The organism is Allorhizobium ampelinum S4, from assembly GCF_000016285.1.
Lineage (GTDB): Bacteria > Pseudomonadota > Alphaproteobacteria > Rhizobiales > Rhizobiaceae > Allorhizobium > Allorhizobium ampelinum.
Window position 1 is genome coordinate 173,015 of the sequence record NC_011981.1, and the last position, 458,761, is coordinate 631,775.

A 458,761-nucleotide genomic window follows, 5' to 3' on the forward strand; every position below is an offset into this window, starting at 1 on the left:
GCATCGAACACCTGCCCATCGGTAAAGCGCACATCATCGCGCAGCTTGAATGTATAGGTCTTGCCATCGCTGGAGATACTGTATTCTGTTGCCAGCCATGGCACATAGCCGCCATCGGCTGTGCGGGCCAGAAGCGATTCATAGGCATTGCGCAGCAACAGTTTGGTTTTATCTTGACCATTCAGATGCGGGTTGAGCGTTGCAGGCTCGGTCTCGACGCCCCATGTCAGCTTGCCGCCGCTGATTGGCTTTTGATCGGCTGCCCAGCTGATCGTGGGAAGCGCCGTTGCGGCGGCCAGAGCAAGGCCAAGGCTCAGAACATGTCTGCGGATGATCATAAGAGTGTTTCTCCAGAATTTGAAATGGTTGTCTTTTTTTGGGTTTTAGCCTTGGAGCCAGATGTCATAGGCGTTTTCGGGAAGCCGTCTGAACGGACGAAAGCCGACGCCCTTGACCCGGTTTGAGGCCGCAACCTCGTCGTCTGGAACATACAGCGGCAATCCATAGGCCTGCTCCACCAGCACAAAGCGTTGCAGCTTGGCGTAAATCTCGAAGCGCTTTTTGGCATCCAGCGTCGAGGCGGCCTCGTCGAGCCATGCCGCAACTTCCGGGGCCTCGGTGCGGCTGTAATTGATTGAGCCGCCTTTGTTCCGTGGCAGGTAGTGGAAATAGATGGTCAGGCCATTCTGCTGAAGCGTGGTGGAATTGGGCAATATGCCGTATTGGCCATCCTTGTCGCGGTTGGCATAGGTGCCGGAATCGACATATTGCAAGGTCAGCTCAATGCCTGCATTTTGCCGGGCCTGCGCCTGCACGGCCTGAAGCAGAATGTCGCGCTGATCCCGCAGCGTCGCTTGCGATTGCATGATGTCGATGGTCAGCCGTTTGCCGTCCTTGGTGCGAATGCCGTCGGCATCGCGGCTGGTCCAGCCGGCTTCATCCAGCAGCTTGTTGGCCAGTTTTGGGTCAAACCCATAGCTGCCCTCAATGCTTTTATCGTAAAAATCCGTATCGGCGGGGGTCAGAACACCCCAGGCCCGCTGGCGCTCACCGCGATAGACCGATTTTATCGTGCGATCGACATCAATGGCGGCCTGCAAGGCTTTACGCACCCTCACATCGGCTGTCTGGCCGCTGGTGCTGTTGAAATACAGTGTGTAGGGCGTGCCGGTGTTGATGGCGCTTTGATAGGTAAAATCAGGATTGTTCTTGAACAATTCGGCGTCATTGCCCGGAATGCCCTCAATCACATCCACTTGGCCGGAGGTAAGCGCTCCACTGCGCACAGCCGATTCCGAGAGAAAGCGATAGACCACTTTATCAAGATAGGCTGGTCCCTGATGTGCCGCCGTGGCGGGTGCCCACTTATAGGCCGGGTTGCGGACAAAACTGATTTCCTGACCCTTGATATATTTGTCGAGGATGAAAGGTCCGGTTCCGGCAACCTCCGCTCCACCGGATTTCAATTGCGATGACGCAAAGGATTTCGGGGCCAGAATATCAATCCATGTGATGCCATCCAGAAAGGGTGCGTAAACCCGATCCAGCGTAATCACCAGCTTATGACGTTCCACGGCTTTGACACTGGAAATGCGTGCCACATGGCCTGCGCTGATGCTGCCGGAATAAAGCGGCTCTTTCAGCTTCAGAATATTGAGGGCAACAGCTTCCGCATCCAGCGCCTCGCCATTGCTGAAGGTCACATCATCGCGCAGCGTGAAGGTGTAGGTTCGACCATCCTCGGAGATAGCGTAATCTTTTGCCAGCCACGGCACATAGCCGCCGTCTGGTGTGCGGGCCAGCAACGATTCATAGGTGTTGCGCAAAATCAGCTTGGCCTTCGCCTGACCGTTCAGATGCGGATTGAGCGTTGATGGCTCCGACTCCACCCCCCATGTCAGCGTGCCACCATGAACGGGGGCATCCTGTACAGCCGCATGAGCACTCTGCCAATTGGTGACGATGGAAAGGGCAACAATCGCCGTTCCACCGAGAAAATCTCGTCTTGTAACCACGGTGCAAATCCTGAATTTCTATGGGTGCAGTGTCAGGCCGCGAGCGCTTTGCGCCCGCCTGCCAGCAGCTCAATGGTTTCCAGCCGGTTTGCGCCTTGGGAGACCGGGCAATCGACAATGAATTCGGCAATGCCATAGCTGCGATGCAGCCGCTCCAACTCGTCATGAACCCGCGCTGGTGTGCCGCGAATAACCCGCGGTGTGCGCTCCTCAATCCGATATTGCTGCGCGCCTGTCTGGCGGACATAGTCCAGCGCCTGTTCCCGGCTGCCGACATTCACGCCCTGACCGCTTTCAATTTCCACGCGGAAACGGCGGATGTCTCCTGTCAGGCTTTCCGCCAACGCATCAGTTTTTGCCACGACCACACTGACGGCCAAAAGCGCGGATGGACCGCCCGCCGCCCGGTAGGCGCTCAAGGCATCATGGATCGCGGTCTCATCACCGTTGATGTGCCCGGCATAGACAAAATTCCAGCCAAGCCGGGCTGCCAGCTTTGCGCTTTCGGGGCTGGCACCCAGAAGAAAACGCTCTGCCGGTTTTTCGGGTGCGGGGAAGGCCGCAAGATGGTCTGCATCAGCTTCAATATTGGTATCGTGGTGCAGAAAACCATCCAGCTCTTCCAGTTGCGCCTCAAACGAGGGCTTTTTGGCCGGATCGAACGCAGCTTGCAGGGCGCGGGTGGAAAGCGGCATGCCGCCGGGGGCCTTGCCAATGCCAAGATCAACGCGACCGGGCGCGAGTGCCGCCAGAAGATTGAAATTTTCCGCCACTTTATAGGCGCTGTAATGCTGAAGCATCACGCCGCCGGAACCGATGCGAATTCGGCGCGTGTGCGCCAAGAGAAAGCCAATCAACACTTCTGGCGATGAACTGGCGAGCTTGGCCGCATTGTGATGTTCGGCCACCCAAAAGCGCGAAAAACCCGCTTCTTCAGCCTTTTCGGCCAAAGCGAGCGTGCGTTGCAGGGCGGCGGTTGCGCTTTCAGCGCCATCAAGCGGAGACTTATCGAGAAAGCCGAGGGCGTAGGACATTCATCCTCCCGTGCCGGTTTGAAGATAATAACACGAGTTAATCTATATTTTTTATAAACTATTAAATCGAGCAAGGATCTTCCAATATTCAAGGCATGCATAAAACATCGTGGCGTGCAAAGCGCTTCCTGAAGATGCATCCTTGAGGCGTAAACATCGACCGACATTTGCATCACAGGCGAGGGGATACCGGCGGCCGAGATGGCATCCCGAAACGATCGGTCGCGCACACTCTTGATACCGGAGACACCCTATGACTGACATTCTTGTCCGGTCCTCACTTCAGGACCCGGCAGCGCAGCCGCTGATTGACGGGCTGGTGAGCGAATATGATGGACGATATGGCGCCGATAGCCGTGCTGGCGGGGCTTTGGCAGAGATACTCCGCTATCCGGCAGCGATTTTTACGCCGCCGCTGGGTGATTTTCTGCTGCTCCAGCGCAATGGCAAGACCATTGCAGGCGGGGCTTTCATGAGCCACGATGATGAGACTGCCGAGCTGAAACGGATATGGACCCATCCCGAACTGCGCCGTCAGGGCCTGGCACGGACGATCGTGCTGGCTCTGGAAGAGAAAGCCGCCCAGCTTGGCTATACGCGGGCCTATCTCTCCACCGGCTTTCGCCAGCCGGAAGCCACGGCGCTCTATATTTCTCTTGGCTATCGTCCGTTGTTTGATGTGGCAGCCGATCCAACCCTTTACCGTTCACTGCCGTTTGAAAAGCATATCGGCACCAAGGCTGGCCAGCCTGCAACCAGCTCCATCTATCCGCCAGCCGCATCCTTTGATGAAGCAACCGACCGTGTGAAGGCGGTGAAGGCCACGCAGGAAGCCAAAATCACGGCCCGTCTTGCCCGCTTTGAAGTCACAGCGGCCTGATTGCCCACGCACCCCATCTGCCAAGCTGACAATCGAATTTCCTCTGGAGCCCTATGATGCCTCTCTCCCATATCAAACATTTTGCCTTTCTCATTCCCGGCAGCTACCGGGAGGATAACCCGGCTGAGGGGCTGGAAGAAACGCTGCGCCTGTTCGAACTGGGTGAAGAACTGGGCTATGATAGCGCCTGGGTGCGCCAGCGCCATCTGGAGCGCGGTATTTCCTCTGCCTCAACCTTTCTGGCCGCCGCTTCGCAGCGCACATCCACCATTGGCCTTGGCACGGCGGTGATCCAGCTTGGCTATGAAAATCCGTTTCGTTTGGCGGAAGACCTAGCCACTGTGGATGGCCTGTCACGCGGGCGGTTGAATGTTGGCGTTTCGGTCGGCGCGCCACCCTTTGCTCATCTGATTGCGCCGTTTACCGATGCGGCGCCCGAGACTGATTATTCGCATGCACGGGCCGAAAAACTGGCCCTTGCCCTGCAATCAAAACCCCTTTCGGAAGAAACTTTGGCAGGCAATGCCGCCGGTGCGCAAATTCCGCGTGTGAGGCCGCTGGCACCTGGGCTGACAGATCGTTTGTGGTACGGCGGTGGCTCGCAGAAATCGGCCCGCTGGGCAGGGGAAACCGGCTTCAATCTGTTGAGCGGCAATATCATTACCGGTGAGCAGACCGATGATTTTCTGACTGCCCAGCGGGCTTTGATCGAGACATTCCGCCAGAATTGGCAACACGAGCGCGCACCGCGGGTTGCCCTTGGGCGCGTGATCTTGCCAACCGACAGCGCCAGCCCGGAAACCCGCCGCCGCTACGCGGAGTTTGTGGAGGAGCGCAACAAGCGCACCCATGCCCCCCAAGGCCCACGCCGCACGCTGATTCTGCCCGATGTGGTTGGCACAACGCCGGAGATTATCGAGATCTTGTCGCGTGATCCTGTTCTGCCACTGGTGTCGGAATTCCGGCTGGAACTGCCTTACGATTTTCATGCCGAGGAGTATGCGCAGATCATTGAGGATTTTGCCCAGCTTATTCCGGCACAGGGCAAGCGCAAATCGAAACTCAGCCTCGCGGCTGGCTAAGGCAATCCCTCATCAATTGAAAACTGGATCAAAACCATGACACAGACACATCCTTTGCTCTTGGGCATTGGCGTTGATGCCGCAGCCCGCGACAGCAACAGGCCAACAGATTGGCAGGGGTTCTGGCGTGCGCTGATTGCACGCCTCGATGGCGCAGCCAGCTTCCTGACGCTGGAAGATGGCTTTGCCCGCGCCGACGATGGGTTGGATGCTGTGCTGCTTGCCAATTGGCTTGGTGCGCGCAGTCACAGAATTGGCATTATTGCTGGCGCTGCGGTGAATTTTCTGGAGCCTTTCCATGTCTCCACCGCCATCGCCACGCTGGATTACGTCACGCAAGGTCGGGCCGGGCTTTTGCATCAGCGTCTCGACCAGACAAGGGCAGAGCAAGCAGGCCGCGCTATTGGACGCTTAAACGGCTTTCCCGCCATTGCCGCGCATGATCTTGATCGCGACGCGATTGATGCCGGTGAGGTCATTCGCAGGCTTTGGGACAGTTGGGAAGACGATACGGTGATCCGTGATCCTGTGAGCCAGCGCTTTCTGGATGGCGCAAAGCTGCATTATATCAACTTTGAAAGCCCGAATTTCCGGGTGCTTGGTCCGTCGATTACGCCTCGCCCGCCACAAGGCCAGCCAGTGGTGGCGGTGTCATGGACAGGCACGGAGGATATTGCCTTGGCAAAGGCGGCGGATGTCGTTTTCGTGTCTGGCGATAATGATCGGATTGCGGAGCTTGCGGCACAGATTAACGGCGGCTCCACGACAGCCGGGCCGGTTCTGGTCGCTGATATTGCCGTGGGTGCCACTCCCTTGTCCGGCGCGGAGGCCGTTGAGCGGCTGACGCAAACGGCAACAGCAGGATTTGGCGCTGTGCGTCTGGTGTTGTCCGATCCCCAAACGCAGATCGACCATGTGCTGCATGAGATATTGCCCGCCCTGGGGAGCGCAGGTCTTGTGCGCGAGCCTTCAGGTAACACACTACGCGCCCGGTTTGGATTGCCCACAGCCATCAATCGCACCGCCACCGCTGCTTGAATTGAGAGAGATAAGTTCATGGCCCAAAAACAGATCATCCTCGGAGCGCAATTTCCGGGCGTCAACAATTTCACCGTCTGGAGTGATCCGGCAGCGGGAAGCCAGATTGCGTTTTCGTCTTTCCAGCATTTTGCCCAATCGGTGGAGCGTGGGAAATTCGACTTTATCTTTCTGGCCGAGGGCTTGCGCCTGCGCGAACAGAAAGGGCGTTTTCACGAGCTGGATGTGGCAGGCCGCCCCAATACGCTGGCGATTCTGACCGCCTTGGCATCCATCACCAATCATGTTGGCCTGATTGGCACACTGACCACCACCTTCAATGAACCCTATGCGCTGGCAAGGCAGCTTGCGACATTGGATGTGCTCTCCGGTGGTCGGTCTGGATGGAATGTGGTGACCTCGCCCGGTGCCTTTACCGGGGCCAATTTCCGCCGGGGCGACCATCTGCCCTTCAAGGAACGCTATGAACGGGCGCGCGCGTTTATCGAGATTTCCCACGCCGTCTGGGCGGGCGAAGATTTCACGCATCATACGAAACACTTCGATGTGGTGGGGCGCTCCAGCCTTGCGCCACTGCCGCAAGGCGCACCAGTGATCGCGCAGGCGGGCGATTCAGAAGAGGGGCGCGAGCTGGCGGCCAGCCATGCCGATCTGATCTATTCTCGCCATGGAACGCTGGAGGCAGGCCAAGCCTTTTACAAGGATGTGAAAGCGCGACTGGCCAAATACGGCCGCAAGCCCGACGCCTTGAAGATATTGCCCGGTGCGAATTTTATCATCGGCGATAGTTTGGAAGACGCACAGGACAAGCTGCGGACTATTCGCCTGCAACAGGTCAGCCCAAAGACGGCAATTGTGTTTCTGGAACAGGTCTGGAACCACGATCTTTCCAGCTATGATCCGGACGGTCCGCTGCCCAGCATTGAGCCAGACACGACAGACGAAAAACTGGCACAGGGGCGCGCCAACAATCTGGATGCAAAGGGCCGCGTTGAAACCGCGCAGCAATGGCGTGAACTTGCCGAGCGCGATCACCTCAGCATTCGTGAATTGATCATCCGCGTCACGGCGCGCCAGCATTTTATCGGCACACCTCAGACCATTGCGGATGAGATTGACCTTTATGTTCAATCAGATGCCGCAGATGGGTTTGTTTTCGCGCCACATATCACACCGGGTGGTTTTGACGAGTTCGTCGAAAAAGTGATTCCGATTTTGCAAGACAAAGGGGTTTTCCGCAGCAATTATGCGGAAGATAGCCTGCGCGCACGCCTGAACCTTCCTTTGAGTGCGCATGCTGATTCAGGCGCGGTTAGCACGACACGAGAGACCATCGCGCCGTTGCGGGCGTGAGGCGGGGCACTCTGCTAAACCCCAAATTCCAATCCTATACGCGATCGAAGTTGTGGCAGTCGAAATTTCATGAAGGGAAGGATGGGATGCCTTTCGCCATTCCATCCAATTTACAGCAGAATTTATCCGCTACGGGCTTGATCGGGAATAGTATGCTCTAATGGTCGCCATAATGTTGAAATTATGCACTTATTTTGCGGATATGTGCCTATTAGGATTGATGAATTTGAAGAAATAGTCTATAAATTAAGTAGAAAAAGGAGATTGCCATGACCGTTCAAATGACAGCACGACGTTGCGCCCCATCACTGGCACTGGCTGTTTGTTCTCCTTGTTGTTGTCTGCGCCGGAGCCGTCGAGAGCGAAGTTCAGAGTAAACAACTATCGGCCCCAGGGGCACGTGAGGCACGTCATGAGCAAACAAGTTATTGAATACCAAGGCATTCCAGTTGGAATCGCAGTTCCGCACAGCAGTAATCTTCTGCGGTTTATTGCCGTTAAATTCCATGTGATTGATCTGGATGATCGGGTCTATCCATCGGTCAGCGATTTGCAGGCGGCCATCCGCATGCATGTGAACGCGTCCCAAGCTCTGGCAGCCTGATTTTACCCGCTACACCAGAGCCATTGTCAAAATGATTTCCGGATAAACGAGGACAGCGCCACGAACCTTGAATGGTTCTGGCGCTGTAATGCTATTTGAGAAGACAGTGCGAAACCATGATAATGGGCAAAAAAACAGGCCCCTTTGTCGGGGCCTGCTCAATGTTTAGCTGTTTTTTGCAAGGCTGGCATAGGCAAGGTTGCCAATCAGACCTTCCGCGCCATAAGCGTAATTGCGCACGCGCTTGTTGCCCACCACGGGTTGGATGGGGGAAACGAGATTGATCACGGGAAGATCGCGGGCGATGATCACCTGAAAATCCCTAAACAATTGGGCGCGTTTTTCAATGTCCGGCTCCACCGCAGCCGCTTCCAGCAGGCGGTCCACCTCCGGGTTTTCGTAGTGGCTGGCGTTGGAAAAGGGCAGGCCGATTTTGAAATTCTTGCTCCAATAGACCCGCTGCACGCCAGCGGTGGGATCAAATGTGTTGGAGAGCGATTCCACCGAAAGATCCCAGGCGCGGTCCGTATAGACCACTTTGACATAGGTGCCGAAATCGAATTTTTGAATATCCGCCTCAATGCCGATCTTGATCAGCGCTTGTGCGATAAAGTCTGAATAGCTCGCCGGATTAAACGGGTTGGTCGTGACCCTTAGCTTGAAACGCTTGCCGTTTGCTTGACGGCGAAAGCCCGCTTCATCCAGCAGTTTTTCGGCTAAGGCCACATCATATTTGGCAAAGCCAATATCGGGATTGTGAAATTTCGCCAGACCGGGGCTGATCGGCGTGGGTGAGGGGATGCCATAGCCATAGAGCACGATGTTGATCAGCGCCTTCACATCGATGGCATGGGCAATGGCTTGGCGGACTTTCTGCTCCTTCAGGTAGCTGTTTTCCAGATTGATCACCAACTGGTTCTGCTGGCCCGCATAGGCATAGATCTGATCATCGACCTTGAGTGTCGCAACGCTTTTCAACCGATCCAGATCAGAAAGCGGAACCGGATTGGGACCAATATCGGCCTCCCCGGTTTCAAGGGCTGCCGAGCGAGCGCTGGCATCATTGATCAGCCTCAGAATAACGCGGTCGAGATAGGGCCTTGGCGCATCCCAATGGGCAGCATTGCGTTCCAGCAGAATATGGCTGCCCGGCACCCATTCCTTCAGCGCAAAGGGGCCGCTGCCAATAATCTGCTGCGGCTTTGGATTTTCGGTGGGCTTGAAGGTCTCGAAAATGTGCTTTGGCACAATGGGTGATTCAGAGCCAGACAGGGCGGTGATCAGCGCTGGCGTCGGCTTGGAAAGGATGAGCTTTGCCACCAGCGGATCGCTGGTATCAATGCTTTCCACGGTGGCAAAAATAGCCCGTCCCCGCGGATGGGCTTCCTTGAGGCGGAAAATCGAAAAGGCGACATCCGCCGATGTCAACGGCTTGCCATCATGGAAGGTTACATTGGGGCGCAGATGGAAGATATAGGTCTTACCGTCAGGTGAAATGCTCCATTCCTTGGCCAGCGCTGGTTTGGGCGTCAGGTCGTAATCATAGGTCAGCAAACCATCGAAAATTTTGGCTCCGATGAATTGCGCACCGCCCGAGCTGGTGTTGATGGCCACCAACTGGGTTGGCTCGGGAAAATAAACAATCTTCAGCGTTCCGCCGGAAATTGGCTCTTCTGCGGCGGCAAAGGCCCCGCCGGGCAGCGCCGTGAAGGCCCCTGCGGCAAGGGCAATGCGGTGAAAGTCGCGTCTGGTGAGCGTCATGTCTTCGCCTCCTCCGGTCAGTGCAGTTGCGGAAAGCCGTGGCGTTCCGCCAGCAGCGTCAGAATGCGTTTTGTGTCCTGAATAAAGTGGGTGTCACTATAAGTTGTGGCATCCTCTGGCGGGTTTTCACCAAACACCAGCAGCGGCAGGCCCTGATGGTCCTCACCGACAACGGCGATCACCTCTTGGCGTGGGCGTGGAAAATCTACGCGGTGAATGGTCAGTTTCGCCGCCAGATCGGGGAAGCTGCGCAGCAGTCCCTCAATCTGGTTGCAAGATGGGCAGACAAAGCGTGTGCTGGGGTGTTTTGCATCTTCAAAGCCGGGAGAGAGCAGGAAAAGTATATCTTGAGCCATGATGTCCATCACAGATGAGAGGGGGATTGATCCGAAGTGTTGCGCTTATCCGCTCAACTGTCCTTCCATGCTTCTGCGAGGTCGCTGTATGCCACGTCGATGGTGGTCACCAGATTTTGGATGCGCTTGTTGCGGGCAATCACCGTGGGAAGGGCAATGACCGAGAAATTCGGTAGGTCCGCACCGGTGATTTTCTGGATTTCCTTGAACTCCTCGTCGCGCTTTTTCTCATCCACTTCAATGGCAGCGGCGCGAAAAAGGTCATCCACCTTCGGATTGTTATAATGAGCGGCATTGACATAGGGTGCTATATTTTTGATGCCATCCGACCAGTAGAGGCGCTGCACGCCTGCCGTGGGGTCAAACAATCGGCTGATGCCATTGAGGTTGATGTCAAAACCGCGCTCGGTGTAAACGCGCTTGATAAAGGTGGCGAGATCGCCATCGACAATCTCGATCTTCACGCCGAGCTTGCCGAAGGTGGAGCGGAAATATTCAGCGGTTTTCTTGAAGCTATCGCCGGGAATATAGGTCAGCCGCAGGGAGAAACGGATGCCATTGGCATCCTTCGGATGTCCGGCCTTGTCCAGCAGTTCATTGGCTTTTTTGAGGTCGAACTCGTATTGGAATGGCGCTTCGTCGTTATAGTCTTTGAACACCGCCGGAATGTTGGAAAAGGCTGGTTTCGCCGTGCCGTAGAAAATCGCATCAATGATGAAATTGCGATCAATGGCATGGGCCAGCGCATGGCGCACCTCTGCTTTGGCAAGGATCGGGTTGTCGAGATTGAACTCAAACACCTGAGCATTATTGAGATAGGCGTCGGTGTAGATATCCACCGTCAGGGTCTTGCTCTGCTTCAGCCGCTCAATATCGTTGAAGGATACATCCGTGCTGTAATCGGCCTCGCCGGTTTCAAGCGCAATCGAGGCGGCAGCGCCATCGCCCACAAACCGGGCCACGAAACCATCCAGATGCGGCAGGCCCGCCTGCCAGTAATTCGGGTTGCGCTTGAGTTTTACGTAGCTGCCGCGCTTCCATTCTTCAAACACAAAGGGACCAGTGCCAATCGGCGCATTGCCATTGGGGCTTTCTGCATAATTGTCCGTGGCGTAGGCGTAGGCGTGGGCGGGAAGGATTGGCGTTTCGCCTCCCGTCAAAGCGCGCAGCAGATAGGGGGCTGGCTTGGCCAGCACCACAACGGCGGTCAACGTGTCCGGCGTTTCCACATCCGATACATTGGCAAAGGTCACACGGCCACGCGGGCCTACTTTCTTGAAGGCCAGCAGCGAAAACTTCACGTCGGCTGAGGTGAAATCCTTGCCATCATGCCATTTCACGCCCTTGCGCAGACGGAAGGTGAAGCGCAAGCCATCGGCGGACAGCTCCCAGGATTCGGCCAGAACCGGATGGGGTTTGAAACTGCTATCAAACCGCACCAAACCTTCGAGGATTTTGGTGGAGATGGCGCGGGTTCTGGTGTTGGTGTCAGACAAAGGCACCAGCGTTGTTGGCTCGCCCACGGCCACAAAGGTGGCAATGCCGCCTTTCTTCGAGGTGTCAGCGGCAAAGCCAAAGGCTGGCAACAGGGTTGAGCCACCAAGGGCGGCACCGAGCAACAAAGCCTTGCGGCGGGTTAGGGTGATGGTCATGGGTGTCCTCATTTATTGTGTTTTTGAAAGGGTTTGTTTTGATCAGGCGGCCTTCAGCCTGCTTTCCACCAGCCGGGAAAACAGGGTTGCCCCGACGGGCAGAATGGCATCATCAACAATGAAGCCGGGATTGTGGGCGGGCACCGTGCCGCTGTGGCCGAGGGTGAAAAACGCACCGGGGGCGTGCTTGAGCAAGTCGGCGAAATCCTCGCTGCCCATGGTGCGATAGGGTTGGGTGGAGACCCGTGCATCCCCCAGCACCTCGCGGGCAACAGACACCACAGCCTCAACTGCTGTGTCATTGTTGGTGAGCACGGAGAAAATGTCGCGAATATCCACCGTGGCTGTCAGCCCGTGAGCGGCGGCAATGTGATTGGAAATTTCGGTGATGCGGGTGCGAATGGTTTGCCGCACCTCATCGGAAAAGGCCCGTACCGTTCCGGCAATCGAGGCGGTTTCGGGAATGACATTATAGGCTGATCCGCCTTCAATCCGGGTGATCGACAACACGGCAGGATCGGTGGGCGGAACATTGCGGCTCACAATGGTTTGTAGGGCCTGAATCAACTCACCAACGGCCGGAATGGGATCACGCCCCAAATCGGGATGGGCAGCATGCGCACCCTTGCCGCGCAAGGTGATATCAAAGAAATCGGCCCCGGCCATAGCGGCACCCGGCGATACTCTCAAGTGATTGGGTGGAGAATAGGATGAATTGTGCAGCCCATAGATTTCATCAACCGGAAAATCCTTGAACAAACCATCAGCAATCATCGCCCTCGCGCCGCCAAGCCCTTCCTCGGCGGGCTGAAAAATGAAGGTGACCGTGCCCGCAAAATCGCGGGTTTCTGCCAGATAGCGGGCCGCGCCCAGCAAGATGGTGGTGTGCACATCATGGCCGCAGCCGTGAAACTTGCCGGGATAGACGGAGGCAAACGGCAGCCCTGTTTCCTCTGGCATCGGCAGGGCATCCATATCCGCGCGCAGCCCTATGGAGCGGTTGCCAGCGTGTTTGCCGCGCAAGCGTCCCACCACGCCGGTTTTGCCATAGCCGCGATGCACCTCAATGCCCCATGAGGTGAGCTTTTCGGCGACAATGCCTGACGTTCGGACCTCTTCGAACCCGATTTCCGGGTGCTGGTGAATGTCGTGGCGGATAGCTGTCAGCTCTGGTGTATAGCTGGCTATGCGATCAATCACATGTGGAGACGGTAGTGGGTCTGGAGAGGAGGTCACAAATCTATCCTTGGATGAAGGGGCTTGATAAAATGGGCGAGGGCCAAGGACGCTTGCGCCCGTGGCTGATGAATGACATTGCCGTTCAGAGCCGCAACCCGGCCTGTTTCAACAGCGGCAAAATGCGTTCCGCAAAATAATCGAGATCGTCGCGGAAATCGTAGAAATTCAGCTGAATGCCATCAATTCCGGCCCTGTGCAGGGCCAGCAATTGGTCCACCACCTGTTCCGGTGAGCCGATGATTTCAATATTGCCACCCAGATTGCGGCCTTGCTTGTGGCGCGGATCGCCACGGCCACGCCATGCATGGGCATCGCTTTCATAATTGTTGGTGGCAAAGGCACGGGTGCCTTGTTGTGGCTTGCCTGCCTCAATTGCGTCGGCATAGGCGAAGGCTTCTGCCTCAGTATCGCGGCTCACCACAATCGGGTTGATGATGGTTTTGACCCGGCGACCATAGGAGGCGGCGCGGGTTTTGATGGCGGCGATATGGTCGGGCAGGGTTTCCAACGCACTCTCAATATGCGCGCCGCCCGGCGAGGTCACAAAGACAAGATCGGAATGGCGGGCGGCAAAATCGATCCCGGCTGGTGAGCCGGTGGCGGTGACCAAAGGCGGCCTGCCAAATTCAGGCTTCGGCGTGATCCAGCCGTTGTTGACGGCCCAGGGGTTGAGTTTGCCTTCATAGGAGAAGTTCTCGGTCTCGCTCCAGAGGCGATTCAGCACATGGAACAGCTCAGATGCCATGTCATAGCGCTTGTCGTGCTCAATGCGCTGCCAGCCGAACATTTCATGCTCAATAGCACGGTGTCCGGTGACGATATTGATGCCCCAGCGCCCCTTGGCGATATGATCCAGCGTTGCGCCATATTTGGCCAGATGCAGTGGGTGCAGCGGGCCATAGAGCACATGGATGGTGGAGATCAGCAGGATATTGGTGGTGATGGCTGCCATGGCCCCCAGCGCAATAAAGCTGTCCAGCGATGCCTCGCCGTCATAGCCGCCTTTGGGCAGCCATTGGGTGCGGCTGAAGGCAATTTCAAAGCCCAGCGCATCGGCCTTTTTCACCACTTCGGCATTGTAATCAAAGGTCCAGCTATTGCTGGTGGGCAGGCTGGAAAAATTGATATCCTGCAAATTGAGAAACAGGCCCAACATCAATGGTTGGCGCACTGCCCGGCTGAGGGGGCTGTTTTCAAAATCCAGCGGACCTTTCAAATCGGGTTCTTTTGCGCTTTCAGCGATTAGTGCCATGTGGTTTCTCCTGTTTCTTTCGGCCAACCAGGCAGGGTGGCAAATTCCTCGCCATGGGAAGGGGGGCTGCGGATGGCCTGCTGGCGGGCAAACCTGTTTTGACCCAGCCGAGCTTGTCCACACCAGAAAGTGGTGGTGGAGCCTGGTCTTGGATGTATGAAACGGCTTGCGGTTGGGCGTCTTGGCTTGCTGACAAAATACTCAAGGCTGTATGTCCCGGCTTTAATCTCAAGCGAAAAGGGTATTTAAAAAATGATATAATATATAGAATTTATGTACTAAATGCAGCTTATTGAGAAATATAACTCCCAATTGGGAGCCATGGGGCGATCAATTTTTTCCGCGATCTGTCTTGAAGGGCTCGGCACGTGCGCTTGCTGCGCCGCTGGAATTCATGTTTGGGCCACTGAATTATGCCGCACATGACCGTGGCGTGATTGGAAACGAACGATCAAAATTATGGCGAGGCGTGTCAAATCCGTATCATGGCGGAGCCTGGTTGATCATTCAGGATTGAAGACACCATGAAGCCGCCAAGCCGGTAAATTTATCAGCTATTACCCGAGGATAAAGCAGCGCGGCGACAGCGCTTGACAACGATCAATTAACTTGAGCGCCAAGTGCGGCAACTTTTTTCTATATTTTCCATAGAATCAGATGGGTTTTTCTTCTGTTCCGTCCAATCGCCACCTATCCTTATGTTTTGGAAAAGAAAAATGCCAAGCGGCGCAACACGGGGGATAATATGGGGCGGATATTGAAGCGGCTAATCGCAACGGCTTGTTTACTGGCTTTTGGAACGGTGTCTTCTTTTGCGGCAGATCCCAAGGAGATTACGCTGGATTGGGCAACCTATAATCCGGTCAGTCTGATCTTGAAAAAGCAAGGCTTGCTGGAAAAGGAATTTGCCAAGGACGGCATTTCCATTCGTTGGGTGCAGTCGGCTGGCTCCAACAAAGCGCTCGAGTTTCTCAATGCCGGGTCGATCGATTTTGGCTCCACAGCGGGGGCTGCTGCCCTGATCGGCAAGATCAACGGCAATCCCATCAAATCGGTCTATGTCTACTCAAAGCCAGAATGGACCGCTCTGGTGACCCGGGCGGAAACGGGCATCACAAAGCCTGCTGACCTCAAGGGGAAATCAATTGCGGTCACGCGTGGCACCGATCCACATATCTTTCTGGTGCGCGCGCTGGCCGATGCCGGTTTGACCGAAAAAGACGTAAAGCTTGTTCTCTTGCAACACGCCGATGGAAAGCTTGCGCTGCTGCGCGGCGATGTCGATGCCTGGGCAGGCCTTGATCCATTGATGGCCTCGGCTGAGGTCGAGAACGGCGCGGTTCTTTTCTACCGCAAGCCGCAAGACAATACATGGGGCGTGTTAAACACACGGGAAGAGTTTGCCAAGGAGCATCCCGCGTTGGTCAAGCGGGTTCTGGCTGTCTACGATCAGGCACGCCGGGAGGCGATTGCCCATCCTGATGCCTTGAAAGTGGCATTGGAAGAAGCTGCCAAGCTGCCGGGACCTGTGATTGCCAAACAGCTTGAACGCACAGATCTGTCATCATCGCAGATTGGACCAGCCCAGCGCGACACCATTTTCCAAGCGGGTGTCGCTTTGCAAAAGGCTGGCGTCATCGGTGCCGAGGTGGATGTCGCAAAGGCTGTTGACGGGCTGATTGATCCGCAATTCAGCTCCGGTCTTGGACAATAGAAACGGGCGATGTGAACGAGGCCTTATGGTAGCGATTTTTGAAACGATCCGGCAGGATGAAAGCAAAGCCGTGCCGAAAGCCTCCTCCTTCAGTGGCTACAGGCTAGGTCTCTACCGTGCTGCTGCAAGCGTGATATTGCCACTGGCCGGATTTGTGCTGTGGGAACTCGCTGTTCGTTTCGGTTGGGCCTCTGGTCGGCTCATTCCGGCACCTTCACGCATCTTGGAAACGCTTTGGCAGCTTACAATCACGGGCGAGCTTGCGCACCATCTGGTGGCAAGCTCATTGCGTGTTCTGGTTGGCTTTGTTTCAGGCGCGGCTGCGGGTACGCTCATAGGCGCTCTAACGGGATATTTCACCACTCTACGACGGCTGCTGGACCCTAGCCTTCAGGCGATCAGGGCTATTCCATCCATCGCCTGGGTTCCGCTTTTCATTCTCTGGTTCGGGATTTTTGAAACATCCAAAATTGTACTGATTGCCACCGGCGTGTTTTTCCCGGTCTACCTTGGTATTTCAACGGCTTTGCGTGAGGTTGATCGCAAGATTGTTGAGGTTGGAAAGATCTTTCGGCTGTCCAATCTGGAGCTTGTCTGGCGCATCCTGTTTCCTGCGGTGCTGCCAAGCTTTGTCGTTTCGCTCAGGGCCGGGCTTGGTCTTGGCTGGATGTTTGTGGTGGCAGCCGAATTCATGGGCGCTTCGGAAGGGCTGGGCTATCTGTTGGTTGATGGGCAGCAATTGGGTAAGCCCGACCAGATCATCGCGGCAATTCTTGCCTTTGCTGTGATTGGCAAACTTTCTGATGCGCTGCTGGTGGCCCTCACGGCACCTTTGCTGCGCTGGCAGGATGCCTATGGTGGGGATCGGCTGTGATGTTGTCTGTCACCCATCTTGGCAAGACCTATGCGAATGGCGCTCAAGCGCTGGACAACGTCAGTTTTGATGTCAATGCGGGCGAGATTCTGGCGATAGTGGGCGGTTCTGGCTGTGGCAAGAGTACATTGCTGCGGCTGATCAGCGGACTGGACCAACCAACCTCGGGTGGCGTGCACTTGCGCAATGACCTCATCACAAGGCCGCATCCGCTGATCAATTTGATTTTTCAGGAACCACGATTGCTGCCCTGGTTGCGTGTTACCGATAATATCGGCTTCGGAATCCGGCATCTGGATAGCCAAGAGCGCAAGGGCCGCATCGCAGAGGTGCTTGAGACGGTTCACCTCAATGGCTATGGCAACCGTTGGCCAAAGGAGTTGTCTGGCGGTCAGGCCCAGCGCGTCGCTCTTGCCCGCGCGCTCGTCACACGTCCTGAAGTGTTGTTGTTGGACGAGCCGTTTTCGGCTCTCGATGCCATGACAAGGGGCCGACTTCAACAGCACCTCCTCGACATTTGGCAGGCGACCCAGGCAACCATGGTGATTGTGACCCATGACATTGACGAGGCTATCGCGCTTGCCCACCGGGTCATTGTCATGAAGCCCCGGCCTGGGCGAATTTCCGAGGAAATCCACATCGATTTACCAATGCGCCGGGAGCACGGCATGGACTATCTTGTTCCTTACCAACAGAGATTGAAGAGTGCTTTGAACCATTCCATGGCATTTGCGTGAAAATGAGAAAAATATTTGCAATTGCTTATTTCTCGCGCAGTTTTATGCTCGTATTTTCGATGTGATTTCTGCGATTATCGGTTATCGCCAATAAGGACGCATCACCGATATGAAACTGCTTAAATCTCTTGCCACCGTAGCATTGCTGCAGGCTGCTTTACTCTTGCCCGCTCATGCAGGTGAAAATCTCGCAACCATCAAATCGGCTGGCGTGTTCAAGATCGGTACCGAGGGCACTTATGCGCCATTCACCTATCACAATGAGAGTGGCAAGCTGGTTGGTTTTGACGTGGAAATCGGAGAAGCCATTGCCGCCAAACTTGGTGTTAAAGCCGAGTTCGTGGAAGGAAAATGGGATGGATTGATCGCCGGTCTCGATGCGAAGCGCTATGATACCGTGATCAATCAAGTGGGCATTACCGAGACGCGCAAACAGAAATATGATTTTTCGGACCCCTATATCGCCTCAAAAGCCGTTCTGATCGTCCGCAGTGATGACAATAATATCAAGGACTTTGCTGATCTGAAGGGCAAAAAATCGGCGCAATCTCTCAGCAGCAATTTTGGAAAGCTCGCTGAAAAGTCGGGTGCGGAACTGGTTGGTACCGATGGGTTTGATCAGTCCATTCAACTCGTGCTGACGCGTCGTGCCGATGCCACGATCAATGACAGCCTGTCTTTCCTCGACTTCAAGAAGCACAAGCCAGATGCGCCGGTGAAGGTCGTCGCCCAGCAGAGCGATGCCGATTATTCCGGCGTGATCATTCGCAAGCAGGAGCCCGAATTGCTGACCGCCATCAACAAGGCGCTGGCTGACATCAAAGCCGATGGCACTTATCAGAAGATTTCTGAGAAGTATTTCGGTCAAGACGTCTCCAAATAGCGTTTTGTAGAAAGCTGGATATCGTTTAAACCGCCCTATATTCACGTGAAGAGCGCCCGGCGGGATTGTCTGCCGGGCGCATCTCTTTTGAGGAAGATGTCTTTGCCGCACTGGATTCAATTGATGGTGGATTCGCTTGTCCCTCTTCTGTGGGCAGGGTTGGTGTTTACCATTCCGCTAACGATACTTTCCTTCACGTTCGGCTTGACACTTGGGCTTGTTACGGCCATCGGCCGGCTGTTCGGAGCGAAACCGGTGGCGGCGATTGCCCGCTTTTATGTTTGGGTCATTCGTGGCACCCCTCTACTTGTCCAGCTTTTTGTAATTTTCTACGGCTTGCCAAGCATTGGTATTTTGCTGGATGCCTTTCCAGCGGCGCTCATCGGCTTCACGCTGAACATAGGGGCCTATAGTTCTGAAATCATTCGCGCTGTCATCTCCTCCGTGCCGAAGGGACAATGGGAAGCGGCCTATTCGATTGGTATGAGCTGGCGTCAAGCCATGCTGCGCACGATCCTGCCGCAAGCGGCTCGTGTCGCCGTGCCGCCGCTGTCCAACACGTTCATCTCTCTGGTGAAAGATACGTCGCTCGCTGCCGCCATTACCGTGCCAGAACTGTTTCAGGCGGCTCAACGCATTGTCGCCACCACCTATGAACCACTGATCCTCTATATCGAAGCGGCATTGATCTATCTTGCCCTGTGCTCTGTGCTCTCGACAGTGCAGGTGCGGTTGGAGCGTCGCTTTGCCCGCTATGGCGGTATGATGGAGTCCAACGCATGATCGAGCTCTCCAATATCGAAAAGCGTTTCGGTGAGGCTGTTATCCTGAATGATATCAACCTGCGCATCCCGGAAGGAAATGTTACGGCGCTAGTCGGACCGTCCGGAGGTGGCAAAAGCACGTTGCTGCGCTGCATCAATTTGCTGGAAATCCCGACAATCGGCACCGTTAAAATCGGCGAAGCAAGTCTGACATTTGCACCCGGACAAAAAAACGGTTGGCAATCCATTCAGAAAATTCGCCGCCAGACCGGAATGGTTTTTCAAAATTTTCAATTGTTTCCGCATCAAACAGCCATCGAAAATGTGATGGAAGGCTTGGTCACCGTGCTGAAATGGCCAAAGGAAAAAGCGCGTCAGCGCGCCATTGAGCTGCTGAACAAGGTGGGCATGGCCCACAAAGCGGATGCCTGGCCATCCACTTTGTCTGGTGGCCAGCAGCAACGCATTGCCATTGCCAGAGCCTTAGCACCGTCGCCGCGTGTTTTATTGTGTGACGAGCCAACATCGGCACTGGATCCGGAACTTGCGGCAGAGGTTGTGGATGTGTTGAGCCGATTGGCCGGGGAGGGGACCACCATGGTCATTGCCACGCATGATCTCCGGCTTGCCTCAAAGATCGCCAACGATGTTGTTTTCCTTGAAGCAGGTCGCGTCGTTGAAACCGGCAGTGCGAAAAATATCTTCACGGTCCCGCAACAGGACCGCACAAAGCGTTTCATCTCCACGATCAATGCCGCACATAGCTACGACATCTAGAGCATCGTGCCGATTCGTATTTTCTGTCCGATGCTTTCCGTATTTCAGGGGCGCCTGTTGATTTATGAGGCTCGGTCTACGGTTGACGCGCTCAAGACGTTGAGGTGTATGCGAATTGCCTCCCTTTCATTGCCGAATTCAATTAATCCACAAAAACAATAGATTATTGTTCTTGAGGAATGAAATTGTGCAAAAGCCTATTTCTTTTGCAGTGCAAAAAATGGTTTTATCGCCTTAGCGTCCTGAAGATGACTCTGTCATTGTTGGTTGTATCGGAGCGATGACTTCTTCCATCAAGGGACGACAACAATGACAAAAATATTCGGAAACACACCATCTCTGTCGCGCAGAGCGGGTCTGGCAGCTTTGATGGCGCTGGCAGTGGCCGCTGGCACCGGTGCATTGCGGGCTCACGCCGAGGATAAGGTGATCAAGGTCGGCATCGTCAGCGGCGAAGATGAAGATGTCTGGCGCGCAGTGGCGCAGGAAGCCGCCAAGAAGGGCCTGACAATCAAGACCGTGGTGTTTAACGATTACACCCAGCCGAATGAGGCCCTCGAGCGCGGTGAAATCGACGCCAATGCCTTCCAGCACAAGCCTTATCTGGATAACCAGATCAAGCAGCACGGCTACCACATCACGCCGGTTGGCTATACGGGCGTCTGGCCCATCGGCCTCTACACCAAGAAATACAAGGCGGTTGCGGACCTTCCCAAGGGTGCGCAGATCGGCGTCCCCAACGACCCTTCCAACGAAGGCCGTGCGCTGCGCGTGCTTCAAAATCAGGGCTTGATCAAGCTGAAGGATGGCACGGGCATTTTGGCAACCATTGCCGATATCACTGAAAATCCGAAATCCATCAAGATCAAGGAATTGGATGCGGGCATTGTTGGCCGCGCCATTGATGACCTTGATGCCGCCGTCGTCAATACCGACTGGGCGCTGAAGGCAGGTCTTTCACCCGCCGACCGCATTGCGCAGGAGCCAACGGCTGACAACCCGTACCGTAACTTCATTGCAGTCAAACAGGGCAAGGAAAATGAGGCGTGGGTCAAGACGCTGGTGGCCTCTTACCAGAACGATACGGTCAAGGCCGTGTTTGACAAGGTCTACAAAGGCACCGGCATCGTTGCCTATTGATCATTGAAAAGGCGTTTTAGTGGTGAGGCGGCGAGGCTTTTGGCTCCGCCGCCTTCGCCCGTTTGGAGTGATAGTGTATGAACAGTCAGCCATTGTTTGCGCAAGCAACACCCGTTCCTGATCCCGACAGAGTTGTTGAACTCACCGATGTCCATCGTCGCTTTGGCGGCACCATTGCGTTGGACGGCATTTCGCTCGATGTCCGCAAAGGCGAAATTCTCGGCATTATCGGGCGAAGCGGTGCCGGTAAATCCACCTTGATCCGCTGCCTGAATGGGTTGGAACAGGCTGATCGCGGCGAAATCCGCATTGAGGGCCGTAACATTGTTGGCCTTGCGGAGCAGGCATTGCAGCCCTTGCGCCGACGTATTGGCATGGTGTTTCAGCATTTTAATCTGCTTTCCGCCAAAACCGTAGAAGTCAATGTGGCGCTGCCGCTGAAAATCGAAGGCGTGGCAAAGGCAGAACGCCTGGCCCGCGCGCGCGATCTGCTGGAACTGGTGGGCTTGAGCGATAAGGCCAAGGCCTATCCTGCTGCCCTCTCCGGCGGGCAAAAACAACGGGTTGGCATTGCCCGCGCCCTTGCCGCACGGCCTGCCCTGCTGCTGTCGGACGAGGCGACCTCGGCGCTTGATCCGGAAACCACCCGCTCGATTCTGGCCTTGTTGAAGGATATCAACAAAAAGCTTGGCCTGACGATTGTGCTGATCACCCATGAGATGGATGTGGTGCGCTCGATTGCCGACCGGGTTGCCGTGATCGATGCCGGAAGGATTGTCGAGCAAGGCGATGTCTGGTCGGTTTTTGCCAATCCGCAAGCCGAGATCACCAAGAGCTTGCTTTCGGGCAATCGGCCGCAACTGCCCGGCCATCTGGCCGCAAGGCTCCGCTCGGAACCGGGGGAAACTGTTGTTTTAAGCATCGATCTCGCTGGAGATTATGCCCAAGGCAGGCTGTTTGCCGATCTCGCCGACAGTTTTGAGAATGGCGTCCGGCTGGTGCAAGGGGGTGTTGAGCATATTCAAACCCAGGTTGTTGCTCGGTTGTTTCTGACAGTTCCCGCCAGCGATCTGGCCCTGCTGCAAAAGCTTCAGACCCAGTTGAAATCCCATCATGCCCGTGTGGAGGTCCTTGGCTATGTCTGATGTGATGATTGACCTTCTCCTCAGTGCTCTCTGGGAAACGGTGCTGATGACCGTTGCTTCTGGCCTGATTTCGCTGGTGGCTGGCCTGCCGCTTGGTCTGGCGCTGGTGGTGACGGCAAAGGGTGGCATTGCCGAACATCTATGGATCAACCGCGTGCTTGGAGCCGTGGTCAATGCCTTTCGCTCCATTCCGTTTATTATTCTGCTGGTGGCGCTCATCCCGTTGACCCGGTTGATAGTTGGCACAGCGCTTGGTACCTGGGCGGCGATTGTACCGCTGGCCATCGCGGCCACGCCCTATTATGCCCGCATTGCCGAAGTGTCGTTGCGGGAGGTGGATCGCGGCTTGATCGAAGCGGTGCGCGCCATGGGTGGCAATCGCTGGACCATCATCCGCGAAGTTCTGGTCCCTGAAGCGCTTCCCGGTATTATTTCCGGCTTTACCGTCACACTTGTCACCCTCATCGGCGCATCCGCCATGGCGGGCGCGATTGGTGCCGGTGGGCTTGGCGATCTGGCCATTCGGTATGGCTATCAGCGGTTCGAAACAACGGTGATGATTGCCGTGGTTATTGTGCTGATCATCCTTGTCTGCGGTATCCAATGGCTGGGTGATCGATTGGTTGCACAACTGGACAGACGATAAAAATCACGATGCCGCAAGAGGGTTTGCACACGGCGTGCCGGTTGCTTTCCGCTTGCGGCAGAAAGATTTTCTCCTTTGTTCCCGCAGATGAGTACGAGACGCCTCCTAAAAACAACTAAATCTATTAGATTTATGTCCTAATAGAAATTAGGGGGTGTCATGACATTCAAAGTTAAAACGCTGCTTGCAGCCGCACTGATTGCACTGTCTGGCAATGCGTATGCCGAAACCATCAAGGTGGGGGTTGTTCCCGGCGTCTATGCCGATTCCATCGAGGCGCTGGTGCCAGAAGCAAAAGCCGCCGGTCTGGATGTGCAGGTGGTGGAGTTCAGTGATTGGACCACCCCGAACATTGCCCTTCAGGCGGGCGATATTGATGTCAATTATTTCCAACACAAGCCATTTCTGGACAATGCGGTGGCGCAGCGCGGCTATGATATTGTGCCTGCGGGCATTGGTACCCTTGCCAATATCGGCATCTACTCTCTGAAATACAAGGATTTTGCCAGCGTGCCGGATGGCGCAACCGTTGCCATTGCCAATGACCCGGTCAATCAGGGCCGTGGTCTGTTGCTGTTGCAAAAAGGCGGGCTGATCAAGCTGAAAGATGGTGTCGGGTTCAAGGGTTCGCTCGACGATATCGTCGACAACCCAAAACACGTCACGTTCACGGAAGTGGAAGGTCCTCAACTGGCCCGCATCACTCGCGATGTCGATCTAGCCCTTGGCTATCCTCACTTTATTGTCGCCGCCAAGGCGTTTGATCCCAGCTCCGGTCTGATCTATTCCGGCGTGGATGACAAGCAGTTCGCCATCGTCTTTGCCGCACGAAAGGACAAGGCCGATAGTCCAGCCTTGAAGAAATTGGTGGACATCTATCAGCACTCCGATGCCGTGAAAGCTGCAATCGATAAGGCGTTCGGCAATGATCGCAAGCTTTACACGCTGGCATGGCAGTAGTGACCACCGTGCTGCTTGATCAGCTTGATGCGAGCAAGGCGGGGTTGAATGGCTCCGCCACCGCCGCAACCCGGGCTTCCGCTGCACCTCAGAAAAGTCTAGCGCTGCAGGGCACTGGCTCGGTCGTGTTCGAGAACCTTTCCAAGATTTACACCTCATCGACCGGGCCTGTTCATGCCTTGAAAGATATTTCTGTTAACGTGCCTGCGGGCAGTATTTTTGGCATTATCGGCCGCAGCGGTGCCGGCAAATCCAGCTTGTTGCGCACCATCAATCGGTTGGAGCGGCCAACGGGCGGTCGCGTGCTGGTGGATGGTGACGATATTGCCGGTTTCAATGATGATCAGTTGGTGGGCCTTCGCCGCCGCGTTGGTATGATCTTTCAGCATTTCAATCTGCTGTCCGCCAAGACGGTGTGGGGCAATGTCGCACTCCCGCTTTTGGTGGCGGGGGTGGAGCGTCATGATATCAACCAGCGTGTGGCGGATGTGCTGAAACTGGTGGGTCTTGAAGGCAAGGAAGCCACCTATCCGTCCCGACTATCCGGTGGACAAAAGCAGCGTGTTGGTATCGCCCGCGCCCTTGTCAGCAGGCCGGAGATTCTGCTGTGCGATGAAGCAACATCGGCGCTCGACCCGGAAACCACCCTTTCGATCCTCAGGCTTTTGCAAGACATCAACCAGCGCCTCAAGCTTACCATCGTCTTGATCACCCATGAAATGAGCGTGATCCGCGAAATCTGCGATCAGGTGCTGGTGCTGGAACAGGGTGAGATTGCCGAGCAGGGTTGCGTCTGGCAGATTTTTGGCAAGCCCAGCCACGAAGCCACCAAGGCCTTGCTGGAGCCGCTTCAACGCGGTCTGCCGGCCGATCTCGCATCGCGTCTTGAGGTCGGTGGTGATGGTCGGGCCGTGGTTGAATTATCCTATACCGGTGAGGGCGGCCTGGAGCCTGATCTCAGTGCCATCAGTGCCGCATTTGGTCCGGGCAGCCGTCTTGTTCAAAGCAATCTGGATCGCATTCAGGGCCATGTACAGGGTCAGGTGTTGATCATCGCCGCCAATCCACCGGATGTTTCGTCCCCATTGATTCAGGCTCTGGCGCATTCTGCAAGGATATTGGGCTATGTCACCACTGATGTATGAACGCTTGGGCCGCGCCTTTTTGGACACCATCACCATGGTGGGGATCTCGGCGCTGTTTGCACTTGTCGTTGGTATTCCGCTTGCGGTTTTCCTTGTGCTGTCCTCGCCCGGTGGGTTGATTGAGGCACCGCGCACCAACCGGATACTGGGTGCGCTGATCAACGGCTTTCGCGCCACACCTTTCATCGTCCTGATGGTGGCATTATTGCCTTTTACTCGGCTGGTCACGGGTACCACCATCGGCGTATGGGCCGCCATCGTGCCACTGTCGATCAGTGCCACGCCCTTTTTTGCCCGCATTGCCGAAGTCAGTTTGCGCGAGGTGGATCATGGATTGATTGAAGCCGCGCAGGCCATCGGGTGTCGCCGCTGGCATATTATTCGTCATGTGCTGTTGACCGAATCCTTGCCCGGTCTGGTAGGCGGTTTTACCATCACTATTGTAACGATGATCGGGGCTTCAGCCATGGCCGGAGCCGTGGGTGCAGGCGGGCTTGGCGATATGGCCATCCGCTATGGCTATCAACGGTTTGATACCACAGTGATGATTGCAGTGATCATCGTTTTAATTGCCACGGTCTGCCTTGTCCAGTTTACTGGAGACCTCATCGTCCGTCGCTTGCAGGCGCAGTAACGTCGGCTCAAAGCGAGAGTATTATTATATAAACAGATGGTGTGTGCCATCGAACCGTCTTCGCGATTGACAAATCATTCACAAGTCGGACTTCATCCTTAAACCCATCGGGCTCACATGCGACGTGAACCGCGAATTCCGGGCGTTCGATGATCCTGCCGTTTCACGCATAGGTGCATTGCACAATTTTTGTTTGCGCACCGCCTATATTCTAGGCATAAATCCCATAGCTGATGCACGCGATGGCCTTCTACCAGTGCTATCGCATCAGCTGTTCCCCTCTGGAGGTTTTAACCTTCACACTTCAAGGGCCTCGGTTTTCCGATGGCCCTATTTTTTTGACGCCTTAGAATGACGGCAGTCTGGACCATAAATCCTAGTTCTTTGTCAGGCTCTCTCGCATACGGGGCCGCCCCTTGAAAAGCCAGCACGCAGAAGATATTTGTTGGTCATAGTCGAGAGCGTTGATCCGTCGATGCGTTGAACGATTGTTTCACTCGGCTTACCGAATTCTAGCGGTCCGCATGCGGTCCGCTTTTTCGTTTCACGGGATTTCGCTGCATCTCTTATATCTCGACGTGTCGGATCACTCGCATGATCCAAGCTCGGACTCCTTTGTTTTTGCCTGATTTAGCATCTTCGAGCGCCAAACCCACTGGCTGGAAGCCCATATAGACCCAGTCCAAGCACGCTTCAGCTCAACCAATCCTCGATATATCGAGTTTCATCTAAACCCGATGCGGTTGGGCAATGCGACCTGGAAAGCTGTGCCTCCTAACGTCTCTTGATCCTACAGCGATCAGGGCACGTCTCCTCGGAATCAGGTTTTACAGCAGTTTAAAACGCGAAACCTGAATGCTCGCGGCGCGGACTTTGGCAACAGAGACTTGGCGTGCTTTTCTGTCCTTGACCACCAAAATTGCGTCAGAGCCAATATTAGACGCCGATATGGGGCAACTTCCCGCGCCGATTGACATTCGTTTACCCTAGCCGGTCGATGCCTGCCATTTCAGCCGACCATGTACCTGTATGATGCTAAGTGGTCGTCTCTCTGGCAGGATGCTTGGATGTTGGGCCGTTTAACTGCCTTCGAGCACGGTGGAATAACGCCCCTTGCGCCTGGGCTGTGACGGAAAACTGCGTCGTAGGTTGGATAGCCATCATAAGCTCCATCAGCAGTGAACTGGTCGATCTCATCGTCGATCCGATCGCCAACCTCTTTAACGTTCCCCGGCACGACATTCCATCTGTCCACCATCGTGACCTACAAGCAATGGCCATGCAGATGTGGAGCGAGGTCGCTCATCTCAAAGTAGCCTGATGCCGTGCCTCCCTGCCATCCTTTGACCATAGGCTGATAAGTTTACGGTGCCATTGCCAGTCCTCAATCCAAAGAGAGCTCATCGGTACGCGACCGCCGGCATCCTCAACTCAATCAAAAATATTAATGTAGTTCGGAAATCAACACCGTGCCGAGCTGCTGTTTCCAGGGCAGCAATCAAAAGCCCTTGACGGGAGGAAACAGCAATGATTGGATAATTGGATACAAAAATCCAGTGAGCCAAAATGCCCGTCGTTCAATCCTCCATCGCAATGCAGGCCTCAACAGCTGAGGAAGAGGCCTATCTGCATATGCAACAGGCATTGCGCCGTGGTCGCTATAAGCCGGGTGACCGCCTGATCGCCGAGGAGATTGCTGCGGAAATCGGTATGAGCCGCATGCCGGTGCGGGAGGCATTTCGGCGACTTGCCTCCGATGGGCTGGTGACACTTCGCCCCAATCGCGGCTGTGTGGTGGCGGGTCTGACACTCGCTGAACTTCAAGAGGCATTCGAAATTCGCTCTGTTTTGGAAGGTCTTGCCGTGCGCATCGCAATGCCGCGCATGAATGCCGAGACCTTCGAAGAGCTTGAGCGCTTGTTGACCCTGATGGAGCGCGCAGGCGGAAGCGGAAGCAGCGACTGGGTTTTGCGGCATCAGGAGTTCCACGCTTTTATCTATGGGCTAAGTGGCCGCCCGAAGCTCATCCGGCAGATCACGGCGCTGCATGTGGTGATAGAACCCTATATGCGGATCTGGTTCGACTATGTTGATAAGCCACTATCGGCCCGTCAGGAGCACGATACGCTGATTGAGGCCCTGAGATCCGGTGATGCCCGCCGAGCAGAGGCCGTAATGCAGGAACATATTGTCGAAACAGCATCATTGCTGGCCGACTACGCAAGTCCCGCTCGGCGCTGAACGCTGATCGGTCACTATGTCCGAAGCCGGAGGCAACATCCGGCAAGGATGGGGAACCGCCGTAAAAACGGCTCAAAAAAGAGGAAAAGTCATGACGTTTCGTCGCATGGCCGCGTTGGCGGTCGCCTTCACGACACTGATATCGGGCTCAGTCACCATGGCGCAAGACGCGCCGACCGAGATCAAGATTGCAACCGAAGGAGCCTATGCTCCCTGGAACTTTACGACGTCCGACGGCAAGCTCGATGGCCTTGAAATCGAACTCGCCAATGACCTCTGCGCACGCATGAAGGTCAAATGCACCATCGTTGCTCAGGATTGGGACGGTCTTATTCCGTCGCTGACGGTTGGCAAGTTCGATGTCATTATGGCGAGCATGTTCATCACGCCAAAGCGTCTTGAGACGATCGATTTTACCCAGCCTTATGCGGTGGATCCTTCGGGTTTTGCTGTTCCCAAGGATAGCGCGGTTGGCAAGCTCGGCATCTCGACAGAAAAATTCAAACTTGAGGATGAGGCCCCCTCGAAAGCGGCGATCGACAAGTTGAAATCCCTCCTGAAGGGCAAAGTTGTTGGCGTTCAGGCCGCAACGACAAATCTCGATTTTCTGCGTAAGTATTTTGCCGATACCGTAGAAATCCGCGAGTACAAAACCACAGAGCAGCATGACCTCGACTTGGCAGCTGGTCGCATTGATGCGATCTTCGCCCAGCAGACGGCACTGGCCGCGACACTCGCAAAGCCAGAATTCGCAGACTATACCATTGCAGGCCCCGGCTTCGTGGGCGGCGTCTTCGGCCTTGGAACCGGTGCGGGATTGCGCAAGCAGGACACCAAGCTCAAGGAGATGCTGAACACCGCAATCTCCTCGGCTATTGCCGACGGGACCATCAAACGTCTCTCCGAAAAATGGGTGAAAACCGACGTGACACCGGTCAAGTAACAGAGGTGCGGACCGCATGCGGCCAGGGCCTTGGTTGCACTGGCCGCGTGAACTGCGAGAGGGTTTCGCCCATATGCTTGAAAAACTGCATCTGCTCGGGTTCGCGGAAGGTGGCTGGGGTCCGGCACTGATTGGTGCTGCCGCTCTGACTTTGTTGTTGTCCGTTCTGGGTTTTATGCTCGGCGCGTGTTTTGGCAGTCTGGCGGCAGCCGGTCGCTTATCATCGGCCCGTATCCCTCGCGTGATTGCCTCTGCCTACGCCACCGTCTTTCGCGGCGTACCCGATCTGCTGACCATCTATCTGTTTTACTATGGCGGTAGCGTTGCCCTGACGACAGTTGCGCATTTTTTCGGTGCCAACTCATTTGTAGGGCTGCCCGCGTTGGCAACGGGTGTCGTGGCAATCGGCATGATTTCGGGTGCCTATCAGGCTGAGGTCTACCGTGGCGCTTATCTTGCCGTCGAGCGGGGGCAATTTGATGCCGCCAAGGCGCTCGACCTCTCCCGCAGCCAGATGCTTTTGTTGGTTATTCTGCCACAGTTGCTGCGGCACGCAATTCCTGGTCTTAGCAATGTCTGGCAGCTCGTCCTGAAGGATTCCGCTCTGATTTCGGTGGTTGGTCTTGTGGAATTGATGCGCCAGTCGCAGATCGGTGCTGGCTCAACCCGCGAGCCCTTCCTTTTTTATCTGGCCGCCGCATGCCTCTATTTTGTGATGGCGGGCGTAACGGGCCGTTTCTTCCGCAGTGCTGAAGTGAGAACTTCGCGGGGGATCCTGCACTCATGATCGATTTTGGGTTTTTCTTTGAGATCATTCCAAAACTGCTGTCGGGGCTGCCTCTGACCTTGACGCTCGCTGGCACCTCGATCGTCTGTGGCTTTGTTCTTGCCCTCGTGCTGGCCCTTGTGCAACAGGGCGAACGGCGGTGGGTTGTCTGGCCAGTTCGCACCTTCGTCGCGGTTTTTCGGGGCACGCCGCTGCTCGTCCAGATCTTTTTGATTTACTATGGCCTTGGACAGTTCCGCCCTTCGTTGCAGGCGGCCGGCCTTTGGTGGCTGTTCCGTGAACCCTATTGGTGCGCGATATTGGCGCTCACCCTGAACACCGCAGCCTATGGCAGCGAAATTCTGCGCGGTGCGATCCGCAATGTGCCCAGAGGGCTGATTGAGGCCGCCTCCGCGCTCGGGATGTCGCGGCTTGCCAACCTGCGCTTCATCATCCTGCCGCTGGCTCTGCGCCAGGCCATCCCGGCCTATGGCAACGAGATCATTCTGATGGTCAAGGGCACGTCGCTGGCGTCAATTATCACATTGATGGAGGTGACTGGCATAGCGCAGGGGCTTATTTCCCAAAGCTATCGCGCCATTGAGGTCTTCATGGCCGCAGGGGCGATCTATCTGCTGCTCAATTTCATCATCGTGCGGGCGCTCACCACGCTCGAAGCCAGACTGACACTGTATCGGACCCGCAGCTGACGCGATTTATTCGAATTTTCAGACGAGGAGACTTAAAAGACATGCGCAATTTCGAAAAGCCAACGCGCTCAGTGGCGGTGTCGACTGACGCCATGGCAGCAACGTCTCACCCTTATGCAACGCTCGCTGCCATCAATATCCTGCAAGCAGGCGGTAATGCCATGGACGCTGCCATTGCTGCCTGTGCTGTGCAATGCGTTGTGGAGCCGGGTTCCACCGGCATCGGTGGCGATTGTTTCGCGCTCTACGCGCCAAAGGGTGGTGATCAGGTCATTGCCTATAACGGTTCGGGCCGCACGCCCGCTGCCCTGACGGTGGACTGGTTTGAAGAGCGAGGGCTTGCCGAAGTGCCGCGCCAATCGCCGTCTGCCGTTACCATACCCGGCGCAATCGACGCGTGGACGCGGCTGCACGCCGACCATGGCCGCCTTCCGTTTGAGCAGATCCTGCAACCTGCGATCCGCTATGCCGAGAACGGTTACGCCATCACACCAAGGGTGTATCGTGATTGGGTACGGGAAGAGAAGCTGCTCAACGATGACCCGGCCGCGTCGGAGATCTTTCTTCCCAACGGCCGTGCGCCGCAAATCGGCGAAGTCCACCATCAACCTCGATTGGCGGCAACCCTGCGCCGGATCGCCGCTGAAGGCCGAGATGGCTTTTACAAGGGGGCGGTTGCGGAAGACATGGTTGATCGGCTTCGCGCCCTCGGCGGCCTTCATACCCTTGAGGATTTTGCTGAGGCCAAGGGAGAGTATGTGGTGCCGGTCACCACGACATTTCGCGACCATACAATCCATGAATGCCCCCCAAACGGGCAGGGCATTATCGCTCTGCTCATTCTCAATATTCTCTCGCGGTTCGACACCCAGGACGATCCAAGTTCAGCAGACCGCCTACATCTGGAGATTGAGGCCACGCGCCTTGCCTATGCCGCCCGCGACGCCTGGCTCGCGGATCCAGAGAAGGCCAGCGTTCCCGTTGAAGACATGCTCTCCGAGGAATTCGCCACACACCTCGCCGGCATGATCGATCTCACCCGCGCGCTGACCAATCTGCCGGACTTTGAGATGCCTCTCCATCGCGACACGGTCTATATTTCGGTGATCGACTCTGAGCGCAACGCTGTCAGTTTCATCAACTCCATCTTCGACTGCTTCGGCTCAGGCATTGTCGCCCCGCAATCTGGTGTCGTCCTGCACAATCGCGGTCAGAGCTTCTCCCTGAAGCGTGACCATCCGAACATGATCGCACCGGGAAAGCGTCCGCTGCACACGATCATTCCGGGCATGGTGACACGGGCAGGCCGTACGGAAATATCCTTTGGGGTCATGGGCGGCTATTATCAGGCCATGGGCCATGCGCATCTGATTTCCAAGGTTATCGACTATGGCATGGACCTTCAGGACGCCATCGATTTGCCACGCCTCATTCCCGTCGGCGGCAAGGTGCCGCGTGTCGAGGCCGAGCATACAGTACCTGCAGAGACCATTGCCCTGTTGAGACGTCGCGGCTTCGAGATCGTGCCAGCGGAAGATCCGATCGGTGGCGCTCAGATTATCAGGATTGATTGGGAAAATGGTACGCTGACAGGTGCCTCCGAATCCCGCAAGGACGGGATTGCTCTCGGCTATTGAAGATCACAGTCTCTGACCGGAACAGGTAAAACAGTATACACCGCCCTTGGCTGCCTTCCTATGTCACAAGGACATCAGCCAGGAAGCGGCCGGCCTGAGGAGCACCGTTGGCGGAAATCGTGTGAGGCATGCCAGGGAGTGTGAGCGTTTCGACCTTGAGACCGAGGGACTGAAGAATGGCTGCGGTCTTGCTGCTTTCCGTTGCCGGGATCACCGGGTCAGCACATCCCGTGTATCAACAGGATGTGCGTTTCCAGAGCCGGTTGAAGCGGAAGCAGCGAGGCAAGGCGGCCCGAGAAACCGACCAAAGCAACGCGGTCGAGCTTGTCGGTAAATCCGTTCCCTTCGACGATCAAGGAAATCACCTGATCGAACGATCGCCTCGCATCCGCAATTCGCGCGCTGCGATTATCTTCGGTGACACCAGCGACGCTGAACCATTGATAACCCGAGCCGACGCTGGAAGGGGCGGGTGCAGTGGGAGAAACAAAAACGGCACTGGGCAATGAAGCCTTCCAGGAATTGGCAAGCGGTGCAAAGTCGGCGCCGTTGGAGCCAACGCCATGAAGCATAATGGCCAGAACATTCGTAGCGATCGAACCACGCTGATGCTGGGCATGGTATTCGGATTGCGGTTGCGCCAGAGCGAGGGTTCTCCCTGTCTGCTTTCTCAAGACGGCATCCACCTCATGATCATCAAAGCGGCAAACCATCCAAAAATTTTGCGACAAAGCCCAATAAAATTGGTGTCACGGCGTTTAGCTTAGAGCGCGGGATCGCGCCGTTTATACGCGATCCCGCAGATATCATTCTGACGGTATACGTTCGGCCGTCAGCTTCGAAACGGTGACAATCTCAGCAGCGCCATCGGCCAGAAGGCGTTTACGTACTAGGACCCGCATGATGCGAGCGGCGGTCGAGAAACTCATCTGATCAAGCGGCCCTTCGCCTTCCCACGGCTTGGTTAGTCGTTGGGTGATCGCAATTGAAATGTTCATTGGCACTATGTCATTGCATTCGCGCATTGCTTCAAAGACGAGGCTGATAGGGGTGATCCGACCCTCAAAAGTGACGAGCGGTTCTGTCAGTCCTGTGTCCCATTCTTCAAAGGCGTAAAGCGCTTCGCGGAACAGTTGCTGAAGGGTGATCGGCGCATGTCCGTTGTAAAGTGGCGGCAAGGCATTCGTCATGTCTGTCTCCTCTCGTGGATTAAGCCAGTTCCTTCTAATCGGCCGGATATAAGGAAAATGCGAAAGCTTCTGTGTCCCGAACCGAATACACGATGAATTTTATAGTGTAACAGTCGCGTGATAAAGCGATAATTGACGACTGATGCACTGGCGCCCGATTTTGTCAGGTAAGTTATTGATATAGCACGTATGTATTCGGTTTCTTCTCCAGGAAAACTGTTCTGCAGCTTCCCACGGGGTGGCATCGCCCTGACATTTTTAGCGGTATTTAACGGCGTGACGGGCATCGTAAACGTAACGGCACTGACTGAGGACCAGGGCGCCGGCCTATTTCGTCGATCACGCTCGGGCGATTGTCGTCCATAGGTTTATTGCCGCTGTGCGCAGTACGCGGCGATGGCTAGACGGGATATCGTGGCTCGGGATGTGGAACAGGTTGGCAATGTGGTCATGGATGGAGACGAAACGTTTCAGACGTCGCGGTGATTTGAAGCGCTTCATGATCCGGTCTCGTCGGCGGACTGGTTGGTGAGAATTCTTCGCTCGATTGTTCAACCCTTTGTGGGAACGATGCTCAACACCGGGCATGATCTCCCGCTTTGCCGCGTCGTGAGATCGCAGCTTATCGGTGATCATCACCTGCGGTGCGCGACCCTGGCCCTTCAACAGTTTGCGCATCAGATGCCTGGCCGCCTTGGCATTTCGGCGGCTTTGCACAAGAACCTCCAAGACGAAACCGTCCTGATCCACAGCGCGCCACAGTCAATGCGTCTTGTCACGGATCAAAACATTGGCGAAAGTTCGCCCAAATTTCTCCGCTCACAGCCGGACTGTTTGATGGGAGACAATGATCCCACGAGCCGCCAGCAAGTCCTCAACCATCCGAAGGCTGAGAGGAAACCGGAAATAGAGCCAAACGGCGTGAGCAATGATTTCAGCGGGAAAGTGATGGCGGCGATATACGGGATCACCGGCTATCATCGCCCGTCGGATTGCTGTTTTTCGTTAAGTTGAGGATGCCGATCAGAGAGTAGCTCGGATTGCTGTTCTTAAGCCAGTTGGCGATTGGCCGAACGTCTGAGCAAAGACCTTGGCGAAGTGCGACGCATTTCCGAACCCGACCTCAAGCGCAATTTCGACCAAAGGTGCTTTGGACTGGACAAGAAGATGTTTTGCGCGCTCCAATCGCACTCTTCTGTAGATCATTGCCGGAGAGCTCTTGGTTTCGCTGATAAAGAGACGTTCAAGTTGTCTTCTGGATAGGCCAACCGCTGCGGCCAGATCCTGGATCGGTAGATTACCCTCGATATGCTGCTCCATCATAATGAGCGTCGCTCTGATCCTGGGATCGTTGCACTCGATGGACAGCGGTTTGCGTGTTTGAATGGCAAGAGCTGACCGGGCTTTCTCGATGTGAAGAACCTCGAGAGCATTTCTTTCGGCATCCTTGCTGATGTGACGGCGGACGATCAACGCCGCCATGTCCGCAGCGCTACTCCCGCCCACACACGAGCCCCGTGTTCTGTCGAGATTGAAAATACGGTCGGAGCGAACCTGAAGATCGGGGAAACGCTCCCGAAATGCGTTATAATGCAGCCAGCTTACGCATGTGCGATGGCTTTTCATCAAGCCAAGTTCGGCCAGGATGAAAGAACCGGTGCAGACACCGATCAGCTTGACGTTTTTTGCGGCAGCCTTCTTCAAAAACGCAGCCGTTTCCCGGTCGATTGGCTGTTCGTTGTTCAGCAACCCGCCGACGACGACGATGAATTGAAACTGGCTTGGATCTTCCACCAGGTCTGAAGTCGGTGCAACCTGAACGCCACAGCTGGAGGTGATCAGGTGCCGCGTGCTGCCGAGCACGTCCCAGTCGGCCAGCACCCGCCCTGAACGATCGAATTCATCGCTGGCGAGGCGCAGCGTGTCCACGAACAATGCGAAGGCCGAAAGTGTGAATGATCTCGCGAGCACGAAGCCGATTTTCAGGCGGTCGACCGGGGCGTTGGTATCGGAGGGCGTCATTCTAAACTCCAATCGGGGCAGGCATGTATCGCGAGGTGCCTGTAAGCCCTACTTTATTTGATCTGGAAGCCGTGAGCCAGAGGATCTCGATCGTCCACGAAGATCGTGTTGTGACCAATGATCCGTGCCCATCCCCCAACGCTCGGCCTGATCCCTTTCAAGGTGCCGACAACGACCTCTTCCTCGACCCGTCCTTCGAAAACAGTGCCGATGATACTTTCCTGGCGAAACGCCTCACCCACCTTCAATCGACCCTTGCCGTAAAGCTGGGCCATTCTTGCCGAAGTGCCGGTCCCGCCCGGGGAGCGATCGATGGCCTTGTCGCCGTAGAATACGGCTCCACGCCCGTCTGCTGCATTGCTTGTCGGCTTATCGCACCAGAGAGCGTGATGAACGCCTCGAATCCGCTCATCATCCGGATGCTGGGGATCGCAGATGTCTGCCAATGCGTCTCGCAGCTTCACGCTGAGGTCTACGATGTCACTGCCGGACATGCCGTCGAGCCCCGACCATGATGCCTGCGGCTCCACCACGGCATAATAATTGCCGCCATAGGAAATATCGACAATAAGACGCCCGATGCCGGGAATATCAACCTCGACATCTGCTGCGTGGAGATAGCTCGGCACGTTGAACATACGAACGGATTCCACGAATGCGCCAGGCTTTTCATAGTGTATATCCACCCGACCAGCCGGAGTTTCGATGGAAAGCTGTCCTTCGACCCTAGGCGTGATGAGGCCTTCCTCGATACCGGCTGTCACCAAGCCAATCGTACCGGCTCCGCACATCGGCAGGCATCCGCTGACCTCGATGAAAATGACTGCGAAATCGCAGTCGTCGCGGTAGGCCGGATAAATGATCGCACCGGACATGACGTCATGGCCGCGCGGTTCGAACATCAGGGCTTTTCGCACCCAGTCATGGTCCCGGACAAACAGTTCCCGACGCTCAGCGATTGGCAAATGCGGCAGAAGCGGTCCGCCCCCGGCAACGAGGCGGACAGGATTGCCGCATGTATGGCTGTCGATACAAAAGAAGCTGTGCCGCATGATCGTTCCTTATCAAGTGTCAGGTGCTGGCTGCGCCAGGTGCCCGGCCTCGCTGCAATGCGCCGCGTGACAGTCGATCGAGGAAAATCGCCACCGCGACGATCGCCAATCCTGCCCGCAGGCCGAGACCCATTTCCATGCGGGTCAGTCCGCGTGTGACCTCGGCTCCCAAGCCGCCAGCCCCGACAAGACCGGCCAGAACAACGATGGCCAGCGACAGAAGAATGCACTGATTCAACCCTACGAGCAGCGTGGGCGTTGCCGCAGGAATTTCAATCTTGAACAGGATGGCGCGCGGCGACGCACCGGTCGCCTGACCAAGTTCCAGCAAGTCTTTGGGCACCTGATTGAACGCCAGCGTCGTGAGCCGCAACATCGGTGGTATGCCGTAGACGATCGTCGCGATGATCGCCGGGACCCGCCCGAGGCTGAAAATCATCACGGCGGGGATCAGATAGACCCAAGGTGGCACCGTCTGCATGATGTCGAGCAAAGGGCGAATGATCGTCTCGACCCGTCGATGCCGGGACGCCAGAATGCCAAGCGGAAAGGCAATCAGCACGGAGATACAAACCGACACCGTCACCAGAGCCAGAGTCTGCATCGACGCTTCCCATAGACCCGACAGGAAGCAGAATGACAAGGCAAACGCACTTGTTACCGCAACACGAAGAGTGACGAAGACGGCAGCCAGAGCAACGGTGATCAGAATGACGGCATAGAAAGGCAGAAAGAGAAGGATGGTTTCGATACTTCCAAGAACGGCTTCAATGATTTTTGTCACAGTGTTGAAGAAGGGATGGAAATTCGCGTTCAACCAATCGACGGCGGGAGCGAGATAGGCACCCGGCGAAAACCAAACTGTTTCTGGAGTCATGATTTTACTCCCGTGTTACGGTTCGCCGCGCTTTGTGTCAGTCGATCAAGCACCATGGTGAGAATGACAATGGCAATTGCGGCGTTGATCGACGTTGCGATATTCAGCGTTCTGACGGCGCTATAGATGGTTTCACCAAGCCCGCCAGAACCGACGATGCCAGCGATCACCACCATGCCGAACGCCATCATCAGGCTCTGGTTAATCCCGGCCATGACGCTCGGTATCGCGAATGGCAGTCTGATCTTGACGAACATCTGCCAGGACGTCAGGCCGTTGGCCTGTCCCAGTTCAATAAAATCATTGGGCGTTCTGCGGATGCCGAGAGATGTCAGCCGGATCGCCGGTGGCATGGCGACAATGACCGTGGCAAGAAGGGCCGTGGCAGGTCCATATCCCATCAGTGCAATGGTTGGCAGCAGGTAGATATAAGGTGGCAGTGTCTGGATGAGATCGAGCACCGGCTCGACAATCTTGTCGAAGGCTTGGACGAAACCCGCCACGATACCAACGGGAATGCCGATCACCAGCGCCATGAAGGTGGCTGTGATGACCAACGCCAAAGTGCTCATGGTTTCGGCCCAAAGGCCCATGACTGTGCAGCCCAGCATGGCGACACCGATCAAAAGACCGGCCTTGCTGTTGATCAACCGCCATCCGAGAAGGGCTGCAATCAAGGCAACCACATAGAATGGCGCAAGCTGAAACAGCCAGAGAACGCCGCCATAGGTGCCTTCCAGCACCGCTCTGATGGAATCAAACAGCCATGAGGCATGATCGCTGATCCAGTTGAGCGTGTCGTCAATGTGTTCATCGAAGCTGTCTGTAATAACGGAGGTGTCCATGACATTCCCCCTATGCCGCTGCGGTCGGCTGGGCCGGACTGCCTGCGACACCGCAGAGCAGGCCGCGCGTGGTGACAATGCCGATGACGTTGCCGTCCTCGGCAATGGCCACGGCATCGCGTTCAGACTGCATGGTCAAGGCGATCAGCGCACCAATATCCGCCTCCGGCGTGGCGCACAAAAGCGTGTCGATGTCTGAGCCGGGATGATCACGCTTATAAACCTCAACCGGGATCATAACAGAATGCGCCTTGACCAGATGAACTCTGGAAATACCGGCGACGAACTCGGCGACATAATCGTCTGCCGGTTGCGTAACGATCTCTTCTGCATTGCCGACCTGAACGATAACACCGTCCTTCATGATGGCGATGCGATCGCCGATGCGGATTGCTTCTTCCAGATCATGGGTGATGAACACGGCGGATTTGCCAAGCGACTTGGTGAGTTGCCGGAATTCGTCCTGAAGCTGGCGACGGATCAGCGGGTCGAGCGCGCTGAACGGCTCGTCCATCAGAATGATCTCGGGGTCGGCGGCAATAGCGCGGGCAAGACCGACGCGTTGCTGCATGCCGCCCGACAGCTCGGAGGGATAGCGCGCCGTCCAGTCCGACAGGCCGACCTTGTCCAGCGCCGCACGGGCAGTCTTGTATCGCTCTTCCTTACCGACGCCCCTGACCTCGAGTCCGAAAGCGGCATTCTCCAGCACGGTCCTGTTTGGCAGCAAGGCCACACTCTGGAAGACCATCCCGATATGGCGCGCGCGTATGTCGCGCAGCTGAGCGGCGTTCAAGGCAGAGATATCCTTGCCTTTGACCAGAATCGTGCCAAGGCTCGGTTCGATCAATCTGTTCAGAAGACGGATCAGGGTCGATTTGCCGCTGCCCGACAACCCCATGATACAGAAAATCTCGCCGCGTCGAACCTGAAGGCTGGCATCTGAGACGCCAACGACGCAATCGTATTCCGTCAGGATCTGCTTCTTGGAGAGGCCCCTTGTCTTGACCGCCTCGACGGCGGCTTTCGACCGGGCTCCGAATATCTTCCAGACAGACTGGCAGTCGATGAGGACTTCACTGGCATCATGCATTGACGTGGTCATCGCGTTCCCCGCGCGCCGGTATTGACCGGCATTCTCTTTTGTGGACGTCAGGGCCGGGCCGCCGCCATCACGAAAGCCCGGCCTTCTCATTTTATTCAGACTTGATGTTTTCCCAGCGCTTCAGGAGATCGGCATGGCTGTCAGTCCAGCTCTTGATGGCCTCATCCATGGTCTTACCGTCGTTAACCGCACTGTTGATTGCGGCGATGTCGGCAAGCGGCACATAGACGCTGGCAATCACTTCACGCGCATGCGGGTTCTGAGCCGAGAAGCCCTTCTGCCCGATCCAGTAGTAGCTCTGGGCTGGCGGGAACACGCCCTTGGGGTCCTTGAGGAATTTGACGTCGTATTTCTGTGCCATCCATGATGGTTCCCAGATCGTCACGGCAATCCATTCCTTGCGGTCGGATGCAGACTTGAGAGCCGCCGTCATCGCAGCCGTGCTGCCCTCGACGAGCTGAAGCTTGAGGCCGTAGTCCTTGACGGCGTTTGCCGCATCCTTCATCAGGCCCGAGCCAGGCTCGATGCCGATGATCTTGCCGCCGAACTTGTCGGCATTTTCGTTCAACTGTTCGACGGAGTCGATGGGGACGTATTTCGGAACAGCGATCGCCTGATACAGGCCGTGCGAGACCGGCGAGATTTTTTCCAGACGCTTCTTGTTCTTGTTCCAGTAATCCTGCGCGACATAATCGGTTTGCGACGCCAAAATCTGGACATCGCCCTTGCTCAATGCGGCATAGGCGATGCCCCATTCAGAGAAGGGTACGACTTTCACGGTGTAGCCGGAATCTTCGAGCACCTTCTTGGTGATGCCGGTGATCGGGGTGAGGTCTTCCCAAGACATCGTGCCGATGGTGACGGTTTTTTCTTCCGCATGTGCAGACAGGGCGGTCATTCCGACCATCGCCGCCGCGCAAAGTGCCTTCCACAGAAACTTCATTTTTCGCTCCTAGTTTTACGTTCCCATTATCGTTGAAGCCTCGCGCTTAAGCGCGGTCTCCCATTGCGCGGCGACGTTTTATCCCTCGCGGCCTGCACGCAATTCCTGCCATTTGATCACGGTGTTGGCGCCGAGCCATGTGAAAGGCTCCGGTGGAAGCCTGCTCGGCTGTGCGTGATCGTTGAATTCTTCAAGATGTGTCGAGGTGTTTCCGGTGGCGAGTTCCGCTGTCAGCATGCCAGCCAGCGTGCTTTTCACCGTGCCAAGACCGTTTTCGCAGCAAGCCGAGTACAGCCCTTCTTCGATCTCGCCGAAGGCCGGCACATGGTTGCGGGTGAGGCAGATGCGGCCTGCCCAGCAGTGTTCGAACGGCAGGTCCTTCAATGCGGGAAAACGCCTGTCCAGCGACACCCGATGTTCCCGAGCCATTTTTCGCAGACGCTGATCCGTCAGCTTCAGGCTGAAGTCATAGGTCCACTTGGTCCGCAAAGCGATGCGCGACTGGCCGTTCGATGTGATTTTCCGAACCGTTGCTCCCATGGGATCGGCAGGCAACAGAGCCCATCGATCATGCCCGCTTGCCTTGCGCCCGAAATCCTCTGCCGGGAACGGAGCCGTCATTGAGGCATATCCGAAGAAGTGCATGAGGCGACCGTTGAAATGACCGAAGTCATTGATATGGCCGTTGACGCCCAGAATGACCCTGGGTGCAGAGACACTGCCCCGTGGTGAAGACGCTGTCCATAGGCCGCTTTCCCGCATCAGGGACGTGACAGGCGAGCGCTCGAAGATATCGACCTGCTGCCAAAGCCCGGCTGCGAAGTTTCTGATATAGTCGGCGGGCTGGATGAGCACGGCCCCCGGCGTGTAAATGCCACCGAGGTAGAAATCGGTTCCGGTGATCTCCCGCATTTGTGCCGCATCGAGGAAACTGTGCTTCTCGCCCGCATTCAGCAGGGATTTGCCAAAATCCTCATTTAGCTTCATGCCGCGCTCGGTTGCCGCCGCATTGATCTTGCCGGACGGATCGAACGTCTCGCTTGACATTCCGTATTCCGCCGCAGCTTGCGTTGCAAAGGCAATCGCCGTGCGGTTCTGCGCCATTTCGATGCGGGTATCGTCGGTACTGCCACTTGAATATTCGCCAGACGACAGGTCGTGAGGAACATCGATCATGAAACCGGAATTTCGTCCCGAGCCGCCTTTTCCCACTTCGCTTGCGTCGAGAATGACAATCTTGTCGTCTGGTCGAAGCTGTAGCAGACGACGGGCAGCGGAAAGACCCGCAAAGCCCGCACCGACAATCAGCCAATCCGCAGTCACGTTGCCTTCGAGGCTGCGGAGGGGAAACGAACGCGTGCTGATCGCCTCCCAGCCGGAGACACCATTTTCAACGGGCAAACGTTTGACTGATATTTTGTTCATCGGATTGTCTCATCCACGGAACGCTCGGAAATATCGATCCAGATTGTCTTCAGTTCGCAATAATTGTCATGCGCGAAGATTGACTTGTCGCGGCCACCGAAGCCCGATTCCTTGTAGCCACCAAACGGGGTGGAGGCATCACCTTCGCCAAAGCAGTTGACGGTGACGAGCCCGGCACGAATGTCACGGGACAACCGGATCGCCTGACGCAGGCTGCCGGTATAGACCGATGCGGTAAGGCCGTAATTGGTGTCATTGGCCAGCGCGACGGCCTCGGCCAATGTATCGAAGGCGGTCACCGACAGGATCGGTCCGAAAATCTCCTCCTTGAACAGGCGGCTTGAGGGCGTGACCCCATCGACAACAGTTGGCTCAATATAAATGCCGCCATGCGTCGCCCCGCCATGGACAACAGAGAGCTTCTCTGTTTTCGCATCATCGAGAAACGATTTCACTTTTTCAAAGTGGGTTTTGCTGACGAGCGCCCCGATGCGGTTTTCCGGATCGAGCGGATTGCCGGTCTTCCATTCGCGCAGATAGGCACCGATCCGCTCTAGCAATTCGTCCTTGATCGTTCTGTCGACAATCAGGCGGGACGTCGCGGAGCAGTTTTCGCCCATGTTCCAGAACGCACCGTTAACGACCTGCTCGGCCACCAGATCGAGGTCTTCGGCATCGGCAAGAACGACGGCGGGGTTTTTGCCGCCGCATTCGAGAACCACTTTCTTCAGGTTGGAATCTGCCGCATAGCGCAGGAAGCGACGCCCGGTCGCTGTCGATCCGGTGAAGGCCACCATGTCGACATCCATGTGCAGACCGATCGGCTCGCCCGCTTCCTTCCCGCCGCCGGTGACGACGTTGAAGACGCCAGGCGGAATCCCTGCTTCAATCGCGAGTTCGGCAACCCGCAGCGTGGTGAGCGAGGTTTCCTGTGCTGGCTTGACAATGACGGAGCATCCCGAAGCCAGCGCCGGACCGATCTTCCAGGCCAGCATCAGCAACGGAAAATTCCAGGGGAGAACGCAGCCGACCACGCCGATCGGTTCGCGTACCACCATTGCCAGCGCGTTTGGCCCGACCGGATTGGTGTTGTCGTATAGCTTGTCGATGACTTCGGCATGGAAGCGGATGGTGTGGATCGTATCGGCCACATCGACTGTCTGGCATTCGCGCACCGGTTTGCCGCTGTCGAGACTTTCCATGACAGCCAGCTCGTGGCGGTTTTCCTCGATCAGCTTGGCTAGTTTCAACAGGGCGGCCTTCCGGTCGCCGGGAGCTTGATGCCGCCAGCGGCCATCGTCGAACGCCTGTCTCGCCTTGGCAACCGCATCATCGACATCGCTCACATCACAGGCGGCAATCTCCGCCAAGGTCTCGCCAGTTGCGGGATTGATCGAAGTGAAGGTCTTGCCGGACTTTGCCGGACGAAACGCACCGTCGATGAAAGCGTTGGTCGGCAATTGAAGACTGGCAGCGATGGCCTTGTATTCGGCCACGGTCAAAGGTTCATGCATTGTTGGCTCCCGAGGTGATCTGGGCAACCGTGCGCTTCACAGTCGTGACGACGGTCTCAAGGGTTCTTTTTTCTTCGGCGTTCAGCGGCCGTAGCGGTGCGCGTACCGAGCCGGTCTTCAGGCCGATCAGTTCACAGCCATATTTGATCGACTGAACGAATTTACCGCATTCGAGAAAATCCATCAGCGGCAGCATCGCGGTCATGATCGCGCGGCCCTTGTCGAAATTCTTCTCCAGAACGCAGGCTTCATAAAGCGCGACATGCTCGCGCGGCAGGAAGTTCGAGCCAGCGCAGACCCAGCTTTTTGCTCCCCAGGCGAAGAATTCGAGCGCCTGGTCGTCCCATCCACAAGACAGGCCGATATGAGGAAACTTCCGGGCCAGAAGGTGAAGGTTGGCCATGTCGCCAGAGCTTTCCTTGATCGCCACGACATTTTTGGATTTGCCAACCCGGGAAAAATATTCATCTCCCATCACCACACCCATACGGGCTGGATAGTTGTAGAGCATGATCGGCAGGTTGGCGGCGCGATCTACCGTCAGCGCATGAACAGCGTTCTCGCGCTCCGTTGGCAGCGCATAGGGCGGAGACGACACCAGGATGGCGTCAGCACCAATGTCTTTGGCAGCAATGGCGTAGGCCACGGAATCTTCCGTTCTGGTTGCGCCCGTGCCGATGATCAGCGGAATTCTGGTTCCGATCACATCTTTTGCATGGGCCGCAAGATCAAGGCGCTCTTGGGCGCTCTGGGCGTAATATTCACCCGTTGAACCGCCGACAATGATACCATGAACCTTCGCTTCGATGAGCGATTCAAGGACGGCGGCAAAGCCTTCACGATCAATCTGCCCATCTGGCCCAAGCGGTGTCACCGCCGGGGTATAGATACCTTCGAATTTCATGATGATTTCTCCATCGATTGCATTGGCGTATCGACCAATGCGTCCGCCTTAAGCGCTTGGGGAGCGATGAACATTTCCATGTTCTCGCGTGACAATTCCCAGTGTTCAAACACGAGATCAACGACGGCATCTTCGTCACGCGCGCTGATCGCGGCGATAATGCCGTCGTGGTGTCCGACTGATTTTTGTAGCCGCTCATGCATGTCTGCGTTGCGCGGCCTAAAGAATGTATGGCCGATACGGCCGTGATCGATCAGCAGCCTGCCAAGGCTTGGCTGAAGGTATTCATTGCCCGACATCTCGCCGATGATTGCGTGAAACCGGTTGTTCGAAAGCGTCATGGCCAGAGCATCCTGCGCCATGCTCGCCTCGCGAAACCGTTCCTGGGTGATCTGAAGGTCGCAAAGCTGTCCGGGCTTGAAGTTCTGGACCGCAAGTCGCCCAACGGCGGCGTAGATCATCGGTGCAACAAGGAAGAAGTGGCGCAGCGTCGAATGGTTCATCGGGATAACTCGCGCACCCTTGTTGGCGCGGATATCGACATAGCCTTCCCCTTCCAGACGCCGGAAAACTTCCCTGACGGGTGTCCGCGAGAGGCCGTATTTTTCACTCAGCGATACTTCGTCCAGATCTTCGTCCGGATCGAGTTCCATCGTCAGAATTTGGCGCTTGAGATCATCATAGAGCTCGCCTTTGCCACCCTTCATTCCAGTTCCCCGTCATCAACTTGTCCGCCCAAGGGGCGCCGTTGGTTTATGACAACAAAATTTGCATGACGTCCGGGCTATGTCAACGGTATTGTATTTTATAAGTACACAATTTTTTCAAACAAAAGAATACAAACTAGAAGCTGTCATGAGTGACGGGGATAATTTGCTGAGATGCCGTCAATGCGAAAGCCATGCGAAGCAACCGTTTCAGCGCGAACGATGTCTTTGTATCCGCACCCTAAACATTGCCAATCAGAACCATGGAGGCTATGCCATTGCCTGCACCGCGATCTGTCCGTGCGTTGGCGTGTCGGCACGGGCAGGCGGACGCTGATTGATCTCCCGAATGGTCGCAAAGCGATTGAATTGCAATGGCCTTCCGTGTGACGAGGATGTGAAATGAAAGTCGGGAAGAGCAGTCTCTACGACGATCTTAAACGCCAAATTCTGACGATGGAACTCGATCCGGACGAGGATCTGGACGAAGTCAGCATCAGCGAGAAATATGGACTGTCTCGCACACCTGTGCGTGACATTTTCCGCCGTCTTGCGGGTGAAGGCTATATCGACATTCGAGAAAACAGAGGCGCTCGGGTCGCTCCGTTGAACCATTCGACACTCAGACACTTCTTCCTCGTTGCGCCGATGATATACGCGGCCATCGGTCGGCTGGCGGTTCAAAATTTCAAACCCAAGCAACTGTCCGAGTTGAGTGACACACAGGAACGATTTCGTGCCGCTAGCCACAACGCTGACACCCTGGCAATGGTTCTGGAGAATAACAGATTCCACGCCATCATGGGCGAAATGTCCGGTAACGTTTACCTGCAACCGAGCTTAAGACGTCTTCTCGTGGACCATGCCCGTATAGGGCAAACCTTCTTCCGTCCACGAAATGATGACATGCAGCAGCGTCTTCGGTTGGCAACCCAACATCATGATGGCTTTATTGCATCCATTAAAAGCCATGATGAAAATGCTGTGGTTGATCTCGTTTTCCAGCATTGGGAATTGTCACGAGAGAACATGGAATTGTATGTTGTGCCTGATAACATGACAGCGGATTTACCTGTTAAATTGGCACCGTAAAGTTAACCGACACGGGTCAAAAATATTGCGCTCGGCTTTCGCTTATGCGGTTTGCAGGCATGCGATTTCGTTCCACATCTGCATGGCTCGGGTTCTCAGTTCGCGATGATTGTCTGATGAGATCTCGTGGCGTGGAATGTGAAAAAGGTTGGCGACAGGGTCATGAATTGAAACAAAACGCTGGAGATGTCGCGCTGATTTGAAGCCCTTCATGATCCGTTCTCGTCGCCGGGTCGGTTGATGGGAATTCTCCGCCCGATTGTTCAGTCCTTTGTGCGAGCGATGCTCGACGTCGGGCATGATGTCGCGCTTTGCCGCGCCATAGGGGGCTGGAACAAGGTCCGTTCTCACAAACACCTAGCGCCCACCGCAATCAAAAAGCTGTCGCGTTGACAAAACCTATGTGAAGGTTCGCAACAGCCGGGCATATCTTTACCGGGCTGTCGACAAGCTCCGAAACACGATCGATTTCTATCTGTCGCCGACCCGCACTGCCAAAACGGCCAATCGCTTTCTTGGCAATGACCTAGTGTTAGCACTGCCTGACCATGGCTAAAATTGATCACGCTTTCAAACCGCACCTGAAGCCGGGCAGGATTAATGCCAACTCAAATTCTGATTAATCCAAATTGGAAATCGACAATCGATCCTTATAGCGATTTTAGAAACAACGGCCAGCGAGGGTCGTTTATGATGGAGCGAGCGCGCATATGTTTCCAGATTCCATATTTGTAGAAATCGAAATCGAGCGTTGAAATCCGGTTCTGCACCATGGCCCAGGTGCTCCACTTTATGTCAGCCAAGGCCTTCAGCACGATGAAGCGGGCATGATAGCCGGTATCATAGTGGCCGAAGTAATCCTCGATGATTTCCCGATCGATGGATTCCGAAAAGAACATTTCCCCACTCCAGATCGCCAGATCATAAAGACGTTCATTGTTGGAGGCATATTCGAAATCGATGAGCTTGATCGACTTGTTCTCGCCAATCAGGAAATTGCCCGGCATGGGATCATTGAAACAGGGAACGAGATCGAGGCCGGATGCCTCCAGCGCCATGCGCGCTTGTCGATATTGATCACGAAGCCATGCATGATCACTGGGCCAGTAACCGCCCAGCTCTTCCACCTGCGCATAGTGCTCGTCGATCATGTCAAAGACGGTTTTGGTCAGAGGCAGTTCTGGCGCCGCATGAAAATCACAATAGAGGGAAACAGCTTTGTGGCGGATCTGGGGATCGGCAAAGTCGCGATGGGTGGATGGTCTGCGACCATCGATGAATTCCGCAATTTCAATGTCCAGATGGGCGAGATAATCGAATGTGCGTGGTCCAACGCCAATGGTTTCAGCCTGCTTGCTGGCCGCTGCCGCCGCCTTGCGATCAATGAACATTTCCGTACCGCGACCAGGTATTTTCAGGAAATAGGAGAGGGGATCTCCTTCCACCTCAATGCGAAAATTGGTGTTACTGATACCGCCGAGAACGGCTCTATAGCGCAGTTTACGGCCTTGCCAGCCTGCGACCTGAGTGAGCGCAACCTCCAGGGCGTGCTCAACTTCGGTGGTTGCCATACCAATTTCGTTCATGATGTCACTCCTGCTTCAAATCGACCTGACCAGTTCCTCAAATCCGGGACGGCCCAGCAGCATTCTGCACCGCAGGAAACGCCATTCGGCATATTTCAAAAACTCAACGCTTCGCCGGGGAGAGCGCATTTCCAGAAGCATGCTGCGCAAGGCCCAATAGAAATCATCGGCTGCCGCGTACAAGCGGCAGCGCGCAAAAGCCTTGGTGGAAAAAGCCCCATCATGCATTTCCAAAAGCGGCTGCATCTGGCTCTCGAACTGGTAAAGCTCGTTCATCTGCACCCCAAGCTGGTAATAGGGGTCCATGTCGCCTGCCATATCGAAGTCCATCCATTGCAACTGGCCGGATGGACCGATCATCACATTGGACGAATGCGGATCGCCGTGGGCCGCACAAAAATCAACGCCAGCCGCCGAAATGGCGGAGTAGAGTGTCCTGGTCCAGGCATACATCCAGGATGCATCCCCCGGCAGCGGAGCTTGCAGAGTTTGCATTATGGCCCAAAGCCCATCGATCCCCTCGAAGATCGACCACGGCCTGCCAAATAATGGGCCTGCGGCGATCGCCTTTTGCATCTTGATCAATTGCGATACGGGAGCCTCGTGCATGAGATCATCGATTTTCGCCACCCGCCAGCCTTGCCCCATACGCTCCCAGAGCACAGCCCGCTCAAGGGGTGCGCGGGCGATTGGCTTTGGCGAAAGCCCAAGATCATACAGGCGCGTTGCGGCCGCAAACGAGATGGCATCATCCACCAGTTCTTTTGTTTCATCTCCGGCCAACTTAAGAAACAATGTCGGCTCAGTGCCATCAGGCGCGATGTCGAATGTAACGGATTCCACCGCATGATAGGACGGCGAAGCCACGGCGGGCAGCGCGACACGGTAGGTCAGGGTGTGCAAGGGGAGGGTGGTGAACCGCGATAAGGCGCGCTCAGCGCGGGCTTCACCCTCATTGTCTGGTGTGCCGAGTGGTTTCATTGCGCCGCCTCATTGTGCTGCGCAGCCTCCAGCCCGTCGCAGGCAAGGCGATAGAGCATGTCGGCCAGAACCTGCGTGCCAAATGCCTGGTCTTCTGGTGTCGTATATTCCGTGGGGTGATGAATGACGCCGTTCTGGCTGCGCACGGCAAGCACCACGGCTGGACAAACAGCTGACAGCGCCACGGCGTCATGGCCGCCGACCGTATCGAGGTGGCGCATCGGCTCGCCGTAGCTTTTGGCCGTCTGTTCTGCCAGGGCAATCAGACCGGGCGCAAAATTGCCTGCCTTGCGACGGTCAATGGAGCGTATTTCATAATCGATTTTAGCTTTTGCAGCAGCAGTTTCAGCCGCAACCTTCAGCTTCTGTTCTGCCTCCTCCAAAATCTCCGGCGAGGCAGATCGCAACTCGATGAACAGCACGGCTTCCGCCGGAACGATATTGGGCGAATTGGGAAAAACCTCCAGACGGCCAACAGAGGTGTGAAGGTCAAGTCCGTAAGCGTCCACCATAGCCCGCAGATCGGCCATCAGATAGGCGGCGCCCAACAGTGCATCCTTGCGCTCCGCCATGGGTGTCGGACCGGTGTGAGCCTGGCAGCCGAGAAAAGCGAGGCGGTATTTTGTGGCCCCCCAGAAACGGGTGAAGGCCCCGAATTTCTCCTCAGCGTCGAACAGAGTGCTTGCACCTTCAATGTGCAGCTCGATCAAGGCGTCGGGCACGGGTACCTTGTCCTTGCCCGCATAGCCAATCTCCTGAAGCGACTGGCGAACCGTGACGCCGTTGCCATCGGCCCTGTCAAGCGCCCAGTCCAGTTCGGCCGCACCGGTAAAAACGCTACTTCCCAACAGGCTCGGTTGAAACCGCGCCCCTTCCTCATTTGTCCAGTTCACGACCTGGAAATTGCAGGCCGCAAGACGATTTTCCGCCGCCAATCGTTCACGCACCGCCAAAACGGCCTCGCAGGCCGCAACGACGCCCAGTGCTCCATCAAAACGCCCACCATTCGGCTGACTGTCAATGTGAGAACCAACCATGACGACAGGGGCATTTGCCCCGGCCAGCGGTGCTGAACCAAACTGATTGCCAATGGCGTCCACGGATTGGACAAACCCATTTTCAGCAAACCAGGACGCAAGCCAGTCGCGCGCCCTGCCATCTTCCTGCGACAATGTAAGCCGGTTCATGGAACCGTCCGGACCGCCGCCGAAGGATGACAATGTATCGACCATCGCCTGAAACCTCTTGGTATTAATAGGCGCTTTGGATGATTTTGAAGACGCTTCAGGCATTGATGATGTCCACGTTTGATTGCGAAAAATAATCGGAAAAGTCTTTCGGCAGCACACCGCTGGTCACCACGGCGTCAATCTCGCTCAGGCCAAAGGTATGGATAGAGCCGAGCCGCCCGAATTTTGAGCTGTCCGCCACAATGATGGAGCGGCTGGCCTGCCCACGGGCAATGCGGCGCAGTACGGCTTCATCCTCGCCAAAGTCCATAAAGCCCCGCTCCAGGTGGATGGCACTGATAGCGATAATGGCCAGGTCGAAAAAATGCTCCTTGAGGGCCGCAACCGTCTCATGGCCGTAGGTCGCCTGATATTCCGGTCGCATGCGCCCGCCCAGAACCCGCACGCTGGCATCGGGGTAGGGGAAAAAATGGGCCGCAACCGCAATGGAGTTGCTGACAATTGTCACATCCTTGCGGGACTCCAGATGTTTCAGGCAGGCCAGTGTCGTGGTGCCGGTATCGATAAAAATCTTCATGCCGTTTTCGACCATGGAGGCCGCAGCCTCGCCGATGCGAGCTTTTTCCCGGGCGCTGACACGGATACGCTCACCGAACGGTTGGTCGCTGTCATGTCCGTCGATTACGGCGCCACCATAGACCCGACGCGCATAGCCACGGATCTCCAGCTCCTTTAAATCGCGACGGATGGATTCGTGGCTGACCTGCAACTGCTCGGACAGTGCAACAACAGTCACTCTTTGATGCAGTTTCAGCATCTCCAGAATGTGTTTGATGCGGTTTTCCGTAAAACTCATGGGCTTGTTTGTTCCTGCTGTTCTCTGCCTGTTTCAATATGGAGTCTGTCTTTCGTCAGGGGCCAGCCTCTACAAGCGATCCTTTGTCCGGCGCTGTTCCAAAAATCGGATTGACGAGGTGGCAGGCGGCGAAATCCTGTTCTCCCCTGTCCGTTAGGCTTGGACTGATTGTCCGGCATTTTTCCATGGCCTGAGGACAGCGCGACTTAAAGCTGCACCCATCCGGAATGTGGATGGGGCTTGGCGGCTCGCCTTCCAACAGGCAGTCCTGGGGCTGGTAGCGCCGCTCTTCCAGCGTTGGCATGGCGCTGAGCAGCGCTTTTGTGTAGGGATGGCCCGGATCGAAAAACAATCTCTCGTTTTCAGCCAGTTCAAACACCTCACCCAGATACATCACCGCCACGCGGTTGCAGACCTTCCGCACCATGGCCAGATCATGGGAGATGAAAATATAGGTCAGGTTGTATTCCTTCTGCAATGTCTGGAACAGATCAAGCAGTTTGAACTGCTCGGCCTGATCAAGCGCCGACAGTGTTTCATCCATGATCAGAATTTCAGGTTCCAGCACCAAAGCGCGCGCCACATTGATGCGTTGACGCTGACCAGCGCTGAGCCCCAGTGGCAATTCCTCATAGAGCGCAGCCGGCAGGCCCACTTCTCCCATCACCTTCAGCACTCGGGTGCGGATTGTTGCCTTGTCACGCCATCCATGGGTGCGCAGCGGCTCTTCCAGCATGCGGCCAACCGTGGTGCGTGGCGGCAGAGAGCCGAAGGGGTCCTGCAACACCATTTGCAGCGTGCTGCGAAACGCCAAAAGGTCTTTGCCACTGAGCTGGGCAATGTCTTTGTCTTTGCACAAAACCTGACCGGAGCTTGGACGTTCGAGACGGCTCAACAGCCGCATCAGCGTGGATTTACCGCAGCCGGATTCGCCAACAATAGCGAAACTGTCGCCTCTGCGAATATCAAACGTCACATTGCGTACCGCCCGCACGTTGTTGACACCGCCAAGGCCCGTCTTCTTGCGAACCTTATAGATCTGTGAGGCGTCACGTAGGCTGATCACCACCGGCCTGTCATCGTCGAGGCGTGCAACAGCGTTTTTTTCAAGCCAGATTTTTGGCGTCTGGGCCACCAGTTCCCGTGTGTATGGATAGATTGGTGTGGCAATCAGGTTTTCTGCCGACTGTTCCTCGACGATCCGGCCATCCTCCATGACGAGAATGCGCGAACAGGCTTCACGCGCTACCGGAAGAGAGGAGGAAACAAACAAAACGGCCGTATCGAAATCAGCCGTCAGCTCTTTCATCAAACGGATCACCTGCGCCGCCACCGTCACATCCAGCGGTTGGGTGACGTTATCGGCAATCAACAACGCCGGATTGGTAATCAGCGCATCGACAATCAGGGCTCGCTGCATCATCCCGCCGCTGAATTGGGAGGGATAATCATGAAAGCGGCTGCGTGCTGAGGGAATGCGCACGGCCTCCAGCAAGGAAATCACCCGCTTTTCCGCATCGCCATACGATGTGCCGGGAACAACGGCCCGCAGCTTTTCAACAATCTGAGCACCGACCGACAGGGTGGGATCAAGCGCCCCCATTGGGTTAGACCCGACATAGGCCACGCGGCGACGCAATTTGCGCATTTCTGCCGCACCAATAGCGAAAATATCTGTGCCCTCAAACAGCACCTGTCCCGACCGCACGGATAAAGGTGGCTCCAGCCAATTGACCACCGCCTTTGACAGCACCGTTTTGCCCGCACCACTGGCACCAACAACGCCAACGATTTCGCGGGGCTGCAAGGTAAACGATATGCCGTCAAGAATCCGGCGCGACTGTTCTGTGTAGCCAGCAGTTACGACAAGATCTTTGAGTTCAAGAAGCGGGCTTGTCATTATTCTGCGCCTCCGTGAATGGTGTTTCTTGCCCGTTCCAGCGATGCGCCAACCAGATTGATACTGGTGAGCGTCAGGCCGAGGAAAATTCCGGGCATGGTGGCAATCCACCAGGCGTTGAGCAGATATTTGCGTCCATCAGCGATGATATTGCCAAAGGTCGGCGTCGGTGGCTGAACACCAAGGCCAAGAAAGCCCAGAATGGATTCGAAAATCATCATCCGCGCCACATCCAGCACCGAGATGAACAGCACGGGCGGCAGCAGTAGCGGCACGAGCAGCGTCAGAATAATGCGCAGGTCTGTGGAGCCACCGAGCTTTGAGGCACGGACATATTCCCTCTGACGCTCCGTCATCACAATGCTGCGCATGATGCGGGCATAGACCGGCCAATTGGACAACCCAAGCACAAGAATGATGGCGGGAATGGTGGGACGCGATACGCCCAGAACCGAGATGGCTAGAATGATCATCGGGATCGATAGCTGCGCATCGGTCATGCGCATGATGACCGCATCGGTGCGTCCGCCAAAATAGCCAGCAAGCGTGCCAAGTACGCAACCGATAATCAGCATCACCACGACAGAGGATACACCAATCAGGAAAGAATAGCGCAAGCCAACCAGCGAGCGGACCAGCATGTCACGGCCGATCTGATCGGTGCCAAGCGGGTGGGCAAAACTCCAGGTCTCACCAATGAACAGGGGCGGTAGCAGTCGGGCACGCACGTTCATTTTTGTCGGGTCGAGACCGCTCAGTTCGGGATAGAGTGCCGCTGCGAGAGCCAGCAGCAGAAAGATGGCGACACCAATGCGAAAACCCGGTGTGGAAGAAGCCTTGTCATAGATCCGTCGGGGGATCGATCGCGACAGGACCGGTGCCATGATGGCCGAAGGGGCTGGGCTGGTGAAGGTCATCAGTATTCGAGCCTCGGATCAATGGTGGTGGCAACGAGATCAACGAGGATGTTGATCAGCACGAAGATGGCGCTGGTGACGATGGCAATGCCTTGGATCAGCGGAAAATCCCGTTGCAGCACGGCGTTGATGGTCAGCAGGCCAAGGCCGGGGTAATCGAAGATATATTCAACGATGATCACGCCGCCGAGCAGACTGGAAAATTGCACGCCCAGCAGATTGAGCAACGGCACGGACGCATTGCGCAGCGCATGATTGGCAATGATACGGGTATTGCTCAGGCCACGAACCCGTCCGACAGACACGTAAGGCTCCATCATCTGGGCAGAGACGGAACTGACCAGCGTGCGGATCAACACCGGCGCAAGCTCTACGGCCAGGACGATGGCGGGCAGGATGGTATAGGCAAAGCCCTGATAGCCGATGGCCGGAAGCCAGCCGAGCTTGACCGAAAACAGCAAGGCCAGCACGATTCCAAGCCAGAAATTCGGCAGGGATATGAAAATCGAGGAGATATAGAAGGCAAGCTTGTCCGGCCATCGCCCCGGTGCCAATCCTCCCGCTACACCGACAATGCTGGAAAATACCAGGGCTATCACAAGCGTAACCGCCGCCAGTTGCAAGGTCATGGGCAGCGCATCAAAAATCAGGGTGAAAACCTTGGCGCGCTCGCCCCGCGTTGTATCGTTGAAGCTAGAGCCGCCTGTTGCCGCGCCATTGGCGGGCCGCACAAAGGATTCGCCAAGGTCACCTTGCACCACGCCAGACATATAGCGCCCGAACTGAACGAGAATCGGATCACGCAATCCCATATCCTTGGCGATTTTCTCGATCAGGGCTTCAGGAGCCATGCCACCCGCCATCATGCGCACGGGATCGCCCGGCACCACCCGCAGCAGGGTGAAGATCAGCAAAGACACCAGAAAAATAATAATCGCACCCTGAAACAGCCGTCTGACGAGGAAATTCAATGCGAACATCGACATGCACTCCGCTTCGGTCCTGATGGTCGCCGCACGCTGAAATCTCCGGCGTGCGGCCAGTCTTACGTCCGGTGCAGCATCATGCCGCAGGCTTTGAAGCGTCCATGGACCCGTCAGGATAGATGTAGAGGCCTTCCTTGAACTCCTTTTGCATGGCGTGGATCATGACAGAGGTGAACAGCGACAGGGCCGGCATTTTCGAAGCGATCAAAGGCATCGTTTCGGATTGCAGAACTTTTTTGCGCTCTTCCAGGTTTGCCGCATTGCGCTCCTTGTCGAGGCTTGCATCAATGTCCTTGTCGACAATGCCGCAAATGCGCTTGGAGCTTGAATGGAAGTGCGTTCGCAGAACAAGATCGGGCTCCGGTGATGCGGTTGACCAGCCGCAATCGACCATATGGCCGGGTCCGCCGCCTGGGCGATCGTACAATTGCTCGTTCCATGCCGCAGGCTCCAGCACGGTCAGGCTGACGGGGAAGCCCTGTTCGTTCAGCATGCCCGTTAGCACCTCGCCATATTCCTTGGTCTTGGGATAGAACCCAACCGAGGTAATATATTCCAAGGGCGGCAAGCCCTTACCGTTTGGAAAGCCAGCTTCCGCCAGCAGTGCCTGGCACTTTTCTGGATCGTATTTCGGATAATTCTCCAGATCGGCATAGCCGAACTTGACCGGTGACACGAAGTTGGAAGATGCATGGCCTGCCGATCCGAGCACTTCGAGGATCATGTCACGGTCGATGGCGTGGCAAGCTGCCAGCCGGACGCGCGGATCGTTGAAAGGTGGCTTGGAGCACCGGAACCAAAGATATTTGTTTTCAACCGAAACCACCTCGTTGATGGCGATTTGCGGATTGCCTTTCAAGGTTGCCACCTGTTCCGGCTCCAGACGCTCGACAATCGAAGCCTGACCATTCATCAGCGACAGCATGCGCGTGGTGGAATCGCCAGTGAAAGTAAAGTTGATGCCGGGAATGCCTGGCTTGCCTTTGAAATAGCCATCGAAAGCGACCATCACCGTGTCATTGCCGCGCTGCTCAACGAATTTGAACGGTCCCGTGCCATTCAAGCGTTGAGAGAGAACCCCACCCGGGCCACCTGCCACGTCCTTTGCCGACATCATTGGAAGGAAAGAGGCGAGGAAGATGAAGAGATGGGCCGGATAACCACCCTTGGAGGTGTCGATAATGACGGTGTAGTCGTCCGGTGTTTCGATGGTCAGGGTTTCGGTCGGTCCTGGATACCATTGGGCCGGACGATCGGCCCTCGAGCCATATTCCAAAGTTGCCTTGACATCTTCGGCCTTGAACGGCTTGCCATCATGAAAAGTGATGCCCTGCCGCAGCGTTATCTGCAACCGATGTGCATCCAGCAGCTTGATGTCGGTTGCCAGCTCGTAGACCACCTCGCCGGGATTATCGAGCTTCATCGGTGAGCGCGTCAGGAAGCCCATGACGAAACCCTCGATATTTTTCTGCGAGAGCGTCGTGTGGGCCGTCGGGTCCCAGTTGCCGGTGATGTTTTCGGCAGAGAGAAACGTCATGGTCTTGCCCGACTGGGCAAAGGCTGAGGAAATGAAGAAGTCGGGGTTCATCTGCATAAAGCCTGCGGCAGCGGCCGCCCCGACGGTTCCTTGCAGGAAGCGACGGCGATTGATCTCTGAACTCATAGGTTCCCCTTTTCTTATAGAAATTCACAGAACCGACAAAACGGTCAAATCAGTCAAAGCAATTCGCATGCCATCCTGCTGAAACTTTGATTCAGCGCCTATATACGAGAAAACCAATGTGGTTTTTGTTGATTTTGTCCAAATTTCGGGCGTGCCGGGAAATCCGTGCTCAAATATAGGCCGCCCTGGAAGGCCAAGGCGTGACGTATCGCACGCGTTGAGAAGGGCCCGTCGTTGGTCAGTTGGCATTGCATCGGTAAGCGAAACACCGATCTTCGCCTGCATTAGCCTGATCATGGAACACGCAGGCCGTTCTATAGTTATTTGGGAATGAACCAGATCGTCACCGAAATCGATGCAAACGCCACCGAGGCCAAACTCACCTCCGGGCTAGTCTACGGTCCTGGTTTGGAGACCGGGATCACCCGGAAGATGGGTGCCAGAGGCTTCCTCTATTACCGGCCAGACGGGCGGCGGATTACCCAGGCTGATGAGATTGCTCGCCTGAACTCTCTGGCAATACCGCCCGCCTACACAGACGTCGTCATCTCGACGAATCCCTTCTCACACCTGCAGGCAATCGGCACGGATGCCAAGGGTCGTCGGCAATACCGCTATCATAAAGACTGGCACGCCGAGCGAGGCAAGGCCAAGTTCGAACGGCTGGCCGATTTCGCGTCCAGACTTCCTGACCTGCGCGAACGGGTCGACATCGACCTTCGTTCGCGTGGCCTCAATGTCGAAAAGGCGCTGGCAACGGTCGTATGGATGCTCGATAACCTCTATATCAGAATAGGGAACGCTGCCTATGCAGAGACGAACAAGTCGTTCGGCCTTACCACGTTGCGCAGTCGTCACGTGAGCGTCGAAGGCGGCAGTCTCAAATTTCGGTTCAAAGGTAAATCCGGCAAGGAATGGAATCTTGCCCATAGTGACCGGCGGATCGCCAATGTCGTGCGAAAACTACAGGAACTTCCAGGACAACACCTCTTTCAATACGTTTGCGATCAAGGCGGATGCAGACCCATCTCCTCACATGATGTGAATGCCTATATCCGAGAGATGACAGGTGACGATTTCAGTTCACGCCAGTTCAGAACGTGGGGCGCAACCTGCATGGCAGTGGATGCACTGGCTTCTGCCGAGGCCGCCACGACCAAGCGCGAGTTGGCCCGTCAACTCAATGCAGCGATTGACGCAGTCGCTGCGAAACTGGTCAATACCCGATCGGTCTGTCGGTCTTCCTACATACATCCCGCCGTGTTCGAAGACTTCCAAGCGGGTACGCTTCGTGATGTCCTTAAGTTGAAAACCACGAGTGAACGACTTCTTCAATGGATGGATGAAGGCGAGATCCAAGTGCTAAAATGGCTGAAGAAACAAACAGTATCCAATAGCTAGCCTAACGCTGCTTACGTCAGATCGGTTGTGCACCGTGACCGATCACTCCAAATCATCGAAGATGATCTCCCGATGGAAGATGGAGGATTTCATTAACCAAGCTCGGATAACAATCGTTAACCGTCCCGTAGATGTATACGGGCGTCCGCTAACGTTGGCCGATCGAGATGAAACCATTGCTGCCAGCATTCCGTCGCCGATTATGTGTGTTCACGGCACTGGCCTCCACCGTGTTGCCCGCGCATTGCTTCGCGCAATCAGCATGGTCTGGAAATGCTGACAACGAATTTAGCAATGCATCGAACTGGTCCCCTTCGGCGCCCGGGGCAGGCGATGATGCGCATGTCGATACAGGCTCTCCACAAGTTACAAACGACGTGACAGTCAATCGTCTGGAGGTTGGTGGAGGAAACGTCACCATCACCGACACAGGTGCATTGACCGCCACGAACGGCACCACGATCACAGCAGGCAGCGTTAGCGTCAATGCGGGCGGAGTAATGAACTCCAACGTCAGCCTTGATGGCGGTAGCCTTTCCATCGATGGCGACCTCAATGGCCAGTTGACGCTCAACAACGGCAACGTCACCGTGAACGGTACGCTCAGTGGCGCCATGGTAGAGACAGGGACCGCGCTGTCCAACAACGGCACTGTTGATGAGGTCAATATCTCCAAAGGAGGGACCTTCGTCAATAATAGCGGCGTAACCGCGGGCGCAGTTACCAATGCCGGGACGACATCCAACGCCGGAACGATCGGGAGCCTGACCAATACCGCCGGAAATTTTACCAATAATGCTGGCGGGACGATTTCGGGAAAGACGACGGTTTCGGGTGGAACTGTCACCAACAATTTCGTCGTTACCGACGCCGATGTCGCGGCAGCGGCGGCCTTCATCAACAACACCGGTGCAACAGCCGGCGCAATCAGAAATTCAGGCACCGTCGTCAATGCGGGAACCATTGTCTCCCTACAGAACGATGCCGGTACATTCACCAATGATGCCGGCGGGGTGGTTACGGGGGATAGCACTATTACCGGTGGCAGCGTGACGAACAACGCCACCCTTCACGACGTCGATGTCGGAGCAGATGCAACATTCACCAATGCCAACGGCGCCACCGCCGGTGTCGTCGTCAATGCAGGCAATTCGTCGAATGCCGGGACTATTGATAGCCTGACCAATACGGCTGGAAATTTTACCAACAATGCAGGCGGTACGATTACCGGCAAATCAACAATCACAGGCGGAACCGTCACCAATAACTTCGTCATCACCGATGCGGACGTTGCCGCCGCCGCAATATTCGTCAACAACTCGGGAGCCACCGCTGGCACGATAAGAAACTCCGGCACGGTTACCAATGCGGGGACCGTCGCGGCGCTTCAAAATGATGCCGGCACTTTCACGAACAATTCTGGCGGTACCGTTACGGGTACAACAACGATCAACGGAGGTCGTGTTGTCAACAATGCCACATTGGCAGACGTCGATAATGAGGCGGCGGGCGAATTCATCAACAACAACGGCGCTGTGGCAGGCACGGTTACCAATTCTGGCAGTGCCTCGAACGACGGAACAATCGCCGCGCTCGTCAACACTGACGGCATCTTTTCCAATACCGGTACAATTGATGGAACAGCCACGATTTCGGGCGGTTCACTGATCAACGATGGAACCGTCGCCGGAGCAGTCGTCATCGATGAGGGCGGGCTTCTTTCAGGCAACGGGACCATTGGCGAGCTTTTCGTCAACGCAGGCGGTGTACTTTCACCCGGGCGAGACATAGGAACACTCACCGTCGACGGGGATGTGACCTTTAGCACTGGCTCAATCTACCAGGTCGACATCGATGCCAACGGCGCCTCCGACCGGGTGGATGCGACAGGCACGGTCTCCATACAGGGGGGAACGCTTGAAATTAGAGCGGTGGGTGGCAATTACGGGCTGACAACCACTTATACCATCCTGAGCGCAAGCCGCATCACGGGCACCTTCGACAGCGTTTCAAGCGATTTTGCTTTCCTGACGCCAACGTTGACCTATGGTGCTGCGACGATAGACATGCGTTTCGACCGCAATAACGTGCAATTCTCAGATGTCGCGGATACGGCAAACGGTCGCGCAACCGCGGTTGCCGTTGAAGCATTGGGAACAGGAAACTCGATTTACGATGCGGTCTTGTCACTGAATTCTTCCACCGCAAACAGTGCCTTCTCGCAGTTGAGCGGTGAGGTTCATGCCTCGCTCAAAAGCGCTCTGCTGTGGGAGAGCCGTTTTGCACGCGACGCGGTGCTTGACCAAATGGCCATGGATCTTGATCAGCGGAAGGATGACGTAACGGTCTGGACCAACAGTTTTCTGTCGTCCAACCGTTGGTCAGGGAATGGAAATGCAGCCGGAATCGATACCCGCACCGCAGGCGTAGTCATGGGAGTGGATGCGTCAGTCTCCGACCCGTGGCGTCTAGGCGGCCTGTTGGGTTACAGCCATGACTCGTTGGAGCAGGTGAAGACAGAGTCTTATCACGCCGGTCTCTATGCTACGGGTGATATTGGTCCCTTGAACGTCATTGGCGGCGCCATCTTTTCCCATAACGATGCGTCAACGCTGCGCGATATCTCCTTTGGAACGATTACCAGCCAGCTCACCGCTGACTATGCCAGTGCCACCAGCCAGGTTTTCGCAGATCTCTCTTCGACGCATGAACTGGATGCGATCAAGCTCCAGCCCTTCGCCAACCTCGCTTACGTCAATCTCAAGACTGACGCCTTCCGCGAAAATGGCGGCGATGCGAGCATGTTGGCAGCAAAAAGCAGTGACGAGATCGCAACCTCCACGATCGGTCTGCGCTGGTCTTGGAGGTGGCCGGAAGACAATTTACCCGTTGCCGTCTCCGGCATGCTGGGCTGGCGGCATATCGAGGGTGACGTGTCGCCGTATTCTAGCGTCGCGTTTTCTGGCGGCACGCCATTTGTCGTCGAAGGCGTGGAAATGCCAAAGGATGCTCTGCTCGCAAAATTCGGGGTTTCCGCCAGGCTTTCGAAGTCGGCTCGCCTGACGTTCAGCTATTCCGGCGAGTTTGGCAAAGGCCTGCGGTCCAGCGCAGCGCAGGTCAATCTGGCGGGGAGTTTTTAAACCCCGTATTGCGACGACACGTTTGGCGCGCTGTAACGACCGTTGTTGATTTTCGGGCTGAATTAATGACGCTTGTCGATCCACAATGACCTGGGTTCAGAGTTGAATTGATCAGCTCCGACGCAGGTCGATCCGACTGGTAACGATCGGTTTGCCTGTGGCCGGGTCGGTATCAACAGTCGTCAGGCGCATGCCGGAAGCTCCAACTTTTTCGATTGTCATCTGCGCGCGTCGATCACCATTGACCTCTTTCGCCCAATTGATTGCAAGGTTGATGGCATCTCCACCACGTCTGCCGTTCAAGCCCGCGACGCCTGTACCCGCCCCCACGTAAGAGCCGCTATAGGTCGCGCCGTTGATTTTCAAATCGGCGCTGATGGCACGAGAAAACACAACGAGGCTCGTACAGCGTCCATTCAACGCCAGCGATTGAGCCGTCGTGTTCGATTTGAATCTGCAGGTGACATTGATCGTGGGTGCATTCGTGCGCACCTTGACCGTTCCTTTACCGCTCCAGCTTCCCGCCAGCGTTTTCAAGAAAGCGGACTCGTCGGCGTGCGCACCGGCCGCCGTCATCATCCATGTCATCGCCACGGTAATCGCGCTTGCAAGAACCTTGTTCATAATCGTGTCTTTCAGACAGGGGAACTCCATTACCTGGATGTTCTGCAGATTGAAGTGAGATTGTTACACCCCCACAACCCTTTAGCCGGGCAAGAAGTTCCGAATGTTGATTTTCGCGTTGGAACCAGCACGAAAGAATGTGCGGTTATGGCCGATCTCTCTGGATTAAACCGCGCCCCTGATCTATCGTCTTTCGCATGGATTCGCGCGCCCCCACCTCAGAGCCGCCCTTGAGCTGGTCACCTCGTCTTCCAGGCTGGGCTTCGTTGCGCGGTCGCGACATTCCCGAATCCGACGCTGCATTCTCTGCCGGTATCGCTCTGAAATCGCTTGACGATCTGATACAGGCCGATCCGCCTTGGCTCGGCTGTTGGCGCGATCGCCTTGCCCTGAAGTCGGCTGCCATCGCCGCCAGAATGGATGGCCGTAGCGAGGACGAACATGCGTTGCGCGACGCGCTTTTGCTGACGGCGCCTGGTGATGATCCAGGGCCTGCGGGAAAATTGTTTTTGGCCACACGAATGCTGTCGCGCCGGTCCGGGGCAATCACCACACCATTTATTCAGGAGCTTGCCGCGTTGTTGGACCTTTGCTGGGACGAGGGGCTTGCCTCCATTCCGGATCTTGTGGATTCTGCGATCCAATCTGAGCGGGCGGCGCCCTTCGTAGCAGTGGACCTGATAGCAGCAATGTGCGCGATCCGCCCGGACATCGAGGTGCTGGCCCTGGGACTGGCGGATGTTGTGCTGGCTCAAAAGCTGAAATGGCCGAGACCTGTTCCTTTGCTTTTACCCGAACGTTTTGGTTCGTCCTTCCGAACGATCGGTGGCCGGGGTCGCGTTCGTCCGGGAGAGCCAGCTTATCCAAAGGCGATCTGCCTGGCGCTGGTTGATGGGGTTGACGCAGCACTCCGTTCCACCGTCGACATCAATCGACGCGCAGCACGGCTGCTGGCTGTCGCGCCGAAGGTTCGCACCAAAGGTGCCGAGCCGGTGATCCGCAGATTGCTGAACGAGGATGCCGTGCTGGCCTCGGCGCCTGGCAGTGGCCTTTCCCGCTGGGCGGCCAACCGGCTGTTCGAGCGGCTGGAAAGCTTTGAGGCGGTACGCGAACTGTCCGGCCGCTCCTCTTTCCGGGTGTTTGGAGTTTGACGATGGCCGGAGCCCCTGTAGCCAAGCAATCCCGTAAGGAAAGGGCGAGTGCCGCAGCCGAACGGCTGTTTGATCGGGAGCTGGAGGATCTGCCGCCGGAACTGCGCTGGCGGGAATGGATGCTGAGGGTCGAAGCGGTGATCTTTGCCTCTGCCGAGCCAGTCGGTCGCGAGACATTGGCGCGGGTGGTGGGAAAAGAGTGCAGCATCGATCTGCTGATCGACGACCTCATCGAGGAGCTTCGTTCCCGACCCTACGAACTGGTTTCGGTGGCCGGTGGTTGGCAACACAGAACTCGGGTGCGGTTCGCGGAGACGATACGCGCCTCAACTGCTCCGACGCGCGGCGCGGCAACGAAGTTGTCGCAGTTCGAGGCGATGGTGCTGATGGCGGTGGGATATTTCCAGCCGGTCACCCGGGCGGAACTGAGTAAGATCTTCGGCAAGGAGGTCAACCGCGATACAATTGCTTCGCTTCGGGGCGCTGGGTTCATAGCCTCGGGGCCACGCAGCCCGACACCAGGTGCGCCCTATACCTACGTCACCACCAAACACTTCCTGTCCGCCTTCGATATGGAGACCCTTCGTGATCTGCCCGACATCGAAGCGCTTGAGGATGCCGGGCTGTTGAGTAGAAATGCTGTGCGCGAGGGACCGATTGCAGGCGAGCCAGAGAGCGACGAAGAATAGGGACGGCGCAGAGGTATTCGGTTGTCGGTCGCTATATGGATTAAGCCGCCGCTACTCCAACGCCTGTTCTTGTGGCAGATCCCATAATCCTATTGGCTTCCTCCGTAGGGACTGCGAGAGCAAGCAGGATCATTTTGCATATGTCGTGCGCATATTCGCTCGAGCCACGCCCGCTCAATTGGGTTTTCATACCAGCCCGGACCGCGCCGACAACGAAGTCTCGAGCACTGTCCAGATGGTCGTAATGCAGCCGTCCCGCGCTCAAACCGGCTTTAAGATCAGGTGCAGGATAGGCCCGCAGGTCAGAGTTGACTGTTTCGGCATTGCCGGACAACGCGAAGATCAGCCAGCCCCAAGCCTGGTCTTCGCCTGACCGGATCAATATGCGCCAAGCCTGTGCAATCAACCGCTCGACCGGATCGCTGATTGAGGCGCAAGCCTTGCCGATTTCAAGAAATGGATCCTTGCCAACTTGCGTCCACAATGCATCCAGCAAATTCTCGCGGGTGGGAAAGTAGTTGTAGAACGTTCCCCGGGCAACGCCCGCCGCCCTGATGAAATCGTCGATCGTCGCGGTCTTGTCACCATTGGCGGCGATGACGCGCGCCGCCGCAGCGATGAGCTTCTGTCTCGTCTTTTCACGACGCTCTTGCCCGATTTCGGCACGCCTGAGCGCGGTTCCGCCAGCCATGGTCTCTCCAGTTTATATCGGCCCGCTGTGAGTGGCCCATTCAAAAGAGTGTACTCGAATAGTTCATATTAACAAAATATGTCCAACTTCATATCGTACATGAACCATGCATTTCAACGATTTCGGGGAGGAAATCGATGGCCATATCCGGTGAACTTCGAAAGAGTGAGCCTTTCGATGTCGCGCGCATGCCGATGCTTGACGCCGATCAGATCGGCCATTTGCGCCGCATCGAAAACCTCTCCTTGCTGCTTCCCGATGATTGGTCGGGCATGCAAGCGAAATCGACCCTACAGGAAGATTTTGGCGGGCTTCGCTTTCAGCTCGCCTATATGTCCTATGCGCTCGCCTTGACGCACAGGCATCGTCTGCCAGCGGCCCCCGGAGTCTTCCGCAAGACTTTTGAGCGACTGATTGAGAAGATTCTTTCGCCGGATGTCTGGACCTATTGGCATTATATCAGCACCGGCAACGGTGTGATCAATGCCGCGCAGGGCGAATTGCCCGCCGAGTGGAACCCGGTCATCAAAGACAACATCATGTACAGCGCCTATGTGCAATCGATGTCGCTTCTCTATCACTATATTTTCAATGATGACCGCTATGCGCAGCCCGGCGCGCTGACAATGGAAATCAAGACCCTTTACTGGGCAGCGGGGGGCAAGAAGTTTGTCTATGACGAGCGCTCACTCAACGATCATCTCTACTGGATGATGGTGGAGAAGGGATATTTCGGCATCGCCTGCGAGCCGAATTGTATCTTCCAGATCTGCAACCAGGTGCCGATCCTCGGCTTCCGGTTTCATGATCTCGTGTATGGCGGATCGCTCGCGAAGGAAGTTACTGACGGCTATCAGCGCGCATGGTCCGATTTCGGCATCGCCAGTGAACGCGGCCATTTCAGGATGATGGTTCAGGAAATCGAAAGGAACCTCATCCCCACAGAAGCGCCCTGGATCGACTTCTGGCTTGGCTCACTGATGCACGCCTGGAACCCGGAACTGGTCAAACAACACTATCCCGGACAGATCGCAAAATGGGGTGAGGCGGGGCCGGATGGTACGCTGTGGATCAATGAAGCGCCCGGCATTCCAACCAGCCTCGGTTTTACCTCAGCACGCGATTTCGGCTGGGCGGCAGTTTGCGCGTCTGAAGTCGGCGATGATGACTCGCTTTCAAGGATGCTAGCCTATGCCGACAGGTTCCTGCATCGCTCATGGACCGACGGTGGCCTGCACTATCGCCGGCATGACGCATCCTTCGACGATCAAGGGCTGTTCCGCGCAATGGACCCCCATACCGGCAATGCGCTTCTGGGCTATGCACGGCTCAACGTGCCGGGCGGGCTTGAGAGGCTTTACGCCGAGCCTTGGGACAAGGCCCATTTCGAGGAACCGGCGCTCGTCGAGATATCGGACAATGCCGACGTGCTGCGTGCACGCTTCGAGCGTGACGCGAAAAGCCTGGTTCTGACGCTTGCACCGAGAGCGGATCGCGACGGCAACGTTCTGCTGGAGCTTGGCAATATCTGGGGCCGTGGAGATTGGTCGCTTGCCGCTGACGGTGAGCATGTTCTATCGGGCAACGCGAGCGAACTTGGCAAGCATTCAGGTGCCGTCGGCGCCAAACGGGAGGGCGACATACTCGGACTGGAATGCGCCCTTCGCGCACCGACAAACTTTGTCTTGACCTTCCATTGAGGCGCTGAACATGCTTGAGGGAAGCTTCTCGCTCACCGATCATAATGGACATGCTGTCACCGAGGCGAGTTATCGCGGCAGCTTCATGCTGGTCTATTTCGGCTTTACCCATTGCCGCAAAGTCTGCCCGCGCTCGCTTGCCTGCATGACTGCGGCGCTGGACACATTGGGCGAGACCCGACGTATGGTCGTGCCGCTTTACATCACCGTCGATCCGGAGCGCGATACACCGGAGAGAATGAAAGCCTTTGTTGAAGCAAACTTTCCGCGTTTCACTGGCCTGACGGGAAGCCGCGAGGCGATCGACAGCGCGAAGGCATCCTTCCGCGTCTTTTCCCGCAAGGGGCTCGATCCGGAAGATGCAGAAGGCTATGCCATGCCACACACGGCCTTCGCCTATCTGCTCGGGCCTGACGGCAAATATCTGGCACATTTCATGGACACCATTGATGATCTGCAAATGGCGAACCGTCTCCGCATTCTTCTCGCTGAAACCGAACGGGTCACCTGAACACAGGTAACAGGGTATTCAGGGTAGCGTCGGCTTAACGGCGGCCGCGGCAGGAGTGGTCACGATGGGAGCCTATGCCGTGGTCGCAATCTCACCGACGTGATGTCGGCGGACGGCGTTATGTTTGTGCGGCATGCTGGGTCAATCAACCTATGTTCGATCCTGACCGCATAGATGTAAAATGTTGAAATTTGATCCCTGCGCCCATTCGTCCCGCTGGCCAAAATACGGTTAAGCACGAAAATTTCGCAGCACGACCCTTCCAACTGTATTACTAGGTTTGCAGATACCTAATCGGCAATATTTACATAATTTTACATATTCTTAAATGACATTAACAGGAAGATGCTTATAGTGCGCCCAAATGCTCGAGGCACCACGAATTCAAGCGGAATACCATTATTAGGTCCATAACAATCTTCGTCACCGAGCCTTTGCTGAGTTTGACGGGACCAAAAGGTCCGTCGGATACGCAAGCAAGCGGCAACGCCGTTGTCGATCATGATATTGCGATCACGCATGATAAGTCAGACCTTTTGGCTGCTGCTATCGGCAGTGAGACGGCGTTCCCTAGGGTGAAAACATCGATCACCCATGCGAAGCCCGCTGCTAACGTCCATCATAGCCATTTTAGTCCGGTCATTCAGGGTGTGACCTTTGTCGGCATCAGTCTCTTTGACGGCCAACAAACTTTGTGTGCTGCGCGATCTGCACCGATCAGCCTCATTGAAATCAAGCGCGACATCGTCCGCTACTGGGTCGCACCCCGCACGTCTTCAGGAGGCGGATTCTCCGCCCCGGTGGGTGCCCCGACCTCCGCAAAGGGAATTTATTGATGCGCAAATTTTCTACCAGGTCTCTCGCGACAGTGCTCGCCTTGGGGTCGTTTTTCATGGTCGCCTTCGCCGCCCGAAGCCAGGATGGTGAACAAAAGACGGATCAAGCGGCCGCACTGAGCGTGAGCTTGGTCAAGCCGGCGGTTTTGCTGTGGCCTGTTATTATTCCCGCAAGTGGTCGACTTGCCGCCTGGCATGAAGCGACAATTGCAGCAGAGACCAGCGGTATGAAGGTCACCGAAGTTAAAGCAGATGTTGGCGCACACGTAAAAAAGGGCGATTTGCTGGTGCAGTTTGCGCCGGAATCTGCCCAGGCTGACCTGGAGCAACAACAAGCGAACGTTGAAAAAGCGGAAGCCGATCTTGATCAAGCAATAGCGAATGGTGACCGCGCCCGAGGATTGACAAGTTCTGGCGCATTATCAAGCCAACAGATAAAGGAATATCTGATTACCGAGCGTAAAGCGAAAGCCTCCCTCTTTTCGGCAAAGGCTGCGTTGGCTTCATCTCAGCTCACCTTGGACAGGACCAAGGTTTACGCAGTGGACGACGGGGTCATATCCGAGCGCTCCGCATCTCTTGGTGATGTGGTGACCGCCGGTGGCGAGTTGTTCAAGCTGATCCGACAAAATCGTATCGAATGGAAAGCGGAATTGCCATTTAATCGGCTGGCTGACGTCAAGGTCGGAACAAAAGCTGTCATCCCAACGCCGCGCGGCGACGTGCACGGTGAGGTCAGGATGGTGGCACCTTCGATGTCAACCGACAATGGTCGCGTGATCGTCTACGTGACGCTGAATCCCACTCCAGGGATGGATGCCCCAAAGATCGGCATCCTGGCCAGCGGCTACTTTGAATTCAACAACACGGATGCGCTCACAGTGCCCGCTGCTGCCGTCACCCTCAAGGACGGCTTCTCATATGTGTTCATTTTGAACTCGGCAGACAAAAAAACGGTGACACGCAAGCGGGTAAAGCCTGGACGGCGGCAGGACGATCGTGTTGAAATCATTTCAGGAATTGAGAAGACTGACGACGTTGTTGCGTCAGGCGGCGTCTTCCTTGCAGATGGCTCTGTAGTCCATGTTGTCGACAGCAATGATGCGGCAACGACGGAGGAATCGAAGTGAATTTCTCCTCTTGGTCTATTCGCAACCCTGTCCCCCCGTTGCTGCTATTTGCATTGTTGACGGCCTGTGGCCTTTGGGCGTTCAATCGTCTCGACATACAAAACTTCCCGGATATGGATCTTCCAACCATCAATATCAGCGCGACGCTGGACGGCGCGGCGGCAGCCCAGCTCGAAACGGAAGTGGCCCGCAAGATCGAGGACAAACTGACCGGCCTGAGCAAGCTGGATTCGGTGACCACGACGATCACTGATGGTTCAGTCAGCATTTCAGTCGCATTTGAGGTTGGGAAAGACACGCAAGCCGCATTGGACGAGGTGAAAAGCGCAGTCGATCAGGCGAAAAGCGACCTGCCACAAGATATGGATGATCCAACGGTCTCAAAGCAATCGTTGAACTCTTCTCCTCTGACTACCTTCGTGGTGCATTCCGACAAATTGGACGATGCGGAACTGTCGTGGTTCATCGATAACGACATGTCAAAAGCGCTGATGGCTGTCAAAGGCGTGGGTGAAGTTGGCCGATTGGGCGGCATCGATCGAGAGATCAGGGTAGAGCTCAACTCTAACATGCTCGACAGCCTGGGCTTAACCGCCAATGACGTGAATACCCAGCTTGAAGCCGTGCAAACCTATCTGTCTGGCGGCAAAGGACGAATTGGTGGTGAAAGCCAGTCTGTGCGTACCGTGGTTGCGGCAGAAACTGCCGATGAACTGCGCGCAATGCCTGTCCCGCTGCCAAAAGGCAGTTGGGTCAGGCTGGACGAACTTGGCACAGTGACCGATTCCCAAAGCGATTTGACCTCGCTTGCTTATCTCAATGGTAAACCCGTCATTGCCGCCCAGATCAAACGGTCTAAGGGCTATTCAGATATCGCCGTCACCGACGATGTCCGCACCGCAATGAAAGCCTTTGCCGCTGCCAATCCGCAGGTGACAATCGAAGAAGCCTACAACACGATTGTTCCGACCGAGCAAAATTATGAATCGTCGATGGACATGATCTACGAGGGTGCGGTCATCGCGGTCCTTGTGGTCTGGATGTTCCTGCGCGATTGGCGTGCAACACTTCTGGCGGCTGTCGCTTTGCCGCTGTCGATTATACCGACATTCCTCGCCATGTATTTTTGTGGCTATACGCTGAACACGATCACGCTTTTGGCGCTGTCCTTGGTCGTTGGCATTCTTGTCGACGATGCGATCGTCGAAATCGAGAATATTGAACGACACCTTAGAATGGGCAAAAGCCCCTTCGATGCTGCAATGGAAGCGGCAAACGAAATTGGTTTGGCGGTTATCGCCACAACCTTCACGTTGGTCGCGGTGTTTTTGCCGACCGCCTTCATGGGTGGGGTGGTCGGTATCATTTTCAAGCAATTTGGCGTCACGGCCTCTGTGGCTGTTCTTGCTTCTCTTTTGGTCGCTCGGTTGGTCACGCCGATGATGGCGGCTTACATATTGAAGCCTGGCACTGCAAAAGAAGAAGAAGACGGTCGTTTGATGCGGTCCTATCTCTGGCTTGTGAAAGGGGCGCTCCGGCGTCGCTGGATACCGGTTCTGGGGACTGTCGGATTTTTAGCATTCACGCTTCTGCTCCTGAGCCATTTGTCGACCGGCTTTTTTCCGGCATCTGATGATGCGCAAACCAAGGTCACCATCACGACGCCGACGGGATCGACGATTGAGACAACGGATGAAGCGTCTCGAAAGGCGTCCGAGATCATCGCCAAGGTTGATCATGTTACCTCGGTGTTTCAGGCAACGGGTACGGCCTCCACTGGAGGCGGTGCAAGCAGTACAACGACATCCAGCACCAATAGCGCCACGATTGTTGTCAACCTGACGCCAATTGGCGAGCGCGATGTCAAGCAGTCGCAGATCGAAGCGGATTTACGAAAAGCTTTGGAAAAAGTGCCCGGTCTCCGCCTTGAAACAGGCACTGGCGGGAATGGCACGCAGCTCACTCTGACCTTGTCAGGTGATGACTCCGAAGTTCTGGAAAAGGCAGCCGCCAGCCTCGAGACGGGTCTGCGTACATTGTCAGGCATTGGCAATGTGACATCCTCTGCCGCCATGCAGTCGCCAGAGATCATCATCAAACCGGATTTGGCGAAAGCCGCGTCATTGGGTGTGACATCCAAGGCGATTGCTCAGGCTATTCGCGTGGCGACGGCAGGAGCGTATGATACCGCGCTGTCCAAGCTTAATCTTCCTGAACGTCAGATCAATATCCGGGTCTTGCTGGACACAACAAACCGTCAGTCCCTTGACGCAATATCTCTTATCCCTGTTGAGGGTAGCGCGGGCAACGTTGCCCTTGGAGCAATCGCTGATATTTCAATTGGGTCCAGCCCAAGCGAAATCAATCGGCTCGACAGATCACGCAATGTCACACTCACGATTGAACTGAATGGCAGGAGCTTGTCCGCAGTCACCGCTGAGGCCGCCCAATTGCCAAGCTATAAAAACTTGCCACAAGGGGTAAAATTTGTCGAACAGGGTGAATTGAAGCGTCAAACTGAGTTGTTCAACAGTTTCGCGACGGCGATAGCGATCGGCATTTTCTGCATCTACGCTGTTCTAGTCCTCCTCTTCCATGATTTCCTGCAGCCGGTCACGATCCTGATGGCAATTCCGCTGGCGCTTGGCGGGGCCCTCTTGCCGCTTGTGCTCACCGGTACCAGCTTCTCGATGCCTGCGGTGATTGGTCTGCTCCTTTTGATCGGAATCGTCTCCAAAAACTCCATTCTGCTTGTGGAATATGCGATTGAAGCACGCCGGGGAGGCATGTCGCGTTATGACGCGCTTGTTGATGCGTGTCACAAACGCGCGCGTCCGATCATTATGACCACAATCGCAATGGCTGGCGGCATGGCACCAGCAGCGCTCAGCCTCGTCGCCGGCGATTCTAGCTTTCGTCAACCCATGGGGATCGTCGTGATTGGTGGGTTGTTGACCTCAACCTTCTTGAGCCTCCTGGTCATCCCTGTCGTGTTCACATTTTTAGATGATCTTCTGGTCTGGCTTAAAGCGCGGTTCGGAGTGACCTCGTAATCTATAGCATCTGACTGGAGACGAGATAGGGAACAGGCGTGCTGCCCCACGTCAAACCGGAAGCAGGTCAACGAGAGTGTTTCTTAATAGCCGTGAGAGAGAGAGTTCTGCGGATATTATGAAGGATGGATAACGATCAAGGGACCTAAACGTGTGGCTTCCAAGCCAAGCGCCTTTTTGACGAAAGCAAGCGCGTCTTTGGTATCCGCAACCTTGATCGTACCGCTGACACGGCGACGCGCCAGCGCTGAACCCGCAATGATGATCCGGCCTCGGAAATGCCGGTTCATCTCCTCAACGACATAGGAAAGAGGCGCGTTGTCAACGGCGATTTGTCCGCGCCTCCATGCGAGAGCGACGAGGCCGTCGACCGGCGTCACGGCTGTCGTTTTCCTGGCGTAGTCGTAGATTGCCTGCTCGCCTTCGTTCACGCGCAGAGAGGCCGCCTGTTTACCGTCGCGCTCAAGCTGCACCGCATTCTCCGTGACCGTCACCTCGGTATCTTCTTTGCCGTAGCGAACATCGAACGCTGTGCCGAGTGCGATCACCTTTGTCTCACCAGCCACCACCGTGAAAGGTCGGTCGGGCGCATGAGCGACCTGAAAGAAGGCTTGGCCCCGCAGGAGGCGGATGACGCGGTGACCCCCGGTGAAATCGACGGCAATCGCCGAGGACGCATTGAGCTGGACGATGGAACCATCCTCCAATGTACGAATGGGGGTTTCATCCGTACCGGCGATCATGTCCGCTTGCATGCGCAGCGGCCCATCGAATGCAAAGAAGGCGCCGGTTGCAAGGGCTGCCACCAACAGTGTTGCGATGATCGGCTTGGCCATGTTGCGGGGGCGCATGTCGATATCGGCCAGACCAGGATCGGACTGAATGGCGCGGCCAGCGTCGCCCATCACAAACTCGGCTGCGCTGTAGGTCCGACAGTTTTCCGGATCGCGCTTAAGCCATGTCTCAAAGAGAGCCCGGTCGTCCGGCGATTGGTTGGGGTCACCGTTGCGCAAAAGCCAGTCGGCCGCCTCGCGGTTTCGTCTTTTCCGACTGTCACTCGATTCCTTGACCGGCATGGCTTACTCCAGACGAATCCTACGACCTCTACAGTGTCATTCGCCGTATATGGCGCACAAAAACTCGCTGTAGTGCTTTATATCTGCTGCATAATTATCGCTCTAAATCGATTTCGATTTAAGGCAGTATACAGTAGACGTTTGACATCCACGGATTGGGACACTGACAACTGTCCAATCGCAAGGATGTGACCGTTCTGCGTTCATGATACGCGATTCTTTGGGGATCAAGAGTTTGTCAGGGAAAAGTGGCCACCGGTTTTCCCGAAAAGACAAACGAAAACGAAAGAAACGAGAGTCAGTCTGGTTCAATTTGAACCTGACTGACTCTAGAGAATCCGGTCAAGGCAATGGGCAAACGCACGCCGCAGGTGCCGGTCGACCATGTTTCTGGAGATGTTGAGCCTGGTGCTGATCTGGTCTGGTGTCAGATGATAAAGGCGATGGAGAATGAAGACGACACGTCGCCTCTCCGGCAGTTCCGCAATTGCTTCCCGAAGGGCTGCAAGTCGCGCTTCTATTTCCAGAGTGTGGTCCGGCGCGTGCCCGGTGCTTGCCGCCGAGAGGGCCTCACGCTCCGATCCTGAGAACAGCCGGGCTTCCTTCGTTTCCCTGCGTTGGCGGTCAATGCCGAGATTGATGGCGGCACGGCAGAGAAAGGCCTTGATCGACCGCTTGTTCAGGAGAACCTCCGGTTTGGCGGCGAGCTTCACGTAGAGATCGTGCACCACGTCGCGGGCCGTAGAACTCGGGTGTCCCCGGCGCCGCACCGCATTGGTAATATCAGCATAGTGTGCTTCCATGGCTCGATTGAGCAACTCGCTGCTGTCAACGGTGTCCCAGACAAGGGACGAGGAGGAAGATCTCGACATCTGCACATGGTTCCCAGCGAACGGTAGGTCAGGATAGACGTGGCTGAACCGTCATGGGGAATGGCTAAACAATCCCGAAAACACGTGCAAGTGCAATGCCTTAGAAATATGCCGCTTTATTCCGATGCTGTAGAATAAAACAAGACTATAAAACTCATCTTTGTGTCTGATTTCCTTGCCTGAATCCGTCTGATCGACTTCACCCGCTGGTGGCAAAGCAAGCCGGACCTTCTCGAAAATAGCAAGGAGTGTGATATTTTTGTGACATTCCGCACTCTCTCAGGGAGAGGTTCTCAAAGCGGAATGCACAAAGGCGTTCCGGCAACGGGATCACGGATCACCATGCTCTTGACGTTAAAGACATCGGCGATCATCTCTGCGTTAATGACCTCACTAGGCGTTCCGGTAGCCCTGATACGGCCACCTTTCAAGAGAGCAATGTGTTCGGCGTAGCGCGCCGCCTGATTAATGTCGTGCAGCACGGCCACGACTGTCTTGCCGCGCTTTGCGACCAGCATCGTAATCAGCTTCATCAGTTCAATCTGATGTTCGAGGTCGAGATAGGTTGTTGGCTCATCGAGAAAGATAGTCTGGCCTTGTTGGGCCAGCGTCATGGCAATCCAGGCCCGCTGCCGCTGACCGCCGGAAAGGGTGTCCAGCATGCGGTTTGCAAGATCGGTTGTGCCTGTCAGCATGAGGGCTTCGTCGCACGCCTGCTGATCCTCAGGAGACCAGCGACTGAAAAGTGACTGATGCGGATAGCGCCCTTGACGGACGAGATCGCCAACGGTCAACCCCTCAGGCGCGACAGCCCCCTGCAGCAACACGCCCACTTTTCGCGCCACCTCGCGGGTGGAAAGCTGCGATACATCAAAGCCATCAAGGATAATGCTACCGGCCGATGGTTTCATCAGCGCTGCGAAGGCGCGCAGAATTGTCGATTTGCCGCTGCCATTGGGGCCAAGCAGCGCTGTAAAGCGCTGTTGCGGGATCGCAAGATCGAGATTTTCGACGATGCGGCGATCGCCATAGGCAATGTCGACGCCATTGCTGATGATCCTGGGACCGCCTTGCAGATCAGTGGTCATGGCGACGTCTCCAGAGAATATAGCCAAAGAAGGGAGCACCGACGAGTCCGGTCACGATTCCGGCCGGGAGCTGCGCTGGGGCCAGGATGACACGACCGATGAGATCCGCGGCGACGACGAGGCAGGCACCGACGAGGGCTGCGACCGGGAGGATCCGGGCATGGGAGACTCCTACCAGCCGGCGCGCGATATGCGGCGCGACAAGGCCGACAAAGCCGATGAGACCCGACACGGCAATGGCGGCACCAGAGAGTAGGGTCACCAGCAGGATCATCAGGCCCCGTATACGATCGACGGGCTGGCCGAGGCTCCTTGCACTATTGTCACCGAAGCGGATGAGGTCGAGTTCCCGCGCGGCGAGAAGTGTGAGTGCGATCGGCACGATGAGCCAGAGCGCAAGCATCCGCACCTTGACCATGTTGGCGTCGTAGACGCTGCCGGCTAACCATACCAGCGCCCGCTGAACGTCGCCAATGTCGCCGAAGGCTGACAGGAAAGTAGTACCGGCGGAGGCGAGGGCGGAAAGCCCGATGCCGATCAGGATGATACGCAGCGAGGAGGTGCCGCTGCGCCAGGCGAGTGCAAAAACGGCAAGGGCCATGGCGCTGGCACCCACGAAGCCTGCCACTTGCAGAAGCGCCACAGGTGGATCACTGATCAATACAATGACAGCCATGGCCGCAGCAGCCGCACCGCTGTTGATGCCCAGAACGCCCGGATCAGCAAGCGGATTGCGCATGATGGCAATGCTGATCGTTCCGGCGAGCGCGAGTGCGACGCCAACAAGGAGCGCCAGAAGAACGCGTGGAAGACGCAGATCCCAAACAATCATTTCGCTCTGCAACTGTGCACGGCCCGTGCCCATCAGCACATCGTAGAGTTCTTGCCAGCCCAAGGACACGTCACCAAAAGCGAGACTTGCCGCCACGAGAAATGTGAGCAGAAGTATCAGGACGAAGAAAACCCGGATCATGCGCCGTCCCTCAGCCGCGTGCGGGCGAGATAGAGGAAAAACGGCGCGCCGATCAACGCAATGGTGACACCGACGGGAAAGCTTTGGCTTCCAAACACCAATCGTCCGACCGTATCTGCCACGATCACCAGCAACGCACCGCCGAGTGCTGAAAAAGGAATGATCCAGCGATAGTCAACGCCGATGCACATCCTTGCAACATGGGGCACGACAAGCCCGACGAAGCCGATCGGTCCGGCAAGTGCGACGGCACCACCGGCAAGCAAAATGACCACCGCGACCGATAGGCCCCGCCAGACGATTGGGTTCTGGCCGAGCGCGCGCGACGTATCCGCGCCAAGGCTGATTGTCGTCAGATGACGGCCAAAGGGCAGGGCAGCGATCAGCCCGGCAATGATATAGGGCGCAACGGTCTTGACCTGTTCGATGTTTCGTCCCGTCACCGAGCCTGCGGTCCAGAGGCGCACGGCATCAAGAGTACTCTGGTCAAAGATCAGCATAACGGTGGTCACAGAGGTCAGGAAGGTCGCAACGATAGCTCCCGCCAGCACGAGCCTGAGGGGGGATTGCCCCACCATTCCCATCGAACCCAGCGCATAGACAACGGTCGCGGCGATGGCTGCGCCGAGAAAAGCAAACCAAACGTAGATGTCGCCGATACCGGCACCGAAAATGGCCATGACGGAGACGACTGCAAAGGCTGCGCCTGCGTTGATGCCGAGCAGGTCCGGTGAGGCGAGGGGATTGTTTGTCACCGCCTGCATGATGGCACCAGAGACAGCCAGTGCGCTACCTGCCAGCAGCGCCGCAAGCGCACGTGGCAGGCGAATGGTCATGACGATCAGGTGATCCCGCGACGTCTCGGATGCGAAGAGTGCCGAGATGACTTTGGCGGGCGGCATCATCGCCGCACCCAGTGAGATGGCGATCACGGTGGCAAGCATGAGCAGACAGAGTAATGCGGCAAGCGCAAGCACTCGTCCTACATCGGTTTCTGCAATATAGCCAGCCGTGCGGTCGGTCATGGGGTCGTCAGGATGAAGCGTTCGACATCGTCGAGGATACGGTTTGCCGAGCTGATGCCGTAGAAGCTCTGCCAAGGGCCGCGGTCGACCCGATAGGCGCGACCTTCACGAACAGCGGGCAGCAATTGCCAGAGAGGGTTCTCCGTCACCTGCTTTTCCAGCACGTCATCCGGCCCGCTTTCGAAACCGCTGGCGGATACGTAGAGAAGCACGTCGCCATCAAGATTTGCCAGCTCCTCCCAGTCTGGACGCTTCACGATCGTGCCGTCAGTCACGGTCTCGTAGGCCGTTCGCTTTACGCCTGCCTCATGCAGCACCGCGAAAGGGGCGTAGGCGTTCGGTCCGTCGACAAACACGACAAACCGGTCAGGGGCCAAACGGACGGTAGAGACCGTGAGTTTCTTGTCTTTCATGCGTTCACGAATGGCCGAGACACGGTCATTGTAGGCCGTCAAAGAACTCCTCGCCACACCTTCACGACCGGTCACTTCGGAAAGGCGCTGGAGATAGACCTTCCAGTCCATATGCTTGAAAAGCACCGTTGGTGCAATCTTGGCAGCCTGTTCGTAGATGCCGGAATGGGCCTCCGCCGAACCGATGATAAGATCCGGTTTCAAGGCTGCGACACGCTCGAGGCTTGGCTCCCTGGGATTGCCGAGATCGACCATTTTTTCGGCCCTGACCACATCGAGCACTTCGCTTTCCGTGATTGCCATATAAGGGGTCGCGATGACAGGTGCCTTCAGTTCGATCAGCATTCCAAGCGTGATCAGCGGGTCGAGCGTGACGATCCGTTTTGGCGCAGCCGGAATGCAGAGGGGCGGATTGTAGACGTCCTCGGTCAGCAAGGTCCCCTGGCAGGCGGCCTGCGCCAGTGAACCGGTCATAAGAAACGCGAGGAGAAACAGACAGAAACGCAAGAGGGCCACCATTTTGTCGCCGGAAATCGAAAACGGCTGCGGGGGTAATGCCCCCCGCAGCCCGAGATAATCAGAACTTGGCCCGGAGGTTCAATCCGAATGATCGGCGCTTGCCAGCCTGGCCGTAAGGCAGCGAGTAATCCGGATCAATCAGGGTGAAGTATTTTTCATCCGTCAGGTTCTCCGAAAACAGCGTCACCTGCCAATTGTCCTTCTTGAAACCCACCTGCGCGTTGACGATGAAGCGCGCATCAATCTTGTACATGCCGTTCGTGCCGAAGCGCGAATTATAGCTCGTCGTGTACTTGGCATCGGCTCCGACAAAAACACCATTTTGGAACTCATAACGACCGCCAAAGCCCAGGCTCCATTCCGGTGCTTCGGGAAAGGACTTGCCGTCCTGCGGTTCGCTGAGCGCTGCATGGTTGAAGTCGATGAACTTGGTGTTGAGGTAACCGACCGATGCAAAGGTGGTGAATTGGTCCGTGACCTGCATGGACGGTTCGATTTCAAAACCCCAGGAGCGAGATGTGGCGGCGTTCGAAATGATGCGATAACCGGGGATCGAGGGGTCAGGCCGGATCTCGACCTGCTGATCCGAATACTTAGTGTAGAACAGATTGGCATTCAACGTCAGGCGGTCGTCCAGCAGTGTTCCCTTGTACGACAGTTCAATGTTCTTGGAGTATTCGGGATCATAGGTGCCGAGTTCGCCCGTCACGCGGTCGAGATAGGACCCACCCGAGCGGAAGCCTTCCGTATAGGTGAGCCCCACCTTCTGGTTGCTGCCGAACTCCTTGGATATGCCGACTTTAGGCACGAAATTGTACTCGGTAAGGGACGTCGGGTCGCCAGTCAGGACAGGGGAGTCATCGATCAGACCGGAATAATTCTGCTGGTGGTCCTTGTCTCTCAGGTAATCCAGGCGTCCGCCCAGCGTCGCAAACCAGGTCGGCGCAAACTCGTAGGTCGCTTCACCGAAGATGGCCAGGTTCGCGGTTGTGCGGTGCTGCGTGTCATTCTGCTGGTAATAATCGAACGCAACGATATCCGTGGCACCATCCCACTTTTCGTAGCTGCCATAGATGCCGGTTACCCATTTCCAACGATCGCCTTCATAGTTCAGGCGGAATTCCTGGGTGAGGATGGAGTTGTCATCTTCGCCGGTGATACCGTTGACGACATTTTCGGTGCCATAATCAATGGAGCGCCGGTTATTGATGCCGTATTGATAGCCGGTCTGCGATGTGAAGCGCAGGGTTTCAGAAATGTCGTGGGTGACCTCAAGTCCGAGATTATGCGCCTCGGTCCAGCGATATTCGGTGTAGGTGACAGGCGCGTTATTGAAATCCCCCCGTCCCGAATAGAGTCCGACGAGTGCGTCGTTCGGCCGGTCCTTCGAGTAGGAATAGGTGAGGACTGCGCGGGTATCCGGCAGCTCTGACGGCGTCAACAGCAGCTTGGCGCGCGCAATGCCGCTGATATCAGTGATCAGATCGTCGTAATTGTCGTATGACTTGAAATCGGAGTAGCTGGGCTGGGCCCTAGAACGTTCATAGGACCCGGAGAGCCGCAGCGCGACCTGATCCTCTACGATAGGCGTGTTGACCGTGATGGCGGTGCCCACAAGATGATCGGTACCAACGGTCGTGGAAACTTCGACTTCCTTTTCGAAGGTCGGATCCTTCGATTTGATATAGACGGCTCCGGTCATGGCGGCGCGGCCGGAGAGCGTCGATTGCGGGCCGCGATAGACCTCGACCTGCTCAACGTCCCAGAGATTGCGGGCGCCGAAGCGGGCATTGTAGCGCGTCTGAAGGATGCCATCGATATAGATGGAGCCTGCCGGCCCACCGGACGATACCAGGCCCTCGGAACTCATGCCGCGGATAACGAAACCAGCGTTGACTGTGGCGCTGTCCATCGTGTTCGCCATGCGACGAAACGTTTCCTGCGTGGTGCGGATCTGGCTATTCGCCAGGCTTTCGGCATTGAGAATAGCGACACTGCTTGTCGTACCGCCAAGCGTGGTCGCATTGCGGGCACCGTAGATCACGATGGGTTCGAGCAGGGTTCCTTCTTGCTCCGGGTTTTCTGAGGCGGAAGTCGCGTTCTGCAAGGTGACCCGGTTTTCGCCGGCAAAGCGCGCATCGACGCCTGTCCCGGCAAGCACGGCCTTCAAGGCCTGTTCAGGTGTCAGCGTCCCATTCACGCCGCGGGTTGATTTGTTTTGGGCAACCGACGCGTCGAACAGAATCTGGAGGCCCGTCTGGGCAGCAAGGCTGTTGAGCGCTGGAGTAAGCGGACCGGCCGGTACGGAAATCGCGTGCTGCGACATTTGAGCCTGCGCCTCTCGCACCATTGCCGGCAGGGCAGGTGTCAACATCACAAGCGCCGATCCTGCTAATAGGACTGCTCTGAGGCTCGCCCGGGCCTCGTGTGTAGTGGAAAAAGTCTTCGTCATAGAACCCCCAAACTCTCCGGTACTCAAGGCTTTGCAGCCCACCGTAAGGAGCAACGCCACGTTGTGCTCGGGGGGTAGACGATTGATTTTCCCGGTTTGGGACTCTGACCCCAAAAAAATCTCGAGCTTTTTAAAGTTTGTCAGGGAAAAGTAGTCACCGGTTTTGCCGAGAAGACAAACGACAACAAAAAAATCGAGAGACTGTCTGATTCAGTTTGAACCTGACCTAATCTCATCAGCGACGCCGAGATGTTGACGCATGGCCAGGCGCAATTCTTCGTCCCGATCTGTCGGTGCCTTCAAGACACAGGTCGGACAGTATTCTCCGCCCTTGACGAGATAAAATCGACAGCAGCCGCCGCGTTGACGGAAGGTGTATGAAAATTCCTGCTGGTTGTTGTCGAGCACGCTCAAATCGAAATAGTGGAGCTGACGGTTGGCTAGCGGCGAACCGGGCACTTTGAGGATCTGCATTGCCGACGCCTTGGCCGCCTCGACGCTGCCGAACCGGCGGCCGGAATCGAGAAAGCGACCGGCAATTGCATCACCGGCGAGCCGCCAGAGCGCTGTGCGGGAGAGGCGCGTGCGTGCATGGATCGCGTCGATGACGGGGCGGAAATGCCGCTCGATTTCGGCCCGCAGCCGTTCTTCGGCAACAGCGTCACCCAATTGACCCTGCCAGAATGTCTCTTCGAGAAAACGGACATGGGCGCGTCGCACCCGGTGCATCTCACCGTCATGCGGCTCTTGCGTCGTGTAGAATGAAAGCGCGACGCTGGCCGGAGAAAGGTTTGGGATGAGGCCAAAACCAGCGAAGATCGGCACAGTAGCGGCGGCCAGAATGTAGCCATAGTCGGTCATCAACAGCGCCCCAGCCGTCTTGATGTCTGTGCCTTCGTTCAGCGATTGCTCGAAGGCGAGAAATTCGCCCAGCGCCACCTCGTCGGAAAAGAATGCCTCGGCTGTCGTCCATCCTGCGCCTACTTGACCGATATCCGCACGGACATCCGGCATATAGGCGGCCTGCGCATCCAGTGCGCGGCGGACCATTGCCTCCTCCGATGTTGGTATGTCCATCGCCGCCATCATCGCTTAACCCTCGCGCCTTAGAGCATCGTACCAAAAATTGGAATCGGCACGATGCTCTAGATTCTTGTTTTCGCATCGGACTTTCCGAAAACCGGTTCCCACTTTTCGGACCGATGCTGTAGGCGATTTTCGCCAGTTCCGAACCAGAGAGTTGCCAGTCGTGCGGGCAGCGTGTCAAGTACCGGTCGCTCCAGCATATGCGCGCCCGCGACCGGATGCAGGCGCGTGCCGCCGGTCACGAAATCACACCAGGCTGCGGCGGCCTGCCGGTTTACAAAGGCGTCTCCATCGGAGAGGAAAATATGGACGGGACAATCGAGCGTGCCGCGCGTCGCATCATGGGTATAGGTCTCGCATATTCTGAAATCATTGCGCAGCAACGGTTCGAAAAGCTCCATTGCCTCGGGATTGTTGAGGATTTCAGCATCTGTTCCGCCGAGATCGATAAGCGCTTGGCGAAAGGCGTCGGCTTCCATCGTGTGGAACGGCTCTCGCTCATAGACCATGCGGTCCGGCGCATTGCAACCGAGCGCGAAAAACACCTCCGGCATCGGCAAGCCTGCCGCTGAAAAGCGACGGGCGATTTCATAGCCGAGGAGGGCACCCATCGAATAGCCGAAAATCGCATAGCGCCCGCCGATATAAGGCTCAAGCTCAACGGCCAGTTGATCGGCAAGCGCGTCAATTGACCTCGGTGCCGGTTCGCAATAGCGCGCTTCGCGGCCCGGCAGTGCGACCGGATGCACCGTCATCGTGCTCGGCGCGGTTTGTACCCAGTTGCGGAAAAGCCCGGCCCCGGTGCCTGCTGGCGGCAGGCAAAGAAGCACGGGGCGTGATGGCGTTATCGTCATATGTCAATCTCAATATGGTCTGTGGCCGGGGGGACTTGCGGGCGAAGGCTGTCGATATAGGCCGCAAGGTCGGCAAGGACGGGGTGCTCAAAAAGGACGCGCATTGGTACAGGCACGCAAAACGCGCCGCGAAGTCGGCTGGCGACACGCACGGCAAGGAGCGAATGGCCGCCAAGCTCAAAGAAGTTGGCCTGCCCATCCAGGGGACCAGATTTGAGCACCTCCGTCCAGATTTGCGCCAGTGTGATTTCAGTCGCGGAAGGCGTTGCGGATTTCGGGATGCCCGATGGTGCCTGTTTCGTTGGCATCAAATGGGTGCGGTCCCCAGAACCGCCCTCAGATAGACCGGCAACCGCCATCACTGAAGGCAGTTCATCCAGAATTGCGCACACATCTGTGGTGGATGAGCGGATCATGATGGCGATAATATCGCCCAGTCGTTCGAGCAGAGCCGCTGCCGTCTCAGAGGCGAGCATATCGCGGCTGAAACCGGCCATCAGCGTCAGGCCTGCCGTATGCGGTGTCGCCCAGAGCGTGAGCGGAAAATGCGTTCGCTCATCAAAGTCGATGCCTTCGGTTTTGAGCAGTGCAGGCGCATCCGCTCGCTTCGCCTGCACTGGGAAATTCTCAACGACGAGCAGCGTGTCGAAAAGCGAAACGCCCGGGCCTTGGATAGCGGCGAGGGGTACATGGTCGTGTTCGCCCGTTTCGGCATGGGCTTTCTGAATGGTTGCGAGCCAGTCCGAGACGGATAGGCCCTCATTAAGGCGGACACGCACGGGCAGCGTATTGATGAAGAGGCCGATCATCGTCGTTGCGCCCTCCAGTGTCACGGGGCGCCCGGCTGTGGTTGTGCCGAAAATGAGATCACGGCTGCCGGTCTGGCGCGCGATCAGCAAGGACAACGCGCCTTGCAGCAGCGTGTTGAGCGTCAGCCCATGGGCGGCACCATAGGCCAGCACGGCCTCATGCAGCGGCTTTGGGACTTCCCGGCATTGCCGCTCGAACTGGCCTGTCGCGTCCCCTGCCAGAAGCCGGGTTGTGCCCGCAAAACCCTGAAGCCGATCCTTCCAGAAGCGAAGCGACACGGCCCGCTCGCGCTTCTTCAACCAACCGATGTAATCGCCGTAAGGGCGGGCGGGCGGAAGGGCTGGCTCGGCCTTGCCTGCCGCGCGCCGATAGAGCGAGAGCACTTCGTCGAGCAATTGACGGATCGACCAGCCGTCGAGGATGATATGTTGGTAGCAGACAACCATGATCGACTGGTCTTGTCCGGTGCTGATCCATTGGACCCGGATCAGAGGCGGACGGCGCAGGTCAAACGGCTCGGCCCGGTTGGCAGAAAACAGTGCTTGCAGCCGTTCACGCTCGCTTGCCGGATCGTTACCAGTCCAGTCCAGCGTAGTGAATGCCACCGGAAGGCTGCGGAAGGCGATCTGGAACGGCTCGTCGCGCTCCTCCCAGAAGAACCCCGAACGCAGGATCGGATGGCGGTCAATTGCGCCTTGCCATGCCGCCTTCAGAGCCTCCGCATCGACGGCTCCGGTGATGCGCAGCGCCGTTTGCGGCATATAGAGGCCGCCGCCGGGGGAAGACACCGAATGAAAAAGGATGCCCTCCTGCATCGGGGCAAGCGGATAGATGTCGGCGATGTTGTTGCGCTCAAGGCGCTGGCTCGCATTCTGCATGGTGCCCTCAGAGATTGCGCAGGATGGCTTCGAGATCATCCTGATCAAGTGTCATGTGCTTGAAGTCTGCTGGTGTGTAGCCGGCTTCGGTTGATGTCAGGCAGAAATCGACAAGGCTTTCGAGATGGTTTTGCAGCCCCGCCGCGAGTGTTTCGATTGTCTGCCGATCATGAATCTGCCGGGAATAGGCAAGGCGAATGCGCAAATGCCCGCCGCTTATGATTGCATTGATATCAAGGAGCACCCCGCGCCCATTGCGCGCGCCACGCGGATCGCCCGATGGCTCGGCTGCGCGTGACAGCAACGCATCGCCGGAAAACAACGTGTCCGTCTGGCCAAGATAGTTGAACCGTATCTCGGCGATATCCTCCAGCTGTGGCAATGCCACGCCCTTCAGATATTTCAGAACGCCATAGCCGATGCCGTCGTTTGCAACACGGCGGAGACTTTCCTTGACCGAGAGCAATGTGGTGCGCCTGTCGCGCCCGGTGACATCGAAGAGAACGGGATAAAGGCCTGTGAACCAACCGACGGAGCGGCTCAGATCGACGCCTTCGAACAGGTCTGCCCGGCCATGACTTTCAAGGATCAGCCGGAGCCTGTCGTGTCCGGTCCAATCGCGGATTGCATTATAAAGTGCCGCAAGCATGATTTCTTCGGCATCGATTGGATAGCAGGACGGCACGTCTCGAAGAAGGCGTCCGGTGAGGTCAGGATCGATTGTCAGATCAACGATGTCGGTGTCGCCAGCGCAATTGCTGCCCGAACGGTTCGTCGGGATCGCTGCGGTCTTGGCCTCGGTTATCGTGCGCCAATGGTCCTTTTCACCATCGAACACCGCGCTGTCTTTCAGCTCGCGCACCCAGGTATCAATCCCTGTTGTGCGGGGCGGCAAGCTCATCTCAAGACCGGCCTCAAACGCTGTCAGGCATGTTTGAAGGTCATCAAGGAGAATGCGCCAGGACACCCCGTCGATCACGAGATGATGCGCTGCGATCAGCAGCCGTTGCTCGCACCCGTCGATGGTCACAAGCGTGGCACCCCAAACCGGGCCATCAGTGAGATCGAAACGGCGTTGCAGCGCATTCGCCTCAACCAAGAGCACGGCATCCGCTTCGGTTGCTGTACAAGAGGTGGAACGCAGCGGCGGTGCCCCTTCCAGCTCCGTCACGGATTGTCGCCACTGTCCGTCTTGCTGCCAGAAACGGCCGCGCAGCGCATCATGGGTCTGGTGGAGAAGGTCCATAGCCTGCTGAAGCGTCTTCTCATTGATCACCCTGCGGGGCCTCAGCATCAATGCCTGATTCCAATGGGCAATATCAGGGTAATTCTGCTCAAAAAACCAGTGCTGGGCCGGGCCAAGCGGAATGTCGCCGCTCATTGGTCCGGTTTCATGCAACTCTGTCGCCAGATCCGAGACGGATGCGGCAAGGGCTGCAAGCGTTGAATATTGGAAAATATCGCGTGGTTTGATGGCAATACCAATGCGGCGCGCCGCAGCCACGACCTGAATAGCAAGAATTGAATCTCCACCAAGCGCAAAGAAGTTGTCGTTGCGTCCAATCGCCTCGCGTCCGAGAAGTTTTGCCCAGATCGCGGCGATCTTCTCTTCATGGCCTTTGTGTGGCGTCTGGTCTTCTGCAAGCGTTTTGGCTTCATCGGATGGATCGGGCAGGGCCTTGCGGTCGAGCTTGCCGTTCGGCAGGCGCGGAAGCTTGTCCAGCATCGCAAAAAACGTCGGCACCAGATGGCGCGGCAGTTCTCGGCTCAGATGGGCAGAGAGCGCTGCCTTACCGACAGGTGCCGCCACCTCAATCCATGCGGCGAGGCGGGCATAGCCGGTATTGTCCCGCCAGGCATCGACGGCGGCTCCTGTCACGCCCGGATAGCGCATCAGCACGGCCTCGACCTCGCCCGGTTCGATCCGAAAACCGCTGATCTTCATCTGGCGATCAGTTCGGCCGAGATAGTCGAGATTGCCATCGGCCAGCCGACGAACGCGGTCTCCGGTCTTGTAGAGCAGGGGGGCTTGGCCGGTGCTGTCAAACGGGTTTGGCAGGAAGCGCTCCGCCGTCAGGTCCGGGCGATTGTGATAGCCGCGCGCGATACCCTCGCCTGCCAGATAAAGCTCGCCCGGCATGCCGATTGGCACTTCATTGAGTGCTGCGTCAAGGACATGGGCGGTGGTGTTGGTGATGGGCTTGCCGATATGGATGGGCAGCCCCGCGTCATCGATCCGGCATCCGGTGGAATAGGTCGTGTCTTCGGAGGGCCCATAGAGATTGTACAGCGCCTCAACCTGTCCAGTCTCCAGAATCGCGCGTGCAAGGCTCGGTGGCAGCGGTTCGCCCGCAAGGCAGACTGTTTTTGCCTTGGTTGGCAACGGGCCAAACCGCATGAGTTCTGTCATCGGGGTCGGCACGGTGTTGATGAATGTGACCTCGTTTGCGAAGTGCGCGTCCGGCAGTTCGAAAAGATCATCGACGATGAAAATTCGCCCACCAGCGGCGAACGTCACGAAAATTTCGAAGATGGACAGGTCGAAGCAGACGGATGTTGACGCAAGCATTCCGGCAAAGCTCTCCGCCGGGAAGGTGTCGAGCGCCCAATGTGTGAAGGCAACCGCATTGCGATGTTCGATTGCAACCCCCTTCGGCTGCCCTGTCGAGCCGGAGGTGTAGATGAGATAGGCGAGATCGCTGCCTTCGGTCGTATGGGGGAGAGGGGCCCCGGAGACGGCCTGCGTTCCGTTCCAGACGGCGGTCGGATCAAGCGTCTTGATCTCGGCGAAGTCGGCGCGCTCTTCTTTTGTCAAGATGAGGGAGAGGCTTGCATCCCTTGCGACAAAGGCGATCCGATCTGCCGGATATTTGGGATCGAGCGGCACATAGGCAGCGCCCGTCTTCAAGACGGCAAGAATCGAAGCAATGAGGTCGATGTTGCGCTCAAGGCAAATACCGACGGCACTGCCGCGTCCGATGCCAAGGGAGGCGAGATGCCGGGCGAGCGCCTCTGCTTGCCGATCAAGCTCAGCATAGGTCACGCTCCGGTTCCGATCTGTGACGGCAATGGCATCGGGTGTGCGCTCGGTTGAACGCGCAAAGAAGCCATGCAGACTTGCTGGCACCGCATCATAGGTCTTTGCCGTCGCGTTCCATGTGGCGATCTGCTGGCGCTGGCGCTCGGGCAGGCCGTCTATTTCGATCTGTGCTCGCTCAGGGGCCGATAGAAGAGCCTCGACCAAGGCCGTGAAAGCCTCGGCCATGTGGAGGATCGTCTCTTGGCGGAAGAGATCGCTGCGATAGATCAAGGTGCCGGAAAACTGGTCGCCGCGATGGCGCAGGTCAAGTGTCAGATCGACCTTCGATGTTTCCTGTGCGAGCACCACCGGGGTAACCGTCAGGTCATCGGGGCATGGGCTATGCTGCTCGTCGGCTTGCCAGGTGACCATCACTTGGAACACAGGGTTATGGCTCCAGCTTCGCTCGACCGAGAGGGCATCGACCACACATTCAAACGGCGCGTCTTGATGGCGGAAGGCATCAAGGACGAGCAAACGTGTGGCTGCGACCTGCTGCTCGAAGCTTGTCGCAGCATCATGCGTCAGTTTCAGCGCCAGCGTGTTGACGAACAGCCCGATAACATCCTCCAGCGCGCGGTTTGGCCGTTCGGATACCGGGGTTCCGATGACGACATCGGATGCGCCGGAATAACGTGACAGCAGGGTCGAAAAGGCGGAGAGAAGCACCATGAAGGGTGTGGCGTCCCGCTCATGGGCAAAATTGACCAGACGTGCTGTAAGCGCGCTATCGAGATGGAAGGGAATGCTGCCGCCCTTGAATTCCTGCCGCGCACCACGCGGAAAATCCGTCGGCAGCTCCAGAAGCGGGGGGGCATGTTCCAGCTGGCGGCGCCAATAGTCGATCTGCTCGCCCAGCGGCTGCTTTCGCTGCCAAGCGGCAAAATCACCATAGGTCAGGGTGAGCGGTGGAAGGTCTGCCACTTTGCCCTGTCGGCCCGCATCATAGAACCGCGTCAGATCCCGCAGCATCAGCTGAAGCGATTGCGCATCCGAGACAATGTGGTGGAGTGCGACGAAAACAACGTGCTCGTCAGCGGAGAGACGGAAAATTCGGGCGCGGAAGAGGGGACCGGTCGCCATGTTGAATGGCTGCCTGCATGCAGCAGCCAGCACTTCCGGCAGGGTGGCCTCATTCACATCCACGATTGCGATGTCTGGCTCGTTGGTTCCACCGATCTCGACCACAGGTTTGCCATCGCGGTTGACGATCTGCGTGCGCAATGCCGGATGGCGTGCGGCAAGGGCTGTGAATGCGTGTTGCAACACCTCCAGATCAAGCGCGCCATGAAAGCGGATCGCGGCAGGAACAGTGTAGGCGGCGCTGTCTGGTTCCAGCTCGGCCAATGTCCAAAGCCGCTGCTGGGCAAAGGACAAAGGTATCGTCGCACTATTCGGGAGGGCATCGATGGTGCTGGAGGGTGCCGCCATCGGCGTCTCGTCACGCTCAAGCGCTGCGGCGAAATCCTTGAGGCGGGGGAATTCAAACAGCTTCCGCAGCACGGCATTTGTCGGAAGCGAAGACGAAAGCCGGGTAATCATGCGCATGGCCAGCAGCGAGTGGCCGCCGAGCCGGAAGAAATTGTCGTCCCGGCTGATCGAATCGATGGCCAGCACATCAGCCCAGGCATCAGCGACACGCTGTTCCGTTTCGGTCTCAGGCGGGCTGGACCCGGTGGCGACTGTTGCGGCCAGCGATGGCAGTGCTGCGCGATCAATCTTGCCGTTCGGCTGCTGCGGCAGGCGCGGCAGGAAGCACCACAGCGTCGGCACCATATGCACGGGGAGGACTTCGGACAGCGCCCGGCGCAGCTCGGTTTCATCCAGCCTCACGCCGTCTTGGGGTTCGATAAAGGCGGCCAGCTGCCGATCAGTGCCTTGCGTGACAGCCACAACCGCCTTTTCGACGCCCTCCATCTGTTCGAGATTGTGCTCGATCTCGCCTGTTTCGATGCGCAAGCCACGCACTTTGACCTGATGGTCAAGCCGCCCGCAAAATTCCAGATTGCCATCTGCGCGGCGGCGGATGCGATCCCCGGTCCGGTAAAGACGAGAGCCGGGCTCACTCGAAAACGGGTTGGCAATGAACCGCTCAGCGGTTTGCTCAGGTCGGCCAAAATAGCCGCGCGCCAAGCCCGTACCGCCGAGATAAAGCTCGCCAGAAAGGCCGGGCGGGCGCAGGCGGCCGGCACGGTCGAGAATATAGGCTTGCGTGTTCGGCAATGGCTTGCCGATAGGCACAACGCCGCCCTGATAATGATCGCCCTGCAACGGAACTTCCGTTGAAAAGCAGGTATCCTCCGAAGGACCGTAGAGATTGAGGATACGCAGGTTCGGATAATCGCGTTTCAGGATGGCAACGAGTGCTGCTGGCAATGGCTCGCCGCAGAAGGTTGCCGTCTGTACGCTGTCTGGCAATCTGTGTTCTTGCAGCAATTCTTGCAGGAGGCTGGGGACCGTATTGATGAAAGTCACATCAACCTTGCTTGCGAGCTGCGGCAGTGCCAGAAAATGATCTGCGACAACGAGCGTGCCGCCGAGGACGAGGGGCGCATAAAGTTCGAAGATCGACAGGTCAAAGCTGATCGAGGTCGGCACCAGCATGCGCGCCACCTCTTCGCGCGTAAAGCGCTCCCGCGCCCAATACATGAAGGCGACGACGGAGCGGTGTTCTATCGCCACGCCCTTGGGCCTGCCCGTCGAGCCGGATGTATAGATGATGTAGGCGAGATGGTTCGGTGAGACGGCAGGCCGCGCCTCCAGCCGGATGTCCGGCAATGTTGTGACGTCAAGCAGCGTTTGCGCCTGCGTGACGAAGGCCGGGCGGTGATCAGCGAGCAGGATGGTAATCCCGCTATCCTCGGCAATGAAGACAAGGCGGCTTGGCGGATAATCGGCATCGAGCGGCACATAGGCCGCACCCGCACGCATGATGCCAAGGATACCCGCGATCATCCGGGGCGAGCGGCGCATGCAGATGCCCACCCGGTCGCCGGGCTTCACACCAGCCGCAACCAGATTTGCGGCAATGCGCGAAGACTGCGCTTCGAGGTCGCGATAGGACCAGGTGAGGTCGCCATCGGTCACCGCGTCCGCATCCGGCGTTTGCTCGACCTGTTTCAGGACGAGATCATGCAGGCATTCCTCAACCGGATAATCCCGCACGGGACCGGAACCCGCCGCGATGATGGCCGCTTCCTCCTCCGGTGCCAGCAGCGAAAGCGTGGAGAGCCGCCGCGAGGGTTCGCGCACCACAAGCTCCAGCAGGCGCTCAAAACGGGCAAGCATAGAGGCGATGGTGCTCTCGTCGAAAATCTGGCTCGAATATTCGATCTTGCCCTTGATGTCCGGCTGGTCGTCTTCAAGGTTGAAGCGCAAGTCATATTTTGTTGCCACTTCGCGCAGCGGATAGGCTTCAATCGTCAGTCCATGCAGACCCGGCGGCGGGGCAACGCTGTGCTGGATGTCGAATTTCACGTTGAAGAGCGGGTTCAGGTCCGAGAGCGAGCGCTCTGGATTGATTGCTTCGACGAGGCGCTCGAACGGGATATCCTGATGGGCAAGGCCACGGCGCACAGCATCGGCAACCTTCTGGAGCAGAACCAAAAAGGCCGGATCGCCGGACAGGTCGTTGCGAAAGACAAGCGTGTTGACGAGCGGCCCCATCATGGTCTGCGTCTCGGGCCGGTCGCGGTTGGCAACCTCGCTGCCGAGGATGATATCGTCGCTGTCGGTATAGAGATGCAAAAGCACGTTGAAGGCGGCAAGCAGCAATGTGAACAGGCTGACATTCTGCTCGGCGGCAAGTGCGCGCAGCCTGAGCGACAGCCCCCGGTCGATCAAAACGGGAAGGTGTGCGCCGCTGAAGCTCGCTGTCAGGCTGTGTGGCCGGTCCAATGGCAATTCCAGCACCGGCAGCTCGCCCGCAAGGCTTTCTGTCCAATAGGCGAGCTGGTTGGCAAGAGTGGGGCCGTCCAGCAAGTCGCGCTGCCACAGCGTCCAATCGGCAAACTGCACCGGAAGGGGCGCAAGCACTGCTGCTGTTCCCGTCGCTTCGGCATGGTAGAGCGTTGAGAGATCGCGGGCAAAGACGCCCATCGACCAGCGGTCGCTGATGATATGATGCATGCCAAGCGCCAGCACATGCTCATGCTCGTGAACCCCGACCAGCGTCGCGCGGATCGGCGGGCGGGTGAGATCATAGGGCGTCTCGACAAATGCTTTGAGCTGAAGACGGGCTTCCTTTTCCGGGTCTGGATGCTGTCGGCAATCGTGATAGCCTATATCGGCTGCGCCGGATGCCTCGACAATTTGCTGCGGCTGGCCATCCTCGCCCATCGTAAACCGCGTCCGCAGGGGTTCGTGCCGCGCAATGAGGGCGGCATAGGCGCGAGACAGGGCTGCGCGGTCAAGCGGGCCTTTCAGCCGAAGTGCTAGGTTCATATTGTAGGCCACGGTGCCGGGTTCCAGCTGCTGCATGAACCAGAGGCGTTTTTGCGCCGATGACAGCGGAACCGCAGCCTCGCGGTCTGTCCGTGGCTGAATGCCGGAGGGGGCGGGAAACGTGATGCCCTGTGCTTTCAGCTTCTGTTCCAGTAGCGCCCGCCGCTCCGGCGAAAGCCCGGCGATCTTGGCGAAAAGTTCGTTCATCGTGCATTTCCTCCGGCGAGAAGCCTGCTCACATCGGCGTCGGATAGGGTATCGACCTCATCGAGAAGATCGGCGAGAGCAGAAAGGTCGGTCTTCTCCGTCATGCGCTCCAAAATCGATTTGGCGATGGCTGCGGCGGTCGGATTGTCGAAAAGCAGCTCGCGCATGGCGATATCGACGGGGAAGGCTTCGCGGAGTTTGGCAACGGCGCGGATGGCGAGCAGGGAATGGCCGCCGAGTTCATAAAAGCCGTCATCGGCCCCGATGGGTGACAGGCCGAGGATCTCTTCGAAAATGCCGATGATCCTCGCCTCGGTGTCATTGCCCGGTTTGCGATAGGCGACACCGAGTGCGGGGCGTCCACGCCCGCCGTCAGTGGCGGCTGCCTCTTGCGCATCGATGTCGGACGTGACCGGGGGAATGGTCCCACCCGACAGCATGGTCTGTCCGGTTGCGCCGTTTTCAATCAGGCATCGCGTCAGATCCCATGCGGCCTCAGTCGATATCGCGAAGGCGTTTGCACGGCCCGTCGCCTGCAAGGTCGTGCCGGGTTCCGCCTCGATCAGTGGATAGCCAATCGCAAACCATGGCGTGGTGCCGTTCTTGTTCTCTTCGGCGACAATCCGGTCGATGGCATGGTGCGTGGCGGCGTAAGCACCAAGGCCGAGCCCGCCAACGAGGGTTGAGAGCGAGGACTGAACGCAGCAAAAGCCAATTTTCCGCTTCGCGACAGCTTCACCAAGCGCACGAACCGGGCGCAGTTTGCTCGAGATGTTATAGGCCCAATGGGCATCCGTCAGCTCACCAATCAGCGCGGCGGATTGATGGTTCGACTGCGGCAGGCTCAGAAAGATGCCGTCGATCCGGCCCAGCTCTGCGAACACATCGTCCAGAGCGCCTTTCAAGGCGGCGGCATCGCCGCAATCGAGCTGCCGTTTGAGACGTGCCGGATACTCAAAAGCCGGTGCCGTAGTATCTTGAAGCAAGGCGACGGTTGCGCCGAGCCCAGACAGAGCATCAACCCAGGTCTTGCCAACGCCATCAACGATATCGCCGACGACCACATAGACGCCGTTGCGCTTGAAGTCCGGGCCGCCTTGCGGCGCGTCAAACCGTTCCGTCTCCGGCAGCCAGCGATGCGCGCCACGCAAGGCGAGCACATCGTCTTTCCCCGACAGAGCGTCGCGAATACGCCTTGCACTCTCAATTGGCCGTGCAGCATCGATGTCGATATGACGGCAATGGAGCGACGGATATTCCTGGGCGATCACCTGGAGAGTGCCAGCCACCAGAGCCTGCGCAATATCGAGATCTTCCAGACCCGTCACATCGGCTGCCGATCTTGTCAGAAGCGTGAGGGTGACCGCGCGGTCGTTCTTGGCCAGTTCCCGCACCAGCGCCAGAAGGGCTTGCGCCGCAGCTTCCGGCGCTTCGTTCGAGCAAGGGGTGAGAGGCCAGCCGAAGACGATATGGTCTGGGCTTGCCCCCCGCTCGGCAAGGGTCTCGAAAAGGCTGGCGTAGTCTTCGCTGATCGTGGGGCGGAGGCTGAAGCAGCGGAAGTCGGGTTCACTGAAACCAGCGCCGATCAATGCGCGATAGGGTTCCGCACCACTTCGCTCAAGCTCAGTGGCGAGAGTGGAGCCAAGCTGACCATCGTCAAAAACAAGCACGCGGCCCTTCAACCGATTAGGCCCGTGGCTCAATTGCGCACGCCGCCAATTGGTGCGGTAGAGGCCGGGGCCTTCAGCAGGTGCTGCTGTTCTTTTGGGCGTGGCAGGCTCGCTATCCGCATCGACCCAGTAACGTTCGCTTTGGAAGGGATAGGTGGGAAGCCGTACGCGGCGTCGGCCAGAGGCTTCAACTGAATCCAGAACGCCGTTCAATTGCCAGAACTGACCGACAGCAGACAACACCTGCCCTGATTCATCCTTGCCTTCTGCGAGTGTTGCCAGAATTCGGCTTCCATCAACGCCCGCCACAGCGGTCAAGGTGCCGAGTGCGCGACCGGGGCCGATTTCGATGAAAACAGGTGCTGCAAGGGCTTGCAGTGTGCGTGTCCCATCTTCGAAGCGGACGGGCTGCAACAGGTGACGCGCCCAATAGTCCGGGTCGGTCGCATCCTGTGCCGTCATCCATGTTCCCGTGACATTGGAAATCAGAGGAATTTGCGGCACTGAGAGGCGCACACCTGCAACGACATTGCGAAACTGTACTGCCGCTTCCGTCATCATTGGCGAGTGGAAGGCGTGGGCGGTTTTCAGCATACGCCCTGCAATGCCCTTGTTTTTCAGGCGCACTTGTAGGCTTGCAATTGCCTCCACCGGGCCGGAGACAACGCTGACACCGTGCGCATTGGCCGCAGCCAGCGTAATGACCTCATCAAGCCACGGCGTGATTGGCTCATCCGCATGCATCACCGCCAGCATGGCACCGGGTGCTTGAGCCTGCATCAACCGCCCGCGCGCAACGACGAGCTGGAGCGCTGTTTCGAGGTCGAAGATACCCGCAAGGCAGGCGGCGACATATTCGCCAATGCTGTGGCCATGCAGGGCCGTCGGTTTGACGCCGTGGCTCATCAAGGCTTGCGCAAGCGCATATTCAACGGCAAAGAGCGCGGGTTGGGCAAATGCCGTGCGGTCAAGGTCATCCGCGTTCGAAAACAGGCAGGCTTTGAAGTTGATCCCCATCAGCCCATCCAGTTTGGATGCGCAGGCATCAAACGGGGCGCGAAAGGCTGGCAGGTCGGCGTAAAGCGCCTTGCCCATCGCCGTATATGGACTGCCCTGACCGGGAAACAGGAAAACGGCTTGCGCTGTCTCGCCTTCCGCCGTGGCGGTTTGAGAGAGGTTGCGCAGATTGCTGGCAGCCTCTTTGGCATCGCGTGCCACGACGAAGCGGCGCTTGGCAAAATCGCGACGGCCATGGCGCAACGTGTGCGCCACATCCGCAAGCGCCGGGGCATCTGCACGGTCCAAGCCTGCTGCGAGGGCCTCGCTGCTGGCTGCAAGCTGCTCCTCGGTTCGTGCCGACACAAGCAACAGTTCCGGGCCGCCGCCTGCCTTTGATGCCGGGCTGGGTGGGGCCTCTTCCAGCACGACATGGGCATTGGTCCCGCCAATGCCGAAGGAGCTTACGCCTGCGCGGCGCGTGCCAATCTGATTGTCCCAATCGCGCAAACGTTGATTGACGAAGAAGGGGCTGGCTGCGAAATCAATCTGCGGATTCGGGTTCTCATAGTGGAGGCTTGCCGGAATCCGCCGGTTTTTCAGGGCCAGCACGGCCTTGATGAAACCTGCAATACCGGCGGCGGTGTCGAGATGGCCAATATTGGTTTTGACGGAGCCGAGCGCGCAGAAGCCCCGGCGCTCGGTATCGCGGCGAAACGCCTTGGTCAGTGCTGCAACCTCTATCGGGTCGCCGAGTCTGGTGCCCGTTCCATGGGCCTCGATATAGCCAATGGTATCAGCGCGCACGCCTGCCATGGCCTGCGCATCGGCGATCACCGCCGCCTGACTATCGACCTGCGGCGCGGTGAAGCTCGCCTTCAACGCACCGTCATTGTTGATCGCAGAGCCAAGGATGACGGCGTCTATCGTGTCGCCATCGGCCAGCGCATCTTCCAGCCGTTTCAAAACGACGATACCGACCCCGCTGCCGGGGACCGTGCCGCTTGAGGCCGCATCAAAAGCGCGGCAATGGCCATCAGGCGAGAGGATTCCGCCTTCGCGAGCGCGGTAGCCGGAGGACTGCGAGAGTGCAATGCCGCCAGCCAGCGCCATGTCGCAATCGCCGGACAGCAGGCTCTGGGCGGCCATGTGGACGGCAACGAGCGAGGAGGAGCAGGCGGTTTGCACGGTAATGGCCGGGCCTCGCAGGTTCAGCTTGAACGCTGTACGGGTGGCTAGAAAGTCCTTGTCATTGCCAACGAACAGCTCATAGGGGCTGACGGTCTCGCGGATGCGGCTATTGTCATGCAGGTTGAAGACATAGGTATTGATGCCAGCGGCGGCGAAAACGCCAATCGGTCCTTGGGTGCGATCACCCACATAACCGGCGGCTTCCAGCGCCTGCCAGGCGCATTCAAGGAAGATACGCTGCTGCGGATCGAGAATTTCAGCCTCGGCCGGGCTGTAGCCGAAAAAACCCGCATCGAAGCGATCCGCACCCGCCAGCGGTGTGCTGGCGGCGACAAAATCGGGTAATGCCGCCATTTCCGCAGAGACGCCGCGTTGCTTGAGCGCTTCCGGCGAGAGGCGCTCAATCGATTCCGCACCATCAACCAGGTTTTGCCAGAAGCGTTCAACATCCGGTGCACCGGGAAAGCGGCCAGCCATGCCAATGACGGCAATATGATGCCTGTTGTCATCGGAAAGAGGGGCTGCGGACAGGTCATTCATAACAAGGTTCCTTGATCTGTTCTGGTGGTACGCTCAGGAATGAAACGGGCAACCTTTGCCCTTGGGATCGATGAGGCCGAGCCGTCCGCGCTCAAAACGGCGCAGCGTATCGACAGCATTGCGATCCTCAAACCGCAGGCTTCCGCTGTCCACGAAGCGCGAGCAGACGCCCGTATGGCTTTCAGCGAGATATTTATAGGCCGCAATAAACGCGGAATGGGCGCTTGCGAGTTCGTCCGGAAGCGTTTCAAAGATTGGGCGCAGATCCCGCCAGACGCTGATCAGGACGGCATGATCCCACGACATCAGGCCGCTAAAATCGTCCGATTCCACATGCGGCTGGGTCATGGAGGTGCGCACAGTCGCCTCATAGACGTCTTTCGGAAAACTCGCGGCGAGTTCCATGGACGCAGCCGAGGAGACAAGCAGTGTCGAGGCGGTATTAAGCTCCTGTTCGGCAGACGTCAGCTGACCGCGCTCCACCGACAGCTGGAACCGGCGCAGCGAAACGATGAGCCCCTGAACGTTCAGGAAGAATGCCCAGTGAAACTCCCGCCAGATCGCATAGGGAGAGGGAGGGCTGAGGGCGATCATCGAAGCGGCTCCAAACCGAAGGTCCGGGCAAGCAGATGCGCGTGGCTTTCAAAGCCTTCCATCTGGTGACGGACGTGGACCACGGGAAGTTCTGGGCTGCGGGCAAAGAGCTGCGTGACGGCGCGCACCGTCTGAATGAGGCTCCGCACCATGGCGACAGCGGGTTCTTCCGCAGACTGACGGTTGACGCGGAAATAGCGATCATAATCCGTTGCCTGAAAGGGCGTGAGCGGCAGCCCCGCCGTTTCGATTTCCGGCCTTTCGCCTGCCGCCTTGCCCAGATCAGTCAGCAGCGCGTCCAACTGTGCGGTGCTCTGCGGATGGTCAAGCTTAATCGCCTCAAGCAGGCCGGAAAGCACGCCATGCATGCGGCGTTTCTCGATCTCGCTGAGCGGCGTTTCAGCGGGCAACCCGTCAGGAAGTGGCAGGTCGAGCCAGCCATCATCGGCCGGTGCCTCCATCGGACCGGATGCCTTGACCTCTTTCAGTGTGATCTGGCCGCGAACCGGACTTTCGACAGCAAGGCTCTCCTCGCGCGCGGCATCCGGGTCGAGGGCGCGTTGATACTGGCTCAAGGCTGCACCTCCTTATCGGTTGACGGACGTGTCGCCGTCCATCTGGCGACGGAGTGAAAGCGGGCGCATGTCGGTCCAGACCGCAGCAATGTGGTCGAGGCAGGCTTGTTTCGACCCCTCGAAGCCGCCATCGCGCCAGCCAAGGGGGATGGGCTTGTAGGTCGGCCAGATCGAGTATCGCTCCTCGTCGCTGATGACGACGCGGTGCGGAAAGTCAATGGTTTGGTCCTGGTTGCTCATGGCGTTGTTCCGTCGGAGAGGGGGATGAGGCCGAAACCTGCAAGCGATTGCAGGCCGTTCAGGAAGGCATCGTGGATGGCTGTGATGTCGCCATCCGAATGGGCGGTGGAAAGGAAGCCGCCCTTGTCGCCGCTGCGCAGATGAATGCCAGCGGTGAGCAGTTCGAGCGACAGCAATCCCAGTGCAAGCGGCGGAATGCGGCTGCGGTTGACCGCAATCGAGAAGAAGGAGCCGAACTGGGTGAAGACAACGGGCAGCCGCGCTGCCGCAAGCGAGACATTGAGGCGCTCGACAAGGCTGCGCGTGCGTGCGTTGAGGTCATCCTGAAGAGACCTGCCTTGCTGGAGCATGTACGTCGCGGCTGCGCGCGCGGCTGCAAGCGCCAAGGGGTGGCGGCAATAGGTTCCGGCAAAAAAGGTCGGTTGGGCTGGGGGAACAGACTCATCCCCGAAAGACCAGGGGCCACCGTCGATATGGTTCATCAACCGATTGCTGCCCGCAATCAACGCCAGCGGCAGTCCGCCGCCAGCAATCTTGCCATAGGTCGCCAGATCCGCCTCGACTTCGAAATGTTGCTGCGCGCCGCCGGGTGCGACGCGAAAGCCGCTGATCATCTCGTCGAAAATGAGGACAGCACCCGTCCGCTGCGTCACATCACGCAGCGCATGCAGAAAGGCGCGGGGCTGGACGTCGATATTGCGACTTTGCACCGGCTCAACCAGCACGGCGGCAAAGGTTTCGCCATCCCGCTCCAAGATGTCCAGTGCGCGCGGGTCGTTATAGGGGAGCAACACCACATCCTCCGCCGTTGCAGGCGAAATGCCGGGAAAGGCGGGAACGGTGCGCTCGTCATCGGGGGCGGCAATGCGGTTCAGAACCTGATCCGAATGGCCGTGATAGGAGCCGATGAACATCGCAATTTTGTGCCGCCCGGTCGCCGCCCGCGCCAGCCGCAGCGCGGTCATCACGGCTTCGGTGCCGGTATTGGTGAAGGTTACTCTTTCCTTGCCCGTCAGCTTGCAGAAGAGCGCTGCGGTCTCGCCTGCCAGATCAGATTGCGGCCCAAGCGCAAAGCCCTTGGCAAGCTGTGCCTCAATCGCGTCACGGATAAAGGGCGGATTGTGACCAAAGAGGTTGATGCCCATCCCCATCAGCACATCGATATAGCGATTGCCGTCGATATCATGCAGTACTGTTCCCTCCGCCCGGTCTACCACAATCGGGTAGAGTGCCTCCTTGGCCATCAGCGAGAAGGGAACGCCGATTGCCGATTTATCAGAGAGCACGCGCCGGTTTTGCGCACTTGCCACCTTCGACTTTTCCGTCTTCATATTGAAAGCGGCTATGATGGCGGCTGCCGCTTGGGCGGGCGTCGGATTGCTCGTCAACGCATTCATAGGGCGGTTTCCTTTGCGGTCTCTGCCTGCTTTTCGGCAGTGGGCGCTTTCCGGCAGAAGAAATAGGCGGCATGGCTGTCATCGACCGGCCCGCCTTGCGTGCTGCGCAATTCGACGGAAAAGCCGCTTTCATGCAGCGCGCGTGACATGGCGTCGAGATTGTGACCCCAGATTCGGTTGACAACCGAATGATGCTCCCAATGCGGCCGCAAGCGGCTGAAGCGGGAGAGGAGTGCGAGGCGGATACGCCGGAACTGAGCTAACCGGACGAACAGCCGATCCAGCATGGAAACGGGATGCGCATCGGGACGACGGTAGATATCGACGGTGAAGGCACCCCGGTTTGCTGCCGAGTCATATTGCGGTGTAATCAGCCACGCGAAGTCGGTGTTGATCTCGCCCTCCGTTGGATGGCCGCGCCAATAGCGCGACATCTGGGCCGGATGGTTGACGTCGAACACGAAAATGCCGCCCGGCTTCAATGCGCGGCTGACGCTCGAAAACACAAAGACCAGATCGTTGAGGCTTTGCATGTGATTGAGCGAGGCGCTGGTGCACAAAACGGCATCAAAGGGCGTGTCGAAGGTGAAATTGCAGGCATCGCCCTCCGTGAAGGTCACCGACGGGGCGTTTTCGCGCGCATAGCGCAGCATGTCGGCGGAGCCGTCGAGGCCAATCACGTTAAAACCGCGCTCCGAGAGAGCCGCCGCGAGCTGGCCGGTGCCGCAGCACAGATCCAGAATAGCACCACCAGCTGGCACATGGGGCAGCACCACACGCTCGATCGGACCGATCTTATATGCGCCGTAGCGGGGCCCAAGCGTGCGGTTATAGAGCCACGCCCAGTGATCGTATTTGCTTGCTTGTTCAAGCATATCTCTGCTCATTTTCTTTGGAAGGGTTGAGCGCGCCAGAGAGAATGAAGGCGCGCAGATAGGAGCGAAAAAGGCGAAGGTCGAGCGCTGGCTCGACAATCGATGCGAGCGCCAGCGCGCGATGCGTTTCACGGCGCTCAACGGTGCGGATTGTGCCCTGCGATGAACTGGCTGGCTTTTGTTCGAAAAGACCCATCAGCGGGTAAAGCGGATGATCGGTCTCTTCCCGCGCAATGCGATCAAGCTCGGCACGCCATTCCAGCCGGGGAATGCGTTGCAAATGGAGCCCTTCGGCCGCTGCCGCCTCAAACAGCAGCGCGGAGGAGACGGGCGACGAATGGACCAGATGGAAGGTTTGGCCAATCGATGAGGGTTCGTCCGCAAGGGCAATGATCGCGTGCGCGACCGTGTCCACCGGCAGCATTTCCAGCGGGGTGTCACCCTCTGGCGCAAGCCCTGAGCGCAGATAGCCCTGCATGAGCCGGCACAGGATGTCGGCTTTGTTGAAAGTGCCGGTGCGGCTATCGCCCGAAATCGCGCCGGGGCGGTAGATTGTCACCGGGAGACCACGCTCTTTGGCGGCTTGCGCAAGATGCTCCGCAACCCACTTGGTCTGGTTGTATCCGCCAGCAGGCAAGGGGAAGTCCCCGATCACGGCGCTTTCGCCTATCGTTTCCCCGGCTCCTCGGCGTGTCAGGGCGCTGAGCGAGGAAATAAGATGCAAGGGCCGTCCTCGGCCCACCGCCGCCAGCCGGATCGCCTCGACCGTGCCGCCGACATTGGGAGCGCGAAGGCGTTGATAGGGATGCAGATGATGAACCTCCGCGCCATTGTGGATGATGGCGTCTATGCTTTCACCAAGTGCCGTGTAGACGGCATCGGAAAGCCCGAATTTTTGCTGTGAGAGATCGCCCGGCAGCGGCCTGATGCGTTCAGCAAGGTCATCCCGCCACAGACCGTAGGATTGAAGCGATTGGCGCAGGCGATCCGCCCCGGTCACGCCCCGGACGAGGCAGGAGACCGTGCGAGACTTGTCCTTGAGCAGTTCGCTGAGCAGGTAAGCGCCCAGAAAGCCTGTCGCTCCAGTGAGAAACACATGGCTCAAAGGATGAGTAGACACAATCTGTGCCGGAATGCGGATGGCCGCATCAAGCTCGGTATCGGCCCGGCACATCTCCTCTTCCGTCATCAGGCTGTGGTTTCGGTTGCTTATCCTTGCCGCCAGTGCTTCGACCGTCGGGGCCTCGAAGAGATCGATAATGGCGATGTCGAGGCCGAACGCCGATTTGGCAAGGGCCGATAGCCGCGTGGCCAGCAGCGAGTGACCGCCGATTACGAAGAAATCATCAGTGGCCGAGACAGGCGGGCATCCGAGCACTTGCGCGAAAATTGCCGCGATTGCGTTTTCCGTCTCTCCTTGCGGCGGACGGCCAGCCTGTGGTGTCAGATCCAGAAGCGGAAGTGCTTTTGTGTCGATCTTTCCATTGACGGTGAGTGGCAAGCGATCAAGCCAGACGAAGGCGTCCGGCACGAGGTAGCGGGGCAGATGTGCGGCGAGGAATGCCTTCATGTCCACGGCGCTGATGGTGGTTGCCTCCTTGGCGACGCCGTAGGCAATGACGCGCTTTTCACCATCAATCTCGTGGATCACGACTGCCGCAGCCACTATGGTGGGATGCGTCAGCACCATGGCCTCGATTTCACCCGGCTCGATGCGATAGCCACGGATTTTCACCTGATCGTCGAGGCGGCCAAGCACCCGGATGCGGCCATCCGCCCGTTGGCAGGCACGGTCGCCTGTTCGATAGAGCACGCCGCCCGTCGCGGAAAATGGATCGGGCACGAAGCGCTCGGCTGTCAGTGCCGGGCGACCGTGATAGCCCCGGGCAATGCCAAGCCCGCCGATATGCAGTTCGCCCGGTTGACCGACCGGAACCGGCTCCAGATTGGCGTCGAGCACATAGAGTTGCTTGTTGGCAGCGGGCAGCAAGGTTGCCTCAATGGGATGACCGTTGCCGCAGGGGACCATGCTCGCATTGACCGTTGTTTCCGTCGGGCCATAGGCGTTGATGAACAGCCGCCCCGTTCCCCAACGTTCGATCAATTCGGGCGTCGGGGCTTCGCCGCCGGTTAGCACCATGCGCAGTGCTGGATAATCGCCCGATGGCAGCGCGATGAGCGCGGAGGGTGTCATTGTCACATGTGTTACGGCTTGCGTTTTCATGTGTTCGGCAAGCGCTGGTCCGGGCAGAAGGTCGCTGGCGGGCAGCAGCAGCAATGACGCGCCTGCGCCAAGCGCCATGACGAGTTCTGGAATCGAGGCATCAAACGAGAAGGAGAAGAACTGGAGCACACAATCGCCCGGCTTCACCCCGCCAATACGGATCTTGTGTTGCGTCAGGTTGACGAGGCCCCTGTGCTCGACGAGCACGCCTTTTGGCCGCCCGGTCGATCCTGAGGTGTAGATGATATAGGCAAGGTGATCGGGCCGATTGACGAGATCAGGATTGCCCGTCGCCGCATCCCGTGGCCAATCGGTATCGAGATCAATGCGGGTTACCGTCTCCGGCAATGTCCGGCGGCTTTCGGTCAAAACCAAGCGGGCTTGCGAATCTGAGAGCATCATGGCGAGGCGTTCCGGCGGATAGGCCGGATCCAGCGGCAGATAGGCAGCGCCAGACTTGAGCACGCCGAGCCAAGCGGCAATCATATCGAAACCGCGCTCAAGCGCGATGGCAACGATGGTCTCTGGACCCGCACCCAGACCGCGCAGGTGGTGCGCGATCTGGTTGGCGCGTCGGTTGAGGGCGTCATAGGTCAGGGTGCGTCGCTTGCCATCACTGACATGAACAAGCGCAATCGCGTCTGGTTTGCGGGCGGCGTGGGCCTCGAACACCGTGTGGAAAAAGGCCTTCTCATCAAAAGGTTTCGCCGTTGCATTCCAGCCGACGATCTGGCGCTGACGCTCCTCGGTTCCGAGCAAGGGAAGAATGGCAAGGGCCGTGTCCGGCTCAATGGCAATTGCTTCGATCAGCACACCGAAATGGGCGGCGAGGGAGGCGATTGTCTCAGAGCGGAAAAGCGCTGTGTCATATTCGAAAGTGCCATGGATCGTGTTTCCGGCATCGATCAGGTTAAGGCTGAGATCGAGTTTCGCAACACCATCGTGTCGTGGCAGGCGGGTCAGCGCGAGGCCCGAAAGTCCGACCCTTTGCGAAGGCTGAGCATCGAGCTGGAACTTCAATTGGAAAAGCGGATGGACGCTCGGATCGCGCTCCGGCTTCAGTGCTTCCACCAATTGCTCAAAAGGCAGGTCTTGGTGGTCAAGCACCGACCAGAGGGTCGCTTGGCTTTGGCGCAGCGTCTCGCGAAAGCTCGCTGCGGGATGAAGCCTTGTGCGCACCGGCAGCGGATTGACGAAGAGGCCGATCAACCCTTCCGTTTCCCGGTGACGACGGTTGGCGACGGGCGTGCCAATCACCAGATCCCTTTGCCCGGTATAGCGATAGACGAGGGTGTTGAAGGCCGTAAACAGCGTGGCGAACAGGGTGGCACCTTCTGCTTTCGCAAGCGCTTTCAGCCGGGCCGTCGTGGCCGCATCGAAGGCGATGGAATGCAAGGCTCCGGCATTGGCCTGAACAGGTGGCCGGGTGAAATCCCCCGGCAATTGCGTGGCGGGAAGCGGAGCTTCCAGATGATCTGTCCAGAACGCTAAAGACCGCTCAAGCGCCGGGCCTGCCAGATGGTCGCGCTGCCATGCGGCGAAGTCGCCGTATTGGATGGGAAGCGCTGGCAGATCAAGCTCAACGCCCGACACCTTGGCCTGATAGATCGCGGAGAGATCGCCAAGCAGCACATCCATCGACCAACCGTCCCCGGCAATGTGGTGCAGCGTCAGCAGCAAAAGGGTTCGCTCGGGGCCAAGGCGGATTGCCGTGAGACGGAGGGGCGACTCAAAGGCCAGATCAAATGGCCGCCGCGCTTCCTCTTGCCGTATCCGGTCGATTTCCGCCTCATCCGGCATATCACCCTGTCGGTCGATCAATTGCAGCGGAATATCACTGTCGGCGATGATGCGTTGAGAGGGCATGCCATCCCGCATATTGATGCGGGTGCGCAGGATGGCGTGGCGCTCTGCGACGGCCTGAAGCGCTGCCTGCAATGCGGAAAGATCGATGCTGCCGTGGGCCTCAACAGCCAGCGATATGTGGTGAAGGCCAGCCTCCGGCATCATCTGTTCCACAAACCACAAGCGCTGCTGGGCAAAGGAAAGCGGCGGCCTGTCCGCATGACGGGCCGGGATTGTCTCGCTATGTGTCGCGTCTTGATAAGCGACGTCCAGGGAAAGATTCGCAATGATCTCCGCCTTGCGGGCGCGGATCGCGTCGGTGATGTCCTGCGTGAGCACGCTCTCGCAGCCGGAAAGTCGCAGCCGCCCATCGACGCATGTGATGCGGATGCCTTTTTCCGACAGGCGCGACAGCAGCGCTTCCACCGTTTCGGGAGCGGTCATCGGCATGCCTCCACCAGAGCGCACCGGACCTGTTGCACACACAGTTTATGTGTGGAAACGACCATCTTGGAGATGCCTTTGCCCGGGACTATTTTGAACGTCATTACAACCTCAGATTGGATTGTGAATTTCGATTATGGAGGCGTTGAGCTGCTGTTTATATTGTTGACTAAGATATTCAAGAATTATATGCAAGTGCCAATTCGATGGCGACCACAGATTGCCATCACCGAAATTTCAAGCGGCTGAGTGTCCTTTTTGAAAGAGACAAGAGCATGGGTCGGCGACGGGCGGATTTTCCGCGGCGCTCTTCAGCAAGGGGTGGATGGCAGTGAACGATACGTCCTGGACGCAACGAACCTCGGAAAGTTCAGTGGATTTTATATCTATAATTCATATGCTTGAGCATCGTGCTCGGGATATGGAGGATGATGTGGCCATGCGCTTCTTTCATGATGACGCGGTCGCTGCGGCGCAGGCGAGGCCGGATTCCTGGACCTGGCGCATGCTTCGCGATCGGGCGCGGCGTGTTGGTCAAGAGATTGCGCAGACAGGACTTGTCATCCCCGGCGCACGTATTCTCGTGGTCTATCCGCCGGGCCTTAGCTTCATCGCCGCTTTCCTTGGATGCCTTTACGCAGGCACTGTTCCCGTGCCCGTTCCGGCCCCGCGGCGTGCTGATGGAATCAATCGCTGGCTGCATATCGCGCAGGATGCCGGGATCTCCGGAATTCTCTGTGCCGACGACCTTCTGGACGGGCTTCGCCCCCTTCAACGGGCAGTCGGACATGGCTTTGCGCTCGCCCCTAAAGCAGCCGATCCGGCGCGCCCGGTCGTCTTTGAAGATGACGGCAGGCCATTCCATGCGCCGGAGGCAAAGCATGTCGCTTTCTTGCAATATACGTCGGGTTCGACGAGCGATCCGAAGGGGGTCATGGTCACGCATGGCAACCTGATGGCCAATCTGCGGCAGATCAGCACTGCCTTCGAATACGACCCATCCGACATATCCGCCTGCTGGCTGCCGCACTATCACGATATGGGGCTGATCGACGGCATCCTGTCGCCGGTGTTCAACGGCTTTCCAGTGGCGCTGATGGCGCCTGCCTCGTTCCTGCGCAGGCCTCTGCGCTTTCTGGAGCTGGCAAGCCATGTTCGCGCCACCGTCATTGGCGGCCCGAATTTTTCCTACGAGCACTGCGTCGATAAATATGCGCCGGAGGCGGCCGCCGGACTTGATCTCTCCAACGTCCGAATCGCCTATAACGGGGCCGAACCGATCCGCCCGAAGACGCTAGAGCGCTTCACCGCCGCCTTTGCGCCCCACGGTTTCCATAGTAGGGCCTTTTATTGTTGCTACGGGCAGGCAGAAGCCACGCTGTTCCAGACGGGTAACAGTCCCGACGATCCACCGCTGATCCTGTCCGTCAGCCGCAAGGCGCTTGTCGAAACCGGGGCTGCGGTCGAAGCGGATGATGGCGACGAGCATGATAAGCTCGCCCTTGCCGCCTGCGGTCGCCCTGCCGAGGGGCTTGACCTTGCGCTTGTCGATCCCGAGGCGGGCCTGCGTGTGGATGATGGCACGGTCGGCGAGATCTGGATTCGGGGTCCGAACGTGACCCCCGGCTATTGGGGCCGCGCTAAACTGAACGCAGAGACCTTTGATCAGGTGCTGGATGGATCGCGTGGTTGGCGCCGGACCGGTGATCTGGGCTTTCGCCGCAATGGGCAGCTCTACATCACTGGTCGGCTGAAAGACCTGGTGATCATCCGCGGGCAGAACCATCACCCGGAAGATATTGAGCAATCCGTTTTCTCCAGCCATCCGGCGCTTGCACAAGGCCGGGCAGGGGTCTTTGCCATCGAGGTCGATGGCGAGGAGCAATTGGGCGTGGTCTGTGAGCTGACCCGCGAGGGCCTGCGCGATCTTGATGGTGATGACGTCATCCGTGCCGTGCGCGGTGCCGTCTCGCGCAATCACAATGTCAGGGCCGCCGTCATTGCGCTGCTGCGGCCGAGCAGTCTGCCACGCACGCCGAGTGGAAAAGTCCGCCGCTTCGCTTGCCGACAGGGGATCGTGACGGGGGATCTGCGCATCGTTGCCCGCTGGGATGCAAAGCCGCAGAGCGTGCTCAATGCCCCGGCAATTGCCGAGCAACGAAGCTGGCGTGACCAGCTTCTGGAGGTGCCCAAAGCTCTTCGCAAGGAAGCACTGCGGCATCTGCTGCGGCAGGAAGTGGCTATGCTTGCCCGGCTGGGCGAAGGGGATTTGCCCGGAAATTCCGCTGGTTTCTTCGATCTTGGTCTCGACTCTGTGGCGCTCGTCAATATCGGCGCTACGGTTGAGCGGGAACTCGGCGTGCCGGTCCGGCCAACACTGATTTTCGAACATCCCACCATCCTGGCCCTTTCGGACCATCTCTACGGCCTCATCGAAGACGATCAATCGGAGACCGTGCCTCTTCAGGACGTAAAGCTCCAGAGCAATGGGCCTGTGGCTCAGACCCCGCCCGCGTTAGCATCTGGGTCTGCCTCTGTCGCCAGCTCCGCTATTACCTCGGAACTTGCTGCCCTGAAGGCATTGCTTCGCTGAGCACAGCATCCGCAATTTGAACGAGAGAAACCCTATGACTGACGTTGAAACCCCGACCCCGGACATGGTTGACCAGGATGAGATCCTCTCGATTTTAAAAGATGCGCGCGCGCGTCTGGAGGCGGCGCAAAGGGAGAAGGACGAGCGCGTGGCAATCGTCGGCATGGCCGGGCGCTTTCCCGGTGCCGATGATATCGATGCGTTCTGGGATCTTTTGGAGCAAGGTCAAAGCGGCCTTCGCTCTGTCACGGATCACGAATTGCAAGAGGCTGGCGTCGATCCCACGATGGCGGCCCGGCCGGATTATGTCCGCGTCTGGGGTGGCTTCGACGATCCAACGGCTTTCGATGCCGGTTTCTTCGGCTATTCGCCGCGCGATGCGGAATTGCTGGATCCACAACATCGTGTCTTCCTCGAATGCGCAGCGAATGCACTCGACCATGCGGGCTATAACAGCGCCACCTATGCCGGGCGTATCGGCGTCTTTGCCGGTGGCGCGCTCAACTATCATTTCAGCCAGATACAGGCCAATCCGCAGCTCAGGGAGGCAACGGACCCGATCCATGCGGGCCTTGGCAATGTGCTTGGCATGATTGCTTCGCGTGTCGCCTATCACCTTGATCTCACCGGGCCAACCGTAGGCGTTCAGGCGACTTGTGCCACGGCGCTCGTGGCGCTTCATCTCGCGGCACGCGGCCTGTTAGCGCGTGAGGCGGATATGGCGCTGGCGGGTGCCATCGCCATCGGCCAACCGCGCCCGGAAGGCTATCTCTACAAGAGCGAAGGCATCGCCTCCCCGGACGGGGCATGCCGTCCGTTTGACGCCAATGCCAAGGGCACCGTGTTCACCAATGGCGTCGGCGTCCTCGTTCTCAAACGGCTGAGCGACGCGATTGCTGACGGCGATACAATTCATGCTGTTCTCAGCGGCTCGGCCATCGGCAATGACGGTTCCGCCAAAGTCGGGTTAACAGCGCCCAGCGTTGCCGGGCAAACGGCGGTGCTTCAGGCAGCCCTTGCCGACGCCCGCCTTGACGCCTCTGAGGTGGACTATGTCGAAGCACACGGAACCGCCACGACCCTCGGCGATCCCATCGAAATCCGCGCCCTGTCCAGTGTGTATGGCGATACGCTGAAACAGCAGGGCCGCCGCTGCGGTCTTGGTTCTGTAAAGGGCAATCTCGGACATATGGATGTGGCCGCCGGAATGGGAGGGCTGATCAAGACCATTCTTGCGCTGAAGCACCAGATCCTGCCCGCCAGCATCAATTTTACCAGCGCGAACCCGGCCCTTGATCTGGCGGCGAGTCCTTTCGACATCGTGGCGCAGCAGCGGCCTTGGCCGGTGACAGAGCTGCGCAAGCGTCGCGCGGCCATAAGCGCCTTTGGCATGGGCGGGATGAATGCGCATGTGATCATTGAAGAGCCGCCGGTTCGGGATAGCGAAGCGGACACCACTGGGCCTTATCTCTTGCCACTCTCGGCCAAGACGCCCGAAGCGCTGGCGGCGATGCGAAGCGCTGTGGCCGATCATCTTGGCACCGATGATGGAGCAAAGCTTGCCGATATTGCCTATACCCTCCGGCAGGGCCGTCGGACGATGGAGCATCGCTTTGTCGCCCTCGCAAAGGACAGAGACGCTGCCGCGCAGATCATCCGCAGCGGAGAAGGCCCCCATTGTGTCGCGGGTGAGCCGCTGGCTGGCGATGCAAGTTTGATCCTGCTGTTTCCCGGACAGGGAGCACAATATCCGGGAATGGCGCGGGCGCTGTACGAGACGAATGCAACATTCCGCACCGCCTTCGATGCCTGCCTGCGCTTGATGCCGCAGGAACTTGACCTTGCGGCCATCATCTTTGGCGATGGCACAACGACAGAGCAACTTTCCCGCACAGAGATAACGCAGCCAGCACTTTTCGCAATCGAGTATGCGCTGGCGCAGATGTGGCTTGCCAAGGGCATCAAGCCACGGGCCATGGTCGGTCACAGTCTCGGGGAATATGTTGCGGCCTGCCTTGCCGGGGTCTTCTCGCTGCAAGATGCGGTGACGCTGATTGTTGCCCGTGGGCGGCTGATGCAGGCCTGCCCGCCCGGTGCCATGCTCTCCGTTATGCTCTCAGAACAAGAGGCGCGCGCATCGCTTTCGCCAGACGTGGACCTTGCTGCCGTCAACGGTCCGCGCAGCACGGTTCTGGCGGGCACGGCAGAGGCAATTGCCGAACTCGCGGCCCGGTTTGATCGCAGCGGTATCGGCAGGCAAGACCTCAAGACCTCCCATGCCTTTCACAGCTTCATGATGGAGCCTGCGCTTGAAGCGTTTGCGCAGGTGCTCGGCACGGTGACGCTCAACCCGCCGCAGATTGACATTGTCTCGAACCTGACGGGCGATTGGCTGACGGCACAGGAGGCGACCGACCCAGCCTATTGGGTGGCCCATCTGCGCCAAACCGTTCTGTTTGGCCCCTGCCTTGCGCGGGTGCTTGAATTGCCGGCCCCGTTTCTTCTCGAAGTCGGACCCGGCTCCACACTCACCCGGCTTGCACGCCAGCAAGGAAAGGCTCAGCTTCGCGTTGCCACCTCGCTGCCCGATGCGAAGGCGCTGCTCGACGCCTGCGACCACGCGCTGCTGGCATTGGCGGAGCTTTGGATCGCGGGCATTGATGTCGAACTTGTTGCCGAAAAAGATGCAGGCCCGCGCCGCCGCGTGCCACTTCCAACCTACCCTTTTCAGCGCAGTTCCTACGCGATTGCGCGGATTGCACCAACCGAATCCATGCCCGACGAAGCGGCCCGGCAACCATCAATCGAGGACTGGCTTTACCAGCCGGTCTGGCAACGTGCGCCCATTGAGCATCTCACAACGAGCGGTCACGAGCATTGGTTGATTCTTGGCGGCGAAGAGACTGTCGCCGCGATCGGTCCGGTTTCGGATCAGATCAAGGTCACACGGGTACGGTCTGGCATAGCCTATGAAAATGCCGGGGGCACGTATCACATCGACTCCGCTGACCCACAGCACTACAGCGCAGTTCTTGCTGATCTTGCCGCCAACGGTGCAACACTGACCCAGATTGTCAATGGCTTCTCCCTTGATGCCAACGCTGCCCCGGACACAGCTTTCGCCAGCAGTTTTGCGCTCGCGAAAGCCCTGACCACAACCGAGAGCCGCCCGCCGCTTCTGACTGTTCTGGCATGCGGCCTGCATGCTGTGACTGGCGCAGAGGTTGTTGATGCGCAGGCGGCCAAAGTGCTTGGCATGCTCCGCGTCTTGTCGCAGGAAATTCCGGGCATCTCCTGCCGAAGCATCGATTTTCCATCGGCAGAAGGTGCCATTGTGCCCGGCCTCGCTGAGGCGCTATCACGCCCTTGGCGTGACGATAGAACCGTGATGGCGCTGCGCAATGGCTATTGCTGGGTTGAGAGCCACGTGCCGACGTGCCTGCCGGAGCCAGCCGATGTTCCGGCTCTCACGGCGGGGGCCACCTACCTCATCGCAGGCGATCTCCTCGACGGTCTCGCTCTCGTTTATGCTAGGTCGCTGGTTCAAACACTGGGCGCGAAGGTTGTCCTTGTTGGACCAAGCGGGCTTCCGAATGCTGCGGATTGGGAACACTGGCTTGCCTCGCACGGGCCGAAGCATCCGGTGAGCGCATTGATCCGGGCTTTGCGCGGCATTGGCACACCGGGCGAGGATTACGTGCTGTTCAGCGGTGATCTCGCTGACCCTGCTTGGCTTGCCACATGCCTCAACTCGCTTGGCGCACCATTTGGCCCGATCCGTGGGGCTTTCCAGACGGCGGCTATGGGCGAGGTTTATCACTGCCCGCTCACAGAGGCCACAGTCGAGCGCAATGCTGCACTGTTTGCAACTAAGGTTGATGGCTTGAACGCTCTGTCAGCGGCGCTTGCCGATCACACCCCCGATTTCGTCCTCGTTCAGTCCTCCCTCTCAACGCTGGTGGGCGGTGCGGGGCTTGCCGCCTATGCAGGGGCCAATAGCTTTCTTGATGCCTTTGTTGATGCACGGCGCGGCGCACATCGTCCGGTCTGGCAGGCAATCGCGTGGGATACATGCCTTCCTTTTGGCACCACGCGAGAGGAGGCAACAGGCTTTCTTAACGACGCGATTGACGCCGACGAGGTCTGGCGGGCAACCCGGGCGGTTCTTGCCCAGCCACAGGTCTCCCGGCTTGCCGTGACGCCGGTTGATCTGCGCCATCGCATGGCCGCAGCGCGGCAGGAACCAAGGGCCGGTGTGGCTGTAGATCAGCAGGAGAACATCGGGCGCGAGCGTGTGCAGGCAGCGTTCATCGCCCCGCGTGATCCCATCGAGACCGATGTGGCGGCTGTTATCGGGGAACTCCTTGGCATTTCCCGTGTTGGAATCGATGACAATTTCTTCGAGCTTGGTGGGCATTCCCTGCTTGCCGTGCAGGTCGTGACGCGGTTGCGCAAGCAATTCTCAATCGAGTTGCCCATGCGCGCCCTGCTGTTTGATGCGCCCACTGTCGGGGGCATCGCGGCCGTCATCCGTGAGCGCCTTGAGGCCGCACGGAAAGAACAGGCAGAGCTTGCCGCCCTTCTGGACGACATTGAGGCAGAGGCGCTCCGCAAGGAAGCCTGACTGTCACCTGCCTTCCATCAGCAATACGTAAAGGAATGACGACGATGAAATTCAGCCTGTTTTATTTCGATGGCGATGGCTCTGCTACGAACGGTGACAGCTATCGGCTGCTGATGGACAGCGCACGGTTTGCCGATGACAATGGCCTGAGCGCGCTCTGGGTGCCAGAGCGCCATTTCCATGCCTTCGGCGGCCTCTATCCCAATCCGTCGATGATCCATGCAGCACTTGCCATGGTGACGAAGCGGGTGCAATTGCGCTCCGGCAGCATTGTTCTGCCGCTCCATCATCCCGTGCGCGTTGCGGAAGAAATTGCCGTTGTGGACAATCTCTCGCAAGGCCGTGTGGGTGTCGCGATTGCGTCGGGCTGGACGCGCAACGAATTCGTACTATCGCGTGAGCCGCACGGCAGCCGCCGCAGCCTGATGTGGCGCAGCTTTGATCAGGTTACCAAGCTGCTTGCTGGCGAGACGCTGACCTTTGAAGATGCGGAAGGCAACACTGTGGAGGCAAAGACGCTGCCGCGTCCAGTGCAGCCGCGCGTGCCTTTTTGGGTGGCGTGCCAGTCCATGGAGACCTTTGTGGAAGCGGGCCGTCGCGGCATCAATGTGCTGACGGCATTGCTCGGCGAGACATTGGAAAGCCTGACACCCAAGATCGCCGCCTACCGCCGGTCGCTGGAAAAGAACGGTTTTGATCCGGCTGCGGGCACCGTGAGCATTATGGTGCACACCTATCTCGGCGGCGATGTCGAGACCGTGAAGGCCAATGTAAAAGGCCCCTTCAGCGATTATCTCAGAACCCATTATCATCTGCTCGAAGGGCTGGCGCGCAGCATGGGTCTTGATATCGCGCTCGAGAATTTCAGCCGGGACGATCTCGACAGCCTGATCGAGTTCGGAGTTGAGGGCTTCATCAAGGGCCGCTCTCTGATCGGCACGCCGGAAAGCACCGCAGAGACAGTGGAAGCGCTGGGTGCGGCGGGCATTGATGAAATCGCCTGCCTGATCGATTTCGTGCAGGATTACGATCTTGTCATGGGCGGTCTGCCGCATCTCGCGCGGCTTGCGCGCCAGCATGCACCGCAGCCGACAATCGCGCAAGTCGTATAGGGAGACTGCCCGTGAACTCTGCCGATCCGATTCTGGCGCTGCGCGCCCGCGTTGCGGCGCTCAGTCCTGCTGAGCGCGAGGCTTTCCGCCGCCAGCTCGAAGCCCGTGGGATCGCCTGGGAACGGGTGGCCCCGGAAGAGACGCCACAAGAGACGTCAAGGGTGTCAACGCGCCCCGCCCGCTTGCCGCTGACACCCGGCCAGAAGCATTTCTGGCTCCAGCAGAGCCTCTATCCCGAGAGTTCTGCTTATCACGTCGCCTATCGCTGGCGGTTTGAGGGGCCGCTTGATCGCGCAGCCCTTGAGCGCAGCCTTGCAACGATTGTCTCCCGGCATGCGCCGCTCAGAACCGCCTTTCCCGTCGAGGCGGGCGAGCCGTGGCAGGAGGTTCATCCAGACCATGCTTTTGCTCTGGGCTTTACCGATCTGGAAGCGACAGGCGAGGATGGTGAGGCGCTGGCGCTGGCTGTTGCGACTGAGCCTTTCGATCTCTCAAAGGCACCGCTGATCAGGGCACATCTCTTCCGGCAGCATGAGAGCGAGCACCTGCTGGCGATCACCCTCCATCACATCGTTGCGGATGGCTGGTCACGCGGTGTGCTGATGCGCGAGCTGACGGCCTGCTACCGCGCCTATCGTATGGGTGCTGCGCCCGCGCTTTCGCACATCACGCGTGATTTTGGGGATCTGGTTCTCGATCAACACGCATGGCTTCAGCGCCGGGATTGCGGACGAGACCGCGACTACTGGAAACAAACCCTCGCCGATCTCAAGCCGCTGGAATTGCCAAGCGACCGATCCCGCAGCAGCAGCGTTGACATGACGGCGGCCACCGTGACACGGGTTATTCCCGTCTCGGTGTCGTCGCAGGTCGCATCGCTCGCCAGCCAGCTTGGAACCACGCCTTTTGTGGTGATGGCTGCGGCCTTTTCGCTGCTGCTTCATCGCTACAGTGGCGAGCGTGACCTGTCGGTCTGCGTGCCCGTTGCCGGACGGGACAATCCGGATGCCGCAGGGCTGATTGGGCTGTTTACCAACACATTGGTGCTGCGCGCGCAACTCGACCCGCGCATGACGTTTTCGCAGTGGGTCGGGGCGGTTCAGGAGCGCTTCTCGGACGCGCTCGACCATCAGGCATTTCCCTTTCCGCTGATTGCTGAGGCACTTGGCATGAGCCGCGACCAACGGCAGAGCCCGCTTTCGCAGGTTATGTTCCAGTTGCAGTCGCAAGACTACCGCGCACAGAATGCCGAGCAGATCGATTTCGGCATCGATGGTCTCATTGTTCGCCAACAGCCAGCACGGCTGAGTGAAACAAAGGTCGATCTCAGCTGGTATGTGATGGAGCGGGAATCCGGCTATCTGCTGAACATCGAATATCGCGTGGCGATCTTTGATGCCTGGCGGATCGAGCGCATGGCCGCCCATTTCGAGGTTTTGCTCGGCTCCATCCTGCAATCTCCCAATGCTCTGCTGCCAAGGCTTGCCTATCTATCAAAGGAAGAGCATGCAACTGTGGTTGCACTTGGAACGCCAACCGCGCGGCCCGTGCCTGACATCACCATGCACGATGCCATTGCGCACGTTGCCCGGCACCAACCCGATGCCATTGCACTGGAAAGCAAGGGCCAAAGTTGGACCTATGGCGAATTACAGAAAGATGTGGACGCACTTACTGACACGCTCGTCGGCCTTTCGGTTCACCCCGGCGATAGGGTTGCCGTTTCGCTGCCGGGCAGGGGGCAATCCGTCATTGCTTTCCTCGCCATTCTGAAAGCGGGTGCCGTCTATGTTCCGCTCGATCCCGATCATCCAGCGGACCGGGTTGCCTATATGCTTGAGGATTCCGGTGTCAGTCTCGTATTGACGGACAGGGCCGATCTCTATCCGGCCCAGCGCTCCCTTGATCCGACCCGCCCGCTGCCGGTGAGCGAGACCCCTGCCGCGCTGCCGCCCTCTGATCCCGCGCGCATTGCCTATCTTCTCTACACCAGCGGCAGTACGGGCCGACCGAACGGCGTGCCGATTGCCCATGCAAGCCTGCTCAATCACCTGCGCTCTATGGCCGTCTCGCCGGGGCTTGCGCCCGGTGATCGGCTTTTGGCAATCACCACGCCCACCTTCGACATTTCCATTCTGGAAATGCTCCTGCCGCTCAGCGTCGGCGCGACCACCGTGCTTTACGGCCAAGACCTGCTGCTTGCGCCACAGCGGCTTGCCGATGTGCTTGTGACCGATCGCATCTCACATTTGCAGGCAACACCCGCCTATTGGCGCATGTTGATCGACAGCGGCTGGGAGGGATTGCCGCATCTGATAGCCCTTTGCGGCGGCGAGGCACTGGATGCACCGCTTGCCCGCAAGCTGATCGACCGTACGAAAGAGCTATGGAACGTCTATGGGCCGACAGAGGCGACAATCTGGGCAAGCGCGCTGAAGGTCACCCACGCCCACGCGGAAAGCGGCAAGGTTCCCGTTGGTGGCCTGCTCGACAATACCCACCTTCACGTTCTCGACGCCTATATGCAGCCCTTGCCGCGCGGCATTGGCGGCGAACTCTATATCGGCGGGCCGTGCCTCAGCCCCGGTTACTGGAACCGCCCGGCTCTTACTGCCGCCCGTTTCGTGCCGAACCCGTTCTATGATGAAAACAGCCCTGCGCTTAGGCTCTATCGCACCGGCGATGCGGTTGTTCGTCTGGCAAATAGCGAGATCGAATTTATCGGCCGCACGGATTTTCAGGTCAAGCTGCGCGGCTACCGCATCGAGATCGGTGAGATCGAGGACAAGCTGCTGCGCGAAAGCGTTGTTGAGCAGGCCATCGTCACGCTCGACGCCGAAAACGAACGGCTGATTGCCTATGTGCTCGTTCGCGATTGGCCGACAACGAACGATGGCGAGATTGAGCGCAAGCTGCGCCAGTCGCTGTCCGCGCAATTGCCGCGCTACATGGTTCCGACCGCCTTTGTGATTCTGGAGGAGTTTCCGCTCAATCCGAATGGCAAGGTGGATCGCAAGCAGCTTCCGATCCCCCAGCTTTCCACAACGCGCGCGGAGCCAATTCCAGCCCGCAATGCCATCGAGGCGACGCTACTGGAAATATGGAAGGCCGTGCTGCGGCGGGAAGATATCGGCATCGAGGATAATTTCTTCGATCTCGGTGGTGACTCCATTATCGGGGTTCAGATCGTTGCGAAGGCGCAAGCCAAGGGGCTGAAGCTCGAACCGACCCAGATTTTCGAGTTGCAGACAATCGCGGCACAGGCAATCGCAGCCGTTGCCGAAAGCGCGGTCCATACGATTGAGGTTCAGGCAATTGAGGTTGCCGAAAGCGGACCCAGCTTCGAGATGACGCCAGTGCAGGCGGGCATGCTGTTCCACAGTCTGATGGCCCCAGCCTCAGGGACCTATATCGAGCAATGCTGGTGCGTGCTGGAAGGCACGTTGGATGCCGATGCCTTCAAATCGGCGTGGGGGAGGGTGATCGCCCGCCACGAGGTCTTGCGCGGTGCCTGCCGCTGGACGGATGTCGAGCGGCCCATCATGGTCATTGCCGAGGATGTTGTGCCGGAATGGCGCGAAGCGGACTGGTCGGGCGAAGACGCGGCAGGGCAGGAGACAGCCTTTGCGGCATGGCTGGAGGCGGATCGCCGTCGTGGCTTTACGCTGGATGCTGCACCCCTTTTGCGGTTTGCGCTGATCCGGCTCGGTCCCGGCCGCCATCGCTTCGTCTGGAGTTTCCACCACCTGTTGATGGACGGCTGGTGCGGCTCGCTCTTGGTCGGTGAAATGTTGAAGGCTTATGCAGGCGAAAGCCTGCCAGCGCCTCCCCCGTCTTATCGCCAATACGTCGCGTGGCGCGACCGGCAGGATATCACGGCTGCACAAGCCTATTGGTCGCACGCTCTTGCCGATCTGCCGCAAGGCGGATTTTTGGGAGAGACAAAAATTGGCGAGGCGGCACAGGAGGCCATTATCGAGATCCGGCGCAGCCTTGACGCCAGTCTCGCAACGCGGCTTGCCGCCATGGCGCGGCGGGAGCGGCTGACGCTGGCGACCGTGCTACAGGGGGCCTGGGCGCTGCTTCTATCGCGCTATGGGGCCGAGGATGATGTGATCTTCGGAACGGTTTTGTCGGGCCGCCCGCCTGACCTGCCAGATGCAGACCGAATGATTGGCCTGTTCCTCAACACGGTGCCGTTTCGTGCCCGGACACGACCGGAGGAGAGGGTGGCCGAATGGCTTCAAGGCCTCCAGTCTGCGCATCGCCAGCGGGAAAAGCACGGGCATGCAGCGCTTGCCGATATCCAGCGCTGGGCTGGCAAGACCGCCGATCAACCGCTTTTCGACACATTGCTGATCATCGAGAACCTGCCGCTTTCGATGCAGGCGGCCTTTGCGGAAGGAACGCACACGCTCACCCTCAGCGATCCCGGCAGCTATGAGCGCACGCATTACCCGTTGTCGCTCCGGATCTTTCCCGGTGCCGAGATAGAGATTGCGCTTGCCGCAGACCCGTCACGTCTGTCGTCCACCAAAGCTGATCGTCTGCTGCGGCATTACGAGACTTTGCTCTCATCCATCGCCGATGATCCACGGGCATGCCTTGGCACAATTGAGATGCTTAAGCCCGATGAGCGAGACATCCTGCTCCAGACGGGCCGAGGTCCGCAGACGCAGCCATGTGCTGCCGTGCATGACCAGATCATCGCACGGGCGAAAGAAGAACCGGGCAAAGCCGCCGTCGTTCAGGTGGGTGAGGGCCGCGATAGCACCATGTCCTATGGCGATCTCGCAGGTTATGCGGAGGCTCTTGCCCTTCGTCTTTACCAGCAAGGCATTGGCCGGGGCGCGGTCGTTGCGGTCTATCTACGGCGTGGAAGCGCATTGCTGCCCTCACTGCTGGCCGTCATGCGGTCGGGTGCTGCCTATCTGCCAATTGATCCCGACTATCCGGCAGAGCGCATTGCCTACATGCTGGCCGATTCTGGTGCAGCACTGGTCCTGACGGATCTTGGGGACAGTGAGCGGGCGGTTATACCGCAAGATGTTCCGGTGCTGGACCCGACTGAGGCATTCGGTTGTGCGCAGGCATCCTTCGAACCTGCTGCGGTGCAGGCCGATGATCTCGCCTACATTCTTTATACCAGCGGCAGCACCGGCCAGCCCAAGGGCGTGGCAATCACCCATGGTGCGCTTGCCAATTTCATCGAGTCCATGGCCGACAGGCCGGGGATTGGCGCGGACGACCGCCTGCTGGCGCTGACCACGATTGGCTTCGACATTGCGGGGCTGGAATTGTTCGCGCCTCTTTCGCAAGGCGCAACAGTGCTGCTTGCGGACAGCGCCATTGCCCGCGACGGTCGGCGTCTTGCCGCGCTCGTGGATCGTGTGCAGCCGAGTGTCATGCAGGCAACGCCCGCCGGGTGGCGCATGCTGATCGAGGCGGGGTGGCGCGGCTCTCAGGAGCTTCGTATGCTGTGCGGCGGCGAGGCGCTGGACAGCCTTCTTGCGGCGGAGTTGCTGGATCGGGGCGATTGCCTGTGGAATCTTTACGGTCCAACCGAGACAACCATCTGGTCTGCGGCCACTGAGGTGCGGCGTGAAGACCTCAATGGTCATAGCGTCACGGTTGCAGGCCCCATTCAGAATACCCAACTCTATGTTCTCGACCGGCGCGGGGAACCCGTACCACCGGGCACGCCGGGAGAATTGCACATCGGCGGTGCGGGATTGAGCCCGGGCTACTGGGGCAAACCCGGCCTGACGGCAGACAGGTTCATCCCCAACCCTTTCCGGCGTGGTCCGCAGGACGGCTACCATCTTTACCGCACTGGCGACCTCGTGCGCTTGGCGGAGAATGGCGCGCTCGATTTTCTCGGACGGATCGACAATCAGGTGAAGCTGCGCGGCTACCGAATCGAACTCGGGGAGGTCGAGGCACGGCTTGCGGCCCATCCTCGCGTTGCTGAAGCGGCAGTGCTTGTCGAGGATGGCGGCGCTGGCAAACAGCTCATCGCCTATCTGCGTTGGCGAGAGCCATTTGTCGGCGATGCAAGCGCGGAGCTTGGACCGCATGTGGCAGGTAGCCTGCCGCTCTACATGCTGCCATCGGCCTATGTCGCGCTTGATGCCTTCCCGCTGACGCCAAACGGCAAGGTTGATCGTCGCGCACTTCCGGCCTGCCGGCCAAAACCGGCACAGCGGCAAACGCACCTGCCGATCTCTGGCGAGCCCGCTGCAACGCTTGCCGCCATCTGGCGAGAGGCGCTTAAAATCGACCACGTCAATCCGGGTGACAATTTCTTTGAATGCGGCGGCCATTCGCTGCTTGTTGTCTCTTTGCAGGGTGTGATCGGCAAGCGTTTTGGCGTATCGATTGATATTACGGCCTTTTTCCAGTTTCCGACACTGGAAACTCTGGCCGCCCATATCGCGCAGCTCCAAGCCGGTCGTGAAGGCCAGTGGTCTGGAGGTGATCGAACCCTCTTGCGCCAGACGGGCCGCGATCGCCTTGCAGGTCGTCGTGGCCTGCGGGCCGAACGCACAGGTGCCTGACGCATGCAGACAGTTGAAACCCTTGGCGATGCGGCCCCGCCGCGCCGCCCGCCATCGGCGCGAACGACAAAGTCGCTTTTCCGGCTTAGCCTGCCGATGTTCGTGCATTCGCTGCTGACCTTTCTGGTCATGCTGTCGGAAATGCTGATCATGAGCGCTTATTCCGCCAATGCGGCAGCAGCCGTGGCGATTGTGCGGCAGGTGCTCCAAGTCGTCTTCGAGATTTCGAGCATGGTCGGGATCGGCGCTGTCATCCTGATATCGCACAGTCTCGGGCGTGGTGACGAGGAGGGTGCGCGGCAGATCGCAACGCTTGCGGTCTTCACCAATACGCTCCTTGGCCTTTTGGTAGGCGGTCTGCTGTTTCTGGGTGGACCGGTGGCCTTGCGGATTCTCGATGTCCCGGCATCAATCGTTCACGATGCAAGCCTTTATCTTGTCCTCGCTGCCGCCGCCATGGTCTTCAATGCGCTTGCCACGGCTGCGATTGCCTGCCTGAGGGCTTTCGGCAGCAGCCGGGTGATCGTGATGACCGGCTTGTTTCTGTCGGTGATTTACATTGGGGCGACCTATGTTCTTGTGCTTGGTGCCGGACCAATCCCCCCGCTTGGGGTGACAGGTGCGGCCTATGCAACACTCGGCTCAAGGATTGCAATGGCGCTGATGTTCGGCCTTGCCGTCTATTGCGCCCTTGGTCTTCGTTTCGCCTCTGGGCCGATCAGGGCGCGGCTTTCGCTCGTGCGGCGCATGCTTGTCCTCGCCTTTCCGAGTGTTTCGGACTATATCGGCTACGGTTTTTACCAGCTTGTGCTGCTCGGCTTTGTGGCGGGCTTCGGCGTTTCAAGTGTCTTGAGCCGTACCTATGTCATGCTGGCCATGACGTTCCTCATCCTTGTCGTTATGGCTGTGAGCCAAGGAAACGAGGTGCTCGTCGGCTATCGCTGGGGCGAAGGTCGGCGGCAGGACGCCTATCGTCAGGCGTTGCGCTCCAGCTTTGCGGCGACCTTGGTCACGACGACAATCGCGCTGCTGTTCTGGCTCATGTCCGATCAATATCTCGGATTGTTCGGGCAGGGCGGTGAGGTTCTGGCGCTTTCCACCTACCTGCTGCTGCTGACGATCTTCATCCAGCCCGGCTTCGCCTTCAATACAGTGTTGCTGCATTCGCTCAGGGCTGTCGGCGATGTCAGGATTCCGGTCCTCGTCAGTATCGGCTTGACCTGGGGGCTCGGCCTGCCGCTGGCCTGGCTGTTTTGCGTGCAGGCGGACTATGGGGTGGAAGGTGTCTGGTACGCGCTGATCATCGAAGAGACACTCAAGGCCGGTTTCATGCTTTCGCGCTGGCACGGGCGGGGATGGATGGGCAATGCCATTGCCTGATATTGTTTTGCACAATGAAGCCCATGGTCACCATCAGCCAAATATGCGACTATGGCTGAACGAGTAACTCCCTTGATAGTGTCATCCATGCGCCTGAAGCGGCAATCCGAAATAGCGATCGGTATATTGACGGTCTGCGCGAAAAGTCCATCGACGAAATACCCAGCCCAGCATCTGGCGCAAGAGGTCGGCGCGACGAGGGATCATGCCTATCAAGTTGTCGCTCTTCTGGTCCGCAACGGCTTTCTCAACAGCGATCGCGGGCCGGGCGGTGGTCTGCGCCTTGCGCGTGATGCCAAGGACATCAAGCTCGCCGATGTGCTGCGGATCACCCAGCCGGAACTGGACGGCAACGCGGAAGAACCGGAGCCCGGCACGCTCAAAGGCCAACCCTTGCTTGACGGCATCGTTGCCGCAGCCTCGTCCTTTCTTGTCAGTTTGCTCGACCGCTTTACTGTCGCGGACCTCGTGGCCTCGCCCGATAGCTCCGCTATCGCTTGTCTGGAGTGTAGCCTCGTGACCTCACGCCCTGTTCGCGAGCGTCTGATGCTGTTGCCCGCGCCCCAACTGTCCCCCGTGGACGACACTCTGGAAGCAGACGCCTGATTGCCCTGAGGCAACGGATGGGCGGTCCGCGATGAGATCGGCGAGCGTGAACTTGTCAGCCATTCGCACGAAATTCACTGATGCGGCTTCAACGGCGAGCGTGAATACGTTCTGCTGCCTATGGCTGCGGTGTTGATCACCTTGGAGAAGATCGGGTTGGGTGAGTCGCAGGACGGCACCCAGTGTGACGCTGGCTGGATCGATGGCCAGCATCACGCGGCCGTCTGGCTCGCGGTGCAACAGTTCATGCCGGAGCAACAGCAAGATGCTTTTGACGACCTCTCCTGTGGGGCCATTGTGCAATTCGGTCAGTTCCCAGAAGGCAAGCTTACGGCCGGGTCTGCACGCACAGGCCGTGAGGACCGCAAGGACGGTCATGGTTTCGCGTGTGAAATGCATCATCCCTCTCTCCCCAACACATTGCTTAAGCGACGTGCGTGTTGTGAAAACGCACAAACTACGCCGTAATTCCTTATATTCGCAGCATAATTTTCCCTGTGAGCCAACTCTGGCTTGAGAAATTATGCAGGAGATCAAAGGTGCGCCTCAGGAGGCACCACGTTCGCTTGCTGATGGATAGACGTGTCGCCGGTTCGGTTTGGGACCATAGCGTAAGATTTTTTTCGCCAGCGTTTGAGCTTTGTCGTTCAAGGCAAGGCTTCGGTCGTTATGAGATGCTTGTGGCGGCAATGATGAATGCAAGCGCAGGCTTTAGGTCGATTCGATCAGGCTTGAAGAGCGCCTGCCGTTGTCACAGCCTGCCTTACAATGCTGGCATCACCCTTTATGACAAGATTCGTCAGTTCATCGAGGCGAGGCTGTTTTGGAACGCGGGAAAGGTCCGCGATCATTTTGTCAACACTGCCTTTTTCAAGCAGATGGGCAACATCGGCCTCCTCTGCGGCTCTATCGTACAGCACCAGCACGGTTTTCGTCACTGCTCTGGCATCGCTGGTATCGCAAAGGAATGGGATGACAGTTTCATGGTGATGCATGGGCAGCGTCAAGATATGCGCGCCGATCAATCGGCTGGCCTCGACACAGTCGCAGTGATTGTCGGCCCCGACGATGCAGAAGGCCGTGAGATTGGGCGGCGGGTCTGCTGTTATCACCTGGGTTGACTGGCGCAGGTTTTCCGCCAGTTCTGGTGTCGTCTGCGCGCGCTCCATCAGCTTTTGGTAGGACACATATAGCACGTCATTCGGGTTATCCGAGAGCATGACAACCGGGCTGAAGGCAAGAACACGAACAGGTTTTTCGATCATGCGAGCGAGAAGCGTGCCGTGATACAGCGCCCCATGCCCTCCTTTGCTTCCACCAATCGTAATCACCAGATCGTATGGTGCACTGACATCTTTTATGAAATTCGCCAGAATATCTGGCGTGTTGGTGAAATAGGTGTCTTCCTTATCCGCGATGCTCAGGACGTCCGCCGGAAAATCGACAGACTTGAAATGATGCTTGGTCGAATGGGAGAACAGCACGACGAGAACGGCGGCGTTCCGCGTGCGCATTTCGATATCGTAACATCCAAGAGACATTTCTGGCGGCTTTCATTGTGTGCAGCAGGCGATCAAATGCAATCTTCTGCCGATGTTCGTATAAAGCCGCTCAGATCTTCGCAAGAGTAGACGTCAGTCACGTTCCCGAATACCCTATGCAGACCGTCAAGAATGGTCAGCATCAGCACCACAATTTCTGGCTGTTATCCGGTTGACAGTACGGACGCCGATCCAGCTCTGTTGCAAACCTCTTGAACGGCAAAGGAGCATTCAACGATATGGGCCTGCCCACGGATGCCTTTTGTCAGGTTGAAAATCTTAGCCTGGCCTTTGCGTAACGCTCGCATGGCCTCTAACCCTTTGATCGTCACATAGGCCGTTTTCAACGTGAACCCTCTCATACCAAGTCTCGAAGATGCTGACGCATTCTCGACTTGAAAAAATAAAATATCTCAAATGCGTCAGAGGCTTGATCAATTGTTTGGTGCCGAACGTACGCTTTATCTCGACGAGGTCGAACCGACGCTTTGCGATGGCATGAATTTTCCGGGTGGCAATGGAAAGGCGCTCGGCAGCTACAGCAACCGATATGTCCGCTATATCGATCTCGACGGCAATTTTCTTGAGAAGACCTATATTACCGGAAAGCCCATCGGGCTTTTTATGCAGGGACAGGCTGCAATTTTCAATCTAATCGACGCCATCCGCGGAGAAGCCCGGACCCTTGAGTGTGCTTTTGGTCTCTGTCCCAGCGCTCTCACCGAAGTTGTTTCACGCCTCGCCCAGGATCTCAAACGTCAGGGCAGATGATCGGGCGATAATAGGCAGTTCCAGCCAAATCACAATATTTGCAATATTGCGCCATAACTGCGTCCAGCGACGGTCATGTCTGAAACCCTTCCAAAACTCGCGACAGATCCATGAGCGCTACATGAGATCCCACTAAAAAAAGGGGATTGCCTTAGGGCATGGTTAACAACTACATCTTATAATTGAGACCACACAGCATCCAGTTGAGATGTTCCTTCGCATGACGCGACATAAAATCACGTTTTAAGACTGAGTTTCGTAGTCGATCCCTTGAACCTCAAGGAGCGAGAGGAATTCGTGCGCGTTTTCGTCACTGATAACAGTGTCTTGGCTACCGCATTTATCAAGCGGGTCATCGAAAGGGAAGCGGGCTTGGCCATAGGGGTCCAGTGCGCATTCCAGGTAGCTTTGATGACCTGCTTGGGCTTCAGCAGAAACCTGGCCGGTCTGTTCTTGACAGGGCGGTCGCCGTAGGGCGCCCACGACTTATCAGCGATAGTAACTCCCAAAACAGCTTCCGATAGAGGATACACGATGTCTTTCTACACTCAAATGAAGAAATCTTCCAAATCTCAGGCGGCTGTGGCTGAGATACAGCGCGTCAAAGTTAGTATCGCAGACGGAAAACTAGCCGCGCGTGCAAATCTCGATGCAGTCACCGGTGAAGCCAGAGAGATGCTGATTGCTGTCAACGAGTTACTTGAGGCCAGTATGCAGCCGATGCAGAAGCTCGGGGCATCTATCGCTGACATGTCAGGTGAGCACGACAAGGGCGACATTGATGTCAGGTTACCTTCAGAGGACTTCAAGGGCGACTTCGCTGTCATGGCCAAAGGCGTTAACGACATGGTCGGCGGCCATATCGCCGTCAAGAAAAAGGCCATGGCTTGCGTCAAGGAACTTGGGTTGGGCAATTTTGAAGCACCGCTCGAGCAGTTTCCCGGCAAGAAAGCTTTCATCAACGAGACAATCGAAACCTTGCGTACCAATCTCAAAGGCCTGATTTCTGAGATGAATACGATGTCGCTTGAGCACGATAAGGGCGACATTGAGGTCTTCGTGCCGGTTGAAAAATTCAAGGGTGACTTTGCCGTGATGGCCAAAGGCGTCAACGATATGGTCGCGGGCCACATTGCAGTTAAAAAGAAGGCCATGGCCTGCATCAAGGCGCTAGGTGAGGGCAATTTCGAAGCGTCGCTCGAGCAGTTCCCCGGCAAAAAAGCCTTCATCAATGAGACGATCGAAACCTTGCGCGCAAATCTGAAGGGTTTGATTTTTGAAATGAATACGATGTCGATCGAGCACGATAAAGGCGACATTGACATCTTCGTGCCGGTTGAGAAATTCAAGGGCGATTTTGCCGTGATGGCCAAGGGCGTCAACGATATGGTTAGCAGCCACATCGCCGTCAAAAAGAAGGCCATGGCCTGCATCAAGGCGCTGGGTGAGGGCAATTTTGAAGCGCCGCTCGAGCAGTTCCCCGGCAAGAAAGCTTTCATCAATGAGACTATCGAGACGCTGCGTGGAAATTTACGGGCGATTACCACTGAACTTCAGCGCTTGATTGCCGCGTCTACAGCCGGCAAGCTCTCCGAGCGGGGCGCGGCCGATCATTTCGTCGGGGATTTCGCCAAGCTGGTCTCTGGAATCAACGGCATGTTGGACGCTATCATTCTTCCGATCTCTGAGGGCAATCGCGTTCTTCGCCAGGTGAGTTTCGGTGATCTTACCCAACATGTGGACATCGAATGCGAAGGCGATCATGCGAGCATGAAGAATGCGATCAACAATATGGTAGACAACCTGCGCAACACAGCAACCATAGCTGACCTGATTGCCAGTGGCGACTTAACCGTCGAGCCGGAGCCGCTTTCAGACAAGGACACACTGGGAATTGCATTGGTGTCTATGGTCGAGCGCCTTCGTGGGGTTGTTGCCGATGCATTAGCCGCAAGTCAAAATGTCTCAGCGGGTTCACAGCAGCTCTCCGCCGGCTCAGAGCAGCTTTCGCAAGGTGCGACCGAACAGGCTGCGGCGGCTGAAGAAGCCTCTGCATCAATGGAAGAAATGGCCGCCAATATCAAGCAGAACGCTGACAACGCTGCCCAGACCGAAAAGATCGCCCGCCAATCATCGAAGGATGCCGAAGCTTCCGGCGAGGCCGTCAACCGGGCGGTTACCGCGATGCGAACGATTGCCGAAAAAATTTCCATAGTGCAGGAAATCGCTCGTCAGACCGACCTTCTTGCTCTGAACGCAGCCGTGGAAGCAGCCCGTGCTGGAGAACATGGCAAGGGCTTTGCCGTTGTTGCCTCTGAAGTGCGAAAGCTTGCCGAACGCAGCCAGTCAGCCGCCGCCGAAATCAGCGGTCTGTCTGGACAGACTGTGCAGGTTGCCACCGAAGCTGGTGGAATGCTGGCGCGTCTGGTTCCCGACATCCGCAAGACTGCCGAATTGGTCTCAGAAATCTCTGCGGCTTGCCGTGAGCAGGATATCGGTGCTTCGCAGATCAACGAGGCAATCCAGCAACTCGACAAGGTGACACAGCAGAATGCCGGAGCCTCGGAAGAAATGTCGGCAACCTCTGAAGAACTCGCAGCCCAAGCCGAGGAGCTTCAAGCCTCCATCGCCTTCTTTAAGGTCGACATTGCTGGTGACGTTAAAATGCAAGCGTCGCGCAACCAGTCGACCAAGGCTCGGCCAAAGAGCAATATCTCAACAAAACCGGCCGCCATGGCCCATATGTCCAAACCCGGCCACTCCGTTGCAGGTCAGCAGGCCCGCGTAAAAGGCTGGGTGCTCGATATGTCGATGGGTGGCCCTGATGCTGAGGATTCCGATTTTCAAGAAAGGGCATAACCACTAAGCAATGATAAGGTAGAGGCCCACAGACGCTCGATTATATCGCTGTTTCCGGCATGAAGTTGGCCGGCATTCCGATCAAAGACTCGGAAAGGGATGGCGGCGATACCGTGGATTACAAAGTAGCGTCCCTGAGTATCCTCGATCCAGACCGTGCTCTCGCCGCCAAGCAAGAGCACGGTCTGGCTATTGGCTATTTGACGTAAGCGCAGGATCACGATAGGCATTATAGGAATTAGGAAAGGCGACCATGCCTATGCAAAGCATTGCCTAATCCCACCAGCCAAGGAAATATCCTATGATGTCGAATGAGAGCCTGCTTGTATTTCTTCTTGTGGGCGCCCTTGCTGGATGGCTTGCCGGCCTTGTGGTACGTGGCGGCGGCTTTGGTCTGATCGGAGATATTCTTGTCGGCATCATCGGCGCGTTCATTGCGGGATGGCTCTTCCCCCGCCTCGGTTTCAGCCTGGGTACGGGCATCGTCAGAGCGATTGTCAACGCTACGGTCGGGGCGATCCTCCTTCTGCTGCTTCTCAGGCTCGTGCGCCGCGCATAGATCATGGGCAGCCCAGGAGGCTTGGCCTGCTGCTGGTTTTCAGATGCCGCATTAAGCTAATCCCGTCTTGGGCTCAAAATCATTGGGACTGAGGAAGGTTGCCCCTTCGAAGTCAGTAATTGCCTGACTTTAATTGCAAGATCGTAACGAGATCGGGATGATCTACAGCGCCCGTCGTGCCACCCGGTCTCCATTTTATCTCAAAAAATCACGGCTCTACGGGAGTGATCATAGAGGTCAACCTCCGACACTGCTCCAACATTCAGTGTTTCCATAAAACGAAACAATTCTCTAGATATGCATTTCAAACAGCGTGTCATGGCTTGCGACAACCATGTGCCCATCCAGATTAATCCAGCCGCGAAACATCCCGGCGGTATTATAAGGTGCTGTGATGGAGCCATCTGCACCAACCGCGACAAGCCCTGCTCCGATATGATGGGGGGCAAGATCGGTGAACACGACATGCTGGCAGGCGTCTTCCAGATTTTCGCCCAAATACCGCATGCGGCTGGCGATTTCGTGGCCCACGGCATGGCGGATGAAAAACTCACCCTTGCCAGTACCGGAGACAGCCACCACGCCATCGCGGGCGTAGGTTCCGGCGCCGATCACAGCGGTGTCGCCAATGCGGCCTGAAGGCTTGTTGTTGAAGCCGCCAGTGGAGGTGGCGGCGGCAAGGTGGCCGTGGCTGTCCAGCGCCACGGCGCCAACCGTGCCATGCTTTTCGGCCTCGCTGGCAAGGGCTGCCGTTCCGGCTTTGGCGTGTTCTTTCAACGATGCCAGTGCTTTAACCCGGCGCTCGGTGGTGAAATAGGACTGTTCCACCATCGGCAGGCCCGATTTTTGGGCAAAGGCATCGGCAGCACTTGCCCCCAGCATCACGGTCTCGCCGCTGTGCATCAGTTTGCGGGCGGCACGAATCGGGTTGCGGATCGTGCGTGCCATGGCAATGGCACCCGCCTCAAGGGTCTGACCATCCATAATGGAGGCATCCAACTCGTGTTCGCCATCGGTGTTGAGTGCTGCGCCATGGCCCGCGTTGAAATGCTCCGAATCCTCCATCACCATAACGGCGGCTTCGACGGCGTCGAGCGCGGATGCGCCTTGTTGCAACAAGCTCCATCCGGCCTTTAATGCGCGTTTGAGGTCAGCGCGGGCGGCTTCCCATTCGCTCTCCGGCATGTCGGCCTTGTTCATCACGCCGCAGCCGCCGTGAATGGCAATCGCAAAGGGGCTTGGTTGGGTATTGCTCATAAATGCCTCGAAATGCTCAAAATAGATCGCCCGCCGTTAGCGCAGCATGGTGGACATGGCGGATAGGCTGTTGATCATCCGCACGGCATGTTCAACGCTTGGCGCTTCGAACGCCACCTCATTGCCGCCGGTGCGGGCAAGGGTTGGCCATTGGCAAAACAGATCAGCCAGCCGGGTGGATTGGGTTTCGATGGTCACAGAAATGGGGCCAGTCAGGGTAAATTTGGGCATTTGCCTCGCCTGTTCCACCGCAGCCCGCGCGCCCTCACGAATGGCAAGACAGGATTCCGATGGCGACAGGCTGACGCCGCTGATGCCACCGCTTGCCTTTTTGGTCTCCACAAACACGGTTTTGGGAAACAGGTCTTTGTTCTCGGCAATGAACACATCATCGCCGCTGCCCATGATCACCGGCACGCCATATTCACCCGCCAAAGCGCCATAAATGCCCGCTTCGCCCAGTTCCTGTCCGTTGAGGAATATCCGCGAAAAGGCAAAGCTGTTGATGGTGTGGGCCAGAATGCCAAAGCCCTGCCCACGGGAATGATAGCCGATGAGGCAAACGCCATCGACACCAAGTTCAACGCCAGACATCATGCTGAGGTAGCGGGGTTTGCCCTGAATGGCGCGGGCGCGCGGGTCCAGCCGATCTGGCGGCATGTTGCGAAACGATCCGTGGGAATCGTTGACAAACACCTCCGTTGCCCCGGCATCAAAGGCACCAGCAATGGCGGCGTTGGCTTCGTCCGTCATCAACAGGCGGGCGCGTTCATATTCGCCATTGCCCGCGCGGGTTTGTTCCGGGTGATAGACGCCAGCGACCCCTTCGATATCGACAGAGATGAGAATTTTCATGGGGTACTCCATAAGAGCATTTCGAGCAAAAGTGTATCGCGGTTTTGCGTTCGAAAATGCGTCAAACAAAAACTTGCAGAAGGGGTTATTTCCGGTCGATTTTCGGATCAATCGCATCGCGAAGGCCATCGCCTAGCAGGTTGAAGGCCAGAACAGTGACGAAAATCGCAAGGCTTGGAAACAGCGCCACATGCGGTGCATTGACCATATCGGCGCGCGCGTCATTCAGCATGGCACCCCACTCAGGCGTGGGTGGCTGTGCACCGAGGCCGAGAAAGGACAGGCTGGCGGCGGTGATGATCGATGTGCCAAGTCGCATGGTGAAATAGACCACAATCGACGAAAAAGCCCCCGGCAGAATATGGCGAAACAGAATGATGAAGTCGGATGCGCCAACGCTTCTGACGGCTTCAATATAGGTCATGTTTTTCAGCACCAGCGTGCTGCTGCGCACCAGTCTGGCAAAGGCGGGAACCGAAAACACTGCAACGGCCGCCACCACATTGACCATGGAACTGCCGAGAATGGCCACAATGCCCAGAGCCAGCAAAATGCCCGGAAAGGCAAACAGCACATCGCAGATGCGCATCACCACCCGGTCCCACCAGCCTTCATAATAGCCAGCCAGCAAGCCAAACACGGTGCCGATAAAGCCGCCGAGCGTGACGGACAAAAGGCCGGTTGCCAGCGAAATCCGCGCGCCCATCAAAATACGGCTGAAAATATCTCGGCCCAATGGATCAACGCCAAACCAATGGCTCAAGGAAGGCCCGGCATTGATCATGTCGTAGTCAAAGAAATTTTCAGCGTCATAGGGCGCAATCACGGGTGCCGCGATGGCCAAAACCATCAAAATCACAATGAAGGCCAAGGCCCCAAGCGCCACGGGCTGGCGTTTGAATTTGCGCCAAAATTCGCTCCAAGGGGTGCGAACAGCGCGGCTGGTCTGTGCAGCGGCGGCAATTGGGGCAGATGTGGTATTGCTCATGGCCGGCTCATTTATAACGGATTGTCGGATTGATGACGCCGTAGAGCAGATCCACGACAAGATTGATCAGGATGAATTCCAGCGAGAACATCAGCACGAGGGCCTGAATTACCGGATAATCCCGCTGGTTCACCGCATCGACCAGCAAACGGCCAACACCCGGCCAGTTGAACACCGCCTCCACCACAATGGAGCCGCCCAGCAGAAAGCCGAATTGCAGGCCCATCATGGTGACAATCGGGATCAGCGCGTTGCGCAGGCAATGTTTGGCAATCACCACTTTTTCATTCAGCCCCTTGGCGCGGGCGGTGCGCACAAAATCTTCCTGAATCACATCTACAAAGGCGGCTCGGGTAAAGCGGGCCATGACAGCGGCAACGCCTGCGCCCAGCGTTATCGATGGCAGGATGTAATGCCGCCAGCTATCGGCCCCCACGGTGGGCAGCCATCCGAGCCAGACCGAGAAAATCTGCATCAGCAACATGCCCAGCGCAAAGGCCGGAAAGGAAATGCCAGACACGGCCACGGTCATGCCCAATCTATCCGGCCAGCGGTTGCGAAACACGGCAGAAAAGACGCCAATGATCATGCCAACGGACACCGACCAGATCATGCTGGTCAGCGTCAGCAGCATGGTGGGCATGAAGCGCTCGCCAATTTCAACAGACACCGGGCGATGGGTGCGGATCGACACCCCAAGGTCGCCATGCAACATTCGTGTGAAATACTCGACAAATTGCTGGGGTAGGGGCTTGTCGAGGCCCAGTTCGCTGCGCACCAGCGCCACGGTCTGCTCGTCCGCATCCTGCCCTGCCGCAAGGCGCGCCGGATCACCCGGCAGCATATGCACAAACAGAAACACCAGAACGGCAACGATCAGAAGTGTGGGCAGCAGCCCGAACAGGCGCTTGAGAAAATAATTGAACATGGCAACCGCAGCGAAAGCCTTCAGGAGGGGTTGGAAGCATTTCCAGCAAAAGTGTATCGCGGTTTTGCGTTCGGAAATGCGTAAAAGGAGTGTCTCGGCGCTAGATCAGCGCCGGGATCGCGTTTTCAGAAGGTGTTATTGCTTGAGTGCAATGTCCGAGCTGTCGATATTGCCATCCGGCATGACATAAACGCCCTCAAGCTTTGTTGCGGCAGCCGAAACGTTGTTTTCGGTCACCAGCGGAGCCCAAGGCAGATCCTTCATGATCTGTTCCTGTGCATCGGCATAGAAGGTCTTCTTTTCGTCTTCCTTGGTGGTCTTCATGGCCTTGGCAATCAGATCGTCCACAATGGGATTGCTGTAATAGGCCGTGTTGCTCAGCTTTGGCGGCCATGCTTCGGTGGCCAGCAGCGGACGCAGCGCCCAGTCGGCTTCACCGGTTGAGGACGACCATCCAGCATAATACATCCGCACTTTGGCGGTTTTCGGATCGGGCGCTGTCTGCACCCATTCTACTCGCTGGCCCGGCTCAAGCGCCTGAAGCGTCACCTTGATGCCAACCTGCTGCAATTGCTGCTGCAAGAACTGAATGGCCTTTTGCGCCGTGGTGGTGGTGTAAGCGCTCCATAGGGTGGATTCAAAGCCGTTGGGATAGCCCGCTTCTTTCAGCAAAGCGCGTGCCCTGGCCGGATCATAAGGCCATGGCGCAATTTTGTGGGCGTAAAGCACGCCTTCTGGCACAACGCCTTCGGCGGGCTTGGCAAAGCCGCTGAAGGCCACCTTGGCAAGGGCTTCTTTGTTGATGGCATAGTTGATGGCCTGACGCACGCGCAGATCATCAAACGGCTTTTGCAGCATGTTGAAGCTGACATAGCGCTCAATGATCGACGGCGAAACCGTCACCGTCAGCTTGGTGTTCTGCTTCAGCGTTGCCACCTGCTCATAGGGCATGGGGTAGGCGAAATCAGCTTCCCCGGTCTGCAACATGGCAGCGCGGGTGTTGTTATCTGGCACTGGCTTCCAGGTGATTTCATCCACCTTTGGGAAGCCCTTACGCCAGTAGCCATCAAACTTCTTGGCCTTGACGTAATCGGTCTGCTTCCATTCGACAAACTCAAACGGGCCGGTACCAACCGGATGGAAGGCGATTTCCTTGTTGCCCCATTTTGTCAGCGCTGCTGGCGAAATCATTGCAGCAGAGGCATGGGCCAGCGAGTTGATGAACGGGCCGAAGGGCTGCTTTAGCGTGATACGCACTTCAAGCGGTGAGACAACCTCAACCTTGTCGATCTGGTTGAACTGGTTGAAGCGAGACAGCTTGTTGTCCGGGTTGCGCACGCGGTCAAAATTGACCTTCACGGCATCCGCATTGAAATCGGTGCCGTCTTGAAACTTCACGCCGTCACGCAGCTTGATGGTGTAGACCAGACCATCATCGGAGACGGTGTAGCCCGTTGCCAGAACCGGCTGAACCTTCAAATCCTTATCGAAGCCAAACAGGCCTTCGTAGAAGGACTTTGTCACAGCGGTGGTCAGCGTGGTGTTGGTGTTATATGGGTCCAGCGTTTCAGCCTGTGTGTTGAGGGCCAGAACCACGCTGCCAGCGGCAAGTGCCTGTCCCGCACCCATACTGAGAATGCCTGCCAAGACCGTGGCAGATGCGAGCCGGGAAGAAAATCTATGCTTCATCAATATCTCCTGTGCTGGTTGGGTCAGTTCGGTAAGTGTTGAATTACATTTTAAACGCGCCAACGCTGTGCCGGGCCACGAAATGGCCGGGTGACACCTCGTGCAAGGCTTCTACCACTGGCTCATCGCCCTTTTTGCGCATCGGGCTTGGCAGGTCTTCAACAGCAAATTGCCGTTTCAAATGGCGGCGGGCCGGGTCGGCAATCGGCACGGCTGCCATCAGCTTTTTGGTATAGGGGTGCTGCGGGTTTTCAAAAATGGCCCGGCGTGGGCCAATTTCAACAATCTGCCCCAGATACATCACCGCCACCCGGTGGCTGACGCGCTCCACCACGGCCATGTCGTGGGAAATAAACAGATAGGAAATGCCCAGATCACGCTGCAATTCCAAAAGAAGATTGACGATCTGCGCCTGAATCGACACATCCAGCGCCGAGACCGATTCATCGGCCACCACCACTTTCGGGTTCAGCGCCAAGGCACGTGCAATGGCAATGCGCTGACGCTGGCCACCGGAGAATTCATGCGGATAGCGCTCAGAATGGGCAGCCGACAGGCCCACCCGCTCCAAAAGCCAAGCCACGCGCTGTCTCGCTTCTTCGCCTTTGGCAATGCCATGGATCAGCAGAGGCTCCATAATGGAAAAACCAACCGTCAGCCTTGGATCCAGCGAGGCGAAGGGGTCTTGAAACACCAGCTGAATGCTGCGGCGAAGGCCACGCAACTCGCTGGCCGGAAGATCAAGAACATTGCGGCCATCAAATTCCACGCTGCCGCTCTGGCTATTGACCAGACGCAAGAGTGAACGGCCCGTGGTGGATTTGCCACAACCGGATTCGCCCACCAATGCCAAGGTTTCGCCAGCATGCAGATCAAAGCTGACCTTTTCCACCGCATGAACTGACCGATCAACCCGGTTGAACAGGCCGCGCCGAACATCAAAGCGGGTGACCAGATCGCGCACTTTCAAAATCGGCGGCAGATCAAACCGTGCTGGAGGTTGTTCTGCATGGGTCTGGGTGCTATCGGCCCCCACCAGATCAAAAGCGCGCGGACCATCGGTCCCGGCCATGGCCCCAAGGCGCGGCACAGCGGCCAGAAGGGCTTGGGTATAGGGATGGTTCGGGCGCTCGAACACGTCTTTCGATGCGCCATGCTCGACCTTTTCACCTTGGCGCATCACCAATACGCGGTCGGCAATTTCGGCCACCACGCCCATATCATGGGTGATGAACAACACGCCCATGTTCATGTCGTCCTGAAGCTGGCGGATCAGCTGCAAAATTTGCGCCTGCACGGTGACATCCAGCGCCGTTGTGGGTTCATCGGCAATCAGCAAGGAAGGGCGGCAGGCCAGCGCCATGGCAATCATCACCCGCTGGCGCATGCCGCCGGACAGTTGATGCGGATAGCGGCCAAACACATGTTTGGCCTCTGGAATGCGCACCAGATCCAGCATGCGCAGCGCTTCCGCCTTGGCGCTGGCCTCGTTCATTTTCTGGTGCAGGCGGATGGATTCAGCAATCTGTTCGCCAGCGGTAAACACCGGGTTGAGCGATGTCATCGGCTCTTGAAAGATCATGGCAATATCCGCACCGCGAATACTGCGCATGGTCGGCGTATCGGCCTTTGCCAGATCCAGCACCTTGTCATTGCTGGGGCGAAACAGCATAGCACCGCTATCAATCCGTCCACCGCCATGCTCAATCAGCCGCATCAGCGCCAGCGAGGTGACGGATTTGCCAGAGCCAGATTCACCCACAATCGCAAGCGTTTCACCCCGGCCAACCGCAAAGCTGATATTGCGCACGGCCTGCACCCGGCCCTCGGATGTGGCAAAGGATACCGTCAGGTCATCGACCGCCAGAACCTGATTGTCTAGCAGAGAGGGTGCGGTTTGGGGCAGGGTCGCAGAAGAGGTCATGGCAGATCGTCTCAATGAAAATGGGTCAGACAAGGCATCAGTCAAGCTCGGGTTCGTCGTCTTCGGCTGACGGTTTCGCCGATGCCCGATGAGGGTGGTTTGGACCGCTGTGCAGATAGGGAAGCACGGTATCAACAAGCTGGGTGGCGGCTTGCATGGAACGGCCTGATGCATAGGACACGGCGGCAGAGAGAGACTCGATCAAGGCTAGCGCACTGGCTTCACAGCTGGCGAAATAATCGCTCTCGACCTGCGCAAACAGCGTCATTGTGGCATGCGCCACCAGAGGCGAGCTGGCATTGTCTGTCAGTGCCAGAACATCGGCCCCAGCATCGCGCATGCGTTTTGCCAGCGTCACCGTATCGGCCATGTAGCGTGGAAAGGCGATGGCTATGACGAGGTCCCCGGCGCGAACATTTCGCAAAGCCCGCGCTGCGAAGGATGCGCCTTCCACGGTTGCCAGCAGGCGAACATCATCACAAAACAGATCAAACCGCCGCTGCATAAGGCCGCCAAGCCAGGCGCTGCTGCCAAGGCCGATGATGGAAATGCGGCGGGCGGACAAAATGAGACCGATAGCCCGCGATAGCGTCTCGGTATCGAGAGCCTGATGGGTTCGCTCAATATTTCTGGTTATCATGGCCAGGTTGTTGGCAAACACATCTGCGGGGCTGGTTGCCGCCTGCGACCGTCGCTGTAATTTTTCCACAGGTGCCAAAGCCGTCTCGTACCCCAGCACCAGATCAGCACGAAATTGCGCATAACCCGCAAACCCCAAGGCGCGGGCAAAGCGATTGACGGTTGGAACCGACACATGAACGATCTCGGCCAATTCTTCAGCCCGCATGGCGGCAACGCGCAAGGGATAATCCAGCACGTAATCTGCGATCTGCCGGTGGGCGGGCGATAACGTGGCCTGGATGATGCGTTGGGACATTGGCATGCGCTCTTGCGCTGATGGTACGCTTTCAATGTCCAAGATGCAGGCCCTGATTAAAAAATATCACCTGAGCCTCAGTATAGATATTTTTCAATCGTTCAAGCGGATTTTGGTGTAATTCTAGGCAAGTGCATATGATGCGTCATTTTTATGCATAGAATCTCTGACGGTGCCGTAATCTCGGTGTAAAAAAGCCTGCGAGCAGAATTAACTGCCGTTCCGACATGTCATGCGTTTCCGGCTACCTTTCATTGCATCGAGTTCGTGAAAGGCATATTGAAGGACGGACTTCGACTGTCGCTTCAGCTTTTCGGCAATGGAATTCATAGGTATAGGCCCGCTCCGCAAATTTTGGAGCAGCGATTTCCTTTAGTTGCAAAAAACTGCGACAAGGCCGTCGGCGCTTCAACGAAGTGATTGACTGTATTGAGCAAAGCTTGTTTGCTTTCCTATGTTAACTGACGGCAAAGATTGCAATGAAACCGCCGATGGAAGTGTGAGTGTGGGACGACGAGTTGTAAGGCATCAGACGGTTCGGCCCTTGGAGGATCGCGACGCTCAGGGCCTCAGTCCTGAAGATATCGCAGATCATAACGGACGCACCGTTTCTGCGCTTTTGCTGCGTGAAGGGCCGCTGACGCGCCAGGAGCTTGCCGCACGGCTTAAGCTCACAGAGCCTGCCATTACCGGCATTCTTCAACGGCTGTTGTCGGCAGGCCTTGTGTCCAAGGGCAATCGCCAGACCAGTACACGCTATAAAGCGGCGGAATTTTCACTTGTGTCATCCGGCGCTTACGGTCTTGGTGTTGAGCGTTGCCAGAATGGTGGCTCCCTTGCTTTGTGTAATCTCGCCGGTGAGATGGTGCTTTATCAGCGCTTTGATCAAGATGAAGCCTTCTTTGCTGCTGTTCGGCAGATTGTGCAGGCAGAGATGGGATTCCCCGCCCCCATCGGTGTCGGCGTGGTGATGAATGCAGACAAGGATGATGCATTCACGACGGCTTTTGGCGAATTGCCAAGCTTTACTCTGTCCAAACCCGAGGCGGTGCTGGCTGGGGAGAGATTGTTTGGCATCGGTGAGCCGGAAGGCGGGCTGGTTGTTGTGCTGATTGATGAACAGGTGCAGGCGGGCCTGATCATCAATGGCCGCTTTTACCGCGGCACGCATGGCAGAGCGGGCGCAATTGGCGCCATGCGTCCTGGCCTGGCGGAAGGCACACTGGATGTGATGGCGAGTGCGGCGTCTTACAGGGCTTTCATTGCCGCGCAGGGTGAAAACGAGGTTGATCGCTGGATTGAACAGGCCGCCAGTCGCCTTCTGGACGGCGTTGTCACCATTGCCGGTTTCATATCGCCGGGAGCCATGTTGCTGGGCGGGCAATTGCCCGCCGATGTGATTGATCGGCTGATTGAAAAAATCGCAGACGTCCGGCTGGGCAAAGAGCGATATTTTGTGCCCGCAGCCTGGATTCCGCCCGTACGCCCTTTAAGCTTTCCAGACCGCGACGCCGCTTATGGTGCTGCTGTTGCGCCGTTTATCGAACTGCTGCTGCCAAAACCGAATTGATCGATGCAGGCCGTATCGCTGTCGTCAGCGGTGAACGGCTGAGATGGGCAGAATCGGCAGAGGGAAGACAGAGCCGGTCGGCGAGCGCCATGGCGGCAGCACCAAGGGCTGCCGCATCCTCTGAGGCTGCCGCACGGTGTAGGCTTGGGGCCAACGCGCCCCGACGGCTGATTTCCTCATGCACGTAGAGCAGCAATTCATCAATCAGCCGCACCGGCAGGCGTCCACCCAGAATAATGCCATCGGGGTCCACCACCATGCCGATGTCGCTGACAGCTTCGGCAAGGTTGACGGCCATTTTCTTCAGCCAACCGCTGAGAAGGGCGCGTCCGCGTGCATCCAGCGTCAACAGATCTGCAGGTGTCGCCACATCCACACCATTGTCAGCAAGGTAATCGAGCAGCACAAACATCGACAGCATATCGCCCAACGGTCTGGTTTCACCGGCCAATGGGCCGGTTGTGACCGCCGTGGGCAACCAGCCGATTTCCCCACCCAGCCCGCCTGCGCCCTTGTGGCGCATACCGTCAATCACCAGACTACCGCCAAGACAGGCCGATATGAGAATATAGAAAAAACTGCGCATTTCGGTGCCCAGCCCATATTCAATCTCGCCCAAAGCCGCCGCATTGGCGTCATTGTCGATATAGATGGGATGGTCGGTGATATGCGACAGCGCGGCGCGCACGTCAAAGCCGTTCCACTGGCTATATGTGTCTGGCAGGCCAATCACCTGCACCTCACCTAGCCAGTCGGGAATGGCAAGGCCAATGCCCGCAAGCCTCGATTCGTGGATAACCTTGCGACGCAGGAAGGACGATACGGCGTCTTCCATCAGCTTTACAAAGGCATCCGGCAGCAAAAACCGCGCTTCATGGTGAATACGCCCGCGCACATTGCCCACCGCATCCACCGCCACAATGGTCAGGTGATCACGGTCAATATTGGCTCCGATGGCAAAGGCACCTTCCGGGTCAATCTCCAGCTCGATGGCGGGTTGACCCCGCAAGCCTTGGCGGCGGCGCGCTTCCATCACCAGCCCTTCATCCAGCAGCTTATCGACAATCCGGGTGACAGCCTGCTTAGTCAGGCGCGAAAGCTTGGCAATTTCGGTGCGCGAGATCGGCCCACCACGGTGAATGGCGTTCAGGATGATGGCCCTGTTGAGGGCTGCGGCCTGTTCGCCATTGGCTCCGGAATAACTCATTGTAATCGTCAATCTCCTCGCCGCCGGGCTGCGGCGGCGAGGAAACCATGCACTATAGACGTGCGAGGCGAAAGCATTTTCACGCGGTTTTCGACAGACGCCAACTCTTCACCTCAAAGGGTTTTAGCGCCTGCGCGTCCACCGCTTGCATTGGTTCTTCCAAAATGCTGAGTGCGCCGCTGACGGTCCAGCCATCTGACGGCTTAAGCTGGAAGCCACCCCGTCGACCGGCTGGCTCATATACGCGCACGATCAAGCCATCGCCATCCTCGGCAGGCTTGATCGCCGAGAGAGCGACCTCCAGCCCTGCTGCTTGCAACGGGCACCATTCACCTGCTGCTTTACCTGACACCGGGATGGCTATCAAAGGCTGGTTCAGATCATCGGCTTCTTCGCGCACCTGACCTTCATACCATGTGCCTTCATGGGGCATCAGCGCATAGGTGAAGGATTGATAGCCTTCATCGGCCAGCGGATCAGGATAGATGGGTGAGCGCAGCAAGGACAGGCCCAACACGTTGCCACGGGCCGAGTGGCCATATTTGGCATCATTCAGCAGCGCCATGCCAAAGCCCGGCTCGGACAGATCAATAAACCGATGGGCCGGTGCCTCAAACATCGCCTCATCCCACGAGGTGTTGGAATGGGTTGGACGCTCCACCACGCCATAAGCAACCTCGCAGGTGGCACGGGCCGCACTGACGGCAACACCATTTTCGGTGCGCAACATGACGCGGCGCTCATGCCAGTCAATCTCGGTGAAAATATCGAGGCGGCGGGCATTGGCGGCAAGGCTCAATGTTTGCACAATGGTGGAATCGCGCCAGCGGCGTTTGATGCGGATGGCGGCGCGGTGGGCGGTGTTTTCAACAAGCTCGATGGACTCGTGTCCGCTCAACTCCTCGGATTTTTGGCCGTAATCCTCTTCTACATCCCACGCATCCCAATTGCGCGGCTTATCGGCTGTATAGGCAAACAGCCGGTTGGCACCGCCCTCGACCGCTTCACGGCCCGATGCTTTGTGCAGGATAGAGGCGATGGAGCCATCGTCTGCCAGCGTCACCTTGATGATGTCATTTTCCAGAGTATTTTGCGTGGCTTTCAAGCCCGGTTTGGGGTCCAGGGCGCTGGCTGGCAAAACGCTCACACCAAGGGCTGGTACCACGCCATTAGTTGCGATGCTCTCATCCTTCAGGGTCAGGCGGATTGGCCGGGGGCTGAGCGTGGGGTTGATCACCAGCACAGCACCTTCATTGCCCTCAGGCAATTGCGAAAGAATGGCATCGACGGCAGCTTTTTGCGCCGCCGCGCCATCCATCAGCACCTGTTCAAGCTCGACTTTCGCATTCACATAAACCTCGGCAATCGAAGAGCCGGGAAGGATGTCGTGGAACTCGTTTTTCAGCACCACCCGCCATTCCGGCTCCATTGAACGCGGTTTGTCCGCTCCCAGAATATGGCCAAGGGATGCGAGCGTTTCCGCGGTAATCAGGCTACGCTCGGCCTTCCGGTGCAGTTTTTTGATGGCGCTTTGCGTGGTCAGCGTGGCGCGGTGCAGTTCCAGATAGATCTCGCCTTTCCACACAGAAACGGGCGTGGTTTTCGCCATTGCATGGGCGTCTTCAAAAAAGTCATGCACGCGGGTCCAGCGGGCTTCCGGGATGGCGGGGAAAACCCGCAGCTGTTCTTCGCGCACCACCATTTCAGGGCTTGGGCCACCGCCGCCGTCGCCGTAGCCGACGCAGAGCAGTGTGGTGTCGTGGCGATCTTTTTGGCGGTAGTTTTTCCATGTCGGCGTAATGCAATCGGGCCGCACAAAGCCGTTATAACCCTCCATCGGATTGTCGAACGAGTGGGCCAGCACACGGCTGCCGTCCAACCCTTCCCACCAGAACAGGTCGGCAGGGATATGGTTGCTTTCGGACCAATTGACCTTGATGGTAAAGAAGCTTTTCATGCCACCCTGTTTGAGAAGCTGCGGCAAGGCCCCGGCAAAGCCAAAGCAATCCGGCAGCCAGCACACACTGTGGCGCGTGCCAAAACGCTTTTCGAAATAGCGCTGGCCGTAGAGGATTTGTCGGGTCAGGCTTTCACCCGTGGGCATATTGGTATCTGGCTCAATCCACATGCCGCCGAGTGTTTCCCACTGGCCGTCTTTAGCACGGTCAACGATTTTGTTGAGCAGTTCAGGGTCATCCTCTTCCAACTGCCAGTAATAGTGGGCGGTTGACTGGTTGAAGCGGAAATCCTTCGATGTTTCCATGATCGACAGCGCCGTGTGGAAGGTGCGGCGCATCTTGCGGCGCGTCTCGTCATAGGGCCAGAGCCAGCACAGATCGATATGGGCATGGCCGGTTAGTGCTACCTTGCCCTGCGGGGGGAATCGTTCACGAAGTTCGCCAAGGCGCGCCATCAGCGCCTCATAGGCTTGATCCAGTTTGGCGCGCTGGGCGTCGGTCAGACCTTCAGGGTCGGCCTTTAAATCTGGCAGCTGCCAGATCTTTTGCTGCATCACCGCAGGGGCAGTGCGCGCCACATAGTCTGCCGTCGCCGATGGCCAATCGATGGCGTAAAACGCCTGTTCGGCAGCATCCAGCAAATAGGGCACCACATCATGGCCTTCCAACACCCTTAATGCTTCGGCAATCTGGCGCATCAACAGCCACATGCGGTCCACGGAACGGTCGATCCAGAACAATTCGGCCCGTTCAAGCTTCGGCGCGCGCACCGGCTCACCAAAAGGCAGGCGTGGAACGGATTGTGCGTGTAGCGAGAAGCTTTGCGAAGGTGCTGCAAATTCGCGGTGATAGGGGTCCAGCCCGTAACGCTTGGTGGTGCCATCTTGCGCTGTGATGCTTAGAAGGCTTTCGCCGCCAAGGTTGAGATAAAGATAGGTATCCGCAAGCGGCCAGCCTTCCGGCACGGTCACATCTACCGTAAAGCCAATGGGCGGGGTCTTGTGCGGCCAGGCCTCGCCCACGGCAATGGGTTCTCCATTGAAATTCCAGCTGGTCAGTTCAACTGTTTTGCGGGCGCGCCAGAACTGGAATTCTGCGTTGCGAACTTCGATCCGTTCAAGGCGTTGGGTATAGGTCAGGCTCATGATATTTTCCTAAAGTCTTTCAACAGAATGGGTTCAGCCCTTCACGGCTCCGGCGGTCATTGCGCCCAATATCAGGCGCTGGAGCGAGAGGAAGGCAATGATGGCAGGCACAACTGATACAAGGCAGGCCGCCGCGAGAAGTTGGATGGAAGAGTCATTTTGCGTACCGGCATATTGAAAAATCCCGACGCCAATCGGGGTGAGGGATTCCTTGGTAATCAGCAGGAACGGCACCAGAAATTGCGACCAGCCACTGATCACGGCAATGATGAAGGCCGAAGCGATGCCCGGCGTGGACAGCGGCAGGATAACGCGGATAAACACACCAAACCGGGTGCAACCATCCATCATCGCCGCTTCATCAAGGGTTTTGGGAATGCCGTCGATCGAGCCTTTCAAAATCCAGGTGGAGACCGGAACGGCAAGGGCCACATAGACCATGGTGGTGCCGAAATGGCTGTCCAGCAGGCCCATGGCCGCCATGTAGCGGTAGAGCGGCACCATGATCACCAGCGGGGAGATCATCTGCACCGATAGCAGCGCCATCATCCACGCGCCCTTGCCCTTGAACTGAAAGCGCGAAAAGGCATAGGCCGCAGGCAAGGCCACGATCAGGCAGCCTGCCGCTGACAGGCAGGAGAGTTTCAGCGCATTCCAAAGGTAAGAAATGAACTTGTCCGAGGACAGGATCATCGCAAAATTATCCAGTGTCGGTGCTTTGGGAATGAAGCGAGTGACACCCAGAAACACTTCCTTGCGGGTTCTGAGCGCCAAAGACAAAAGCCACAGCAGCGGCCATGCGAAAAAAGCAAAGGTAATGGCCATAAAAATATAGCTCAGCAGATCGCCGAGGCGCTCACTTGTGCGGGTTTTCATTGGTCATCTCCCTTTGGCAGGAAGGCGGCATAGATCAAGGCAAGCGTCAGCGAGATTACCAGCATCAGGATGGACAGGGCAGCGCCCGCCGCCAGATCATAATTGCGAAACACCACATTGAACGTGTAGAGCGACAGTACCTCTGTCACCCGTCCCGGTCCGCCGCCGGTGAGGGAGATGATCGCATCGAAGGTGTTGAGCGTCTGAATGGTGATCAAAATCAGATTGACCAGAATGGCCGATTTTAGCTGCGGCAGAGTGACATAGCGCAGCCGCTGATCGGCCCGCGCCCCATCCACCGCCGCGGCCTCATAAAGCACCGGATCAATCGCCTTGATGGCCGCATACATCACCACCATGGAAAAGGCGGTTCCGCGCCAGACATTCGACAACACCACCGACCACATCACGAGGTTGGGATCGGAGAGCCATTGTACGGGGCCAGCTCCCACAAGTCGAAGCAGGCTGTTCAGCCCGCCAAACGGCGCTTCGTTAAACAGCATTTTCCAGATAATGCCGCCAGCAATGCCCGGCACCACCCAGGCAATCAGCGCCGTGGTTCGCAGGATTGTCGCACCGAACAGACCGCGTCTTTCTGCCCGCACCACCACCAATGCGATCACAAGGCCTAACAGTTGCTGCGCCAGAACCGAACCCGCCGTGAAGGTGAGCGTGACCCACAGGATCTGCGGAATTTCTGCGCGGGTCAGCGTGTTGATCAATGTTGTGATGGTGTAGCCACCGTCATCCCCGAGCAGGGTGGCTCTGGTGAAGGCAAGGCGCGCCACATCCAACACCGGATAAAGGTAGAAAATGCCGAGCACCAAGATCAGCGGCATAAGCCAGGGCGCTGCCTTTGGTCTGTGACGGCTTCGGGCGGCACCCATTTGTTTGCCCGCCTGCAAGCTGATTGTTGCCATGGAGTGCACCTTCTGGATTCAGATCACAAAGCGCTGCGGAACCCTTTGGTCCCGCAGCATCAAAGGGAGTTCAGTGGCGGTCAAATGCCGCAAGCGAAGCTTTGAAGGCTTCATCGACAGCCGCATCCGTGGCTTGCGTTCCCGTCAGCACCTTGCCCATCATAATCTGGATCTGATTGGAAATTTCGGGATAGACCGGCGCACCGGGCCGGGCTTGCCCGACTTTCAGGGCTTCCGAGAAAGCTTTGTTGATGTCAGAGGAGAAAATCTTGTACTTTTCATAGAGGTCGGCGCGGGTTGGCAGCTGCCCCTGAACCTCGTTGGCAGGTCCCATATAGACATCACGAGCCAGATCAGCGCACATTTTTACCTTGGCCGGATCGGACGCGAAAGAAGCAACCGTCCAGCCACCTGTGCCGGTCGAGCGCTGATCCTTGGTGGGGCCGGGCAGGGGTGAGAATGTCCATTTTGCCAGTTCTTCCGGCTCAAGGGCGGCTTGCAGCTGGCCATATTGCCAATTGCCACCGACAAACAGCGCCGTGGTGCCAGCGGCTGCGGCGGCATTGAAATCATCATAATTGCCAATGGTGGCCACGCGCTTCGGGGCCGCACCTGATTCCACCAGATCGCGATAGTAATTCACCGCCTTGACGAATTTTTCCCGCTCAGCGCCTTCGCCAAAGATCGGCTTGCCACTCTCATCGACCAGCTTGCCGCCTTGCGCCCAGAAATTGGCCAGCCAGTCAAACGTGGTACCTTCATAACGCGAGCCGTTGAACAGAATGCCTTCCATGCCCTCTTTCACGGAGTGAAGTGCTGCCTTTTTGGTCTCGTCCCATGTCTGCGGCGCATCGGGAATGATCTCCTTGTTGCGATAGAGAACACGCAGATCGGTCGACCACCACCAGGCATAAATCTGGCCGTCAGCGCCGGTAACGCCCTCGCGAATGAAGGGGAAAAGCTGGTCGATCTCTTCCTTGGTGAAATAGGGCGAGAAGGACTTCAGCACGCCGGCTTTTTTAAAAACAGGCAGCACGAAGGAGTCCACGGCAGCGCAATCGGGCGCATTGCCGGACTTGGCCTGCTCAACCATGCGGGCCTGCTCCTGACTGATATCCCCCGTCATCATCTGCAATTCAATGCGCCAGCCAGGATGCTTGGCAATAAACTGATTGAACAGCTTGCCATAGCCTTCAGCAACAACCGGGTCATTGTTGCGCGGACCGTCGGTCGTCATGCGGAATGTCATTTTATTGGGCGCGTCAGCCGGGCCAACCGTGTCGCCGGTGATCATCTCATTGGCATTCCCGCCCACTGGGGCGACCAACAGCGCGACAAGCGTCAACGCATGCCTGTTCTTTTTCATATGCTTCCTCCCAAAGTCGCATGCCGTTGAGTGCCATGCGTTAAAACCCTCAATCGCGGGCAAGCCTTCGCCCTTCTTCACCATCCGACACCCGCTGTCTCCTCCAACAGGCGTCTTCCCTGAATGCAAGAAATAGATTAAATCACTTTTGTTTTGCGTCAAGCGATTTGTCTGGGAGGAAATCATGGCTGTGGTGCGGATTGAAAATTTATGCAAGCATTACGGGGCGTTGGAGGTCATACACGGTGTGGATCTAGAGGTCGGGGACGGGGAATTCCTGGCACTGGTTGGACCATCCGGTTGCGGAAAATCAACATTCCTACGGATGATTGCAGGTTTGGAAGAGGTATCAGGCGGCGATATCTTCATTGATGGTGTCCGCATCAATGACTTGAGCCCACGTGAGCGCGACATTGCCATGGTGTTTCAGAATTATGCGCTCTATCCGCATATGACAGTGGCCGAGAATATGGGGTTTGCCCTTAAGCTCGCCGGGCATTCTGTGGCGGACATCAATGCGCGCGTGGCAAAGGCGTCTGAGGTCCTGGGGCTTGAACCATATCTTAAACGCAAGCCCGCAGCTCTTTCAGGTGGGCAACGTCAGCGCGTTGCCATGGGCAGAGCCATTGTGCGCGACCCGAAGGTTTTTCTGTTTGATGAACCTCTTTCCAATCTCGATGCCAAGCTGCGGGTGCAAATGCGCTCGGAAATTCGGGAATTACAGAAGAGATTGAATGCGACAACCATTTACGTCACCCATGATCAGGTGGAAGCCATGACCATGGCTGACAAAATTGCCGTTTTCAACAAGGGCGTCCTTGAGCAATTGGGCACACCGCTGGAGCTTTATCACCGACCAGCCAATCTCTTTGTTGCCGCCTTCATTGGCTCACCACAAATGAATCTGGTGTCGGGCGAAGCGGCCCAACGACACAGTGCAACAACCATTGGTATAAGACCAGAGCATCTGGTGCTTTCCCAGGACCATGATGCCTGGACCGGTGCGGTGGTGGCCGCTGAATGCCTTGGCAGCGACACGTTCATGACCATCGACTCCGCTCTGTACGGAAAGCTGCTCATCCGCACCAGCGGCAGCCATGAGCCAAGGATCGGCGAAATCATCAGCGCCAAGCCAATGGAGGGATGCCTTCACCGGTTCGATGAGGCCGGTAGGTCAATTTAAAAGGAGAACATAGAGGCCTTATCGCGATACTTTGTAAGGTTACCCGAATATGGCAGGCCTTTCGAGATCATACGCCCCGGGAGGCCACTTCAAATTACGTAGAAAATGACATAATCGATATCTCGCAGCAAAGAGGTTGGCGAGGGGGTAGCGTTTGAAAATGCTGTCTCATCCTCGGTACCGATGGATGCCTCGTGGCTTGAATGACAGGCTGCTGGAGAGGTTCAGGAGTTTGGCTGAAAGCCAACAGGTCGTGAGCCACATTTCAGTTCCCTGCAACCCGGGCGGATGACCGTCTGCGAACGGGAAGCCTTGCCCACTTTGCCACCGTGTAGACAGTTGCAGAATGATGCCAGTTGCGATTTCCATCGCCTCGTCGCGGCGATGAGGTGTCTGCTTCAGGCAAAGGAGCAGCGGGTGGATCGTGTCGAGCAGATTGCAGGCATTGAAGCCTTGTCCACGAAATCCTTCATGAGCCCGGTAATTGGCGATCACGGAATCGATGGCGGCGTTCGGGTATGGAACCGGTATGCCAAATTGCGCATGAGCGCCGCGCGTCAGACGATAAAAACCATTGACCGGCTGCAACAGCCCGTCTTCTGGTGTCACCGTACCCCAAAGGCCGGATGCTGGATTGCAGTTGAGGCTCAGCCAGCCAAACAAACTGTGCCGATTGGCATCTGCGCCAAAATAACGACCGTTGAAATGCACGGCAGTTGCGATGGCGTCAACGGTCGCGCCGCAATGCCAGGCGCGCGTTTGCCAGGGCAACCCGTCAAGCCATTGCACAAGATCGCTCGCACTCAGGCGTTCGATGAACCGGAAGAGGTGGAGTGGCGCTGATCCTAGGCGTTCAAGGGCATATCCAACCGCCAGCACATTGTACAAGGCAATTGGATCGTGATGCAGAGGCTGCTGCGTTTCACGATAAGGATCGAGGAAAAGGCCGGTTTGCGGGTCCTGAACGGCTTGCAGGCGGGCGATGGTGGCATCGACATCGAATATCGAGCCGATATCACCGAAGGCAGCGGCAATTTCGATGGCGTCGCAGAGATGGCGAATGCTGGTAACGGGTTTGCCGCTTGCATCCGGTGCACTGTAATCATCGCCGATACGATATCGCTCCACCACCGCTCGCCAATCAGTTGAAGCGGCAGCATCGATTGCGGCAAGCGCGGCCTCGACCACCTCGGTTTTGCGGGTAGACGCCGTGTCTTTGCCGCGCATCCGCAGCACGCGGGCCGGTACGCCGCCAGCGATGGCCTGTGGTGGGATGTCTTTCGAGACCACGGCACCAGCAGCGATAATGGCACCGCTGCCGATCCGGGCGCCATCCAGAATGACCGCATTGGCACCAATCCAGACATCGTCACCAATCTCGATGCCGAGCGATGTCAGCGGCTGGCGGTAGATCGGCGTTTCGAGATCGTCGAAGCCATGATTGAAGCCGATAATGCTGACATGCGAGGCAATCCGCACCCCATTTCCCACCCGTACCCTGCCAGACATGCAGGCATAGGCATTGATCGAAACGTTCTCGCCAAGCTCGACATCGCCACGCACCAGCGCATGGCCGGCAATCCAGGAGCCCGCGCCCATCACCAGCCTATCCGTATGGATTTCAGCCTTTTCCGCCACATAAGCGCCCGGAGAAAATGTCGCGCCGGCATAGGTCTGAAGCTGGCGAAGGCGTGCCTGATGGGTTGCGCTCTCAATATCCTGCGCATTCCGCTCCCAGGTGAGGATATTGAGCCGGTTGCGGCGCAAGGATGCCTCTTCCTCGTTTACTTGGTCATCCCTGCTCATGGCGCTTAGCCGATATCGAAGGCCGCGACGCGGCGTCCAACGTCTCTAAACTGCTGCTCCAGCACCTCGAGATCGGGGCAAGTAGGCGGAGCGGCAAGAGCCTCGTCTGCTGCACGTCCCAGCGGCAGGGCGAAGGCTGCAGTTACCAGCACGGTTTGGCCCGGTTCGACTGCGCCACGCAATTGCGGCAGGTTGGTTTTCGCCCATAAAAGATTGGTATTGGCAATCGGCACGTGAGCGCGGCCGATGCGTTGATGGTCGGATAGATCGACAATGGTGCTGATGTCCGTTTGCCCGAACCACACCGCGCGGCCAGCGCTTTCTTCCATACGGTCGCGGCTGAAATCGGCGCGGGCAATGGCAAAGCCGCCTTCGCTGGTCATCAGGCTGCGCGGTGTTGCAATCCGATGGATGCGGATATGCCAGGGATTTTGTGGAACGAGCCAGGTTTCGACGGTCACATCCGCCCAGGGCTTCCAGCGGGAATAGAGCCTGTCATCGGCAATCATCGCCTCTTCAAGCGTCTCGCGCATCCTAAAATGCACGCCATCATCCGACAGGCCCAGCATGCCATCAAAACTGGCCGCATCGAAATGGCGATCATTGGCCTCGATATTGAAGGTATAGCGGGTTGAATAGACGAATTTGGCGTATTTCTCGTTGGAGCCACGCATCTTGTCATGTTCCTGGCCGGAGGCGAGAATAACGATATTGCCCGGCGTGTGCATGGCCACCATGCCCGGTTTTTCGAGCGGCACCGGCGCATTGAAGGACGGCGCTTCGGTTTCCGGCGCCAGCCAGAACGGGTGATCGGCGGGCAGGGCCAGCGGGAGAAAGAATTTCAGCGCCCAATAGGGCGAACCGGGCGAATTGTAGCTCTCGCTCATCAGCAGATTGGGATAGCCGTAGCCGACCGACAACACACCGTCGCGGTCGGCAATCGGCAATGCCGACCACCAGCGAATATGGCGCATATAATAGCCCTTGATCTCACCCCATGGCAGGGCATCAAGGTCGGCGAAGGCAAGCGCGCCCCAGAAACCACCAGCGGCAAAACGATAGGCCTGGCTACGCCCAAAAGCGAGTGCAGCGCCATCCGGGCCAAACCAATGGCGGATATCCCTGGCAAAGACCGTTGCGCGGTCGCGGAGACGGGTTTTACGGGCGTCGTCTTCGTTGGCAAGCACGGCATAAATCAGCCCATAAAAATGCATGGCAAAGGGAATGTAGTGGTCCACCCGACGCACCGGCCCATCGCGGTACCAGCCATCACCAATATCGAATCCTTCCAGCTCATCGAGATAGGCAATAGTCTTGGTGTGGTCGAATTCTACTCCGACCCGCTCCAGCCCCAGATCGACCAGAACCCGGAAGAATTTCCAATTGTTATCGACGTATTCGCGGTCTCGGGCGTGGAGCAGATAGGCCGAGACGGTGGCCTTGGCAGCATCGTCCAGAGGCTCCCAGATATGCTGCGGCACCATGGCGAGCGCAAAGCCGATGGCGGCAAGCTCCACCAGCCGTTGGTTGCGATCAGAGACATCGCCCCAATAGTCTTCGTGTTGCGGATCGGTGCCATGGGTCAGGCCACGTCGGTAAAGATCCCAGTGCGGGAAATCGCCACCGCCCGCCGCAAAGGGTACGATACCCCACAGGGGCCGGGCAAAACCTTCGAGATCGGCAGCCGCATGATCGAAAATCGCGCCGGATGCGCCAAGCCGTACCCGTGCGCCGCCTTGCGAAAAATAGGGCAGGAGCGGCGTGAACAGGTCGAGCAGGGCTTTTGCCACATCATCGCGACTGCGCAAGGGGTTGCCGTAGAGCGGGTTGGCCTGGGCCGGATCGTAAACCACAATCGATATCCATGAACTGTTTCGAATGAATTGGCCGCAGGAAGGTGTGAACCTGCGGCCAGACTTGCTGTGGACTATTTGATCGCCTTGACGCCGTCGTTCATCTCCTTCAGGCCATCGTCGATAGATGTGTTGTCTGTCATGATCGCGTCATGCACACGGTTCAGCACGACCTCGATTTTTGCTGCATTGGGACTGACCGCCATTTCCAGATAGGACTTGCCGGCTTTAAGCGCCGCCTTGCTGTTTTCGTCCTGCGGGAAGCCGGGCAGCGAGGTGATCTTGGTGCTGACATCGTCTGTGCGCACCGCTGGCAAAGTTCCCGTATCGGCAATGATTGCCGCACCTTCAGGTCCAGTCACGAACTTGATGAAGTCAAGCGCCACGTCTTTGTGGGCTGAGTTGTTATTGACCGAAAGAGCCGCAATCTGCGCCGCCGTTGTGCCGGCTGCAACGCCGTCTGGGTGCGGGAATTTGACGATGCCCCAATTCTTGCTCTTGGATTCACCGGACTTTACCTTGGCGATCTGGGTGCCGATGAACCAGGTCCCCATCGGCAGCATACCGACCGTCCCGTTGAAGAACAGCGCCGAATAATGGGTATTGGAGGTTTTCAGCGATGCATAGGACGGGATCGCACCTTCCTTTTGAAGCTTCAGCGCCCGCTCATACCAGGGCTTCAGAAAAGCGTAATCGCCACCGACCAGCGTATGCTGACCATCCATGATGCCCGGAAGCTGAACGGTCGAACGCCATGTGTGCAGCAATGCGCCGTAGGTCTTGTTGACCCCCATGCCGCCCTTCAGCTTAACTGCGATCTGGTCGAACTGTGTCCAGGTCATGTCATTGGTCGGGTAGGAAACGCCCGCTTTGTCGAAGATGTCCTTGTTATAATAGACCACCCAGAAGTCAGAGCGGAAGGGTATTGCATAGACCTTGCCGTCAATGCTCAGCTCCTCGATAAGCCCGCCATATCTAGCTTTGTCGATCTTCTGCTCGGTCATGAAACCGGAGAGATCGCCGATAGAGTTGGCCCGCACCAGGGTCGCGTAGCCCGGCACGTCCTTGATGGTGACGACGTCGATATCCTTGGCGCCACCGGTCAGTTGGGTGGCGATCATCTGCGTGTAGTCCTGCGAACCGAGATCCACCGGCTCGAATTTCACATTCGGATGCTTGGCCTGATAGGCTTCTATCAGCGGCTTGTAATAGGCCACCTTGTCCCAGTCCCACAGCGCCCATTTCAAGGTGACGGGGGCTGCCGATTGTGCGAACGCGCCGCCTGCCATGACAGTGACCATTCCCAGTGCCGCAGCGGCAATGGTCAGCGATATCCCAAATTTCTGCCTGTACATTCTGTTCTCCTCCCTGATTGTCTCGTTGAAAGCGCCTCCCAGCGGCTTCCTATGATATTTTGGTTGTCCGATACGCCGCATCAGGCTCGGCCAAAACCAGTGCGGCTGCCCGATGCGCGGCGAATGAAACGGCGAACATTCCAAGTGAAAAATTGATCATTGCCGGCATGAAGACAGAAACCGGATAGAGCAGCACATGCACAAGCCAGAGGGCCGCGACAAACACCAGCGCTGCCACCGTCGGCAAGGGCCGCAGAAGCGTTGCCAGCGCCGATAGCCGCAGGATCTCCAGGACACCACGCTTGCTCATCACCGCAAGCACAATGAAATGCACCGACCACACGCCCACAAAACCGGTTGCGACAAGGCTGACAGCCAGAGGGCCGGCGTAGATCAGGCTGTCGCGCACTTGGGCGCCATAGGTTAAGATCGCACAAGAACCGATCCACAGCGCCAGACCGGTTGCCAGACCCCATCCCGTTGCCACGGCTAAATAGCGGCGAAAGGCTTCGGCAAAATCACGCAGCAGGTAGACGTTGCGGTCCTCCACCATGGCGCGACACATACTGGCGGTGGCGAAGAGGGCTGCGGGCAGGGTGACGACAGGCAACGCGGCGACCAGAAACAGAAGGTTGAGCTTGACCAGTTCCCACCATTCGCGCCCGATGATCTCGCAAAACAGTGCAACACCGGTGCGCTTCGGCGCATCCTTGGCGATGCCCTTTCCTTCTTTCGTCCAGATGGCCTCCAACCATTGCATCGTGTTGTCCTGTCAGTAAAGGATCGACCGCTCGGTTTGCGGATCGAACAATTGCGCATTGGTCATGTCGGCGGTGAGGCGCACCTGCTCACCAAGCCTGGCCTTGAAGCGCGGTGACACGCGGGCAACGACCGAGCGTCCGGCAACGACGAGATTGAGATGCACTTCCGAGCCCATCGGTTCGGCCAATTCAACGACCGCCTCAAAGGGTGCCGTATTGGCAGGGTCGATATCGCCCGGTGCCAGTTCATGAAAGTTTTCAGGCCGTATGCCCAGAATGATGTCGCGGTCCAGATAGGGCGCGATGCGGCTCTGGTCGAAGGTGTTCGGCAAGGGTAGGGCATGATCGTTGAAGACGGCGACGAAACCATCCTCCTGGCGCCGGATCGTCGAGGGCAGCATGTTCATCTGCGGCGCACCGATAAAGCCCGCCACAAACATGTTGATCGGATGGTCATAGAGCCGCTGCGGCGTATCGACCTGCTGGATGTGGCCATCCTTCATGACAACGATACGGTCGGCCATGGTCATGGCCTCTACCTGATCATGGGTCACGTAGATGAAGGTGGCGTTCAGCCGCTTATGCAGCTTGGATATTTCGGCGCGCATCGTGCCGCGTAGCTTGGCATCGAGGTTGGACAGCGGTTCGTCGAGCAGAAACACTTCCGGATTGCGCACCATCGCACGGCCCAGCGCCACGCGCTGCCGCTGGCCTCCCGACAGTGCCTTGGGCTTGCGGTTCAGAAGATGGGTGATGTCGAGGATCTTTGCCGCTTCCTGGACTTTTGTCTCGATCACATCGCGCGGCGCTTTCCGCAGCTCAAGTCCGAACGCCATGTTCTTGTAGACAGTCATATGCGGATAGAGCGCATAATTCTGGAAAACCATGGCAATGTCGCGGTCCTTTGACGGCACGTCATTCATCAGGTCCTCGCCGATCAGCAATTGCCCGCCGGAGATCTCCTCAAGCCCCGCAATCATTCTGAGCGTGGTGGATTTGCCGCAGCCGGACGGTCCGACGAGAATGATGAATTCCTTGTCGGCGATCTCAAGGTCGATATCGTGCACCACTTTCAGTGCACCGAAGGATTTGTTGAGCTTTTTCAGCGAAATGCTTGCCATTTATCCCTCACGCATCACCAATAGGAGGACCAGTTGCGCGACAGGCGCGTCAAAGCTTCCATGTAATAGTAGTCGCCCCAGGACACGCATTCATCGACACCTTCGCCGCGACATGTGTTGTGTGGGGTTTTCTTCGAATAGGTGCCATGCAGAACAAGCCCGTTGGAAAGGGCCGGGTCCTTGACAGCATAGTGATCGGCCAGACTTTTCATCATCCTCCGGGCCAGATCGCGGTAGCGTGCGGCGTCCGCGTCTTCCACGAGATCGGCCATTTCCAGAAGGCCGCAGGCGACGATGGAGGCGGACGAACTATCGCGCGGTTCGCCGTCCTCTGCCGAAAAGATCAGGTCCCAGACCGGCACGAGATCGTCTGGAAGCCGCTGCAGATAAAAGCCCAGCAGCCGCTCAAAAGCGTCGCGGTATTCGGCAATGCGCTCGTAACGATAGGACAGGGCCATGCCAGCAATGCCCCAGGCCTGTCCGCGTGCCCAGAAACTGTCATCGCTATAGCCCTGCTTGGTCACGCCCCGTACCGGAGCGCCGGTCGTGGGGTCCATGTAGAACGTGTGATAGGTGGAGCAGTCCTCCCGCACCGAATGGGCAAGCGTGGTGCGCGCATGGGAGAGCGCGATCTCGCGGTATTTTTCATCCCCTGTTTCGCCAGTCGCCCAATAGAGCAGCGGCAGGTTCAACAGGCAGTCGATGATGTAGCGGTATTCGTTTGGATTGCCCTTGGCGCCCCAGGCCTGGATGAATTGTCCGATGGGCTGGTAGCGTTCGATCAGCTGGTCGGCGGCAAGGAGTGCCGCCTTGCGTCCATCCTCGTCGCCCACCAGTTTCCACGCGGCAATGCAGGAGGGCGAATAGAGAAACCCCATATCGTGATGGTCGGTGGCGATACGGTTCTCGATGCGATGCAGGAAGCTTTGCACCTGAATCTGAGCGGCATATCGAAAGACCTTATCGCCGCTGTGCTCATAGGCGAGCCAGATTTCGCCGGGCCAGAAACCTGCCGTCCATTGGTCGTTGGCAACCGCCGGATACCTGTTGCCGACGCTGGAATGGTTCTGTGCCGCATAGGTGAAGTCAGGCAGATTGCGCCGCACCTGGGCGACCGCGATCTCGAGCGCCATGGTCACCTGTTGATCGGTGATCGGCTGTGGCGCGTTGGAAAACATGGCATTCATGGCATCACCCCTTCAGCCCGGTTGATGCGACGCCTTCAACAAAGAAGCGCTGCAAGGCGAGAAAGACAATCAGTACGGGAATGAGCGCGACGACCGACGCCGCCATGATCAGCCCGTATTCGGCGGAATATTGCGATATGAACATTCGAAGCCCGATCTGGATGGTCTTCAGTTCGGTCTTAGTGAGATAGATCATCGGCCCCAGAAAATCGTTCCATGTGGTCACGAAGGTGAAGATCGTCAGAGTCGATAGCGCTGGCTTCGACAGCGGCAGCATGATCTTCGCCCAGATCTGGTATTCGTTCATCCCGTCGATCCGGGCGGCTTCGCAGAGTTCTGTCGGGATCGACATATAGAACTGCCGCATCAGGAAGACGCCGAAGGCTGTGAACGCCTGCAAGCAGATCAGTGCCAGATGGGTGTTGTTCAGCCCGAATTCCCGCATCAGCAGGAATTGTGGCACCATATAGACCTGCCAGGGCATGGCGATGGTGGCGATGTAGCCGAGAAACAGCGTGTTCTTGAAGGGAAAATGCAGTTTGGCGAAAGCATAGGCCGCGAAACTCGACGTCAACAATTGCAAAAGCGTGACGATGATCGTCAGCTTCGAGGTGTTGTAGATGAACAGGGCCAGCGGAATCTTCGTCCAGATATCGACATAGTTCTGCCAGCGCGGATGGGCCGGTATCCATTCGATCGGGAAGACAAAAACGTCGCGGTCGAGCTTTAGCGAGGCCGACAGCATCCAGGCAAACGGCAGCAGCATGATGATGGTGACGGCGATGACCGTTGCGTAGATGGCAATTGTCGAGACATTGATCCTGCGTCCGGCAATCCGCATGGTTCAGTCCTCCCTCTGGCGACGGAACTGGACCACGGTGACCGCCAGAACCAGGAAGAACAGCACCAGCGCAATCATGCTGGAATAGCCGAGATCCCAGGAAATGAAGGCTTCGTTATAGATATGATAGACCAGCACGAGGGTAGAGGTTCCAGGTCCGCCCTGGGTGATCATATAGACCTGGTCGAACACCTTAAAGGACTGAATCGTCAGCATGACTGTGACGAAAAACGTCGTCGGGGCAAGCTGCGGCACGGTGACATGCCGGAATTTCTGCCAGCCATTGGCACCGTCGAGACCGGCCGCCTCGTATAATTCGGCATTGATACCCTGTAGCCCGGCCAGATAGATGACCATGTAATAGCCCATGCTCTTCCAGATACCGAACAGGATGACGGTGACCATCGCCCAGTGCCGGTCAGCCGCCCAGCCGGGCATGTCATTGGGGTCGAGGCCGAGCGTGTAGAGCAGCATGTTCACCGGCCCCATTTCTGGGTTGAACAGCATGTTCCAGACGACAGCCACGGCGACCAGTGACGCGACATAGGGAAAGAACATCGCGGTGCGGAAGAAATCGCGACCACGGATTTTCTGGTTGAGCAGAATGGCAAGGCCAAGCGCGCAGGCAAGCGTCGCAGGCACCGAGATAACAGTATAGATGACCGTGTTCCAGAAGGCGGAGATAAAGGTCTTGTCTTCAAACAGCCGCCAGAAATTATCGAGCCCGGCAAAGGTGATCGGGTTTGACCCATCCCAATGCATGAAAGCCAGCACAAAGGCGAACAGGATGGGACCGAGCGTGAAGACGGCAAAGCCCAGGAAATTCGGTGCAATGAAGGAATAGGCAATCAGCGCATTTTCGATCCGCCGCCGGCGCTTGGACACAATCCGCACCCTGCGCTTCGAACTCGCATCTTTGCCGTTCTCGGCGCTGCCGCCAGATAGAACCGGACTGATGACCGTCATCAGCTTTCCTCCCGCACGAAGCCTATCGTGCCATGCTCAAGCGTTCCATGCGGGGCCGCCTGTCGGTTGCACCCGTCTCCCGATCCCTGCATAGCATAGATCGTTTATTGGTCAAACAACTTCCGATAACATCAGACAAATTTACTGGAAAGGTGAAAATAGGTATGATAGCAGGGGATTGCTAGACGGTGAGGAAGGGGAGGTGAGCATAATGTTCAGCAAGCATATTGGCAGCTTGCCGCCTCATCTTGCCGATTTCCAACCGGCCGCAGCTGCCGACGTCCATGCGTTGCTGCAACGACTGGGCGTCGAACATCTCACCGCCCTAAAGGCCGCAGGCCGTACGGCGCTGGAGGCCGAATGGCCGCAGATCTTTGCCTCTCGTTACCGTGACTATACCCAGACAGGAAATCGTTCGCGCTTCGAAGACCTGTATTTCCGTCGCCGCCTGATGCTGAACGATCTGGTTCTGGCGGAATGCGCCAAGGACACAGGTGAGGGCGGAGACGACTTCATCGACGCCATTATCGATGGCGTCATTCTGATCTGTGAGGAAAGCGGGTGGCAATTGCCAGCGCATAACGCCTATGGACGCGGCGGTCCGCGCCAGCCCTTGCCGGATCCTGATGACCCTGTGGTCGATCTCTTCGCGGCGGAAACGGCGGCGAACCTGGCAACCCTGGTTTGGCTGCTAAGGCCTGCCCTTGCCCAACGCGATCCGCGCCTGCCTGCCCGCATAGAACAGGAGATCCACCGCCGTATTATCACCCCTTATCTTACCCGGCATTTCTGGTGGATGGGGCAGGGAAACGAGAGGATGAACAACTGGACTGCCTGGATCACCCAGAACGTCCTGATCGCCACGTTTTCCCTGCCCACGAGCCAGGAGATTCGCCGTGCAGTGCTGGTCAAAGCGCTGGGCAGTCTCGATGCCTTTCTCAAGGACTATGCCGAGGACGGCGCCTGCGAGGAAGGCGTGCTCTACTATCGCCATGCCGCTCTCTGTCTGTTTGGTGCTATGACCGTGCTGGATCAGGTCGTGCCGGACCTGTGCCGTCCGCTTTGGCAGGCAGCCAAGATCCGCAATATGGCGGAATACATCCTCAATATGCATGTGTCTGGACGGCATTATTTCAATTTTGCCGATTCATCAGCAGTTCTGGAGCCCTGTAGCATCAGAGAATATCTGTTCGGCAAAGCGGTTGGCTCGAAGGCGCTGATGGATTTTGCCGCTGCCGATCTTCAACAATCCGCAGATCCGCTGCTGTCGAAAGAGTGGAACCTTTGGCACCGGTTGATGGCAGCCACACGCTTGCCGGACGTTAAGCCTGCGCCAGCAAAGCCGGCGGCAAAAGGTGATATTTTCTACCCCGGCACCGGGCTTTTCATCGCCCGCGACAACCGTTTCGATCTGGCGGTGAAGGGTGGGCATAACGGCGAAAGCCATAATCATAACGATGTCGGCAGCCTGACGCTTTACAAGAACGGACAACCATTTCTCATCGATATCGGTGTCGAAACCTACACGGCCAAGACTTTCTCGCCGCAGCGTTACGAGATCTGGACGATGCAATCGGCCTACCACAACCTTCCAACCTTTGCGGGCGTCATGCAGCAGGAGGGGCCGGAATGTGCCGCACGCGATGTCGAGACGGCTTTCGAGGTGGAGGAGGCCCGCATTTCGCTGGAGATAGCCGCAGCTTACCCGAAAGAAGCAGCGCTGTGCTCTTATCGCCGCAGCGTCAGGCTCATTCGCGGCAGCCATGTTGAGATTATCGACGAGCATGACGGTGACAAGCCTGCGGTCCTGTCACTGATGACCTGCGTTGCGCCCCGCTCGCAGGCGGGGCGGCTGGTCCTGGACGGGCTCGGCGAAATTAGCGTGAGCGGTGCGGCAGAGCCAATCATCGAGGCAATCGACATCGGCGATCCCCGGCTGCGGCAGGCTTGGCCGGAGAGAATTTTCCGTATTCTGCTGCCGTTTGAGACATCCCGCTTGTCGCTGACGATTACTTGAGGAGGGTGAGGATGAGAGTGACACTCACTGTGGTGGATGCTGCGGGCCAAAACCTGGCGCAGAGCAGTGCAGACCACGAAGCCTTTCTGGTCTATCGCCAGCCCTACCGTGACGGCGACCAGCTATTGGTTGACGTGTCAGAGCCCGGTCATATCCGTCTGGCGCTCGATGCCGCCATGGCACCGGCCATCCTGTATTTGCCGCAGGGCCGTTTTAGCTTTTCCATACCGTTCGGCGCTCGGAAGATCGCTTATCCGCCCCATGCCTTTTGCGGAGATCTGCACCGGCTTCACGCTGCGAAGGCGAGGCCGGAAGAAATAGCGGCACAGAGAAACCTTGCCTTTAACCCCCTGGACGACCACGCCAATTCTCAAGCATTTCCGCATGTCGAGGCCAATGTCGAAACACGCGGGGAGGCGGCCTTCGCTGTTCGCAATGTCATCGATGGAGAGCGGGCCAATAGCAATCACGGCTTCTGGCCTTTCACCAGTTGGGGGATCAACAGGGACCCTCAGGCTGCCCTGACCCTGTTTTTCGGTCGCCCCGTCACGCTCCGTGAAGTGGTTCTCACTCTGCGCGCTGATTTTCCACACGATGCCTGGTGGGAAAGCGCAGTTCTGAGCTTTTCGGGTGGAGAGGAAGCGCGGTTGGCGCTGGTCAAATCCTCTGCCGCTCAGTGTTTTAGCCTGCCCGAAACGCGTACCGAATGGGTTCGGCTGCACAGTCTGGTGAAAGCCGATGATCCATCGCCGTTTCCGGCGCTGACCCAAGTTGAGGTTTGGGGGACGGAAGCCTGAGATTCAGGTCTCGCTGCCGATACCGCGCAGATCGCGCAACAGATCACGGTAGCGCAACTGGCTGCCGCGCAGATGATCCTGCATAGCGGCGCGGGCCGCTTTTTCGTCGCCGTCGGAAATCGCCACGACCACGGCCTGGTGTTCCCTGTGGATGAGGCGGCGATAGGCCGTCTGCTCAGCGGCTCGGTTTTCCGCAACCACTTTGGACTGAGGGATAGCGGATGCGCCGTGCATCTCGAGAAATTGCGTAAACAGCGGATTATTGGTGGCCGCAGCAATCGCCATATGCAGGGCCAGGTCGGCCTCGCGAATGGAGCGGTCGGCCTCGATACACGCCAGCAATTTTGCATGGCAGTCGAAAATCGCTTCCTCCTGCGCAGGCGAACGGCGCAGCGCGGCAAGCCCGGCAGCCTCTATCTCCAGCGGCGTGCGGATCTCCAAAACCTCTAGATCTGAGGACAGCCGGGCGCGATCCAGCTTCGACGGGTTTGAGCGTGATTGATGATGATTGAGGACGAAAATGCCAGCCCCTTGGCGCACCTCGACCAGCCCATCGTAACGCAGGCCGGTGACTGCCTCGCGGATAACGGTTCGGCTGACACCATGGGCCTCGGTCAGTTCCATTTCGCTGGGAAGCCGATCGCCCGGCGCATAGTCCCCGCCAAGGATCGCCTTGCGAAGGCTGTCGCTGACCTGTGCGACCAGGGAGCCAGCGCCCTTGGCGCGTGTTTTCACTTGACCGGTCACACCATCCACCACTTTCATGCCCTGCCGCAGAAGGCAGAGCCGTTTTCGTCTCTCTAAGTGGAATATGTATGATGAATCGTACGCAAATTCAACTGCTCTGTAAAAGGCCATAAATATGTCTGATGTCTATCAAGTTAGACGACCCGCATCATGGTAACCTCGTTTTCTTTTCGTCCGCTCCAGGCGTGAAAGCACCCGCTGGGCATCCTCCTTTCGATCGAAAGTCTCGATCAGGGTCTGGCCTGTCGTCCCAATCCGACCCCAGTTGCGGATCACCGAGGCGCCGCCGAACAGGGTCGGTTGCAGTGCGAGCGTGTAAAAGCGCCGCATGTTTTGCGATGGGTCGATACGGCGAAGTTGGACCGGGCTGTTGTTCTCTTTCTCCATGGCCAGAGTCTGGCGTGGTTCGATTCAAGCGTCCAACGAGTTATCTGAATCGATCCGGCCTGATCGATTCACGCCTCTGATAGGTCATTCCGCCTTGGCGAGTTTGTATCAAACGACGCCCTTGCTGAAAATAAAACATCCGTAGGGGCCGGGATCGGACGTTCTGACGATCGCAAAGGACGCCTTTGCCTCAGCATAAAACGCGAAACGTTCCAGGGCGTCGATCTTCACCGGTCGTCCTTCCGCATTGTCCACCACACGCTGGATGGCCGAAAAGATCGGCACCTGCCCACCGGGATCACCAACCACCTGCATCCTCTTCACCGGCGCTTCCACAAAGGTATCCAGGGGGAAAAGCGTCAGGATCGCCGCCGTGGCAACCTCAAGACCGCAACCCGACAGATTGATCAGCTTGCCATAGGTTGTGTGCTTGGCAATCGTCTCGGCCGGATGGTTGATATCGCACAGCACCAATTGGTCGCCGTGGCCCATCAGCATCAAGGCATGCAGCAATTCAGCGTTCAAAACCGGATCTATTCCCTTCAGCATTGGCTTGCCTTCCCTTTGTGGCTGTGAATTTCTTCACGATTTTGCATTTTTTTGTGATGTTTCCCGATGCGGCGATGCTTAAACAGGCCGGGGCGAGGGCCATATTCACCGCAATCCATAGTTCAACGTCGCCAAAACTCCCGTTTCGACTGCGCTTCGATGAACATCGAAAATATTTAAGAGAAACGCAATAACGGACTTTACCAAAATAAAAGACTGTGTGAAGTTCTCGGCGCAGATAGCGTCTTTCCGGACGCAAGGACTGTCACGGCGAGAGGGAGGTCTCCAACCGTTACGGTTTTCCGGAAAATCGCTTAAACGGCGTGCGCAAGGCGCGCCGTCCTGGGAGGAGAACTGCTTTTGGCATCGATGAATATCGTCAATGTCGGCAAGGCCTATGGTAGCCTGAGGGTTATCCATGGCGTTTCCGTCGAGATTCCTGATGGTGAATTCGTTGTTCTTGTCGGCCCATCGGGATGCGGCAAGTCCACGCTGCTGCGCATGGTTGCTGGGCTGGAGCCGATCACCTTTGGCGATGTCGTTATCGACGGAAAGGTCGTCAACGACCTGCCGCCAAAGGATCGCGATATCGCCATGGTGTTCCAAAGCTATGCACTTTATCCGCACAAGACGGTGGCGGAGAATATGGGCTTTGCGCTGAAGATGCGCGGTGAAACCAAGTCCTTCATTGACGAGCGCGTTCGCAAGGCAGCGGAAATTCTCGATCTGGTCCCCTATCTGGCCCGCTATCCCCGTCAGCTTTCCGGCGGGCAGCGGCAGCGCGTGGCGATGGGCCGGGCGATTGTGCGAGATCCGAAGGTTTTCCTGTTTGACGAACCACTGTCCAATCTCGATGCGAAACTGCGCGTGCAAATGCGGGCTGAAATCAAGGAATTGCAACGCCGTCTGGCGACGACGATGATTTACGTCACCCATGACCAGGTCGAAGCCATGACCATGGCGGACCGTATCGTCGTGTTGCGGGATGGTCGCGTCGAGCAGATCGGCTCGCCGCTAGCGCTTTACGACGCGCCAGCCAACATGTTCGTGGCTGGGTTTATCGGTTCGCCCTCAATGAACCTGATCAAGGGTCATATCCGGGCATCAACAACACCATTTTTCGAGACCGAAGAGGGCATCCGGCTTCCCTTGAATTCGGCTCCTGCAGGTTCGGACGGACGAGCGGCTTTCTACGGCATTCGGCCTGAGCATTTTGTGCTTGGCGGCGATGTCACCGCTAACGTTACCGTGCTGGAATCGACCGGAACGGAAACCCAGGTCTTTGCCCGGCTTGGCCAGCAGAAAGTTATCGGCGTGTTCCGCGAGCGTTTGGCAGAGCCGTCCGGACAGATGATTGCCATGACGCCGAACCCGGCCATGGTCCATCTGTTCGACGGTGAAACGGGGCTGCGGTTGGAATAGAGTTTGTCAGGGAAAAGTGGAAGCCTGCTTTCGCCCGTCCACGGGAGGGGACATGTGAAAGCAGTTATTTGACATAGGCGAACAAGGGAGGAGATACGCATGAAAGTCAGCGAATACGAGAGGATGATGGCGATAGGCCTGAGCCGTCGCGCCATCCTGAAGACCGGTGCAAGCCTTGGGGCTGTGGCAGCGGCTGGTGGGTTGTTGGGCAGTGCTGGAACGGCGCTTGCCGACGAGGCGTCCCTGCGCACGCAGATCCTGCAAATACCCGGCGTTGGAAAAGGCTCTCCCACCGATGCCGACTGGCAAAAAGTCGGCGAGCTGTGCCTGGAGGCCACGAAAAAGACCGTCAAGAAGGGAGAGTTCGCTGGCGTCGAACTGTCCTTCATGGGCCTGAACAATCAGAATCTGCACAATGTGCTGTTTCGCGGTTTCCTGAAGCCCTGGGAGGATTATACCGGTGCCAAGATCACCTGGATCGACCTGGCCCAGGCCGATTACAATCCCCGCCTTCAACAAGCGATTGCCACCGGCACCGTGGATTTTGACCTTCTGGAAATGGGCGCTCCGTTTGAAGGCGATGTTTGCGGCAAGGGCCTTGCCTCGGAAATGCCGGACTGGGTGAAGGCCCAGATCGACATGGAGGATTACGTCGATTACCTGAAGGCCCCGGTCGGCACCTGGGGTGGCAAAGTCTACCGCGTCTCGGTGGATGGCGATTGCCACAACTTCAACTACCGTAAGGATTATTTCACCGACGCCGATCTCGCCAAGGCCTGGAAAGCTGAAGGCCATGCCGGCGAATGGGGCGTGCCGAAAACCTGGCAGCAGGTGCAGGAAGCAACCAAGTTCCTCAAAGGCAAGACAATCGCCGGAGCCGATGCCATCGGCTATCTCGATGCACCAAAGGCCTGGGGTGGCTTTGGCTTCTACTTCCTCGGCAGCCGCGCAACGGCCTATGCCAAGCACCCGGATGACAAGGCCTGGCTGTTCGACATCGATACGATGAAGCCGCGCATCAACAATCCTGCCTGGGTGCGCGCCATCCAGGACGTTGTCGATGCCCTACCTTCCGAAGCCGGTGACCAGTTGAACGCCGATCCCGGCACGACGGCGTTCCAGCAGTTTCTGGCCGGAACCGGCTCCATGGTCTCCTGGTGGGGCGATGTCGGGCAAAGCGCCCAAACCAGCGATAGTTCGGTGGTGGGCGATACCATCGCCTTCGACATTCTTCCCGGCTCCGACGATGTCTATAATGCCAAGACCGGGAAATGGGAGACGCTGGCCAGCGGGCCGAACTATGCGCCCAACATGGCCTATCTGGGCTGGGGCGTTTACGTCATGGCCCGTGTTGACAAGGATGAGAAGAAAAAGAAGGCAGCCTGGAGTGCGGCGGCCCATCTCGGCGGCAAGGATCTCGCCTTGTGGACGGCGGCCTATCCCTCCGGCTTCCAGTGCTATCGCAAGAGCCAGTTCGATATCAAGGAATGGGTGGCCGCAGGCTATGAGGAGGCGTTCATCAGCAATTATCTCGCCTCCCAGTCGAAGTCCTACAACCATCCGAACGCCGCCATCGAACCCCGTATTCCTGGTATCTTCCAATATTACAGCGTGGCGGAAGACGAATTGGCAAAAGTGTTTGCGGGAAGGGTGAAGCCCCAGGAAGGTGCCGATGCGATTGCGGCGGCCTGGGAAAAAATCACCGATCAGCTTGGCCGCGACAAGCAGATATCACTCTACAAGGCCTCGCTCGGCGTTTGAGCCAAAACCGACGGCAGGAAACTGCCGTTGGTGTTCCCAAACGGCGTCAGGCGGCTTTCTCATTCCGCCTGACGTCCATTCATCAGCCTAAAGCCAATCTTGGCTTCCGGTCTCTGCTCGGGCGTTGTGCCCAAGGGTTTGCTTATGTCCGACACGACCATGCCTGCCATTCGCCCGATTGAAGGGGCATCGCTACGGCAAACCGGTGCCCGGCGTGGTCGCCTGCTGCTGGCGGTGGCCACCGTGCTGCTGCTTGGCGTACTCGTTCTGCAAATTCTCGATGCAGCCGGGGTGACCTCGCTTGGTCTCGTCAGTTGGCGTCCCTTGCTCTATGCCTATATCGTCTGGGCCGTGGCTCTGTGCGCCGCGCAAATCATGATCCGGGGCGAAGCTGGCCAGCGGGCCGTGTTCGTTCTACCGGCGGTGCTGTTTACGGTGGCCATGGTGGTATTTCCCACGGTGTTCGGCCTCTACATTGCCTTCACAGACTGGAACCTCAGCGCTGCCGCAGGACGGCGTTTCAATGGCATCGACAACCTGCGCACGCTGTTTGCCGACTTTTACTTCTGGAACGCGCTGTTGAACATGGTCTATTATGTTCTGGCGGTTCTTGTGCAATATGCCATTGCCTTTGGCCTCGCGCTGCTTTTGAACGCCGAAATCAAGGCCCGGAAGTTCTTTCGCGTCGCCTTCCTTCTGCCGCTGATGTTGAGCCCGGTTGCCGTCAGCTGGATGATCGGCAAATCGCTGATGGAATATCGCTTCGGCCCGGCGGCAACGCTTGCCCGGCATCTCGGATGGGACAACCCGGCGTTTTTCTCGACCCCATGGCTTGCCCGTCTCTCGCTGATGGCCATGGATGCCTGGGTCTCGATCCCCTTCATGATGATCCTGCTTCTGGCCGGGCTTCAGGCCTTGCCAACGGAGATTAAGGAGGCCGCCAAGGTCGATGGCGCTTCCGGCTGGCAGAGCTTCAAGGAAATCACCTTTCCGCTGATGCTACCGGTCAGCGTCACCGTGATTATCCTGCGGATCATTTTCCAGTTGAAGCTTGCCGATATCGTCATCAATGTCACAGCAGGCGGACCCGGCGGCGCGACAGATACGGTCTCCAGCTTCATCTTCCGGGAATATCGTGACCGCTCGAATGTCGGCTACGGCACCATGCTGGCCGAGTTCTATCTCGTCATCATCATTATCTTCGTCTCGCTCATCCTCAAGGTGACGAGCCGCTGGCTGCAACGTTCCAACTGAGGGTTAGACCATGGCACGCAACCCCACTCGCCATAGCGGTCCTGAAACAAGGTTTCGCCGCCCTCGCTTCATGACGGGCAGCCTGCTGATTTACACGGCGCTGGTGTTCTGGGCCTTTATCTCCCTGTTTCCGATCTACTGGACCATTACCACCTCGTTCAAGACCGCCGTCAATGTAACCCAGGGCCACCTCATTCCCTTCGTCGATTTTACGCCGGACTGGAAGGGCTGGCGCTCGCTTGGCCTTTCGCCGGATACGATATTTGTGGCCTCGACGGTGCGCGACGAATTCATGCGGCGCTTCTTCAACAGCGTCGTCGCCTCGGCTGGAGCCTCGTTTCTGGCTGTGGTGATCGGATCGCTGGCGGCCTATGGCCTCAGCCGGTTTTCCTACAAATTTCTCTGGTTGCGCAACAAGGATATCTCGTTCTTCTTCCTGTCCCAGCTGATCCTGCCGCCCGTCGTGCTCGCCATGCCGTTTCTGGTGCTCTATAAACACCTGATGCTGCTGGATACGCTGACCGGGCTTGTCCTCGTCTATACGCTGATGGTGCTGCCCATTGTCATCTGGATCATGCGGGACCAGTTCGACACGATCCCCGTCGAACTCGAGCAGGCAGCGCTGGTTGACGGCTGCTCGATCTGGGGCGCGTTTATGCGGATCGTCCTGCCCATCGCCCTGCCGGGAATGGTGGCCGCCTTCATCCTTTCGGTCATTCTCTGCTGGAACGAATATTTCTTCGCAGCGCTGCTGACCAGTTCGAACGCCAAGACGCTTCCCGTCATGGTGGCCAGCCAGACCGGCTCGCAAGGGATCAATTGGTGGTCCATGGCCGCTATCGCCACCGCCGCCATCATGCCGCTCGTTCTGGTCGGTATTTTTCTGGAGCGCTATATCGTCAAGGGCCTGACCGCCGGTGCGGTCAAATAGGCCCGTCATTGCTGTAAGTTAAGTTAAACAAGGAGTGTCCCATGCTGAAAAATCTTCATCCTGCCTTGAATGCCGACGTGCTGCATGCGCTGCGATCCATGGGGCATGGCGATACACTTGTGATTTCCGATACCAATTTCCCCAGCGATAGCGTGGCACGCCAGACCGTGCTGGGCCGTCCGCTCTCCATGGCTAATCTATCCGCCGCAGAAGCTGTGCGCGTCCTGCTGTCGGTTTTGCCGCTCGATACACCCTTGCAAAATTCGGCAGGTCGTATGGAAGTCATGGGTGCCCCGGACGACATTCAGCCGGTGCAACGCGAGGTCCAAGTGGAAATCGACCGCGCCGAGGGCAAGCCGTCGCCGATGTACGGCATCGAGCGGTTTGCATTCTACGATCTTGCAAAGAAGGCCTATTGTGTGATTTCAACCGGCGAAACCCGCTTCTACGGCTGCTTCCTGTTCACCAAGGGCGTCATCCCACCGGCTGGAGCATAAGGAGAGCAGGATGGGCAAGGGCGTTTCGATACTCGGAATCTTTGTTGCCGATACCGCCTATCTCGCGGCCCGGCTGCCGGTCGTAGGCGAGACGATCACCGGCAGCGGCTTTTCCGTCGGGCCGGGCGGCAAGGGTTCCAACCAGGCGGTTGCGGCAGCAAGGGCCGGGGAGGAATCGAGCGTCTCCTTCATCTCGAAGATCGGTTGCGACGCGTTCGGTGATCTGGCGTTGAAGACCTATGCGGATGCGGGTGTCCTGCCAAAACTGACCATTATGGACGACCAGCCCACCGGTGCCGCGTTCATCTATGTCAACGACAAGACTGGCGACAATGCCATCATTGTCTATCCAGGCGCTGCCGGAACCATTACCATTGAGGATGTCGAGGCGGCGCGGCAAACCATCGAGACCAGCGCGATTTTCGTAACGCAGCTTGAGCAGCCCGCCGAGGCGGCCCACCATGGGCTGATGATCGCCCGTAAGGCTGGCGTCACCACGATCTTCAACCCCGCCCCCGCCGAGCCGTTTCCAGACGCGATCTATCCGCTATGCGACTATATCATTCCCAACGAAACCGAAGCCGCCGCATTGGTTGGCTTTCCGCTCGATACGATTGAAGATGCGAGGCGGGCGGGGGATGTGCTTATGGCTCGCGGTGTCGATACTGCTATCATAACGCTGGGCAGCAGAGGCGTGTTGTTTCATAGCGCCGATGCCTCGGTGGCGGTTCCGGCCATTGCAGCCGGGCCTGTCATCGATACGACAGGGGCAGGGGACGCCTTCGTCGGCGGTTTTGCGGCAGCGCTTGCCGATGGACTTGCCCCGCTCGACGCGGTCCGGTTTGGATGTGCGACGGCGGGCATCGCCGTTACCCGCCGGGGAACCGCGCCCGCCATGCCGGAGCGCAGCGAAATCGAGGCATTGCTGCGTGGCTGAGGTCGGCTCCAGGCAATTCACTGGGGTCTAAGAGATTTTTTACTTTACAAATCACAAATATTTTGTGAAGTATGAAGTGTAGTGATCAAAGTGAGCCAGAGCCGTGACCCAGCTGAAATTTGCAACCCGCCTGAATTCCTTTGCCTCCTGCCCAAAGGCAGAATGGCCGGACCTGTCCGGCAAGCCGACCATGCTGCAAATGGTAAAGCGTGCCGCAAAAGTCGATGGGCTAACGGATCTCGATCTCAATTATCCCGATCATGTTGGCGAAGATCCTGCTGTTTTGGCCCGCCAGATTGGCGATACGGGCCTGGCAATCAATGGGTTCGCCATGCGCTATTACACCAATTCCGCCTTCAAGATCGGCGCATTCACCAATCCAGACCCCGAGGTCCGGCGGGAAGCCATCGATCTCACCAAGGCCGGTATTGACGCAGCCCGTGCAGCAGGCAGCCGGTTGATGACGCTCTGGCTCGGCCAGGATGGGTTCGATTATGCCTTCCAGGCGGATTATCACACCCTGTGGCAACACGAAATTGATGGAATCCGTGAAGTTTGCGCCCATGACCCGGATTGCCAGATCAGCATCGAGTACAAGCCGAACGAACCTCGGTCCTACAGCCTGATGCCAGATGCGGCAACGACATTGCTGGCCATCAGGGATGTCGATATGCCCAATCTTGGTGTGACGCTGGACTTTGCCCACGTTCTCTACGCCGATGAACAGCCAGCCTTTGCCGCCGCCCTGATTGCCCGCCATAGCCGCGTTCTCGGTGTGCATCTGAACGATGGCTATGCCAAGCGCGACGATGGCCTGATGGTGGGCGCGGTCCACACCCAGCAGACCATCGAGCTTCTGCGCCAGATCCGCAAGGACGGCTACGATGGCGCTATCTACTTCGACACGTTCCCGGACATGACGGGTCTCGATCCCGTCCACGAATGCGAGGTCAATATCCAGACCGTCAAGCGCATGTTGCGGATTGTCGATCGCCTCGATCAGGACAATCGTCTTTCGGGCGCCATCGACCGTCAGGATGCCGTGTCCGCGCAGGCCATCGTTCAGGAACTGATGCTGGGCTAAGGCCCGCAATTCCAAATACCCCGAGATTTCAGACCTTTGTAACCAAAGGCATGCCGGAGGCATGCTTGATGATACCACCTGGGAGGAACCGATGAAGACCATGATGAAACTGACGCTTGCCACTGGCCTTGCTGCCAGCTTCCTGTTCAGCGCAGCCTTTGCGCAGCAGCTTGCCCCACTCAATTCCGACACTGAAAAAGACCGCATGGACTGGTCGCAGCTGGAAGCAAAGTTCGGCCCCTTTCCGAAGCTTCCCGACGGCACCAAGGCGGGCGCCGTCTCAAAGACACTGACCAACGAATACTGGCGGTCGCTCGGTGAGGGCTATGCCGCGTTCGGCAAGGCCAAGAACGTTCCGGTCGCCTATCAGGCGGCGCAAAGCGAAGGCGACCAGCTTGGTCAGTTGACGATTGCCGAGGGGATGATCACCCAAGGCTATAACGTTCTGCTGGTGTCGCCACAGACGGATTCCAATCTCCAACCGGTGATCGAACAGGCCAAGGCCGCCAATATTCCGGTCGTTGACGTCAATGATGCCGTGATCCCGCAGGCCGAGCACTATGTCGGCAATGTTCAGCGCGACAACGGCGTGCGCGTCGCCAAATGGTTCATCACCAACCGTCCGCAGGGTGGCAAGGTGGCGATCATCGAGGGCCAGGCCGGTGTTTATGCCGCCGTGCAACGCACCGACGGCTTTAAATCCACCATCGGTGAAAACGGCAGTTTCAAGATCGTCGCCAGCGTTCCCGGCAATTGGGACCGCCAGACCTCCTACGATGCCGCGACCAACATCCTCAACCAACACCCCGATCTTATCGGCTTCTATGCCAACAATGACGGCATGGCATTGGGCGTGGTCGAAGCCGTCAAGGCGGCAGGGCTTGCGGGCAAGGTCGCTGTCTTCGGCACTGACGGTATTTCAGACGCCTACGCCTCGATCAAGGCAGGCGAACTGACCGGCACCGTCGATAGCTTTCCGGTTCTAACAGGTGAAGTCGCCCTTGAAACAGCCCTTCGGCTCGTTGCCGGCCAGAAATTGCCGCGCGTTGTCGCAACGCCTCAGGCGCTGATCACCGCCGACAACCTCGCCCGCTACCAAGGCAAGGGCGTCGATGTGCGCGCCGTGCTGATGGAAGATGCCAAGGCTGCAAAATAATCGAGGTTAACGCACTGCCAGCTTTCAGGGCTGGCAGTGCGTGTCTTGCAGGAGGAGGTAAGAGATGGTGCCGAGACTGGGATTTGAAACAATCTCCAAGAGCTTTCCGGGCGTCAACGCGCTGACGGATGTGAGCTTCGATGTTGCTCCCGGAGAAATTCACGGGCTGCTGGGTGAAAACGGCGCCGGAAAATCAACGCTTCTGCGCATTCTGTCCGGCGTCTTCCGGCCAACCTCCGGCAGTGTTTTCGTCGATGGCGAAGCTGTCGCGTTTCGCAAGCCGCTGGATGCAAGACAGGCTGGCATTGCGATGATCCATCAGGAACTTCAACAGGTGCCGCATCTGAGTGTTGCCCAGAACATGTTTCTTGGCCATTCGCTGACCCATATGGGCGGGCTTTTCGTTTCGCGCCGGGAGCAGGAACAGCGGGCCGCCGAAGCGCTGTCGATGATCGACCGCAGCATCGACGTTTCCGCGCCCATCTCCAGCCTGAAAGTCGCGCAGCGGCAGATTGTCGAGATCGGCCGCGCCCTGCTCGACAAGGCCAAGGTCATCGCCATGGATGAGCCGACCTCCAGCTTGACGCCGAGCGAGTTCGACCGGCTGGCTGAGGTGATTGCCGATCTCTCGGCCAGCGGCGTGTCGATTATTTATGTTTCGCATAAGATGGACGAGGTTTTCCGTATCTGCCAGCGCGCCAGCGTCATGCGAGATGGCAAGCTCGTTGGCATCGTTGACATGAAAACCACATCGGAAAAACAGGTCATTGCCATGATGGTCGGGCGTGAACTGATGCAGGAAACCCATCATTCCTTCGTAACTGATCAGGTCAGACTGCAAGCCAGCAATCTGTCTTCAGCCACCAAGATCAAAAATGTCTCCTTCACCTTGAAAAGGGGTGAAGTGTTGGGCATTGCCGGGCTGGTCGGCTCGGGGCGCACGGAATTGCTGCGGCTGATCGCCGGTGTCGATCGTCTGAGCGAGGGGTCTATTACCATCGATGGCAAGAGTGTCAGCCTGCGCAATCCCCGTGACGCAATTGCCGCAGGTATCGGCCTTGTGCCGGAAGAGCGCAAGCGCGAAGGCATTATCCCCTTGCGCCCGGTCAGCTTGAACATGGCGCTGGCTTCGCTTCCCAGCTTTTCCGCTGCCGGTCTGATCCGCACCGGAAAACTGCGCGCCAGCGCGCAGGATTTGCTGAAGCGTGTCAACCTGCGGCCGTTTCAGCTTGATCGTCCTATCCGTCTGTTCAGCGGCGGCAACCAGCAAAAGGCCATTATTGCACGCTGGCTGGCGGCCAAATCGCAGATCCTGCTGTTCGATGAGCCGACACGCGGCATCGATGTCGGGGCAAAATCCGAGATCTACCAATTGATCGAAGCCCTGGCCCGCGAAGGCCATTCGATCATCGTCGTTTCCTCCGAGCTTCCCGAAGTCATCCGGCTCTCCGACCGCGTGCTGGTGATGCGGGAAGGCCAGATCGCCGCTGAAATCGCGCGCGACCAGCTGACGGAAAGCGCCATTCTCGCCCACGCCATTCCAGGAGCGAGTGCCGGTGCTACCGCCATCGCACATCCTGCATAAACAGAGAGGATCTTTCTCCATGACCGCCTCTTCATCCGCCGCCAGCCAATCGGTCCCGACCTTTCGCCGGTTTTCCGTCTCGTTGCGTGATGCCGGAACGCTGATCGGCCTCATCGTCATCATGGCGGTATTTGCAGCGCTCGTTCCCGGCTTCCTGTCGGAGCGCAATCTGACCAATATTCTCCAGCAATCCAGCATCAATGCCTGCCTGGCGCTGGGCATGACGCTGGTGATCATTTCAGGCGGCATCGATCTATCGGTCGGGCCGACCGCTGCCATTGCCGCCGTGATGACCGCGACGCTGCTGCTGGGTGGAACGCCCATCCCTTTGGCGATCCTCGCCGGGCTTGGTGTCGGCGCGGTATGCGGCTTTATTAATGGCGTGCTTGTCGCCTATATCGGCCTGCAACCCTTCATCGTGACGCTGGGGACACTGAGCACCTACCGAGCCATCGCGCTGATCTTCACCGGTGGCAATCCGGTGCTGGGCATTCCGCCCGGCTTTCGGGCGCTATTCAATGGAACCCTGATCGGCCTGCCAATCCCGGTGCTGATCGTTGCCGGTGTTTCGGTCGCCGCCTGGGTGCTGCTCAAGAAGACGCCGATCGGTGAATACCTGATGGCGGTTGGCGGCAATGAGGAAGCGGCTTACGTGGCAGGCGTTCCAATCGCCCGTACCAAGATCACCGCCTATGTGATTTCCGGCGGGCTCGCCGCACTTGCCTCCCTTATCCTGATTGGCCGTCTTGGCGCGGCCGAGCCCATTCTCGGCAATCTCTGGGAGCTGGATGCAATCGCAGCAGCGGCGATTGGCGGTGCATCGCTGATGGGCGGCAAGGGCAGTATTGTCGGCACCATTCTCGGCGCCATTATCCTGGGTGCCATGCGCAATGGTTTGACGCTGATGAATGTCCAGGCCTTCTATCAACTGCTCGCCACCGGCCTTATAATCCTCGTCGCAATGATGATTGATCGCGCGACAAGGGGACGGGAATGAACGCTGATGGCTTTGACATGAAGGCGGTAGGGCCGCGCATTCGCATGATGATGCCAATGCTGACCCCGCTGGAAGCAAAGGTCGTGGATACGGTTTTTGGCATGCGTGATTTCAGCGAGGAGACCTCGCTGAAGCAAATCGCCGAAAATGCCGGGGTTTCGGAAGCCATGGTGGTGAAGATCACCAAGAAGCTCGGTTTTTCCGGCTTTCGGGATTTCCGGTCTTCCGTCAGCCAGTATAACCGCCAGCCGACCACCGAAATGCATCAGGAATTGTCGGTTGACGATACCTCGCTTGAAATCGTTCAGAAAGTCTTTCGCACCTCGATCCACGCCCTTGAGGAAACACTTGCCATTCTGGACATGGCAGCCTTCGACCAGGCGGCGGACATGATCCATAAGGCTCGAAACCGGGATTTCTACGGCGTCGGCGGCTCGGCGCAGATCGCCCGGGATGTCGCCCACAAATTTTTGAGAATTGGCGTGCGCGCCAGCGTCTTCGATGATTCACACATGATGCTGATGTCGGCGGCCCTTCTCGCCGATACCGATGTCGCCATTGGCTTTTCGCATTCGGGCAACACGATTGCCGTGATCGAGGCCCTGCAACTTGCCCGCAAGAACGGTGCCAGCACCATTGCCGTGACCAATTACGGTTCCTCCGCGCTCGCCCAGTCCGCCGACGTGGTCTTGTGTTCCACCGCACAAGGCTCGCCTTTGATGGGGGAAAATGCCGCGGCGCGCATTGCGCAGCTCAATATTCTCGACGCCATTTTCGTCGCCGTCGCCCAGCGCGACTATCAGGCCGCCGAGCGCAATCTCGACCGCACCATGTCCGCCGTCACCTCTAAACGTAGAGATCGCCTTCCATGACATTCTCGCCTATCGTCACCGTTTTCGGCAGCCTGCATTATGATATCGCGGTCTTCGGTCCAGACCGGCCACGTCAGGGAGAAACTGTTGCAGGCACGTCCTGGCACCCCAAAAGCGGCGGCAAGGGTGGCAATCAGGCTGTCTCGGCAGCACAGGCTGGCGTCTCGACATTCATGATCGGCGCAGTTGCCGACGACGAATTCGGACGGTTTCTGTTGGAAAATCTTAAACGCCGACAGGTTGATGATCGCTTCGTGCGGCGCGACGCCGTGGCGTCTACCGGCCACGCCACCGGCATGAGCGTGGCGATTTTCGACGCGCAGGGCGATTACGGTGCCGTTATTGTGTCCGGCGCTAACCTGACGCTTGGCGATCAGGATGTTGCAGCCGCAGCCGATCTGCTGGGCCGGACAACGGTTCTTGTGCTACAGAACGAGATCCCCGACGCCGCCAATGTCGCCGCAGCAAGGGCCGTCCGGCAGGCTGGCGGCCGAGTCCTGATCAATGCCGCACCGGCGCGCGCCTTGTCAGCCGACCTTCAGAACCTGATCGACATCATCGTCGTCAACGCCATCGAGGCTGAAATGCTGGCGGGTGTCCCGGTTGTCGAAACGCTCGATGGCGCATTGGAAGCGGCAAGGAGGCTGTTGGCGAACTTCCCGGACGTTGTGGTCACCGCAGGCGGCGCGGGTGTCGCCTACGCAAGTCGAGGCGGAGACGAAATTGTCCTGCCTGCCGTGAAGGTGAAAGTGGAAAGCACGCACGGAGCCGGCGACATGTTCATCGGCGTGATGGCCGCAACCCTCGCCACGGGAAAATCGATGCGCGACGCACTTTCACTGGCAAATATCGAAGCCGCAAAACTGGTTGCGACACCAGAGGCTGAACGCCTTTAGAGTTTGTCAGGGAAAAGGGAAAACCGATTTTTCCGAAAACACAAACGAAAACAAGAGAATTTAGAGTCTGTCTGGTTCAATCTGAACGTGACAGACTCTAGGCTAAAGGTTTCACCCCCATAAACTGGGTTGGCGTCATGGCCGTGACCTGCCGGAAAGCGTGCGAGAACGAAGCGGCACTGGAAAACCCGAAGTCGGCGGCCACGCGGGCGATTGGCTTTCCTTTGGCGAGTAGATCCATCGACTGCACGATCCGAGCCCGTTGTCGCCAGGCCTTGAAGGTCAACCCTGTCTCCGAAGGAAACAATCGGCTTAAGGTTCGCACGGATGTCGCGGCCCGCGATGCAAATTCATCTATGCTCATCAGGCTCTGATGATCGGTGAGAGCCATGTCTGCGACCCGAAGCCCGATTGTGCTTGTCGGCAGGGGAAGGAATGTTGGCGCGTGGGCCGTTGACGTCAGTTCGTGAAGCATGAGCTTGGCTACGAGTTCTCCCTTCTCTCGGCTGACATCGGCCATGAAAGCCGCCTCGAGCAAAGACTGCATGAGCGGGGTCACGCGTAAAGCGAATGTCTGATCGAGCGGTACCGGAGGCGCCCATTCCTGCGCCGCCGATGGCTCCCAATGGACCATCCATAAATCGGCGTCCGTCAAGACATCGACGCGATGGGGAACGCGAGCGGGAATCCAGACTGCGAGCTGTGAAGGTACCAGCCACCGGCCTTCCTCAGTGTGAACCTGCACCATCCCAGATGCGGCAAAGGTGAGTTGTGCCTCGTCGTGGGCATGGATTGGCAAGCCTTCGCCGCGTTGTTTGAAGCCCCGCTGAAAGGTGAACGGATGTCTGGGCATGATTGGCCTCTCGGCGATGGAGATTGGCAGAACATCGATAAGGTGTTCGTCTAGCATAGGACTTGTCGATGGTCGAGCCGACACCAAAACCTCAACAACCGAGAGCGAAGACATGAAAGCAATCATTATCAACGAATATGGCGACAACAGCGTGCTTAAATATGCCGACGTCAAAGATCCTGAGCCGAAAGCAGGCGAAGTGCTGGTTAAAGTCCATGCGGCAGGCGTCAACCCTGTGGATTGGAAGATTCGCAGTGGCGCTGGCCAGCGAATGGGGATGACCTTGCCAATCCATCTGGGCGGAGAGATTGCAGGCATTGTCGAAAAACTTGGACCAGGCGTCACCGAATTCAATCGAGGCGACGGCGTCTACGGCGTTATCAAACAGGGAGGTTTCGCGCAGTATGCGATCGCCAACACGACGGATGTCGCGCGCAAGCCCTCCACCCTCGATTTCATCGAAACGGCTGCTACGCCGCTCGGAGCATTAACCGCGTGGCAGGCCATGTTTGACGTTGCCAAACTTTCGACCGGCCAGCACGTGTTCATCACAAACAGCTCGGGCGGCGTCGGCTCCCTGGCAGTTCAGCTTGCGAAGGCCCGAGGCGCACATGTCACCGCGATGGCGTCCGCTCGAAACGAGGAGTATGTCCGCAGCCTCGGCGCCGACGAGTTCGTCGATTACACCAGGCAGCCTTTCGAAAACAGCGTTCGTGACATGGACGTCGTCTTTGACACGGTTGGAGGCGAGACATTCAAGCGAGCATTCACCACCCTGAGGCAGGATGGCTTCCTGGTGACGGCGGTCGCCTTTCCTTCTGACGAAGACAAGCAGCATGGCGTCGGCGTTGCCAGGGTGCAGTGCGTGCCAAATTCGCAGGAACTCACGCAAATCCGGGAATTGATAGAAGCAGGTAAGGTGAAGCCTTACGTCGCCACTGTCCTTCCGTTCGAGAGCGTCAAGGAGGCGCTTGAATTTTCCGAAGACGGGCATACTCGTGGCAAAATCGTCCTGCAAATCGCATGATGTGGCCCAATTATAACGACCTCTTTCAATCCAGGCCATGAGGGCGACTGCGCATACGGCAAGGCCGTTCAGGCAAAACTGGGTGAGTTAATCCTGACCAGCGCCGCCGAAAGCGATCCCGATCATGCGCGCTCCGAAAAAGTCGATCACCTCATTCTTGATCGCCGGACAAAGCTACGAAAGAGAGTGTGAAAGGGTCTACGGTTCCGACTGATGTTAGGAACGATCATGTCTTGGAATGCTTGAATTCCATTCTGTCGACCTTGCGTCGGAGGCGAGCGGTAATGAAAGTGGATCTTTGACAAAGGGTACACAGCAGATTTCAAGCCCAGATGATCGATAGAATGACTTGCAATAGCTCACCAATCAGCATAATTTTGAGTTATAGAAAAGGCGGCTATAACTCATGCAATGGAACTGGCAACTGCCCGATTGGCCAAACTTCTCCTATGACATTGAGAACATGGCCCCTTTGGAGCAAAGGTTTCTCCAGTCATCCGGTGAGGTTATCGGTGCTGTCAGGCATTTCAGTGACGACGACAGCAACCAATTGCGGATTGAGTTGCTGAGCGACGAAGCCATTAAAACGTCGGAGATCGAAGGCGAGTTCCTTGATCGAGCAAGCGTACAGTCGTCGCTGCGCCGACAATTTGGTCTCAATACAGACAATCGTCCGGTCCGACCACAAGAACGTGGGATCGCAGAGATGATGGCCGACGTCTATAAAAATTGGTCCGGCCCACTCCAGCATGAGGACCTTTTCCGTTGGCACTCGATGCTGATGGCGGGAACCCGATATATCGAAACAATTTGCGCCTACCGACGCCATAATGATGCAATGCAGATCGTCTCAGGTCGCCTGGACAAGCCTATAATCCATTTTGAGGCACCGCCATCCAGCCAGGTGGCTGCGGAAATGGCGCTTTTCATCGACTGGTTCAATCGGTCGGGGCCAGGCGGGTCAGTTCCATTATCTGCGCTGACCCGCGCAGCCATCGGACACCTCTATTTCGAAAGCATCCATCCCTTTGAGGACGGTAACGGTAGAATTGGACGCGCGTTAGCTGAAAAATCGCTAGCACAGAACATTGGGCAACCAAGTCTGATTTCGCTTGCCTTTACAATTGAGCGTGACCGAAAGGCCTATTACTGCGAACTTGAACGCCATCAGCGAAAGCTCGATATCACCGGATGGATTGTCTATTTTTCGCAGACAATCCTGGATGCCCAACAGGCGACGATTGATCGCATTGCCTTCTTCATTCAAAAGGCAAAATTCTACGATCGGTTTCGGGACCGGCTTAATGAACGCCAGGAAAAAGTCATCGCCCGTATTTTTCGAGAGGGTATTGCTGGTTTTAAAGGCGGGTTGAGCGCGGAAAATTACATTTCAATCACGGCCACATCGCGTGCGACAGCAACGCGTGACCTCCAGCACCTTGTCGAGATCGGCGCATTCACGCGCACCGGAGAGCGGCGACACACGCGGTACACCCTAACACTCCAAAGCTGACCAGCATTTCAAGAGGCCAACATTTCGATCGGATTATCTGCTCGTCGTTTCGTCCAGGTGTCGGAGAACCCCAAGGATATTGAGCGCATTTACACGTCGCGTAACGCTCTACCCTGTTGCTGTAGCGTTGTGAAATGGCTGTATCTGCGTTTGTGGATATTGGCCAAAGCGCCGACCTGCGGATGATAGGTCTTTGTTACGCCGCTTAAAGCTTCCATTGCCTGGCTGACACCTGAAAAGGCCTTTCCCGCCACAGCACCCAGAATCGCGGAGCCCAGCAACACCGGCTCATCCAGACCCGCAGCCACCACGGGCTTGCCGCAAGCATCGGCCAACACCTGCCGCACCAGATCGCTCTCACCAGCACCACCGCTGATCACCACTCGCTCAATAAACGCGCCCGATGCGGCCTGTGTCTCGATGATTTGCCGAAGACCATAGCCAATGCCGCACAGGCCCGCGATATAGAGCGCAACCAGACTATCAAAATCCCGATCCATGCCCAGACCAGCAATGATGGCACGTGCGTGGGGATCGGCAAAAGGCGCGCGGTTGCCGAGGAATTCCGGCACGATGTGCAGACCTTTCGCCAAATGCACGACATCGGGCAGGGCGTTGACCTTGGCCGCTGCCGCCTGCGCCAACAGAACCGGCCGCGCAACACCCTGTTCGCGTGCCTTTGCGGCTGCCTCCGGCGCTGCCGGGTGAAAGGCCAGCAATTGGTCAATGGCCGCACCGGCTGCACTCTGGCCACCCTCATTGAGCCACATGCCCGGCACCATGGCAGAATAATATGGCCCCCAGACACCGGGCACAAACACAGGCTCAACCGTTGAGGTCATGGTGCAAGAGGATGTGCCAAACACATAGGCCATATTGTCTTTCGGGCCGCTGCCAATGCCAACGGTGCCAATGCCGCCCGCGTGGGCATCAATCATGCCTGCGGCCACGGCCGTTCCATTTCTCAGGCCCATGGCGGCAGCGGCGGCTTCCGTTAGCCCCTGCCCCAGCGGCGTTCCGGGTTCGACAATCTGCTGGCCGATCCGGGCAAAACCTTCATCGGCAAGCTCTTCCAGCCCGATGGCGTGGAAATAGCTGGGGTCCCAGCGTTGTTCATGGGCCAGATAGGTCCATTTGCAGGTCACGGTACAGGTGGAGCGGGCAAGATCGCCCGTTGCTTTCCAGGTGAGAAAATCGGCAAGGTCGAAAAACTGCCAAGCGCTTTTGAAGGTGTCGGGGCGATTTTCCTTCAGCCAGAGAAGCTTGGGCGTTTCCATCTCTGGCGAGATTTTGCCGCCGACATAGCGCAACACGTCATGGCCAATGGTGTTGATTTTCTCCGCTTGCGTCACGGCACGTTGATCCATCCAGACGATAATGTCCCGCTCAGCAAGCTCTGACGAGCCAACGGGCAATGGCTTTCCCCCTTCACCCAGCACCACCAGCGAGCAGGTGGCATCAAAGCCTAGGCCGATGACATGAGCTGGATCGTCCACACCTTCGGCAACCTGCCGGACAACCGTGCAGACCGCATCCCAGATGTCTGTGCTGGACTGCTCGGCAATTGCCCCTGTCTCGCGAAACAGCGCAATATCGTGTTTGGCAACGGCTACAAGCGTACCGCTCAGATCAAACAGGCCGGCACGGGCGCTGCCTGTGCCGACGTCGACGCCGATAATGTAGCGCTCAAGCCCGGTCGCGATGGTGTCAGGTGCTTCGATCATGGCAAATGCTCTTCAAATATAGATGGGATAATGATGAGGATGAGGATGAGCGTCGATTAAAGATCGACGCTGTTGGGCACAATCACCAGATCACGGATGGTGACATTGCGGGGCCGCGACAGCATGAACAGCACGGCTTCGGCCACTTCCTGCGGCTGCATCAGGCTGCCATTGGCCAGCGCTTCATCCATCTTGGCTTTTGGCCAATCATCCAGCAATGCGGTGACGACTGGGCCGGGCAACACCGCACCCACGCGCACGCCATATTGCGAAACCTGCCTGCGGGTGGAATGGACAAAGGCCTGAACGGCAAATTTCGAGGCCGTATAAATCGGCTCCCACACCACTGGCACCACGCCTGCAATCGAGCTGGTAAACAGGATATCGCCGGATTTTTGCGCAATCAGATGCGGCAATACCGCATGAACTGAGCGGAAGGCTGCGTTGATATTGAGGTTGAGCATCCGGTCCCACGCATCTGGGTCGCCTTCTGCCACGGCACCGCCAATATAGGCTCCGGCATTGGCGTGGAAAATATCAAGCCCGCCTGCGACCTCCAGAATGCGCGGCAGCATGGCGGAAACCTCTGGCCCATTCAAAAGATCCACCACCAGCGGCTTGGCGCGCTCACCGAGCTCTGCGCAAAGCGTATCCAGCTTATCCTTGGCGCGGTCGATCAACACCACCGTTGCGCCTTCCGCCAGCAGAATTTTGGCGCAAGCGAGACCGATGCCCGATGCAGCACCGGTGATGGCGGCGACTTTGCCTTTCATGATATCTGTCATGATACAATTCTCCTTGTAAATCTTGTTAGGCGCGGCCGTGACTGACACGGGAGCGGCGCGCGAGCGAATCCACAATCACGGCAATGGCAAGCACTGCCCCGGTGATCATGTAGCGCAGTGATGAACTGAGGTTGAGAAGCGTCAAACCATTGGAAATCGCCTGAATGACGATGATCCCAAGCAGGGCCGAATAGGCACTGCCACGCCCGCCAAACAGGCTGGTGCCACCAATCACGGCGGCGGCAATGGCGTTCAAATTCACATCACCCGTGCCAGCCTGCTGGCTGGAGGATGCAAGGCGCGATGCCGACAACACGCCACCAAGCGCTGCAAGGGTGGAGCACAGCATAAAGGCGCTCATGTAAATGCGGCGGACATTGATACCAGCGCGGCGTGCGGCTTCACGATTGCCACCCACGGCAAACATTGAGCGGCCCCATTGTGTCTTGGTCAGCAGGTAATTGACCACCACCACCAGCGCCACGAACAGCGCAAACATCCAGGGCACGCCGCGTCCGAGATTGAGATAATAGACTGCAAATTCGAAGCCAAGCGTGAGGATGGCGGCTTTGATGAGCAAGCCACTCAAGGGCTTTGAGGACAGGTTGACCGCTTGGCGGCGCTTGCGCACGCTTAAGCCAAACACAACCATCACAATGCCGGGCACCAAAGCCAGCGTGAAGGACAGCCAATGCGGCATCACCAAAATCTGGCCAAACCGCACCAGAGGTGAGGCATAGGGCAGATTGATACTGCCCGTTGGGCCGAGAATGTAGAGCTGCATGCCCAGCAAGGCCAGCAGGCCAGACAGCGTGGCGACAAAGCTTGGCATGCCCATGCGATTATACATCACAGCGTAAAGCGCCCCCACGGCAGCACCTGTGACCAGCGCTGCAAAAATCGCAACAACCACCGGAAGGCCGGAATTGACCCACAACACGCCAATGATAGCCGAGGCCAGACCACTCATGGAGCCAACCGAGAGATCAATCTCACCCAACAGCAGCACGCAGACAATGCCCAGCGAAATAATGCCCACCGTTGCGCAATCAAACAGCAGATTGACCAGATTGTTGGGTGCCAGAAAAACCGGATTGAGAATGCTGAACACGGTGGAAATCACAATCAGCCCAATGGCAACTGGCAACATGCCCAGATCGCCCGATTTGATCCGATTGATAAAACTGCGCAGCATGGCCAGCACACCATCATCGTGGGTGACGCGCTCATCGCTGCGGTCCAAGGCTTGGGAGGACTTGGGTTCAGGGTTTGAAATATTGCTCATGCGGGTCTCCCCCTCGTGTCTGGGGCGCTGGTTTCTTGGCTATTTGTCTTGCGGGTCAGGCGGCGTGAGACGGAATTTTCCGTGGCCCCGGTGATGGAGGCAACCAGCTCTTGATTGGAGGCATCCGGGGTAAACACGCCGTTGTTCTTGCCCAGACGCAGCACCACAATGCGATCGGCCACGGCGCGCACATCTTCCATATTGTGGCTGATGATGATGACGCCCAGCCCGCGCTCGCGCACCCGCTCAATCAGGTTCAAAACTTCGGCTGTCTGGGCAACACCCAGTGCCGCCGTCGGCTCATCCAGCATGATGATTTTCGGGTCCAGCAGCAGCGAGCGGGCAATGGCAACCGTCTGGCGTTGACCGCCGGAGAGCGAGGCAATCGGCTCTCGCACCGATGGAATCCGCGCTGCCAGCTCTTTCAAAAGCGTCCATGCGCGCACTTCCATGGCCACTTCATCAAGGTTCCACGGCGCAAGCTCGTGACCAAGGAAAAGATTGGCCACCACATCCAGATTTTCGCACAAGGCAAGATCCTGAAACACCGTGGCAATGCCCAGCTCCAGCGCCCGGCTGGGACTATCGAGCGAAACGTTTTCGCCGCAAAATTCGATGGTGCCGGAGGTGGGCTGATGCACGCCAGCCAGCACCTTGATCAAGGTGGATTTGCCAGCGCCGTTATCGCCCACAAGGGCCACCACTTCGCCGGGCCACACTTCCAGATCAATATCCGTCAGCGCAGAGACAGCACCAAAATTCTTGGAAATATTGCGCAATTTCAGAATAGGGCCACCCGTTTTCGGGGCCGCTTGGTCATTTTGCACCATGGCGAAACGCTCTTTTCAGGTTCGGGGCATGTCCGATCCGGCGATGCCGGACCGAACACAGATCAGAACAATTACTGGGTGATGCCCAGCTTTTTGCAGCCAGTGGCATATTCACCCGTGCAGACTTCGGCAGGCGTCTGAATCTTCTTGTCAAAGATTTCTGCCTTGATGTTTTCTGCCGTCACAACAGCCGGAATGAACAGCTGCGAGGGGGTGTCATACAGCGTGGTCTTGGCTTCCGGCTTTTCGCCCTTCAGAAACTGAACGGTGACTTTGGCAGCCGCCGCCGCAACAATTTCCGATGGCTTGGAAATCGTGTTGTACTGGTCGCCGGAAATGATCAGCTGAAGTGCTGCAATGGTCGCATCATTGCCGGTAACGGGTGGCACCGGATTAACACCAGCCGCCTTGAAGGCCGCAATCGCACCGCCGCCTGTGCCGTCATTGGCGGCAACAACGCCCTTGATGTCTGCGCCAAAACGGGTGATCTGACCTGCCGCCCATTCCTGCGCCTTTGGTGGTGCCCATTCCGGCGTGTCGAATTCAGCCAGTGTTTTGTAGCCAGAATCCTTCAGGCCTTTATGAACACCATCGCGGATCAGGCCAGCGGCGGCATCGGTGGGCGAACCGTTGATTTGAAGAATGCCAGAACCCTGCGGCACGCCCTTGGCCTTCAGGTGCTCCACCAAAGACTTGGCAATAGCCTCGCCAATGCCAGCATTGTCGAAGGAGACGTAATAATCCGCTGCTTTCTTGGGAATAGGACGGTCATAGGCAATCACCTTCACATCCTGCGACTGCGCCAATTCGACCAGTGCTGCGGCAGCAGACGAATCCACCGGGTCCAGCACAATCACCTTTGCGCCTTGCGCAATCACTGAGTTGAATTGCTGTTGCTGAAGTGCGGTATCGCCATTGGCGTTTTGATAAATCACCGTGCATCCGGCGCACAGCTTGGCCATTTCTGCCTTGAAGCCCGGAAAATCGTGGTTTTCATAGCGTGTCGATGCCTGATCGGGCATCAGAAACGCAACCGTTGCCTTCTCCTGCGCCAAGGCAGAGCCTGCAAACATGGCAGCGGCAGCAACCGACACCATCATCATGGAATGAAATTTCATAGCTTCCTCCTCTAGAACCCAAAACCAGTATCGAGAGACGCATGCCGATGAAGACCGTGATCACGGCACATCAAACGCACGATGATGCGACAACAATCCTGAATTGCTTGAACGCCTCCCGGTCAACCCTCCAAAGCCAACCAACTTCATCGATTGAGCAACGTTGCTCAATCGATGACGCAAGAATTGCCATCTTCTGACTTTGATGTCAAGTTGGGTTTCAACGGGAGGCGCTTGTGAATCAGAAAAAAACTGCCAAGAAGACGACGATCTATGATCTGGCCGAGCTTGCGGGCACATCGGCCAGCGCTGTGAGTGCTGTTTTGAACGGCAATTGGAAGAAGCGCCGGATCAGCACGCAATTGGCGGAAAAAATCAGACGGATTGCTGAAGAGCAAGGCTATGCGCTCAACATGCAGGCCAGCCTGCTGCGCCGGGAAAAATCCCAGATCATCGGCATGATCGTCCCTAAGTATGACAACCGTTATTTTGGCTCGATCGTAGAGACCTTCGAGGACATGGCGCGCTCGCGCGGCCTTTTCCCGATTATCACCTGCACGCGACGTGACCCGGAGCTTGAAGTAGAGGCCGCACGGACTCTGCTGTCCTATCAAGTGGAATGGCTGGTTTCGACCGGAGCAACCAACCCCGACCGGATCACCGAAATATGCACCTCCGCCGGCGCGCGCAGCATTAATCTCGACCTGCCGGGAACAGCAGCACCTTCCGTTATTTCGGATAATTTTGCAGGGGCGCGGGAATTGACCCGTCGTATTCTAAAAAATTGCCACAGCAAGACCGGCAAGGCCGCACCCCTGCTGTTTGTTGGCGGGCGCGCCACTGATCACAACACCTTGGAGCGGGTGCGCGGTTTTCGGGCAGCCCATCAGGATATGGGCGTTCCGATCGATGAACGCCACATACTCACCTGCGGATACGCCCCGGAAAAAGCAGAAAAAGCTTTGCAAACATTGGCGATGGTTGAAGGCGAAATTCCGGGCGGAATGTTTGTAAACTCCACCATCTCTCTGGAAGGCGTCATGCAGTGGCTCAAGACCTCCGGCTATGTCGCGGATCGGCTACCAGCGATGGGCTGTTTCGACTGGGATCCCTTTGTGGCGCTTTTGGGTGGCGACATCGAAATGGTGCGCCAGGATGTCGATGGCATGCTCAAGGCGGTTTTTGAGATTATCGATACAGGAATATCACAGACTACATTCATTGAGGTGCCGCCGTTATTCTCTGGGCAAGCAAATGCTGAGGTGAAAATCACCCCTTAAACTCTGAACTGACCGACTGCCCGGATACCGTTCGATCAGGCAAACTAGCACACCTGTACGAGTTGACCTTACGCCGCCTATGCCGCTGAAGTTACGCGGGGCTGGGGCAGAGCGAAAGGATCTAGCGATGAGAACACTCAAAATCGGATTGATTGCTGCAATTGGCATGGCATTCGCGATATCAAGCGCCTCGGCCTCAATTCCGCGTCTCGCTTCACCATCAGAGGCTCAGCATTCAGCGAAACCTGCCATGGTTCAGACAGCCAGCTTTGCGCAGGGGTGCCACGACCCCAATTATTCATGGTATGAATACAGTGGTTGGGAAGCAATCGGATGCCTGGTCAGCGGTCAGTGGCCCTGAATTATTCGTACTGAACAACGCGCTCGCCCTACCCATGGTTTGGCGGGCCGTTTGCGTTGATTGCATGCCTAACTGGGGGCATTAACGGCCTTTCTTCAATATCAAAACGAATATGCGTTAGGTCGATTATGGTCCGCCGCGAGGAGGAAAAATGAAAGTTACGATCATTGCCGCAGCCTTGCTTTTTAACGCCACGGCACTTGCGCAAGCGGCATCGTGCGAGAATAATTTCAAAGTGAGCGGCGTCCCCATGGTCACCGCATTAAGCTATCGCTCGTGGCAGGAATACCCCAAAGCCAATTCCGCGGTTGTTCTGAAAAAGCTGGCTCAGGCCGTGGCGGCGGAAGGCTTTTCCGGCATAAAGGTCAACAAGGAATTGTCGTCTATTGACGCTTTCCAGGAAACCAGTGGGAGTGGCCGGATTCAGACCCTGCGGGTTGTCGCGCGTCAGAAAGGGGCAGGCGTCAGGGTCGATGCTGTCTTTGATATCCAGCCCGGTCAACTCACCAGCAAGGACGTTGTGCGTACAGGCATCTGCAAAATTATCGATTCAGCCATCTGACGGCTATCACAGTTGCTCAGATATCTTGACGTTCATGCTGTCTGCCGTTTTGACGACTGCCCCCATAAGGGGGCAGCAGCTTCGCTGATCTCGTCGTGGAGCATCAACTGGTTGTTCATGTTCACGTCGAGGCTCAAAGCTGAAACAGCGGCTGACCCGAAAGGGAAGATCAGCTGCGCGGTTGCGTCAGCGCCAAGACAACAGTCAATGCGGCCAGGGCGGCTGTCAGGGTCAAGGGTCCCGCAGCGCCATAATGATCGACGACATAGCCGCCGACAACCGCGCCAATCGTGATCGCGACCTGGAAAGACACGACCATCAGGCTGCCCGCTGCCTCCAGGGCGTCAGGTGCGCTGCGCGATAGGTTGGTCGGCAGCACCACGGGTGCCATGCCGAAGGCAAAGCCCCAAAGCGTTACCAGGCTGAAGGCAACGCCGACATAACTGCCCCAAAGCACCAAGGCGAGCGCCGCAGATGCCATCAGCGCGGCGGTGACAGCGAGTGCCATATGAATACTGGCGTCCGCCATCCGGCCACCCGCAACGTTACCGATCACCGAGGCAACGCCAAACCCGAGAAGTGTCAGGGCAATCGGTCCGGTTTCAAGCAGGGTCACCTGTTCAAGGAAAGGACGGACATAAACCGAGCCGGCAAAATGTCCCGTCATCAACAAAAGGATGGCCAACATTCCAAGTTGAACGCCACGCCGCCGCGTCAGCCGGAAAACATCAGAGAGACTGTTGCTTGTGCTTGCAGGCAGCGTCGGCAAGCAGATTACCTGTAGCAACATGGCAATTGCAGCAAGTCCCGCGGTCATCGACATGGCGCTGCGCCAGCCCAGCCAATCGCTGATCAAAGCGCCTATCGATGGCGCGGCTATCGTTGCGAGTGAGACGCCGAGCGTGACGATCGCCATGCCCCGTCCTGTTGCATTGGCCCCAACCAACCTGGCGACGACGGCAACCGAAAGCGCCCAGAAGCCGCTGAGGGCAATGCCGAGGCCTGCCCGACCGAGCATCAATAGCCAAAAGTCCGTCGCCACCGCTGCAAGAATATTGGAGCCGATTGCCAAGCCACTGAGGCCGACCAGTACTGTCTTGCGGTTTAATCTGCCGATCAGGACATTGCTCAACAGGGCCGTGATGGCGCCCACGAAAGCCGTGGCAGTCACGACCTGTCCGGCTGTTCCCTCGCTGATCCCAAGATCACGGGCCATAGGCGTCAGCAAGCCTGCTGGCAGGAACTCAGCCGACACCAGCGCAAAACTGGTGGCCGCCATCGAAAGGACGGCAAACCAGGTGGCAGGGCTCCACGCAACCGGCTCAGCGGTATCGAGGTCTATAGCTGCGCTGTTAAATTGTGATGTTCTGTCCGTCATTGACGTATCTCCTGAATCCAGAAGCACTTCATAGACGAAAGATTTGGGATTATATGTAGCTTAAAATCCGAAAACCATGTCCGTTCGTCCGGAAACTGTGCGGCGCACAACGCCCGGGGAGAGCGTGGTAATCCGTTTGAAAGCGCGGGCGAAAGACGCCTCAGATTCATAGCCCAGGCGAGATGCAACCTCGGCAACCGACATGCCACCTTGCCCCAACAACTCACGGGCAAGCTGCATGCGCAGGCGGGCGAGATAGCGTGCCGCGCCTTCTCCTAAAATAGCGCTGAAGCGTTCGGCAAAAATCGAGCGCGATTGGCCCGCCACACCGGCAAGGCTTTCAAGCGTCCAGTTATGGCCCGGATCGCGGTGCATGGCGGCCAATACACGACCAAGATGAGGGTCGCGGATGGCGGCGAGCCAGCCGGTGGTTGCGGCTCCGCTGCAATTGACCCAACAGCGGATAAGCCGCGCAACGAGCAAGTCAGCCATACGCGACAGGATCGTCGCGCTGCCCATCTGAGGCTGCGAAGCCTCTGCCGTCATAGCCGCCAGCAGGGGGCCAATAACCGGGTCATTGCCAGCGACATCGCAGCCCTTGATGATTGGCGGCATCAAGGCGATCAAAGGATCAAGGGCATATGCGCTCAAAGCCATGGAACCGCAGAAAAGAGTGCTGGTCGCCCCCGTTCCTTCCCGCACCAACTCGCAAACCTTGTTGCTCAACCTTTTTATCTGACAGCTTTTGAGCGAGTCGCCTTCAACATCCGGCGCGCTTGCCAACCGATGTGCGATACCTTGCGGCAGTAGCACCAGATCCCCATCATTCAATTCCTGCCACCCTTGGGCTTCGGTATGAATCCAGCATGGACCTTGGCTGACAAAGTGGAATCGAAGCAGCTGCTGGTGCGGCAAGGCGATGCTCCACGGATGCCGCAGTTCGCAGCGCCCATAATTGACCCCACTCAAGCGAAAGTCCTGTAGAACTTCGCTTAGCGCATCCATTGGGATATTTGACGGCGACAACCGTTGAGACGAATGATCAGACATTATCCAATTTTAGGCACCAAACGTCTGGCGCGCAAGTACGAAGTTTTATGAATTCGAGCGTGATCCCCGCCCATAGCACCCCCTCTCATTCCAGTCAGCCAATGGATTGAGGCCCAGTCCGACAGGCCCAGTCCGAAAGACGAAGGGTATCCGCCCCTCGATAGTTTATATCTTTTCAAGACCTTCCGCTTGCGAATGAATAGACGCTGGCCTCTCTAACGCAGATCAATCGTCACTTTGGGATGCAGTTCGCGAAACCGCGGCAGTGCTGGCGCGATTATGTGCAAACCGTTCGGCAGCGACGCCGCAATTTGCAAGGTGCTCGACGGCTCCACCCGTCCGGCTTTCGCACCTGTTCGATTTTTTCGGCATCGCACGACAACTGAAGCGCACGATCATGCAGATCGCGGCCTTCGGCCATGAGTTTCAACGATCGTGTCGTGCGGTTGAAAAGCGACTGCATTTTTCCTGGGGAGAGCTATCCGTTCGGCGGTATAGTTGTTGACGAAATTTCAGCCTCGTATACCATATTTAGTGTTCGAGGTTCTTTCGATTCTCAGTACGAATCGAAAGCTAAGACGGGAATGCGGTGCGCCGGACCAGAGATGGTCGGGCAATGCCGAAGCTGCCCCCGCAACTGTAAGCGGCGAGCATTTATCCAGTGAAAGCCACTGAAACATCATGTTTCGGGAAGGCGAGGATGGATGCAACGACCCGCGAGCCAGGAGACCTGCCTCAAACGAAAACGTCCACGGGCGGGGTGCGCGGAAGGTCGCGTGACGGCAAGCGATATGATGTCGCTTGTCAGCGTTTCCTTGCCGACAATCCGTCAAAACACTTCGGGGTGAAGGCATGCGTGATTTTTCCTGTAACGGTCCGGCGTTTAAACGAAGACGGTCGCTGAAGAGCGTCTGAGCTGCTGTCATTCTCCCACTCAATGTCTAGAAACGAGCGTCGGCAACGACGTCTTCGGAGGCCTTTCTGCGGCCAAAAATCAAAACCCAACGAGGATATGATGACCATCACCGTTTACAGCAAACCTGCCTGCGTCCAGTGCAGCGCAACCACCCGCGCGCTCGATCGTCAGGGCCTCGACTACCACATCGTCGACATTTCCGTCGATGAGGACGCCTATGCCAAGGTTCAAGGTCTTGGCTATCGGCAGGTTCCCGTCGTCATCGCTGGCGATACCCATTGGGCGGGTTTTCGTCCCGACATGATCAACGCGTTGGCGTAAGTGTCTGGCGATGGGGCTGATTGTCTATTTTTCCAGTGCCTCGGAAAACACCCATCGCTTTGTCGGCAAGCTTGGTTTGCGCGCGTCACGTATCCCCGTCAGCCCGCGGAGCGGCAATCCGTCGATCACTGAACCTTACGTTCTAATCGTCCCAACCTATTCGGGTGACGATGGCAAAGGGGCCGTTCCAAAACAGGTCATCCGCTTCCTCAATGATGCGGACAACCGCTCTCATCTCCGGGGCGTGATCGCCGCGGGCAATAGTAATTTCGGCGAGACGTTCTGTCTCGCCGGCGACGTGATCTCACAGAAATGTCGAGTGCCGTACCTTTACAGGTTCGAACTGCTCGGCACGGACGAAGATGTCGCCAATGTCAAATATGGGATGGAACGATTTTGGATGTCACAACTTTCGAGCGCCCTTTGAAGGCGGACGAACAGGCGCTGGATTATCACGCGCTGAACGCGATGTTAAACCTCTACGATGAGGATGGTAAAATCCAACTCGATAAGGACGCTCTGGCGGCAAAACAGTATTTCTTGCAGCACGTCAACCAGAACACCGTCTTCTTCCATAATCTACGGGAGAAGCTCGATTACCTCGTGGACGAAGGCTACTATGAGCAAGCGGTGTTGGACCAGTATGCGTTCAACTTCGTCCGCGATCTTTTCGATCATGCCTATGTGAAGAAGTTTCGCTTTCCGACCTTTCTCGGCGCCTTCAAATATTACACTAGCTACACGCTGAAGACCTTCGACGGAAAGCGCTATCTGGAGCGCTACGAAGACCGGATCTGCATGGTGGCATTGACGCTGGCGCAGGGCAATGAGGCTTTGGCGCGGGACATGGTCGATGAGATTATCTCCGGTCGCTTCCAGCCGGCGACGCCGACCTTTCTCAATGCCGGCAAGAAGCAACGCGGCGAACTGGTCTCCTGCTTCCTGCTGCGCATGGAAGACAATATGGAAAGCATCGCCCGTGGCATCAACTCGGCATTGCAACTTTCCAAGCGTGGGGGTGGGGTGGCGTTATCCCTGACCAATATCCGCGAGGCTGGTGCACCGATCAAGCAGATCGAGAACCAGTCCTCGGGCGTCATCCCGGTGATGAAGTTACTGGAGGACAGTTTTTCCTATGCCAACCAGCTCGGTGCGCGCCAGGGGGCAGGGGCTGTCTACCTGAATGCCCATCATCCCGATATCATGCGCTTCCTCGATACCAAGCGTGAAAACGCCGACGAGAAGATTAGGATCAAGACGCTGTCACTCGGTGTGGTGATCCCCGACATCACCTTTGAATTGGCGAAGAACAATGAGGATATGTATCTGTTCTCACCCTACGACGTGGAGCGTGTCTACGGCGTCGCTTTTTCCGAAATCTCAGTCACGGAAAAATACCGCGAGATGGTCGCCGACAGCCGCATTCGTAAGAAGAAGATCAAGGCGCGTGATTTCTTCCAGGTGCTCGCCGAAATCCAGTTCGAGAGCGGCTATCCGTACATCATGTTTGAGGACACGGTGAACCGCGCCAACCCGATAGCCGGACGCATTTCGATGAGCAATCTCTGCTCGGAAATCCTACAGGTGAGCGACGTCAGCACTTATAATGACGACCTGTCCTACAAGACCATGGGTAAGGACATCTCCTGCAATCTCGGGTCCTTGAACATCGCAGCCGTGATGGATTCCTCGGACTTCGGCAGGACCATTGAGACCGCGATCCGGGCGCTGACCGCCGTGTCCGACATGAGCCATATCTCTTCGGTTCCATCGATCGAGAAGGGAAATGATGACAGCCATGCGATCGGCCTTGGCCAGATGAACCTGCACGGCTATCTCGCACGCGAGCGCATCTTCTACGGATCGGAAGAGGGCATCGATTTCACCAACATGTATTTCTACACGGTGACCTATCACGCCATCCGTGCCTCGAACCGGATTGCTGCCGAGCGCGGCACGAGCTTCAAGGGCTTCGAGAACTCGAAATATGCATCCGGCGAGTATTTCGACAAGTATACGCAAACCGAATGGCTTCCAGCGACCAGGCGCGTCGCAGAACTATTCGAAACGGCCGGAATCTCAATCCCGACACAGGAAGACTGGTTGGCGCTGAAAGAGGTGGTGATGGCGTCCGGCCTTTATAACCAGAACCTTCAGGCTGTGCCACCGACGGGGTCGATCTCCTACATCAACCATTCGACCTCCTCGATCCATCCGATCGTCTCGAAGATCGAGATCCGCAAGGAAGGCAAGATCGGCCGCGTCTACTATCCGGCCGCCTTCATGAGCAATGATAACCTTGATTACTATCAGGACGCCTATGAGATCGGACCCGAGAAGATCATAGACACTTATGCGGCCGCCACCCAGCATGTGGATCAAGGTCTTTCGCTGACGCTGTTCTTCCGTGACACCGCAACGACCCGCGACATCAATCGGGCACAGATCTACGCCTGGAAGAAGGGCATCAAGACCATCTATTACATTCGCCTTCGCCAGATGGCGCTGGCCGGCACGCAAGTGCAGGGCTGCGTATCCTGCGCGCTGTGAGATCGAGATATCACATGAACATACAGATGAAGACCAACACCCCGACGCAAACCAAGCCGGTGCGAGCGATCAACTGGAACCGCATCAACGACGACAAGGACCTGGAGGTCTGGAACAGGCTGACCGGTAATTTCTGGCTGCCGGAGAAGGTGCCGTTGTCAAACGACATTCCATCCTGGGCGGCGTTGAAGCCGGAAGAACAACAGTTGACCATCCGCGTCTTCACGGGGCTGACCCTGCTCGATACCATACAGACGAGCATCGGTGCGCCAACATTGATGGAGGATTCCATCACGCCGCATGAGGAGGCGGTCTATTCGAACATTTCGTTCATGGAAGCGGTGCATGCCCGTTCCTATTCCTCGATCTTTTCGACCCTGTGTTCGACATCCGACGTGGATGATGCCTATCGCTGGTCCGAAGAAAACGAGTTTCTGCAAAAGAAGTCGGCGCTGATCCTCGAACACTACCGCAATCCTGACCCGCTGAAACGCAAGATCGCCAGTGTGTTCCTGGAAAGCTTCCTGTTTTACTCCGGCTTCTATCTGCCGATGTTTTGGTCGAGCCGCGCCAGGCTCACCAACACGGCAGACATGATCCGTCTCATCATCCGCGACGAGGCTGTACATGGCTATTACATCGGCTACAAGTTTCAGCGTGGTCTCGAGCCCTTAAGCGAGGAGCAGCGGCAGGAAACCAAGGACTTCGCCTTCGACCTGCTGCTTGAGCTCTACGACAACGAGGCCAAATACACCGAGGCGCTCTATGACGGTGTCGGACTGACAGAGGACGTCAAAAAATTTCTGCATTACAACGCGAACAAGGCGCTGATGAACCTCGGCTACGAGGCTCTGTTTCCGCCGGAGGCCTGCAAGGTCAATCCGGCAATCCTGTCGGCACTCTCGCCGAATGCCGATGAGAATCATGATTTCTTTTCGGGCTCAGGCTCGTCCTATGTCATCGGCAAGGCAGTTGCGACTGAGGACGAGGACTGGGATTTTTAAGCACAATACAGCCTGATATTTTACGCCTTCCCTCGACTATCAACCATGGGGTCGTAGGTGCGATCCCCTCAAGGCTGCACCCGAGATGTCGATCAGACATTTACGATATTGGCGTGCAGATGAATGCAGAAGGGCTTTGACGGCATTTCACGTTTGACGTTGGTCACCAGATCCAAAGCCATTTGGCCTTCAAATTACAACCGAGCCGGGCTGCGATCAACCACCATGGGACCACCGTGCGGTGCCGTCAGCCCGGCTCGTCTGATACGGCCAGAACAGCGTCCAATAGACCCGGAAATCGCTCATCGATCTCTTCGCGGCGCAGCTCGTTCAAGTGCGTTGGTCCATCTGTGCGGGTAAAAACCAGGCCGCCCTCTCTCAAGACTTTAAAGTGGTGGGACATGCTGGACTTCGGCCGGCCCCCATCCAGTGCAGAGCATGTGGCCCGTCCCTCATTTGAAAGCTGACGCACGACGCCCAGCCGTACAGGGTCGCTGAGGGCGTAGAGCACCTGGGTGAGAGTAACGTCTTTCAAAGCGGGATGTGGGATGGCGCGCATGATTCATTCTAGCATCACAAGGTGTTGTTGCAAAGTTCGATTGTAATCGAACTATCGAAAATATATATGTGCATTTATAACGATCAATTGGAGTCTCCATGTCATCCTTGTTTACCCCTTTCACACTCAAAGGCATAACACTGCGAAATCGCATTGCGGTATCGCCGATGTGCCAGTATTCGGCCGAGGACGGCATCATCAATGACTGGCATCACGTCCATCTGGCTGGACTCGCGCGCGGCGGGGCAGGTTTGGTGGTCGCTGAGGCGACAGCGGTATCGCCGGAAGGCCGGATCACTCCCGGATGCGCAGGCATCTGGAACGATGAGCAGATTGAGCCTTGGAAAAAAGCGGTGCATTTGATGAAGGCGGCAGGTGCCGTTCCCGGGATTCAGATCGGACACGCGGGCCGCAAAGCGAGCGCCAATCGTCCATGGGAGGGAGACGACCATATTTCCGGGTCTGACCCGCGTGGCTGGGAAACGCTGGCACCATCCGCCATTGCGTTCGGAGCAAATCTTGGCAAGGTGCCGCAGGCCATGACCCTTGCCGATATCGAGCGTATCACGGCAGACTTTGTCTCTGCGGCGAAGCGGGCGCTGGCCGCTGGCTTTGAATGGCTTGAGCTTCACTTTGCTCATGGCTATCTCGGACAAAGCTTCTTTTCGACCTGGTCTAATAAGCGCACAGACAATTATGGCGGTGACTTTGACGGACGAGCCAGATTTCTGCTCGAAACGCTCGCTGCTGTTCGCGATGTCTGGCCCGAACATTTACCGCTTGCCGCTCGCTTTGGCGTGACCGAATTCGACGGTTCGAACGACCTGGAAGAGGGGATCGAAATGGTTCGCCGCTTCAAGGCTGGCGGCCTCGACATTATTGATGTCAGCATTGGCTTCTCCACACCGACCGCGAATATTCCGTGGGGGCCTGCTTTCATGGGGCCGATCGCCCAACGGGTACGGCGTGAGGTTGGACTTCCCGCCACCACGAGCTGGTTCATCAGCGAGCCAAAGCAGGCCGATGCACTGATCGCAGACGATTTTGTAGATATGGTGTCGCTTGGCCGCCCGCTGCTTGCCAACAGCCATTGGCCTTATCAAGCGGCGCTTGAGCTAGGTATCGACAAGCCGTCCTGGACACTTCCCGCACCATATGCTCATTGGCTGGAACGCTACAGAACGGCCTGAATCTGAACAGACCGTCGCGACAGAATAACCACCGCGATTAAGGAAACCGCGGTGGTTACAGTTTGTAATCTCTGCAAAAAATGGCGCGATAGAAAAGAGCGGCAGTCTTTGCGACAGAGGCTCGCCGCTTCTGTCGCACGGTCCAACCCAGGCCGGATGACTTGCCAATATTATGGGCGATGCCCCAAAAGAACATAAATCAGCGACTTAGTTAATAAAACGAGGTCTCTAACAGTCTGTTCAAGAATTGCTGCTGGTCTGGCGAAAATGGTGATTTTGAGAACCGGAACGGAGCGTACTTAACGTACGTGAGTACAAGCATTCCAGGAAAAGTGCGAAGCAGTTTTTCGTTTGGAAATGCGATTGCATCATTCAAGCGCAGAAATTGCCATTTGCAGACGGCCAGCGGCTATTCTTGGACGGACTGTAAGGTCCGTATCTTTTTGGGACCTGTGCTATTCATCTCAAGGGATACAGAATAACTCGCGGCTATGGTGAACGGCCAGCGGGTATCGTTTACCGCCACAGAACGGAAATCCAACATTGAAGCGAACTGTCTGTCCTGATCCACACATGCTGTGGCCACAGCGTTATAACTATTGGTAATCAACCCACGGCCTGCAGGAATTAGGAAGTCTGAAATCGACCTGTTAGCGTCATTTTGACTAAAGCCAAGACCTGAGAGTGAGTGAACCTGGTGGCGAAACCCTTTCCTCAGACGATTACCCAAGCTCAAGGCCAGTTTCTGGAAGGATTGTCGCCCCTCTCGGTCGTCAAGACGTGCCTTGAGCGTATCCAGGAACAGAACGATAAACTTGGGGCGATGATCTTCATAGCGCGTGCGGAGGCGCTTGAAGAAGCGCAAAAAGCGGAAGCGGCAATTCGAGCTGGAAAACGAATTGGCCCGCTGCACGGTATTCCCGTTGCGATCAAAGACATGATCGATGTTCGTGGCTGGCAAACGACCGGTGGATCTCACCTGCTCCATGGGGACCATGCAGTGAACGACGCCCGTTGTGTGGCAAACCTGAGATCGGCTGGCGCGATCATTATTGGCAAAAGCAATCTGCACGAACTCACGGCAGGCAACCACGATAATCCCTGGTACGGAAAGGTTGTCAATCCGCTGGACGCCGAAAGAGGCACCGGCGGAACGAGCAGCGGTTCGGCGGCAGCGGTAGCAGCGGGCTTTTGTATCGCCGCCATCGGAACCGACACCGGTGGATCGAACCGCTCAACCGCCGCAGCGACCGGTCTCGTGGGGTTCAAGCCAACCAATGGTGTCATTGACCCGACAGGCACGATGCCCACCGCGCCGACCTTCGATACAATCGGTCCAATCGCTAGAAACGTGGCGGATGCCCGTCTGCTTCATTATGCCATGGCAGGAATCGATACGCCGGAGAAGAGACGTGTGTCGGTTGCGGGAATGCGAATTGGTCTGTGCCCCGATTTATATGCAGCAGCGGTTGACCCCGCAATTGCAACCGCACATGACGCGTTTCTGGCCTTAGCACGAAGGGCGGGCGCGCAAATCCAGGTCCTCCCATTCCGGTTTGCCCGCGAGGTTCGCGAAGCAGGGCTGACAATCCTGGTGTATGAGTTCACGGCTTTCTATGGCCCGCTTGTCGAAGCGCATCCCGGGCGGGTTGGGGCAGCGGTTCTCGCGTTTCTATCGAATGGAGCCTTGATTTCAGAAGCCGCCTATCGATCAGCGCTCGCGTACCAAGCGCAAATCCAAGGTGAATTTCACAGACTGTTGTCAGAAGTCGATGTTCTGCTGACGCCAGTTGTGCCGGGACTTGCACCACGGCTGTCGGACGAGCAGACGGCAGTGGGAAACGACTTCATGCCTTATGGCCTGGCCGGAGGTCACTTTCGCCGCTGGGCAAACTTTTTCGGTGTACCAGCGCTTGCAATGCCGGTGCCCATGGCGGGTGCGCTTCCAGCATCCATCCAGATCACAACGCCTAGAAACACGGAAAACTATCTGTTTTCCGTCTGCGAAGCTTTGAGCCGACTGGAGACCGGCTCGACCTGTTAAATCTGCCATCAACAAAAAAAGGGGAATTAAAACATGAAAAAGATCGCAATTGTACTGTCCGTCATCGCCGCAACATTCGGCATGACCAAGCCGTCCTCCGCTGCTGACGATGTCATTCGTTTCGGCGTGGCCGCTGAGCCTTACGCACCGTTCTCAGTAAAAGATGCCAGCGGCAAATGGCAGGGTTGGGAAATCGACCTCATGGACGCCGTTTGCAATCAGATGAAGGCCAAGTGCGAGATCGTTGATGTCGCATGGGACGGCATCATCCCGGCTCTGCTTGCCAAGAAGTTCGACGTTATCTGGAGTTCCATGTCGATTACCGACGAGCGCAAGAAGGTCATCGACTTCACGGACAAGTACTACTACTCTCCCAACGTGCTCGTTGGCGCAAAGGCTGATACACGCAGCTTCGATGTCGCCAAGCCCGAGACCTTCAAGGGCATTACCGTTGCAGCGCAAAGCTCCAGCCTGCAGGCCACCTACATGCAGCAGAAATTCAACGGTATGTCTGACCTCAAGCTCTATCCGACCCTTGATGATGAGATTGCCGACATACAGGCAGGCCGCGTCGACCTCATGGCCGCAGCTGGCATCCAGATCCAGGACTTCCTGAGCAAGCCTGAGGGGCAGGCTTACGAAATCAAAGTGACATTGCCTCACGAAACGATGTTCGGTTATGGCGACGGCGGCGGCCTACGCAAGGAAGATACCGCACTGAAGGACAAGTTGAATGCCGCTCTCAAGGCGGTGCGCGCCAGCGGTGAATACGATGCGATCACCAAGCGCTATTTCAACTTCGACATCTATGGCGAATGATGATCGAGTGAAGGGTTGGAGCCGGTCCTTCATGGCCGGCTTTTCTTCAAACTCGACGAATTGATGCGGCATGGATGCAAATATGGCCTGGTTCACTTTACTCAGCTTTGGCGACCAAGGCTGGAGCGACGAGCTGCTGCAAGGCGCGTGGCTCAGCATCAAGATTTCCCTCAGTGCCTACCTCATCGGGTTGGTGCTTGGGCTAGTCGGCGCCATTGCCAAACTGTCGAAGAGCGTCGTGGCCAGATCTTTTGCCGGCACCTACACGACAGTCATCCGGTCTGTCCCGGATATTCTCGTTATCTTTTTGATCTATTACTCGGCGACCGACGCCCTGAGCTATTTATTGAGCATGTCGGGCCTGTCGGTTGAGTTCCAGCTGAATGGCTTTATTGCTGCCGCGATCTCGCTTGGCGTCGTCCAAGGTGGCTACAGCACGGAAGTATTGCGCGGCGCAATCGTCGCCGTGGCTCGCGGTCAGACCGAAGCAGCCTTTGCAGTGGGACTAACGCGCAAACAAGCGTTCTTCCTGGTGATCATCCCACAGATGTTGCCGCTGGCGCTGCCGGGGCTGGGTAATCTATGGCTCATCGTCCTCAAGGAAAGCTCATTGGTAAGCCTCATCGGGTTCACAGAACTGGTGCTGGTCGGCAAGATGGCCGCCGGTGCCACGCGGCACTACCTGCTTTTCTATGCGGCGGTCGGCGTGGTGTTTCTCATTATGTCCGGCGCGTCCACGCTTGTGTTCCATTATCTCGAAGTGAAGACTTCTCTCACCTGGAGGCGTAAATAAGATGTCTGATTTCGGATCTTATCTCTCCGGTGAACTTATCACAGGCTTGCAGACGACAATTGTGCTGTTCCTGGCTTCTGCTATCACCGGCAACCTGTTGGCGCTTCCGGTGGCGCTGGGCAGGATATCCACGCGGAAGTGGATCAGATATCCTGTTATCGGTTTCATGCTCTCGTTTCGCGGCACACCGCTTCTGGTCCAGCTTTACATCTTCTACTTTGGCGTCGGCCAGGTTCTGGCAACAGTTCCGGCAATCCGCTACAGCCCTCTTTGGCCGCTGTTGCGCAGTGCAAATGGCTATGCTTACGTCGTGCTTTCGTTGAATACTGCCGCCTATTGTGCGGAAATTTGGAGAGGTGCCATTCTCGGCCTCCCGATCGGGCAAAGCGAGGCGGGTCGCTCGCTTGGATTGTCCAAACAACGAATCACTGTATCAATCCTGCTTCCTCAGGCATTCCGGCTGGCGCTTCCGGCGATTGGCGGCCAGAACATCCTACTTTTGAAGGGAACAGCGCTGACCGCCGCCATTACGGTTTTTGAGACAATGGCAACGGCCAACCTTGTTCGCGCCCAGACCTTTCGAACCTACGAGCCGCTGCTCGCAGCAGCTCTTGTCTACTTTGTCCTGGCCTCGATCATCACCTCTGGCTTCAAATATATGGAAACCCGGTTGGCTTCCCGATACTAATCGAGGCCTCTTTGCTGTTTCTCGTCAATGGAGGCTAGGGTGATCCCAGGGGATGTGGATTTTACACCGCGTGAGGTCGAGGTCTTTGCGGCGGTCATGTTGCATGGCACGACGACGAAGGCGGCCGATGCCCTCGACATCACCCAGCCAGCAGTTAGCAAAATCCTGTTGCAGCTGACGAACAAGGCTGGCTTTCCGCTATTTCGCAACCATCGTCAGCGTTTGATCCCGACACCGGAAGCCCACATGCTCTATGCTGAGGTGCGCCGGTTGTTCGAGACGGTTCGCGGAATATCGCAAATCGCGAAGGAAATCCGGGAGCTCCGGAGTGGCCGTCTCAACATCTCAGCCCTGCCTGCTTTCGGGTCGACGCTGATGCCTTCGATCATTGCAAGCTTCACGAAACAATATCCCGACGTCGCCATAACCCTGGATATCAGGAGCTCGTCGACAATCATCCAGCGGGCGGGGCGAAATCAGCTCGATATCGGTGTCGCGTCAGAGGTCAACGATGAGACACCGTCGGTGGTTCGGCGTGCACTCATTGCCACCCCTCCGGTCTGCGTCATGCCCAAGGGCCATCCGCTGAGCAAACTTTCCGTCGTCCAACCAGACGATTTTGACGGCTTGAATTTCGTGTCGTTGGGCGTCGGTGATCCGATGCGCAAACAGCTTGACGAACTCTGTGAGCAAAGAGGGGTGAACCGCTCCCTCAAGGTTGAGGCGGCACTTTCGCATTCCTGTATTAATCTGGTTGCCAACGGGGTTGGGGTGACGGTGGTGGATCGCCTTTCCGCTTGGATGGCAAAAGACCTGCCAATTGAGATCCGCGACTTCCAGCCGCATCTCGACATCAATCTTAGCGTCTATAGACCATGGGGCACAATCGCCTCGTCTGTGGCCGACACCTTCATCGAGCATCTTATCCAGTCGACGCGGGAATATATGAACGTCGTTGACCGTGGGATCAAAGCCCTCAGCGAGCAGTAATACGAAGATTCATTGAAAATGACTCTTCGTATTCCTTTTGAAAATATCTCAAGCCTCTGACGCATTGGAGATATTTTCAATGTCTTCAAGTCGAGGATGCGTCAGCATGTCAGAGACTTGGTATAAGCTGTAGGGAAGGCAGGCTTCGTGGATCGACGACGCCCACCACGGTGATTATCGTGTCAGGCTATCGACCAGTTCAAAAAGCCTGCGGATATCGTGCTCTTCATTGTAGACGTGTGGAGTGATCCGCATTTTGGTGCCACGAACGGTGACAAAGGCCTTGTTGTCCTTCAGGTTTCTGGCGAAATCCGGCCGGAAACGCTGTCCGAGCTCTATAACCGATATGTGCGGTGCGCGGAGGTCCTTCCGGGGACCTTCAAAGCCCCGCGCTTCCGCTTCCTTCCAGATCAATTCGTTCAGATGCACCAGGCGCTCGAAGACCGCAGTCGATCCCCAGCTCTGCAGAAGCTCGAGCGAACGAATGGCAATCGGCAGCACGGCGAAGTCAGACCGTTCGCCCATGTCGAACCGGCGCGCACCCGGAAGATAATCTGGCATAGTTTCAAGGTAGAAATCCGGCCGCTCCCCGCCCTTGCGGTTCCACGAATGGAATTCGATCGGCTTGCCGGCTTCCTGCCATTTCTTGTCGGCATAAAGGAATGCCAAACGATAAGGGCCGAGCAAAAACTTGTAGGTTGCAAAGGATAGGAAGTCAGGGCGTATCCTGGAGACATCGAAGGGCACGGCGCCGACCCATTGCGTACCATCCATCACGAGGGCAGCTCCGACCGCATGGGCCGCATCGGCGACGACCTCGATATCGACGCTCATGCCCTCGAACCAATGGACGATGGTACCGGCCACGACCGACACAGGAACGGTTGAGCCCTTGATGGCGGCTGCGAGCGCTGAACCCCACTCCTGGTCAGGACGACGAGGCACCGTTACAACCGTCGCTCCCTTCTTCTCGGCCAATTCATACCAGGCATAGCGGTGCGACGTATGCTCGTTGTCCATCATCATGATGACGGAGCCAGGCGTAACGTGAACATTTGCTGCGGCAACAGCGATCCCATAGCTGGTTGCCGGAATAACGCCGACGTCGTCGATGGATGCTCCGACGAACGATGCGGCAAGCTCCCTGACGCGCTCCACCTCGTCATAGTAGGAGTTGATGGTCATGTCCCAGGGAGCCGCCTTGACCAGAACCCCATCGCAACCGGCCTCAGTGGCGATGTTCGGGATCGGCGACATGTAGGCCGCATCGAGGTAGATCACGTCTTCGGGAATTGAAAACGCATGTCTTTGGCTGGGAAGCATGTCAATCCTCACAATGATACTTCGACGCCGAGACCAAGGCCTCTCGCCTTCTGGAAAATGAAGTTGGCAAATAGGATGTCCTGGGCAGGAACACCGAGCGAGCGATAGAGGGTGATCTCAGATGTCGAGGTCCGCCCGGTGATGGTGCCATTCAATGCTGCGCCAATCTCACCGATCAGGTTTGAAGGGCCAATGATGCCTTTTTCTAAAGGCTCGAAAATGTCTGACGCTGCTGCCATTGCCATTGGCATGTAATCGACCCAGATGCGCGAGCGCTTCACACATTCGAGGTCCACCTCCTGGAGAGCTGCGACACTCGCTCCAACCGCGTTGATATGGGTGCCGGGCGTCAGCCATTCTCCCATCAGCACAGGCGACTTTGCTGATGTTACCGTGCAGACGATGTCCGCTCCCTCCACCGCCGCTCGAGCCGTCCCATAGGGAACCGTCGGGATGCCCAGCCTGGTCTGGTGATCTGCGAAAAACTTTGCCTTCTCGGGATTTCGACCCCACACGCGCACACGGGATATGTCGCGGACCGCACGGATCGTTGCAATATGCCGTTCGGCCTGCTCACCATAACCGATGAGTGCCAGTTCGCAGGCGTCGGGGCGCGAAAGCGCACGCGTGGCCACCGCGCTTGCCGCCGGTGTCCGCAGACCTGTAATGGCGGTGGCGTTAATCAGAGCATCGGGCCGTCCAGTCTGCCGATTAAAAAGCAGAACGCCACCCTGATGGGAGGGCAATCCATTCTCAAAGTTTTGCGGGTAAACCGACTGGACTTTAGCCCCAAATGGCTCGGCTTCGCTTGCTGATCCATACATGATGGAGAGACATGTTCCGGCTGCACCGGGAAGGGTCAGAATCCGACGGATGTCTTGTTGTGCTGTCTCGTCCGATGTTTTTCTCAAGGCGAGATCCGCAAGCACGATGGCCTCATCAATGGAGACCAGAGACTCAGCGGTCGGTCCATCAATCACCAGAAGTGTGTTCGAGTATCCCGTTCGGGATGGCGATGAAGACATTCTGGCCTCGCGCTGGTGGTACACAAGGCAAGAAATACCATCAAAGAGAAACCCCGCGATTGGCAAACTTGATAACCTGGAGAGGCGAGCTTCTGCCTATTTCTCATAGTCATGTGATGCACTTCCGATCCGGGAAACCTTCATAACTATTGCTTATAAACCGCCCCGTTGTGGTTGTTTGACCCTCCGCTCCTGCGTCACCCATACATGCTCACATCATTCCATTTATTGCCTTCCGAACTGAGGGTGGAATGCCGGTCGAACTGAGGTCAAGAGGAGAAAAATATGCGCGTCGTAGTGATAGGGGCCGGGATCGTTGGCAGTTCCGTGGCCTATGAGGCAGCTAAAGCCGGGGCTCAGGTAACCGTACTTGAGGCTGGGAGGATCGCTGGCGGAGCATCCACCTCCAGTTTCGCCTGGACCAATGCGACGGGCAAGAGGCCTCAGCCCTACTTCGCGTTAAATGTTGCCGGCATGCGGGCGCATCTCGATCTTGCTCGTGAATTTGGTCATGCACCATGGTTCCACCAGACCGGCAGCATCGAATGGTATTCGGACGAGAGCGATTGGCCAGCCCAACTCGACAATGCCGACCAAATGCGCGACTGGGGCTACGGTGTCGAGTGGATCAGCAAAAGCCGGCTGACTGAGCTGGAACCGGAAATCGATCACGGCGCAATCAAACAATCACCGCTCGTCTATTATCCCGAAGAGGGTTGGGTCCATCCAGCTCTCTATGCTGCCTGGCTTCTGCGCGCGGCGAAAGAAAAGTGGAACGCCGATATCCGACCGTTCTCCGGCGTCACGTCGATCGATGTTCAAAATGGCGTAGCGAAAGCGGTCAAGACCGTCGACGGAGCGGCCTTTGAGGCTGATGCCATCATCAATTGCACGGGTAGCTGGGCGGCGCATGTTTTGGAAGGCGTGCCAGCCATTCCGATGGCATCGAATATGGGCATTGTGGGCTTCACATTGCCGATCGCGACAACGCTTCGTCGTCAATTCCATATGGACGATCTTGATGTGCGTCCGGATGGCGCCGGCCGTCTCATGATCCACAAGGTCTCGGTCGACTCTCTCGTCACTAAGATGCAGCCCCTGAACACGCAAGGCCCGGAAGCCGCCCTCCTGCTGGACGCCGTTAGAAAGGTTCTGCCCGCGATTCAGCCTGACGATATGGAATCGATCCGCACGATCGTGCGACCGATACCCGGCGACAACCTGACCTGCAGCGGGTGGGTTCCTGGAGTGGATGGCTATTACGTTGCCGTCACCCATAGCGGCGTATCGATCGCACCTCATCTGGGCAAAGCGGTAGCTCAGGAGGTGGTCCGCGGGCGTCTCCACGAGAGCCTCACTGATTTCCGCCCTGACCGCTTTCTAGCCGCAAAGAATGGAATGGGACAAAGAGCATGACGATTACCCGCATCGCGAAAACCGAACGACTGAGCCGTGTCGTTATTCATGAGAAAGTCGCATATTTCTCAGGTCTGACTGCCGATGACAGGAGCCAGGACACCGTCGGTCAGACCGAGCAGGTGCTGGCCAAGGCCAACGCTTTTCTCGTTAAGATCGGATCGAACCGGTCGCTTCTGGTTAGCGCGACAATCTGGCTGCGGGACATCGAGGATTTTGACGCAATGAACAGCGCCTGGACTGCATGGATCGACAAGGACGAGCCACCAGCCCGCGCAACAGTTCAGGCGGTTCTAGGCTTGCCGGATATCAGGATCGAAATACAATTCACGGTCGCTCTACCGTAACAGCGGCTTTTGGCTGGGTAATAGTTCATCACATTGACCATCAGTTGAAAAGCCAACCCAGGCAGAGAAGGGCTTGTCCCATCCCTCCTTTCGTCAAAAGGGAACAGAACTTGGCTAAAACGTCAGATGTTTAATCGCGGACTTAGTTCTTTCATCCGGTTGAGAATGCGGACGCCAATCCTGGCTTCTGATTGTCGCAGGGGCAGTCGACAAATGGCAATGTCACGCCTCTTGGAACGGGGCAAGCGACCCGTTCTTTTTGGTCTTATTTTTCTCCCGTCCGCCTGGCGAACCAACGCCGCTACTAGAAACCACGGGTAGAAAATCCAATGAATTCGCGGGCAAAGCGTCGGCGATGGCAGGCGAATGAGCGGCGCTCGTCGATATCTGACAGGTTTGACAATGCATAGAGCGAGGAGCATGTTTTCAAAAAAAGTCAAATGGGAGGAGACCATGACTTACAAAAGCATCAGAGCACTGGAGCGCGGTATAGACGTGTTGCAGTACCTCAATACGGTTAAAGGAGCTGCACCGCCGGAGATTGCTGAAAACGTCAATCTTCCACGTCCTACAGTCCATCGAATTCTTGAAACGCTGAGCGAACTCAACTTGGTCTATCGCAGTCAGCTTGGAGACGAATATCGTCTTAGCTCTGGCGTGCAGCGATTGGCGGGCAACAGGTCATCCGTGCGGCTGAATTGGATTGATGAAATCGCCTTGCCAGCACTGCTCGAACTCACATCGGAGATCATTTGGCCGTCGGACATTGCTGTTTGCCACAAAGCTGCAATGATCATCCAGGGAACCACACATCGCATCAGTCCCATGTCGTGCGATGTCGGAATGGTGGGCAATCGGCGTTCCATGCTGATGAGCCCGCTGGGCCGTGCCTATCTCAGTCACTGCCCGGATGACGAGCTAAAGTCTATTCTTTGCGCTCTGAACGCGTCATCGGCATCTGAGGATAAGGGCGCGCGCGATCGCGCTTTCATTAAGGAGATTATTGAAACGGGTCGTCGTGATGGTGTTAGCGCCTGCAACGAACGACCGCACCCGCGATGCGCCAGCCTTGCTGCACCCATTCGCTTGAATGGGAAGGTACTTGCCTGCATGAACGTTGTCTGGCGGGCCAATATGCTCACGATTGAAGACGCAATGGATCAGATACGTGACCCATTGCTCGCGACGCGTGACCGGATCGAAGCTCAACTCCACGAACAGTTCGCACGACCGGCGCTGGGCTCGACAAGCTTCCCTGAAACATACACCCTGCGGACGGGAACGCGTGATCGCTTGCCTCACAGTCTAGCCCTTGCTTGATTGCATCAATATGGCCCGCCCACGAGGGGTTTCCTTCGTGGGCGGCCCCTATTGGCTCAGAGGAAGGACAAAGCATGACCAAAACACTTGGATTTCTTGGGGCAGGTCGCCTCGCACAGATGCTCGCACCAAAAGCGATAGCCGGTGGCTGGCGGGTTATTCTTTCGAACTCGCGTGGACCTGAAACATTGGCTGATTTGGTCTCTCAACTCGGACCAAATGCCAGCGCAGCCACCAGCAAAGACATGGTGTTGGCCGCCGACATTATTATCCTTGCAATCCGGTGGCCACAAATCGCCGATGCCACAGCTGGTCTGCCCTGGGACGGCAAAACCGTGATTGATGCCACCAACAATCGTCTCGGCCCGAAGCCTGAAGATGTCATCGTCATCGGCGATGCAATCGCCAGTGAACTCGTCGCAGGTTATCTACCCGGTGCAAAGCTGGTCAAGGCTTTCAATCATGAGCCGATCCCTGTGTTCGACAAAACACTTCCTCCCGCCGGGGATGAAAGCGTGCTTTTTCTGGCTGGCGCAGATGCGGAGGCAAAGAAGCAAGTCGCGCAATTGATGCGGGATCTGAAGGCAACACCGATTGATCTTGGCGCGATTGACGAAGGCGGCTTGCTCATTGCCATGGGTGGCCCGCTGACGAACAAGTTCAAACTATACACACCCGCTGAAGCCGAAGCTGAAACAAAAGCTGCGCTTGTCTAATACGAAGACACGGAGAACATGACTGTTCGTATTCTATTTTCGAATATCTCAATCATCTGATGCATTTGAGATATTCGGAATTTTGCAAGACGAGGATGCGTCGATCTCTTCGAGTCCTTGTATAAGATCTGTTATTCTTCCCGAGAGAGAGCCGCCTCCGGCTCAGGATTGTGTGCGACATTCGTTTCGACGGAGAGCATTGTGCGATAATTATCGTTCGCACACAATTTGAATATTCCAGCCTTAATTACCAGTGCGAGATCCTCGGTCATCTACCAATATTGACCAGAATGATATGTTGCCAGCGCATAGGCGCCCTTGGTCAGCATGCCTCAAGGATGGGCAATGATCAGCCCAGAACTGCAAGCAACACACTTTCCCAAAGGCAAATCTAGACCAACTGACCCTGCGCTTTGAACAGGACGGCGCTGTGCCATACATCAAACATGGGACACCCGCTCACCATACTTGGGCGCTCTTCAGGCATAGATGCAACCTATTGAATTTTATATATATTTATATTCGACAATCGATTTTTGTACGCACGACGGACGTACATTGTCTGATCCTTGTTCGTCTTAAGTCGGCCTGACACGATGAATGAAGAGTTCAAAACAAGGAGCATTCAGACGTGGTCGCTGCCAAAGAACGCACCGTGGTACTTGCCACAAAGAGCACTCAAAAACAGGGGACGCCATTGGCGCAACCTGAACCCGGCCTCACACCAGAGCAAATTATACAGCGCGCCATTGACTTACGGCCGCTTTTGCTCGACGGCCAAGCCGACGCAGAAGAGCGAGGCACATATTCTCCTGAAATGCATGAGCGTTTTCGCAAGGCCGGTTTCTATCGAATCCTGCAACCTGTGATGTATGGCGGCTATGAGTTTGATCTGACCGTCTTTTCTCGTGTCATCGTCGAAATTGCACGGGGCTGCCCCGGTTCTGGCTGGTGTCTCTGCCTTGCTTCCGGGCATGCCGTAAATGCTGCAGCTTTGTTTGATAAGGCTGGCCAAGACATTATCTTTGGCAATGACGGCGAATTTGCAGCCCCGGCCCGCGGCGTGCCAGGTGGGACAGCCACGGAGTGCGACGACGGCTGGATCATTGACGGAACCTGGGATTATTGCTCCGGTTCGCCCTATAGCACACATGCTATCGTTGGCGTTCGCATCGCGGGTCCAGCGAAAGACGGACCGCCTGAACTCGGAATTGCAATGGTTCCAAGATCTGGGTGGGAGATGATCGACAACTGGCGCGACTTCATCGGCATGCGCGCCAGTGGCTCAAACAGTATCCGCATCGACAAGCAATGGATACCAAAGGCTCTGCTCGTTCGCCAAAACTTCTTCGCCGTCAATATCGATGGTGGCACCGAAGGTTACAAATTGCATGGCAACTCCATGTATTCAGGCCGTATGTTCGGCTTCTTCCAGGCGGAGATCACCTCAATTTTGGTTGGCGTTGGCTTTGCTGCGCTGGACGAATTCGAACGGATTGTGGGACTGCGGGCAGGGGCTCCGAAACTCGGACCTCCGATGCCGGGTGTACCGGACTTCCACCGCCCCTACGGCGTCGCACTGGGCATGCTTGAAATGGCATCCAATGCTCTGGCAGCCGGCACTCGTTCCTATCTCGACTATTGCGAACGTGGCGTGAAGGACCCCAGCGCTTATACGGAGTTCGATGATCTGCGCATTCAAGCAGGGTTGCAGCACGCAGCGCATCTGTCGATGGACGCGGTGGAGATCCTCTACAGTGCTGCCGGTACGAGCACCTCAGCGAAAAATGGCTCGCGGCTTCAGCGCTATTACCGTGACATTTCCATGGCGCGCACCAATCCCGGCCTGCAATTCGACAAAACGGCCATGCAGTTGGCTGCGCGGAGATTTCCAGAAGGACCGCAAGGCCCCCGCCCGTAAGCAACCGGAATTGGAAAACAGGCGCACGCGAAACTCAACGGGAGGTGGGTATGCAACATCACGTTCACACCAACAATGATAAGGTTGCAGCGGACACCAAGAGTGTTCTTCCTGCAACGGACTGGACATCAGAACCACAGCAGATAGAGACCTCGGCGGTAACAAGCGGGGGCGGGCTGACCGCAGCCGAGGAAAAAGCCGCTCTGAAAGCGAAATTCATCTCTGGCATGGGGCGGGTTGCGGCTCCCGTTTCTATTGTTGCCACCGATGGCCCGGCAGGGCGTGCGGGCGTCACAATCTCAGCAATGAGTTCCGTCTCTGCCGATGGAGACCGACCGACCCTGATGATCTGCCTCAACCAGTCCTCACGTACATGTCAGGCCCTCGAGAAAAACCGCCATTTCACTCTCAATGTTCTGAATGCACGCAAGCATATCCCCATAGCCGATGCCTTTGCAGGCCGTTTCGGGACGTTTTTGCCCGATAAATTCGCGATGGGCGACTGGAAGACCAGCCGATTCGGGATTCCAGAGTTGAATGAGGCGACAGCGGTGTTCCATTGCCAAGTCAACTTCACCCAGATTGTTGGCACACATATGCTCATTATCGCAGAAGTTGACGAGGTCAGTGAAGCTGAAGGAGCACGGGCTCTCGTTTACTGTAGCCGTGAATATCGTTGCCCTTGAGCGGCTTGCGGGAGGGAGCAAGCCGCAAAATTCAAAGGGAATAATCGTGCAATTTTGATCGCTTTCACACTCTGAAAGCCGTCACCGATCAGGGCGCGACCCCTGATCGGTCATCGTTGATGAATGCAGGCCCGAATGGGAGCGGGTCAACGATTAGCTATGTCCAAAAAAACGACATGCATAACTTGGGGAGGACAAGGAATGTGTTCAAAGGCAGGCTTATGTCTTGCTGCGAGTTGCTGTGCCCTCACTTTGGGGATGGTTTGCGCGGGAGCGTCCGCACAGGATGGCGCAGTTAAAATAGCAAAGACAAACCGAAATCCAACGACGGACGCGCAGAAGCTTGATTGTCCCGGCGGTGACCAGACAAAGCGTTCGAAAGATCCCAACACCAAGAATTGCCCTGATCTGACGTTGGTGGACAATGGTTCAAGTGTGGGTCCAAGTGCAGCTCCAGGCCAGGGCCCCGGTTCCGGAGCAGGCCCAGGCCCTGGTCAAGGGCCGGGGCCGGGCACCGGTCCGGGGGCCGCATCTGGACCCGATGGATTGCCGCCGCCGCCCTTCGGAATGATCGTGCCACGTAAATCGTTCAATCTCGGTCCCCCGCTTGGTGGACCTCCGGCGGTGGGCAACATCAATCCGATCTTTGTGATGCCACCGGGCATGGTTGGAGCGCTGAAACCGGATCAAATTCTGATCGGCCTTGGGGACTTGGCCAAACCGCGCCCGGCTCCGGACGGCTTCAATCATATCGGGACTGAGATCTACACCATGGGAGGGTCCTTCGGGCGCAATCGCGAGACCGTCCAGACCGGCAATTCCAAAGACAATTTCTCTACCTATTTCGCCGGTAGCAGAGTCCAGGATCCGAGCTGGCGTGATAATACCGACAGTAAACAGTACGAATTCTATGGTGACCTTGGTTGGCGAAATGAGACGTCAGCTCTGCACCTTTCCTTGAGTGGCCAGGACCTTAAGTCCTCCGGCAACGGCCTGACACCGGCCGAAATGCTTGCGAAGGACCGTTCAAGTTCCTTCATAGCGCCAAGCGGCGACACGGACAGACGATGGAAGATACAGCTTTCCGGCGAGCATGAGACGGACTCAGGTTGGAACGTGAATGGCAAAACCTACATTGGTCACGTGTCACGGACCAAGCAATGGGCAGATGGTGAAACCCCGCAATCCTGCGCCGACAACGCAGCGACACTTTGCAACATGATGGGCTCTCCATACCTGACGCTGAGCGGTGATCGCTTTCCTTTATATTCCAGTTCCTATCGTTATGCTTCGCTTACCAATTACAGTGAAGACGCTTACACCTACGGTGCATCACTCGAGGGACGAGTCAGCGATACCCTTTTGGGGCGGGCGAACGATTTCGTCATTGGGGCCGCACTCGACGGATCCACGACCTCTGGTACGGTTTCGAGAAGCCTGGGTGAATATACCAGCGACTATGTCTACACCAATGACCAGGGAGTTTATCAGACAACCTCGGCAGATTTGCGAGCGCTTTATTTCTCGCTTTATGCTGCAGATCAGCTCGCGGTGACGGATCGGCTGACGGTTGGCAGTGCGCTGCGATTTAACGTTTCAGACCTCAATCGCTACAACGGTTCGGCAACGAACGTCACCTACGACTATGATCTGAACATGCACAAAACCGACTACAGCGTCGATCCGTCAATCGGCCTCACCTACAAGTTCAACAGTGATTTGGTGGGATATGCTGGCTACAACCGCGAAAGCCGGGCTCCTACTTCTTTTGGGACGATGTGCAGCAATCTCGCATCAACCTGTGCGTTTCCCAACTTCCCGATCGCCGACGAACCGCTTTTGCAGACGCACTCGAACAATTTCGAAGCTGGCCTTCGCGGACAAAACACCGTACTCGGCGATGCAACCCTCTCATGGAATGTGCGGCTGTTTTCGCAGATGACCTCGGATACCTATTGGCTGGTATTGCGTGAAACACGCCCGATGTTCAGCAATGTAGGCGACAGCTGGCGCCGGGGCGTTCGCTTCAATGCGGCCCTGGAAACCGGTCCCTGGACAATCGGCCTTGACTACATCCTGCAAAAATCAACCTTCGAAAAGGAATTTACGGAATTCAGTTCGGATAATCCCTCTGCAGATGCCATGGGCAATATCACTGTTCCCAAGGGCTCGGAAATGCCCAATATCCCAAATCAGATACTGAACGTGAGTGTCGATTATGCCGTCAATGATCGTTTGAAAATTGGCGCTTTGGGTACGGGAGTTGCTGGAAGCTATGCTCAATTTGACGAAAACAATACGCTCAAAAAGTCAGACCCTTATGCGCTCTTTTCACTGAATGCGAGCTATAAGCTCAGTGACAATGCTGAAATTTTCGGGCTCATAACCAATGTTTTCGATACGAAATATAACGCAATGGCAGCGCTTATAAAAGTCAACTCCATCCCCAGTTTGGGCCTGACAAATTCGTTGGGTTACATTCCCGGCGACGGTCGCGCCTTCTATGCCGGGCTTCGAGTGACATTCTGACGGTTATAAAGAGCGCAATTTGACCCGCAGGAAAGTGCACGCTTCTATAGCGAATGCGGCCTAAAGCCTCCTGATATATGTATACTTCCGGCTGCTTAATGCTCGCATTCGGAGAGACCGCGTTTCGTCGTCCGGTTTACCGCCGGACGACGATTTCGGTTTTGTGTCTTGCCCCGATTGCTGCCCGAAACTTTAAAAACGTCAATCAAAAAAAGGATAGGATTTCGATTAAATCAGCTCGTGCTGTTGCCCATGATGGACATATTTGGCGGTAAAATTCGTATCATACTCAATTGAGGCATCGTCCAGGAGCTTCTGTTCAATGAAAGATTGTGCTCGTTTGAGAGCCGGTAAAAACTGAGTGATGCCATCCTGCAGCTTTACAGCACGCGGAAGCCAAACAATGCTCAGACATGCAAGCACACGATTGTCATAACGAATGGGAACGGCGATGGCCGCGATCAGTGGATACGAGTTTCGTTGCTCGACAGCGTACCCGTCGCTAATAACTTTGTTGATCAAATTTCGAGTGTGGGCACCGGCACCCCGCTGACTATCGGGCCGCTGACTATCGGACTGGGTCCGATCACCAAAATGTCCGAGATGCTCGAGAATCTGCGCCCGCTGTTGTTGGGGGCAGAAGGCCAAATAGGCAAGACCGCATGCACTTGTCAGCATTGATCGGTGGTTGTCATCAAAATCCAGCAGGTTGATATGATAGGGGTTTAGTGAGTGGGTTGTATCACGCTTGAGCATTGTACAGCTGTAAGCATCGAAGGTGGTGATCTCACTGGTCCAGACCACTTCCTTTTGTAACTCGAGCAGAATGGGCTCAGCCGCCCAGAGCGCCCATACGTCATCCGTCAGCCCTTCCTTGAGGGCGCGCGTGGCAATGGTCGGTCGATAGACACCATCGTCACCAAGCGAGATAAGGCCACTTTTTTCAAGGGTACCGAGTAAACGATAGATCGTGGGTCGCGAGAGCCCGAAATGGGCAACGGTGGCCTGTCTGGTCGCGCCACCGGTCTCGCTGAGAAACTCAAGCACATTGAGTCCACGGGACAAAGCTCTGATGTTTTCTGACATGTTGTTATTCCTCCCACATCAAAATGGCCACTCATTTTAACGTCTGTCAATATGCTTTGCGCCCAAGAGCGGACGGTGCCGATAACGGCAACTTTTGTGGATTGGATGGGTCAGACACCAGGCGGACGAGCGCGACATGGGAGTTGGCTCTGGGCCGTGTCACGGTCAGAAATACGCCCATTGGTGCGCCATCAAGCGCATGCCTATCAAGGGAGCGAACATGGCAAATGCAGAAACCAATTCGGGGCGGGGCAAAGGGTATGGCTGGCGTCTGAGTTTGGGCATGCTGTTGCCATCGAGCAACCCGGTGGCTGAGCCGGAACTGACGCGGATGCTTCCGGAGGGGGTTTCACTCCTCACGACCCGGCTCAAGCTCGCAGGCAGTAGCCGTGAAGAACTCTTGGGAATGACGGGGCAAATCGAAGGTGCTGTTCCGTTGCTGTGCGACGCTGGCGTCGATCGCATTGTCTTCAACTGCACGGCCGTATCTACGTTCGACGTGGAAATGGGAAATATGCTGCGCCAACGGATCGAAAAGATTGCTGCGCGGCCGGCGACCAGCACCGCAGATGGTGTGATTGCGGGTCTCAAAGCTCTCGGCGCGAAGCGCATCGCGCTGATCACCCCCTATATTTCATCCGTCGTCGAGCGCGAAACAGCATTCCTTGAGCATCACGGCTTTGAAGTGGTCCGCGCTGTGGGGCGCGACCTTGACGAAGGCAAGGCGATGTCATCGGTGGAGCCGGGTCAATGGTATCGTTGGGCGTTGGACCATGCGGGTTGCGGTGCCGACGTTTACTTCCTCAGCTGCACGGCCATCCGCGTCATCGATATCGTCGCCACGCTTGAGCGTGATCTTGGTGTGCCGGTGCTGACCAGCAATCAGGCAATGTTCTGGTGGTGCCTGCGCAATGCTGGGCTGAACGATAGCCCCGAGGCCTTTGGTCGTTTGTTCACCAAACACTTGCCCGCGTAAACATTGGGGAAATGACATGAGTATCCGTGGCAAGGCCTTTATTGTTGGGGCCTACGAGCATCCGGGCCGTAATCTGCCTGACCATTCAGTGCAGCAAATCCATGCAGAATGTGCGATGGGCGCACTTAGCGACGCGGGCCTGTCCATCAAAGACGTGGATGGTTATTTCAGCAATGGCCAATTGGGGTTCGGCGGCATTTCCATGGCCGAATATCTCGGCCTGAGATTGAGCTACATCGATTCCACCTTTACCGGCGGCTCCTCCTATATGGCGCATGTCGGCCATGCCGCTGCTGCCATTGCCGCAGGAAAGTGCAAGGTCGCCCTCATCACGCAAGGGGCCAAGGTGCGGGGTGTCATTCGCGGTGCCAAGCATACTGCGGATACACCGGAATTTCCCTTCGAGACGGTCTATGGCGAAACCAATGCGGCCATTTATGCGCTGGCTGCGCGTCGGCATATGCATGAATACGGTACAACGGCAGAACAGCTCGCCGCCGTTAAAGTTGCGGCGGCGGCCTATGCGCAACACAATCCAAATGCGCTGTTGCGCAAGCTCGTTTCAATCGACGATGTTATGAATTCGCCAATCATTGCCGATCCCCTTCATCGGCTCGATTGCTGCGTTGTTACCGATGGCGGCGGCGCTCTTGTTCTTGTTGCTCCTGAAATCGCGCGAAGCTTGAAGCGCCAGAGTGTCAAGCTTTTGGGTCATGCCGAAGCGATCCGGCATGGTGGAGATGGCCCAAGCGATTTTGCCAGCACGGCAGCGGCGCTTTCAGGACCCCGTGCATTCACTGAGGCGGGCGTCAGCCCTCGAGACGTTCGGTATGCCTCGATTTACGACTCCTTCACCATCACCGTCATCATGACTTTGGAGGATCTCGGCTTTTGCGGGAAAGGTGAGGGTGGCGCATTTGTTGCCAGCGGCGCGCTGGGGCTTGATGGTCTGCTCCCGATCAACACGGATGGCGGCGGCCTCTGCAACAACCATCCGGGCTACCAAGGCGGTATGGTGCGAACCATCGAAGCGGTGCGCCAGCTGCGGGGCGAAGCCAATCCAAATACACAGGTCAAAAACTGCACCATAGCACTGGCGCACGGAACCGGCGGCGGCATGTCGCGGCACGCCAGCGTTACGCTGGTGTTGGGTCAGGAGGACGCATAATGGAAGACCGTCAAGAAGTGCAAGCGCTTCCCATTCCTGTGCCGGTGGTTTTCCCGGAAACAGAACCGTTCTGGACGAATGCCCGGAAAGGCAAGTTGCTGCTGCCGTTCTGTACGCACTGTGCGAAGCCGGTTTGGTATCCAAAAGCATTCTGCACCGCGTGCGGTAGCTTTGAGCTTGACTGGCGTGAAGCGTCCGGCTTCGGCGAAATCTATAGCTTCACGGAGGTCATGAAAGGTGAGGGTGCCTATCGTGAGACGCCGGGCTACATTCTTGCGCTGATCGACCTTGATGAGGGCGTGCGCATGCTCAGTAACCTCGTCGACTATAGCCGGGAAACGCTGCGCATAGGTCAGCGGGTAAAGGTCGTGTTTCACAATAGCAGCGACGCCACGGCTCTCCCACGATTCACACCGGCCTGATTTGCCGAATTCAATTTTAGATGTAGTGGAAGGAGGAGGCATTGAACAAGGTCTTCGAAAGTACCAGTGACGCTGTTGCGGATATCAAGGACGGCGCATCGATTGCAATTGCTGGCTTTGGCGTTGGCCATTCCTATCCCAACAGCCTGGTGTTGGCGTTGCAGGCACAAGGGGCCAAGAATCTCGCCATCATCGCGAATTCTCTGGGGGCGGGAGGCGATTTTCGCCCGCAGATCCTGGTGCAGAACGGTCAGGTAAGCAGGCTTGTTCTGTCTTTCTCCGTCCGCCCGGGCATGCCTTCGCCGGAAGAGGAAAAGATTGCGGCAGGCGAGATTGCACTTGAAATGGTGCCACAGGGCATTCTCGTGGAGAGACTGCGGGCGGCGGGTGCCGGTTTGCCTGCTTTCTATAGCCCCGTCACTGTCGGAACTCCTCTCCAGGAGGGCAAGGAAGTACGGCGCTTTGGCGAGCGGGATTATGTTCTCGAACATGCTCTGCCCGTTGATGTTGCGCTGATCCGTGGATACCGCGCTGACCGTTTCGGCAATGTCGAATTTCGCGGCAGCAGTGCGCATTTTCATGCCAGCTTTGCCAGGGCGGCGAAATTGACCATCGTTGAGGTGGAGCACATTGTTGAAGCTGGCGAAATCTCGCCCGAACGCGTCGGCTTGCCGGGGATTTTTGTTTCGCGCGTCGTGCAGACGGTCGCCAAATATCCGGCCCCTGCGGGCCGGATGGGCCGCCGTGCGCCAGAGAGTGGGCGGGAATATTTCGGCAAACCAGCCTTAACCCGGACGAATATGGCAAAGCGTGCTGCTGCACTCTTGCCTGAAGGTGCCTATGTCAATCTTGGCTCAGGCCTGCCCACGCTGGTCGCTGCGCACACACAGGACAAATCCATCTTTCTTCACGCGGAGAATGGGGCTCTCGGTTACGATCTGCTGCAGGATCCTGCCCAATTCGACGTCGATTTTTTCGATGCGGCAGGAAACTTCATCAAAATGCGACCCGGTGGTGCCGTGTTTGACAGCGTAGCCTCCTTCGAAATTGCGCGATCAGGAAAGCTGTCGGCGATCCTTTTGGGGGCCTATCAGGTCAGTGAAAAGGGTGATCTGGCCAATTGGGCCGTACCGGGCCAGTCCGGTGGGGGCATTGGCGGCGCTATGGATCTCGCGTCGTCCGGGAGCAAGGTTATCGTTCTCATGGAGCATTGCGATGGCAAGGGTAAGCCAAAGTTTGTGCGTAAATGTTCCTATCCGCTCACCGCGCTTGCGTGTGTCGATACGGTGGTAACTGACCTGGCGCTGCTGGTGCGTCAGGGAAATAGCTTCGAGGTTACCGCGATTGCTGAAGGATTCACGCCAGATGAAATTCGTGCGCTAACCCCGATCGACATCACGTTTGCGCAATCACTCGAGGTGATGTGAGCGGCCTGATGTCGCCATTGGGTCGGGATCAGGCAGTGGCGTGAACAAAGGTGGGGACGATTTTTTTTAATCTTCCGTTTCGTTCCGGGACGGAAATAACAAGGGAGAAGACAATGAAACTATCTCAGTCAGTCGAATTGAAGGCACCCGCAGCAGAGGTCTGGACGTTCATCAGCGATTTTTACAATTTTCATGCTTGGCAGCCCCATATTGAATCCACGGCTCCGGGGCCAGCCAAGGGTGAGCGCATTGTCAAGATGAAGCGCGGCAACACCATCCTTGATCGCATTGCTGTGCTGGACAATGAAAAGCGCACACTGGCTTACGAAATGGTTCCGAACCAGGATCTTCCTCCAGGTGCGCCGAAGCTCGAAGGTTTTCTGGCGACATTCGTTGTGGGTGAGTCAGGTGCGGGCTCTAAAGTTGAGTATAGCATTGCTGTTGACGTGCCGAGTGCGATCCAGGAAATGGCAGAAAAAGGAATTGGCAGCGACATCTCCGGTGCCTTGCAGGGGCTGAAGGACAAGTTTGAAGAAGCCTGAGATCTGAACAGGATTTCAATACCGGGTCATTTGAACCGCCGCTCGCAAGAGCGGCGGTTTTTCTTTGTGGATGACATGCAGCGATAGGGTTTTGACGGTTCATGACAAACATCAAAGAGTGACGCAGCTGTTCATTCAGCTCCTCGAAATGCTCGGAGCAAGCGGCAAACCCATGAAGGTCGGATGGGGTATCAAGCACGGTTGCGGCGTCGAGGCTTCAACCAGTTTGATTAGCACGGGTTGTCTCGGCCCTCAGCAGAATAGGGTTCCGTGGAAGCGACCTGCCCAAACAGGAGAAGGCCGACCTGGCTTTCGCCACCGTCGACCTTCTCCTGTTGTTTCATTGCGATCTGATCCCGTTGCGGGTCCGTAACCACGCCTGTAAGGCCGGGCGGGCGCGGGCGCCGCCCCTCAACCATTTAGGTGGCGTGTACCTGGGGGGTGCCGGACAAAAAAGCCCGACGATTGGTTGCCATCAGCACTGCGGCAATACCATTCAGCGCGGCAATGGTCAGGACACTTGGCATATAGGTATGGGTGTGATCGAACAACTGTCCGACGACGATTGGCGCAACAGCGCTTGCGATCGTCATCATTGAAATGGCAAAGCCGGAGACCGCAGCAAAATGCCGTGAATCAAAGGTTTCGCTCAGCAGGGCCATTGAGCTTACCTGCACCGCACCATAGCCCGCGCCCAACAAGACGGCATAGGCATAGAGCATGATTGAATTATGAGCGTAACCGAGTGTCAATATACCCAAAGAAAAGACAAGAAGGCCAGCCGCGAGAATATTGCGGGTTCCCAAACGCTCACTGAAGGCTCCAACGGCGAAGTTGCCCAGCAAGGTCGAGGCGGCCATCAGCGATAGTGATGCTGCAGCATCCGTCGGAGCAAAGCTGGAATCATGCAGAAGCGCCAGGCCATGGGCGATATAGAATGAACATCCGGCACCAGCCGTGACAATGCATGTGATCACCAGCCACAGTGCCGGCGATTTATAGACCGATCCCTTCTGGTCTCCTGAAGCATCGAATTGTGCGAATTTCGCGACATTGGCATCGCTTGCGCCCGGTGGCGTATCGCGCACAACGAAGATTGCCAGAAACAAAGCCAAGGCTCCGGCACCGATGAAGACGAGCCATCCGGCACGCCAATCGCTAAGGGCAATGGACCGACTGATCAGCGGTGCAGCAACAAAACCGCCAACGCCCATAGTGGCATAGAGAACCGCAAAGGCCCGAGCCCGCTTTTTATCAAACCAGGCTGCGACACAAGCCTGATTGGCAACGAAACCACCAGCACTCATGGCCAATCCCATGAGGATGCCAAATGCAACGACGACCTGCCAGGGCTTTTCAACCCAGAAAGCCATTGCGCTCGCTCCAAGCAGCAGTAACAGGCTGCCTGCGATCAGCACGAGGCGCGAACCAAAGCGATTGACTGCGGATCCGACGAGCGGCGCTGTAATGCCGGTAACGGCCATGTTGACGGACACGAGCAGCCCGAGGAGGCTGCGATCCCAGCCCAATGATGTGACCATGGATGTGTTGATCACGCTTGCGCCGTAGATGGGAAACGCGGCGTTCATGCATAGGATAAGCGAGCATGCGGCCAGGATGGCTCGGCCATACCGAGGATGTGGAGAATGAAATGGAAACAGCCTCATTGGGCGACCTCTTGATATCGAGAACGTTCCGAATATCGGAGACGGGCGCAATTAACCATTTAACTGCGTGACTCGAACACTAAAGCCTTCAGCAACACCCTACATCTTGGCTGACGCAGGCGTCCGGCAGATGTATCCGTGTACACATACCGGACATGGCCTTGACCCTTGTTGTCGATTGCCAATGGCGGGTTTCAAATCATCCTCAGGAGAGTACTCGTCCCAATTGCGAGGGCTCATGCGGAGGGTGAGGTGCGTTAATGGTAAATGTTGAGCGAAAGTTCGAAACTGTTGGATTGGAGCCGCCGGAGCCGAACTTGCAGCCAGATGAGATGATCGCGCGAGCTACGGGCATGATCGGCACACTCAGAGCGCGCCAGGCGGATGCCGAGGCCGGTGGGCGCTTGCTGGAGGTTACCCATCAGGAGTTCATGCGGGCTGGATTCTATCGTGTTGTCCAGCCACGTCGCTTCGGTGGCTATGAATTTGACCTGACCACTTACATGAAGGTGATGATGGAAATCGCCCGCGGCTGCCCTTCGAGCGGCTGGGTTCTGGCGCTTGTGTCCGGCCATCCCATCATGCTTGCCGACTTTAGCGAACGTGCGCAGATCGAAGCCTATGGCGATGACGGTGATTATCGTTGTCCCTCGGTTGGTTCGCCGGTTCCGGTAACGCTTGAAAAGGGCGGATTTCGTGTCAGCGGCGGGTGGGACTATGCATCGGGTTGCGATGTCTCCACCCACGCGATGGTCAGTGGTCTGACGCCGGAAGCCGACGGCAGCATGACGCCCCGATTGATGCTGGTTGACCGTTCTGATTATGAAATCGTCAATAACTGGGACATGATTGGGATGCAGGGCACCGGCTCTCGTCGGCTGGTCGTCAAGGATGTGTTTGTGCCGGAATACCGCACCGCTCCCATCGTTATGTGGCGGGGTGAGCGCGGCGCGGCTGTACATGCAAACCCAATGTATAACGGCCGTAAAGCATCCTATTTTGTCATTGAGCTGGGTGCGGTTGTCGTCGGCGCTGTGAAGGGTGCGCTGGATATTTTCGAAGACATCTTGCGCAACAAGCCGATGCGTTTCTCATCAAAGCAGCGCTTGTACGAGAGCCATGAGTTCCAGCAATATTATGGCGATGCCCAAACCAAGATCGATTCCGCCGAAGCGCTGCTTTTGAAGGTGACGGAACGCTATCTGGAAGCGTGCAGCCTGCACCAGGAAACTGGCGAGGGTTTTACCGAAGAGACCGACAGACGGCTCTTTGCTGCCGCCCAGGAGGCCTGCCGCCTTGCATGGGACGGGTTGGAAATCATCTTCACCACGGCGGGCACGAGCACCGGGGCCAAGCAATCCATGCTCGCCCGTATCTATCGAGACGCGGCCGTGCAGAAAACCCATTTTGTTCAGCAACGGTCGCGCACGGCCGTCAACGCTGCACGCCTTCACTTCGGGCTTGCCCCGCTCAGCCCGTTCTGACTGCTATGGAGACCATCTTGACATCAGCAGGGTCGTCGCTCGATCCAGACTGGATCCGTGCGGAGTTTAAACGTCGGCGTGGTCACTGGCATGATGACTGGGAGGCGATGCTTTCCTACTCACCAGCCTATGTTGCGGCCTATCTCGATTTCTCCGTCTATTCCGACGAGCAAGGGTCGATATCGCCAAAACTGCGCGAATTGATCTATGTGGCAACGAATTGTTCGCCCACACATATGTTCGAAAAGGGGTTTAAAAACCACGCCCGGCAGGCACTGGATTTGGGGGCTAGCCCGTCAGAGCTTCTTTCCGTAGTCGCAACGGTTAGCGCGATGGGCATTCACTCTTATCTGCTCGCCGCTGAAGCAATTGCCGAGTTCGCGCCCGGTGAGATTGTTGTCGATGAGCCGTCTGCGACGATGGTGCGCAAGGAGCATCTTGCCGTTTTCGGGGCCGTCTTGGAAGAAGTTCAGGCCGGAATAAAGCTTGATCCGAAGTTCTATCAATGCTGGCTCAATTTCGCGGCCGCCCCGATGCGGGGTCCAGATGCGACACTGTCGATGAAGGAGGCGCATCTGATTGCGCTTGCGGTTCATGCGCAGGTCACACAACTCAATCCGGTCGGTGTGCGTCAGCATGTGCGGGCAGCCTTGGAGCATGGAGCAAGTGCACGGGAAGTGCTCGATGTGTGCAAACAGATATCGAGCATGGGCATTCACGCCATGGTTTTTGGCCTGCCAATCATCAATAGCTTAACACGGGGAGGTGTTTGAGATGCGAGGTGTTGAGCGGCGTTATCACGCCGGAGATACAGAATGTATCGGATATTATGCGGCGGGAGACAGCGCCGCCAAAACCGGCGTTCTGTTGCTGCATGAAGCGCCGGGGCTTGGCCCCCATATGCGCAGACGCGCCGACATGCTGGCGAGCCTTGGCTATCACGCCTTCGCTGCGGATTTATACGGGGCAGGGCAATTGGTGAAAGAGCCTGCGCAGGCACGAGCCTTGGTGGGCGCATTGAAAGCGCAGCCCGGTCTGTTGCTCGCGCGTATCGAAGCCGGGTTGAAAGCCCTCTCTGACGCCGCCCGGTTGGATGTCGGGGCTATCGCTGTCGCTGGCTATTGTTTCGGTGGCTGGTGCGGGTTGGAACTGGCCCGGTCGGGTGTTCCTGTCAAAAGCGCAACCGTCTTTCATGGCGCACTGACGAGCGATCGAGGTGCGGCAGGCATCAAGACCTCCCTGATGGTTTGTGTCGGTGATGCCGACCCTTTTTCGCCGATGAGCCAAATACACGGCTTCCAGCAGGACATGAGCACCGCAGGTGTCGACTACCAACTGTGCCTCTTCGGGGGTGTTGGTCACGGGTTCACCGATCCAGATATTCATGAGGCTGGCCCCGGCTTTGGCTATGACGCCAAGGCTGACGCCTGCTCATGGGGCGCTTTCATTTCCCTTCTGGGTGGAACACCGGCTGCCTAGAGTTTGTCAAGGAAAAGCGGACTCCGATCTCCCTGAAAAGACAAACAAAAACAATAGGCTATAGCTGCAACATAGGATGCAACGGATGAAATTCGACGGCAAATTGGTACTCATAACGGGTGCCGCGACCGGTATTGGTCGCGCAACTGCACGAAGCCTTGGCCAGTTGGGTGCCCGGGTGGTTATCGTGGATATCAACGAGGACGGCGCGAAAGAAGCGGCCAAGTCGGTGCCCGGTGGCAAGGCGGTGGCCTTCCGCTGTAATCTCGCCAACGATCAGGAGGTCGCTGACTTGCAGCGACAGGTCGAAAGCAGCTGCGGTGTGGTCGATATCCTCATCAACAATGCCGCTAAGCCTCCAGTCACCGGCTCTATCTTGAATGTTGGTCTCGATCAGTTTCAAGCCGCATTTGATGTCAATGTGCTGGGCTATCTTCGCACCATCAAGGCTTTTTTGCCGGGAATGCTGGAGCGCAACGCGGGCCACATCGTCAACACCTCGTCTGCATTGGCGCTGCTTCCGGATCCACCGATCCGCTTCATGGGCCCCTATATCACCTCAAAGGGCGCCCAGCTTTCCCTGAGCTATGCCTATGCGCATGCCCTAAGCGGAACCGGTGTCGGTATCTCGGTTTTCTGCCCCGGTATTACGGCAACCGCCGAGATGCCGGGCGGTGTCCCGCCGAGCCCACCGCCGGGAATGCCTGCACCAGAAGAATTTTCCATCGGTGTTCCGACGCGACGCACTGTGCGTGTGCCGGCAGAACATGCTGCAAAGGTCTTGATTGAAGGCCTTGAGCGGGATGCCTTCCTGATCTGCTCGCAGTCCAATTATCAGCCAGACCTCATCGCATTCGCATCGGCCGGTTATGATCCAGCTTCGATTGTTGGAGAGGCACTGGGCGAGGCAAAACGAAGCTTGGGGGCATAAGGCGATGGGACGCATAAAATATTTGCGAATGGAGGATCTCCAGCCCGAGCATCGCAACATCCCGCGCATGACGTCGAATATTACGCGGGCGGTTGCGCATAGTCCTGTTCTGGCGAATCTTGTTGCAGCAAGGGGAATGTATTTCCGCCATCAAAGCGGGTTGAACCCACGCCTGCGCGAACTGGCAATCTTGCAAGTCGGCTACAGCACCCGCTCTGCCTATGAATGGGCGCATCACATCGATGTGGCGCTGTCCTTTGGGGTGAGCCGGGATGATATCCGGGCGATCGGCGTGGAGAGCGAAGGTGGCGAGACCCATCTGGAGCCGCTGGCGCGGGTCGTGCTGGCGGCAACAAGAGAGCTCACAGATCACATCACGCTCTCCGGGGAGCGTTTCGATCAACTCGCGCAAGCCCTCAGCAGCGAGCACCTTGTGGATCTGCTGGTCACCATCGGCGAATATATCGGTCTCGTTCGCGTCATGGCGGCCATCGAGATTGATCTGGAGCCAGAATATATCCCGTTCCTGCAGGAGTTTCCACTCCCCGGGACGGGAAGACTTTGATTGCCGGTCAACGGTGAATGCTCAATCCCAGAACCGGTACAAACAGGAGTGCTTAAGACATGAAACTACTGAGTTTTGAAATCCAGAACCGTAAAAGCTTCGGCGCTGTCATTGATGACGGCGTTATCGATCTTGGGCGCAAGTTTGAAGGGCGCTATGCAGATCTTCTGGCGGTCCTTGAAGCAGATGCCCTCCGTGAAGTTGAAGCTGCATGTGTCGGGGTAAAGCCGGACTATGCGTTAACGGATATTACGTTTCTTCCGGTCATCCCCAACCCGCCGAAAATCATCTGTATTGGCGTGAATTATGAGGCGCACCGCTCTGAAATTGGCAGAGACCCCAGCAAGAAGCCGATGGTTTTTGCGCGGTTCCCAGCCAGCCAGATTGGCCACATGCAGCCTTTGGTGGCTCCGCCCGAGTCCCATACATTTGACTATGAAGGGGAGATCGCAATCATCATCGGCAAACCCGGCCGCCGGATCTCGCAAGCCGATTCTTGGAGCCATATTGCCGGCTATGCGCCTTATAATGACGGCAGTATTCGCGAATGGCAGGGGCACACCGGGCAATGGACGCCGGGCAAGAACTGGTATCAAACGGGTGGTTTTGGCCCCTGGATGTCAACGCGCGGCGAAATTCCTGACAACGCGCCGCTGCATCTCAAGACCCGCGTCAACGGACAAGAAGTCCAAAGTGCGGACGCCAGCCAGATGATTTTCTCTATTCCGGAAATTATCGAGTATTGCTCGATCTTTACCCCGTTGGAAGCGGGCGATGTGATCGTTACGGGAACGCCCGGTGGCGTCGGCGTTCGCCGCAACCCGCAACTGTTCCTTAAGGATGGAGACATTGTTGAAGTTGAGATCTCCGAAATTGGCATCTTGCGTAATTCGATCAAGGCAGAGCAGCTATAAAAATCCTATGAGGACAATGATCGGATACGGCTTTATGGCCGTGTTCGATGCCTCCTGAGCAAGGCTTATCTGTTTTCTATTATAGCGTTGTGCACCATCGAGAGTGCCAACGCTATAATGCTTTATAGTCGTTGCATATTTTCCATTTGATCCGATCCATATGTAAAGCCAGATCCAATGAAATTGAGGCCATTTAGCATCCAGATCGGTGACGCTGAACGGCCTCAAGAAGGCTGCCGATGGAAATTTTACCTTTGCGCCGCCATCCCAATCATGTCTGTCTGCTGACCCAAAGTGGGAAGCAATTCTGAGATACGGTCAAGGTCTTGCGGGCTATTGGCGATCCCCAAAATGTAACGGTCGGGCCGAATGATAATGGCCATCGCGCCAATCTCAGCCAAATAGTCTCCGCCCTCATCAGCAAGGCAGACCAAGCCGACGTCATGCCATCGCCTGCGCGTGTCTTGCGATACCTTGTCCAGCACATCCTGCGCCCCAAGAACCACGAAAGCATTGCCGACTACGTCATCTAGCGGGCGACCGGACGTGAGGATCGGTTGCCGCGAAATCATGCCTGCCGGGAGCGGTTCTGATCCGTGCAATCCCTCACCAAGTTGCGCGTTGATTGAGGTGATAAACCGTCCACCCTTGGCCAGATTCTCATCTCTCTCTCGCGCCAGTTCAGGGTCAACTGTCTGAATGATGCTGCCGATCTGAATGGCATTCTCGATATATTTGCGAACGTGTGGTGCTCGTTCCTGTTCATACGTATCGAGGAGCTCCTCCGATGCGGTGCCTTTGATCACGCTGGCGAGCTTCCAGGCGAGGTTGGAACTGTCCCTGATGCCAGCACAAAGCCCCTGACCAAGGAAAGGTGGTGTCTGGTGCGCGGCATCTCCGGCAAGAAGCACGCGATCCACCCGCCATGGCTTGGCCATGACAGCGTGGAAGAAATAGGTCACCGCACGCTCGATCTCGCCATCATCGGGCGTCAGCCAGGGAGAAAGGAGCCCCCAAATACCCTCAGGTGTCAGAAGCTGTTCAAGATCATCCCCGGGCATCACCATAAACTCCCACCGGCGTCGGTTCTTGACGCAACGCATGAAGGTCGTGGGGCGCACCGGGTTGCAAAATTGAACCGTACCGTCCGTCAGGCCGTCAACATCCCGGTTCATCAGCAGATCGACCACGATCCAACGTTCATGGCTTCCGAGATCCTCAAGCTGGCTCGAGATCATGCCACGAACAGGCGATCGTCCGCCGTCACATCCAACAAGGTAACGGCCTTTGATTGATGCGGTTTCACCAGTCTTGCGCGTGCGGTATTGTGCGACAACGCCGTCTTCGCCCTGTTCCAGTGAAACGACTTCACAGCCGGATAATACCTTTGCTTGCGGGAAGCGATTGAGGCCCTCCCGCAACACCGTTTCCAGTGCGGGTTGGTGAAAGCGATAACTTCCATGCCAGTTCTGCGGCCCCATTTCGGCGGGACGCGGCCAGTGCAGGATGACTTCGTGCTGTGCGTTGATAAAGGTCATGCCGGGATTGACGTGTGTGTCGGGCTTGATCTTGTCTGCAAGCCCGAGTGTTTGAAACACCCGCATCACCTCCCCATCAAAATGGGTCGCGCGCGGCAGCGTAAACATCGTTTCATCGGCCTCAACGATGCATACCGTCAGGTCCATGCTGCACAGCAGGTTTGCCAAGGTGGCACCTGTTGGACCCAACCCCACAATGACGACATCAACTGACCCTACCATAATCTCTCCTCTCCAGTTCTGCGGCCGATATGATTCCGGCGTTTTGCATGTCTTCCCTGTCATGGTCTGCCACCGTTTTGGGTGTCAGTGAATTGTCTATCTCCGTCATGATCGCCGCCAGTTCCGGCCCAGCCGTTGGATTGTTCAAGTCCAGACAGCATTGCTCAATGTGCATCGCCAGGCTTTCACGGATGATACCGCGCGCGAGACGGCGAAATTTTCCTCGTGCCAAATCAAGATCGAAGGGTTTGGCGGGGTCGCCGAGGGCGTCCGATATGGCAATTGAAGCAATAATCCTCTCATTGATGAAAAGATCGATGCTCGCGGGGTAATTCTGAGGGCATTGGTGCGCCAGTTCAGGATCGGCAACAACCTCCACCTTTTTTGCAAACTCCACCACCGCTGGGTCAGCCACGGCATCGGTTCGCTCGATGTCGAGCAATTTATCCGGCCAAAATGCCGCCAGAGCGAGATTGTAGCTGCAACTGGTAATGCGAGAAAGGCGGCTCAAACTGACATCATGGTGGCCGATCATGCCAGCATGCACGGGTGGGGCTTTCACAACGACCTTGCTCACAGTGTCAAGCGGAACCCCCTGTTTCAGAAGCATTTGAAAGCCGTCGATGGCGGCTATGGCGTGCTTGGCTGCGCAATAAGGTTTGATACTGGTGCCCAGGACGGCCGCCTGACCTTCAAAGACATTCAGGAGAATATCTTTCTCCAATGTTACGCCGTGGCTTCGGGCGGGCCACTCTCCATCCATGAAGCTTCTATCGCCATTGAAGCCTTTCGAGGCACTGAGGGCGGCGATGCAGCCCGTTCTTGCGGCAAGGCCCGCGAGCAACCAACGCGCAGAGGTTCCCGCGCCGCCAACCACCCCGCCACTCACGCTGCCTCCCGGCCTTCCACTCGACGTGGAAAGCGCAATGGCCAGTGCATGCGATGTTCTTTCCCAATCCAAGCCCAAAAGCTTTGCGGTGACTGCGGCTGTTGTGACCGGTGCGAGCAGATAGGTGGGCCAGATGCCCTTGTGTAAGATATCAGGACCGGACACCGCGTCGCCAAGGCGGGTCATGATCTCATATCCCGCGTGGAGTGCATCGATAAACAGAATGGTGTCGGCACGATCCGCCAGATCGGCCATCAAAGACAAAGCCGTCATAACCACAATCGCGCCCGGCGTTGTGCATGAGGGCATATGCACATCGTCCACCTCGCTCAGCCGTGCGGTGGCGACCCTCAGTGCAATCGTGTCCAATGTTGAGCGCGTCAGTGGTGCCAATGATTGGGATTTCTCATCTCTGAGCCGTGAAAGACGATGGCCTTCTCGTGTCGCACGCCCCGCAATCCATGCACCGATAGTGTCGAGGACGTGGATAGACAGGCCCTGCGAAACAAGGGGATCTTGCCGAAAGGGTGCTCCTGAAGCGATCCGTTTGGAAACGTCGTCAATCAACGTGGTCATCGATCGGTTCCCTTTGCGTGTTCTTGAAGAGTTTGGCTTGGCTGCCATCTGCTTACGGATGCTGCTGCGTCCGGCATTGAGGCCAGATTGATTTTATGACGGCGGAAAAACATGGACTCCCCCCAGAGTGAGATCGCGACGTGTCAGCGACGCTAAAAGGTTTTGCATGCCTCTTTGAAAATGTCAATTAATCTAATATTGTGAGATTTATCTGATTTTTCGAGAGACTTTCATTCCTAAGGAGAAAACGACACATGCATATGAGGCCACACCTGAATGAGATCGACATAATTCTGATGTGCGAGGCAGCCCGCAGATGTGCCGAAGCAAACAGTTGGAGTGTCACGATTGCCATTGTTGACGAAGGCGGCGCTCTTCTTCGTCTTGAACGAATGGATGGCACCGGCTCTGCCACCAGCGAAATCGCCATTGGAAAAGCGAAAATGGCGGCAATTTCCCGGCGAAAATCAAAGGATATGGAGGAAAGAATCGCAGAAAGACCCGTTTTTCTCAAACTTTCATACGGATTGCCGATTCAGGGCGGGCTGCCGATCATGGTTGAAAAATGGTGCTTGGGCGGAATCGGTGTGTCTGGGGTTCAGTCCCATCAGGATGAAAGCATTGCCCAGGCTGCCTTGGACGCGCTTTTATCGAACGCCGAGACCATCTCTGCGATTTTGCCGGCGAAGGCGCTATAACGATATTGACGTCAATCTCAATTTGTGAGATTGATATGGTATTCGATATTGGGAATATCGTTCTGTTATCAAAAATGAGTTTCAGGGAGGTAGGAATGCAACAGGTTTCCATCAGCCATGTCGGGCTTTTCGTTCACGATCTCGCGCTCATGCGTGAATATTACATCAATGTGCTCGGGTTTATCGTCACAGATGAAGTGCCGGGCAGAATGTGCTTCTTGAGCCGCAACATCGAGGAACATCACCAGGTTGCGCTATTTGCTGGCCGGACAGCTGACACCCCGCAGGTGCAGCAGCTTTCGTTCAAGTTGGACACGCTTGAAGAAGTGCGTGAAGTCCATCGTCGTCTTGTTGATGCTGGCACTAAGGAGATGCGCTGCGTGAGCCACGGCATTGCCTGGTCAATCTATTTCCCTGATCCTGAGGGCAACCGGCTGGAATATTTCACCGACACGGAATGGTATGTCAAACAGCCTTGCGCCGATCCGGTCGATTTCACCCTTCCGGCCGATGAGATTTATCGCATATCCGAGGCAACCAATCGTGCGCATGAAGACTTCCAGCCGTTGCACGAATGGCGCGATCGTTTCAACGAAAAGCTGAAGCAGAAGATCTTGGAAACCCAGTAACGCTTCGGCGCAAAGTGCCGGATCGGCAATCGTGCGCGCGTTGACGAGGCACTGGATTCTGTCCGGCTCAGATTGAGCCGGACAGAGTCTAGGAAGCCGGGTTCCATTTTATCCTCGATAAACTCTAGCTTAGAGATCATCTTCATGAAACTTGCATTTTTCGATTCCTACAAACTTGGCGTCGTGCGAGGTGACGTCATCATCGACGTTTCGTCCGCAGTCGAGACAATTGCGCATGTGGGGCCACACGACCTCATGCAAGGATTGATCGAGCGGTTTGATGAGTTTCGCAGCGCGTTGGAAGCCGCTGCAGACGCTGGTGAGCCGATCAGCTTGGCATCGGTTGCGCTGCGAGCGCCTCTGCCGAAGCCCAGCAATATCGTCTGCATGGCCGTGAACTACATGGAGGACGGAACACTTGCGGAGCCGCCCGCCATCAATGCGTTCCACAAGGCACCAACGGCTGTCATTGGGCCGGGCGGAACCATGGTCCTGCCTGACATTCCCGCAAGGACCTTTGAAGGGGAAGCTGAGATGGCCTTGGTGATCGGCAAGCGTGCGCATCAGGTTTCTGCTGAAAACTGGCGCGACTATGTTTTCGGTTACGTGAATTTCATCGATGGTTCGGCGCGTGGCACCCTCCCTGAAAAGAACAATTATTTTCAGATGAAATCGCGTGACACGTTTGCCCCGATTGGTCCCTGGATAGTCACCGCCGATGAAATCCCGGATCCGCAATCCTTGCAGGTTCGCCTTTGGGTCAATGGCACGCTCAAGCAGGATTTCAACACCGATGACATGGCGCACAAGATCCCGCGTTGCATTGAGTGGCTAAGCCATATCCAGGTTTTGGAGCCGGGCGATGTTGTGGCCACAGGCACAAATCACCGGGGTCTCAATGCACTTCAGGATGGAGATAGCGTAGAGTTGGAAATCGAAGGTCTTGGCCGGCTTGCGATCAATGTGCGCGATGACCTGAAGAGAACCTGGCCACGCGACACACGTGTTGAGCTTATGGCCAAAGGCGTGAAGGGCCCAGCCGTTCAACTGACAGGCAAACACGCGCCCGTCAGCCCATGATTTGATCAGGGGAGGGAGGTGGGGCACCTTGCACACCTTCCCTTCGGTGATTAGCGTGCATTTTTTTGGTCGAGTCTCTCTGCGTGGGATAGGTGCGTCGCAACGGTGCGATGACCCTCACGGATCGGCGCAAACAACTCTACACGCGAGCCTGCATGTCAAGCCTAACGAAAATGCTCCTGATCCTTGATCTGTTTTCGGTTGATAAGCCGATTTGGTCAGCTGACGAGATCATCCAATATTGCGGGCATTCGCGTCCCACCGGCTATCGCTATGTCAAGGAACTCTGCGACGCTGGTTTGTTGCGCCGCGCAGAGGGTGGCTATTCTCTTGGTCCGCGCGTGATTGAACTCGATTACTATATCCGCCAATGCGACCCGCTGTTGATCGCATGTCGGCCAGTTATGGTGCGGGTGGCGCAGGAATCGGGCTGCGATGTGCTGCTGGCCAGCATGTATGGTACGAAGATAATGGCGGTTCACCAGGAGTTGGCGCACGAAACAGGTCAAATCGCATTCGGTCGAGGACGGCCGATGCCGCTGTTTCGCGGCGGCGGATCCAAGGTCCTGCTGGCGTCGATGACAGCTTCGCAGCTCAAGAAGCTCTATGATCGTTATGGAGCGGAAATAGCCGAGGCGGGGCTTGGAGCCACATGGGCAGATTTTCGCAAGCAGATGCTGAAATATCGAAATGACGGCCATGTTGTCTCGATTGGTGAGCTTGACCCGAATGCTGCTGGTGTCGCGATTCCGATCCCTGTCGGTGACGCACTCGACCCGGCGGCCCTGGTGATTTTAACAACGCGCTCGCGCTTTGATCTTATGGAAAAAGCACTGCTGGTCGATATGGCGATGAATGCGGCCCGGCAGATCGAAACATCGATGCGCGGCAACCGTGAAGTTCAGGCGAAAGCCCTCCTGCTCTCGTGACACTCAGGAAATACGCGCATGCGTTTGACCGATCTACAATTGGAAGACATGTCACCGGCACAGAAAAATGTGGCCGAGGAAGCTAAATCTGGCCGACGCGGTCACATTCCAGCACCGCTCAGGGCGTGGATCCACAGCCCCGAATTGGGCGCAAGGGCGCAACGCCTCGGCGAATTCGTGCGCTATAACACAGAGCTTGGTGCTGATCTGTCCGAACTTGCGATTCTTGTGGTTGCGCGCGACTGGGGCGCCGTTTTCGAGTGGGATGCGCATAAGCGGGAAGCGTTGAAAGCGGGCATAGAGCCGCATGTCATTGAGGCAATCCGAACACGCACCAGTCCCGCCTTTCCAAGCAACAAAGCCCGCATCGTCTATTGTTATACAAAGACATTATTGGAGACCCGCTTCATCCCAAGCCCGCTTCATGACGAGGCTGTGACTGTTCTGGGGCAAGCGGGCCTAGCAGAACTCGTGGGTGTGGTTGGCTACTACACGTTTGTTGCTATGACCCTCAATGCCTTTGAGATCGGGGTAGAAGAGGGCTCTGGGGATTTGGGGGTGAGCTGATCCTTGCACTGCTTGTCGGTGAGGTCAGTTTTTGTTTTTCGTTCTACCGCGCAACAGCCGTCGAACCGGGAAAAACTCAATGCCGGTGCGCTCTGAGAACAGGCCCCAGATACCGCGTGGTGCAAACAGCATTGTTAAAATTGCCAGTGCGCCCAGCAATAACAGATACCATGAGCCAAAATCTGACAGAAGATTTTGCAGGAAAAACAAAATGATCACGCCAACGATGGGCCCTTCGATGGTGCCGATTCCACCCACCACGACGATAAACAGTACATAGGCTGTCCAATCTGTGAGTGAAAAGGCGGCATCGGGTGAAATTCGGGCTTTCTGAAGATAGATCAGTGCGCCAGTCATGCCGGTCAGGGCTGCTGTGAGAAGATAAATCGTCAATTTCAGACGAAGGGCATCCACGCCGAGTGCCGTTGCCGCTGTTTCATTGTCGCGCACAGCAGCAAGGCCCAGTCCTTGCTTGCTGCGCAACAGCCGATAGACGAAAACGATGGTGAAACCCGTCAACAACAATGCGAGCCAATAGGCCAGTGAATCCAGCGCAACAGCCGGTTTCATGCCGAACAATGCGCTGATGGTGGAAACGCCAAACATCTCGCGGGTCGCCTCGCGTGGCAGCGACGCCCCGGTGCCGCCGCCCAGCGTTTTCCATTGGGCAAACACCAGCCGCCCGACTTCTGCAATCACCCAGGTGCCGATGGCGAAATAGGAGCCGTGGAGACGGAAGGTGAAGAGGGCGGTGGGCAGTGCCACGATCGTGGCAAAGACGCCCGCCAGCGGAATGGCAATCAGCGGATTGACGCCAAGCAGAATGACCATTGCAAAAAGCGCATAGGCCCCACAACCGACAAACAGTTGTTGGCCGACCGAAATCAATCCGGCATATCCGGCAAGCAGGTTCCAGCTCTGTGCCAATGTCAGCATCGTCAGGATGTAAAACAGATTTTGCACTGTGCCACGCGACACGAAAAACGGAGCGAAGGCCAGCACTGCAAAGACCAGTATGAGTCCTATCGTAAAGGCTGAAGATAGCCGTGTTCGTGTTTGAATGCGCCAGCCGGTTGGTGGATTCTCTTGGGTTGGGACGATGTTGGTGGATGTCATCTGCTGATCCTCAATCATTGGCGCGGGGAAACAAGCCGCGTGGCCTGACCAGAAGCACGATCAAGAAGGCGATATGGCCTGCCAAAATCTGCCATTCGGGATTGATGGCTGCACCGAGCGTTTGAGCGATACCCAAAACAACACCGCCCGCCAGTGTGCCCCACAGTGATCCGAGTCCGCCAATGATGACCGCCTCGAAGGCATAGATCAGCCGCGATGGCCCAGCGGTGGGGTCGAAATTGGCGCGGGTGCTGAGATAAAGAGCCGCGATTGTGACCACAACCATGGCAAGCCCTGTTGCCATGGCAAAGATACGGTGCGGCCGCACGCCCATCATGCCAGCTGTCACCGGATCATCGGATGTGGCCCGAAATGCCCGACCAAGCGAGGTACGATAGATCAACTGGTTGAGCGCGATAATGACGATGATCGCCGATCCGAACGTCAAAAGCGGCATGATACCGATGTTCAGTCCCGCCAAAGGCAGCGATGCGGTTTCCAAAACGCCTGTCGAAAGACGACGACTATCGGCGGTGAAGCCTTCCAGAAGGCCATTTTGGATCACGATGGAGAGGCCGAACGTGACCAGCAGTGGCGGCAGGATATCCTTGCCGAGTGTGCGGTTCAAAAGATAGGTCTGCAACAGCCAGCCAAGCCCAAACATCAGCGGGATGGCAATCAGGGCTGCAAGAAACGGGTTGATCCCGAAGGTATTGGCGAGCATCAGGATCAGGAAAGAGGCGAGGACAATCAGGTCGCCATGCGCAAGATTGACCAGTCGCATAATGCCGAAGACCAGACTGAGACCTGCGGCAAACAGCGCGTAGAGGCCGCCCAGCAGCGCGCCTTGCAGAATGGTATCAAGCCAGTTCATGGGATTCGGCTCCGAAATACGCGGCATGAATGTCGTTGCGATCGAGATCGGACGGGCGGCCCGTCAGTGTGATGCGGCCCTCCATCATGCAATAGACGCGATCTGCCTGTTTCAGCGCCTGACCAATATCTTGCTCGACAATGATGATAGCAGCACCTGCGGCGCGGATGCGTGGGAATGCGGCATAGATATCCTTGATCACCACCGGGGCAAGGCCAAGGCTCAGCTCATCGCACAACAGGACCTCGGGATTGGACATCAGCGCCCGGCCAATCGCAACCATTTGCTGTTGACCACCGGAAAGCGCTGTCGCAGGTCTGTGGCGGCGTTCCTGCAATATCGGGAAAAGCTCGTAAATACTGGCAAGCGACCATGGGCCATTGACCGTGCGGCCATATTGGCCGATCAGCAAATTTTCCTCGACGGTGAGCGAGGGGAAAAGCTTGCGCCCTTCCGGCACCAGCGCAATGCCACGGGCCATCACATCGGGTGCCGCCAATGCACCGATGGACACGCCTTGGTGCAGGATGGCGTCTGGCTCAGACGCCAGCACCCCGACAATGGCACGCATCAAGGTGGACTTTCCAGCGCCATTGGCCCCAATCACCGCAATCATTTCTCCGGCGTCCAGCCTGAGATCGACGCCGAACAGAGCCTGAAAGTCGCCGTAGAATGCCGTGAGGCCGCGTGTTTCGAGCAGACTGGTCATCATACCTCCAGACCCAGATAGATTTCGCGAACCTCTCGCGAGGCCATGATCGCCTGCGGTTCGCCAATGCCCAGCACCCGGCCGAAGTTCAGCACAAGGATGCGCTCCACGACGGCTGTCAGCGCGTGCAGCACATGTTCTATCCAGATGACTGCGACGCCACGCTGGTGAACGCTCCTTATGGTGGCGACGAGTTGACGACATTCGCCTTCCGTCAATCCACCCGCTATCTCGTCAAGAAGCAGCAGTTTTGGCTTTGTGGCCAGTGCGCGGGCCAGCTCCAGCCGCTTGCGCTCCAGAAGGCCCAGTGAGCCTGCAAGTGCATTGGCTTTGGCAATCAAACCGGTTTCAACAAGAATGTCGGCACAGAAATCGGTCATCTCTGCCTCACTGGACTGCGCGCCAAAGGCCCCGGCAACCAAGAGGTTTTCAAAGACGGTGAGCCGCTCAAAGGGCTGGGGGATCTGGAAAGTTCGTCCCATTCCGGCAAAACAACGCTGCATGGGCGGCATGGTCGTCACGTCGCGGCCATCAAACCGGATTGTTCCAGACGCGACCGAAAGATTGCCACTGATCAGATTGAACAAGGTGGATTTGCCCGCGCCATTCGGTCCAATAACCCCCAGTGCCTCGCCCTCTTGCACGGCAAAATCAATGTTGTCAGCAACCACAATGGCACCAAACGATTTCGATACGCCACTCAGTTCAAGGATTGGCATTCAAAGGCTCCTGTTGAAAACGCACCCGCTCCGCAGTGTGGGAGCGGGACGTTTGCGCTCACGCGAGAGGTTCGAGCTTGCCGCCCAGCGGCACAGACGGAATGAGGCCGTTTTCGACCACCACAAGGTCATAGCCGCCGCCGGTCTTGAGCCGCCATTGACCCCCGACCAGCGGGGTCTTGGCCACATTCTTGCTGGCAAACGGCGGCAGCTTGTCGCTGCCCCAGGCAATGGGGCCGACCAGTGTGTCGAGCTTGGTTTCACCAATCGCTTTGGCTACAGAGTTGGCGTCGCTCACATCCTCGGCCCGCTTCATCACATCGACGGCGAGTTCGAAAAGCGCATGGGCAAAGCCGATAGGCTGCGTCCAGGGACGCCCTGTTGCCTTGGTGAAGGCCGCCGCGACCTGGGCCGACGTTTGGCCGGTGAGCGAGGATTTAAACGGATGCGTTGGTGTCCACCAGACTTCCGTGGAGAGGTTGTGACCGGCATTGCCGAGCGCTTCCACGGCTTGCGGAAACAGCAGCGCTTTGCCGATGGAGGCGATCTTCGGCTTCAATCCCTGCTGTTTGGCCTGATTCCAGAATGTGGTGAGATCCGGCGGGATCATCACTCCGGTCAGAATATCGGTGTTCTTCTGCTTGAAGGCGTTGATCTGGGCAGAAAAATCATCCGTCAGATTCTGGTAGCGCCCGGTGTCCGTCAGTGAATAGCCAAGCTTTTCAAGAACCGGCGGGAAGCCGACAACCTTGTCGCCCCAGGCATTGCCATCGCCATCATTGGGAAACAGGCCGCCGACCTTTTTGTCGGTCGCAAGCTGGCTCCACATGCCGGTGTAAACCGCGATGATATCTTCCAGCCCCCAAAAGAAGTGGTAGGCATAATTAAACGGCTTCCAGCTTGCAGGATCGGAGGGATTGCCTTGCTGACCGATGAACCAGGATTGCCAGGGTGCGACAGTGGAAATACACGCCACACCTTCCCCCTCGCAGGTGGTTGAGACAGGATTGGTCGTTTCGGGCGTCGAGGAGACCAGCATCAAATTGACCTCGTCATCGACGATCAATTCCTTGGCCACTTGAGCGGCCCGGTTGGGGTTTGACTGGCTGTCCTTGACGATGACCTGATAGTTGAGGCCCATGGCTTTGGTTGCTGTCATAAACGCATCGATGACAAACTTGTCGGCTTCGCCGAAGCCCGCGAGTGGGCCAGTCTGGGGGCTGACATAGCCAAGTTTGATGGCCACATCCTTGGCAATCGCTGGCGCGGCCAAGCCCGAGGTTGCAAGCACAGCGCCACTGACGGCGGTTGTCTTGATAAAATCACGTCTGGTGAATATCGGTCGTCCCATTGCCATGCGCCTCCCCGCGCGTTGAGCTCTGTCTGAATGCGGTAGCCGTCGGCAGCAAAGCCCGCATCCGCCGACCGTTAATGCCACACACCCGTCTTTCATCTCTGGAATCTGGTCAAAAGTGCATTGATCGCTGTTGAGCGACCCTGCGCATCACGCACACGCACTTTTCGAAATAGGTCTCCTCCCCCAATTCCCGTCTTCCCAGGTCAAAAGCTAACAGCCAGAAACCACATAATTGATCTGAATCGTCGTGGTAAATATGTCATCAGGTTATGAACTGGCATTCGAATGGCACCGATCATCTCGGTGCCATTGCTGGCTTAGAGCGCCAAAATCTGCCGCAGCACACGGCGCAAGTCGTCCGCCGGTGTGCCGCTTGCTGCCGTGCTGCGCCAGCACACATGGTGGTCTGGCCGAACAAGAACGCAGCCGGTGTCGCGGATCTCGCTCAACCGCGCCCAGTCGCCGGTGGGATCGACATAGGTTTGGCGCGGGCCGATCATATGCGCGTTGATCTCCATGCCCAGTTCGCTGCCCACCGCTGCGGCGGCGTCAATCCAGGCTTTTCCACCCAGGCCCGTCAGCAGCGTGAATTTGCCATGGCCGCAGAGATCGAGAGTTGATACTTCGGCACCTCCGACATGTTTGTAGAGCCAGGCATGCGGTAGGCGTGCACCCGGCCAAGTGGTTGGCTGGTGATGCAGGTCGGCATCCAGCAGGAAGTCGGGTTCGATCTGCCCGTCGGTGACGATGGCATCGGACCGATAACGCTGGTTCATTTCGATGCCATGCGCGTCAAACTCATATTTCTTGAAGGCGATTGCCTTGCGGATGGCCTCGCGTTGCTGTTCGGCAGCCTCGGTTCCATCCGTGCGGGCTTCAAGATTTTTCTGCATCTGCTCTGGATCGACGCCTTCGCTCATGCCAAGTGCTGCGAAAATCGGCCCGGTTTCGCCAATCGACTGGTTGGCGCGGCTGACGATCTGCTTGGCGATTGGGGCGCGTTCGACGTTGAAGCTTTCCAGCAGGCCCTCGCCAGCCTGACCCTTCAGAACCATGGCAAGCTTCCAGGCAAGGTTGAAGGAATCCTGAATCGAGGTGTTTGAGCCGAGGCCATTGGAGGGCGGATGCCTGTGGATGGCATCGCCAACGCAGAACACGCGGCCATTGGAGGTGCGGGTGGCATAATAATTGTTCACGGTCCAGGTGTTGGCCGCCAACAGTTCAATTTCCAAATCAGGATCGCCGATCAGCTGCCGCGCCACGCCGGTGGCAAGCTCCTCTGTCACTTCCGGTTCGGGCCCGTTGATGTCATAGCCCCAGACGATGAGCCATTCATTCCAAGGGCGCACCATGCGCACCAGCCCCATGCCAATGCCGCCGACATCGGCACCCGGCTGCATGACCCAGTAGAGAACCGAAGGACGATGCGCGACATATTTGGTGAGGTCGGCCTTGAACAGGATGTTCATCGAGCCGCCGACACCCATTTTGCCTTCAAACGGCAGGTCAGCATGCTCGGCCACCAGCGACTTTGCGCCATCGGCACCGATCAGATATTTCGACTGGATGGTCAGTTCATGTCCCGAAAGCCGATCCTTGCAGGTGGTCAACACGCCTTCGGCATTTTGTTCGTGGCGCAGATATTCGGTGGACATGCGCGCTTGAGTGCCGCGAGAGCAGGCTGCCTTGAACAGCAAAGGCTCCATGAAAGTTTGCGGCAAGTCATTCATCTTCGTCGGAGATGACATCAGATGTTCAGCTTTGCTCAGGGGATGATTGCCCCAAGCTTTCAGGCGGCCAATTTCTTCACCCGCCAGACTTTCGCAGAAAATGTTTTCGCCCATCAGTTCCTGATGCGTCGCAAACAAGTAGGCCTCGTCCTCCACATCACGGCCAAGATCGCGCAGCACTTCCATGGCACGCTGGTTGGTAATGTGAGCGCGTGGTGAATTGGCCAACCAGCGATAGCGGTTGACGACCATATTGTTGATCCCGTAGGTCGACAGCAGGGCTGCCGCTGCCGAGCCTGCCGGTCCAGTGCCGATAATCAGCACATCCGTTGTAATGTCTGCCATTTGTCAATTTCCTCCCTCTTCAACTCTGTCAGGCGACCGGCGGCTCTCCGGTCCATGCCGCTTGCAAAAGCCGCCTTATCGCGTCCCGCTCCACAGGACGTGGATTCCAGTATGGATTTTGCGCCGCAAGATCGGCTGCCCGATCAAGGTCGCTCTCCTTCAATCCAAGGTCTTTCAGAGCCATCGGAGCATGCGATGTGCGGGCAAAGTCATAAAGCTCGGCTCCTGGCTCTTGCCCCCCGAACAGCTCAGCCAATGGGCGCAATTCACCCTGCGCGGCAACGCTGTTGTAGGCGATTGCATGCGGCAAGATCACAGCGTGCGTTTCAGCATGCGGCAAATCAAAGCTACCACCCAGCGTGTGGCAGAGCTTGTGGTGCAGTGCCATGCCGACCTGACCCAGCACCGTTCCGCACAACCATGCGCCATAGAGCGTTTCACCACGCGCCTTGAGATCGGACGGATCTTTTAGAACACGGGGCAGGGCATCGCGAAAGGCGCGCAGCCCTTCAAGCGCCATCAGCGTGGTCAAGGGGGTACGGTTTTGCGCATAAAGGCCTTCGGCAGCATGGGCCATCGCATTCAACGCGCTGGTCACGGTCATGCCAACGGGCAGGCTGCGCACCAGTTCTGCATCATAGAGAATAACTTCGGGCTGAACCTTGGCGCTGGTCAATGTGGTTTTAACGCCATTTTCCGTCTGTCCGAGAATGGCGGTTGCTTCACTGCCCGCATAGGTCGTTGGAACAACGATTTGTGGCAGATCACTGCGCAAAGCAATGGCCTTGCCAAGGCCGGTTGTGGAGCCGCCGCCAATGGCGACCAGACAATCGGCGCCAATGTCGCGGGCATAAGCCGTTGCTTCCTCCGATATGTCCACAGGTGTATGCATTCGGGCGCGGGTAAAAATGCCTGCTGCGTGGTCGCCACACCGGGCCGCGAACTCTTCCGCGACATGCGCCTGTTCCGGCGTTGTCAGGATCAGCGCACGATGACATTCCAACCGTGTGATTTCTGCGACCAGATCGTGACGCACACCAACGCCGAAACGCACACGCAATGCCGGCCAGGTCGACGCAAACTCTTCGCGGAAATATGACATGGGGCTCCTCCTGCCGACTGTCTGGCTCCTATGAAGGCGACAATAGATCAGTGAAAGGCGGATATTGATCGGAAGGTGGCGATATAATATAATCTTTTGTTATGAAGATAGACAGTGAGCATCTCGAAATCCTGGCGGTCATCGTTGAAAAGGGCGGACTGACGGAGGGCGCTGAAGCGCTTGGGAAATCGCAGCCATCAGTGTCGCGCACCATGGCGCTTTTGGAGGAGCGGATCGGCACGCCGCTGTTTGAGGCCGGGCGTCGGCCTCTGCGCCCGACGGAGCTTGGCAATCAGCTGGCGCGGCTCGGGGCCAAAATCAGAACTCAAAACCTTGAGGCCAGCCGTCTGGTGCAGCGCTATCGTCAGGGGCAGGCGGGCCGATTGCGTCTGGGCGGAACGCCAATTTTCTTCGATGGCGTGGTTGCCGGAATGGTGGCGGAATTTCAAAACCGCCATTCCGATGTGCAAATCACCCAGACCTATGGCTATTTCGAGGATCTTTCTGCCGGCCTGCGCAGCGGTGCGCTTGATCTCGCTATCCTTCCGATGCACGCCAATATGATCCCGGCTGACATGCAGTTCACACCCTTATTGGCTGGCCGCAACGTTATTGTTGGCAGTGCCACACACCCCTTGGCGCGGCGCGGTGCGATCACGCTGGCGGACATCGAACCCTATTCCTGGATTGCGCCGCCGCCCGACAGCCCGCTGTTTCGCGATTTGCAACGATCTTTGAAATCAATCGGGCTCGATGATTTCAAAGTGAGTTTTTCAGGAGGAACGCTGGCGTCTATTTTCAGCGTCGTGCTGGGGTCCGATTCTCTGACGGTGCTGCCCTATTCGGTTGTCTTTACCCACCAACGGGTTATCCCTCTCCAGGCGCTGCCGCTGCGCATTGAGCATCCTGATCGCCAACTGGGATTGCTGACAGCCACGGAGCGGATGCCGCCGCCAGCGCTGGAGCGGTTTGTCGCGTTTGTGACCGAGAAGTTCAAACATCTCAGCACCCGCATGGAGCATGAGCAGCAAGTAACCCGCCGCCGCGGCTAAGCGCATGCTGCTATTTTAATGCGACATAGGTCACAGGGTCTAGGTGAGCGATGCGCACCGCACCATGCGCGCCTGTGGCCGTATTCAGTAGATCACGTAGCTTTTCTGCGGCTGCCCGAATGACAGTTTCGGTGCGCTTGGTATGCGGCAAGATCAGCAGTTCGATATTGAGTTGAGGCTGGTCTGGCAATCCAACAACCGGGATGACGGCCAGTTGGCAGGCCGATGGCGCGACCTGAAAAGCCTCGCACAGCAGATCCCGGATCCGCGGCAGCGCCTCGTGAAAACTGGCGCGGGATGCCTCGAAAATGGTTTCGTCGACATATATCTTCAGGTTTGGCACCGCCGGCTCACTTTCATTCTGGTGTTAGCACGAAGTCAAAAGGTGATCGCCACAGGGTTGCAGCATCCTGAAGTCGCTCATAGGGAGCAACGAGCGTTTCCTTCACCCCGAACACCGCATCGGAGGAAAGATATTCATCGCCGCCGACAAAGGTATGGGTGACCAGCTTGCGAAAGCCGGGTGCGCTGATCATGTAATGCATATGCGCGGGCCGCCAAGGGTGACGGCCGAGGTGTTCCAGCAGTGCGCCAACCGGCCCGTCATCAGGGATCGGGTAACTCACCGGACGGATGCCCACAAAGCGATAGCTGCCATCGGCCCCTGTGATGAAGCGACCGCGGTTGTTCCACTTCGGCTGGATGTCAGGCTGCTGGACATCATAGAAGCCATCGGCGTTATCCGACCAGACATCAACGCATGCGCCCTCAATCGGTTGGTGATCAAGGTCGAGAATGCGGCCTTCGAACAGGCAGCTCTCACCCTTGCCATCCAGACTGATCACAGTGCCATGGTCGCGAATAGGGGCGTTTTCAACGTGGAATGGGCCAAGCACCGTGCTTTCCGTGGCACCTTTGGGACGGCGATTGGTGATGGCATCCACCAGCATGGAGCAGCCCAGCACATCGGATAGCAAAATAAACTCCTGCCGCTCTTGCGTACAGATCTGGCCGGTCTTGGTCAGGAAGCCAATGGCGATCTCCCACTCCTCAGAGGTCAACCGGGTATCCTTGACGAAGGCATGCAGATGCTTGACCAGCGCCGACATGATTTCAGCCAATCTCGGGTTCGTATCGTTACCCATGCGGGCGTTGACGATAGCGACCGAATCCTCCTCCACGAAGTAGTTCACGGCAATCTCCTTTTGCTAACCAACACTTCCCGTGCCATGTTTTCGACAACGGGCGCGCGGGGGCCTCCTCCAGACGGCCAAACCCATGCAGCGTATCAATGATATGCGCGTTTCATCGGTCATAAGATTGTTTCATGCGCAAATAATATAACATTAGGTCATGCAAAAAGTTTGGAGAGGCGACCCCGATTGCGCAGTTTCGCGCAGCGAATGCTCTACCATCGGGGTGGAGTCTCGCCAGCCTCAGGACCTAGTGATCCAAGTGTTTTGGCTTCTGCCGTTTGTTTGTTTTTGTAAGGCATTGCAAGACAAAGGAATGGCTCCCTGCAGACGACAAGGCTCTTTATTGCAAAGCAACTTCATCGAAAAAATGTTGCCAAGCATCAAAGACTGGAGGCGCATCTCAACACGATACGGCAAATCCACTCACGCCTTCCGCTCCGCAATCCATAAACTGCAATCTGAACCGAGATCTCTGCGGGTCTGAATTACAGAGATCTCGGGAAATCAAAATAAGACATTGGATGATTGCCAACTGATGCGAAATTTCTCGCCTATGATGTGCTTAACCCTGTGAATTATTCAGTTTTGGCAAGGACCTCGCGTGAGCAGCAGCTTCACCGGAATAGGGGAAATCATCCCCGAGTTGCTGGTCGCCCTTAAAGACTTTGAACGACGGCCCATCGACCTCCACAATCTTGTAACCGTTTACGTATTCGATCTTCGACGTTTTCCACCCCAATACAAGCTCTCCTATTTCAGGCCGCTGTCTCAAAGACGGGTTTGCGGGTAGCCCATAAGCACAGCTGTATCAGGTGCCTGGCCAAAGAGCCAATTCCCTGAAGCCGATCCGGGATTTCAGGTGAGAATGACGCAAGATCAACCAGGTCTTTGCCGCGTGTCCAGCTTACAGTTCCCTCATCTTCAAAAGAGGAAGCTTGCGAGACCGAAAGGACGGCTTAAGGGATCATCCATGTCATCAAGCGGCACCTCAATGGCATTGATTAGGGTTGGCTTGCAGCCGCCTGGCAGTGCCAAATGAAACGCCCCGCGACGGCCAGCTGACTCCGACAGGCGCAGGACATGTCCTTCCCCATCTTCCGCGGGCTTGAGGGCATGCACACGAACACTTTGACCGGAAAACCCGATGGGTGCGATATCGTAGTTTTCAGTGGCGGTGGCTGGCGTGAAATGCAGGCCCGCATTGACGAGATCAGCCTCCGCCTGAACCTCTTCGCTCCACCAGCGGCCATCATGCGGCAAAAGGGCGTAAACGAAGTGGTGGTGACCTTCGTCGGCCAGCATATCAGGAAACATGGGGCCGCGAACAAGGCTCAGTGTCAGCCGGTTGCCCTTGGCAGAAAAGCCATATTTGTCAGCCGAGAGCAGGGCAGCACCCCAGTCTGTTTCCGAGAGTGACACAAAGCGATGCCCGCAGGATTCGAACTGGGCTTTCTGCCAGCTGGTATTGTCATGCGTAGGCCTGCGGGTAATGCCAATGGCCTGATCGAACACAGCATCCTCTGCCAGTACGGTGACGGGGAAGGCTGCACGCAGATAGGTGCGCCGGTCGTGCCAATCGAGATCAGTGACGAATTCCATCCGTGGACTGTTGGACCACAGCCGGATTTTTTGCCGGATCATGCTGGCTGAAAAGCGTCTGGTGATGGTGATTTCTGCCAGATGCGGGCCATTGGCCGTCACCTCCATCGTTTCAAGCGACAGCCATTCCTCTTCACCAAGCTCAAAGCCGGGCTCAATGTCCCAGGCGTCGAAATTGCGCGGCAGATCATTGCGATACAGCAGCAATTGGTTGCCGGGGCCGTCCATCAGCTCACGGTCTGATCTCTTGTCGATCAGGCTGATAATTCGGCCTGCTTCATCCAGAGTCAGCCGGACAAAATCATTCTCCATGGTTTTGCCGTCCGTTGTTACACGGCGCGGGCTTGAACTGCTGACAAAACCGAGACTGAGTGGCTTCAGATTACGCTCAATGGCCGCAACATAGCGCCCGTTCAGCTCTTGCGCTTGCAAGGCGGCGGGCAGGGGGCTTGCGCTTTCAATCTGAAACGCAGTTTTTCTGGAGCCTGACAGGTTGGCCACCAGCAATCCGTCAAGATCACCGCTATGGCGTGCCGCAATGGCTTGCAGGCGGGTCTGGATCAGGGTTGTTGCATCATCGATGACGCCCTCCAGCTCTGGCTCGGTTTGCTGATAGACCTCGCGGATGGAAGAACCCGGCAAAATGTCGTGAAACTGGTTTCGAAGCAGCAATTCCCACTGCGGTTCCAGATTGTTCACGGCAGGCGCTCCGCCCTCCAATGCATCCAGAACGGAGATGGCTTCTGCGGCCACCAGAGTGGCTTCCGCCTGTCGGTTGAGCTGTTTGGTGCGCGCCTGCGTGGTCAATGTTGCCCGGTGGTATTCCAGATAAAGCTCGCCACGCCAGACAGGCAGGGCCGCCGCTTCAAGATCCATTGCCAAGGCCTGAATATGCGGCTCTATGGCTCCATGCTCGACAGTAGGAATGGCGGGCATGAGATTGAGAAGCGGCAGGGTTTCGATCTGATCCGGGTCCGGCCCACCGCCGCCATCGCCCCAGCCGTAGGAGGCAATGACGGTGTCGGTCATATCCTTGGCGACATGTTTGCCCCATACCTCGCACAGGGCGGCGGGGGTCATCAGCATATTGTAGCCGTCATTGTCATAGGCGTCGAATGTGTGAACCAGCACCCGCGAGCCATCATTGCCCTGCCAACGGAAAAGATTGTCTGGCAGGCTGTTGGTCTCATTCCACGATACTTTGATTGTCACCAATGTGTCGATGCCCGCGTGCCGCATGATCTGCGGCATGGCGGCGGTAAAGCCAAATGTATCGGGCAGCCACGCCGTGCGGCTGGTGATGCCGAAGTGCTTTTGAAAATAGCGCTGCCCATGCAGAAACTGCCGCAAAAAGGCCTCTGCCGAGGGCATGTTGGTATCACACTCCACCAACATGCCGCCGATGACTTCCCAACGGCCTTCCGAGACACGCTGTTTGATCTCTTCAAACAGCGCCGGGTCTTCTTGCTCAACATGCTGATAGTAAAGGGAGGACGATTGCAGAAAACGAAAATCATCGTGCCGCTTGAGCAATGCGTTGACACTGTTGAAGGTTCTGACGATTTTTCGCACCGTTTCCGGCTGCGGCCAAAGCCAGGCATAATCAATATGGGCGTGACCAGTCACCAGCACGCGCCCCTGTTTCGGGTAGGCATTTCGAAGCTCAGTCAGCATGGCATCAAGCCTGACGGTTGCCGTCTCAACAGAAGCAAGCGCTTCCTGCGTCAGGGCGTTTGGTATGTCGGTCGGCTCAAAACTGCGCTCCCATATATCGCGCGCCCAAGTGCGGCTGGCCAGACGAGGGCCGACATCCTGTGTTGCTGTCGGCAGCCGCAAACCTGAGAGAACAATTTCTGCCGCTTCATAGAGCGTACGGGCAAGCTCTTTGTCTTTCACCGTGTCGGCGGTGTTGCGTAAAATCAGCAGGCGACGGCGCAAGGCGCGAATTTCGGGATAATATCGATAAATCTCGGCCATGGAGAGCACGGGGTTGCGATTGGGCACGCCAAACAGACTGCGCGCGGCGGATTCCGCTCTGATTTTGAAGGGAATGCCGCGGGGGACATCAAACCTGCGATGACAGGGGTTAGCCGCAAAACTCTCGAGAATCTCGCCATCCAGCCCAATCAGCCGCACAAGGCTTTCACCACCAAAATCAAGCCGCAGCTCCACGCCGGGTTCTTCTGGTATCATAATTGCGTCTTCCAGCAGAAACGTGTGAATGCCATGGCGGTTTGGCCACGCGTCACCAACACCCATGTGCGTCGTCAGCCCTTCCGGCGTGCTGGCGAGGAAAGCCCCAAGGGGTATGCGCTCGCGTAGCTCATACGCTTCCAGTTCATCGGCCCAAACTTCGATGTGACGCGAGAGCTGTTCAAGGCTACGCTGGCGGTCTCGATAGGCACGCATGATGGTCTCCCGCATTGGTTTTGTTTGGCACTGCAACATTTAATCATTGCTGATGATATAATATTTTTGAGAAAACAGGATCGCGATTTTTCTGCTGCATTTGGCGCGATCATAGCGAATTATCGCATAATATCGACCGATATCTCTCAAAAATATTGGATTTCTTTGTGTGTTGTGCTCGGCTGATGAACACGCGAATTGCCATTTTGATGCGAATTTTGGCGGAATATCGTCGAGTCCGATGGGCTATGAAAACGAATATTTGTTCAATTGTTTGCTTGACAGAGGCGATATAATTCGTGTTAAGAATTTAAATATTGGCAGATAGAGACGTATCTAAAGCGCAGTCGCCAATCTGGAGTGGGAACCTGGCCTTATCCGTGGCCAAACAAAGGGCAGGCGTGTGTCCGTGCTGCCAATGGAGGTGTCAATGCCCATGCAACGACGTGAATTCCTGAAATATTCTGCGACGGGTGTTGGTCTGGCTGTGGCTGGTGCAAGGCCCGCCTTTGCGGCCCCCGGTGTTCTCGACATATTCTTCAACAGCGATACCAATGTCATTGATTTCTGGACCCAGGTGATCAAGCCGGGTTTTGAGGCGGCCCATTCCGGTGTGACGCTCAATCTTGTTCCGGGCGGTGGCGGTTCCGCGATGAATTCTCTGGCTGATCGCGCTATGGCCGCCTTCAAAGCCAAGAAGGACCCACAGGTCGATATGCTGGAAGCTGTAACCCCGTTTTATCCCACAGGGTCGCTGGAAGCCGGTCTCTGGGTGGATTTTTCCAAGGCTGGCCTGTCCAATTACGACAAGGTCAACCCGGTCGTGGTGCAAAGCCCGGCGCTTTTGCCCTATCGCGGCTCGCAAGTCGTGATGATGTATAATGCCGACAAGGTCAAAGCCGTCCCCACCACCTTCAAGGAACTTGTGGCGTGGATCAAGGCCAATCCCGGCCAGTTTGCCTATGCTCGTCCTGATCTTGGCGATTCCGGGGCATGCTTTATCGAGCGTGCGCTTCAGGAAGTCACCGGTCTGAACCCTGATCTGTTCCTGCCGGAAAATTACACCCCGGCCTATGCCGAGCCGCTGTTTTCCAAGCTCTGGCCTTTGCTCAAGGATATTCAGCCATCGCTGTTCAATGGCGGTGAATACACATCCGGTAACACAGCGTCCATCCAGATGCTGGCCAGTGGTGCTGTTTCCATGACCGTTGCCTGGTCAGACATGGCCTTGCAGGCGATGAGCCAGGGCGTGGTGCCTGAGACAACATCTGTTGCGCAGTTGCAGGATCTGGCGTTTACCGGCGGCTTCTCCGGCATTGTTGTGCCAACGGTTGCGGCCAACAAGGATATGGTGCTCAAACTCGCTGATTACCTGATCACAGCGGACATCCAGAACCACGTTGTGACCGACCTTGGCGGCTTCCCAGGCATCAAGTGGGAGTTCATGTCCAAGGAACTTCAGGATAAATTCGCAAAAGTCGCGCCCAAATCCATCCCGCTTTTCCCCGGCACATGGGAGCCTGCACTGTTTGAGGGCTGGTATCGTAACGTCGCATCGAACATCAAACGCTGAGGCATGGTGATGCAAACGCACGGCCTCTCGGAAGGATCGCGCTGGACCGGATTGGCCTTTGTGGCCATTCCGGTTCTGTCCATCGTGATTTTTCTGTTCTATCCGGCGGCGCTAACCATTGTCAGCACTTTCTGGCGTGAAGGCCGTGATGGCGTCCATGCGCTGAATTTTGACAGCTATGTTTTCTTCTTCACCGATGCCTATAGCCTTGCCAATCTTGGCAGAACGCTCTGGACCACATTCGTTAGCCTTGCGCTGCTGATTGCTATCAATCTGCCGATTGCGCTTTATATGCGCTTTACCCGTGGGCCGCTGGCCAGCCTCATTCAAGGCTTGGCGCTGTTTCCCATGTTTGTTCCCGGCATTATCATCTGCTACGCGCTGATCCGCTATCTGGGGCCGAATGGCTGGTTACAGAGCCTGCTATCCTTGATCGGGTTCCATCATTATGCATCGCCCTATCTGACTCCTTGGGGGCCGGTGATCGGCCTGCTCTGGGACGGTATGCCGCTCACTTTGCTGATCTTGATCTCCGGCCTGTCCGGCATTTCGGATGCCTCGATTGAAGCGGCCCGTGATGTGGGCGCGGGGCGGCTGCGGATTCTGGTGCGCATCATCATTCCTCAAATCATGCATTCCCTGTTGATCGTATCGGCGCTGAATTTTCTAGGTTTTTTCGGCCAAGCCCTGATGCCCTTCATGCTGGGGCCTACAAGCCCGGAAATGATGGGGCCGTTCATGCTGCGCACATTTGCAAGCGTGCGTGATCCGCTGCAAGCCTCAACGCAGGCGACCATCACCTTTCTGATCTGCTCTCTTGCTGGCATCGCCTATGTCCGCTCGATTGCCCGCAAGCCCCAAGACGGAGAGTGATGATGTTCCTGTCCAGTCGCCGCCATGATGTGTTTGGCCTGATCATTCTGCTGTTTCTGATTGTCTTTATCGTTCTGCCCGTGCTCACGGTTTTTCTCTGGGCCTTTGCCGAGCAATGGTTCTACCCCTCCGTTCTGCCCACCAAATGGGGTTTTCGTTTCTGGTCTGCGGTCTTGGCCCGCCCGGATGTCTGGGCGGCCCTTTGGACGTCGGTTGAGCTGTCGCTGACCGTGACAGCACTGTCCGCCATCATCTGCCTGCCAGCGGCCTATGCCTTTGCCCGCATGGATTTTCCGGGAAAATCGGTGTTCATGCTGTCATTTCTGATGGCCAATGCTTTTCCGCGCTTTGCATTGATCATCTCCATCGCCGTGCTGTTTTTATCCTTCAATCTGGTGGGCACCTTTACCGGTGTGGTGATCATTCAGCTGTTGAATACCTTGCTGTTGATGATCTGGCTGCCAGCCGCCGCGTTCAGAGCCGTCAGCCGGGATATGGAAGAGGCGGCTCGCGATGTCGGCGCAAACCGCTGGCAGGTGTTTCGCCACATCACATTGCCCCAAGCTTTTCCCACGATTGCCGCTGCCTTGCTAATGACCTTCGTTTGGACCTTCTACGAGACGGAAGGCGCGTGGCTGGTGGGTGCACCGCGCATTCGCACCATGCCGCTGTTGATGATGTCGATGATCAACAATCAGTTGGTGGTGCAATACGGGGCTGTGCTGTCGGTCATGCTCTGGGTGCCGTCTCTGGCCGCCATCCTGATGGCGCGCCGGGTGATTGGCGGCGAAGCTTTTGCCAAAGGGCTCGGCGGATGATGATGATTAAAACCTATTTTCGAGAAAGACACTGAACACATGTCCACACTCGCCCTCGAAAACGTCTCGAAAAACTATTCCATCGTCACCGCGATTGAGCCTTTGTCGCTCACGATTGATGATGGTGAACTGGTCTGCCTGCTCGGCCCATCCGGGTCGGGAAAATCAACATTGCTGCGCATTATTGGCGGGTTCGAGACGCCGTCGGGCGGCAAGGTGCTGATTGATGGCGTGGATGTTGCACGGACGCCGCCGGAAAAACGCCCTACCGCCATGGTCTTCCAAAGCCATGCCCTGTGGCAGCACATGACCGTGTTTGAAAACATTGCCTTTGGCCTGACGCTGCGCGGCCTGCCGAAAGCCGAGATTGCCCGCAAGGCCTCCGATGCCTTGGCCATGGTGGGGTTGGCGGATTATGGCAAGCGCCTCCCGGCGCATCTGTCCGGCGGCCAGCGTCAGCGTGTTGCCATTGCTCGCTGCGTCGTGCTGGAGCCCAAAATTCTGCTGATGGATGAGCCTTTTGCCAGCCTCGATCAACACCTGCGCGACCGTTTGCGCGAAGAGGTGCGGCAAATCCAGAAAAAACTCGGCATTACCACCGTGTTCGTCACCCATGGTCAGGATGAAGCGCTCTCTGTTGCTGACCGGATTGTGGTGATGAGCATGGGGCGAATTGAACAGGTGGGCACGCCGCGCGAAATTTACTCAACGCCCAATTCGCCTTTTGTTGCCAGCTTCATTGGCGATATGAATTCCCATAGCATTCAGATCAACCAAGGTGGCGCGCATCTGGGTGGCGTTGCTATTGATGCGCCCATTGAGGCGGGCGAGGCACTGTTAACTGTGCGCCCGGAAGATATTGTCCTGTCGCCATCCGATGATCAGCAAGGGGCGTGTGTGCGGCGTATTGTCAATTACGGCTCTTTCCTCAAGATCGAGGCGCAAGCGCAGGATGGCACCGTCTGGAAAGTTCAAACACCGAAAGACGCCGACATCAAGGAAGGGGTGTTCTATACCCCGGTTGTCGCCCGCTACACGGTGTTTCGCGATAACAAGGCCGTGCATCATGCCGGGCCTGCATAATCATGACCGGTCGTCTGCGAGAATCTGCCGGAAATAGAGATGGCGGAAATTATGGCTGGTGGTGACAAAAATCGGCAACATCGCGGCCCCTGTCACCGCCGCATCCTCAATCAGCGTTGCAGGCAAAAGCCGAGGCAAGGCCCGGTCACGCCGAGCCGATGGCGTGGGGCGCAGCGGATAGGCGCGATCCACCAGCCGTTCCACCAGCGCCCGTGGCAACGCACCGCCCACGGCAATAAAGCCGGGATCGAACATCACTTCAATGACTGCGCAGACATCACGCAGTACACTGGCCGCAGACGCCAGCCAATCCATCAACCGATGATCACGCCGCTCCAGCAGGCTCAAGATGCTCTGCTCATCCATGGACTGCTCTGATAGACCGCAAGCGGCTGCCAGCCCGCCAATAGAAAGAACACCGCCCTGAACAGCGCTGCTGGGATTGTCCGGCCAGACCGGATTGGCGCCAAGGCCAAGGATTGGCAACAGCCCGATTTCGCCGGCATTTCCGCCAACACCCTTGAAGGGATAGCCATCAATAATTAGCCCGGCACCGGCACCATGGCCGATGTAGAAATAGGCAAACGACGCCTCCTGTGCATCGTGGCGGTGAAGGCGCTCGCCAATGGCTGCCGCTGTTCCGTCATTTTCCACCAGAACGGCAAAGCCGGTCAGGCGTTGCAGGTCTTCGGCAAAGGATGCATCGCGCCAGGCCTCCCAATGCCGCATGGAAAAATCGAAATCGTAGACATCGGAGCCGAATGTGGGCAGCACCAGACCAAGGCCCCAGATCCGTTCAGCAGGCAGGGCATTGTCGTGCAGCAATGTTGTTATGGTTTGCGCCAGCATCCGCACGGTCACATCGGGGTTTGCCGTATCACACCGCATCGATTTGCGGGCGCGTTCTTGCCGTTTCAGGTCAAACACCAGAATATGACACTGGTTCTGATCCAGATGAACCCCGATTGAAAAGCCCGCTTCGGCATTGGCCTCCAGATAGATTTGCGGCTGACCGCGAAGACCGGAGGACCGTCCGGCCTCGACGATCAATTCCTGCTCGAGCAGTTCGCGGGTGATGGACGAAATGGTTTGGGGTTTCAGCCCGACAATGGCTGAAATCTCCACCCGACTGATGGGGCCGCGTTGAAAAATGGTTTCAAACACCAGACGACGATTGTGAATGCGGGCATCTTCAATCCGGCTGCCCGCAATAATGTCCTCACCGTCGCGGGCAAAGCCTCCATCAAACCGATCCAGAAGTGTCACGGCTGTTCCTTCGTCCTATTGTCGCACGCCACTCTCGGTATGGATGTTAAATCCCAAGCTCACGCAAGACCTGCCGGTTGTGGCACGCAATCGGAAAAGGCTTCTCCGGAGGGCAGGGATACATATCCTGTTCATAAACGGCATAGCCATCAAACCCACGGGTTGCAAGAAAATCCCGAACCTCTGCAAAATCCACCATGCCCTTGTCCAGCTCGCACATAACGCCCGACTGGAAGCCCTCAATGAAGTTGATGTTGTTTTGGCGTATATGCGCCAGCAAAACGGGATCTACATTCTTGAAGTGGTAATAGGGAATACGGTCCGCATAGCGCTTCATAAAAGCCACGGCATCGGCACCGGTATAGGCGTGATGACCAAAATCGAAGCAAAGGCCGACGCTATCTTCCGACGTTTCTTCCAGAAGGCGGATGACTTCGGCCTCCGTTTCCACGCCGGAGCCGACATGCGGATGAAAAACAAAAGAAAGTCCATGCTCTTCCGTGACATAACGGGCCGCATCCTTGATGTTGCGGATCATCGATGCCCAGTCGTGCGGGGAAAGCGCGCGGCTTTGGCCGGGGAGGGGCAGGTCTGAATCATCCATCAGCACCACCCACTCAGCCTTCATGGCTTTCAAAAGACCGCAGGTCTGCTCAAGCCTTGGGCGCAGGGTTTCCATGGCGTCTGCGGGGGCAAGCAGGTGTACAAGGGCTGATCCGCATACGCTCAATCCACGGCTACCGAGGGCATCTGTCAAATGAGATGGATCGGTGGGCAGATAGCCCCAAGGCCCGGTCTCTGTCGCTGTGAAGCCGGAGTCTCGTACCTCGTCCAGATAGCGCTCCCAAGGGGTCTGTCGCGGATCGTCTGCATACCAGACGCCCCAGGCGTCGGGCGCTGTCGCAAGCTTCATAGTCGACTCCATTGATTATTAAATCTACAATGACACCTTAATCGATCCGATTTGAAAGCAAAAGAGTGTCGCGTTAAAAATGCTATTTTCTTGAAAATCAGACAAAAGAAAGCGAATTCAATCATTAAGCCATTTCCGTTTTCAAAATTCTGTGCCGAGGCTGCTCATTTCGTGCAAAACATCCCTTGATATAATCATTATTGTGTATTTAATTCGGCCTGAAATATCTATCGCATCTTGAAAGCTGGTCGAAGGCGGGAAATCCTATGGTGAAGCTTGGTCTTGTGGGTCTTGGAGAAGTAGCGCAGTTGATCCATCTGCCGATTTTGCAAAGACTGACCGAAATGTTCACACTTGCGGGCGCTTATGATCCGTCCCCCAGCGTGGCCCAGTCGATCTCGACACGGTGGAGCATTGAGCGCGTATTTGACAGTGTCGATGCGATGATTGCGTCACCGGATATTGATGCAATTCTGATCATGAGCCCGGATCAATACCATGGCCGTCATGCCCGTGCGGCCCTGAAAGCTGATAAGCATGTTTTGATTGAAAAGCCCTGCTGTTTGACGATGGAAGACCTCGCTGCACTCAGTGGTGTGGTGGAGCAGACAGATCGCATTGCCATGGTTGGCTATATGCGTCGATTTGCGCCCGCCTTTCTGGAGGCGAAAAGGCGGTTGCCAGCCTTTGCCGACATTACCTACGTTCGTGTCCGGGATGTCATCTGCGAAGGCCCCTGGTATTTTCGCCAAACAGATACGGTTGTCACGCCCAAGGACGATATTCCGGCAAGCCTTATCGAGGAAAGCCGTCAGTTGCGTGGTACGATGATGGACAGCGTGCTTGGCCCGAATGCACCCGCTGAACTTCAGACGGCGTATTCTGTGCTGACAGGGCTTTCGTCTCATTCCCTCTCGGCCATGCGGGATCTGCTGGGCAGTCCCAAGCGCGTGATTGCCGCCGAGATTAAACAGGGCGGCAGCCAGATCACGGCCCTCTTTGACTACGGTCATTTTACCGCAATTTATGAATGCATGATTGGCGATGTGGTGCGCTTTGAAGCCGGTTTCGAGATCAACTCTCGCTACAATCGTCTGGCCTTTGAATATCCAACCCCTTACATCCGCAATCTGCCGATGGTGCTGGATATTCAAAATTCCACCGATCACGATAACAGCCTCACCCGGCTTGGCCCCTTTCATCAAGACCCCTTTGATGTCGAGTTGCGAGCATTCCATGCGGCGGTCACGCAAGGCGGCGAGAACCGAACGCCACCATCAGAGTCCATGGCTGATCTCGATCTGTTTGCCGCTATTATCTCTGCGGCACGCAAGACGGACTGATGATTGCAACGACTGGTATCGCGGAAATCGCGGGAATGCACGGTGCCAGATCGCACATCTGTGTCAATTAAAGTTCAGTCGTCTTATCTTTACCGTCAACTCCGGTGAATGTATTGACGGACACCAATCGCTAACGCCGGATATCTTAATCGAGCAATCATGCCTCAAGCGATTGAACCGAGGGCAAAAAGTCCGAACGAGATCAGTATCAGTCCAGACAAACAGGAAACCCAGCGGGCAAAACTTGGGGGAAGACGCTGTCGCGCCAATGCAATGCCGCCACTCAGTAGGAACCACCACAGCAACGAGCCAAGGAAAACGCCTGCGACCACGAAAAACGCATTTGTCGTCCCCGATGCGTCAGCAAGGCCAAGACCGGCAAAAATTGCAGCAAAGGACAGAATGGTCACAGGGTTGGTAATCGTCAGGAAAAAGGTTGCAGCGATGGTACCGAAAAGATCGCGCGCTCCGACCTTGGCCGCGTCCGCGAGAGGTTTGGGCTTCAGGCTTTTCCAGCCGAGCCACACCATGAAAAGTCCACCGATGATTTTGAGCGGCGTATCGATTGTCGCAAGGGTCGCCGCGAAAGCGGAAAAGCCAAGCGCAGCGAGACTGGCGTAGACGGCATCCGCCAGAGCAGTCCCAAAGCCGCCCGCCACCCCGGCCCAGAACCCACGTTCAAGAGTCCGGTTGATGCACAAGGCGCCGATGGGGCCGAGCGGGGCTGCGACAGCAAGGCCAAGCACAATGCTTTTCAAAATGAGTGTCAGCTCCATCAGTCCTAACTTCCCTTCGGCATGAATGGTCCTGGCACCACGGATGAGAGAGCAATGATTGTCTCGCTACGTGCAAGGAATCTGTTCTGTTTCATTCCCGCCAGAAAGGCTTCGATTTCCGCCAGCGACGCGACATGAACCTTCATGAGATAGGACCATTGCCCCGTCACATGGTGACATTCCGCAATAGCGGACTGGGACGCAGCATAGGTACGAAAGCTGGCCTCGTCCGCATCCGCCGCCAAGGCGATCCACACGAAGGCGATCACCGGCAAATCGAATGCGGATGGATCGGCATCAACGGTGACACGGCGGATCGCCCCACTCGCGGTCAGGCGTCTGATGCGCTCGTTCACCGCCGACGCGGAAAGCTCGACGATATTGCCAATATCGGCAAGCGAGCGGCGGGCGTCTTCGGCAAGAAGACTGACTATTTTGCGGTCTATGATATCCATATCCGTATAAAGCCACGTAAAATTACAAAATACAAGATATTATGTGGTGGCATTGTCGTCGCCTTATAATTTAGGGAATCTGGCGAACACAGGGGACGGCTCGTATCCGTTCAAGGCGAAGACGACTGACATCCAGGCAGATGCGGATCAGCTATTCATCCGACCCGGTATGCTGCTTCCCAAACCTGATTGAGGATTTTCACCACAAGCGCCGCCTTGTCCTGCCGTAGGAAGCGTGCGCAATGCTGCTGAACAACATCCGATGTGTTCCGACTGGCATAGCTGGCCTGCTCGTAGGATCCGGTCTGTTTGAGGATAGGCGTTGCCAGAATATCCCGAAGATTGTGCGGTCCGCGTAACAGCAATCCCTTGATGGCACCGCGGCCAGCTTAGCGGTTGTAGATGCCATAACGCTGGATCAGCGCCGCCAAGATTTTTTGCCCGACCAAGCAGCATACCGCGATGGCGATCGCAGCCTCTGTCTGTTGAGCAAAGAATGACCGGGCACGCAAACGCAGCCCAATAACGCCGTTGTATCGACCCCGCGCGGTTTCAACCAAAGCCCGTCTGCCAGTGACTGCCTTTGAAATCGACCATGACCGCTCAAATCTACCTGTCTGCTTACTTCAGACCGCATCTACCTCATGATCATCGAGGCGGCAAACTAAGCCGAAATTTTGCGACAAAGCCGCTAAAACAACAGCGCTCTGGTTTAGAGGCGCTAAAGCTTCCTCACTCGTGACGAATACTGCCCGCTTCTGCGATGCTTCATAAGCTGTTTGCAGTGATAAAAAGCGAGGGAAAGCAGATGAAACGATCCCTTCACATTCGATATGTTCGGCAATACCGCTCTCTCGTCCGGCGGGGGGGCAGATAAAAACTTGGAGTGTTTTAAATGCTCAGGCCGAGGATTTTACGATATTCGACCGGGCTGAGCGATCCCAGCGATATCTTGATACGCGTTTCATTGTACCATCGGATATAGGCGTCCACCTCTGCCACGAACTGTTCGATTGTGATGGCCTTCCAGTCTCGTGGATAGAAGAGCTCGGTTTTCAACCGACCGAAGAACCCTTCGCACGCGGCGTTGTCTTGCGAGCAACCCTTTCGGGACATCGAGCGAACCAGTCTTTCTTCGCTGATACGGGTTAACCAGCCGGGCCATCGATAATGGGCTCCGCGATCAGAATGGATGATTGGCCGTTCCTCGCCGTTGGCGACGGTTCCGATGGCTGCATCCAGCATGGTGTTGACGAGACCCGCATCTGGTTGCGTTCCGATCGACCAGCTGATGACCATGCCGTCAAAGCAATCGATGATAGGCGAAAGGTACACCTTGCCAGCTGGGATCTGGAACTCAGTGATGTCTGTCAGCCACTTCACGTTCGGCGCTTTTGCATGGAAGTCGCGATTGATCAGGTTCTCGGGCGCTGGACTGATCTCTCCCAGATAGGATCCAAACCGCCGTCGACGCGGCCTGGCAACGACCAACTGCTCCTGCTTCATCAAGCGCTGGACAACCTTTTCCGAGATTGTCACGCTCTGTCTGGCCAGCGACGCCTGCAGTCGTCGATAACCGGAGCAACGACGGTTCGCTTCAAAGATCTCCACTAGGCTGTGGCGGACGGCGGCTTACTTGTCTGCCAGGCACATGCGGGCGCGATGGTAGAAGTAGGAGCTGCGGGCAATCCGAAGCTGGGCAAGCAGCTCTGGCAAGCGATAAACTTCCTTAAGGACGTCAATCAGTTGTGTCTTCTCCCGATTACTCAGGATCTGCAGATCGACGCCCAGGTCTTTTGTTAGGAGTTCGTTGGCCTTCTCCAGGAGATCATGCTCGCGTTGTAACTGGCGGACATCACGCTGGAGGGCTTCAAGCTGTCGCTCGAGCTCTTCACGTTCAGGCATCTTGAGGTTGGATTTGCGGCGTTTCACGGATGAGGGAGCCTCGTGACCGAGTAGCTGATCTTTCCAGCTGTACAATGTCGGCCTTGAGACGCCCAGTCGGTCAGCGACCTGTTGAGCGCTTTCATCTCCACTGCATAATCCGATGACCCCCGCTTGCCGGACCTCCTCGCAATAGCCAGGGTGCCACGATCGACCGACCATCGATGTCCGCGCCTCCGGAAACGCCTCACCAACCCATGCGGTTAGAGTTCCTCGACCGGGGCAGCCGAGCGCCCTCATCGTCGAAGAGATGCAACGATCGTGAGTGCGGTAATGCTCAAGGGCAGCCTGCCTCTGAGCCTCGGAAAACTTTGGCGGTCGAGCTACCGCCCGAACACGCAAGTCGTGATTCTCGACGTACTCGCGGTACCAGCCCCTCAGGGCATTCTTGGTGGGATATCCCAGCTGGCGAATGGTCGCGTTAAGTCGCTTGCCAAGTCGGATATAGAGCTCAACAGCTCGAAGTCTGTCTGCGTCGGAATACATGAACTACCTCCTTGGTGGTCCAAGTTTTCGTCCGCACCCCCTATCTTGTGCTACCGGGTCAGTTCTCAGTGAAAATCAACAAACAAGCCTACCGATCTGGCTTATATCTTCTCGAAAGCGCGCGAGTTCTTCGTTTCTCTTGATCTCGTCCGGAATACGCAGCAGGTAGGACGGATGAACGGTCACGAATAGATGTCGCGTGTCGTCCATGACAATTGGACGGCTGCGGACATCCTCCAAGCGGTCCTTTCGATCCGTGAGCGAAAACAGCGCGATTGCGCCCATGGCGACAATCAGCTTTGGTTTCACCATCTCGATCTCTTGGGTGAGCCACCATCTGCATTGCTGCACCTCTGCGATATTCGGGCGCTGATGGATGCGGCGCTTTCCCCGTGGCTCATACTTGAAGTGCTTCACCGCGTTGGTGACGTAGAGCGCGCGCCGGTCCATGCCGGCCTGCGCCAGAGCCTCGTCGAACACGCGGCCCGCCGGTCCGACGAATGGCCTGCCTGCGAGATCCTCCTGGTCCCCCGGCTGCTCTCCAACGACCATGATCTTTGCATCAACAGGCCCTTCGCCGAACACGGTCTGTGTTGCCCGGCAGGAGAGATCACATCGATTGCAGCGTCGCGCTTCCTGACGCAGCGCATCTATCGTGTCCGCTTCGGCCACTGGCGCTGCCGGCACACGCGCGGCAGCGTCCTGGAGGCGATGATGGAAAGGGAGCGGCTCGCTGGCTTGTCGCTGGGCCATATCGATCAGCTTGGCTTCCGCTCCGGCAATCAGGCCGGGAATAAGCTCTGCCTCCGGCAGGTTCTTCCAATATTTCTTCGGCATCTCCGTCATCATCATTTTCACCTTCAAGCGGGCGGGATTGAAGATGGATGCATAATATATGCGCCAGAGATCGTCGGTTTCATCGCGTATATCAGGCTTTACTGCCGGCTCGGTCGACGTCAGAAGTGTCTGGCCATCCCAGGACGCGGACCCGCGGGGCGTCAAAATAATCCAGTCCATGTCATTGAACCGACGTTGAAAAAACGGCGCGACACGTGCGACGATAAAGTGGTCAGGCTCAAACCAGGCGAGAAAGCGCCGCCGGACTGCAACACCGACAGGCAGTGGCACTTCCTTGAAGCGCAGGAAGGCTGTCATCTTATGATAATCGCGCCCCACTGACTTCTGCATCCGGTACGCCAGCGCCACATCGGCATCCGTCTTCACCTCAAGAAGATGGCGTTCCTGCCTCAACCGAAAGAGAAGGCGATAAAGCAAAGCGAAGCGGCCGGGATCGGAATGACACACAACGGCTTCTGCGAGCCGAAGGAAGGTTGCCGGCACGGACATCTGCGCCGTTTCACCTGTGCGTTCTGCCGGGCTTGGCGTGCTGCCCTCTTTGGATCGGCTTGCGTCAGCACCAAACAAGCCCTGTTCATCACCGATAAGCTGCCAGTCGATTGCCTTTGGTTCGATCCCAGCCTGTAGGCACCGTCGCGCGGCCTCGCGCCATTCAGACAGATCACCGCGACCTTCGAGAAAGCAGGTCTCAGTCATAATAACGATAATTGTTCGGGCTTTGGCATGAACATCGCCCGCAAGTCGGCGCGATCGATCAAGCGATGCGGCGTCCAGCCCTCAGCGGTGATGAACGGCTGGACTTTTTTGAGGGACACGCCAAGACGTCCGATATCCTCGAGCCGCAGCCGCTTGAACCGCCGTGTTGAGAGAATGGATGTGACGGTTTTTGTGCCGAAGCCAGGCACACGCAGAAGCGCTTCCTTGTCGGCGAGATTGATGTCGACTGGAAATCGATCGCGATGGCCAAGCGCCCAGGCGAGTTTCGGATCGAGGTCGAGATCGAGCATGCCGTCTGGCCGTGCCGCCGTGATCTCTGCGATGTCGAATCCGTAGAAACGGTAGAGCCAGTCTGCCTGATACAGTCGATGCTCGCGCATCAGCGGCGGCTTGATCAGCGGAAGGTTTTTTGACGAATCCGGGATCGGGCTGAAGGCGGAATAATAGACACGCTTCAAGCCGTAACTCCCATAGAGCCTGGCACTGGTGCCAAGGATGGTCGCATCGTCGGCAGCGTCGGCGCCAACGATCATCTGTGTGCTTTGCCCGGCGGGTGCGAACCTCTTTCGCCGTTTGGTCTGTAGGGTCGGGTCGGCCATTTCTTCAATCTTCAAGCGCAAATTACCCATCGACTGGCGAATATTGTCCGGCCGCTTTTCCGGGGCGAATTTCCCGATGCCCGCGTCGGTCGGTAGTTCGATATTGATCGAAAGGCGATCAGCGTAGAGCCCGGCTTCCTCAATCAGTTGCGGCGATGCCTCGGGAATAGATTTGAGATGAATGTAGCCATGAAAATTATGTGTCGTACGCAATTCGCGGGCGATGCGGACCATCTCCTCCATTGTGTAATCGGAAGAGCGGATAATGCCAGAGGACAGAAAGAGACCCTCGATGTAATTGCGGCGATAGAATTCGAGCGTCAGCCAGATGACGTCCTCGACCGAAAACCGCGCCCGCTCAACATTGCTGGACGACCGGTTGATACAATACGCACAGTCGTAAATACAGAAATTCGTCATCAGGATTTTAAGGAGAGAGATGCATCGCCCGTCTGGCGCATAGGCATGGCAGATCCCGGAGCCCTCCGTCGATCCCAGCCCGCCGGCGGCTGCTGCGTTCCGCTTTGTCGTTCCGCTGGAGGCGCAAGACGCATCGTATTTTGCGGCATCCGAGAGGATGGCGAGGCGTTCTTTGAGTGACTTTTTCATAAAATGTTCACTAAATGTTCTAATCGTATCTGTCAATATTGGCGCGGTCTACAGTTCGATCTCCTAGAGTGGGGCCTGACTCCGTCTCGGCAGGGATGATAGCCTGAACGCCCACTGGTTTATGAGCCTTGATGACGCAAGGGCAAAGATGGAGGATTGGCGTAGAGACTATAACGAGTTCCGGCCACACAGCGCGATCGGCAACAAGGTGCCGATTTCGCTCTTGAACGGCTCATCGGCACCCACGCCAACCTGAGCCTTAACCCCGGAAAATTCCAGCTCCCGCTGGCCCAAAATCGGGGTGCACGTCACTGCGTCCGCATCTTTGCCAACGAGATCCGTCGTCGGTCATCCGGTCGGCTTGGGGAAAAGTGGCATCTCGATGAAGCCGTTGTTTCAATCCGCGGCAAGAAGCATTGGCTGTGGCGTGCTGTGGATCAGGACGGTTTCGTGTTGGACGTTCTCGTGCAAAGCCGCCGAAATGCCAAGGCGGCCAGGCATCTGATGCGCCAACTGTTGAAGGGCCAGGGTCGCGCGCCGCGGGTGATGATTACAGACAAGCTGCGATCATACGGCGCAGCCAAGTGGGAGCTCACGCCCGGTGTCGAGCATCGCTCCCACAAAGGGTTGAGCAATCGGGCGGAGAATTTTCACCAGCCAGTCCGGCGACGAGAGCGGATCATGAAGCGCTTCAAGTCACAGCGACATCTACAACGATTTGTCTCTATCCACGATCCGATCGCCAACCTGTTTCACATCCCGCGCAACGACATAACCTCCGGCCATCATCGCGAACTGCGCGCGGAGGCGATGAGCCTGTGGGCGAAGATTGCCCGAGCATGAGAAATATCTGCGGACAGCGTCTTTCGCTGGCCCTGCGTCCATTAAGTTTACGATGCCATGCCAGCGTTTCGTCTCAACCCACGGCCAGATTGCCAATCTTTTCCATCTTCATCGACAACACCTGACCGCCGCCGATCATCGCCAACTCCGCGCCCACGCCAGCACCACCTGGCGTGAGATCGCCTTGTCAATCAAAGCGTGATATTCACGCCGAAGCAACGATCGCGTACTGTGCTCGGTTAAGGCGACGCCACCCTTCTCAGATTGTAAATTAAGTCGACGCGACCCCGGATTTTACCGCCATAAAAGGGTGTTGATTGAAACGATAGAGAGAATTTTTCGCTTACATTTTATGCGACATTCGCCGCCGACTAAAAAATAGTCTTCTGGTTGCTTGACAAAAAGCGCAGGGCTATGTGAACTTTGTAAAACGTTTTACTAAACCGCTTTACAGGGTGGATATGGTCAAGGAACGGGTCACTGGGCTAAAGGATGTTGCCGCCGCCGCTGGCGTGTCGGTGACCACCGTGTCGCGCATGCTGAATGGCTCGCTCGATCTTCCCGGCGAGACGCGCAAGCGGATTGAAGACGCCATTGTTGCGCTCAAATATCAGCCAAATCCGCATGCAAGACGTCTCAGCCGTGGCCGCTCGGACACCATCGGTCTTGTCGTGCCGGATATTGCCAATCCGTTCTTTGCAACTCTGGTGGCCGCTGTTGAAGAGGAAGCAGATCTGCGCGGTTTGGCGCTATCGCTTTATGCCACGCTAAACCGCCCGGGCCGCGAAATGGCATATCTCAGTCTGCTGGAGCGCAACCATGTGGATGGCCTGATCTTTATCACCAATCACCCTGACCAGGGTGAGCTGGCGGCGATCATCAATCGCACTGGAAAAGTGGTTGTGGTCGATGAAGACGTGCCGGATGCGACGGTGCCAAAGCTGTTTTGTGACAACCGGCAAGGCGGAGAACTGGCCGGGCAACATCTGGCCGGTTTTGGCCATAGCCATGTTCTCTACATCGGCGGGCCGGATGTGATGATCAGCACCGAGCGCCGCTTTACCGGCTTTGAAGCCGCCATGCGCGCCAAGCACGGTGAGAATGCTGTGATTGAGCGCTATTGCGGCGATTATACCGCCGAGTTTGGCAGACAGGCCGCGCGGCGTTTTCTGGAGGGAGGCCGCGAGGCGACCGCAATTTTCGCCAGCTCCGACGAAATCGCCATCGGTGTCATTGAAGTGCTGCGAGCGGAAGGGATCTCCATTCCTGAGCAGATTTCCGTCATCGGCTTCGATGATGTTGGACCTTTGCATCTTTTTGCCCCGCCGTTGACGGCCATCCGTCAGCCGGTGCGGGGAATGGGAAGCCGTGCTCTTTCGCTGCTTCTCGATACGGATTGGCAACAGCCTGCGAAAGCATCGGAGGAATTGCTGCCAGTGGAAATCGTCGTGCGGAACTCCGTTGCACCGCCTGCGAAATAACAAAAGCAATGGGCAAACCTAACCAGAGGATGGAATGATGACCCGGACTTTTACACGTAGAACCATCAATGCAGCCTTGGCTGTCACGGCCCTTACCGGTCTGAGCCTCACGGCAGGAATTGCCAATGCTGCGCAAAAAACCTTTGCGCTGGTGCAGATCAATCAACAGGCACTGTTTTTCAACCAGATCAATCAGGGTGCACAGAAGGCCGCTGATGCGGCGGGCGCAAAACTGGTAATCTTCAATGCCAACAATGACCCTGCGGCCCAAAACAGCGCCATCGAGACCTATATTCAGCAGAAGGTGGACGGCATTGCCGTTGTGGCCATCGACGTCAACGGCATTATGCCAGCGGTCAAACAGGCAGCGGATGCAGGCATTCCGGTGGTCGCCATCGATAGCATTCTGCCTGCTGGCCCCCAGAAGGCACAGATCGGCGTCGATAACGCCAAGGCGGGTGCCGATATTGGCAAATTCTTCGTCGATTACGTCAAGAAGGACATGGGCGGCAAAGCCAAGCTGGGCGTTGTGGGCGCGCTGAACTCCTTCATCCAGAATATCCGCCAGAAGGGCTTTGAAGACACCATCAAGGGCGTCTCCGGCATCACGTCGGCAGGTGTGGTTGATGGCCAGAACGTCCAAGACAATGCGCTGGCAGCGGCTGAAAACCTGATCACCGGCAATCCGGATATGACGGCAATCTATGCCACGGGCGAGCCAGCGCTGCTGGGTGCCGTTGCCGCCGTGCAAAGCCAGAGCAAGCAGGACAGTATCAAAGTGTTTGGCTGGGATCTGACCGCTCAGGCGATTGCCGGTATTGACGCCGGTTATGTTGCCGCGGTGATCCAGCAGGACCCGGCAGCCATGGGTGAAGCGGCTGTAAAAGCGCTGAAGACCATCTCGGACGGCGGCAAGGTTGAAAAGACCATTGCCGTGCCGGTCACCATCGTCACCAAGGCCAATGTTGAGCCTTACCGGGCCGTGTTCAAATGATTTCCGGTGGACAGCTCCCAACCGCTGTCCCTGGAGCCGGGGGAGTTGATCTCCCCCGGCAACCCGGAGAAGGCGGTGCGCGTGAACCCCGGATTTCGCTTCGTGGTATCCGCAAAACCTTTGGTTCGCATCAGGCGCTGCGTGGTGTTGATCTCGATCTGTTTCCCGGCGAATGCTTAGGCCTGGTCGGTGACAATGCGGCGGGGAAATCAACGCTCACCAAAGTGATCTCCGGCACCTACATCCCCGATGATGGCACCATCACGCTGGATGGCGAGGCGGTGCGGTTTTCCGGTCCCGCCGAGGCGCGCTCACGCAATATCGAAATGGTGTTTCAGGATTTGAGCCTGTGTGACCATATTGATGTGGTTGGCAATCTGTTTCTGGGCCGGGAATTGACCAAGGGTCCGTTTCTGGATCGCGCCCGGATGCTGGTGGAAGCCCGCAAGATGCTGGATGCGCTGGAAATCCGCATTCCGCGCCTCACCGCCAAGGTCGAGAAACTCTCGGGCGGCCAGCGGCAGGCGATTGCCATTGCCCGTGCGGCGTCGTTCAATCCCAAAGTGCTGATCATGGATGAGCCAACCTCGGCGCTGGCCGTGGCGGAAGTGGAAGCAGTGCTGGCACTGATCAACCGCGTCAAGGCCCGAGGCGTATCCGTGGTGTTGATCACCCATCGCTTGCAGGACCTGTTTCGCGTCTGCGACCGCATTGCTGTAATGTATGAGGGTACGAAAGTGGCCGAACGCCAGATTGGCAGCACCAACCTTGAAGATCTGGTGAAATTGATCGTCGGGGGGGAAAGACATTGACCGCCTATACTGAACGCGCCAAAGGCTCTGCCTTCGCTGACTTTATCACCGAGAATGCCCAGGTTCTGTCGATTGCGATTTTCTTCTTTGCCTGCATGGTGTTCTTCTCCGTCACGACCGATACATTTCTCACGCTCGGCAATATTCTCAATGTGGTGCGACAAGCTGCCCCCATTCTGATTGTTGCCGTTGCCATGACACTGGTGATTGTTACCGGCGGTATTGATCTTTCCGTTGGCTCGCTGGTGGCGCTGATCAATGCAACGGTGGCGATTGTGCTGGCAACCGGCCTGTCATGGCCCTTGGTCGTGCTGCTCATGCTGGTTCTGGGCGGCGTGATTGGCCTGATCCAGGGTTGGTTCATTGCCTATCAGGGCATTCCGGCCTTTATCGTCACGCTGGCTGGCCTGTCGATCCTGCGCGGCGTGGCGCTCTACATCACCCAAGGCTATTCCATTCCGATCAACGACGTGCCGGGATTCTTCACGCTGGGTCGTGGCGAGTTCTTAAGTCTTCCGGTTCCGGCCCTGATAGCCATTGCCGTGACAGTCTTTGGGTTTGTGTTGGTCTCCTCCACCAAATATGGCCGTCAAGTGGTGGCCGTCGGCTCCAATCTGGAAGCGGCGCGCCGGGTAGGCATGCCAGCCAAGTGGATTGTCGCTTCAGTCTATCTGGTGTCCGGCGTGGCTTGCGCCCTTGCCGGATTGTTGATTGCCGCCCGGCTTGGCTCCGGCTCTTCCAACGCCGCCGTCGGCTTTGAATTGCAGGTGATTGCGGCCGTGGTTCTGGGTGGCACGTCGCTGACGGGCGGGCGCGGCACCATGCTGGGAACACTGCTGGGCACCATGACCATCGCGGTGATCGGCAACGGACTTATTCTCATGCATATCTCGCCGTTTTTCACGCAGATTGTCACGGGCGCGATCATTCTGGTGGCGATCTGGCTGAACACCCGGATCTTTTCCGCAAATTTCCGCTTTGGCGCAGCGAAGAAGGGGTGAGATATGACCAGTGAACTCTCTGAGGCTCATATCCGCTCCGGCAAAGTGATGACGGTGGCCGGCCCCATCTGCGTGGACGAGATGGGCGTAACCTTGATGCACGAGCATATCCTCAACGATTGCCGTTGCTGGTGGCATCAGCCCAAGACGCCTGAGAGGCAATATCTGGCGGAAGGCTTTGTCTGCATGGAAATTCTGGGCGAATTGCGCCAGGACCCCTTCGTCAACAAGCACAATATCACCCTGGATGACGAGCCTTTGGCGATCACCGAGCTGATGGATTTTGCCAAAGCAGGTGGCAAGACTGTGGTGGAGCCAACCTGTCAAGGCATTGGCCGAAATCCTCTGGCGCTGCGCCGGATCGCAAAAGCCTCCGGGCTGAATATTGTGATGGGAGCTGGCTATTATCTGGCTTCATCCCACCCCGCCAAGGTGGCGGAGATGACGGTGGAGGCCATAGCCGATGAAATTGTGCAGGAAGCGCTGGTTGGTGTCGATGGCACCGATGTCAAAATCGGCCTGATTGGTGAAATTGGCGTATCGTCTGATTTCACCGCTGAGGAAGAAAAGTCACTGCGGGCCGCAGCCCAGGCGCAGCTACGCACCGGCCTGCCGCTGATGGTGCATCTGCCGGGCTGGTATCGGCTGGGTCACAAAGTGCTGGATATTGCCGCAGAAGAAGGGGCAGACCTGCGCCACACGGTGCTGTGCCACATGAACCCATCTCATGATGATCTCACCTATCAAGGCGAACTGGCCAGCCGGGGAGCCTTTATTGAATATGACATGATCGGCATGGATTTTTTCTACGCCGATCAGCAGGTGCAATGCCCCAGCGATGAGGATGCCGCCCGCGCCATCGTCAAGCTGGTGGAGATGGGCCATCTCGACCGCATCCTGCTCTCCCATGATGTGTTTTTGAAGATGATGCTCAGCCGCTACGGCGGCAATGGCTACGCCTATATTCTCCGGCATTTCTTGCCGCGCCTCCAGCGTCACGGCCTTGGTGCTGACGCTCTCACCACCCTCATGCGGGGCAATCCCCGTTCGGTCTTTCAGGCTGCCGCCTGAGACCTGTTGCATAGATAAGGAACACATATCATGACAAAGAAAATTCTCCTCGTGGGTGAAAGCTGGGTCAGCTCCGCCACCCATTACAAAGGTTTTGACCAATTCGGCAGCGTCACCTTTCATCTGGGCGCGGAGCCGCTGGTGAAAGCGCTGGAGGGCAGCGAATTTGAGCTGACCTATATGCCTGCCCATGAAGCCGTGGAAAAATTTCCCTTTGAGATGGCGGGTCTCGATGCCTATGATGCCATTATCCTCTCCGACATCGGGGCGAATTCCCTACTGCTGCCGCCTGCCGTGTGGCTGCATTCCAAAACCGTTCCTAACCGCCTGAAGCTGATCAAGGCCTGGGTGGAAAAGGGCGGCAACCTGCTGATGGTCGGCGGTTATTTCTCGTTCCAGGGCATTGACGGCAAGGCCCGCTGGCGTCGCACGCCGGTGGAAGATGTTCTGCCCGTGACCTGCCTGCCCTATGATGACCGGGTGGAAATCCCCGAAGGCTCAACCGCCGATGTGATCAAGCCCGACCACCCAACAGTTGCTGGCCTCACCGGTGAATGGCCTTTGCTGCTCGGCGTCAACGAGGTTGAGGTGCGCGACGGTGATGATGTTGAGGTGGTTGTGCGTTTGCCAAAGGATCAGGGCAGCCATCCGCTGCTGGTCACCGGCACGTTTGGCAAGGGCCGCACCGTGGCCTGGACGTCTGATATCGGACCCCATTGGCTCTCGCCTGCATTTTGTGAATGGGAAGGCTATGGCAAGCTGTGGAAGAACATTCTGGGCTGGATGACGCAAGCGCGGTGATGCTCTCACGTGGCGAAGATCGCGGCCAACTCGGTCTGTGATGGAAACGCAGACCGGGTTCCCCGGCGACTGACGGTGATGCTGGCGGCCTGTGCTGCGTGGCGCAGCGCCAGGCCATCGGGCATGACATGGCGCAAACTGCTGGATGCCAGCGCAACCGCCATGAACGTGTCGCCTGCGCCTGTGGTGTCAACAGCAACGGATGGAACGGCTGGGATTGTGGTGGTGCCGGTGCGATCCGCCAAGATTGCACCCTTGCCGCCAAGGGTGATGATGACGGTACCAACACCGGCATCACGCAAGCATTGGGTGGCGGCTTCGCCGCTTTCACCTGTCAGCTTATCGGCTTCGCCCTGGTTCAAAAAGGCAATGTCGATCAGCGACCAAAGGGCGGCAAAGCCGGGCCGCAGCGGTGATGGGTTAAAGGCGGTGATCATGCCGCAGCGTTTGGCCTCGTGGAGGAGGGCAGCCGTGGTGTCATCGGTGAGATTGCCTTGGAGAATGGCCAGATCGCCGGGTTTTGCCGTCTGTAAGACACTGGTAACATGCTCAGGCCGGACGCTGGTGGCACAGTCTGTTGTGGTGATGATGGCATTTTCGCCATCCGGCGTGGTGAAGATCATCGAGATATCGCTGGCTTTATCGACAAGCTCGATCAAGCGGCTATCGATCGGCTCCAGCGACAGGCTCTGCCGGATCATCGAGCCGCGAAGGTCGTTGCCGACAGCGGCAATCAGCGTGGTGTCCAAACCGGCGCGGCCCAGAACAATCGCCTGGTTGGCGCCTTTGCCACCCAGATCCGTGCTTTGCTGCTGGCCAAAAATCGACGCGCCGGCCTCTGGCATGGTCGGTACGGACATGATTTCATCGATTGCGACATTACCGATTACCCAGGCACGCATCACAGACTTTCAACACGCATGGCAGGCTTTCAAAAGGAAATGAGAAATGCTGGATATATCCGACAACACATCAAGCACTATGCGAGAAATTTTCGGGCGCGACAAGGCGCTGATCGGCATGATCCATTGCCCGGCATTTCCCGGTGCGCCGCGCTATCGCGGCGCGAGCATGACAGAGATTTACGATGCCTGCATGCTTGATGCCGAAGCCCTGATCGAAGGCGGCATGCATGGACTGATCATTGAAAACCACGGCGACATTCCCTTTTCCAAACCGGATGACATTGGGCCGGAAACATCTGCTTTCATGAGCGTTGTCACTGACCGCATTTGCCGTGCGGTTGGCGTGCCACTGGGCATCAATGTCCTGGCCAATGCACCCATTCCGGCCTTTGCCATTGCCATGGCGGGCGGGGCAAAATTCGTGCGGGTCAACCAATGGGCCAATGCCTATGTCGCCAATGAAGGCTTCATGGAGGGACGGGCGGCGGAGGCCATGCGCTACCGTTCCATGCTGCGGGCCGAACATATCAAGGTGTTTGCCGATAGCCATGTCAAGCACGGCGCCCACGCCATCACCGCCGACCGCACCATTCAGGAATTGACCCGCGATCTCGCCTTTTTCGATGCCGACGCGGTGATTGCCACCGGCCAGCGCACCGGCAATTCCGCGACCATGGAGGAGATTGAAGAGATTGGAGCGGCGACACATCTGCCCCTTTTGGTTGGTTCGGGTGTTTCCAAGGACAATATCGTCGAGATCCTGAAACGCACCAACGGCGTTATCGTCGCTTCATCACTCAAACATGGCGATGTCTGGTGGAATCCGGTCGATATCGAACGGGTCAAAGCTTTCGTGGCGACGGCCCAGCCCGGTTTGAAAGCATAAATGCCATGGCACAGGCGGGTAAAGGACTGTTAGAGGTCAATGGCGAGCGGCTTTTGGCCCGATTGGACCAATTTGCCGCGATTGGCGCAACGCCCAAAGGCGGTGTTAATCGGCAGGCCCTGACGGCGCTTGATCGTCAGGCGCGGCAATTGCTGGCCGATCTCGGCCAAACGCGTGGATTTTCTGTCTATCAAGATCCGATCGCCAACCTGTTCCTGCGCCGCGAGGGCCAGAACCCGGATTTGCCGCCGCTGCTGATCGGCAGCCATCTCGACAGCCAGCCCTCTGGCGGGCGGTTTGATGGTGCGCTGGGCACACTCTGCGCCTTCGAAGTTTTGGAAACATTGGAAGACAATGGCATAGACACCGTCAGGCCTGTCGAGGTTGTTGCCTTCACCAATGAAGAAGGCTGCCGTTTTGCACCCGGATGCATGGGGTCCATGGCCTTTTCGCAGGGTGCCATTCCCGCCGCATGGCATACAGCGCGGGCAACGGATGGCGCGCTGTTTTCCGATGACTTGGCAGCAACGCTTGCTGATTTGCAAGGCGCTGCCATGAGGCCGCTGGGCTTCCCGGTATTTGCTTATCTTGAAGTGCATATCGAGCAAGGCCCATCCTTGGAAAAAGAGGGTCTGCCCATCGGCATCGTCACGGGCATTCAGGGCACCCGCTGGCTTCAGGTGACCATCTCGGGCCAGACTGCCCATGCAGGCACCACAGCACTGTCCTACCGCAAAGACCCCATGCGCGCCGCCGTCTCCGGCTTGAACGTGCTTTATAACGACATCATGCCGCAAGATGCCCATTCACGCCTGACAGTCGGCCGGTTCTCGCTGGAGCCGGGGGCCATCAATGCCATTCCGGCAGCGGTGACGTTTTCGCTGGATATCCGCCACCCCAATGTTGAGCAACTGGATCTGATCGAAGCGAAGATACGCAAGGTCCTGCAGGATCTTGCCGTGGAGAATGGATGTGGTCTCGAAATGGAACTGCTCTTCGATATGGCTCCAGCGCGTTTCCCGGATCATCTGGTTACCATACTGGAGGGTGCGGTTGTTAAGGCTGGTTTTGCCCATAAATCCATGGTGTCCGGTGCTTTTCACGATGCACTCTTCATCAATCGTGTCGCACCCTCTGCGATGATTTTCACTCCATGCCGAGATGGATTGAGCCATAACGAAGAAGAGTATGTAATGCCTGCGGATTCTGTCGCAGGGGCGCAAGTGCTGCTGACCGCGAGCTCGCAACTCCTGTCAAACTTGGCGACACAGGCATCTGTCGTTGTCGCTCACCTCCGTTAGAGTGCCAGAACACAGCCAATCAACTGAATCGAAACCATCAGCCGTTCACGGATTCCCCATCAGCAACATCCTTTTGGCTCTTCATGAAGGGCCGTTTGACAAGGCCCAGCAGGTCATCAACAAAGGTGAAAATGACGGGGATCACCAATAGGCTCAGAACGGTGGAGGTGAGCAAGCCGCCAATCACAACGATGGACATGGGTTGACGGAAGCTCGTATCTCCGCCGCTGAGGCTCAGCGCAACAGGAGCCATGCCAGCGCCCATGGCGATGGTTGTCATCACGATGGGGCGGGCGCGTTTGTGGCAGGCATCGATCAGCGCCTCGTAGCGGTCCATGCCATTGCGTCGCGCCATGATGGCATATTCCACCAGCAGAATTGAATTCTTGCTGACAATGCCCATCAACATCAACAGGCCGATGACGGCGGGCATGGAGAAACTCGTACCCGTGGCAATCAACGGAAAGAGTGCGCCACCAAGGGAGAGAGGAAGTGCCATCAGGATTGTCGCTGGCTGCATGAAATCGTGGAACAACAAGACCAGCACCGCATAAATGCAGAAGATACCGATGCCCATCGCCAAGGCAAAGCTGGTGAACAATTCCGACATCCGCTCAAGCTCACCCTGCTGCACAACATGCACCCCCGGCGGAAGGTGGCTCAATCCCGGCAGCGCCATCGCCTCCTTGTTGACGTCTCCCAAGGCACGGCCATTCAACTGAATGGTGAAGGTAATGTTGCGTGATCTGTCGATCCGATCAATCTCCGAGGGGCTGCCCCCGATTCGGATTCCGGCAATCGCGCCGAGTGATACTTTGCCGTTTGTCCCGGAGAGTTGCAGTTGCGAGATGGCATCAAGATTGCGAATATATTTCGGATCAAGCCGGACACGGATATCGATCTGCCGCTGCGGAAGATTGAACTTGGACCGTGATGTGGAATAGTCGCCATCAGTTGCCACGCGCACAACATCCGCAATCGTATCCGAGGTGATACCCAAAGCCGCTGCACGGGCAAAATTCGGGCTGATCTGGATTTCCGGGGCCTGTCTGGCCGCGCTGGATGTAATGCCGCCAATGCCTTTCAAGCCATGCAATTGTTCTCCCACAACAGCAGCGGTCTGATCGAGAAGAATCGGATCGTCGCTTGCCAGCGTCAACTGAAGCTCGGTGCCATTGCCGCCGTTGCCAACTTCGACACGCACACCTGCAAGCTCCTGTAGGACATTGCGCATCTGTTGCTCGATCTGCGATTGCTTCAGTTTTCGATCATTGATTGGGGTAAGGTCAACCACCAATGTGGCGGTTGTCACGTCGCTGGTTGTGCTGCTATCGGCACCGCCGCCACTTGTGGAGGAGCCGACGACAGTGAACACACGCTTGATGTTTTCAAGGCCTGAAATCAGTTTTACGGCTTTCAGCGACATGGCTTCCGTGTCGGAAAGCTCTGATCCCGGCGGCATTGTCAATGTCACTTGCGTCTGCGCGTTGTCAGAGGCCGGGAAGAACCCGGTCTTCAGCAGAGACACGGCTGAAAGTGACACGACAAGAAAGACGATAATGCCAAGACTGGTCAGAAAACGGTGGCGCAGGCATGCGCGCACAATGGAGAGATAGGTCTTCATAATGACCCCATCCACTTCCACTTTCGGCGTCGCCTTCATCATATACGCAGCCATCATCGGCGTCAGAAAACGCGCAACCATCAGCGATGCCAGCACTGCGACGGCGGCAGTCACACCGAACTGCTTGAAGATCAACCCGGGAATCCCGGCCATAAACGCGGTTGGCAGAAAAACCGCAACCAGCGTGAATGTTGTCGCAATCACCGCAAGGCCGATCTCGTCGGCGGCCTCCATGGCGGCATCAAAGGGCTTTTTGCCCATGCGCAGATGTCGCTCGATATTTTCAACCTCGACGATGGCATCGTCAACGAGAATCCCGACCACCAGCGAAATCGAAAGCAGCGAAATCGTATTGAGGCTGAAATTCGCGAGATAGATCACAAGGAATGTCGGAATGATGGACAGCGGCAAAGCCACAGCAGACAGAAGGGTTGCGCGCAAATCGCGCAAGAAGAGAAACACCACAACAATCGCCAGCGCCGCCCCCTCATACAGCATGTGCATCGACGCTTCATAATTGTCGATTGTCGGCTGAACCGTTGTGTAGGCCTGCACAATCTCGACTTCGGGATGCTCGGCTGCAAATGCTGCCATCACCCGTGTCAGGTCGGTGGCCACACCCGTATCGGAATAGCCGTTGCTGCGTTTGACCTCAACGGCGATCACCGGCGTTTGCCCCATATACGCAAGCGATGAACGTTCGGAGAAGCTATCCGTCACCTTGGCGATCTGGTCGAGACGCACACTTTTGCCATTGGAAAACGGAATTGAAAGTGCTGCAATGTCTTTGACGGAGTTGACGGCACCCAATGTGCGCACTGTCTGATGCAGCCCGTTCAAATCTCCACGGCCGCCGGAGGCATTTTCCTGCACCAATTTCAGCTGGGACGACACATCTGCCGCCGTGACACCAAATGAAGTCAGCAAGTCCGGGTTGATATCAACATGAATTTCGCGGTCCACACCGCCAAAACGATCAACCTCGCCAACGCCTTGGGCTTTCAGCAGAGCCTTGGTCATGTCATTGTCAACGAACCACGACAGTTCCGTTTCATTCAGCTTTGATGATCGCACAGCATAGGTCTGGAGCACCGACGATTGCACTGTGACCCGCGAGACGCTGGGTGTCTGCATCGCCGATGGTAGATCGGTGACGCTATCCACCGCATTGCGAACTTCATTCAGCGCCTGTTCCCCGTCTTTTTCCAGACTGAAGGAGACGCTGATCGAGACGGAGCCGTCGGTAATTGTTGTGGTGATATGGTCCAGCTTGTTGAGGGTTGCCAGCTTGTCTTCGATCTTGCGCGCAACTTCGGTTTCAAGTTGCGATGGCGCGGTGCCATCCAGTGTCGCGCTGATCTTGATTGTCGGCAGGTCCATGTCTGGAAACTGCTGAATCTTGAGTTTCTCGAAGGCAATCAAGCCGCAAACGGTCATGAGTGCAAACAGGAGAATGGCTGGAACCGGATTGCGGATGGAAAAAGCTGAAATATTCATTTGGTGGCAGCCTTCACAAGCACGAGATCATTGTCGGACAGGAAGGAGCCCCCTGCTTCCACAATTTGTGCTTGAGCCTCAATCCCTGAAAGGATTTCAACCCGGCCGTTATTGCGTCGGCCAATGTCCACACGCAAGCGCGTAACCCGGTTATCGGCATTGACCCTGAAGACGTAATTGATGCCGTCACTATACACCAAAGCGGTTTCGGGCAGGGTGAGCGCGGGCGTGACGGCAAGCTCAATGGTGCCGGATTCGTAGAGGCCAACCCGGATATCGGGATCATTTGGAAGGGTCACATAGATTGTGCCGCGTCCCGTGTCATTGCTGACAATCGGGCTGACAAGGCGGACGGTGCCTTCAAAACTCTTGCCCGATGGATCATGGCCCGATGGATCATGGCCCGATTGATCATGAATGGTGGCCTTGGCACCGGGATGGATGCGCGGCAGCTGATAGGACGGAACTTCCGCCTGCCACTCAACTCGCCCTTGGCGCACGAGGCGAAACAGCTCGGTTCCGGCTGAAACCACATTGCCAAGATCGGCGGAACGCGATGAAACAATGCCGCTGTCGGGTGCTGTTATTGTTGTCTGCGAAAGCGTGATCTTGCTTGATTCAAGCGAGGCTTCATCAGACGCGAGATCGGCTGCGTCTGTCTGTTCGGTGATGTAATAGCCAAGGGTGTCCTGATCCGACAGCGCACCAGAACCCGTGACCTTTTTTGCCCGCACGCTATCGGCTTTCGCTTTGGCAAGCGTGGCCTTGGCAGAGGCGACAGCCGCTTCCTGCTTGTGCACATCGGCGATGGCGCTTGCATCCGACAATCTCGCCAGCACATCGCCCTTCTGCACCACAGAGCCGATATCAACCAGAATATCCGTGATCTTTAAAGAGCCGGTTTCTGCGGCAACAATTGCTTCCTGCCACGCCGCCAACCAGCCGCTGACCGCAATCGTATCTGCCCATTGCAATGTTTGTGGTGTGGTAACGGACACTGTCAGCGCCGCAGACTGCGTGGTTTGCGCTTGATCGGTCTTGGAAAAGCCCATGGATGGCACGCCAAGACACGCCACCGACACAACAACCAACCCCGCACGGCGGAAAACTGAACTCACTGTTTTACTCCTTTGGCATCTACGTCACTTGCCATCTCGCCGCCCGTTGCATTCGGGGTCCAGCCGCCGCCCATCGCCTTGTAAAGAGCGATCCAATCGCGCACGGCATCGCGTTGATTTTCCACAAGCGTTAACTCGGCGGCCTGCAACTCGCGGCGCGCATCTTCGCGGTCAAGAACACTTGCCCCGCCCGCTTTCCAATTGGTGTCTATGGCTTTGAAATACGCCCGATAGTTCTTTGCCGCGACCACAGCATCACCAATCTGGCGCTCCGTGCTATCGACATTCACCATCGCCGTTTCCACGGCGTTGATGGCGGTCAGAACACCGGACTTGTAACTGGCAATGGCCGCCTTATAGGCCGCTTCCTTATATTTGACGGTGGCGCGAAGTGATCCCCCGTCAAAAATCGGGATTGAAACCGCTGGCCCAAACGACCATGGCAAGCTTGTGCCACTGGATGTCGAATGGCTCGCCGTCAGCGTGCCGCTGAGAGAAAAGCTTGGGTAAAGATCGGCTTTGGCGGTTGCGACATCGGCAAGCGAGGCGGCGGCTTCTTTTTCCAGCGCATTCACATCCGGTCTTTGCCGGATAACATTGGCCGGAATTGCATCAACGGACAGTTTCGCAGGGCGCGGTATTTTCGACGAGCTTTTATTGAGAATATCGCGCACTTTGTCTTCATCAACAGCAACGAGTTCGGTAATCGATTTGATCAGAACCTCGCAATCCGCCACCTGTGACTTCAGGGACGAAGACGTGCTCGCCGCACTTGCTTTGATCAGGGCCAGATCGGAACTCGATTTCAATCCGGATGCGGTGGAAACCTCTGTCGCCTTGACCGTCTGTTGTTGAGAAACCAGCTCGGCTGCATAAATGCCCTGCAACTGCCGACATCCCTTGTATTGCACGTAATCATCGGCAACCTCAGCGGCAAGCGTTACGCGGGCATCATACCAGTCCGCCGTTTCCTCGGCGACGCGCTGGCGGGCGGCCTCGACGGTGTTGCGTGTCTTGCCGAAAAAATCCAGCTCCCAAGATGCATCCAGCTCTCCGGTGCCCGTGGTGGAGGGGGCCACGCGATTGGCTTTCGATCCCCGCGTTCCAGAACGGTCATAGGATCCAGAACCGGTCAGGGATGGGAAATAGTCCGCCTTTGATGAGGCCAAGGTGGCGCGGGCTTCTTCAATCTCGGCAACTGCGGATTCAAGGGTGGGGCTGTTGGCTTCGGCGGTGCGCAAAAGCTCTGAGAGGGCAGGATCATTAAAGGTGTTCCACCAATCAACCAGCTGTGCGGTGCTGCCCGAATGCGGCAACGTCGCATGCCAGCGGTTTGCCAATTTGGAAATATCCACATTTGACTGGGTCACCGCCACGCAGGCCGACAAGGGTACAACAATCAGACTGAGCCACCATTTGCCATGCAGCTTATTGTTCGGTTGAAGTGCATTGTCATGTGCTGGCGTCATCAGATCCGGCCCTGGTTTCGCAATCGTCCGGACCAATCTTTAAAGATGTGAATGTTAAGTGCCGTCAGGGATGTGTAAAATTGGGTAAAATAACACTTGCTAGCCGTGCGGCCGGTTTATCCTGTCCTTTATAAGTTCAATGGCAGACCAGATCGATGACCAATGTCCTCTTGATTGACGATGACACGGAGCTGACCACGATTCTGAGTGAGTACCTGACAGGGGAGGGTTTCACGGTATTCGCAGTGGTCAATGGCAAGCAGGGACTGGCCGAGATCGCTGCCCGCAGGATCGATATGGTCGTCCTTGATATCATGATGCCGCAAATGAACGGAATTGATGTTCTGCAGCGGATACGCCGTGTCAGCGAGGTCCCCGTCCTCATGCTCACCGCCCGTGGCGATGACGTAGACCGCATTTCCGGCCTCAACCTGGGTGCCGATGATTATGTGGCGAAACCCTGTTCATCCGGTGAGCTTGTGGCCCGACTACGCGCTATCCTCAGGCGCGTTGGACCAGACAAGGATGTCGAGACTGAGCAATTACGATCCGGCGATCTGGTTCTGAACCCGGCCAACAGAACTGCGGAATGGCGAGGCCTGCCGTTTGAACTGACAGGAACGGAATTTATCCTGCTTGAAGTCCTGGTGCGCAATGCGGGACAGCTGATTTCAAGGCAGTTTATCTCAAAGCAGGCATTTGGCCGTCCGCTCGTCGCCTTTGACCGGCGTATCGACGTCCACATCAGCAGCGTGCGGCAGAAACTGGGCCGACGCGAGGACGGGCAGTCCTGGATCCAGTCCGTTCGCGGGCAGGGTTATCAACTCATCCGGGATGTTTGATGACAAGGCTTTTCCGAAAATTCTTCATTTTCGTCTGGCTGGCGATGACCGTGTCCATTGTTGGCATCATTTCATTGGATAGGGTCTTCCATCTGTTTCCGCTGAAAAGCGAGAGGCAGCAAGAACGCATCTCGTTTGTCTTGCAGACCATAGGGGAAGTGCTTGAGCAAAAAGGCTTGGTCGAGGCCGGTAAGTTTGCACAGGCTTGGGTCACTTTCGCAAATCCGGTGATTGTTAGTATTTCGTCCGTGCCGAATCTTCAATGCGCAACGGGTAACGACGAGACCCTGACCATTTACCGCCATCACGACGGCGCTTGTTTCCGTCTTTCCAGTCAACTCAGACATTATAATTTCATCGAGGACGCGCTTCCAGATGCTTTGCCCTGGATCGCCACAGTTATTGCCAGTACGTTATCGGCCCTTTGGATCACGCGCTATCTGGTCGGTCCTGTGGCCAAGCTCAGAAACGGGCTCAGTGCCTTGGCGAAAGGCGATTTTCACACCAGAATCGGTGGCAATTTCGGCAAAGGCCAGGATGAAATCACGGCGCTGGCAATGGATTTCGATGTGACAGCCGCACGCTTGCAGGAATTGCAGGAAGCGCAACAACGGCTCTTTCATGATGTCTCCCATGAACTCCGCTCGCCACTCTCGAGATTACAGGCCGTTTTGGGCATGCTGGACAAGAATCCGGGCCGCATCGATATGATCGCCTCGCGTATGGGGCGGGAAGTCATGCGGCTCGACGCCCTTGTCGACGAGATCCTGACGCTGGCACGCATAAGCTCGCCGGAACATGCACCGCCAGAACGCCAGACTATTGATCTCATTGATCTGATAACCCGGATTGTCGATGACGCCTGCTTTGAAGGGCAGGATCGGGGGGTCGATGTGACCTATAGCGGCTGCGACAGTTTTATCGCAACATTGAACGGAGAACTCATCTACCGGGCTATAGAGAATGTTGTTCGAAACGCAGTCAAATTTACAACGGACGATTCGACCGTTGCCGTGACGGCGCAGGCGTTTCGGGATGTCCTGTCGATCAGCGTCACAGACAATGGCCCCGGCGTTCCCGCTTGCGATCTAGAGAGGATCTTTCTACCGTTTTCCCGATCCGAAATAGGTGAAACCGCGAAGGGTCACGGGCTTGGCCTTGCCATTACGCGCAAAGCCCTCGAACTGCATCATGGCAGTGCAGTTGCCAGCCTTACACAAGAAGGTCATCTTTTGATGACGCTGAAAGTGCCAGCTTCTCCTGGCTTATGAAACAGCACCGAAGACTGGGTCTGACTCATATGTGGAACGGCCCGGGGCTTGTCGCAAAGATTTTCGTGGGTCTCGATTATCCCCTAAACGGTGTGTATTTATACTTTGTTAACCTTTTGCAGTCCGAAGAGGCGCGCAAGCAGATCGTTCTGGTCGTTGACGGTCCAGCCGCCGGAATAGCCGAAGCCTTTCCTCAACCACAGCATTGCCTCGAAACCCGCGATGGTTCGCCGCGCAGTGTTGAATGACTGGACCCCGCCGATCTTCGGCATGTTCTTCTTCAGCCGTAAGTGGTCGCTTTCGATGCCTTGTTGGAGATGCTTGGTGGCATAGTGCACAGGGTCTGGATGCAACAGCCCGCTATCGACCGATGTTTTGATCGCCGACGGAAACGTATTGGCGGCCATCCGTGCCGATCTTATTCGGCGACAACAAGGGCTCGTTCTTCAGCATGTTGCAGAAGAACCGCTTGGCGGCATCAAGATCGCGCTTTGCCGTCAGCAGGAAGTCGACGGGATTGCCGTGCTTGTCGATTGCGCGATCACGTATCGCCACTTGCCGCGGATCTTGACGTAGGTCTCATCGACGCGAAACGAGCTGCAATGTGGCCGACGAAACTGATGTAACCGCTTCTCGATCATCGGTGCGTAGGCCAGAACCCAGCGGTTGATTGTGCTATGGTCAATCTCGAAACCGCGTTCCCGGAACATTTCCTCCAAATCGCGATAGCTAAGCGGATAACGTAAATACCAAGGCAACCGCCTGCACGATCAGCCACGCCTCAAAATGGCGTCCCTTGAAATCGTCTTTCGATTGGCGTTTCAGCTTCTCGGTAATGGCATTCAGACCATCGGTACGCTCCGCAACAATTGGAGCGGAATTTCTCTTCCGATGGTCAACATACCGTTAACCGAAAAAATTTGCGACAAGCCCGGCCCAATGACCGCCCATTCTTCGTCGCTCAATTCATGACGGCGCATGGCAATCTCCTTTCAAGGAGATTGAATCACATACCGTAAACAAGATGAACCCCGTTTATGGCGACACTGCCTAGTAGAGCGTGGATCGTGGCGAAGTTACAAACTGGGTCAGACTCTGCCGATAATCAACTGCTATATCCTGAGAACTTACACCTAGTACACTTTCAAGGCACGTGACATGAAGTCGATGAAAAGACGTGTGCGCCGTGGCAGGAAATTGCTCTGCGGGTACATGGCATATATCGTCAGCGGTTCCATGGTCCAGTCGGAGAGCAGTTCCACCAAGCGTCCTTCCGCAAGCTCTCGGGACACATAGGGGCGCGGGATACGAGCAATGCCCATGCCTGCCACGGTCAGCGATTTGATCGCCTCGCTACAATTCGATTTATGCTGAGCACGGACGCTAACATAGCAACTTTCCCCCTGAGCGGAAAAGCGCCATTTCTGGTCGCCGATATTGGCACCGTGTACCACGAGCTGATGATCCTCTAGATCCTTCGGGCTTTTGAGGCTTTGCGACTTCTGCACATAACTGGGCGCTGCGCATATGGCATAGGTCACCGAGCCGATGCAGCGCGACATCAGCGTCGAATCCTCCAGGCGTTGACTGGCCCGCACAGCCACGTCGAAATTTCCCTCAACAAGTTGCTGCTTCTCTTCGCTGAGGCAAAGATCCAGCGAACATTCGGGGTTTTCCTCATTGAACTGCGGAAGGACCGGAAGGATCAGATGCAGTCCCAATGTCACAGGCATGGTCACGCGCAAGGTCCCGCGAAGCTCTGCCCCGCTCTGGCTGGCAACTTCATCGGCTTGTTCGTGACGCCATAAAAGCTCGCTCACAATCTGGTAATATCGCGATCCTGCCTCGCTGGGCATGACACCGCGCGTGGTGCGATTGACCAAGGTCACCCCAACATGGGCCTCAAGCTCGCGAATATTCTTGCTGATCGCGGGACGAGAGAGTCCAATATTATTTCCAGCTTTAGTAAAGCTTCGAGCTTCGATAACTGCGCAAAATACTTTCAACGCGGTGAATCGATCCATTAACGCATTCCTTGAAAATCTTTATTTTTAAATACAACAGAAAATTTGTTGTGTAATACCATATTTCTGAGTCGATGAAAGTCTGCTCCGGCAGATGTAAACAGTGATTTGCTGACAGACGCTTGTAAACTAACCGATTTCACAGATGTTGGTGAGAGGCCAAAACACCGAGCTACAGAGCCGTATTCCAAGATCTTTGGAGGTGCGGGAAATATGCCAAAGGCGCTGGATCCCACCACCGGCCACTGCGATAAGGTGATGGTCGTCGGCAGGACACCAGCTTCCCGACACAGCGAATTCTGGCGACCTGGCCTGGAAGCCGTCCTCACTGGCGCACATCTGCAATAGCCGTGGATCCAAGGCAAAGGCCGTTCTCTGGGCCTTAGCGTGGCTTCGATGGCGGTCCAGTATTGCAGCGCCGACAGTCCGGCGGGAAGCGGCGCAAGATTCGGAAGAACGTCGCCCCACCCAGCCCGGGCGGGCATCTGTTCGATATCGAGCCCCACAGGAGCCATCCGGTCCAGGGCTAGCCTGACCCAAGCGCTGCAGTGGCTGAGACTGAAATGCACATCGCTGTCGCGCAAGAACGGAACGTTTCAGCAGATGCGCGGCTTCGAACCGCCTCTGATCAAGCGCGGAGCGGAAATGGCCCAGACGATGAAGCTCTTCTGAGGAAAGCCAGTCGCGTGAAAAGCGACAGTCTGCGACGACATCATGCGGGGCCGCTATGATCACCGTTCGCGGTGAACGCGTTGAAGGGGGACATATCATCGGAATCGAAGCTTGAAGACGCTTCAGCTTCTGCATTGGTCCTACCATCCGACCGTAAGGCGCTGCCCCGCTTTCGCACGAAGCTCTAAGGTCCAGCATGGCGACAGCGAAATCGGCACAAGAGATGAGTGAAACCCCGTCCTCCTGGGTCCTCAGCGTATCGCGGCCAAGCGCATAGCGTCCGGTGCGTCGCTCCTCGGTCAGAAGCGCCGCCGGACGCAAGCAAATCCAGTCCATACCGTCGCTCTCGCTCAAAAGATGGTCCTGCCGGTCGCAGGCTTCGGCTATCGGGCGAAAAACCTAGCCTCGGGCAGAAATCCGGGCGCTGATAAAACCGTATGACCGCGACCATCTGCCAAATAAAGCGGCGCTGCGCCGCCGTTCAGATAAAGGCGCTTTTTGGCTTTTCCCACCGCCTTTATGCATAATTCCTTAAATCGGAATCGATTTAAGGTGAAAAGGCTCTGTTGCAAAGATTTCAACCGGCGAGGGACTTCCAGTGTTCTCTGCTGTTAAGCGGTGTGAGCTTGGAGATTCTGGGCGAGCAGAGCTGCGGCTTCAGTCAGAGCGCTTGGTCCAAGTCCGAAAGCCCGTTCAACGATGCGGGCCTCTCCGCGGATGTCTTTTGTAAGGTTGAAAATAGCCGCTTGACCCTTGCGTAACGCCCGCATGACCTCGAAACCTTTAATCGTCGCATAGGCCGTTTTCAGCGTCTTGAACCCTCTCACTGGCTTTATCAGTTGTTTCAACTTGCCGTGATCGGCTTCAACGACATTGTTCAGGTATTTGACCTGTCGATGCACAAGCTCATCGGGACATTTGCCTTCAGCTTTCAATTGCGCGATGGCAATTCCATAGGTTGGGGCTTTGTCAGTGTTGATAACTCTTGGCTTTTCCCAGTCTTTCAGACCATTCAGAGCCTTGCCGAGAAAGCGCTTGGCCGCTTTGGCATTGCGCGTCGGTGACAGATAGAAGTCGATCGTGTTCCCGAACTTGTCAACGGCGCGGTACAAGTATGTCCATTTGCCACGAACCTTCACATAGGTTTCATCGACCCGCGAGCTCGTTGATTGGGGCCGCCGCCAGTGCCAACGCAGCCGCTTCTCGATTTCCGGTGCATATTTCTGGACCCAGCGATAAATCGTGGAATGATCAACGGCGACGCCCCGTTCGCCCATCATTTGCTCAAGGTCGCGGTAGCTCACCCCATAGCGGCAATACCAGCGAACTGCCCACAAGATCACCTCGCCCTGAAAATGACGCCACTTGAAATCGCTCATCAAAAGTCTCGCTGAAAACTATCTCCCCTATTTCCAGCACAAACGGAATCTTTGCAACAGAGCCTTCGCGGCGCCGCGCGCCAGCTCGGCGAAGGTCAGGTCGAAGCCAGTCCCAGCCTCTCCGAGCACCGCTAAATCCTGCGGCCGCGCCAAAGAGACCTTATGCAGCATCGCAGCAAGACTGGAATGCGGTCCATCGTCATGTACCGTTTCAATCACAAAGCTGCCGTCCGATGCGGGTCGCACGGCACATAAATAAGGGGAGTTATTATTACATTGTCATGATCAAAATTGCTTTTCTTGATGGGAGATTCACGAGTGAAAGACGTACACAACATGGGTGTAGTAACCTGCATTATCCTCCTTGGGCCGGTTTGCTTGATAATTGCTTCCGAAACGCCGAGCCCAAGCCGAAGAAACTCACCTGTGGCTGCGACAGATAGACCGAAACCAGGACCAGCATACCGCCGCCAAACTGAATCCAAGTCAGTGTCTGGCCCAGAAAGATCGCCCCCAAAATGGCCGCTGTCAGCGGGCTGAGAAGAGAAAGAAACGACACGGTCAAGGCAGGCAGACGTGCGATTCCCCTAAACCAAAGCGCATAGGTCACGAGCGCCCCCAGCAGGCTGAGATAGCTCAGTCCGCCGATATTCCGCAGCGTGAGCGTTTCGGGAAAGGACTCAGTCATCAACGCGAAGGGCACCAGAGCCAAGCCGCCAAAGGTCAGCTGCCAGCCGGTCAGCGCCAGCAGCGACATATTGTCGGGACGACCGAATTTCTTGGCCAGTACCATCCCCGTCGCCATCGAGAATGCCCCGGCCAGACCCGCAGTCACCCCTTGGGTATTGAGCATGACATCGGAGCGCAGCGCGACAAGCGCCACCCCAAGCGCCGCGCAAAGGCACGCCAGAATCTGCGTTGCGCGCACCGGGTTGCGAAATAGAATCGCGCTGTAAATGAGAACGATAACCGGCTGAATCGACATCAGCAGCGCCGCAATCCCGCCGGGCAGATGATAAGCCGCCAGAAACAAGAAGTAAAAGAAAGCACCAATATTCAGCACCCCCAGAAGGGCCGCGCGCCACCACCAGTGGCCCTGCAACATTTTCCTTTGCAGCAACACCAGAATAAGCCCTGCGGGCAAAGCGCGTAAAGCGGCCGCGGTCAGCGGAATACCGGGCGGCAGGAATTGGGTTGTCACGAGATAGGTGCTGCCCCAAACGAGCGGAACCAACGCCGTGATTAACAGATCAAACCGCTGCCTCGACTTGTTGTCCATTTTGCCCTCCAGAACTGATTGTGCCGAAATAACGATCCCCGAAATCTCCAATCCCCGGAATCATGAACGCCTCCTGGTTTGGTTGCTGCTCGATCGATGAACTCACGATGGTCACATGGGGATAGCGCGCGCTGACACGCTTGATCCCTTCAGGGGAGGCGAGAATATTGGCAAAGACGACATGCTTTTCCCGACGGCAGGCGCAGAGGAAATCCGATCCAGTCCGCGCCGTTTTCAAAGCAGAGCTTCGCCTCTTCGCTATCAATAATGCCGGCAACCTGAACAATATTTTGCATCCGTTGATCCATCCATGTGAGTCGGTTTCGTGCAACGCGGTGGACAAGATGGCCAAACGGAACGGCGCAGAAGATCGCTTTTGGTAACAACCGACGTAACTGATGAGAGCTGGCTCTGAAAATCTGCACAGCTAGGATAAGTGGAATTTCTGGCTGACGTCGGCTTAGATGCAGCCTCACTGATTTCGACTCTTTGGCCTTCCCAAAACGCGGTGAATCTGAATCTCTGTCGCAAACGGGAGGTTTACGATGCCATCGGGGATTTCGTTACGTGAAGATTTTGATGGTGAACGTCTCCGGCGGCTGGCGCGGCAGACGAAGGATGCAGCCCAGGTACGACGCCTGTTGGCACTCGCCTCTGAAGTGCACCCCGGTTTTGGGCCAGCGGGAGCTGGAATTTTCCGGGGTTAAGGCTCAGGTTGGCGTGGGTGCCGATGAGCCGTTCATAAGCGAAATCGGCACCTTGTTGCCGATCGCGCTGTGTGGCCGGAACTCGTTATAGTCTCTACGCCAATCCTCCATCTTTGCCCTTGCGTCGTCAAGGCTCATAAACCAGTGGGCGTTCAGGCACTCTGCCCGGAACTTGCCATTAAAACTCTCGATGTAGCTGTTGTCCGTCGGCTTGCCCGGCCGCGAGAAGTCAAGCACGACGCCTCTATGATAGGCCCAGAGATCGAGGTCACGAGAGATGAATTCGCTGCCGTTGTCCACCCGAATGGTGGCCGGGTAACCGACCTGCCGGCATACGCGTTCGAGGGTCTGCACGACGTCTTCCCCTTTATAGCTGAAGCGGGCATCTACCGCCGGAGAGAAGCGCGAGAAGGTATCGACAACCGTGAGAACCCTGATCTTGCGACCTGTGGCCAGTTGGTCATGCACGAAATCCATGGCCCAGACGTCGTTCGAACGGGTGGCTGCGGTGCGGTCCGATCGCAGCTTTGCTTTGACGCGCCGTTTTGGCACCTTGTTGCGCAGTTGCAGGTCCATCTCCTTGTAAAGACGATAGTTTCTCTTCGGATTCACCACCCAGCCGTTGCGGCTGGATGCGGCTTGCCCAAGCGATGTCCGATCAAACAGCTGAACATGCAGGCCGGCCCGCGCAAGCTCGATGGCGGCTGAGAGACCGGTGTAGCCACCGCCAACAATAGCGACGTCACAGGTGGCGCTCACCGGCTTGGTCGACAAGGTTGGAAACGTGCAGCCATCCCACCAGTAGGGGGTGGATTTTACGGATGGTTGAGCCGCGTTTGTCATGAGGATGTCCCGTTTCATATGATCGGAAGGAATGCGTGAGACAATCTCAATCGCGAGAGACCCAGAGTTTCCGCGTGGTTTCGATGACCTTCCAAACCCCGGTAAAGCCCGGATGCATGACGAATGAGTCGCCCGCAGAAATTCGACGCGGTTCACATCCATCTTCAATCAGCTCGGAGACGCCGGACAGAATGACACAGAATTCAAAGGTTTCACCTTTGATCGAGCGATAGGCACCAGGCGTGACCTCCCATACGCCGCAGGACACCAGACCGTCTGTCGTCTGGGCAATATCCCAGGTCAGAAACTGTGGATCGCCTTCCACCAGTCTGTCTGGCAACGGTTGGCCCTTGCGTGGTTCTGGCAGGTTGTTCTGGTCAATAAAGGTCAGCTTGGACATAGGATGGTCTTTCAATAGGATGGTTATCGGCTGAACGACAGTCGCCGCTCGATGAATTTCAGCGCCATCAAGGCAATGACATTGATGGCGAGATAGAAAGCAGCGGTGATGATGAAGATGTCCATGATGGCAAAGGTCTCACTCATCAATCGCTTGGCGTAACCAGTGATTTCCAGCACGGTGATGGTGGAGGCAAGGCTGGATTCCTTCACAATAATCGCCACTTCGCTGCTGTAAGCAGGCAGAGCCTGACGCAAGGCGAGCGGAAATTTGACGCGGATGAAGATATGCCAGCCAGACATGCCACAGGCTTCGGCAGCTTCAATCAGGCCACGGGGCAGGGACAGGAGAGCTGAGCGGAAGATTTCGGCGGTGTAGGCGCAGGTGTTGAGGATGACGGCGAGAATGGCCGCATGTAACCCATTGCCAATCATCCACCAGAGGATGGGGTTCTGGCGCACGAAACTGATCTGCGCCAGTCCGTAGTAAATCACAAAAATCTGCACCAGCATGGGCGTGCCACGAAAGATGGCGCAGTAGAAGTCACAGGTGCGGCGAAGGACATGATTGTGCGAGCCGCGACCCAAGGCAAGCAAGACCCCAAACGGCAGACCAAACCCAATGCCGAACACGGCAATCAGCAGGGTCGTTTTGGCACCGGTGAGAAGAAAGGGTACAGCATAGGTGATGATATTGATGTCCATGTCAGCACCCGTTGAACCCGCGATTGAGATAGCGCTCGGCGCGAGCAAACATCGCCTGGCTCACACCCGTCAGGGTGAAAAACAACAGGGCGGCGACACCGTAAAACAGCAACGGTGAGCGTGTGATACCTGCGGCGATGGCGGCTGTGCGCATCAATTCCTGCAATCCGATCACGGAGATCAGCGAGGTATCCTTGATTGTCATTTGCCAGACATTGTTGAGACCACCCAGCGCAAGCCTGAGCGCGAGCGGAAAAATCACCCGAAAGAACGTCACCTTGCCCGGCAAGGCCAGCGAGTGCGCAGCCTCGATAAGACCGACAGGAACCGATTGAAGTGCGCCCCTGATGACCTCAATGGAATAGGCGCACGAGATTGCCGCAATCGCAATCACGCCAATGATCATTGGATAGGCGTTTTCGGCAGCGTTTTGATAGCCAAACATGGATGTGATCGCTCGCACCCAGTCAACAGAGCCGAAAAACAACAGATAGATCACCAGAAGTCCCGGCACACCCCGGACAATGACGCTGTAGGCATCAATCAGCTGCGAGATCACAACCACCCGCCGCCAGCGCAACAGCGCTAATGGTGTGGCAATAACAAGCCCCAGCAGCATACCGAGCAAGCCGATGGCAATGGTCACAGCACCACCCCGCAACAGGGCGAGCGCCCACCCTTTGCCAATCAGCAACTCCCAAATATCATTCAACATGCATACCACCCCGACGGCACATCCTGATTTTGCGCAGAATGTGCCGTGTCAAAAGAGAGATCACTTCTTGCAGGGGATGGTATAATCGTCCTTGAACCAATTCATCGAGGCGTCCTTGACCTTGCCGTCTGTCACCATCTTGCACAGGGCAGCGTCAACCTTGGCTTTCAACGCGCTATTGCCCTTGCGCATGCCAACGCCCATGCCGTGACCGAGAACATCAGGATCGTCCATGGACATGATCTTGACATCGATCTTGGTAAAATTGGCACCGTCGGCGCTGGCTAGAAAGTCCATCCAGGTTGGGGAGTCGCCGAAGGCGGCATCAAGGCGGCCACTGGCCAGATCGGCAGTTTGCTGGGTGGTCGCATCATAGGTCTTTAGATCAGCGCCGGGAATCCGCTTTTCGATGAATTTTGCGTAAGTTGTGCCGGTTACAACGCCAACACTCTTGCCGGTCAATGACTTTTCAATCTCGGTAAGGCTCTTCAACCCGGCAAGAGGTGAGCTTTTGGGAACGACAAAGTAAAGCGGTGTGGTTGCATAGGGAATGGAATAGTCGATTTTCTTTGCGCGTTCTTCCGTAATGCCGAGACCGGAAATGATCACGTCAAAGCGGTCACTGTCCATTGATGGAATGAGAGAACTGAACGCCTGAACAACGAATTTGCACTTGACCTTCAGTTCGGCACAAATGCCATTGGCAATGTCGGCATCAAAGCCGGTGACGTTGCCGTTTGCATCAGCCATGCTGAACAGAGGTGCGTCCCCTTCGGTGCCAATGCGCAACACGCCTTCTTCGGCATAGGCTGCACTGGTGGCGGCAATCAGAAGCAAGGTGGATGCCAGAGTGGATTGGATGATCTTGGTGATGGACATATCTGTTACCCCTTTTATTGTTGTGGGAACGACCCCGCTTAAGCGGCGGCCGGCATGACGCTGGATAGAAACCGCTCCACCGCCCCGGATGCGGGGTTGCGAAACAGCTCTTCCGGCGTGTCATCCTGCTCAACGATGCCTTTGTGCAGGAAGATCATTCGGTTCGAGACATCACGCGCGAACCGCATTTCATGGGTGACGAGAAGGATGGTTGCGCCTTCATCCGCCAGAGTTCTGATGACTTTCAGCACTTCCCCGACCAATTCGGGGTCCAATGCCGATGTTGGTTCATCAAACAACATCAGCTTGGGAGCCATTGCCAGCACCCGCGCAATCGCCACACGCTGCTGCTGGCCACCGGAGAGTTGGTGGGGATAGCGATCCCTGAAATCCACCATTCCGACTTTGGAAAGCGCAGAAAGCGCCATCTCTTGTGCTTCGTGCTTTTGTTTTTTCAGCACATAGATCAAGGCTTCCGTAACATTGCCCAAAACCGTGCGATGCGGCCAAAGATTGAAGCTTTGAAACACCATGCCGATACGACGACGAAACTCCCTGATGTTACAGGCGTTGACGATCTCCCGTTCGCCACGCTCATTGGTGATGACCGAAATAGCCTCTCCCATCACCTCGATCTGGCCCGATGTTGGCGTTTCAAGAAAGTTCACGCAGCGAAGCGCCGTGCTCTTGCCGGAGCCGGAAGAGCCGATGAGCGAAATAACCTCTCCTTCCCGCATGCGGAAATTGATTCCGTTGAGGATGTTGACAGAGCCAAACGCTTTAACGAGGTCGTGAACTTTCAAGACGTCAGTCATCTGTATGAGTTCCTTAGGTCAACCAATCACAGCACCTTCAGAATCGAGCTGCTTGAGCACTTCATCGACAGCTGCTTTCGTAATAGCCACCATCTCGTCAATCTCCGCCTCTGTCATGACCAAAGGTGGCGCAAAGCCCAAAATATCTCCATGCGGCATGGCGCGGGCAATGAGATTACGGTCCCGTGCCGCCTGAGAAATCCGACCTCCGACCTTCAAAGCCGGATCAAACGACAGTTTCGATCCGCGATCCGCCACAAACTCTATTGCCGCCATCATGCCGACGCCACGCACTTCGCCGACAATAGGGTTTTGCTCGAACTCAGCCTTCAGCCTATTGAGCAGGTAAGCTCCTTTTTGTGCGGCCTGACCGGCCAGATCTTCCCGCTCGACAATATCCAGCACGGCATTGGCCGCCGCAGCGCCAATCGGATGGCCGGAATAAGTGTAACCATGGGAGAATGAGCCGACACGAGGCGTCGCCTCTTCCATAACGTCGTATATTTTTTGCGAGATGATTGAGGCCGATAACGGCACGTAAGCGGAGGTCAATCCCTTGGCGACAGTGACAAGATCCGGCTCCATCCCGTATAAATCAGAGCCGAACATCGCGCCTGTGCGACCGAAGCCGCAGATCACCTCGTCAGCGATCAACAGCACATCATATTTTTTCAGCACGGCCTGAATTTTGGGCCAATAACCTGCCGGAGGCGGTGTGATGCCACCTGTGCCTAAAACCGGCTCGGCAATAAATGCGCCGACTGTGTCCGGTCCTTCAGCGATGATGAGCGCTTCAAGTTCGTGTGCGCGGCGTTCAGAAAAGGCCAATTCTGTTTCGCCGGGATAAGCACCACGATAGAAATGCGGAACGCCGGTGCGCAGGATACCGGATATCGGTAGGTCCATATGGTCATGGTAAAAACTCAGCCCGGTCATGGAACCAGAGACAACCGAGCAGCCATGGTAGCCACGCTCGCGGGCAATGATCTTTTTCTTGCGAGGAAGCCCCCGCAAATTATTGTAATACCAGACGATCTTTGCCTGCGTTTCATTGGCGTCAGAGCCTGAAAGACCATAAAACACCTTGGACATATTGCCTGGTGCCATTCTGATCAGCCGATCAGACAGGCGCGCGAGCTCTTCTGTCGTATGGGCTGCGTAGGAATGGTAGTAGGCAAGCTTGTAAGCCTGTCGCGCGATGGCTTCGGCCACTTCAGTGCGTCCGTAGCCGATGTTGACGCAGTAGAGACCGGCGAACCCGTCAATATATTCCCTGCCCGTTGCATCCTTGATGCGAACCCCTTTGCCCGTCTCCATGATGGTCGGCTCAGTGGCACCGGAGGCGTAATCCTTGAGATAGGTGAAGGGATGGAGAACCGTACGGCGGTCCATGTCGGTGATTTCAGCAATGTTCGTCATCATTATTTCCTCAGGCGGCCAGACCGCCGTAACGCAGGTATTTCAGTTTGATCAACTCCCGGGAAAGAGACGCATCTTCGCCGTATCCAGGATTGTCTGTTCTGTTTGATAGCCTTGCAACAAAGTCTATGTGCATCGCAGCGCAGATTTTCGATATGATTTGTTGCTATTGCGAAGAAATCCTGCATTATTTTCAATAATGACGAAGAAATCATGCGGGAATCTCAATGCAGCTTGATCGCCTCGACGCCCGCCTCCTGAATATTTTGCAAACGCACAATCGCCACAGCACCGAAGAACTGGGGGCGTTGGTTGGCCTGTCTGCAACCGCAGTGCAGCGACGGCTCAAACGCCTGCGCGAAAATGGGGTGATCGAGGCCGATGTCTCGATTATCCGGCCCAAAGATGTTGGTCGGCCAATCGCCATGCTGGTGCTGGTGTCTCTAGAGCGCGAAAGGGCCGATATTGTTGACCGGTTCAAGCAATCCATTCGCCAGACACCCGAAGTGATGAACGGCTACTACGTCACCGGCGACTCTGACTTCGTGCTCATTGTTACGGCACAAAGCATGGAAGATTACGAAGGCTTTACGCGGAAATTCTTTTATGAAAACCCTGATATCAAGGGCTTCAAAACGATGGTCGTTATGGATCGGGTTAAGGTCGGCTTCTCGGTGCCTATCGACTTTGACGACTTTTCCTGACGGCACAATAGACTTAGGGATGACGGATTTTACAGTCATAACGAGAAAATAAAATTTATACTCTAATTTAATAAAGAAATTGGCTCTTCACAATTTGACCCTTATCTATTCCCTCAGTCGATCACAAAAACTGCTCCCCATTTCATTCTCCGAAGACTTTGAATGGCTCTATCGCAAATTTTTAAAAGAGTTACAGAAACGGCTATCGCTGGACGCAATTATGCCGCGAGTGCGGCCAATTTCTTAATTGCTGATTGGCCAACAGTCGAAAATTTTTGCTTGCGGAGTTATTGCCAAGTTGTTTGACCCCGGCATTTCATCGATCGAGACGACATGAAGTTGCCGAGCACTTTCCTCGTCTGAAGCTGTTTCATTTCCGCGTGAAGTTGTCGCCTACGCGGTCTGGGCCTATCATCGGTTTGCTCTGAGCACGGTCGATGTGGAAGACCTTCTTGCTGAACGCGGTTTTATCGTGAGCAGGGAAACGGTTCGTCTCTGGATGAACCGCTTTGGCCGACACTTTAGCGACTGCATTTGGGGAGACCGGCCCAAGCCGAACGATAAGTGGCATATGGATGAGGCCATCATCACGATCAGTGGGAAGAAATATTGGCTCTGGCGGGCCATTGACGCCGATGGTGACGTAAAAGCTGCGAAGCGACATCAAGCCGATACAAAGCCTGGTGCCAGATGCTGATCATCGGGCCCACAAGGGCCTGAACAGCAGAATTGAAAACGCTCACCGTCAGACCAGGAAGAGAGAGAAGATCATGGAGCGGTTCAAGTCGCCCCGCCAAGCACAGCGCTTCCTGTCAGCCCACAATCAGATAAAAACTATCTTTCGTCCCCGCCGATACAAACTCTCAGCTCGCTGCTGGCGACACGTCAGGGCAGATGCCTTCTGCCTGTGGTCCGACTACACTACAGAAATGACTGCTTGAAAAGCAGCGGCTGCGCCGCCTTGCAACCAATGCAAACAACTTGGCAATACCTCCGATACGTCTTCTAAGAAGGCCGCCGTGCCGTAGCAGGTGCAGGCTGCCCCGCAAGCGGGTGGACACGCCAAAATCTCTACGATTAAAGGTCCTATTAGTGGTCGGCTTCAAATCGTTTCGGTGTTACTCAAAAATTCGGTCATTCGAGGCATCCACTCTTCTAAAAAACCTATGCCCCATTTATGATTTTTCCGACTATACAATATCAGTCTCCACAATCATCCTGCCGAATGAATTATGAATTTTACCCCACCGTTTAGCAGTACATTCGGGTAAAATCTTACCGGGAGATTGTCCGTGTCCTCCAAAAAATTGTCAGAATATTTGTCTGATGAAAATTTGTACTATGTCCCTGAAATATTTGACTGCATGTCAACCAAAGCCGCCGAAATAAACGGCTTTAAAATGGTGATGATATCCAGCAGTGACTTCTCCTGTGCTTACACCGGCATTCCCGACCTCAAGCTTCTGACGGTTGACGAATATGCTGGTATGGCGGAACGCATTACCAATATGACGGACATGCCCCTGTTCATTGATGCTGACGAGGGGTTTGGGCGCCCGTTGCAGACATTTCAAGGATGTCGGAGGCTGGCCAAGGCGGGTGCGCAGGCGATCTTGATCACGGATCTTGCCGCCAATGGCAGGCCGGGATTGTTGCCGATTGAAGAGGCCGTCTACCGGTTCCGCGCAGCCAAGGACGGGCTTGCGGGTACGGATTGCTTGCTTCTGGCCCGCTGCGACCACAGCGTTGATAACGACTTTGACGAATTTGTAGAGCGATGCAATCGTTACCTCGAAGTGGGCGCGGACATCATCTGCCCGCTGGAGCTAAATCGCTCGCAGAAGTATGGCAGCAAGATTGCAGCAGCCAAGAAGGTTGCCGAACACGTCAAAGCACCCTTCTGGTATCCCAATATGGAAAAGGAAAAGGCCGAAGACATCGCTAGCCTGCGGGAGTACGGCTATAAATTTGCAGGCGTCCATTATGCCTTTCGCGCAGCTATGCTGGCTATTCTGGACGCTGGTCGGCACGTATTTGAGAGCGGTACCAACGAGTATATCGCAACGGCGCATGATCACACGGGTTACAAGTTTCATTATTCGCCGATGAGTGCGTTTTTTAGGGGTGGCGAGTGGGTCGATAGGGAACGCCAATACGTGTCAAACCCTGACGAGGCTTTGGCCGTGCGCCTTGAAAAACACTTCACAGGTCCGACTGACAAGTTCTGACGACATGACAGTGCCTTCGGCTGATTAAAGACCTCTTTCAGCACCGTTACAGGGGTGTTTCCTTCAATGGAGCGGGATTGAAGGCCGCTTGCGCATGCCTGAATGCCTGCAAACAGGTGAGAAGCCATCCATTGAAGGTGGCAAGAAGGAGCATTTTTACCGTTCGATAAAAAGCCAAAATGCCGCAATCGCAATCAAAAAAATGGGGAACGAGATCGTCATGAAAACGGCTATCAAACGCAGAAACTTTATCAAAGCAGGCGCATCGCTGGCCGCATTCGGCCTGTTGGGCGATTTTGCAAACCAAGCAATGGCGAAAAGTGTCGAGGGGGGCACATTAAAAATCGGCACCAGCAATGAGCTGAATTACAACATGCTGTGCTTCGCCATGACCGGTGGCCCCTACGACTATGTCTATTCCTGGCCCATTTATGAATCGCTTTTCAAACCCAATGCCAATGGAACGATTGATCCCTGGCTTGCGGAATCGGTGGAAAGTGATGCCAAAGCGCTCACCTATACCATCCATATCCGGCGTGGCGTGACATTTTCCGATGGATCGGTGCTGAACGCCACTGTGGTGAAATGGAATCTCGATCACTACCTGAAAGTCGGAGCAAAGCGCGTCGCCTTGCTCGGCTCCATCACGTCGGTCGATGTGTTAGACGACTATACTGTGCGCCTGGTGCTCTCAAAATGGAGTTCGTTCATTCCCGCCGCGCTGTCGCGTGAGTGCGGCTATATGTTCTCACAACAGCACTATGAAAAATACGGCGATGACTATTGCCAGCAGCACCCGGTTGGAACCGGCCCCTTCGTATTGAAGGAATGGGTGCGGGATGTCAGCAAATCATTCGTGCGCAATGAACACTATTGGGGCGGCAAGGTTCTTCTCGAGGCCGTTCAGTATACGATCTATAATGACTCGCTGGTGGGGCAGGCGGCCCTGATGTCGGATGAAATCGACGTGATGATTGGACTGGGCCTGAATGGTGTCAAAACGCTCGCCGCCAACGGCTTTGATGCCCCGATTGAGCCATTGCAAGACCATGCGTCGCTGTTGGTGTTCAACTCCCTCAACACCAGCAATGACGATCCGATGGGCAATTTGCTGGTGCGCCAAGCCATCAGCCATGCCATCAATAGAAAATCGATCATAGAGGCAGCATTTCTGGGCTATGCCGATATTGCCAGCCAGTTTGGTATTGGCAGCCATTTCGTCAACAAGGACATTGTCGGTTACGATTACAATGTTGCCAAGGCGAAGGAACTGCTTGCGAAAGCGGGTTTCCCTCAAGGCTTCTCGACAAAAATTCAGGCCGCCGCCAGTGATACCAACAAGATCGTCCTGCAAATCATGCAGGCCGATCTGGCCAAAGTCGGCATACAAGCCAAAATCGAATTGCTGACGGGGGCTGCTTCCAACAAGGCTGAAACCGGTTGGGGAAGCGGCATGTGGTACCACACATCCAGCGTCTATGTGGATGTGGCCATGCAAATGTCCAGCATGTTTCCAAAAGGACTCACCGGCGGTGTTCTTGGCCTGACCACCATGTTGCGCCCTGATGACGTGAGTGATGCGCTTGTACGGGCCGTATCATCCACCTCGGATGCGGAATCGGTCAAAGCGGTTGGTGAAGCCAACAAGATGATGATCGACACCTACGCGCTCTACGTGCCCATTGCCCAATATTCGACGATTTACGTTCTCAGCAAACGCGTCAAGGCATCAGGTATCGGCGCGACCTTCTTCTCCGTTGCCTCTCTCTCCACCGCGTATCTCGACACGTGATCACTTATCTGTTGAAACGGCTGGCTATTGCTGGCTTCCTGATGCTGCTGGTATCCGCGCTGGTGTTTTTACTGATGCGCGGATTACCGGGCGATCCTGCGCTGATCGCACTCGGCGATTCCGCATCCGCTGATGCCATTGAGGCTTATCGCAACCGCATGGGGCTCAACGATCCCTTGATTGTGCAGTATGTTCATTGGATCACGGGCATCTTGCTGCGGTGGGATTTCGGCAAGTCGGTGCTGAACGAGCAGAATGTCTCGCTCATGATCAGCCAAAGGCTGCCCAATACACTGACGATTGGCATTCCCTCGATCATTTTGGGGATCATTCTGGGCCTGCCGATCGGCATTTTGAGCGCAATCACCAGAGGTACGTGGATCGATCAGAGCTTCACTCTGATTGTGAACGCTTTTCTGGGAACGCCGCGGTTTCTGGTGGCGATTTTTGGCGTCTTCATTCTCGCCTTCAAGCTGAGGCTCATTCCTCTTCAGGGCTACACGCCGCCGTGGGTGGATTTGGCGGCCTATGCGCACAAAGCGATATGGCCTGTCTTTATCAACAGCATCTATATCTTCGCGGTTCTGGCCCGCTACACACGCTCCAACCTGCTTGAAGTGATGACGCAGGATTATATCCGAACGGCGCGCGCCAACGGCCTGTCCGAGACGCGGGTTATTTTCCGCCACGCCCTGAAAAACGGTCTGATCCCGGTTGTGACGATCATCGGGTTGCAGATGCCGCAAATTATCGCAGGCGCAGTGATTATCGAGTCCATCTTCAACATCCCCGGCGTTGGGCAACTGGTGCTCAATGGCGTTTTAAACCGGGATTATCTGGTTGTGCAGGCGGCGGTGCTGGTGATTTCCATGGCGACAATTGCATCCAACCTGATGGTGGACCTGACCTATGCCCTGATCGATCCGCGCATAAAAAGAATGGCATGGTGATGCCGATATGACGAAAACAAGCGCAACCGTAAATGAGCCTATCCAACGCAGCGCTGGCAGAATGCTGGCGGGCCGTCTTTTCGCACGTGGTTTAATCGTTCAGGCCTGCTTTGCGATCCTTGTCCTGTTTGGGCTTTTGGCCCTGTTCGCCGATCTTGTCGCGCCTTATGACCCGAACGCGCAGGATCTCGTGGCAGCCCTGCACACGCCGTCTGCGGCCCATTGGCTTGGGCAAGACAGCCTCGGCCGTGATGTGGTGAGCCGCATCATCTATGGCGGACGTATTTCCATGGCCGTCAGTGTCATGGCAGGCATTCTGGCCGCCATTGTGGGCATTGGTTTTGGCCTGTACGCGGGCTATGTGGGTGGCAAACCCAGCCGTTTTATCATGGGCTGTACCGATGTCCTGCTCAGTGTGCCCAATCTGGTTTTTTCCCTCATTCTTGTGGCCATTCTGGGCAGTGGGGTTTTGAGCGTTGTGCTTGCCATTGGCATCGGATTCATTCCCACCTACATCCGCATGGTCAATGGGTTGGTCTTATCGTTGCGCGAGCATGACTATATTCTGGCCGCCCGTCTGATTGGTCAAAAGCCGCATTCCATTCTTTTGAGGCATCTGTTGCCCAATAGTTTTCCAACCTTGATTGTGCTGTTCACCATCAATCTGGGCAATGGCGTGCTGACGGAATCGACCCTCAGCTACCTTGGTGTTGGCATAGGTCCACCAACGGCATCGTGGGGCAGCATGGTGTCGGATGTTTATCCCTACCTCATGAGCGCGCCGTGGCTGGTGGTCAGCCCTGCACTTTGCATCATCTTGGTAATCATTGCATTCAATGTGGTGGGTGACAGCCTGCGCGATGCGCTTGATCCTCGCTTAAAGGGGAAATTGTGATGACCCAGACCCCTCACTTGCTGGAGGTGAAAAACCTCAGAACATCCTTCTTCACCGAGGACGGTGAAGTGAAAGCTGTCAATGATGTTTCCTATCATCTTGATCAGGGGGAAGTGATTGCCATTGTTGGAGAAAGTGGTTGTGGAAAGTCCATCACCCAGCTTTCTGTGATCCAGCTTGTTCAATCTCCTCCCGGCAGAATATTGGGTGGCGAGGTCATTTTCGATGGACAGTCCTTGTTGCAATACAAGCCGAAGTCCAAGGAAATGCGCTCCGTGCGCGGGGCGGGAATTGCCATGATTTTCCAAGAGCCCATGACATCCCTGAACCCTGTGCTCACCGTTGGTCAGCAGCTTTCAGAAGTCATCAAGGTCCATGCCCGTGTGAGCAAGAAACAAGCCTGGCAACGGGGAGTGAAGGCGCTTGAAGCCGTGGGCATTCCCGATCCCGCGGCGCGCATGAAAAACTATCCTTTTGAGATGAGCGGCGGCATGCGGCAACGGGTGATGATTGCCACTGCCGTTGCCTGCAATTCCAAGGTCTTGATTGCGGATGAGCCGACAACGGCGCTGGACGTGACCACGCAGGCGCAAGTCATGGAACTGTTGCTGGATTTGGTCGATAGCCACGGAAAATCTCTGATCATCATCACCCATAATCTCGGGCTGGTATCGCGCTATGCTAAGCGCGTTTACGTGATGTATGCCGGAAAGGTTGTTGAATCCGGCACAACCGAGCAATTGCTCACCGCGCCGAAACATCCCTATACCCAAGGGCTTCTGAACTCGATGCCAAAACTGGAAGGCAACAAGAATGATGATCTTGTTCCCATTCAGGGCGCTCCACCGCGCTTGAACGGCCTGCCGGATCAATGTGCGTTTTTGCCCAGATGTCCGGCCGCGCAAAGCCGATGCGCTGATAGTTCTTTTCCGCCCCTGCGAACAGTCGGGGCGCAAGACCATACTGCGGCTTGCCACCTTGCTGAAATGGATGCAGACAGACTGATTGCCGGAGTGCGGACATGAAAGAGCAAGTGATGTCGGATGATCCGCTGCTCGTGGTGGAAAACCTTCGGAAATATTTTCCAATCCGCCAAGGCTTTACCCGTGAAAAAATCGGCGACATCAAAGCGGTTGATGATGTGTCGTTCAGCATCCATAAAGGGCAAACCTTTGGCCTTGTCGGCGAAAGCGGCTGTGGCAAGACCACAACGGGCAAAAGCGTGCTGGGCATCAACAACCCGGTCGAGGGAAAAATACTTTATAAAGGACGGGATCTCGCGCGGTTGAGCGAGTGCGAATTCCGCCCCTATCGCCGTGAATTGCAACTTATTTTTCAAGACCCGTATGGTTCTCTCGATCCACGGCAATCCGCAGCATCCATTCTTGACGAAGCCATTCAATCCGGTGGCGAGGGCCTTACGGCAGGAGAAATGCGCGCAAGGGTCCACGACCTGTTGGATATCGTTGAACTTGGAAACGCCATGGGGCGGCGCTATCCGCATGAAATGAGTGGTGGCCAAAGACAGCGTCTGGGCATAGCCCGTGCACTCGCCTGCAAGCCGGAATTGATTGTGTGCGACGAGCCAGTTTCGGCGCTTGATGTGTCCATTCAGGCGCAGATTATCAATCTTTTCAAATCCATTCAGAAAGAGCTTGGCATAACCTACCTGTTTGTCGCTCATGATCTGGCGGTGGTCAGGCATATCAGCCACCATATCGGGGTGATGTATCTTGGGCGCCTGGTGGAGGTGACAAATGCCGAACAGCTCTATTCGGATGCCCGCCATCCCTATACCAAGGCGCTGTTATCGGCCATTCCGATTACCGATTACTATGCCGAGCAAAAGCGGGAACGGATCGTGCTTCGCGGTGAAGTGCCAAGCCCGATGAACAAGCCATCCGGCTGTCCGTTTCATCCACGCTGTGCGCAGGCGACAGCCGAATGCAAGGAAATCGTCCCCGAGTTACGCAGCGTTGGCCAAAACCACACAGCAGCTTGCCATCATGTCTAGCAGGATTGCATAATCAACATAAACGGTCTCAGACACGGCACACGGTGCCATCATGTGCACAGCAGAGGACAGATATCGTGCTTGATACGCTCACAATGCCGCCACCAGACAAAATCCTCGCCTTGATGCCGATTTTTCGACAGGATAGCCGCAGCCACAAGCTTGATCTCGGTGTTGGCGTCTATCGTGATGCGTCGGGCATAACCCCTGTGCTGCGGGCTGTCCGAGAGGCCGAAGCGCGGATGTTACAACACCAGACCACAAAGGCTTATATTGGACCTGCGGGTGATGCACTCTATTGCGATCTCATGACAAAACTGGTCTTTGCGGATCACGCACCAGTTGAGCGCATCCGTGCCATACAGACGCCGGGCGGGGCTGGCGCGCTGACGGTCATCTGCGGTCTGATTGCCAAGGCAGCGCCAAACGCAACCTTGCTGGTGCCCGATCCAACATGGGTCAATCATCTATCGATCATCGAGGATAATGGTTTGGCGGTGAAACGCTGGCCCTATCTTGATCCCACCACGGGCGGAGTTGATTTCGAGGCGTTGAAGCAGACCGTTTGCTCGGCAAAAGCGGGTGACGTGATCTTGCTGCATGGTTGCTGTCATAACCCCACCGGCACGGATCTTAATCAGGCGCAATGGCGTGAACTTGGCGCACTGTTGGCTGAAAAGGGCGTCGTGCCGTTTATCGACATTGCCTATCAGGGTTTCGGTGATGGCCTTGATGAAGATGCATTTGGCGTGCGGTACCTCGCCACCTTGGTTCCTGAAATGCTGGTTGCCTCTTCATGCTCCAAGAATTTCGGCATCTACCGTGATCGTACAGGCGTGGCCTTTGTACTGGGCCAGACACAGAAACAGGCCGAAATTGCTGCCGCACAGATGGTGGTCAGGGCCCGTATTGCCTATTCCATGCCCCCGGATCATGGCTCCCGCATTGTCAGCACCATCCTTCAGGATGCGGATCTATCGGCAGACTGGCGAGCAGAACTGGAGGACATGCGCAATAACATCATCGGCCTGCGTCAAGCGCTTGCCAAGGCGTTCCAACTTAGAACCCAGAGCAACCACTATGATTTCCTTATCGCCAACAAGGGCATGTTTTCAAAGCTGGGCGTGACACCGCAACAGGTCGAGCGATTGCGCAACGAGTTTGCAATTTACATGGTTGAGGACAGTCGTATCAACATTGCGGGGCTGCGCCACGAGCAGATCAACAATTTTGTGGAAGCGGTGGTGAGCGTGACACGCTGAAACGCTTATCGCGCAAGGCCCTCATGTAATTTCTTGCCAAACACATCCACCAGCGTTTTCATCACGGCGCGCTCAGCGCCGGATAGCTCCCGATCAGCGGAAAAAATGATGGAGAGTGTCCCGGAAATTTCTTCCTGATTGATCTTTATAGCCACAAGACGCCCGGTCTCCAGGTCTTTTTGCACAGAAGAGGCCGGCAAGATTGTGCACAGACTGGCGCGGCGAACCATGGCGATGGCCAGTGCAAGAGAGCCGACTTCAATCTTCGAATGCGGCTCCAGATTGCGCGCGTGGGTGGCTGCAGCAAAACTCTGGTGAATGCTGAGATGGCGCGCACCCAGCACAAGCGGCAGTTCGCAGACTTCGGCCAGATTGATCTCGCTGCGTCCGCCAAAATTGAACCGCGGATTGGCAACCACCGACAATGGCTCGCTGGGGCCAAGCAGCACGCGTGGAAACTGAGGCTGGACCACCCCGACAATAGCAAGATTCAGTTCACCAGAACGAACTTTGTCATGCAGGATCGTGTTTGACGCTTCCGTTATTTCCATTTTCAGCGAGGGATGCTGAATGCTGATCATAGTCAGCGCCTCAGCAATTTTTTCGGTCAAGGCGCTATCGTGGCCGGAGCTGGGCAACATGCCAATCGAGACGCGGTGCTGGGTATGGGCCGCAATATCGCCGGATTGCCGCGACAGCCGATCCTGCCGCTTCTCCACCTCTGCCATCAGGGGCCAAAGATTAATGCCCGCATCGGTTGGCGTGGCACCCTCCTTGCTGCGCTCAAAGAGAGGTGTTCCCAGAACTGCTTCCATAGAATGAAGCTGTGCGGACACCGAAGACTGGGCGAGATTAGCCACCCGCGCCGCCGCTGAAATGCCGCCGCAGCGGTGGACAAGATTGAAATAATGCATCTGGCGCGCCGTCAGTTGGGGATCAAACACAACATTTTGCTCTTCGCCTTCCATATTTTCCCGCAGCAGCCCTATAAAACGTCGTGCTTTTGTCTCCAATGCACCGCTTGTGCCCACACGCACCATAGACACCAGAGGCGGCACCAGAGATTCGCGATAAATACGGCTGATTCCCAGCCGATTGGCCACCATGCTGGAGGGCAACAAAAACCGCATATGGGGAAAATCCGAGAGAAGACGCCCAAGTTCTGCTGGTCCGGCGTCCACGAATTTCAGCCGCGCGGATAACCCATGCTGATCCGCATAATGGGCAACGACCTGCATCTGGTGAGCGCTCATCCTGACAACAGCTAGAATATCCGCATCGGCTTTAATATCTGTCACCGGATCCGTGGCGCTGACGGCTATCCACGGGTCGCGATACAATAATTCAGTCCCAGGCTCTTCCCGGAACGAGTGCTCATTATGACAGCCGATCTCAATCGTGGCGCAATGTTCGGCTGGAATGTGATCCATGGATTCTCTGATGAAACCACCGCTTGCTGCACTGGCTGTGTCGAGAAACTGGCAGGCTATAAAGGTTTCGGGGTGCTGTAGGCCCATTTGCTGAATGGCACAGCTCACCGCCTTCGTCATTCTGCCGATGGAAAAATTCAGGTCGATCCGAACGGACAGCTTTTCCATCCGGTTTGCAGGGATAGCCAGACTGCGTCTTGAAAATTCCTCCAGATGCAGAAGCACTGCCGCATTTCGATAAAGCCAGAAGGCTGATGGCAAAAGGCCGAGGTAGCGCCCTTTGCGCTCGAAAAGCTTCATATGCAGGCGATCTTCCAAGCCGTGTAAAGCAGCGCTCAAAACGGATGGAGCTATTCCAAGCGCGCGGGACGAATTGGAAATGCTGGGATTCTGGCACGCCAGAACGAATTTCGCGAGAGGCTTGAGCTCAATGCCGTAATGGTCCATTCGCCGAGCATAGGGTTACGCTGCGTGGCTCTCAAGTGACGTAACAACGATTTCCGAGAGAACGTTGGGCAAATTTCACATGGTTTCAATCCTTGCGGGAATACATGCCTATTCTGTTTGGGATGCCTTGTTGCTCTTGTCGCCAAACGTGCAATTCTATTTTTCCGATGGGCCAGTTGGAGTGAGTGCAGGTATACAACGCATGAACTCAACCCCATAGTTCACGGGCATTTCACTGTTCTTCGAAAGTGGTTCCCGTGGCACACAATGCTCGTCCAAACATCTGTCAGCCAGAAAACAAACCGTATGAAGGTGTGAGCGACCAATCATGCCGGACCATGATGGCTGTGTTGCAAAAGCAGGGCGAGTTGCTCATTGTCGATGAAGAAATCGATCCCGTTTATGATCTTTCGGCCCTGCTGTCTTTGACACACGAAACACATGCGGTTCGCATCAACAAGGTCAAGGGATCGGCGTTTCCGGTGTTTGGCAACCTTCTCTCAAGCCTTGATCGTATTGCGCTGGCGCTGGATGTTCCACGCGCATCGATCCAGTCCACCTTACTGGCGTCGGTGCAAAAGCCGGTTGCGCCGGTCGTTGTGGAAAATGCTCCTGTTCAGCAGCAGCGTTTTGAAGAGGGTGTGTTGGCGCGCCTGCCTGTTCCGACGTTTTTCGACAAGGAAACCGGCCCCTATATCAGCGCGGGCATGATGATTGCCCGTGATCCGGAAACGGGCCTTGGTAATGCCTCTTACGCACGCCTGAAAATCCTGAGCCCAACGGAAGCGTTGATTGGCATTGCCCCCAACCATCATCTGGCCATCATGGCCCGCAAGGCTGCGGACAAGGGTGAAGCCCTTCCGTTTGCCGTAGTTTTGGGTGCTCATCCGGCCATCCAGCTGGCCGCCTGTCTCTATTTGGGTCTTGGAGATGACGAGATGCATTGCGCCGGTGCGCTGCTGGGTGAGCCGGTGCGCATGGCCCGTTGCTACAACAGTGATATTCTGGTGCCTGCTGAGGCCGAGATTGTTATTGAAGGGCATATCCATGCCAATACGCCGATTGTCGAGGGACTGGTCTCTGAATATCACGGCATGTACGAGGATTATGGCAGCGGCGTGCTGGCAACGTTTGAGAGCATGTCAGCCCGCGAGGATGCGATGTTTCAGGTGATTTTGCCCGGTTATCACGCTGAGCACATTTATATTGCCGCCGTTCCCATCGCCGTCAGCCTCAAGGCCCAACTTGCCCGCGTGATCCTCAATGTCGGTGAAGTGGCGGTGACTGCCTCTGGGTGCGGCCGTACCAATGTTGTGGTGCAGATCGACAAGCCGCGTCCTGGGCAAGCCCGACGCGCCATGGCCATCTGCTGGGGTGCGGTTTCTATCGTAAAATCCGTGACGGTGGTTGATAGCGATGTTGACCCCTGGGACATCAACGCCGTTGAACTGGCGAAATCCACCCGTATGCGGGTGGATCGGGATATTCTGATCATTCCGGGCATGACTGCGGATCGTTCCGAGCCGCAGGAAGAGGCAGGCATGGTGGCCAAGATTGGCTATGATGCCACCTGCAAAGCCGGAGACCGCAAGGAAGGCTATGACAAGGCATTGCCGCCGCAAGCGTCTTATGAGCGCATGAGCCGTGTGATTGCGGCGATCAAGCCGGAGGGCGCGGTTTGAAACGCCTGATCGTTGCGATAACCGGGGCATCGGGTGCCTGTTATGGTGTACGTGCGCTGGAGATGCTCCGCGACATCGATGGCATTGAGAGCCATCTGATTATCTCGCCCGCAGGACTACGCACGGCGATTGAAGAAGAGGCGGTGGAAAGCGCTGATCAAATCCGTCAACTCGCCGATGTGGTGCATAGCCATAAGGACATCGGGGCCTCTATCGCCTCGGGTTCGTTTCGGGCGCAAGGCATGCTGGTGGCACCTTGCTCGATCAAGACACTGAGCAGTATTGTCCATTGTTACAACGATGATCTCATTACCCGCGCCGCAGATGTCTGCCTCAAGGAAAGGCGGCGCGTTGTGTTGATGGTGCGCGAAACGCCCTTGCATGCCGGGCATATCGCGTTGATGGATCAGGCGACTCGCAACGGTGCGATTATCATGCCGCCGGTGCCGGGTTTCTACACCCAGCCCAAAACACTGGCTGATCTTGTCAGCCAGACCGTTGGCCGAGCACTTGATCTCTTTGACATTGACCACCCGTCCGTCCGTCGCTGGAAGCAGGAGGGTGATACTTGATCCATTGAAACATTGGCCCCAACGCTTTTGGGGCAGATGTTTTTCGCCGTTCAAAAAACAAGGGGAACTGCGGTGGTTCGTATGAACTGCCGTAAAACGGAGAAAACCATGGCTAATATATTGAAAAATTGCGAAAATATCGCATCCAGATCTGTGCGCGCTATTACCGTTACACTCGCTTTGCTTGGGGCAAGTGCAGCAATTTACGGCACCAGCATCCAATCCGCCGTCGCTGAAGAGCAACCCGTCAAGGGTGGCGAAATGACCATTATCAATGGTTCGGACATCAAAAGCTGGGACCCGGCCATTATTGGCGGCACCTATCCGGGTGGCCCCATGGATATGCTGGACGCCATCTATGGCTTTCTGGTCTATGTGGACGTGGATGGCAAGGTGCAGGGTGGCATGGCCAAGAGCCTGACCAGCGCGGATGCCAAGGTGTGGACACTGACATTGCGCGACGGTGTGAAGTTTACCGATGGTGGCTCTTACGATGCCGAGGCGGTAAAATTCAACTGGGAGCGTCAGGCCATGCCCGACACTCTTTCACCTTCGCAAGGCTTTGTCGCCTCGTGGATTGGTGGTGTGAAGATTGTTGATCCTTTGACACTTGAGATCACACTGCCGAAGCCGGATCGCAATTTTGGCTCATCGCTGGCACAGCTCGCCCCCTTCATTGCCTCGCCGCAAGCGCTGAAAGCCGCCAAGACCAAAACCGATATCAAACCGGTTGGGGCCGGTGCCTTTGTGCTGGATAGCTGGAACCAGGGCGTTTCGATGAGCATGAAGCGCAACCCGCAATACTGGGATCAACCGCGCCCCTATCTCGACACGTTGAAATTTGCCATCATCCCCGAGACCAACAGCCGCATCGCCACCGTGGTTCAGGGTGGAGCAACGATGATGGCGGGTTATCCCTATCAGTTCGGATCAAACGCCAAGGCCGCAGGCGTTACCACTCATGAAATTCCAATCCCCGGTCTCTATCGCGCATACTTTAACCAGAAGAGTGGTGCCTTCACCGACCAGCGGGCGCGTGAAGCTTTCTACGAGGCGATCAATCCGTCTAAGTTGATGCAGGCCTATACACAGGTCAGCGGTTACGACATTCCGACCAATTATTTCACGAAGTCGTCGCCCTTTTATGATCCGACCTATAAACTCCCAACCTACAATCCCAAACACGCTCAGGAATTGTTCGACCAGCTCGCCAAGGATGGCAAGCCATTCAACATCAAGCTTGTGACCTATTCCAACTCGGATTTGAAACGTCTGGCCTCCTACCTGCAACAGGCTTTGAGTGCCTATGATAACGTTACGGTCAATCTTCAGCTGGTTGATCAGGCCATGCTCAGCCCGACCTGTAAGGGGCAGATGAATTTCGATTTCTGCGTCGATGGCGGCGTGCTGGTGGCCAATGGTGCAGAGCCGATCATTTCCAATCTTCTCAACTCAAACGGCAACGACAATTGGGGCAAATACAATAGCATCGATATGGATAAAGAGCTGGCAGAAGCCAACGCCACCATGGACGCGGCTGCGGTAAAGGCGGCCTATGCCAAGGTGCAAAAGCGCGTTGCCACAGACCTTCCGCTTTACATTTTCGGTGCCGAGACTCGCTTCCTGCTGCTGCGCGATACCACAGGCGGCATCGTGCCCTCCAACGGCGGCATTTTGCAGAAACAATACCTCTACGTCTGCAAGGACGCCTGCGCGTCAAAAACCGCGAAGTAAGAAAATCCAATAGATCGGCGAACCGCAGGTTCGGTTCGCCAACGTTCTCCTCAAGGTGTTGATCCATGTTTGATAAACGGCCCAGAACCACATTTCGCGAGCTCTTCTCCAAAGAGCAGGTTTTCACCCCCTGCGTTTGGGATTGCTATTCGGCCAAGGCGGCAGAAATGGCGGGGTTCAAGGCCATTCTCCTCAGTGGTGCATCGCTGGGTTTCAGCATGTCCGGCGTGCCGGATATGGGGCTGCACAATCAGGAAGAACTGATCTGGGCCACTGACCGCATTGCCGACTATTCACCTCTGCCGCTGATCATTGATGCCGATGATTGCTTTGGCGATGTTGCCCAAGCCTACCGGACATGTCGCAGGCTAGCAAAGGCCGGAGCGGCCGCCATTCTGCTGGAAGATACACCCAATGAGCGCGGCTATGCCCGCTTTGGCCGCGCCATGGAGGCCGCGACGCTGGCAGGCAAGGTGGATGGCAATGTCGATCACCCCGTGGTGTCGCAAGAATTGTGGCTGGCCAAGATCAAGGCAGCCCTCGACGCCTGCGCAGGCACGGATTGTGTGGTGATTGCCCGCACCGAATCCAAGCTGGAAAAGGGTCTGGATGATGCGATTGAGCGCTGCGTGCGGGCCGAAGAACTGGGCGCTGAAATGACCTATGTCCATGGTCTGCGCACGCTGGAAGAATGCCAGAAAGTGGCCAAAGCTCTGCCCGGCTGGAAGATGTTCGGCGATGTGGCAACTGTCGGCGGCAAGGCCTTCGTTGAGTTGGAAGATATCGCCGCCCTCGGCTTCAACATGGTCACCATGCATTATCTCGAGAAAGGCTCGATGTACGGCATGATGGATTTTGGCCGTCGTGTTTTTGCTGATCGCAGCACCCGCTATTCCGACGAGCACACCATGGGCGGCTATTCCAGAGAAGAGCAGCGCCAGATGCTGGAGCGCGACATCGGCTGGATGGATGCGGAAGAAGAATGGAAAAAAATCTGAAAGTCTGTCCCATAATTGTCGCTGGCGGGCTGCAAATGGCAATTTCTGCGCTTCCGGTGCTCACGTACTTGAGTACGCTCCGCTCCGGTTCTCGAAATCACCATTTTCGCCACGCCAGCACCAATTCTCGAACAGACTTTTACCGTTTGTTGAAACAGAGCCGCTGAAAGGAGGTAACGACGTGACCATGCAAGCCATGCCCTATGTAAAAGCCATCTCAACACGGCTTTTGGCCGGAATTCCCGTCTTCCTCCTCGTCACCTTTGGTGCGACGGCGCTGTCCAACCTTGCACCGGGATCACCGGCGCAGCTGATATTGGGTGATAATGCCACCGCTGAACAGGTGGCGGCTCTCAACCAGACCTATGGCTATGACCTGCCGGTTTGGGAACGCTATCTGAAATGGCTTGGCGATTTGTTTCACGGTGATCTTGGGCAAACGCTGTTTTCCCAACAGCCGGTTTTGCAAGTGGTGATGGATCGCGCCACTGTTACCTTTGAAGTCGCAGCTCTTGCCATGCTGGTGTCGATGCTTGGCATACCGCTTGCCATGTTCACCGCAAGCCATCCCGGCAAGCTCACCGACCGGGCCTTCCGCTCTGTGGCCTCCGTGGTGTTGGCCGTTCCAACATTTGTGATCGTGGTGCTTTTGAGCTACCTGTTTGCCATCGTGCTGCGCTGGTTACCTGCAACGGGTTGGGTCAATTTCTCCGAAAATCCGCTGGCCAATCTCTGGTATGTGGCCCTTCCAGTGCTATGCCTCAGCCTGCACCAGACGGCCTATCTCTACCGTGTGGCCCGCAATGAATTCGTCACCACCCTTCAAGAAGATTTCATTCAGGTGGCGCGGGCCAAGGGCCTGCCGCTTGGCTATATCCTGTTTCGCCACGTGCTGCGTCCATCCATGCCGCAGATCCTTACCGTCATGGGCCTGTCGCTCACCTATATGCTGGCCGGCTCCTTTGTGGTTGAGAGCTATTTTGCCGTACCGGGCATTGGCTGGACTGTGCTCACGGCGGTCAAAAGCCACGATATTCCGCTGGTGCAGGCGATTTTGTCGCTCACTGTCGTGGTCTTCGTCACCATCTTCATGCTGGTGGATATCGGCTATGCCATCATCGATCCACGGGTTAATGTCACATGAGCACGCCCGGCACTCCTTCACCATCAATGGCAGATAAGAACAGCGACCTGAGCGCGATTGTGCGAGCCAATATGCCATGGTCGGCCAGATTGCGGCTGCCGGGTGCAAGCCCCTTTGAGCTGGTTGCGCTCGGCTTTCTGATACTGCTGGTGCTGACCGCGATTTTTGTCAATTTCATTCCGGGACTTGTCAGCCCCAGATTCCCCTACGGCGATTTTTCCCAGCCGCCAGAATGGTCATTAAACGGGCTTCTGGGAACCGATGATATTGGCCGCAGCATCCTGTCGCGTGTGCTCTATGGGGCGCGGGCATCGTTGATGATTGTTGGCGTCGCCACCTGTATTTCAGTGTTCGCTGGCCTGTTGTTGGGCATGCTCGCAGGCTTCTATCGCGGCATTTTTGAGCGCATGGTTGATCTCTACGCCAATACAATGTCGGCTCTGCCGTCCATTCTGGTGGTATTGGCCTTCGTGACGGCCACAGGACCCTCGGTGCTGACGATTATGCTCACCCTTGGCATTCTCGATATCGGCACTTACGCCCGTGTTGCCAAGGCGGGTGTGATTTCCCAGAGCAACCGGGACTATGTTCTCGCCGCCCGCGCCATGGGGGCAAGAGATAGCCGGATTCTGCTGAAGGAAATCCTGCCCAATCTGGTCCCGGCTCTCACCGCTGTCATGCCCACCTTGATGGCAGGCCTGATTATCACCGAAGGATCATTGAGCTTTCTCGGCTATGGCATTCCGGCCCCGGCCCCCAGTTGGGGCGGCATGATTGCCAGCTCCACCGATCTGCTAAGCCGCTTTCCTCTGCTGATCCTTGGGCCGGTAATGGCCATTATTCTAACGGTCTATGCGTTCAACACCGTGGGGGATTATTTCGCCCAGCGTCTCAACAGCCGCGAGAGGGAGAGCTGATATGGCCAGTGACATCAGCCAACCTCCTATCCTGTCGTGCGAGCGCATGTCCTGCACAATTGCGGCAAAACCTGCCCCTTTGCAGGTGCTGCACGATATTAATTTCTCTGTCCCACGGCGCACAACACTGGGCATTGTTGGTGAGTCCGGTGCCGGAAAATCCATGCTGATCAAGTCAATCATGGGCATTTCCCCAACACCGGTGCGGGTTGAAGGGCGCATCGTTCTGGATGGAATTGATCTCTCGACCTTGAAGCCCAAAGCCCGCAGCCAGATGATTGGCCGCAAGGTTGGCATCGTCTTTCAAAATCCGATGACTTCGCTCAATCCCTACGCCACCATTGGCCGGCAGATTGAAGAAGCAGGGCGGTTCCATCTTGGCCTCAGCCGAACGCAAGCACAGGAACGGGCAATAGAGCTTCTGACGGTGGTCGGCATTGCCGACGCCAAGGATTGCTATGGATATTTCCCGCACCAGTTCTCCGGCGGCATGAAACAGCGCATCATGATTGCCACAGCCTTGATGTGTCATCCCGATCTGCTGATTGCCGATGAAGCCACCACCGCCCTCGATGTGACCGTGCAAAAGGAGGTTCTCGACCTTTTGCAAATCCTTCAGGAAGAGCGGCAGATGTCGATGATATTGGTCTCGCACAATCTGGGCGTTGTGGCCGGGCGCACCGATAACATTCTGGTGCTCTACGGTGGCCATATCGTGGAAACAGGGCCGACAGCCGAGGTGTTTCGCAATCCGCGCCATCCCTATACCGGGGCCCTGCTTTCGGCCATGCCAAGGATGGACCAGCCAGCCCATGCGCGGCTGCATACCATTCCCGGCCAGCCGCCCAGCCTTGCTAACCAGCCAAAAGGCTGTCCGTTTGCACCGCGTTGTCCGTCGGCGCAGGCACTTTGCCATGAGATCATGCCGCCAATGACCATGGATGGTGATCATCATTTTGCCTGTCATTTTCCGCTGAACGACACTTCTGCCTTGCGGGAGGTTTCCCATGGTTGACCCGTTGTTGAACGTCTCCGGCCTGTCCGTCGATTTTTCGCGTGGGGCTAAGATGATGAGGGCCGTTGATAACGTGTCTTTCTCTTTGGCTCCGGGGGAAACACTGGGCTTGGTCGGCGAAAGCGGCAGTGGCAAAACCACCATCGGGCGAGCGCTGCTCAGGCTGTTACCGCAGGCCGACACCCGATGGAAAGGTGCTGTAGACTATCAAGGCACTGACCTTGCAAAGCTCTCCAGCGGAGACATGCGGCGCATGCGCGGCAAGCTGCAAATGATCTTTCAAGACCCGCTCTCCTCCTTCAATCCACGTCGCCGGGTTGAGGATATTGTGGCCGAGGGCTTGGTAATCCTGGGCGTTGCAAAGCCTGAGCGCGACAGGCGCGTGCGTGCGGCGCTCAAGGATGTGGGTTTTGATCTGGATGCTGTTGCGGGCCGCACCCCGCATCAGTTCTCCGGCGGCCAGTGCCAGCGCATTGCTATTGCCCGGGCGCTGGCCGTGGAACCCGAGCTGATTGTCTGTGACGAGCCGGTGGCATCGCTGGATGTGTCGGTTCAGGCGCAGGTGATCAACCTGTTGCAGGACATCCGCGAAACCCGCAAGCTTGCGCTGATCTTCATTTCCCATGATCTGGCCGTGGTAAAAAATGTCAGCGACCGCGTGGCCGTACTCTACCGCGGCAGGATCGTTGAGATCGGCTTGGGCGAGGAGATTTATGCGCTCCCGGCTCATCCCTATACGCGCACATTGCTAGAGGCTGTTCCCGTCGTTGATGCCAGCCGGAAAGTCACACCTGAGCGCAAGCGTATGGAAGTGCCATCCAGAAACCAGCCGCTCAGTGGCTGCGCTTTTAGGACCCGATGCCCGCGTGCCACGGAGCTTTGCGCCAATAAAGAGCCGGTGCTGCGATTGGCGTTTCGGGGCCAGATGGTTGCCTGTCACCACCCGCATGATGAACCGGTATCAGCATGAGGTGGCTTTGATGGAAACTGCTGATGACTTTGCAAACAATGCCTGGACGGCCATGTGCAATCTCTATCGCGCGCCGAACGTCGCGCAGTTTTGTATTCGCTTGCAGGATGGTTACGGCATTGATGTGCCGCTGTTGTTGCTGCTGTTTTATGCCGATCAGCAAGGAATCGGCACGGATATCCAAGATTTGAATGCATTCCTGACGGATGCGACTTCATGGCGTGAGGATGTTGTGAAGCCGCTGCGGACCATACGTCAGGGCATGAAGGGCCGCTACACGGAGCATGATGAGGTTCAGCTCCGTGAGACGGTCAAGGCACTGGAATTGCGGGCGGAACAAGTACACGTCTCACGCCTCGCCCGCAGTTTTATGTCCCATGCAAAACCAACAGATGAGAGCCAGGCAACCGAAACCTATTTGGAAAGCTGCGGTGTGCCTGAGGGGCAGCGTGGGGCAGCGCTTCTGTTTTTTCAAGCCGCTGCCCATGGCGCACATATTCAAAATCATGACCAAGGAAGAAGGCTGCTATGAGTGATTTCGACAGAGTGGTGCGCGGAACCCTCGTGACCGAGGACGGGATCACTGAAAATGGCTTTGTGGCCATCCGCGACGGTATCATCGCAGCCCTTGGAAGCGGTTCGGCTCCAGCAGCCAGAGAGGTCGATGATTTCGGCTCGGCGCTGATTCTGCCCGGCATCATTGATGGGCAGGTTCATTCCCGCTCGCAAAAGGATCAGGAGGATTTTATCTGGTCCACCCGATCCGCTGCGGCAGGTGGCGTCACCACAATCGTCGACATGCCCTATGATGCTGGCGGAAAATTGATCTGCACGGCAGAGCTTTTGACAGAAAAGGCCGAAAGTGCAGCCGAGCAGGCCCGTGTGGATTTTGCGCTCTACGGCACCATTCGCCCCTCTGATGGCCCGAAGCACATTGCTGAGATGGCAGATGCAGGGGCGGCAGGCTTTAAATTTTCAACCTTTGAGACCGATCCAAACCGTTTTCCGCGCATTCCAACGCCACTGCTCTATGCCGCCTTTGCTGAAGTGGCCAAGACCGGATTGATTGCCGGTGTTCACAACGAAAATGACGAATGCGTCAAGGTGTGGAGCGAAGCGGTGAAGGCCACAGGCCGCACGGACTATCTGACCCATGGAGAAAGCCGTCCACCGATCGCCGAAACACTGGCCATCGCCGAGGTTTATGAAATTGCAGCCGCCACCGGATGCCCGGCCCATATCGTGCATTGCTCGGTTGGGCGCGGCTATGAGCTCGCGCAAGCCTACCGCGCCCAAGGTGTGGACGCGACCATTGAGGCCTGCATCCATTACCTCGTGTGTAGCGAGGAGGAAGACGTGTCGCGTCTGCTGGGTCGCGCAAAATGCAATCCGCCCATTCGTTCCGCCAAGGAGCGTGAGAAGCTCTGGCAGCATCTTGCAGCAGGCCATATCACCATAGTCTCTACCGACCATGTATCATGGAGCCTTGCGGCAAAATCCGCGACTGTGATGCTGGAAAATTCTTCCGGCATGCCGGGTCTTGAGGTGCTCGCAAGCCTGCTGCTGGACGGGCTGACAGATCGCGGCCTGCCACTCACCTTTGCCGCAAAACTGCTGTGCGGTAATCCGGCCCGGCTGTTTCGCCTGACGGCCCAAAAAGGCGCGCTGTCTATTGGTCTGGATGCGGATATTGCGGTCTTTGCAGAGCGGCCAAGAATTTACGATGCGGCGGCCAGCGGCCATAACGTGGTGGGTTGGAGCCCCTATGAGGGCAAGCGTATCCGCCACACGGCCATTGCAACCTTTCTGCGCGGCCAGATGATTTATGACGGCAAGGATGTTCTGGCAGCACCCGGAACGGGCCGCTTTATCAAGCCCACCCGCGCCCTATCAAAAGTAGCTTGATCCGATGGCCAATATGCAATCCGTCCCCAGCATTGACCGCACAAAGCTGCAAGCCGATTTCGATGCGCTGGCAGCCCTGACAGAGCCGGGCCGCCCTTGGACACGCCGCTCTTTCACGCCCCTGTTTCTGGAAGGCCGCGCTTATCTCAAAACCCGCTTTGAGGAGGAAGGTCTGAGTGTTCGTCTGGATGCCGCTGGCAATCTGATTGGACGATGGGAGGGCGCTCAACGTCATGCGCCCGTGTTGATGACTGGCTCGCACAGCGACACCGTGCCCAGCGGCGGACGGTTCGATGGTGTAGCGGGTGTTCTATCCGGCCTTGCCGCCATTCGGGCGCTGCGGCTTGCCGGTTATAGGCCGCAACACCCCATTGAACTGGTTGATTTTCTTGCCGAAGAACCAAGTGATTGGGGCCTGTCCTGCATCGGCAGCCGTGGTATGGCGGGGGCCTTGACCGACCATCATCTTGCTTTGCTTGGACCCAATGACGAACCATTGCGCGAGGCGATAGACCGGATTGGCGGCAATGTCTCACAGCTTTCCAGCGCTCGCCGCGATGACATTTTTAGCTATCTGGAAATCCACATCGAGCAAGGGCCGGTGCTGGAGGCAAAGCACATCCCGATTGGCGTTGTGACTGCCATTGCCGGTATTGGTCGCGTTAAAGTGCGGTTCGAGGGCATCGCGGGCCATGCCGGCACCTCGCCCATGGATATGCGGGCGGATGCGGCTTTGGCCATGGCGCGGTTTGCGCTCGCAGTTCGCGATGCCGCTTGTGCCATGCAGGGCAAAGGGCATTTTACCGCCACCATCGGCGTGCTCACCATTGAGCCGGGCGGGGCCAATGTGGTGCCGGGCGCATCCGAGGCCATCGTTGATATCCGCGCCGAAGACGATGGCATGATGGATAGTTTCATTGAGGCGCTGGAGGGATTGGCCAACAAGGCGGCTACTGATGAAAAATGCCAGGTTGCACTGTTTGAACGCTTGAGCAAGACGCGGGCCGTTGCCTGTGATTCCTCCCTTCGAGTGGTTTTGGAAAGTGCTGCCAGCGATCTCAATTTACCCACCCTGTCTCTTGCCTCCGGCGCTGGCCATGATGCGGCGTTCATGGCTCAGGTCACCAAATCAGCAATGATCTTTGTGCCGTCTCGCGATGGCAAAAGCCACACGCCGGATGAGTGGACGGATAACGAAGCCATCGCGCTTGCCGCCGATGTGCTCGTTCGCGCCCTTGTCCATCTGGATAGCAACACGCCTTAGAGTTTGTCAGGGAAAAGTGGTCACCGGTTTTCCCGAAAAGACAAACTTAAACAAATGTCTGACGCTGCGGTGCCAGATCAATATGCATTTCAAATGAAGGACTGACCTATGACAACGATCATACTGGACGGCGACAGCCTCACCATCAAGCAAACGGTGCAGATTGCCCGCGAAAACGCGCAGGTCGAGATTGCAGCGGCAGCACGGGCCGAAATCATCAAAAAGCGCGCCTATATCGAAGAAAACTGGCTGACGGAAAATGCGCCACCGACCTACGGCTTCAACACCGGCGTCGGCAAGCTCAAGGATTACAAGATCAATCAGGCCGATAATGAGCAGTTTCAGCTCAATATCGTGCTGTCACACTGCTCCGGCATTGGCAAACCGGCATCTGAGGAAATCGTTCGTGCCATGATGGCCGTGCGCATCAATGCCTTTTGTGTTGGTGTTTCGGGCCTTCGTATCGAGGTGGTTGATCGTCTGGTACAGATGCTCAACAGCGGCGTTCATCCGGTGGTGCCAATCCAAGGCTCTGTTGGTGCCTCCGGCGACTTGGCTCCACTCGCCCATATGGTGTCTGTGCTAATTGGTTATGAGGATGCAGAGGCCATCTACAAGGGGGAGCGCATGTCCGCTCCAAAGGCGCTTGAACTGGCAGGCATCAGCCCGGTATCTTTTGAGCTGAAGGCCAAGGATTGCCTGGCGCTCATCAATGGCAACAGTCTGTGTGCAGGCATGGGCGCTTTGACACTGCATGATGCTGAAGAGTTGATGAAAACAGCAGATGCGATTGGTGCTCTCAGCCTTGAAGCCATCCGGGGTGAACAGGCGGCGTTTGATGCTCGTATTCACGAAGTGCGCAAACAACCGGGCCAAATCCTGACAGCTGAAAACATCCGCCGTATGGTTGAAGGCTCACGCCGCGCCTCAGAGTCCGCCCGCGCCGTTCATCTCGAAGATGATATCCTGCACCCAACCTATCACCCACGCGTACAGGACCAATATTCCTTCCGCTGCCTGCCGCAAGTGCATGGCAGCTGCCGCGATCAGCTTGAACATGCCAAGACAGTGCTGACGCGTGAATTGAATGCGGCTACCGACAATCCGCTGGTGTTCTGGAATGAAAATGGCGCACTGGAATTCCTCTCTGGCGGCAATTTCCATTGTGAGCCGATTGCCTTTGCCATGGATCTGCTGGCCATTGCCCTAATTGAAATCGGCAATATCTCCGAGCGGCGGTTGTTTGCCCTGTGCGACACCACGCTGAATTACGGTCTGCCGCCCAACCTTGCTGGCAAGCCCATCGGACTTAACTACGGCTACGGCATTATTTCCACCGCCGCCGCCGCCGTGGCGTCTGAAAACAAGACGCTGGCCTTCCCATCTGTCGCCGATACCATCCCCACCAAGAGCAGTCAGGAAGACCATGTTTCCATGGCGGCTTGGTCGTGCCGCAAGGCGCAGCAGGTGCTGGATAATCTGCCAAAAATCATCGGCGTTGAGTGCTTGCTGGCCACCAAGGCAATTTTCCTCACCCGCCATGCACTGGGCAGCTTCAAACTCGGACGTGGCACACAACCACTTTATGACGCGCTGGCCGCCGTCATCCCGCTGCAGGATGGAGATGGCTATATGCAAAAGCAGATCAAACCCGCTTTTGCCATGGTCACCGAAGGCAAGGTTCTGAATGTGGTCGAAACCGCCATTGGCCCTCTTCGCTGAGACGATCTGAACCATGGGCGAGGCATTTAGCCTCGCTTACGGTTCAGTTGGCCTTGTAACGTTTACCGGACGTCGATCAAAATGAGGGATCTGGCTGCATGACCAGATCTAGCCGTGATCCACTTTATCGTCGGCATCGATTTCCAGCCGAGGTGATTGCCCATGCCGTTTGGCTGTATTTCCTGTTTCCGCTCAGCCTGCGGATTGTCGCGGATCTGCTGGCGGCGCGTGGCATCCTCGTCTCTCATCAAACCGTGCGGCTCTGGGCTGAGAAATTCGGCAGACACTTTGCCAATGATTTCCGCAAGCGATCTACCGGCAAGCTCGGTGATAAATGGCATCTCGATGAGGTTGTCATCACCATTGGTGGAAAGAAACACTTTCACCTTTTCGCGTCCATCTACGACCCGATAGCAAACCGGGCTTGTCGCAAATTTTCGGGTTTAATCGTGTGTTGACCAGAGGTATGGAGTTTGCCGCTCCGAAAGTTGCGGAGCGAGCCCATGATTCTGAATGCTATTGCCGAGTAGCTGATCCGGATAAAGAAGAACATGCCAAAGATCAGTGGCTTCCAATCCTTCAACACGGCGCGGCGAACCATCGCGCGCTCCAAATATGTTTGCGACAAGCCCGTTTGTCATGCGTATCGGCACCGGCCCCCCCCCGCCGATTTACACGTGGCTCTCTTTCAGCGTCAGCAGCCAGACGGCGACGTCGCAGAAGGTGCTAGTCGCTCGTCCCGGCTCGGCAACCATCCAGTCACCCAGGCGGCTCGCCAGCGAGACGAAGCCGGCAGCGGTGAGCCTTGCCTTCAGCGGCTTGCCCACAGCCTCGCGATGGGCGCGTGCCCTGCTACCTGCATGGATCGAACCGCTCAACAACCGTTCCACCTCGTCGAGAATATCCGACTGCTGACTGACCTGACGTGGTGTGACCGTCGCCATCATTTCCTCCGGCGTATCGAGATCCGGGACGATGAAGCGGTCGGCGGACAGCGACCATGGTTCGCAGACAAGCGCATCGCCATCGAGGCGCACAGGGCCGGCGATATAGCGAATGCGGCCCCAGCGCCCTTCCATTGCCGCTGCCAAAACGCCGGTTGCGGCTGGCGCGCCGGCATCGAATTCCCGCTCCAGGTGAAGCGTGCCGCCCTCATTGGCAAGGCGGACGGCGCCTTCCCAGATCTGCGCGCCGGCGGACCAACTCTGCCCCAGGGCTTCCTCGACCTCGAATACGTGGATGTCGTCCACCCGTTTGCGCGGCCGGATCAGTGAAATCGCCCGCTTTGAGAAGTCGGATGTCACGGCATCAACATGGCGGGCGGCCAGCGGCGAAGCGAAGGTAAAATTGCCGTCGCGCGGCATCACCTGGGTTTTGCCGCCGGTGCCGCTGCCCAGCGCCAGCAGCCCATCGGCCCGCCGCCGGGCGACGCTGGTCAGAATCTGGCCGCGTCCCACTCCCAGCACCGGCAGGCCGGGTGAAAATTGCCGTCGTAAAACCGAGGCCTGTAGCGGGCCGGTCTCGTTGGGCAGGGCGGAGAACAGTCGTTCCAGCAGCATCGTGGCGCCGGTGTCGCTGTCGGCGAGAAGCACCGAGGCCCTGACATCCAGGCCCTCCTGCCGCAGCCTGCCACCGAGCGACACCAGGCGCGATTTCGACATGGCGGTTTCGAACGGTTCGCCGAGCCCGAGCGCGGTCGCGGCATCGCTGGCCTTAGTGCGAGCCACGAGTTCAACGCCGAGGCGAAGTGCGGCCCGCTCGTCATAGCGTGCACTCCGGGCGCTATAGCTTTCGATCTGCTCCACCAGCCCTTCGAGGACCAGCAGCATCTGCGACGCGCCAAGCTTTTCGGCCTGTCGGCGGCAGCGTTCGATCAGCAGTGCATGGGCCGTCAGGCCCGCAGTCACCCCGACGTCCAGAAGCTGGGCAAGAAGCTCGGTGCAGGCGGTCGCCAGCGCCCCTGTGTCGGCTGTGCCTGCCGCAATGGCCGATGCGCCCCCGACCACGGCTTCCGACGTGTCGTCGGCAGCACGAAAAGCGCGGATCGCGAGCGCCACGTGAACGCAGTTCCGCTGCTGGATACAGTCGCAGCGAGCATAGCCGAGGTCACCGGGTACAAGAAACCGGACGCTTGCCATCGGCAGCCTTGCAGCAGGCACTTGGCCGTAGACGAGCCGAACCGAATGGCGGGTCCCGAGCAGACGATTGAGCTCGGCCTTTGCTGAGGGGGCGAGGGCGGCTTCAAAACCCTCGAGATCGAGCGTGGCAGGGTTCCAAGCGACGGCAACGTCCGGCTGTCCGTCCCTGTCTTGCGTCCGCGTCTCTCGGCAAGCCATGGCCAGCATCACCCGGTGGCGGCAGACGCCGGAAGACGGGCAGGTGCAACTGGCGTCGGCAAGCTCACGTCCGGGTGCCAGCCGGGTCAGCGTACCGTCGGCAAACCGAGCCTCGATCGTACCGTCATCGAGTTCGGCAAGCTCAGGTCCGGTGCCGTTTGCAAGCTCTCGCTGCGCACGCTTGACCAGCCCGGCATTGGAAAGCTGGGTCAGGCCGTCATCGGTCAATGCGGTGAGGTCGGCGCGTGCCATTCCTAGCGTCCGATCTTGGCGGCCAGCCAGCCGGCCAGCTCGCCGGGGGTCATGGCGCCTACTTCGGCGCCGGCGCTGACCAGACGACGCGCCATCTCCCGGTCATAGGCCGGCTCGGCGTCTGAATCGAGCGCTGCCAAACCGAGCACCAGCGTGCGCTGTGCCGTCAGTTCGGCCACTCTTTGCAGCAGCATCGCCTCGCTTGCGCCCTCGTAGAAATCCGAGATCAGAATCACGATCGCATTCTCCGGCTGGGTGATCAGATCTGCGGCATAGCCGACCGCTCTTTGGATATCCGTTCCGCCGCCGAGCTGTACCTTCATCAGCAGTTCGCAGGGATCATCGACATCGCTCGTCAGGTCGACCACGCTGGTGTCGAAGGCGACGAGGTGAGTTTTCACCCCGGGCAAGCCCCAGAGGCAGGCCGCCGTCACGGCGGAATGGATGACGGAGTCGAGCATAGAGCCGCTCTGGTCGACCAAGAGGATCACCTGCCATTGCTTCATATGTCGGCGGTTGCGGGCAAAGAAATGCAGCCTCTCTACGGTCAGCTGTCGACTTTCGGCATTGTAGTGTTTGAGATTATCCTTCAGAACACGACGGAAATCGAGATCGCTGGCGATCTTGAAACGGCTGTGGCGCCGCCGATCAACGACGCCGGAAAAGGCGACCGCCATCTCCCGCGACAGCTTTTCCATCAGCTGGCGCACGACCTCCTGCACCAGCTTGCGTGCCATCACAAGGATGTCAGGCGACATCAGGTGCTTGGTCCGCAGAACCGCCTTCAGCAGTGTCTCGTTGGGTTCGGCCCGCGACAGGACGTCGGGATTGGTCACGATGTCATCGATGGCATAATGCTCGATCGCATCGCGCTCCAGCCGCTCGATGGTTTCCTTGGGAAACAGCCGATGGATGTCGTTGATCCATTGCGGCGTGGTGAGGGCGGAGGGACCGCGCCCGCCCTGACGGCTGATATTGCGGGCGCCGTCCTCATCATCACGGCCGTAGAGCCAGTCGAGAGCTGCATCCATGGCCATGGCATCGCCCGACATCGTGCAGCCGGCAGCGCTGCAGGCAGCGTCCGACGCCTCGCCCAGGATAAGGCGCCAGCGGGTGAGCGGGTCAAGTGCTGCGGCTTGGCTCATTTCACAGCCGTCTCGGCCAACAGCGCCAGGCCGCGCAGCAATTCGCTGACGGTCACCGCATCAAGCTCGTCGAACTTGCGCTCGCTGGTCTTGGTGCGTGCATAGGGCTGTTCTAGCGATAGTTTGCCAAGGGTCTGCTCCTTGTCCTCCCAATCGCCGCCACCGGTAAAGATGCCGTCGGAGAAATAGAACATCGCGGCATGCGTGCTGCCGTCGGGAAACTGTACAGGCCGCTCCAGCCACCAGATGCAGCCGCTATCCTGGGGTGCGCCGAGCCGCCAGCCGCGCGCGGCCATTCCCCTAAGCCGCGGAGACTCGACTTTTAGGCCCTCGAAGCGGCTGATTTCGCTGGTATCCTTCTCGGTCTCCAGCAGCAGGTGGATTTCGCGGCCGAGCTGCGGGAAGGGCTGTGAGATCTCATAATCGCCGAACAGCGCTCCCCAGGCATCGAGCCCGCCTGCTGGCAGATGCAGCGGATGCACGGTCCCGATGAAGCCTGTCGCCTGCGCCGAGAAATCGAGATCGAGCGTCTCGTCCTGCGCGTCAGTGACGGACAGATCGTCAGAGACCCGGAAGATCGTCGTCGGCGCAGTGGAGGGATCATGGTCGGCATACACTCCCCATACAAGTCGCTGGGTCAGGTGACCGATCAGCGGATGGCTGGCAAAGAAGGTCCAGAACACCTCCGGCGCGGCGCGGCGCGATGTGGACAGCATGTTTTCCAGCCGTGTGATCTGCAGGCTGGAGATGGCGCGGGCATCCTTTTTTAGCGCTGCCCAGCGCTTGGTTGCCTCCGCCGCCAGTTCCTGGTCGTCCGACTTGATCGGCTTCGGCAGGTCCTTGAGCCGCTTGCCGGTCTCGTCCTTCACCCAGGGCTTGAGGAATTCGTCGAAGCCGACGCGGAAGCGCCGGTCGCCGAAGATGAGATCCATGCCGCCGCGATCATCGAGATCGAGATCGGGCGCCAGCCGGTCTGCCAGTTCTTCCGGCGTCAGCTCGCGGGCTTCGGCCAGCACCGCGATTTTTTCACGGGCCTTTTCCTGCAGGCCCTTGAACTTCAATTTTTCAGCGATGCCATTGAGGTTCATCAGTGCCACGTCGGTGCCGATGTCGGCAAGCACGTCGAGGCCCGTCACGGCGCGTGCGTGGGCGGCCTCGCCTGGCCATTTGCGGATCAGGCGGGTCAGCTTGCGGGCGCATTCGTCGTCGCCCATCCAGCCCACGGCCCTGAGCGCCCAGCCATCCTTGGAGGGAGCGCCATCGGCCAGCCAGGCGGCAAACATGTCCCAGGCGAATCCTGCCTGACTTTCCGGCGTGGTGAACTCCTTGACGATATCGATGCCGCCGTAAATCCCCTCCGGCGTGCTGAAGGACAGCATTTCGGCGATTGCGGCCATAGCCTCGTCAGACAAAGCGCCGCCCTGCTTCAGCAACGGTCGCGTCATCGCCGCCGGCTTGAACCAGGTGGGCAGCTTGGCAATGCGCGCCGGATAGCGCTGCAGCGGATCGCGATCAAGAACCTCCGAAACCGCCTCGGGCACCTTGGCGTCCTGGGTGGTATAGTCTTGGGCCACGGCTTCAATCGCCGCGCGTCCATCGTTGCGATCGCCGGCGATCCAGCGCAAGGCATGCTCGGCGGCCTCGCGCGCAATGCCCTTGTCGCCGACGGCGTCGGGGATCAGCCGGGTCACTGCCGTCTGCCGGTGCGTGCGCAGCCATTGCATGGCCGGAACACGAGCCTTCTTGAGCTTGAGCAGGGCGCGGGCCGCATGCGGCGCAATTTCCGAGGCGTCGACATCCTTGGCGCGGTCAATCATGCCGATAGGATCACCTTCAATCTGCCTCAGAAGGCCCGGCAGGCCGCGCTCGCCGAAACGGGCCATCATGCGTGGATAGACGTCATCGGCGAAATAACCGGTCGCGACACCCGGGCAGCTCCACAGCACCAGTGCCAACGCATCCGGTTGACGGTCGATACCGGCAAAAAGCGTGTTCCAGCCACTTGAATTGATCGCATAGGATTTCGCACGATGAATCTGCATCACGCGCTCGTAGATAAAGCCTAGCACGTCGCCTTCGTCGTCACCGCGCTGGGGCAAAGGCCTCGATCGGGCCGGAACGCCGTACCAGTCCGGGAAGGGCTTGGCTTCGAATTCCGTGATCAGTTCGATCAGTTCGTCGGTATTGGCGATAACCTTCGCCTGGGATATCCGCCAGTGGTTTTCGTGGCCGGGAGGCCCATCGGGCTCGTAGCGGAATTGTGTCTCAGCCGGCTTGAGCGAAAGGACGAGATCGTCGCTCTTCTTCGCCTTCTTGCGCCATGGCGGGTCTTGCAGAACCGCAGGCAGCGCATCGTTCCCGGCGAGCGTCACATTCTGCGCCTCCAACAGGCGGTCGAGCTGGCTCAGTGCTTTATTGTTGCCTTGCAGCCATTGCTTCAGCGTATCGGCAGGATAGCGCTTCGTCATGTCTAGAACGCGCGAGCGGATAACCGGATCGCTACGGCCGGCAGCGAGCGACGTGACATACTGCCGGAAGACATTCGCGGGATTGGCTTCGGTCGCCTCGTCAAGGGCGGCGCGGATCCATTTCTCATGCAAGAAGGGAAGCAGCAGGCCGAGCGCTGCGTCTTCGCCGGTCGCCAGCACGATGCGCGCCACGAGCGTCCGCTGTGCATCGTAGGCATAGTGCAACAGCCATTCGAGCGCGGGCAGGGCTGACTCGCGATAGAGATCGGCAGCGCCAATGACGGTAGCTGCGATGTCTTCGAGAGGCAGGTCGAAATAGGTGTAATAGATGAAATAGGTGCGTTTCGTCCGCCAGCGCACGACGGCAGAGGGCGGCGCCTCGGCGATCAGCGGCACCATTTCCAAGGTTGCACCGACATCGAGACCGCTGACGGCTGCACCGTTCAGGACTGCGAGTGCCTTCAGATCATGTTCGCCGACCCTGTCGTCGCCGAGCACGAAGGCAAAATAGGCGCGACGTTTCCAATCCACCTGTTCATCGCAAGCCTGCATGAAGACATCGACGACCTGTTCGTATTCCTCCGCCGGAGCCTTCACAAGGGCGTCGCGCAAGGCAAGCGACAGGGCCGAGCTCCAGGCGGAATTTTCATAGCTGCGGCGCGCCTGGTTTTCGGTGCCGACAAGCGGCAGTGCCGCTTCTGCGACGATTGGCGCTCCAGATGTTCGCGCCAGCCAATGGAAGAAGTATCTTAGGCACAACAGGTCGACCGGGCGACTTTTTTCATCGCCCCCACCTAGGGTAATCGACAGCCGATTCGTCGCGTTCAGGATGTGGGTGATCCAGGTACGGGCTTCTTCGACGCCCATGAATGCTTCCTGTTTGCCGCCGAGCTTGGATTTTAGCCAGCCGACCGCACCACCGCCAGCGGGTGCCTTCGGACCGTCCTCACCGAGACGCTCTTCCAGCCATTGAGCCGATGCCTTTTCCTTCTCGGTGGCCTTGGGAAGCGTGACCTGGAGCGTGTTCCGGAGTGCTTTCCAAGCATCTGCTTCCAGATAGTATGTCGTCTGCGGTTCAGTGCGCGTCGGAAGGGGATCGCCGAGCAGCTTTTCCAGCTCCTCGGAAGACTCGATCACCAAAGGGGCGGGGGCTGGTTCGGCGGGCGCCTCTGGTGGGACTGCTGCTGCTGGCGCTTCCGCTGACGTCACGGGGCGCTCGGCCAGCGCCAGCGCAGCCGCCTGCTGCACCGGCATTTCCTTCTTTTCGGCAGCTTTTGGCTTGGGTGTGGCGGTCTTGACGGGCGCGGGACCAGATCCGCTCAAGGCATAGCCCTTGCCAGTCTTCTCCTTAACCAGCTTGTTCTTTTCCTTGATCGCCGCATCGACGCTGTCGAATTCCTTTTCCTTCGTCTGGCCCTGGGTACCGATGCGCCCGTAGGTGACCGTCAGGGTCGTTCCGTCAAGCGAGACCTGCCAGAATTTCGATGATGTGCCCTCAACGAGTTCGTAGCGTTCCATCCCTATCTCCTCATCTTTCTGGTCATATCAATCCAGCGCGGGTGAGCCGCCGCTCCACCACTGCTTCCAAAGCCAGCGCCGCCGCCTGAGTCTCTGTGCTGCTGCGCTGGCGCATCCATTGCATGGCTTCGATCTGCGCCCGTGCCTCCCCGCGTCCATGGGTGCGCAGGATCACCTGGGCAAGCTTTTCGCGCTCCCGAGGTGGGAAGAAGGAAAATGCCTGGCGCAGCGCTGGCAGCGCTTGCAGGAATTCGTCATCTCCCCAGTCGTCAACCAGCTGCGTGACGGCGTCGATGACCGGCAGATCCGCGGCGATCTCCTCGCGGGAAAGGGCAAAGAGGCCGGCGAGAAAATCGCCGAGCTGAGTTGGTCGGCTGAAATGGCGCATCTGGCTTGCAATGCCGGAGATGTCGCTGCGACCGCAGGCGATCATCGTGCCAAGGGCAGCACCCGCCAGCGCCGAAATGGTGGAGCGGTTGGCGACGCAGCGAGCAAGCGTTCCGACCAGCGCTTCGCTGTCGATATCGAGTGATGGGCAATCGCGCATCATGTCGCGGCAGGCGATCAAGGCGTTGAGGGAGCGGCGTCCTTCGTCCTCATTGTGGATGTCTCCGACAAGCCACAGGACGCGCGCGAATATCTGCTCGCACAGCCGCCCCAGCGCCTGGTGCGCATGGCTGCCAAAGATATGTCCGAAGCGATACAGTCGCACGGCTTGGAGACCGGCCTTGCCGATCTCGCCGATCTCGTGAGAGCGGGCAATGCCGGATGCGATCTTGCCCGTCAGTTCGCTTTCGAGGACGAGCAGCCCGGCGAACAGCGCGTCGGACAGGCAGGATGTCAGCACGTCCAGATCATCGCCCGCGCGGGCGACCCGATCGGCGAGCAGACCCGACGAAGCCATTGGCAGCGTGCCTCCCCATCTGGAGGCTTCGATGAGCACGCCTTCGGCATCGCGGTGGCGAATCAAGCGGAAAACCTCCAGCGGCGCCCTGGTCTCAATCGCCGAAGGCCCTTCCAGCCGCTCCAGCCCCGGCATGCGCAGAAGCCTCAGAGCATGCAGCATGTGGGCCTGGCCGCGATCGGCGGGCTCGTTCCAGTCAAGCTCCAGACGCCTTGCGGTCGGGCCGGGCACCATATCGGCTTCGAGCAGCCGGGCGTCGATATCGTCGAGCAGTGGTGGCCGGCGGGTGCCGGCAGCAAGCCGGCCGCGCCTGTTTCCGGTCATGGCTTTCAACATGGCAACGAGCGCCGGGTGGGTGCCTGATCTGACCGCGCCAGCCTGGGTCCAGGCGGCCGGTGCCTCCAGCCCATCCTTCACCAACGTCGCCAGCGCGGCATCGAGTAGATCGACGCGCAGAATGGCGCTGTGGCCGCGGGCTCGGGCCAAACCTTCGGCATGGGCCTGCCAAGCGATCCGGTCGGCGGTGGAGACCACCTGGCCCGCATCCCTCAGGCCATGGGTGATCGCGTTGGCGGCCCAGTCTGCGGCAAAGCCGAGACCGCGTTCCCGGACATGTTCGTAATAGGCGGGTGAGGGCATGCCTGAGGCATAGCCGGTGAAACGGTCGAGCCGTTGATAGTCATAGGGCAATACATAGCTGCCGACCCGTTCATGCTCGCCCGGTTCAGGCATGTCGGGCTTTTCGCCGTCCATTTCCTCGGTCAGTCGACGGATTGCTTCGGCATGCCAGCCGCCGCAGATCAGCACCACCTTGCCAATACCGGCTTCGCGCAGCGCCCAGGCCGCATGGCCAGCCATGAATTTTTCGCGGGCCAGTTCCCGTGGATCTTCGGCACCCTCCGGCCGCAGCAGGTCGAAATAGCGGTCGAGCCGTTCATCAAGCTCCGCCACCGGCGCCTGCTCAGCCAGCGCGTCCCATAGAGCATCCAGGCCATCTTCACCCAGCGCGTGGCCGAGCGCGGCCTCGGCCGCCGCGGCGCGAACCGTATGTGGGTCGGCGTAGCGATTGGTCCGGTTGCCGAAGTCAGGATGCCAAGCCGGCAGGTCGCAAAATAACGGAGTAGCGCCGACCTTCCATGCAGATTGCAGCGCCTCCCACTCCGGCGAATAGGCGCAGAACGGCGAGTAGGAGGCGAAGCTCCGCTCCGCAGCCGCGTGATAGCTGAAGATTGCGACGGGCAGCGTATGTGGCAGTCGCAGGTCGTTCATATGAGGATTGAAGTCTGCTGGGCCTTCGATCAGCACGAAGCGCGGCTTCAGCCGCTCGACTGTCTGGGAGACCAAGCGCGCACAGGCTGGTGAATGATGACGCACGCCGACGACCGTCAGCCTGCCGCCGCGATCCTGCGCCACGTCCGCCTCAGGGCGTGAGAAGATGCCGAGCCTCATAGAGCGCCTTCCATGCTGCACCGGGCCGCTTCGACGCCTTCTGCTCCAGATAGCGTACAAGCTTTTTCAGGTCTTCCGCATTGTCCTTCGCGGCCGTGCCGGCAAGGCACTCGACGATGTCTTCCGGGCGTCCGCTGTCGCCACGCAGATAGTGACCGCGAACGCCGACCGCATGGGCGACGCTGACGGCCTCCGCCGTGCTCATCACCGAGCTCAGCCGCTCCATGCTGCCCTCGCTCGACAGACCCTCGCGCAGTTCGCGGAAGCAGGTTACCAGAACTTCAAGCAAATCGTCGCTCGGCGTCACCGGTACGCCCGAGCGTGCCAGCAGCTTGGCGGATTCTCGTTTGACCAGTTCCAGCTCCTCGTCGGCATCGCGGATCGGAAACACCGTCTCAAAATTGAAGCGGCGCTTGAGGGCGGCCGACATGTCGTTGACACCGCGGTCGCGGGTATTGGCTGTGGCGATGATATTAAAGCCCTCACGGGCGAAGACCATGCCGTCCTCACCGGAAAGCTCCGGCACGGCCAAAACACGGTCCGACAGGATCGACAACAGGCTATCCTGCACCTCCAGGGGGCAGCGGGTGATTTCCTCAAAGCGCACGACCTTGCCGTGGGACATCCCCGTGTGAAGGGGTGCCGGAACCAGCGCCCGACGGCTCGGTCCCTCGCTCACCAAGAGGGCATAGTTCCAGCCATATTTGATCTGATCTTCCGTCAGCGATGCACCGCCCTGGATTGTGAGCTTGGAATCGCCGCTGATCGCTGCGGCCAGCAATTCTGACAGGAAGCTCTTGGCCGTGCCCGGCTCGCCGATCAGCAGGAGCGCTCGTGATGTGGCCAGCGTCACCATGGCACGCTCAACCAGGGAAGGCGAGGCAACCAGCTTGGTTGTGGCGCCGTTGCCGCCGAGAATGAAGGATTTGACGCTTTTCAGTGACAGGTTCCAGCCCGGTGGTCGCGGTCCCCGGTCGGCCCTTATCAGGGCCTCAAGTTCGGCTCGATAGGCTATTTCGGCTGGGGGACGTTGGATTGAGGCAATACCTGTTTTGTCTTGCATGGGGACTCATCAATCTGTCTTGACGATCCCCATGTAGGGCGGGAAACTGTCAAATCCATGGGGTGCGTTTGCGTGGTGGCCGATTTTATTCTGACAATATGTTCCTGAATATGACATCGTCGTCTCTAGGACTAAGTGCTGATGGTTCATGACAGACCGTGATCTTGCAGCGGAGCAAACCACCAAAGTCGGGATGGTGCAGAGAAATGCCAGAACCGGCATAACAAGGAAAACAGATTTCAGTGACTCCAGCGGGAGAGCGATGTCGGAGATACAGTGGATCACGGTCAGATCGGAACCTAGCCGAACGTGACGTCCTCACGGCAGGGGCCGAAGCTTTTACCTGCGAGCGGACATTGCAAATGACGACGTGCTGCCTCCAGCAGATCTTTGCCAGCGCCGGTTTCCCGAATATTGCTCCGCCACCAGACCGCCTGATCGGCGATCTGATCGAGGCACGTCATTGCGAAAGACGTCTCGACCCGCACTGAAGACCGAGCTTCGTCCTCAAGAATGGTTTTGGCCAGCAGATCGAGATCGAGCGCTCCGAACCTCAACGTGCCCTGCCAAAGGTTAGGGATATTCGTTGCATCTGGGTAGACCATCTCGGGCGTAGCCCGTGGAAATGGACCAGCGCCATGCCGTGTGGCGTAAGCGCGTGTCATGTAGATTGCCTTGATTTCACCAACCCCCCATTCCGCCGCAAGGATAGATGGATTGGCAATTCCGGTCTTGGAGGGAGTGACATGCGGAAAGAAGGCATGATCCTGATCGAGTAACAAGCCTTGGGCGCCCTCGAAAATGAGCCTGTCGCTTGCAGACGCCACTGCTGCGACCGTACCATCATTGGGCCAGACGACACGACTGAAATCTTCAACGTCCTGTGTAAATCGCTCCGCGATAACCGGAGAAACAAGCCGCGCTTGCCAGGCCTCAGATGGCAAAAATCCTAGCTCCGTTAATCGAGAAGGCACCCACTCCTTCTGGATCCGTCTGACGATTTCATCCATCTTTGTGAGGTTTGCCAGATCGCTGAACTGAAGCTTGAATCCATCTCTTTCGCTCCGTCGGATGGTCTCATTGATTCCAAGGCCGCAGGAGCCATGTCGCCCGCTATTGCGAGCCTCCTCTGCGATCTGGTTGATCATCATATCCCACGGAGTGGTCACCAGCCCGTTTGGGTCGGCAAACAAGCTTGGGCGAACGCCAATCTTGTCGAGTTCAGACAACTCCCGCAGCAGCAGCAGGGGGTTATGAATAAAGAAGCGCGACATGTAGGTAGTGGCACCCCGAAGGGCACCGCTGCCTACATGATGGAACACATGGCGTGTGCCATCCGGACGCTGGACCGTATGACCAGCTTGGGCGCCACCATTGGCCCGCACGACAACGCTTCCAGCGCTGGCCAGGGCATCAGTCATCAAGCCCTTGCCCTCATCGCCCCAACCAGCGCCGAGAACTGCATAAGCGGTGCTCATTTCTTACCGCCGAACCAACGCAGGCCTCCGCTTTTGGTCGCAGGCGAAAGACCTTTCGTCGCCTTCTGGACGACCAAAGCTGTATCGCCGCTCCAACTCGAAGCCACATCTGCCGCATGCTCGCCTTCGACGATCTGGATCGTGGAAACAACGACTTCCGCGAGCTTCGTATAGTCGGAAAGCATGAGGACATGCTGGCCCAGCACGGACTGCCAACTGTTGCGGACGCGGTCGGGATAGCTCTGGAAGTGAGAGCCCTGCTCAACCACGACGTGGAACACATGATACCGACGGCTCACAAGGTCCAGAAGCTGTTCGGCAGTGTAATCCATTTGGGGGCGAACGCCCATCACGCGTTCGATTTCCTCAGCCTTCAACAGAGGAGGGACTTCTTCATCGCCAACAGTGAAAAGAAACCCCTTTTTCCCGCGCTTTTCAAACGCATCAGTTGATGTGTGCATGGCGGCGAAATACCACGGCAGAGTATAAGACTCGCTGGAGTTACCACCGCCGCCGCCTTCCAGAAAGAGATCCTTCAGCTGTTCGGCAATGCGAATATCCGCTTCAAATTGCGAAACCTGTAGCGGAGCGCGATCACATACCACGTCCCCAATTCCCATGAACATGACGTGCGGATCGGATACAGGCTTGCGCTCATAGATGCTGGTAAAAAACGCGGGAAGCCCATCGCGAACCATATAGTCCGGAATCGTCCCCATGGAGCCAGTCACATCCAGCCCAATGATGATCGGGTTGGACGACGGGTTAACTGTGCCATCGCGCGATTCCCGCATAAGCCCCTTTGCCTTGGCAGGGTTAAGGCTGTCATGGAGGCTGCGACTGGAAAACACCGCGTCCCGCGTTTTGCCTGCCGTAGTCCTGGTTGTGAAGCTATCCCAGTCAGTTGGGTCAAAGCGGCCGTCACCCATTGTGGGCATCCTTTCCATAAACATCGCTTGCGTTAACGGACAGTTCGGTGAAGCGACGAGCACCGAAGCTGTCTTCAAGAGCCTTGATCCAAGCTCTGTATTCGCCTTTGGCATCGAGACCGCTAGGACGTTGAAGCCAATCCCGCATAGCCTGCGGAATAGCGTTGTCTTCGCCGATACTCACACCGGAGGTTTCGCCCAGCATTTCCCTTCCGATGCCTCGGATGAGTTCGAGATCGATCGCTCCACTTGCGCGCTCGGTATTTCGAGCAGCGGCGGGCAAAAGCTGATCCGTCCACTCTGGAAGCGCAACCAGAGGCTCATTCAGCGGCGTTGAATAGAACCAACCGCCAAGGATGACCGCGACATGTCCTTTCGGGGAGATAAAGACGGTATCAGTACACAAGCCCGCATGAGCGAGCTGACGAAAGGAGCCAAGGTAACAAGCTGTGTTCAGCAGGTCGCTCATAACCCAAGCAACGTGCCGTGGGTCCACCTTGCTGCCGAAATGCGAGATCAAATCACTCAGTCGGACAAGCCCAGCGGGCTTTTCCATCACCAGAACACGCTGACCCTGATCGGTATCAAAGGCTGATTTGATCTGTGGCAGCCGCAGGAGCATCTCGGTGGCCATTCTATCGTTGGCAAACGTCAGCCCTCTGATGGCAGCCTCGGCCCGGTGGGCCAAAGACAGGAAATCCTTTTCCACCACGTAGGCAATGATGCTGTTACCCACGTAAGCCGTTCCGAGTTCGAAGGGGTATGATTTGAAATACCTTATCTTGCGACCAGCGAGCTCAAGCAAACCGGGCACTTGCCAGCGGCCTTGGCTGACGTGGAGGTTTGCCTCGTCCCGCAACAGCGTCAGATGTTCAAACACATCGCGTTGACCGCCGGCATGGTCTGTATGCCACAGCTTGGCTAGTCTGTGATACTGGCCAGTGATTTGATCCGGTGCCTGAAACAGGCGCTCAGGCTCGTTCACCGGTATCGCCAAGATCTCATCTGCCGTGTCCATATCGATAACCCTTAGACCAGATAATCGTCTAACTACGATATGCGCCTTCTGGACTTAGGCGTCAATACCGTCTAAGTCTGTTTTTGCTGGCTATCGGAGCCGTTGAACAATGGAGGACAGTTTGATCACCGAGAGAGTCGCCCACGACGCTGAGGGGTATCCAGTGCCGCTGGTGATGGTCGACTGCGCCATTTTCACCCTCAAGGACCAAGCGCTGCATTTACTTCTGCCGGAGCGGGCCAAGAATCTCCAGACAGGCCAGCGGGCACTGGTGGGTGGTCGGCTTCACCTCAATGTGGACCGTTCGCCGGAGGATGGAGCAATGCGGGTCGCACGAGAGAAACTTGGGATCGACGTGCGCTATCTTGAGCAATTACACAGTTTTGGTGGTCTGGATCGGGATGAAGGTTGGACAGTAACGATCGCCTATATCGCCATTGTGCAGATGGATCAGATCCCGGTCTCGCTGCAGTCAGACCTGTTTCCGGTCGACAAGATACCGAAGCTAGCTTTCGACCACAATGAAATCGCAGCGATGGCGATCGCCCGCATGAGGAGCAAATCGTCTTACTCTTCTTTGCCGGCATTCCTGCTCCCGCCAGAATTCACAATCGATGATCTCAGGCATGTCTATCAGCAGGTCACAGGTGCAAAGCTCGTAAAAACGACCTTTCGAGACCAGGTATTGCGCCAAGGGTTTGTGGAAAAAACCGGAAAGATGAGCACTGGCCGCACATATCGGCCAGCCGAACTATGGAGACTAGCAGACCGCACAGTCGCGAATTTTAACCGCGTTGTATCTCGGGAGGCGGGTTATCGCCGTGCCATTAAGTGACAGTGCTATTCGCCAGTAGTCGGCTCGCGCGGCGCGATATATCGACCGATTGGCAAAGTGGCTGGCCTCGGCTATCGGTGACACGGGTGCTGCCAAGGCGGCCCACGCAAGTTAACGTGATATAGTGGATGGGTTTCTGTCGCAAGTTTTCGGAACGTCCAAAATATAGGAAAGCATTCCTGGAGTCTTCTGGCGGTGAATCTAGATAGCTGCTTCCTCTGCCGCGTGCAGCATCAAACGGGCAAGAATTCGGTCCGAAGCATGTCGATCCATAGGCATATTAGAATTTCATTCTACATCGACAAAACTTTGCGACAGAGCCCTTTTTTGAGATCGTATTCTCGAAAAAGCGTCGTACTTAAGATAAGAGCACCAATTAAGACCTTGATCGGTGGGCTGGAATGGGAGCCGTCTCAGAAACGGACCTACTCTTTTAGAGGGCGTCGGATTGATACTACGCTCAAAAAACGCAAGGTAGAACAAGGCGAGAACGTATGCTGAAAACGAGACTTGAAATCACGAAGGCCCGAAATTTCAGGCCTTCGTGATAAGGCTATATCGGGCTAAAGCGTCGCTAAAGGTCTCCACAATTTCACTCGTTCGGCCTCGGTGGAGAGGTCAATGATAACCTGTATACCAGTTTTGATACGCCGCCGCAGGACGTCGGGGCGGTCAGAATTTGTCTGAAGCATACCACTGTCATGAAACGTTTGGAGCCGCGAACGAGAAATTCTCAACTCTGATGCCAGCAGACGATCAAGGCGTGTGCTGGTTGGAAATAGAACCACCAGTTCTATCTGCAGTTTCGTCCAATGATCGGCTTCATGCAGAATCGCTTTTTCGATGCGAAACTCCGAAAACTCATCAACGCGCTGCGACTTGCGCCTCAAAGCTTCGAGGTTGAACGTCTCCGTCCGTATCCACTGTGGATCGTTGGACTGTAGTGCTTCAAGGACGACAGGATCGATGTCGCGAACATTCTGCCGCTCAAAGATTGGCCGGTTCCATGTCTTTTCGCAGGTCAGGCACTTGTAGATAAGCCACGCATCAAGCTTGCGACCATTGGCGTTGAGCCGGATTTTGCCGCTGGATTGGAAGGCTCTGAGGCCCCCACATCCGCTGCACACAATCCAAGGCTGGGGAGCAGTCTGAGGAATAATGGTCCATCGGACCCGAAGTGTATTGCACATATCGTCTTGGTCTTCCGTTCGGAAGTCCACCAAGATGGTGCATGAGAAAACCCTTGCGGGCACGGCGTGGCGATGTTTTGGGCGGCTGAAGAGCTGAGACAGCGGAGCTGCACATGGCACATTGTAACAATGCCAAACCGGTCTCTTGCCACCACCCGATGAACATAATCATACGCCGACAGCATGTTGCTATCCGGCAGTACGGGTGAAACTGGATTGAGACCGGTATTTACTTAGGCAAAGTCTACCTCGATGCGCCAATGCTCTTCGACCACAGCGATAACAAGTGATCGTCCCGAATTGAAGTCCCTTGGTCGTATCCATAAGCTGAAAGCTGCGGCGTTGCGGCTTTTATGCAACTTTATGATGAGAGAAGATAGCAGCTTATCGGGCTATGGTCGACTTCGAAGCCGCGCTCGCGGACCATCTCTTCCAAATCGCGATAGCTGAGCGGATGACGTAGATACCAAGCTAACGCCTGCACGATGCAGCCATGCCTCGAAATGCCTGCCTTTGAAATCATCCTTCGACTCGCTTCACAACATTGGGAGCGCAAATTTCTCTGACGATGTTCCACACAGCGTTAACCAGAAAATTTGCGGCAAGGCCCAGCAGCGAATCCATATGCATGTTTCCAAATCTGGCGCGCAGTTGATGCGAGCTATATCGGCATAAAACACACGACCTTTAAGAAGATAATTATATCCGATAATGTATTATCGAGCATTATGCTCATTATGGTGAAATGACCCAAATCATCGAGCAAAACACCGAAGTTCACTGTCGGATGACCGGGACCTCTGAGATTCAAGGGCGGCTTGGGGTTTTGGGCATCCTTTTCAAGAAAAGCCGCTGAATAAAGCGAACTCCTGTAAAAACACAACCAAAATTAAATCTACAACCCAGATCTTGACCTTTTAGGATGCTGGCCTATTTTCGCCATGGGAATGGCGCGATTGGGATACTTTTCGCACCTTTCCAATATTGCATTCGTTTTTGATGACGCGATAAGTGGAGAGGCATTCCATGGACGACGTTCTGTCACCGACCGATTTCATTCAGGCAAGCCGTGTGCTGAAACTGTTGTCGCCCTTGGGTGAAGACCAGCTTTTGCCGGAGCGGATGACGGTGGATGAGGGCGTCAATCGTCTGTTCGAGATCACTGTGTCGGTGCGCGCCAAGCGCGAGGCAGTGAAGCCGGAAGAACTGATCGGCAAGCTGGTCGATGTGTCCCTGGAAATCCGCCAGGGCGAACTGGATGGGGATGGCGTGCGCCGACCGTTCAATGGACTGGTGACAAACCTTTTCGAAGGCCCGCCAGTGACGCGTGGATTGCGGTCCTATACCCTGACTATCCGTCCGCAACTGTGGCTGCTGTCGCGCCGGTCCGATTGCCGGATCTGGCAGAATATGACCTCGATGCAGGTGATGGAAACGCTGTTTTCCGAGCATGGCATTCCAGCTGCCGCATCCGCCCCTCTGCACAAAACACCGCCATCGCGTGAGTTTTCTGTCCAGTGGAATGAAACGGACCTCGATTACCTGCTGCGCCGCTTCGAGCAGGACGGGTTGTTCTATTGGTTTGAACATGAAACCGGCGTTCACCGCCTGAAGGTCAGCGACAGCAAGGTGGCCTGGAGCAAGCCATCGGCTGCGGCAGAAGGTGTCGACAAAGTCAGATTAGCCCAGGGCTCGTCGGACCGCAACCATATCAACGAATGGATGCGGCAATTCTCCTATGTCCCCGGCCAGCGCGCCGGTGCGGACTGGAATTTTGAGACGCCGAGCACTGTGCCACTGAACGTCACGCCATCGCTGATCCAGATGCCGGGGGCCAAGCAGCGCGAGCTTTACGAATATCCGGCCCGCATCTCCGATATCAAAGAGGCCGAAGTGGCCGAGACGTTTCGAACGCAAGCAACGGAAGCCGATCATGAGCGGGTGACGGGCCAGTCCAATGTGCGCTTTCTGGAAGCCGGTCGCCGGTTCACGCCCTATGAGGAACCGCATCCGGAACACAAATACGAAGAGCATGTGATTACCCGAATTGTGCATCGGGTGGTGGACCGATCCTATGAGACGGCCAGCAATGAGATGGAATATGCCAACGCATTCGAGGCCATTCCCTCACGCGTTCCACTAACGCCGCACCGAGAGACCAAACGTCCGCGTATCGAGGGGACACAGGTGGCGATTGTCGCCGGACCGTCGGGCGAAGAAATCCACACCGACAAATACGGACGCATCAAGCTCTGGTATCCCTGGGATCGCAAGGCAAAAAAGGATGGCAGTGATACTTGCTGGGTGCGGGTTGCCCAGAACTGGGCGGGCGGCCAGTGGGGAGGACAGATCATCCCGCGCATCGGAATGGAGGTGATGGTTGCCTTTATCGACGGCGATCCTGATCGACCGCTGGTGACTGGCGTCGTGCCAAACCCCAAAAACGCTGTGCCTTATGATCTGCCAACGAATAAGACGAAGAGCGTGTTTCGGACGAACACGCATAAGGGCAAAGGCTACAATGAACTGACCTTTGAGGACGAGAAAGACCGCGAGGAGGTCTATGTCCATGCGCAAAAGGACCAGAATATCAAGGTCGAGAACAATTATTCGAAGCGCATCAACACTAATAAGGTGGAGAGTGTAGGCCACAACAAAGCAACTGAAGTAACAAACAATCATTATGAAGTTGTTGGCGGCGATATGGATATTAGAGTTGGGCCTTCAAACAAATGGAGCATTACGCCGCAGCAGGCCGATACAATGGCCGCAGGCATCGGCCAAGCCACATACGCGTTTGGAGAAAAGGGCCAATCGCCGATCGGTGAGGGCAATCTCCATATTGTCGTTCAAAAAAACAAAAGTCAAAAAATTGGCGATACGCACACCGAAGATGTTGGTCGTCTGAAAATAATAGATGTGGGTGATGAATACAGTTTAAGGGCAGTTAATAACGTAGTGATTGAAGCAGGAAAAAACTTGTCTTGAATTGCGGGAAGAGTCGGATTGTTCTTAATTCTGATGGAACAATTACGATCAGCGGAAAACGGATAATAGGCTCTGCTGACGATGTATTTGATATACTTGGTGATGTCGTAAAAATAAATTAGAGATCGGATTCAAGTTCGTCCAGGCAGAAAAGGGTACGAGTGATGCGTTTTCTGCTCCGCCTAATTGGCTTTATTTTACTGTTGACAGCTCTTAGCTGCAGTGAAGAAAAAAAAGAAGATGTCTCCAGTAATTTCAGTCCAGAAGGTCGTGCGATAATGGAAAAGGAGAATTTATCCGACGAGCAAATATCTAATCTTAAACTCGTTGAAATCGACTATTCTAAAGCCCCTTCTGAAATGCGGGCGATCGCTTATAAAATTTTCCTAAGACAATCTTTAACGCAGCCAGATTTGAAGGCGCTTGGGGAAAACATCAACAAATCTTTCCCTGAACGAAAACCGAACGGTTTGTACCGGTATGGCCGTACGTTATTGGTTACAGCGGTTGAGAACCAAAATTTGGATGCTGTAAATGCTTTACTTGAGGCTGGCGCAGATCCCTACGTCTCGACTGACCCCAACAATGAGTCGGAGCAGATTAGGAGTTGGAACTTTTTGTACTTAGCCATGAAGCAGGAAGGACAGAAGCTTCCAGACTCAGATTATTTCGACAAAACATACGCCAACCAACTCCTACAACTTTATCTAAAGCACGGGGGTGATCCTAATTACAGATGGCCTGACGGACAGTCGTTATTAGAATTCACAGTTGGCGACAATTTTGAAGGGTTCAAGATCTTATTGCAAGCTGGCGCAGACCCTTGGAAGCGAGGCGAACAGGATACGCCTTTAGCCGTACAATGCGTCACGTTGATGAGAAAACCTAGCTGCATACAGTACCTTGCTGAGAACGGATATTACGACAAGACCCCTGAAAACTACATGTACGACATGATTGATGCAGCAACCAACGAATTGGAGGCAGGTGCTCGTACAGATCCAGAAGAAGTCGGGCAGTCATATTCCGAATATGGTAGATATGCTGATGCTGTAAAGCTTCTCCTACAACGCTCTCATTACCCGCTTGGCGAAGGCAGCACGCTCTACCGATTGCTTTATGTAGAGAGTGGAACTTACCGGAAAAAACTGCAGGAGAAGCGAGATGGCAACTGACGACTTTAGCAGTGCCGGAACTGCTGAACTTGATCCAGCAGTCCAAAAGGCTGATCAGCGCCCATCAAACAACACAACAACTGTAAGCGGTGATACGAGCATGGACCGGTGTTTGCGTCGAGCTGCTTGGCTGATTTTTGATGTTTATGATCAGCAATATAGTCAGATGACAATCCAGACGCGGCCAATGCTTGCGGACGTTCGTAAGAATTGGAGCAAGGTATTTGATAATCAGAACAAGAGGGCGGGTTATCGCGCAGTTTTATATCGACCAAACGGGAGTGATGGAGATCGTGCAACCTTATGTCCTCCAGCCCTGATATTCCGGGGGTCTGACCTAAATAAAGAGGAACTCTCAGGCTTAGCAATTACGATAGAAATTGAATATCATTGGGATCTAGGCCTCCTGTCCGCTAACCCTGCGAATAAGCCGCCTCATCGTTTTGAATTTGTCTTTGCACCGAACCCCGATGTAGCGCAGTTGAAGCCGTCTGAGCTCGCTGGCGTTGGCTTTACCCCTACATCGATCGTCAAAAATGATGCAGGTAATATCACTTTACGGGCCATTTCACCTACGTGGATACAAATTCCGGTGACTGTCGCAGCACAATGGAACGCTTCAATTACGGTATGGACGAAAGACCAGGGAGATTGGGCAACGAATTTTCGGCAAGGCGTCGGTTTGAGAACTACTCAATATGATGACCTCACAGTCGCAGACGCGCGAAAAGCGGCACAAATTGCGATGAACGAATGGGGAGGCCGTTTAATGATAATCGGTCACTCGCTTGGCGGAGGGCTCGCCAGTCTTGCAGCCTGTGTGGCACAGAAAGAAAATCCAACCCTGAAACTCGCTGCTAGGACGTTCAACGCGGCCGGCCTGCATCCGGCGACGGCAGCTAGACAGAAAACGTCCTTAAGCGCTGCAACAGTCAGATCTTTTGCCGTCGAGGATGAGATACTGACGACATTGCAAAAGCGGTCATGCCCGATTCCCTTGATTACGCATATTCTTCGGTGGGCAGGAAAAACCATGCCAGAAGCTATAACGGGTCATGCTTTTGAGCGGCGTAGGCCCGGCATGGATGACTTATGGCCTGTTCAAGCGCAGGAATTTCCTATGCTGACTGAGGCCGAGCGAATAGCGGCGAGCTGCTCCACTCTGTCTGACTTTGTAAAACGATATGTGGAGACGATCTGGAGTGCACTTCCGCTTGGAACAGCTTGGAATTTATATAAATTAAAGGGAGAAAGTGAGGGAATAGCGAAACGCGCCGACAGATCAGTCGGGTTGCATCTTATGCCTGATGTTGTTCATACCTATCCTGACCGCTTTGAGCGCTATCTTCCGCCTGCCAAACCGGGGAAGTAGTAATTCAACGTCATGCATCTCAAAACCAAACTCCCTTTCCAGCACCTCTATTTTCGCCATTGGGGCCGCGATGATCGCGAAATGGCTGTTCTGATCGTAAAGGCAGGATTGCGCATTCCATATGGCGGCATCGCGGAAGATCTGCTGTCTCCGCAGCCGGACCTTCTTCTCACCGATCTGTTTCACAGGGAGATCAATGACTCGCCGCTTCGCCAGGAAAGCGACCTAGCGCCCTTCAAGCCAAAGACAGATGTGACGTTCAATGCCGTTGCCTGCTCGCCGGAAGAGAAGGAAATCGATAGTTGGCCCGTGTCGATTGCTGTCGATGGACGGTTGTCTCACAGCTTTCACGTTTTCGGGGAGCGGTTTTGGGAACCGCAGACCCGAGCGGCGAGGCGAAAGTGGAAACTCTCGTCGGTAAAGCCGACGACGTCCATACCTTTGACCTATGAACGAGCTTATGGTGGCGTCGCACCGATATCGTACGAAGAGCATACTACGCACGCTTATAATCCTATAGGACGCGGCCTGATCTCCGATTATCTACTGGAGATGAACCGGGAGGTTGCCGCCCCGCAGATTGCGCTTGTCGGCGAATTTGCCGCTGAGCGCCCAACTGAATCTATGACGGTCTGCGGTTGTGGGCCAATTCAAAAATCCTGGCTGCCGCGGCTATCTCTCGCCGGCACATTCGATGATGCCTGGGTTCGAGAGCGCCATCCGCGCATGCCTCTCGATTATGATTTCGCCTATTGGAATGCAGCACCGCTGCCGATGCAGGCAGCCCCTTATCTGATTGGCGATGAAACCATCAGGCTCACAGGGTTTCGGCACGATCCAAGGCCTTATGTGTTTCGGCTGCCGGGAATGGCACTTGGCATCAAGATTAGACGCGAAGGCCTTCAGGATATTACCGAGCACATGTTGAATCTGGATACGGTTCACTGCGATATCGCTGACGGCGTGCAGGAACGACATACCCTTAGTATGACCTGGCGTCTGACATTGGCTGAACCGGATGACATTAGGGAAATTGAAATGTTCGCACGACGGCCATAGCCGTTCCCGAAAAATCGTGGCGACAATTGCTCGTCAGCAAATATTTGAACACAAAAGATCGGAGGAGTAGCGACCATGAGCCACAGTGCTGCCCGTTACACGGATAAAAATAACGCGATTGTCTGCCTTTCTCCAGATGTGTGCCTGACGCCGCGCGGGTCAAAGGATGTGGCGGTTCCTTACATGATCCTATCGAAGCTGGAAGCGAGCGAGCGGACTGTCAAGAATGTCTCTTTCGGCGGCGATGAAGCCTTTACGATGAACAGCAGAACCTCAACAGTCACAGGGAACGAGGCCGGAACAAGCGGCGGTGTTCAATCCGGCGTCAATACCGGTTGGTGCCGGCCGCAATCGAACAAAACAAGCTTTTTCGTCAACGGACATCAAGTGATTCAAGACAATTGTCTTCATGAGATGAACTGTTCGGGGCCGGATGGATCGTCAAATACCCTGGGTAAGCTGATGTTTGTTGATACGGACGGTCGTGGGAGAGATGGCTGATACGAAGGCCCTGTCGAAAGTAACCATCTCAACTTAAGCGATTAATGCTGACACCTACGCGCTGTTTCGTGAGGAGCATAACGAGAACCACGGTGGCGGCTGGTGGGTGGATTTGAGGCGACGCGGCATCCGGGTCGTGCGGCTGTTCAAGGACAATATTTACGGATCGCCGCAGGCAAGCTTCGATCACGCGAAAGCCTATCGCGATGCGGTCATGTCTGTTTTGCCGCCTGCCACCAATCATGAGCAGGCAGTTCTGCTCCGCAAGAATAACAAGAGTGGCATCTCAGGTGTGCGCCACGTCGAACTGGCAGAGGACGAAGCTTGGGAAGCATCTCTCCTTAACCGCACAGAGCACAAACGCGAGAAGTTCTCCGTACGCGAATATGGTGAGGAGCAAGCGAAAGCCATGGCAATCGCACAGCGCCGAAAATGGCTGGAGGAATTACCGGTCAAACACCTGGCTTATGCCGAACACTCGGAAGAGATGACCCGGCAGCATTTCGGTGAACCGGTCATTTGCTCAGTTGCCTATGCCACTGGAGCGTCATCGCGGCATGCGGGCAAATCCTTTGGCAAGTATCGGTCCGGTGGGACGACCGGTCGGCGAACCGCCTGCCTGCTCAAGCGTCAACTCATAAAGCTGATCGTTGCGCGGCTTCGGCAGCGTCGGCCCATGGAGACGGGCGGAACGCACGCCTTCCAGCAGGCCGAGAGGGACCGGCCCGACATCGCGAGAGGGCAGGGTCCAGACCTGGATCGTCTTGTCACGCGGAACGACGAAATCCGCCAGAAGCCGCACGGAGGTCTGGTCATTGCCGAAATCCTCGACAACCGCCTGAACCTCTCCCGCCTCGTTGACGAGGACGGCGACGACGAGTGGCTCCACCGCTCTGGTCAGGCTGTAGACGAGGCCGACGACGAGCAGGAGTGAGGCGGCAAGCGACGTGAGTGCAGCCAACTTCCAGCGGCGAGAGCCATTATCGTTTGCGATATGTGTGTTTGGTTTGGCGGGACGGTTGTCCTGAACTGGCAGGGAAGCCTCGATACGCTTCCAGAGATCCTCGCTGACGGGTCGCGGAGCCATACTCGTATCGAGCGGCAGGAAACGATCTCGACTGGCAGCAATGGCAGCCTTGAGTTCAGGATCACGTTCCATGGCATTCTCGATTTCTTCCGCCTGCGTTGGCTCGAGCAATCCCAGCACATATTCGTCGGCGAGATGCGCTATGTCTTTGCGGTCATAGCTCATGCCATGCACTCCCGCAGCGCCAGAAGCCCGCGCCTGATCCACGACTTGGTGGTGCCGAGCGGAATGCGCAGCCTGCCTGCAATTTCGCCATGGGAATAACCGCCAACATAGGCCATGAGAATTCCCTGCCGCTTTGTATCTTCTAGCGCACCGAGACAGTCATAGAGACGGGAATTGCGATCCAGGCGGTGCCATGCTGCCATGATTTCATCCGTCTGCTGATCGCCCTGAAGTGTTTCAACCTCCTCGACGGAGTGTTCCCGCTTGCCATCACGCAACAGGTTGAGCGCCCGGTTTCGAACGATGGCATAGATCCAGCCGCGCGCCGACCCGCTATCAGAACGGTACTGGTAGGCATGCGTCCATATACGGATGAAGGAGTCCTGCACGACCTCTTCAGCAAGCTCGCGACGTCTGACGATGCGCTGGGCAACCGCGATGAGCTTACCCGCCTCCTGATCAAAGATGTGTCGCAATGCCAGGCGGTCGCCCTTTGCGCAGCCATCAAGCGCCTCATCGAGATTAACCGGCCTGGAGCCCATCACTGTCAAAACCATCTCCTTAGATCAGTGCGCAAACCGCCTGCCTTTTGCAAACTATACCCGCCGCGAGCGCGGAATAGATGCAGTCATCAAAAATATTTTCGAGCGCTGCATCCAAACGCGTCGTCTGTTGTGTCTTCAAGATGGAAGGTCGTGAGCCAGACGGCGGAACCTTCTTCGATTTTGAACGCACGGGAGAAAAACATGCAGACCATTCGTTTTACTTTAGCAGCCTCCATATCCGTCATTGCCACGGCAACATCGGCCTTTGCGGCACCCGTTCTGGCATTGAGCGGCGACAAGACACTCGTGATTTTCGATACGGAAAAGCCTTCCGTGACAAAGACGATGGATGTTACGGGCGTCGATAAGCTCGTCGGCATCGATTATCGCTCCGGCAACAAGACGGTCATTGGCGTTACGCCGGACCACCGTATTGTCAGCATCAACCTGGAGACGGGCGCTGCAAGCGAAGTGGCGAAGATGGACAAGATGCTGACCATGACTGACGCGCCTGTCGTGGTCGATTTCAACCCGATGGCAGACCGCCTGCGCTTCATGACCGGCACCACCAACCACCGCGTTCACCCCGATACGGGTGCCGTGACGGTTGACGGCGTGCTCGCTTTCGAAGAGGGCGATATGCATAAGGGCGAGACCCCGAACATTGTAGCCGCCGCCTATACCAATTCCATCGGCAAGCCGGAAAAGACTGCGATGTACAATATCGACGCCACTATCGGAGCGTTGATCCAGCAGACAAAGCCGAATGACGGCACACTGAAAGCCATCGGCAAGCTTGGCCTGAAAGACAAGCCCGCGACCTATGCCTTCGACATTCAAGGAATGGAGGGCGGCAAGAACGCGGCCTATCTGGTGGCAAGTAAGATGCTTTACACCGTCAATCTCGAAACGGGCGCAGCGACCGAAGTCGGCGCGATCTCTGGTCTGGAAAATGAGGTGCGGGACATCGCAGTCCTGCCGGCGACCTGATACTGAAGAGCAAGGCGGGCGATGAGCCTGCCTTGCTCGTCTTGTGACGCGGCGTCGGAGGGGGACCCCTGCGATCGGTTCCGTAAGGCTCTGATTAATTGAGATGAAATGGAGAGGTGCGGTGCAGACTTTAACAGAGAACAGTTCGCATCACGTTACATCGGGATTATCTGAAATTGGATCAAAATTCCCTATTGAATTATGTTCCATAAGATATCTTATCAATATTTACGACTTTAAGGGGTGGGCTCAAGGATGAAGTGCGACTTGCAATAGATAACAAAGGTTTATCGTTTGCAAGGAAAGCGCAATGAAACGCACCTACTCCCATCCGGATCATGCATGGTTGGTCGCCCCAGCAGATCGCCGGTCGCATGCGGCTGGAACAGCATCCGATCTTTGTCAGCCACGAGACAATTTACAAGTTCGCATACTCGGCCGACGGTCATGCCATCAAGCTGTGGCGTCACCTGCCGGAGCATCGAGCTAAGCAACGACCACAACATGCAAGACGTAAGCATGGTCAAAGGTTTGGCCCGGAACTCAACATTCTGCATCGTCCGAATGTCGTTGCTGAACGCAAGCAGTTCGGGCATTGGGAATGCGATCTGATTCAGTTCCGGAAGAAGTACGGCAAGGCCAACGTGACATCGCTTGTTGAGCGGGTGAGCCGCTTCACGATCTTGTTGCGCAACAATGATCGCCAGTCCCGCCCGGTCATGGATGGCATCATCCAGGCGCTGATGAGCCTCCCTCACCTCGCCCGCCGATCGTTGACATTCGACCGAGGCACCGAATTCACTGACTGGCCGTACCTTCAGGCAGGCATAGGCACGCAAACATGGTTTTGTGACCCACAATCGCCCTGGCAGAAAGGAACGGTCGAAAATACAAATAGGCGAGCGCGGAAATGGCTTTCCAGGGACGTCGATCCCTTGTCCGTAGCCGCCGCCGATCTGATGGAGATCTGCAATCGGCTCAATCAGACACCGCGTAAATGCCTCGGCTACCGAACGCCGGCTGAGGTCTTCCGCAAGAAACTGCTCGCGCAGATGCGACATGCCAGGTAGCTTGAAAGCCGCGCAGGTCGCGCTTCAGCGTGAACTCACAACTGTTAAAATTGCATAAACCGAATCGGAGGCTCCATTGGATACCGTTACCATTGAAACACGTGCAGACTTTGCAAATTGGGCGATAGAACGGGCGCGTGCCATTGTCGCTGAACAAGGGGGACATCTCGCACTCGCTGCTCGTGATATGGACGAGGCACAGATCGGCGTTGCGGGGAATGCAATGGGTCAAGCGATTGTTGATGCACTCCTCGAAGTGTTCGATGGCTTAAGTACATAATAAGACCTGCAATGATAACAGAATTTAGACGCGCCGAAGTGGTTGTCATGTCTATCTGAGTGTCCGCTATGGCGTTTAACACCCCCATCGGCACCGAGCGTTGACCGCGATTATAAAAAAAGCAAATTGAACATGCAAAATGGCCCAAGCCGACGATTTATCCGCTTCTTGAGACCGATAATCATCATTCAATAGATCGCCAAGGCAGCAGCAGTTCCTAAAGTGAACGCCACACTGTCTTCAGAAGTCGAAGGCCAGTCAAGTCTGGAACCGGGAATCCAGCCACAGAGCAAATCCGCCTTTGAATGCATTGGCGTTATCGCCGTGACGGGCATTGGTCGGAAGCGTTTTTAACTTAGTGACATTGCCGCCGCCGATGACAACATAGTCCGGCTCCAGTGCCGCGCTGAGTTGCTCTACAGCCCTCAACACATGTTTCTCCCATTTCCTGTGCCCGCGCTCTTTCAGGCTCGCTTGGCCGAGATAGTCCTCATAGCTGCGGCCTTTTCGATAGGGAAGATGCGCCAGTTCCATGGGTTGGGTGACGTAGTTGACGATCATGGCCGCTCCCAGGCCGGTGCCAAGGCCGAGAAACAGCATACGTCCGCCATCATAGCTTCCCATAGCCTGCATCAGAGCATCGTTGACAATGCGCACGGGCTTGCCGAACCGCTTTGCGAAATCGAAACCTGTCCATCCAGCGGCTAAGTTATGCGGCTCCGTCAAAATACGATTGTGAACAACCGGACCCGGATAACCAATGGCGATAACGTCATAATCCATGCCTGACGCAAGTGTCTCGACTGCCTCGGCCATTGCGGCCGCATCCATTTCAGGACCCGAGACAGCCTTGCTTTCCACGCCGTCAACACTGTTCATGATTTTCACATGCGACCCGCCGACATCAACGGCAAGCACGATCTGTGGCTTCTCATCCATAGATGTCTTCCTTATGGTTGCGGATCGACCCAGCCACCGGGAGGGGCGAAATCTTTCATGGCATCCGCAGGCCCCCAGGTGCCAGGCAGATAGACGTCTGGCTGTTCCCTCAGATCAAGCACAGGATCCACCACGCGCCAGGCCAGCTCAGCCGCGTCCTGCCGGGTGAAGAGCTGGCGCCTGCCGTTCAGGGCATCGCCGATCAACCGCTCGTAGGGCATCATGTCGTCGGTCGTATCATCAAGCGCACCAAGTTCGACACATTCACCGACCATCCCCTCGCCCGGCGCTTTACGGCGCGTACCGATGCCGATTGCCACCTGCGGTCCAACACGGAACCGCAAATAATTGGCTTCGGCTGCGGTAACTTCGTCGAAAAGAGCAACGGGCGGGCGGCGAAACCGCACGACAACTTCTGTCGCACGGACCGGCAGGTGCTTGCCGGCTCTGATAAAAAAGGGCACATCCTTCCATCGCCACGTATCCACGAACAGGCGCACGGCGGCAAATGTCTCGACAGGTGAGCCGGGCGCAACACCCGGTTCGTCGTGATAGCCCTGGAACTGTCCCCTGACGAGGTCATGCGTCGAGAGCGGGCGAATGGCCCGGAGAACCTGGACCTTTTCGTCACTAAGTTCATCAGAACCGTTGTTGACAGGCGGTTCAATCGTCAACAGCAGGAGAATATTGATCAGGTGGTTCTGGATGACGTCACGAATGCATCCAACCTCGTCATAGAACTTGCCACGGCCAGCAATTCCAAAATCCTCAGCCATGGTGATCTGCACGCTTTCGACGTGGGTGCGGTTCCACACCGGTTCCAGAAAAGCGTTGGCAAAGCGGAAATAGATCAAGTTCTGCACCGCTTCCTTGCCCAGGAAATGGTCGATGCGGAACACCGCGTCCTCCTCGAACACGGAGTGCAAGACACTATCGAGTGCCTGGGCGGAGGCAAGATCCCGCCCGAAGGGCTTTTCCACCATCAGCCGGGCGTTCTCAGCAAGGCCAGCCGCCTTCGATGCCTTGATGACTGTCTCGAAAAGCGAAGGCGGGATGGCCAGATAGTAAAGCGGGTGCGTTGCGGGGCCAAGCGCCTCGCGCAGCCGATCGAAGGTGGCCGGGCTTTTGTAATCGCCACTGACATAGCGCAGCAATCCCTTCAGCCTGGCAAAAACGGCCTCGTCAACCGTGCCGAACTGCTTGCTGATGCCATCGTGAGCGCGGGCTGCCAGGCGGTCAATATCCCAGTCGTCGAGCGCCACACCGATGACAGGCTCGTTCAACTGGCCTCGCCTCACCATCTGGTAAAGTGACGGGAGGATCATCTTATAGGCGAGATCACCGGTCACGCCGAACACGACGAGTGCATCGGATCTGCCTTGCATCATGACGTGCTCTCCGGCTTCTCCACATGACCGCCAAAGGCGTGCCGCATGGCCGAGAGCAGCTTGTTGGCAAACTCATCGTTGTCGCGCGAGGTGAAGCGTCCGAACAAGGCAGAAGACAGGACCGGAGCCGGTACTCCAGTCTCGACCGCCGCCTGCAATGTCCAACGGCCTTCGCCTGAATCCGACACGCGACCACCATAGTTTGACAATTGCGGATCCTGCTTCAACGCGGATGCCGTGAGATCAAGCAACCAGGAGCCAATGACACTGCCATGGCGCCAGACTTCTGTCACAGCCACCAGATCAAGATTGAAACGGTAGTATTGCGGATCCCGCAATGGCGCGGTTTCGGCATCGGCGTCACGCGCCTCGCTGCCTGCATCAGCAGCCTTCAGGATGTTCAGCCCTTCGGCATAGGCGGCCATGATTCCATATTCGATACCATTATGCACCATCTTGACGAAGTGACCGGCACCGGGCGGACCGCAGTGCAGGTAGCCTTCCGTTCCCGCGTCGGCCGTGCCGCCCGTGGCCCCTGCGCCGTCTTTTCCGGGAGCAAGCGCCGCAAAGATGGGGTCGAGATGCTGCGCGGCTTTCTTCTCACCGCCGATCATCAGGCTATAGCCACGATCGATCCCCCAGACCCCGCCACTGGTCCCGACGTCAACGAAGGAAATACCTTGAGAACCAAGCTCAGTTCCGAGATCGACCGCGTCGCGGTAATAGGAGTTTCCGCCATCGATCAGAATATCGCCGCTCGTCATTTCGCCAGCCAGGTCGCGGGCTACCTTTCCCGTGATAGCGGCTGGCAGCATCAGCCAGACAGCACGGGGCGTCGCCAATTTGGCGAGAAAATCGGCGTAGCTCGCCGCGCCGACAGCGCCTTCGGCCTCAAGAGAAGCAACGTTTTGCGGATTGACGTCATAGACAACGCATTCATGCCCCGCCTTTATCAGACGCCGCACCATGTTCGCGCCCATACGACCGAGGCCGACCATTCCCAATTGCATGTCTATCTCCGTCAAACGTTAAGCTATGATCTGAACTTTGAAATTGGCATTTTCCCAGAGATCCGCCTCCTCCCAGAAGAAGGTGAACACCAGTTCCTGGCCGATCGCGCCGTCCGCCAGGTCGATATCGACAACATGGGTCCCGAGACCGGTTTCGCGTGTCCTGGTGTCCGCCACCTCGTGCCAGCCCGTGGCGCTCCAATGCACCATGGCCGATGCGTCCAGTTCCAGCCGCAATGTCTTGCCGTGGGGTATGGTGGAAATCTGATTGTTGAAACGCCAGATGCGCAGGGTTGATGGCGTCTGATCTTTTACATAGCGCTCAACGGTCTGCGGCGGCATGTCAAAAACCGTGCCATCGTTCAGCGAACGCAACAGCTTGATGTATTCCGCATGCGCCCAGACGAGTGGCATGGCACTGCCTGACGGGCGGCCCAGGAACAACTCGCGTTCGGGGAGATCGGCTCCGTCCCAGCTCTGTTCGGGAAGAAGACCCTCTGTCCCAGCCGAAGCCTCAAGCGTCTCCAGAAGCCGTTCGGCCACGTCGCGATGTCCAGCCGCCAGCTCGTAATGCGCGCGCTCTCCCGCCAGCAATGGCCACGGACGCCCCTGCCCGATGCCATCGAACGGGCTGCCATCAGGATGTTCGCCATAGCCGTCACCCGTGTAGCGATACCAGAGCGGACCTTGCGGCAGATCGATCTTCAATTGATGGTCGATAACCTTTATCGTGTCGAGTATCCTCGGATCATCAGCGGCCCGCAACCCAAAGCGAACAAGCGCCAGGGCGTCTGGGCTGATAACGTCACGGGTCGGCAATATCGACGTATCGGCTGCCCGGTTGCGGATAATGGTCTGTCCTTGGCTGCCCGTCGCCACGTCAGTGACATCGAGACCCCCGATACGGACATAATAGCCTCCCACGCCGACGGCATCGCAAAGGGTGGAATCGCTGGTATAAGTCCAGTTTTCAATCTGCTCATTCCAGCAGTCGGCGGTTTCGCGCAAATGCTGGGCCACATCAGGCTCTCCAACACGGTCCAGAATGTCTGCGCCGGCCAGCAATGCGGCGATCTCGACGGCCAGGGTGAACGGGCTATAACCGCCATCTTCTTCCCAGCGGTCCTGGCTGGTGGCAGGCCCATTTGCGATGATGTAGCCAGCCGCCTTGCGGATCATCGGAAGGAATCGGGTCAGCAGCGTTTCCGGCAGATGTCCATTTCGATACAGGAGATCGGCCAGCAGAATAGGAAAAGCGCATTCATCCATCTGCACCCCGAGCCAATAGGGCTTGCCATCCAGCCAGAGATTCTGCGGCCAACGACCGGACGCCAACTGAACCTCGCGCAGATATTCCAGGATTTCGATTGCTTCCTTCCAGTCGCCAGCAGCCAGAAAGCCGCCCGCGCTTTCCACGAGATCGCGAGGCCAGACAAGGTGATAGCCACCCAGATCATCATCCCCCTTGCTCGCCCCCCAAGGAATGGACAGGCTGGCAACAACGGCACCACGCCGATCAGCAGCGCGATGGGCTGCAAGCACGGCAGTCGAGACGCGGTACATATTGATGGGCTTTGCGGTCTCGCGGTCCAGATCGTAGAGGCCCTTTTGCCAGCCGCGCCAGTTCGCGCAATACATGCCGAATGCGGCCTCGAACCCATCGCGCAGACTGGCGAGTGCCTTTGCGCCCGCTTCCGTTTCCGACTGGCCAAAGCTAAGGGCCAGAATTGCGGTGTTGGCACTTTCCGTGAACGGGATTTGCCCCGTCAGCGCGGTATTGCCATCGTCGGCACGCTGATATTGGGGATCGAGACTGCCGTTTTGCAGCAATTGGGTATAGCCATCGGACTGCCCGGCAAAGCCAGCAGATCGCTCGGCCCAAGGAAGTGATGATCCAAGCGCAAGATAGCGTGATCGGCCGCTTGCGAAAAGAAGCGTGGTATCATCCTGCTCACCGATCCATGCGGAATTATCCATCCCGGCGTTGACAAGATGAGGCGCAAGCAGCGCATAGACCTTGTAATCGGATATGTTACCGACCAAAGGCATGAACGTGATGCGCTGGAGAACGGTTGCGCGAGCAGGATCGGAAATGATCTGCTTTTCGATCCGGTAGCGGCCATCTCGTGACATGTTGACGACATGAAACGCCAGTACGCCGCTTTCGACCTGATGGGTCGTTGTGGTGCAATCGCGCTTTTCCTCGGAAAAATATCCTTCAGGACCAATAACGAGCAACCCAAGATCTCGAATACAGGCGCTGTCCACTCTGGGATAATAGACCTCATTCAGCACCCCATGGCTCAACGTGAACCAGACGGGAGACCGGGCGGAAAGCGCAGTACCCAAACCACTCTTTGCGCTCGACGTCCAACGCGCTTGAATTCCTGGATTGCCGGGAGCAAAATCGACGAGGGTGGTCAACTGCGTTTCCCTTGCTATGCAAGCCCGATAACGACTTATCGGCTCTCAAACATGTTGGACAGTGATCCAGAATACATAAGGCCGTTTTGTGATTTGGTAGTGCAAATAGTCGTGATTGTTATGAAATCGCTCGAAACAGCATTCCGGTTGCCGCGGCTTACGTAAGTGCGACTTTCTTGGGCGCGATTTTCAGAAGAAGGTACCAGCCATTTGGGGAGAACCCTCCAGGGCGTGGCCCATGAATTCCAGCGCACCCTTGAGGGTCTCCCGGCGTATGGGGCCGCCGAGGCAAACCCGAACGGCTTCCTCGGCCACGCCATCGACAGTGAAGGCATCACTTGCGACGACGCCAATGCCGGATGCCCGCATGTGCGTGCCGAAGGTTGAGCGCGTCCATCCATTCGTCAAGGGTAGCCAGATGTTGAAGCTGATGGGGTCGCTTTGATAGCTGCCCGCCGGTAGCACTTCGGCAACGAGCGCCTGGCGTGCGGCGGCCTCGGTGCGGATAAAGCGCAGGATACTGTCGGCTGTGCCATCCTCGATCCAGCGGGTGGCAAGAGCGGCTGAAAGCGGCGAGGCCATGACGCTTGCCGCCCGCATGGCGCTGGCAAAGGGCCACGCTGCCTTGGTGTCGGGAACGACAACATAGGCAAGCCGCAGGCCCGCACCGATGCATTTCGCCAATCCGCCAATATGCCAGGTGAGATCCGGCGCCATCGCGGCAAGCGGTGCCGGGCTATGAAGCGGGATGAACCCATAGGCATCATCCTCGACGATTGGAACATGATATTTGCGGGCAACCGCGCAAATTTCCTCCCGTCGCTTTTCGGGTATGGTGAGGGTCATCGGGTTCTGAAGCGTCGGATTGAGATACAGCGCCTTTGGCTTGGCGGTTTCACAGATTTCGGCGAATGCGCCGGGGATAATGCCGTCCGCATCCATCGGCAGGCCTGTCAGATTGAGGCGGAGCTGGGCTGCAATCGAGCGCATGCCGGGATAGGTGATATTCTCGGAGAGCACCATTTCGCCCGGTTTTGCCAGAAGCCCGAAAATCGCCAGAAGGGCCGGATGGGCGCCGGGTGTCACGAAGATACGCTCCTGGGAAGGAACAAGGCCACGGCGACTGAGCCATGATGCGGCGGCCTCCTTGTCCATGCCAGCTCCGCCGAATCCCTGATAGCGCAGGAGCGGGATCATATTGGTCGCGACGGCGGACAGCCCCTCCTGCATGCGCGCCAGAAGATCTGGATCATCAGGCTCCGGCGGCATATTCATCGAAAAATCGACCACCGACATGCGTCGGGCATCCAGTGCTGCCTCCGATACGAAGCCGCGCCGTTCCTTTTCAGGACCGCCAGTCACGAAGGTTCCGCGCCCGACATGGGTCGCCACAAGTCCACGCTTTTGCGCCTCGACATAACCGCGCGCAACAGTCGTAAAATCGATGGCCAGCCGTTTGGCAAGGTCTCTTTGCGGCGGCAACCTGTCGCCCACCAGAAGCCTGCCGCTTTTCAAATCCATCTCGATAACGTCGGCGATCGCCAGATAACGCGGGCCGTCGCTGCGGGAAAGGTCGGGAGTCCAGGTTTTCATGAGAACTCATCAATATTGAACATTGACTGTATATTGTTGCTTTCTTTGCCTGTCACTCTTGAAAATCGATTTTCACCAAAAAGAAGCATTCACGCATCAGACAAGGCTCATTGATCGCACATTGACTGCACTCAAAGTTGCTCGTCATGCCTATGAGCACAGCACAAAATTGCCTTGATATTGGCACTACGTTTCGTTCTTCGCTTATATTGACTGTAATATTGACTGCAAATTTCTCGATTTTGATTTGATAATAGGCAAAACCTCATCTGGCATAGGCTTTGCAATTGAATGGGAGTGGCCCGTCAGGTGGGCCGACCTCTAAACAGGAGCCATTCATGCCCGCAATCACTGCACCGGCCCACGCTGATGGGGACTTCTTCGTTGACTACGAAGAAAAAGTTTTTGAAGACATCCAGGCCAATGAAGGCGAAAAAGCCCTCATCACCTTCCACACCGTTGCTTTTGAAGGCTCTATCGGCCTCGTCAATCTGCTTCAGGCCAAACGCCTCAAGCGCAAGGGCTATGACACGTCCATATTGCTCTATGGTCCCGGCGTCACCCTGGGTATCCAGCGGGGCTTCCCCAAGCTCGGCTCGGAGGCTTTCCCGGGGCATTTGAACTTCAACAACCAGATCAAGGGTTTTCTGGAAGAAGGCGGCAAGGTTTATGCGTGCCGTTTTGCCCTCCAGGCGCTCTACGGCCATGGCGAGCCTGCGTTGATCCCCGGCATCACGCCCATCAGCCCGCTGGATGTGCTGGACCTGATGCTGATCCACCGTCGTGCCGGGGCTGTCATTCTGGACACCTGGACGCTCTGACTTATCCCCGCGCTCTGATCAGCGCGCCCGGAAGGCGGGGCCAGCCCCGCCTCCTTCACCCCAATCCAAGGAATTCGTCATGGAGAAAAGCAGGACCGTTCGGGCTGCCGCCGCACAGATCGCGCCGGATCTCACCTCACGCGACAAAACGCTTGCCCGCGTGCTGGAAACAATCCGCGAGGCGGCTGGCAAGGGCGCGGAGCTCATCGTCTTTCCAGAAACCTTCGTTCCCTGGTATCCCTATTTTTCCTTCGTCCTGCCACCGGTTCTGTCTGGCCGCGAACATCTCCGGCTCTACGACGAGGCTGTCACCATTCCGAGTGTCACGACCGAGGCCGTGGCGGCAGCGGCACGCGAGCACGGCATCGTCGTCGCACTCGGCATCAACGAACGGGATCATGGCACGCTTTATAATACACAACTGGTTTTTGATGCGGATGGAGAGCTTGTGCTCAACCGGCGCAAGATCACGCCGACCTTCCATGAGCGGATGATCTGGGGCCAGGGCGACGCCTCCGGCCTCAAGGTGGTCGATAGCAAAATCGGCCGTATCGGCGCGCTGGCCTGCTGGGAGCACTACAATCCCCTCGCCCGCTATGCGCTGATGGCCCAGCATGAGGAAATCCACGTCGCGCAATTCCCCGGCTCCATGGTCGGACCGATCTTTGCCGACCAGATGGAAGTAACGATCCGCCATCATGCGCTGGAAAGCGGCTGTTTCGTCGTCAACGCCACCGGCTGGCTGACCGACGAGCAGATCCGGTCGATCACCCCTGAGGAAGGCCTGCAAAAGGCACTGCGCGGCGGCTGCATGACGGCGATCATTTCGCCGGAAGGCAAGCACCTGGCACCCCCGATTACCGAGGGCGAAGGCATCCTCATTGCCGACCTGGACATGAGCCTGATCCTGAAACGCAAGCGGATGATGGATTCTGTGGGCCACTATGCGCGACCGGAACTTCTGCATCTCGTCATCGACGACCGCCCGGCACATCCGATGGTGGCCGCCCATCCTTTCCTCGAAACCGCACCGACAGGGAGCAATACCGATGGATACCAGACCCCAGCTTTCGACGGAAACGCTGATCAACGAATTGCAGTCGTTCGGCGCGAGGCTCGTTGACCCGAAAGCAGGCCACGAAAGCCGTCGCGGTGGTGCAGGCCCTTCCGATCACAAGGCTCTGACCATCGACGGCATGACGGTGATGGTGCCGGTACACACGGCACCCGCATTCGAGAGTCCTTACCTTGTCGAAAAACCTGACGACGCTGGCAACAGCCGCATCAGTCGCGACGGCCATGTCATCGGGGAAGTCTCCTTCCCCTTGCGTCCACGCTTTTACGAGCGCTCGACGGCGGACGGCATTCCCTATTCGCAGATTGCCGTGCTTCACGGTCGCGACGTCTTGGCGACAACCGTCCTACAGACCTGTATCCGCTACCAGAGCCGGACGAAAACCTGTCAGTTCTGCGCCATCGGCCAATCGCTGGCGGCTGGCCGCACTGTTGCCCACAAGACGCCGGAGCAGCTCGCTGAAGTCGCCAAGGCCGCCGTGGAACTGGACGGCGTCAAGCATATGGTTATGACCACAGGCACACCGAAAGGCGACGACCGGGGAGCCGCGGTGCTTGCCGAAAGCGCCCGCGCCATCAAGGCTGCCGTCAACATTCCCATTCAAGCACAGTGCGAGCCACCGGAAGATGACATCTGGTTTTCACGGATGAAAGACGCTGGTGTGGATGCGCTGGGCATGCATCTCGAAGTCGTGACGCCGGAAATCCGCGCCCGCATCATGCCGGGCAAGGCGCAAGTCGGCATCGAAAAATACATGGCCTCCTTCAAGGCTGCGGTCGAGGTATTCGGGCGCGGACAGGTCTCCACCTATATGCTCGCCGGGCTTGGAGACACACGCGAGGCCATCCTCGACATCTGCGAAAGACTGGTGGCGATAGGCGTCTATCCCTTCGTCGTGCCCTTCGTGCCGATCTCGGGAACGCCGCTGGAAAGCCATCCCGCGCCGAAACCGGACTTCATGCATTCGATCCTCGGCCCGCTCTCAAAAATGCTCGTAGAGAGTGGCCTGAAGGCCGTCGATATCAAGGCTGGCTGCGGAAAATGCGGTGCCTGCTCCGCCCTTTCCACCTATGAGAGGATGCTGACCCGATGATGATCGAACCTTTCTCACCCTTCCACACCAGCGAATTCCAGGTAAAGTTCGCGACATCAACCTGGGAGCGTCGCGAGGCTCATGCCCTTCGTCGGGATGTCTTCTGCCGCGAACAGCAGATTTTTGAAAGCGACGACCGGGACGCGATCGATGACCGCGCTACCCCCATCGTTGCGCTCTCCATGCTGGGTGTGGCCGCCGACAGGCTGGTCGGCACGGTGCGCATTCACGAGGAACAGCCGGGCCTCTGGTGGGGGTCGCGCCTTGCCGTGCATGAGGATTTCCGCAAGATCGGCGCGCTGGGCGCAACGCTGATCCGGCTTGCCGTCTCCTCCGCCAATGCCATGGGCTGCCAGACGTTTCTGGCCAATGTGCAGGTGCAGAACGGTCTGCTCTTTCGCCGCCTGCACTGGGATGTTGTCGAGGAATTCGAGATTTACGGCAAGCCGCATCTGCGCATGAAGGCGGATCTAAGCTGGTATCCGCCCTGCGCCACACCGGAGGCAGGTTTCGTGGCGTTGGCCAAACGGGCGGCATGACGATGGCCGATTTCAGGAGGGACATCGATCTCGACGCACTGGCTGAAAAGCTGCGCTCAAGCGGCGGGATCGCTGCGAAACACGATATCGGCAGCGTCACCGCGCGGCTCGGCGTGAAAGGCAAGTCTGTTGCGGTGGGGGACGACTGCGCCGCCTTGCCGGAGGGGGATGGCTACCTGCTTTTCGCCATCGAAGGGTTCATGAATGCCTTCGTCGCCGCCGACCCCTGGTTTGCCGGGTGGTGTGGTGTCATGGTCAACATCTCCGACGTCGTCGCCATGGGCGGCAGGCCAACCGCCGTGGTTGATGCTGTCTGGGCCGATGGCGAAGCGGATGCGGCTCCGGTGCTGGATGGTATGCGGGCGGCGGCGGAGGCCTATGGCGTGCCCATCGTCGGCGGTCACACCAATATCCGCACCGACCGGAGCCAATTGTCCGTCGCCATCCTCGGACGCGCAAAGCGCCTGCTCACAAGCTTCGACGCAAGACCCGGCGACGTCCTGGTCGCTGCCGTGGATCATCGTGGCCGCTATCGCCCGCCCTTCGACAATTGGGAAGCGGCCACCGACGCGCCTGCCGAGCGGCTGCGCGGCGATCTCGAGATCTTACCGCAGATTGCCGAAGCCGGGCTCGCCCTGGCCGCCAAGGACATCAGCCAGGGCGGCATTGTCGGCACGGCAATCATGCTGGCCGAATGCTCCGGCGTCGGTATCGACATCAATGTGGCGGCTATTCCCCTGCCCGAGGACGTCAGCCTTGACCGTTGGTTGGCGACCTTCCCAAGCTTCGGCTATCTGCTGTCCGTGCCGCCCGAACACGTCACTGCCGTGCTGACCCGTTTCGAAACGCGCGACATCACCGCTGCGATCATCGGCACCGTCTCTGTCGGCAGCGCTGTTGCGATCACCAATGGCAGCAAGCGGATTGTCATTCGTGACCATGCCGCAACACCCCTGATGCAACTCGGGCCAGCGGAGCATTGCACATGATCAGCCCGCTGCGCATCGCCATGCTCACGCATTCTACCAATCCACGCGGTGGCGTCGTGCATGCCATGCAGCTTTCCGAAGCGCTAACGGCCCTCGGTCATGCCGTGACCCTGCACGCGCCCGATCCAAAGGGCACCGGCTTCTTCCGCTCGCCCGCCTGTGGCGCGGCCTGCTTTCCCGTGCCACCTGCCCTGGCGGATATGACAGCCCTGGTCGAGCAGCGGATTGCCGATTACATCGGCCACTTCGAACAGGCCGACAATCGTGACTTCGATGTCTTCCATGCCCATGACGGCATTTCGGGAAATGCGCTGGCGACGCTGAAAAGCCGTGGTCTGATCCCGAGTTTCGTCCGTACCATCCATCATATCGATCAATTTGAAGACCCGCGCCTGATGGTCCTTCAGGACCGTTCGATCCAACGGGCCGATGCTTTCCTTGCCGTCAGCGCTGCGTGGCAGGCCATCTTGCGCGACAGCTACGGCGTGGACGCAAAAGTGGTCGGCAACGGCGTCGATAACAGGCGTTTTTCCCCTGCCTGGAGCGGCGAGCAGACGGCGCTGCGAGACCGGATCGGTCTTCATGCCGGTGCCGTCTTTCTCAGCATCGGCGGCATCGAAGCGCGCAAGAACACGCTCGGCATTCTCGATGCCTTCCGGCAGTTGCGGGCGGTCAAGCCGGATGCACAACTGGTCATCGCTGGCGGGGTCTCGCTGCTTGATCATCGGGATTATCAGGAGGAGTTCCAGTCCCACTTGCGGGCGCTGCGCGATGATGCCGCCGCCGTGCACATTATCGGCGCCGTATCTGACGACGATATGCCGAACCTCTACCGGCTTGCCGATGCGCTGGTGTTCCCGTCGCTGAAGGAAGGATTCGGTCTTGTCGTGTTGGAGGCGATGGCCAGCGGCGTTCCAGCCATCGTGCCATCCATTGCACCCTTCATCGACTATCTCAGCGGCGACGATGCCCTTTGGTGCGATCCCCTTCACTCTGCCTCGATCGCCGAAGCCATGGCCCTGGCGCTGGTGCCTGAGATCCGCGAGCGCATCATCCCGCGTGGCCTGGAGGTTGCCAGCCGTTTTACTTGGCGGCGCGTCGCCGAGGCACATCTTTCCACCTATGCAACTTTGAAGGAGGCAGCCCATGCCTGAGATGCGCTTTGTCATCACTTGGCCCGATGGCCAGGAAGAGACCTGTTATTCACCCTCGCTGATCATCCGCGAGTTCTTCACCGAGGGTGAAAGTTATCCGGTGGCGGATTTTGTCGAGCGCAGCCGAAAAGCGCTCACCATCGCCAGTGATCGCGTCGAGGCAAAATACGGATTTGCCTGCTCATCCGCAAACGACCAGCTCGCCCGCATCGAAACCGCCGCCCTCCCCTTCCTCGAGCGCGCCGATGCCCGCGTCCGCTGCGAGACCTTTATCCTGTGAAAGGACATACGATGACCCGATCCCTGAAGCCGCATTACAGCGCCGTCGTCGTGGGAGGCGGCCAGGCCGGCCTCTCCGCCAGCCATTACCTTAGGAAACACGGTATCGACCATGTCGTTTTCGAAAAGAAGACTGTCGCCCACAAATGGAAGGATGAGCGCTGGGATGCCTTCTGTCTGGTCACTCCAAACTGGCAATGCCAGCTGCCCGACCATCCCTATGACGGTGCCGATCCGCACGGATTCATGGTGAAGGAGGAGATCGTCGCCTATGTTGATCGCTTCGTCAAAAAGGTCGATGCGCCCGTTTTAGAAGGCACCAGCGTGACCGCGCTGGAGAAAACGGGAGAGCTGTTCCAGATCGAATCGACGGCGGGCACCATCACCGCCGACAGCGTCATTCTCGCCACCAGCCTCTACAGCCAGCCCTTCGTGCCGCGTGCCGCAGAACGCATTCCCGATGGCATAGCCCAGATCCATACGGCCGATTATCGCAATCCCGCGCAACTGCCGCCAGGCGGCGTCATCGTTGTCGGGTCCGGCCAATCCGGCTGCCAGATTGCCGAGGACCTGCATCTTGCTGGCCGCAAGGTTCATATGGTCACCGGCAATGCACCACGCTGCGCCCGCTTCTACCGGGGCCGCGATGTCGTCGATTGGCTGGCCGATATCGGGCAATATGACATCACCATCGCCCATGACGGTATGGCGAAAAAGAAGCATGATACCAACCATTACCTGACCGGACGCGATGGCGGACGCGATATCGATCTTCGAAAATTCGCGCTGGAAGGCATGGCCCTTTATGGTCGCATGACCGGCGTTTCCGCCGGAAAAATGCTGTTCGAGACCAATCTGAAGAGCAATCTCGACAGCGCCGACCGGGTGTATAACGGCATCAATGCCCTCATTGATCGCCATATTGCGGAAAAAGGCATCCATGCACCGGCAGGTGGACCTTACGTTGCGCTCTGGGAACCGCAGAGTGAAACGACCGAGCTGGACTTTGAGGCCGAAGACGTCACGTCGGTCATCTGGGCGACGGGCTTTACCCCTGATTGGTCCTATGTCGGATTACCGATCTTCGATGGCACCGGCTATCCGATCCAGCGCCGCGGCGTCACCGGCATCAAGGGCGTCTATGTCCTCGGCCTGCCCTGGCTCTGGACCTGGGGGTCCGGCCGGTTCCTCTCAGTCGGCAAGGATGCCGAATATGTGGTGGACCATCTGGCGAGGCAGCTGGAGCAGGCCAAGCGCCCGCAAATGCAAGCGGCGAACGGATAAGCGATGAACCTCGCATTGCGCACGTCATGCTCATTGAATGCACCCTCGAGCCGCGATCTCATGGACCGCGCGCTCGAGCCTCACCTGCTGATCGGCATGCCGCACCTGACGCCACATGGCCTGTCGGAAACCTGGTTGATGAAGGAGCTGGGCCACCGCCATTGGCTGATGCTGGCGCGCGACCTTAGCATGGACAATGCCGATTTCGGAACCGCCGATGGAGAGGAGGTCTATGCGGCGATCTGCGCCACGTCACTGACAGACGCTCGCTTCGAGCTCGTGCGAGCGAATGATATATTGACCATCCAATCCCTGATTTCGGCAGTATCCAGGACCCAGACGTCGACGACCCATCTCCTGTCTATCGCGGGCCGGAGCGTCGGAAGAATAGAATTGGTTTCCGCCTTCGTTCACAGGGCAGTCCAGGGGAGCAATCGCTCCATCGCACGGGTGACAGCGCCAAGGCCGCAAACGAGACCGTACGAAGTCAGTCTTCTGGCACAACATGCGGCGCATATCCGCAATGGGCGGCTTCAGACCTATTGGGGGCTTCCTTTAGATGCTGCCGAAGCGCTGCGCACCTTCAGATTTGCCCCCAGCACGGCGCAGGAGTTCAACGGAGCAGGACTTTTCTATTTCGCGGAGTTCCAGGCCGTGGCAGATCGCGCCCTTGAAGCCTGGTTTCCCGGCAGAAAACCAGCCGTGCGAAGGGACATCTTCTTTCTCGGCAATATCGACCCACACGAAACCGTGTCCTTCGACCTCATGGGATGGTCAGACGATCATGACATACTGCACGGCAAACTGAGGCGCGAATCCGGGGATTTGATCGCGACGATATTCATGTCTTCAAAAGATCTCCCGTGGTGACAAAGTTTGGCTATGGCAACGCAGCCTCATTCAGCCGCTGCAGCTAAAACAGTTGATCAATTTAATATGATTTCCAGCTCATTAAAGAACGACAAATGTGATGAATTGAGCGCGGGAAACAACGCAAGTCGACCTCTGGTATCACTCCAAACGCCGTCGAGCCCAGCGTCTAGCGCACGAAGTGGTTCCTCCAAGGTGCGGCCCGCCGTAGAAATTTCAGAGGCGAATGATCACGTTGACTGAAACTTCCAGGTCCAGGATTGCTGGAACCATCCCCCATCCGTGGCGTTCTTTGGTTTTTAAAGGAGCGACATATGACAGCAGCCACGCCTGTCCGTTATTCCCCCGATCTCGAAACAGTCAAACCGGGAGAACAGGAGACTGTCTCTGCTCTTATCAAGCAGTTCGACATCATCCTCGAAAAGACCGCCGGAGACTACGGCCATGCGGTGCGCTCCGTGCATGCCAAGGCACATGGAATTCTCGAAGCAACGATGATCGTCAGAGATGGTTTGCCAGCCGAACTCGCTCAGGGCCTGTTCGCCAAAGCCGGTGAATATCCGGTCTATATGCGTCTCTCCACAAACGCCGGTGACATCCTGCCCGACGCTATCGCTCTTCCGCGTGGTTTGGCCATCAAGGTCGTTGGTGTCGAGGGGCCGCGTTTGCCGGACGCAAACGGCGATACGCAGGACTTCGTGATGGTGAATGGCCCGGTCTTCCAGGCACCCAATCCCGAGAAGTTTCTCTCCAGCCTCAAGCTTCTTGCGCGGACGACGGACAAAATGGAAGGTACCAAGGCTGTGTTGTCGAGCGTGCTTCAAACCGTCAACAAAGGCCTCGAGGCCGTCGGCATTTCCAGCTCGACCATTCAGTCACTCGGCGGCGCACCGAATGTCGATCCGCTTGGCGAGACATATTTCAGCGTTACCCCGTTCCGCTACGGTGACTACATCGCCAAGTTCCGGCTGAAACCAGTCTCACCCGATTTGACGAAGCGGACCGGAACGGAAATCGATGTCAGCGTTCGTGGGGACGCAATCCGCGAGACCGTCCAGGCGGAAATGCAGGATACTCATGGGGAATGGGAATTCCAGGTGCAACTCTGTCGTGACGTTGATGCGCAGCCTATCGAAGACCCGACCGTGGAGTGGAAGGAAGATGAAGCGCCGTTCGTCAGCGTCGCCACTGTAACCTCCATGCCCCAGGACAGTTGGAGCTATACGAAGGTTCAGAAGGTCGATCAACAGATGCGGTTTAGCGTCTGGACCGGCCTCGCGGACCATCAGCCGCTCGGCGGCATCAACCGCGTCCGCAAGGACACATATCAGCACTCGGCAGAGTTCAGGGCAAAGTTCAATGGGTGTCCGTTCCATGAGCCACGCCAGTAGCCAGCTATCGATGCCGAACCATTTGGAGGCATGGCTGTTTTAAAGCCGCCTTTTTTCCTCTTTAACCTCCCATCAAAAGAAAGGCCCGCCATGGCCGACCCTATCGAGAACCCGGAAGCCGAAGGTCCCGCTGGTGGCTGGGGATCTGTGAAGTCGATCGCCCGTATGCTGGGCGACAACAAACCCTCACCGGCAATCCTTGAAACGCTTTACCGCCTGAATAAGCCTGCCGGGCTTATGTGCGTTTCCTGCGCGTGGCCAAAACCCGCAAACTACCATCCCTTCGAGTTCTGCGAAAACGGTGCCAAGGCAACGATCTCGGACCTGACCAGCGCGCGCTGTACGCCTGATTTCTGGAACCGTCACACCGTGGCCGAGCTCAGGAACTGGAAAGACTATGACCTCGAACAGACCGGGCGGCTGACGCATCCCCTTCGCTATGACGCTGGAACGGATCGCTATGTTGAGGTGACGTGGGACAAGGCCTTCTCTGACATCGGCACGACGCTGAAATCCTTGCCGTGCGAGAGCGTCGTCTTCTACTCTTCCGGCCATGCCGGTCTTGAAGCATCCTATCTCTACGCCCTGCTGGCGCGGGTCTTCGGCAACAACAACCTGCCCCAGAGTTCCAACATGTGCCATGAGACGACGTCAGTCGGGCTTCAGAAGGTTATCGGCTCGCCGGTTGGCACTATTGTCTGGGAAGACCTGGAGAAGGCCGACGCATTTTTCTTTTTCGGCCAGAACCCGGGATCGAACAGTCCGCGCTTCCTTCACCCATTGCAGGAGGCCAAGCAGCGCGGTGCGCGCATCGTCACATTCAACCCGGTTGTCGAGCAGGGGCTGGTATCATTCGTCAATCCACAAAGCCCGATTGACATGCTGACGGGACGCGAAACGCAGATTTCAGACGAGTATCTTCAAGTTCGGGCTGGCGGTGACATTTCCGCAATACTGGGCCTCTGCAAGGTTGTCATCGAAGCTGACGACGTAGCGGTGGCCAATGGACAAAAGCGCGTGCTCGATGTGGCGTTCATCGATGAGCACACGACAGGATTCGATAGTTTTATCGCCCTTGTCAGAACGACGAGCTGGGCCGATATCGAGCGGGAAAGCGGTCTGACTGAGGCGGCGATCCGGCGTGCCGGTGAAATCTATATCAGCGCGGAAAGGGTCATCGGTGTCTACGGCATGGGCCTGACACAGCATTCGCAAGGCGCGATTAACGTGGCCATGCTGGTCAATCTGCTGCTTTTGCGCGGCAATATCGGGCGCGAAGGGGCTGGATGCTGTCCGGTTCGCGGCCATTCGAATGTCCAAGGTCAACGAACCGTCGGAATCGCCGAAAAGACCAAGCTTATTCCCATGGACACGTTGAAGGAGCTCTTCGATTTCGATCCTCCGACCGAGGACGGCACGACGATCGTCGATGCGGTGAAAGGGCTGATGGCTGGCAAGATCAAAGCCTTCATTTCGCTGGGAGGCAATCTTGTCCGCGCGGTACCAGATCAAACGGAGATGGAACGCGCCTGGGCTCGCCAGGAGCTGACCGTGATCGTCTCCACCAAGCTAAACCGAAGCCATCTTTTTCCTGGCAAGCAGGCCTATATTATTCCCTGCCTGTCGCGTGCAGAGATAGATGAGCAGACCACGGGAAATCAAGCTGTATCCATCGAGGATAGCTTCTCCCATATTTCCGGATCAATCGGCAAAAGACCTCCCGCATCCAAACATTTGAAGAGCGAACTGGCGATCGTCGCCGGCATTGCAAAGGCGACGCTCGCCGTAAGGCCGAAACTGAAATGGGATGAATGGCAAGGTGACTACAGCCTCGTACGAGACCTGATCGAAGCGACCTATCCCGAGGACTTCAAGGACTATAATGCGCGCATGTTCCAGCCGGGCGGGTTTTATCGCGGCAACGCAGCTCATGAGCGCCTCTGGAAAACCGAGGAAAAGAAGGCTGTCTTCACAACGCCCACGCAATTGAACGCGCTGTCCTTCGAGGATGCCGACGGCCGCTTCCGACTCGTAACAATGCGATCAAACGATCAGTTCAACACGACAATCTATGGTTACTCCGACCGCTTCCGCGGCATAGAGGGTACCCGCGACGTCCTGTTGATGTGCGAAAGCGACATCGCGACATCTGGGCTTCAACCTGGGCAGGTTGTCACACTCGTCAGCGATTTCGGCGATGGCATTCGCCGAGCGCTCGGTGGCTTGACTGTCACCGCGCATAATCTGCCAAAAGGGACGATCGGCACTTATTATCCTGAAGCAAACGTGCTGATCGCCATTGACCATCATGACGAGATGTCGAAGACACCCGCATCGAAAGCAATTCCAGTCCGGATCGAAACCTAGACTTTGCCAGGGAAAACCGGGTTCCACTTTTCCCTGATAAACTCTAACGAACCAGCATCGAAGCCCCACTGAGCCAGTCGTCGCGCAGAAGCGCCATCAAAAGCAAATCGGCGCGACGGCCATCCGGGTAGCGCAACGCGCTGCGCATCAGTCCCTCCTCGACAAAACCCAGCTTGGTATAGACGCGCCGGGCAATTGTGTTTGAGGGAAGGACATCGAGAATCAGGCGACCAATTGTCGGATCTGAGAAAACAGCGGCGCAGATACGCTGCACAAATACGCTGCCCATGCCGCGTCCGGACTGCTCCACGGCAAGACGGCGGATCACGACATTTCCCATGCCGTCGTCCGGCCTCAACACCGCAAAGCCAACGGGCTTTTCTCCACATATGCCGATCAGGTATTCGTAGTTTTCGTCAGCCATTCGGCTTTCATGCTCCTGAACCGAATAGGTACCCACCCGCTCTGGATAGCCGGGGAGCCGTTCGACACGCATGACGAAATCGATGTCATTCGGGGTTGCGGGCCGGATGGCAAGCGCATGAAGTGCTGGCATCGCGCCGCCCTCAGATTTTTCCGGGTGCGACATCGTCTATGTCCGCCTGGAGCCATCCATTGGAACGCGTCAGATAGGCAATGCTCTCAAAGCCAGCGGCTCGGATTGCGGCGACTGACTGCTCAAGCCCAACGCCGACGGTGTCCACGCCGTGGCTGTCATCACCCAGCGTCACGCGGATGCCCATATGGCGGGCACGGTTGAGTATGTGCGGCAGCGGGTAAACCGGGCCGAAGCCATTGCGGAAGGCGGCACAATTCACATCCACTATGCCGCCATAGGCCTTGATCGCTTCGAGAAGGGTGTCCACCTCACGCAAAACCTTGTCGGAAAATTCAAAGCCTGCCGGTTCATACTTCCTGACGAGATCGAGATGCGCAACGACATCTGGACGAAGGCGTTCCACCATGTCGGTCGCCGATTGGAAATAGGCGATCTGTAGCGCGTCGGTGCCGCCCAGCTCGCTCTTGAGGGTCTCGGTCGCTTGCGCGGAATAGTCGAGCCAGCAACCTTCGATATCGTGGACGCTGCCAACAATGTAGTCGAACGGATGCGCGTTCCGTATGGCCTCCATCTTGGCAAGCCATGTATCCGGCGGCAATTTCTCGGTCTCAAAACCGATCAGCAACTCGATCCGGTCCGCATAGGCGTCACGAAGCTTGAATGCGTGATCGACATAGTCGGCGAACTGGCGCGCAAGGCCTGCGACGCCCAACCTTTCTTCACCGGGATAGAGATCTTCATCCCGATACCGCGGGCAGTGTTCGCTCAACCCGTAATGGGTAAAGCCGCGGTCGATTGCCGTCTCGATCACGTCGGCAAGAGTGGATTTCGCATGGTCGCAGAACTGCCCGCTATGGCCACCGTGATAACTAAACCAGGTCATAGCTTGTCCTCAGGCCGTTTTCGCAGGCGAGCGATAAATCGAGCCGTTGTAATCTTCGATATAGCTCTTCATCAGCCCGTCGATATCAATGAATTCGACCGAGATATCATCCTTGCCGAAGTCCAGCAGTGTCACGCCCAGCAGTTCTTTTCCCGGCTGGCTTGGCATGGACTCGTCGCGGGCCAGAAAGCTGGAAGCAGGTGTCCAGATCAGTACTGGCTCATTCTTCTGCTGCAGATGCAGCGTGCGATGCATATGTCCTGATACCACCGCAAACACGCCGTGCTCCATGATCAGCCGTTGCAGCCGCAACCGACCTTCGGTCTTGAGGGCCCAGGCCGGTCTGTCACCTTCGTTCCAGTCTTCAAGGAACAGAGGCATGTGGAGGAACAACACCGGTTTGCGATCACCCCGCTCCTTCAGCATATTTTCCAGGGCAGACCATTGTTGCTCCTCGGCAGGCAGGCCTGAGCCGATAATCTGGCTGTTCAGGCCGATCAGCCTCCAGCCTTCGACGGCATCGCACTGCCAATACCAAGCGCCAAAATGCGTCTCCCAGGCCGCCAGACGCGCGTCGTCAGCGGGTTGGGTGCTGTCGCGGGCGATATCGCCAATATCGTGATTGCCCGGCAGGACGAGAACCGGGGCATTAATCGCCTTAAGCTGTGCGGCACCGAATGCCAGATCTGCCTCAATATTTGCACCATCCAGCGTCAGATCGCCGAGAACAATTGCCAGTTCCACATCCTCATAGCCGTTGACGGTTTTAACAACCGCCTTCCAGTTTTCGACGAATACGTCGTTTTGAGAGCCGATGTGAGGATCGGCCAATATCGCTATTTTCATTATCTTTCCTTGGAAGCTTCCATCTGTACCTGCCGCTCAAGGCGCGGAGCACCGCAGGGCGGGGTCGGGCGCACCAAGGGGTGCGCCCGACTTGCATTACTTTGCCGCCATCACACCCGCGACATGCTCGCGGATTTTTGGCATGGCAGCCTCAGGCGTGATTTTGCCTCGCTGCAATTGGTCCAGGATTGGTGCCACGCCCTTCCAGACGCCATCCGCTGTGTTGTTCGGATAGGCAAACCATGGCATGGCCGTATTCATCGACTTGAAGACCGTTTGGAAGTTCGGATGCTCTGCATAAAAGCTCTCGAGCGCCTTGGCGGCCTGAACGTTGACCGGCATGTAGCCACTTGCCTTTGAGACGTCGGCCTGAACGGAAGCGCTGGTCATGTATTTGACGAACTCCCAGGCTGCTGCGCGCTTGGCCGCATCCTTGGAAAACACCATCAGGGCATTTCCACCAGCAGGCAGGCCGCCCTTCTTGGCATCGATCAGCGGGAAGCGGACGGTGCGCATGGTGAAGCGGTCGCCGATGGCCGTCTCGTAAGCCACGAGATCGGATGGCGATTCAACCACCATGCCGATCTTCCCGGCAAAGAACTGCTGCTGTGCAGGCTTGGGGTCGGCATAAACCGACATGCCCGTCTTGACCGCCAGGTCCTGGGTGATGCGCAATGCTTCCAGCCCAGCCTTATTGTCATAACCGATACCCGTGGCTTTGGCGTCGAGCATCTGGTCACCAGCGCTCATCACCATCATCTGCCAGTACCAGTCATCGCTCAGCCCACCGACCGAGAAACCGATGCCCGAGACGCCATTGCCGAGCTTGCTGATCTTGGCTGCCAGATCAATGACGCCATCCCATGTGGTTGGGAACTGATCGACATTGCCACCGGCCTTTTCGACCAAATCCTTATTGACGTAGAGAAGCGGCAGGGATGCCGTAAATGGCATCGCATACTGTTGACCATCGACTTTTGCGAGGTCAAGAATGGCGGGGGCATAATTGGCCGCCTGCCAGTCCTTCCCTTCCTTATCCAACATCGGATCGAGCGAACTTGTCTCGCCCCGATCCTTCATCACGCCGACAAGGGTAGGAATGGAGGAGTAGGAGGCGAGATAGACATCCGGCGTCGAGCCCGTCATCATTCCACGAATGACGCTTTGGTCACCGGCGCTGTAGTTTTCGGCTGGTGCCTGCTCGTTGATGGTGATCTCTGGATGTGCCTTCTTGAAACCCTCCAGAATAGGCTGCATAAAGGCAAGTCGTGTGTGATAAAAGGTCAGCGTGACTGGATCAGCGGCGAAAGCCGGTGCAGTCCCGAACACGGTCAGGGCTGCAACCGCGAAGATGTTTTTCATTTTCATGGTGTTTCCTACAAGGTGGAGTGGTCTTGACTTTCGGACCTGCCCGGTGGCCGCCGGGCAGGTCCGTATCATTTGACGCCGGTCATCGTAACGCCCTGTACGAACCCGCGCTGTGCGGCGAGAAACAACAGGATCAGCGGTGCGGTGATCAGGGTCGCGCAGGCCATCAAAGGCCCGAAGCTGTCGCCGCCTTCCTGGCTCCGGAAGAACAGGAGGCCGAGTGTTGGCGGTGACAGATCGATGGATCTGATCACGATCATTGGCCAATAGAGATCGTTCCAATGAAAGGTGATCGAGAAGATCGCGAAGGCGGCAATGGCTGGTTTCATCGCTGGCAGAATGATGCGGACGACAATTTCTATCTCGCTCATCCCGTCCAGCCGTGCAGCCAGAAGAATCTCGTCGGGGAACGAGCGAATAAACTGATAGAACATGAAGATCGCAAATCCCGAAGTCAGGTATGGCATCATCACGCCAGCATAGGTATCCAAAAGCCCGAACTTGGCCAGCACCATGAAGATCGGCAGAGCGGTTGCCTGGGCGGGAACGGAGAGGCTGATCAGAACAATTGCGAAAAGCAGGTGCTGGCCGCGAAACGTGAACTTCGCCAGTGCATAGGCACAGGTCACCGTGGTCAGGATCTGAAACAGGAGAATGCCGCCGGTCATGATGACACCGTTCAGCATGAACCGTGGCAAGGGAGAGTCGAACAGCGCCCGCGTGTAATTGTCCGTTATCGATGTGAGGATCGGCGGCGCGTCATGGAGGCTGCCGAATATCTCCCCCGGGGCCTGCGTTGACGCACGCCACATCCAAAAGAACGGATAGACCATCAGAAAGGCACCGCCCAGCAGAACGGCATGCGACAGCATTGCGCGAAGCGGAGAGCGGACCATCAAAAATGCGCCTTTCTGTTGCTTAAGCCGACGTGGACGATTGAAAATGTCCCGATCAACAGGAGATAGACGACAGTTAGCGCGCTGCCATAACCGGCTTTCAGGCCTGTGAACGTATCCGTGTTGATCTTGTGCAGCAGCATTTCAGTCGCGCCATAGGGGCCACCATTGGTCAGAACCGCCACCGTGTCGAAGACCTGAAATGACTGTATGCAGCTCAACACGACAACCACGATGGTCGTAGGAGCCAGAAGCGGCCAGGTCAGGTAACGCAGCCGGTCGCAAAAGCCGTCCATTCCATCCAGAGCAGACGCCTCCTTCAGCTCGGCCGATAGGACCGTGAGCCCCGCCAGAAACAGGATCAGATTGAAGCCAAACAGATGCCAGATGCCGATGATGGCAAGGCCGATCAACGCAAGTGTTCCATCGGCAAAAAAATCGAGAGCCGGTAAGCCCAATGCGTCCAACAGGCTTGCCAGCGGCCCGATATGGCCATTGAGCAGATAGCTCCAGACAATGGACATGGCCGTCAATGTGGAGGTGACCGGCAGAAAATAGACGATCTCGTAGAAACGTCGCGAGCGACGGCGACCATCAAGCAGCACGGCAACGCACAGCGCACCGAACACCGATACCGGCACGACAATTGCCGTATAGAGTGCGCTGTTGCGCAGGGCCGCCCAGAAGAACGGGTCATTGATCATTCTGACATAGTTGCCGAGGCCGACAAAATTCAAGGTGAGCCGACCGAGGCGATAATCGGTCAAGCTGATCAGGACCACAACGAAGATCGGCGCAACCACCGTTGCGATTAGCAGCAGGAAGGCCGGGGCCGCGAAGAGATGCGCAATGGCGGCATAACTGAAGCGCTTCGAGGCGGCTGCAGACGATTGGGAGTGCAGCTCAGACAGAGACGTCATAACATGCCTCCTCGACCGGAGCTGCCAAAGGAAGCGACACTGGAACACGGCGACCGCTTTGATCAAAGATGAGCGCAGCATCGGAGGCGATCTGCAGCGCAATCCTTTCACCTATCTTGCGGCCCGTCGCCAATCGGGCAAAGCTCTCTGGCCGCAGTTGCACGCGCACAGTACCAGCACCGATCTCAGTGCCGTCGCACCGGATGCCGACATCGTTGCCCGCAAACTCCACCTGTTCCACCCGCAGCGAAAAATCGCCATTTCCATTTTCAGTCGGATGCAGTCGTTCTGGCCGGATCGCCAATTGGTACGACCCATCCGCGATGCCCGGTAGTGTCAGGTGCAATGCCCGTCCATTGATCGAAACCGCCCCCTTGCTGACCGTCACCGGCATCTCGTTGATCGCCGTTGTGCCGACAAACCGTGCGACGGAAAGATAGTTCGGCTGGTCATAGATCTCTGCCGGTGCTCCACACTGCTTGATCTCTCCACCTTCCATAACCGCAATCCGATCTGACATCGTCATGGCCTCGGTCTGGTCGTGGGTGACGTAAATGAAGGTGATGCCGGTCCGGCGGTGAAGATCGACGATCTCGTCGCGCAATTGCTGGCGCAATTTCGCATCGAGGTTCGAGAGTGGCTCGTCCATCAGAAAGACACCGGGATGCCGGACCATTGCGCGACCAACCGCCACCCGCTGTCTCTGGCCGCCGGACAGCTGTGACGGCTTGCGCTCCATCAGCATGTCGAGGCCAAGCTGTTTTGCTATCTGGCTGATATCCGTCTCAATATCGTTGCGGATACCGCGAACCTTTGATGACAGAAGGGAAGCACCCGGCAGACGCTGGCTGAACGACAAACGCGCCATTTCGAGTGGCACAGTCAGATTTCCACGGACTGTCATATGCGGATAGAGCGCATAGTTCTGGAAAACCATGGCAATACCGCGTCGCTTCGGCGGCAGCGAGGACACGTCACGTCCTGCGATCATGATATGTCCGTCTGTGCAAGGTTCAAAACCGGCCAACAACCGCAACAGCGTCGACTTTCCACACCCGGAAGGCCCAAGCAGCGTCAGGAATTCACCCTCACAGATTTGAAGGTTGATGCGCTTTAGAACCTGCACGCGCTCAAAGCACTTTTCCAGATTCACGATATCAATGGAATGACCGACCATATTCTTCACTGCTTTTCCAGGATCACACCGTCAAAATTACGCGGGTCGAAACACAGCGGTGTTTTAGCCAACGCCCTCAGTCAATTCGCCCCTTGCTTTAAGAGAGTTTTTTAACGTCCCGATGACACGCTCTTTCAAATAAAGTATTTTTATCCATATTTTTTCGTGAGATAGGTTGTATAAATAACGAAGTGGTTACTTTGTAAGTCACTCTAAGCTGTTGACGCAGGCCGTAAAAACGCCTTATCGAACATCGGCAATGGCCGGGCCGAAATCGCCGTTTGAAACTCGGCGAGGCAAGGACGCAGTTCTTCAAGTGAGGGTCATCGTGACGGAAGAAAAGCAGACACAGAAGCAGCCTCGGCGCCGACATCCGCGCAGGCCAGATTTGTCTCAAAACCGAATTCTGGAGGCTGCCGTTGTCGAGTTTGCGGCAAATGGTCTGACTGGCACCCGGGTTGAAGCTATTGCTGAACGGGCTGAGATCAACAAGCGAATGATCTATCAGTATTTCGGAAGCAAGGAATTGCTCTACCAGGCGGTGATCGAGAAGGTCTATCGCGATGTGTGGGATGCCGAGGCGGCGTTGAATCTCGAGCAGCTACCACCGCGCGACGCGCTGATCGCCTTGGTCACGTTCGTCTGGACATATTACCTTGAACACCCGGAATTCATTACCATCCTGAACTCCGAGAACCAGTTGAAAGCCATCCACTTCAAAAAGTCCCGCGCCATCCGGGAAGGTGCTGCCAGCTCCCGGCCACTCGTCGATGACATCCTGCGGCGTGGTGAGGCGGATGGCACCTTTCGTCTTGGAATTGATCCGATCCAGTTGAGCCTGACGATCACCTCGATCTGCTACTACTATTTCACCAACCAAGCCACCAGTTCAATCGTCTATGGGCAGCGAATGATGACGCGGGCGGCCTTGGAACGGCGCCTCGCTTTCAACATTCAGACGGTTCTGGCCATCGTAAGCCCTGATCGGAGCGCGCTGTGATCAACGCGGTGCCGCAGTCGCGAACCGGTAATCCGGCGGACTGCGAAGCAAAATTGAGCCTAGATCATTTCCGCGTTTTGTTGAATCGCTGAAATGATCTAGGTCTTTGTTTTACGCATTTGCGAACGAAAAACCGCTTCACAGTTTTCCTGGAAATGCTCTTGAGATGGAACAGGAACCTCCTCCTGGCGTTTGCCTGCCATCATCAAAGGAGATTCAGTATGGCTTTTATCGAAGCGAAAGATGGTACGCAATTGCATGTAAAGGACATGGGAAAAGGTCGTCCCGTGGTGCTTATCCATGGATGGCCTTTGACCGGCGATATGTTTGAATATCAGTCACTTGCTCTGCTGGAAGCGGGCTTTCGCGTCATCACTTACGACCGTCGGGGCTTTGGTCAGTCGGGGCATCCAGCCGATGGCTACAATTACGACACGTTTGCCGATGACCTCGCCAGCGTGATCGATAGCCTGGATGTTCAGAATGTGTCGCTTGTCGGCTTTTCCATGGGTGGGGGCGAGATCGCCCGCTACCTGTCGCGACATGGGGCCTCGAAGGTCTCCAAGGCGGTGCTGGTTGCCTCTGTGGCGCCGTATCTTCTCAAGGATGCAAGCAATCCTGATGGTGTCGACGCCAGCGTATTTGAGGGTATGAAGAATGACATCCGCAAAGACCGGTTTGCGTTTCTTCAGAGCTTTGCCAAGACCTTTTACGGCGTCGGCCTGGTTACCAGTCCGGTGAGCCAGGGCGTATTGGATTGGTCATTCATTCTCGGCGTTATGGCCAGCCCCAAAGCGACAATTGATTGTGTCGATGCATTTGGTAAGACCGATTTCAGGCCGGATCTTGCCGCGTTCACCATCCCCACACTGGTCATCCATGGCACGGCAGACAAAACCGTGCCGATTGACCCCGCAGGTCGAGCAGCGGCCAATGGTATCGCAGGTGCCAAACTGATCGAATACGAAGGTGAGCCTCACGGCCTGTTTGCCACGGCTCCAGACCGCCTCAATCGAGATCTGATCGAGTTCCTTGGATAATTCGTTTTCGGTGCGCCTTGTGAAACCATGAGGCGCACCAAATCCTCGTCCCCCACAGAGGGCCTTCTGTGCCGCTTATTCTGTCGTCAGCTTCTCGCCAATCTTCCGGATCTCCCATTCCTGAGGTGTCAGCGTTTTGATGTCGAACTGGTCACGGGTGCGGGCATAGGTGTGTCCTCCCATGCGGCCGACGGCATCCATAAGCTGCTGGTCGATATGCAGATTGGCAGGATTGACTGCATCGCTGCGGACAAACACGCCGATGACCTCGCCGAGAATGATCTCGCGGGCCGGGCCGACCTGAAGCGTTGTGTGGCGACGGCATTCCAGAGCCGCAGGAGCGGCCAGAATACGGGGGCTGCGCACCATCCGACCGGGAACGGTCGCAAGACCCGCCTCTTCCATCTCGTCGACCTCGGGGCCGAACTTGATGGCGCAAACTTCCATCCGGTCAACCAGCGCATTGTCGCAGATATGGACCGTGAATTCACCCGTCTCACGGATATTGCGGGCGGTGTCCTTGAAGCGCATGTCCGAATAGTTCTCGACACCGATGGCGACGATTGCCGGATCGTGGGTCAGGACGTTGAAGAAGCTGAACGGACCAGCATTCGGCTGGCCATCCTTGCTCACTGTCGTTACCAGCGCAATCGGGCGTGGAATCACGGTTCCGATCAGGAGCTTGTAACGCTCCCGCTCGTTGAGCTTGGCGAAATCGAAATGGGTATGGTCGGTCATATCAGGCCTCGGCAGCAATGCGGTGCGTTTCAAGCGGAGTGTGGCGGGAGAGGTTCTCGAACCCATCCTTGGTGACAACATACATGTCACCGACATTGCAGCCAGCAGACATTGGCTCAAGCCACTGCGTATGCAGCACGAATACCATGCCCTCTTCCATCCGGTCGTAATTATGCGAGGAGATGTTGAAGCTGTTCTGCCCGCCGGCCATGCCAACGGAATGACCGAGATTAGGGTTATGCGGGCCATGGGTTGCCGGGTAGACATGCATCAGGGTGCGGCCCTGCGCCTCCCAATCGATGTTCTTGACATACTGGCGCGGGATCAGCCGCGCACTGCCATCCTCCATCGGCGCCCAGTTGTAAGGCATGGTGCGCGCTTCCGGCGAAGACAGCATGCCGCGCTCGATCATCGGCTCGAAGGCTGCATTGTTGACATCGCGCATCAGTGCGCCCGGGCGGATCAGCTTTTCCGCCCGCTTCACACCATCTGTGCACGCCGCCAGCACCTCTTCCTGCCGCTTGGTGATGTCGCCAACGGCAATCATACGGGCAGTCTGGGCCGTGTAGCCGCGATAGGTGATGTTGGAGACATAGAGATTGATGAGATCACCGAGACGAACGACATGGCCATAGGGCTTGCCGCAATGGGTGCCGAACTCGTTGATGCCGATCTGGTAGCCATCACCCGTTTCGCCGCCGAAGGAAAGCTGTCCTTGCGTGAAGGCAGCGTAGATTTCATGGTCGGTGACATCAGGCTTAGTCACATGATAGGCCGCCTGCGTGGCGATGCTGACAAGCTGGGCCGCGGCTCGGAACATCTCGATTTCGCGCGGCGAGCGTATTTTCTGCATCCGGTCGAGAATGGCATTGTCAGCGACGAACTTGGCTTTGGGCATCAACTCGTCCAGTGCGGCCCAGAAGGTCAGCGAAGTGCGATCACCAATGCGGCCCACCTGCCCTCTCGCCAAGCCGATGCCTGTCAATAGTTCGGCGCATTTCTCAGCCGTCTTGATTACCGAGTCGCCTGGACGATCGGCATATTCGCGGCCGATCGGACCAATCTGCCAGATATCTTCCACCAGCACTGGTTCGCCGCCCGGCGGTAGAAGCACGGATTGGGTGAAGAAGGATAATAGCACCATAGGCCTATCGACATCCGTCGGGATAATCAGCACGCCCTCGCGCATCCAGTCGCAGATATAGCGAAGATAGTGATTGGAGGTGTGGAACCAGCCAACGCCGCCAGTATGGACGACAAGCGCATCATGGCCAGCTTCAACAGCCTGGCGGCGAATGCGCCGCAGACGATCCTCGAACTCTTCGACGGGCAAAGGCAAAGGCGCCGCAAAATCGAAATCCGGCTGGAAATCGGCAAGCAGTGATCCGATGCGATAGGTGCCTGACGTGTTGGCATGTATGGTCATTGGGTATTCCTTCCAGATGTATTTTGGGTCAGGCTTGACGGGATGGTGCCAGCACCCGCCTCGCAACCAGCATCACCACCAGGGTCAGCCCGATCAGGATTCCTGACATTGCGGCCACCCGGACATCGAGCGACTCCTCGATCAATGCAAACATGCGAAGCGGCAGCACGGTCGTTTGCGCGTCGGCCAGGAAAAGCGACACAGAGACGTTGTCGAGGGACTGGATGAAGACGAGGAAGGCGCCGGCCAGAATGCCTGGTGTCAGCAGCGGCAGGATCACGCGCCGGAGCGTCGTGTGCCAGGTTGCACCCATCACGGCAGAGGCCTCGGCCAGCGACGGATTGATCCCTTGCGCGACAACGGAAGCGGCGCGGTACATCAGTGGCCCGAAGACGACGACATGGCCGACGACGGTGAGCCAGAGCGAAGGCTGGAAGCCGACGAAATTCGCCACGATCAGCGCCGCCAGACCATACACCAGGCTTGGCAGGACGAGCGGGGCCAACAGAAACGGCTCCAGCGCATTGACCGTACTGCGTCGCATCCGTGCCATGCCAATGGTGGCAGGCACGGCAAACAGCAGCGATCCGAGCACCGCGAGGCCGGCGATCTTCAGCGAATTGCCAGCCGCTATGTGTTCGGTTCCTGAGCGGACGGGATCGATCAGCGCCTCATACCAGCGCAGAGAAAAACCCTCTGGCGGATATTTGAGCGTCTGGCCCGAGGTGAAGGACATGGTGATCACAATGATAATCGGCGCCACCAGATAGATCAGGCTGAGACTGCCGAAGCCGAAAACAAATGCCTTGTAGAGAAGGGTCGGGATCGGATTTTCGCGATGATTATGCATGGCCGACAAGCCTCCTGTGACGTGAAATCATGGTCATGACGACGAGAAGGATGCCGGTTGACAGAAGGAGGACAACGGCGATGGCAGAGGCCATCGGCCAATCAAACAGCGTGCCCACTTCTCGATAGATCAGCTGCGGTACATAGACGTTTCGCGCACCACCGATGACCGCCTGGGTGACGAAGGACGCGCTGGTGCTGGCAAACACAAGGATCCAGCCCGCCAGCAGACCGGGTAGCATCATTGGCAGGAGAACCGTCACGAAGATACGCCATGGACCCGCGCCTGAAACCTGCGCCGCCTCGGTGAACTGCACCGGCGTGCGCGAGAGAATGGCAATCAAAGGCAAGATGATCAAAGGCAGGTCGATCTGACACATCGCCATGACGAGACCGAGTTCGGTGGACATCAGCGTGAACGGGCGGTCCGCGAGCCCAAGCGCGACAAATGCCTCGCTAATCGGTCCCTGTCGTCCAAGAATGACGATCCAGGCAAAGGTCCGAACCACATTGCTGGTCAGCATCGGAATAAGTGTCAGAAAGATGATGACCTGTCGCGCGGTCTTGCCACTGTGCCAATAGAAAAGCGCGATCGGAACACCGAGCAGGGTCGTGCTGGCAATGGTCTGGAGACCGAGCGTGGCGGTGTTGACCAGAACACGGTAGTTAAATGCATCGCCAAAAAACCGTGCGTAATTGTGGAGAGAAAGGCCGTCGGGGCCGATGAAGCTGAATCCGACGAGAACGGCGAGCGGCGTCGCAAAGAACGCCACCGACAGCAGAAGCATCGGGACAACGTATGGGAAACCGCTCGCTTTCATTGTAAACCCTCAACCGGCGACGAGAGCATCGAACTGGCGGATCCATTCCGCACGGTTCTTGTTGATCGCCGCCCAGTCGGGGTAGACCAGTGTGGCCAGCTGTTCGCGTTTCACATAGGCCTCAATGCCGGGTGTAAGAGCGACCTCCTTATTGGTCGGGAACATCTCGGTTGGTGGCAGTTTCAGCTTGTCCTGCGCGGCCTTTGAGATGGCGGCGTCCATATAGGTATAGGCTGCGTCAATGTTCTTCGCGCCCTTGGTCAGATGGATGTTGACGGGAGCCGCCGGAGAGCCAGTTTCCGGCTGGACGAACTCGGCTTTGAGGCCCATGGACTTGAGGCGCGCAACATTGCCGGTCGAGCACATGAAGACAGCGATTTCGCCCTGCTGGAACAAGGTCATCTGATGGTTTGTGCTGGCGACGACGCCCTTGATCTGCTCGGGATTGTCCTTGAACAGTTTGAACACGGCGTCCATGTCGGTCGGACCGTTCCCAAAAATCCTGGCGATTTCGGTATAGGCCATCACGCCGGTGTTGGAGGCGAAACCGGTCCAGGATACCAGGCCTTTATAAGCCGGGTTTTCGAACAGGTCGCGATAGCCTTTCGGAGCCGGCACCAGATCAGGATTATAAGCGATACCATTGACTTCGACCGTCACGGTCGGTCCGTACTCGCCCTGGAATGCCGGATCGAGCATGCTCCAGTTCTTGAGCTTGGACGGATCGATCTTCTGAATGAGGTCGTTCTCAATGGCGACGGCCATCTGACCGGGCGACATCAGCAGGGTATCGTAAGGCGGGTTGCCGGGGCTTGCCATCACCTTGGCAAGCTGGTCCTGCGCCAAGGCGGGAGCGACTGTCAGGTCGAAACCGGCTTCCTTGACGAGCGGCGTCAGCACGAAGCGGTAGCCATCCTCCCAGTTTCCGGGGAAGGTCGCCGCAACAGCCGTACCACCAGCGGCGCGGGCAGCGAAGGGCAGCGTGGCGGCCGCAGCCGCACCGGCGGCAAGCAGTCCGAAATGACGTCTTGTGATGTTGAAGTTTTGCATCTGTTCACCTCTGTTGTTGTTCATTGACTGGATGCTTCCGGTTCGCTCGGAAAGGCGTGACACCTGGCGGTGTCGATCTCGGCAAAGAGTTGGGCTCCCGGCTCTGGAATGAAGGTGGAAGGGCTGCGGACCTGCGACGCGCGAAGGCCTGTCCCATCGTCAAGAAGAAGATCGTGGACGAGCGTCGGCCCAAGTGGCACGGATACGGTCACCCTGGCCGGCAAAGCAAGGTCACTCGGGTTGGCAGACAGACGGACATCTTCGGGACGGAAGGTCATTGTCACCTTGGAACCGATCGTAAAGTTCAGTCGACGCGGCAGAGCAATGGCCTTGCCGTTCACCAGCGCAATGCTGGTTGCATCTGCATCCAGGCGCTCCACCGTCCCATGCAGCACATTGGCCTGGCCAATGAAGGTGTTGACAAAAAGCGTCTTCGGCCGGTCATAAACGGCCATGGGCGTGTCGATCTGCTCGACATTGCCCTTGTTCATCAGCACGAGCCGACCGGCGAGGCTCTGGGCTTCTTCCTGATCATGCGTAACGATCAGCGTCGTGATCCCGAGCGTCTTCTGCAAATGCAGAAGCTCGACCTGCAGATCGAAACGAAGCGCCCTGTCGAGCGCCCCGAACGGTTCATCGAGCAGCAGAAGCGAGGGGCGTCCGGCAATGGCGCGGGCAACCGCGACACGCTGCTGCTGACCGCCGGAAAGTTCGCGTGGCAGCCGGTTGCCGTAGCTCTTCAACTGCACGAGTGAGAGCATTTCCTCCACCCTTTCCCTGCGCTTTGCGCGCGGAACCTGCTGGCAGGCCAGTGGATAGGCGATGTTCTCGGCCACAGTCAGGTGCGGAAACAGGGCGTAATTCTGGAACACCATGCCGATGCCGCGGGAGCGGGCCGAAACATTGGCAAGGTCCTGGCCGCCAAGCTTGATAACCCCGCTCTTCGGCTGGATCAGCCCCGCGATGGCACGCAGGACGGTAGATTTGCCACAGCCGCTTGGCCCGAGAAGAGCGACGATCTCGCCAGCCTCTATCTCAAACGAGATGTCGCTGATCGCGTTCTGTCCGCCATAGCTGTGTGTCAGACCGCGAATGCTGAGATGCTTGCCCTCTGCGGCCTTTGAGGTCTCTGCCATGAATGTCCCCTTCAGTTGCCCCGTGTTGCCAAAGCGCTCAAGGCTTTGCGGCACAAGACAGAGATTTGGTCGATCGACGATGTTGCCTACGGTGTCGATCATGGCAGTGAAAGCAGCAATCTGCATGCCAATTGACGATCCTCAATCAACAGAACTTACTAAGTTTCAGAATTTTAAAAGATATTTTTGCGTTTTATATTTTCGCATATTTAAAATAATTTTTAGCCGAAAAGATTTTCGAATTTAAAAAATGTGCAATTTTCGTCGACGTCGCTCATGCATTGAGCAAAATCTAGGTTTGATTCTAGGGGTTTCCTGGAGGATTTCCCGGTTAGTTCGCCATGGAACACTCTCCACGCATCCTGGATAACTGGAAAATACCCTGCAAAAGCAGTGATTTAGATGATCAGTCGCCAATTCACGAATCGATATCGATGCATGAGGTGATTTTTTATTCATCATTCTTGCGAATATTTGTGCGCATATTTTTTACGGAGAAAATTCAGATCCTGATCAGGAAAATAAACATTTCAAAACAATATCTTGAGAAGATGCAAATCAAGCTGGCACGCTGATTGCTTCGAGGTTTGCGTCAATTCACGCCGATAAAAAGTTAAATGGGGATCATATGCGCAGCGTCACGAAAAGCCTCAAAGACAGCCTGGCCGGCATCGCATTCGCTTTGCTCGCGACCTCGACACTTGCCGCAGAAGGGACCGCCATTAAGATGGTGCCCGACGCGGAAGTCACGAAACTGCCTGGTATCGCGTTCGACCAGAGCCTGGCAGACCGCCTGCCGTCTGCCATCAGGGACAAGAAAGCCATCAAGGTGGCAACCGACCTGACGCCCCCGATCAGCTTTCAGGCCGAGGATGGAAAACTCATCGGGATCGATGCTGATATTGCCGCAGCCCTCGGCGTTATTCTCGGGATCGATGTTCAGATGACCAATGTCGGCGCTGGCGCCGCAATCGTACCGGCTGTCGTCTCCAAGCGTTTCGACATGACAATTTCCGGCATCAACGACGATGTGGAACTGGAAAAGCAGGTCGATGTCATCGACTACATGTTTGATGCCACGACGATCATGACCATCAAGGGCAATCCACTCGGCATCAAGAGCATGGAAGATCTGTGCGGCAAGAAGGTTGCTGCCCCCGTCGGTACGTTCCAGGCGCGCCTGGTTGAGGCCGCATCGGCAAAATGCTCGAAACCTATAAATATCATCTCGATTCCGAAAATGCCTGACGTCCTGCAAGCTGTTCGCACCGGTCGCGCCGACGCGACCGTTAACGGCTTCGCGACAAGCGTTTATACGACGAAAAACCAGACCGGTAAGGGTGTTGGCCTTCAGGCGCTTCCGGATGTCCGCCTCGCAGTCGGTTATCTCGGCATGCTGACGTCGAAGGACAATCCGGAACTGCGTGATGTGGTCATCGCCTCGTTGCAACACATGGTCGACAGCGGCGCCTACAAGGCGATCATGGAGAAATGGGGCCTTGGCCCGCTCGCCGTGACGACTGTCAAGTTCAATGACGCCGCCAGCATGCCGGTGAACTGAGCCATGTCGCTTTTTGCTCAACCCGTCAGCATGGCTATCGCACCTCCGATCGGCAAGCCGATACGGTGGGGGCAGATTACATCAGGCACCAGCGCGATTCTTGCGCTGGCGCTCCTCATCACCATCGTCGCGCGAAACCAGAGCGTTCAATGGGGCGAAATACCCCGTTACATGGTTGATCCAGTCATCCTCAGCGGCGTTGTTCTGACCTTGCAACTGACATCAGGCGCAATGGTGTTCGGTATCGCTTTCGGCTGCATCGTTGCTGTCATGGCAACAAGTCAGAATATCGTTTTGAAAGCCCTGGCAATTGCCTTCGTCTGGTGGTTTCGTGGCGTGCCGCTCATCGTCCAGATCTTCTTCTGGTTCAACATCGCGTTGTTCATTCCGGAAGTGGGCATTGGCAGCTACTCCATATCGATCAACGCGCTCGTCACTCCGGCACTTGCCGGGTTCTTGGCGCTGGGCCTGCATGAAGCCGCCAATATGAGCGAGATCATTCGCGGCGGATTGACCGCCGTCGACCGGGGCCAACGAGAGGCAGCCTCGTCACTCGGCTTGCGACCACTTCAGACCCTTCGAACCGTGGTTTTGCCCCAAGCGGTCCGTCTGATCGTACCGCCTACGGGCAACCAGGCGATTGGCATGCTGAAGGCCAGCGCCATCGTATCCGTCATCGGTATGCAGGATTTGCTGACCCAGGCGCAGGCCATCTATGCGCGCAACTTCCTTGTCATCGAGCTCCTGTGCGTTGCGTCGCTCTGGTACCTCCTCATCACAACCCTTGCTTCGATTGGCCAGTATTTCCTGGAAAAGCACCTGGCCCCGAAAGGCCGGAACGCCGGTGCACAGAAAGATCAGCCGCGACGCGGCTGACGCACTGGCCGCTCGACCACCAATCAAACGGAAACGCCTTTGCAGCGCATCCGATCAGGAAACATCACGGAGTAAATCATGAGATTAGGAATTGACGGACAAAAACTGCCCGAAGCCAAGAAGCGTGGGCCGCTCAAAAGCCTTGATCACGTCAGGGAACTCAGTCTTTCTGGCATCTTCTTCAGCACGGTCCTTGATATGAGTGAAACGCTAGACCCGGGCGAACTGCGCGACATCAGGGCCAAAGCCGATGAGCTTGGCCTTTATCTCGAAGCCGGTATTGGCAAGATCAACCCCTATTGCAGCGCTGAAGCCCCGGAATTCAGGGCAATCGGCGATGGCGACGTCATCCTCGGCTTTATCAGGATGATCGAAGCGAGCGCAGCAATTGGCTGTCGCGAACTTTGGGTGTCGCCGGGAAATTTCAAATCAGAATATCGCGGGCGCCTGGCCAATGACCGCTTCCGGACCGATGTTACCTGGGACGAGCAATTGACCGCCATTGAGAAGGTGCTGCAAAAGCTGGCGCCCGTGGCGCGTGCCAATGGTGTTCACCTCAACATGGAGACCCATGACGAGATCACCTCCTTCGAAATCCTCCGGCTGATCGAAGCGGTCGGTGAGGAGTGCATGGGTGTCGTCTTCGACACAGCAAACGGCCTGCAACGGGCAGAACACCCGGTCTTCGCTGCAAAACGCGTTGCTCCCTATGTTCGCCAGACCCACATCAAGGATGCCTATGTCGGCCATGCCACAGGGGGTCTCGATTTCCAGACCCGTCCGGTCGGCCGGGGCATCGTCGATTTCGCCACGATCATCCCCATCCTTGCCAAGGCCAATTCCGAACTGAACCTTTCCCTTGAAGTCGCCGCCTCCGTCGAGGACAAACCCCGCAAGGCCAATCCTCGCCAATGCATCGAGATCAACGACCCGATCTGGCGCGCTGGCCATCCGGACCTGACAGCCGAAGAACTGGAGGCCTATCTGGCACTGGTGGATGCGTTCGAGAAACGTGTGGCCGCCGGAGAGATCCCGGACTGGGAAACCTATGAGGCCAACCAGTATGGCTACCCAAGCTATCAGCATCAGTCCTACGGCTTCAATGAGGCGATCACGTTTATCAAAACCTCAGCGCGCCATATCGAAGAGGTTTGCACACAAAACAGCATTCCGCTTTCAACGCCATCGACAAAGCAGCACGCGGCTTGACATCGAATACCAAGGGTCATTGAAAATGGCGCTTGGTATAAGAGGTTGAGCGCCGGTCGCTTCTGGTGCCGGCCCATCCTAAAATGTTGCGAAGATCTGGATTTTGGTATTACAGCGCCGTGCGTTTTATAAAACGCACAAAGGACGCTGTAATACTTTAAATTTAATGCATAATTTTCTCCTTAAATCGATTCCGATTTAAGGAATTATGCAGTAAGCGAATATACGCAGGAATATTATCATGGACATAATTACGTCGCTTGATCGGAGCTGGAGAGGGAAATGAAGAAGGTGACGCGCCGCCAAAGCGCCAAGGTCGCACCGAAAGCCGGTGGTGCGGCGGATACGGCCGAAAACGCCAATGATGACGTGACTGAGCGCATTCGGATCACGCTTGCCACGGCGATTGGTGAAGGTGCGCTCAAGCCAGGCGTCAAGATACTTGAGGATGCGATTGCCGACCATTTCGGGGTCAGCCGGACAGTCGTGCGTGGCGCGCTCGGCGTCCTGGAGAGCGACCATCTCCTGGAGCGCAAGAAAAACCGTGGCACATTCGTCGCTGAGCCTGGCATCGAAGAAGCAAAGGCCTTGTTCGAGGCAAGACGCAAGCTAGAACATGTCATTCTCGAGCTCGTGATTGACCGCGCGACCGTTGACCAGTTGGATGCTCTTGAAAAGCTGACGGATGAGGAGGAGCACATCCATCACCATGGTGACGAGAAGTCGAAGACCGTGCTGTCGGGCAAATTCCATGTCGTTCTGGCTGAACTTGGCGGCAACGCAGTCATGACGGAGATGCTGTCGAAGATCGTTGCCCGCCTTTCTCTTGTCATGTCCCTCTACGAGGAGGAGCGGAAAGACGATTGCGGCGCCGATCACCACCGCCTGATCGTCAGCGCCATAAAAGCGAAGGACCTGGCAAAGGCGCAGCAGTTAATGGATCACCACCTCGCAGATATCGAAGGTCGCGTTCGGCTCACGGAGGGACAGGGCGATCGGCATACGTTCCTGGCCGTACTGGAGAACTTTTCCTGATGAACCGCCTTGAAGGCAACAGAAGCTGAGGCATGCTAATCTCCACAGCGTTATGAGTGGTCCGTTAAAGTGAACGACTTGCCAGCTTTTCATGGCCACCTGCAGGTCGACAACGGAATGAAAGGTCCAGCCGATGCCTTGCCAGCCAGGCGCGAACCGTCGGCTGCTTATGAGGCGCGTAGCTGTCGCGAATGACGTGAACAGCCCATCGAGAATATTGAGAGCGGCACACAAGGTTGCCGCAACGTGGCGTTTGTCGTCATGCTCATTGTGCTGCCACGTGGTAGACTCGGCTGCATCCGGTTAAAGGTAAGCGGCAAGTTGACCGCATCCGGCGTTGGTAGTGCGGGCCTATGTATTGCGGACAGACGAGTCACAAACTGTGCGCTTCTATGTCTACGTTAATGGACCTCGACGTCATCGCCGACATGAGCAGACTGAACGGGGATTACACTGGGCATTAAGAACGCACTCTTTGCGAGGCACGATGCGGGAGCGGAGAACTGGACGACCATCGCTTCGGGACTTCTCGGCCTGAAAAGCTTAATGTGACAACACCGGCTCGGCCTTGTCCCTATTCGATGCTTATGCCGGGATAATTTTCAGCTCACCATAGGTGACGGAGCGCTCTGCCATCACATGATCGGCAAAGTGGCGCACCTCTTCGGTTTTGCCGCGCAAAACGCTGATCTCAAGACAGCGGTGCTGATCCAGATGCACATGCATGCTGGCCACAGAAAGATCATGGTGATCATGAAAGGTCGTGGTCAGGCGGCTGGCGAGATCTCTCGCTTCATGGTCATACACATAGCTCAAAACACCGGCGCAATTCGCAATATGCCCCTCCTCGATTGAGGCCTGTTTCAACCCGGCCCGCGCCAGATCGCGCAAGGCTTCGGAGCGGTTCTGATAGCCTTTTGCCTCGATCATTCGGTCCAGCTCAGTCATGAGGTCGTCGTCAATGGTGATGGTAATGCGCTGCATGATTGTTCCCGACGTTGATGCTGATGTATGGTGTATCACCTTTTTTATCCGCTTCCAGCCTTTGTCCCGATAGACGGTTGACCTGACAATGACAGTATGATGTATCAGAAAAAACATCTTACTTCATGATTGCTCAGCAGGACCTTCCATGATCAAAACTTGCTTTCGCCATGCGGCACTGGCGCTGACGCTTGCCTTTTGCAGCCCTCTTACCAATGCGCAGGCGGGCGAGACACTGAATTTTTCATGGCCCATGAATGTCGGCCCGCTCAATCCCCATCTCTATTCACCCAATCAGATGTTTGCGCAAAACATGGTGTATGAACCGCTGGTGCGTTATCAGGCCGATGGCACCGTCAAGCCATGGCTGGCGCAATCGTGGGAGATTTCGAACGAGGGGCGGACCTATACGTTTCAATTGCGCGACGGTGTGCGCTTTTCAAACGGCGAACCCTTTGATGCAGCAGCGGTAAAAGCCAATATTGATGCGGTGCTGGCCAATCGCTCCCGTCATGCATGGTTGGAATTGGCCAATGAGATCGAAAGCGCTGATGTCGTTGACTCTTCGCATGTGCGCATCACACTGAAACACGCCTATTATCCTTTGCTTCAGGAATTGTCCCTGCCCCGGCCCTTTCGGTTTATCGCCCCTTCGCAGTTCAGGCAGGGCGGCACAAAGGATGGCATTGCCCAGCCGATTGGCACTGGCCCATGGGTTTTGCAAGAAACCCGCTTGGGCGAAAAAGACGTGTTTGTCCGCAACGACCGCTATTGGGGTGGCAAACCTGCCTTCGACAGTGTGACCGTCAAGGTTATTCCCGATCCCAACAGCCGCGCCATTGCGTTTGAGACCGGCGATATTGATCTGATCTATGGGGCCGATGGGCCGATCTCTCCCGATACGTTTGAGCGTTTCCGCAAAATGGGAACTTATACAACAGAGCTTTCGCAGCCTTTGGAAACCTTGGTGCTGGCCATCAATACGAACCTTGGTGCCACAAAGGAACTTGCTGTGCGCAAGGCCATCAACCATGCGGTGGACAAGGACAAGATGATTGCCACCGTGCTCTATGGCACCCAGCAACGCGCTGACACTCTTTTTGCCCCCAATGTTCCCTATGCCAATATTGGTCTCAAACCCTACCAGTTTGATCGATCCGTTGCGGAAAAGCTGCTGGATGACGCTGGCTGGAAACGCCTTGATCCGAAAGGCATTCGGCAGAAGGATGGCAAGCCGCTGTCCATCGAATTATGCTTTATCGGCACAGACGCCATCAGCAAATCCATGGCCGAGATTGTGCAGGCTGATCTTGGTAAGGTGGGAATTCAGGTTATCCTGACCGGAGAGGAAGAAAGCAGCATTTTGTCGCGTCAGCGCGATGGCCGGTTTGGCATGATTTTCAACCGCACCTGGGGGCCTCCTTATGATCCTCACGCCTTTGTCAGTTCCATGCGCATTCCCTCCCATGCCGATTATCAGGCGCAGCTTGGCCTGCCGGACAAGGCGAAGATTGATCAGGAAATCGGCGACGTGCTGATCTCCACGGATGAACACATCCGGCAGGATCTGTATCGGGATATTCTGACCCGATTGCATGATGAAGCCGTCTATCTGCCGCTCACCTATGTTACCGCCATTGCCGTTGCCAAAAAGGAGCTTGGCCCCATTCCGTTTGGGGCGATGTCGAGCGAAATTCCGTTTGATCAGATCAAGCAAAAGACGAACTGATCCATGGGCGCGTTTATCCTGCGGCGCATTTTGCTGCTGATCCCAATGCTGCTTGGCGCATCACTGGTGATATTTCTCATGCTGCGGCTTGGTCCGAGCGATCCGGCCATGGATTACTTACGCCTGTCCAAAGTGCCGCCAACGCCTTTGGCGCTGGCAGATGCCCGGCAGATGCTTGGCCTCGACCGCCCGATTGCCACTCAATATATCGATTGGTTGGGCCATGCCTTCCGGTTGGATTTTGGCGTATCCTATGCCACGCAAAGGCCGGTTTTGCCAGACTTGCTCTACTATCTTCCGGCAACGCTGCAACTGGCCGGGCTGGCGCTGATCCTGACCTTTGCCATTTCCATCCCGATGGGTGTCTGGGCATCGCGCCACCGGAACAAGCTGCCCGATCATATCGTGCGGCTGGTGTCATTCCTGGGTGTGTCCATGCCCAATTTCTGGCTGGGCTTTCTGCTGGTGCTGGTGTTTTCCGTGCAGCTCGGCTGGCTTCCCGCCATGGGCCGCGGCGGCTTTGCCCATATGATCATGCCGGCCATTGCCATCGCCTTCATGTCCCTGTCCATCAATGCGCGGCTGTTGCGCGCCAGCATGCTGGAGGCTGCGGGGCAGCGCCATGTGCTCTATGCCCGGCTGCGTGGCCTTTCCAGACAGCGAGTTGAGCGGGGCCATATCCTCAGAAACGCGCTTTTGCCAATCATCACCGCCACGGGCATGCATGTCGGCGAATTGCTTGGCGGCACGCTGGTGATTGAAAGTATTTTCGGCTGGCCCGGTGTTGGCCGCTATGCCGTTTCTGCCATCCTGAACCGGGACTATCCCGTCATTCAGTGTTTTACCTTGTTGATGGTGGGCATTTTCGTGACCTGTAATCTCCTTGTCGATATTGCCTATGCATGGGCAGACCCACGGATCAGGCTGTCAGCGGGGCATGTCGAATGAGCCAGACGTCAGCATTGCACTCACCCACGCGCCCGGCTGGCTTTTGGCGCTCCTCATCGCTGGGTGTCAAAGCCTGTGGTGTCATCGTTCTGCTGCTGGTAGTGGCCACGATTGCGGGGCCATGGATTTCGCCGCATGATCCGAATTTTGTCGAATTATCGCAGCGGCTTCAACCGCCAGACCTGAGCCACTGGCTTGGAACTGATCACTTGGGCCGCGATATTTTCTCGCGACTGGTTGCCGGTGCCCGCGTGTCGCTGGGCTCTGTTGCCATTGCGCTGGGCCTGATCATGGTCACCGGCATTGTCCTTGGCGGAACCGCAGGCGTTATCGGCGGGCGCACCGATCAGCTGATCATGCGCATTGCCGATGTGTTTTTGACCTTTCCAACGCTGGTGCTGGCGCTGTTTATGGTTGGAATGCTGGGCACGGGCCTTACCAATGTCATCCTCGCCATCGCTCTCTCCCACTGGGCCTGGTATGCCCGGATTGTGCGCGGAATTGTGTTGTCCCTGCGCCATCGGGAGTTTCTGCTGGCGGCGCGCATGAGCGGCGCAGGACCGATCAGAACCTTTATAGATCACCTGCTTCCCGCAACCCTGTCTCAGCTGGTGGTGCTGGCCACGTTGGATATTGGCCATATCATGCTGCATGTCTCTGGCCTGTCTTTTCTGGGATTGGGCGTCACCGCGCCCACGGCGGAATGGGGCGTGATGATCAACGATGCCCGCCAATATGTCTGGACAGCGCCGTCGCTGATCCTGTGGCCGGGATTAACCCTGTTTATCAGCGTCATGGCCTTCAACATTCTGGGCGATGCCCTGCGCTACAGGCTCGATCCCCATTTGCGTGTGGAGCATGGTCACCAATGATTCAGACCCTCTCCATCCACAATCTCACGGTTTACCCATCACACGCCGATGGTCATCCTGCTCTTGTCGATCATCTCTCGCTTGAGCTCAAACGTGGCCGCATTCTTGCGCTGGTTGGTGCCAGTGGTTCGGGAAAATCCCTGACCTGTTCAGCAAGCCTTGGCGTGGCACCTGCGGGTGTCACGGTTACCAATGGCACTCTGGCGCTGGATGGTAAGCCCGCCTTGCCTGCGGACTTGCGTGGCAAGACGGTGGCCACCATCATGCAAAATCCGCGCAGCGCCTTCAATCCGGTGCGAACCATGCGCCATCATGTGGTTGAAACATTGAAGGCCACGGGCCGGTTACCGCCAGACAATGACCTGCAACAGGCTTTGGCCATTATGCACGACGTCGGGCTTGAAGAGCCGCAGCGCATTCTGGAGATGCATGCTTTTGAGATGAGCGGCGGCATGTTGCAACGGATGATGATTGCCCTTGCTCTCATGTCCGGCGCGCCCTTTCTGTTTGCCGATGAGCCAACCACGGACCTTGATCTGATTGTGCAAATGCAGGTTCTGGATCTGATCGAGCGCGTGGCCAGACAACAGGGCTTGGGCGTTTTGCTCGTCACCCATGATATGGGCGTGGTGGCGCGCTTGGCGGATGATGTGGCGGTGATTGATCAAGGCAAACTGGTTGAGACGGGCAGCGTCATGGACATTTTCCATGCGCCCCAACATCCGGTAACACGCATGTTGGTGCAGGCGCACCTCTCCCTCTACGGTCTGGAGCTGGCGCAATGATACTGCTGCAAGCAAAACATCTGAGCAAACATTATCAGCACTACTCGCTGCTTGGCGCAAGTCCGGCCCGAACGGTTGTGGAGGGTGTCTCGCTTTCCATTGCCAACAGCGAAACCGTCGCCCTTCTCGGCCGCAGCGGCTGTGGCAAGAGCACGCTGGCCAGATTATTGGCGGGGCTGGAACAGCCAGACAAGGGAGAGGTCTGTTTCAACGGCACAGCCCTTGGCAAGCTCGCAAAAGCAGACAAAGCCGCCTTTCGACGCAGTGTTCAAATGGTGTTTCAAGATTCCCCCAGCGCCGTTAACCCCCGTTTTGACATTCGCGCCATTATTGATGAGCCGCTGCGCCATCTCACCAACCTCAATGAGGCAGACCGCGAGCACCGCCTGCGCGAGGTGCTGGACATGGTGGAGCTTCCCCTTGCCATCGCCTCGAAATTGCCGGGGCAGGTCAGCGGCGGCCAGCTGCAACGCGTCTGCATTGCCCGCGCCCTCGCCTGCTCTCCCAAACTGATCATTCTGGATGAGGCCGTGTCCAACCTCGATCTTCATCTCCAGACCTCGGCCCTGTCTCTTTTGAAAGACTTGCAGCACAAAACCGGGATTGCCTATCTGTTTGTCACCCATGATCTGCGCTTGGTCGAGCGGTTTGCATCACGGGTGCTGATCATGGATGCGGGCCGCATTGTCGAGGAAACCGCAACCGGGGCGCTGGGCCATGTCAGCCACCCCGCCTCCTTGCTGCTGAAATCAGCCATTCTGCCCGCCTATCCGCGCCAACTGCATAATTGACGCGGACATCCGCTTGTCAAAACGTTCCGAACTGCGCAGACAAAGCGAGTAAGCATTTTCCATCAAAAAAATAACAATCGAACAACCTGAAGAAATCCTGACGACGGCACAAAATGCCGCATTGCGGACGTTTGGAAGAACGCCTAATCGTAAACTGAAGGGGATCAATCTGGATGGCCGCAACCGCGTCAGACATGGCTAAACTGGTGCGCATCATATGCGCCATTGCCCTGTTGTGCGTCGGATTTTCCCATAAGACACCCGTCATCGAATCGGTAATTCCGCTTTCTGAAGTTGCATCATACACTCTGCCAGACGGGACCCTCCCGGTCCTCTGCCTGCCAACCCAGGACGACAACGGTAAACATCATAGCCATGATCTCGGCACCGGTTGCGAAGCCTGCCGGATAACGGCCTCCATTGTCTTGCCGACCCCTGCCGATTCAATTGGCCAAGCCATCGTCGTTGCAACAGAAATTCATATTCCGATCCGTCGTGAAGCCTTTTACCGTCAGCTGTTTCCTCCCAACGCAAGCCCACGTGGCCCCCCGACCGGCACCATTGCCTGAAACCACTGCTGCATTTCACAGCAGCCCTTCAGTCAGCGCCGGTTGAGCGTTCCAAACTCTGGGACGTGACGACCGGTGCAGCGCCGGACACACGTCATGTTCAACAGGACAGCATTGGGTGAAGTATCGCCCGTATTCCCAATCGATTTTGTGATATCCGCCGAAATCGGCAGTAAATCTCAGATGTGCAAGCTCGTTGCGCCGCGCACCAGAGTTTTCCTGCATGATTTCCCAAGATCGAGCGAATTTCTACTCCAGGACGGGTGCATCGCACTCTATCAATCTCTGTACGACGGTCGCAGACAAATACTTGACATCCTTGGGCCGGGCTCCTTTCTCGGACTATCGATTGGCAGCTCTGTCAATTGCTGTGCCGAAACCTTGGCGTTTACGCAGATTCAACCGGTTGCGCAGCTCACCGATCACGCTCTCGGCAGTGCGCTCAAACATATGCTGCGCCGGTCGCAAGCATTAGTGACCTTGCTCGGCCGAAAAACGGCCCAGGAAAAAGTTGCGTTTGCCCTCCTCGATCTCGCTGAGAGGTTTACCCTGACGTCGAAGGCTTCGCAGCTGCGGAAAACGACATTCAGGCTTTTCCTGACCAGAGCCGATCTTGCCGATTGGTTAGGACTGACACTTGAGACCGTCAGTCGTTGCCTCAACAGCTTCAAGCGCAGCGGTATACTCACCTTCAACCATCCCGAAATCATCACCATAGCCGACGAGAACGCCTTGCGATGCCTCGCCTCAGGCCAGCCTTCGCTTGCCGGGCAGAAATCCGCAAAGGGCGATGTCTCTCTTCAACCGTCATAGCACTGGGGGACGGTTATCATGCTCGTCGTCTTGCTTCTTTTTTCGCTGACCGGCGCCGTGCTGGTGATGGTGATGGTGATCGCATTCGACCATCTCATCATCAGGCGCGTCAAGCCGCTTAAGCTCGCGCTGAACCGCCAGCCTTTCACCATTGTGGTTGGCGCAGGATCGCCCACCCGTCAAGATTTAACGCAAGGAAACATAATGAAAAAACTAGTCTTCTCAGCCTTTGTCGGCCTGATGGCCATGACAGCCAGTGCCTTCGCCGACATCACCGTTACCGATGTCAAGGGACGCACCGTCACGGTACCCAAGGTGCCGGAGCGTGTTGTCCTCAGCTTCTATTATGAGGATTATCTTGCCATCGCCGGACCCGGCGCGCTCGACAAAGTCGTGGCTCTCTCCCTCTCCCCCTGGAAGGATTGGCGGCCAAACCAGTTCGCGGCCTATGAAAAAGCGCTGCCAAAGCTCGCCTCCATTCCCGACATCGGTAGTACCGAGGACAATACATTTTCGATTGAGAAGGTGATTGCGGCCAAACCCGACCTGCTCATTCTGGCGGCCTGGTCCTATGACGCGCTCGGGGAAGGCACCAAGCAGTTAGAGGCCGCCGGCATTCCGATCGTGACGCTCGACTACAATGCCCAGACGGTCGAGAAACATGTCGCATCCACCTTGGCACTCGGCAAGCTGATGGGGACGCAAGACCGCGCCGAAAAGCTCGCCAAAAACTACAAGGATGCGATGGCAGACGTTCAGGCCCGCATCCAGAAAGCCGGCCCGACGGAGAAAAAGGTCTATGTCGAACTGGCTCAGAAAGGGCCGGATGAAGTCGGGAACTCCTACGGCGATACGATGTGGGGCGCGCTGGTCGACAGGCTTGGTGGCCATAACATTGCCAAGGGACAGATCGGCAATTGGGGGCCGCTAAGCCCGGAATATGTCCTGGCACAAAAGCCGGACCTGATTTTTCTGGGCGGGTCGGAGTGGCTGAACAAGCCGCAATCGGTGCAGGTCGGCTTTGGGGCTGATCCGGCGGTTACCCGCCAACGCATGAAGGCCTATCTCGGACGTCCGGGGTGGTCGGATCTGCCAGCCGTAAAAGAGGGCGGCGCGCATGCGATCTACCATGGCGGCGCACGCACGCTGTCCGACTATGTGTATGCGCAATATATCGCCAAACAGCTCTATCCGGATGCCTTCAAGAACGTCGATCCGGCAAAGAACATTGCTGATTATTATAATAATTGGCTGCCGATCAAGGCCGACGGTGTGTTTGTTCTCCCTTATGAAGCGAACGGACAATGACGACCTTTTCCGCAGAGATTGATGGGATGCGCGACGGCTATCGCCGCGCATCCGCTCGTCGGACTTTAGTCATGATCGGCGCCCTCATTTGCCTTGTTTTGCTGATGGTGCTCGATCTCACCACCGGTCCATCCGGCATGCCGCTTGCCGAAGTATGGCATGGGCTTCTCGCCGGGCCTGCCGGTGACGACCGCATGGTTGCAACGATCCTGTGGCAATTGCGCATGCCGCAAACTGTCATGGGCGTCCTGGTCGGCGCCTGCCTCGGCCTTGCCGGCCTGCAAATGCAGACGATCCTTGGCAATCCGCTGGCCAGCCCCTTCACACTCGGCTTTTCGGCAGCGGCAGGCTTTGGCGCGGCATTAGCGATCATGTTCGGCTCGCTCATCCCGCTGCCCGGTTTCATCGTCATCCCCGCCTGCGCCTTTGTGATGACCCTGGTGGCCTGTGCTCTGGTCTATCTGATCGCGCGGCTTCGTGGCGCGACACCGGAAATCCTCGTGCTTGGAGGCATTGCGGTGTTGTTCTTCTTCCAATCGCTCCAGTCCCTGCTTCAGTTTCTGGCGTCACCGGAAGTCTTGCAGCAGATTGTCTTCTGGCTATTCGGCAGCCTCTTGAAGTCAAGCTGGACGAGCGTCACAGTGAGTGCTGCGATTGCATGCGCCTGCCTTCCCTTCATTACCCGTAGCACCTGGGCCTTGACCACGTTGCGTCTCGGAGATGCCAATGCCCGAAGCCTCGGGCTATCGGTTGAGAAAATCCGTCGGAATACCTTCCTGATCGTGGCATTGTTGACAGCCGGAGCCGTCTCCTTCGTCGGAACCATCGGCTTTGTTGGGCTCATCGCACCGCATGTTGCCCGCGCACTCGTCGGAGAGGACCATCGGTTCTCCCTGCCGCTGGCAGCCCTAACGGGAGCCATCATTTTGATCGGCGCGTGCGTGTTCGGAAAATTCATCTCTCCGGCTGCCGTCATTCCGGTCGGCATCATCACGGCCATCGCAGGCGTACCGATGCTGTTTGTCGTCATCGCCAAACGCGGTCAGCGAGGCCTGACATGACGGCGCGGCTGGTCTTGAGAGACGTAAGCGTCCAACATGGGCGCACCACGATTGTTTCAGGTGTATCGACCTCTATTGCTGCTGGGCAGATCGTTGGCCTGATCGGCCCGAATGGTGCCGGCAAGTCCACCCTGCTGAACGCGATCGCCGGGCAGGTGCCCGCGAAAGGCAAGGTTCTGTGGAACGGCAAGCCGGTCGGCGCCCGCGATATCGGTTTCATGCCGCAGCAATGCCAGGTGAGGGCTGACTTGTCCGTGCTCGAAGTCATCCTGCTCGGCCGTCATGAGCAGCTTGGCTGGCAGATTGCCAGTGACATGCTTGCGGCGGCGTCTCGGATATTGGCCTTCTTCGGGATCAGCGATCTCGCAACCCGCAGCATGCTGACCCTTTCCGGCGGTCAACAACAATTGGTGCTGCTTGCACAACGCCTGCTGCGCGAACCGCAACTGTTGCTGCTCGATGAGGCGACCAGCGCTCTGGACGTCCGGCACCAGATGCATGTTCTCAAACGACTGAGGGATTACGTCGAGCGGACTGGCGCGCTGGTCTTGATCGCCGTCCATGATCTCAACCTGGCAGCCCGCCATAGCGACACGGTCATGCTTCTGAACGGCGGCAGGCTCATAGGACACGGGGCTTTCGACAAGGTGATTACGCCGGACATCCTGCGATCCGTCTATGGGATCGAAGCTGAGTTTATCCCGAGCCAGTCAGGAATCCCGGTCATTCTACCCCTTTCACCCACTTCAATTGAAACAAGTCCTATGGAGGAAACACCATGAAATCCCGAACCAGCAGATTTGCGACCATTGTGATTGCGACGCTCGTATTTGTCTCACCCGCCCTGGCCCACGAGTTCAAGGTCGGCGACATCGACATTGGTCATCCCTACGCCCGTGCCATGCTGCCGGGTGCCAAGGTCGGCGGCGGATATCTGAAGCTGACCAATGAAGGCGGCACAGACGACAGGCTGGTGAGCGCAACCTCGGACCGGGCCGGATCGATCCAGCTCCACGAGATGAAAATCGATGCTGGCGTCATGATCATGCGCGAGCTTCAGGGCGGCATTGTCATTCCCAAAGGCCAAACCATAGAGCTGAAGCCCGGCAGCTACCACGTGATGTTCATGAACGTGCAACAGCCGTTCAAGGAGGGTGAAACCGTCAAGGCAACCCTCACTTTCGAAAAGGCGGGATCGGTCGAGGTCGAATTCTCCGTTGGTTCACCGGCTGGTGGTGCGCCTGAAATGAAGCACGACGGCCATGCAAAGCACGGCGACCACGCCGCAATGCAGATGCCGCCGCAATCTGCCGATCCTCAAGAAGCCATCCCGGCCAAGTTGAAAGCTGCGTTCGAGACGGCCGACAAGCCTCTCTCCGTCGCCCCTGTCGTTGTGCAGGGGGACTGGGCCATCGCCGGCTGGACCCAAGAGGGTCGTGGTGGCCGTGCGCTGCTGAAGAACAAGGGCGATGTGTGGAGCATTCAACTGTGCAGCGGCGATGGCTTGAAGCAAGCCGATACCCTGAAGGCAATTGGCCTCTCAGAAAATGACGCAAGCGCCCTCTCCGCCAAGCTGGCGGACGCTGAAGCCCATGTCGACGCAAAGACACTGGTGCTGTTTGCAAGCTTTGAAGGCACGGTCATGGTCGAGGGCGCCGAGGATCACGGCGGGCACGACGCTCATAAGGATCATGGAAAATGACGCGCAGCCCACTGATAATTCTGGCACTCGCCGTAGCCGGGCTGTTCGTGACATCCTTGATCGGCGTCATGATCTGGGTTGCTTATGACAGCCCACGGCCGGGTCCGTTTCGCACACAGTTCGAGCTCACCGACGACCGGGGCAATCCGGTCGGCCCGTCAATTTTTCATGGTTCGCCAGCACTGGTTTATTTTGGCTATACCCATTGCCCGGAAGTCTGCCCGACAACGCTCTATGAAGTGGCCGATTGGCTGAAGACGCTGGGATCTGAGGGCAAAGACCTGAAGGCCTATTTCTTCTCGATCGACCCGGAGCGCGACACGCCGGAGGTCATGCACGGCTATGTCACGGCCTTTACCGACCGCATTACCGGTATCACCGGGAAACCGGAGGAAATGAAGAAGGTCGTCGATGGCTGGATGATCCATGCGAGCAAGCTGCCGAGTGAAGATGGCGATTACCACATGAGCCACACGGTGTCCTTGCTTCTCGTCGGCGCAGACGGTCGGTTGAAGGACATGATTCCCTACGGTCTCGACAAGCAACAGGCCATCACGAAAATCCGGGAGCTACTTTCGAACGGTCCTGGCGCAAAGACCGTCGGACAGCAGCTGAGCGACAGCCTCATTCTCCCTTCACCAGGACAACGATCATGAACCGTCGGGACTTCAATGTGCTTTTCACAGCAGCAGGCGCAGGCCTGCTGCTGAACAACGGCATCGCATCGGCTCAAACGCCACCCCCCTCACCGGATGGACCGGTTTTTGCCATGCTGGTCCACCCTAAGATGATCCTGCTGGATCTGCTCGGTCCGATGACCGTTTTCAACATCACCAGGGGAAAGATTCACCTGGTCTGGAAAGACCAGACGCCGGTATCGACGGATGTCGGTATTCCCGTCACAGCCACGACCACGTTCAAGAAGTGCCCTCGAAACGTCGATGTCTTCTTCATTCCTGGTGGACTTGTCGGCTCGACTGAACTGATGGAAGACGCGGAGACGCTTGACTTTGTCAGGGAAATGGCAGCTGGCGCAAAATATGTGACCGCCGTCTGCACGGGATCACTGGTCCTCGGCGCGGCAGGTTTACTCAAGGGCAAGAGAGCAACAACGCTCTGGAACGTCCGCGACCTCCTGCCAACATTCGGTGCAATTTCCGTCAATGAGCGCGTGGTAGAGGACGGCAATCTCATCACAGGCGGCGGGACCACCGCAGGGATCGATTTTGGCCTCTCCGTGGTTGCCAGATTGCGCGGGGAAGACCTTGCAAAGCGCATCCAGCTCATCATTGAATATGATCCCAAGCCGCCTTTTGACGCTGGCAGTCCCGACAAGGCCGGTCCTGACATCGCCAATGCCTTCCTGAAAATCCGCAAGCCCGCCATGGATGACGCAAAGGCCGCAGCGCAGCGGGCTGCTCGAAAGCTGTCGCTGTGATCGAACGCCTCCTCCCGTTGGCTCCTGCATACACTGTAAATCAGCACCGGAGATTTACCCCAATGACCTGTCCCGTAGATCTCTGATGTATTGAGATGAAATGAAGGTCGGATGGGGCCACGATCGGCGCCGATGAAGACCCCGCTCTCGCTGCCGGGTGAAGGACGCGCCTTGAATTGATCAAACGTTTCAAATCACGACTAAACGTAGACCGGATCGGGACCGAATGGAAATACGGCTCATTTCAGAGTGAAAATCAACAGCACCAGCTTTCTTAGGGCCAGGCGTATCCTCTTTCCCTTCAGGAGAGGCATTTGATACAGCAGACATGCATCAGCCACCGGTGGCTGACATATGCCGGCTGATCGTTGTCGGGGCGTTGGTTCGGTCGATCGCAAAGTCGTGCCCACGCGATTTGTCCAGGATTGCCTGGTTGATCGCGGCAAACAGATCCTGATCATGTGGCGACCGGCGCATCACCGCTTTGAGATCAACGGCGTCTTCCTGCCCCAGGCAAGTGTGAAGCACACCGGCAGCAGTTACGCGAACACGGTTGCAGCCTTCGCAGAAATTATGTGTCAGCGGCGTGATGAAGCCGATTGTTCCGCCGGTTTCGGCAATGCGGGCATAGCGCGCCGGGCCTCCCGTCCGCAGGGGAATATCTGTCAGTGACCAGCGGGTTTCAATCGTCTTGCGCAATTCGTTGAGTGGAAGATACTGATCGATGCGATCGACACCGATATCTCCAAGCGGCATGGTCTCGATCAGAGAAAGCATCATGCCGGGGCCATGAGCAAACGCGATAAGATCATGAATTTCCTGTTCGGTGCTGTCCCGGAGTGCTACCGAATTGATCTTGACCGCAAGCCCCGCTGCACGGGCCGCGTCGATGCCCTCAAGCACCGTGGTAAGCGAGCCACCCCGCGTCAAAGTGCGAAACCGCTCTGGCGCGAGTGTATCAAGCGAAACATTGAGGCGTCGAATACCCGCCTGCGCCAAGTCTTCAGCATAACGGGCAAGCTGAGTGCCGTTGGTTGTCAATGTCAGCTCTTGTAGCGGACCGCCTTGCAAATTGCGTCCTAGCGAGCGGATTAAGTCGATGATACCCTTGCGAACGAGAGGTTCACCACCCGTGAGGCGGATCCGCGTGACGCCGGATCGGATGAAGGCAACCGCAAGACGTTCCAGCTCATCAATCGACAGCACATCACGCTTCGGCATGAATGTCATGTTTTCCGGCATGCAATACATGCAGCGTAGATCGCAACGATCGGTCACTGAAAGACGTAGATAAGTCACGCGGCGACCGAACCGGTCGATCAGACCACACGAAGAAGGCAAGGCAGTCCCCGGGGTTAGCATGCTGTGCGTCTCTTTGTGACGACAGAAATCATCTGGTCGACAGACAAAAATTTTTCTCGGGGCTTTCCAGCAAGGCGGCCTTGCTCCAATTCCGCAGCATCGATAGCCTGCCACGACGCGAAATCGATGTGGACACCATGCTTACCGGCCAGCCTTGCGATCAAGGCATCGGCATCCGCGAGCACGCGATGACCATTGCTGGAAAGATCGGCAAGAACATGCTGCACGGTTTCGACTGCGCATGCCCTGTTGGTACCAATCGTGCCTTGTGGGCCGCGCTTGCTCCACCCACAAACATAGGTCGCTTGATGAGGGCCTCGTCCTGCTACATTGGCATGAACGCCCCTCGCCTCGTCATAGGCAACGCCCGGAACGGGCGCAGACCGTCTGCCGATGCTGGAAAATACGAGACCGCAGTCGATGGAAACCGGCATAGACTTATCGCCGGATAGGCTGGAGCCTCGGCTGAATACCATCCGCTCAACCCGATCTCTTCCCTCGATAGCGTGCGGCTGCAGATGGAACCGGAACACGCAACGCCGCTTCCGATCCGAGATCTGCGTCGAGAACGATGCCAGCATGCTGACAGCTGCCCTTTTCTCGGCGTCAGTGCCATCAGGCAAAGCGGCGACATCCGGCACCGGATCGTCCGGATCAAGGACGGGGTCGCAGTCCGAGAGCATGCTGAACTCCTGCAATTCCTTGGCCGAAAAGCGCGTTTCGAGCAGGCCACGACGCCCGACGACCTGCACCTCGCGGATCTTGCTTTCGGCTAAGGCCTCCAGCGCATGGGCCGCGATGTCGCTATGACGTAATTCGTCGGTCGTCTTCAGCAGGATGCGGGCAATATCGAGAGCGACATTTCCATGTCCGACAATCACCGCACGCTCACCGGAGAGGTCGAAGCAGCAATCGCGATAGTCAGGGTGACCGTTATACCAGCCGACGAAATCGCTAGCCTGGTGGCTTCCCGGCAGGCTCTCGCCAGGAATACCCATCTTTCGACCTAACGCAGCACCCGTCGCAAGAATGACGGCATGATAGCAATCAAACAGCGTGTCTATCGTCACGTCGATCCCCACGTCGATCCCGCCGACAAAGCGGAAGCCGGGCATGCTGGCAATACGATCGAATACGGCGGTCACCTGTTTTAATTTCGGATGATCCGGCGCCACGCCGAACCGCACCAGGCCATAGGGCACCGGCAGCCGCTCGAACATGTCGACTTGAATGTTGATCGGTGCTCTCAACAGAGCTTCGGCGGCGTAGAAGCCGCTCGGGCCTGCACCGACAATGGCGATGCGGAAAGGCGAAGCAGCCTTCGCGGCGGCGGCAATTGGGATGGTCATGATGTCAGAGCCTGCCGTCGCTCCTCAGCCCCTGGCAAGGGCGGTAGCCGACTGGCGACCACCGGCGTTTCTGCAGCGCGGCGACGATTGATTTCAATCCACTCTTGCTTGTCGGCTGGCAGGAGATAGGACGCATGAATGGCGCCGACGGGGCAAACAGGCGCACAACCACCGCAATCGATGCAGTTATCGGGATCGATATAGGTCATTTCCTCATCGATATGAAAACACTCGACGGGACATACAGTCACGCATTCCGTATAGCGGCATCCGGAGCATTGGTCGGTTACAACATAGGTCATGGTCAGCTTTCATCATATGTGGCAGACGATTTGGTGAACACGCCATCATCCGCCCGGAAAATCTTGAGGGAGTCAGGCCATTGCAACCTGGACCAGCGCATCGGAAAATGTCGGCGCCCGGCCGAGATCGGCATAGGCGGGCGGCGTCACGGCATGCACGGTCGCGCCCTTTCGGTTGGAGCGCTGCCAGTAGCCGGACGGAGCAACCACAACGCCACGCATGACATCGGGCGACAATGTCGCGAATGCCTCGAACATTCCGCGATCATTGAACACGCGGATCGGCGCTCCGGCGATGATACCGCGTTCGCTGGCGTCGTCAGGGTGCAGCAGCACCGCCTGTTCCTCGCCGGCCTGCGCAATCTGCGCTGGCAGATTCCCGTAATTCGAGTTGAGAAAGGCGTGGCTTTTCGGAGAAATCAGGCTGAGCGGATACTGCTGCGCCAGAACCGGATGGGTTGCGGGGCTCTCGTTGGGACGGATGTAATGCGGGAGCGGATCGACCGCTTCGCCCGATTGGTCGCCACCGTAACCCTGCCTGAACAGCGGGGCGACGAAATTGCCGCTTTCGGCGAGGGTTGATTTGAATTCGCATTTGCCCGTAGGTGTCGGAAAATTTCCGTCACGATGCGGCGCCCATCGGTCGGCAGCCGGCATGTTCAATCGCATATATCCCGACTGTTTCAATTGATCGAGCGTGATCCCTTCAAGAACGGGGCTTGCCCAATCCATCGATGCTTCGATCATCTCGTCGTCCGAGCGGAAGAAGAAGGGATCGTCGATGCCCAGTGCGCCGGCAAGGCGCCGGAACAATTCCGTGTTTGAAACCGCCTCGCCGAGCGGTTCGATCGCTGGATTGTTGTAGGACAGATAGAGATGGCCCCAGGAGAACATGATGTCCTTCTGTTCCAGCTGCGTGGTCGCTGGCAAAAGGATATCAGCATATCTGGCGGTGTCGGTGATGAAATGCTCGCTGACGACGGTGAATAGATCTTCCCGCCCCAGCCCCTGTTCCAGCTTTTCCTGCTCGGTGACCATGGCCATGGGATTGGCATTGTATACGAACAAGGCACGGATCGGAGGGTCCAGTTCAAGAGCGCCCGTCAGCGCCTGGCCAAGGCGCCAGGAATTGATCACCCGCATCTTCTCAGGCTGGAGATCGGGACGCATCAGCCCGCCCCAGTTTACCGGGAAGGCCCAGATCGGCAATTGCAGAAGCCCTCCGCCGACATGTTTCCATGCACCGATCAACGCTGGCAGGCAGGCAATGGCACGAACCGTCTGGCCACCGCCAGCATGACGTTCCACCGCCACCCCGATCCGCACGACCGCCGCAGGCGTGGTCGCGTATTCACGAGCCAGTTTCAGGATGTCATCAACGGGAATGCCGGTTTCCAAAGAGGCGAATTCCGGTGTGTATTCCGCCACCCGCTCAACCAGTTCGTCATATCCCAGCGTGTGCTTGTCGACATAGTCCCGATCCACCAGATTTTCCGTGATGATGACGTGCATCATGGCCATGGCCAGTGCCCCATCCGTGCCAGGCCGGATCGGAATGTGCCAGTCGGCAAGCCGCGCAGTGCGGGTACGCACCGGATCGATCACCACAAGTTTAGCACCGCTCTTTCGGGCTTCCTCAATGAAGGGCCAATGATGCGAATTGGTACTGAGCGTGTTGCAGGCCCAGAGAATGATATATTTGGAATGAACGAAGCTCTCGGGATCGACACCCGGTGTATGCCCAATCGTCATCATATAGGCCGTGCATGAGCCTGAATCACAGAAGGTGCGCTCGCTCACCGAGGCGCCCAGCTTGTTGAACAGAGGATCGCCGACATTGAGGCCATTGAGAATACCCTGCGTGCCAAGATAGCTGTAGGGCAATATCGCCTGAGCGCCGTGGGACGCGATGATATCCTTCCAGCGGATGGCGATCTCTTCGAGCGCGTCATCCCAAGAGATTCGAACGAACTGGCCGCTACCTTTAGGGCCGACGCGCCGCATCGGGTAAAGCAGGCGCTTATCGCTATAGACCCGATCCTGGTAATTGTTGACCTTCACGCAGAGCCGGCCGCGGGTGAAGGGATGGTCTGGATTGCCCCGCACAGCAAGCGCCTTGCCGTCCTCGACGGTCGTCAGGATCGAGCAGGTATCAGGACAGTCATGCGGACATGCACCTACAACAACAGAACGGGCCATCGCTTTTACCTCGCTTACACGCTTCGAATGGCGGCATTCTGCTGTAAAATTCAGCCCTCGGCGTTATCCAAAACTGCTTTTTACTGTTCCATTCCTGCGAAAACCCCCTCCTTGGATTCTGGCGCAAATCTTGCTTGTCTCTTGAGCCATATGTCGCGGCGCCAATCTGAAGGAGAGGCCAAGCCATGCTCGGACATTCCGTCGATAAATATGTGACCGGATCCATGCTGGAGACATCCAATGCCCACGGATGGACCAATATGCTCGCCGAGCGCTGGAGCCATGCGCCGGGTGAACTGCCTTCGCTCGTGCCACGCGAAACCGAAATTGCCATCCTGCTACGCGGTCGATCCGTGGTGGATCGTATCGGCGGCGGCATGCGCCAATACACCCAGGCGAGACCCGGCACGATCTGGCTCTGTCCTGCAGGGATCGAGGAAGAGTTCATAAACGTCACCGAATCGATCGATGACTGTCTGCACATCTTTCTGTCCGGGCAGCCTTTCGACGAGACAATCCTGCGCGAACACGATATTGATCCAGCCCGCGTGGAACTGCGCTACGAGAGCATCGCCAGCGACCCGTTCATTGAATTCATAGCGACCGAGATCCTCAAGGAAATGGCGGAGGAGAGCCCTGCCGGGCGGTTGCTGATGGAAACCCTGGCCATTTCCCTGTCTGCCCATCTCATCAAGCGGTATTCCGCAACCGACCTTCGTCCAAAACAGCCTTCAGCACAGGATCGGCCGCTAGACCAGAAGCGCCTTTCGCGGGTCAAGGACTATATAGACGCGCATCTGGAAAATGATTTCACGGTTGTCGATCTTGCCAGTATTGCCTGCATGAGCGTGGCGCACTTTGCCCGTAGTTTTAGGGCTGCAACCGGCAAGACTCCCCATAATTATGTGAGGGATTTGCGCCTCGAACTCGCAAAACAGCGCCTGACACGCGATGACAGCCATATCGCAGAGATCGCTTTTGCGGCAGGCTTCTCGTCACAGGCCAATTTCACAAAGGCCTTTCGGAGCGCTACCGGCCTCACTCCGGCGAAGTTCCGCGTTATGACAGCCCTTCGAACACCGCAACGGAACAAAAATTAGCCGCTCGTTCGTGAACGGGACAGATGCGCTTACAGGCTTTGGAATTGCTGACACCGCCAGCGAAATCAGACTTCATCGTTGAGCGACAATTCAGATTTTGGGGTAGATGTCCCGCACGTTTTTGTCGTCGCTCCGAAGAGACGCAAGAATAGAGGTATCGTTGGTCAGGGTTGATTGGACCGGAACCACCAACTGCAATCATGGTGTCAGGCAGTCCGGCGCTCGCCCGGACAGTATGCGCTACCCGATCCAATCGTTGAGAGTTCCAATTAATATCCAGTCAGGGAATACACTCTCCGCAGCCTCACACAAAAGCCGGTGCCGCCCGTCTCGACAGCGCTATTGTTAAGGACCCGTAAGGGCACGGCAAGCAGCCAATGTCGCCCCTCGCGATTGACGGCACATGGCTTTTCCGTCTCAGTTGTCGTGACCTGTTTTTGCCGCCACAAAATATGTTTTGCTATCCCAAAAATCCGCTTCCAGATAAGCGAATTTGGCGCATTTCTTGCTTTTCTGTTGTCAGTTTGTGACGTCCCAACAAAGGCAGCACGATATGCATATGAGGTGTTTCGATCTGGGTGAGATCAGGACGGCAGAGCGCTTTAGCTACTGGAGGGACGTTCTGTGCAACGTCTATGTCGCGCTCGATCCAGAAACACCGTCCAAAATGGACTTCCGAGGTGCTGTAACCGATCACCCGTTCGACGAAATCGGCATTTCGAATATCGCGTCGCTGAAACAGACCATTGCACGCACGACAAGCGGCATACGCCGCGACACGAATGCCTATTGTTTCCTCAATCTGCAAGTGGCCGGCACATGCCGCATCCGTCAGGGAAACCGCGATGCCATCACGATGCCCGGGGAGTTCACCGTCGTCGATTCGTCCGAACCGTTTCTTCTCGACTATACGAGCGACACTTGGGAACAATATGCGTTCAAGATCCCGAAGCATATGTTTGATTCCCATGTCGGCCACGAATTCGTGGCGCGCACAGTCACGGACCGCACACCCATCGGCAAGGTCGTTGTCGATTTTCTGGCATCCATCGCCCGAAACCCCGAGAATCTGCGCCACAGCTCGATCAATATGACGAAGACAATCATCGACCTTGTTGCCATGTCGCTTCGAGCCTCGACGCCCGAGCGTGACGACGATCGCCGCCGGACCTTCAGGTCACCCCTTCGTCAGTCTGTTCTACGCTATGTCGAGCTTAACTTCGCAGACCCGGAGATCTCACCCGCCAAGGTCGCGGCTCATTTCGGAATATCGACCCGCTACCTGCACAAGCTGCTGGAAGAACACGGCGAGACCTTGGGGCAGATCATCCTGGCAAAGCGCCTCGATCGTTGCGCCTCCGAACTGCGTAAAGGGACATGCCTGACCATTTCGGAAGCAGCCTTCCGCTGGGGTTTCAACGACATGTCCTATTTCAGCAGAGCCTTCCGGCGACGTTTCGGCGTTGCCCCCCGCGATTACAGGCGATGACCGCAACAGAACCGCAGCTCTGCCGCTGTACGGCAAAGCTGCGCTAGGCTTGATTATCGTTCAGGCAAATGTCGCGTAAGGCGCCGTCAGAGAACTGTAGGAAGAACTCTTGATGATGCTGTGCAGATTGCGTCGGCGAGCTCCCATGTTGCCGCCGTCATAAAGCGGGAAGCACATCGCATCGTTCATCAGTTCTGCGAGCGGATGCATATCAGTATAACTGTCTACGCCAACAACCCGCATGGCATCGTAGACGACGTCGACGCATGTTTCCGAGCAGAAGACCTTTGTCATCACTGCCAGTTCATGCTCCGCCCCTTTGGACTGGTCGTATTGATGGCACGCCTTCCACGTCATGTAACGGCAGGCCTCTATCTTCATCTTCATGTCGGCAAGCATATAGCCGACCGTCGGATATTCAATGATTGGATGTGGCCCGGAGTGGGAGTCAGCACGCGCATATTGCAGGGCATAGTCGTAGGCGGCACGCATGACACCAACACAGGCCGCACCGATCAGCGCGGCGGTCCAGGCGAAATTCGTGGAAACGATTTTGATTCCGTCGCCCGGCTCACCCAGGATGTTGTTTACCGGCACACGTACGTTCTCAAAGGTCATCCGCGGAGAAATCGTTGCCCGGTGGCCGACCGTATCGAGGAGCCCCGCAACCCGAACGCCGGGCGTGTTGCCCGGAACCATGATGACCGCAAGTGATTCCTCGGCGTTCCGGGTCAGATCGGTTCTGCAAACGACGGCATAAAGGTGGCAATTATTGCCGTCCCAGCCGGTACCATTGGTGGTGTAATGCTTTTCGCCGTTGATCACCCACTCATCACCTTCCAGGGTAGCGGAGGTCTTAACACCGAAACGGGGATCGGGAGAATCGAAATTGGCGCCACCCGTAACCTCCGTGAACGCCAACGCTCCCAGCCGCGTTCCATCCTCGGCAAAATCCGTCAGCAATCGCTTTTTCTGCTCTTTGGTTCCGAACATCGCAACCGGCTTGATGCAAAGGCCGCTGCCCAAAAGTGCAGATGGAATGTTAACATCGACTGACGTTAGCTCTTCCGCCGCAAGTGCAAAATCAAGGGTGGGAATATCTGAGCCGCCCGCTTCCTTGGGAAGGAGAGCGTTGACAAAGCCAGCATGAACGCCCTGTTCAAAGAATGGCTTGATTGCATAGAAGCGTTCATCTGGTCGAGAATATTGGGCGATTGTCTTGCGAACGCCCTTCAGGACTGTGTTGGCAAAGGCACGCGCGCCATCGCGAAGGGCAATCTGGTCCGCATTCAGGTTGAAATCTATACTCATCGAATTTCCCCTTTTGGTTTGTTTTTTGATGGACGCTGGCAGCGAGAACCTTCGCCTCCGCACACGTCCATCGAAACCATATTTCCTCCTCAGCCCGGAATCTTGTCTGTCAGCGCCCTAAGGCTTGCACCTGAAGGAACAGTACCCAGGGTGCGAGTTCCGTCATTTCGAAACCGGCTGGAGCAATTGCAGGGATGATTGGCGCAAAGCAGTCGTGGATATCCATAATGAAATCATTACCCCGCCTTCCAAGACAGCAGTTCAAAGCAAGGAACTTCGACAGTCAGACCTGACGCAAATGGCGGCGTCCGCACGCTCAACCGGATGACTGCGCGTGGCCATCAAGAGTTCACCTGCGGTGCATGGAAAATCCAAAGGGTTGGGCTATCTCGACTGGAATCTGATCGCTGTAACACAGCCGACTCCGCGCTTGTTGATCTCACATGGACAGATTACAGATTTCATGGCTGACCAATTTATCAGCGCCGCAGAAGATTCTTTTTTTGATTGAACTTCGTTATGATTATATAAGTAATATGTAATTATAACGGCTGGCTGAACCATAATCCTGGATTAAACGATGCCGGTTTTCAAATTCTCTAAACTCGTTCGTGAATTGCTGACTGTCCGATCTGATAATCCCGATTTGCTAAAAGCCCAATATCGCGCTTTCTCCAGCCAAATGCCGATGATGTATTTCATCTTGCTGTCCAGCAGCTGGGCGTTGGCCATCACGCATTTTCAGTCCTCGCCCTTGTATCTTACCGTCGGCATGCCGCTTCTGTTTACGTGTCTAGGCGGCCTACGAATGGTATTCTGGTTGCGAAACCGCAGTGTTGAGCCGACAGCTGAAATGGCCCACGCCGCAATGACCTGCGCAAATCGTCTTGCCATTGTCATTGCAATCACATTTGCGGTTTGGTGTTACATGTTGTTACCTTATGGAGATGAATACGAGCGATCTTACGTCTCTTTCTACATGGCAATTACCGTAATGTCTTGCATATTCTGCTTGATGTATCTGCGATCTGCGGCAGTAATTGTTACTATAATCGTCAGCGTGTCATTTATAATATTTTTCATTTCACTTGAAAAAATTATTTGTATAGCCGTTGCGGTCAATATCATATTGGTTTGCGCAGGAATTATATCGGTTTTGCTCACGAATTACCGCAATTTCGAGCAGATGGTCCTATCACAACATAGGGCAGAAGCGTTGAGCAACGAAAATTTACGACTGGCCCACGTCGATAGCCTAACCGAGCTACCAAACCGACGAGCGTTTTTTTCGTATCTTGAATTCGAACTGACGAAAGCGAGTACCGTTGGTTCCAGGGTCGCCCTTGGCCTTATCGACCTCGACGGGTTCAAACCGATTAACGACCTTTACGGCCATTCGACAGGTGATCGGCTTTTGGTTGAAGTGGGAAAACGTCTGTTGGATCTTCCTGAGGGCCACAAAATCTTCCGGCTGGGCGGTGATGAATTTGCGGTGATTGCGACGAATTCTCTAGACGATGAACAGTTCTTAAGCGCCGCGAATGCACTGATTGAGCGGCTTCATCACCCTTTCCATATGGCGGAGGCCACCGTTCAGATTTCTGCATCAATGGGCATTGCAATCTATCCGGATCTCACATTGACGCCAGATAGATTGCTTGATCAGGCTGACTACGCCCTCTATCACGCAAAGAATACTCGACGTGGGAGTGCGGTATTGTTTAACGCGTGCCATGAAAGACAAATCAATATTAACGCCAGCATCGAACAAACACTCAAGCAAGCTGACATATCGCATGAAATGTCCGTCGTCTATCAGCCCATCATTGATATCAGACAGGGAAAGCCCGTTGGCTTCGAGGCGCTGGCCCGTTGGGAAAGCCCAACATTAGGCTGTGTATCGCCCGCCGAGTTTTTTCCTATTGCGGAGCGAGCCGGGATCGTCGGTCTTTTAACGAGACCACTTCTTAGAAAGGCACTTGATGCCGCAAGCCAATGGGATAGGGACCTCCGGCTATCGTTCAATCTTTCTGCTTACGATCTTAACTTGAGCGAAAGTGCAACGCTCTTGATTGATATCATCGAGAATGGGAAATTTGACGCAGGTCGTATTGATTTTGAAATTACCGAAACAGCATTCACACATGACTTCACACAGGTTAAGCGGTCCATTGAAATGCTGCGGTCACGTGGCTGCGGAATTTCTCTTGACGATTTTGGCATTGGTTACTCGAGCCTCACACGACTGCACTCTCTTCCACTCACCAAGATCAAGATTGATCGCAGCTTTGTCGTAGGTCTGGACAAGACACCTGCAAGTTATAAAATTGTTAAGTCCGTACTCGCTCTCAGCCAAGATATGGGATTGGAGTGTGTTGTTGAAGGTATAGAAACACACGACGAATTGGCGGCTCTACAGAAACTCGGCGGAATCCTCGTTCAAGGTTATATCTGTTCTCCGCCACTCCGAGAGTCAGACGTGGCGGAGTTCATTGCGCGAACGGCAGATACCAGTGCTTTTCAGGCGTCCGGCGTGTTCAATTTTTGATCCACGAGCGTTGATACTTGGACCATTCTGACGCCGCTGACTGAGCGTTAATACAGGTCATAAATAGTCTGTCGGTCAGGCCGCCGAGCGATTGCTTTCCCGCCTGTCGTTGTCACGCATTGCAGCGGAACTTCCCGGCTCGCGGATGGCACTGCGCCTGTTGAGCTGGAAGCGGTTTGCCAGTTCGCTCAGTTTAGCCGCGCCACTGGAAAGTGCTTCGCTGATGGCATTCATGCCGCTGACCATTCCCGCGTTCTGTTGTGTCATCTGGTCTAAGGCGTTGACCGCAGTGCTGATTTCCGTGAGGCTAGTGGATTGCTCCGACGCTGCCGTGGAAATGGCTTCAATATTAACATCGATAGATTGCACGAAGGACTCGATCCGGTTCAGCGCACTGCCGGTTTCCCCGACCAGACGTACACCGTCCTTCACTTCATTGGTCGATTTAGCGATCAATTCCGAAATTTCCTTGGCGGCCTTGGCGGAGCGTTGAGCCAACTCACGGACCTCCTGGGCCACGACCGCAAAGCCCTTGCCACTTTCACCAGCGCGGGCTGCTTCGACGCCTGCATTCAGGGCTAAAAGGTTGGTCTGGAAGGCAATTTCATCGATAACAGTGATGATATTACTGATTTCCTTCGAAGCGCCCTCGATGCGGCTCATGGCGGCGACGGTGAAGTTAACGACCTTTACGGACTCGGTTGCGGCCTGACGAGCGTCGCGCACCAAGTTTCGAGTATCTTTGGAACGCGCACTGGATTCTCTCACCGTCGCGGTTATTTCTTCCAATGCCGCAGAAGTCTGCTCCAGTGCGGCAGCCTGTTGCTCCGAGCGTTTTGCCAGGCTGGTCGATCCCTTGAGCATATCATGACTATTGGCGGAAACCGCCGCCGTTTCCGCCAGCACCTGCGCCAGGGTTTCCTGGAATTTGCCAATGGACATGTTGAAGTCTTTACGCAAGTGCTCGAAGGTTGGAATGAACGGCTCATCAATCGTCATTCGGATATTGCAGTCGGACAAGCGCTCAAGACCTGCACCAATCGCAGCAATGGCGTTGACGCGGCCGGTGACATCGATCGCGAATTTCACAACCTTGACGACCTTTCCCTTTTCATCTGTGATGGGGTTATAAGTGGCCTGAATATAGACTTTCTTGCCACCTTTCCCGATCCGCAAGAACTCGTCGCTCTGGAACTCATCTGCTCCAAGCTTGCGCCAGAACTCTTTGTAATCGGGGGACGCGATGTAAGCTTGTTCACAAAACATCGAATGATTTTTGCCAATGATCTCGCTGAGGTCGTAGTTCATCGCCTTGCAGAAATTCTCGTTGGCAGTCAAAATCTGGCCAGTCGGTGTGAACTCGATAACGGCCTGAGAACGCAACAACGCTTCCATCTTGCCGTCGCCATCCATAGCTTTGTTTGTGGACGCCGTAATGTCCGTGGCAATTTTTACAATTTTGTAAGGCTTACCCCCGCGAAAAACCGGATTGTAAGAGGCTTCGATCCAGATGGGGTCGCCCGATTTGGTGAACCGCTTATATTGGCGCTGGTCGAACTGGCCGGAAACGAGTTTTGCCCAGAAATCGGCATAGGCTTTAGTCTTCACCTCTTCAGGATCGAGAAAGATCCGATGGTGTTTGCCAATGATATCTGATTTTGCATATCCAAGCGTCTTGCAGAAATTGTCATTCGCATCAAGAATATTGCCCTGGATGTCGAATTCAATGACGCCTTGAGACCGATTTATGGCATCGAAAATAGCTTTGATGTCGCTTCCGAATACAATTGACAACAATCCCATAGCGCCGTCTCCTATTGATAGCGGAACATTATAATATATATTATTTAGGAATAATAAATATTACAAAATAAATACCAAAAGATCGTTTTTTTATTTTTGCGCTTTGTAAATTATATTGAAAATGCAAATCTGCACTCAATCCAGCATCATTCCGGCGATATCTGCTCGTGCCAAGGCGGTCCTAAATTGAAAGGGCGCGGCTGGATTGCCGCCTGATCCTGCCAGACGATGCCTGGTTCAAGCGCCAGGATTAACTGGGCATCACCGTCCATAGACCTCAAAGTCCTCATTGGGGACGACAAAGAAATTTTTGTGGCGCTACTCTATAAGTTCGGCGAAAGGCAGGTAACAATCTTCGATCGAACCCCCATCCGTTAATACACCTGGACAAGTTACAAAATACACGTAAAACACGTGTCAGGTTGCATATTTGCAATCCAAGACTCTTGGCTTTACATCGGTCTGACATCACCGAGCTGGGGAGCCACAATGAAAACTGTTCTTTTCTGTTTAGCCCTTTTTCTTTTGCCTATTTCATCTGCTTTTGCCGACTGTCCCGCCCCAATTGACAACAGCTTTGCAGCGGCGGCCAATGCCAAGTTCGACTGCTCCAGTAGCCTGCCCCTGAAAGGTCACGAAACAGACCGCAAGTTCCAGGTTCATTATGATTTTCCAAAGACCTTGCCCGATACCAGCAAGCTGCCATGGCTGACGATCGATCCCTTCAAGAATCCCGCTGACTATATGCAGGCCGTCTTGAATTACGTCACCAAGGTGAACGCTCGCCCTGAGATTGATTGGCGCATCCAGGATAATAAGGTCGAGGAATGGTGCGATGCGCCATGGTTCTTCATGCTGAGGGAGCCACTGCACGGTATGACCACCGAACGGTGGTCTCGTCCGAAGGAGCTTCACGCGCTCCAAACAGATTGGGAGCGTACTTTCGCTGTCGGGATCTACAACGATGTGGCCTGCTACGGTTTTGGTCAGATCTGGGCCGATCCGGCCTTTCCCAAAACCCTTGACTTTGCATTCGCGGACGGTGCCGTGGCGGCCAAAATGCTGTTCACGTCAGCAAAGCCTTCCAGCGTTCCTTATCTTGCAGGGTCAAAGGAGTGGGACGTTGCCGGAGAAAAGGACGGCAGCACCATGACGATGCGGCTTCTGCAATTTGATCTGTCGATTAAGGACAAACGTTCGCCCAACGGCTGGTTCTTCGGGACATTCGTCTATAATGCCATGCAGCCCGGTGATACGCCGTATCAGCGCCTGGTTCCGGTCGGCCTGATCTGGGGAAGCGACCCTGCGTTGAATGCAAAAGCATATCTGGAACAAGCCATGTCGCCGACCGAAAGCTGGGTCAATCCTGCCGTCGCCACGATGTTTTATCCCCTCCCGAGACAGCATCTCGGCCTTTTCGGGCGCGCCAATGGCCCCGTCGACAACCCAATGTCCGCCTGCATTACATGTCATCAACGCGCGCTTGACTGGGGGACAGCAGTCTTGCCTGACAGCCCTGAAGCGGCGCAAGCGGCGGAACTGTTACCAGATGTTCCCACTGATCCATACAACGACTCAGCCGTCGCCGCCTATTTCAGAAACATTGGGTCCAATTCACCCGTGCCGGACACGCAGTCGCTTGATTATGTTTTGCAGGTTTCAAAAGGAATTTCTGCCTTCCGCAATTGGGTGAAGACCGATTTTCCTGATCATGCCGCATCCACCTCGGATGTCCCGCCCTACCCCTTCAAACCCGGCAACACAATCACCGTGACGCCTGTTGACATTACTGCTCCTGGCGCTGAAAAACTTGAACTCGATCCAACCGGCAAGCTTTTCCTTCGCTGATATGATATGATACTTTAAATATATTCCGTCTCCAGGGGGCTGCACATGTTGTCATTAAACATCTTTGGCCGCTTTCTGATTGTCGACTCTCATGGGTGCGACCGCAGCCCGAGAGGATCGAAGGCGCGCGGGATAGTAGCGTTACTTGCCATGTCACAAGGCTACTCCCGCAACCGGACTTGGTTGCAGGATAAGCTGTGGAGCGATCGAGATTCCAAGAGGGGGTCGGACAGCCTTCGCCAAACGCTCGTCGACATACGACGGGCGTTTGGCCCCTATCAAACGATATTGAAAGCGGATCGGGAAAAGGTAGCACTTGATCCAACCCGCTTTTCGATAAAATACCGGCTCATGCCCGCCTCGAATGACTGGAATAATGAGCAGGACGCATTTGCCGACCTCGACATTCGTGACCCTGAGTTTGAAGACTGGATCCGGAACTTACGAGCCTCTCTTGCGGACAAGGCGCGGATCAGTCCGCCCCATGCCCTACGCAGTCATACCGCCCCCAAACCCGCAATTTTTTTCCAATTCCTATCCGACAACCAACCTTCGAGTGAATTGACGTCAAGTCGACTGATGACACTGACAACGACGTCGCTCCGCGATTTAGACGATTTTGAAATCTTTCCCCGTCACGCTGCCATCGGCGGCACTCTCCCTCCCTTGCCTGTCAAGGGCCTCACTGTCGCAGTGCGGACCGTAACTTTAGGTCGAGACAGCCATGTGGCTATTGCCCTCAGCCATGCAGGGACTGGACAGCTCTATTGGTCGCGAACCACTCAAATATCGGCATCACACACAGAGTTGCTGCATCACGAATCCGGGATTCTTGTCCAAGCCATTCTTTCAACGTTGCGCGAGCGGAAGGATCAGCTTGGAATCTCACATTCGGGAGCCATGCTCGCCAATCATGCGCGGGCCTTGATCTTCCGATTTGATCGGCAAAGTTTAAGAGATGCAGACGTCAATCTGCGCTATGCCTATGATCGCGATCCGCGCCCGCAATATCTGGCATGGCGGGCATTCCTGCGCAACATGGCACAGTTCCAGCATTGCAGCAGCGCATTCCTGGACGACAAGATCACATCGACGGAACTGGTACAGGAAGCGCTGCGCGAGGACGCTGGTAGCGCCAGCATCCTGGGCATCGGGGCCCATCTCGAATATCTTGGAGGCGGTTCAAGCCGTGGTTCACTGCGGCTTGCTGAACGCGCTGTCAGCCTTGACCCGCTGAACGCAGTCAATCTGGCGATTTTATCCAATACGGAACTGGTTCTCGACAAGCTTAGGGATAGTCAAGGATCGGCTTTAAGCGCACTTGCATTAACAGGCGGAGGAGAGCACAGGGCCTTTGTCGAATTCTTTTGCTGTATGTCCGCCGCCGCGTTGGGCGAATATGCAACGGCCATAGGTCACGCAGAAGCAGCGCTTATTCTGCGTCCCGCATTTCGTGCGCCCCTCAGGTATTTGATTGCACTTTACAAGCAGGCGGGCATGATCGAGCAAATGGATCGAGCCGTCTCCCGGTTGCAACAATTCGAGCCTGACTTCCTGCCTGCACGCTTTCTCGACAGCGATTATCCGGTCACAACCATGCGACGGATTCGGTTGATTGACGCCATCGCCAGTTAGTTATCCAAGCGCTTCAAACTCACGGACGATTCACGCTGGACTCACGATAGCAGACTATCGTCGCGTTATAGAAACACGTAGGAACAACTATGAGTAATAACCGTATGGTTGTCGACCATCTGAAGGCTGCATTGCTTGCGACAAACGCAGACAAGACGTTTCTTGCCTACCTCATTCAAATGGCGCTGATTGAGTGCGCGACCGCTCCGCAGGTTTTTGGGTCAACGCCGACTATGAATGAGTGTCGCGGGTCGACCCCTATGATCAGCCCCGTAAGACCTTAATTTACTGAATAAAAATGCAGCCTGGATGGGGCAAGATCGGTGCCGGTCATGCCCCATCCTGCAAAAATTTTTCATTTAAAATCAGGTATTTACTGCCTTTTCTAGCCGCCTCAATCTTCAGCGCTGTTGCACAGGCCTTCAAAAACGGCTCCACATGGAGCCAGCTAGGCCCAGCTTAAAGATAGTTGCCAGCCTGCCATTGTTAGCCATTTGTTTGCCGCGAAAGCAACCTGCCCGACAATCGCTACGCGTGACCGACAAGATGTCTCGAAGCATTAGGCGCTTCTGGCAATTGGGGCTATGATCTCCTTAAAGATCACGGGAGGCGGCTTTTCAAGAGCCGGTGATTTCATGGGTTTTGCCGATCACGTCAAGGAAATCGAGCGCGTCGGGCAGGGAAGCAATACCGGCCGCGACGCCATTGTCGTGGAATCCTGGCGGCGTTGCCTGGAGACCTACCAGCTCGACCCGGCGCAAGCGCGTGAGGCGGTTATCGTCTCGCAAACACGCCTGCGCGAACATCGTCAGCAGGCGGAGGACCTCGTACACATCGCACGCTCTGGGCTGGAGCGGCTCTACCGGCAGGTTGCCGAGCAGAATTATGTTCTTCTCCTCTCCGACCGGCAGGGCGTAACCGTCGAATTTCTCGGTGATCCCTCCTTCAACAACAACTTGCGAAAGGCCGGGCTCTATCTCGGCTCGGAATGGTCCGAGCCCCGCGCTGGCACGTGCGCTGTTGGCGCCTGCCTGGCCACCGGCGAGGCTCTGACGATCCATCAGACCGACCATTTTGACATCACCCATACACCACTCTCCTGCACCGCTGCACCGATCTATGACACGCAAGGCGCGTTGGCAGCGGTCCTCGATATTTCGCTGCTGAGCTCACCCATCTTAAAGACGAGCCAGAATATGGCACGTCATCTTGTCTCCTCGACCGTGCGGCGCATCGAGCTCGCCAATCTCATGGCGAACAGTCGACACGACCTGGTGCTGCGCTTTGCTGGCGCGCCGGAATTTCTCGATGTTGATCCGGAAGCGGCGATTTCCGTCGATGGCGCCGGACGCATCACCGGCATGACGCATGGCGGCGCGCGGCTTCTCGCTGCCTCGCGTGGAATTGACTGGCGACAGCCCGAGCTTGTGCTTGGCCAGCCGGTCGCGGATTTTTTCGAGGCAGGCTTGGACGAGCTCGCTTCGCTGACCCGCGCCAGCCTGCCGCAAGACCGGCGGATTGCCGTGCGCGATGGGTCGGTCCTCTTTGCCCATGCGATCGAGCCGCAACAGCGCGTGGCCGGGACGCCGCTCGTCCGAGCTCTTCGGTCGCCGCCAGCCATGAACCTGCTCGGCGGCAGTGTCGAAATCATGGACAGCCTTCGCCGCAAGATCGCCAAGCTCGCACCGAGCGCACTGCCGATCCTGCTTCAGGGCGAGACCGGAACCGGCAAGGAATATCTGGCACGCATCATCCACGAGGTGAGCGGGTTGTCAGGCCGCTTCGTTGCGGTCAATTGCGCAGCAATCCCTGAACAGCTGATCGAAAGCGAATTGTTCGGCTATGCGCCAGGCGCCTTCACCGGCGCCCTTGTCAAGGGACGAAAGGGGTTGGTCGAGGAAGCGGTGGGCGGAACCCTGTTCCTCGACGAAATCGGCGACATGCCATACGCCGCGCAAAGCAGGTTGCTCAGGGTTCTGGCCGAGGGTGAGGTGTTGCCGGTCGGCGGTTCGGTGGCGCGCAAGGTGGAGTTTCGCGTCGTGTCTGCGTCGCATCGGTCTTTGGCCGACATGGTCGCAACCGGCGCATTCCGGCAAGACCTCTATTACCGGCTGAATGCCGCCGTACTATCCCTTCCACGGCTTTGTGAGCGCGGCGACTTGCCATGGCTCCTCGACAAGTTGCTCGAAAAACATGCTCCGGTGAACCGATCGCTCAGGCTTTCAAACACTGCCCGCCTTTTGATCCTCAATCATCGCTGGCCAGGCAATATCCGCGAGCTGGACAATGCGATCGCCTTCGCCGCAGCCCTGTGCGACGATGGGCTGATTGAGGTAACGGACCTTCCAGAACAGCTGGCTGCCAACGTGCAGCTGCCTGGCGACGACAGCCCTGAAGCCGAACTTCGCGCGGTGCTCGCCGCTTGCCATGGCAATGTTTCCGAGGCGGCGCGCCGCCTCGGTATTGATCGCACCACAATGCATCGCCGTATGCGCAGGTTCGGCATAGACAGGCCGCATTGAGCATCCGGACTGTGGCATACGCCACACCTGTCGCGCCACAGCTGTGGCGTAGCGAAACCTGCCCCGCCTCGAAAACTGAATAATTCCAGTCCTTCGCCCTGCCAGGAGCCACTGGCACGGGTATTGCTCTTCTCTTGGCATCGACAGCAGCCAAGGGAGGAAACATGCGCGCGCTTAGATTTCATGCAGCCAAGGATTTGCGACTGGACGACATTGCCGAGCCGAAGCGACCGGGACCAGGTCAGGTTCTGGTCCGTAATCGCTTCGTCGGGATTTGCGGCACGGATCTTCATGAATACAGCTACGGCCCGATCTTCATCCCGACCGAGCCACACCCCTTCACCGGCGCCCATGGCCCGCAAGTGCTCGGCCATGAATTCGGCGGCTTCGTCGAGGCGATTGGCGAGGGCGTTACGTCCGTTGTTGTTGGCGACCGCGTATCCATCCAGCCCCTCGTCATGCCAAGGTCCGGCGACTATTTCGCCGATCGCGGCCTTTTCCACTTAAGCACGCAGTTAGCGCTGGTGGGCTTGAGCTGGGATGGCGGCGGCATGGCCGACGCAGCGCTCGTCAATGACTACAATGTCCAGAAAATCCCGGAGGAGATGAGCGATGAAGAGGCAGCCCTGGTCGAGCCAACGGCGGTTGCTGTCTATGCCTGCGATCGCGGCGGCGTAACGGCTGGCACAAGCGTCCTCGTGACGGGCGCTGGTCCCATCGGCATGCTGACGTTGCTTGCCGCGCGCGCGGCGGGCGCCACCCAGCTTTTTGTGTCCGACCTCAATGACTCCAGGCTCGCGCTTGCGAAAGGGGTGTTGCCCGATGTCATCACGATCAACCCGCAGCGCGACAATGTCGGTGATGTCGTTCGCTTGCAAACGGAAGGCAACGTCGGCTGCGATGTCGCCATCGAATGCGTAGGCAACGAACATGCGCTGAAGGCCTGCGTCGACGCCGTGCGCAAGCAGGGCGTCGTGGTCCAGACCGGGTTGCATCCGCATGAAAATCCGATCGACTGGTTCCAGGTGACATTCAAAGATCTCGAAATCAAAGGGTCCTGGGCCTACCCGACACATTATTGGCCACGGGTCATCAGGCTGATTGCTTCCGGCCAGCTGCCGGCAATGAAGATCGTCACCAAGCGCGTCACCCTCGACACAGCTGTCAAAGAAGGCTTCGACGTCCTGCTCGACCCGGCGGGAGCCCAACTCAAGATCCTGATCGATCTTTCGAAATAGCGTCGTGGCCAAAGCCTGTTGCGGGAGAGGAGACCGCGCAGGTGATGGCCGCTTCGAAAGGCGCCTGGAGGGGCGCTTCATCACCGATGACACAAGCACTACGGAGGAGAAGACCATGCTTGATATCAGCCCAGCTACCAAGATAGACACGGTTTTGTCGAAGCTCGGCAAAGCGCTTGAAAGCGGCGACATTGATGCCGCCGTCAACCTGTTTCAGACCGATTGCTATTGGCGCGATCTGGTGACATTCACCTGGAACCTTAAGACACTCGAGGGTCACGAGCAGATCCGAGAGATGCTGAAGAGCCAGCTTGGCGCCATCACACCCTCGAATTTCGTACAGGATCCAAAAGAGCCCGCCACTGATGCTGGTGGGATCACTGACGGCTGGTTCGAGTTCGAAACGGGCGTCGCACGCGGTTACGGACATATCCGCCTGAAGGATGGGCGGATATGGACCCTCTTGACCACCATGACCGAATTGAAGGGCCATGAAGAGCCGAAAGGCATCCGCCGCCCGATGGGGGCCGAGCACGGCCATGACCGTAACCGCATGACCTGGAAAGAAAAGCGCGAGAGCGAGAGCGCCGAGCTGGGCTATTCGGCGCAACCCTATGTCGTTATCATCGGTGGCGGCCAGGGAGGCATTGCCCTTGGCGCACGGCTTCGCCAGCTGGGTGTGCCAACAATCATCATCGAGAAGAACGAGCGCCCGGGCGACAGCTGGCGCAAGCGCTACAAGTCACTCTGCCTGCACGACCCCGTCTGGTACGATCATTTGCCGTATATTCCCTTCCCGGAAAACTGGCCCGTCTTCACCCCGAAGGACAAGGTAGGCGACTGGCTGGAAATGTATACCAAAGTCATGGAGTTGAACTACTGGAGCTCCACGACCTGCAAGTCGGCGCAATTCGATGAAGCGACCGGCGAATGGACAGTCATTGTTGAACGCGCCGGCAAGGAAATCGTGCTCAAGCCAAAGCAGCTGGTGCTGGCGACGGGCATGTCGGGCAAGGCCAATGTGCCGAATTTCCCCGGTCAGGATGTGTTCAAGGGTGAACAGCAACATTCCTCGCAACATCCGGGGCCTGATGCCTATGCCGGCAAGCGAGTGGTGGTGATCGGCTCCAACAATTCCGCCCACGATATCTGCGCAGCGCTCTGGGAAGCCGGCGCCGATGTCACCATGCTGCAACGGTCATCCACCCATATCGTCAAATCGGGTTCACTGATGGAGATCGGTCTGGGCGATCTCTACTCGGAAAGGGCGGTGCAGGGCGGCATGACCACGCGTAAGGCCGACCTGATTTTTGCATCCCTGCCCTACCGGATCATGCATGAGTTTCAGATCCCGATTTACAACAGGATTCGTGAACAGGACGCAGATTTTTATAAGGCACTGGAAGAGGCCGGCTTCATGCTGGACTTCGGCGACGACGAGTCTGGCCTGTTCATGAAATATCTGCGACGTGGATCGGGCTATTACATCGATGTCGGCGCCTGTGATCTGGTGATTGACGGCTCGATCAAGCTCAAATCCGGCGTGGACGTCTCGCATTTGACCGAAAACGCCGTCGTGCTGAAGGATGGTACCCAGTTGCCAGCGGATCTCGTGGTCTATGCCACCGGCTATGGCTCGATGAACGGCTGGGCGGCCGATCTCATTTCGCGCGACGTCGCTGACAAAATCGGCAAATGTTGGGGGCTCGGCTCCGATACGACTAAGGACCCCGGTCCCTGGGAGGGCGAACAACGCAACATGTGGAAGCCGACGCAACAGGACGCACTGTGGTTCCACGGCGGCAACCTGCACCAGTCACGACACTATTCGCAATATCTGTCATTGCAGCTGAAAGCTCGTCAAGTCGGCATCGATACGCCCGTCTACGGCATGACCAGACCGCATCATCTGTCGTAAAGCCCATAGGGGGCGCCAGCCTGGCTGGTGCCCCCTATGATTGGTCCTGTAAGGTCGTGATTTGCGGAAATGAAATAGAGATCGGGTAGGGTGGCGATCGGAGCCGATGACGCAGTGCTTTCGTTGAAATTTTGCAAGTAAAATCAGTTGCCTATCGCCCTTTCAAACGAGGCCTACCTTCTTTACTGTTTCACATCTTTACGCCATGACCATCGTCAGACGGATCGCACGCCAATGATGATTTCTCGGACAGACTCTTAGATTTTAAGGGGAATTTCAAATCCATGTCCGGAGCACCCGCTCACGCTTCGACCGAAAATCCTTTAGCCCTCAGCACGGGCTCAAGATTACTGACTTCAATGACCGACTTCCCCGCCTTATAAGCGGCAATATAGCCAGCTTCAGCATCTTCCCGGGCTTGGGCAAGTGCGGCAACATCCACCGCCTCCTGTCGGCGGACCACCACCAGACCGTCGGCATCACCGACGATAATGTCGCCCGGAAAAACAAGCTCATCGCCAATGACAATCGGGTCGTTCACTGCGGTCAAGGTTTCCTTCACGGTTCCCTTGATGCAAACACTGAGTGAAAATACCGGAAAGCCAAGATCTCGAAGCTGCAAGGTATCGCGCACACCTGTATCAGTCACAAGGCCACCAATGCCTTTGGCGAGGCAGGCATTGGCCAGAACATCACCGAATGACCCCGCCTCCTCGTATTCGCCGCCGGACACCACGATGATGTCGCCCGGTTGCGCATAATTGATCGCCAGTTGCAGCATGATGTTGTCGCGTGGCGCAGACTTGACCGTGAAAGCAGGCCCGCAAAGCTTCATGCGGTAATCCACTGGCTTGATGCGGGAGGAAAGCGCACCGCGACGACCCTGCGCTTCATGCAGGGTCGCAGGCGAGAATTTCGCAATCGCATCAATCTCTTGCTGGCTTGGACGCTCGGGAATTTTCTTAATGTGGATCATGGCAACCTCAAAACAGCTTCGTTCGATAGGGCGAAACGGCGCAGGTTAACCCCAGCCCTTGCGCGGTCTCCTCCGTTTTAAGAGGCTTGCGCTATGCCAACAAATATATATTGACGATACTTGATATATGAATGCTGTATATCAGGAGGCAGCCTTGGCATTGGATGTAACAAAAATGCGCTATTTTGCGCGCATTGCAGAGCTAGGCTCCTTTACCCGTGCCGCCAGTGAGCTGGGTGTAGCCCAACCAGCGCTGAGCTTGCATGTGCGCGCGCTGGAAGACCAACTGGGGCTGCAATTGCTCAACCGGACCTCGCGTGGCGTCGTGGTAACGGAGGCAGGCCAAACGCTGCTGGTCCATGCTCAGGCAATCCTTCGGGCGGTAGAGCAGGCCGAAGCCGCAACGCGGGAGCAGGCGAAATATCCAAGTGGTGATGTCTCGCTTGGTATTCTCAGCTCGCTGTCTCCCATTCTCTCCATTCCGGTTCTGGAAGCATGTGACCGCCGGTTTCCAAAAATCCGCCTGACGATCAGCGAGGGCGATAGCCAGACCCTGCGCACAGCGACCGATATCCATGCGCATGATCTAGCCGTGAACCTTCTGGATGTTGCCAAACCAACGGCGGTGCCTTTGTTTGACGAGCGGCTCTATGCCGTCGGGCCTCTGAATGCCTTTACCCAAAGGCAGAATGATTTGCCGCTCCGCGAAGCTTTGAGCCTTCCGCTGATCATGCCCTCGCAGCGTCATGGAATTCGCATCCTTTTGGAAAAGCAGGCCCTTATTCTTGGTCAAAAAATCAATATTGTTCGGGTGATCGAGGGAGTGGCCAGCACCAAAGCGGCTATCCGTGCCGGGTTGGGATTGACCATTCTGGGTCGGGGAGCCGTCTACGCCGATCATCAGGCAGGACAACTCTCGGTCATTCCACTGAGGGCACCGGAGCTGTTTCGACGCCTTGTGCTGGATATGCCGGTCAATCATCCACCGACCAAGGCGGTTCTTGAGGTGAGACAGATCCTGATGGAGGTCATCAAGCGTCTCGGTGGAGAGGGCCATTGGAGCTGTCTCGCCTAAGAACTGCGCCCCGCTTTTCCATGGCGGGCGCGCACCATTCAAACTTTGTTTGCCCCCATCACAGGAAGGGTCGTGCTAGCTGTTTTTGAACGTCTTTACGGATCAATCCTGCTGAAACGCAATTGCTCTGGCCTCTGAAGACGGCATGATGACACTATCACATCCGGTGGTTTGAATGGATCTCGACAAGATCAAAACGCTCATAGACTTTGTTGGTCAATCCCGTATTTCGGAGTTGAGCGTCACCGAAAACGGCACGACAGTTCGGATTTCCCATTACCCGCATGCGCAGGATGCCATCGCAATCGGCCCAAAAGACAGCGTGGCAGAGACACCAAAGCCGTCCGCTAGTGGAGGTGTCGATACCGTATCTGCACCCGTGTTTGGCATTTTTCACCGCGCTCCCAATCCCGGAGCAAACCCCTTTGTTTCGGTTGGCGATTCCGTGGAGGTGGGCCAAAGCCTGTTCATCGTTGAAGCCATGAAAGTGTTCAACACCATTACGGCAGAGCGCGCAGGCAAGGTTGTTCGTTTGCTTGTTGAGGACGGCCAAGAGGTGGATGCCGGGCAGCCCATGCTGGAGATTGCCGGATGACATCGGACACGAAACGCCCCTTTGATACGGTTCTGATTGCCAATCGTGGCGAGATTGCCCTGCGCATCCAGCGCGCCTGCCGGGAACTTGGCCTGCGCACCGTGATGATCTGCTCTGAGGCCGACCGCGATGCGCCCTATGGCGCAACCGGGGATGAATTCATCTGTATCGGCCCTTCTGCGCCGGGTCGCAGCTATTTCAATCAATCCGCAATTCTTCTGGCCATGCGGGCATCTGGTGCGGGTGCGGTGCATCCGGGCTACGGCTTCCTGTCGGAAAACGCTGATTTTGCCGAAGCTGTTGAGCAGGCCGGGCTGACCTTCATAGGCCCACCAGCCTCTGCCATTCGCATTATGGGTGATAAAATCGCCGCCAAGCGGGCAATGATCGAGGCAGGCGTGCCTTGCGTGCCGGGACCAGACACGGCCCTTGGCGAAGACATGGCTGATATTGCCGAGATCGCCGCCAAAATTGGCTATCCAGTGATTATCAAGGCCGCGGGCGGCGGCGGTGGACGCGGCATGCGCATTGTGCGCGATGCGGCGGCGCTTGCTGATGCCGTTTCCATCACCCGTGAGGAAGCGCGGCGGGCTTTTGGCAATCCCGAGCTTTACATGGAAAAGTTTCTTGAGAAGCCACGCCATGTGGAAATTCAGGTGTTGTGCGATAATTTCGGCAATGCCGTTTGGCTTGGCCATCGCGATTGCTCCATGCAGCGCCGCCACCAGAAAGTGGTGGAAGAAGCGCCATCACCCGGTATTCCCGCCGATGTTGCGGCGACTGTGGGTGCACGTTGCGTGGCGGCCTGCCAGCGGATTGGCTATCGCGGCGTCGGCACGTTTGAGTTTCTCTATGAGAATGGCGAATTCTATTTCATTGAAATGAACACCCGCCTTCAGGTGGAACATCCCGTGACCGAGATGACCAGCGGGTTGGATATTGTCTGTGAGCAATTGCGCGTGGCGCTTGGCCTGCCGATGATGCTGACCCAAGCGGATATTCAAACCAACGGCCATTCGTTTGAATGCCGGATCAATGCCGAAGACCCTTACACCTTTGCCGGATCACCGGGCAAGATCACCGCTTTACAGCTTCCCTCCGGCGAGGGCGTGCGGGTCGATACCCATGTTGTGGAAGGCTATACCGTGCCTGCCCATTATGACTCCCTGATTGCCAAGCTGATTGTGCATGCCCCAACCCGCGACGAGGCCATAGTGCGCATGCGCGCAGCTCTGGACGCACTCAAGATCGACGGGATCACCACCAATATCGCGCTGCATAAGGCGATTTTTGAAGATGCGGGCTTTTGCGCGGGTGGGGCCGATATCCACCATCTTGAAAAATGGTTGAGCAAGCGGAGCGCAGCATGACAACACGCACTCGTTCCAAATCCCGATCCGCCGCGGATTTCACCAGTCCAGAGGTGATCGCAACGCTCACAGCATGGTTGGAGCAGGCCGGTGTCAGCACCATCGCCATTGAGCGCGACGATCAGCAGATCAAAATCGTGATGGCGGGAGGGGCAGCCCAAATTTCACTCCAGACGCGAGATAAGCAAAAACCTGCTTCATCCGTTGCGGTTAAGGCTCCCTGCGTGGGGCATTTTCTGGCCCATCACCCAGCTCGCGCCGATGAAGCGGCAAAAGATGGGCCTGTGGTCAAAGCAGGCGATACGGTCGGCTTTGTCAAAATTGGCCCCGTACTTCTGAATGTTATCGCACCGCAAGACGGCATTCTTGGCGAAGCCTTGGTCAAAAGCGGCACCCTCGTTGGCTATGGCGACCCTTTGTTTTTGGTCGAACAACCCTGATGGCGACAATGGATATGAAAACCCTGACACATCCCGCAGTGATTGCTTCCTCCACAGCGGATATGCCGAAAATCTCTGCCATTGGCACCAAAGCCTTTGTGGTGGATGCGCCCGGCCCGTTTGATTTGGCCTCGCAGCGGCGTATCTGGGCCTTATCCGCCATAGTTCAGGATTGGCCGGATGTGCAGGAAATTGTGCCGGGCATGACCAATCTGCTGTTGGTGCTGCATCACACGCCTGAAGACCACGCGGCCATCGCAAGCCGCCTGCTGGAAGCATGGAATGCGGCGCAAGGCATGGATTTGACCGGGAAAACCGTTGAAATCCCGGTGACCTATGGTGGAGACCATGCCACTGATCTTCCTGCGCTTTGCGATCTTTCCGGCCTATCAGATCGCGATATTGTCAAAATTCATGCGGCTGGTACCTACACCGTGTTTGCACTGGGTTCTGCACCGGGCTTTGGCTACCTGCATGGACTTGACCCGCGCATTCACATGCCGCGAAAAACCGTGCCATCGCTGAAAATGGCGCGTGGCTGCCTGACCATTGGCGGCATGCAGACCGGGGTTGCAGTCTTGACCGGGCCGAATGGCTGGAACTCCATCGGCTTTGCCGACGTGCCGATGTTTGATCCCATGGCGGCCTCGCCTGCCCTGCTGGCTCCCGGCGATACGGTGCGCTTTATTGCCGAGAGGATCGAGCTATGATCGAGGTTCTCACCACTGGCCCCCTCAACACCGTGCAGGATCTTGGCCGTTTTGGATTTCGCAACATCGGCGTCACCACCTGTGGCGCGATGGACCCTGTTGCGCTGAAAATCGGCAATCTGATGCTGGGCAATGATGAGGGGGCCGCAGGCCTTGAGATTCAGACCTTTCCCTTTCGGCTGCGGTTTGAAAAGGACGGTTTTGTCGCTATCACCGGAGCCGACTGCGCGGCAACGCTGGACGGCAAAGCCATGCCGCCATGGTGGGCGCTTCCGGTTTTCGCAGGGCAAGAGCTTGAGCTGAAAACACCCACCAAAGCGGCTCGGGCCTATCTGTGCTTTTCCGGTGGCATTGATGTGCCGCTGGTGATGGGGTCTCGCAGCACGTCGTTGCGGGGAGCCTTTGGCGGTTATCACGGGCGGTTTTTGGCGGTTGGTGATCGTCTCGCTTTAGGTGAGGCGCAGGCTCTGCCGATCCCATCCTCCGGTTTCGGCGTGATGCCGCCAGAGGTGGCATTGCAGGATCATTTTCCAGCGGTTGAGAATGGCATTTTGCCCATCCGCGCCCTGCCCGCAGGCGAGCATGACTGGTTTGGCGAAGAATCGATGCGGTTCTGGGCGCAGGATTGGAAAATCTCCTCCCAGAGCGACCGCACCGGCTATCGCCTGTCTGGCGCTCCGGTGAAGCTCAAGGAGCATGTTGAAATGCGCTCCCATGGCGTGGTCACAGGCGTGGTGCAGGTGCCGCCTGCGGGTGAGCCGATCATTCAAATGAGCGATGCCAATACCGCAGGCGGTTATCCCAAAATGGCGGGTGTGATTGACATTGACCTCTGGCGCTTGGGCCAAGCCCGCATTGGCAGCCGCATCCGCTTTGTTCAATCCACTCTGGCTGAGGCGAAAGCCGCAGAACAAGCCGTGGCGGGCTATTTGGCCGACATTCGCAACACCGTGCCGCTGTTGACCGACGCCCTCGCCACCATGACCAAGCGCTAAATCTGAGGATAGATGATGAAGATTGATCTCAATTCCGATATGGGCGAAGGCTTTGGTCCCTACCGCCTGTGTGACGATGAAGCACTGATGGATGTTGTGTCCTCGGCCAATATTGCCTGCGGTTTTCATGCGGGCGACCCGGAAATGATGCTGCGCATGGTGCGGCTGGCCAAGGCCCGAGGCGTCGGCATTGGCGCGCACCCCGGCTTTCCTGATCGGCTGGGTTTTGGCCGCCGCGATATTCCCGTGTCAGCAGAAGAACTGCGGGCGCAAGTGCTTTATCAATTGGGGGCCTTGAGCGCGATTGCCGCCAGCGAAGGCCTTTCCGTTGATCACATCAGCTTCCACGCCGCCATGGGAAATCGCGTCAATCACGACCCGGCACTGTGCGATCTGGTCCTGGCAGCGGTGAAAACCGTGGCTCCTGAGATTATTGTGTTTTGCATGTCTGGCTCGGAAATCGAGCGCTCGGCGCTCCGCTGTGGATTAAAGACGCTGACGCTGTTTCTGGCCGACCGCGCTTATGATGCCAACGGCGCACTCGTGCCGCGCGGCGTGGCCAATTCGGTCATCAAGGAAGAAATGGCGGTGCGCGCCCGCGTCAAACAATTCCTTGAAACGGCAACCGTCACCACCATCGACGGCCAGACCATTGCCATGCCCGCCCGCTCCATTCTCGTGCATAGCGATACGCCCGGATCGCTGGAACTGGCGAAAATTGTGCGCAGCGAAATTGAAGCCACGGGTGCTACCCTTGCCACTGCCCGCGACGTGATTGCCTGACATCACCCGATTTTGAAACCTTCACCACAACACTTGAAAGTCTAGACCATGTCCATGCCCAAGCCAATGATTGCCGACCGTCTCAAGAATGTCGCGGTTTCCGCTTCCGCAGCCATGACGCAGCGTGCCCGCGAACTTGCCGCCCAGGGCATTGACGTTGTATCCCTCTCATCTGGCGAGCCGGATTTTGCCACCCCCGCCCACGCCATTGAAGCTGCGCATGCGGCAGCGCTGGCTGGTGACACCAAATATCCGCCGCTGGATGGCACCGCTGCCTTGCGCGCTGCCATTTCCCGCAAATTCAAGCGCGAAAACAGCTTGGACTATGACCCAAGCCAGATTGTTGTCGCAGGTGGTGGCAAGCAGGTGATTTTCAATGCGGTGATGGCCACCTGCAATCCCGGCGACGAAGTGGTGATCCCCACGCCATCGTGGATCAGCTATGCCGATATCGTACGCTTTGCAGGCGGTGTGCCGGTTCCCGTGGAATGCCCGCAGCAGAATGGTTTCAAGCTGCGCGCCGAAGACCTTGAGGCGGCCATTACGCCCAAAACCAAATGGCTGTTTTTGAACTTCCCCAACAATCCCACAGGTGCCGCCTGCTCGCGCCAGGATATGGCCGCAATTGCCGAAGTGATGCTGCGTCATCCCGACGTCTGGATCATGACCGACGACATCTATGAACACCTGATCTACGACGGCTTTGAATTTTGCACCATCGCCGAAGTTGAACCACGCCTCTATGACCGCGTGCTGACGGTAAACGGCGCCTCAAAGGCCTATGCCATGACTGGTTGGCGTCTTGGCTATTGCGGTGGCCCGAAGGATCTCATCAAGGCAATCAGCAATGTCAACGGCCAGAACGCGGGCGGTACATCCACCATCACTCAGGCCGCTGCCATGGCTGTTCTGGATGGTCCGCAGGATCTGTTGAAAGAACGCGCCAATATCTACAAGGGCCGTCGTGATTATGTGCTGTCGCGCCTTGCCGAGATTGATGGTCTGCGCGCCCATAAGCCTGAAGGTGCGTTTTACATCTTCCCCAGCATCGCTGGCCTGATTGGCAAAACCACCAAGGGTGGCCGCAAGATTGAAAACGACGCCGATTTCGTCTCGGCCCTGATTGATGAGCAGCATGTTGCGACCGTTCAAGGTGCGGCCTATGGCATGAGCCCCTTCTTCCGCATTTCCTATGCCACCAGCATGGAACGGCTTACAGCGGGCTGTGACCGGATTGCGCAATTCTGCAAGGATATGAAGTAATCTTGGCCATGTAGAAAATATTGCACCATGCATCCCAACGGATGCATGGCGCGCATAAACCGCTCTAATTCTTCAACTGCCGCGTCAAACGCAGCAAAATATCCCTGACGGCCACGGCTGAGTCTGACAATTGCGCGTGTTCAGACACACAGAGTGACAGGGTTTCTTCAATCTGCGGCGACAGGGTGCGGCAGATGATCTGGCTGCTTGCCTCTGCGGTGATGCGATCAGCCACCGCCTTGGGCATGATAGTTGCCCCAACACCGCCACTGACTGCCCGCGTCAGGGTGCGAATAACCTCTACCTCGCCAATCACGTTCAGCTTGGTACGGCTGCGGGCAAAGGCCATATCCACGGCACGGCGCACAAAATTATACGGCGGCGGCAGCAGAAAAGGCAGCTCTTCCAGATTGGCGACCGAGAGCGGCTTGTCATCGGCCTCAATGCCAAAATCCTCATGGGCCACCAGAAAGAAATCTTCGCGCAGTAAAGGATCGAAGTGAACACCCTTCATGGGTCCGGTGCCGTGGATGAGGGCGATTTCAAGCTTGTTGTTCATCAACATTTGGCTATAGGCCTGCCCCACGCTTTCGGTCAGATGCAGCACAATGCCCGGATAAAGCCTGCGTGTTTCCGCCAGCAACTCAAACGAGAGCGTTGCCGCGCTGCTAAACGGAGCCAGACCCACCGAGACCCGCCCGGCCAAATGCTTGCCTGCGGCCAGCACATCGGCATGGGCCTGATCCATCTGCCGCAGAATCATCTGCGCATGACGATAGACTTGCGCGCCCGCATCGGTCATCACCACGCCTTGCTGGCTGCGCAGCAAAAGCTTCGTGCCGAAATGTTCTTCCAGCGAGGCAAGTTGCTGGCTCAAGGCGGGCTGAGCGATATGCAGAATATCGGCCGCACGGGTAATGCTGCCTGTATCGACAATCACGATGAAGGATTTGAAGCGCCTGATATCCATGGGGGAAGTAAACTCGAATTCTATGGGGTCAAGCCTTCACACTATGCAGCAGCCGTCACGCCGTAAATGGATAAAACAAGGTTTTGAGCTGGCTTTGGCGGGTTGTGCGATCATGAAGACCAGTTTTTGGGCAATTGCCACCAAGCTCATAAGATAGGCTTATCACTCCACATATAATCGGCATTATCGCTCAGACTAAAGCTTCGCTAGTCTTTCCCAAGAACAAAAGAGGACGTCAGATGCCATTTTCGGATTACAAAACTGCGCTTGTCACTGGCGCATCCTCCGGGATCGGAGCCGCTATTGTGGAGCGGCTGTGCGCTGAGAATGTTGAAGTGCATGCGGTTGCCAGAAGTGGTGATCTCCTCAAACAGCTTTCCGAGAAAACCGGCTGCATTGCCCATGTGATTGACGTCACGGATCGCGCCGCTCTGGCGGACCTCACATCCAAAATTCCATTTGATATTCTCGTCAATAATGCCGGTGTTGACCGTCCAAAGAAGTTTCTGGAAGCAGAAGACGGCGATATTGACCTGCTGGTGGATGTGAACCTGCGGGCTGTCTTGCATCTGTGCCGCATGGTTGTGCCGGGCATGGTGGCGCGCGATCGTGGCCACGTTATCAACATCTCATCCATCGCCGCTCAGTATAATTTCGGTGGAAATTCCTCCTATCACGCTACCAAGGCTGGCGTCAGCATGCTGTCCAACCAGTTGCGCATTGATGCCTTTGGCAAGCGCGTGCGGGTCACGGAAATCTGCCCCGGCCGCGTTGCAACCGATATTTTCACCCATGTCCACGGTGATGACCCTTCAGTGCGTGAGCGCTTTATTGATGGCTTTGAATTGCCACAGGCGTCCGACATTGCCGATGCCATTGCCTTTGCCATTGCCGCACCCATTGCCGTTAACATCGGCCATATGGAAATCACCCCCACCCTACAAGTGATGGGCGGATTGCAGACGGCCAAGCCGGAGGAGCGGAAGCCTTGAAGGGGTTCGATCTCTCAGCAATTCTTGGCAATCCAGACTATGTCTCCATGCTGCTGCACGGCATAGAGATGACCTTCATTATCGCCATTGGCTCATGGGTTTTGGCGATGACACTTGCGGTTTTACTGCTGGCGCTGCGGTTTTCGCCGGGCGGTATCGGCAATGCCATTGTCACGGCCTATGTTTCCTATCACCGCAATGTGCCAACGCTTGTGCAGCTGGTGCTGTGGTATTTTGGCATTTTCACCCTGATGCCCAGCGGCCTCAGCGCATGGCTGGTCAATCACAATGCCGAAACCATCTTTGCGGTTATCGGTCTTGGCCTGTGTCAGGCCGCTTACTTCAGCGAAGACCTGCGCTCAGGCCTGCGCTCCATCAGCCCAGGCCAGATGGAAGCGGCCCGCGCCTTGGGCCACGGCTATCTCTCGGCCATGCGTTACGTGATGATTCCGCAAGGGGTGCGCAATGCACTGCCACCGCTGATCAATCATACGGTATCGCTGTTTAAAAACAGCAGTCTTGCGATTGTTGTTGGTGCGTCAGAGCTTACCCATGCCGTGAAGGAAATCGAAAACATCACCTTCAGAACATTTGAGAGCTATCTGATTGGCACGGTGCTGTATCTGTTCTTTTCTCTGCTGATCATGGCAGGCGGCGCGTATCTGCAGTGGCGCGTTGATCATGCAAGGGGTGTGCGGGCATGATCCACGACATCATCAAGATTGTGCAGGACTATTGGTTGCTGTTGTTGATCGGCCAATATCCCAATGGCCCGCTCGGTGGCCTTGCCAACACGCTGATCCTATCGGTTTTCAGCATCGCGCTGGCCTTTCCCCTCAGCATTCTTTTGGCCCTTGCGCGCATGTCCAAATGGCGCACGCTGCGCTGGCCGGTCACGTTCCTCGTCTATGTCACCCGTGGCGTGCCGTTGCTGATGTTGATTTTGTGGTGCTATTTTCTGGTGCCGCTGCTCACGGGGGCCGATGTGCCAAGCTTTATCACCATGCTGACAACGCTGGTGGTGTATCAAAGCTGCTTTCTCAGCGAAGTTGTGCGAAGCGGCATTGTTGCGCTGGGCCATGGACAGATGGAAGCCGCCAAGGCCCTTGGGCACAGCTATCCCAGCGCCATGCGCTATGTGGTTTTGCCGCAGGCGCTGTACAATGTCATTCCCAGCATCCTGTCTACCTTCGTCTCAACCATCAAGGACACAACACTGGGCTCTGTCATCAATGTGCCGGACCTGACCTTTGCTGCCAATCAGGTCAACAATGATCTGCTGACCCAGCCGTTTCAGGTCTACCTGATCCTTGCCCTGATCTATTACGTGATTTGCTGGAGCCTGACCCATGCCGCCAAACGATTGGAGGGCAGCATCTCCCGCCGCCGTGCCGGTCTGTCCGGCAAAGGTGAAGACGCCCCCAGCATCACGCCCCAACTTGTCTCGGAGTAGAAGCCATGCCCTTATCCAAGCCAGCCATTGAAAAGCAGCAAACCATTACGCTGTCCAAGGTTCGCAAGAGCTATGGCAATTACGAGGTGCTGAAAGGTGTTGATGCCCATGTCAACCGGGGCGAGGTTGTTGTCATCTGCGGGCCGTCGGGATCTGGCAAATCCACCCTGATCCGCACGATCAATCGCCTTGAGGAAATCAGCAGCGGCTCGATCTCCTTTGAGGGGCAGGAGGTGCATGTGCCGATGCGCACAAAGCAGCTCAATGCCCTGCGCAGCCAGATTGGCTTTGTATTCCAGAGCTTTAACCTGTTTCCGCATCTGTCCGTTGTCGATAACGTCGCCATGTCGCCCGTGCGGGTCAAAGGCGTGGCCCCCGACGTGGCCCATGATAAAGCCATTCGGTTGCTGGATCGGGTTGGCCTTGCCGACAAAGCCAATGCCTATCCGGCGCAATTGTCGGGTGGCCAGCAGCAGCGTGTGGCCATTGCCCGCGCACTCGCCATGGAACCTCCAGTGATGCTGTTTGATGAACCCACCAGCGCGCTGGACCCGGAAATGGTCGGCGAAGTGCTGGCGGTGATGAAAAGCCTTGCCGCCGATGGCATGACCATGATGTGCGTGACCCATGAAATGGGCTTTGCCCGCGATGTGGCCGACCACATCTGGTTTATCGATGCCGGGCAAATTCTGGAAATAGCACCACCGGAAACCTTCTTCACCAATCCCACCCATCCCCGCGCCCAGCGTTTTCTCTCGGAACTGCGCCACTAAAAGCCAGCTTTAGAGAAGGGCAAATAGGACCAAACAACCACTCACATCACAATAAAAACCAAGGAGAACAGCAATGAACATGAAATGCATCACATTAGGCTTGGCGCTTGCCGCCACCACCGCCATTGCAGCCCCTGCAAGCGCCGATCAGCTGGCCGATATCATGGCGGCCAAGACCCTGCGTTGCGCAACCTTCGCCGATGTTCCCCCCTTTGCCTCTCCAGACCCAAAGACCCGCGAAATGGCTGGCTTTGACGTTGATCTGTGCAACGCCATTGCAGCCAAACTGGGCGTGAAGGCCGAAATCAAGCCGGTATCGGTGGAAGCCCGCGTGCCCGAAGTCAAGCTTGGCCGCGTCGACATCACCGTTGCCAATCTCGCCTACACTTTGAGCCGCGCCGAACAGATTCAGTTCAGCGATCCTTACTATCTCGCCAAGGAAATGCTGATTGTGCCTGCCGACACGGCTGGCAAGACAAAGGCTGATTTCTCCGGCAAGCGTTTGGCCTCCACCAAGGGTTCTACATCCGAGATGTCGATCAAGCTCAACAAGTCGGACCCGTTGACGTTTCAGGATACGGCATCGGCCTATCTCGCCGTTCAGCAGGGCAAGGCTGAAGGCATGGTTGCCAACACCATGACCACCACCAAATTCGTCAACGAATCCCAGACCAAGGGCAAGAGGATGCGGATGATCGATGATCCGATGCTTTATCAGCCCATCGGTGTTGGCATGAAAAAGGACGAGCCAGCCCTGACCGCCAAGATCAACGATACGCTGCGCGCGCTGGATGCTGATGGCGAAATCAACAAAATCTGGAACAAATGGCTTGGCCCGGACACCGAATATAAAATGACCCGCACCGACAAGGTTGTGAAATTGAGCGAATTGAAGTTCGACCCGATTCCATAACCAATAACCCTAAACTTGATTGGGTATGTAATTCTCCTTCACCGGCATGACATCCGTCACGCCGGTGAAGGTGCTTTCGCAAAGATTCCAAGCCACCAACCCAATCCCAATTGCCAAGCTTTCAGTTATTGCAGCTAGGCCGCACACTCATAAACCGGGTTTGCAAATCGGCCTGATTTTGATTCACTGAGGCCTTGATTTGGAGGCCTCTCATGACCCGTCGCCGGTTTGATCTCACCGATTTCGAATGGACTGTCATCCAGCCCTTGTTGCCCAACAAGCCGCGTGGGGTGCCACGGGTTGACGACCGGCGGGTGATCAACGGCATCTTGTGGCGGTTTCGGACAGGTTCACCCTGGGCAGACGTTCCTGATCGATATGGTCCATATACAACCTGCTACAACCGGTTCGTGCGATGGCGAAAGGCGGGTGTCTGGGATCATGTTCTGGGCGAGATTTCCAAGGCTTTCGACGGCGATATCGTTATGATCGACAGCTCCTGTGTCCGTGTTCATCAACATGCGGCCACGGGAAAAAGGGGGATCAACACGATGGCTGCATGGGACGTTCCCGTGGCGGCTTGACCACCAAAATCCACGCCGTTGTCGACGCCGATGGCCGACCGATCCGTCTCGCACTCACAGCCGGTCAAGCCCATGATGGTCGCATGGCAGAACCATTGTTACAGACAATCTCCAAGGGTGCGATCCTGCTGGCGGACAAGGCCTACGATACCAACGCGATCAGAGCATTTGCAAAGCAAAGGCAGGCATGGGCCAATATTCCTGCCAAGAGCAATCGGAAGGGAAGCTTCCCTTTCAGCCAATGGGTTTACCGACAGCGCAATCTCGTTGAGCGTTTCTTCAGCAAACTCAAACAGTTCAGAGGCATCGCAACCCGTTACGACAAAGACCCATTGAACTTTCTCGCCGCTGTCAAATTGGCAGCAGCAAGAATTTGGATCAGATCGTTATGAGTCTACGGCCTAGAGGCCTCGCGCGCGATATCTTCAATCAAGAAGAGAGGGCGATGACCAGCCAGATTGTTCACTGCGCGGTCTATAATGCCCGCGTCCTCTATGCCTCCATCTGCGCAGCATTCTGATCCATTGCGACTTCAGTGGATAAGTCGTCAGCACTCGCAATGACTTCTCGGCTGCCGTTGTCGATAGCACCGGCCGCATCAGAGACAGCACACATAGTCTCGGAAAACTGGCTTAGAGCTGCGTCGAAATTGGCACGCAGCGTTTCGAACTCAGCAGCAAAGGGTTGAACAAGCTGAAAGGTGAGGTCGCCGCGATCGAACTGCGTCAGCCACAACTGGATGAGATTGGCTGAAACGCCGTAAGTTCGCTGCGCATCGCGCCGCCCAGTCACGCCGTTTCGAATATCCTGGCAAAGCTGCACCTTGAACGGCGTTGAATGTCGTCGATATGGACCTCGAAACTCCATGCAAGGAACGTCGACAATCGGATGACAGACGCTAAGATTGTCGTTGATGTTTACCCTCTTCGCTCTGGCAGCTTTTCCTTTTTGCTGATCACGCCCAGCAACAGGCAGACCAAATGCAGTACCGGAGCACCCGCTTTTGAGAAGGCGATTTTTTGCAAGGTCGGCCATCTCTTGGCAATCGGGAGCTGTTTGGCGCTGACATGCACTGTCGCGTCTGCCAGTCCCGCCGGATCAACGCGCTGCTTGATCAGCCGCATCCATGAAGTGACGTTGCTGTAGCGCGGTCCAAACAATTCGATCAATGGACCCGCCATGAAGCCCATCAATCCGAGCCTTGGGTTGCGATCCACCATATCAAGGTGTTTGAGGAAGCCTTTCCAACCCGCTCCGATGCCTTTCACGGTCCCTGCCTGCGATGCAAGGATGTTTTCCGTCCACAATTGCCGGCTCTCGGTTGGCCAGACCCAGCAGCCTTCCTTGCCGTCGGCTGCGAAATTGCGGCCGGGCATGCGATCTTTTGCCATAATGTCCTCGCTGGCCTTGATCACGTCCGGCAGCAGGTTAAAGGTTTCCATAACCCCAAAGCTGGTGCCGCCGGAACCGGCACCCCGGAAGACGCGGCTGACATAAAGCGACGTCACCAGCGTGCGCAGCAACACTTCCGTGTCCTTTTGTTCAATCGGAATCATCCGCCCGCCGGTGCTCGCAACAATGTGCTGCACAGTCTTCTCCTGATAGGCCGTCTGCCCCGCAGAATGACCGATGGTCAGGATCTGCCAGCCAAACCTGTTTTCCGGACGCGCACATTCCGGCAGGTCGCCCGCTTCGCGGCGGCGCGCATATTCGGCATTGGTGGCCGTCAGCGTCCAACCGATATGGTTTGGTGGCATGCGCAGCAGTGCAAAGGCAACGCCTGTGCGATTCAGGTGAAAGCTGGCGTCGCGCATCTGTTCAATCGTATCCCAGACGGGCAGAAACAGACGCATGTTTGGCTCCAGTGCCATGCCTCGCATCGGGCTTTGCCCGGTGAGGTTCAAACGCTTAGGCCCCGCCCACGGATAGAGCTTGTAACCAATACGGGTGAACACGCCGAGGCCGCCATTTGCGCCAATAAGACCACGGATCATGCCGCGCAGGCCCGGCCCCGGCCCCTCCTCGCTGAACCAGTCATCATCACCACCAAGAGAGCCCATGCGCACGATGTCTCCCTGTGGCGTCACCCATTCTATGCCCAGGATATTGCGGAAATTGGCACCCGTGCTGGCACCGGTAATGCCAACCCCCAGAAAGGACGTGGCCGAGGCCAGCGGCGAATGCGACGGCCCCGCACCCACGATATGACAGTTGAGCCCCACTTTCATGGCCTCCGCTTGCAATCGGCCCGCAGTTACAAAAGGCTCGATCACCGCCATCTGGTTTGCGGCATCCATCTTGATCAGACGGTTCATACGGCAAAGGTCCATCACCACCACATTTTCGCTGGCGCTGAGATAGGTTCCACCATTGCCGGAACTTAACGGACGAAAGGAAAGCCCGCGTGCAAGACAGCATTTGATAATAGCCGCCACATCCTCTGCCGAGTTGGGCATAACCACGGCAATCGGCCAGTTTTTAAGAAATTTTGGCCCCGGCATCGAGCCGACACCGCCATTCCAGGCGTAACTTGCAATTGAGCTCGGATCATTGGTGGCATTGTCTTGCCCAACAATGGATTGAAGCGCTTGCAAAACTTCGTTGCGATCGTGAGCCATGGTCATTCTCCAGCCTTATGAGATGCGTCTGGGGCGGAGGCGGTCTGTCGGGTGTGGAGATATTCGACCAACCCATACACCCGGATCGAAGACCCCGCCTCCTGCGCCACCTCTTTCATGTGGCTGCTGCACGCGGTGCAACTGGTTACGAGGAACTCTGCCCCGGTGCTCTCGGCTTCCTGAAGTCGGTTGCGGGCAGCAGCGCGAGCAAAATCGGGGCTGGCCTGTTTGCCGCCACCGCCGGCACCGCAGCAGAAGGCGAATTCCCGAATGCGCTCCATTTCCACAATCTCGGCATCCACAGCCCGCAGCAATTGCCGGGGCTCTTCATAGACACCATTGACCCCAAGGTAGAGCTCGCCTTCCGGCACGCGCATCGGAATGGAATTATAGGCCATCACCGTTTCGCCCTCCCACGGATGGCGCTCTTCGCCTAGCCGCCCAAGGCGGCAGGAATCGTGGTACGTGACAGTGTCGCGCTTTTGGCCAGCCGCCACGGTGAGCGGGTTTTCGGCCAGCCACTGCGCGATATGAATGACTTTGATGTTGCCAAGGGAAACACCAAGGCGCGGATAAATATTGCGAAAAGCCGAAAAAGCATCATCGCTATAAACAATAAGCGTGCCTGCCCCGCTCTTGCGGAGCCATTCTGCCGTTTTCTGTGCTAGATCCGCTGCGAGATCCTGATCACCGATATCATAGGCAAGACCACCGCTATCCGGCTCGTCCACGCCGCCAATGACGAAATCGACATCGCGCCGCTGAAGCTCAGAGGCGATATGGCGGATGAAAGGCCATTCATCGCGATCGAAAGCCACATCGCCAACATGGAAGAGAACGGGTGCCTGATGGGTTTTGGTCTGTTTCAGGGACAGGCCAGCGAACCATTCACCGCGCATTGCGGCGGGCAGGCCCCTTGCATTCCCGAGTGTGCGCAGATGCGCGAGCATCTCGCGCAGCGGCTCTGGCGCATGCCCGTCGGCCGTCACCTTTTGGCGTAGCGCATAGAGCGAATCGAGCGGCTCGACGAAATCGGCAAGCAATGTCTTGCAGCTGGTATCGCAGCCACCGCACATGGAACAGGAATAGACATTCTGAATGAAGTCCGGCGTGTATTCGACACGATTATGCAAAAGTGCATAGGCCGCAATGAGCTTTCCGCCTGCCGTATGCGAAAAGAATTTGCCGTGCTGAACGCTTGGACAGATTTCCGCAAAATCCTGACTGCGGACTTCCGGCACCCATTTGCAAAAGGTGCAGCGGGTGCAAGAGCCAAGCTTGTCGTGAAGCTTTTCGAGGGTTGGGCTGATATGGGTCATTAGAAGCAAAGCCTCCCTGGATTGAGAATACGGTCCGGATCGAAGATGGATTTCGTCTCGCGCAGCAATGGCTTGACGGTGGGATTGCGGGCAAAGGCCATGTCAGCCCATGCGCCATAGGGTCGGCTGAAAAAGCCGCCCGTAGCGCTACAGGCCTTGGCCAGCTCATCGGCAAGTGCATCGGCTGCCGATGTCTGCTCTATGGATGCCGGATCAAAGGGCAGCACCAATTCAACATGACAGTTGCGGCCATGCAGGCGTGGCTGGACGTAAATTGCAACATTTGCGCCCAAACGTTCCCGTGCCAACGCAATAAATTGCTCGGCACGATCCATTTGGCTGAGAAAAAACACACTGCGATGGGCACCCGCGATGCGGTCTTTGTAGTTGCTGTCCGGTGGATTGGCTTGCAGCTCCGCAATCCGGCTGGCGGAATGCCCGGCCAGATCGGGGCTTGCCACCAGTCCTGCATCCGCGCAGAGTTGGGTGACATCGGCCAACTGATAGGCAATCTTGTCATCGGGAAAATCACAAGACGCGGTCAGTTGGATGTAGAGCGTGTAAGCGGGCAGGCGGGCAGCAAGATCGGCAATGCGGTCTGGCTCACTCTCCAGCACGGCTGCAAGGTGCAGATTGCTGGCGATAAAACTGGCCATGCCGATACGCCGCCGATGCAATTCTGCTGAGAGCCGTGCCAGTGGAGCGATACTGTCGGCCCCCACAAAGCGGGCCTCTTCGCGTGCTGGCAGGCGCTCACACAGAATGGCCGCCCAATTGAGAATGGCAAGCGTGCCTTGCGAGCCTTGCACAACACGCAGAAAATCCGTGCCTGCTGGCCCCATGGCGGTAAGATAGCGCAACCCCGCCTTCCAATGTTCATCAAGGGTGCCGCTGATGGCCGCACTGCCGGTGCGAAAGACATCGCCGGTGCCAAACACCAACTGCGCACCGCCGAAGGGGTCCAGCACATCCCATTGCTCAGACGATTGCAAGTTGGGTTCGCGATCCAAATAGCTTGTCAGCACGGATTTTGACGCGCGTGGCAACAGCGGCTTGAAGGCGCGCAGACCCTGGGGTGCCAGCAGCGCATCGATAGCGCCGAAGGTGACGCCCGGCTCAATCACCGCAACCGCATCTTGCTGATCGATCTGCAACAGATGGTTCATGCCACTGAGATCAACAAACACGGTGGGCCGTTCTGCCGTTGCACCGCGCAGCCGCGCGCCGCTGCTGGAGCTGAACGTGGTCAGGGCCGTGCCGGTTTTCCGCGCCCAGCCGATAACGGCAACGATCTCCTCCGTGCTGCGCGGTCGCACGACCGCAAGCGGCGGAGCCTCGCGGCCTGATGGGTTTGCGGGCATGTAGGGTGCGAGGCTGGCCTCCTCGGCGTCAAGCCCAATCGCACGCAGGCTTGCCACATCGGCACGCCGGATAAGCTTCTGCCGCACAGCGGCAAGGCTAGCAGTTGCTGCCATGGTGTGATGTCCTTATAGTTGGGATAGGGTGCAGGTGCCTGTTCCGCAAAGGGAAATGATGGCAGCTGTTGCAAAAATTTTGGGTGTCGCGCCGGGCGGGGCTTGCGCATTTTTCAGCACACAGATAGCCGCCCGCGTCCCTGGTAAAGGGCCACAGCACATTTGACTCTCCTCCCATTTCAAGCCAAGGGTACTCTTTATAATTGTTGCCTCATGATAGGCACGCCACTTGAATATAGTCAAGTGACTTGACCATAAAATCATCAACACATGCGTTGAGGTTTCCAACAGGAGCCGTTAAACCCGAAAGGGAAAGTGCGGCGAGGGTGCGGCCAGCAGCCTTAAATGGCCGAACATTCCCACCACAAATCCGCCTCACTCACCTTAACACCTTGCAAATCAACAGAAATCACAGAGAACTGACGAAGCAGCCGCCAAGCAGGCCACACACCTTCATCGGCAAAAGCCTCTCAAAGAAGATTCCGACCGCAACAGCAATGACAAGCAAACACAGGGTAAATGCACGAATGGACTCGAAGACCCCTCCCTTACTTCCGCGTTTTCTGCGTGCCATCTACTGGTTTGACGAGGCGCTGAGAGCCTCCCAGGAGTTGCAAGGGCAAACACCGGTCACACGGGCGCAGGGCATGCTTTTGATCAACATTGCCCTTGGGGAGCGGCGTCCGACGCGCTTGGCGCGTACCATGGGCGTCACCAAACAAGCGGTCAGCCTTATGCTGGGAGACCTGACCGCAGCGGGCTACATTTTTATCAAGCCAGACCCAGAAGATGCACGCGCATCACTCATTGAGTTCAGCCCGCAAGGTCAGACTGAATTGGAGAATATCTTTGCCACGCTGGAGCACCTCGAAGACCATCTGGCAACGGTTTTAGGTCAGGACCGAATGTCCGTCCTGCGGGCCGCATTGGGGATGGACTGGGGCACGCCACCCGCATTGGGATCCAAAGAGGCCCACACGCCTGATGCGACGGAAAGCGCGATCCAGAAAAAATGATGCCGACCGGCTTCATGGAATTGGGAGCGAATAGGGCTATTGCCGTGAAGTAAATATTATAGTCAATCTAATTGACTATTTTCAAAATGCCGATATCTTCTCTGTGAGATGTTTTTGAAACACACAAAAACATACCTCTGGGAGGAGAAAAAATGTCTGTGTTTCTACGGTATGATGCCGCGCCCTTTGGCGCGGGCGCTAAAGTTTTGATCTGTCCCCGTTTGATATTGCAATGGGCCGGTCTATTCCGAACCCTTGATTTGCGGCAGCTTGGCAAGCGGTTGGCAGCGATGCTCTGTCCCCAGCAGCCTATATTGGCTCAGCGCCCGATTGGTGAACTCTCCGCAGGCGGGAGGATCGCATGACCAATCTTGATACAAAGGGTACCCGCACAGCCCTTATTGTCGGTCATGCGGCCGGTATGATCGATATGGTCTCTCTTCCCATTTGGGTCGGTGGACTGGTCGGTGGCTATGGCTATTCATCCGCTCAAGCCGGAGGACTTGTCACCACATTTCTGATTGGGGTGGTGATTGCCAGTTGCGGCCTTGCGACGCTTTTCCATCGCTTTTCCATGCGTTGGGTGCCCGGTGCAGGCTTTAGCGGGGCTGCGCTGGCGTTCGCAGCACTCTGGATGGCATCAGGTTTCGGCAATTTTCTCGCACTTCACCTCTGTGCCGGTCTTTGCATCGGCACGGCTTTGTCAGCGGTTCATGGAACCATTGGCCGCACAAGCAATGCTCATCGCACATTTGCTTATGCCACCATTGGCTTTGGCATCTTCAGCGTTATCTTCATGGGCTTTGCCACGCAGGTGATTGCCGCAATGCAGCCACGCAACCTGTTCTTGATTTTTGCCGGGGTTATGGCGATCGCTGCCGCAGTCAATTGGTTGCTTTTCCCCCACAGCGCCACCATGCCGAAGGCGGAGAAAAAACCATCGCCCAATTCCGGTCGCGTGCCGCGTTTTGAACCCGTCGTCTGGTTTCTCATCGCCGCTCTGCTGGGCATGAACTTCAATCAGGCCATGAATTTCAGCTTTGTTGAGCGCATTGCCAGTGACCATGATTGGCCAACATCCACCATCAACGGCATTCTTGTGGGCGTTGCCTTTCTCAGCCTCATTCCGGCCCCGCTCGCAGTGTTTTTTGAAAAAAAGCTTCATCCGGTTTATGTGGGCATAGTAGGCGTGCTGCTTCAGGCCGCTCTTTCGCTGGGCATAACCCATGCGCTCGACGTTCCCGGTTTTGCCGCCTCGGCAATCTTCATTCCCTTTGTCATGATCTTCTCGCACACATTTCTCTTCGGACTCATGTCGCGCGTGGAACCAACTGGCCGAGCAGTGGCGGCCAATCCGGCCATTACCATGGGCGGCGGAGCGCTTGGGCCTCTGGTTGGCGGCATTCTGGTCCAGACAATGGGCTATCATGGCCTCAGCCTTGCAACCGCTCTGGTGGCCACCTGTGTTGTGGCGGGACTAATGCTGGTGCTGATGCGCCTGTTGCCCTCGCACGCCAGCAACGCACTAGCCCCAAAAAGGCACTGGCCATTGTGACCCGTCACGACCAATAGGCTTAAGCCTGCAAGGCAAATGCCGCGTGCCCAAAAGCCACGCAACAACAGAAACATCTGGAGTGAGCCGGGCCGAAGAAAAACCTGACGGATTCCAGACCTGACCTTCACACAAACAGCAGCGTCGAAACGTCCCGGTATAACCCGGCGACCCATCCTATCCATTTATCTCGGGGGGAGAAAAATGAAAACCCATCTCAAGCAACTTGTTATCCTCAGTGCTGCATACGGAGTGCTGGCAAGCGGACTTCCTGCCGTAGCAGCCGATGCCAACACCCCTGCCGATCCTTCCATCGCGAAGGCTCCAGACCCGCAGGCCCCTCCTCCCGGCCCCTTGACCGGCCTTGGACACACGCTCCATGACGCCGGTTTTGATGTCCGCATCAATTTCGTCAATCTCTATGCAAATGCGTCAGATTTCGGGTTTGATCCGGGCCATTCTGGTAACTTCGGCTTTCTGATGTTCGACACGACATACCATATATCAGACATGTTCAAGATCAACTGGCAGGAAACGGTCAACATTCCCAGGCACAATGCCAATCAGTATCTGTTTCAAGTCTCGAATGCCTTTTACGCTACGGACCCTTCTCTCGATAGTTCAACCGATCTTACACGCCTTACCCTCCAGGGGGATTTTTTTGACGGAAAGCTGGAGGTCGAGGGCGGTCGGCTCAACATGTGGCCGGAGTTTTTCAGGTCAGAGTTCTGCGGTGGCAAGGGGTGCATCTCGCAAACCCGTGCGTTGGTGTTAAGCGCTCCCGGCAACACCGTTGCGCAATGGGGTGGCCGCGTTGGCTACAATCTCACGCCGGATCTCTCCCTCGGTGGCGTCATCACCGAGAACAACACAGAAAACTGGCAGACAGGATCGGGCTGGAACTGGGGGAGAGGCGATTCTGACGGTTATACCGCCGTGGTCCACCTCGCCCAGCGGCAAAATTTTCTGGAGACAGCGAAGCCGCTTAACTATGAAATTGGTGGTTATCGAAGCTCTGCATCCTACACGGACGCGCTATACGGCACAGGCTGGGGCAATCCAACCTTTGGCGCGAACCAGACAGTGATCGAACATGACGGGGGATCAAACGGGGTTTTTGCTCAGGTTCGAAAAGTTCTCTGGAGTGATCCCGATGGAAGCCCCTTCCCCGAAAACATCGCGGTTTCAGGCGGCATCTTCCACACGTTCGGAGACGGTCAATCCTATCCGTGGGAAGCTTATGGCAGCATTGAATATGGCGGCTTCTGGAAAGCTAACCCCCTCACATCTATAGGCGCGACGGTTCACTATATTGGCCTCAGTGAAAAACGTGCCCAATACGAAACCAACGCGCGCCGGTTTTTGACAGGCATCTACGACCGGCAGCCGCGAGACACGTTCCAGTTCGATCTGCACGGACGGACAGGAATAGGCCCCGCTGGATTTCTTGAGTTTGGGGCATCTTACGTCAAGGATCCCAACACAACCTACCTTGCTGACTATTCCACCTCAAGAATGAAGAACGGCTGGACCATCTATGCAGCCATTGTCTTCGACCTTGGAACCACTCTGGGGCTATCACCACCGCCCCAACCCTAAACCTTTCCGCTCTCTTCCCAAGCCTGCAACAAGAGGTCGGACTGTCATTTGTCTTCACTGGCAAGTTTGCTCAACGGGTTTCTAAGCCAGGCTTAGAAACCCGCGAGTGAACTTGGAGAAGCCGACACATCATCCGCTCCGAAAACTGCAGGCAATGAACACCTACTTCAATTTGCATCCTTGGCGAAGAACACGGGCGTTTGGGCTCACTATGACCGCAGGGGCTGGGTGCTTACAGGTTCTGCACGTTTTTCAACATGATCCGCATCACCCGGATGGTTGCCTCGAGGTCCTGGGGATCTGCACCCTCAATCAATGTTTCCTCACGCGCGAGCGCGATCCGCATGATCTCTTCGTGAAGGTCATAGCCCCTCTGGTTCAGGCGCCAGCGCTTCTTGCGCGGGTCCGTCTCCGAGACCTCCGAGTCGAGATAGCCCTGCTCATCGAGCGTCGCCAGAGCGCGGCTTGCGGCGGCCTTGTCAAGATTGATGACATCACAGATGCGCCCCGCCGTGATGTTGGGCTCGATCGCCAGCATGGATACCGCGCGCCACTCGCTGATACCGATGCCGAAGCGCTCACGGTAAACGCTTGAGGCCCCACGCGATAGGGCATTGTTGATGCTGGACAAGAAGAAGGGCGTGTAATTCGAGATATCGAGAATTTCGACGCCATCGCGTGTGGTCGTCGGACTGGATATGCGGTCTTGCGGGCAGCGTGCGCCAGTTTTCACCCGCACGCTTGTTGGCCTCTTGGCAGATGTCATGCGGCGCGTGCTTTCCTCGATTTCGACAGTGCCGTGATATCATAGTTGCATTGCACAAGCTCATCGGCTGTCACCCCTTCTGGCGACTTTAGAAGCTGACGTGCGGCCATGTGCTCGGCTGCGGCATTGACCGTCTCCACTGCACGCAATTTGCCCGATTTGAAGCGAAATACAAGCCTTCGCCCGTTTTCACCTTCAAGGGGATGATCCTCATCGCCCGATACCGCAAGACCTGCAATCTGCAACTTCCATGGCCCCTGATCGCTCCAGAACCAAGGCAAGGCCTCATAGGGTTCGGATTTTCCCGTGAGCCGACGAGCGATTGTTCGGGCGTGGTCGGTGGCGGCCTGGACGGATTCAAGCCGCGTCAACTCCCCCGTGACCGGATCTGGAAAGGCTGCACAGTCGCCGAGGCCCGAAATGGCTGGATCGGCGGTGAGAAGATACGCATCCACAGCGATACCGTTGGCAATCTCAAGCCCAGCGTTTCTGGCAAGTTCCACATTGGGTCGCACGCCAACAGCAAGCAGCACCATGTCACCGGGAATAATTGCTCCGCTAAGAAGGCGAACACCCACAACCCCGCCATCCTCACTCCGCAGGATCTCGTTGACGGGGTCCCCGAAGTGCAGCGACACGCCGTGCATCTCGTGGAAGGTCTGAAAGAATCCGGACATAGCGCGAGAAACGGCACGAGCCATAAGGCGTTCCGTTGCCTCGACGACGGTGACGGAGTGGCCGATGGATGCCGCAACAGCGGCGAATTCGAGGCCGATAAAGCCGCCCCCGATCACCACAGGGTGGCGACGACCCCGCGCGAGAGCTTCGCGCAGGGCATCCGCATCGGCTGCGGTGCGCAAGGCGAAGACATCGCTCCCCTCCAGGCCACGGATCGGCGGGATGAGGTTACGCGCGCCGGTTGCCAGCACGAGATGGTTATAGCCGATACGGGCACCGCTCTTGGTCGCCACAGTTCGCGTCACCCGATCGATATGAATGGCCGGGTCCCCGGCTATCAGGCCGATTTTGTTTCGGTGAAAGAAGCTGTCGGGCCTCAGCTCAATGCTCTCGGCACGGCCATCTTTTAAATAAGCCTTGGAAAGCGGCGGACGCTGGTAAGGCAGGCCTGTTTCCTCTCCGATCAAGGTGATCTCCCCGGAAAACCCCTCCTGACGAAGGCTCGCAGCCAACTGGAACCCTCCCTGGCCGGAGCCAATGATGGCCACCTGGTTCATGTTTGGCTCTCCGGAAGATGGATGACGAGACCATCGAGATGTGGTTTGATGCGAATCTGGCACGAGAGACGGCTGGATGGCCTTATCGCGCAGATGACGCTCTCCAGCATATCCTCTTCTCCATCAGCACGAACGCCAACGGTTTCGACCCACGTGTCATCGACATAGCAATGACAGGTTGCGCACATCATGGAGCCGCCGCATTCACCGATGATGCCATCGATATCGTTCGTAAGTGCCACGCGCATGACGCTATCACCGTCGGCGGCATCGACAACCGATTGCGCGCCGTTATGGGAGATGAAAGTGATCCTGGTCATGTGATCTCCTATTTCGCGATGAATTCGAGAGGCATGCGGTCGAGGGCATGGATTGCGTTGTTGGGACGCCAGACGACCTCTCCGTCGAATTCAATGCGGTCCACTTTCGCCGCCATCACCGTGAGCAGTGTTTCGAGTTCCAGCCGCGCGATGTTCTGCCCAACGCAACCGTGGATGCCCGCCCCGAACGCCATATGTCCTGCCGGCCTGCGGTCTATGCGGAAGCTTTCCGGGGCCTCCCATTTCTCTGGGTCCAGGTTAGCCGCCCCAAGGACGCAAATGATCTTGCTGCCTTCGGCGATCTTCAAACCTGCGATTTCGGTATCGACAGCGGCGGTCCGACCGAATGTGTGCACCGGAGATGTATACCGCAGAACCTCCTCGAAGCAGGGGCGTGCCAGCGAAGGGTCGACCTTGAGCCGTTCGTATTCCGCCGGATTGGATGCGAGGCACCAAAGGGCATTGCCGATCCCGGTCACGGTCGTGTCGACCCCGGCTGACAGGAACGAGCGGATCAGCAAACCGGCTTCTTCCTGCGTGATTTCTCCGGCATCCGCCGCTTCGTAAATGATCGCCCCCATGCCGTCAGGGCGCAGCCGCGAGCGGGCGCAGGCGGACATGATCCAGGGAACGATTTCGGGGATCATGGCACCAGCCTTGCGGCGCAGCGCGTTGTCCGGCCCCATGGAGTTGAAAACCATCGCGCCGTAATCGACCAGGGGACGCGGGTCGTGATCCACCATTCCGAGCGCCTCGGGAAAAACAGCGGTTGGAAAGGCCTCTGCAAGTTCCACCACCGCTTCGAAACGTCGCTTTTCCAGAAGCGCATCCACGATCTCCACGGCCTTCACACGGAAATCCTCCTTGAATTTCGAGATGGCCTTGGGGGAAAGAGCCCGCGCCATGACCTTGCGCGTGCGTGCGTGCTCCGGCGGGTCCACTTCCAGGATGATTGACGGCGGACGCCAGGGCGTACCATAGCGGAAATCATTCAGGCCAACTCCCCTTGAGGAGACGAAGCGCGCGTGGTCGGAAAAAATTTCCTTCGTCTCCTCATAGCGGCCGGATGCGAGAATGGAATATTTTGGAATATAGACCAGCGGCCCCTTCGCACGCAGCTCTGCATAATAGGCGTTCGGATCAGCGAGGACCGCCTCGTCGTAAGGATCGATATCCCAGACGGGGATGCCTTCGGCAGGTTCGAAAACGCGATGCCCTTCGATCATGTTCACAGCGATGTCCTCCTCGCGCCTTGGAGCAGCTGCCGCCGACCTTCGAGGGCGTCAATCCAGCTGTTGCTCGCCCATGGCAAGGCTATCGCGGCCGCAAAAACGGCGCGTGGAATCATGTTCATCTTGAAATCCTCCCAAAGTTCGTTGACGCCCGCCTCCTCCTCAGGCGTCAGGGCGTCACGAGTTGCGTTCGCAACTCGCTAAGTTGTGCCGTTATGAGTTGTGATGTCAACTAGAAACTTGAGTGCGGGGTCCTCAATGAGTTTAATTCCGAGAGGCGCAGTGCCCCGGGCCGCTTCCGAGCTTTCGACGGTTTGTCGCGCCGATCAGTCGCCAAAGGCTGGTGGTCGTTGCATCTGACTGATGGCTCTCAGATTCTGGCCCTCCGGCTCAGCGTGGTGTGCTCGGGCACAGCCAAATCCGTCGCCATCATGTCCAAAACAGAGTTCAAAAGACCCTCGGCTTGGCGCAAACACAATTCGAATCTCATGCCCAGCATCGGCGTGGTTTCGATCGCCAGATCAATATAGCGCGGCTGGCCACCACGCGTCTTGCGGCATGGGGCTGCCCAGCCCGCCAGCGCTTCTGGCGCTATCCAAAGGGTTAAACTGCCACGCGGCGAAGGCCGGCTTCATATTCCGCCCAGTTCGCCACTTTCAACTTCATCTTACCGATATGCGGGCGGCGTTATGTTTGTGCGGCAAGTTGAATCAATCAACCTATTTTTGATCCTGGCAGCATAGATCCAAAACATTGACATTTGGCCCGTGCGCCAATCCCGCACTTCCTGCAATCAGATCCCACAATGGCCGTGAAATCGACTTCGCTCAATCAATCGTCATCGCACAAAGAGCGCGGCCCTTTCGAGCCGCGCCCATAACGATGTTAAGCCACTCAGGCGGCTGCGTTGATGACCAGCGTTTGCGAATTGGTATATTCGCTGAGGCCCTCAAGCGCATTTTCAATGCCGATGCCGGATTGCTTGTGACCACCAAAGGCCACATGGGGCGAGAAGCTGTGAATCTCGTTGACCCAGACAGTCCCGGCTTCGATCCGCTCGGCGATGCCGCGTGCCGCAGCAATGTCCTTGCTCCATACGGAGGCGGCAAGGCCATATTCCGTATTGTTGGCGCGATGGATCACATCGTCGATATCCTTAAACTTCAGAAGCGGCAGAACAGGGCCGAAGGCTTCCTCGACCACCACGCGGCTATCCTCCGGTGGATTATCAATGATGGTGACAGGCACGAAGAAGCCCTTGCGGTCCTCAACTTCGCCGCCCAGCAGAAAGTGGAGGCCTTTGTCCTTCGCATCAGCCAAAAGATTTTTCAGCTTCTCAAACTGCATGCGGTTCTGAATAGGACCGAGATCCGTTCCCTGTTCGGCACCGTCGCCAACCTTCACGGTTCTGGCATAGGCCACCAGAGCCTCGGCCAGTTCATCATAAACGTCTTCGTGGATGTAAAGCCGCTTGGCCGCGACGCAGAATTGGGCGCTGTTCTGGAAGGCCGCCCAGAATAGCTTTTCGGCAGTTTCCTTGACGTTGACATCCGGCAGCACAATGGCCGGGTCGTTGCCGCCAAGCTCCAGCGTGATCCGCTTGAGATTGCCTGAGCATGCCTCCATGATCTTGCGGCCCGTGGCTGTGGAGCCGGTGAAGCTGATCTTGCTGATGTCCTTGTGCTGCGTCAGCCAGGAGCCGAGGTCGTTGCCGCCAGAAACCACGTTAAGCACGCCCGGCGGCAGAATATCGCGGACAATCTCGCCCAGTTTCAGCGTGCACAAAGGCGTATAGGGCGAGGGTTTCAACACCATGGTGTTGCCAGCAACCAGTGCAGGCGCGATCTTCCACACGGCCAGCAGGATCGGAAAATTCCATGGCGTGATGCCGCCAACAACACCAAGCGGAACGCGCCGTGTCTCCACCGTGCGCCCATCGGTTTTCTCAGCCACATGAAGGGGCAGCTCCTGTTTGGCAATTTCCCGGCACCAGAAGGCAGAGCCGCCAACCTCCCATTCGGCCCCCTTGAACGCCTTGCCCTGTTCCCGCGTCAAAAGACGCATGAACTCTTCCGCATGGGCCTCGATGGCATCGCCAAGGCGGGCAACAAAGGCCTGACGCTCGCTCAATGGGCGGGCCGACCATGCCGGAAAGGCTGCCTTTGCAGCGGATACGGCCGCCTCCAGCTGCTCACGGCTGGCGTCGGGTGCCTTGGCAATCACCTCTTCGGTGGCGGGGTTGAAGACCTCAAAGCTGGATGTCGCACTGACGGCCTTGCCGTCGATGGTCATCGTATAATCCCCATTGAAATTGATGGACATGATGGAACCTCCCGTTTCCAGCGCGCAAAACGCGCAAATATTGACAAATGCCGACCGCCGCTCAGGCGGGGACGTTGGCCTCTCGCAGCGAGCGGCGTAGAACTTTTCCGGTGCTGTTTTTCGGCAGATCTTCGACGAAAATCACCCGTCGCGGAATTTTGTAGGATGCCAGATGCTTGCGGCAGTGGTTGAGCAAAGCCTCCTCGCTCAATGCCACATCGCGGTGAGGCACAACGAAGGCCTGGGCAATCTCACCCTTTTCCTCATCAGCAATGCCCGCAACAGCCACCATGGCAACAGCCGGATGCATGGCAATCACCTGCTCAAGCTCTGCCGGATATACATTATAGCCAGCGGTGATGATCATGTCCTTCTTGCGATCAACCACGAAGATATAGCCATCCGCGTCGGTGCGGGCGATGTCGCCGGTCGCAAGCCAGCCGTCAGGGTCTATCGCCTCAATGGTGGCAGCCTCGTTGCGCCAATAGCCCTTTGTGACCATGGCACCACGCACCAGCAATTCACCGGGTCTGCCGGGCGTGGCCTCGCGCTTTGGCTCCTCCAGATCGGCGAGGCGCACCTCCAAACCCGGCATCGGCAGTCCGATTGATCCGGGGCGCGGGCTCCAGTAGGGCGAGTGCGTGATGGCAGGGCCTGCAACCTCGGTCATGCCCCACAATTCCAGAAGCGGGCAGCCAAAGCGGCTTGTCACGGCATCAATCTTGGCAGTCGGCATGGTCTGGCCGCCAACGGTGCAGCGCGTCAGGCTTGTCAGGCCGGCGTTCGCGATGTTCGGATGGGCGAGCATCTGGTAGAACATGGTCGGCACACCCTCGAAAAGCGTGGCTTTTTCCGCGCTGATCAGCCGCAAAGCCTCGGCGGCATCGAAGCGCGGCGTGGTAATCAGCCGCGACCCGACGAGAAAGGTCGCATTCATGACGATATTGCCGTAAACATGCGGAAACGGCAGAGAGGTCAGCACGGCGTCGCCATCGTGACGCACATGGATGGTGGCCGTGCCCGCCAGACTCGCAAAAAGCCCGGCATGGGTCATTGTGGCACCTTTCGGACGCCCGGTTGTGCCAGACGTATAGCCGATGGTGAAAAGATCGTCCGGGCGGCGCTCGACTGGAAGCCTATACTCTCCATCGAGAAGTGTTGTGAGTTCTTCCGCCTCCGGGGCCTCGCCCAGCGTAAAAACATGGGCCTTGGTTTTGAAAGAGGCGCGGCGATCAGCAGGAACGATTAGGGCTGCGGCCTCGGAATTGTCCAGAATGAAGGCGACTTCTTCCGCGCTGAGGAGAAAATTCGCAGGCACGACCACCGCACCCAATCTGGCAATGGCATGATAGGCAACCACCCATTGCCAGCCGTTGGGCAAATGCAGCACAATGCGATCACCCGCTCGCAGACCGCGCGCCGCAAACGCTCCGGCCATGCGCCCTGCCAGATCGTCTATTTCTTGAAAGCTGAAGGAACGCAGGCCGGGAAGGGTCAAGGCGGTCTTATCGCCAAACCGTTGGGCTGCGTTATACGCCAAATCGCTGATGCGAGATTGTTGCATTGTTCGCCCCCTCTATGCCATGGCTGGAATAGGAACGGCTTTCACAACACGCGCTTCGCCTTTTCCGCACACGACGGCGGCATTAAAACGGATCATGCAGGCCTCCCTCGCAGCCGCCCGCTCCTCCAGGCGGCTGTCTTGATCTTCGCAAAAGCTACAGCCGAATAAGGATCAAATCCTGCCAAAGAATTGATGCATTCGGACAACGACAAGGCTGCCTCACGGGTGCGATGCAGCTTTCACGACTTATGCGATGATGTACCCTGCCTTGCAGCAACCGCGAAAGCCCGTGGGGTCTGGCCAGTCCAGGACTTGAATGCACGCACAAAACTTGCCTCTGCATCAAAGCCACATTCGCGGGCAATGCGCTTGATCGGCCACTGGGTGGAAGCCAGCAGTCGCTCTGCCAGCCGTTGGCGCGACAGATCTTTCAGCGCCTGAAACGATGTGCCTTCCTGTTTGATATGGCGGTGAAGGCTGCGGGTTGACAGATTGAGCTTTTCTGCCAGGTCATCGATCCCTGCTGCTGGCATGTCATTCAGCAAGCGGAGAATTTCGCGCGAGAGCAGACGGTCGCGCCGATACTGACGCACCATCAGCGGCAAGGGCCGCCTCAGCATTTGTCGCAAGGCAGCATCATCGCGCAGGACGGGCAGGCCCAGATAGGCAGCATCAAAACGAAGGCTTGCCTGATCCGCGCCAAACGACGCAGGGCCATTGAAGAGATAGCGGTAGCTTTCAGCATGCGCTGGTGCGTCGAATGGAAACGCAACATCAACCAAGGGAATGCGCGTGTCGCCGAGCCACGAGGCCACGCCCTGAAGATTGCGCAGCAGGCTGACCAGACAAAACTCCCGAAAAGCGCCAAGTTCGCTTTTCTCTTCGATCCGAACCTCAGCCAGATTGCGTCGCGTTTCGAGACTGAGCGTAACATCCTGCGTGATGAGGTTATGATGGCGGCACCATCGCGTGATGGCAATGCCCAGCGTGGCCGAGGGCAGTGATGCGCGGCACAGCATGCCATAACTGCCCCACGGCAGGCGGTGGGAAAACCAGCCAAGCGCCTCATCGTCCAGCTCGCGCATGGCGTGATCTGACAGGCGTTCGAGTTGATCGGCTGTTATTCTGCCATCTGCATGCAGGGTGGCGGGATCAATGCCTGCCGCGAGAAGCGCTGGCTGCTCTGTCATCCCGCGCTTTTGATAGGCTAAAACAATAGCCAAGGCAAAGCCGGAGGGCGTTCTCGCCTGCGTCATGAACCTGCCTCCCTCTGGCACTATCCATCAATTCTTTGACGGGATTTGCCTATCTTCAATCGCTAGACTGCCACAAAGTCAATAATGACCGGCGCGGCGGAAACGCTTGCGGCAGAGGAGGCCGGGCGTGAATCCATTGTCAACAAGCATCAATTCCGGCTCGGCAGAATTTCGCGCCAATGCCGAGGCGATGGCGGAGGCTGTCGCCGATCTCGCCTTGAAAACGGCTCAGGCGGCACTGGGTGGTGGCGAGGTGGCGCGCAGGCGCCACACCGGGCGCGGAAAGCTGCTGCCTCGTGAGCGGATCGATCGCTTGCTCGATCCCGGATCGCCATTTCTGGAGATTGGTCAGCTTGCGGCCCACGGCCTTTATGATGGCGAAGCCCCGTCTGCGGGTATCGTCGCAGGCATTGGCAATGTCGAAGGCCGCCGCTGCATGGTGGTTGCCAATGACGCGACGGTAAAGGGCGGCACCTACTATCCGATGACGGTGAAGAAGCACCTGCGCGCCCAGAAAATTGCTGCGGAAAACCGTCTGCCCTGTCTTTATCTCGTGGATTCGGGCGGTGGCTATCTGCCGCTCCAGGATGAGTTTTTCCCCGACGAAAATCATTTTGGCCGCATCTTCTACAATCAGGCGCAGATGTCGGCGGCTGGTATTGCGCAGATCGCCGTTGTCATGGGCTCCTGCACAGCGGGTGGAGCTTATGTGCCCGCCATGAGCGATGAGACGGTGATTGTGCGCGAACAGGGCACAATCTTTCTCGCAGGCCCGCCATTGGTGAAGGCGGCAACCGGTGAGATTGTCACGGCGGAAGATCTTGGCGGTGGCGATGTGCACACCCGCATCTCCGGCGTTGCCGACCATTTGGCCGAAAATGATTCCCACGCCCTTCACATCGCCCGGCGGATCGTCTCGACATTGCCCGCGCAGGAAGACGCGGCCAGCCAGTTTGACGAGCCGATTTATCCAGCCGAAGAGCTTTACGGCATCATCCCATCTGACACGCGAAAGCCTTATGATGTGCGTGAGGTGATTGCGCGTCTGGTGGACGGCTCGCGGTTTGACGAATTCAAGGCGCGCTACGGCACAACGCTTGTGACGGGCTTTGCCCATCTTTATGGCATGCAGGTCGGCATCATTGCCAACAATGGCATATTGTTTGGGGATGCGGCGCTGAAGGGGGCGCATTTTATTGAGCTTTGCGTTCAGCGCCGTATTCCGCTGCTGTTTTTGCAAAACATTACCGGCTTTATGGTTGGGCGCGCTTATGAAAATGAGGGCATTGCCAAGCACGGCGCAAAACTGGTGACGGCGGTGGCCACAGCCGCTGTTCCAAAACTCACACTCGTCATCGGCGGCAGCTTTGGCGCCGGAAATTACGGCATGTGCGGGCGCGCCTACAGCCCCCGCTTCCTGTGGATGTGGCCCAATGCGCGGATCAGCGTCATGGGTGGAGATCAGGCGGCGTCCGTTCTGGCCACACTTCGACGTGACGGCGTTGCCGCCAAAGGCGAAACATGGCCGCAGCAAGAGGAAGATGCATTCAAAAACGGCATCCGCGCCCAATACGAACGGCAGGGCCACCCCTATTATTCGACCGCCCGTTTGTGGGATGACGGCATCATTGACCCCGCGCAAACCCGCCGGGTTCTCGGCCTTTCCCTGTCAACGGCGCTCAATGCGCCCATCGGTGAAACCCGCTTCGGCCTTTTCCGCATGTGAGATTGCCATGATCTATAAAACCCTTGATCTCGAATTGAACGGTGCGGTCGCAACAGTGTGGATGAACCGGCCAGACCTGCACAATGCCTTCGATGAGATGCTCATTGAGGACATGACGCTGGCCATTGAAGCGCTGTCTGAAAACGACAGCGTGCGCGTCCTTGTGCTGGCCGGTCGTGGGGCCAGTTTTTCCGCAGGCGCTGACCTTGCGTGGATGAAGCGGCAAGGTGCTGCTACCCTTGCGGACAATACGGCGGATGCCGCCGCCATGGGGCGGATGTTCATGGCATTGCGCAATTGTCCCAAGCCGCTGATTGCCCGCATTCAAGGTGCTGCCATTGGCGGTGGAATGGGGCTGGTGGCGGCCTGCGACATTGCTGTTGCCGCTCCCGATGCCGTGTTTGCCACTTCAGAAGTTCGCCTCGCGCTGATCCCTGCGGTTATCAGCCCGCTGGTTGCTGCTGCGATTGGGGAGCGTCAGTGCCGCCGCTATTTCCTCACGGGGGAGCGGATGGGGGTTGAGAAGGCACATGTGCTGGGCCTTGTGCACGAGATTGCCGAAAAGGATGGCCTTGACGCTGCTGTGGCGCGGATTGTTGCCGATGTGCTGAAAGGCGCGCCTGGCGCGGTAACAGAGGCGAAGGCGTTGATCACGCAGATTTCCGACCGTCGTTTCGATGAAGCATTGGTGTCTGAAATGGCAGAGCGGATTGCGGCCCGCCGAGGCACGGATGAAGCCCGCGAGGGTCTTTCGGCCTTTCTGGAAAAACGCAAACCCGGCTGGATCGCGGATCGGAAAGAAGGGTGAAGGATCAAACCATGTTTCAGAAAATCCTGATCGCCAATCGCGGCGAAATCGCCTGCCGCATTATCCGAACCGCGCGGCGCATGGGCATTGCCACCGTTGCCGTCTATTCGCAGGCTGACGCTGACGCACGCCATGTTCGGCTTGCGGATGAGGCCATTCTCATCGGCCCAGCACCGGCGCGGGAATCCTATCTTGTTGCCGAGAATATTCTTGCCGCTGCCCGTCGCACAGGTGCTGAGGCCATTCACCCCGGCTACGGCTTTCTATCTGAGAACGACGAGTTTGCCGAAGCTTGCGCTGCCAATGGCATCGCCTTTATCGGGCCGCCCGCCGCTGCCATCCGTGCCATGGGATCAAAATCGGCAGCAAAAGAGCTGATGGGCAAGGTCGGGGTGCCGCTTGTGCCCGGCTATCACGGTGCGGACAATGATCCGGCACGGTTGCGGCGAGAGGGTGATCACATCGGCTATCCCGTATTGATCAAGGCCTCCGCAGGCGGTGGCGGCAAGGGCATGCGGCGGGTTGATCGCGCAGACGATTTTGCCGATGCGCTGGCATCCTGCCAGCGTGAAGCGCGCAATGCCTTCGGCGATGATCATGTGCTGATCGAGAAATACATTCTCAAGCCGCGCCACATCGAAATTCAGGTTTTTGCCGATTCGAGTGGCCACTGCATCCATCTTTATGAGCGCGATTGCTCGGTGCAGCGCCGCCACCAGAAAGTTCTGGAAGAGGCACCCGCGCCGGGAATGACCGCAGAGCGGCGCGCAGCCATGGGTGCTGCTGCCGTGACGGCAGCAAAGGCGGTTAACTATGTCGGTGCCGGAACCGTGGAGTTCATCGTCAATAGCGATGGATCTTTTTACTTCATGGAGATGAACACCCGCCTGCAAGTGGAGCATCCGGTTACGGAAATGGTGACCGGGCTGGACCTTGTTGAGTGGCAGCTGCGCATTGCCGCAGGCCACCCCTTGCCCTTGCGGCAGGAGGATGTGCCGCTGATGGGGCATGCCATCGAGGCCCGCATCTATGCCGAGGATGCAGATGCAGGCTTTCTGCCGTCCATCGGCACCCTCCGACATCTGGGACTGCCGCAGCAAAATGCACATGTGCGCATCGATAGCGCCGTAGAGACAGGGGATGCGATCTCACCCCATTACGACCCCATGATCGCCAAGCTGATCGTGCATGGAGCAGACCGCAAAGAAGCGCTAGATCGCATGAGCGAAGCCCTTAGCGCAATCCAGATTGTTGGCCTGACGGCGAATATCGGCTTTCTGCACCGCCTCATAAAGACCCCGTCTTTCGCTGAGGCCGATCTCGACACCGGGCTGATTGAGCGCGAACAGGACAGATTGTTTGCCCTATCCCCCGTGCCTGCCGGGGTCTGGTATCTGGCGGCTTTGCAAGAGCTTTTGCGGGACATTTCTGCCAACCCTGCATCGCCTTGGGCGCTGGCTGATGGCTGGCGGCTGACCGGCCGGGCGGAACGGCGGATCGCACTGTGCTGCAAAGGCGAAACGGTCACAGTCACCGCCGTTTTCTCCGGTGAGGGTTGGACTCTGGCCCTGTCCGGCACGGATGAGCCATCGACCTTTGCGCAAGGCCATGCCAGCCAAAACGGGCCAGCAACGGCGCTCGATGTGCGCATTGGCGAGCGGCGTTACGACGCGACGATCATGATCGATGGGAACCATCGTCATGTGTTCTATACCGGACAAACCTTTGTGGTGGAACGCTTGCCCGACCTGCAACGTGCCACCGACACCAACAGTGGCAGCGGCGGCCTGCGCGCGCCGATGCCCGGCGCGATCATCGCGCTGCTTGCCGAGCCGGGGGTCTCCTTGAAAACAGGGGAACCGTTGCTGGTCATGGAGGCAATGAAAATGGAACACACAATAGTTGCGCCATCCGATGGCACGCTTGCCAGCTTCCATTTTGCGGTTGGCGATCAGGTGGTGGCCGGCGCGGAGCTGGTTGATTTCCAGCCCGCCGCATAAGGACAAGATCATGCACCAAACCAGCGGCGACAACATCGTCATTGTCGAGGTCGGCCCAAGAGACGGCTTGCAAAACGAAGCCGCTATTGTTTCCACCGATGTAAAGATCGAATTGGTGAAACGGCTGGCCAGAGCTGGCCTTGATCACATCGAAGCAACCGCTTTTGTGTCGCCAAAATGGGTTCCGCAAATGGCCGATAGTACCGATGTTATGACGGCTTGCGCCTCGGCAGCGGAGCTTTCGCATGTCACCCTCTCGGCCCTCACGCCCAATCTCAAAGGTTTCGAGGCCGCCATTACTGCCGGAAGCCGCGAGGTGGCGGTGTTTGCCTCTGCCTCCGAGACCTTCTCCCGGCGCAACATCAATTGCTCGATTGACGACTCCTTCACACGCTTCGAGCCGATTTTCGAGGCGGCGCGGGCTGTGGGCATTCCAGTGCGCGGCTATGTTTCCTGCGTCATCGCCTGCCCTTATGAGGGCGCGATTGATCCGCATGCTGTCGCGCGCGTTAGCCGTCTGCTGCTGGAAAAGGGAGCGCGTGAAGTCTCCCTTGGCGACACAATCGGGGTTGGAACACCTGCGAAGGTCAAGCGCATGATTGAAGCGGTGGCGGCAGAGGCACCCTTATCGGTGCTGGCAGGACATTTCCACGACACCTATGGCATGGGGATCGCCAATATTCAGGCCGCACTCGATGCGGGCATCCGTGTGTTCGACAGCTCTGTCGGTGGCCTCGGCGGCTGCCCTTATGCCGCTGGCGCGGCTGGCAATGTTGCGACAGAGGAAGTGGTCTATCTGCTGCAAGACCTCGGCCTGTGCCGCGATATAGACCTGCCCAGACTGGCTGAAACTGCCGCATGGATCAGCCACATCACCGGACTAACGGATGTCTCGCGTGTTACGAAAGCTCTGATGGGCAGTTCAAAGAGCTGACATGGCCTCAGCCAGAGAACGATGCGCGGACCTTTGTTGTGTCCGGGCAGACCCACGCATCCATAAATTTCAGAAAAAGCGGACGTGGCGAGCCTTGTTGAACGAATGGTATCGCGAAGTTATCTATAATTACGTCTTGTGCGCTCATGCGACGATTTTTCTACTCCATCCTTCAGAAAACGTCACTCGTTAGCTCGAGTTTGATGGCATTCACAAATGGGGTCGGAACAAGAGCAGTTCAAAACCCTGCGCTAAGGTTCAACGTAGCGTGAACTGCGTTACGAATTCCCAAAAGGGTCCACCCGCGGATCGTAAACTAAAGGCGGCAACGTGCATGGTAATCCCGCCGTTTTTAACGGGGGCTAGCCAACAAAGTCAGTCACAGAGCCGCTAGGAAGAAGAAACCTAGTGCACTGACGCATTCACTTCGTTCATGCTGTCGTTCACCCGTCTTTTGGTTATGCATCGATCCAAACGGAGGCTTCAGCCGAGTTTGGATCGATGCACCAGTGGTCCGATTCCCACATTTGCCTCCGTCTCCAGCACCCTTGAGAGCAAATGTCGGAGTCTTAAGGACCCCACTAGAAGGTGGGCGGGGTATTAATCCAGATCAACGTGGCCTGCACGTCCGCCGGATTGCGCCAGGAATGCGGACGGCTGCTCTCAAAGTAAAAACTGTCGCCGGTCCGAAGATCATAAAACTGGTCCCCGTCGAGAACGATCTGCAGCGCTCCCGCAAGAACGAAGATAAATTCCTCGCCCTCGTGCCGGTAAGCACCTTCGCTGGACGCGCCGGGTGCCAAATCAAACCGATGACATTCCATCTGCCGCGCCCCGGCGGCAAGTGAATGGATGGAAACGCCCATTGATGTGGTCGGCCACGTCATCCACTCGCCGTCACGCACCACTGACGCGCTCTGTTGCTGGGTTGGATGCCCGTTCAGATCGGCAACCGTGGTGCCGAAGTGCTTGGCCAAGTCGTGAAGAACGGTGATGGAAATACCCTGAGATGTGCGCTCGAACGTCGAAAGCTGTGAGACGGACGCTCCTGTCGCCCGGGCCACCGCGTCCAGGGTTTGGTGTGACAGCCTGCGCATTTGCCGAACCTTCGTGCCAATCGCCGCCGTGTCCGTCACCGGTTCAGCCACGTCGAGCCCCTTCTGGCCCGTTTCAGGGTGGCCCAGTTCCTCTTTAATGGCAGCCGGGTTTAGCCCTCTTTCGCTGCGCAACCAGGCAATCCTGGCAATGCGCTCCAGAACAGCCGAATCGTAAAGCCTCTGTCCCGATGGCGTGCGTGCTGGCTCGATCAGCCCCTGCTGTTCCCATAGCCTCAGAGTCGATTGCGAAACACCGGACATCCGGGCAGCTTCGGCGATTTTAAGGTGGGTGTTTTGCATCGTATTTCCAGCATGGCTTAAGTGCGTTGTTTTTTTTCTAGCGGCTGTGTGATGGGCATTGCAAGTCTACCGAAAAAATGTAGAGATTTTCACGATATCATCATTGCAACTTCCGATAACCCCAGGCTCGAAGGTGTTTTCAATGCAGAATTCGCAACTCGCGGCACGCCGCACGAATGCCATCTCCCGCGGCGTCGGCGTGACGACCCAGATTTATGCCGAACGGGCCGAAAATGCCGAGATCTGGGATGTCGAAGGCCGCCGTTATATTGATTTTGCTGCCGGGATCGCCGTCGTCAATACCGGTCACCGACACCCAAAGGTGATTGCTGCGGTGAAGGCTCAACTCGATTGCTTCACCCATACCTGCCATCAGGTCATCCCCTATGAGAACTATGTGCGCCTTGCCGAGCGCCTTAACCAGGCAGTACCGGGAAATTTCGAGAAGAAGACGATTTTTGTGACGACCGGTGCCGAGGCGGTCGAGAACGCCGTCAAGATCGCCAGGGCGGCAACCAACCGGTCTGCCGTCATCGCCTTCACCGGCGCCTTCCATGGACGCACCTTCATGGGCATGACGTTGACGGGCAAGGTTACCCCCTACAAGGTTGGCTTCGGGGCGATGATGCCGGATGTCTTTCATGTCCCCTTCCCGGTCGAACTGCATGGCCAGACGATGGAGGATTCGTTGGCTGTGCTCGACAAGCTCTTTAAGGCTGATGTCGATCCGGAGCGCGTTGCAGCCTTCATCATCGAACCCGTGCAAGGCGAAGGTGGATTTTACGAAGTACCCCGACTTTTCATGCAGAAGCTGCGCCAGATTGCCGACAAGCACGGTATCCTGCTGATCGCGGATGAAGTCCAGACAGGCTTTGCGCGCACCGGCAAGCTTTTCGCCATGGAGCATTTCGGCGTCGTTGCCGATATCACCACAATGGCCAAGGGCCTCGGTGGCGGCTTCCCCATCGCGGCTGTCACCGGCCGGGCGGACATCATGGACGCACCGGGCCCAGGTGGTCTCGGCGGCACCTATGGCGGCAATCCGATTGGCATTGCAGCCGGCAATGCCGTCCTCGATGTAATCGAGGAAGAGCAACTAGCAGATCGCGCCACGTCGCTCGGCAACCGCCTTAAGCAAAGACTTCATTCCCTGTCCGATGCCGTGCCTGAGATCGCCGACATCCGCGGTCCCGGCTTCATGAACGCCGTGGAATTCAACCTGCCCGGTTCCAAGACACCGGATGCCGGTTTCACCAACAAGGTACGGACTATAGCGCTGGAAAAAGGGCTGATTCTTCTGACCTGCGGTGTGTATGGCAATGTCATCCGCTTTCTGGCTCCCCTGACGATCGACGAGAAAACCTTCGCCGAAGCGCTGGACATCCTTGAAGAGACATTGCGCGTCTGCTCCAAGGATAGTTGACGCTATGACGTCCGGCAGGCGCCCGTTCAGGCCTGAGGGATCAGAGTTGGCTTAGGCATCGGACCGAAAAGTGGGAACCGGTTTTCGGTCCGATGCTCTAGGGCGAGCGGGTATCCGGCAAGCTGCAAGAATGTCTGGGCAATCTCGAATGCAACCTCTTTATCGATGCCCTTCTCATCCAGAAACTGTTGCTGGAGGTCTGCTTTCACTTCGGAATAGAATGAGAATGCCGAAGCATCGACATTCTCAACACTCGCGAAATCGGAAATTTTGGATGCGAGTTGCGCAGCCGAAAGGTCCGTCCCGTAAGGGGCGTTCACAGTCGACAGTACCTTAAACGCAACGCTCGACATTGTTATCACCACCATTTCCAATCAACTATATAAGACCTAACCGTTAAAAACGCAGGAAACACCGCAGAGGCAGTGACGTGCACCCCGGTTTTGGGCCAGCGGGAGCTGGAATTTTCCGGGGTTAAGGCTCAGGTCGGCGTGGGTGCCGATGAGCCGTTCATGAGCGAAATCGGCACCGTGTTGCCGATCGCGCTGTGTGGCCGGAACTCGTTATAGTCTCTACGCCAATCCTCCATCTTTGCCCTTGCGTCGTCAAGGCTCATAAACCAGTGGGCGTTCAGGCACTCTGCCCGGAACTTGCCATTGATGGGGAAGACGGCCCCGCTCCGAACCGGTTCGTCGTATAGTGAAGAGCCAATTCAACCAGGAGCCATTGACATGACTATCAGCACAATAGGCCTCGATCTGGCCAAGCATAACTTTCACGTCCACGCAGTCGATGCCGCGGGTTCGGTGGTTAGAACCGCCGCGCTTCGGAGAGGCGAGATGATCAAGTTCTTCCAGAATGCAAAGCCATGCCTCGTTGGTATGGAAGCTTGCGCCACCGCGCACTATTGGGCTCGCGAGCTGATGAAGCTCGGCCACGAGGTTAAATTGATCCCGCCTTCGTACGTTAAGCCATTTGTGCGGCGCGGCGCAAAGAATGATGCCGCAGACGCTGCAGCCATTTGCGAGGCCGTCCGACGGCCTCATATGCGCTTCGTCTCTATCAAGTCTGAATCCAATCAGGGCTTCCTGATGTTGCATCGAGCTCGAGGTCTGCTTGTAAGACAAAGGACCATGACAGTTTGCGCGATCCGCGCTCACCTTGCTGAGTTTGGAATCATCTTCGGTCAAGGTCGACAACGCATCGAGACCATAATGCCGTCGATAGAGGACGTCGCAGCCTCGTTGCCAGAACAAGCTCGGTTCGCATTGAACAGCCTGATCCGCATGGTCGGTGAGTTGAACACACAGATAGAGGGAATTGAGATGAAGCTGGCGGAAGTCGGTCGCTCAGATCCAGTCTCAAGCCTTCTGTCGTCGATCCCAGGTGTTGGTCCAATTACATCTACAGCCATCGCTGCAACCGTTCCGGACGCGAGAATGTTCCGCTCTGGCCGAGAGTTTGCCGCTTGGCTGGGCCTAACACCACGTCAAAACTCAAGCGGGGGCACAACTCGACTAGGTGCCATCACCAAACAGGGAGATGCGTACCTACGTCATCTGCTTGTGATCGGTGCCAGGAACATCGTTCGATATCCAAAGGCTCGAGCGAAAGTCGGGGGAGCTTGGATCGACGCTTTGCTGCACCGACGGCGTCCCATGATCGTGGCCGTCGCCGTGGCCAACAAGCTCGCTCGGATCATCTGGGCGATGATGACAAGTGGAGAGATGTTCAGAGAGGCACACGCAAAGATAGTGTAACGCAGCAACCCAAAATCCAGATGGCGTAAGGTGCAGAAGCAACAGATGGTCACTCAGCGGAGCTGAGGATCGAGCAAGCCCGGAGAGCTTTAAGCGCCCATTCAAGCGCGTCCCGTTGATGAGGCCTCGATCCGCGTACTCCATCTGGGCCAGCGACCATAATATCGGTCGCATCCAAAGGCCGTATACATGAACGCACCCGAATGATGACCTGAACTTGTAAGAAGCCTCTTGCGCCCGCGGGGCCGTCTATACATAAAGCTCTCGATGTAGCTGTTGTCCGTTGGCTTGCCCGGCCGCGAGAAGTCAAGCACGACGCCTCTATGATAGGCCCAGAGATCGAGGTTACGAGAGATGAATTCGCTGCCGTTGTCCATCCGAATGGTGGCCGGGTAACCGACCTGCCGGCATACGCGTTCGAGGGTCTGCACGACGTCTTCCCCTTTATAGCTGAAGCGGGCATCTACCGCCGGAGAGAAGCGCGAGAAGGTATCGACAACCGTGAGAACCCTGATCTTGCGACCTGTGGCCAGTTGGTCATGCACGAAATCCATGGCCCAGACGTCGTTCGAACGGGTGGCTGCGGTGCGGTGCGATCGCAGCTTTGCTTTGACGCGCCGTTTTGGCACCTTGTTGCGCAGTTGCAGGTCCATCTCCTTGTAAAGACGATAGATTCTCTTCGGATTCACCACCCAGCCGTCACGCCTGATCAAGACATGCACACGACGATAGCCATAACGTACCCGCGTCTGGCAGATATCCTTGATCTTCAGCTTCAGTTCGGCCTGATCGCCGCGCTTGGACTTGTAGACATAAAGGGACCGGTCGATCTTCAGGACGGAGCATGCGCGTCGGATCGAAACCTTCCAGTCCGTCTTGATCCTGTCGACAAGATGACGCTTGCCGTCAGGCCTCAGAGCTTTTTTGACAGCACATCCTGGAGGATGGCCTTGTCTAAAGAGAGATCGGCGACGATCCGCTTCAGTTTGGCATTTTCCTCTTCCAACTGCCGCAGGCGCTTCATCTCTGACGGCATTAGGCCAGTGTATTTTTTTGCGCCAGTTATAAAACGTAGCGTCCGAAATCCCCGCCTTGCGGCAGACCTCGCCAATGGGCGTTCCATCATGAGCCTGCTTCAACACAAACGCGATTTGCGCTTCCGTAAACTTCGACGCTTTCATCGAATTCTCCTCTTCTTCCCAAAAGGAATCATAAGTGGAAAATTCCAGTTCTAAATGGCATAATTTATCGGGGGCACGTCAAAGCCAGCAAGTCCTCAACCATTCGCAGGTTTAGAGGGAAACGGAAATAGAGCCACACAGCGTGGGCAATGACGTCAGCGGGGAAGCGATGCCGACGATAGAGTGGATCACGGTCTGTCATGACCCGTCATTCGCACATCAAGTTCCACATTCCGTTAAGTTGACGATGCCGCTAAAGGCACTGATTCTAGAGAGCCGATGGGGCGGTTAGGTGGCATAACGTCGCTACATCTGTGCAAAACAACTGTCCGACCCTGCAGATCTGCATTTTGTTAAAGCTAGCACTAGGGTTTAGAATCTGCCTAAATATCAGATAACAATTGTGAAATTGGCAGGAACGCTCAACGCAGTGAAGACACGTTAACCTTTTACCAACCTTAAACTCCTTGCTCGAAAAT

373 protein-coding genes, 24 pseudogenes and 1 riboswitch (1 of these 398 only partly in view) are annotated in these 458,761 nt (G+C 56.8%); of the genes and pseudogenes, 210 read left to right on the forward strand and 187 right to left on the reverse strand.

Annotation, left to right across the window (positions count from 1 at the left end):
- From AVI_RS26530 to AVI_RS26540, 3 genes are all read right to left on the reverse strand, one after another.
- A protein-coding gene (locus AVI_RS26530; protein WP_041699712.1) for an ABC transporter substrate-binding protein crosses the window boundary here: on the reverse strand, nucleotides 1–338 show its beginning. It extends 1,285 nt beyond the left edge of the window; 338 of the gene's 1,623 nt are visible here — the first part of the coding sequence; it begins with the start codon at nucleotides 336–338; its stop codon lies off the left edge, out of view.
- Between the two features lie 45 nt (nucleotides 339–383).
- The gene (locus AVI_RS26535) at nucleotides 384–1,979 is read right to left on the reverse strand and encodes an ABC transporter substrate-binding protein (RefSeq protein ID WP_417884146.1); all 1,596 of its coding nucleotides are present in this window, start codon (nucleotides 1,977–1,979) and stop codon (nucleotides 384–386) included.
- A 68-nt stretch (nucleotides 1,980–2,047) separates the two neighbouring features.
- Nucleotides 2,048–3,049: an LLM class flavin-dependent oxidoreductase gene (locus AVI_RS26540; protein ID WP_015918346.1), complete on the reverse strand. Its 1,002-nt coding sequence runs from the start codon at nucleotides 3,047–3,049 to the stop codon at nucleotides 2,048–2,050.
- A 253-nt stretch (nucleotides 3,050–3,302) separates the two neighbouring features.
- On the opposite strand from AVI_RS26540, the gene AVI_RS26545 reads away from it, so the two are divergent.
- From AVI_RS26545 to AVI_RS26565, 5 genes are all read left to right on the forward strand, one after another.
- The gene (locus tag AVI_RS26545; protein ID WP_015918347.1) at nucleotides 3,303–3,929 is read left to right on the forward strand and encodes a GNAT family N-acetyltransferase; all 627 of its coding nucleotides are present in this window, start codon (nucleotides 3,303–3,305) and stop codon (nucleotides 3,927–3,929) included.
- Between the two features lie 56 nt (nucleotides 3,930–3,985).
- On the forward strand, nucleotides 3,986–5,011 hold the full coding sequence (locus AVI_RS26550; protein ID WP_015918348.1) for an LLM class flavin-dependent oxidoreductase: 1,026 nt from the start codon (nucleotides 3,986–3,988) through the stop codon (nucleotides 5,009–5,011).
- 36 nt (nucleotides 5,012–5,047) lie between these two features.
- Nucleotides 5,048–6,049: an LLM class flavin-dependent oxidoreductase gene (locus AVI_RS26555; RefSeq protein ID WP_015918349.1), complete on the forward strand. Its 1,002-nt coding sequence runs from the start codon at nucleotides 5,048–5,050 to the stop codon at nucleotides 6,047–6,049.
- 18 nt (nucleotides 6,050–6,067) lie between these two features.
- Nucleotides 6,068–7,402, forward strand: a complete 1,335-nt coding sequence (locus AVI_RS26560; RefSeq protein ID WP_015918350.1) for an LLM class flavin-dependent oxidoreductase — start codon at nucleotides 6,068–6,070, stop codon at nucleotides 7,400–7,402.
- Between the two features lie 412 nt (nucleotides 7,403–7,814).
- The gene (locus AVI_RS26565) at nucleotides 7,815–8,006 is read left to right on the forward strand and encodes a hypothetical protein (RefSeq protein ID WP_041699718.1); all 192 of its coding nucleotides are present in this window, start codon (nucleotides 7,815–7,817) and stop codon (nucleotides 8,004–8,006) included.
- Between the two features lie 165 nt (nucleotides 8,007–8,171).
- Here AVI_RS26565 and AVI_RS26570 read toward each other — a convergent pair whose 3' ends face one another.
- The 5 genes from AVI_RS26570 to AVI_RS26590 form a co-directional block, all read right to left on the reverse strand.
- Nucleotides 8,172–9,767, reverse strand: coding sequence for an ABC transporter substrate-binding protein (locus tag AVI_RS26570; protein ID WP_015918351.1), 1,596 nt, complete (start codon nucleotides 9,765–9,767; stop codon nucleotides 8,172–8,174).
- Between the two features lie 17 nt (nucleotides 9,768–9,784).
- On the reverse strand, nucleotides 9,785–10,123 hold the full coding sequence (locus AVI_RS26575) for a DUF3088 domain-containing protein (protein ID WP_015918352.1): 339 nt from the start codon (nucleotides 10,121–10,123) through the stop codon (nucleotides 9,785–9,787).
- A 53-nt stretch (nucleotides 10,124–10,176) separates the two neighbouring features.
- Entirely contained in the window at nucleotides 10,177–11,769 is a 1,593-nt protein-coding gene (locus AVI_RS26580) for an ABC transporter substrate-binding protein (RefSeq protein WP_041699986.1), read from the reverse strand.
- Between the two features lie 48 nt (nucleotides 11,770–11,817).
- Nucleotides 11,818–13,011 (reverse strand): M20 aminoacylase family protein, encoded by a 1,194-nt coding sequence (locus AVI_RS26585; RefSeq protein ID WP_015918354.1) that lies wholly within the window; start codon nucleotides 13,009–13,011, stop codon nucleotides 11,818–11,820.
- 85 nt (nucleotides 13,012–13,096) lie between these two features.
- Nucleotides 13,097–14,266 carry an LLM class flavin-dependent oxidoreductase gene (locus tag AVI_RS26590; protein ID WP_015918355.1) on the reverse strand — a complete coding sequence of 390 codons (1,170 nt, stop codon included), beginning with the start codon at nucleotides 14,264–14,266 and terminating at the stop codon, nucleotides 13,097–13,099.
- Between the two features lie 745 nt (nucleotides 14,267–15,011).
- On the opposite strand from AVI_RS26590, the gene AVI_RS26595 reads away from it, so the two are divergent.
- From AVI_RS26595 to AVI_RS26650, 12 genes are all read left to right on the forward strand, one after another.
- Nucleotides 15,012–15,980: an aliphatic sulfonate ABC transporter substrate-binding protein gene (locus tag AVI_RS26595; RefSeq protein ID WP_015918356.1), complete on the forward strand. Its 969-nt coding sequence runs from the start codon at nucleotides 15,012–15,014 to the stop codon at nucleotides 15,978–15,980.
- Between the two features lie 25 nt (nucleotides 15,981–16,005).
- Entirely contained in the window at nucleotides 16,006–16,854 is an 849-nt protein-coding gene (locus AVI_RS26600) for an ABC transporter permease (RefSeq protein ID WP_015918357.1), read from the forward strand.
- Nucleotides 16,854–17,591, forward strand: a complete 738-nt coding sequence (locus AVI_RS26605; RefSeq protein WP_015918358.1) for an ABC transporter ATP-binding protein — start codon at nucleotides 16,854–16,856, stop codon at nucleotides 17,589–17,591. The genes AVI_RS26600 and AVI_RS26605 overlap by 1 nt, the downstream gene beginning before the upstream one ends.
- A 109-nt stretch (nucleotides 17,592–17,700) precedes the next feature.
- Entirely contained in the window at nucleotides 17,701–18,474 is a 774-nt protein-coding gene (locus AVI_RS26610) for an amino acid ABC transporter substrate-binding protein (protein WP_015918359.1), read from the forward strand.
- Between the two features lie 102 nt (nucleotides 18,475–18,576).
- A complete protein-coding gene (locus AVI_RS26615; RefSeq protein WP_041699988.1) occupies nucleotides 18,577–19,257 on the forward strand; it encodes an amino acid ABC transporter permease in 681 nt (226 codons plus the stop codon).
- Nucleotides 19,254–20,015 (forward strand): amino acid ABC transporter ATP-binding protein, encoded by a 762-nt coding sequence (locus tag AVI_RS26620; RefSeq protein WP_015918361.1) that lies wholly within the window; start codon nucleotides 19,254–19,256, stop codon nucleotides 20,013–20,015. The genes AVI_RS26615 and AVI_RS26620 overlap by 4 nt, the downstream gene beginning before the upstream one ends.
- Nucleotides 20,016–20,324: 309 nt before the next feature.
- Nucleotides 20,325–21,155, forward strand: coding sequence for a MetQ/NlpA family lipoprotein (locus AVI_RS26625; protein WP_041699723.1), 831 nt, complete (start codon nucleotides 20,325–20,327; stop codon nucleotides 21,153–21,155).
- Between the two features lie 77 nt (nucleotides 21,156–21,232).
- Nucleotides 21,233–22,300 carry a methionine ABC transporter ATP-binding protein gene (locus tag AVI_RS26630; protein ID WP_015918363.1) on the forward strand — a complete coding sequence of 356 codons (1,068 nt, stop codon included), beginning with the start codon at nucleotides 21,233–21,235 and terminating at the stop codon, nucleotides 22,298–22,300.
- Entirely contained in the window at nucleotides 22,293–22,946 is a 654-nt protein-coding gene (locus AVI_RS26635) for a methionine ABC transporter permease (protein WP_041699727.1), read from the forward strand. Before AVI_RS26630 ends, AVI_RS26635 begins: the two co-directional genes overlap by 8 nt.
- Before the next feature lie 159 nt (nucleotides 22,947–23,105).
- Nucleotides 23,106–23,906: a MetQ/NlpA family ABC transporter substrate-binding protein gene (locus AVI_RS26640; protein ID WP_015918365.1), complete on the forward strand. Its 801-nt coding sequence runs from the start codon at nucleotides 23,106–23,108 to the stop codon at nucleotides 23,904–23,906.
- Nucleotides 23,897–25,051: a methionine ABC transporter ATP-binding protein gene (locus AVI_RS26645; protein WP_015918366.1), complete on the forward strand. Its 1,155-nt coding sequence runs from the start codon at nucleotides 23,897–23,899 to the stop codon at nucleotides 25,049–25,051. The genes AVI_RS26640 and AVI_RS26645 overlap by 10 nt, the downstream gene beginning before the upstream one ends.
- Nucleotides 25,032–25,685, forward strand: a complete 654-nt coding sequence (locus AVI_RS26650) for a methionine ABC transporter permease (RefSeq protein ID WP_015918367.1) — start codon at nucleotides 25,032–25,034, stop codon at nucleotides 25,683–25,685. Before AVI_RS26645 ends, AVI_RS26650 begins: the two co-directional genes overlap by 20 nt.
- A 989-nt stretch (nucleotides 25,686–26,674) precedes the next feature.
- Here the strand turns inward: AVI_RS26650 and AVI_RS30835 are convergent.
- Nucleotides 26,675–26,895: pseudogene (locus AVI_RS30835) on the reverse strand (IS5/IS1182 family transposase); the annotation flags it as partial.
- Between AVI_RS30835 and AVI_RS31965 the strand changes: the two are divergent.
- The 6 genes and pseudogenes from AVI_RS31965 to ggt all read left to right on the forward strand — a co-directional run.
- Nucleotides 26,881–27,006: pseudogene (locus AVI_RS31965) on the forward strand (transposase); the annotation flags it as partial. The pseudogenes AVI_RS30835 and AVI_RS31965 overlap by 15 nt on opposite strands.
- Before the next feature lie 245 nt (nucleotides 27,007–27,251).
- Nucleotides 27,252–27,926, forward strand: a complete 675-nt coding sequence (locus AVI_RS26660; RefSeq protein ID WP_015918369.1) for a GntR family transcriptional regulator — start codon at nucleotides 27,252–27,254, stop codon at nucleotides 27,924–27,926.
- Nucleotides 27,927–28,017: 91 nt separating this feature from the next.
- A complete protein-coding gene (locus AVI_RS26665; RefSeq protein WP_015918370.1) occupies nucleotides 28,018–28,869 on the forward strand; it encodes a transporter substrate-binding domain-containing protein in 852 nt (283 codons plus the stop codon).
- Nucleotides 28,870–28,942: 73 nt separating this feature from the next.
- A complete protein-coding gene (locus AVI_RS26670; RefSeq protein WP_041699734.1) occupies nucleotides 28,943–29,656 on the forward strand; it encodes an ABC transporter permease in 714 nt (237 codons plus the stop codon).
- Nucleotides 29,653–30,345 carry an ABC transporter permease gene (locus AVI_RS26675; RefSeq protein WP_015918372.1) on the forward strand — a complete coding sequence of 231 codons (693 nt, stop codon included), beginning with the start codon at nucleotides 29,653–29,655 and terminating at the stop codon, nucleotides 30,343–30,345. The genes AVI_RS26670 and AVI_RS26675 overlap by 4 nt, the downstream gene beginning before the upstream one ends.
- A gap of 41 nt (nucleotides 30,346–30,386) precedes the next feature.
- On the forward strand, nucleotides 30,387–31,982 hold the full coding sequence (gene ggt, locus AVI_RS26680; RefSeq protein WP_015918373.1) for a gamma-glutamyltransferase: 1,596 nt from the start codon (nucleotides 30,387–30,389) through the stop codon (nucleotides 31,980–31,982).
- A gap of 218 nt (nucleotides 31,983–32,200) precedes the next feature.
- Here the strand turns inward: ggt and AVI_RS26685 are convergent, their stop codons facing one another.
- Nucleotides 32,201–32,554, reverse strand: coding sequence for an alpha/beta hydrolase family protein (locus AVI_RS26685; protein ID WP_015918374.1), 354 nt, complete (start codon nucleotides 32,552–32,554; stop codon nucleotides 32,201–32,203).
- Here AVI_RS26685 and AVI_RS31930 point away from each other — a divergent pair.
- A pseudogene (locus AVI_RS31930) lies at nucleotides 32,525–32,635 on the forward strand (IS5/IS1182 family transposase); the annotation flags it as partial. The gene AVI_RS26685 and the pseudogene AVI_RS31930 sit on opposite strands and share 30 nt — an antisense overlap.
- 153 nt (nucleotides 32,636–32,788) lie before the next feature.
- On the opposite strand, the gene AVI_RS26690 reads toward AVI_RS31930, so the two are convergent.
- The 12 genes and pseudogenes from AVI_RS26690 to AVI_RS26745 all read right to left on the reverse strand — a co-directional run bounded on the left by AVI_RS26690 (nucleotide 32,789) and on the right by AVI_RS26745 (nucleotide 44,563).
- The gene (locus tag AVI_RS26690) at nucleotides 32,789–33,172 is read right to left on the reverse strand and encodes a BRA0787 family protein (RefSeq protein ID WP_015918375.1); all 384 of its coding nucleotides are present in this window, start codon (nucleotides 33,170–33,172) and stop codon (nucleotides 32,789–32,791) included.
- A gap of 339 nt (nucleotides 33,173–33,511) precedes the next feature.
- Nucleotides 33,512–34,153, reverse strand: a pseudogene (locus AVI_RS30125) (IS6 family transposase).
- 42 nt (nucleotides 34,154–34,195) lie between these two features.
- Nucleotides 34,196–35,194: a GlxA family transcriptional regulator gene (locus AVI_RS26700; protein WP_015918376.1), complete on the reverse strand. Its 999-nt coding sequence runs from the start codon at nucleotides 35,192–35,194 to the stop codon at nucleotides 34,196–34,198.
- Nucleotides 35,195–35,247: 53 nt separating this feature from the next.
- Nucleotides 35,248–36,246: a 4-hydroxyproline epimerase gene (locus AVI_RS26705; RefSeq protein WP_015918377.1), complete on the reverse strand. Its 999-nt coding sequence runs from the start codon at nucleotides 36,244–36,246 to the stop codon at nucleotides 35,248–35,250.
- Between the two features lie 19 nt (nucleotides 36,247–36,265).
- The gene (locus tag AVI_RS26710) at nucleotides 36,266–37,123 is read right to left on the reverse strand and encodes an ABC transporter permease (RefSeq protein ID WP_015918378.1); all 858 of its coding nucleotides are present in this window, start codon (nucleotides 37,121–37,123) and stop codon (nucleotides 36,266–36,268) included.
- A complete protein-coding gene (locus AVI_RS26715; protein ID WP_015918379.1) occupies nucleotides 37,120–37,968 on the reverse strand; it encodes an ABC transporter permease in 849 nt (282 codons plus the stop codon). The genes AVI_RS26710 and AVI_RS26715 overlap by 4 nt, the downstream gene beginning before the upstream one ends.
- A 10-nt stretch (nucleotides 37,969–37,978) precedes the next feature.
- Nucleotides 37,979–39,070 (reverse strand): quaternary amine ABC transporter ATP-binding protein, encoded by a 1,092-nt coding sequence (locus tag AVI_RS26720; protein WP_015918380.1) that lies wholly within the window; start codon nucleotides 39,068–39,070, stop codon nucleotides 37,979–37,981.
- Nucleotides 39,071–39,161: 91 nt separating this feature from the next.
- The gene (locus tag AVI_RS26725; RefSeq protein ID WP_015918381.1) at nucleotides 39,162–40,013 is read right to left on the reverse strand and encodes a glycine betaine ABC transporter substrate-binding protein; all 852 of its coding nucleotides are present in this window, start codon (nucleotides 40,011–40,013) and stop codon (nucleotides 39,162–39,164) included.
- A 78-nt stretch (nucleotides 40,014–40,091) separates the two neighbouring features.
- Nucleotides 40,092–41,438 (reverse strand): NAD(P)/FAD-dependent oxidoreductase, encoded by a 1,347-nt coding sequence (locus tag AVI_RS26730; RefSeq protein ID WP_015918382.1) that lies wholly within the window; start codon nucleotides 41,436–41,438, stop codon nucleotides 40,092–40,094.
- Entirely contained in the window at nucleotides 41,435–42,952 is a 1,518-nt protein-coding gene (locus tag AVI_RS26735) for an aldehyde dehydrogenase (protein WP_015918383.1), read from the reverse strand. Before AVI_RS26735 ends, AVI_RS26730 begins: the two co-directional genes overlap by 4 nt.
- Nucleotides 42,945–43,856: a dihydrodipicolinate synthase family protein gene (locus tag AVI_RS26740; protein WP_015918384.1), complete on the reverse strand. Its 912-nt coding sequence runs from the start codon at nucleotides 43,854–43,856 to the stop codon at nucleotides 42,945–42,947. Before AVI_RS26740 ends, AVI_RS26735 begins: the two co-directional genes overlap by 8 nt.
- Nucleotides 43,853–44,563, reverse strand: a complete 711-nt coding sequence (locus AVI_RS26745; RefSeq protein WP_015918385.1) for a GntR family transcriptional regulator — start codon at nucleotides 44,561–44,563, stop codon at nucleotides 43,853–43,855. The genes AVI_RS26740 and AVI_RS26745 overlap by 4 nt, the downstream gene beginning before the upstream one ends.
- Before the next feature lie 402 nt (nucleotides 44,564–44,965).
- Here AVI_RS26745 and AVI_RS26750 point away from each other — a divergent pair, with 402 nt between their 5' ends.
- A complete protein-coding gene (locus AVI_RS26750; RefSeq protein WP_015918386.1) occupies nucleotides 44,966–45,655 on the forward strand; it encodes a GntR family transcriptional regulator in 690 nt (229 codons plus the stop codon).
- A 42-nt stretch (nucleotides 45,656–45,697) separates the two neighbouring features.
- On the opposite strand, the pseudogene AVI_RS26755 reads toward AVI_RS26750, so the two are convergent.
- Nucleotides 45,698–45,979: pseudogene (locus tag AVI_RS26755) on the reverse strand (DDE-type integrase/transposase/recombinase); the annotation flags it as partial.
- 37 nt (nucleotides 45,980–46,016) lie between these two features.
- On the opposite strand from AVI_RS26755, the pseudogene AVI_RS26760 reads away from it, so the two are divergent.
- Nucleotides 46,017–46,184, forward strand: a pseudogene (locus AVI_RS26760) (DDE-type integrase/transposase/recombinase); the annotation flags it as partial.
- A 121-nt stretch (nucleotides 46,185–46,305) separates the two neighbouring features.
- Here AVI_RS26760 and AVI_RS26765 read toward each other — a convergent pair.
- The 9 genes from AVI_RS26765 to AVI_RS30840 all read right to left on the reverse strand — a co-directional run bounded on the left by AVI_RS26765 (nucleotide 46,306) and on the right by AVI_RS30840 (nucleotide 56,019).
- Nucleotides 46,306–47,241 carry a choline/ethanolamine kinase family protein gene (locus AVI_RS26765; RefSeq protein WP_015918389.1) on the reverse strand — a complete coding sequence of 312 codons (936 nt, stop codon included), beginning with the start codon at nucleotides 47,239–47,241 and terminating at the stop codon, nucleotides 46,306–46,308.
- 15 nt (nucleotides 47,242–47,256) lie between these two features.
- Nucleotides 47,257–48,222, reverse strand: coding sequence for a phosphotransferase family protein (locus AVI_RS26770; protein WP_015918390.1), 966 nt, complete (start codon nucleotides 48,220–48,222; stop codon nucleotides 47,257–47,259).
- Entirely contained in the window at nucleotides 48,219–49,514 is a 1,296-nt protein-coding gene (locus AVI_RS26775) for a Zn-dependent hydrolase (protein ID WP_041699746.1), read from the reverse strand. The genes AVI_RS26770 and AVI_RS26775 overlap by 4 nt, the downstream gene beginning before the upstream one ends.
- Nucleotides 49,507–50,268 (reverse strand): DeoR/GlpR family DNA-binding transcription regulator, encoded by a 762-nt coding sequence (locus AVI_RS26780; RefSeq protein ID WP_015918392.1) that lies wholly within the window; start codon nucleotides 50,266–50,268, stop codon nucleotides 49,507–49,509. Before AVI_RS26780 ends, AVI_RS26775 begins: the two co-directional genes overlap by 8 nt.
- 55 nt (nucleotides 50,269–50,323) lie before the next feature.
- Nucleotides 50,324–52,168 (reverse strand): ABC transporter ATP-binding protein, encoded by a 1,845-nt coding sequence (locus AVI_RS26785; protein ID WP_015918393.1) that lies wholly within the window; start codon nucleotides 52,166–52,168, stop codon nucleotides 50,324–50,326.
- The gene (locus AVI_RS26790) at nucleotides 52,168–53,085 is read right to left on the reverse strand and encodes an ABC transporter permease (protein WP_041699749.1); all 918 of its coding nucleotides are present in this window, start codon (nucleotides 53,083–53,085) and stop codon (nucleotides 52,168–52,170) included. The genes AVI_RS26785 and AVI_RS26790 overlap by 1 nt, the downstream gene beginning before the upstream one ends.
- Entirely contained in the window at nucleotides 53,085–54,065 is a 981-nt protein-coding gene (locus AVI_RS26795; protein ID WP_015918395.1) for an ABC transporter permease, read from the reverse strand. The genes AVI_RS26790 and AVI_RS26795 overlap by 1 nt, the downstream gene beginning before the upstream one ends.
- Nucleotides 54,066–54,147: 82 nt before the next feature.
- Nucleotides 54,148–55,734: an ABC transporter substrate-binding protein gene (locus AVI_RS26800; RefSeq protein WP_015918396.1), complete on the reverse strand. Its 1,587-nt coding sequence runs from the start codon at nucleotides 55,732–55,734 to the stop codon at nucleotides 54,148–54,150.
- 24 nt (nucleotides 55,735–55,758) lie between these two features.
- Nucleotides 55,759–56,019 (reverse strand): hypothetical protein, encoded by a 261-nt coding sequence (locus AVI_RS30840; RefSeq protein ID WP_139192475.1) that lies wholly within the window; start codon nucleotides 56,017–56,019, stop codon nucleotides 55,759–55,761.
- Nucleotides 56,020–56,064: 45 nt separating this feature from the next.
- On the opposite strand from AVI_RS30840, the gene AVI_RS26805 reads away from it, so the two are divergent.
- Both AVI_RS26805 and AVI_RS26810 read left to right on the forward strand, forming a co-directional pair.
- Nucleotides 56,065–57,135, forward strand: a complete 1,071-nt coding sequence (locus AVI_RS26805; RefSeq protein ID WP_041699752.1) for a DNA topoisomerase IB — start codon at nucleotides 56,065–56,067, stop codon at nucleotides 57,133–57,135.
- Nucleotides 57,136–57,512: 377 nt separating this feature from the next.
- Nucleotides 57,513–60,275: an autotransporter outer membrane beta-barrel domain-containing protein gene (locus AVI_RS26810; protein WP_234688891.1), complete on the forward strand. Its 2,763-nt coding sequence runs from the start codon at nucleotides 57,513–57,515 to the stop codon at nucleotides 60,273–60,275.
- A 111-nt stretch (nucleotides 60,276–60,386) separates the two neighbouring features.
- Here the strand turns inward: AVI_RS26810 and AVI_RS26815 are convergent, their stop codons facing one another.
- Nucleotides 60,387–60,899 (reverse strand): hypothetical protein, encoded by a 513-nt coding sequence (locus AVI_RS26815; protein ID WP_015918399.1) that lies wholly within the window; start codon nucleotides 60,897–60,899, stop codon nucleotides 60,387–60,389.
- A gap of 197 nt (nucleotides 60,900–61,096) precedes the next feature.
- On the opposite strand from AVI_RS26815, the gene AVI_RS26820 reads away from it, so the two are divergent.
- Both AVI_RS26820 and scpB read left to right on the forward strand, forming a co-directional pair.
- Nucleotides 61,097–62,050, forward strand: coding sequence for a DUF1403 family protein (locus tag AVI_RS26820; RefSeq protein WP_015918400.1), 954 nt, complete (start codon nucleotides 61,097–61,099; stop codon nucleotides 62,048–62,050).
- Nucleotides 62,051–62,052: 2 nt separating this feature from the next.
- Entirely contained in the window at nucleotides 62,053–62,739 is a 687-nt protein-coding gene (gene scpB, locus AVI_RS26825) for an SMC-Scp complex subunit ScpB (protein ID WP_015918401.1), read from the forward strand.
- Nucleotides 62,740–62,779: 40 nt separating this feature from the next.
- Here scpB and AVI_RS26830 read toward each other — a convergent pair whose 3' ends face one another.
- Complete coding sequence (locus AVI_RS26830) at nucleotides 62,780–63,430, reverse strand: TetR/AcrR family transcriptional regulator (protein WP_015918402.1); 651 nt, start codon at nucleotides 63,428–63,430, stop codon at nucleotides 62,780–62,782.
- Between the two features lie 137 nt (nucleotides 63,431–63,567).
- Here AVI_RS26830 and AVI_RS26835 point away from each other — a divergent pair, with 137 nt between their 5' ends.
- The 5 genes from AVI_RS26835 (at nucleotide 63,568) to AVI_RS26855 (ending at nucleotide 70,660) form a co-directional block, all read left to right on the forward strand.
- Nucleotides 63,568–65,130: a linalool dehydratase/isomerase domain-containing protein gene (locus AVI_RS26835; protein WP_015918403.1), complete on the forward strand. Its 1,563-nt coding sequence runs from the start codon at nucleotides 63,568–63,570 to the stop codon at nucleotides 65,128–65,130.
- Between the two features lie 10 nt (nucleotides 65,131–65,140).
- Nucleotides 65,141–65,641, forward strand: coding sequence for an SCO family protein (locus AVI_RS26840; protein ID WP_015918404.1), 501 nt, complete (start codon nucleotides 65,141–65,143; stop codon nucleotides 65,639–65,641).
- 443 nt (nucleotides 65,642–66,084) lie between these two features.
- A complete protein-coding gene (locus AVI_RS26845; RefSeq protein ID WP_071208092.1) occupies nucleotides 66,085–66,477 on the forward strand; it encodes a hypothetical protein in 393 nt (130 codons plus the stop codon).
- Nucleotides 66,477–67,607, forward strand: coding sequence for an efflux RND transporter periplasmic adaptor subunit (locus AVI_RS26850; RefSeq protein WP_041699755.1), 1,131 nt, complete (start codon nucleotides 66,477–66,479; stop codon nucleotides 67,605–67,607). Before AVI_RS26845 ends, AVI_RS26850 begins: the two co-directional genes overlap by 1 nt.
- Nucleotides 67,604–70,660 (forward strand): efflux RND transporter permease subunit, encoded by a 3,057-nt coding sequence (locus AVI_RS26855; RefSeq protein WP_015918407.1) that lies wholly within the window; start codon nucleotides 67,604–67,606, stop codon nucleotides 70,658–70,660. Before AVI_RS26850 ends, AVI_RS26855 begins: the two co-directional genes overlap by 4 nt.
- A gap of 116 nt (nucleotides 70,661–70,776) precedes the next feature.
- Here AVI_RS26855 and AVI_RS26860 read toward each other — a convergent pair whose 3' ends face one another.
- From AVI_RS26860 to AVI_RS26945, 18 genes are all read right to left on the reverse strand, one after another.
- Complete coding sequence (locus tag AVI_RS26860) at nucleotides 70,777–71,736, reverse strand: FecR family protein (RefSeq protein WP_015918408.1); 960 nt, start codon at nucleotides 71,734–71,736, stop codon at nucleotides 70,777–70,779.
- A gap of 329 nt (nucleotides 71,737–72,065) precedes the next feature.
- Nucleotides 72,066–72,608 carry an RNA polymerase sigma factor gene (locus AVI_RS26865; RefSeq protein WP_015918409.1) on the reverse strand — a complete coding sequence of 181 codons (543 nt, stop codon included), beginning with the start codon at nucleotides 72,606–72,608 and terminating at the stop codon, nucleotides 72,066–72,068.
- 293 nt (nucleotides 72,609–72,901) lie between these two features.
- On the reverse strand, nucleotides 72,902–73,696 hold the full coding sequence (locus AVI_RS26870; protein WP_015918410.1) for an ABC transporter ATP-binding protein: 795 nt from the start codon (nucleotides 73,694–73,696) through the stop codon (nucleotides 72,902–72,904).
- Entirely contained in the window at nucleotides 73,686–74,669 is a 984-nt protein-coding gene (locus AVI_RS26875; protein WP_015918411.1) for a FecCD family ABC transporter permease, read from the reverse strand. Before AVI_RS26875 ends, AVI_RS26870 begins: the two co-directional genes overlap by 11 nt.
- Nucleotides 74,666–75,694 (reverse strand): FecCD family ABC transporter permease, encoded by a 1,029-nt coding sequence (locus AVI_RS26880; RefSeq protein ID WP_015918412.1) that lies wholly within the window; start codon nucleotides 75,692–75,694, stop codon nucleotides 74,666–74,668. The genes AVI_RS26875 and AVI_RS26880 overlap by 4 nt, the downstream gene beginning before the upstream one ends.
- Nucleotides 75,691–76,581, reverse strand: a complete 891-nt coding sequence (locus AVI_RS26885) for an iron-siderophore ABC transporter substrate-binding protein (protein ID WP_234899034.1) — start codon at nucleotides 76,579–76,581, stop codon at nucleotides 75,691–75,693. The genes AVI_RS26880 and AVI_RS26885 overlap by 4 nt, the downstream gene beginning before the upstream one ends.
- Before the next feature lie 103 nt (nucleotides 76,582–76,684).
- The gene (locus tag AVI_RS26890) at nucleotides 76,685–79,000 is read right to left on the reverse strand and encodes a TonB-dependent receptor (RefSeq protein WP_234617829.1); all 2,316 of its coding nucleotides are present in this window, start codon (nucleotides 78,998–79,000) and stop codon (nucleotides 76,685–76,687) included.
- 288 nt (nucleotides 79,001–79,288) lie between these two features.
- Nucleotides 79,289–80,128, reverse strand: a complete 840-nt coding sequence (locus tag AVI_RS26895) for a ferric iron reductase (protein WP_049777538.1) — start codon at nucleotides 80,126–80,128, stop codon at nucleotides 79,289–79,291.
- A gap of 95 nt (nucleotides 80,129–80,223) precedes the next feature.
- On the reverse strand, nucleotides 80,224–81,018 hold the full coding sequence (locus AVI_RS29395; RefSeq protein WP_015918416.1) for a thioesterase II family protein: 795 nt from the start codon (nucleotides 81,016–81,018) through the stop codon (nucleotides 80,224–80,226).
- Entirely contained in the window at nucleotides 81,015–82,706 is a 1,692-nt protein-coding gene (locus AVI_RS26905) for a condensation domain-containing protein (RefSeq protein ID WP_041699759.1), read from the reverse strand. Before AVI_RS26905 ends, AVI_RS29395 begins: the two co-directional genes overlap by 4 nt.
- A gap of 7 nt (nucleotides 82,707–82,713) precedes the next feature.
- Nucleotides 82,714–90,435, reverse strand: coding sequence for a non-ribosomal peptide synthetase (locus AVI_RS26910; RefSeq protein ID WP_015918418.1), 7,722 nt, complete (start codon nucleotides 90,433–90,435; stop codon nucleotides 82,714–82,716).
- Complete coding sequence (locus tag AVI_RS26915; protein WP_015918419.1) at nucleotides 90,432–94,832, reverse strand: type I polyketide synthase; 4,401 nt, start codon at nucleotides 94,830–94,832, stop codon at nucleotides 90,432–90,434. The genes AVI_RS26910 and AVI_RS26915 overlap by 4 nt, the downstream gene beginning before the upstream one ends.
- A 33-nt stretch (nucleotides 94,833–94,865) precedes the next feature.
- On the reverse strand, nucleotides 94,866–95,426 hold the full coding sequence (locus tag AVI_RS26920; protein ID WP_015918420.1) for a hypothetical protein: 561 nt from the start codon (nucleotides 95,424–95,426) through the stop codon (nucleotides 94,866–94,868).
- A complete protein-coding gene (locus tag AVI_RS26925; protein WP_015918421.1) occupies nucleotides 95,423–96,001 on the reverse strand; it encodes a hypothetical protein in 579 nt (192 codons plus the stop codon). The genes AVI_RS26920 and AVI_RS26925 overlap by 4 nt, the downstream gene beginning before the upstream one ends.
- Nucleotides 96,002–96,013: 12 nt before the next feature.
- Nucleotides 96,014–96,241, reverse strand: coding sequence for an MbtH family protein (locus tag AVI_RS26930; RefSeq protein ID WP_041699761.1), 228 nt, complete (start codon nucleotides 96,239–96,241; stop codon nucleotides 96,014–96,016).
- On the reverse strand, nucleotides 96,238–97,638 hold the full coding sequence (locus tag AVI_RS26935) for an aspartate aminotransferase family protein (protein ID WP_015918422.1): 1,401 nt from the start codon (nucleotides 97,636–97,638) through the stop codon (nucleotides 96,238–96,240). Before AVI_RS26935 ends, AVI_RS26930 begins: the two co-directional genes overlap by 4 nt.
- The gene (locus AVI_RS26940; protein WP_234895218.1) at nucleotides 97,635–98,513 is read right to left on the reverse strand and encodes a class I SAM-dependent DNA methyltransferase; all 879 of its coding nucleotides are present in this window, start codon (nucleotides 98,511–98,513) and stop codon (nucleotides 97,635–97,637) included. Before AVI_RS26940 ends, AVI_RS26935 begins: the two co-directional genes overlap by 4 nt.
- On the reverse strand, nucleotides 98,506–103,026 hold the full coding sequence (locus AVI_RS26945) for a non-ribosomal peptide synthetase (RefSeq protein WP_015918424.1): 4,521 nt from the start codon (nucleotides 103,024–103,026) through the stop codon (nucleotides 98,506–98,508). The genes AVI_RS26940 and AVI_RS26945 overlap by 8 nt, the downstream gene beginning before the upstream one ends.
- Before the next feature lie 325 nt (nucleotides 103,027–103,351).
- Between AVI_RS26945 and AVI_RS26950 the strand changes: the two genes are divergently transcribed.
- From AVI_RS26950 to AVI_RS26980, 7 genes are all read left to right on the forward strand, one after another.
- On the forward strand, nucleotides 103,352–105,619 hold the full coding sequence (locus AVI_RS26950) for an AMP-binding protein (RefSeq protein ID WP_015918425.1): 2,268 nt from the start codon (nucleotides 103,352–103,354) through the stop codon (nucleotides 105,617–105,619).
- Nucleotides 105,620–105,653: 34 nt separating this feature from the next.
- Nucleotides 105,654–110,243: a type I polyketide synthase gene (locus tag AVI_RS26955; protein ID WP_049777539.1), complete on the forward strand. Its 4,590-nt coding sequence runs from the start codon at nucleotides 105,654–105,656 to the stop codon at nucleotides 110,241–110,243.
- 44 nt (nucleotides 110,244–110,287) lie between these two features.
- The gene (locus AVI_RS26960) at nucleotides 110,288–111,355 is read left to right on the forward strand and encodes an LLM class flavin-dependent oxidoreductase (protein WP_015918427.1); all 1,068 of its coding nucleotides are present in this window, start codon (nucleotides 110,288–110,290) and stop codon (nucleotides 111,353–111,355) included.
- An 11-nt stretch (nucleotides 111,356–111,366) separates the two neighbouring features.
- The gene (locus tag AVI_RS26965; RefSeq protein WP_041699764.1) at nucleotides 111,367–117,912 is read left to right on the forward strand and encodes a non-ribosomal peptide synthetase; all 6,546 of its coding nucleotides are present in this window, start codon (nucleotides 111,367–111,369) and stop codon (nucleotides 117,910–117,912) included.
- Nucleotides 117,913–117,915: 3 nt separating this feature from the next.
- Nucleotides 117,916–119,292 carry an MATE family efflux transporter gene (locus AVI_RS26970; protein WP_015918429.1) on the forward strand — a complete coding sequence of 459 codons (1,377 nt, stop codon included), beginning with the start codon at nucleotides 117,916–117,918 and terminating at the stop codon, nucleotides 119,290–119,292.
- A 78-nt stretch (nucleotides 119,293–119,370) separates the two neighbouring features.
- Entirely contained in the window at nucleotides 119,371–119,898 is a 528-nt protein-coding gene (locus tag AVI_RS26975) for an Rrf2 family transcriptional regulator (RefSeq protein ID WP_234617830.1), read from the forward strand.
- Nucleotides 119,899–120,018: 120 nt separating this feature from the next.
- Entirely contained in the window at nucleotides 120,019–120,366 is a 348-nt protein-coding gene (locus AVI_RS26980; protein ID WP_041699766.1) for a hypothetical protein, read from the forward strand.
- Nucleotides 120,367–120,623: 257 nt separating this feature from the next.
- Here AVI_RS26980 and AVI_RS26985 read toward each other — a convergent pair whose 3' ends face one another.
- Together AVI_RS26985 and AVI_RS31635 are read right to left on the reverse strand one after the other, a co-directional pair.
- Nucleotides 120,624–121,412, reverse strand: coding sequence for a hypothetical protein (locus AVI_RS26985; protein ID WP_139192477.1), 789 nt, complete (start codon nucleotides 121,410–121,412; stop codon nucleotides 120,624–120,626).
- Nucleotides 121,413–121,654: 242 nt separating this feature from the next.
- Nucleotides 121,655–121,801 (reverse strand): annotated as a pseudogene (locus tag AVI_RS31635) (IS6 family transposase); the annotation flags it as partial.
- An 88-nt stretch (nucleotides 121,802–121,889) separates the two neighbouring features.
- Between AVI_RS31635 and AVI_RS31640 the strand changes: the two are divergent.
- From AVI_RS31640 to AVI_RS27010, 3 genes and pseudogenes are all read left to right on the forward strand, one after another.
- Nucleotides 121,890–122,045: pseudogene (locus tag AVI_RS31640) on the forward strand (phenylacetaldoxime dehydratase family protein); the annotation flags it as partial.
- A gap of 699 nt (nucleotides 122,046–122,744) precedes the next feature.
- Entirely contained in the window at nucleotides 122,745–125,069 is a 2,325-nt protein-coding gene (locus AVI_RS27005; protein ID WP_015918433.1) for a methyl-accepting chemotaxis protein, read from the forward strand.
- A gap of 304 nt (nucleotides 125,070–125,373) precedes the next feature.
- Nucleotides 125,374–125,628 carry a GlsB/YeaQ/YmgE family stress response membrane protein gene (locus AVI_RS27010; RefSeq protein WP_041700031.1) on the forward strand — a complete coding sequence of 85 codons (255 nt, stop codon included), beginning with the start codon at nucleotides 125,374–125,376 and terminating at the stop codon, nucleotides 125,626–125,628.
- Nucleotides 125,629–125,919: 291 nt separating this feature from the next.
- Here the strand turns inward: AVI_RS27010 and AVI_RS27015 are convergent, their stop codons facing one another.
- The 7 genes from AVI_RS27015 to AVI_RS27045 form a co-directional block, all read right to left on the reverse strand.
- Nucleotides 125,920–126,885: an isoaspartyl peptidase/L-asparaginase family protein gene (locus AVI_RS27015; protein WP_015918434.1), complete on the reverse strand. Its 966-nt coding sequence runs from the start codon at nucleotides 126,883–126,885 to the stop codon at nucleotides 125,920–125,922.
- Nucleotides 126,886–126,921: 36 nt separating this feature from the next.
- Complete coding sequence (locus AVI_RS27020) at nucleotides 126,922–127,740, reverse strand: M55 family metallopeptidase (RefSeq protein ID WP_015918435.1); 819 nt, start codon at nucleotides 127,738–127,740, stop codon at nucleotides 126,922–126,924.
- 85 nt (nucleotides 127,741–127,825) lie between these two features.
- Nucleotides 127,826–128,728 carry a glutathione ABC transporter permease GsiD gene (gene gsiD / locus AVI_RS27025; RefSeq protein ID WP_015918436.1) on the reverse strand — a complete coding sequence of 301 codons (903 nt, stop codon included), beginning with the start codon at nucleotides 128,726–128,728 and terminating at the stop codon, nucleotides 127,826–127,828.
- 7 nt (nucleotides 128,729–128,735) lie between these two features.
- Complete coding sequence (gsiC, locus tag AVI_RS27030; protein ID WP_015918437.1) at nucleotides 128,736–129,656, reverse strand: glutathione ABC transporter permease GsiC; 921 nt, start codon at nucleotides 129,654–129,656, stop codon at nucleotides 128,736–128,738.
- A gap of 135 nt (nucleotides 129,657–129,791) precedes the next feature.
- Nucleotides 129,792–131,345 (reverse strand): glutathione ABC transporter substrate-binding protein GsiB, encoded by a 1,554-nt coding sequence (gene gsiB / locus AVI_RS27035; RefSeq protein WP_015918438.1) that lies wholly within the window; start codon nucleotides 131,343–131,345, stop codon nucleotides 129,792–129,794.
- 43 nt (nucleotides 131,346–131,388) lie between these two features.
- The gene (locus tag AVI_RS27040) at nucleotides 131,389–133,269 is read right to left on the reverse strand and encodes a dipeptide ABC transporter ATP-binding protein (RefSeq protein WP_015918439.1); all 1,881 of its coding nucleotides are present in this window, start codon (nucleotides 133,267–133,269) and stop codon (nucleotides 131,389–131,391) included.
- A gap of 37 nt (nucleotides 133,270–133,306) precedes the next feature.
- Nucleotides 133,307–134,206 carry a MurR/RpiR family transcriptional regulator gene (locus AVI_RS27045; protein WP_234895216.1) on the reverse strand — a complete coding sequence of 300 codons (900 nt, stop codon included), beginning with the start codon at nucleotides 134,204–134,206 and terminating at the stop codon, nucleotides 133,307–133,309.
- Between the two features lie 544 nt (nucleotides 134,207–134,750).
- Between AVI_RS27045 and AVI_RS27050 the strand changes: the two genes are divergently transcribed.
- Nucleotides 134,751–135,776 (forward strand): ROK family transcriptional regulator, encoded by a 1,026-nt coding sequence (locus AVI_RS27050; RefSeq protein ID WP_049777540.1) that lies wholly within the window; start codon nucleotides 134,751–134,753, stop codon nucleotides 135,774–135,776.
- On the opposite strand, the gene AVI_RS27055 is transcribed toward AVI_RS27050, so the two are convergent.
- The 5 genes from AVI_RS27055 to AVI_RS27075 all read right to left on the reverse strand — a co-directional run bounded on the left by AVI_RS27055 (nucleotide 135,745) and on the right by AVI_RS27075 (nucleotide 143,248).
- Entirely contained in the window at nucleotides 135,745–136,983 is a 1,239-nt protein-coding gene (locus AVI_RS27055) for an ROK family transcriptional regulator (protein ID WP_015918442.1), read from the reverse strand. The genes AVI_RS27050 and AVI_RS27055 overlap by 32 nt on opposite strands.
- 79 nt (nucleotides 136,984–137,062) lie before the next feature.
- Nucleotides 137,063–140,086: an alpha-mannosidase gene (locus AVI_RS27060; protein ID WP_015918443.1), complete on the reverse strand. Its 3,024-nt coding sequence runs from the start codon at nucleotides 140,084–140,086 to the stop codon at nucleotides 137,063–137,065.
- A 33-nt stretch (nucleotides 140,087–140,119) separates the two neighbouring features.
- On the reverse strand, nucleotides 140,120–140,962 hold the full coding sequence (locus AVI_RS27065; protein ID WP_015918444.1) for a carbohydrate ABC transporter permease: 843 nt from the start codon (nucleotides 140,960–140,962) through the stop codon (nucleotides 140,120–140,122).
- Nucleotides 140,959–141,882: a carbohydrate ABC transporter permease gene (locus AVI_RS27070; protein WP_041699776.1), complete on the reverse strand. Its 924-nt coding sequence runs from the start codon at nucleotides 141,880–141,882 to the stop codon at nucleotides 140,959–140,961. Before AVI_RS27070 ends, AVI_RS27065 begins: the two co-directional genes overlap by 4 nt.
- 70 nt (nucleotides 141,883–141,952) lie before the next feature.
- The gene (locus tag AVI_RS27075; RefSeq protein ID WP_015918446.1) at nucleotides 141,953–143,248 is read right to left on the reverse strand and encodes an extracellular solute-binding protein; all 1,296 of its coding nucleotides are present in this window, start codon (nucleotides 143,246–143,248) and stop codon (nucleotides 141,953–141,955) included.
- Between the two features lie 184 nt (nucleotides 143,249–143,432).
- Here AVI_RS27075 and AVI_RS27080 point away from each other — a divergent pair, with 184 nt between their 5' ends.
- Complete coding sequence (locus AVI_RS27080; protein ID WP_015918447.1) at nucleotides 143,433–144,431, forward strand: ABC transporter ATP-binding protein; 999 nt, start codon at nucleotides 143,433–143,435, stop codon at nucleotides 144,429–144,431.
- Nucleotides 144,432–144,599: 168 nt separating this feature from the next.
- On the opposite strand, the gene AVI_RS27085 is transcribed toward AVI_RS27080, so the two are convergent.
- The 8 genes from AVI_RS27085 to AVI_RS27120 form a co-directional block, all read right to left on the reverse strand.
- Nucleotides 144,600–146,237 carry an acyltransferase gene (locus tag AVI_RS27085; protein WP_015918448.1) on the reverse strand — a complete coding sequence of 546 codons (1,638 nt, stop codon included), beginning with the start codon at nucleotides 146,235–146,237 and terminating at the stop codon, nucleotides 144,600–144,602.
- Nucleotides 146,238–146,242: 5 nt separating this feature from the next.
- On the reverse strand, nucleotides 146,243–148,090 hold the full coding sequence (locus tag AVI_RS27090; protein ID WP_015918449.1) for a DUF2264 domain-containing protein: 1,848 nt from the start codon (nucleotides 148,088–148,090) through the stop codon (nucleotides 146,243–146,245).
- 74 nt (nucleotides 148,091–148,164) lie between these two features.
- Entirely contained in the window at nucleotides 148,165–149,445 is a 1,281-nt protein-coding gene (locus tag AVI_RS27095; RefSeq protein WP_015918450.1) for an ABC transporter substrate-binding protein, read from the reverse strand.
- A gap of 49 nt (nucleotides 149,446–149,494) precedes the next feature.
- Nucleotides 149,495–150,205: a DUF624 domain-containing protein gene (locus AVI_RS27100; protein WP_015918451.1), complete on the reverse strand. Its 711-nt coding sequence runs from the start codon at nucleotides 150,203–150,205 to the stop codon at nucleotides 149,495–149,497.
- 12 nt (nucleotides 150,206–150,217) lie between these two features.
- Complete coding sequence (locus tag AVI_RS27105; RefSeq protein ID WP_015918452.1) at nucleotides 150,218–151,327, reverse strand: ABC transporter ATP-binding protein; 1,110 nt, start codon at nucleotides 151,325–151,327, stop codon at nucleotides 150,218–150,220.
- A gap of 14 nt (nucleotides 151,328–151,341) precedes the next feature.
- A complete protein-coding gene (locus AVI_RS27110) occupies nucleotides 151,342–152,514 on the reverse strand; it encodes a glycoside hydrolase family 88 protein (protein WP_015918453.1) in 1,173 nt (390 codons plus the stop codon).
- Between the two features lie 4 nt (nucleotides 152,515–152,518).
- Nucleotides 152,519–153,355, reverse strand: a complete 837-nt coding sequence (locus AVI_RS27115) for a carbohydrate ABC transporter permease (protein ID WP_015918454.1) — start codon at nucleotides 153,353–153,355, stop codon at nucleotides 152,519–152,521.
- 3 nt (nucleotides 153,356–153,358) lie between these two features.
- Nucleotides 153,359–154,321 carry a carbohydrate ABC transporter permease gene (locus tag AVI_RS27120; protein ID WP_015918455.1) on the reverse strand — a complete coding sequence of 321 codons (963 nt, stop codon included), beginning with the start codon at nucleotides 154,319–154,321 and terminating at the stop codon, nucleotides 153,359–153,361.
- Nucleotides 154,322–154,532: 211 nt separating this feature from the next.
- Here AVI_RS27120 and AVI_RS27125 point away from each other — a divergent pair, with 211 nt between their 5' ends.
- Together AVI_RS27125 and AVI_RS27130 are read left to right on the forward strand one after the other, a co-directional pair.
- Nucleotides 154,533–156,338, forward strand: coding sequence for a heparinase II/III domain-containing protein (locus AVI_RS27125; protein ID WP_015918456.1), 1,806 nt, complete (start codon nucleotides 154,533–154,535; stop codon nucleotides 156,336–156,338).
- Nucleotides 156,339–156,349: 11 nt separating this feature from the next.
- Nucleotides 156,350–157,135 (forward strand): hypothetical protein, encoded by a 786-nt coding sequence (locus tag AVI_RS27130; RefSeq protein WP_015918457.1) that lies wholly within the window; start codon nucleotides 156,350–156,352, stop codon nucleotides 157,133–157,135.
- A 3-nt stretch (nucleotides 157,136–157,138) separates the two neighbouring features.
- Here AVI_RS27130 and AVI_RS27135 read toward each other — a convergent pair whose 3' ends face one another.
- From AVI_RS27135 to AVI_RS27145, 3 genes are all read right to left on the reverse strand, one after another.
- The gene (locus AVI_RS27135) at nucleotides 157,139–157,900 is read right to left on the reverse strand and encodes a FadR/GntR family transcriptional regulator (RefSeq protein WP_041699780.1); all 762 of its coding nucleotides are present in this window, start codon (nucleotides 157,898–157,900) and stop codon (nucleotides 157,139–157,141) included.
- 111 nt (nucleotides 157,901–158,011) lie between these two features.
- Nucleotides 158,012–158,269, reverse strand: coding sequence for a WGR domain-containing protein (locus tag AVI_RS27140; protein ID WP_015918459.1), 258 nt, complete (start codon nucleotides 158,267–158,269; stop codon nucleotides 158,012–158,014).
- A gap of 108 nt (nucleotides 158,270–158,377) precedes the next feature.
- Nucleotides 158,378–158,818: an RbsD/FucU family protein gene (locus AVI_RS27145; RefSeq protein ID WP_015918460.1), complete on the reverse strand. Its 441-nt coding sequence runs from the start codon at nucleotides 158,816–158,818 to the stop codon at nucleotides 158,378–158,380.
- A gap of 360 nt (nucleotides 158,819–159,178) precedes the next feature.
- Between AVI_RS27145 and AVI_RS27150 the strand changes: the two genes are divergently transcribed.
- The 12 genes from AVI_RS27150 to AVI_RS27205 all read left to right on the forward strand — a co-directional run bounded on the left by AVI_RS27150 (nucleotide 159,179) and on the right by AVI_RS27205 (nucleotide 172,210).
- Nucleotides 159,179–160,240 (forward strand): ABC transporter ATP-binding protein, encoded by a 1,062-nt coding sequence (locus tag AVI_RS27150; RefSeq protein WP_041699782.1) that lies wholly within the window; start codon nucleotides 159,179–159,181, stop codon nucleotides 160,238–160,240.
- A gap of 99 nt (nucleotides 160,241–160,339) precedes the next feature.
- Complete coding sequence (locus tag AVI_RS27155) at nucleotides 160,340–162,001, forward strand: ABC transporter substrate-binding protein (RefSeq protein ID WP_041699785.1); 1,662 nt, start codon at nucleotides 160,340–160,342, stop codon at nucleotides 161,999–162,001.
- Between the two features lie 144 nt (nucleotides 162,002–162,145).
- Nucleotides 162,146–163,255 carry a carbohydrate ABC transporter permease gene (locus AVI_RS27160; RefSeq protein WP_015918463.1) on the forward strand — a complete coding sequence of 370 codons (1,110 nt, stop codon included), beginning with the start codon at nucleotides 162,146–162,148 and terminating at the stop codon, nucleotides 163,253–163,255.
- A 70-nt stretch (nucleotides 163,256–163,325) separates the two neighbouring features.
- Complete coding sequence (locus AVI_RS27165; protein ID WP_085946659.1) at nucleotides 163,326–164,186, forward strand: carbohydrate ABC transporter permease; 861 nt, start codon at nucleotides 163,326–163,328, stop codon at nucleotides 164,184–164,186.
- Nucleotides 164,187–164,227: 41 nt separating this feature from the next.
- Nucleotides 164,228–164,683 carry an RbsD/FucU family protein gene (locus tag AVI_RS27170; protein WP_015918465.1) on the forward strand — a complete coding sequence of 152 codons (456 nt, stop codon included), beginning with the start codon at nucleotides 164,228–164,230 and terminating at the stop codon, nucleotides 164,681–164,683.
- Nucleotides 164,684–164,693: 10 nt separating this feature from the next.
- The gene (gene rbsK / locus AVI_RS27175; RefSeq protein WP_015918466.1) at nucleotides 164,694–165,620 is read left to right on the forward strand and encodes a ribokinase; all 927 of its coding nucleotides are present in this window, start codon (nucleotides 164,694–164,696) and stop codon (nucleotides 165,618–165,620) included.
- 112 nt (nucleotides 165,621–165,732) lie between these two features.
- Nucleotides 165,733–166,704 carry a sugar phosphate isomerase/epimerase family protein gene (locus tag AVI_RS27180; RefSeq protein WP_041700039.1) on the forward strand — a complete coding sequence of 324 codons (972 nt, stop codon included), beginning with the start codon at nucleotides 165,733–165,735 and terminating at the stop codon, nucleotides 166,702–166,704.
- Between the two features lie 91 nt (nucleotides 166,705–166,795).
- Nucleotides 166,796–167,860: a sugar ABC transporter substrate-binding protein gene (locus AVI_RS27185; protein WP_041700041.1), complete on the forward strand. Its 1,065-nt coding sequence runs from the start codon at nucleotides 166,796–166,798 to the stop codon at nucleotides 167,858–167,860.
- A 64-nt stretch (nucleotides 167,861–167,924) separates the two neighbouring features.
- Complete coding sequence (locus AVI_RS27190; protein WP_015918469.1) at nucleotides 167,925–169,445, forward strand: sugar ABC transporter ATP-binding protein; 1,521 nt, start codon at nucleotides 167,925–167,927, stop codon at nucleotides 169,443–169,445.
- A gap of 19 nt (nucleotides 169,446–169,464) precedes the next feature.
- Nucleotides 169,465–170,442: an ABC transporter permease gene (locus AVI_RS27195; protein WP_015918470.1), complete on the forward strand. Its 978-nt coding sequence runs from the start codon at nucleotides 169,465–169,467 to the stop codon at nucleotides 170,440–170,442.
- Nucleotides 170,439–171,314 (forward strand): MurR/RpiR family transcriptional regulator, encoded by an 876-nt coding sequence (locus tag AVI_RS27200; RefSeq protein ID WP_015918471.1) that lies wholly within the window; start codon nucleotides 170,439–170,441, stop codon nucleotides 171,312–171,314. The genes AVI_RS27195 and AVI_RS27200 overlap by 4 nt, the downstream gene beginning before the upstream one ends.
- Nucleotides 171,311–172,210: a ribokinase gene (locus AVI_RS27205; RefSeq protein ID WP_015918472.1), complete on the forward strand. Its 900-nt coding sequence runs from the start codon at nucleotides 171,311–171,313 to the stop codon at nucleotides 172,208–172,210. The genes AVI_RS27200 and AVI_RS27205 overlap by 4 nt, the downstream gene beginning before the upstream one ends.
- A gap of 97 nt (nucleotides 172,211–172,307) precedes the next feature.
- Here AVI_RS27205 and AVI_RS27210 read toward each other — a convergent pair whose 3' ends face one another.
- Nucleotides 172,308–173,063, reverse strand: a complete 756-nt coding sequence (locus AVI_RS27210) for an AraC family transcriptional regulator (protein WP_015918473.1) — start codon at nucleotides 173,061–173,063, stop codon at nucleotides 172,308–172,310.
- Between the two features lie 112 nt (nucleotides 173,064–173,175).
- Here AVI_RS27210 and AVI_RS27215 point away from each other — a divergent pair, with 112 nt between their 5' ends.
- Together AVI_RS27215 and AVI_RS27220 are read left to right on the forward strand one after the other, a co-directional pair.
- Nucleotides 173,176–174,090: an NADP-dependent oxidoreductase gene (locus AVI_RS27215; RefSeq protein ID WP_015918474.1), complete on the forward strand. Its 915-nt coding sequence runs from the start codon at nucleotides 173,176–173,178 to the stop codon at nucleotides 174,088–174,090.
- Between the two features lie 406 nt (nucleotides 174,091–174,496).
- Complete coding sequence (locus AVI_RS27220) at nucleotides 174,497–175,603, forward strand: Fic family protein (RefSeq protein ID WP_015918475.1); 1,107 nt, start codon at nucleotides 174,497–174,499, stop codon at nucleotides 175,601–175,603.
- Between the two features lie 89 nt (nucleotides 175,604–175,692).
- On the opposite strand, the gene AVI_RS27225 is transcribed toward AVI_RS27220, so the two are convergent.
- The 5 genes from AVI_RS27225 to AVI_RS27245 form a co-directional block, all read right to left on the reverse strand.
- Nucleotides 175,693–177,327 (reverse strand): FGGY-family carbohydrate kinase, encoded by a 1,635-nt coding sequence (locus tag AVI_RS27225; protein WP_015918476.1) that lies wholly within the window; start codon nucleotides 177,325–177,327, stop codon nucleotides 175,693–175,695.
- 56 nt (nucleotides 177,328–177,383) lie between these two features.
- Nucleotides 177,384–178,112, reverse strand: coding sequence for an SDR family oxidoreductase (locus tag AVI_RS27230; RefSeq protein ID WP_015918477.1), 729 nt, complete (start codon nucleotides 178,110–178,112; stop codon nucleotides 177,384–177,386).
- A gap of 25 nt (nucleotides 178,113–178,137) precedes the next feature.
- Nucleotides 178,138–179,397 carry a sugar ABC transporter permease gene (locus tag AVI_RS27235; protein ID WP_015918478.1) on the reverse strand — a complete coding sequence of 420 codons (1,260 nt, stop codon included), beginning with the start codon at nucleotides 179,395–179,397 and terminating at the stop codon, nucleotides 178,138–178,140.
- On the reverse strand, nucleotides 179,394–180,227 hold the full coding sequence (locus AVI_RS27240) for an ATP-binding cassette domain-containing protein (RefSeq protein WP_015918479.1): 834 nt from the start codon (nucleotides 180,225–180,227) through the stop codon (nucleotides 179,394–179,396). Before AVI_RS27240 ends, AVI_RS27235 begins: the two co-directional genes overlap by 4 nt.
- A gap of 71 nt (nucleotides 180,228–180,298) precedes the next feature.
- Nucleotides 180,299–181,345, reverse strand: a complete 1,047-nt coding sequence (locus AVI_RS27245; RefSeq protein WP_015918480.1) for an ABC transporter substrate-binding protein — start codon at nucleotides 181,343–181,345, stop codon at nucleotides 180,299–180,301.
- A gap of 236 nt (nucleotides 181,346–181,581) precedes the next feature.
- Here AVI_RS27245 and AVI_RS27250 point away from each other — a divergent pair, with 236 nt between their 5' ends.
- Together AVI_RS27250 and AVI_RS27255 are read left to right on the forward strand one after the other, a co-directional pair.
- On the forward strand, nucleotides 181,582–182,625 hold the full coding sequence (locus tag AVI_RS27250) for a LacI family DNA-binding transcriptional regulator (RefSeq protein WP_015918481.1): 1,044 nt from the start codon (nucleotides 181,582–181,584) through the stop codon (nucleotides 182,623–182,625).
- A 512-nt stretch (nucleotides 182,626–183,137) separates the two neighbouring features.
- On the forward strand, nucleotides 183,138–183,548 hold the full coding sequence (locus AVI_RS27255) for a hypothetical protein (RefSeq protein WP_015918482.1): 411 nt from the start codon (nucleotides 183,138–183,140) through the stop codon (nucleotides 183,546–183,548).
- A 169-nt stretch (nucleotides 183,549–183,717) separates the two neighbouring features.
- On the opposite strand, the gene AVI_RS27260 is transcribed toward AVI_RS27255, so the two are convergent.
- The 3 genes and pseudogenes from AVI_RS27260 to AVI_RS31645 form a co-directional block, all read right to left on the reverse strand.
- Complete coding sequence (locus tag AVI_RS27260; protein ID WP_015918483.1) at nucleotides 183,718–184,926, reverse strand: MFS transporter; 1,209 nt, start codon at nucleotides 184,924–184,926, stop codon at nucleotides 183,718–183,720.
- Between the two features lie 60 nt (nucleotides 184,927–184,986).
- Nucleotides 184,987–185,976, reverse strand: coding sequence for an AraC family transcriptional regulator (locus AVI_RS27265; RefSeq protein ID WP_015918484.1), 990 nt, complete (start codon nucleotides 185,974–185,976; stop codon nucleotides 184,987–184,989).
- Nucleotides 185,977–186,194: 218 nt separating this feature from the next.
- Nucleotides 186,195–186,433, reverse strand: a pseudogene (locus AVI_RS31645) (LysR family transcriptional regulator); the annotation flags it as partial.
- Between the two features lie 67 nt (nucleotides 186,434–186,500).
- Nucleotides 186,501–186,728: riboswitch (cobalamin riboswitch) on the forward strand.
- A gap of 263 nt (nucleotides 186,729–186,991) precedes the next feature.
- On the opposite strand from AVI_RS31645, the gene nrdH reads away from it, so the two are divergent.
- From nrdH to nrdF, 4 genes are read left to right on the forward strand one after another with little or no spacing between them, the layout of a single operon-like run.
- Nucleotides 186,992–187,213: a glutaredoxin-like protein NrdH gene (gene nrdH / locus AVI_RS27270; RefSeq protein ID WP_041700049.1), complete on the forward strand. Its 222-nt coding sequence runs from the start codon at nucleotides 186,992–186,994 to the stop codon at nucleotides 187,211–187,213.
- Nucleotides 187,214–187,223: 10 nt separating this feature from the next.
- Nucleotides 187,224–187,640, forward strand: coding sequence for a class Ib ribonucleoside-diphosphate reductase assembly flavoprotein NrdI (gene nrdI / locus AVI_RS27275; protein WP_015918486.1), 417 nt, complete (start codon nucleotides 187,224–187,226; stop codon nucleotides 187,638–187,640).
- Complete coding sequence (gene nrdE, locus AVI_RS27280) at nucleotides 187,637–189,763, forward strand: class 1b ribonucleoside-diphosphate reductase subunit alpha (RefSeq protein WP_187152425.1); 2,127 nt, start codon at nucleotides 187,637–187,639, stop codon at nucleotides 189,761–189,763. Before nrdI ends, nrdE begins: the two co-directional genes overlap by 4 nt.
- A 14-nt stretch (nucleotides 189,764–189,777) precedes the next feature.
- Nucleotides 189,778–190,767: a class 1b ribonucleoside-diphosphate reductase subunit beta gene (gene nrdF / locus AVI_RS27285; RefSeq protein ID WP_015918488.1), complete on the forward strand. Its 990-nt coding sequence runs from the start codon at nucleotides 189,778–189,780 to the stop codon at nucleotides 190,765–190,767.
- A gap of 247 nt (nucleotides 190,768–191,014) precedes the next feature.
- Here the strand turns inward: nrdF and AVI_RS27290 are convergent, their stop codons facing one another.
- Nucleotides 191,015–191,326, reverse strand: coding sequence for an ArsR/SmtB family transcription factor (locus tag AVI_RS27290; protein WP_015918489.1), 312 nt, complete (start codon nucleotides 191,324–191,326; stop codon nucleotides 191,015–191,017).
- A gap of 98 nt (nucleotides 191,327–191,424) precedes the next feature.
- On the opposite strand from AVI_RS27290, the gene AVI_RS27295 reads away from it, so the two are divergent.
- From AVI_RS27295 to AVI_RS27320, 6 genes are all read left to right on the forward strand, one after another.
- Nucleotides 191,425–192,516, forward strand: coding sequence for an NADH:flavin oxidoreductase/NADH oxidase (locus AVI_RS27295; RefSeq protein ID WP_015918490.1), 1,092 nt, complete (start codon nucleotides 191,425–191,427; stop codon nucleotides 192,514–192,516).
- A gap of 697 nt (nucleotides 192,517–193,213) precedes the next feature.
- Entirely contained in the window at nucleotides 193,214–194,560 is a 1,347-nt protein-coding gene (locus tag AVI_RS27300; RefSeq protein ID WP_187152418.1) for an amidase, read from the forward strand.
- Nucleotides 194,561–194,593: 33 nt separating this feature from the next.
- Nucleotides 194,594–195,379: a transporter substrate-binding domain-containing protein gene (locus tag AVI_RS27305; RefSeq protein WP_015918492.1), complete on the forward strand. Its 786-nt coding sequence runs from the start codon at nucleotides 194,594–194,596 to the stop codon at nucleotides 195,377–195,379.
- A gap of 82 nt (nucleotides 195,380–195,461) precedes the next feature.
- A complete protein-coding gene (locus AVI_RS27310) occupies nucleotides 195,462–196,172 on the forward strand; it encodes an ABC transporter permease (RefSeq protein WP_187152419.1) in 711 nt (236 codons plus the stop codon).
- 1 nt (nucleotide 196,173) lies between these two features.
- Nucleotides 196,174–196,860 (forward strand): ABC transporter permease subunit, encoded by a 687-nt coding sequence (locus AVI_RS27315; RefSeq protein ID WP_015918494.1) that lies wholly within the window; start codon nucleotides 196,174–196,176, stop codon nucleotides 196,858–196,860.
- A gap of 39 nt (nucleotides 196,861–196,899) precedes the next feature.
- Complete coding sequence (locus AVI_RS27320; protein WP_071203964.1) at nucleotides 196,900–197,850, forward strand: LysR family transcriptional regulator; 951 nt, start codon at nucleotides 196,900–196,902, stop codon at nucleotides 197,848–197,850.
- Between the two features lie 174 nt (nucleotides 197,851–198,024).
- Here the strand turns inward: AVI_RS27320 and AVI_RS27325 are convergent, their stop codons facing one another.
- Together AVI_RS27325 and AVI_RS27330 are read right to left on the reverse strand one after the other, a co-directional pair.
- Nucleotides 198,025–199,173 carry an aminotransferase class V-fold PLP-dependent enzyme gene (locus AVI_RS27325; protein ID WP_015918496.1) on the reverse strand — a complete coding sequence of 383 codons (1,149 nt, stop codon included), beginning with the start codon at nucleotides 199,171–199,173 and terminating at the stop codon, nucleotides 198,025–198,027.
- An 8-nt stretch (nucleotides 199,174–199,181) separates the two neighbouring features.
- Nucleotides 199,182–200,198 (reverse strand): ornithine cyclodeaminase family protein, encoded by a 1,017-nt coding sequence (locus tag AVI_RS27330; RefSeq protein ID WP_015918497.1) that lies wholly within the window; start codon nucleotides 200,196–200,198, stop codon nucleotides 199,182–199,184.
- 285 nt (nucleotides 200,199–200,483) lie between these two features.
- Here AVI_RS27330 and AVI_RS27335 point away from each other — a divergent pair, with 285 nt between their 5' ends.
- The 7 genes from AVI_RS27335 (at nucleotide 200,484) to AVI_RS27365 (ending at nucleotide 209,133) form a co-directional block, all read left to right on the forward strand.
- Nucleotides 200,484–201,614 (forward strand): NAD(P)/FAD-dependent oxidoreductase, encoded by a 1,131-nt coding sequence (locus AVI_RS27335; RefSeq protein WP_015918498.1) that lies wholly within the window; start codon nucleotides 200,484–200,486, stop codon nucleotides 201,612–201,614.
- Complete coding sequence (locus tag AVI_RS27340; RefSeq protein WP_015918499.1) at nucleotides 201,611–201,961, forward strand: RidA family protein; 351 nt, start codon at nucleotides 201,611–201,613, stop codon at nucleotides 201,959–201,961. Before AVI_RS27335 ends, AVI_RS27340 begins: the two co-directional genes overlap by 4 nt.
- A gap of 453 nt (nucleotides 201,962–202,414) precedes the next feature.
- Nucleotides 202,415–203,281, forward strand: a complete 867-nt coding sequence (locus tag AVI_RS27345; protein WP_071203967.1) for a helix-turn-helix domain-containing protein — start codon at nucleotides 202,415–202,417, stop codon at nucleotides 203,279–203,281.
- A 74-nt stretch (nucleotides 203,282–203,355) separates the two neighbouring features.
- A complete protein-coding gene (locus AVI_RS27350; protein WP_015918501.1) occupies nucleotides 203,356–203,997 on the forward strand; it encodes an NADPH-dependent F420 reductase in 642 nt (213 codons plus the stop codon).
- Nucleotides 203,998–204,628: 631 nt separating this feature from the next.
- Entirely contained in the window at nucleotides 204,629–205,918 is a 1,290-nt protein-coding gene (locus tag AVI_RS27355; RefSeq protein WP_015918502.1) for an acyl-CoA dehydrogenase family protein, read from the forward strand.
- Nucleotides 205,919–205,968: 50 nt separating this feature from the next.
- Complete coding sequence (locus AVI_RS27360) at nucleotides 205,969–206,604, forward strand: flavin reductase family protein (protein ID WP_015918503.1); 636 nt, start codon at nucleotides 205,969–205,971, stop codon at nucleotides 206,602–206,604.
- A 624-nt stretch (nucleotides 206,605–207,228) separates the two neighbouring features.
- A complete protein-coding gene (locus tag AVI_RS27365) occupies nucleotides 207,229–209,133 on the forward strand; it encodes a TonB-dependent receptor (protein ID WP_139192478.1) in 1,905 nt (634 codons plus the stop codon).
- 228 nt (nucleotides 209,134–209,361) lie between these two features.
- On the opposite strand, the gene AVI_RS27370 is transcribed toward AVI_RS27365, so the two are convergent.
- Nucleotides 209,362–210,219, reverse strand: coding sequence for a helix-turn-helix domain-containing protein (locus AVI_RS27370; RefSeq protein ID WP_015918505.1), 858 nt, complete (start codon nucleotides 210,217–210,219; stop codon nucleotides 209,362–209,364).
- Nucleotides 210,220–210,439: 220 nt separating this feature from the next.
- Here AVI_RS27370 and AVI_RS27375 point away from each other — a divergent pair, with 220 nt between their 5' ends.
- From AVI_RS27375 to AVI_RS27395, 5 genes are read left to right on the forward strand one after another with little or no spacing between them, the layout of a single operon-like run.
- On the forward strand, nucleotides 210,440–211,195 hold the full coding sequence (locus AVI_RS27375; protein WP_015918506.1) for a maleate cis-trans isomerase family protein: 756 nt from the start codon (nucleotides 210,440–210,442) through the stop codon (nucleotides 211,193–211,195).
- Between the two features lie 16 nt (nucleotides 211,196–211,211).
- On the forward strand, nucleotides 211,212–212,363 hold the full coding sequence (locus AVI_RS27380) for a thiolase domain-containing protein (protein WP_015918507.1): 1,152 nt from the start codon (nucleotides 211,212–211,214) through the stop codon (nucleotides 212,361–212,363).
- Complete coding sequence (locus AVI_RS27385) at nucleotides 212,363–212,785, forward strand: Zn-ribbon domain-containing OB-fold protein (RefSeq protein ID WP_041699801.1); 423 nt, start codon at nucleotides 212,363–212,365, stop codon at nucleotides 212,783–212,785. The genes AVI_RS27380 and AVI_RS27385 overlap by 1 nt, the downstream gene beginning before the upstream one ends.
- Before the next feature lie 41 nt (nucleotides 212,786–212,826).
- Nucleotides 212,827–214,212, forward strand: a complete 1,386-nt coding sequence (locus AVI_RS27390; protein WP_015918508.1) for a 3-oxoacid CoA-transferase — start codon at nucleotides 212,827–212,829, stop codon at nucleotides 214,210–214,212.
- A 50-nt stretch (nucleotides 214,213–214,262) separates the two neighbouring features.
- Nucleotides 214,263–214,754, forward strand: coding sequence for an SRPBCC family protein (locus AVI_RS27395; RefSeq protein ID WP_197436525.1), 492 nt, complete (start codon nucleotides 214,263–214,265; stop codon nucleotides 214,752–214,754).
- Nucleotides 214,755–215,173: 419 nt separating this feature from the next.
- Here the strand turns inward: AVI_RS27395 and AVI_RS27400 are convergent, their stop codons facing one another.
- The gene (locus AVI_RS27400) at nucleotides 215,174–216,343 is read right to left on the reverse strand and encodes an MFS transporter (protein WP_041699803.1); all 1,170 of its coding nucleotides are present in this window, start codon (nucleotides 216,341–216,343) and stop codon (nucleotides 215,174–215,176) included.
- Nucleotides 216,344–216,738: 395 nt separating this feature from the next.
- Between AVI_RS27400 and AVI_RS27405 the strand changes: the two genes are divergently transcribed.
- The 6 genes from AVI_RS27405 to AVI_RS27430 all read left to right on the forward strand — a co-directional run bounded on the left by AVI_RS27405 (nucleotide 216,739) and on the right by AVI_RS27430 (nucleotide 221,794).
- Nucleotides 216,739–217,905 (forward strand): acyl-CoA dehydrogenase family protein, encoded by a 1,167-nt coding sequence (locus AVI_RS27405; protein ID WP_197522878.1) that lies wholly within the window; start codon nucleotides 216,739–216,741, stop codon nucleotides 217,903–217,905.
- 17 nt (nucleotides 217,906–217,922) lie between these two features.
- Nucleotides 217,923–218,678, forward strand: a complete 756-nt coding sequence (locus AVI_RS27410) for a carboxymuconolactone decarboxylase family protein (RefSeq protein WP_197522877.1) — start codon at nucleotides 217,923–217,925, stop codon at nucleotides 218,676–218,678.
- A 1-nt stretch (nucleotide 218,679) separates the two neighbouring features.
- The gene (locus AVI_RS27415; protein WP_015918513.1) at nucleotides 218,680–219,384 is read left to right on the forward strand and encodes a dienelactone hydrolase family protein; all 705 of its coding nucleotides are present in this window, start codon (nucleotides 218,680–218,682) and stop codon (nucleotides 219,382–219,384) included.
- 85 nt (nucleotides 219,385–219,469) lie between these two features.
- Nucleotides 219,470–220,315: an SDR family NAD(P)-dependent oxidoreductase gene (locus tag AVI_RS27420; protein ID WP_015918514.1), complete on the forward strand. Its 846-nt coding sequence runs from the start codon at nucleotides 219,470–219,472 to the stop codon at nucleotides 220,313–220,315.
- Between the two features lie 4 nt (nucleotides 220,316–220,319).
- Nucleotides 220,320–220,880 carry a carboxymuconolactone decarboxylase family protein gene (locus AVI_RS27425; protein WP_015918515.1) on the forward strand — a complete coding sequence of 187 codons (561 nt, stop codon included), beginning with the start codon at nucleotides 220,320–220,322 and terminating at the stop codon, nucleotides 220,878–220,880.
- Nucleotides 220,881–220,939: 59 nt separating this feature from the next.
- Nucleotides 220,940–221,794: a fumarylacetoacetate hydrolase family protein gene (locus AVI_RS27430; RefSeq protein WP_015918516.1), complete on the forward strand. Its 855-nt coding sequence runs from the start codon at nucleotides 220,940–220,942 to the stop codon at nucleotides 221,792–221,794.
- A 248-nt stretch (nucleotides 221,795–222,042) separates the two neighbouring features.
- Here AVI_RS27430 and mhpA read toward each other — a convergent pair whose 3' ends face one another.
- The gene (mhpA, locus tag AVI_RS27435; RefSeq protein ID WP_015918517.1) at nucleotides 222,043–223,554 is read right to left on the reverse strand and encodes a bifunctional 3-(3-hydroxy-phenyl)propionate/3-hydroxycinnamic acid hydroxylase MhpA; all 1,512 of its coding nucleotides are present in this window, start codon (nucleotides 223,552–223,554) and stop codon (nucleotides 222,043–222,045) included.
- Nucleotides 223,538–225,019, reverse strand: a complete 1,482-nt coding sequence (locus AVI_RS27440) for an MmgE/PrpD family protein (protein ID WP_015918518.1) — start codon at nucleotides 225,017–225,019, stop codon at nucleotides 223,538–223,540. Before AVI_RS27440 ends, mhpA begins: the two co-directional genes overlap by 17 nt.
- A 296-nt stretch (nucleotides 225,020–225,315) precedes the next feature.
- Here AVI_RS27440 and AVI_RS27445 point away from each other — a divergent pair, with 296 nt between their 5' ends.
- From AVI_RS27445 to AVI_RS27465, 5 genes are all read left to right on the forward strand, one after another.
- The gene (locus tag AVI_RS27445) at nucleotides 225,316–225,717 is read left to right on the forward strand and encodes a GlcG/HbpS family heme-binding protein (RefSeq protein WP_174083697.1); all 402 of its coding nucleotides are present in this window, start codon (nucleotides 225,316–225,318) and stop codon (nucleotides 225,715–225,717) included.
- A 95-nt stretch (nucleotides 225,718–225,812) separates the two neighbouring features.
- Nucleotides 225,813–226,346, forward strand: a complete 534-nt coding sequence (locus AVI_RS27450; protein ID WP_015918520.1) for a VOC family protein — start codon at nucleotides 225,813–225,815, stop codon at nucleotides 226,344–226,346.
- 144 nt (nucleotides 226,347–226,490) lie between these two features.
- Nucleotides 226,491–227,426, forward strand: coding sequence for a fumarylacetoacetate hydrolase family protein (locus AVI_RS27455; RefSeq protein ID WP_015918521.1), 936 nt, complete (start codon nucleotides 226,491–226,493; stop codon nucleotides 227,424–227,426).
- Between the two features lie 155 nt (nucleotides 227,427–227,581).
- On the forward strand, nucleotides 227,582–228,355 hold the full coding sequence (locus AVI_RS27460; protein ID WP_015918522.1) for an IclR family transcriptional regulator: 774 nt from the start codon (nucleotides 227,582–227,584) through the stop codon (nucleotides 228,353–228,355).
- An 18-nt stretch (nucleotides 228,356–228,373) separates the two neighbouring features.
- Complete coding sequence (locus AVI_RS27465) at nucleotides 228,374–228,922, forward strand: carboxymuconolactone decarboxylase family protein (protein WP_015918523.1); 549 nt, start codon at nucleotides 228,374–228,376, stop codon at nucleotides 228,920–228,922.
- 24 nt (nucleotides 228,923–228,946) lie between these two features.
- Here AVI_RS27465 and AVI_RS27470 read toward each other — a convergent pair whose 3' ends face one another.
- From AVI_RS27470 to AVI_RS27500, 7 genes are all read right to left on the reverse strand, one after another.
- Nucleotides 228,947–230,038 (reverse strand): branched-chain amino acid ABC transporter permease, encoded by a 1,092-nt coding sequence (locus AVI_RS27470; RefSeq protein WP_015918524.1) that lies wholly within the window; start codon nucleotides 230,036–230,038, stop codon nucleotides 228,947–228,949.
- Between the two features lie 10 nt (nucleotides 230,039–230,048).
- A complete protein-coding gene (locus AVI_RS27475; RefSeq protein ID WP_015918525.1) occupies nucleotides 230,049–230,912 on the reverse strand; it encodes a branched-chain amino acid ABC transporter permease in 864 nt (287 codons plus the stop codon).
- Nucleotides 230,899–231,621 carry an ABC transporter ATP-binding protein gene (locus tag AVI_RS27480; RefSeq protein ID WP_041699809.1) on the reverse strand — a complete coding sequence of 241 codons (723 nt, stop codon included), beginning with the start codon at nucleotides 231,619–231,621 and terminating at the stop codon, nucleotides 230,899–230,901. The genes AVI_RS27475 and AVI_RS27480 overlap by 14 nt, the downstream gene beginning before the upstream one ends.
- A complete protein-coding gene (locus AVI_RS27485; protein ID WP_015918527.1) occupies nucleotides 231,621–232,340 on the reverse strand; it encodes an ABC transporter ATP-binding protein in 720 nt (239 codons plus the stop codon). Before AVI_RS27485 ends, AVI_RS27480 begins: the two co-directional genes overlap by 1 nt.
- 58 nt (nucleotides 232,341–232,398) lie before the next feature.
- Nucleotides 232,399–233,679 carry an ABC transporter substrate-binding protein gene (locus AVI_RS27490; protein WP_041700070.1) on the reverse strand — a complete coding sequence of 427 codons (1,281 nt, stop codon included), beginning with the start codon at nucleotides 233,677–233,679 and terminating at the stop codon, nucleotides 232,399–232,401.
- Nucleotides 233,680–234,014: 335 nt separating this feature from the next.
- Nucleotides 234,015–235,772 (reverse strand): FAD-dependent monooxygenase, encoded by a 1,758-nt coding sequence (locus AVI_RS27495; protein WP_015918529.1) that lies wholly within the window; start codon nucleotides 235,770–235,772, stop codon nucleotides 234,015–234,017.
- A 28-nt stretch (nucleotides 235,773–235,800) separates the two neighbouring features.
- Nucleotides 235,801–236,874 carry a maleylacetate reductase gene (locus AVI_RS27500; protein ID WP_015918530.1) on the reverse strand — a complete coding sequence of 358 codons (1,074 nt, stop codon included), beginning with the start codon at nucleotides 236,872–236,874 and terminating at the stop codon, nucleotides 235,801–235,803.
- A gap of 101 nt (nucleotides 236,875–236,975) precedes the next feature.
- On the opposite strand from AVI_RS27500, the gene AVI_RS27505 reads away from it, so the two are divergent.
- Entirely contained in the window at nucleotides 236,976–237,926 is a 951-nt protein-coding gene (locus AVI_RS27505) for a LysR family transcriptional regulator (protein WP_015918531.1), read from the forward strand.
- Between the two features lie 10 nt (nucleotides 237,927–237,936).
- On the opposite strand, the gene AVI_RS27510 is transcribed toward AVI_RS27505, so the two are convergent.
- From AVI_RS27510 to AVI_RS27520, 3 genes are all read right to left on the reverse strand, one after another.
- Nucleotides 237,937–238,269: a hypothetical protein gene (locus AVI_RS27510; protein WP_015918532.1), complete on the reverse strand. Its 333-nt coding sequence runs from the start codon at nucleotides 238,267–238,269 to the stop codon at nucleotides 237,937–237,939.
- A gap of 13 nt (nucleotides 238,270–238,282) precedes the next feature.
- On the reverse strand, nucleotides 238,283–239,071 hold the full coding sequence (locus tag AVI_RS27515; protein WP_049777552.1) for a dioxygenase family protein: 789 nt from the start codon (nucleotides 239,069–239,071) through the stop codon (nucleotides 238,283–238,285).
- Nucleotides 239,072–240,043: 972 nt separating this feature from the next.
- Complete coding sequence (locus AVI_RS27520; RefSeq protein ID WP_015918534.1) at nucleotides 240,044–243,130, reverse strand: alpha-mannosidase; 3,087 nt, start codon at nucleotides 243,128–243,130, stop codon at nucleotides 240,044–240,046.
- Between the two features lie 430 nt (nucleotides 243,131–243,560).
- Here AVI_RS27520 and AVI_RS27525 point away from each other — a divergent pair, with 430 nt between their 5' ends.
- Genes AVI_RS27525 through AVI_RS27540 form a run of 4 tightly spaced genes read left to right on the forward strand, consistent with a single transcriptional unit; the run spans nucleotide 243,561 to nucleotide 247,477 of the window.
- Nucleotides 243,561–244,703, forward strand: a complete 1,143-nt coding sequence (locus AVI_RS27525; protein ID WP_015918535.1) for an extracellular solute-binding protein — start codon at nucleotides 243,561–243,563, stop codon at nucleotides 244,701–244,703.
- A gap of 3 nt (nucleotides 244,704–244,706) precedes the next feature.
- Nucleotides 244,707–245,576, forward strand: coding sequence for an ABC transporter permease (locus AVI_RS27530; RefSeq protein WP_015918536.1), 870 nt, complete (start codon nucleotides 244,707–244,709; stop codon nucleotides 245,574–245,576).
- Nucleotides 245,577–245,578: 2 nt separating this feature from the next.
- Nucleotides 245,579–246,394, forward strand: coding sequence for an ABC transporter permease (locus AVI_RS27535; RefSeq protein WP_015918537.1), 816 nt, complete (start codon nucleotides 245,579–245,581; stop codon nucleotides 246,392–246,394).
- A 39-nt stretch (nucleotides 246,395–246,433) separates the two neighbouring features.
- Nucleotides 246,434–247,477, forward strand: a complete 1,044-nt coding sequence (locus tag AVI_RS27540) for an ABC transporter ATP-binding protein (protein ID WP_015918538.1) — start codon at nucleotides 246,434–246,436, stop codon at nucleotides 247,475–247,477.
- Here AVI_RS27540 and AVI_RS27545 read toward each other — a convergent pair whose 3' ends face one another.
- Together AVI_RS27545 and AVI_RS27550 are read right to left on the reverse strand one after the other, a co-directional pair.
- Nucleotides 247,478–248,743, reverse strand: a complete 1,266-nt coding sequence (locus AVI_RS27545; RefSeq protein ID WP_015918539.1) for an ROK family protein — start codon at nucleotides 248,741–248,743, stop codon at nucleotides 247,478–247,480. It lies immediately after the preceding gene.
- A 46-nt stretch (nucleotides 248,744–248,789) separates the two neighbouring features.
- Complete coding sequence (locus AVI_RS27550; RefSeq protein WP_197436526.1) at nucleotides 248,790–249,656, reverse strand: sugar phosphate isomerase/epimerase family protein; 867 nt, start codon at nucleotides 249,654–249,656, stop codon at nucleotides 248,790–248,792.
- A gap of 266 nt (nucleotides 249,657–249,922) precedes the next feature.
- Between AVI_RS27550 and AVI_RS27555 the strand changes: the two genes are divergently transcribed.
- Nucleotides 249,923–250,999 (forward strand): Gfo/Idh/MocA family protein, encoded by a 1,077-nt coding sequence (locus AVI_RS27555; RefSeq protein ID WP_015918541.1) that lies wholly within the window; start codon nucleotides 249,923–249,925, stop codon nucleotides 250,997–250,999.
- Between the two features lie 164 nt (nucleotides 251,000–251,163).
- Here the strand turns inward: AVI_RS27555 and AVI_RS27560 are convergent, their stop codons facing one another.
- The 7 genes and pseudogenes from AVI_RS27560 to AVI_RS27590 all read right to left on the reverse strand — a co-directional run bounded on the left by AVI_RS27560 (nucleotide 251,164) and on the right by AVI_RS27590 (nucleotide 257,443).
- On the reverse strand, nucleotides 251,164–251,775 hold the full coding sequence (locus tag AVI_RS27560) for a LysE family translocator (protein WP_015918542.1): 612 nt from the start codon (nucleotides 251,773–251,775) through the stop codon (nucleotides 251,164–251,166).
- Nucleotides 251,776–251,780: 5 nt separating this feature from the next.
- Entirely contained in the window at nucleotides 251,781–252,230 is a 450-nt protein-coding gene (locus tag AVI_RS27565; RefSeq protein WP_015918543.1) for an Lrp/AsnC family transcriptional regulator, read from the reverse strand.
- Nucleotides 252,231–252,385: 155 nt separating this feature from the next.
- Nucleotides 252,386–252,652 (reverse strand): annotated as a pseudogene (locus tag AVI_RS31650) (hypothetical protein); the annotation flags it as partial.
- A 33-nt stretch (nucleotides 252,653–252,685) separates the two neighbouring features.
- Nucleotides 252,686–252,802 (reverse strand): annotated as a pseudogene (locus AVI_RS30850) (IS5/IS1182 family transposase); the annotation flags it as partial.
- Nucleotides 252,803–253,121: 319 nt separating this feature from the next.
- Nucleotides 253,122–254,660 (reverse strand): annotated as a pseudogene (locus AVI_RS30140) (IS3 family transposase).
- A 75-nt stretch (nucleotides 254,661–254,735) separates the two neighbouring features.
- Nucleotides 254,736–256,214 (reverse strand): UdgX family uracil-DNA binding protein, encoded by a 1,479-nt coding sequence (locus AVI_RS27585; protein ID WP_015918545.1) that lies wholly within the window; start codon nucleotides 256,212–256,214, stop codon nucleotides 254,736–254,738.
- Entirely contained in the window at nucleotides 256,211–257,443 is a 1,233-nt protein-coding gene (locus AVI_RS27590) for a putative DNA modification/repair radical SAM protein (protein ID WP_015918546.1), read from the reverse strand. The genes AVI_RS27585 and AVI_RS27590 overlap by 4 nt, the downstream gene beginning before the upstream one ends.
- A 91-nt stretch (nucleotides 257,444–257,534) precedes the next feature.
- Here AVI_RS27590 and AVI_RS30145 point away from each other — a divergent pair.
- The 9 genes and pseudogenes from AVI_RS30145 to AVI_RS27625 all read left to right on the forward strand — a co-directional run.
- Nucleotides 257,535–257,699 (forward strand): annotated as a pseudogene (locus AVI_RS30145) (integrase core domain-containing protein); the annotation flags it as partial.
- Between the two features lie 68 nt (nucleotides 257,700–257,767).
- Nucleotides 257,768–258,286, forward strand: a pseudogene (locus AVI_RS27595) (IS6 family transposase); the annotation flags it as partial.
- Between the two features lie 58 nt (nucleotides 258,287–258,344).
- Nucleotides 258,345–258,488 (forward strand): annotated as a pseudogene (locus AVI_RS31970) (IS6 family transposase); the annotation flags it as partial.
- A 259-nt stretch (nucleotides 258,489–258,747) separates the two neighbouring features.
- Complete coding sequence (locus AVI_RS27600; RefSeq protein ID WP_015918548.1) at nucleotides 258,748–259,767, forward strand: LacI family DNA-binding transcriptional regulator; 1,020 nt, start codon at nucleotides 258,748–258,750, stop codon at nucleotides 259,765–259,767.
- A 37-nt stretch (nucleotides 259,768–259,804) separates the two neighbouring features.
- On the forward strand, nucleotides 259,805–260,761 hold the full coding sequence (locus tag AVI_RS27605; RefSeq protein ID WP_041700081.1) for a substrate-binding domain-containing protein: 957 nt from the start codon (nucleotides 259,805–259,807) through the stop codon (nucleotides 260,759–260,761).
- Complete coding sequence (locus tag AVI_RS27610; RefSeq protein ID WP_015918550.1) at nucleotides 260,758–261,573, forward strand: ATP-binding cassette domain-containing protein; 816 nt, start codon at nucleotides 260,758–260,760, stop codon at nucleotides 261,571–261,573. Before AVI_RS27605 ends, AVI_RS27610 begins: the two co-directional genes overlap by 4 nt.
- Complete coding sequence (locus tag AVI_RS27615; RefSeq protein WP_015918551.1) at nucleotides 261,570–262,574, forward strand: ABC transporter permease; 1,005 nt, start codon at nucleotides 261,570–261,572, stop codon at nucleotides 262,572–262,574. Before AVI_RS27610 ends, AVI_RS27615 begins: the two co-directional genes overlap by 4 nt.
- 3 nt (nucleotides 262,575–262,577) lie before the next feature.
- Nucleotides 262,578–263,645: a phosphotriesterase family protein gene (locus AVI_RS27620; protein ID WP_015918552.1), complete on the forward strand. Its 1,068-nt coding sequence runs from the start codon at nucleotides 262,578–262,580 to the stop codon at nucleotides 263,643–263,645.
- Between the two features lie 30 nt (nucleotides 263,646–263,675).
- Complete coding sequence (locus AVI_RS27625) at nucleotides 263,676–264,446, forward strand: glutamine amidotransferase (RefSeq protein ID WP_015918553.1); 771 nt, start codon at nucleotides 263,676–263,678, stop codon at nucleotides 264,444–264,446.
- Between the two features lie 5 nt (nucleotides 264,447–264,451).
- Here the strand turns inward: AVI_RS27625 and AVI_RS27630 are convergent, their stop codons facing one another.
- Nucleotides 264,452–265,348, reverse strand: coding sequence for a ribokinase (locus AVI_RS27630; RefSeq protein ID WP_015918554.1), 897 nt, complete (start codon nucleotides 265,346–265,348; stop codon nucleotides 264,452–264,454).
- Nucleotides 265,349–265,394: 46 nt separating this feature from the next.
- On the opposite strand from AVI_RS27630, the gene AVI_RS27635 reads away from it, so the two are divergent.
- Both AVI_RS27635 and AVI_RS27640 read left to right on the forward strand, forming a co-directional pair.
- A complete protein-coding gene (locus AVI_RS27635) occupies nucleotides 265,395–266,237 on the forward strand; it encodes a BtpA/SgcQ family protein (RefSeq protein ID WP_015918555.1) in 843 nt (280 codons plus the stop codon).
- 5 nt (nucleotides 266,238–266,242) lie between these two features.
- Nucleotides 266,243–267,538 (forward strand): Zn-dependent hydrolase, encoded by a 1,296-nt coding sequence (locus AVI_RS27640; protein WP_015918556.1) that lies wholly within the window; start codon nucleotides 266,243–266,245, stop codon nucleotides 267,536–267,538.
- Between the two features lie 37 nt (nucleotides 267,539–267,575).
- On the opposite strand, the gene AVI_RS27645 is transcribed toward AVI_RS27640, so the two are convergent.
- The 3 genes from AVI_RS27645 to AVI_RS27655 form a co-directional block, all read right to left on the reverse strand.
- Nucleotides 267,576–270,659 carry an efflux RND transporter permease subunit gene (locus AVI_RS27645; RefSeq protein WP_015918557.1) on the reverse strand — a complete coding sequence of 1,028 codons (3,084 nt, stop codon included), beginning with the start codon at nucleotides 270,657–270,659 and terminating at the stop codon, nucleotides 267,576–267,578.
- Nucleotides 270,656–271,711 carry an efflux RND transporter periplasmic adaptor subunit gene (locus AVI_RS27650; protein ID WP_015918558.1) on the reverse strand — a complete coding sequence of 352 codons (1,056 nt, stop codon included), beginning with the start codon at nucleotides 271,709–271,711 and terminating at the stop codon, nucleotides 270,656–270,658. The genes AVI_RS27645 and AVI_RS27650 overlap by 4 nt, the downstream gene beginning before the upstream one ends.
- A 62-nt stretch (nucleotides 271,712–271,773) precedes the next feature.
- The gene (locus tag AVI_RS27655) at nucleotides 271,774–273,246 is read right to left on the reverse strand and encodes an efflux transporter outer membrane subunit (protein ID WP_015918559.1); all 1,473 of its coding nucleotides are present in this window, start codon (nucleotides 273,244–273,246) and stop codon (nucleotides 271,774–271,776) included.
- A 155-nt stretch (nucleotides 273,247–273,401) separates the two neighbouring features.
- On the opposite strand from AVI_RS27655, the gene AVI_RS27660 reads away from it, so the two are divergent.
- Both AVI_RS27660 and AVI_RS27665 read left to right on the forward strand, forming a co-directional pair.
- A complete protein-coding gene (locus tag AVI_RS27660) occupies nucleotides 273,402–274,088 on the forward strand; it encodes a response regulator transcription factor (RefSeq protein WP_015918560.1) in 687 nt (228 codons plus the stop codon).
- A complete protein-coding gene (locus tag AVI_RS27665) occupies nucleotides 274,088–275,359 on the forward strand; it encodes a HAMP domain-containing sensor histidine kinase (RefSeq protein ID WP_015918561.1) in 1,272 nt (423 codons plus the stop codon). The genes AVI_RS27660 and AVI_RS27665 overlap by 1 nt, the downstream gene beginning before the upstream one ends.
- 98 nt (nucleotides 275,360–275,457) lie before the next feature.
- On the opposite strand, the pseudogene AVI_RS27670 reads toward AVI_RS27665, so the two are convergent.
- The 13 genes and pseudogenes from AVI_RS27670 to AVI_RS27735 form a co-directional block, all read right to left on the reverse strand.
- Nucleotides 275,458–276,205: pseudogene (locus tag AVI_RS27670) on the reverse strand (IS6 family transposase).
- On the reverse strand, nucleotides 276,202–276,339 hold the full coding sequence (locus AVI_RS31315; RefSeq protein WP_156599473.1) for a hypothetical protein: 138 nt from the start codon (nucleotides 276,337–276,339) through the stop codon (nucleotides 276,202–276,204). The pseudogene AVI_RS27670 and the gene AVI_RS31315 overlap by 4 nt, the downstream one beginning before the upstream one ends.
- Nucleotides 276,340–276,492: 153 nt before the next feature.
- The gene (locus AVI_RS27675; RefSeq protein ID WP_015918562.1) at nucleotides 276,493–277,383 is read right to left on the reverse strand and encodes a LysR family transcriptional regulator; all 891 of its coding nucleotides are present in this window, start codon (nucleotides 277,381–277,383) and stop codon (nucleotides 276,493–276,495) included.
- 1,283 nt (nucleotides 277,384–278,666) lie between these two features.
- A complete protein-coding gene (locus AVI_RS27685; RefSeq protein ID WP_015918564.1) occupies nucleotides 278,667–279,434 on the reverse strand; it encodes an IS6 family transposase in 768 nt (255 codons plus the stop codon).
- Between the two features lie 355 nt (nucleotides 279,435–279,789).
- Nucleotides 279,790–280,713, reverse strand: coding sequence for an EamA family transporter (locus AVI_RS27695; protein WP_015918565.1), 924 nt, complete (start codon nucleotides 280,711–280,713; stop codon nucleotides 279,790–279,792).
- On the reverse strand, nucleotides 280,685–280,951 hold the full coding sequence (locus AVI_RS31655; RefSeq protein ID WP_041699834.1) for a uracil phosphoribosyltransferase: 267 nt from the start codon (nucleotides 280,949–280,951) through the stop codon (nucleotides 280,685–280,687). Before AVI_RS31655 ends, AVI_RS27695 begins: the two co-directional genes overlap by 29 nt.
- A 472-nt stretch (nucleotides 280,952–281,423) precedes the next feature.
- On the reverse strand, nucleotides 281,424–282,425 hold the full coding sequence (locus AVI_RS27705) for an IS3 family transposase (RefSeq protein ID WP_335337357.1): 1,002 nt from the start codon (nucleotides 282,423–282,425) through the stop codon (nucleotides 281,424–281,426).
- Nucleotides 282,310–282,663 carry a cupin domain-containing protein gene (locus AVI_RS27710; RefSeq protein WP_015918567.1) on the reverse strand — a complete coding sequence of 118 codons (354 nt, stop codon included), beginning with the start codon at nucleotides 282,661–282,663 and terminating at the stop codon, nucleotides 282,310–282,312. The genes AVI_RS27705 and AVI_RS27710 overlap by 116 nt, the downstream gene beginning before the upstream one ends.
- A gap of 23 nt (nucleotides 282,664–282,686) precedes the next feature.
- Entirely contained in the window at nucleotides 282,687–283,367 is a 681-nt protein-coding gene (locus AVI_RS27715; protein WP_015918568.1) for an ABC transporter permease, read from the reverse strand.
- A gap of 1 nt (nucleotide 283,368) precedes the next feature.
- Nucleotides 283,369–284,082, reverse strand: coding sequence for an ABC transporter permease subunit (locus AVI_RS27720; protein WP_015918569.1), 714 nt, complete (start codon nucleotides 284,080–284,082; stop codon nucleotides 283,369–283,371).
- Nucleotides 284,083–284,142: 60 nt separating this feature from the next.
- Entirely contained in the window at nucleotides 284,143–284,961 is an 819-nt protein-coding gene (locus AVI_RS27725; protein WP_015918570.1) for a transporter substrate-binding domain-containing protein, read from the reverse strand.
- Nucleotides 284,962–284,999: 38 nt separating this feature from the next.
- The gene (locus AVI_RS27730) at nucleotides 285,000–285,776 is read right to left on the reverse strand and encodes an amino acid ABC transporter ATP-binding protein (RefSeq protein WP_015918571.1); all 777 of its coding nucleotides are present in this window, start codon (nucleotides 285,774–285,776) and stop codon (nucleotides 285,000–285,002) included.
- An 18-nt stretch (nucleotides 285,777–285,794) separates the two neighbouring features.
- Entirely contained in the window at nucleotides 285,795–287,195 is a 1,401-nt protein-coding gene (locus AVI_RS27735; protein ID WP_085946664.1) for an aspartate aminotransferase family protein, read from the reverse strand.
- A 227-nt stretch (nucleotides 287,196–287,422) separates the two neighbouring features.
- Here AVI_RS27735 and AVI_RS27740 point away from each other — a divergent pair, with 227 nt between their 5' ends.
- From AVI_RS27740 to AVI_RS27780, 9 genes and pseudogenes are all read left to right on the forward strand, one after another.
- Entirely contained in the window at nucleotides 287,423–287,899 is a 477-nt protein-coding gene (locus AVI_RS27740) for an Lrp/AsnC family transcriptional regulator (RefSeq protein WP_015918573.1), read from the forward strand.
- A 333-nt stretch (nucleotides 287,900–288,232) separates the two neighbouring features.
- Nucleotides 288,233–288,840, forward strand: a pseudogene (locus AVI_RS27745) (IS6 family transposase).
- Between the two features lie 351 nt (nucleotides 288,841–289,191).
- The gene (locus tag AVI_RS27750; RefSeq protein ID WP_080517088.1) at nucleotides 289,192–290,127 is read left to right on the forward strand and encodes an isocitrate lyase/PEP mutase family protein; all 936 of its coding nucleotides are present in this window, start codon (nucleotides 289,192–289,194) and stop codon (nucleotides 290,125–290,127) included.
- Between the two features lie 220 nt (nucleotides 290,128–290,347).
- Complete coding sequence (locus AVI_RS27755) at nucleotides 290,348–291,919, forward strand: ABC transporter substrate-binding protein (protein WP_187152420.1); 1,572 nt, start codon at nucleotides 290,348–290,350, stop codon at nucleotides 291,917–291,919.
- Nucleotides 291,916–292,869: an ABC transporter permease gene (locus AVI_RS27760; protein WP_015918577.1), complete on the forward strand. Its 954-nt coding sequence runs from the start codon at nucleotides 291,916–291,918 to the stop codon at nucleotides 292,867–292,869. Before AVI_RS27755 ends, AVI_RS27760 begins: the two co-directional genes overlap by 4 nt.
- A 7-nt stretch (nucleotides 292,870–292,876) precedes the next feature.
- Complete coding sequence (locus AVI_RS27765; RefSeq protein ID WP_015918578.1) at nucleotides 292,877–293,764, forward strand: ABC transporter permease; 888 nt, start codon at nucleotides 292,877–292,879, stop codon at nucleotides 293,762–293,764.
- Nucleotides 293,764–294,789 carry an ABC transporter ATP-binding protein gene (locus AVI_RS27770; protein ID WP_015918579.1) on the forward strand — a complete coding sequence of 342 codons (1,026 nt, stop codon included), beginning with the start codon at nucleotides 293,764–293,766 and terminating at the stop codon, nucleotides 294,787–294,789. The genes AVI_RS27765 and AVI_RS27770 overlap by 1 nt, the downstream gene beginning before the upstream one ends.
- Nucleotides 294,786–295,778, forward strand: coding sequence for an ABC transporter ATP-binding protein (locus tag AVI_RS27775; RefSeq protein ID WP_015918580.1), 993 nt, complete (start codon nucleotides 294,786–294,788; stop codon nucleotides 295,776–295,778). The genes AVI_RS27770 and AVI_RS27775 overlap by 4 nt, the downstream gene beginning before the upstream one ends.
- 77 nt (nucleotides 295,779–295,855) lie before the next feature.
- Entirely contained in the window at nucleotides 295,856–297,040 is a 1,185-nt protein-coding gene (locus tag AVI_RS27780) for an amino acid aminotransferase (protein ID WP_015918581.1), read from the forward strand.
- Between the two features lie 5 nt (nucleotides 297,041–297,045).
- On the opposite strand, the gene AVI_RS27785 is transcribed toward AVI_RS27780, so the two are convergent.
- Nucleotides 297,046–298,917 carry a LysR family transcriptional regulator gene (locus AVI_RS27785; protein WP_015918582.1) on the reverse strand — a complete coding sequence of 624 codons (1,872 nt, stop codon included), beginning with the start codon at nucleotides 298,915–298,917 and terminating at the stop codon, nucleotides 297,046–297,048.
- A 338-nt stretch (nucleotides 298,918–299,255) separates the two neighbouring features.
- Here AVI_RS27785 and AVI_RS27790 point away from each other — a divergent pair, with 338 nt between their 5' ends.
- From AVI_RS27790 to AVI_RS30160, 13 genes and pseudogenes are all read left to right on the forward strand, one after another.
- Entirely contained in the window at nucleotides 299,256–300,599 is a 1,344-nt protein-coding gene (locus tag AVI_RS27790; protein WP_080517089.1) for a UbiD family decarboxylase, read from the forward strand.
- A complete protein-coding gene (locus tag AVI_RS27795) occupies nucleotides 300,596–301,171 on the forward strand; it encodes a UbiX family flavin prenyltransferase (RefSeq protein ID WP_015918584.1) in 576 nt (191 codons plus the stop codon). The genes AVI_RS27790 and AVI_RS27795 overlap by 4 nt, the downstream gene beginning before the upstream one ends.
- 108 nt (nucleotides 301,172–301,279) lie before the next feature.
- Nucleotides 301,280–302,905, forward strand: a complete 1,626-nt coding sequence (locus AVI_RS27800) for an ABC transporter substrate-binding protein (RefSeq protein ID WP_015918585.1) — start codon at nucleotides 301,280–301,282, stop codon at nucleotides 302,903–302,905.
- Between the two features lie 65 nt (nucleotides 302,906–302,970).
- Nucleotides 302,971–303,903: an isocitrate lyase/PEP mutase family protein gene (locus AVI_RS27805; protein WP_015918586.1), complete on the forward strand. Its 933-nt coding sequence runs from the start codon at nucleotides 302,971–302,973 to the stop codon at nucleotides 303,901–303,903.
- Nucleotides 303,904–304,090: 187 nt separating this feature from the next.
- On the forward strand, nucleotides 304,091–305,047 hold the full coding sequence (locus AVI_RS27810) for an ABC transporter permease (protein ID WP_139192492.1): 957 nt from the start codon (nucleotides 304,091–304,093) through the stop codon (nucleotides 305,045–305,047).
- Nucleotides 305,044–305,964 (forward strand): ABC transporter permease, encoded by a 921-nt coding sequence (locus tag AVI_RS27815; RefSeq protein WP_015918588.1) that lies wholly within the window; start codon nucleotides 305,044–305,046, stop codon nucleotides 305,962–305,964. The genes AVI_RS27810 and AVI_RS27815 overlap by 4 nt, the downstream gene beginning before the upstream one ends.
- A 1-nt stretch (nucleotide 305,965) precedes the next feature.
- The gene (locus AVI_RS27820; RefSeq protein ID WP_015918589.1) at nucleotides 305,966–306,979 is read left to right on the forward strand and encodes an ABC transporter ATP-binding protein; all 1,014 of its coding nucleotides are present in this window, start codon (nucleotides 305,966–305,968) and stop codon (nucleotides 306,977–306,979) included.
- The gene (locus AVI_RS27825; RefSeq protein ID WP_015918590.1) at nucleotides 306,972–307,949 is read left to right on the forward strand and encodes an ABC transporter ATP-binding protein; all 978 of its coding nucleotides are present in this window, start codon (nucleotides 306,972–306,974) and stop codon (nucleotides 307,947–307,949) included. The genes AVI_RS27820 and AVI_RS27825 overlap by 8 nt, the downstream gene beginning before the upstream one ends.
- Nucleotides 307,950–307,959: 10 nt before the next feature.
- Nucleotides 307,960–308,481: a TIGR02444 family protein gene (locus tag AVI_RS27830; protein WP_015918591.1), complete on the forward strand. Its 522-nt coding sequence runs from the start codon at nucleotides 307,960–307,962 to the stop codon at nucleotides 308,479–308,481.
- Nucleotides 308,478–309,854 carry a dihydroorotase gene (locus AVI_RS27835; protein ID WP_015918592.1) on the forward strand — a complete coding sequence of 459 codons (1,377 nt, stop codon included), beginning with the start codon at nucleotides 308,478–308,480 and terminating at the stop codon, nucleotides 309,852–309,854. The genes AVI_RS27830 and AVI_RS27835 overlap by 4 nt, the downstream gene beginning before the upstream one ends.
- A 13-nt stretch (nucleotides 309,855–309,867) precedes the next feature.
- Entirely contained in the window at nucleotides 309,868–311,118 is a 1,251-nt protein-coding gene (locus AVI_RS27840) for a Zn-dependent hydrolase (protein ID WP_041700096.1), read from the forward strand.
- A 108-nt stretch (nucleotides 311,119–311,226) separates the two neighbouring features.
- Nucleotides 311,227–312,840 (forward strand): histidine ammonia-lyase, encoded by a 1,614-nt coding sequence (gene hutH, locus AVI_RS27845; protein ID WP_015918594.1) that lies wholly within the window; start codon nucleotides 311,227–311,229, stop codon nucleotides 312,838–312,840.
- Nucleotides 312,841–312,938: 98 nt separating this feature from the next.
- A pseudogene (locus AVI_RS30160) lies at nucleotides 312,939–313,223 on the forward strand (IS6 family transposase); the annotation flags it as partial.
- A 288-nt stretch (nucleotides 313,224–313,511) separates the two neighbouring features.
- Here AVI_RS30160 and AVI_RS27860 read toward each other — a convergent pair.
- The 8 genes from AVI_RS27860 to AVI_RS27895 all read right to left on the reverse strand — a co-directional run bounded on the left by AVI_RS27860 (nucleotide 313,512) and on the right by AVI_RS27895 (nucleotide 327,400).
- Entirely contained in the window at nucleotides 313,512–315,428 is a 1,917-nt protein-coding gene (locus AVI_RS27860; protein ID WP_015918596.1) for an SWIM zinc finger family protein, read from the reverse strand.
- A 2-nt stretch (nucleotides 315,429–315,430) separates the two neighbouring features.
- Nucleotides 315,431–316,573, reverse strand: a complete 1,143-nt coding sequence (locus AVI_RS27865) for a VWA domain-containing protein (RefSeq protein WP_015918597.1) — start codon at nucleotides 316,571–316,573, stop codon at nucleotides 315,431–315,433.
- Complete coding sequence (locus AVI_RS27870; RefSeq protein WP_015918598.1) at nucleotides 316,570–320,559, reverse strand: WGR and DUF4132 domain-containing protein; 3,990 nt, start codon at nucleotides 320,557–320,559, stop codon at nucleotides 316,570–316,572. The genes AVI_RS27865 and AVI_RS27870 overlap by 4 nt, the downstream gene beginning before the upstream one ends.
- 22 nt (nucleotides 320,560–320,581) lie before the next feature.
- Nucleotides 320,582–322,912: a DUF5682 family protein gene (locus AVI_RS27875; RefSeq protein ID WP_139192484.1), complete on the reverse strand. Its 2,331-nt coding sequence runs from the start codon at nucleotides 322,910–322,912 to the stop codon at nucleotides 320,582–320,584.
- A complete protein-coding gene (locus AVI_RS27880; protein WP_015918600.1) occupies nucleotides 322,884–323,975 on the reverse strand; it encodes an ATP-binding protein in 1,092 nt (363 codons plus the stop codon). The genes AVI_RS27875 and AVI_RS27880 overlap by 29 nt, the downstream gene beginning before the upstream one ends.
- Nucleotides 323,976–324,274: 299 nt before the next feature.
- The gene (locus AVI_RS27885; protein ID WP_015918601.1) at nucleotides 324,275–325,453 is read right to left on the reverse strand and encodes an adenylosuccinate synthetase; all 1,179 of its coding nucleotides are present in this window, start codon (nucleotides 325,451–325,453) and stop codon (nucleotides 324,275–324,277) included.
- The gene (locus tag AVI_RS27890) at nucleotides 325,450–326,382 is read right to left on the reverse strand and encodes a hypothetical protein (protein WP_015918602.1); all 933 of its coding nucleotides are present in this window, start codon (nucleotides 326,380–326,382) and stop codon (nucleotides 325,450–325,452) included. The genes AVI_RS27885 and AVI_RS27890 overlap by 4 nt, the downstream gene beginning before the upstream one ends.
- Complete coding sequence (locus tag AVI_RS27895; RefSeq protein WP_015918603.1) at nucleotides 326,375–327,400, reverse strand: hypothetical protein; 1,026 nt, start codon at nucleotides 327,398–327,400, stop codon at nucleotides 326,375–326,377. Before AVI_RS27895 ends, AVI_RS27890 begins: the two co-directional genes overlap by 8 nt.
- Before the next feature lie 109 nt (nucleotides 327,401–327,509).
- Between AVI_RS27895 and AVI_RS27900 the strand changes: the two genes are divergently transcribed.
- On the forward strand, nucleotides 327,510–328,235 hold the full coding sequence (locus AVI_RS27900; protein ID WP_049777546.1) for an NUDIX hydrolase: 726 nt from the start codon (nucleotides 327,510–327,512) through the stop codon (nucleotides 328,233–328,235).
- A gap of 563 nt (nucleotides 328,236–328,798) precedes the next feature.
- Here AVI_RS27900 and AVI_RS27905 read toward each other — a convergent pair.
- Together AVI_RS27905 and AVI_RS30860 are read right to left on the reverse strand one after the other, a co-directional pair.
- A complete protein-coding gene (locus AVI_RS27905) occupies nucleotides 328,799–329,425 on the reverse strand; it encodes a DUF1062 domain-containing protein (RefSeq protein ID WP_041699848.1) in 627 nt (208 codons plus the stop codon).
- A gap of 367 nt (nucleotides 329,426–329,792) precedes the next feature.
- A pseudogene (locus tag AVI_RS30860) lies at nucleotides 329,793–329,958 on the reverse strand (IS6 family transposase); the annotation flags it as partial.
- Nucleotides 329,959–330,451: 493 nt separating this feature from the next.
- Between AVI_RS30860 and tssI the strand changes: the two are divergent.
- From tssI to AVI_RS27930, 5 genes are all read left to right on the forward strand, one after another.
- Complete coding sequence (gene tssI, locus AVI_RS27910; protein WP_015918606.1) at nucleotides 330,452–332,413, forward strand: type VI secretion system tip protein TssI/VgrG; 1,962 nt, start codon at nucleotides 330,452–330,454, stop codon at nucleotides 332,411–332,413.
- Nucleotides 332,414–332,577: 164 nt separating this feature from the next.
- Complete coding sequence (locus tag AVI_RS27915; protein ID WP_015918607.1) at nucleotides 332,578–333,588, forward strand: ankyrin repeat domain-containing protein; 1,011 nt, start codon at nucleotides 332,578–332,580, stop codon at nucleotides 333,586–333,588.
- Complete coding sequence (locus tag AVI_RS27920; protein ID WP_015918608.1) at nucleotides 333,578–334,960, forward strand: Tle-like phospholipase domain-containing protein; 1,383 nt, start codon at nucleotides 333,578–333,580, stop codon at nucleotides 334,958–334,960. The genes AVI_RS27915 and AVI_RS27920 overlap by 11 nt, the downstream gene beginning before the upstream one ends.
- 81 nt (nucleotides 334,961–335,041) lie before the next feature.
- Nucleotides 335,042–336,019 carry a DUF2169 family type VI secretion system accessory protein gene (locus tag AVI_RS27925; RefSeq protein WP_187152421.1) on the forward strand — a complete coding sequence of 326 codons (978 nt, stop codon included), beginning with the start codon at nucleotides 335,042–335,044 and terminating at the stop codon, nucleotides 336,017–336,019.
- A gap of 75 nt (nucleotides 336,020–336,094) precedes the next feature.
- Nucleotides 336,095–336,520, forward strand: coding sequence for a DUF4150 domain-containing protein (locus tag AVI_RS27930; RefSeq protein ID WP_015918610.1), 426 nt, complete (start codon nucleotides 336,095–336,097; stop codon nucleotides 336,518–336,520).
- A 547-nt stretch (nucleotides 336,521–337,067) separates the two neighbouring features.
- Here the strand turns inward: AVI_RS27930 and AVI_RS27940 are convergent.
- A complete protein-coding gene (locus AVI_RS27940; protein ID WP_015918611.1) occupies nucleotides 337,068–337,772 on the reverse strand; it encodes an anti-sigma factor in 705 nt (234 codons plus the stop codon).
- Nucleotides 337,769–338,314, reverse strand: a complete 546-nt coding sequence (locus AVI_RS27945; protein ID WP_015918612.1) for a sigma-70 family RNA polymerase sigma factor — start codon at nucleotides 338,312–338,314, stop codon at nucleotides 337,769–337,771. The genes AVI_RS27940 and AVI_RS27945 overlap by 4 nt, the downstream gene beginning before the upstream one ends.
- A gap of 204 nt (nucleotides 338,315–338,518) precedes the next feature.
- On the opposite strand from AVI_RS27945, the gene AVI_RS27950 reads away from it, so the two are divergent.
- The 3 genes and pseudogenes from AVI_RS27950 to AVI_RS27960 all read left to right on the forward strand — a co-directional run bounded on the left by AVI_RS27950 (nucleotide 338,519) and on the right by AVI_RS27960 (nucleotide 340,657).
- Nucleotides 338,519–339,307, forward strand: coding sequence for a DUF4394 domain-containing protein (locus AVI_RS27950; RefSeq protein ID WP_015918613.1), 789 nt, complete (start codon nucleotides 338,519–338,521; stop codon nucleotides 339,305–339,307).
- Nucleotides 339,308–339,651: 344 nt separating this feature from the next.
- Nucleotides 339,652–340,377, forward strand: a pseudogene (locus AVI_RS27955) (IS30 family transposase); the annotation flags it as partial.
- Between the two features lie 76 nt (nucleotides 340,378–340,453).
- Nucleotides 340,454–340,657 (forward strand): hypothetical protein, encoded by a 204-nt coding sequence (locus AVI_RS27960; RefSeq protein WP_041699854.1) that lies wholly within the window; start codon nucleotides 340,454–340,456, stop codon nucleotides 340,655–340,657.
- Between the two features lie 258 nt (nucleotides 340,658–340,915).
- Here AVI_RS27960 and AVI_RS27965 read toward each other — a convergent pair whose 3' ends face one another.
- From AVI_RS27965 to AVI_RS27985, 5 genes are all read right to left on the reverse strand, one after another.
- Nucleotides 340,916–341,596, reverse strand: coding sequence for an ROK family protein (locus AVI_RS27965; RefSeq protein ID WP_015918615.1), 681 nt, complete (start codon nucleotides 341,594–341,596; stop codon nucleotides 340,916–340,918).
- A gap of 11 nt (nucleotides 341,597–341,607) precedes the next feature.
- Nucleotides 341,608–342,984, reverse strand: a complete 1,377-nt coding sequence (gene zwf, locus AVI_RS27970; protein ID WP_015918616.1) for a glucose-6-phosphate dehydrogenase — start codon at nucleotides 342,982–342,984, stop codon at nucleotides 341,608–341,610.
- Nucleotides 342,981–343,994 carry a phosphogluconate dehydrogenase (NAD(+)-dependent, decarboxylating) gene (gene gnd / locus AVI_RS27975; protein WP_015918617.1) on the reverse strand — a complete coding sequence of 338 codons (1,014 nt, stop codon included), beginning with the start codon at nucleotides 343,992–343,994 and terminating at the stop codon, nucleotides 342,981–342,983. Before gnd ends, zwf begins: the two co-directional genes overlap by 4 nt.
- A gap of 18 nt (nucleotides 343,995–344,012) precedes the next feature.
- The gene (locus AVI_RS27980) at nucleotides 344,013–346,418 is read right to left on the reverse strand and encodes a glucan 1,4-alpha-glucosidase (protein WP_015918618.1); all 2,406 of its coding nucleotides are present in this window, start codon (nucleotides 346,416–346,418) and stop codon (nucleotides 344,013–344,015) included.
- Between the two features lie 189 nt (nucleotides 346,419–346,607).
- On the reverse strand, nucleotides 346,608–348,011 hold the full coding sequence (locus tag AVI_RS27985; protein WP_015918619.1) for an aminotransferase-like domain-containing protein: 1,404 nt from the start codon (nucleotides 348,009–348,011) through the stop codon (nucleotides 346,608–346,610).
- Nucleotides 348,012–348,349: 338 nt separating this feature from the next.
- Between AVI_RS27985 and AVI_RS27990 the strand changes: the two genes are divergently transcribed.
- The 11 genes from AVI_RS27990 (at nucleotide 348,350) to AVI_RS28040 (ending at nucleotide 359,873) form a co-directional block, all read left to right on the forward strand.
- Entirely contained in the window at nucleotides 348,350–348,832 is a 483-nt protein-coding gene (locus AVI_RS27990; RefSeq protein WP_015918620.1) for an MSMEG_0572/Sll0783 family nitrogen starvation response protein, read from the forward strand.
- A 79-nt stretch (nucleotides 348,833–348,911) separates the two neighbouring features.
- Complete coding sequence (locus AVI_RS27995) at nucleotides 348,912–349,955, forward strand: Nit6803 family nitrilase (protein ID WP_015918621.1); 1,044 nt, start codon at nucleotides 348,912–348,914, stop codon at nucleotides 349,953–349,955.
- Nucleotides 349,882–351,000 (forward strand): MSMEG_0568 family radical SAM protein, encoded by a 1,119-nt coding sequence (locus tag AVI_RS28000; RefSeq protein WP_041699858.1) that lies wholly within the window; start codon nucleotides 349,882–349,884, stop codon nucleotides 350,998–351,000. Before AVI_RS27995 ends, AVI_RS28000 begins: the two co-directional genes overlap by 74 nt.
- On the forward strand, nucleotides 350,997–351,539 hold the full coding sequence (locus AVI_RS28005) for an MSMEG_0567/Sll0786 family nitrogen starvation N-acetyltransferase (protein WP_015918623.1): 543 nt from the start codon (nucleotides 350,997–350,999) through the stop codon (nucleotides 351,537–351,539). The genes AVI_RS28000 and AVI_RS28005 overlap by 4 nt, the downstream gene beginning before the upstream one ends.
- Before the next feature lie 2 nt (nucleotides 351,540–351,541).
- Nucleotides 351,542–352,528, forward strand: coding sequence for a sll0787 family AIR synthase-like protein (locus AVI_RS28010; RefSeq protein WP_015918624.1), 987 nt, complete (start codon nucleotides 351,542–351,544; stop codon nucleotides 352,526–352,528).
- Nucleotides 352,525–353,682, forward strand: a complete 1,158-nt coding sequence (locus tag AVI_RS28015) for an MSMEG_0565 family glycosyltransferase (RefSeq protein ID WP_041699861.1) — start codon at nucleotides 352,525–352,527, stop codon at nucleotides 353,680–353,682. The genes AVI_RS28010 and AVI_RS28015 overlap by 4 nt, the downstream gene beginning before the upstream one ends.
- Nucleotides 353,675–353,962, forward strand: coding sequence for an MSMEG_0570 family nitrogen starvation response protein (locus AVI_RS28020; protein ID WP_041699865.1), 288 nt, complete (start codon nucleotides 353,675–353,677; stop codon nucleotides 353,960–353,962). The genes AVI_RS28015 and AVI_RS28020 overlap by 8 nt, the downstream gene beginning before the upstream one ends.
- Nucleotides 353,963–353,973: 11 nt before the next feature.
- Nucleotides 353,974–355,245 (forward strand): MSMEG_0569 family flavin-dependent oxidoreductase, encoded by a 1,272-nt coding sequence (locus AVI_RS28025; RefSeq protein ID WP_015918627.1) that lies wholly within the window; start codon nucleotides 353,974–353,976, stop codon nucleotides 355,243–355,245.
- A gap of 3 nt (nucleotides 355,246–355,248) precedes the next feature.
- Nucleotides 355,249–356,115, forward strand: a complete 867-nt coding sequence (locus AVI_RS28030; RefSeq protein WP_041699870.1) for a Pnap_2097 family protein — start codon at nucleotides 355,249–355,251, stop codon at nucleotides 356,113–356,115.
- 314 nt (nucleotides 356,116–356,429) lie between these two features.
- On the forward strand, nucleotides 356,430–357,506 hold the full coding sequence (locus AVI_RS28035) for a catalase family protein (RefSeq protein ID WP_015918629.1): 1,077 nt from the start codon (nucleotides 356,430–356,432) through the stop codon (nucleotides 357,504–357,506).
- Nucleotides 357,507–357,596: 90 nt separating this feature from the next.
- A complete protein-coding gene (locus AVI_RS28040; protein ID WP_041699873.1) occupies nucleotides 357,597–359,873 on the forward strand; it encodes an FdhF/YdeP family oxidoreductase in 2,277 nt (758 codons plus the stop codon).
- A 43-nt stretch (nucleotides 359,874–359,916) separates the two neighbouring features.
- Here AVI_RS28040 and AVI_RS29400 read toward each other — a convergent pair whose 3' ends face one another.
- The 7 genes from AVI_RS29400 to AVI_RS28075 all read right to left on the reverse strand — a co-directional run bounded on the left by AVI_RS29400 (nucleotide 359,917) and on the right by AVI_RS28075 (nucleotide 366,522).
- Nucleotides 359,917–360,462: a GNAT family N-acetyltransferase gene (locus AVI_RS29400; RefSeq protein WP_139192485.1), complete on the reverse strand. Its 546-nt coding sequence runs from the start codon at nucleotides 360,460–360,462 to the stop codon at nucleotides 359,917–359,919.
- The gene (locus AVI_RS28050; protein WP_015918632.1) at nucleotides 360,440–361,315 is read right to left on the reverse strand and encodes a histidinol-phosphatase; all 876 of its coding nucleotides are present in this window, start codon (nucleotides 361,313–361,315) and stop codon (nucleotides 360,440–360,442) included. The genes AVI_RS29400 and AVI_RS28050 overlap by 23 nt, the downstream gene beginning before the upstream one ends.
- 9 nt (nucleotides 361,316–361,324) lie before the next feature.
- A complete protein-coding gene (locus tag AVI_RS28055) occupies nucleotides 361,325–362,161 on the reverse strand; it encodes a metallophosphoesterase family protein (protein ID WP_015918633.1) in 837 nt (278 codons plus the stop codon).
- A 96-nt stretch (nucleotides 362,162–362,257) separates the two neighbouring features.
- On the reverse strand, nucleotides 362,258–363,529 hold the full coding sequence (locus AVI_RS28060) for an ABC transporter substrate-binding protein (protein WP_041699875.1): 1,272 nt from the start codon (nucleotides 363,527–363,529) through the stop codon (nucleotides 362,258–362,260).
- A gap of 68 nt (nucleotides 363,530–363,597) precedes the next feature.
- A complete protein-coding gene (locus tag AVI_RS28065) occupies nucleotides 363,598–364,425 on the reverse strand; it encodes a carbohydrate ABC transporter permease (protein ID WP_015918635.1) in 828 nt (275 codons plus the stop codon).
- Nucleotides 364,425–365,345: a carbohydrate ABC transporter permease gene (locus tag AVI_RS28070; protein ID WP_015918636.1), complete on the reverse strand. Its 921-nt coding sequence runs from the start codon at nucleotides 365,343–365,345 to the stop codon at nucleotides 364,425–364,427. The genes AVI_RS28065 and AVI_RS28070 overlap by 1 nt, the downstream gene beginning before the upstream one ends.
- The gene (locus AVI_RS28075) at nucleotides 365,329–366,522 is read right to left on the reverse strand and encodes an ABC transporter ATP-binding protein (RefSeq protein ID WP_015918637.1); all 1,194 of its coding nucleotides are present in this window, start codon (nucleotides 366,520–366,522) and stop codon (nucleotides 365,329–365,331) included. Before AVI_RS28075 ends, AVI_RS28070 begins: the two co-directional genes overlap by 17 nt.
- A gap of 388 nt (nucleotides 366,523–366,910) precedes the next feature.
- Here AVI_RS28075 and AVI_RS28080 point away from each other — a divergent pair, with 388 nt between their 5' ends.
- Nucleotides 366,911–367,522: a TetR/AcrR family transcriptional regulator gene (locus AVI_RS28080; RefSeq protein ID WP_156600279.1), complete on the forward strand. Its 612-nt coding sequence runs from the start codon at nucleotides 366,911–366,913 to the stop codon at nucleotides 367,520–367,522.
- A 221-nt stretch (nucleotides 367,523–367,743) separates the two neighbouring features.
- Nucleotides 367,744–368,562: an alpha/beta fold hydrolase gene (locus tag AVI_RS28085; protein WP_015918639.1), complete on the forward strand. Its 819-nt coding sequence runs from the start codon at nucleotides 367,744–367,746 to the stop codon at nucleotides 368,560–368,562.
- Between the two features lie 75 nt (nucleotides 368,563–368,637).
- Here AVI_RS28085 and AVI_RS28090 read toward each other — a convergent pair whose 3' ends face one another.
- From AVI_RS28090 to AVI_RS28115, 6 genes are read right to left on the reverse strand one after another with little or no spacing between them, the layout of a single operon-like run.
- Nucleotides 368,638–369,300, reverse strand: a complete 663-nt coding sequence (locus AVI_RS28090) for a flavin reductase family protein (RefSeq protein ID WP_015918640.1) — start codon at nucleotides 369,298–369,300, stop codon at nucleotides 368,638–368,640.
- A 1-nt stretch (nucleotide 369,301) separates the two neighbouring features.
- Complete coding sequence (locus tag AVI_RS28095) at nucleotides 369,302–370,726, reverse strand: M24 family metallopeptidase (protein WP_015918641.1); 1,425 nt, start codon at nucleotides 370,724–370,726, stop codon at nucleotides 369,302–369,304.
- A 28-nt stretch (nucleotides 370,727–370,754) separates the two neighbouring features.
- Entirely contained in the window at nucleotides 370,755–371,576 is an 822-nt protein-coding gene (locus AVI_RS28100; RefSeq protein ID WP_015918642.1) for an ABC transporter permease, read from the reverse strand.
- Nucleotides 371,569–372,396, reverse strand: coding sequence for an ABC transporter permease (locus AVI_RS28105; RefSeq protein WP_015918643.1), 828 nt, complete (start codon nucleotides 372,394–372,396; stop codon nucleotides 371,569–371,571). Before AVI_RS28105 ends, AVI_RS28100 begins: the two co-directional genes overlap by 8 nt.
- A gap of 9 nt (nucleotides 372,397–372,405) precedes the next feature.
- Nucleotides 372,406–373,446: an extracellular solute-binding protein gene (locus tag AVI_RS28110; RefSeq protein ID WP_015918644.1), complete on the reverse strand. Its 1,041-nt coding sequence runs from the start codon at nucleotides 373,444–373,446 to the stop codon at nucleotides 372,406–372,408.
- Nucleotides 373,447–373,466: 20 nt separating this feature from the next.
- On the reverse strand, nucleotides 373,467–374,582 hold the full coding sequence (locus AVI_RS28115) for an ABC transporter ATP-binding protein (protein WP_085946665.1): 1,116 nt from the start codon (nucleotides 374,580–374,582) through the stop codon (nucleotides 373,467–373,469).
- 628 nt (nucleotides 374,583–375,210) lie between these two features.
- Between AVI_RS28115 and AVI_RS28125 the strand changes: the two genes are divergently transcribed.
- From AVI_RS28125 to AVI_RS28140, 4 genes are all read left to right on the forward strand, one after another.
- A complete protein-coding gene (locus AVI_RS28125; RefSeq protein WP_041699887.1) occupies nucleotides 375,211–376,143 on the forward strand; it encodes an ABC transporter substrate-binding protein in 933 nt (310 codons plus the stop codon).
- A 3-nt stretch (nucleotides 376,144–376,146) separates the two neighbouring features.
- Complete coding sequence (locus AVI_RS28130) at nucleotides 376,147–377,019, forward strand: amino acid ABC transporter permease (protein ID WP_015918647.1); 873 nt, start codon at nucleotides 376,147–376,149, stop codon at nucleotides 377,017–377,019.
- A 78-nt stretch (nucleotides 377,020–377,097) separates the two neighbouring features.
- Nucleotides 377,098–378,228 (forward strand): sugar phosphate isomerase/epimerase family protein, encoded by a 1,131-nt coding sequence (locus AVI_RS28135; RefSeq protein WP_015918648.1) that lies wholly within the window; start codon nucleotides 377,098–377,100, stop codon nucleotides 378,226–378,228.
- Between the two features lie 282 nt (nucleotides 378,229–378,510).
- Complete coding sequence (locus AVI_RS28140; protein ID WP_015918649.1) at nucleotides 378,511–379,263, forward strand: GntR family transcriptional regulator; 753 nt, start codon at nucleotides 378,511–378,513, stop codon at nucleotides 379,261–379,263.
- Nucleotides 379,264–379,374: 111 nt separating this feature from the next.
- Here the strand turns inward: AVI_RS28140 and AVI_RS30865 are convergent.
- Nucleotides 379,375–379,568: pseudogene (locus AVI_RS30865) on the reverse strand (IS630 family transposase); the annotation flags it as partial.
- 280 nt (nucleotides 379,569–379,848) lie between these two features.
- A complete protein-coding gene (gene nikR / locus AVI_RS28145; protein ID WP_015918650.1) occupies nucleotides 379,849–380,247 on the reverse strand; it encodes a nickel-responsive transcriptional regulator NikR in 399 nt (132 codons plus the stop codon).
- Between the two features lie 148 nt (nucleotides 380,248–380,395).
- Here nikR and nikA point away from each other — a divergent pair, with 148 nt between their 5' ends.
- From nikA to AVI_RS28210, 13 genes are all read left to right on the forward strand, one after another.
- Nucleotides 380,396–381,976: a nickel ABC transporter substrate-binding protein gene (gene nikA / locus AVI_RS28150; RefSeq protein ID WP_015918651.1), complete on the forward strand. Its 1,581-nt coding sequence runs from the start codon at nucleotides 380,396–380,398 to the stop codon at nucleotides 381,974–381,976.
- A gap of 3 nt (nucleotides 381,977–381,979) precedes the next feature.
- Nucleotides 381,980–382,924 (forward strand): nickel ABC transporter permease subunit NikB, encoded by a 945-nt coding sequence (gene nikB / locus AVI_RS28155; RefSeq protein WP_015918652.1) that lies wholly within the window; start codon nucleotides 381,980–381,982, stop codon nucleotides 382,922–382,924.
- Complete coding sequence (gene nikC / locus AVI_RS28160; RefSeq protein WP_015918653.1) at nucleotides 382,921–383,796, forward strand: nickel ABC transporter permease subunit NikC; 876 nt, start codon at nucleotides 382,921–382,923, stop codon at nucleotides 383,794–383,796. Before nikB ends, nikC begins: the two co-directional genes overlap by 4 nt.
- Nucleotides 383,793–384,581 (forward strand): nickel import ATP-binding protein NikD, encoded by a 789-nt coding sequence (locus AVI_RS28165; RefSeq protein ID WP_015918654.1) that lies wholly within the window; start codon nucleotides 383,793–383,795, stop codon nucleotides 384,579–384,581. The genes nikC and AVI_RS28165 overlap by 4 nt, the downstream gene beginning before the upstream one ends.
- Nucleotides 384,578–385,372 (forward strand): nickel import ATP-binding protein NikE, encoded by a 795-nt coding sequence (gene nikE, locus AVI_RS28170; protein WP_015918655.1) that lies wholly within the window; start codon nucleotides 384,578–384,580, stop codon nucleotides 385,370–385,372. The genes AVI_RS28165 and nikE overlap by 4 nt, the downstream gene beginning before the upstream one ends.
- A gap of 173 nt (nucleotides 385,373–385,545) precedes the next feature.
- A complete protein-coding gene (locus AVI_RS28175) occupies nucleotides 385,546–385,941 on the forward strand; it encodes a hypothetical protein (protein ID WP_015918656.1) in 396 nt (131 codons plus the stop codon).
- Nucleotides 385,942–386,037: 96 nt separating this feature from the next.
- Entirely contained in the window at nucleotides 386,038–386,754 is a 717-nt protein-coding gene (locus tag AVI_RS28180) for a Crp/Fnr family transcriptional regulator (protein ID WP_041699890.1), read from the forward strand.
- Between the two features lie 18 nt (nucleotides 386,755–386,772).
- The gene (locus AVI_RS28185; protein ID WP_015918658.1) at nucleotides 386,773–388,062 is read left to right on the forward strand and encodes an ABC transporter substrate-binding protein; all 1,290 of its coding nucleotides are present in this window, start codon (nucleotides 386,773–386,775) and stop codon (nucleotides 388,060–388,062) included.
- Nucleotides 388,059–389,123 carry a FecCD family ABC transporter permease gene (locus AVI_RS28190; RefSeq protein ID WP_015918659.1) on the forward strand — a complete coding sequence of 355 codons (1,065 nt, stop codon included), beginning with the start codon at nucleotides 388,059–388,061 and terminating at the stop codon, nucleotides 389,121–389,123. Before AVI_RS28185 ends, AVI_RS28190 begins: the two co-directional genes overlap by 4 nt.
- Nucleotides 389,120–389,905, forward strand: coding sequence for an ABC transporter ATP-binding protein (locus AVI_RS28195; RefSeq protein ID WP_015918660.1), 786 nt, complete (start codon nucleotides 389,120–389,122; stop codon nucleotides 389,903–389,905). The genes AVI_RS28190 and AVI_RS28195 overlap by 4 nt, the downstream gene beginning before the upstream one ends.
- The gene (locus tag AVI_RS28200) at nucleotides 389,902–390,825 is read left to right on the forward strand and encodes a copper uptake system-associated protein (protein ID WP_015918661.1); all 924 of its coding nucleotides are present in this window, start codon (nucleotides 389,902–389,904) and stop codon (nucleotides 390,823–390,825) included. Before AVI_RS28195 ends, AVI_RS28200 begins: the two co-directional genes overlap by 4 nt.
- Nucleotides 390,822–391,481, forward strand: coding sequence for an SCO family protein (locus AVI_RS28205; RefSeq protein ID WP_015918662.1), 660 nt, complete (start codon nucleotides 390,822–390,824; stop codon nucleotides 391,479–391,481). The genes AVI_RS28200 and AVI_RS28205 overlap by 4 nt, the downstream gene beginning before the upstream one ends.
- On the forward strand, nucleotides 391,478–392,263 hold the full coding sequence (locus AVI_RS28210) for a DJ-1/PfpI family protein (RefSeq protein WP_015918663.1): 786 nt from the start codon (nucleotides 391,478–391,480) through the stop codon (nucleotides 392,261–392,263). Before AVI_RS28205 ends, AVI_RS28210 begins: the two co-directional genes overlap by 4 nt.
- A 333-nt stretch (nucleotides 392,264–392,596) precedes the next feature.
- Here AVI_RS28210 and moaA read toward each other — a convergent pair whose 3' ends face one another.
- The 4 genes from moaA to AVI_RS28230 all read right to left on the reverse strand — a co-directional run bounded on the left by moaA (nucleotide 392,597) and on the right by AVI_RS28230 (nucleotide 397,475).
- Nucleotides 392,597–393,625, reverse strand: a complete 1,029-nt coding sequence (gene moaA, locus AVI_RS28215; RefSeq protein ID WP_015918664.1) for a GTP 3',8-cyclase MoaA — start codon at nucleotides 393,623–393,625, stop codon at nucleotides 392,597–392,599.
- Entirely contained in the window at nucleotides 393,619–394,974 is a 1,356-nt protein-coding gene (locus AVI_RS28220) for an FAD-dependent oxidoreductase (protein ID WP_015918665.1), read from the reverse strand. Before AVI_RS28220 ends, moaA begins: the two co-directional genes overlap by 7 nt.
- Nucleotides 394,971–395,276 (reverse strand): ferredoxin family protein, encoded by a 306-nt coding sequence (locus tag AVI_RS28225; protein WP_015918666.1) that lies wholly within the window; start codon nucleotides 395,274–395,276, stop codon nucleotides 394,971–394,973. The genes AVI_RS28220 and AVI_RS28225 overlap by 4 nt, the downstream gene beginning before the upstream one ends.
- Nucleotides 395,277–395,348: 72 nt before the next feature.
- Nucleotides 395,349–397,475, reverse strand: a complete 2,127-nt coding sequence (locus AVI_RS28230) for a molybdopterin-containing oxidoreductase family protein (protein WP_015918667.1) — start codon at nucleotides 397,473–397,475, stop codon at nucleotides 395,349–395,351.
- A gap of 185 nt (nucleotides 397,476–397,660) precedes the next feature.
- Here AVI_RS28230 and AVI_RS28235 point away from each other — a divergent pair, with 185 nt between their 5' ends.
- Both AVI_RS28235 and AVI_RS28240 read left to right on the forward strand, forming a co-directional pair.
- Nucleotides 397,661–398,575 carry an AraC family transcriptional regulator gene (locus AVI_RS28235; protein WP_015918668.1) on the forward strand — a complete coding sequence of 305 codons (915 nt, stop codon included), beginning with the start codon at nucleotides 397,661–397,663 and terminating at the stop codon, nucleotides 398,573–398,575.
- A gap of 559 nt (nucleotides 398,576–399,134) precedes the next feature.
- Nucleotides 399,135–400,064 (forward strand): helix-turn-helix domain-containing protein, encoded by a 930-nt coding sequence (locus AVI_RS28240; RefSeq protein WP_187152422.1) that lies wholly within the window; start codon nucleotides 399,135–399,137, stop codon nucleotides 400,062–400,064.
- 60 nt (nucleotides 400,065–400,124) lie between these two features.
- Here the strand turns inward: AVI_RS28240 and AVI_RS28245 are convergent, their stop codons facing one another.
- On the reverse strand, nucleotides 400,125–401,375 hold the full coding sequence (locus tag AVI_RS28245; protein WP_015918670.1) for an acyl-CoA dehydrogenase family protein: 1,251 nt from the start codon (nucleotides 401,373–401,375) through the stop codon (nucleotides 400,125–400,127).
- A gap of 334 nt (nucleotides 401,376–401,709) precedes the next feature.
- On the opposite strand from AVI_RS28245, the gene AVI_RS31320 reads away from it, so the two are divergent.
- Nucleotides 401,710–401,886, forward strand: coding sequence for a hypothetical protein (locus AVI_RS31320; RefSeq protein ID WP_156582768.1), 177 nt, complete (start codon nucleotides 401,710–401,712; stop codon nucleotides 401,884–401,886).
- Nucleotides 401,887–401,955: 69 nt separating this feature from the next.
- A complete protein-coding gene (locus AVI_RS28250) occupies nucleotides 401,956–403,923 on the forward strand; it encodes a putative bifunctional diguanylate cyclase/phosphodiesterase (protein ID WP_015918671.1) in 1,968 nt (655 codons plus the stop codon).
- Nucleotides 403,924–403,998: 75 nt separating this feature from the next.
- Here the strand turns inward: AVI_RS28250 and AVI_RS28255 are convergent, their stop codons facing one another.
- On the reverse strand, nucleotides 403,999–405,726 hold the full coding sequence (locus tag AVI_RS28255) for a methyl-accepting chemotaxis protein (protein ID WP_015918672.1): 1,728 nt from the start codon (nucleotides 405,724–405,726) through the stop codon (nucleotides 403,999–404,001).
- A 489-nt stretch (nucleotides 405,727–406,215) separates the two neighbouring features.
- Between AVI_RS28255 and AVI_RS28260 the strand changes: the two genes are divergently transcribed.
- The 5 genes from AVI_RS28260 (at nucleotide 406,216) to AVI_RS28285 (ending at nucleotide 414,887) form a co-directional block, all read left to right on the forward strand.
- Nucleotides 406,216–407,574: a hypothetical protein gene (locus tag AVI_RS28260; protein WP_015918673.1), complete on the forward strand. Its 1,359-nt coding sequence runs from the start codon at nucleotides 406,216–406,218 to the stop codon at nucleotides 407,572–407,574.
- A gap of 45 nt (nucleotides 407,575–407,619) precedes the next feature.
- Nucleotides 407,620–409,209, forward strand: coding sequence for an AfsR/SARP family transcriptional regulator (locus AVI_RS30170; protein WP_015918674.1), 1,590 nt, complete (start codon nucleotides 407,620–407,622; stop codon nucleotides 409,207–409,209).
- A gap of 635 nt (nucleotides 409,210–409,844) precedes the next feature.
- The gene (locus AVI_RS28275) at nucleotides 409,845–411,731 is read left to right on the forward strand and encodes a sigma-54-dependent Fis family transcriptional regulator (protein ID WP_015918675.1); all 1,887 of its coding nucleotides are present in this window, start codon (nucleotides 409,845–409,847) and stop codon (nucleotides 411,729–411,731) included.
- A 164-nt stretch (nucleotides 411,732–411,895) separates the two neighbouring features.
- On the forward strand, nucleotides 411,896–412,969 hold the full coding sequence (locus AVI_RS28280) for a 2,3-butanediol dehydrogenase (RefSeq protein ID WP_015918676.1): 1,074 nt from the start codon (nucleotides 411,896–411,898) through the stop codon (nucleotides 412,967–412,969).
- Between the two features lie 115 nt (nucleotides 412,970–413,084).
- Entirely contained in the window at nucleotides 413,085–414,887 is a 1,803-nt protein-coding gene (locus tag AVI_RS28285) for an NAD(P)/FAD-dependent oxidoreductase (RefSeq protein ID WP_015918677.1), read from the forward strand.
- 301 nt (nucleotides 414,888–415,188) lie between these two features.
- On the opposite strand, the gene AVI_RS28290 is transcribed toward AVI_RS28285, so the two are convergent.
- Nucleotides 415,189–415,863 (reverse strand): 4-carboxy-4-hydroxy-2-oxoadipate aldolase/oxaloacetate decarboxylase, encoded by a 675-nt coding sequence (locus AVI_RS28290; RefSeq protein ID WP_015918678.1) that lies wholly within the window; start codon nucleotides 415,861–415,863, stop codon nucleotides 415,189–415,191.
- A 154-nt stretch (nucleotides 415,864–416,017) separates the two neighbouring features.
- Between AVI_RS28290 and AVI_RS28295 the strand changes: the two genes are divergently transcribed.
- The 8 genes from AVI_RS28295 to AVI_RS28330 all read left to right on the forward strand — a co-directional run bounded on the left by AVI_RS28295 (nucleotide 416,018) and on the right by AVI_RS28330 (nucleotide 423,094).
- Nucleotides 416,018–416,938 (forward strand): LysR family transcriptional regulator, encoded by a 921-nt coding sequence (locus tag AVI_RS28295; RefSeq protein ID WP_041700123.1) that lies wholly within the window; start codon nucleotides 416,018–416,020, stop codon nucleotides 416,936–416,938.
- A 175-nt stretch (nucleotides 416,939–417,113) separates the two neighbouring features.
- Nucleotides 417,114–417,533: an acetyl-CoA carboxylase biotin carboxyl carrier protein gene (locus AVI_RS28300; protein WP_015918680.1), complete on the forward strand. Its 420-nt coding sequence runs from the start codon at nucleotides 417,114–417,116 to the stop codon at nucleotides 417,531–417,533.
- On the forward strand, nucleotides 417,530–418,903 hold the full coding sequence (gene accC / locus AVI_RS28305; protein WP_015918681.1) for an acetyl-CoA carboxylase biotin carboxylase subunit: 1,374 nt from the start codon (nucleotides 417,530–417,532) through the stop codon (nucleotides 418,901–418,903). The genes AVI_RS28300 and accC overlap by 4 nt, the downstream gene beginning before the upstream one ends.
- Nucleotides 418,900–419,343, forward strand: a complete 444-nt coding sequence (locus AVI_RS28310; RefSeq protein ID WP_015918682.1) for an acetyl-CoA carboxylase biotin carboxyl carrier protein — start codon at nucleotides 418,900–418,902, stop codon at nucleotides 419,341–419,343. The genes accC and AVI_RS28310 overlap by 4 nt, the downstream gene beginning before the upstream one ends.
- An 8-nt stretch (nucleotides 419,344–419,351) precedes the next feature.
- Nucleotides 419,352–420,053, forward strand: a complete 702-nt coding sequence (gene pxpB / locus AVI_RS28315) for a 5-oxoprolinase subunit PxpB (RefSeq protein ID WP_139192487.1) — start codon at nucleotides 419,352–419,354, stop codon at nucleotides 420,051–420,053.
- A complete protein-coding gene (locus AVI_RS28320) occupies nucleotides 420,050–421,048 on the forward strand; it encodes a 5-oxoprolinase subunit C family protein (protein WP_015918684.1) in 999 nt (332 codons plus the stop codon). Before pxpB ends, AVI_RS28320 begins: the two co-directional genes overlap by 4 nt.
- Nucleotides 421,049–421,063: 15 nt before the next feature.
- Nucleotides 421,064–421,831 (forward strand): 5-oxoprolinase subunit PxpA, encoded by a 768-nt coding sequence (locus AVI_RS28325; RefSeq protein WP_015918685.1) that lies wholly within the window; start codon nucleotides 421,064–421,066, stop codon nucleotides 421,829–421,831.
- Between the two features lie 48 nt (nucleotides 421,832–421,879).
- Complete coding sequence (locus AVI_RS28330; protein ID WP_015918686.1) at nucleotides 421,880–423,094, forward strand: pyridoxal phosphate-dependent aminotransferase; 1,215 nt, start codon at nucleotides 421,880–421,882, stop codon at nucleotides 423,092–423,094.
- 64 nt (nucleotides 423,095–423,158) lie between these two features.
- On the opposite strand, the gene nac is transcribed toward AVI_RS28330, so the two are convergent.
- The gene (gene nac / locus AVI_RS28335; RefSeq protein ID WP_015918687.1) at nucleotides 423,159–424,064 is read right to left on the reverse strand and encodes a nitrogen assimilation transcriptional regulator NAC; all 906 of its coding nucleotides are present in this window, start codon (nucleotides 424,062–424,064) and stop codon (nucleotides 423,159–423,161) included.
- A 239-nt stretch (nucleotides 424,065–424,303) separates the two neighbouring features.
- Between nac and AVI_RS28340 the strand changes: the two genes are divergently transcribed.
- The 6 genes from AVI_RS28340 to AVI_RS30175 all read left to right on the forward strand — a co-directional run bounded on the left by AVI_RS28340 (nucleotide 424,304) and on the right by AVI_RS30175 (nucleotide 429,171).
- Nucleotides 424,304–425,056, forward strand: coding sequence for an SDR family oxidoreductase (locus tag AVI_RS28340; RefSeq protein WP_015918688.1), 753 nt, complete (start codon nucleotides 424,304–424,306; stop codon nucleotides 425,054–425,056).
- Entirely contained in the window at nucleotides 425,053–425,760 is a 708-nt protein-coding gene (locus tag AVI_RS28345; protein WP_015918689.1) for an amino acid ABC transporter permease, read from the forward strand. Before AVI_RS28340 ends, AVI_RS28345 begins: the two co-directional genes overlap by 4 nt.
- Nucleotides 425,757–426,509, forward strand: a complete 753-nt coding sequence (locus AVI_RS28350) for an amino acid ABC transporter permease (RefSeq protein ID WP_015918690.1) — start codon at nucleotides 425,757–425,759, stop codon at nucleotides 426,507–426,509. The genes AVI_RS28345 and AVI_RS28350 overlap by 4 nt, the downstream gene beginning before the upstream one ends.
- Nucleotides 426,510–426,514: 5 nt before the next feature.
- Complete coding sequence (locus AVI_RS28355; protein WP_015918691.1) at nucleotides 426,515–427,282, forward strand: amino acid ABC transporter ATP-binding protein; 768 nt, start codon at nucleotides 426,515–426,517, stop codon at nucleotides 427,280–427,282.
- 73 nt (nucleotides 427,283–427,355) lie between these two features.
- The gene (locus AVI_RS28360) at nucleotides 427,356–428,195 is read left to right on the forward strand and encodes an ABC transporter substrate-binding protein (protein ID WP_015918692.1); all 840 of its coding nucleotides are present in this window, start codon (nucleotides 427,356–427,358) and stop codon (nucleotides 428,193–428,195) included.
- Nucleotides 428,196–428,407: 212 nt separating this feature from the next.
- Nucleotides 428,408–429,171 (forward strand): IS5-like element IS869 family transposase gene (locus tag AVI_RS30175; RefSeq protein WP_139192301.1). Its coding sequence is split into 2 segments (ribosomal slippage): nucleotides 428,408–428,723 and nucleotides 428,723–429,171, totalling 765 coding nucleotides; the frame shifts between segments, so codons are not numbered across the junction.
- Between the two features lie 100 nt (nucleotides 429,172–429,271).
- Here AVI_RS30175 and AVI_RS31670 read toward each other — a convergent pair.
- The 4 genes from AVI_RS31670 to AVI_RS28390 are packed head-to-tail and all read right to left on the reverse strand — an operon-like array spanning nucleotide 429,272 to nucleotide 434,191.
- On the reverse strand, nucleotides 429,272–429,814 hold the full coding sequence (locus AVI_RS31670) for a methyl-accepting chemotaxis protein (RefSeq protein ID WP_244427810.1): 543 nt from the start codon (nucleotides 429,812–429,814) through the stop codon (nucleotides 429,272–429,274).
- Nucleotides 429,697–431,397, reverse strand: a complete 1,701-nt coding sequence (locus AVI_RS28380) for an FAD-binding oxidoreductase (RefSeq protein WP_015918695.1) — start codon at nucleotides 431,395–431,397, stop codon at nucleotides 429,697–429,699. The genes AVI_RS31670 and AVI_RS28380 overlap by 118 nt, the downstream gene beginning before the upstream one ends.
- A gap of 2 nt (nucleotides 431,398–431,399) precedes the next feature.
- Complete coding sequence (locus AVI_RS28385; protein WP_015918696.1) at nucleotides 431,400–432,716, reverse strand: (Fe-S)-binding protein; 1,317 nt, start codon at nucleotides 432,714–432,716, stop codon at nucleotides 431,400–431,402.
- Nucleotides 432,716–434,191 (reverse strand): FAD-binding oxidoreductase, encoded by a 1,476-nt coding sequence (locus AVI_RS28390; RefSeq protein ID WP_015918697.1) that lies wholly within the window; start codon nucleotides 434,189–434,191, stop codon nucleotides 432,716–432,718. Before AVI_RS28390 ends, AVI_RS28385 begins: the two co-directional genes overlap by 1 nt.
- 527 nt (nucleotides 434,192–434,718) lie before the next feature.
- On the opposite strand from AVI_RS28390, the gene AVI_RS28395 reads away from it, so the two are divergent.
- The 3 genes from AVI_RS28395 to AVI_RS28410 all read left to right on the forward strand — a co-directional run bounded on the left by AVI_RS28395 (nucleotide 434,719) and on the right by AVI_RS28410 (nucleotide 438,358).
- Nucleotides 434,719–435,207: a MarR family winged helix-turn-helix transcriptional regulator gene (locus tag AVI_RS28395; RefSeq protein WP_015918698.1), complete on the forward strand. Its 489-nt coding sequence runs from the start codon at nucleotides 434,719–434,721 to the stop codon at nucleotides 435,205–435,207.
- Nucleotides 435,208–435,568: 361 nt separating this feature from the next.
- Nucleotides 435,569–436,762, forward strand: a complete 1,194-nt coding sequence (locus AVI_RS28405) for an MFS transporter (RefSeq protein ID WP_015918699.1) — start codon at nucleotides 435,569–435,571, stop codon at nucleotides 436,760–436,762.
- A gap of 201 nt (nucleotides 436,763–436,963) precedes the next feature.
- Nucleotides 436,964–438,358 carry a carbohydrate porin gene (locus AVI_RS28410; protein WP_015918700.1) on the forward strand — a complete coding sequence of 465 codons (1,395 nt, stop codon included), beginning with the start codon at nucleotides 436,964–436,966 and terminating at the stop codon, nucleotides 438,356–438,358.
- 232 nt (nucleotides 438,359–438,590) lie between these two features.
- Here the strand turns inward: AVI_RS28410 and AVI_RS28415 are convergent, their stop codons facing one another.
- The 8 genes and pseudogenes from AVI_RS28415 to AVI_RS28445 all read right to left on the reverse strand — a co-directional run bounded on the left by AVI_RS28415 (nucleotide 438,591) and on the right by AVI_RS28445 (nucleotide 447,053).
- On the reverse strand, nucleotides 438,591–439,124 hold the full coding sequence (locus tag AVI_RS28415) for a MarR family winged helix-turn-helix transcriptional regulator (protein WP_139192278.1): 534 nt from the start codon (nucleotides 439,122–439,124) through the stop codon (nucleotides 438,591–438,593).
- Complete coding sequence (locus AVI_RS28420; protein WP_015918702.1) at nucleotides 439,121–440,359, reverse strand: NAD(P)/FAD-dependent oxidoreductase; 1,239 nt, start codon at nucleotides 440,357–440,359, stop codon at nucleotides 439,121–439,123. The genes AVI_RS28415 and AVI_RS28420 overlap by 4 nt, the downstream gene beginning before the upstream one ends.
- Nucleotides 440,356–440,679, reverse strand: coding sequence for a 2Fe-2S iron-sulfur cluster-binding protein (locus tag AVI_RS28425; protein ID WP_041699907.1), 324 nt, complete (start codon nucleotides 440,677–440,679; stop codon nucleotides 440,356–440,358). Before AVI_RS28425 ends, AVI_RS28420 begins: the two co-directional genes overlap by 4 nt.
- A gap of 8 nt (nucleotides 440,680–440,687) precedes the next feature.
- Nucleotides 440,688–441,905, reverse strand: a complete 1,218-nt coding sequence (locus tag AVI_RS28430; RefSeq protein WP_015918703.1) for a cytochrome P450 — start codon at nucleotides 441,903–441,905, stop codon at nucleotides 440,688–440,690.
- Nucleotides 441,906–442,287: 382 nt separating this feature from the next.
- A pseudogene (locus tag AVI_RS30185) lies at nucleotides 442,288–442,615 on the reverse strand (transposase); the annotation flags it as partial.
- A 190-nt stretch (nucleotides 442,616–442,805) separates the two neighbouring features.
- Complete coding sequence (locus AVI_RS28435) at nucleotides 442,806–444,233, reverse strand: aldehyde dehydrogenase family protein (RefSeq protein ID WP_015918705.1); 1,428 nt, start codon at nucleotides 444,231–444,233, stop codon at nucleotides 442,806–442,808.
- Nucleotides 444,234–444,294: 61 nt separating this feature from the next.
- Nucleotides 444,295–445,797, reverse strand: coding sequence for an AMP-binding protein (locus AVI_RS28440; RefSeq protein ID WP_015918706.1), 1,503 nt, complete (start codon nucleotides 445,795–445,797; stop codon nucleotides 444,295–444,297).
- A gap of 239 nt (nucleotides 445,798–446,036) precedes the next feature.
- Nucleotides 446,037–447,053, reverse strand: a complete 1,017-nt coding sequence (locus AVI_RS28445; RefSeq protein ID WP_015918707.1) for an AraC family transcriptional regulator — start codon at nucleotides 447,051–447,053, stop codon at nucleotides 446,037–446,039.
- Nucleotides 447,054–447,243: 190 nt separating this feature from the next.
- On the opposite strand from AVI_RS28445, the gene AVI_RS28450 reads away from it, so the two are divergent.
- Genes AVI_RS28450 through AVI_RS28465 form a run of 4 tightly spaced genes read left to right on the forward strand, consistent with a single transcriptional unit; the run spans nucleotide 447,244 to nucleotide 452,521 of the window.
- A complete protein-coding gene (locus AVI_RS28450) occupies nucleotides 447,244–448,779 on the forward strand; it encodes a carboxyl transferase domain-containing protein (protein ID WP_015918708.1) in 1,536 nt (511 codons plus the stop codon).
- 7 nt (nucleotides 448,780–448,786) lie between these two features.
- Nucleotides 448,787–449,587 carry an enoyl-CoA hydratase/isomerase family protein gene (locus AVI_RS28455; protein ID WP_015918709.1) on the forward strand — a complete coding sequence of 267 codons (801 nt, stop codon included), beginning with the start codon at nucleotides 448,787–448,789 and terminating at the stop codon, nucleotides 449,585–449,587.
- Nucleotides 449,588–449,598: 11 nt separating this feature from the next.
- Complete coding sequence (locus AVI_RS28460; protein ID WP_015918710.1) at nucleotides 449,599–451,587, forward strand: acetyl/propionyl/methylcrotonyl-CoA carboxylase subunit alpha; 1,989 nt, start codon at nucleotides 449,599–449,601, stop codon at nucleotides 451,585–451,587.
- Nucleotides 451,588–451,597: 10 nt separating this feature from the next.
- Nucleotides 451,598–452,521: a hydroxymethylglutaryl-CoA lyase gene (locus AVI_RS28465; RefSeq protein WP_015918711.1), complete on the forward strand. Its 924-nt coding sequence runs from the start codon at nucleotides 451,598–451,600 to the stop codon at nucleotides 452,519–452,521.
- 581 nt (nucleotides 452,522–453,102) lie between these two features.
- On the opposite strand, the gene AVI_RS28470 is transcribed toward AVI_RS28465, so the two are convergent.
- The gene (locus AVI_RS28470) at nucleotides 453,103–453,918 is read right to left on the reverse strand and encodes a MerR family transcriptional regulator (RefSeq protein WP_015918712.1); all 816 of its coding nucleotides are present in this window, start codon (nucleotides 453,916–453,918) and stop codon (nucleotides 453,103–453,105) included.
- Between the two features lie 142 nt (nucleotides 453,919–454,060).
- Here AVI_RS28470 and AVI_RS28475 point away from each other — a divergent pair, with 142 nt between their 5' ends.
- On the forward strand, nucleotides 454,061–455,341 hold the full coding sequence (locus tag AVI_RS28475) for a 4-aminobutyrate--2-oxoglutarate transaminase (protein WP_015918713.1): 1,281 nt from the start codon (nucleotides 454,061–454,063) through the stop codon (nucleotides 455,339–455,341).
- 26 nt (nucleotides 455,342–455,367) lie between these two features.
- Here the strand turns inward: AVI_RS28475 and AVI_RS28480 are convergent, their stop codons facing one another.
- Nucleotides 455,368–455,694 (reverse strand): hypothetical protein, encoded by a 327-nt coding sequence (locus AVI_RS28480; RefSeq protein WP_015918714.1) that lies wholly within the window; start codon nucleotides 455,692–455,694, stop codon nucleotides 455,368–455,370.
- Nucleotides 455,695–455,822: 128 nt separating this feature from the next.
- Nucleotides 455,823–455,999, reverse strand: a pseudogene (locus tag AVI_RS30190) (integrase core domain-containing protein); the annotation flags it as partial.
- A gap of 73 nt (nucleotides 456,000–456,072) precedes the next feature.
- Between AVI_RS30190 and AVI_RS28485 the strand changes: the two are divergent.
- Nucleotides 456,073–457,101 (forward strand): IS110 family RNA-guided transposase, encoded by a 1,029-nt coding sequence (locus tag AVI_RS28485; protein ID WP_015916374.1) that lies wholly within the window; start codon nucleotides 456,073–456,075, stop codon nucleotides 457,099–457,101.
- Nucleotides 457,102–457,202: 101 nt separating this feature from the next.
- Here AVI_RS28485 and AVI_RS30365 read toward each other — a convergent pair whose 3' ends face one another.
- Both AVI_RS30365 and AVI_RS30870 read right to left on the reverse strand, forming a co-directional pair.
- On the reverse strand, nucleotides 457,203–458,282 hold the full coding sequence (locus AVI_RS30365; protein ID WP_015918715.1) for an IS3 family transposase: 1,080 nt from the start codon (nucleotides 458,280–458,282) through the stop codon (nucleotides 457,203–457,205).
- 82 nt (nucleotides 458,283–458,364) lie between these two features.
- Nucleotides 458,365–458,484 (reverse strand): annotated as a pseudogene (locus AVI_RS30870) (IS6 family transposase); the annotation flags it as partial.
- Between the last annotated feature and the right edge of the window lie 277 nt (nucleotides 458,485–458,761).

Bases quoted from the DNA above. Each gene is read 5' to 3' on its own strand.
- AVI_RS27885 (WP_015918601.1), bottom strand. From the start codon at position 325,453: ATGAGCACCGCTTATGCAGTTCTCGGCGCTGGTTGGGGCGATGAGGGC.
- AVI_RS27475 (WP_015918525.1), bottom strand. From the start codon at position 230,912: ATGAACTGGCTTGATACCATTCTGCAAGGCGCGCTGCTGGGCGGCCTC.
- AVI_RS27380 (WP_015918507.1), top strand. From the start codon at position 211,212: ATGAGTATCCGTGGCAAGGCCTTTATTGTTGGGGCCTACGAGCATCCG.
- AVI_RS26700 (WP_015918376.1), bottom strand. From the start codon at position 35,194: ATGACGCCCTCCGATACCAACGCCCCGGTCGACCGCCTGAAAATCGGC.
- AVI_RS28455 (WP_015918709.1), top strand. From the start codon at position 448,787: ATGATCTATAAAACCCTTGATCTCGAATTGAACGGTGCGGTCGCAACA.
- AVI_RS26950 (WP_015918425.1), top strand. From the start codon at position 103,352: ATGGCAGTGAACGATACGTCCTGGACGCAACGAACCTCGGAAAGTTCA.
- AVI_RS27015 (WP_015918434.1), bottom strand. From the start codon at position 126,885: ATGAGCAATACCCAACCAAGCCCCTTTGCGATTGCCATTCACGGCGGC.
- AVI_RS27620 (WP_015918552.1), top strand. From the start codon at position 262,578: ATGACCAGTGAACTCTCTGAGGCTCATATCCGCTCCGGCAAAGTGATG.
- AVI_RS28290 (WP_015918678.1), bottom strand. From the start codon at position 415,863: ATGATCCACATTAAGAAAATTCCCGAGCGTCCAAGCCAGCAAGAGATT.
- AVI_RS27465 (WP_015918523.1), top strand. From the start codon at position 228,374: ATGCGTTTGACCGATCTACAATTGGAAGACATGTCACCGGCACAGAAA.
- AVI_RS27195 (WP_015918470.1), top strand. From the start codon at position 169,465: ATGACCGCCTCTTCATCCGCCGCCAGCCAATCGGTCCCGACCTTTCGC.
- AVI_RS28355 (WP_015918691.1), top strand. From the start codon at position 426,515: ATGCCCTTATCCAAGCCAGCCATTGAAAAGCAGCAAACCATTACGCTG.
- AVI_RS27800 (WP_015918585.1), top strand. From the start codon at position 301,280: ATGGCTAATATATTGAAAAATTGCGAAAATATCGCATCCAGATCTGTG.
- AVI_RS28410 (WP_015918700.1), top strand. From the start codon at position 436,964: ATGAAAACCCATCTCAAGCAACTTGTTATCCTCAGTGCTGCATACGGA.
- pxpB (WP_139192487.1), top strand. From the start codon at position 419,352: ATGGATATGAAAACCCTGACACATCCCGCAGTGATTGCTTCCTCCACA.
- nikE (WP_015918655.1), top strand. From the start codon at position 384,578: ATGATACTGCTGCAAGCAAAACATCTGAGCAAACATTATCAGCACTAC.
- AVI_RS27640 (WP_015918556.1), top strand. From the start codon at position 266,243: ATGGCACAGGCGGGTAAAGGACTGTTAGAGGTCAATGGCGAGCGGCTT.
- AVI_RS27525 (WP_015918535.1), top strand. From the start codon at position 243,561: ATGCCCATGCAACGACGTGAATTCCTGAAATATTCTGCGACGGGTGTT.
- AVI_RS28425 (WP_041699907.1), bottom strand. From the start codon at position 440,679: ATGACCAGGATCACTTTCATCTCCCATAACGGCGCGCAATCGGTTGTC.
- AVI_RS27415 (WP_015918513.1), top strand. From the start codon at position 218,680: ATGCGAGGTGTTGAGCGGCGTTATCACGCCGGAGATACAGAATGTATC.
- AVI_RS27555 (WP_015918541.1), top strand. From the start codon at position 249,923: ATGGTGAAGCTTGGTCTTGTGGGTCTTGGAGAAGTAGCGCAGTTGATC.
- AVI_RS28300 (WP_015918680.1), top strand. From the start codon at position 417,114: ATGGATCTCGACAAGATCAAAACGCTCATAGACTTTGTTGGTCAATCC.
- AVI_RS27965 (WP_015918615.1), bottom strand. From the start codon at position 341,596: ATGGATGAGAAGCCACAGATCGTGCTTGCCGTTGATGTCGGCGGGTCG.
- AVI_RS27940 (WP_015918611.1), bottom strand. From the start codon at position 337,772: ATGAGCTATGACCGCAAAGACATAGCGCATCTCGCCGACGAATATGTG.
- AVI_RS26960 (WP_015918427.1), top strand. From the start codon at position 110,288: ATGAAATTCAGCCTGTTTTATTTCGATGGCGATGGCTCTGCTACGAAC.
- AVI_RS27455 (WP_015918521.1), top strand. From the start codon at position 226,491: ATGAAACTTGCATTTTTCGATTCCTACAAACTTGGCGTCGTGCGAGGT.
- AVI_RS28380 (WP_015918695.1), bottom strand. From the start codon at position 431,397: ATGGCTCACGATCGCAACGAAGTTTTGCAAGCGCTTCAATCCATTGTT.
- scpB (WP_015918401.1), top strand. From the start codon at position 62,053: ATGGCCGGAGCCCCTGTAGCCAAGCAATCCCGTAAGGAAAGGGCGAGT.
- AVI_RS27995 (WP_015918621.1), top strand. From the start codon at position 348,912: ATGGAGAAAAGCAGGACCGTTCGGGCTGCCGCCGCACAGATCGCGCCG.
- AVI_RS26545 (WP_015918347.1), top strand. From the start codon at position 3,303: ATGACTGACATTCTTGTCCGGTCCTCACTTCAGGACCCGGCAGCGCAG.
- AVI_RS27715 (WP_015918568.1), bottom strand. From the start codon at position 283,367: ATGGACATCAATATCATCACCTATGCTGTACCCTTTCTTCTCACCGGT.
- AVI_RS26920 (WP_015918420.1), bottom strand. From the start codon at position 95,426: ATGATCGCCCTCAGCCCTCCCTCTCCCTATGCGATCTGGCGGGAGTTT.
- AVI_RS28030 (WP_041699870.1), top strand. From the start codon at position 355,249: ATGAACCTCGCATTGCGCACGTCATGCTCATTGAATGCACCCTCGAGC.
- AVI_RS26840 (WP_015918404.1), top strand. From the start codon at position 65,141: ATGCTTGAGGGAAGCTTCTCGCTCACCGATCATAATGGACATGCTGTC.
- gsiB (WP_015918438.1), bottom strand. From the start codon at position 131,345: ATGAAGCATAGATTTTCTTCCCGGCTCGCATCTGCCACGGTCTTGGCA.
- gsiC (WP_015918437.1), bottom strand. From the start codon at position 129,656: ATGTTCAATTATTTTCTCAAGCGCCTGTTCGGGCTGCTGCCCACACTT.
- AVI_RS27735 (WP_085946664.1), bottom strand. From the start codon at position 287,195: ATGACGAACATTGCTGAAATCACCGACATGGACCGCCGTACGGTTCTC.
- AVI_RS27870 (WP_015918598.1), bottom strand. From the start codon at position 320,559: ATGGAACGCTACGAACTCGTTGAGGGCACATCATCGAAATTCTGGCAG.
- nikC (WP_015918653.1), top strand. From the start codon at position 382,921: ATGAGCCAGACGTCAGCATTGCACTCACCCACGCGCCCGGCTGGCTTT.
- AVI_RS27945 (WP_015918612.1), bottom strand. From the start codon at position 338,314: ATGGGCTCCAGGCCGGTTAATCTCGATGAGGCGCTTGATGGCTGCGCA.
- AVI_RS27900 (WP_049777546.1), top strand. From the start codon at position 327,510: ATGGAGGACAGTTTGATCACCGAGAGAGTCGCCCACGACGCTGAGGGG.
- AVI_RS28020 (WP_041699865.1), top strand. From the start codon at position 353,675: ATGCCTGAGATGCGCTTTGTCATCACTTGGCCCGATGGCCAGGAAGAG.
- AVI_RS26725 (WP_015918381.1), bottom strand. From the start codon at position 40,013: ATGAAGTTTCTGTGGAAGGCACTTTGCGCGGCGGCGATGGTCGGAATG.
- AVI_RS26665 (WP_015918370.1), top strand. From the start codon at position 28,018: ATGACGTTTCGTCGCATGGCCGCGTTGGCGGTCGCCTTCACGACACTG.
- AVI_RS28060 (WP_041699875.1), bottom strand. From the start codon at position 363,529: ATGAAAATGAAAAACATCTTCGCGGTTGCAGCCCTGACCGTGTTCGGG.
- AVI_RS26765 (WP_015918389.1), bottom strand. From the start codon at position 47,241: ATGAACGAAATTGGTATGGCAACCACCGAAGTTGAGCACGCCCTGGAG.
- AVI_RS27075 (WP_015918446.1), bottom strand. From the start codon at position 143,248: ATGAAAAAGAACAGGCATGCGTTGACGCTTGTCGCGCTGTTGGTCGCC.
- AVI_RS26705 (WP_015918377.1), bottom strand. From the start codon at position 36,246: ATGCGGCACAGCTTCTTTTGTATCGACAGCCATACATGCGGCAATCCT.
- AVI_RS27550 (WP_197436526.1), bottom strand. From the start codon at position 249,656: ATGAAGCTTGCGACAGCGCCCGACGCCTGGGGCGTCTGGTATGCAGAC.
- AVI_RS27630 (WP_015918554.1), bottom strand. From the start codon at position 265,348: ATGCGTGCCTGGGTAATCGGTAATGTCGCAATCGATGAAATCATGTCC.
- AVI_RS27860 (WP_015918596.1), bottom strand. From the start codon at position 315,428: ATGGCACGCGCCGACCTCACCGCATTGACCGATGACGGCCTGACCCAG.
- AVI_RS27335 (WP_015918498.1), top strand. From the start codon at position 200,484: ATGCGCGTCGTAGTGATAGGGGCCGGGATCGTTGGCAGTTCCGTGGCC.
- AVI_RS26870 (WP_015918410.1), bottom strand. From the start codon at position 73,696: ATGACCACTGATCTGCAAGGCGGTCCCAGGATCATCAGCAATGGCGTC.
- AVI_RS26805 (WP_041699752.1), top strand. From the start codon at position 56,065: ATGAACCAGATCGTCACCGAAATCGATGCAAACGCCACCGAGGCCAAA.
- AVI_RS27560 (WP_015918542.1), bottom strand. From the start codon at position 251,775: ATGGAGCTGACACTCATTTTGAAAAGCATTGTGCTTGGCCTTGCTGTC.
- AVI_RS26685 (WP_015918374.1), bottom strand. From the start codon at position 32,554: ATGCTTCATGGCGTTGGCTCCAACGGCGCCGACTTTGCACCGCTTGCC.
- AVI_RS27010 (WP_041700031.1), top strand. From the start codon at position 125,374: ATGTCGAATGAGAGCCTGCTTGTATTTCTTCTTGTGGGCGCCCTTGCT.
- AVI_RS27200 (WP_015918471.1), top strand. From the start codon at position 170,439: ATGAACGCTGATGGCTTTGACATGAAGGCGGTAGGGCCGCGCATTCGC.
- AVI_RS26595 (WP_015918356.1), top strand. From the start codon at position 15,012: ATGGGGCGGATATTGAAGCGGCTAATCGCAACGGCTTGTTTACTGGCT.
- AVI_RS28220 (WP_015918665.1), bottom strand. From the start codon at position 394,974: ATGACCATCCCAATTGCCGCCGCCGCGAAGGCTGCTTCGCCTTTCCGC.
- AVI_RS27710 (WP_015918567.1), bottom strand. From the start codon at position 282,663: ATGTCCAAGCTGACCTTTATTGACCAGAACAACCTGCCAGAACCACGC.
- AVI_RS26675 (WP_015918372.1), top strand. From the start codon at position 29,653: ATGATCGATTTTGGGTTTTTCTTTGAGATCATTCCAAAACTGCTGTCG.
- AVI_RS26605 (WP_015918358.1), top strand. From the start codon at position 16,854: ATGTTGTCTGTCACCCATCTTGGCAAGACCTATGCGAATGGCGCTCAA.
- AVI_RS26640 (WP_015918365.1), top strand. From the start codon at position 23,106: ATGACATTCAAAGTTAAAACGCTGCTTGCAGCCGCACTGATTGCACTG.
- AVI_RS27115 (WP_015918454.1), bottom strand. From the start codon at position 153,355: ATGCGGATTGCCGGACGCAGGATCAATGTCTCGACAATTGCCATCTAC.
- AVI_RS27535 (WP_015918537.1), top strand. From the start codon at position 245,579: ATGTTCCTGTCCAGTCGCCGCCATGATGTGTTTGGCCTGATCATTCTG.
- AVI_RS26555 (WP_015918349.1), top strand. From the start codon at position 5,048: ATGACACAGACACATCCTTTGCTCTTGGGCATTGGCGTTGATGCCGCA.
- AVI_RS28485 (WP_015916374.1), top strand. From the start codon at position 456,073: ATGACTATCAGCACAATAGGCCTCGATCTGGCCAAGCATAACTTTCAC.
- AVI_RS28405 (WP_015918699.1), top strand. From the start codon at position 435,569: ATGACCAATCTTGATACAAAGGGTACCCGCACAGCCCTTATTGTCGGT.
- AVI_RS27110 (WP_015918453.1), bottom strand. From the start codon at position 152,514: ATGAATGCCATGTTTTCCAACGCGCCACAGCCGATCACCGATCAACAG.
- AVI_RS28115 (WP_085946665.1), bottom strand. From the start codon at position 374,582: ATGGCAGAGACCTCAAAGGCCGCAGAGGGCAAGCATCTCAGCATTCGC.
- AVI_RS26880 (WP_015918412.1), bottom strand. From the start codon at position 75,694: ATGACCGACCGCACGGCTGGCTATATTGCAGAAACCGATGTAGGACGA.
- AVI_RS27655 (WP_015918559.1), bottom strand. From the start codon at position 273,246: ATGACGCCAGCACATGACAATGCACTTCAACCGAACAATAAGCTGCAT.
- AVI_RS27905 (WP_041699848.1), bottom strand. From the start codon at position 329,425: ATGTGCAATACACTTCGGGTCCGATGGACCATTATTCCTCAGACTGCT.
- AVI_RS27220 (WP_015918475.1), top strand. From the start codon at position 174,497: ATGCAATGGAACTGGCAACTGCCCGATTGGCCAAACTTCTCCTATGAC.
- AVI_RS28285 (WP_015918677.1), top strand. From the start codon at position 413,085: ATGCTTGATATCAGCCCAGCTACCAAGATAGACACGGTTTTGTCGAAG.
- AVI_RS27820 (WP_015918589.1), top strand. From the start codon at position 305,966: ATGGCCAGTGACATCAGCCAACCTCCTATCCTGTCGTGCGAGCGCATG.
- nikA (WP_015918651.1), top strand. From the start codon at position 380,396: ATGATCAAAACTTGCTTTCGCCATGCGGCACTGGCGCTGACGCTTGCC.
- AVI_RS27585 (WP_015918545.1), bottom strand. From the start codon at position 256,214: ATGACTGAGACCTGCTTTCTCGAAGGTCGCGGTGATCTGTCTGAATGG.
- AVI_RS28010 (WP_015918624.1), top strand. From the start codon at position 351,542: ATGGCCGATTTCAGGAGGGACATCGATCTCGACGCACTGGCTGAAAAG.
- AVI_RS27565 (WP_015918543.1), bottom strand. From the start codon at position 252,230: ATGGATATCATAGACCGCAAAATAGTCAGTCTTCTTGCCGAAGACGCC.
- nrdF (WP_015918488.1), top strand. From the start codon at position 189,778: ATGAACATACAGATGAAGACCAACACCCCGACGCAAACCAAGCCGGTG.
- AVI_RS31315 (WP_156599473.1), bottom strand. From the start codon at position 276,339: ATGCGCCGTCATGAATTGAGCGACGAAGAATGGGCGGTCATTGGGCCG.
- AVI_RS28015 (WP_041699861.1), top strand. From the start codon at position 352,525: ATGATCAGCCCGCTGCGCATCGCCATGCTCACGCATTCTACCAATCCA.
- AVI_RS27635 (WP_015918555.1), top strand. From the start codon at position 265,395: ATGCTGGATATATCCGACAACACATCAAGCACTATGCGAGAAATTTTC.
- AVI_RS28195 (WP_015918660.1), top strand. From the start codon at position 389,120: ATGACGGCGCGGCTGGTCTTGAGAGACGTAAGCGTCCAACATGGGCGC.
- hutH (WP_015918594.1), top strand. From the start codon at position 311,227: ATGACAACGATCATACTGGACGGCGACAGCCTCACCATCAAGCAAACG.
- AVI_RS28240 (WP_187152422.1), top strand. From the start codon at position 399,135: ATGAGGTGTTTCGATCTGGGTGAGATCAGGACGGCAGAGCGCTTTAGC.
- AVI_RS26930 (WP_041699761.1), bottom strand. From the start codon at position 96,241: ATGAGCAACCAGGACCAAACCATTGACTTTCCGCACCGCGTCGTCATC.
- nikR (WP_015918650.1), bottom strand. From the start codon at position 380,247: ATGCAGCGCATTACCATCACCATTGACGACGACCTCATGACTGAGCTG.
- AVI_RS27515 (WP_049777552.1), bottom strand. From the start codon at position 239,071: ATGGGTAACGATACGAACCCGAGATTGGCTGAAATCATGTCGGCGCTG.
- AVI_RS27775 (WP_015918580.1), top strand. From the start codon at position 294,786: ATGAAAGAGCAAGTGATGTCGGATGATCCGCTGCTCGTGGTGGAAAAC.
- AVI_RS28070 (WP_015918636.1), bottom strand. From the start codon at position 365,345: ATGACGTCTCTGTCTGAGCTGCACTCCCAATCGTCTGCAGCCGCCTCG.
- AVI_RS28480 (WP_015918714.1), bottom strand. From the start codon at position 455,694: ATGTCGAGCGTTGCGTTTAAGGTACTGTCGACTGTGAACGCCCCTTAC.
- AVI_RS27830 (WP_015918591.1), top strand. From the start codon at position 307,960: ATGGAAACTGCTGATGACTTTGCAAACAATGCCTGGACGGCCATGTGC.
- gsiD (WP_015918436.1), bottom strand. From the start codon at position 128,728: ATGAGCAATACCACATCTGCCCCAATTGCCGCCGCTGCACAGACCAGC.
- AVI_RS27170 (WP_015918465.1), top strand. From the start codon at position 164,228: ATGCTGAAAAATCTTCATCCTGCCTTGAATGCCGACGTGCTGCATGCG.
- AVI_RS27685 (WP_015918564.1), bottom strand. From the start codon at position 279,434: ATGAGCGATTTCAAGTGGCGTCATTTTCAGGGCGAGGTGATCTTGTGG.
- AVI_RS28420 (WP_015918702.1), bottom strand. From the start codon at position 440,359: ATGAACCAGGTGGCCATCATTGGCTCCGGCCAGGGAGGGTTCCAGTTG.
- AVI_RS26575 (WP_015918352.1), bottom strand. From the start codon at position 10,123: ATGGCTCAAGATATACTTTTCCTGCTCTCTCCCGGCTTTGAAGATGCA.
- AVI_RS27345 (WP_071203967.1), top strand. From the start codon at position 202,415: ATGACTTACAAAAGCATCAGAGCACTGGAGCGCGGTATAGACGTGTTG.
- AVI_RS28250 (WP_015918671.1), top strand. From the start codon at position 401,956: ATGCCGGTTTTCAAATTCTCTAAACTCGTTCGTGAATTGCTGACTGTC.
- AVI_RS26890 (WP_234617829.1), bottom strand. From the start codon at position 79,000: ATGTTGACACCTGCCCTGCCGGCAATGGTGCGAGAGGCGCAGGCTCAA.
- AVI_RS28245 (WP_015918670.1), bottom strand. From the start codon at position 401,375: ATGAGTATAGATTTCAACCTGAATGCGGACCAGATTGCCCTTCGCGAT.
- AVI_RS28105 (WP_015918643.1), bottom strand. From the start codon at position 372,396: ATGAAAGCGAGCGGTTTCCCATACGTTGTCCCGATGCTTCTGCTGTCG.
- AVI_RS28325 (WP_015918685.1), top strand. From the start codon at position 421,064: ATGAAGATTGATCTCAATTCCGATATGGGCGAAGGCTTTGGTCCCTAC.
- AVI_RS27400 (WP_041699803.1), bottom strand. From the start codon at position 216,343: ATGAACGCCGCGTTTCCCATCTACGGCGCAAGCGTGATCAACACATCC.
- AVI_RS27835 (WP_015918592.1), top strand. From the start codon at position 308,478: ATGAGTGATTTCGACAGAGTGGTGCGCGGAACCCTCGTGACCGAGGAC.
- AVI_RS28470 (WP_015918712.1), bottom strand. From the start codon at position 453,918: ATGCAAAACACCCACCTTAAAATCGCCGAAGCTGCCCGGATGTCCGGT.
- AVI_RS27210 (WP_015918473.1), bottom strand. From the start codon at position 173,063: ATGCCCAGACATCCGTTCACCTTTCAGCGGGGCTTCAAACAACGCGGC.
- AVI_RS27070 (WP_041699776.1), bottom strand. From the start codon at position 141,882: ATGGCAACAATCAGCTTGCAGGCGGGCAAACAAATGGGTGCCGCCCGA.
- AVI_RS28205 (WP_015918662.1), top strand. From the start codon at position 390,822: ATGACGCGCAGCCCACTGATAATTCTGGCACTCGCCGTAGCCGGGCTG.
- AVI_RS27430 (WP_015918516.1), top strand. From the start codon at position 220,940: ATGAAACTACTGAGTTTTGAAATCCAGAACCGTAAAAGCTTCGGCGCT.
- AVI_RS27590 (WP_015918546.1), bottom strand. From the start codon at position 257,443: ATGAAAAAGTCACTCAAAGAACGCCTCGCCATCCTCTCGGATGCCGCA.
- AVI_RS26630 (WP_015918363.1), top strand. From the start codon at position 21,233: ATGAACAGTCAGCCATTGTTTGCGCAAGCAACACCCGTTCCTGATCCC.
- AVI_RS28430 (WP_015918703.1), bottom strand. From the start codon at position 441,905: ATGATCGAAGGGCATCGCGTTTTCGAACCTGCCGAAGGCATCCCCGTC.
- AVI_RS26940 (WP_234895218.1), bottom strand. From the start codon at position 98,513: ATGCTTGAACAAGCAAGCAAATACGATCACTGGGCGTGGCTCTATAAC.
- AVI_RS27330 (WP_015918497.1), bottom strand. From the start codon at position 200,198: ATGTCTTCATCGCCATCCCGAACGGGATACTCGAACACACTTCTGGTG.
- AVI_RS28135 (WP_015918648.1), top strand. From the start codon at position 377,098: ATGAGATTAGGAATTGACGGACAAAAACTGCCCGAAGCCAAGAAGCGT.
- AVI_RS27755 (WP_187152420.1), top strand. From the start codon at position 290,348: ATGAAAACGGCTATCAAACGCAGAAACTTTATCAAAGCAGGCGCATCG.
- AVI_RS27190 (WP_015918469.1), top strand. From the start codon at position 167,925: ATGGTGCCGAGACTGGGATTTGAAACAATCTCCAAGAGCTTTCCGGGC.
- AVI_RS26835 (WP_015918403.1), top strand. From the start codon at position 63,568: ATGGCCATATCCGGTGAACTTCGAAAGAGTGAGCCTTTCGATGTCGCG.
- AVI_RS26820 (WP_015918400.1), top strand. From the start codon at position 61,097: ATGGATTCGCGCGCCCCCACCTCAGAGCCGCCCTTGAGCTGGTCACCT.
- AVI_RS28180 (WP_041699890.1), top strand. From the start codon at position 386,038: ATGTTCAACAGGACAGCATTGGGTGAAGTATCGCCCGTATTCCCAATC.
- AVI_RS28310 (WP_015918682.1), top strand. From the start codon at position 418,900: ATGACAACACGCACTCGTTCCAAATCCCGATCCGCCGCGGATTTCACC.
- AVI_RS27675 (WP_015918562.1), bottom strand. From the start codon at position 277,383: ATGGATCGATTCACCGCGTTGAAAGTATTTTGCGCAGTTATCGAAGCT.
- AVI_RS27440 (WP_015918518.1), bottom strand. From the start codon at position 225,019: ATGACCACGTTGATTGACGACGTTTCCAAACGGATCGCTTCAGGAGCA.
- AVI_RS28090 (WP_015918640.1), bottom strand. From the start codon at position 369,300: ATGACCGACCATACCCATTTCGATTTCGCCAAGCTCAACGAGCGGGAG.
- AVI_RS26830 (WP_015918402.1), bottom strand. From the start codon at position 63,430: ATGGCTGGCGGAACCGCGCTCAGGCGTGCCGAAATCGGGCAAGAGCGT.
- AVI_RS27765 (WP_015918578.1), top strand. From the start codon at position 292,877: ATGACGAAAACAAGCGCAACCGTAAATGAGCCTATCCAACGCAGCGCT.
- AVI_RS27890 (WP_015918602.1), bottom strand. From the start codon at position 326,382: ATGGGTGACGGCCGCTTTGACCCAACTGACTGGGATAGCTTCACAACC.
- AVI_RS27925 (WP_187152421.1), top strand. From the start codon at position 335,042: ATGGCTGTTCTGATCGTAAAGGCAGGATTGCGCATTCCATATGGCGGC.
- AVI_RS26985 (WP_139192477.1), bottom strand. From the start codon at position 121,412: ATGCGCACGCGGAACGCCGCCGTTCTCGTCGTGCTGTTCTCCCATTCG.
- AVI_RS29400 (WP_139192485.1), bottom strand. From the start codon at position 360,462: ATGTCGCACCCGGAAAAATCTGAGGGCGGCGCGATGCCAGCACTTCAT.
- AVI_RS26885 (WP_234899034.1), bottom strand. From the start codon at position 76,581: ATGACCGGTTCACTGGCGCAGGCCGCCTGCCAGGGGACCTTGCTGACC.
- AVI_RS27950 (WP_015918613.1), top strand. From the start codon at position 338,519: ATGCAGACCATTCGTTTTACTTTAGCAGCCTCCATATCCGTCATTGCC.
- AVI_RS27445 (WP_174083697.1), top strand. From the start codon at position 225,316: ATGTGCGAGGCAGCCCGCAGATGTGCCGAAGCAAACAGTTGGAGTGTC.
- AVI_RS26935 (WP_015918422.1), bottom strand. From the start codon at position 97,638: ATGAATGCGTTGACGAGCAATCCGACGCCCGCCCAAGCGGCAGCCGCC.
- AVI_RS26735 (WP_015918383.1), bottom strand. From the start codon at position 42,952: ATGCATGAACCTTTGACCGTGGCCGAATACAAGGCCATCGCTGCCAGT.
- AVI_RS27815 (WP_015918588.1), top strand. From the start codon at position 305,044: ATGAGCACGCCCGGCACTCCTTCACCATCAATGGCAGATAAGAACAGC.
- AVI_RS27360 (WP_015918503.1), top strand. From the start codon at position 205,969: ATGCAACATCACGTTCACACCAACAATGATAAGGTTGCAGCGGACACC.
- ggt (WP_015918373.1), top strand. From the start codon at position 30,387: ATGCGCAATTTCGAAAAGCCAACGCGCTCAGTGGCGGTGTCGACTGAC.
- AVI_RS28000 (WP_041699858.1), top strand. From the start codon at position 349,882: ATGGATACCAGACCCCAGCTTTCGACGGAAACGCTGATCAACGAATTG.
- nikB (WP_015918652.1), top strand. From the start codon at position 381,980: ATGGGCGCGTTTATCCTGCGGCGCATTTTGCTGCTGATCCCAATGCTG.
- AVI_RS26895 (WP_049777538.1), bottom strand. From the start codon at position 80,128: ATGGTCCGCCGCGCACTGGATGCGCAGGCCGCCTATATGCCGGATGTC.
- AVI_RS26770 (WP_015918390.1), bottom strand. From the start codon at position 48,222: ATGAAACCACTCGGCACACCAGACAATGAGGGTGAAGCCCGCGCTGAG.
- AVI_RS27930 (WP_015918610.1), top strand. From the start codon at position 336,095: ATGAGCCACAGTGCTGCCCGTTACACGGATAAAAATAACGCGATTGTC.
- AVI_RS26625 (WP_041699723.1), top strand. From the start codon at position 20,325: ATGACAAAAATATTCGGAAACACACCATCTCTGTCGCGCAGAGCGGGT.
- AVI_RS28075 (WP_015918637.1), bottom strand. From the start codon at position 366,522: ATGGTCGGTCATTCCATTGATATCGTGAATCTGGAAAAGTGCTTTGAG.
- AVI_RS27530 (WP_015918536.1), top strand. From the start codon at position 244,707: ATGGTGATGCAAACGCACGGCCTCTCGGAAGGATCGCGCTGGACCGGA.
- AVI_RS28445 (WP_015918707.1), bottom strand. From the start codon at position 447,053: ATGACGCAGGCGAGAACGCCCTCCGGCTTTGCCTTGGCTATTGTTTTA.
- AVI_RS26945 (WP_015918424.1), bottom strand. From the start codon at position 103,026: ATGACCGCTCCCGAAACGGTGGAAGCGCTGCTGTCGCGCCTGTCGGAA.
- AVI_RS28100 (WP_015918642.1), bottom strand. From the start codon at position 371,576: ATGCATAATCATCGCGAAAATCCGATCCCGACCCTTCTCTACAAGGCA.
- AVI_RS27080 (WP_015918447.1), top strand. From the start codon at position 143,433: ATGGCTGTGGTGCGGATTGAAAATTTATGCAAGCATTACGGGGCGTTG.
- AVI_RS28185 (WP_015918658.1), top strand. From the start codon at position 386,773: ATGCTCGTCGTCTTGCTTCTTTTTTCGCTGACCGGCGCCGTGCTGGTG.
- AVI_RS27705 (WP_335337357.1), bottom strand. From the start codon at position 282,425: ATGGATGTGAACCGCGTCGAATTTCTGCGGGCGACTCATTCGTCATGC.
- AVI_RS28140 (WP_015918649.1), top strand. From the start codon at position 378,511: ATGAAGAAGGTGACGCGCCGCCAAAGCGCCAAGGTCGCACCGAAAGCC.
- AVI_RS26860 (WP_015918408.1), bottom strand. From the start codon at position 71,736: ATGCCGGTCAAGGAATCGAGTGACAGTCGGAAAAGACGAAACCGCGAG.
- AVI_RS26590 (WP_015918355.1), bottom strand. From the start codon at position 14,266: ATGGCACTAATCGCTGAAAGCGCAAAAGAACCCGATTTGAAAGGTCCG.
- AVI_RS28165 (WP_015918654.1), top strand. From the start codon at position 383,793: ATGATTCAGACCCTCTCCATCCACAATCTCACGGTTTACCCATCACAC.
- AVI_RS27610 (WP_015918550.1), top strand. From the start codon at position 260,758: ATGATTTCCGGTGGACAGCTCCCAACCGCTGTCCCTGGAGCCGGGGGA.
- AVI_RS27825 (WP_015918590.1), top strand. From the start codon at position 306,972: ATGGTTGACCCGTTGTTGAACGTCTCCGGCCTGTCCGTCGATTTTTCG.
- AVI_RS27865 (WP_015918597.1), bottom strand. From the start codon at position 316,573: ATGAGCCAAGCCGCAGCACTTGACCCGCTCACCCGCTGGCGCCTTATC.
- AVI_RS27720 (WP_015918569.1), bottom strand. From the start codon at position 284,082: ATGTTGAATGATATTTGGGAGTTGCTGATTGGCAAAGGGTGGGCGCTC.
- AVI_RS27255 (WP_015918482.1), top strand. From the start codon at position 183,138: ATGAAAGTTACGATCATTGCCGCAGCCTTGCTTTTTAACGCCACGGCA.
- AVI_RS27785 (WP_015918582.1), bottom strand. From the start codon at position 298,917: ATGGACCATTACGGCATTGAGCTCAAGCCTCTCGCGAAATTCGTTCTG.
- AVI_RS28340 (WP_015918688.1), top strand. From the start codon at position 424,304: ATGCCATTTTCGGATTACAAAACTGCGCTTGTCACTGGCGCATCCTCC.
- AVI_RS27225 (WP_015918476.1), bottom strand. From the start codon at position 177,327: ATGATCGAAGCACCTGACACCATCGCGACCGGGCTTGAGCGCTACATT.
- AVI_RS28035 (WP_015918629.1), top strand. From the start codon at position 356,430: ATGACAGCAGCCACGCCTGTCCGTTATTCCCCCGATCTCGAAACAGTC.
- AVI_RS27235 (WP_015918478.1), bottom strand. From the start codon at position 179,397: ATGAGCAATATTTCAAACCCTGAACCCAAGTCCTCCCAAGCCTTGGAC.
- AVI_RS27895 (WP_015918603.1), bottom strand. From the start codon at position 327,400: ATGGACACGGCAGATGAGATCTTGGCGATACCGGTGAACGAGCCTGAG.
- AVI_RS27230 (WP_015918477.1), bottom strand. From the start codon at position 178,112: ATGACAGATATCATGAAAGGCAAAGTCGCCGCCATCACCGGTGCTGCA.
- AVI_RS27505 (WP_015918531.1), top strand. From the start codon at position 236,976: ATGAAGATAGACAGTGAGCATCTCGAAATCCTGGCGGTCATCGTTGAA.
- AVI_RS27155 (WP_041699785.1), top strand. From the start codon at position 160,340: ATGAAAGTCAGCGAATACGAGAGGATGATGGCGATAGGCCTGAGCCGT.
- AVI_RS28385 (WP_015918696.1), bottom strand. From the start codon at position 432,716: ATGACCCATATCAGCCCAACCCTCGAAAAGCTTCACGACAAGCTTGGC.
- AVI_RS27140 (WP_015918459.1), bottom strand. From the start codon at position 158,269: ATGGAGAAAGAGAACAACAGCCCGGTCCAACTTCGCCGTATCGACCCA.
- AVI_RS27095 (WP_015918450.1), bottom strand. From the start codon at position 149,445: ATGTACAGGCAGAAATTTGGGATATCGCTGACCATTGCCGCTGCGGCA.
- AVI_RS26540 (WP_015918346.1), bottom strand. From the start codon at position 3,049: ATGTCCTACGCCCTCGGCTTTCTCGATAAGTCTCCGCTTGATGGCGCT.
- AVI_RS27310 (WP_187152419.1), top strand. From the start codon at position 195,462: ATGGCCTGGTTCACTTTACTCAGCTTTGGCGACCAAGGCTGGAGCGAC.
- AVI_RS26815 (WP_015918399.1), bottom strand. From the start codon at position 60,899: ATGAACAAGGTTCTTGCAAGCGCGATTACCGTGGCGATGACATGGATG.
- AVI_RS27265 (WP_015918484.1), bottom strand. From the start codon at position 185,976: ATGTCTGATCATTCGTCTCAACGGTTGTCGCCGTCAAATATCCCAATG.
- AVI_RS31670 (WP_244427810.1), bottom strand. From the start codon at position 429,814: ATGGCCGACCTTGCAAAAAATCGCCTTCTCAAAAGCGGGTGCTCCGGT.
- AVI_RS26730 (WP_015918382.1), bottom strand. From the start codon at position 41,438: ATGAACAAAATATCAGTCAAACGTTTGCCCGTTGAAAATGGTGTCTCC.
- AVI_RS27165 (WP_085946659.1), top strand. From the start codon at position 163,326: ATGACGGGCAGCCTGCTGATTTACACGGCGCTGGTGTTCTGGGCCTTT.
- AVI_RS28095 (WP_015918641.1), bottom strand. From the start codon at position 370,726: ATGACCATACATGCCAACACGTCAGGCACCTATCGCATCGGATCACTG.
- rbsK (WP_015918466.1), top strand. From the start codon at position 164,694: ATGGGCAAGGGCGTTTCGATACTCGGAATCTTTGTTGCCGATACCGCC.
- AVI_RS27120 (WP_015918455.1), bottom strand. From the start codon at position 154,321: ATGACGGTCATCAGTCCGGTTCTATCTGGCGGCAGCGCCGAGAACGGC.
- AVI_RS27130 (WP_015918457.1), top strand. From the start codon at position 156,350: ATGAGAGTGACACTCACTGTGGTGGATGCTGCGGGCCAAAACCTGGCG.
- AVI_RS27005 (WP_015918433.1), top strand. From the start codon at position 122,745: ATGTCTTTCTACACTCAAATGAAGAAATCTTCCAAATCTCAGGCGGCT.
- AVI_RS27605 (WP_041700081.1), top strand. From the start codon at position 259,805: ATGACCCGGACTTTTACACGTAGAACCATCAATGCAGCCTTGGCTGTC.
- AVI_RS26690 (WP_015918375.1), bottom strand. From the start codon at position 33,172: ATGACGAATGCCTTGCCGCCACTTTACAACGGACATGCGCCGATCACC.
- AVI_RS27385 (WP_041699801.1), top strand. From the start codon at position 212,363: ATGGAAGACCGTCAAGAAGTGCAAGCGCTTCCCATTCCTGTGCCGGTG.
- AVI_RS27920 (WP_015918608.1), top strand. From the start codon at position 333,578: ATGGCAACTGACGACTTTAGCAGTGCCGGAACTGCTGAACTTGATCCA.
- AVI_RS27990 (WP_015918620.1), top strand. From the start codon at position 348,350: ATGCCCGCAATCACTGCACCGGCCCACGCTGATGGGGACTTCTTCGTT.
- AVI_RS28005 (WP_015918623.1), top strand. From the start codon at position 350,997: ATGATGATCGAACCTTTCTCACCCTTCCACACCAGCGAATTCCAGGTA.
- AVI_RS27650 (WP_015918558.1), bottom strand. From the start codon at position 271,711: ATGGGCTTTTCCAAGACCGATCAAGCGCAAACCACGCAGTCTGCGGCG.
- AVI_RS27625 (WP_015918553.1), top strand. From the start codon at position 263,676: ATGACAAAGAAAATTCTCCTCGTGGGTGAAAGCTGGGTCAGCTCCGCC.
- AVI_RS27540 (WP_015918538.1), top strand. From the start codon at position 246,434: ATGTCCACACTCGCCCTCGAAAACGTCTCGAAAAACTATTCCATCGTC.
- AVI_RS27065 (WP_015918444.1), bottom strand. From the start codon at position 140,962: ATGAAAACCCGCACAAGTGAGCGCCTCGGCGATCTGCTGAGCTATATT.
- AVI_RS26800 (WP_015918396.1), bottom strand. From the start codon at position 55,734: ATGAGTTCAGAGATCAATCGCCGTCGCTTCCTGCAAGGAACCGTCGGG.
- AVI_RS27600 (WP_015918548.1), top strand. From the start codon at position 258,748: ATGGTCAAGGAACGGGTCACTGGGCTAAAGGATGTTGCCGCCGCCGCT.
- AVI_RS27645 (WP_015918557.1), bottom strand. From the start codon at position 270,659: ATGAATATTTCAGCTTTTTCCATCCGCAATCCGGTTCCAGCCATTCTC.
- AVI_RS27105 (WP_015918452.1), bottom strand. From the start codon at position 151,327: ATGGCAAGCATTTCGCTGAAAAAGCTCAACAAATCCTTCGGTGCACTG.
- AVI_RS26980 (WP_041699766.1), top strand. From the start codon at position 120,019: ATGGCTGCGGTGTTGATCACCTTGGAGAAGATCGGGTTGGGTGAGTCG.
- AVI_RS27810 (WP_139192492.1), top strand. From the start codon at position 304,091: ATGCAAGCCATGCCCTATGTAAAAGCCATCTCAACACGGCTTTTGGCC.
- AVI_RS26650 (WP_015918367.1), top strand. From the start codon at position 25,032: ATGTCACCACTGATGTATGAACGCTTGGGCCGCGCCTTTTTGGACACC.
- AVI_RS26910 (WP_015918418.1), bottom strand. From the start codon at position 90,435: ATGAACGAACTTTTCGCCAAGATCGCCGGGCTTTCGCCGGAGCGGCGG.
- AVI_RS26550 (WP_015918348.1), top strand. From the start codon at position 3,986: ATGCCTCTCTCCCATATCAAACATTTTGCCTTTCTCATTCCCGGCAGC.
- AVI_RS27045 (WP_234895216.1), bottom strand. From the start codon at position 134,206: ATGTCCCAACGCATCATCCAGGCCACGTTATCGCCCGCCCACCGGCAG.
- AVI_RS30170 (WP_015918674.1), top strand. From the start codon at position 407,620: ATGTTGTCATTAAACATCTTTGGCCGCTTTCTGATTGTCGACTCTCAT.
- AVI_RS27840 (WP_041700096.1), top strand. From the start codon at position 309,868: ATGCAATCCGTCCCCAGCATTGACCGCACAAAGCTGCAAGCCGATTTC.
- AVI_RS28435 (WP_015918705.1), bottom strand. From the start codon at position 444,233: ATGTCCATCAATTTCAATGGGGATTATACGATGACCATCGACGGCAAG.
- AVI_RS27875 (WP_139192484.1), bottom strand. From the start codon at position 322,912: ATGAGGCTCGGCATCTTCTCACGCCCTGAGGCGGACGTGGCGCAGGAT.
- accC (WP_015918681.1), top strand. From the start codon at position 417,530: ATGACATCGGACACGAAACGCCCCTTTGATACGGTTCTGATTGCCAAT.
- AVI_RS27520 (WP_015918534.1), bottom strand. From the start codon at position 243,130: ATGCGTGCCTATCGAGACCGCCAGCGTAGCCTTGAACAGCTCTCGCGT.
- AVI_RS27160 (WP_015918463.1), top strand. From the start codon at position 162,146: ATGTCCGACACGACCATGCCTGCCATTCGCCCGATTGAAGGGGCATCG.
- AVI_RS27695 (WP_015918565.1), bottom strand. From the start codon at position 280,713: ATGGACAACAAGTCGAGGCAGCGGTTTGATCTGTTAATCACGGCGTTG.
- AVI_RS28330 (WP_015918686.1), top strand. From the start codon at position 421,880: ATGTCCATGCCCAAGCCAATGATTGCCGACCGTCTCAAGAATGTCGCG.
- AVI_RS28320 (WP_015918684.1), top strand. From the start codon at position 420,050: ATGATCGAGGTTCTCACCACTGGCCCCCTCAACACCGTGCAGGATCTT.
- AVI_RS26710 (WP_015918378.1), bottom strand. From the start codon at position 37,123: ATGACTCCAGAAACAGTTTGGTTTTCGCCGGGTGCCTATCTCGCTCCC.
- AVI_RS27485 (WP_015918527.1), bottom strand. From the start codon at position 232,340: ATGCCAATCCTTGAACTGAGTGGCGTATCGAAATCGTTTGGTGCCATT.
- AVI_RS27805 (WP_015918586.1), top strand. From the start codon at position 302,971: ATGTTTGATAAACGGCCCAGAACCACATTTCGCGAGCTCTTCTCCAAA.
- AVI_RS26740 (WP_015918384.1), bottom strand. From the start codon at position 43,856: ATGAAATTCGAAGGTATCTATACCCCGGCGGTGACACCGCTTGGGCCA.
- AVI_RS26745 (WP_015918385.1), bottom strand. From the start codon at position 44,563: ATGAAGGGTGGCAAAGGCGAGCTCTATGATGATCTCAAGCGCCAAATT.
- AVI_RS26970 (WP_015918429.1), top strand. From the start codon at position 117,916: ATGCAGACAGTTGAAACCCTTGGCGATGCGGCCCCGCCGCGCCGCCCG.
- AVI_RS26780 (WP_015918392.1), bottom strand. From the start codon at position 50,268: ATGAGTTTTACGGAAAACCGCATCAAACACATTCTGGAGATGCTGAAA.
- AVI_RS28110 (WP_015918644.1), bottom strand. From the start codon at position 373,446: ATGCAAAACTTCAACATCACAAGACGTCATTTCGGACTGCTTGCCGCC.
- AVI_RS27245 (WP_015918480.1), bottom strand. From the start codon at position 181,345: ATGAAATTTCATTCCATGATGATGGTGTCGGTTGCTGCCGCTGCCATG.
- AVI_RS27470 (WP_015918524.1), bottom strand. From the start codon at position 230,038: ATGACATCCACCAACATCGTCCCAACCCAAGAGAATCCACCAACCGGC.
- AVI_RS26790 (WP_041699749.1), bottom strand. From the start codon at position 53,085: ATGACCTTCACCAGCCCAGCCCCTTCGGCCATCATGGCACCGGTCCTG.
- AVI_RS28260 (WP_015918673.1), top strand. From the start codon at position 406,216: ATGAAAACTGTTCTTTTCTGTTTAGCCCTTTTTCTTTTGCCTATTTCA.
- AVI_RS26865 (WP_015918409.1), bottom strand. From the start codon at position 72,608: ATGTCGAGATCTTCCTCCTCGTCCCTTGTCTGGGACACCGTTGACAGC.
- AVI_RS28465 (WP_015918711.1), top strand. From the start codon at position 451,598: ATGCACCAAACCAGCGGCGACAACATCGTCATTGTCGAGGTCGGCCCA.
- AVI_RS27375 (WP_015918506.1), top strand. From the start codon at position 210,440: ATGGCAAATGCAGAAACCAATTCGGGGCGGGGCAAAGGGTATGGCTGG.
- AVI_RS27100 (WP_015918451.1), bottom strand. From the start codon at position 150,205: ATGCAATGGTTGGAGGCCATCTGGACGAAAGAAGGAAAGGGCATCGCC.
- AVI_RS27915 (WP_015918607.1), top strand. From the start codon at position 332,578: ATGCGTTTTCTGCTCCGCCTAATTGGCTTTATTTTACTGTTGACAGCT.
- AVI_RS26955 (WP_049777539.1), top strand. From the start codon at position 105,654: ATGACTGACGTTGAAACCCCGACCCCGGACATGGTTGACCAGGATGAG.
- AVI_RS27495 (WP_015918529.1), bottom strand. From the start codon at position 235,772: ATGGCAGACATTACAACGGATGTGCTGATTATCGGCACTGGACCGGCA.
- AVI_RS28055 (WP_015918633.1), bottom strand. From the start codon at position 362,161: ATGAAAATAGCGATATTGGCCGATCCTCACATCGGCTCTCAAAACGAC.
- zwf (WP_015918616.1), bottom strand. From the start codon at position 342,984: ATGATGCAAGGCAGATCCGATGCACTCGTCGTGTTCGGCGTGACCGGT.
- AVI_RS29395 (WP_015918416.1), bottom strand. From the start codon at position 81,018: ATGACGATAACGCCATCACGCCCCGTGCTTCTTTGCCTGCCGCCAGCA.
- AVI_RS27325 (WP_015918496.1), bottom strand. From the start codon at position 199,173: ATGCTTCCCAGCCAAAGACATGCGTTTTCAATTCCCGAAGACGTGATC.
- AVI_RS27770 (WP_015918579.1), top strand. From the start codon at position 293,764: ATGACCCAGACCCCTCACTTGCTGGAGGTGAAAAACCTCAGAACATCC.
- AVI_RS28350 (WP_015918690.1), top strand. From the start codon at position 425,757: ATGATCCACGACATCATCAAGATTGTGCAGGACTATTGGTTGCTGTTG.
- AVI_RS26565 (WP_041699718.1), top strand. From the start codon at position 7,815: ATGAGCAAACAAGTTATTGAATACCAAGGCATTCCAGTTGGAATCGCA.
- nrdH (WP_041700049.1), top strand. From the start codon at position 186,992: ATGACCATCACCGTTTACAGCAAACCTGCCTGCGTCCAGTGCAGCGCA.
- AVI_RS27260 (WP_015918483.1), bottom strand. From the start codon at position 184,926: ATGACGGACAGAACATCACAATTTAACAGCGCAGCTATAGACCTCGAT.
- AVI_RS26785 (WP_015918393.1), bottom strand. From the start codon at position 52,168: ATGACAAGCCCGCTTCTTGAACTCAAAGATCTTGTCGTAACTGCTGGC.
- AVI_RS26660 (WP_015918369.1), top strand. From the start codon at position 27,252: ATGCCCGTCGTTCAATCCTCCATCGCAATGCAGGCCTCAACAGCTGAG.
- AVI_RS27295 (WP_015918490.1), top strand. From the start codon at position 191,425: ATGTCATCCTTGTTTACCCCTTTCACACTCAAAGGCATAACACTGCGA.
- AVI_RS28190 (WP_015918659.1), top strand. From the start codon at position 388,059: ATGACGACCTTTTCCGCAGAGATTGATGGGATGCGCGACGGCTATCGC.
- AVI_RS28230 (WP_015918667.1), bottom strand. From the start codon at position 397,475: ATGGCCCGTTCTGTTGTTGTAGGTGCATGTCCGCATGACTGTCCTGAT.
- AVI_RS26775 (WP_041699746.1), bottom strand. From the start codon at position 49,514: ATGCCTGAAGCGTCTTCAAAATCATCCAAAGCGCCTATTAATACCAAG.
- AVI_RS26720 (WP_015918380.1), bottom strand. From the start codon at position 39,070: ATGACCACGTCAATGCATGATGCCAGTGAAGTCCTCATCGACTGCCAG.
- AVI_RS28460 (WP_015918710.1), top strand. From the start codon at position 449,599: ATGTTTCAGAAAATCCTGATCGCCAATCGCGGCGAAATCGCCTGCCGC.
- tssI (WP_015918606.1), top strand. From the start codon at position 330,452: ATGGACGACGTTCTGTCACCGACCGATTTCATTCAGGCAAGCCGTGTG.
- AVI_RS26715 (WP_015918379.1), bottom strand. From the start codon at position 37,968: ATGGACACCTCCGTTATTACAGACAGCTTCGATGAACACATTGACGAC.
- AVI_RS28475 (WP_015918713.1), top strand. From the start codon at position 454,061: ATGCAGAATTCGCAACTCGCGGCACGCCGCACGAATGCCATCTCCCGC.
- AVI_RS28360 (WP_015918692.1), top strand. From the start codon at position 427,356: ATGAACATGAAATGCATCACATTAGGCTTGGCGCTTGCCGCCACCACC.
- AVI_RS27730 (WP_015918571.1), bottom strand. From the start codon at position 285,776: ATGACTGACGTCTTGAAAGTTCACGACCTCGTTAAAGCGTTTGGCTCT.
- AVI_RS27480 (WP_041699809.1), bottom strand. From the start codon at position 231,621: ATGACCAGTCTGCTCGAAACACGCGGCCTCACGGCATTCTACGGCGAC.
- AVI_RS28025 (WP_015918627.1), top strand. From the start codon at position 353,974: ATGACCCGATCCCTGAAGCCGCATTACAGCGCCGTCGTCGTGGGAGGC.
- gnd (WP_015918617.1), bottom strand. From the start codon at position 343,994: ATGCAATTGGGAATGGTCGGCCTCGGTCGTATGGGCGCGAACATGGTG.
- AVI_RS28280 (WP_015918676.1), top strand. From the start codon at position 411,896: ATGCGCGCGCTTAGATTTCATGCAGCCAAGGATTTGCGACTGGACGAC.
- AVI_RS27125 (WP_015918456.1), top strand. From the start codon at position 154,533: ATGTTCAGCAAGCATATTGGCAGCTTGCCGCCTCATCTTGCCGATTTC.
- AVI_RS28210 (WP_015918663.1), top strand. From the start codon at position 391,478: ATGAACCGTCGGGACTTCAATGTGCTTTTCACAGCAGCAGGCGCAGGC.
- AVI_RS27740 (WP_015918573.1), top strand. From the start codon at position 287,423: ATGCAGCTTGATCGCCTCGACGCCCGCCTCCTGAATATTTTGCAAACG.
- AVI_RS27500 (WP_015918530.1), bottom strand. From the start codon at position 236,874: ATGTCATATTTCCGCGAAGAGTTTGCGTCGACCTGGCCGGCATTGCGT.
- AVI_RS28125 (WP_041699887.1), top strand. From the start codon at position 375,211: ATGCGCAGCGTCACGAAAAGCCTCAAAGACAGCCTGGCCGGCATCGCA.
- AVI_RS27350 (WP_015918501.1), top strand. From the start codon at position 203,356: ATGACCAAAACACTTGGATTTCTTGGGGCAGGTCGCCTCGCACAGATG.
- AVI_RS27135 (WP_041699780.1), bottom strand. From the start codon at position 157,900: ATGAAAGTGGTGGATGGTGTGACCGGTCAAGTGAAAACACGCGCCAAG.
- AVI_RS27420 (WP_015918514.1), top strand. From the start codon at position 219,470: ATGAAATTCGACGGCAAATTGGTACTCATAACGGGTGCCGCGACCGGT.
- AVI_RS27145 (WP_015918460.1), bottom strand. From the start codon at position 158,818: ATGCTGAAGGGAATAGATCCGGTTTTGAACGCTGAATTGCTGCATGCC.
- AVI_RS28450 (WP_015918708.1), top strand. From the start codon at position 447,244: ATGGCGGAGGCTGTCGCCGATCTCGCCTTGAAAACGGCTCAGGCGGCA.
- AVI_RS28415 (WP_139192278.1), bottom strand. From the start codon at position 439,124: ATGACATCTGCCAAGAGGCCAACAAGCGTGCGGGTGAAAACTGGCGCA.
- AVI_RS28255 (WP_015918672.1), bottom strand. From the start codon at position 405,726: ATGGGATTGTTGTCAATTGTATTCGGAAGCGACATCAAAGCTATTTTC.
- moaA (WP_015918664.1), bottom strand. From the start codon at position 393,625: ATGCTAACCCCGGGGACTGCCTTGCCTTCTTCGTGTGGTCTGATCGAC.
- AVI_RS27085 (WP_015918448.1), bottom strand. From the start codon at position 146,237: ATGAGCAGGGATGACCAAGTAAACGAGGAAGAGGCATCCTTGCGCCGC.
- nac (WP_015918687.1), bottom strand. From the start codon at position 424,064: ATGGATATCAGGCGCTTCAAATCCTTCATCGTGATTGTCGATACAGGC.
- AVI_RS27660 (WP_015918560.1), top strand. From the start codon at position 273,402: ATGACCAATGTCCTCTTGATTGACGATGACACGGAGCTGACCACGATT.
- AVI_RS28395 (WP_015918698.1), top strand. From the start codon at position 434,719: ATGGACTCGAAGACCCCTCCCTTACTTCCGCGTTTTCTGCGTGCCATC.
- AVI_RS26620 (WP_015918361.1), top strand. From the start codon at position 19,254: ATGATCGAGCTCTCCAATATCGAAAAGCGTTTCGGTGAGGCTGTTATC.
- AVI_RS26905 (WP_041699759.1), bottom strand. From the start codon at position 82,706: ATGCAGAATGCGAGCCAGCGCCTTGAGCGCAACAACATCGCCGACATC.
- AVI_RS26560 (WP_015918350.1), top strand. From the start codon at position 6,068: ATGGCCCAAAAACAGATCATCCTCGGAGCGCAATTTCCGGGCGTCAAC.
- AVI_RS28050 (WP_015918632.1), bottom strand. From the start codon at position 361,315: ATGACCTGGTTTAGTTATCACGGTGGCCATAGCGGGCAGTTCTGCGAC.
- AVI_RS28390 (WP_015918697.1), bottom strand. From the start codon at position 434,191: ATGGCAGCAACTGCTAGCCTTGCCGCTGTGCGGCAGAAGCTTATCCGG.
- AVI_RS28130 (WP_015918647.1), top strand. From the start codon at position 376,147: ATGTCGCTTTTTGCTCAACCCGTCAGCATGGCTATCGCACCTCCGATC.
- AVI_RS27240 (WP_015918479.1), bottom strand. From the start codon at position 180,227: ATGGTGCAAAATGACCAAGCGGCCCCGAAAACGGGTGGCCCTATTCTG.
- AVI_RS27040 (WP_015918439.1), bottom strand. From the start codon at position 133,269: ATGACCTCTTCTGCGACCCTGCCCCAAACCGCACCCTCTCTGCTAGAC.
- AVI_RS27665 (WP_015918561.1), top strand. From the start codon at position 274,088: ATGACAAGGCTTTTCCGAAAATTCTTCATTTTCGTCTGGCTGGCGATG.
- AVI_RS28225 (WP_015918666.1), bottom strand. From the start codon at position 395,276: ATGACCTATGTTGTAACCGACCAATGCTCCGGATGCCGCTATACGGAA.
- AVI_RS26570 (WP_015918351.1), bottom strand. From the start codon at position 9,767: ATGACGCTCACCAGACGCGACTTTCACCGCATTGCCCTTGCCGCAGGG.
- AVI_RS27725 (WP_015918570.1), bottom strand. From the start codon at position 284,961: ATGTCCATCACCAAGATCATCCAATCCACTCTGGCATCCACCTTGCTT.
- AVI_RS26915 (WP_015918419.1), bottom strand. From the start codon at position 94,832: ATGAATGACCTGTCCGCAGCCCCTCTTTCCGATGACAACAGGCATCAT.
- AVI_RS27305 (WP_015918492.1), top strand. From the start codon at position 194,594: ATGAAAAAGATCGCAATTGTACTGTCCGTCATCGCCGCAACATTCGGC.
- AVI_RS27020 (WP_015918435.1), bottom strand. From the start codon at position 127,740: ATGAAAATTCTCATCTCTGTCGATATCGAAGGGGTCGCTGGCGTCTAT.
- AVI_RS28085 (WP_015918639.1), top strand. From the start codon at position 367,744: ATGGCTTTTATCGAAGCGAAAGATGGTACGCAATTGCATGTAAAGGAC.
- AVI_RS27425 (WP_015918515.1), top strand. From the start codon at position 220,320: ATGGGACGCATAAAATATTTGCGAATGGAGGATCTCCAGCCCGAGCAT.
- AVI_RS27215 (WP_015918474.1), top strand. From the start codon at position 173,176: ATGAAAGCAATCATTATCAACGAATATGGCGACAACAGCGTGCTTAAA.
- mhpA (WP_015918517.1), bottom strand. From the start codon at position 223,554: ATGGTAGGGTCAGTTGATGTCGTCATTGTGGGGTTGGGTCCAACAGGT.
- AVI_RS26795 (WP_015918395.1), bottom strand. From the start codon at position 54,065: ATGTTCGCATTGAATTTCCTCGTCAGACGGCTGTTTCAGGGTGCGATT.
- AVI_RS26610 (WP_015918359.1), top strand. From the start codon at position 17,701: ATGAAACTGCTTAAATCTCTTGCCACCGTAGCATTGCTGCAGGCTGCT.
- AVI_RS27880 (WP_015918600.1), bottom strand. From the start codon at position 323,975: ATGCAAGACAAAACAGGTATTGCCTCAATCCAACGTCCCCCAGCCGAA.
- AVI_RS27315 (WP_015918494.1), top strand. From the start codon at position 196,174: ATGTCTGATTTCGGATCTTATCTCTCCGGTGAACTTATCACAGGCTTG.
- AVI_RS27055 (WP_015918442.1), bottom strand. From the start codon at position 136,983: ATGAGTTATTCCGGAGCCAATGGCGAACAGGCCGCAGCCCTCAACAGG.
- AVI_RS27290 (WP_015918489.1), bottom strand. From the start codon at position 191,326: ATGCGCGCCATCCCACATCCCGCTTTGAAAGACGTTACTCTCACCCAG.
- AVI_RS27790 (WP_080517089.1), top strand. From the start codon at position 299,256: ATGATGGCTGTGTTGCAAAAGCAGGGCGAGTTGCTCATTGTCGATGAA.
- AVI_RS26645 (WP_015918366.1), top strand. From the start codon at position 23,897: ATGGCAGTAGTGACCACCGTGCTGCTTGATCAGCTTGATGCGAGCAAG.
- AVI_RS26750 (WP_015918386.1), top strand. From the start codon at position 44,966: ATGAAAGTCGGGAAGAGCAGTCTCTACGACGATCTTAAACGCCAAATT.
- AVI_RS26875 (WP_015918411.1), bottom strand. From the start codon at position 74,669: ATGATCCGGGTTTTCTTCGTCCTGATACTTCTGCTCACATTTCTCGTG.
- AVI_RS28235 (WP_015918668.1), top strand. From the start codon at position 397,661: ATGCTCGGACATTCCGTCGATAAATATGTGACCGGATCCATGCTGGAG.
- nrdI (WP_015918486.1), top strand. From the start codon at position 187,224: ATGGGGCTGATTGTCTATTTTTCCAGTGCCTCGGAAAACACCCATCGC.
- AVI_RS28200 (WP_015918661.1), top strand. From the start codon at position 389,902: ATGAAATCCCGAACCAGCAGATTTGCGACCATTGTGATTGCGACGCTC.
- AVI_RS26850 (WP_041699755.1), top strand. From the start codon at position 66,477: ATGCGCAAATTTTCTACCAGGTCTCTCGCGACAGTGCTCGCCTTGGGG.
- AVI_RS26670 (WP_041699734.1), top strand. From the start codon at position 28,943: ATGCTTGAAAAACTGCATCTGCTCGGGTTCGCGGAAGGTGGCTGGGGT.
- AVI_RS27205 (WP_015918472.1), top strand. From the start codon at position 171,311: ATGACATTCTCGCCTATCGTCACCGTTTTCGGCAGCCTGCATTATGAT.
- AVI_RS27460 (WP_015918522.1), top strand. From the start codon at position 227,582: ATGTCAAGCCTAACGAAAATGCTCCTGATCCTTGATCTGTTTTCGGTT.
- AVI_RS27370 (WP_015918505.1), bottom strand. From the start codon at position 210,219: ATGTCAGAAAACATCAGAGCTTTGTCCCGTGGACTCAATGTGCTTGAG.
- AVI_RS28065 (WP_015918635.1), bottom strand. From the start codon at position 364,425: ATGGTCCGCTCTCCGCTTCGCGCAATGCTGTCGCATGCCGTTCTGCTG.
- AVI_RS30365 (WP_015918715.1), bottom strand. From the start codon at position 458,282: ATGAAAGCGTCGAAGTTTACGGAAGCGCAAATCGCGTTTGTGTTGAAG.
- AVI_RS26635 (WP_041699727.1), top strand. From the start codon at position 22,293: ATGTCTGATGTGATGATTGACCTTCTCCTCAGTGCTCTCTGGGAAACG.
- AVI_RS27450 (WP_015918520.1), top strand. From the start codon at position 225,813: ATGCAACAGGTTTCCATCAGCCATGTCGGGCTTTTCGTTCACGATCTC.
- AVI_RS26600 (WP_015918357.1), top strand. From the start codon at position 16,006: ATGGTAGCGATTTTTGAAACGATCCGGCAGGATGAAAGCAAAGCCGTG.
- AVI_RS27340 (WP_015918499.1), top strand. From the start codon at position 201,611: ATGACGATTACCCGCATCGCGAAAACCGAACGACTGAGCCGTGTCGTT.
- AVI_RS30840 (WP_139192475.1), bottom strand. From the start codon at position 56,019: ATGCAGGCGAAGATCGGTGTTTCGCTTACCGATGCAATGCCAACTGAC.
- AVI_RS27985 (WP_015918619.1), bottom strand. From the start codon at position 348,011: ATGAAAACCTGGACTCCCGACCTTTCCCGCAGCGACGGCCCGCGTTAT.
- AVI_RS28440 (WP_015918706.1), bottom strand. From the start codon at position 445,797: ATGCAACAATCTCGCATCAGCGATTTGGCGTATAACGCAGCCCAACGG.
- AVI_RS28040 (WP_041699873.1), top strand. From the start codon at position 357,597: ATGGCCGACCCTATCGAGAACCCGGAAGCCGAAGGTCCCGCTGGTGGC.
- AVI_RS27060 (WP_015918443.1), bottom strand. From the start codon at position 140,086: ATGAGCCTGACCTATACCCAACGCCTTGAACGGATCGAAGTTCGCAAC.
- AVI_RS27185 (WP_041700041.1), top strand. From the start codon at position 166,796: ATGAAGACCATGATGAAACTGACGCTTGCCACTGGCCTTGCTGCCAGC.
- AVI_RS28275 (WP_015918675.1), top strand. From the start codon at position 409,845: ATGGGTTTTGCCGATCACGTCAAGGAAATCGAGCGCGTCGGGCAGGGA.
- AVI_RS28175 (WP_015918656.1), top strand. From the start codon at position 385,546: ATGGCCGCAACCGCGTCAGACATGGCTAAACTGGTGCGCATCATATGC.